The sequence below is a fragment of the Lascolabacillus massiliensis genome, assembly GCF_001282625.1.
GTDB classification, from domain to species: Bacteria; Bacteroidota; Bacteroidia; order Bacteroidales; family Dysgonomonadaceae; genus Proteiniphilum; species Proteiniphilum massiliensis.
Genome location: NZ_CTEJ01000001.1, coordinates 288,358 through 749,730, shown reverse-complemented (window position 1 = coordinate 749,730; position 461,373 = coordinate 288,358). Strand labels below are relative to the sequence as shown.

359 protein-coding genes, 3 tRNA genes and 1 pseudogene (2 of these 363 cut by a window edge) are annotated in these 461,373 nt (G+C 36.0%); 169 read left to right on the top strand and 194 right to left on the bottom strand.

The window, feature by feature from the left end:
• The 9 genes from BN1354_RS02995 to BN1354_RS02955 all read left to right on the top strand — a co-directional run.
• A protein-coding gene (locus BN1354_RS02995) for a DUF5686 family protein (protein WP_053826207.1) crosses the window boundary here: on the top strand, positions 1–176 show its final stretch. It extends 1,975 nt beyond the left edge of the window; only the last 176 of its 2,151 coding nucleotides appear in the window; its start codon lies off the left edge, out of view; it ends in the stop codon at positions 174–176.
• 36 nt (positions 177–212) lie between these two features.
• Complete coding sequence (gene ispE / locus BN1354_RS02990; protein ID WP_053826206.1) at positions 213–1,049, top strand: 4-(cytidine 5'-diphospho)-2-C-methyl-D-erythritol kinase; 837 nt, start codon at positions 213–215, stop codon at positions 1,047–1,049.
• Positions 1,050–1,068: 19 nt separating this feature from the next.
• The gene (locus BN1354_RS02985; RefSeq protein ID WP_053826205.1) at positions 1,069–3,612 is read left to right on the top strand and encodes a S9 family peptidase; all 2,544 of its coding nucleotides are present in this window, start codon (positions 1,069–1,071) and stop codon (positions 3,610–3,612) included.
• A gap of 22 nt (positions 3,613–3,634) precedes the next feature.
• Positions 3,635–4,411, top strand: coding sequence for an inositol monophosphatase family protein (locus BN1354_RS11970; RefSeq protein WP_045089780.1), 777 nt, complete (start codon positions 3,635–3,637; stop codon positions 4,409–4,411).
• Positions 4,412–4,414: 3 nt separating this feature from the next.
• Positions 4,415–5,209 (top strand): zinc transporter ZupT, encoded by a 795-nt coding sequence (gene zupT, locus BN1354_RS11965; RefSeq protein ID WP_045089781.1) that lies wholly within the window; start codon positions 4,415–4,417, stop codon positions 5,207–5,209.
• A 58-nt stretch (positions 5,210–5,267) separates the two neighbouring features.
• Entirely contained in the window at positions 5,268–5,828 is a 561-nt protein-coding gene (locus BN1354_RS02970) for a helix-turn-helix domain-containing protein (protein ID WP_045089782.1), read from the top strand.
• 24 nt (positions 5,829–5,852) lie between these two features.
• Complete coding sequence (locus tag BN1354_RS02965; protein WP_045089783.1) at positions 5,853–7,508, top strand: AMP-binding protein; 1,656 nt, start codon at positions 5,853–5,855, stop codon at positions 7,506–7,508.
• A gap of 33 nt (positions 7,509–7,541) precedes the next feature.
• The gene (gene fabD / locus BN1354_RS02960) at positions 7,542–8,423 is read left to right on the top strand and encodes an ACP S-malonyltransferase (RefSeq protein ID WP_053826203.1); all 882 of its coding nucleotides are present in this window, start codon (positions 7,542–7,544) and stop codon (positions 8,421–8,423) included.
• Positions 8,424–8,546: 123 nt separating this feature from the next.
• Positions 8,547–9,248 carry a DUF4919 domain-containing protein gene (locus BN1354_RS02955; RefSeq protein ID WP_053826202.1) on the top strand — a complete coding sequence of 234 codons (702 nt, stop codon included), beginning with the start codon at positions 8,547–8,549 and terminating at the stop codon, positions 9,246–9,248.
• 57 nt (positions 9,249–9,305) lie between these two features.
• On the opposite strand, the gene corA is transcribed toward BN1354_RS02955, so the two are convergent.
• A complete protein-coding gene (gene corA / locus BN1354_RS02950; protein WP_045089785.1) occupies positions 9,306–10,364 on the bottom strand; it encodes a magnesium/cobalt transporter CorA in 1,059 nt (352 codons plus the stop codon).
• Between the two features lie 108 nt (positions 10,365–10,472).
• Between corA and BN1354_RS02945 the strand changes: the two genes are divergently transcribed.
• Positions 10,473–12,785 (top strand): outer membrane beta-barrel protein, encoded by a 2,313-nt coding sequence (locus BN1354_RS02945; RefSeq protein WP_053826201.1) that lies wholly within the window; start codon positions 10,473–10,475, stop codon positions 12,783–12,785.
• A gap of 265 nt (positions 12,786–13,050) precedes the next feature.
• Positions 13,051–13,524: an alpha/beta fold hydrolase gene (locus tag BN1354_RS02940; RefSeq protein ID WP_052673165.1), complete on the top strand. Its 474-nt coding sequence runs from the start codon at positions 13,051–13,053 to the stop codon at positions 13,522–13,524.
• 333 nt (positions 13,525–13,857) lie between these two features.
• Here the strand turns inward: BN1354_RS02940 and BN1354_RS02935 are convergent, their stop codons facing one another.
• The 22 genes from BN1354_RS02935 to BN1354_RS02830 form a co-directional block, all read right to left on the bottom strand.
• Complete coding sequence (locus BN1354_RS02935) at positions 13,858–16,179, bottom strand: TonB-dependent receptor (RefSeq protein ID WP_053826200.1); 2,322 nt, start codon at positions 16,177–16,179, stop codon at positions 13,858–13,860.
• Positions 16,157–17,041 carry a DUF4249 family protein gene (locus BN1354_RS02930; RefSeq protein ID WP_053826199.1) on the bottom strand — a complete coding sequence of 295 codons (885 nt, stop codon included), beginning with the start codon at positions 17,039–17,041 and terminating at the stop codon, positions 16,157–16,159. The genes BN1354_RS02935 and BN1354_RS02930 overlap by 23 nt, the downstream gene beginning before the upstream one ends.
• Complete coding sequence (locus BN1354_RS02925; protein ID WP_053826198.1) at positions 17,038–17,646, bottom strand: outer membrane beta-barrel protein; 609 nt, start codon at positions 17,644–17,646, stop codon at positions 17,038–17,040. The genes BN1354_RS02930 and BN1354_RS02925 overlap by 4 nt, the downstream gene beginning before the upstream one ends.
• A gap of 201 nt (positions 17,647–17,847) precedes the next feature.
• Entirely contained in the window at positions 17,848–18,519 is a 672-nt protein-coding gene (locus BN1354_RS02920) for a glycosyltransferase family 25 protein (protein ID WP_082331523.1), read from the bottom strand.
• 20 nt (positions 18,520–18,539) lie between these two features.
• Positions 18,540–21,194, bottom strand: a complete 2,655-nt coding sequence (locus BN1354_RS02915; protein WP_053826197.1) for a TonB-dependent receptor plug domain-containing protein — start codon at positions 21,192–21,194, stop codon at positions 18,540–18,542.
• 129 nt (positions 21,195–21,323) lie between these two features.
• Positions 21,324–21,596, bottom strand: a complete 273-nt coding sequence (locus BN1354_RS02910; protein ID WP_053826196.1) for a TIGR04149 family rSAM-modified RiPP — start codon at positions 21,594–21,596, stop codon at positions 21,324–21,326.
• Between the two features lie 97 nt (positions 21,597–21,693).
• Positions 21,694–22,917 carry a glycosyltransferase gene (locus BN1354_RS02905; RefSeq protein WP_053826195.1) on the bottom strand — a complete coding sequence of 408 codons (1,224 nt, stop codon included), beginning with the start codon at positions 22,915–22,917 and terminating at the stop codon, positions 21,694–21,696.
• Entirely contained in the window at positions 22,914–23,594 is a 681-nt protein-coding gene (locus tag BN1354_RS02900) for a lanthionine synthetase LanC family protein (RefSeq protein WP_053826194.1), read from the bottom strand. Before BN1354_RS02900 ends, BN1354_RS02905 begins: the two co-directional genes overlap by 4 nt.
• Positions 23,595–23,609: 15 nt before the next feature.
• Complete coding sequence (locus BN1354_RS02895; protein WP_053826193.1) at positions 23,610–24,368, bottom strand: class I SAM-dependent methyltransferase; 759 nt, start codon at positions 24,366–24,368, stop codon at positions 23,610–23,612.
• Positions 24,350–25,120, bottom strand: a complete 771-nt coding sequence (locus BN1354_RS02890; RefSeq protein ID WP_053826192.1) for a galactosyltransferase-related protein — start codon at positions 25,118–25,120, stop codon at positions 24,350–24,352. Before BN1354_RS02890 ends, BN1354_RS02895 begins: the two co-directional genes overlap by 19 nt.
• Positions 25,111–25,815, bottom strand: a complete 705-nt coding sequence (locus BN1354_RS02885) for a lanthionine synthetase LanC family protein (protein WP_053826191.1) — start codon at positions 25,813–25,815, stop codon at positions 25,111–25,113. Before BN1354_RS02885 ends, BN1354_RS02890 begins: the two co-directional genes overlap by 10 nt.
• Complete coding sequence (locus tag BN1354_RS02880; protein ID WP_053826190.1) at positions 25,812–27,128, bottom strand: HlyD family secretion protein; 1,317 nt, start codon at positions 27,126–27,128, stop codon at positions 25,812–25,814. Before BN1354_RS02880 ends, BN1354_RS02885 begins: the two co-directional genes overlap by 4 nt.
• Positions 27,129–27,137: 9 nt before the next feature.
• Complete coding sequence (locus BN1354_RS02875; protein ID WP_053826189.1) at positions 27,138–29,348, bottom strand: peptidase domain-containing ABC transporter; 2,211 nt, start codon at positions 29,346–29,348, stop codon at positions 27,138–27,140.
• 61 nt (positions 29,349–29,409) lie between these two features.
• On the bottom strand, positions 29,410–29,709 hold the full coding sequence (locus BN1354_RS02870; protein WP_053826188.1) for a BlaI/MecI/CopY family transcriptional regulator: 300 nt from the start codon (positions 29,707–29,709) through the stop codon (positions 29,410–29,412).
• 311 nt (positions 29,710–30,020) lie between these two features.
• Positions 30,021–31,553 (bottom strand): DUF6734 family protein, encoded by a 1,533-nt coding sequence (locus BN1354_RS02865; RefSeq protein WP_053826187.1) that lies wholly within the window; start codon positions 31,551–31,553, stop codon positions 30,021–30,023.
• A 237-nt stretch (positions 31,554–31,790) separates the two neighbouring features.
• Positions 31,791–31,997: a hypothetical protein gene (locus tag BN1354_RS02860; RefSeq protein WP_154904815.1), complete on the bottom strand. Its 207-nt coding sequence runs from the start codon at positions 31,995–31,997 to the stop codon at positions 31,791–31,793.
• Positions 31,998–32,072: 75 nt separating this feature from the next.
• Entirely contained in the window at positions 32,073–33,941 is a 1,869-nt protein-coding gene (locus BN1354_RS02855) for a hypothetical protein (RefSeq protein WP_154904814.1), read from the bottom strand.
• A gap of 808 nt (positions 33,942–34,749) precedes the next feature.
• Positions 34,750–35,622, bottom strand: coding sequence for a GLPGLI family protein (locus tag BN1354_RS02850; RefSeq protein ID WP_074010701.1), 873 nt, complete (start codon positions 35,620–35,622; stop codon positions 34,750–34,752).
• Positions 35,623–35,998: 376 nt separating this feature from the next.
• Complete coding sequence (locus BN1354_RS02845) at positions 35,999–36,190, bottom strand: TIGR04149 family rSAM-modified RiPP (RefSeq protein ID WP_053826183.1); 192 nt, start codon at positions 36,188–36,190, stop codon at positions 35,999–36,001.
• An 86-nt stretch (positions 36,191–36,276) separates the two neighbouring features.
• On the bottom strand, positions 36,277–37,827 hold the full coding sequence (locus BN1354_RS02840) for a vitamin K epoxide reductase family protein (protein WP_053826182.1): 1,551 nt from the start codon (positions 37,825–37,827) through the stop codon (positions 36,277–36,279).
• Positions 37,828–38,034: 207 nt separating this feature from the next.
• On the bottom strand, positions 38,035–38,715 hold the full coding sequence (locus BN1354_RS02835) for a response regulator transcription factor (protein ID WP_053826181.1): 681 nt from the start codon (positions 38,713–38,715) through the stop codon (positions 38,035–38,037).
• A gap of 28 nt (positions 38,716–38,743) precedes the next feature.
• On the bottom strand, positions 38,744–40,096 hold the full coding sequence (locus BN1354_RS02830) for a sensor histidine kinase (protein WP_053826180.1): 1,353 nt from the start codon (positions 40,094–40,096) through the stop codon (positions 38,744–38,746).
• 208 nt (positions 40,097–40,304) lie between these two features.
• On the opposite strand from BN1354_RS02830, the gene BN1354_RS02825 reads away from it, so the two are divergent.
• Both BN1354_RS02825 and BN1354_RS02820 read left to right on the top strand, forming a co-directional pair.
• Entirely contained in the window at positions 40,305–40,493 is a 189-nt protein-coding gene (locus BN1354_RS02825) for a hypothetical protein (RefSeq protein WP_053826179.1), read from the top strand.
• Between the two features lie 4 nt (positions 40,494–40,497).
• Positions 40,498–40,791 (top strand): alpha/beta fold hydrolase, encoded by a 294-nt coding sequence (locus BN1354_RS02820; protein ID WP_053826178.1) that lies wholly within the window; start codon positions 40,498–40,500, stop codon positions 40,789–40,791.
• Positions 40,792–40,878: 87 nt separating this feature from the next.
• On the opposite strand, the gene BN1354_RS02815 is transcribed toward BN1354_RS02820, so the two are convergent.
• The gene (locus BN1354_RS02815) at positions 40,879–42,009 is read right to left on the bottom strand and encodes a DUF6051 family protein (protein ID WP_053826177.1); all 1,131 of its coding nucleotides are present in this window, start codon (positions 42,007–42,009) and stop codon (positions 40,879–40,881) included.
• A 236-nt stretch (positions 42,010–42,245) separates the two neighbouring features.
• Between BN1354_RS02815 and BN1354_RS02810 the strand changes: the two genes are divergently transcribed.
• Positions 42,246–43,103, top strand: coding sequence for a LytR/AlgR family response regulator transcription factor (locus BN1354_RS02810; RefSeq protein WP_053826176.1), 858 nt, complete (start codon positions 42,246–42,248; stop codon positions 43,101–43,103).
• Here BN1354_RS02810 and BN1354_RS02805 read toward each other — a convergent pair.
• The 16 genes from BN1354_RS02805 to BN1354_RS02730 form a co-directional block, all read right to left on the bottom strand.
• Positions 43,095–44,048 (bottom strand): hypothetical protein, encoded by a 954-nt coding sequence (locus BN1354_RS02805; RefSeq protein WP_053826175.1) that lies wholly within the window; start codon positions 44,046–44,048, stop codon positions 43,095–43,097. The genes BN1354_RS02810 and BN1354_RS02805 overlap by 9 nt on opposite strands.
• 168 nt (positions 44,049–44,216) lie before the next feature.
• Entirely contained in the window at positions 44,217–46,364 is a 2,148-nt protein-coding gene (gene scpA, locus BN1354_RS02800) for a methylmalonyl-CoA mutase (RefSeq protein WP_053826174.1), read from the bottom strand.
• Between the two features lie 60 nt (positions 46,365–46,424).
• The gene (locus tag BN1354_RS02795; protein ID WP_053826173.1) at positions 46,425–47,126 is read right to left on the bottom strand and encodes a prenyltransferase; all 702 of its coding nucleotides are present in this window, start codon (positions 47,124–47,126) and stop codon (positions 46,425–46,427) included.
• A gap of 41 nt (positions 47,127–47,167) precedes the next feature.
• The gene (locus BN1354_RS02790) at positions 47,168–49,066 is read right to left on the bottom strand and encodes a methylmalonyl-CoA mutase family protein (protein WP_053826172.1); all 1,899 of its coding nucleotides are present in this window, start codon (positions 49,064–49,066) and stop codon (positions 47,168–47,170) included.
• 192 nt (positions 49,067–49,258) lie between these two features.
• On the bottom strand, positions 49,259–50,014 hold the full coding sequence (locus tag BN1354_RS02785) for a creatininase family protein (RefSeq protein ID WP_045089799.1): 756 nt from the start codon (positions 50,012–50,014) through the stop codon (positions 49,259–49,261).
• Between the two features lie 18 nt (positions 50,015–50,032).
• Positions 50,033–50,944, bottom strand: a complete 912-nt coding sequence (locus tag BN1354_RS02780; RefSeq protein WP_053826171.1) for a LuxR C-terminal-related transcriptional regulator — start codon at positions 50,942–50,944, stop codon at positions 50,033–50,035.
• A complete protein-coding gene (locus BN1354_RS02775) occupies positions 50,941–51,246 on the bottom strand; it encodes a nitrous oxide-stimulated promoter family protein (RefSeq protein WP_053826170.1) in 306 nt (101 codons plus the stop codon). The genes BN1354_RS02780 and BN1354_RS02775 overlap by 4 nt, the downstream gene beginning before the upstream one ends.
• 62 nt (positions 51,247–51,308) lie before the next feature.
• Entirely contained in the window at positions 51,309–52,607 is a 1,299-nt protein-coding gene (locus tag BN1354_RS02770) for a hypothetical protein (protein WP_053826169.1), read from the bottom strand.
• A gap of 19 nt (positions 52,608–52,626) precedes the next feature.
• A complete protein-coding gene (locus tag BN1354_RS02765) occupies positions 52,627–53,409 on the bottom strand; it encodes an SDR family NAD(P)-dependent oxidoreductase (RefSeq protein WP_045089803.1) in 783 nt (260 codons plus the stop codon).
• 380 nt (positions 53,410–53,789) lie between these two features.
• On the bottom strand, positions 53,790–55,250 hold the full coding sequence (rodA, locus tag BN1354_RS02760; RefSeq protein WP_053826168.1) for a rod shape-determining protein RodA: 1,461 nt from the start codon (positions 55,248–55,250) through the stop codon (positions 53,790–53,792).
• A gap of 11 nt (positions 55,251–55,261) precedes the next feature.
• Positions 55,262–57,145, bottom strand: coding sequence for a penicillin-binding protein 2 (gene mrdA, locus BN1354_RS02755; protein ID WP_053826167.1), 1,884 nt, complete (start codon positions 57,143–57,145; stop codon positions 55,262–55,264).
• Entirely contained in the window at positions 57,135–57,650 is a 516-nt protein-coding gene (mreD, locus tag BN1354_RS02750; protein ID WP_045089806.1) for a rod shape-determining protein MreD, read from the bottom strand. Before mreD ends, mrdA begins: the two co-directional genes overlap by 11 nt.
• Entirely contained in the window at positions 57,647–58,495 is an 849-nt protein-coding gene (gene mreC / locus BN1354_RS02745) for a rod shape-determining protein MreC (protein WP_045089807.1), read from the bottom strand. The genes mreD and mreC overlap by 4 nt, the downstream gene beginning before the upstream one ends.
• Positions 58,496–58,529: 34 nt before the next feature.
• Positions 58,530–59,555, bottom strand: a complete 1,026-nt coding sequence (locus BN1354_RS02740; protein ID WP_045089808.1) for a rod shape-determining protein — start codon at positions 59,553–59,555, stop codon at positions 58,530–58,532.
• Between the two features lie 100 nt (positions 59,556–59,655).
• The gene (gene purH, locus BN1354_RS02735) at positions 59,656–61,179 is read right to left on the bottom strand and encodes a bifunctional phosphoribosylaminoimidazolecarboxamide formyltransferase/IMP cyclohydrolase (protein ID WP_053826166.1); all 1,524 of its coding nucleotides are present in this window, start codon (positions 61,177–61,179) and stop codon (positions 59,656–59,658) included.
• A gap of 168 nt (positions 61,180–61,347) precedes the next feature.
• Positions 61,348–62,310 (bottom strand): ROK family protein, encoded by a 963-nt coding sequence (locus tag BN1354_RS02730; RefSeq protein ID WP_045089810.1) that lies wholly within the window; start codon positions 62,308–62,310, stop codon positions 61,348–61,350.
• Positions 62,311–62,691: 381 nt separating this feature from the next.
• On the opposite strand from BN1354_RS02730, the gene BN1354_RS02725 reads away from it, so the two are divergent.
• From BN1354_RS02725 to hemW, 4 genes are all read left to right on the top strand, one after another.
• Positions 62,692–64,140 (top strand): tryptophanase, encoded by a 1,449-nt coding sequence (locus BN1354_RS02725; protein ID WP_045089811.1) that lies wholly within the window; start codon positions 62,692–62,694, stop codon positions 64,138–64,140.
• Positions 64,141–64,306: 166 nt separating this feature from the next.
• Positions 64,307–65,080, top strand: a complete 774-nt coding sequence (locus BN1354_RS02720; RefSeq protein ID WP_074010723.1) for a glycerophosphodiester phosphodiesterase — start codon at positions 64,307–64,309, stop codon at positions 65,078–65,080.
• Complete coding sequence (locus tag BN1354_RS02715; RefSeq protein WP_045089813.1) at positions 65,077–65,514, top strand: HD domain-containing protein; 438 nt, start codon at positions 65,077–65,079, stop codon at positions 65,512–65,514. Before BN1354_RS02720 ends, BN1354_RS02715 begins: the two co-directional genes overlap by 4 nt.
• 6 nt (positions 65,515–65,520) lie before the next feature.
• Positions 65,521–66,675 carry a radical SAM family heme chaperone HemW gene (hemW, locus tag BN1354_RS02710; protein WP_231623061.1) on the top strand — a complete coding sequence of 385 codons (1,155 nt, stop codon included), beginning with the start codon at positions 65,521–65,523 and terminating at the stop codon, positions 66,673–66,675.
• A gap of 107 nt (positions 66,676–66,782) precedes the next feature.
• On the opposite strand, the gene BN1354_RS02705 is transcribed toward hemW, so the two are convergent.
• From BN1354_RS02705 to BN1354_RS02695, 3 genes are read right to left on the bottom strand one after another with little or no spacing between them, the layout of a single operon-like run.
• Complete coding sequence (locus tag BN1354_RS02705) at positions 66,783–68,447, bottom strand: formate--tetrahydrofolate ligase (protein ID WP_045089814.1); 1,665 nt, start codon at positions 68,445–68,447, stop codon at positions 66,783–66,785.
• Between the two features lie 14 nt (positions 68,448–68,461).
• The gene (gene uvrB / locus BN1354_RS02700; protein ID WP_053826165.1) at positions 68,462–70,471 is read right to left on the bottom strand and encodes an excinuclease ABC subunit UvrB; all 2,010 of its coding nucleotides are present in this window, start codon (positions 70,469–70,471) and stop codon (positions 68,462–68,464) included.
• Positions 70,472–70,482: 11 nt separating this feature from the next.
• Positions 70,483–71,295 (bottom strand): hypothetical protein, encoded by an 813-nt coding sequence (locus tag BN1354_RS02695; RefSeq protein WP_053826164.1) that lies wholly within the window; start codon positions 71,293–71,295, stop codon positions 70,483–70,485.
• 114 nt (positions 71,296–71,409) lie between these two features.
• On the opposite strand from BN1354_RS02695, the gene BN1354_RS02690 reads away from it, so the two are divergent.
• The 5 genes from BN1354_RS02690 (at position 71,410) to BN1354_RS02670 (ending at position 78,367) form a co-directional block, all read left to right on the top strand.
• Positions 71,410–74,427 carry a DEAD/DEAH box helicase gene (locus tag BN1354_RS02690; RefSeq protein WP_053826163.1) on the top strand — a complete coding sequence of 1,006 codons (3,018 nt, stop codon included), beginning with the start codon at positions 71,410–71,412 and terminating at the stop codon, positions 74,425–74,427.
• Positions 74,428–74,750: 323 nt separating this feature from the next.
• Complete coding sequence (locus tag BN1354_RS02685; protein WP_053826162.1) at positions 74,751–75,431, top strand: hypothetical protein; 681 nt, start codon at positions 74,751–74,753, stop codon at positions 75,429–75,431.
• Positions 75,432–75,590: 159 nt separating this feature from the next.
• Complete coding sequence (locus tag BN1354_RS02680) at positions 75,591–76,901, top strand: NnrS family protein (RefSeq protein WP_053826161.1); 1,311 nt, start codon at positions 75,591–75,593, stop codon at positions 76,899–76,901.
• A 117-nt stretch (positions 76,902–77,018) separates the two neighbouring features.
• Positions 77,019–77,089: transfer RNA gene (locus BN1354_RS02675), tRNA-Gln, on the top strand.
• A gap of 402 nt (positions 77,090–77,491) precedes the next feature.
• Entirely contained in the window at positions 77,492–78,367 is an 876-nt protein-coding gene (locus BN1354_RS02670) for a pirin family protein (RefSeq protein ID WP_053826160.1), read from the top strand.
• A 21-nt stretch (positions 78,368–78,388) separates the two neighbouring features.
• Here the strand turns inward: BN1354_RS02670 and tamL are convergent, their stop codons facing one another.
• The 3 genes from tamL to BN1354_RS02655 all read right to left on the bottom strand — a co-directional run bounded on the left by tamL (position 78,389) and on the right by BN1354_RS02655 (position 86,537).
• Complete coding sequence (gene tamL / locus BN1354_RS02665) at positions 78,389–80,698, bottom strand: translocation and assembly module lipoprotein TamL (protein ID WP_053826159.1); 2,310 nt, start codon at positions 80,696–80,698, stop codon at positions 78,389–78,391.
• Entirely contained in the window at positions 80,691–85,181 is a 4,491-nt protein-coding gene (locus tag BN1354_RS02660; RefSeq protein WP_053826158.1) for a translocation/assembly module TamB domain-containing protein, read from the bottom strand. Before BN1354_RS02660 ends, tamL begins: the two co-directional genes overlap by 8 nt.
• Before the next feature lie 105 nt (positions 85,182–85,286).
• Positions 85,287–86,537, bottom strand: coding sequence for an S-adenosylmethionine:tRNA ribosyltransferase-isomerase (locus BN1354_RS02655; RefSeq protein WP_053826157.1), 1,251 nt, complete (start codon positions 86,535–86,537; stop codon positions 85,287–85,289).
• A 177-nt stretch (positions 86,538–86,714) separates the two neighbouring features.
• Here BN1354_RS02655 and BN1354_RS02650 point away from each other — a divergent pair, with 177 nt between their 5' ends.
• From BN1354_RS02650 to hisS, 3 genes are all read left to right on the top strand, one after another.
• Positions 86,715–87,803, top strand: coding sequence for a DUF2027 domain-containing protein (locus BN1354_RS02650; protein ID WP_053826156.1), 1,089 nt, complete (start codon positions 86,715–86,717; stop codon positions 87,801–87,803).
• 12 nt (positions 87,804–87,815) lie between these two features.
• A complete protein-coding gene (locus BN1354_RS02645) occupies positions 87,816–88,409 on the top strand; it encodes an LEA/WHy family protein (RefSeq protein WP_045089827.1) in 594 nt (197 codons plus the stop codon).
• A 75-nt stretch (positions 88,410–88,484) separates the two neighbouring features.
• Complete coding sequence (hisS, locus tag BN1354_RS02640) at positions 88,485–89,849, top strand: histidine--tRNA ligase (protein WP_053826155.1); 1,365 nt, start codon at positions 88,485–88,487, stop codon at positions 89,847–89,849.
• Positions 89,850–89,901: 52 nt separating this feature from the next.
• Here the strand turns inward: hisS and BN1354_RS02635 are convergent, their stop codons facing one another.
• A complete protein-coding gene (locus BN1354_RS02635; protein WP_053826154.1) occupies positions 89,902–90,342 on the bottom strand; it encodes a cold shock domain-containing protein in 441 nt (146 codons plus the stop codon).
• 177 nt (positions 90,343–90,519) lie between these two features.
• Here BN1354_RS02635 and BN1354_RS02630 point away from each other — a divergent pair, with 177 nt between their 5' ends.
• Together BN1354_RS02630 and BN1354_RS02625 are read left to right on the top strand one after the other, a co-directional pair.
• Entirely contained in the window at positions 90,520–92,466 is a 1,947-nt protein-coding gene (locus BN1354_RS02630) for an ABC-F family ATP-binding cassette domain-containing protein (protein WP_053826153.1), read from the top strand.
• A gap of 14 nt (positions 92,467–92,480) precedes the next feature.
• Positions 92,481–93,023, top strand: coding sequence for a 1-acyl-sn-glycerol-3-phosphate acyltransferase (locus BN1354_RS02625; protein WP_045089831.1), 543 nt, complete (start codon positions 92,481–92,483; stop codon positions 93,021–93,023).
• Positions 93,024–93,032: 9 nt separating this feature from the next.
• Here the strand turns inward: BN1354_RS02625 and dinB are convergent, their stop codons facing one another.
• From dinB to BN1354_RS02610, 3 genes are all read right to left on the bottom strand, one after another.
• Complete coding sequence (dinB, locus tag BN1354_RS02620) at positions 93,033–94,118, bottom strand: DNA polymerase IV (protein WP_154904812.1); 1,086 nt, start codon at positions 94,116–94,118, stop codon at positions 93,033–93,035.
• 85 nt (positions 94,119–94,203) lie between these two features.
• Positions 94,204–95,463 carry a Y-family DNA polymerase gene (locus BN1354_RS02615; RefSeq protein WP_053826152.1) on the bottom strand — a complete coding sequence of 420 codons (1,260 nt, stop codon included), beginning with the start codon at positions 95,461–95,463 and terminating at the stop codon, positions 94,204–94,206.
• 28 nt (positions 95,464–95,491) lie between these two features.
• On the bottom strand, positions 95,492–95,929 hold the full coding sequence (locus BN1354_RS02610) for a LexA family protein (RefSeq protein WP_053826151.1): 438 nt from the start codon (positions 95,927–95,929) through the stop codon (positions 95,492–95,494).
• Between the two features lie 229 nt (positions 95,930–96,158).
• Here BN1354_RS02610 and BN1354_RS02605 point away from each other — a divergent pair, with 229 nt between their 5' ends.
• From BN1354_RS02605 to BN1354_RS02585, 5 genes are read left to right on the top strand one after another with little or no spacing between them, the layout of a single operon-like run.
• A complete protein-coding gene (locus tag BN1354_RS02605) occupies positions 96,159–96,884 on the top strand; it encodes a CDP-alcohol phosphatidyltransferase family protein (protein WP_045089835.1) in 726 nt (241 codons plus the stop codon).
• 38 nt (positions 96,885–96,922) lie between these two features.
• Complete coding sequence (locus BN1354_RS02600) at positions 96,923–97,795, top strand: YicC/YloC family endoribonuclease (RefSeq protein WP_045089836.1); 873 nt, start codon at positions 96,923–96,925, stop codon at positions 97,793–97,795.
• A 7-nt stretch (positions 97,796–97,802) separates the two neighbouring features.
• Positions 97,803–98,366, top strand: a complete 564-nt coding sequence (gene gmk, locus BN1354_RS02595) for a guanylate kinase (RefSeq protein ID WP_045089837.1) — start codon at positions 97,803–97,805, stop codon at positions 98,364–98,366.
• 14 nt (positions 98,367–98,380) lie between these two features.
• On the top strand, positions 98,381–99,304 hold the full coding sequence (locus BN1354_RS02590) for an alpha/beta hydrolase (protein WP_053826150.1): 924 nt from the start codon (positions 98,381–98,383) through the stop codon (positions 99,302–99,304).
• Position 99,305: 1 nt separating this feature from the next.
• Positions 99,306–100,208, top strand: coding sequence for a bile acid:sodium symporter family protein (locus BN1354_RS02585; protein WP_053826149.1), 903 nt, complete (start codon positions 99,306–99,308; stop codon positions 100,206–100,208).
• A gap of 60 nt (positions 100,209–100,268) precedes the next feature.
• On the opposite strand, the gene BN1354_RS02580 is transcribed toward BN1354_RS02585, so the two are convergent.
• The 9 genes from BN1354_RS02580 to BN1354_RS02540 form a co-directional block, all read right to left on the bottom strand.
• Positions 100,269–101,246 (bottom strand): Gfo/Idh/MocA family protein, encoded by a 978-nt coding sequence (locus tag BN1354_RS02580; RefSeq protein ID WP_053826148.1) that lies wholly within the window; start codon positions 101,244–101,246, stop codon positions 100,269–100,271.
• Positions 101,247–101,384: 138 nt separating this feature from the next.
• Positions 101,385–103,799 (bottom strand): cytochrome c biogenesis protein CcsA, encoded by a 2,415-nt coding sequence (gene ccsA, locus BN1354_RS02575; RefSeq protein ID WP_053826147.1) that lies wholly within the window; start codon positions 103,797–103,799, stop codon positions 101,385–101,387.
• 106 nt (positions 103,800–103,905) lie between these two features.
• On the bottom strand, positions 103,906–104,820 hold the full coding sequence (locus BN1354_RS02570) for a TIM barrel protein (RefSeq protein ID WP_045089841.1): 915 nt from the start codon (positions 104,818–104,820) through the stop codon (positions 103,906–103,908).
• Positions 104,821–104,826: 6 nt separating this feature from the next.
• The gene (locus BN1354_RS02565; RefSeq protein WP_045089842.1) at positions 104,827–106,209 is read right to left on the bottom strand and encodes a Gfo/Idh/MocA family oxidoreductase; all 1,383 of its coding nucleotides are present in this window, start codon (positions 106,207–106,209) and stop codon (positions 104,827–104,829) included.
• Between the two features lie 47 nt (positions 106,210–106,256).
• Positions 106,257–107,822 carry an SUMF1/EgtB/PvdO family nonheme iron enzyme gene (locus tag BN1354_RS02560; protein ID WP_045089843.1) on the bottom strand — a complete coding sequence of 522 codons (1,566 nt, stop codon included), beginning with the start codon at positions 107,820–107,822 and terminating at the stop codon, positions 106,257–106,259.
• Between the two features lie 109 nt (positions 107,823–107,931).
• Positions 107,932–108,660 carry a lipoate--protein ligase family protein gene (locus BN1354_RS02555; protein ID WP_045089844.1) on the bottom strand — a complete coding sequence of 243 codons (729 nt, stop codon included), beginning with the start codon at positions 108,658–108,660 and terminating at the stop codon, positions 107,932–107,934.
• Between the two features lie 9 nt (positions 108,661–108,669).
• Positions 108,670–109,620, bottom strand: a complete 951-nt coding sequence (locus tag BN1354_RS02550) for a S41 family peptidase (protein ID WP_082331521.1) — start codon at positions 109,618–109,620, stop codon at positions 108,670–108,672.
• Positions 109,621–109,679: 59 nt separating this feature from the next.
• Positions 109,680–110,135: an RpiB/LacA/LacB family sugar-phosphate isomerase gene (locus BN1354_RS02545; protein ID WP_053826146.1), complete on the bottom strand. Its 456-nt coding sequence runs from the start codon at positions 110,133–110,135 to the stop codon at positions 109,680–109,682.
• 35 nt (positions 110,136–110,170) lie between these two features.
• Positions 110,171–112,195, bottom strand: a complete 2,025-nt coding sequence (locus tag BN1354_RS02540; RefSeq protein ID WP_045089846.1) for a transketolase family protein — start codon at positions 112,193–112,195, stop codon at positions 110,171–110,173.
• A 230-nt stretch (positions 112,196–112,425) separates the two neighbouring features.
• On the opposite strand from BN1354_RS02540, the gene BN1354_RS02535 reads away from it, so the two are divergent.
• Complete coding sequence (locus BN1354_RS02535; RefSeq protein WP_045090921.1) at positions 112,426–113,193, top strand: TrmH family RNA methyltransferase; 768 nt, start codon at positions 112,426–112,428, stop codon at positions 113,191–113,193.
• A gap of 97 nt (positions 113,194–113,290) precedes the next feature.
• Here the strand turns inward: BN1354_RS02535 and BN1354_RS02530 are convergent.
• A tRNA-His gene (locus BN1354_RS02530) sits at positions 113,291–113,366 on the bottom strand.
• 144 nt (positions 113,367–113,510) lie between these two features.
• Here BN1354_RS02530 and BN1354_RS02525 point away from each other — a divergent pair.
• Genes BN1354_RS02525 through nth form a run of 4 tightly spaced genes read left to right on the top strand, consistent with a single transcriptional unit; the run spans position 113,511 to position 117,081 of the window.
• Positions 113,511–114,110 (top strand): bifunctional nuclease family protein, encoded by a 600-nt coding sequence (locus BN1354_RS02525; RefSeq protein WP_045089847.1) that lies wholly within the window; start codon positions 113,511–113,513, stop codon positions 114,108–114,110.
• Between the two features lie 29 nt (positions 114,111–114,139).
• Complete coding sequence (locus BN1354_RS02520) at positions 114,140–114,847, top strand: 16S rRNA (uracil(1498)-N(3))-methyltransferase (RefSeq protein WP_045089848.1); 708 nt, start codon at positions 114,140–114,142, stop codon at positions 114,845–114,847.
• Positions 114,848–114,859: 12 nt separating this feature from the next.
• Complete coding sequence (locus tag BN1354_RS02515; RefSeq protein ID WP_053826145.1) at positions 114,860–116,410, top strand: M81 family metallopeptidase; 1,551 nt, start codon at positions 114,860–114,862, stop codon at positions 116,408–116,410.
• A gap of 17 nt (positions 116,411–116,427) precedes the next feature.
• On the top strand, positions 116,428–117,081 hold the full coding sequence (nth, locus tag BN1354_RS02510) for an endonuclease III (RefSeq protein WP_045089850.1): 654 nt from the start codon (positions 116,428–116,430) through the stop codon (positions 117,079–117,081).
• Here the strand turns inward: nth and BN1354_RS02505 are convergent.
• From BN1354_RS02505 to BN1354_RS02380, 26 genes are all read right to left on the bottom strand, one after another.
• On the bottom strand, positions 117,055–118,353 hold the full coding sequence (locus BN1354_RS02505; RefSeq protein WP_053826144.1) for a M23 family metallopeptidase: 1,299 nt from the start codon (positions 118,351–118,353) through the stop codon (positions 117,055–117,057). The genes nth and BN1354_RS02505 overlap by 27 nt on opposite strands.
• A gap of 70 nt (positions 118,354–118,423) precedes the next feature.
• A complete protein-coding gene (locus tag BN1354_RS02500; protein ID WP_045089852.1) occupies positions 118,424–119,578 on the bottom strand; it encodes an aldose epimerase family protein in 1,155 nt (384 codons plus the stop codon).
• Positions 119,579–119,695: 117 nt separating this feature from the next.
• Positions 119,696–120,697, bottom strand: a complete 1,002-nt coding sequence (locus BN1354_RS02495; protein ID WP_045089853.1) for a family 43 glycosylhydrolase — start codon at positions 120,695–120,697, stop codon at positions 119,696–119,698.
• 66 nt (positions 120,698–120,763) lie between these two features.
• Positions 120,764–121,918, bottom strand: coding sequence for a sialidase family protein (locus BN1354_RS02490; RefSeq protein ID WP_053826143.1), 1,155 nt, complete (start codon positions 121,916–121,918; stop codon positions 120,764–120,766).
• A complete protein-coding gene (locus BN1354_RS02485; RefSeq protein ID WP_045089855.1) occupies positions 121,897–123,705 on the bottom strand; it encodes a glycoside hydrolase family 2 protein in 1,809 nt (602 codons plus the stop codon). Before BN1354_RS02485 ends, BN1354_RS02490 begins: the two co-directional genes overlap by 22 nt.
• Before the next feature lie 103 nt (positions 123,706–123,808).
• Complete coding sequence (locus BN1354_RS02480; protein WP_053826142.1) at positions 123,809–127,816, bottom strand: hybrid sensor histidine kinase/response regulator transcription factor; 4,008 nt, start codon at positions 127,814–127,816, stop codon at positions 123,809–123,811.
• A 28-nt stretch (positions 127,817–127,844) separates the two neighbouring features.
• Entirely contained in the window at positions 127,845–128,942 is a 1,098-nt protein-coding gene (locus tag BN1354_RS02475; protein ID WP_053826141.1) for a cellulase family glycosylhydrolase, read from the bottom strand.
• A 60-nt stretch (positions 128,943–129,002) separates the two neighbouring features.
• Positions 129,003–131,063 carry a beta-L-arabinofuranosidase domain-containing protein gene (locus BN1354_RS02470; RefSeq protein ID WP_053826140.1) on the bottom strand — a complete coding sequence of 687 codons (2,061 nt, stop codon included), beginning with the start codon at positions 131,061–131,063 and terminating at the stop codon, positions 129,003–129,005.
• Positions 131,064–131,075: 12 nt separating this feature from the next.
• Complete coding sequence (locus BN1354_RS02465) at positions 131,076–132,239, bottom strand: glycoside hydrolase family 172 protein (RefSeq protein WP_053826139.1); 1,164 nt, start codon at positions 132,237–132,239, stop codon at positions 131,076–131,078.
• Between the two features lie 25 nt (positions 132,240–132,264).
• Positions 132,265–134,799: a glutaminase family protein gene (locus BN1354_RS02460; protein ID WP_053826138.1), complete on the bottom strand. Its 2,535-nt coding sequence runs from the start codon at positions 134,797–134,799 to the stop codon at positions 132,265–132,267.
• A gap of 116 nt (positions 134,800–134,915) precedes the next feature.
• Positions 134,916–135,590 (bottom strand): DUF3823 domain-containing protein, encoded by a 675-nt coding sequence (locus tag BN1354_RS02455; RefSeq protein WP_053826137.1) that lies wholly within the window; start codon positions 135,588–135,590, stop codon positions 134,916–134,918.
• A gap of 31 nt (positions 135,591–135,621) precedes the next feature.
• Positions 135,622–137,448 (bottom strand): RagB/SusD family nutrient uptake outer membrane protein, encoded by a 1,827-nt coding sequence (locus BN1354_RS02450; protein ID WP_045089862.1) that lies wholly within the window; start codon positions 137,446–137,448, stop codon positions 135,622–135,624.
• A 6-nt stretch (positions 137,449–137,454) separates the two neighbouring features.
• Positions 137,455–140,571, bottom strand: a complete 3,117-nt coding sequence (locus BN1354_RS02445; RefSeq protein WP_052673278.1) for a SusC/RagA family TonB-linked outer membrane protein — start codon at positions 140,569–140,571, stop codon at positions 137,455–137,457.
• A 116-nt stretch (positions 140,572–140,687) separates the two neighbouring features.
• Positions 140,688–141,593, bottom strand: a complete 906-nt coding sequence (locus BN1354_RS02440; protein WP_231623074.1) for a glycoside hydrolase family 43 protein — start codon at positions 141,591–141,593, stop codon at positions 140,688–140,690.
• Positions 141,594–141,812: 219 nt separating this feature from the next.
• The gene (locus BN1354_RS02435) at positions 141,813–143,762 is read right to left on the bottom strand and encodes a DUF349 domain-containing protein (protein ID WP_053826135.1); all 1,950 of its coding nucleotides are present in this window, start codon (positions 143,760–143,762) and stop codon (positions 141,813–141,815) included.
• A 152-nt stretch (positions 143,763–143,914) separates the two neighbouring features.
• Positions 143,915–145,228 carry a ribosome biogenesis GTPase Der gene (der, locus tag BN1354_RS02430; protein WP_045089865.1) on the bottom strand — a complete coding sequence of 438 codons (1,314 nt, stop codon included), beginning with the start codon at positions 145,226–145,228 and terminating at the stop codon, positions 143,915–143,917.
• Between the two features lie 48 nt (positions 145,229–145,276).
• Positions 145,277–146,164, bottom strand: coding sequence for a GTPase Era (gene era, locus BN1354_RS02425; RefSeq protein ID WP_045089866.1), 888 nt, complete (start codon positions 146,162–146,164; stop codon positions 145,277–145,279).
• Entirely contained in the window at positions 146,151–147,149 is a 999-nt protein-coding gene (locus tag BN1354_RS02420; protein ID WP_045090923.1) for a beta-ketoacyl-ACP synthase III, read from the bottom strand. Before BN1354_RS02420 ends, era begins: the two co-directional genes overlap by 14 nt.
• Positions 147,150–147,241: 92 nt before the next feature.
• Positions 147,242–147,427 (bottom strand): 50S ribosomal protein L32, encoded by a 186-nt coding sequence (gene rpmF, locus BN1354_RS02415; protein WP_045089867.1) that lies wholly within the window; start codon positions 147,425–147,427, stop codon positions 147,242–147,244.
• 29 nt (positions 147,428–147,456) lie between these two features.
• Positions 147,457–148,044, bottom strand: a complete 588-nt coding sequence (locus BN1354_RS02410; protein ID WP_045089868.1) for a YceD family protein — start codon at positions 148,042–148,044, stop codon at positions 147,457–147,459.
• Between the two features lie 102 nt (positions 148,045–148,146).
• Entirely contained in the window at positions 148,147–149,232 is a 1,086-nt protein-coding gene (locus tag BN1354_RS02405; protein ID WP_045090924.1) for a phosphotransferase enzyme family protein, read from the bottom strand.
• 110 nt (positions 149,233–149,342) lie between these two features.
• Positions 149,343–149,990 carry a carbohydrate-binding family 9-like protein gene (locus BN1354_RS02400; protein ID WP_052673170.1) on the bottom strand — a complete coding sequence of 216 codons (648 nt, stop codon included), beginning with the start codon at positions 149,988–149,990 and terminating at the stop codon, positions 149,343–149,345.
• Between the two features lie 253 nt (positions 149,991–150,243).
• Positions 150,244–151,758: a BACON domain-containing protein gene (locus BN1354_RS02395; protein WP_053826134.1), complete on the bottom strand. Its 1,515-nt coding sequence runs from the start codon at positions 151,756–151,758 to the stop codon at positions 150,244–150,246.
• A 17-nt stretch (positions 151,759–151,775) separates the two neighbouring features.
• Complete coding sequence (locus BN1354_RS02390; RefSeq protein ID WP_053826133.1) at positions 151,776–155,084, bottom strand: TonB-dependent receptor; 3,309 nt, start codon at positions 155,082–155,084, stop codon at positions 151,776–151,778.
• A 301-nt stretch (positions 155,085–155,385) separates the two neighbouring features.
• The gene (gene groL, locus BN1354_RS02385; protein WP_053826132.1) at positions 155,386–157,017 is read right to left on the bottom strand and encodes a chaperonin GroEL; all 1,632 of its coding nucleotides are present in this window, start codon (positions 157,015–157,017) and stop codon (positions 155,386–155,388) included.
• A gap of 115 nt (positions 157,018–157,132) precedes the next feature.
• Positions 157,133–157,405 (bottom strand): co-chaperone GroES, encoded by a 273-nt coding sequence (locus BN1354_RS02380; protein WP_045089872.1) that lies wholly within the window; start codon positions 157,403–157,405, stop codon positions 157,133–157,135.
• Between the two features lie 315 nt (positions 157,406–157,720).
• Between BN1354_RS02380 and BN1354_RS02375 the strand changes: the two genes are divergently transcribed.
• From BN1354_RS02375 to BN1354_RS02355, 5 genes are all read left to right on the top strand, one after another.
• Entirely contained in the window at positions 157,721–157,951 is a 231-nt protein-coding gene (locus tag BN1354_RS02375; protein ID WP_154904811.1) for a putative signal transducing protein, read from the top strand.
• 31 nt (positions 157,952–157,982) lie between these two features.
• Positions 157,983–159,113, top strand: coding sequence for an AI-2E family transporter (locus BN1354_RS02370; protein WP_053826130.1), 1,131 nt, complete (start codon positions 157,983–157,985; stop codon positions 159,111–159,113).
• Complete coding sequence (locus BN1354_RS02365; RefSeq protein WP_053826129.1) at positions 159,094–160,257, top strand: ABC transporter substrate-binding protein; 1,164 nt, start codon at positions 159,094–159,096, stop codon at positions 160,255–160,257. Before BN1354_RS02370 ends, BN1354_RS02365 begins: the two co-directional genes overlap by 20 nt.
• A 24-nt stretch (positions 160,258–160,281) precedes the next feature.
• Positions 160,282–161,292 (top strand): FecCD family ABC transporter permease, encoded by a 1,011-nt coding sequence (locus tag BN1354_RS02360; RefSeq protein ID WP_045089876.1) that lies wholly within the window; start codon positions 160,282–160,284, stop codon positions 161,290–161,292.
• Positions 161,293–161,543: 251 nt separating this feature from the next.
• The gene (locus tag BN1354_RS02355) at positions 161,544–164,093 is read left to right on the top strand and encodes an ATP-dependent Clp protease ATP-binding subunit (protein ID WP_053826128.1); all 2,550 of its coding nucleotides are present in this window, start codon (positions 161,544–161,546) and stop codon (positions 164,091–164,093) included.
• A 100-nt stretch (positions 164,094–164,193) separates the two neighbouring features.
• Here the strand turns inward: BN1354_RS02355 and BN1354_RS02350 are convergent, their stop codons facing one another.
• A complete protein-coding gene (locus BN1354_RS02350; RefSeq protein ID WP_045089878.1) occupies positions 164,194–165,828 on the bottom strand; it encodes a RagB/SusD family nutrient uptake outer membrane protein in 1,635 nt (544 codons plus the stop codon).
• A 34-nt stretch (positions 165,829–165,862) separates the two neighbouring features.
• The gene (locus BN1354_RS02345) at positions 165,863–169,078 is read right to left on the bottom strand and encodes a SusC/RagA family TonB-linked outer membrane protein (RefSeq protein WP_045089879.1); all 3,216 of its coding nucleotides are present in this window, start codon (positions 169,076–169,078) and stop codon (positions 165,863–165,865) included.
• 404 nt (positions 169,079–169,482) lie between these two features.
• Here BN1354_RS02345 and BN1354_RS02340 point away from each other — a divergent pair, with 404 nt between their 5' ends.
• Together BN1354_RS02340 and BN1354_RS02335 are read left to right on the top strand one after the other, a co-directional pair.
• A complete protein-coding gene (locus BN1354_RS02340) occupies positions 169,483–170,214 on the top strand; it encodes a DsbA family oxidoreductase (protein ID WP_052673171.1) in 732 nt (243 codons plus the stop codon).
• Positions 170,215–170,296: 82 nt separating this feature from the next.
• The gene (locus tag BN1354_RS02335; protein WP_045089880.1) at positions 170,297–170,842 is read left to right on the top strand and encodes a GNAT family N-acetyltransferase; all 546 of its coding nucleotides are present in this window, start codon (positions 170,297–170,299) and stop codon (positions 170,840–170,842) included.
• Between the two features lie 6 nt (positions 170,843–170,848).
• Here the strand turns inward: BN1354_RS02335 and BN1354_RS02330 are convergent, their stop codons facing one another.
• From BN1354_RS02330 to BN1354_RS02265, 14 genes are all read right to left on the bottom strand, one after another.
• Positions 170,849–171,367, bottom strand: a complete 519-nt coding sequence (locus tag BN1354_RS02330) for a hypothetical protein (RefSeq protein WP_045089881.1) — start codon at positions 171,365–171,367, stop codon at positions 170,849–170,851.
• 1 nt (position 171,368) lies between these two features.
• Entirely contained in the window at positions 171,369–171,974 is a 606-nt protein-coding gene (locus BN1354_RS02325; RefSeq protein WP_045089882.1) for a DUF4230 domain-containing protein, read from the bottom strand.
• Between the two features lie 117 nt (positions 171,975–172,091).
• On the bottom strand, positions 172,092–172,688 hold the full coding sequence (locus BN1354_RS02320) for a DJ-1/PfpI family protein (protein WP_053826127.1): 597 nt from the start codon (positions 172,686–172,688) through the stop codon (positions 172,092–172,094).
• A 160-nt stretch (positions 172,689–172,848) separates the two neighbouring features.
• Positions 172,849–174,165: a D-tagatose-bisphosphate aldolase, class II, non-catalytic subunit gene (locus BN1354_RS02315; protein WP_053826126.1), complete on the bottom strand. Its 1,317-nt coding sequence runs from the start codon at positions 174,163–174,165 to the stop codon at positions 172,849–172,851.
• Positions 174,166–174,192: 27 nt separating this feature from the next.
• Positions 174,193–175,560: a Gfo/Idh/MocA family protein gene (locus BN1354_RS02310; RefSeq protein ID WP_053826125.1), complete on the bottom strand. Its 1,368-nt coding sequence runs from the start codon at positions 175,558–175,560 to the stop codon at positions 174,193–174,195.
• 19 nt (positions 175,561–175,579) lie between these two features.
• Positions 175,580–177,118: a hypothetical protein gene (locus BN1354_RS02305; protein ID WP_053826124.1), complete on the bottom strand. Its 1,539-nt coding sequence runs from the start codon at positions 177,116–177,118 to the stop codon at positions 175,580–175,582.
• Between the two features lie 4 nt (positions 177,119–177,122).
• On the bottom strand, positions 177,123–178,520 hold the full coding sequence (locus BN1354_RS02300) for a DUF4832 domain-containing protein (RefSeq protein ID WP_053826123.1): 1,398 nt from the start codon (positions 178,518–178,520) through the stop codon (positions 177,123–177,125).
• Positions 178,521–178,596: 76 nt separating this feature from the next.
• Positions 178,597–179,553 (bottom strand): PKD domain-containing protein, encoded by a 957-nt coding sequence (locus BN1354_RS02295; protein WP_053826122.1) that lies wholly within the window; start codon positions 179,551–179,553, stop codon positions 178,597–178,599.
• Positions 179,554–179,589: 36 nt separating this feature from the next.
• Entirely contained in the window at positions 179,590–180,603 is a 1,014-nt protein-coding gene (locus BN1354_RS02290; protein ID WP_053826121.1) for an amidohydrolase family protein, read from the bottom strand.
• A 118-nt stretch (positions 180,604–180,721) separates the two neighbouring features.
• On the bottom strand, positions 180,722–182,491 hold the full coding sequence (locus tag BN1354_RS02285; RefSeq protein ID WP_053826120.1) for a RagB/SusD family nutrient uptake outer membrane protein: 1,770 nt from the start codon (positions 182,489–182,491) through the stop codon (positions 180,722–180,724).
• 25 nt (positions 182,492–182,516) lie between these two features.
• Positions 182,517–185,591, bottom strand: a complete 3,075-nt coding sequence (locus BN1354_RS02280; RefSeq protein ID WP_082331520.1) for a SusC/RagA family TonB-linked outer membrane protein — start codon at positions 185,589–185,591, stop codon at positions 182,517–182,519.
• Between the two features lie 185 nt (positions 185,592–185,776).
• A complete protein-coding gene (locus BN1354_RS02275) occupies positions 185,777–187,828 on the bottom strand; it encodes a glycoside hydrolase family 36 protein (RefSeq protein WP_053826118.1) in 2,052 nt (683 codons plus the stop codon).
• Positions 187,829–187,894: 66 nt separating this feature from the next.
• On the bottom strand, positions 187,895–188,848 hold the full coding sequence (locus BN1354_RS02270; protein WP_053826117.1) for a carbohydrate kinase family protein: 954 nt from the start codon (positions 188,846–188,848) through the stop codon (positions 187,895–187,897).
• 21 nt (positions 188,849–188,869) lie between these two features.
• A complete protein-coding gene (locus BN1354_RS02265) occupies positions 188,870–189,988 on the bottom strand; it encodes an SIS domain-containing protein (RefSeq protein ID WP_053826116.1) in 1,119 nt (372 codons plus the stop codon).
• Positions 189,989–190,255: 267 nt separating this feature from the next.
• Between BN1354_RS02265 and BN1354_RS02260 the strand changes: the two genes are divergently transcribed.
• From BN1354_RS02260 to BN1354_RS02140, 26 genes and pseudogenes are all read left to right on the top strand, one after another.
• On the top strand, positions 190,256–191,047 hold the full coding sequence (locus BN1354_RS02260) for a DeoR/GlpR family DNA-binding transcription regulator (RefSeq protein ID WP_045089884.1): 792 nt from the start codon (positions 190,256–190,258) through the stop codon (positions 191,045–191,047).
• A 592-nt stretch (positions 191,048–191,639) separates the two neighbouring features.
• Positions 191,640–193,160, top strand: coding sequence for a glycoside hydrolase family 76 protein (locus BN1354_RS02255; RefSeq protein WP_197271960.1), 1,521 nt, complete (start codon positions 191,640–191,642; stop codon positions 193,158–193,160).
• A 130-nt stretch (positions 193,161–193,290) separates the two neighbouring features.
• A complete protein-coding gene (locus BN1354_RS02250; protein ID WP_053826114.1) occupies positions 193,291–194,466 on the top strand; it encodes a glycoside hydrolase family 5 protein in 1,176 nt (391 codons plus the stop codon).
• Between the two features lie 54 nt (positions 194,467–194,520).
• Complete coding sequence (locus tag BN1354_RS02245; RefSeq protein WP_045089887.1) at positions 194,521–195,129, top strand: gluconate 2-dehydrogenase subunit 3 family protein; 609 nt, start codon at positions 194,521–194,523, stop codon at positions 195,127–195,129.
• A gap of 52 nt (positions 195,130–195,181) precedes the next feature.
• A complete protein-coding gene (locus BN1354_RS02240) occupies positions 195,182–196,846 on the top strand; it encodes a GMC family oxidoreductase (protein WP_053826113.1) in 1,665 nt (554 codons plus the stop codon).
• A gap of 69 nt (positions 196,847–196,915) precedes the next feature.
• A complete protein-coding gene (locus BN1354_RS02235; protein ID WP_053826112.1) occupies positions 196,916–197,986 on the top strand; it encodes a multiheme c-type cytochrome in 1,071 nt (356 codons plus the stop codon).
• 87 nt (positions 197,987–198,073) lie between these two features.
• The gene (locus tag BN1354_RS02230; protein WP_053826111.1) at positions 198,074–199,030 is read left to right on the top strand and encodes a sugar phosphate isomerase/epimerase family protein; all 957 of its coding nucleotides are present in this window, start codon (positions 198,074–198,076) and stop codon (positions 199,028–199,030) included.
• 101 nt (positions 199,031–199,131) lie between these two features.
• Positions 199,132–199,989 carry a sugar phosphate isomerase/epimerase family protein gene (locus BN1354_RS02225; protein ID WP_053826110.1) on the top strand — a complete coding sequence of 286 codons (858 nt, stop codon included), beginning with the start codon at positions 199,132–199,134 and terminating at the stop codon, positions 199,987–199,989.
• A 285-nt stretch (positions 199,990–200,274) separates the two neighbouring features.
• A complete protein-coding gene (locus BN1354_RS02220) occupies positions 200,275–201,711 on the top strand; it encodes a Gfo/Idh/MocA family protein (protein WP_053826109.1) in 1,437 nt (478 codons plus the stop codon).
• 18 nt (positions 201,712–201,729) lie between these two features.
• Complete coding sequence (locus tag BN1354_RS02215) at positions 201,730–202,680, top strand: sugar phosphate isomerase/epimerase family protein (RefSeq protein ID WP_053826108.1); 951 nt, start codon at positions 201,730–201,732, stop codon at positions 202,678–202,680.
• 90 nt (positions 202,681–202,770) lie between these two features.
• Positions 202,771–203,496, top strand: a pseudogene (locus BN1354_RS12105) (ThuA domain-containing protein); the annotation flags it as partial.
• Positions 203,497–203,529: 33 nt separating this feature from the next.
• Complete coding sequence (locus tag BN1354_RS02210) at positions 203,530–205,716, top strand: GH92 family glycosyl hydrolase (protein WP_231623073.1); 2,187 nt, start codon at positions 203,530–203,532, stop codon at positions 205,714–205,716.
• Positions 205,717–205,817: 101 nt separating this feature from the next.
• Positions 205,818–206,303, top strand: coding sequence for a DoxX family membrane protein (locus BN1354_RS02205; protein WP_053826107.1), 486 nt, complete (start codon positions 205,818–205,820; stop codon positions 206,301–206,303).
• Between the two features lie 17 nt (positions 206,304–206,320).
• On the top strand, positions 206,321–208,027 hold the full coding sequence (locus BN1354_RS02200; RefSeq protein WP_045089894.1) for a Gfo/Idh/MocA family protein: 1,707 nt from the start codon (positions 206,321–206,323) through the stop codon (positions 208,025–208,027).
• Between the two features lie 188 nt (positions 208,028–208,215).
• Positions 208,216–209,580 carry a Gfo/Idh/MocA family oxidoreductase gene (locus tag BN1354_RS02195; RefSeq protein ID WP_074010700.1) on the top strand — a complete coding sequence of 455 codons (1,365 nt, stop codon included), beginning with the start codon at positions 208,216–208,218 and terminating at the stop codon, positions 209,578–209,580.
• A gap of 143 nt (positions 209,581–209,723) precedes the next feature.
• Positions 209,724–210,317: an RNA polymerase sigma factor gene (locus BN1354_RS02190; protein WP_053826106.1), complete on the top strand. Its 594-nt coding sequence runs from the start codon at positions 209,724–209,726 to the stop codon at positions 210,315–210,317.
• A 91-nt stretch (positions 210,318–210,408) separates the two neighbouring features.
• Positions 210,409–211,608, top strand: coding sequence for a FecR family protein (locus BN1354_RS02185; RefSeq protein ID WP_053826105.1), 1,200 nt, complete (start codon positions 210,409–210,411; stop codon positions 211,606–211,608).
• Between the two features lie 171 nt (positions 211,609–211,779).
• A complete protein-coding gene (locus BN1354_RS02180; RefSeq protein WP_231623060.1) occupies positions 211,780–215,193 on the top strand; it encodes a TonB-dependent receptor in 3,414 nt (1,137 codons plus the stop codon).
• Between the two features lie 13 nt (positions 215,194–215,206).
• The gene (locus BN1354_RS02175) at positions 215,207–216,799 is read left to right on the top strand and encodes a RagB/SusD family nutrient uptake outer membrane protein (RefSeq protein ID WP_074010718.1); all 1,593 of its coding nucleotides are present in this window, start codon (positions 215,207–215,209) and stop codon (positions 216,797–216,799) included.
• Between the two features lie 28 nt (positions 216,800–216,827).
• The gene (locus BN1354_RS02170; protein ID WP_053826389.1) at positions 216,828–217,631 is read left to right on the top strand and encodes a hypothetical protein; all 804 of its coding nucleotides are present in this window, start codon (positions 216,828–216,830) and stop codon (positions 217,629–217,631) included.
• A 13-nt stretch (positions 217,632–217,644) separates the two neighbouring features.
• A complete protein-coding gene (locus tag BN1354_RS02165; RefSeq protein ID WP_082331518.1) occupies positions 217,645–219,945 on the top strand; it encodes a beta-galactosidase in 2,301 nt (766 codons plus the stop codon).
• Positions 219,938–220,918, top strand: coding sequence for an ROK family protein (locus BN1354_RS02160; RefSeq protein WP_053826101.1), 981 nt, complete (start codon positions 219,938–219,940; stop codon positions 220,916–220,918). The genes BN1354_RS02165 and BN1354_RS02160 overlap by 8 nt, the downstream gene beginning before the upstream one ends.
• Positions 220,902–222,071 carry an MFS transporter gene (locus tag BN1354_RS02155; RefSeq protein ID WP_053826100.1) on the top strand — a complete coding sequence of 390 codons (1,170 nt, stop codon included), beginning with the start codon at positions 220,902–220,904 and terminating at the stop codon, positions 222,069–222,071. The genes BN1354_RS02160 and BN1354_RS02155 overlap by 17 nt, the downstream gene beginning before the upstream one ends.
• 81 nt (positions 222,072–222,152) lie before the next feature.
• Entirely contained in the window at positions 222,153–222,914 is a 762-nt protein-coding gene (locus tag BN1354_RS02150) for a sugar isomerase domain-containing protein (protein ID WP_045089901.1), read from the top strand.
• Positions 222,915–223,107: 193 nt separating this feature from the next.
• Entirely contained in the window at positions 223,108–224,361 is a 1,254-nt protein-coding gene (locus tag BN1354_RS02145) for a Gfo/Idh/MocA family oxidoreductase (protein ID WP_045089902.1), read from the top strand.
• Positions 224,362–224,373: 12 nt separating this feature from the next.
• A complete protein-coding gene (locus tag BN1354_RS02140) occupies positions 224,374–227,763 on the top strand; it encodes a 3-keto-alpha-glucoside-1,2-lyase-like domain-containing protein (RefSeq protein ID WP_053826099.1) in 3,390 nt (1,129 codons plus the stop codon).
• Between the two features lie 301 nt (positions 227,764–228,064).
• Here the strand turns inward: BN1354_RS02140 and crcB are convergent, their stop codons facing one another.
• Entirely contained in the window at positions 228,065–228,439 is a 375-nt protein-coding gene (crcB, locus tag BN1354_RS02135) for a fluoride efflux transporter CrcB (protein WP_045089904.1), read from the bottom strand.
• 212 nt (positions 228,440–228,651) lie between these two features.
• Here crcB and BN1354_RS02130 point away from each other — a divergent pair, with 212 nt between their 5' ends.
• The 13 genes from BN1354_RS02130 to BN1354_RS02070 all read left to right on the top strand — a co-directional run bounded on the left by BN1354_RS02130 (position 228,652) and on the right by BN1354_RS02070 (position 245,828).
• Positions 228,652–229,161, top strand: a complete 510-nt coding sequence (locus BN1354_RS02130) for a hypothetical protein (RefSeq protein ID WP_053826098.1) — start codon at positions 228,652–228,654, stop codon at positions 229,159–229,161.
• A gap of 29 nt (positions 229,162–229,190) precedes the next feature.
• Positions 229,191–229,592 (top strand): phosphoribosyltransferase, encoded by a 402-nt coding sequence (locus BN1354_RS02125; protein WP_045089906.1) that lies wholly within the window; start codon positions 229,191–229,193, stop codon positions 229,590–229,592.
• A complete protein-coding gene (locus BN1354_RS02120; RefSeq protein ID WP_053826097.1) occupies positions 229,589–231,499 on the top strand; it encodes a TonB-dependent receptor in 1,911 nt (636 codons plus the stop codon). Before BN1354_RS02125 ends, BN1354_RS02120 begins: the two co-directional genes overlap by 4 nt.
• A 96-nt stretch (positions 231,500–231,595) precedes the next feature.
• Positions 231,596–232,537, top strand: coding sequence for a DUF362 domain-containing protein (locus tag BN1354_RS02115; protein ID WP_045089908.1), 942 nt, complete (start codon positions 231,596–231,598; stop codon positions 232,535–232,537).
• A gap of 89 nt (positions 232,538–232,626) precedes the next feature.
• The gene (locus tag BN1354_RS02110; RefSeq protein ID WP_053826096.1) at positions 232,627–234,195 is read left to right on the top strand and encodes a 4Fe-4S dicluster domain-containing protein; all 1,569 of its coding nucleotides are present in this window, start codon (positions 232,627–232,629) and stop codon (positions 234,193–234,195) included.
• A 23-nt stretch (positions 234,196–234,218) separates the two neighbouring features.
• Positions 234,219–235,064 carry a metallophosphoesterase gene (locus BN1354_RS02105; RefSeq protein WP_053826095.1) on the top strand — a complete coding sequence of 282 codons (846 nt, stop codon included), beginning with the start codon at positions 234,219–234,221 and terminating at the stop codon, positions 235,062–235,064.
• A gap of 102 nt (positions 235,065–235,166) precedes the next feature.
• A complete protein-coding gene (locus BN1354_RS02100; RefSeq protein ID WP_045089911.1) occupies positions 235,167–236,345 on the top strand; it encodes a TolC family protein in 1,179 nt (392 codons plus the stop codon).
• Between the two features lie 68 nt (positions 236,346–236,413).
• Positions 236,414–236,833 carry an HYC_CC_PP family protein gene (locus tag BN1354_RS02095; RefSeq protein WP_045089912.1) on the top strand — a complete coding sequence of 140 codons (420 nt, stop codon included), beginning with the start codon at positions 236,414–236,416 and terminating at the stop codon, positions 236,831–236,833.
• Positions 236,834–237,010: 177 nt separating this feature from the next.
• Positions 237,011–240,862, top strand: a complete 3,852-nt coding sequence (locus tag BN1354_RS02090; RefSeq protein ID WP_045089913.1) for an efflux RND transporter permease subunit — start codon at positions 237,011–237,013, stop codon at positions 240,860–240,862.
• Positions 240,849–242,327 (top strand): TolC family protein, encoded by a 1,479-nt coding sequence (locus tag BN1354_RS02085; protein WP_053826094.1) that lies wholly within the window; start codon positions 240,849–240,851, stop codon positions 242,325–242,327. Before BN1354_RS02090 ends, BN1354_RS02085 begins: the two co-directional genes overlap by 14 nt.
• A gap of 15 nt (positions 242,328–242,342) precedes the next feature.
• Positions 242,343–243,962 (top strand): efflux RND transporter periplasmic adaptor subunit, encoded by a 1,620-nt coding sequence (locus BN1354_RS02080; RefSeq protein ID WP_053826093.1) that lies wholly within the window; start codon positions 242,343–242,345, stop codon positions 243,960–243,962.
• Positions 243,963–243,998: 36 nt separating this feature from the next.
• Complete coding sequence (locus tag BN1354_RS02075) at positions 243,999–244,394, top strand: heavy-metal-associated domain-containing protein (RefSeq protein ID WP_045089916.1); 396 nt, start codon at positions 243,999–244,001, stop codon at positions 244,392–244,394.
• Positions 244,395–244,550: 156 nt separating this feature from the next.
• On the top strand, positions 244,551–245,828 hold the full coding sequence (locus BN1354_RS02070) for an alpha/beta hydrolase family protein (protein ID WP_231623059.1): 1,278 nt from the start codon (positions 244,551–244,553) through the stop codon (positions 245,826–245,828).
• Positions 245,829–245,855: 27 nt separating this feature from the next.
• On the opposite strand, the gene BN1354_RS02065 is transcribed toward BN1354_RS02070, so the two are convergent.
• From BN1354_RS02065 to BN1354_RS01965, 21 genes are all read right to left on the bottom strand, one after another.
• Positions 245,856–247,172: a dihydrolipoamide acetyltransferase family protein gene (locus tag BN1354_RS02065; RefSeq protein WP_053826092.1), complete on the bottom strand. Its 1,317-nt coding sequence runs from the start codon at positions 247,170–247,172 to the stop codon at positions 245,856–245,858.
• 56 nt (positions 247,173–247,228) lie between these two features.
• The gene (locus BN1354_RS02060; RefSeq protein ID WP_262494896.1) at positions 247,229–248,197 is read right to left on the bottom strand and encodes an alpha-ketoacid dehydrogenase subunit beta; all 969 of its coding nucleotides are present in this window, start codon (positions 248,195–248,197) and stop codon (positions 247,229–247,231) included.
• A gap of 5 nt (positions 248,198–248,202) precedes the next feature.
• A complete protein-coding gene (pdhA, locus tag BN1354_RS02055; RefSeq protein ID WP_053826090.1) occupies positions 248,203–249,312 on the bottom strand; it encodes a pyruvate dehydrogenase (acetyl-transferring) E1 component subunit alpha in 1,110 nt (369 codons plus the stop codon).
• Positions 249,313–249,420: 108 nt separating this feature from the next.
• Complete coding sequence (locus BN1354_RS02050) at positions 249,421–250,374, bottom strand: nitrilase-related carbon-nitrogen hydrolase (protein WP_053826089.1); 954 nt, start codon at positions 250,372–250,374, stop codon at positions 249,421–249,423.
• 13 nt (positions 250,375–250,387) lie between these two features.
• Positions 250,388–251,389, bottom strand: a complete 1,002-nt coding sequence (locus tag BN1354_RS02045; protein ID WP_053826088.1) for a LacI family DNA-binding transcriptional regulator — start codon at positions 251,387–251,389, stop codon at positions 250,388–250,390.
• 9 nt (positions 251,390–251,398) lie between these two features.
• Positions 251,399–252,262 (bottom strand): ROK family protein, encoded by an 864-nt coding sequence (locus tag BN1354_RS02040; RefSeq protein WP_074010699.1) that lies wholly within the window; start codon positions 252,260–252,262, stop codon positions 251,399–251,401.
• Between the two features lie 100 nt (positions 252,263–252,362).
• Positions 252,363–253,274: a glycoside hydrolase family 16 protein gene (locus tag BN1354_RS02035; RefSeq protein WP_053826087.1), complete on the bottom strand. Its 912-nt coding sequence runs from the start codon at positions 253,272–253,274 to the stop codon at positions 252,363–252,365.
• 74 nt (positions 253,275–253,348) lie between these two features.
• Positions 253,349–254,224, bottom strand: a complete 876-nt coding sequence (locus BN1354_RS02030) for a creatininase family protein (protein ID WP_074010716.1) — start codon at positions 254,222–254,224, stop codon at positions 253,349–253,351.
• A gap of 29 nt (positions 254,225–254,253) precedes the next feature.
• A complete protein-coding gene (locus tag BN1354_RS02025; protein ID WP_053826085.1) occupies positions 254,254–255,798 on the bottom strand; it encodes a family 10 glycosylhydrolase in 1,545 nt (514 codons plus the stop codon).
• 106 nt (positions 255,799–255,904) lie between these two features.
• Positions 255,905–257,101 carry a DUF5009 domain-containing protein gene (locus BN1354_RS02020; RefSeq protein WP_053826084.1) on the bottom strand — a complete coding sequence of 399 codons (1,197 nt, stop codon included), beginning with the start codon at positions 257,099–257,101 and terminating at the stop codon, positions 255,905–255,907.
• A gap of 130 nt (positions 257,102–257,231) precedes the next feature.
• Positions 257,232–260,876 (bottom strand): glycosyl hydrolase 2 galactose-binding domain-containing protein, encoded by a 3,645-nt coding sequence (locus BN1354_RS02015; protein ID WP_082331517.1) that lies wholly within the window; start codon positions 260,874–260,876, stop codon positions 257,232–257,234.
• Between the two features lie 14 nt (positions 260,877–260,890).
• Positions 260,891–262,030 carry an alkaline phosphatase gene (locus tag BN1354_RS02010; protein ID WP_053826082.1) on the bottom strand — a complete coding sequence of 380 codons (1,140 nt, stop codon included), beginning with the start codon at positions 262,028–262,030 and terminating at the stop codon, positions 260,891–260,893.
• An 88-nt stretch (positions 262,031–262,118) separates the two neighbouring features.
• Entirely contained in the window at positions 262,119–263,801 is a 1,683-nt protein-coding gene (locus BN1354_RS02005) for a RagB/SusD family nutrient uptake outer membrane protein (RefSeq protein WP_074010698.1), read from the bottom strand.
• Between the two features lie 13 nt (positions 263,802–263,814).
• Positions 263,815–266,937 (bottom strand): SusC/RagA family TonB-linked outer membrane protein, encoded by a 3,123-nt coding sequence (locus BN1354_RS02000; protein ID WP_053826080.1) that lies wholly within the window; start codon positions 266,935–266,937, stop codon positions 263,815–263,817.
• Between the two features lie 40 nt (positions 266,938–266,977).
• The gene (locus BN1354_RS01995) at positions 266,978–267,814 is read right to left on the bottom strand and encodes an ROK family protein (protein ID WP_053826079.1); all 837 of its coding nucleotides are present in this window, start codon (positions 267,812–267,814) and stop codon (positions 266,978–266,980) included.
• Positions 267,815–267,853: 39 nt separating this feature from the next.
• Positions 267,854–269,521, bottom strand: a complete 1,668-nt coding sequence (locus tag BN1354_RS01990) for a RagB/SusD family nutrient uptake outer membrane protein (protein WP_053826078.1) — start codon at positions 269,519–269,521, stop codon at positions 267,854–267,856.
• A gap of 31 nt (positions 269,522–269,552) precedes the next feature.
• The gene (locus BN1354_RS01985) at positions 269,553–272,642 is read right to left on the bottom strand and encodes a SusC/RagA family TonB-linked outer membrane protein (protein ID WP_197271956.1); all 3,090 of its coding nucleotides are present in this window, start codon (positions 272,640–272,642) and stop codon (positions 269,553–269,555) included.
• Positions 272,643–273,226: 584 nt separating this feature from the next.
• Complete coding sequence (locus BN1354_RS01980) at positions 273,227–274,180, bottom strand: DUF6198 family protein (RefSeq protein ID WP_053826077.1); 954 nt, start codon at positions 274,178–274,180, stop codon at positions 273,227–273,229.
• 156 nt (positions 274,181–274,336) lie between these two features.
• A complete protein-coding gene (locus BN1354_RS01975) occupies positions 274,337–276,184 on the bottom strand; it encodes a heavy metal translocating P-type ATPase (RefSeq protein WP_053826076.1) in 1,848 nt (615 codons plus the stop codon).
• A gap of 102 nt (positions 276,185–276,286) precedes the next feature.
• Complete coding sequence (locus tag BN1354_RS01970) at positions 276,287–277,096, bottom strand: CPBP family intramembrane glutamic endopeptidase (protein ID WP_053826075.1); 810 nt, start codon at positions 277,094–277,096, stop codon at positions 276,287–276,289.
• Positions 277,097–277,234: 138 nt separating this feature from the next.
• A complete protein-coding gene (locus tag BN1354_RS01965; RefSeq protein ID WP_045089931.1) occupies positions 277,235–277,459 on the bottom strand; it encodes a heavy-metal-associated domain-containing protein in 225 nt (74 codons plus the stop codon).
• A gap of 413 nt (positions 277,460–277,872) precedes the next feature.
• On the opposite strand from BN1354_RS01965, the gene BN1354_RS01960 reads away from it, so the two are divergent.
• The 11 genes from BN1354_RS01960 to BN1354_RS01910 all read left to right on the top strand — a co-directional run bounded on the left by BN1354_RS01960 (position 277,873) and on the right by BN1354_RS01910 (position 288,745).
• Positions 277,873–278,925, top strand: a complete 1,053-nt coding sequence (locus tag BN1354_RS01960) for a L,D-transpeptidase (RefSeq protein ID WP_045089932.1) — start codon at positions 277,873–277,875, stop codon at positions 278,923–278,925.
• Positions 278,926–278,979: 54 nt separating this feature from the next.
• Positions 278,980–279,663 carry a murein L,D-transpeptidase catalytic domain family protein gene (locus BN1354_RS01955; protein WP_082331516.1) on the top strand — a complete coding sequence of 228 codons (684 nt, stop codon included), beginning with the start codon at positions 278,980–278,982 and terminating at the stop codon, positions 279,661–279,663.
• A 143-nt stretch (positions 279,664–279,806) separates the two neighbouring features.
• A complete protein-coding gene (locus BN1354_RS01950) occupies positions 279,807–280,991 on the top strand; it encodes an NAD(P)/FAD-dependent oxidoreductase (RefSeq protein WP_053826074.1) in 1,185 nt (394 codons plus the stop codon).
• A 52-nt stretch (positions 280,992–281,043) separates the two neighbouring features.
• A complete protein-coding gene (locus BN1354_RS01945; RefSeq protein ID WP_053826073.1) occupies positions 281,044–281,475 on the top strand; it encodes an SRPBCC family protein in 432 nt (143 codons plus the stop codon).
• Positions 281,476–281,525: 50 nt separating this feature from the next.
• A complete protein-coding gene (locus tag BN1354_RS01940; protein WP_053826072.1) occupies positions 281,526–282,629 on the top strand; it encodes a Gfo/Idh/MocA family protein in 1,104 nt (367 codons plus the stop codon).
• Positions 282,630–282,633: 4 nt separating this feature from the next.
• Positions 282,634–283,884 (top strand): APC family permease, encoded by a 1,251-nt coding sequence (locus BN1354_RS01935; RefSeq protein WP_053826071.1) that lies wholly within the window; start codon positions 282,634–282,636, stop codon positions 283,882–283,884.
• A gap of 161 nt (positions 283,885–284,045) precedes the next feature.
• On the top strand, positions 284,046–284,474 hold the full coding sequence (locus BN1354_RS01930) for an RrF2 family transcriptional regulator (RefSeq protein WP_045089936.1): 429 nt from the start codon (positions 284,046–284,048) through the stop codon (positions 284,472–284,474).
• Positions 284,475–284,655: 181 nt separating this feature from the next.
• The gene (locus tag BN1354_RS01925) at positions 284,656–285,273 is read left to right on the top strand and encodes a YceI family protein (protein WP_082057381.1); all 618 of its coding nucleotides are present in this window, start codon (positions 284,656–284,658) and stop codon (positions 285,271–285,273) included.
• A 31-nt stretch (positions 285,274–285,304) separates the two neighbouring features.
• Entirely contained in the window at positions 285,305–286,621 is a 1,317-nt protein-coding gene (locus BN1354_RS01920) for a hypothetical protein (RefSeq protein ID WP_074010715.1), read from the top strand.
• Positions 286,622–286,690: 69 nt separating this feature from the next.
• Entirely contained in the window at positions 286,691–287,317 is a 627-nt protein-coding gene (locus BN1354_RS01915; RefSeq protein WP_053826069.1) for a YceI family protein, read from the top strand.
• A 207-nt stretch (positions 287,318–287,524) separates the two neighbouring features.
• Positions 287,525–288,745, top strand: coding sequence for a M28 family peptidase (locus tag BN1354_RS01910; RefSeq protein WP_053826068.1), 1,221 nt, complete (start codon positions 287,525–287,527; stop codon positions 288,743–288,745).
• 5 nt (positions 288,746–288,750) lie between these two features.
• Here BN1354_RS01910 and BN1354_RS01905 read toward each other — a convergent pair whose 3' ends face one another.
• From BN1354_RS01905 to BN1354_RS01895, 3 genes are all read right to left on the bottom strand, one after another.
• Complete coding sequence (locus BN1354_RS01905; RefSeq protein WP_053826067.1) at positions 288,751–289,971, bottom strand: serine hydrolase domain-containing protein; 1,221 nt, start codon at positions 289,969–289,971, stop codon at positions 288,751–288,753.
• A gap of 257 nt (positions 289,972–290,228) precedes the next feature.
• The gene (locus BN1354_RS01900) at positions 290,229–290,516 is read right to left on the bottom strand and encodes a hypothetical protein (RefSeq protein ID WP_053826066.1); all 288 of its coding nucleotides are present in this window, start codon (positions 290,514–290,516) and stop codon (positions 290,229–290,231) included.
• 271 nt (positions 290,517–290,787) lie between these two features.
• A complete protein-coding gene (locus BN1354_RS01895; RefSeq protein WP_053826065.1) occupies positions 290,788–291,003 on the bottom strand; it encodes a hypothetical protein in 216 nt (71 codons plus the stop codon).
• A 906-nt stretch (positions 291,004–291,909) separates the two neighbouring features.
• On the opposite strand from BN1354_RS01895, the gene BN1354_RS11960 reads away from it, so the two are divergent.
• Both BN1354_RS11960 and BN1354_RS01885 read left to right on the top strand, forming a co-directional pair.
• Entirely contained in the window at positions 291,910–292,455 is a 546-nt protein-coding gene (locus tag BN1354_RS11960; RefSeq protein ID WP_154904810.1) for an ATP-binding protein, read from the top strand.
• Between the two features lie 29 nt (positions 292,456–292,484).
• Positions 292,485–292,778 (top strand): STAS-like domain-containing protein, encoded by a 294-nt coding sequence (locus BN1354_RS01885; RefSeq protein WP_053826063.1) that lies wholly within the window; start codon positions 292,485–292,487, stop codon positions 292,776–292,778.
• Positions 292,779–292,876: 98 nt separating this feature from the next.
• Here the strand turns inward: BN1354_RS01885 and BN1354_RS01880 are convergent, their stop codons facing one another.
• From BN1354_RS01880 to BN1354_RS01815, 14 genes are all read right to left on the bottom strand, one after another.
• Complete coding sequence (locus BN1354_RS01880) at positions 292,877–293,773, bottom strand: LAPAL motif-containing putative phage structural protein (protein WP_053826062.1); 897 nt, start codon at positions 293,771–293,773, stop codon at positions 292,877–292,879.
• Positions 293,774–294,019: 246 nt separating this feature from the next.
• On the bottom strand, positions 294,020–294,610 hold the full coding sequence (locus tag BN1354_RS01875) for a hypothetical protein (RefSeq protein WP_053826061.1): 591 nt from the start codon (positions 294,608–294,610) through the stop codon (positions 294,020–294,022).
• Between the two features lie 106 nt (positions 294,611–294,716).
• Positions 294,717–294,917, bottom strand: a complete 201-nt coding sequence (locus tag BN1354_RS01870) for a hypothetical protein (RefSeq protein ID WP_053826060.1) — start codon at positions 294,915–294,917, stop codon at positions 294,717–294,719.
• Positions 294,918–295,146: 229 nt separating this feature from the next.
• On the bottom strand, positions 295,147–295,440 hold the full coding sequence (locus BN1354_RS01865) for a hypothetical protein (protein WP_154904808.1): 294 nt from the start codon (positions 295,438–295,440) through the stop codon (positions 295,147–295,149).
• A gap of 2 nt (positions 295,441–295,442) precedes the next feature.
• The gene (locus BN1354_RS01860) at positions 295,443–295,952 is read right to left on the bottom strand and encodes a terminase small subunit (protein ID WP_053826058.1); all 510 of its coding nucleotides are present in this window, start codon (positions 295,950–295,952) and stop codon (positions 295,443–295,445) included.
• Positions 295,953–296,338: 386 nt separating this feature from the next.
• The gene (locus tag BN1354_RS01855) at positions 296,339–296,992 is read right to left on the bottom strand and encodes a ParB N-terminal domain-containing protein (protein WP_053826057.1); all 654 of its coding nucleotides are present in this window, start codon (positions 296,990–296,992) and stop codon (positions 296,339–296,341) included.
• Between the two features lie 9 nt (positions 296,993–297,001).
• Positions 297,002–298,417, bottom strand: a complete 1,416-nt coding sequence (gene dnaB / locus BN1354_RS01850; protein ID WP_082331515.1) for a replicative DNA helicase — start codon at positions 298,415–298,417, stop codon at positions 297,002–297,004.
• Entirely contained in the window at positions 298,368–299,042 is a 675-nt protein-coding gene (locus BN1354_RS01845) for a DUF6291 domain-containing protein (protein WP_053826055.1), read from the bottom strand. The genes dnaB and BN1354_RS01845 overlap by 50 nt, the downstream gene beginning before the upstream one ends.
• 171 nt (positions 299,043–299,213) lie before the next feature.
• Positions 299,214–299,588: a hypothetical protein gene (locus tag BN1354_RS01840; protein ID WP_053826054.1), complete on the bottom strand. Its 375-nt coding sequence runs from the start codon at positions 299,586–299,588 to the stop codon at positions 299,214–299,216.
• Positions 299,585–299,872: a helix-turn-helix transcriptional regulator gene (locus tag BN1354_RS01835; protein ID WP_053826053.1), complete on the bottom strand. Its 288-nt coding sequence runs from the start codon at positions 299,870–299,872 to the stop codon at positions 299,585–299,587. Before BN1354_RS01835 ends, BN1354_RS01840 begins: the two co-directional genes overlap by 4 nt.
• 132 nt (positions 299,873–300,004) lie before the next feature.
• On the bottom strand, positions 300,005–300,682 hold the full coding sequence (locus BN1354_RS01830) for a hypothetical protein (RefSeq protein ID WP_154904807.1): 678 nt from the start codon (positions 300,680–300,682) through the stop codon (positions 300,005–300,007).
• Between the two features lie 21 nt (positions 300,683–300,703).
• Complete coding sequence (locus BN1354_RS01825; RefSeq protein WP_053826051.1) at positions 300,704–301,915, bottom strand: site-specific integrase; 1,212 nt, start codon at positions 301,913–301,915, stop codon at positions 300,704–300,706.
• Between the two features lie 208 nt (positions 301,916–302,123).
• The gene (gene mnmE, locus BN1354_RS01820) at positions 302,124–303,512 is read right to left on the bottom strand and encodes a tRNA uridine-5-carboxymethylaminomethyl(34) synthesis GTPase MnmE (protein WP_053826050.1); all 1,389 of its coding nucleotides are present in this window, start codon (positions 303,510–303,512) and stop codon (positions 302,124–302,126) included.
• Between the two features lie 90 nt (positions 303,513–303,602).
• Positions 303,603–305,270, bottom strand: coding sequence for a uridine kinase family protein (locus tag BN1354_RS01815; protein ID WP_053826386.1), 1,668 nt, complete (start codon positions 305,268–305,270; stop codon positions 303,603–303,605).
• 119 nt (positions 305,271–305,389) lie between these two features.
• Here BN1354_RS01815 and BN1354_RS01810 point away from each other — a divergent pair, with 119 nt between their 5' ends.
• On the top strand, positions 305,390–305,728 hold the full coding sequence (locus BN1354_RS01810; RefSeq protein ID WP_045089973.1) for a translation initiation factor: 339 nt from the start codon (positions 305,390–305,392) through the stop codon (positions 305,726–305,728).
• A gap of 11 nt (positions 305,729–305,739) precedes the next feature.
• A complete protein-coding gene (locus tag BN1354_RS01805) occupies positions 305,740–308,958 on the top strand; it encodes a UvrD-helicase domain-containing protein (protein ID WP_053826049.1) in 3,219 nt (1,072 codons plus the stop codon).
• A gap of 14 nt (positions 308,959–308,972) precedes the next feature.
• Here BN1354_RS01805 and BN1354_RS01800 read toward each other — a convergent pair whose 3' ends face one another.
• Positions 308,973–310,835, bottom strand: a complete 1,863-nt coding sequence (locus tag BN1354_RS01800) for an outer membrane protein assembly factor BamB family protein (RefSeq protein ID WP_053826048.1) — start codon at positions 310,833–310,835, stop codon at positions 308,973–308,975.
• A 26-nt stretch (positions 310,836–310,861) separates the two neighbouring features.
• Positions 310,862–311,680 carry an alpha/beta hydrolase gene (locus BN1354_RS01795; RefSeq protein WP_394331723.1) on the bottom strand — a complete coding sequence of 273 codons (819 nt, stop codon included), beginning with the start codon at positions 311,678–311,680 and terminating at the stop codon, positions 310,862–310,864.
• Positions 311,681–311,883: 203 nt separating this feature from the next.
• On the opposite strand from BN1354_RS01795, the gene BN1354_RS01790 reads away from it, so the two are divergent.
• Complete coding sequence (locus BN1354_RS01790; protein ID WP_045089977.1) at positions 311,884–312,171, top strand: GNAT family N-acetyltransferase; 288 nt, start codon at positions 311,884–311,886, stop codon at positions 312,169–312,171.
• Positions 312,172–312,270: 99 nt separating this feature from the next.
• On the opposite strand, the gene BN1354_RS01785 is transcribed toward BN1354_RS01790, so the two are convergent.
• The 7 genes from BN1354_RS01785 to BN1354_RS01755 form a co-directional block, all read right to left on the bottom strand.
• Complete coding sequence (locus BN1354_RS01785) at positions 312,271–312,873, bottom strand: thioredoxin family protein (protein WP_074010697.1); 603 nt, start codon at positions 312,871–312,873, stop codon at positions 312,271–312,273.
• A gap of 18 nt (positions 312,874–312,891) precedes the next feature.
• The gene (locus BN1354_RS01780; protein WP_053826046.1) at positions 312,892–313,410 is read right to left on the bottom strand and encodes a TlpA family protein disulfide reductase; all 519 of its coding nucleotides are present in this window, start codon (positions 313,408–313,410) and stop codon (positions 312,892–312,894) included.
• A 197-nt stretch (positions 313,411–313,607) separates the two neighbouring features.
• Positions 313,608–314,420, bottom strand: a complete 813-nt coding sequence (gene nagB, locus BN1354_RS01775) for a glucosamine-6-phosphate deaminase (RefSeq protein WP_045089980.1) — start codon at positions 314,418–314,420, stop codon at positions 313,608–313,610.
• 19 nt (positions 314,421–314,439) lie between these two features.
• A complete protein-coding gene (locus BN1354_RS01770) occupies positions 314,440–315,648 on the bottom strand; it encodes an FprA family A-type flavoprotein (RefSeq protein WP_045089981.1) in 1,209 nt (402 codons plus the stop codon).
• A 38-nt stretch (positions 315,649–315,686) separates the two neighbouring features.
• Positions 315,687–316,586 carry a prolipoprotein diacylglyceryl transferase gene (gene lgt / locus BN1354_RS01765; protein ID WP_394331717.1) on the bottom strand — a complete coding sequence of 300 codons (900 nt, stop codon included), beginning with the start codon at positions 316,584–316,586 and terminating at the stop codon, positions 315,687–315,689.
• A gap of 161 nt (positions 316,587–316,747) precedes the next feature.
• Positions 316,748–317,647 carry a diaminopimelate dehydrogenase gene (locus tag BN1354_RS01760; protein WP_053826045.1) on the bottom strand — a complete coding sequence of 300 codons (900 nt, stop codon included), beginning with the start codon at positions 317,645–317,647 and terminating at the stop codon, positions 316,748–316,750.
• Positions 317,648–317,716: 69 nt separating this feature from the next.
• Positions 317,717–318,376, bottom strand: a complete 660-nt coding sequence (locus BN1354_RS01755; RefSeq protein WP_052673285.1) for a rhomboid family intramembrane serine protease — start codon at positions 318,374–318,376, stop codon at positions 317,717–317,719.
• Between the two features lie 169 nt (positions 318,377–318,545).
• Here BN1354_RS01755 and BN1354_RS01750 point away from each other — a divergent pair, with 169 nt between their 5' ends.
• The 3 genes from BN1354_RS01750 to BN1354_RS01740 all read left to right on the top strand — a co-directional run bounded on the left by BN1354_RS01750 (position 318,546) and on the right by BN1354_RS01740 (position 323,223).
• Positions 318,546–320,486, top strand: coding sequence for a glycogen debranching enzyme N-terminal domain-containing protein (locus tag BN1354_RS01750; protein WP_045089983.1), 1,941 nt, complete (start codon positions 318,546–318,548; stop codon positions 320,484–320,486).
• A gap of 81 nt (positions 320,487–320,567) precedes the next feature.
• Positions 320,568–321,824, top strand: coding sequence for a glycosyltransferase (locus BN1354_RS01745; RefSeq protein WP_053826044.1), 1,257 nt, complete (start codon positions 320,568–320,570; stop codon positions 321,822–321,824).
• A gap of 61 nt (positions 321,825–321,885) precedes the next feature.
• The gene (locus tag BN1354_RS01740) at positions 321,886–323,223 is read left to right on the top strand and encodes a glycoside hydrolase family 57 protein (protein ID WP_045089985.1); all 1,338 of its coding nucleotides are present in this window, start codon (positions 321,886–321,888) and stop codon (positions 323,221–323,223) included.
• 96 nt (positions 323,224–323,319) lie between these two features.
• Here BN1354_RS01740 and rny read toward each other — a convergent pair whose 3' ends face one another.
• The 3 genes from rny to BN1354_RS01725 all read right to left on the bottom strand — a co-directional run bounded on the left by rny (position 323,320) and on the right by BN1354_RS01725 (position 325,588).
• Positions 323,320–324,849: a ribonuclease Y gene (gene rny, locus BN1354_RS01735; protein WP_045089986.1), complete on the bottom strand. Its 1,530-nt coding sequence runs from the start codon at positions 324,847–324,849 to the stop codon at positions 323,320–323,322.
• A gap of 130 nt (positions 324,850–324,979) precedes the next feature.
• Positions 324,980–325,279, bottom strand: a complete 300-nt coding sequence (locus BN1354_RS01730; RefSeq protein ID WP_045089987.1) for a cell division protein ZapA — start codon at positions 325,277–325,279, stop codon at positions 324,980–324,982.
• A gap of 18 nt (positions 325,280–325,297) precedes the next feature.
• Complete coding sequence (locus BN1354_RS01725; protein ID WP_045089988.1) at positions 325,298–325,588, bottom strand: coiled-coil domain-containing protein; 291 nt, start codon at positions 325,586–325,588, stop codon at positions 325,298–325,300.
• Between the two features lie 139 nt (positions 325,589–325,727).
• Here BN1354_RS01725 and BN1354_RS01720 point away from each other — a divergent pair, with 139 nt between their 5' ends.
• Positions 325,728–326,396, top strand: coding sequence for a B3/B4 domain-containing protein (locus BN1354_RS01720; RefSeq protein WP_045090948.1), 669 nt, complete (start codon positions 325,728–325,730; stop codon positions 326,394–326,396).
• Between the two features lie 180 nt (positions 326,397–326,576).
• Here BN1354_RS01720 and BN1354_RS01715 read toward each other — a convergent pair whose 3' ends face one another.
• Together BN1354_RS01715 and BN1354_RS01710 are read right to left on the bottom strand one after the other, a co-directional pair.
• Positions 326,577–327,737, bottom strand: a complete 1,161-nt coding sequence (locus BN1354_RS01715; RefSeq protein WP_053826043.1) for a sensor histidine kinase — start codon at positions 327,735–327,737, stop codon at positions 326,577–326,579.
• Positions 327,719–329,092, bottom strand: a complete 1,374-nt coding sequence (locus tag BN1354_RS01710; RefSeq protein WP_053826042.1) for a methyltransferase RsmF C-terminal domain-like protein — start codon at positions 329,090–329,092, stop codon at positions 327,719–327,721. The genes BN1354_RS01715 and BN1354_RS01710 overlap by 19 nt, the downstream gene beginning before the upstream one ends.
• Positions 329,093–329,181: 89 nt before the next feature.
• Here BN1354_RS01710 and BN1354_RS01705 point away from each other — a divergent pair, with 89 nt between their 5' ends.
• From BN1354_RS01705 to BN1354_RS01675, 7 genes are all read left to right on the top strand, one after another.
• Entirely contained in the window at positions 329,182–330,006 is an 825-nt protein-coding gene (locus BN1354_RS01705; RefSeq protein WP_053826041.1) for a sugar phosphate isomerase/epimerase family protein, read from the top strand.
• A gap of 43 nt (positions 330,007–330,049) precedes the next feature.
• Positions 330,050–330,616: an NUDIX hydrolase gene (locus tag BN1354_RS01700; protein WP_045089992.1), complete on the top strand. Its 567-nt coding sequence runs from the start codon at positions 330,050–330,052 to the stop codon at positions 330,614–330,616.
• Between the two features lie 30 nt (positions 330,617–330,646).
• A complete protein-coding gene (locus BN1354_RS01695) occupies positions 330,647–331,360 on the top strand; it encodes an SAM-dependent methyltransferase (protein WP_053826040.1) in 714 nt (237 codons plus the stop codon).
• A 92-nt stretch (positions 331,361–331,452) separates the two neighbouring features.
• Positions 331,453–332,451: a UDP-N-acetylmuramate dehydrogenase gene (gene murB / locus BN1354_RS01690; RefSeq protein ID WP_053826384.1), complete on the top strand. Its 999-nt coding sequence runs from the start codon at positions 331,453–331,455 to the stop codon at positions 332,449–332,451.
• Between the two features lie 10 nt (positions 332,452–332,461).
• Positions 332,462–333,766, top strand: a complete 1,305-nt coding sequence (gene murA, locus BN1354_RS01685) for a UDP-N-acetylglucosamine 1-carboxyvinyltransferase (RefSeq protein WP_045090950.1) — start codon at positions 332,462–332,464, stop codon at positions 333,764–333,766.
• Between the two features lie 161 nt (positions 333,767–333,927).
• Entirely contained in the window at positions 333,928–335,793 is a 1,866-nt protein-coding gene (locus BN1354_RS01680) for a 2-oxoacid:acceptor oxidoreductase subunit alpha (RefSeq protein WP_053826039.1), read from the top strand.
• Position 335,794: 1 nt separating this feature from the next.
• Positions 335,795–336,853 (top strand): 2-oxoacid:ferredoxin oxidoreductase subunit beta, encoded by a 1,059-nt coding sequence (locus tag BN1354_RS01675; protein WP_082057387.1) that lies wholly within the window; start codon positions 335,795–335,797, stop codon positions 336,851–336,853.
• A gap of 39 nt (positions 336,854–336,892) precedes the next feature.
• On the opposite strand, the gene BN1354_RS01670 is transcribed toward BN1354_RS01675, so the two are convergent.
• A complete protein-coding gene (locus tag BN1354_RS01670) occupies positions 336,893–338,110 on the bottom strand; it encodes a proline dehydrogenase family protein (protein WP_053826038.1) in 1,218 nt (405 codons plus the stop codon).
• A 159-nt stretch (positions 338,111–338,269) separates the two neighbouring features.
• Here BN1354_RS01670 and pruA point away from each other — a divergent pair, with 159 nt between their 5' ends.
• The 11 genes from pruA (at position 338,270) to BN1354_RS11955 (ending at position 348,900) form a co-directional block, all read left to right on the top strand.
• Positions 338,270–339,901, top strand: a complete 1,632-nt coding sequence (gene pruA / locus BN1354_RS01665) for an L-glutamate gamma-semialdehyde dehydrogenase (protein ID WP_053826037.1) — start codon at positions 338,270–338,272, stop codon at positions 339,899–339,901.
• Between the two features lie 181 nt (positions 339,902–340,082).
• Positions 340,083–340,787 carry a (d)CMP kinase gene (gene cmk, locus BN1354_RS01660; protein WP_045089997.1) on the top strand — a complete coding sequence of 235 codons (705 nt, stop codon included), beginning with the start codon at positions 340,083–340,085 and terminating at the stop codon, positions 340,785–340,787.
• Positions 340,774–341,667, top strand: coding sequence for a 4-hydroxy-3-methylbut-2-enyl diphosphate reductase (locus BN1354_RS01655; RefSeq protein WP_045089998.1), 894 nt, complete (start codon positions 340,774–340,776; stop codon positions 341,665–341,667). The genes cmk and BN1354_RS01655 overlap by 14 nt, the downstream gene beginning before the upstream one ends.
• A 107-nt stretch (positions 341,668–341,774) precedes the next feature.
• Positions 341,775–342,758, top strand: a complete 984-nt coding sequence (gene pfkA / locus BN1354_RS01650) for a 6-phosphofructokinase (protein ID WP_053826036.1) — start codon at positions 341,775–341,777, stop codon at positions 342,756–342,758.
• A 39-nt stretch (positions 342,759–342,797) separates the two neighbouring features.
• Complete coding sequence (gene mce, locus BN1354_RS01645) at positions 342,798–343,208, top strand: methylmalonyl-CoA epimerase (RefSeq protein ID WP_045090000.1); 411 nt, start codon at positions 342,798–342,800, stop codon at positions 343,206–343,208.
• 36 nt (positions 343,209–343,244) lie between these two features.
• On the top strand, positions 343,245–344,807 hold the full coding sequence (locus tag BN1354_RS01640; protein WP_045090001.1) for an acyl-CoA carboxylase subunit beta: 1,563 nt from the start codon (positions 343,245–343,247) through the stop codon (positions 344,805–344,807).
• A gap of 13 nt (positions 344,808–344,820) precedes the next feature.
• On the top strand, positions 344,821–345,726 hold the full coding sequence (locus BN1354_RS01635; protein ID WP_052673187.1) for an OadG family transporter subunit: 906 nt from the start codon (positions 344,821–344,823) through the stop codon (positions 345,724–345,726).
• Between the two features lie 35 nt (positions 345,727–345,761).
• Positions 345,762–346,193 (top strand): acetyl-CoA carboxylase biotin carboxyl carrier protein, encoded by a 432-nt coding sequence (locus BN1354_RS01630; RefSeq protein WP_045090002.1) that lies wholly within the window; start codon positions 345,762–345,764, stop codon positions 346,191–346,193.
• A 15-nt stretch (positions 346,194–346,208) separates the two neighbouring features.
• Complete coding sequence (locus tag BN1354_RS01625; RefSeq protein WP_045090003.1) at positions 346,209–347,366, top strand: sodium ion-translocating decarboxylase subunit beta; 1,158 nt, start codon at positions 346,209–346,211, stop codon at positions 347,364–347,366.
• A 202-nt stretch (positions 347,367–347,568) separates the two neighbouring features.
• Positions 347,569–348,720, top strand: a complete 1,152-nt coding sequence (locus tag BN1354_RS01620; protein ID WP_045090004.1) for a sodium ion-translocating decarboxylase subunit beta — start codon at positions 347,569–347,571, stop codon at positions 348,718–348,720.
• A gap of 12 nt (positions 348,721–348,732) precedes the next feature.
• The gene (locus BN1354_RS11955) at positions 348,733–348,900 is read left to right on the top strand and encodes a hypothetical protein (protein WP_157360180.1); all 168 of its coding nucleotides are present in this window, start codon (positions 348,733–348,735) and stop codon (positions 348,898–348,900) included.
• Positions 348,901–348,938: 38 nt separating this feature from the next.
• Here BN1354_RS11955 and BN1354_RS01615 read toward each other — a convergent pair whose 3' ends face one another.
• Positions 348,939–349,835: an NAD kinase gene (locus BN1354_RS01615; RefSeq protein ID WP_045090005.1), complete on the bottom strand. Its 897-nt coding sequence runs from the start codon at positions 349,833–349,835 to the stop codon at positions 348,939–348,941.
• 4 nt (positions 349,836–349,839) lie between these two features.
• Positions 349,840–350,217, bottom strand: coding sequence for a hypothetical protein (locus BN1354_RS01610; RefSeq protein ID WP_053826035.1), 378 nt, complete (start codon positions 350,215–350,217; stop codon positions 349,840–349,842).
• 148 nt (positions 350,218–350,365) lie between these two features.
• On the opposite strand from BN1354_RS01610, the gene BN1354_RS01605 reads away from it, so the two are divergent.
• The 8 genes from BN1354_RS01605 (at position 350,366) to BN1354_RS01570 (ending at position 358,374) form a co-directional block, all read left to right on the top strand.
• Positions 350,366–351,097: a pyridoxine 5'-phosphate synthase gene (locus BN1354_RS01605; RefSeq protein ID WP_045090006.1), complete on the top strand. Its 732-nt coding sequence runs from the start codon at positions 350,366–350,368 to the stop codon at positions 351,095–351,097.
• A gap of 67 nt (positions 351,098–351,164) precedes the next feature.
• Positions 351,165–351,881: a MotA/TolQ/ExbB proton channel family protein gene (locus BN1354_RS01600; RefSeq protein ID WP_053826034.1), complete on the top strand. Its 717-nt coding sequence runs from the start codon at positions 351,165–351,167 to the stop codon at positions 351,879–351,881.
• A gap of 20 nt (positions 351,882–351,901) precedes the next feature.
• Positions 351,902–352,309, top strand: a complete 408-nt coding sequence (locus tag BN1354_RS01595) for an ExbD/TolR family protein (protein WP_053826033.1) — start codon at positions 351,902–351,904, stop codon at positions 352,307–352,309.
• Between the two features lie 25 nt (positions 352,310–352,334).
• Positions 352,335–353,120 carry an energy transducer TonB family protein gene (locus BN1354_RS01590; protein WP_045090008.1) on the top strand — a complete coding sequence of 262 codons (786 nt, stop codon included), beginning with the start codon at positions 352,335–352,337 and terminating at the stop codon, positions 353,118–353,120.
• Between the two features lie 120 nt (positions 353,121–353,240).
• Positions 353,241–353,786, top strand: coding sequence for a DJ-1 family glyoxalase III (locus tag BN1354_RS01585; RefSeq protein WP_045090009.1), 546 nt, complete (start codon positions 353,241–353,243; stop codon positions 353,784–353,786).
• Positions 353,787–353,944: 158 nt separating this feature from the next.
• Positions 353,945–355,927 (top strand): 30S ribosomal protein S1, encoded by a 1,983-nt coding sequence (gene rpsA / locus BN1354_RS01580; RefSeq protein ID WP_045090010.1) that lies wholly within the window; start codon positions 353,945–353,947, stop codon positions 355,925–355,927.
• Positions 355,928–356,139: 212 nt separating this feature from the next.
• Positions 356,140–357,426: a DUF418 domain-containing protein gene (locus BN1354_RS01575; RefSeq protein WP_045090011.1), complete on the top strand. Its 1,287-nt coding sequence runs from the start codon at positions 356,140–356,142 to the stop codon at positions 357,424–357,426.
• 3 nt (positions 357,427–357,429) lie between these two features.
• Positions 357,430–358,374 (top strand): tRNA modification radical SAM protein MnmL/YtqA, encoded by a 945-nt coding sequence (locus tag BN1354_RS01570; protein ID WP_045090012.1) that lies wholly within the window; start codon positions 357,430–357,432, stop codon positions 358,372–358,374.
• A gap of 69 nt (positions 358,375–358,443) precedes the next feature.
• Here the strand turns inward: BN1354_RS01570 and BN1354_RS01565 are convergent, their stop codons facing one another.
• The 10 genes from BN1354_RS01565 to BN1354_RS01520 form a co-directional block, all read right to left on the bottom strand.
• Positions 358,444–359,742, bottom strand: a complete 1,299-nt coding sequence (locus BN1354_RS01565) for a class II aldolase/adducin family protein (protein WP_045090013.1) — start codon at positions 359,740–359,742, stop codon at positions 358,444–358,446.
• A gap of 72 nt (positions 359,743–359,814) precedes the next feature.
• Positions 359,815–361,083, bottom strand: coding sequence for a zinc-binding dehydrogenase (locus tag BN1354_RS01560; protein ID WP_045090014.1), 1,269 nt, complete (start codon positions 361,081–361,083; stop codon positions 359,815–359,817).
• Positions 361,084–361,185: 102 nt separating this feature from the next.
• Entirely contained in the window at positions 361,186–363,147 is a 1,962-nt protein-coding gene (locus tag BN1354_RS01555; protein WP_053826032.1) for an SDR family NAD(P)-dependent oxidoreductase, read from the bottom strand.
• On the bottom strand, positions 363,131–364,303 hold the full coding sequence (locus BN1354_RS01550) for a PHP domain-containing protein (RefSeq protein ID WP_045090016.1): 1,173 nt from the start codon (positions 364,301–364,303) through the stop codon (positions 363,131–363,133). The genes BN1354_RS01555 and BN1354_RS01550 overlap by 17 nt, the downstream gene beginning before the upstream one ends.
• Position 364,304: 1 nt before the next feature.
• Positions 364,305–366,764 (bottom strand): alpha-ketoacid dehydrogenase subunit alpha/beta, encoded by a 2,460-nt coding sequence (locus tag BN1354_RS01545; RefSeq protein WP_053826031.1) that lies wholly within the window; start codon positions 366,762–366,764, stop codon positions 364,305–364,307.
• Between the two features lie 189 nt (positions 366,765–366,953).
• Positions 366,954–368,309 (bottom strand): dihydrolipoyl dehydrogenase, encoded by a 1,356-nt coding sequence (lpdA, locus tag BN1354_RS01540; protein WP_053826030.1) that lies wholly within the window; start codon positions 368,307–368,309, stop codon positions 366,954–366,956.
• A 20-nt stretch (positions 368,310–368,329) separates the two neighbouring features.
• Entirely contained in the window at positions 368,330–369,664 is a 1,335-nt protein-coding gene (locus BN1354_RS01535; RefSeq protein WP_053826029.1) for a dihydrolipoamide acetyltransferase family protein, read from the bottom strand.
• Between the two features lie 132 nt (positions 369,665–369,796).
• The gene (locus BN1354_RS01530; RefSeq protein WP_053826028.1) at positions 369,797–372,145 is read right to left on the bottom strand and encodes a glycoside hydrolase family 3 N-terminal domain-containing protein; all 2,349 of its coding nucleotides are present in this window, start codon (positions 372,143–372,145) and stop codon (positions 369,797–369,799) included.
• A gap of 39 nt (positions 372,146–372,184) precedes the next feature.
• Complete coding sequence (locus BN1354_RS01525; RefSeq protein WP_053826027.1) at positions 372,185–374,410, bottom strand: alpha-L-fucosidase; 2,226 nt, start codon at positions 374,408–374,410, stop codon at positions 372,185–372,187.
• A gap of 79 nt (positions 374,411–374,489) precedes the next feature.
• Complete coding sequence (locus tag BN1354_RS01520) at positions 374,490–376,346, bottom strand: alpha-1,3-galactosidase-related protein (protein ID WP_053826026.1); 1,857 nt, start codon at positions 376,344–376,346, stop codon at positions 374,490–374,492.
• A 336-nt stretch (positions 376,347–376,682) separates the two neighbouring features.
• Between BN1354_RS01520 and BN1354_RS01515 the strand changes: the two genes are divergently transcribed.
• The 14 genes from BN1354_RS01515 (at position 376,683) to BN1354_RS01450 (ending at position 401,344) form a co-directional block, all read left to right on the top strand.
• Positions 376,683–378,173: a rhamnulokinase gene (locus BN1354_RS01515; RefSeq protein WP_082331513.1), complete on the top strand. Its 1,491-nt coding sequence runs from the start codon at positions 376,683–376,685 to the stop codon at positions 378,171–378,173.
• Positions 378,174–378,233: 60 nt separating this feature from the next.
• Positions 378,234–379,499, top strand: a complete 1,266-nt coding sequence (locus tag BN1354_RS01510) for an L-rhamnose isomerase (protein WP_053826025.1) — start codon at positions 378,234–378,236, stop codon at positions 379,497–379,499.
• Between the two features lie 76 nt (positions 379,500–379,575).
• On the top strand, positions 379,576–380,601 hold the full coding sequence (gene rhaT, locus BN1354_RS01505; protein WP_045090024.1) for an L-rhamnose/proton symporter RhaT: 1,026 nt from the start codon (positions 379,576–379,578) through the stop codon (positions 380,599–380,601).
• Between the two features lie 72 nt (positions 380,602–380,673).
• On the top strand, positions 380,674–381,558 hold the full coding sequence (locus BN1354_RS01500; protein ID WP_053826024.1) for an AraC family transcriptional regulator: 885 nt from the start codon (positions 380,674–380,676) through the stop codon (positions 381,556–381,558).
• 29 nt (positions 381,559–381,587) lie between these two features.
• Positions 381,588–383,378 carry an alpha-L-rhamnosidase-related protein gene (locus BN1354_RS01495; RefSeq protein ID WP_231623058.1) on the top strand — a complete coding sequence of 597 codons (1,791 nt, stop codon included), beginning with the start codon at positions 381,588–381,590 and terminating at the stop codon, positions 383,376–383,378.
• 161 nt (positions 383,379–383,539) lie between these two features.
• Positions 383,540–384,382, top strand: coding sequence for a ChbG/HpnK family deacetylase (locus BN1354_RS01490; protein WP_053826023.1), 843 nt, complete (start codon positions 383,540–383,542; stop codon positions 384,380–384,382).
• A gap of 128 nt (positions 384,383–384,510) precedes the next feature.
• Positions 384,511–385,392, top strand: coding sequence for a PIG-L deacetylase family protein (locus BN1354_RS01485; protein ID WP_053826022.1), 882 nt, complete (start codon positions 384,511–384,513; stop codon positions 385,390–385,392).
• Between the two features lie 61 nt (positions 385,393–385,453).
• The gene (locus BN1354_RS01480) at positions 385,454–388,171 is read left to right on the top strand and encodes an alpha-L-rhamnosidase (RefSeq protein ID WP_053826021.1); all 2,718 of its coding nucleotides are present in this window, start codon (positions 385,454–385,456) and stop codon (positions 388,169–388,171) included.
• A gap of 50 nt (positions 388,172–388,221) precedes the next feature.
• Entirely contained in the window at positions 388,222–389,592 is a 1,371-nt protein-coding gene (locus BN1354_RS01475; protein WP_053826020.1) for a Gfo/Idh/MocA family protein, read from the top strand.
• Between the two features lie 21 nt (positions 389,593–389,613).
• On the top strand, positions 389,614–390,864 hold the full coding sequence (locus tag BN1354_RS01470) for a tagaturonate epimerase family protein (RefSeq protein ID WP_053826019.1): 1,251 nt from the start codon (positions 389,614–389,616) through the stop codon (positions 390,862–390,864).
• Positions 390,865–390,995: 131 nt separating this feature from the next.
• Positions 390,996–393,761, top strand: coding sequence for an alpha-L-rhamnosidase (locus BN1354_RS01465; protein WP_053826018.1), 2,766 nt, complete (start codon positions 390,996–390,998; stop codon positions 393,759–393,761).
• Between the two features lie 39 nt (positions 393,762–393,800).
• Positions 393,801–395,669, top strand: a complete 1,869-nt coding sequence (locus BN1354_RS01460) for a glycoside hydrolase family 127 protein (protein WP_053826017.1) — start codon at positions 393,801–393,803, stop codon at positions 395,667–395,669.
• Position 395,670: 1 nt separating this feature from the next.
• Positions 395,671–398,469 carry a family 78 glycoside hydrolase catalytic domain gene (locus tag BN1354_RS01455; RefSeq protein ID WP_053826016.1) on the top strand — a complete coding sequence of 933 codons (2,799 nt, stop codon included), beginning with the start codon at positions 395,671–395,673 and terminating at the stop codon, positions 398,467–398,469.
• A 133-nt stretch (positions 398,470–398,602) separates the two neighbouring features.
• A complete protein-coding gene (locus BN1354_RS01450) occupies positions 398,603–401,344 on the top strand; it encodes an alpha-L-rhamnosidase (protein ID WP_053826015.1) in 2,742 nt (913 codons plus the stop codon).
• Between the two features lie 3 nt (positions 401,345–401,347).
• Here the strand turns inward: BN1354_RS01450 and ilvD are convergent, their stop codons facing one another.
• A complete protein-coding gene (gene ilvD / locus BN1354_RS01445; RefSeq protein ID WP_154904806.1) occupies positions 401,348–403,030 on the bottom strand; it encodes a dihydroxy-acid dehydratase in 1,683 nt (560 codons plus the stop codon).
• 102 nt (positions 403,031–403,132) lie between these two features.
• Complete coding sequence (locus BN1354_RS01440) at positions 403,133–403,831, bottom strand: SGNH/GDSL hydrolase family protein (RefSeq protein ID WP_045090036.1); 699 nt, start codon at positions 403,829–403,831, stop codon at positions 403,133–403,135.
• A 199-nt stretch (positions 403,832–404,030) separates the two neighbouring features.
• Between BN1354_RS01440 and BN1354_RS01435 the strand changes: the two genes are divergently transcribed.
• The 4 genes from BN1354_RS01435 to BN1354_RS01420 all read left to right on the top strand — a co-directional run bounded on the left by BN1354_RS01435 (position 404,031) and on the right by BN1354_RS01420 (position 410,547).
• Positions 404,031–405,146, top strand: coding sequence for an efflux RND transporter periplasmic adaptor subunit (locus BN1354_RS01435; RefSeq protein ID WP_045090037.1), 1,116 nt, complete (start codon positions 404,031–404,033; stop codon positions 405,144–405,146).
• A 4-nt stretch (positions 405,147–405,150) separates the two neighbouring features.
• A complete protein-coding gene (locus BN1354_RS01430) occupies positions 405,151–408,234 on the top strand; it encodes an efflux RND transporter permease subunit (RefSeq protein WP_053826013.1) in 3,084 nt (1,027 codons plus the stop codon).
• A 17-nt stretch (positions 408,235–408,251) separates the two neighbouring features.
• Positions 408,252–409,613, top strand: coding sequence for a TolC family protein (locus BN1354_RS01425; RefSeq protein WP_082331512.1), 1,362 nt, complete (start codon positions 408,252–408,254; stop codon positions 409,611–409,613).
• A gap of 301 nt (positions 409,614–409,914) precedes the next feature.
• Complete coding sequence (locus BN1354_RS01420) at positions 409,915–410,547, top strand: DUF6266 family protein (protein ID WP_045090040.1); 633 nt, start codon at positions 409,915–409,917, stop codon at positions 410,545–410,547.
• A gap of 101 nt (positions 410,548–410,648) precedes the next feature.
• Here the strand turns inward: BN1354_RS01420 and BN1354_RS01415 are convergent, their stop codons facing one another.
• A complete protein-coding gene (locus BN1354_RS01415) occupies positions 410,649–411,962 on the bottom strand; it encodes an MATE family efflux transporter (protein ID WP_045090041.1) in 1,314 nt (437 codons plus the stop codon).
• Between the two features lie 110 nt (positions 411,963–412,072).
• On the opposite strand from BN1354_RS01415, the gene BN1354_RS01410 reads away from it, so the two are divergent.
• The 8 genes from BN1354_RS01410 (at position 412,073) to BN1354_RS01375 (ending at position 420,092) form a co-directional block, all read left to right on the top strand.
• Entirely contained in the window at positions 412,073–412,447 is a 375-nt protein-coding gene (locus tag BN1354_RS01410) for a DUF2147 domain-containing protein (protein ID WP_053826012.1), read from the top strand.
• Between the two features lie 36 nt (positions 412,448–412,483).
• Positions 412,484–413,071, top strand: coding sequence for an ATP synthase subunit E (locus BN1354_RS01405; protein ID WP_053826011.1), 588 nt, complete (start codon positions 412,484–412,486; stop codon positions 413,069–413,071).
• A 74-nt stretch (positions 413,072–413,145) separates the two neighbouring features.
• Positions 413,146–414,000, top strand: a complete 855-nt coding sequence (locus BN1354_RS01400) for a DUF2764 family protein (RefSeq protein WP_045090044.1) — start codon at positions 413,146–413,148, stop codon at positions 413,998–414,000.
• A 25-nt stretch (positions 414,001–414,025) separates the two neighbouring features.
• On the top strand, positions 414,026–415,798 hold the full coding sequence (locus BN1354_RS01395; protein ID WP_045090045.1) for a V-type ATP synthase subunit A: 1,773 nt from the start codon (positions 414,026–414,028) through the stop codon (positions 415,796–415,798).
• A 44-nt stretch (positions 415,799–415,842) separates the two neighbouring features.
• Positions 415,843–417,162, top strand: coding sequence for a V-type ATP synthase subunit B (locus tag BN1354_RS01390; RefSeq protein WP_154904805.1), 1,320 nt, complete (start codon positions 415,843–415,845; stop codon positions 417,160–417,162).
• The gene (locus BN1354_RS01385) at positions 417,162–417,776 is read left to right on the top strand and encodes a V-type ATP synthase subunit D (protein WP_045090047.1); all 615 of its coding nucleotides are present in this window, start codon (positions 417,162–417,164) and stop codon (positions 417,774–417,776) included. The genes BN1354_RS01390 and BN1354_RS01385 overlap by 1 nt, the downstream gene beginning before the upstream one ends.
• On the top strand, positions 417,770–419,590 hold the full coding sequence (locus BN1354_RS01380) for a V-type ATP synthase subunit I (protein WP_053826010.1): 1,821 nt from the start codon (positions 417,770–417,772) through the stop codon (positions 419,588–419,590). The genes BN1354_RS01385 and BN1354_RS01380 overlap by 7 nt, the downstream gene beginning before the upstream one ends.
• A gap of 37 nt (positions 419,591–419,627) precedes the next feature.
• Positions 419,628–420,092: an ATP synthase subunit K gene (locus BN1354_RS01375; protein WP_045090049.1), complete on the top strand. Its 465-nt coding sequence runs from the start codon at positions 419,628–419,630 to the stop codon at positions 420,090–420,092.
• A 2-nt stretch (positions 420,093–420,094) separates the two neighbouring features.
• Here the strand turns inward: BN1354_RS01375 and BN1354_RS01370 are convergent, their stop codons facing one another.
• A complete protein-coding gene (locus tag BN1354_RS01370) occupies positions 420,095–421,018 on the bottom strand; it encodes a cation diffusion facilitator family transporter (RefSeq protein WP_045090050.1) in 924 nt (307 codons plus the stop codon).
• Between the two features lie 297 nt (positions 421,019–421,315).
• Between BN1354_RS01370 and ffh the strand changes: the two genes are divergently transcribed.
• A complete protein-coding gene (ffh, locus tag BN1354_RS01365) occupies positions 421,316–422,641 on the top strand; it encodes a signal recognition particle protein (protein WP_045090051.1) in 1,326 nt (441 codons plus the stop codon).
• 15 nt (positions 422,642–422,656) lie between these two features.
• Complete coding sequence (folD, locus tag BN1354_RS01360) at positions 422,657–423,547, top strand: bifunctional methylenetetrahydrofolate dehydrogenase/methenyltetrahydrofolate cyclohydrolase FolD (protein ID WP_053826009.1); 891 nt, start codon at positions 422,657–422,659, stop codon at positions 423,545–423,547.
• A 60-nt stretch (positions 423,548–423,607) separates the two neighbouring features.
• Here the strand turns inward: folD and BN1354_RS01355 are convergent, their stop codons facing one another.
• The 4 genes from BN1354_RS01355 to BN1354_RS01340 form a co-directional block, all read right to left on the bottom strand.
• Entirely contained in the window at positions 423,608–424,603 is a 996-nt protein-coding gene (locus BN1354_RS01355; RefSeq protein ID WP_053826008.1) for a lysylphosphatidylglycerol synthase transmembrane domain-containing protein, read from the bottom strand.
• A 28-nt stretch (positions 424,604–424,631) separates the two neighbouring features.
• Complete coding sequence (gene gcvT / locus BN1354_RS01350) at positions 424,632–425,717, bottom strand: glycine cleavage system aminomethyltransferase GcvT (protein ID WP_045090054.1); 1,086 nt, start codon at positions 425,715–425,717, stop codon at positions 424,632–424,634.
• Positions 425,718–425,774: 57 nt separating this feature from the next.
• Entirely contained in the window at positions 425,775–426,998 is a 1,224-nt protein-coding gene (gene pepT / locus BN1354_RS01345; protein ID WP_045090055.1) for a peptidase T, read from the bottom strand.
• Positions 426,999–427,442: 444 nt separating this feature from the next.
• Positions 427,443–427,859 (bottom strand): DoxX family protein, encoded by a 417-nt coding sequence (locus BN1354_RS01340; protein WP_053826007.1) that lies wholly within the window; start codon positions 427,857–427,859, stop codon positions 427,443–427,445.
• A 112-nt stretch (positions 427,860–427,971) separates the two neighbouring features.
• Between BN1354_RS01340 and BN1354_RS01335 the strand changes: the two genes are divergently transcribed.
• On the top strand, positions 427,972–429,219 hold the full coding sequence (locus tag BN1354_RS01335) for an anaerobic sulfatase-maturation protein (protein WP_053826006.1): 1,248 nt from the start codon (positions 427,972–427,974) through the stop codon (positions 429,217–429,219).
• Positions 429,220–429,311: 92 nt separating this feature from the next.
• On the opposite strand, the gene BN1354_RS01330 is transcribed toward BN1354_RS01335, so the two are convergent.
• The 11 genes from BN1354_RS01330 to BN1354_RS01280 form a co-directional block, all read right to left on the bottom strand.
• Positions 429,312–429,770, bottom strand: a complete 459-nt coding sequence (locus tag BN1354_RS01330; protein ID WP_045090058.1) for an ExbD/TolR family protein — start codon at positions 429,768–429,770, stop codon at positions 429,312–429,314.
• Between the two features lie 2 nt (positions 429,771–429,772).
• The gene (locus BN1354_RS01325) at positions 429,773–430,408 is read right to left on the bottom strand and encodes a biopolymer transporter ExbD (RefSeq protein ID WP_045090059.1); all 636 of its coding nucleotides are present in this window, start codon (positions 430,406–430,408) and stop codon (positions 429,773–429,775) included.
• 53 nt (positions 430,409–430,461) lie between these two features.
• Positions 430,462–430,941: a hypothetical protein gene (locus BN1354_RS01320; RefSeq protein WP_045090060.1), complete on the bottom strand. Its 480-nt coding sequence runs from the start codon at positions 430,939–430,941 to the stop codon at positions 430,462–430,464.
• Between the two features lie 4 nt (positions 430,942–430,945).
• Positions 430,946–431,731: a MotA/TolQ/ExbB proton channel family protein gene (locus tag BN1354_RS01315; RefSeq protein WP_045090061.1), complete on the bottom strand. Its 786-nt coding sequence runs from the start codon at positions 431,729–431,731 to the stop codon at positions 430,946–430,948.
• A 119-nt stretch (positions 431,732–431,850) separates the two neighbouring features.
• Positions 431,851–431,938 (bottom strand) — tRNA-Ser (locus tag BN1354_RS01310).
• 136 nt (positions 431,939–432,074) lie between these two features.
• Positions 432,075–432,857, bottom strand: a complete 783-nt coding sequence (locus tag BN1354_RS01305) for a TatD family hydrolase (RefSeq protein ID WP_045090062.1) — start codon at positions 432,855–432,857, stop codon at positions 432,075–432,077.
• Positions 432,857–433,549 carry a hypothetical protein gene (locus BN1354_RS01300; protein WP_045090063.1) on the bottom strand — a complete coding sequence of 231 codons (693 nt, stop codon included), beginning with the start codon at positions 433,547–433,549 and terminating at the stop codon, positions 432,857–432,859. The genes BN1354_RS01305 and BN1354_RS01300 overlap by 1 nt, the downstream gene beginning before the upstream one ends.
• 23 nt (positions 433,550–433,572) lie before the next feature.
• On the bottom strand, positions 433,573–434,547 hold the full coding sequence (locus tag BN1354_RS01295) for a polyprenyl synthetase family protein (protein WP_394331722.1): 975 nt from the start codon (positions 434,545–434,547) through the stop codon (positions 433,573–433,575).
• A gap of 93 nt (positions 434,548–434,640) precedes the next feature.
• Positions 434,641–435,339: an energy transducer TonB gene (locus BN1354_RS01290; RefSeq protein WP_053826005.1), complete on the bottom strand. Its 699-nt coding sequence runs from the start codon at positions 435,337–435,339 to the stop codon at positions 434,641–434,643.
• Positions 435,340–435,452: 113 nt separating this feature from the next.
• Positions 435,453–435,989, bottom strand: coding sequence for a hypoxanthine phosphoribosyltransferase (gene hpt, locus BN1354_RS01285; protein ID WP_045090066.1), 537 nt, complete (start codon positions 435,987–435,989; stop codon positions 435,453–435,455).
• A gap of 27 nt (positions 435,990–436,016) precedes the next feature.
• Positions 436,017–436,463 carry a thiol-disulfide oxidoreductase DCC family protein gene (locus BN1354_RS01280; RefSeq protein ID WP_045090067.1) on the bottom strand — a complete coding sequence of 149 codons (447 nt, stop codon included), beginning with the start codon at positions 436,461–436,463 and terminating at the stop codon, positions 436,017–436,019.
• Between the two features lie 151 nt (positions 436,464–436,614).
• On the opposite strand from BN1354_RS01280, the gene lon reads away from it, so the two are divergent.
• A complete protein-coding gene (lon, locus tag BN1354_RS01275; protein WP_053826004.1) occupies positions 436,615–439,074 on the top strand; it encodes an endopeptidase La in 2,460 nt (819 codons plus the stop codon).
• 25 nt (positions 439,075–439,099) lie between these two features.
• Here lon and BN1354_RS01270 read toward each other — a convergent pair whose 3' ends face one another.
• Positions 439,100–440,044 (bottom strand): calcium/sodium antiporter, encoded by a 945-nt coding sequence (locus tag BN1354_RS01270; protein WP_053826003.1) that lies wholly within the window; start codon positions 440,042–440,044, stop codon positions 439,100–439,102.
• 109 nt (positions 440,045–440,153) lie between these two features.
• Positions 440,154–440,672: an RNA polymerase sigma factor gene (locus tag BN1354_RS01265; RefSeq protein WP_045090070.1), complete on the bottom strand. Its 519-nt coding sequence runs from the start codon at positions 440,670–440,672 to the stop codon at positions 440,154–440,156.
• Between the two features lie 329 nt (positions 440,673–441,001).
• Between BN1354_RS01265 and htpG the strand changes: the two genes are divergently transcribed.
• On the top strand, positions 441,002–442,897 hold the full coding sequence (gene htpG / locus BN1354_RS01260) for a molecular chaperone HtpG (RefSeq protein ID WP_053826002.1): 1,896 nt from the start codon (positions 441,002–441,004) through the stop codon (positions 442,895–442,897).
• A 150-nt stretch (positions 442,898–443,047) separates the two neighbouring features.
• Complete coding sequence (gene coaA, locus BN1354_RS01255; RefSeq protein ID WP_045090072.1) at positions 443,048–443,998, top strand: type I pantothenate kinase; 951 nt, start codon at positions 443,048–443,050, stop codon at positions 443,996–443,998.
• A 57-nt stretch (positions 443,999–444,055) separates the two neighbouring features.
• On the opposite strand, the gene BN1354_RS01250 is transcribed toward coaA, so the two are convergent.
• From BN1354_RS01250 to BN1354_RS01230, 5 genes are all read right to left on the bottom strand, one after another.
• Entirely contained in the window at positions 444,056–445,603 is a 1,548-nt protein-coding gene (locus BN1354_RS01250) for a RagB/SusD family nutrient uptake outer membrane protein (protein WP_053826001.1), read from the bottom strand.
• Between the two features lie 18 nt (positions 445,604–445,621).
• Positions 445,622–448,564: a SusC/RagA family TonB-linked outer membrane protein gene (locus BN1354_RS01245; RefSeq protein WP_074010694.1), complete on the bottom strand. Its 2,943-nt coding sequence runs from the start codon at positions 448,562–448,564 to the stop codon at positions 445,622–445,624.
• Positions 448,565–448,858: 294 nt separating this feature from the next.
• Positions 448,859–449,254 carry an HIT family protein gene (locus BN1354_RS01240; protein ID WP_045090074.1) on the bottom strand — a complete coding sequence of 132 codons (396 nt, stop codon included), beginning with the start codon at positions 449,252–449,254 and terminating at the stop codon, positions 448,859–448,861.
• An 11-nt stretch (positions 449,255–449,265) separates the two neighbouring features.
• Complete coding sequence (gene greA, locus BN1354_RS01235) at positions 449,266–449,736, bottom strand: transcription elongation factor GreA (protein WP_045090075.1); 471 nt, start codon at positions 449,734–449,736, stop codon at positions 449,266–449,268.
• A gap of 146 nt (positions 449,737–449,882) precedes the next feature.
• Positions 449,883–451,046 carry a TlpA disulfide reductase family protein gene (locus tag BN1354_RS01230; protein WP_053825999.1) on the bottom strand — a complete coding sequence of 388 codons (1,164 nt, stop codon included), beginning with the start codon at positions 451,044–451,046 and terminating at the stop codon, positions 449,883–449,885.
• A 356-nt stretch (positions 451,047–451,402) separates the two neighbouring features.
• On the opposite strand from BN1354_RS01230, the gene BN1354_RS01225 reads away from it, so the two are divergent.
• The 7 genes from BN1354_RS01225 to pnp form a co-directional block, all read left to right on the top strand.
• Positions 451,403–453,118: a hybrid sensor histidine kinase/response regulator transcription factor gene (locus BN1354_RS01225; protein WP_053825998.1), complete on the top strand. Its 1,716-nt coding sequence runs from the start codon at positions 451,403–451,405 to the stop codon at positions 453,116–453,118.
• A 157-nt stretch (positions 453,119–453,275) separates the two neighbouring features.
• Positions 453,276–454,439, top strand: a complete 1,164-nt coding sequence (locus tag BN1354_RS01220) for an IS4 family transposase (RefSeq protein WP_053825997.1) — start codon at positions 453,276–453,278, stop codon at positions 454,437–454,439.
• A 417-nt stretch (positions 454,440–454,856) separates the two neighbouring features.
• Positions 454,857–455,234, top strand: a complete 378-nt coding sequence (locus BN1354_RS01215; RefSeq protein WP_045090077.1) for an HU family DNA-binding protein — start codon at positions 454,857–454,859, stop codon at positions 455,232–455,234.
• A gap of 18 nt (positions 455,235–455,252) precedes the next feature.
• Positions 455,253–455,882 (top strand): hypothetical protein, encoded by a 630-nt coding sequence (locus BN1354_RS01210; protein WP_154904803.1) that lies wholly within the window; start codon positions 455,253–455,255, stop codon positions 455,880–455,882.
• Positions 455,883–455,951: 69 nt separating this feature from the next.
• The gene (locus tag BN1354_RS01205) at positions 455,952–458,729 is read left to right on the top strand and encodes a hypothetical protein (protein WP_053825995.1); all 2,778 of its coding nucleotides are present in this window, start codon (positions 455,952–455,954) and stop codon (positions 458,727–458,729) included.
• 137 nt (positions 458,730–458,866) lie between these two features.
• Complete coding sequence (locus tag BN1354_RS01200; RefSeq protein WP_053825994.1) at positions 458,867–459,967, top strand: OmpA family protein; 1,101 nt, start codon at positions 458,867–458,869, stop codon at positions 459,965–459,967.
• 202 nt (positions 459,968–460,169) lie between these two features.
• Positions 460,170–461,373, top strand: the 5' portion of a protein-coding gene (gene pnp, locus BN1354_RS01195) for a polyribonucleotide nucleotidyltransferase (RefSeq protein WP_045090080.1). The gene runs 932 nt beyond the window's last position; only the first 1,204 of its 2,136 coding nucleotides appear in the window; its start codon is at positions 460,170–460,172; its stop codon lies beyond the right edge, outside the window.

The window sequence follows — 461,373 nt, the reverse complement described above, 5'->3', positions numbered from 1 at the left end:
CTGATTTTGCAGATAAGGAAAGAATCTATATTAGTCAGTTGTATACTCCTCAAATTATTTCATATACAGAGTTAGGCTATGGAATTGGTAATAGATATTTTAATGCAGGTATATTCGGCTCTTTTCACAAAACCGATTTTCGTCATATAGGTGTACGAGCAGCGTTTGAATTTTGAACCTTAAATTAATATCTTTGTAAAAAATATATTCTGATGATCTGTTTCCCAAACGCAAAAATAAATTTAGGACTACAAATCGTATCTCGCAGACAAGATGGTTATCATAATCTGGAGACAATTTTTTATCCAATCGAACTAAAAGAAGGATTGGAAATTACTTCAGCTTCCAAATCAGATGAATTAAATACTCAAAATAAGTTTCGTCTATTTACTTACGGGGATAAAATTACTGGCTTAGCAGAAAACAACCTGGTAGTCAAAGCTTTGAATCTAGTCACACAAGAGAAAGAAATACCGGCAATTGATATTCATCTTCTTAAAAGAATACCATCAGGTGCCGGACTAGGTGGAGGTTCATCAGATGCAGCTTTTATGTTAAAGCTATTGAACGAATCTTTCGAACTTGGTTACTCAATTGACGATTTGATGATAAAAGCTTCTAAAATAGGAGCCGATTGCCCATTTTTTCTTCATAATAAACCTCTATTGGCTACAGGAGTTGGTGATCAATTCGAAGCTGTTGATGTTAACCTAAAGGGCTATTATCTAATGTTAGTAAAGCCTGATTTATCAGTTAATACTAAAGAGGCATACTCAATGATAGTCCCCAAACAACCTGAGCATTCTTTAAAGGATATAATTCAGAGACCTTTTGCTGAATGGAACGAGTTAATGATAAATGATTTCGAAACACCTATATTTAAAAAATATCCCGAAATTTGTAATATTAAGAATCAATTACTTGAAATGGGAGCTCTATATGCATCTATGAGTGGATCTGGTTCATCTTTGTATGGTATCTTCAAAAATAAACCTGATTCAAAAGGTATGTTTAAGAACTATTTTGTATGGTGTGACAAACTAAATTAATGAGAAAAGTAAATTAAATATGAAGAATAAGCAATTGTTATTTTTATTAGCAGCGTTTTTATTAACTATTAATCTGCATTCGCAAAACTTATTTAAGCCGGAGAAGTTGTTTAACTTTGGACCTATTCCTTTGCACAAACCAGTAATCCTTGATAGTCTGAATTTGAATAACACACCATTTTCTGACGAAATGCTGTTATCATATTCAGTTACTTTTCCTGATCATACTCGATTTACTACTATTCTTACACCTGATAGTTCAGGATTTTTTCATTTAAACAAACCAGAAGAGGGAAATGCTTTTCAGCTTTTTTCTATTTTTGTAAATGGGGACAGATATGGTAGAGGCAAGCTTACTGTAACATCACCTAATCCTTTGGAGTTGTGGGTAGATGATGTAAAAAGAGCAACAAAAACACAATTAAATGATAGTTTACACCACTCAGGATCTGTTGACACTTATCTGAACGGATTTGCGAACAACCACCGAGTAATAATTAAAATGTTTGTTTCAGCTGACAATAAAATAAATCCCGCAGTAAAAATTGAACTCAAGCCTGAAGAAGCAGACTCACTTTTAAACTACTCTTTTAGTAACACAAATAAAAGAAGAATAAATATTAAAGATATTTTAGAGGGTAAAAGAGTCAGCAATACATCAATTTCACCAAGTGGAAGATTTGTACTTATAGGTCTGAGAGAAACTCTGCCGGGTGGAAAAAGCGTTGATTTTATTGAGGTATATGATACAAAACAAAAACAGACTATAATTTCAGAAATTGCAAACAGACAGAGTTTACGATGGATGCCTGAATCTGATATTTTATACTATGTTGATGATATAAATGATAAAAGGAATGTATATACACTGAATCCAATTACAAAAGAAACTAATATTCTGGCAGAGGGGCTACCAAAAGAGAGTATTTATATTGCCCCTGATGAGAAATCCCTTTTCTTCTCCACAAAAGAGACTATCTCTGCTTCAAGCCCTGCTGGTTTAAAACGACTCATTGGTATAAATGACAGACAGTCAAGTTACAGAGACCGAAGATTCCTATACAGACACTTCCCGGATAATGGACTGACTCAGCAAATCACTTTTGGCAAGCAGTCTGCATCCCTTAATGATATATCTCTGGATTCGAGATATCTACTATTCTCAACCACAGAGGAAGATCTTTCTGAACGTCCATTCCAAAAGACTTCACTTTACATGCTGGATATGGTTACAATGGTTATTGACACAATCTGGCAAAATGAAACTTACGCTTACTCGGCACAATTCTCTCCTGATGGAAAATATATCCTTATTCAGGGTGCTCCTGAAGCATTTGGAGGCATTGGTCTTAACATAAATCCCGATCAAATTGCCAACAGCTATGATACACAGTCATTTATAATGGATCTGAAAACTAAAGAAGTTGATCCAGTAACTAAAAACTTCGATCCAACTATAACAGCACAAACTTGGAGCCCACAGGATAATTTCATTTATTATAGAGTTGAGGAGGGTGACAGAGTAAACATGTATCGATACTCTTATCGAAATAAAAAGTTCGAAAAACTCCCACTTAAAGAAGATGTAATCCAATCTTTCAATCTAGCAAAAAATGGAGCCTGGGCTACATACACAGGTGTGAGCGTTTCAAACTCAAGCAGGAGTTATCTGTTAAATCTAAAAAATATGGAGTCAACACTGTTATCAGATCCATATGCGGAAAAACTAAGCAGTCTTAATTTGGGAGAGGTAAAGGATTGGAACTTCGAGTCCTCATTCGGTGATGAGATAGAAGGTCGATATTATTTACCCCCAAACTTTGATCCTACAAAAAAATATCCATTGATCGTATACTACTATGCCGGAACAAGTCCCACCTCACGCATATTCGAAAGCACCTATCCACTACATGTTTATGCAGCTCAGGATTATGTAGTTTATACTTTACAGCCTAGTGGAACAACAGGTTACGGTCAAGAATTCTCTGCACGTCACGTAAATGCGTGGGGAGACCAGACTGCAGAAGAGATAATCGAGGGAGTAAAAAAGTTTGTTGCATCACACTCATTTGTGGATAGCACTAAAATTGGCAATATAGGAGCTTCTTATGGAGGGTTTATGACTCAGTACCTTATTACAAAAACCGATCTGTTTACGGCATCCGTTTCACATGCAGGTATAAGCAATATCACAAGTTATTGGGGTGAAGGATACTGGGGATACTCATACAGTGCCGGGGCAAGTGCCGGCAGCTTCCCATGGAATAATCCTGAGCTCTATGTTAAACAGAGCCCTCTATTTTATGCAGATAAAATTAATACTCCATTATTATTACTACATGGGACAGCAGATACAAACGTTCCAATTGGCGAAAGTATACAGATGTATAACGCATTGAAACTACTTAATAAACCGGTAGAATTTATTCAGGTAATTGGAGAAAACCATGCTATATACGATTATGATAAACGGATCGCATGGAACAATGCTATATATGCATGGTTTGCAAAATGGCTAAAAGAAGATTCAAGATGGTGGGATTCAATGTATCCTGTGGAATAGTAATATTTAGAAACTGAGATTTATGGAAGATTTATGTCAGAAAGTAATGAAGATAGCACGTGATGTAGGTAACTATCTTAAAACAGAGCAGCAACTATTCAACAAAAGGGATATTGAACTGAAAGGCAGTCGAAACTACGTAACATATATAGATAAAGAAGCTGAAAACAGGCTGATCGGTCGACTTCAGGAGATACTTCCTGAAAGTGGCTTTCTAGCTGAAGAAGAGACTGTTGAATTCATGGACAAAGAGTATACATGGATTATTGATCCACTTGATGGTACTACTAACTATGTTCATGGAGACACTCCCTACTCAGTAAGTATTGCACTGAAGCATGAAAATAATATTGTACTTGGGGTCGTTTATGATCCTTTAGCAGATCAAATGTTTAGTGCAACATCAAAAGACAATGCTTTTTTAAATGGAAACAAACTGCATATTAGTAGCCACGCTACATTGAAGAATGCATACATCGGCTTCGGAATCCCTTATAAGTTAGATGAACGAGGTGAACAGATACTTAGAAACGCTGCTGATCATTTCCGTAATACAAGCTTTAGAATAAAAGGTTCAGCTGCTTTAGAGATTTGTTATGTTGCAGCAGGAAAAAGCGACACCTACTTCCATTCCGGACTTTCACCATGGGATGTAGCAGCAGGTGCTTTTATCCTGGAGTGTGCTGGTGGCAAGTGCACCGATTTCTCAGGTGGTAACAACTACCTCTTTGGCAGAGAAATGGTAGCTACAAATGGATTCATACACGAAGAGATTATGAAATATATTATCAACAGATAACATATGGACAATCAAACAATTCTAATAGCATTTCTTTTAACGGTATTTGCAGGTCTGTCAACTGGAATCGGCAGTCTTATAGCGTTTATGGCTAAACGTACAAATACTAATTTTCTTAGTTTTGCTTTGGGACTCTCAGCAGGTGTAATGATTTATGTTTCCTTTATGGAGATGTTGCCTCAATCATTACAATATCTGACAGAAAGCTTTGGAGATAAAACCGGTATGCTTTATCTGATACTTGGTTTCTTCGGAGGAATTATATTGATTGCACTTATCGACTTCCTGATACCAGAATCCAGCAATCCTCACGAGATGCATGGTGTAGAGGAGATGAAGAAAAGAAATGGGTTAAAGCAAACAGGTATTATTACAGCTATTACTATTGCAATTCACAATTTCCCAGAAGGAATAGCAACTTTCATGTCAGCACTAACATCACTTGAAATAGCAATACCAATTACAGCTGCAATAGCTATACACAATATTCCCGAAGGAATTGCCGTAGCAGTACCCATTTACCACTCAACAGGCAGTAAAAAGAAGGCTTTTTGGTTATCATTTGCTTCTGGCCTGGCAGAGCCTTTGGGAGCTGTAATAGCATTTTTATTCCTGATTCCATTCTGGAGTACAACATTGAATGCATTTGTACTATCAGCAGTTTCAGGAATTATGGTCTATATTTCACTTGATGAACTCCTGCCGAGTGCGGAAAAATATGGTAAGCATCATCATTCAATTATTGGTTTGGTTATAGGTATGGCTGCAATGGCAATTAGTCTCTATTTGTTCATTTGAATGAATTAAGATATCTTTGTTTTAGATTTTTTAAAATATTTACTCAACACATAATGTGATGAAAACAGACTTAAAACAGATAGGCGAAAGAATCAAAGGTTTGCGTGAAGCATTGGATTATTCTCCTGAAGAGATGGCTGCAAAGCTTGAGGTAGATCTAAATGATTATTTACAATTCGAAGAGGGAGAAAAAGATATATCGGTTTCTTTCCTGCAACGTATAGAAAGGGAGTTTAGTGTAGATATATCTACTTTGATGTTTGGTACAGAACCTCGTATGAACTCATATTTTATCACAAGAAAAGATAAAGGAATGACAGTTGAAAGGGTATCTGCCTATAAATACCAATCGCTCACTTCTGGGTTCACAAATAACATTGCAGAAATTTTCGAAGTTACAGTAGAACCTAAGTCTGCTGATACTGACTTTTATAAAAACATACATGCCGGACAAGAGTTTAATATGGTGCTTGAAGGTAGTATGATGATAAATATCAACGGGAAAAACCTGATTCTGGGAAAAGGAGACAGCATATATTTTGATTCTTCTCTACCACATGGAATGAAAGCACTCAATGACAAACCAGTAAAGTTTCTCGCGGTGATATTATATCCATAACTACATATTATTCATAAGGTTATCATGATAGAAAAATTTTTAAAAAAAACTGAGTTTACATCTCATAAAGATTTTATTGAGAACTACCATATTAATGTTCCAGATAATTTCAATTTTGCATATGATGTAGTAGATGAATGGGCAAAAAAAGATTACAATAAACGAGCCCTATGTTGGGTGGACGATAAAGGAGTTCACAAAGATCTCTCATTCGGTGAAATTAAGGACCTTTCAGACAAAACAGCATCATTTCTCCAGTCTCTTGGCATTAGCAAAGGTGACATGGTTATGCTAATACTTAAACGTAGTATCGAATTCTGGCAAACAATTGTTGCCCTACATAAGATAGGTGCAGTTGCAATCCCGGCAACACACCTGCTTACTGACAAAGATATCGTATATCGTAATAATGCAGCTGGAGTTAAAGCAATTATTGCAACAGAGGATGATAATCTTATTGAACATGTGAATCAGGCAATGAAAGATTCACCAACTGTAAAACAACGTGTAAAGATAGGAAAATCAAATTCAGAGGGATGGGTTGATTTCCACAAAGGTGTTGAAGAAGCCAAACCATTTAACAGGCCCGATCAAGTCAATAGTAATGAAGACATAATGATCCTTTATTTTACATCGGGTACTACAGGCCAGCCTAAAATGGTGGTACACGACTTTACATATCCATTGGGACACATCACAACTGCCAAATACTGGCACAATCTCAATGAGAAAAGTATTCACCTTACAGTCGCAGACACTGGCTGGGCTAAGGCTGTATGGGGTAAATTATATGGACAGTGGATTGTAGGTGCATGTGTTTTTGTTTACGATTTCGACGGGCGTTTCATCCCTGAGGATATGCTTAATATTATATCAACTTATAAGGTAACATCATTTTGTGCACCTCCCACTATTTATCGATTCCTTATAAGGGAAGATCTAAGCAAATATGATCTATCAGCACTGGAATATTGTACAACTGCAGGTGAGGCACTCAATCCATCTGTATTCAAGACATTTTACGATCAGACAGGAATTAAAATGATGGAGGCATTTGGTCAGACCGAAACTGCTCCAACTATAATAACATTCCCATGGATAGAACCAAAACCGGGATCCATGGGTGTACCAAACCCCCTCTATAAGATGGATCTGCTCACCCACGACGGTCGCTCTGCCGAAGATGGTGAACAGGGTGAAATAGTATTTTATACAGAGAATAATCGACCATTATCACTTTTCAAAGGTTATTACAAAGATGAGGAATTAACAAATCAGGTTTATGCAGATGATGTATATCATACCGGAGATATGGCCTGGCGTGATGAAGATGGGTTCTATTGGTTCGTGGGACGTACTGATGATGTTATCAAGAGTTCCGGATACCGTATTGGACCATTTGAAGTAGAAAGTGCAGTTATGACTCACCCTGCTGTAGTGGAGTGTGCCATAACAGGTGTTCCTGATGAAATCAGAGGGCAGGTTATCAAAGCAACTATTGTACTATCTTCTGAGTATAAATCAATGGCTGGAGAAGATTTGGCCAAAGAGATTCAGGATCATGTAAAGAATGTTACAGCTCCATATAAATATCCGCGTGTTGTAGAGTTTGTTGATGAACTTCCTAAAACTATCAGCGGTAAAATCAGAAGAGTGGAGATAAGAAGCAAGGATAAATAAATAAATTAATTAATTCAAACAGAAAACAAATTTATGAAAAAAGCATATGTATTTCCAGGCCAGGGAGCTCAGTTCGTTGGAATGGGCAAAGATTTATATGAATCATCTCCACTTGCTAAAGAGATGTTCGACAATGCAAATGAAATATTAGGATTCAATATAACTGAATTGATGTTTTCAGGTACTGATGAGGACCTGAAACAGACTAAAGTCACACAGCCAGCTATATTTCTTCACTCAGTTATTCTGGCTAAAACCCTGGGTGATGAATTCAAACCTGATATGACTGCAGGTCATTCTCTTGGAGAATTTTCAGCTCTCGTAGCTGCAGGAGCCCTTTCATTTGAAGATGGATTAAAACTAGTTTATGCACGAGCACTTGCCATGCAGAAAGCTTGTGAAGCCAATCCCTCAACTATGGCTGCTATTCTGACCCTTCCTGATGAAAAAGTTGAGGAGATATGTAAGTCTATTGATGATGTAGTAGTACCGGCAAACTATAATTGCCCGGGACAAATAGTTATCTCAGGTACTATGAATGGAATAGAGAGAGCATGTGAACTTATGAAAGAAGCAGGTGCAAAAAGAGCATTGCCTCTTAAAGTGGGTGGAGCGTTCCACTCACCATTAATGGAATCGGCACGAGTAGAACTTTCAGAAGCTATAGAATCAACTAGCTTCTCCAAACCAATATGTCTTGTTTATCAAAATGTAACAACAGTTGGAGAATCTGATCCGGAGGTAATCAAGAAAAATCTTATTGCACAGCTAACTTCTCCTGTAAAATGGACTCAATCTGTACAAAACATGATTGCTGATGGTGCAACTGATTTTGTAGAATTGGGGCCTGGTAGTGTACTTCAGGGTCTTATTTCAAAAATTGACAAAAGTGTAACAGTTTCAGGAAAACAGTAAATCTACTATTTTCCTGTTATGGTTATTAGTCTGGCATTTAAGCTTTGTTAGCAACGTTTATTTGTTAAAAAGAATATTAGAAAATACATTTGTTTAAACGATTGCAACTAAAAAATATTTATAATGAAAAAATCAGTATTCATTCTCGCAATTTTATCTTGCATAATTCTTTCAGCACAAGCTCAGGAAGATTTTTTTGATGCTCCTGATTTCAGACAGATAGAACGCAACACAAAGGAACCTACCTCATCACTCTATTATCCCAATCTGATGAAAAGGTATTTGGCCGGAGATCCTAAACTAACACTTAATGAAGGGAGGCATCTATATTTCGGTTATGTATTCCAGCAAGGATATGAACCAACAGATACCTCTTCGTACAACAATCTGCTTGCCAAAACTCTAGCCAAAGGAGTTTTCACACCTGCAGACTATAACGATATTATTCAATACTCCAGTGCACTTCTTCTTGAAGACCCATTTAATCTGAGAGCTTTGAATGCCAAGCTATTGGTCCTTGCTCAGCAAAACGATACAGAAGAGTATAAAAAAGTGGCACAACAGCGTAAAATTGTTCAGGATGCTATTGTTAGTACAGGGGACGGTATGTCAGACGACACACCTTTTTATGTAATTAAGGTAGCGCATGAATATGATATTCTTCCTTTTCTTGGATACACTTACGGTGGAGAAGACAAAATAATCAGAGGTAAAAAAGTAAATTATCTCACCCTAGGTCAGAATCGTTTTGGGGTAGATCGTGTCTACTTTAATATTTCTCCTGTGATTGATTATATAAGTTCACACGGAGGAGGAAAAATGTAATTACATACTATATAAAAAATATAAAGCCCGCTTAATTAAACAATTAGCGGGTTTTTTTCAGAACCATTTCTTCCATTTAAAATACAATAGCATAGTGGCAGCAATTAGTATCATAACTCCCCAAATAATAAAGTAGCCATTTGGCATATGCAGTTCAGGCATGTTTTCAAAATTCATGCCATACACACCAACGATAAATGAAAGAGGTATGAACACAACTGAAAAAATTGTCAACAGCGCCATAATATCATTCAGTCTGGTACTCATAGAAGAGTGATACAGATTCAACCCATCATACAAAACCCCATGATAATAGTCAAGCAGTTCTACAGCCTGGTTTATATTATCATGTAGCTCCTTAAAGTGTTTATAATTTCTCTTAGCAATAACATCGCTTTCCATTCTTACAAGAATAGAAATCATTTCCTTTGCAGGTTTAATATAACGTCCAAGATCACTGAGCTGACGTTTGAAAAGGTTTAAAATTTTAAGGGTTTCCCTATTTGGATTTAGCACCATCTTATTATCCTCATCTTCAATCTTTTCACCGAGCACACCTAAAATAAAAATATAATTATCAATCACTACATCCAATAGGGAGAATGCAAGATAGTCAGTCCCAAGTTCCCTGAATCTATTAGCATGCTTTATAAGTCGTTCCTTAACTGGATTAAAAAGACAATTAGGTTCTTCCTGGAAGGTAATAATCCAATTATCTATCAAAATAATACTAAAATTGTCTATAGAAACTTGATTTAATGATTCATCAAACTGCATCATTTTAATTGATAAGAAAAGCCCATTGTCAAATTCTTCTATCTGTGGTCGAGTTCCTGGCTCCATAACATCTGACAAAATCTCTGATGGGATTTGTAATCTTTTTGCCAGATCACTCATTAGCATTTCATTATGCAAACCATCAATATTCATCCAGATATGTTTATCATGATATTTCTCTAGTTCATCAACCGAATGAACTTCTTTTTCCATTACTTCTTCAGCATCAATATTGAATAGAGTCATCTGTACTTCTTGAGATCGATGCTGACCTCTAAATTTCAATTCATATGGTGATAAACCAATATCTTCCTGGCGCTTCAATGGTATTCTGTTCATAATTATGTATTTACAAAACAACAACAAAAAATATTAATGCAATATACTATTTTTTTGTAACCAAAAGAAAATAGCCACAGTCATATTTTCGAATTAAATAAAAAAATTATGACTACTCAAAAAATTCTATTTTCATTAGTTTTATGTGGTTTAATATCACCACTTTTTGCACAGATTAAAGGTGTTGTTTCTGACTCAGAGAGTAATCCAATTGAATTTGCTAATGTAGCTGTCTACTCTCTTCCCGACTCTACCTTGATTGCCGGAACCACTACAGATGAAACCGGTTATTTTTTATTAGAAGAAACAAGCAGTTCTAATAAACTTTTAAGAGTCTCCTTCATTGGTTATGAAACACAAACTTTGCTTGCACAACCTGAACATGAGATAATACTTAAATCGGATGCTACAATGCTCAATGAGGTTGTTGTAAATGGTGATATTCCAAGAATCAGACTACGGGATGATGCAGTTGTTGCAACAGTAGAGAACACTGTTTTAAGTAAAGCCGGAACAGCAAATGATGTTCTTAAAAGACTTCCTGCAATTACCGGTGATGATGGGGATTTCTCAATATTTGGAAAGGGCAAGGCAAAGATTTATGTCAACAACAGGGAGTTGCGCGATCCTTCGGAACTTGATTTGATAGCCTCTTCAGATATAAGAGAAGTAGAAATAATTCACAATCCCGGTGCCGGCTATGATGCTTCTGTAAAAGCAATTATTCGCATTCATACAATTAAAAAAGTTGGCGATGGATTTAGTTTCGATGTAAGATCAACCAGTCTTATAAATAAGCATACAGATTTAAGAGAACAGCTTAATATGAACTATCGTTACAAAGGGTTGGATATTTTTGCTACAGCTAAATATGAAAGATATAATTATGTTCAAAACAGTGTTTTAACCCAGAAAGCATTTGTTGATACACTCTGGACTCAGACAAACAGCCTGGATGTGGAAGGTATTGCAGATCCTTTGACTATTATAGGGGGTATAAACTATGAGATCAATCCCAATCATTATGTAGGAGTTAAACATACAATGTCTCTGTCTCCGGGAAGAAACGAAGAATCAATAATCACTAAAAGTGATGTTTATGCAAATAATGAATTCTTCGACAGATGGGTTAGTGTAAATAATGTGAAAAGTGACAGTGAGCCAAAACATCGATTAAACGCATATTACAATGGTACAATTGGTAATCTGAAAATCGACTTCAACAGCGACTTCTATAGAAGTAGTCAGTTTAGTGAAATAAATATCACTGAAAGTAGTCAGGAATTTGATGACCGTATAGTCAAATCTTCTAATAGGATTGAGAATCGATTATTTGCTACAAGACTGGTTTTATCTTACCCCCTGTTTGGAGGAAATTTCTCAGCAGGAAATGAATATACCCGTACACACAGGAATGATGATTATATGACAGATATAGATGTCATACCTTCTTCCAACACTTCAATTCACGACCAAAACAATAGTTTCTTTGCAGAATATTCAAGAAATACTCCAATAGGGAAGCTTAGCGCTGGCATAAGGTATGAAGATGTTAATTTCGATTACTTTAACGGAGATATAAAAATAGATGATCAGAGCAGAAAATATAACAGTTGGTTTCCCAATTTCTCATATTCAAATGCTTTTGGAGATGTACAGATGCAACTCAGTTATAATGTAAAAACAGTTCGCCCTTCATATTGGCAACTTGGAAGCAACACATTATATGGTAATCGTTTTACATTACAGAGAGGAAATCCATTTCTTAGACCTTCAACTGTTCGTGATGCATCATTAATGACTTCTTGGAGATTCCTTCAGTTTATGCTAAGCTACAAACAGGAAAAAGATGCTATAATACAATGGGCTGAACAACATGCAGATAATCCGGCTGTAGCAATTTTGTCTAACAAAAATATTGATAAACTTCCCAGCATGACAGCATTCATAACTGCATCTCCTAAGTTTGGCATTTGGTCTCCAATTGCAAGTGTAGGGTTGATAAAACAATGGTTTTCAGTTACAAGCAACGACATAAACGTGAATTTGAATAAACCAATGATGATCGCCTCACTGAACAACTCATTCACACTTCCAAAAGGATTTTTAGTAACTCTTGATGCCAATTATCAGGGAATAGGATCAACTCAGAATGTGGAACTAACTAAAGATAAATATGTAGTTAATCTTGGAGTAACAAAATCATTCCTGAATGATAAGCTATCAGTTACTCTAAAAGGACACGACATATTCCATGGAGAGAAAACCGGAATCACTGCTTATAATAATAAACTTCACATTTCTCAGGATAACATATGGGACACGCGCGAGTTCGAAATAACAGTAAGATACAAGTTCAACACTAATGGCAGCAGATATAAAGGTACAGGAGCTGGACAGAACGAATTCAACAGGTTGTAAAAAAAATAAAGGAACTCTTCTTAATTTCAAAAGTTTAAAAATGGGAGCTTGAAAAAAGCCCCCGTTTTTTCTTTTAATTCATACTTTTAAGCATTCAATTCCGAAATTATTCGAATATTTGCGGAATTAATTTCTAATAATACAGAATATATTTGGCTTAACGGTGATAAACTTGACGTGCAAAAGCTTTTTGAAAATATATCATCAACTCGTCTGAAATATATTTTTAAATAATTATTCCTAACATATTAATTGATTACTCAGTATGAAAAAAGCAATTAAAATTACTGGAATCACATTATTGTCAATCATAACATTTTTATTAATCGGTTTGATTGCTTTAGCGTTAAACAGTCCGGGCGTGTTAGAACCATTAAGAGATATAGAAGAAAAAGAGATAATAGGCTCACTATCTGAGAAAAACTTTACTGAGATTGGTGGTATGCAGCAGGGATTTTTTATTCGTTCTGAAAATCCCGAGAATCCGGTTATCCTGTTCCTGCACGGTGGACCCGGTAGTCCCGAGTTGCCAATAATAATTCCTTTTGAAAAATCAGAGCGTTTGGAGAAGTACTTTACAATGTGTTATTGGGATCAACGTGGTGCAGGTATGAGTTTCAGCAAATCCATCGACCCTGCAACAATGACAGTTGATCAAATGGTTGAAGATACACAACAAATTACTAAATATCTGCAGCAACGTTTTAATCAGGATAAGTTTGTTTCACTCGGTATGTAATCTGAGTTAAAGTTTAGATATATTTTACCTGAATCGACATTTATAGTACCCTCAATTTTGAAATTAGAATTCTGTCGTTTTATCTCAAAAGAATTAATCAGACAGCAAAACAGGATGAGAAACAGTGTGGTATATGTTTTCATTATTCAACATTTATTTAAATAATAATATTAAGAAATAAAAGGTATATTGTGTTTCATAATATTCATTTTAAAACATTTAGTTGTTTTGTCAAATATAGAGACTTTATTTGGAACAAGTGCTATCAAAAATTTATATTCTCTATCCATTCTTAACTAATTAATCTAACGGTAAAATTAGTAAACACATCACTTATTTTTCATAAGTAAAAGATATAGATGGCAGTATCGGAATCAGTTGGAATGCTTTGTATCCATCTTCTGTCAGGTAGATTGAATATGGGTTTTTATGAGCTGTCATATTCAGTATAGAAAACTGCCACGTTCTAATTCCCTTCTTGGTTTTCTTTTCCATTGTAAAATTCACATCCCAACGGAAATAATTGTTTAAACGTGTATTAGGCTCAAATGGCACATAATATAAATCTTCTGAATCGAAATATGGATAACCGCTCGGATCAGAAGGTAGACCCATATTTGGATATTTTATAGTGGGAACGAAGTAGGGCAATCCGCTTTTAATTTGAATATTTGTTGATAAAGAATTTTTCCTGCGCTCCGTTGAAAGTAAATCATAGTTTATAGATAATGATAAGGCATGTGGCGTGTCATATTTAAACGGGTATGTTTTATTATTAAAAGTTCTAGTAGTCTTACTCAGTGAATATGCAGCCATAAAACTCCAATTAGCTGGTGTATAGTCGATCATTAACTCTACTCCTTTAGCACTTCCGGTACCAAGGTTAAAGCTTTCAATATTTTCTAAGTAGGCATCAATATTTTCAATTAGCACCAGATTTTTAAATTTCTTCGAGAAAGCTTCTAAAGAAACTGATAAATTATGTTCGTAGAACAGTTTTTTATACCCCAAGGATAGTTGGTTTGCTATAGGTAACTTATCTTTAAAGGGAATCCAAAAGTCGAACAGGCTATTATAATTCATTTCGTTAACTGATATAGTTGGCTGAGTTGTTCTGTCATAAGAAAGCATTATCATTTCACCATCTCTGAAGTTATTTTCTATTTTCAAACGTGGTTCAAGCGCAAAATGAAAGTTATGGGTTTTGTAAATCGACGACCTCAAGCCTGCACTTATTTTCCACTTATCGTATAAATAAATAGCTGTCAAATACATAGAGTATGATTGAAGCGACAATTTATTTATATTAAAATAATTTGTCACACCATCTCTTTCCTTTAGAATATAATTTGGTTTAAATAATTGGTAAGCCCCATGTATCCCGGTTTTAAAGGTTAAATGCCGATTTGTAGTGATCTCAAAGTCAGATTTGCCACCAATATTTATTAAATCAGATAACACCCCATTTTTTATATTTCCGGTTATGTTTGGATCTTCCATTTTAAAATGTTGGATATCCATATTACCCAGTGAGGTTATGTAAAATGAGTTGTTCAATAATATATTTTTTCCTACAATAGATTCTGACTGAAGAGAGAAAAGATTATTCTTCCATCCCAATTTATCCTTAAAAGTATATACGAATTCATTTTCTTCTTCCCTATTCTGAACCTTGGAGTGATTATAAAAATAATCTAACCCTGTATAATAAATCATCGAAAGTCTATTTTGACTATTTACCCGTAAGGTAATTTTTGCGTTAACATCATAAAAGTTTATTAAGGGTGCACCTGTTTGCACCTCTCCCTTTATATAAGATATACCATCAAAAACAAGATCTAAGAACGACTTTCTAACAGAGAACAGATACGATAACTTATTCTTGACAATTGGACCGTTAGCTGAGATAGATCCTGCCAGAGGACTAATTGACAGAGACCCTGAATGCTCTGTCATGTTACCGTTTTTTAATCTTATGGAAGCCCCTCCGGAGAGATGGTTTCCATGAATAGCTGGTATTCCTGATTTATAGACTTCAGCTTGTCTGATTATATCGCTATTAAAGATGGAGAACAAACCAAAAGCATGGTTTTGCAAGTATACCGGCACATTATCTATAAGAAATAACGTCTGGTCGTTGGTCCCGCCTCTTATGTTTAATTGTGAGGACCCTTCCATGCCCGATGATATACCCGGCAGAAGTTGCATTGACTTCACAATATCCCTCTCACCAAGAAAGAGTGGAGTCTTTCTGAGTTGTGAAACATCAATAACAAAATTACCGAGCCCCCTATGAATTAGAGACTGTTTCTTATTTGTTACTACCACCTCTTCTAATAAATAAGATGTCGGGACTAGCTCAAATTCAATAAATATGTTGTTACGACCTATTATAGTTGTGTCGATAGGAGTATATCCCAAACAAGTGATTTCAATTCGGTTTGAGCCTTCTTTAAGTAAACCGGAAAAAAAACCTTTATCATTAGATACTACATACACTTCTCCTATTTTGATAACTGCATCCGAGATGACATCTTTCGAAACCAAATTTTTTACATACCCCGAGAAGTAATAGTCCTCTTGCGCATGAAGTAGCGTAAATGAGCAAAGAAAAAGTAAGATGTTCAACGGTTTATTGTGTAATTGGAAAATCATAATAACGTTCTGTGTATCCGGCGAATATTCCATGTCCGTTAACTATATTGCTATAGATCGTTTTTGGCTGATAAAAAAAGGCAGAAAATTCATTTCCCAAATTTCCTGAAAAGAATTGATACGAACTGCGGTTATATTGGTCGTAGTCTATACTCCCACTTAAAACAGAAATACGTATGCATTGAACATCCTTAAGTATTAGTGATCTGTTTAACAATGGTCTGAATACTATTGTATCCACATTGTGTATATTAACCTTATTCACCCGGATAAATCCGTTATAATAGATGTTTCCCAGGTCTGGTGAAATGACATAGCTGACTGTCTCTTTATTGATCTCATCCAGTAAACTACTCTTGGAATATAACTCCTGAAACTGAATCACCGAATCTTTCGTAAAAACCAGAGAAGCGGTGATCCAAACGGGTGATGGGATTTCTGAGAAAAGAGACGTAATAATATACATGCCATTCTCTCGTGTCACATCACTTGTAACCTTGTGAGGAACAGTTGTCGATGCAGCATAAGCCACGGAGTCATAATCCACTTTAACTCTGTACGTCATACCCTCCTTTGGTTTATGGTCTATGATTAGTATAGAGTCACAATCCCCCTCGTAAATAATGTCATTATCTTCATATAAAGTCAAAAACGCACCTTTCAAGCCAGTGTATTCAAATCTGTTTTTGACTGGCAGTATACGGTATAATTCAATCTTTAAATCATTTTTCGGGGATAGATATGAATTTATAATAACTATGCCTTGATACTGGTTATACTTAATATCAGGTTGATAATCATATTCACATGATGTTATCAAAATAGAGATTAATAAGACAAGAATATAAATACAACTTTTCATTTAACAACTCCAAATGGTATAAAGAGAGACAGGCTGATCACACTATGGTGCGCTGAGTCAATAATGCTGTTTTTCAGAAGATTAAAAGTCCCTAATTTATACGACAATCTTATGTCAGCATATTTTGTTTCCACCTCCGTTTGCAAAAGTAGTGGGATGTCGATTATAGGTGAAACTTCGTTATCATCCCATAATGTCATCTTCATATGCCATGTAGGCGCTGCACCCACTCCAACCTTAATATGATCAGTTATACGATACTTTATCACTTCTTCAAGTGCAAGGTAGTGAGTTTTAAAATTATAATTATTCACCGATGGGTCATCACCTACAACTCCATATCCGGAGGTTTTCACTGCTTTTTGCTGGCTATAAATGAGAGATGACCCCAACTCTAATCTATTATTAAATGAGTGGTTATATCCATACCCTACTAAAAAGTTGAAAGAGTATTGCTTATTAAATTTTATGTCGGACATTGAAGCAATTTTTGTTTTGAAATCTCCGTAAGTTGTCCCAACAATTATTCCGTGTGATTGAGCGTTAAGGGCATGACAGGCAAGAGTAAAAAGAAATGCTGATATAATAAATTTGTATTTGTTCATATTAAATAGTGGTTTTTTGTATTAATAATTAACGTGTTAACGTTTTAATTTTCTAATGGAATCAGTAAATGTTATTGTCTACTCCAAAAGTAGGGACTTTATTCCGTTTAAACTAATTACAATTTGTATTCTTTTCATGATTTCTGTAATTTAAATTTGATGTAAAGGTATCCATTATAATAAAGGTATCCAATTGATTAATTAAATGTTTGGGTAGTTATAAAAACCTGAAACTTTATGAATTGCCGATAGATAAGCATCAGTTCGTTCGAAAAGCTGAGTTATTAAATTTGGATTATCTTTATTTCCTTGTGTTATATCAGAATACCCAAATTCTTTTTGCTTAGAAATAAAAGGATAAAGAGTCATTAAATTATTTGACAACATCGATATAACCCCATCAGCTGTATCTGTATCTTTAAATTCGTAATCAAGAATTTTTTGAAAGAACTTTTTGTAAACCACGATAAACTGTGTACACCAAAACCAATCAACCCAGTATCTGTTTTTTGCAACCGGTACTGCATATCCAAATCCGCCAATACCTCCTGAGAGTATGTCAGCACCCTGCTCATGAGCATAAACTATATTCTCAAAAAGATATTCTTGAGAGTAATTTTCAGTAAAATAATGATCATCTTCACAAATCAGAATGACATCGTTCTCTTGTTCAACTGCAAACTCAATAACTTTAACTATACTATTCCACAGTCCTACAGCACCAATTGAATGAGTACATGCATCAACAAAAGTAACTCCAAATTCAGGTTTTCCTTCAAATTCACTTACTATATGCTCTTTGCGTTCAGCTCGCTCCTTCAGGTTTATAATATATGTAGGAATATAATATTCCATGGTGCTTTCTTTTTTCATAAAATTCTTTTTATTACTTTTCAATTTATCATGTTTCGCTTCAATATTTTCCCATCCTCAGTCATTCCCTCAACAACAATCGTCTGCCCTTTATCAGAATCAGAGGTATAAAATTCAAAATAACCTTTGCCTTGGTTGTCTAATTCAACATTTGGGTTCCAGTATATGGTTATACGTTCATCTGGAATTCCACTTTCAACCTTTGCCGGGGTATCATAAGCAGGTGAGTAAAACTCCCTGGTTACCTGATACCCTAACGGAGTGATAAATGAAATATTCTCTGTCTCAACAGGGATATACATTTCATCTATACCTTTCGTAGTAATTAAAATTGCACCTCCCTTTCCTTTAGGTCCAAGTACAAAAGACAATGGTTCATGCATCACCTCAATAGAACTTACATTTTGAGGCATTATACTGTTAAGATGCTGAGATAAAGTTTCCACTCCATCTACAATTATAAGAGGTACAGGCACACTCGTAGAACTGTTGTCAAAATACCTTGAAATATAAACCTGATCACCCCTTATCCCCAAACCGGGAGTCAACATAAACAGTTCAAGCATACTTGACGGACGCAACACATCAATTTCTTTAGCTGTCACTTTCTTTGAGAACTCACTTCTTGCCCAGTGTGTGGATTTACTCTCTGTCTGCTTCTTTCGGGCAGTTACAACAACTTCCTGAAGCTGATAATGACGCATCCCTGCCACAAGATTGCTCCTCTGGTTTATTGATCTAAAAAAATCCTGCTCAGGTTCTGTTAATTCTTTTGATTCATTTAATCTGCCAAAAGGGATAAAGCTGCTCTCAGGTGCCTGCATATCTGCAACTTCTATCTTAACTCCCGCACCTCCCTTGGGGGTATTACCCTGAACAATAAAACGAGTGCTGTCAGGAAATGAGAGATTCCTGAAAACAAATCTGCCGTTAGCATCTGTCAGTGTTTCTGCCGTCTGGGCATGATCCATTGCAAAAAGGGTAACAGGATAATCCTCTGCACCCCTACTCCTTCCAACCCCTCTGTATACGATACCCGCAATTTCCTGATTAACCTCCATGCCATGAGTGGGGAACTCATACTCACGTTTTAGAATCTTTCTTACATCATATCGCCTCCAACCCTGCGTCATCATCAGGATATCCAGATTACGCTGATTCTCAACCCTTGAAGTGAAATAGTCGGCTGGCGACTCGATATACCCCTGAAGGTCTGAGGTTAAAAGCAGAGTAGAAAGAATATTTACCGAATGATCGTATGTTACAATCTCATTATCAGTAACTGAAACGGAGAAACTGCCACTTAGCGGCAGACCAGATGCATCACTTGCAGTTACGGTTACACCCACACGCTCTCTGGGACCAAAACTGCTCTTGTCTGTCATAATCTCGGTTGTTGTTACATCAAGCTCATTAATATTAAATACCAGTCTTTCACTAACCGGATTAAGCTCTTCATCCAAAAGCATTATATGCAATACACCTGAGGGCAGATTATTGCCGGGGAGACCGACAATCGCTCTTTCACTTTCCCACGGCTCGCTATAAATAACCTCGCCTCTGCAATGCAGAAGCAGGTATTGCTTTTCAGGCATGATATAGCCCTCAGGCTTATTTACCGAAATCAGCAGGTTATTATTTCTCCAGTCTGCTCTGAGTGATGGTTTCCCATCTTCTACTGCAGGCAACTGAACTCTTTTCTCCAACCCATCAGAATTGCTGCAAACAGCATAAAGAGGCTCCATGCTGCTGATATTCATGGTAATGATACCCATGCCAAGATGAGTTGAGCGGAATGTATTTAATGTATCACCCGATGCATTTACAATAATACCTGTTATATCCTCACCCAGTCCCTCACTGTTAAGAGCCTTAAAAGCTATCTTATTGGTTGTACCAAATAACAGGTTACCCCCTTCAGGAAAGAAAGATATATTGTAGTCAGACTTATTGTCCTTAATCTCGATAAACTCTTTTTGTATTTGTCCGTTTATAAGATACTCAACCAGTATGCTCTTCTTATGAATCTCTTCAGGTCTAAGGCGAAAGCTTACTGTTTCATCATCACCCATTTTTATACTGTTCCTGTTCTCTTCATTAACGTACAGATAAAACTCTTGGGGAATTAATGTATTGGATGATTCCTTATCAAAGAATCTTAATCTGACGCTTATGTCATCTCTATTCTCTCCTATCAGAAACTCAGGTTCGATGCCATACTTAACAGACATATAATTACCTATGCGGATATTTCTTTTAAAGAAATAGCTCTCACTTAAGTTTGTCATGTATGAAGTATAAAACCTGAGCTGATAATTTCCTGATGGCAGATCTTCATTAAGATGCATATACCCTGCAAACACGTTGTCCTGTTTTTTCACCTTCACACGTTTTGCAACTTCACCAGCAGGATTAATCAGCTCTGCATAAACAAAGTTGCTCTCCGGATCCGGAATATGGTTTTGTGCATTTACTAAATATGCCCTGAACCAGATGGTATCATTTATAAGATAGTCAGATCTGTCGATGTGCGCATATATTTTTTCTTGAGGAAAAATATAGCTCTGTGTGTAGAAGTAACTGCTTATTGAGTCAGCAGAGACAGTTTGTGACAAAGCGCCTGTAGAGATAAGCAGTAAAGCTATACAGATATTTATAAGGTTGATGATTCTCATTGTATAATATATATTTAATTTTTTGTCTAAAACAGTCGAATTATGAAACTTTCTAGTTTTAGGTGCAAATATAAAATCGCACTTTTGAAAGTTTCATAATTCGAAGACTTTAAATTATCAGAAAACATTTCAAACTACTGCACAAGTACAACCTACTAATCGTCCATCAGCATAGGTCAATGGAATACACTCTCGCTGATAAATATATACTGTACCTCCTTCATAAATCTCAATAGGTGAGCAAAACCCCTGACATTGACCCATTCCGTAATCTGCAGTGCAATTTGGATCATCTCCTACATATCCATAATTTAATCCAGCACCACCAACTACTTTTTTCATTTCATTTTCATTTAGAATTTTCCTAAAATCGTTTAGTTTCAATTTTTCTAACTTTTTCATTTTAACAAGATTTAAATACGTGTGTAATTTATAAATTAAACTAAAATTGATGGATACACACTTATCATCAAAATTAGTATTTATCTATATTTAATACTTATAGATCTAAAATTATACTATTCATTTTATCAATCATACTAAAGATTTGATATTTTGCTTCATAATAGTCTCTACTATTTTTAGACAAAAAAGAGCTATTGTCTATAGCAGAGACTATATTATCAGCAAGATCTTGCGTATTTAAACTTACTGAAGCATCTACTTCATTTAATCTAACTTTATATCCATTAACACCATTATCTATCATTTCAGATAATCCGGTTCCTGTTGTTCCAACAATAGGCAATCCAAACATCATCATTTCGATACCGACATAGCTGCACTGTTCCACAAATGAAGGTAGAACTCCAATATCAGAGATTTGGTAAAGCTCTTTAATTATAGCCCTGTTAAGATAACCGGTAAAAAATATTCTTGAACCATATTGAATAAACAAGTTATCTAATACATCACAATAACTTTTTCCAATAATCACTAACTTACTATTTGGAGCAAATTTTAAAACTCTCTCAAATGAAGTTATCAATTCTTTAACTCCTTTATTTATATCAATCCTTCCAACATATAATATGATTTTATCTGAAGAATTATAATAATATTTTTTCCTTAAAAGTCTTTTATATTTTTTCGACAACATCTCATATTCATCTGTCAATCCATTAACTACTAAACGTATAGAAGATGAAGGCACCTTATAGTCCTCAATTAATAATTTAAGTGAGTATTGCGAAAGACAAATAACTTTATCAACCATATTTAGTATCTTAACTTCTTTTTTAAATGACTCAAATATTTTTTTTTCAATGTCATTTTTCAGACTTGAAGGCTCTGAATTTATAATATTCTTAAAATAAGAGGTGTTACCTTTTATTGGGAACATCCAGTTCATAAAATGTACTGTAAAAATTATTTTATTATATGGATACTTTTCTTTAACCCATTCTATAATAGTTGAATGTTCAAAATAATTAAATTGAAAAATAGTATCCGAGTTTATTGTCCACATTGAATCTAATAATGTCAAAGTATTTAAATAGTATTTTTCTTTTCTAGAAGAATCTTGATAAGCGCTTAAGGGAATGTGGTATACTATAGATTCTTCTTCTTCTTCTACTTTTAAATCTGTTTCGTATGAAGAAAACTGAATCATTACTATTTTTAGATTACTATAGGTAGATATTTTTTTTAATTGAGAAATATATCTACCTATCCCATAATTATTTGCACCAAACGATTCATTAAAAATAAAAATACTTCTCATAGTATTACTAGTTTAGTGTTTTTCATTATTTTATTATTTCTGCCTAACCAATTTAACTCTTTGAACTCATCATTTTTATATATTCTTGAATCACTTAGCAAGTTTATCAGATCTTTATCATAATAATTCAGTTTATTTGATTTATAATAAGATAAATAGCTTTGAGCTAAAGTAATAATCTCAGATTCTGACTTTAAATCAATAATTTTTTCAGAACTTAATGATAGTCTTAAAAGATAATCAGCATCAAAAATATTATTATTGATATTATTAGACAATCTAATTAGTACATAATGTAAAATCCCTCCGAGGCCATTTAATATTCCTTTATCTTTTATCCTAACTACATCTCGCTCCATTATTTTTTCATCAATTTCAAGTAAAATTTGATTGATATCTCCACATATAAATTTATAATTATACAAATGCTGTAATCCCCAACCAATACCACAATAACCATCTTCCAAGTCAATTGTCAACATATCATGCATTTCATTATATACATCATCAATTAAATTTTCTGCAATATACTTGTAAGAATCCTCTGTAGAATATCGAGAATAATGAAATAAAAAAATCGCAATACCAATTTTCCCATTACACAAACCTAAATTTCTCCAAAAGCAACCATTTATAGCTAAATGATTCGCAGTTTCTATCAAACAATTATCTATCATTCTTATACTTTTATATTATTTCACTGCTTCTAAAACCATAGTTTCCATCAAATTAAACTCATGTGGAATTATGCTTGAGTGTCTCTCAATATTAACTAATTCACTAATATCACTCATCCCGACTTCTTTTTTTTCAACATTCTTAAACCCTATTACTTCAAGTATATGCTTCAAAGTTTCATAAGTGAATATAATTTGGTGTTCCCAAGCTCTATGAAAATTATTAATCACGTAAACATGATTAATCTCCGAATTACTAAATGGACTATTATGGATATTACTTATATACTTACTAAATGACCACTCAACATAATTTCTGTTTCTTTCATTGTCAGGATCTTGAAATAAATTATGCAAAAATGACATATCAGGCGTTGCAACCCTAATTCTACCACCTATTTTCAACACCCTATAACTCTCACTTAGTAAATTAACAGCTCCATTAAACTCTAAATGCTCAATTAAATGCTCAGAGAAAATAAATTGGAAAGTCTCATTTTTAAAAATAAATTTATCATTTGCATCTAAATAAATAACCTGATCTGTATTAAGTTCAATATCAGAGTTTAACCAATTTGGAAGAACATTAAAGCCACAACCAATCTGCAAATAATATTCAGAATTGTTTGAGAAATACTCTGTAATAGTTTTTTTATCCCTTTCTTTTATCCTACTTATTACAGAATCATAAAGCTTATTATTAAGCTTTGCATTTACAACCAGTGTATGAGCTATCAATTGTATTTTTATATTTTCTATAATATCCACTCCCATGTTTCAATATATTTTTTAAGTTGATGAGTATTCATTCTACATATCTTTATAAACTCATATAAGTTTTTCTTGTCTCTGTCATCATTGCCAAATGTTGAGTTTATCCCCCTTGGATGATATAAGTGAAACAATGGACCAGTAAGTCTTTCAACGGGTCCTTGTAATATTTCTATACGTTTAAACCGCTCTGCATCTTCAGGCCCCCACCCATAAAAATTTTCATTTTCTCCTCCGGCTTTTAGATACTTAAGCTTATTAACAATAAAAATTCCCCCTACAGAAGGACGCCCAATAACCGGAATTAATGCTTCGTCGTTATAATTATTAATATACGAATCAATATTTTTTCTTACACCCTTACTTTCATCCGGATTAAGATAAATTGCCCTCCCGTCGTATGGGACGACCATTGTGTTATTCTTTAACAATCTGATGCCTTTTATCAATTGAGATATTTGTATAAAAACATCTGCGTCCCAAACTGCAACTATTTCTGTATTAGACAAATATAAAAGTTCATTTCTGTATTTAGAATGGTGAAAAATCTGATCACAGTCATTTTTAAAATAATATTTGATCTTATTATTTGTGATTTTTGGAATAAACCTTTGTCTGTCATCAGCTTCCATTACAATTACTTCTGCTTGAGTATTATCTAAAATAAATGAAATTATTGTATCCAAGTTCTCATGTCTTTCCTTACTATCTATTCTCACAGGGATGACAATTGTAAGCTGTGAAGTTATATCCATAGTTTTAATATTTTTAATGAAGGTATTCCCAATAAATCATAATTATCCGTTATATCACAATTCAAATCAATCATCTTTTGCAGACATATAGAAGAAAGCTTTTCAACTTTATAGTTGAATATATTCAGTTTTTGTAAACGGGTAAGAAGAAAGTAGGCATCGTTATATTCCTGTTTATCTGTTATTTTCATTATCAACTCTTCAATCCAATCTATCAGATAAATTATATATTCCTTAAGTTTTAAATCAATCATAGTTTCATCATCAGCCATGCGGCTTTTTAGCCGATTATACAGATAGAAACCAATGCCACAAACGCCTTTGTCGAAACTAAAATCGCTAATGCAGCGAGAATCTATTATGTTCCTTGCTAAAAGATCTATATCCGACAAAATTACATCACTGTTCCCCTCTGCATAACCATTGCTGATAATATAATCAAACCCGCACCCAATTCCCAGTAAACCATTATCAAAATAATATGGGATTTCAATAGAAATCATCTCATGAACAGTACCAATAAATTCTGATGCTATATCTTTATATTTCTCATTGCCGGTAATTTCAGCTATATGTAAAAGATATATCGCAATACCCGTCTTACCATCCCATAACCCGATTTCCGTGGTTTTTTTCCCTTCTTCAATCAAACGGTCTGTATATCCATCTAAAAACCCTAAGTCATTATCCATCATACCCTCTGATTTCTAATCATTTTCTTAACTGGCATAAAGAGCCTCTCAATCAGTCGCAGGTCTTCTGTTATTATTTCCGCTACGCCCTGCATCTGCCTTGTTATTGGCAATGTTCTGTCATAGTTTGTTTTCATCCCTTCCGGGAAACCTACTTCAACAACATATAATCCATCATCAGTAGGCACACTCGATATACTTGCAACATTTCCGATAAGATAGCCAAACTCCTGATCAGGAAAGTTGTTGAGCCTTACATTAACACGCTGCCCTTCACTTACTTTTCCTGCGCCCTGAACGGGAAGCATTGCTTTGCCTCTTGGTATATCCTGTCCCGAAGGTAAAACTGTGAATACTGTTTCTCCTGCCGATACATTCTGGTTACTGCTCCATACTCCCATATGATTAACTAATCCGTTTACCGGGCTTACCATAAGATAGTCATGCTCCCATGATCTTATCTGAGCGTTTAATGCCTCTGTGGCATTGTGGAGCGCAAGCCGAAACCTGCTCTCAACCTCAGAGGCTTGCTGCTGTAAATCAAGCAGAGTCTCTTCTCCCTGCATCTGTTGAAGGTCTGATTGCTTTAATGAAGCATTAAAAGAGATGAAAGACTGCTTGCTCTGTAAAAAACTGCTCTTTGCCAACTCATATTCATTTTCTGAAATTACGTCCCTTGAGAAGAGTACTGAATCTCGTTTGAATATATTATTGGAGGTGTTGTATTGTTCTAGTATTACAGGCATTTGCTCTTTTAACTTGTTAATATACTCTTCTTGCACCAAAAGCTGCTCTTTCTGCGAAGCAATCTTTTTTGGGTAATAATCGAGTTCCGTATGATTAATATAGTCGTTAAGACTATTAAGAAAAGCGGCATATACCGATTGTATTGTACCAAGGCTTACTGAGCGTGAAGGGAACAGGCTCTTTACCTGATCAATATCAAAACCTGACATTTTCCAGAGTTCCATATTCATCAAAAGAGTAAGCATATCATCTGTATCAGCAGGGTTATTAATTACAGCCAATGGCTCACCTTTTCTTACCTCACTGCTGTTAACTACATAGATCTCATCAATCTTTCCCGCAGAGCGGGCAATAACACCGGCAGGGGGCTCTTGCGATGTCACCGTTATTTCAGCCTGAATAACATCAGGATATTTAAAGAACCAACTTCCGATCAATAGCATAGTTACAATCAAAAACAGCAATGTAATTCCGCTTCTCAATATCCATGGAGAGACCTTGTTCATTATCTCTTGTACTTCTTCACAGCGAAGCTCTATTGGTTTATATTTCTTATCCTCTTTTTCCATACTTTCAGACTAATTACCAAGTTCAAGCTGATTCTTTACCAGTTCATAATATTTGCCTCTTAGCCTTGTAAGTTCTTCATGAGTACCCTCCTCAGCCACTTTACCTTCGTCAAGAACAACAATCTTGTCGGCATCTCTTACAGTGCTCAGCCTGTGCGCAACCACTATAACTGTTCGTCCCTTATAAAACTCATGCAGGTGCTTCATTATCTCCTTCTCGTTATTTGCATCAAGTGCATTTGTCGCTTCATCAAGGAATATAAATTCAGGATTCTTATAAACAGCACGTGCAATCAGCATTCGCTGGCGCTGTCCCTGACTTATGCCGTTTCCTTCCATTCCTATCTTAGTATTGTAGCCCATAGGAAGTGAATCAATAAAATCACGTATATTGGCAACGGTAACTGCATGTCTCAGCTTCTCTATGTCCGGGTGATCATCGCCAACGCCAATATTCTGTGCAATAGATTCCGAGAATATAAACCCATCCTGCATCACAGAACCTGTTTTGCTGCGCCATAAATGAGGGTTTATTATATTCAATGGCGTTTCTCCAACCTTTATTGTTCCTTTATTGGGCTCGTAAAATCCCAGAAGCAGTTTTATAAGTGTGGTCTTACCACTGCCACTGGCCCCAACTACGGCAGTAACTTTTTGGTGTGGAACAACAAGGTTGATGTTGTTAAGCACATAATCCCTGTCGGCACCATCATAGCTGAAAGAGAGGTTTTCTAAAGTTATATCTTTTCTTTCGGGTAGTACTGTCAGTTTATTATGAATAGTGTCCTCTTCATCCTCTTTACCATGAACCTCATTCAGACGTTCAAGACTTATCTTTGCATCCTGAAAGGAGCGTGCAAATCCGATAAACTGCTCAACAGGGGCAGAGAGCTGACCAATTATGTATGTTAACGCCATCATCATACCAAGAGTCATTTGCCCCTCGACGACAGCTTTAGCGGCTATAAACGAAACAATTATATTGGTAGTCTGGCTAAAGAATACAGATCCCACTTGCTGTATCTGTTCAAGTGCCATACCCTTAATACTTATCTTGAACAGTTTTACCTGAATGCGCTCCCACTGCCAACGCTTTTGTTTCTCGCAATTATTAAGTTTAATCTCCTGCATTCCGGTGATAAGCTGGATGATATTACTCTGCTCACCTGCAGATTGTGCAAATCGCCTGTGATCAAGCTCACGGCGATATTTCATAAAGAGCAGAATCCATATTACATACAGGGTATTACCAACAAGAAATATCCCAAGTATAATAAGATTGTAATAGGCTAATACAAATGCAAAAATAAAGAAGTTCACGAAAGAGAAAAGAGTACTTATGGAACTTCCTGTAAGAAATGATTCAATACGACCGTGATCGCCTATACGCTGCATAATATCACCGGTCATTTTTGTGTCAAAATACCGTAAAGGTAATTTCATAAGCTTTGCCAAGAAATCAGAGATAAGTGCTATATTTATCCTGGTGTTCATGTGAAGCATTATCCAGCTTCTAATGAATTCAACTGAGAGGCGTGCTACAAATATTACTAATTGTGCAATTAGAATTAAGGTTATAAAACTCAGGTTACCGTCCCGGATACCGATATCCACTAAAGATTGTGTAAGAAATGGAAAGATAAGTTGCAAGATACTTATCACCAGCATTCCAAGAATAAGCTGGACAAGCTGGCTTTTATAAGGAGTCAGGTACCTGAGAAAGTACCTGAGGCTTCTGTTACTATTCTCTTTTTCATCATCACGATCGAGAAACTCTGGACCTGGTTGCAAAAGCAGTACTGCTCCCTTATCCTCATTCTCCTTTTTGGTACTGAGCCAGCACTTTTTAAAATCAGCCTCATTATATTTTACCAGGCCAAGTGCAGGGTCTGCCACATAAATACGATACCCCTTTTTCTTGTCCTTCCTGATATCATAAACCACCGCAAAGTGGTTCTGTTTCCAGTGCACAATACATGGCAGGAGAGCTTCCTTCACCAGCTGATCAAATGAAATCATAACACCGCTAGTCCTAAAGCCTATATATTCTGCTGCATCACTTATGCCCAGCATCGAGACCCCTTCACGTGTAATGAATGATTGCTGCCTTAGTGTTTCAAGACTGTAGAACTTCCCGTAATGCCTCGAAATCATGCGAAGGCAGGTGGGGCCACAATCCATGGCATCGAGTTGTAGATAGGACGTAAAGTTCTTTTGCATATGAGCTTTAATTCTTTATCTCTGTTTGAGAGTTTTCAAAATTATCTTTTGATTTCTTCTTTCAATCAATAAGATTTTTCACTAAAACCTGATAATAACCACCAAAATGTTTATCTACAATCTTTTTTAGGATGAATTTTCCGTATTCCTCCTTTGTAGTTATTGCAAAGTACAAATATGTATTCCCGATTTTTTTATGAGATAAATAAGCTTTAACTTCTAATTTTCTAACAAAAGTCGACAATGTATTATAATGAGACTTAGGGTCAAGATATTTTTTTCTTAATTGATATACAAATAACTCACTTTCTCTCCAAAAATAATTAATAATTGCCTCTTCCTTTTCAGTCAATTTCTGCATAATTTTATCTATATAAAATCTATTTACAATATTTCATTTGGTACTCAGGATGTTGTCAGTATCAATTTGTTAGATTATAAATCATTTATATATTTCTATTTAAGTATAAGTAATCGTTTTACTTGAGGGCTAAGATAATTTATTGTTATATTTACCCAATCCATTAAAATATGATACTACAAACTTTGTATTGTTTTTATAATAAAAGCAGATTGGTTGTAAGTGGACACTATAAAAGAAAATCCTTCTATAATATTTTTTAATTATCGTTTTAAATTATAACTAGGTTTTGAGTTGTTATAAAATTAGTTTTACTCCCGATCTAAATAAATCATATTGTTCCCTATAAGAAATTTTAATCTTTTTGTTATTAATGACCTGATGGGAATTTCATCATTATCAACCCTAACAAATAGTTCGGACATTTTCTCTTCTAATTTGATAAATGTAATTGGCGTTGCTTCTTCATACAATATTGAAATTATATTAATAGAGACAGCATCTAACTCCGCTGTTATATAACCATCATAAAATAATTGAGGTATACATGCAATTGTTTTTTGTTTTTTTTCTTCACGCAAAATTTCATATGGGTTGAAATCATTTACGTCGAAAGCAGTTTCAATAATTTCAATATATGGGTTAAGAAAAAGGATACAGGAAAGATTATTATTCTGAATTTCAATTATAAAAGGATTTGATTGAATCACCATTTTTTCAATACTACATATCTCATCACGGTAGATTCGTGAAAATTTACGGGTCAAAAAATAGTACAGCTTTTTTTCATACTTGTATACTTCGTTGAGTACCTGGTTGTTTTTTTCTTTTACAAACAGTTCAATACTTTTATTGCTATTGGTGTTAACTCCCGGATATAGTTTATCGATCAATGATTTTGTTCTGGAAAAATTGAATCTACTTTTTGACTTGAATTGACCATTATTTTGTCCTCTTGATTTTTCGTGGGGCTTAAAATAAGTATGAAGAGGTTGCTGAAAAAGGGATATTACTTTTTCGAAGTAATCAGGGTATTCATTGAAGAATCTTCTTACCAATTGGTTACAAACAAATTCATTCCTTTTTAATGGTCCTATTAAATGTAAGTATCTCATATTAGGAATGAGTAAAAAATCAGCAAATCCCTCTATACCGTATCCATTATCATTGTACCTCTTATCAAAAAAACACTGAACTTCAGTATTATAGGCTTTCGAGACAGAATAAAACATCAGTTGTTCAAAAATCATATTGAAGTTGCCATTTGATTGGCAAGTATGATTCTGGTCTATAAATTTTAATGCTTCACTGGCATATTTCTGCAACAATTCAATATCTTTCCCTCCCAAAATTCCGGCATTATAAGATTTGGGATACTTTGAAGATAGATTTTTTTTAAAAAAATTCGGTGTGTATCTGATCCTCTTCTTCATTGGACTGAATAAGTCATTATAGTAACTCGTACTCACTTCTAAATTTTGGGCAAGCAAATCTGCGTTCTCCAGATTATCATTGAATCTATCGAAAATAAAAACATCGCCATCTACATGAATGAAAGGTTCAAGCTGTTTTTGATATGTCAGTATTTTGGGGAGTGCCCACATCGATGGATTATATCTTAGATCATCGTATTCTTCATGATATGTAGTATATGGAAGGTTCAAAGCGTTAATTAATATTTTTATTCCCTGGGAATCCGTGTATAACTGTACGTTTGGATAGAATTCCCTTAATTTTAAACAGCTGTATGTCCACGCCATTAAATGATGTTGGGGAGAAAGCCAACCAAAAGAATCTTCTAACAAATTTTTATGACCGGACCAAAGTGTCTGACAAACTTTCATGTTATTTAATTTTTATTATATATATAATTAATTACTCTCTCTGGTTTTTCAATATTTTTTTTTAAATCCCTCCATTAATCTCAGGTCCTTAGAAACGATATTAGCTATACCTTGCATCTGTCGGTTGACAGGAAGTTTCAAGGTCGTAATTGGTCTCCGTTACTCCTGGGAAATCCACTTCTACCACCTAAAGCCATCCTTTCGTGGTAATGTTAGAAATTTTTCTCACCTTGCCTATTAGTAAACTGAATTCGTGGTGGGAAAGTAATTGATAGAGACATTTAAGCGTTTTTCTTCTGCTACTTTCCCTGCACCTTGTACCAGGAGTATTGCATTGCCTTTAGGCTTCTCCTGGCCTGATGGATTAACCGTGAAGATCGCTTCTCCCGTCGTCACATTGAGAATCTGAAGTAATAACCAGAAAATCTGGTCTAGTCCCAGCATCGTTTCGACTACTTTATGCTGTGTCCCTCGAAAAAGCATTTAAACATATCCAAATTAATTCCATATTATTTTATTTTACAATATCTTAAACCTCACCCTCAACAACACTTCCACCGGACGCAGCCTATATTCGGAGTAATGGCTACTGATGTCGCTGTAAGAATAAGTTACGAATCGTCTCGTATTTAAAAAATTAGTCCAGTCGAGCATTAAATCTACACCTTTCATCTTGTATTTCGCTCCTACGTTCCCGAACCAAGATGAACGGGTAGACGATTCGATCCTATTATTGTAGTAGTGGTTAAGCGACAGGGTTAACGACAATCCATTGACAGGTATCAACGTAGCAGCAATATCCTGTGTAAAATAATTTACCGGTTTCATATGGGTCTCCCTGATCATCGTGCGGATGTGGCTATATGATGCGCTATATTTCACGATCATAAAGCGTCCGATATCGGTAGTGATACGAGGGGAAAGGCTATAGTTGTCAGAATTGTACGCTGAAACAACACCTTGATGCAAAGCTACGGATTGGCCTCGATCGTAACCGGCACTGAGTCTTACTTCAGAGCTGATCGCATCAATACTTTTACCTATGGAGTAATCTGCTCCGTAGTGATGGGAGATATGCGGATGGAGAACACCTATACTGCTACTTAGGATACCGTTATACTCCATATCATACAGAATATTCCGCCACGTATTGTTGTAGTACAGGCGCAGTGCAGTGAAGAGGGTCGTGAATGGATTTTTGTAATTAAAATTAACATAGGCAGATGTACGGTTGTTTTTCAATAAGAGCCCGTTACTTCGTTCCATACTGCGATAGTTATTCAGGATATAGCCTCTATAGTCCTCATTTACTGTGCCTATATTATTAGAAAAGGATAGGCTTGAGTATATATTCAATCTTGAAGTAATGGGGTACTGCAGGTTGAGATTTGGTGTCAAAAGTAAATATCCTTTGTTTTGTTTTACCTCTCTCACTTTGTCATCCCTGATAAGGAACAACCAATTCACAGGAAAGTAAAAACCCAGATATAAACCGGATGGGATTCTATAGCTCAGTGACGGAGAGAAGTTGAGTTTCGCTTCGATGCGTTCGATGCTATTCCTCACGCTATCAGCCGTGACAGGCAGATGTGCGGCACCCGAAAGCAAATTAGATCCCATAGCATAATGTGAGAAAGAACCTCCGGTAGAATGCCCAAAACTGAGCCGTTTAATATCTCTGTGTTCCGAAAATGAAGCGGAGGCATTGAAACGATCGAATGAAAGTTCCTGCCGTATAAGTGAGTCTGGATTCTTTAACGCTTCAAACAAGACTGGCGAGACCTCCAGATAATGGTTCTGCGAGGTATATGCAATGTTTGCCTTTATCTGTCGTCTCCGGCTATCGTTCCGGCGCAGGTAATCGAAATCGTTTTCGATATGAAATGATGGTAGTGTCAGAAATTGCGATACCGGTTCACTTCCATCTATAGCACCGTTATGTGCATTCCATGAGGAACTTATATTAAGTGTATTATCAAGGAAATAATCATCGGTATTGCCTTTGAGGTTGATCGATCCCTCTAGTTCCCGTTTCAGTAGTCGGGCATCCATCTTCTCCTCAATACGCAACGTATCGTATAGGGTCAGGAAAAGATCCTGCCTTGAGAAACTATTGCTTTTCTGCTTGTCGTGGAGAAAATTGACGTTGGTTGTCAGCGTCAGCTCTTTCTTGAGTGACCTCAGATCATTCATCGATACCATATGAGCATCGTTGAAAAGATATCGCTGTTCAATGATGGAAGGAGGGGCAGGGGCAATCACCGATAAGAGGTTGGAGGCCCTGTTTCTGTAATGATCGTAATAGGAAGTCAGTTCTTTGCTGATATCTCTTCCGGTATTGTCACCCTTATACACCAACATATTCTGTTGTGATCGGGTGAAGCGCATACCCACGGCCTCATTACTGAGCAAGATTAGAGGAAGCCCAGCCCCCAGTTGTGCCGTGGCAAAGAAAGCGCCCATGGCCGACTGTTTCAATTTCAGATTGATGGCAGCATTCTCTGGTATCTCCATCCCTTTTAGCGCCTTGATGGGCTGGTGATTTTCTAGTATCTGCACCGATGCCACTTTTGAAGCATCTACGTTTTGGGTAGCCAGGCCGTACTTGCCCTGTAGCAGGTCGAGCCCCTCAATATAGAATTTGCTGACCTCCTTGTTCTGATAGAGTATCTGTCCCGAAGAGAGTACCTGTACGCCAGGTAGTTTTTCCAGCACGTCACCGATGCTGCGGTCAGTCTCATTTAAGAAACTGGCCACGTCGTAATGAATGGTATCGCCAAACTGGCGGATCTTGGGTGCTTTTATGATAACCTCCCTTAACTCGGTCGTTTTTTCTTTAACGTAGAAATCGATCGAACCGATATCGCTCTTTATGTTTTTTGATTGATCTTCGATGGTCATTGCTGATACCGTCACCGTTAGCGAATCAGGTAGTTGGTTATGTTTGAAGGTGAATTTTCCCTCATCGTTTGTAATACCATAAGTCAGGATGGATGACGAGCCAATAGGGTGCAGGGTAACGATTGCGTTGAATACAGGTTTACCGCTGTCTTGAAAAAAGACACGGCCGTCAATCTCTTTTTGGGCAAATAATAAACAGGGAAATGACAATAATAAGAATGTAATAAATCGTAAATTGAAATTCATAAAGATGATATATTTAAACGCTATTTTGAATTTACCTACCATTATTGTTCTATTCTCCTAACTCTAATTGAGGATATTTGTATGGATTTTTATGCGGTATATAGACAAATGTTTGCTTGTTGTAATATCCTATATTTATATTTCTGTTCAGTTTTTCAAGCAAATTGTAATAATCTGTAAAGTTTTGACAATCTTCATATTTTCTATTTACAGGAGGGGTAATCTCTGCACCTTCAACTTGCTCTAAACCTATGGCTTCAAATTTCAGTATTTCATCATCTGTTCCTGCTTCAAGAATTAATCCGGGAAGTCCGAACAGTTTCCATGGACCATCATTAATGGGAATATCCAATGTAAAATATGCTGTATAATTTCTACCTCTGAATGTAGTTGTCGCTTTTTTCGCTGTGTAACCTAAAAGTTGTATCTCATCATCGCACATAGTCCATTGAGGTACAACTGTTTCTGACAATTTTAAAAATGTTTCCCCTTTTTTATTCGTTGTCACTACTTTACTCGAAGAACGGGTTTTAAAAATCACTGCCGTTTCTCCTTTTGATTCTTCGTCGGTTATCTTATAGTTGTCCGAATTAGCTAATATGCTCTGAATAAATTCTGGTGTTGGTTCAACAATAAACATAGTACTTTCCGACTTTATTTTCGAAGCGATTGAGTCTCTCCTGCTCTGAAGCCAATCATAGTATATTGATTGGTCCTGACTGATATCTAACGCCATAGTATCAATAATGACTACGGGTTGTTTCTCCTTTGTGGCTTGCAACGTTGACTTGTAGATAACCCTGAAAAGAGTTTTATCCAATTGAGAATTATCAGAGGGTTTATTTGTAGTTGCCATAGTAAAAAAAGGCAATAGTATAATGAGCGTAATAAGTGATGTTTGAATAAAGAGTCTTGCTTTCATTGCTTTTTCTAATTTTGTTTTAATTTAGGGTCGATTCCATTTTATTCTGAACTAACAATTTGGAAACAAATATAATTAAGTTTTTATTTGTTTAGTTAAAAAAGAATGCTTAAGTCCAAATAAGATTTCAAATAATTTATTAGTTTAAATTTTTATTATTTAGTATTTTAATAGTATTTGTCAAAAGTGTCAAGTATAATTTAATGTACTATTCATCCATTATATAAAAAAGATTTATAGAACTATCAGGATTCTACCTGAGTTTCTATGGATATTGGTCCTATCTGGTTAAAAGAGAATTTAAGGATAATAAAAAACAATCCTTAAATTCTCTCTAATCCGATCTAAACTTTTGCAAAAAAACTATATACAAACATTAAGATCCACAGCACTTCACTACGTCATCATACTTACAGCACCCTGCGTTGCCATTACTGCATCTTATCCAATAAGGTTTATCGTCAGGACATAACGATCCACTCCCCCCGCTACCTCCATAGATAGCCATCATCTCTCTGTTTTCAAGAACTACCGCATTTTGCAGTTTGAGTTTACTTAATGTCTTCATAAAATATAAATTTAGTTTTGCAGCAAACTTAAATTATCAAACTTCTCACTAATGCTGCCTCGCTCAAAGTTGATTTTATTGCATAATTAAATTTCCGTATTTGAAAAATACCGCATATCTTCAATTTTAAAATTATCCGGCAGATTGTAGCCATTTACCAAAATCGTCGGTGTAGCTCTCAACCCGGATTTTTCTTTCCATTGTTTATGTAAATCAAATTCACTTAGCACCTCCTGCATATCAGTGTTTACTGGATGTTCCGCAAAGAACGTCTCTTTATTGTACTTGCCTTTTTCAAACCATCGGTCATAAATATCTTTGGCAACTCCGTTTTTTTGAAGATATGTGCCTATCAGATACTTATTGGATATCTCCAGTTCTTCGTTAAAAGAAGAGAAAATATACTGTACGCAAATATGCTTGTTATATCTCAACAATTCATTAATGCGTAGATGCATTTTGGAACAAGGGTTGCAATGTGGATTAGAAAATACCGTGAACAATAAATTTGAATCAGGATTTCCTAAAAGTATCCTAGAGGTAGATTTTGATACTTCATATCTTGGTTGCTTTTCTAAAAGTGTATTAAAAACATCCTTATCCGACTTTATACTGTTAATTTCATACTGGATATTCTCAAGCTTTGAACTTCGTGAAATCACCGGGATAAGCATGCTGATGGTTAAAATAACAACTGTATATATACCACCAGTTATCACTATCCCCCAGAAAGTTATAGAATAAAAATTAATAAGACCAAATACCAAACCAGAAATGAATATTCCCCATAGCAATAACAATACAATTAAGCACATGGGGCACCATTGTTTTGCCTTGAACTTCTGATACCAGATACTCCAGAAGGTATAGGGTAAGCAAAAGATATTTATAAAAAGCATGCAAGGAATTAATGACGGTAATAGTGAAAGAATAATTACGTTTGATATAAAATAGCCCAGACCAATCTCACTCCATCCTATAACGCCCATAAATTTGGCAGAATCAGAATCTAATATGTTGTTACAATCATTATATTTAAATAGCGAGCATATTTTATCTGCATAATCACTTTGTATATGTAGCTGTTTTAAAACCAATAAATAGCCTATATATACACCTGCAAAATTTATCAGAAGCAATAGTACTACCCCCATCTGTGCAAAACTTCTATAAGAGATAAAAGCAAAGGCAAATAAAAAAAGCAGAATAAACAGGATCGCGATTTTTCGTAAATTCTGAAATAATTCCTCTCTAAAATGAATTTCATAATCCGGTTCTTTCGAAGTTTTATCTGTTTCTGCAATCAGGGTGTTTCCTGTCCACATTTCAAAAAACTTGCCCAGTGTGATTTTTATTTTTCTATTCCTTTCAATAAAAAGGATATTATCGTTTGAAATTTTTTCAACAACAGCAAAATCATTTCCGGTATGAACAATAAAAGGAGGGTCTAACGATCTGATATCATTCTTATCTGAAATTTTCACACCAACATTCTCAATACCGTAATCTGTAAGCATGGATGATAATCCGAACAAATTAAATTTATGTGGGTGTTCTGTAAAATACTGCCTTGAAAATGAATAGGTGTATTTCACTCCAGCTAATTTAAGAAATGTAGTTAAAATATTATCTCTCATGGTTAGAACTCATTAATAAATATATGTAAAAAGTTATATTTAAATTTTATCTTTTCGCAAAGATTGAGATTTTTTTTGAATGCGTTTCTAATAAAAGTCTAACAAATAACTAACAAATCTAACGATAATAGTAAAACAAGATAATTCATCAAAAAAGGATTCCCAAATAATATTCAAATTAATGGAAGTATACAATAACAAAGTTTATCAGCAAAGAAATTTATAGCCAATATTCTTCAATGTTTGAAGGGATACATTTTGATCATTTTCAAATATTTTTCTCAATTTGGATATCACATTATTCATTGAAGCTTCTGTCAGCTCATATTTTTTACACCAGACTTTTTCCGAAAGCTGCTCATAAGTAACCACTTCCTCTTTGTAGTCATACAACATATTTAAAACACCATATTCTAAAGGAGTCAATTGTTTTGTTAAACTAATAGAATTGCTTAGACTCTGTGTTGTTTTATTTAATGTAAAACTCCCTATTCTTACAATAGATGATTTTTTGTTAGTTATTGAAAATCTATCAATATAAGCTTTTAATTCTTTTATTTCAAAAGGCTTACGTAAATATCCCACGCCTCCTGTACTTATACCCTTTGTAACACTTTCTATATCTGTATGTGAAGAAATAAATAATATCGGAAGTTGTGGATATTCTATCAGTAATTTAGAGGCTGCTATAATTCCATCTTCTTCCCCGATTTCCACATCCAAAATTACAATTGAAGGATTAAATGCTTTAACAATTCCTTCAATACCGATAAGTGTTGTTTGATAATGTATTTTGTATCGGTCAGTCTTTAAAGCTGTACAAACTACTTCCCCCATATCAACATCATCTTCAACAAGGATAATTTTTGTTATGATATTATCTTCCATAATGATTAATTTTAATATGACTTTAAAGTTATTGAGGTAGTACAATTGTAAAAGTGCTTCCTTTTCCGAAAACACTTTCAAGAAGTATTTTACCTGAATGAGCCTGTACAATCCTTTGCGAAAAAAATAACCCGATACCGTGATTATTTAGGGATGAGTCTTTGTGAGAACGGTAAAACTCATTGAATATTTTCTTTTGTTCATTTGCAAGTATTCCTTTCCCGTTATCAGCAATAGATAATGTCATTTGATTATTTTTAAAATTAATAGATATGTTTAACAGGACATCATTTTTTGCATATTTGATTGCATTGTCCAACAGATTACGTAAGCATGCTTCAAAATATATAGGATCAACTCTAATAAGTACATCATTGTCTGGTTGCATAACATGACTGATGTTTTTTGCACGGTAAACAACCTTCAGTTCTTTTAGTATATCCAGACAGTTTTGTGTTACATTAAATGTTTCCGGTTGGATATGTAATTTGTTTTTCTCATTTCTTAATGTAGATAAAAGAATTTCTATTTTTTTAGAAAGATGTTTTACTCGAATTTTAGCAATATTATATTTCTTTTTGTTGGGTTCATATGTTTCATTATCCTCAAATGAGTCAAGCATAGTGAATACATATGCAAGTGGTGATTTTAAATCATGCACAATACCTCTGACAACGGTTTTATGTATATCTATTTCAACCGACTTCCTTTTCAATTGTACCAGTTGATTAAGTAGAAGTATTGAAATCAAAATAACATCTATAGCTGAAAGTGCTGAAACAGATCGCAAACGTTGAATATATATAGTAGGCTTGAATACTACTTGGGCGGTATATCTAAAAGTGCCAGTTTCACCTAACGGTATACTTACATTAACACTTTTATTGCTGGCATCCAGTATCATAGAATCTTTTTCGTCTATAAAAAGCTTACTCAATAGTGAATCATTTTTTTGTATGGACATTGTATAAGCTGCGATTTCGGCATAATGTGGAAATTCTCTTTGAAAAAGTGAGTCGATTGGTTCAAGTGAAATTTGGTTTTCCAACAAAAGGTCTTCTGCAAAAACTCCTACTAAGAAATTACCAAGATTTTTATCGGATGAATATTCTTTGGTGTCAAACGATCCTTTAATTATAGCTCCGGGTGGCAGCTTGGAAGCATCAAGAGGAATAAGTTCAAAATCTTGTTTATTAGCACTTCCTTTCTTACTTAACTCTTTAGATAGAGAAAAAGTTACAATATTCTGTAAAGTTTCCTCCAGTTCCATTTTAAAGCGTTGTTTGTCGCGCTCCATTAATTGTTTTACCCATACTACTTGTGATATTATCAGCATGAAAATGGCAGCTACAGAAACGAAAGTCAAAATGTTATTTTTCATAATTTAAGATTACCAATATGAGCAAATATAAGTAAAAAGAAATAAAATAAAAACTGGAACGCAATATGATGACAAAATCCTTGTGTTAAATAAGACTAAATAATCTAGGCGGTTAGATTACTTAGAGATTTGTTAGATGCCTGTTAGACATACTTTTTAAAAAAACAATCATCTTTGATACTTTATAAACATTTAATAATTAATCAGCATGAAAAAAAAATCATTTATTATCTACAACAATTTTGCAAACGATTATCTAAATTCTGAATCTTTAGCAGCCATAAAAGGAGGAAGAGAAAGCACTGATGAAGGTTATGAAATTGTCATTATTGATGGCGTGCCTTATTTAGTAAGAAGAAACAGTGAAGGTCAAATTATCGAACAAAAACCTATATAATTGCTTGTTCGAAAAACTTTACTATTTTAATGGATCTTTGTTTTCTCTCAATAATGTTTGGCACTATATTGCTTCAGACAATTTGAATGAGACTTCAACAGATTTTAGTATACCGATATATATAATCCACGGAAAATATGATTATCAGGTATCCCACACATTGTCCAAAGAATATTTCGACAAAATTGACGCCCCTGAAAAAGCTTTTTATACATTCGAGAATTCGGCTCATTCTCCAAACATGGAGGAACCTGAAAAATTTGTTGGAATTGTTAGGGAGATAGCAAGTGAAAACTGATCCCATCCTCAGTCATTCCCTCAACAACAATCGTCTGCCTGTCACTTTCTTTGAGAACTCACTTCTTGCCCAGTATGTAGATTTACATTATGTTAAATAATCAACTGCTAATGAGAATACTTTGTTAAAAGCCGAATTTACTACCGTCTTATCTTTACTGTTTAATGGAAATGGATTTTCATGCGAATATGGAAACTCAAAATCGAGAAGTTGTATGTTTTTTTCACTGTTTTTTATCCCCATAGCTTCTTGTATGCCTTTAAATGGAATTACAATATCTTTTGCAAGTGCAATCCCCTTAATTCTTTTACCTAACGATGAAAAGAAGGACTCTCTTTCAAGTTGGAATCTCTCCGGTGAGATCATACTGAAAAATGCTTTAAAAGCATTGTCATGTTTCCAGCCAACTCCTGTTTCGTTATTAGTTGTGTCATTTCCAAACTGGTGTAAATAGTAATCCTGAATTATATCAAATGCAGGCTTATCCATAATACTCCTTGATGCTCCTTGCATGGAGTTGAAGATACTGCCTCCACAAAACATGAAGAGCCTGGTTTTTGAATAAAGGTCTTTTTGATTTGCCATTAACGCAACTTGAGAAAGGAATGCACCTATTGAATATGAAAATATATCAATCTTTGTTCCCTCTTTGAAAAGTGGATGCTTGCCTTCCATAATTTCTTCGAAAAGGGTTGAAAGATCAGCCCATGTCTGCCTTCCTGAAAAATAGAACCGCTCAGGCTTTTGACTCAGACGATTGCTTAAAGCTACGTTTGCAAAACTAATTGAACGATCGTTGTTATACTTTTCCCTTCTGAAATTAAGCAGATCCATCATTGTTCTTGGATTTGACCACGATAATGGTGCACGGTTTATATGAAAGGAAATAGGAAAAAGTATTACCGGCTTACCGCTGTTGTTGCATAGATACTCTGCCCAGGTCAGGTATTTACTCCAGCTTCTTTCGTTAAGTCCGTGCAATAGAAGGATAGCTTCATCATTGCTATACCTGTTTCTGCCGGATGGAGTAAAAACTGGGTACTCAAAACAGATATTCTCATTAATCGAGTCATCATTTGTAAGGGATTCATTTGTAATTTTTGCAGTTTCACTATTGAATTCGAAAAACTTTATATCGATGTTTGTCTCGTTAAGATGAATATCTTTCCCCTGTTTAAAAATGCCTGTTAATTCATCGTACCTTGTGTAATAATCCATAATAAATGCATAAGTTAATTCGTTGAAATATTTAAAGAAACAGACTTTAAAACGGGATTACAAACGGAAGGGAAAACTGCTAGTGAAATGTGACAAAATCGGCTATATGTGGTGAAAAGTGCTATAGAGGGGTGAATTTATTTTGGTTTATCATTAATTAAAATCTATTTTTGTAATGGTTTCTTATTATTTCATATACATAAGCATAACAAACTAACAAGCTTGTCAAACAAATAATGATGGGTGATAAAATCCCTGAATATCTGCACAATAAGAGCAACAACGTAAAAATGATACTCTTCACTGCGTTGTTTGCTTTACTTTTTATTAATCTTTTTCAACCATTTGGTTCAAGAGATTGGTATCCTGATTTATCTGACATAAAGTATTTTGCTTATTCAAGCCTGATAATTCTTACAGGTATGCTGGTGGTTGTAATTAGCAGGACTATATTAATAAGCTATTCAAAAAAGCATGATATTCTTAAGTGGCATTACGCAATTTGCATTTTCTGTGAGATTATTGCAATGTCAATTTTCTATACTCTTTTCTCAGTATTATTGCCAAAGGATGGGTTAAGCAGAGAAATTAGTGAAATATTCAAACAAAGTCTGTTTAATACCGCGCTGGTACTCCTATTACCTTACACAATATCATGGCTATATCTTTCATGGAAAGAGAAAAGCTCTATACTAGCAGATATTGAACAGGGAAAATCAAATAATAAACAGCCGAAATCGTTGATTGCATTCCACGATGAGAAGGGTGATCTGAAGATATCTGTGATGCTCGAGAACCTGCTATATGTAGAGTCGGCCGACAACTATGCTACAATTTACTATATAAATAAATCCAACAGGTCACACTACATGATTCGTAATTCACTCAAATGGATTGAGGAAAATCTAACCGAAGATACTCCTTTGATAAGATGTCATCGCTCTTATATAGTAAATCTGGATAGAGTGAAAATATTGAAAAAAGAAAAAAGTGGAATAGTGTTGGAGTTGGATGCTGAAGCAACACCCAATATTCCGGTTTCGAAGACTTATTATGACTCCTTTATGAATAAATTCTCTCGTTATTCAGTTTAAACTCGTGTTAAGCAACAAGAAGTCTAAGATATCATTCTTCACAATTTCCGGATGTTCATGACCAGTATTCTTGTAGGTCTTAAATAGTGCATTTACATTACTTTCGTTATATATATCAATGCACTTCTCCCATCTGGTTGGCATCATCTGTTCGCCTAAAAGTCTAAAAATCTGATCTCTTTCTTCCAGGTCAAATGCATCATCATAAGGAACAGCATCATTATCGTCTAGTTCACCCATAAAATAAAACTGAGGAGTATTTAAAAATTGTTCTCTATGAAAATCCCTACCTGTTATCTGTATTAAATCTCCCGTTCCGATGGGATATCTCAATGGTTCATTTTCCAAGCTTTCCATGGGTAGCATTAATAAACCATTTATGCCTCCTGCAACTACTGCTTTTACTTTTTCCGGATGTATCAGGGTAAATCTGTTAACGAATGTTCCTGAAGCTGAGAAACCGGCAAGTATATATCTGTTTTCAATTTTAATATTTCTCTCCTTCAATTTCCTTTCAGCATCCAAACACATATTTATAAGTTGATTATCCAATCGTTCAAGCGAATTACCCTTTTGTATCATCACATCACGGTCCAAAGCGTGAGTGTATGTTTTCCAATCAGATTCAGTACGTGGAAATACAGGAACGATAAGTGGATATGTCAATTTTCTTGCAATCCAATTTCCAAGGTAATAATCAATAGTCGCTATCCTTTTAGCTTTTTCCTGATGTTTATGCAAGTTGTCATCTGCAAAACCTGAATTATTTGGCTCAAAAATCAGATAGTTAGTATTATGTTCTGAAACACCATTTGGAATGAATAAAAAGTATGGATAGTTGAATCGGTCATTTAAGCCTGGTTCAACAAATATCAATTCTCCATCTATTGACTTACTGCATCCGACCAGCAATAGAAGTAGTGATATAATAAGAATGTTTTTCACTGTTTTAAAATTAATATAATGAAATCATATTTCCTGTATCATTTGGTACAGAATAGTGACAGATAATTGAGCCTTAGTCTTCATGCCATAAATATATATAAAAAACCGCTTTCGACAAACTCTACAAAAAGAGTAAGCCGAAAGCGGAACAAAAAATTTAGCTAATTATCACTCATCCATAAGGATGTGCATAATGTCAACAGCTGATTTTGTTACACGTGAACCTGGACCAAATATAGCCGCTACACCTGCCTTATACAGGAAATCATAATCCTGAGCAGGAATAACTCCACCTACAATCACAACTATATCGGGCCTGCCAAGTCTCTTGAGTTCATCAATAACAAGTGGAACCAGTGTTTTGTGACCTGCTGCAAGTGAAGAAACACCAAGAACATGTACGTCGTTTTCAACTGCTTGACGGGCTGCCTCTTCAGGTGTCTGGAATAATGGTCCCATATCTACGTCGAAACCACAATCAGCATAACCTGTTGCTACAACCTTAGCGCCACGATCATGTCCGTCCTGTCCCATTTTAGCCACCATAATTCTTGGTCTGCGTCCTTCCTGTGCGGCAAATTTATCTGTGAGTGCACGCGCTTCATCTAGCGTTGCATCTCCTTTTGATTCTGATGAATACACTCCTGAAATTGTTCTGATTACTGCATTATAACGTCCAACTACTTTTTCACAAGCATCTGATATTTCACCTAATGTAGCTCGAACTCTGGCTGCCTCAACAGAAAGTTCAAGAAGGTTACCTTCTTTGGTTTCAACACATTTTGTGATTGCATCAAGTGCTTTCTTAACAGCTTCGTTATCACGTTCTGCCTTTAATTTATTAAGTCTTTCAATCTGCTGTTTTCTTACTTCAGTATTATCAATATCAAGAATATCGATTGGATCTTCATGTTCAAGACGATATTTATTAACACCGATGATAGCCTGAACTCCTGAGTCGATTCTAGCCTGTGTGCGTGCAGCAGCCTCTTCAATACGCATCTTTGGAAGACCGGTCTCAATAGCCTTGGCCATCCCACCAAGTTTTTCTATCTCCTGGATAAGATTCCATGCTTTATCTACAAGTTCCTGAGTGAGAGATTCAACATAATATGAACCTGCCCATGGGTCTACCTGCTTAGTGATATAGGTTTCTTCCTGAAGATAAATCTGTGTATTTCTTGCAATACGTGCAGAGAAATCGGTCGGCAGTGCAATTGCCTCATCAAGTGCATTTGTGTGAAGTGACTGAGTGTGACCCAGTGCTGCAGCCATTGCTTCGATGGCGGTGCGACCAACATTATTAAACGGATCCTGCTCTGTTAGTGACCAGCCTGAAGTTTGCGAGTGAGTACGCAATGCCATTGATTTAGGATTTTCAGCACCTAAACTTTTCAGGATCTTTGCCCACAGCAAACGCGCAGCTCTCATTTTTGCAATCTCCATGAAGTGGTTCATTCCGATACCCCAAAAGAATGAGAGTCGCGGTGCAAACTTATCCACCGGTATACCTGCATTCATACCTGCACGCAGATATTCTATACCGTCAGCAAGTGTATATGCAAGCTCGATATCGGCTGTGGCACCAGCTTCCTGCATATGATATCCGGAAATGGAGATAGAGTTGAACTTAGGCATCTTCTGTGATGTAAATTCAAAAATATCTGCAATAATCTTCATCGAGAATTCAGGTGGATAGATATAGGTGTTACGAACCATAAACTCCTTGAGAATATCGTTTTGAATAGTACCTGCCATCTCATCAAGATTGGCACCCTGCTCCTGAGCTGCAACAATATAGAATGCAAGAATAGGAAGAACTGCACCATTCATTGTCATTGATACAGACATCTTGTTCAATGGTATTCCATCGAAAAGTATCTTCATATCTTCAACAGAAGAGATTGAAACACCTGCTTTACCAACATCACCTACTACCCTCTCGTTGTCGGCATCATAGCCACGATGGGTTGGAAGGTCGAATGCAACAGAAAGACCTTTTTGTCCTGATGCAAGATTACGGCGGTAGAATGCGTTTGACTCTTCTGCAGTGGAGAATCCTGCATACTGACGGATAGTCCAGGGTCGCATAACATACATCGTTGAATATGGTCCACGAAGAAAGGGAGGAATTCCGGCTGCATATTCAAGATGCTCCATTCCCTCAAGGTCTTCTTTGGTATATACCGGTTTTACAGGTATCTGTTCAGGTGTATGCCAATCGGCTTTTATCTCATTTTTTTCAGCCCATTCGTCAACATCTGACTTATAAAATCCGGCCGAGTTTATGTCAATTTCCTTAAAATTAGGTTTCATATTTTTTTAGACTACTGTTTTAATTTTATTTCTTCTATTAAAATGGAATTAAACTACTGGTTAAATAAATGGTGCTATAAAGTTTGCTGCTGAGTAAAAAACAACAAATAAAATAAGCAATTTAGCTGTCTGTCTGTCCAATTGCTGGATATGAGAATTATCATTGTGCTGAGCCATTTTCATCTTCTTTATATTTCTGTTTGCAAGCGGGAAGCTTAACAGAGTAAGAAAAGTAATTGGATGAAGTAGTTCAACTGATACCAGAATCGCTATCAGCAAGTAGGCTGCAAACAGTAGAGTCTGATAGGTAACTTGAGCGCCTTCCAGACCTAATCTCACTGCCTCTGTTTTTATATTTGCATCTTTGTCTTTTTTTATATCACGTGTGTTATTAGCATATACAACAGCAACTATAAGTAAGCCTACCGGTATACTAACTATTAGCATTCTCAAGATAATTTCACTCGTCATGACAAATGAAACTCCTAGTGGTATCAATAAACCATATGCTACATATACCAGCAATTCACCTATAAAATATTTGGAATCTTTTTTTCCATTTATAAGATTTACAAAAATCTGAAGGATGATAGCTACAAAAAGAGCGATTAATCCCAATAACCAGTTAAATTCTGCAACTGCTCCTATTTTATAGAGATAAAAAACATATGATATTGCTATAAGTGCTGAACTACCTGATGCGGTTAATGTCCAGGATTGTGTTGCAATAATCAAGTTCTTTAATTTACCTTTACTATCCATAGCTTTAAATTTCCGCAGTTTGCAGATCTGTTAGTTCCTATTTACAACAACCTATCATTAAACATCTTAAGTGTCTCGAGAACATTACTCTTAACATTAATAAAATGCTCTACTCCCTGAGCTTTAAGCTCATCCATACAAGCAGGTGCCCCTGCTACTACTAATAGTTCATTGCTATCTTTAAGCATTTCATATGTTTCAGGAGCATATTGTGGGTACTCATCATCACTTGAACAGAGCACGATTACATCTGCACCTTTTTCTTTTGCTGCTTTAACTCCCTCTTCAACTGTTTTGAATCCAAGGTTGTCTATAATCTCATAGCCTGCACTTGCAAAGAAGTTGCTTGAGAACTGTGAACGAGCCAGACGCATTGCCAGATTACCAATTGTAAGCATAAACACCTTTGGGCGTTTACCACTCTTCTCGGTAGCTAGTCTAAGCTCATTAAACTGATCAGCAAGCCTATTCTTGTTCAGACTTTTAAGTGGAGTTGATCCTTGTGTGTTACCACATCCGCAACCACTACCTGTTGCGCTTTCATCAATCTTATCACTCATAATTTCGTTAAAGTTAGGATACTGGTTGGTGCCAAGAAGTATCTCCCTGCGATTTGCAAGAGCATTGAAGCGCTCTTCAGCTGTCTTATTAATAGCATCCTGAACTAAACCAGATTTAAGTGAGTTATAGAAACCAGCCTCTTCTGTATCAATAAAAAGCTTCCAGGCCTGTTCTGCAAGCGATCTGGTTAGTGTTTCAATATAGTATGATCCTGAAGATGGATCAGTTACTTTATCAAAATGTGCTTCCTCTTTCAATAGTAGTTGTTGGTTTACAGCAATTCGTTCTGCAAATTCTGTTGGAGCTTCAAAAGCTTCATCGAATGGACGTACAGTAAGTGAATCAACTGAACCTAAAGTAGCAGACATAGCTTCGGTTTGTGAACGTAGCATGTTAACATATGGGTCATAAAGCGACTGGTTGAAGGCTGAAGTTATTGCATGAACATTCATCTTGGCTGCACAACGGCAAGTGCCATCATCTGCCTTGTTATCACAATCGTGAGGACATGGTGGTTTATATGCATTTACTACCTCAGCCCAAAGCCAGCGAGCAGCACGGAATTTGGCAATCTCCATGAAATAATTAGATCCTACACCAAACTTGAATTTAATCTTTTTAGCTGCTGTTGATGGTTCAATGCCATTTTCGATTAGTTTGGATAAAACCTGATTTCCATAAGATAAACTAAAACCAAGCTCCTGATAACTGTATGCTCCAGCATCATTCAACATATTACCAGTTACAATAATTGAACGGAAACGTGGTAGTGGGGAAGTAATTTTTACTATTTCCACTGCTTTTTCTACCCACTCTGGCTCATCTATTCCCTTTTTCAGTATTTTTCTGAACGGATCAAACTCAACAGAACCAAAGCATTTCATAACATCAAGGTTTTGACCTTTAATGTAATCAACCACCAATTTTGCAAGATCGATAGTTTTAGAAATACAGGTACTGAAGTTTAATTCTACTTTATCGGGAGCAATTCCATTAAGCAATATTGCGAGGTTTTCAGATGATAACTGATGTTTTGGCAGTTTAAAGCCAAATGAATTAACACCTTTTTCTAGCAAAACAAGTGCTTTTTTGTTTGCATCTGCAAAATCAACAACCTTTATCTCCTGACGGACATACCAGTTATTGTCTTTCTTTGTACCTCTAACATAGGGGAATTGACCAGGCAGATTTTCAAGTGCCTTAAATCCATCTATATCATCGGCACGATAGAATGGTTTCACATTAAAACCCTCTTTAGTTCTCCATACCAGTTTCTTTTGGAAATCGGCACCTTTTAGGTCATTGGTGACAACTTCTATCCACTCATCAGTGGAAACAGGAGGAAAATCTGTAAAAAGCTTCTCTCTCTGATTACTCATATTTACTTTATTTATTATTTTGAAGTTTTTAGTACTTTAATTCAAAGATTATGTTACTGACCAATTATTAGCTAATCAGCCATGAGATTTGTTTCAATTACATATTGATTATAACACGGTTAGAATGTTTTTTTAAGAGCATCAAAAATACAACATTTTGCTCTCATTTAAAACTATTTAGATTAAAAAATATCATTCTACTGACTTGAGATCAACAAGTAGTTCTGTAATTTTCTTTACTACTACTTCTACATATCTCCTGCCCTTTTCGGCTGTCGATTTCTTCGGATTGCCAATTCCTGTATCTTCAGAGACTTCATCCCAGTTGCGTGGCGTCCATCCGATTTTTTTATTTAATGCTGATACATTTACAGGTTTTACATATCCATCACCTGCATTGTCCATATTTACCAGTTCCGGATGATAATGCAGCATTACAGACGTCTCCTGTTCTCCAGCATGTTCATCAGGCTTTTCTTCGAAATAGTCTTGAGTTGGCTCTAAAGTCCACCAGTCAACTATCACAATACGGAAATCTGGAAAAGCCATATTGAGATCTCTTACATATGGTTTAAAGGTGTTACCACCGTGACCGTTGATTATGACTAGCTTATTCAATCCTTGTGCTTGAAGGGATGTTACGATATCAGTTAATATGTACTTCTGCGTTTCTGTTCTGGTATGCACACAGAATGGTTTATTCCACTGTCCAATATTTTGAGAGCCAAAATAAACAGGAGACATAACCATGCAGGTAACTCCTTTCTCGTAAGCTGCTTCAGCAGCATCACCGGCAATCTCGTAAGTAAGTATGCAATCTGTAAGATAAGGAAGATGATAGTTATGAGGTTCTACTGCCCCCCAAGGTAAAATTGCAATATCATATTCGTGCTTGATTACTTCACCCCAATTGGTTAGTGGGATATTTAGAAAACTTTTTCTTGACATACTGATAATTTTTATGTATTACATTGATATCAAACCATTTCGCAAACAATAGAAAGTGAGACCTGAAACAGTTTTAATACCAGTCTTGTTTATTATATTTTTTCGATGAGTTAGTACTGTGTTGAGACTTATATTCAGAATATCTGCTATCTCCTTGTTCAGATTTCCCTGAACTATCAGCCTGAGAATCTCCGTTTCACGGTTTGTTAGATTATGACCCTCTTCATCACTCCTTACAATGTGCTCATTTACAATTGAGTGCTGCAGCTGTTTTATTCCTGATACATCAAGTTGATTTAGTTTTGGTTGAAGTACTTTCTCACGTAACCTGTTATGAGCCTCAAGGTCTTTCTCGAATGAATGTATGGAAAAGATAACTGCATAACAAAGGTTTTGGTTATATTCAGTTGAAAGATGCTTAATTAATATATTTTTTAAATCATGAAGCAGCTCATCCGGGAATTCTTCATCATAATTTGCTATCCTCTTCAGGTAGTTGGTCATCCTCTCCTTAAACTTCAGGAAAAGCATTCTCAGCATTCCCAACTCTTCATTCCCTGATACGCTATATCCGTTTGTATGATGGTGTTCTGAGTCATTATGCGAACTACTTAACGCTATAAAAGCATTTAAGTGTTTCTCGATATTTGGCATCAGCTCGTGAATATAATTCTCCACAGTGTGCTGAAAATAATCAGCAATTGACTCAGTGTCAATAAAATCTAATAAATCAGGCGCATAATCCTCGTTTAGATAAACATTTAGAACAGTTATAATAAGTCCGGGATCAAGATTATTCTCTTCACACAGATCTTCCAGAGTTTTATCTCCAACACCAAGTCTGATTCCAAAACGATTAAGTACAGGTATCAACTCATTGTGTTCACTCAACACATCAGCAATTACAGTATGTAGGTCTAGTAATTTCACTTTTTCCTTTTTCGTTCTCGGTTAAAATGTCGTATTGCTTCAATTGGATGGGCAAAAAGCATACGTGGACCTGAAAATCTCATAACTTCTTTTATCCTCTTACGCATATCTCTTTTGTAGCAATGAATTGTGCAAGTACCACATGTTGGCTTATCATCCCCAAAAGGGCAACGTTCAAGCCGCTGTAGTGCATAATTGTTTAGAGATTTGCATTCAATACACAGTTCGTTTTTCTGATTGTGTTTTGAACGACAATATATAGAGATCATCTTGCTGACAACCTTTTTTTCGCCTTCATTCATTTCTTATCCTCGTATTGAGTTCAAATTTAGCTAATTTCTTTTTTTCAGCAAAATAAGAGCCCTCATTCACTCTTTATTAACAGATAATTACCATCTGGTAACTCTTCGATTTGATAACCTTCGTTTAGTTCTATTTCCCAACCATTACCGGTTAACAAACTACTGGTAATCTCCAATGGTTCTGATACGATCACCCAGCGCCAGTCGGATCTTAGCAAAGCCCCGCCCTCTTCAACTGTTAATATTCCCCAGTTGTCTTTAATGACAATTGTAGGATAAACTGTTCCTTCATCCTCATCAAGAGGAATAAGATTTTTGGGATCGAATGACATTTTCATATCTTCCAATCGGATTTCTAAATGAGGTTGCTCAAAGAATTTTTCACGGTATTCATCAAGAATAGAAATATTGGATTTCGCTCTTTTTGTTTCCTGATCTACAATTCTTCGCCAATTATAATCCTCCGCAACCTGTTTAACATATGTATGAAAGATTATTGGTGCATCCATTCCGAATACTTCAGAAAAGAAATCGGTAAGGTTTGTTTCATTATCTACCTTCTTATTCCAGAAGTAATCCTTTTGCTGGAGAAAAAATCCATAAACAGGGGTTGTTTCGTATGCAAATGACCTTACAAAGGATGGTGTCTCCTCAAAAGTGTTGATTCGGTGAATAAGATACTCTCGCCACTCCCATTTATCTCGCCCACTCATAACTTGTCCGGTATAGGTTGCCAGCCCTTCTAGAATCTCAAGACTGTTTTCTGACAACTGTGACCCCCTATATATCATCTGCCTGTATTTTCTGAATATTAAGGCATTACGAATATGCTCTTCTGATTTGCTCAGTCTGTTTGATTTCAATGCGGCTTCCAGTGCAGCCAATTCAAGTCGCAAATAAATTCTACCATCTCTCAGATCAAGATGGTTGTTTTCTTCTCTCAGGGGACTGAATCCAAGTGCTTGTTGTGCACAGTGAAAGAGTTCGTGAGTTACTAAATCTATCCTGTCATATAGTTTTTCCGGTAAAGGTAGTGAGAGCATTGCCCAATGAGTGCCATTCCATGTTATGTCTGTATTTGAGACCGGCAAATCACGAGGTATTTTACCAATAAAAATTCCACTGTTTGGTGTCAGTTCATTATTTGCATCCTGCACATTAGCAAAAGCTTCTCTGCTATTTGGATCAACAAGAAGTATTGGTCCATAAATATTTTTATCCCATAAAGCTGAGTGACTTTCCGTTGCCACTCTGGTTTGAGTAAAAAAGTTACTTATTTCATCTATAGAATATTTTGAGGACTGAGCTATTACAAGTTCAGAAAATAAAAGTATCAGCAATATGAAAGCTTGTCTTCTCATATTTTTAGTAGTCAATAAACTACACGCTGTTGCCCATCACCTTGGCAGATAAACGGGTAACCCACTTCCTCGGAATAAATCTTATACCAAAGGGTGCAAGCTTGTTTTGAGTACCATGAATGACTGTGGATTTACCTTTCATCATGGCTTTATAGCCCAACTCAGCAACATCCTTAGAGCTTGCTATCCTTATATTCTTCACTAACTGTGAGGCATTCATTCCTGATACTTCACCGAAGTTAGTGCTAGTGGGACCGGGACAAAGTGTTGTAACGGTTATGTTATCTTTTCTCAGTTCATAACCGATTGCTTCGGATAGACTAAGAACATATGATTTTGTAGCAAAATAAACTGCCATCATTGGACCGGGCTGAAATGCTGCTGTAGAAGATACATTCAGTATTCTACCAGGTTTTCTGCCTTTAATCTCTTTTATAAAAAGATGGCATAAGTGAGTGAGTGTAGTAACATTTAGTGTAATCATCTTTTCATAAGTATCCCATTCACAGTCAGTAAAAGCCCCATAGTCGCCAAAACCTGCATTATTTACAAGATAATCTACTTCTACATTAATGGCTTTCAACTCATCAAATACAGACTGAGCCGATTCAGGTTTACTTAAATCCTTTATTAAGATATGTACGGTGACATTGTATTCCTCTTCGAGCTGCTGTTTTAGATTATCCAACTCTTTACCGCTTCTTGCTATTAAAACAAGGTTATGGCCATCTTTTGCAAACAAAATGGCTAACTCATTGCCAATACCCTTTGAAGCTCCGGTAATTATTGCTGTTTTTATCATTCTTAAATTTATACTCAAGAAATTATAGTTGTATCCAATTTACTTTTATAAAATAGCATCACCTGATAAATTAATTACTCAATATATTAACAAATAAATAACTGAATCAGACACACTATTTAAAACAAAATTAAACTATTTTTTCTCTGTCATGTCATATATATAGAGAATTTTTACTTGATGGTAGAAATAAGTAAAAGTAAAGATTTCAAGGAATTGCAGGTAAATCTACTGCAATGTTTATTAAATTGGGTTCTAATTGATAGGGTGCATTCAAATTGTGAAATTAGGGTGCACCCGTTATCTATATTGATAATAAGTAATTACTTAACGGTTTACTTGCGACTAAATTATAATATGGTATTTTCAAAATTATAGTACTAACCTCTTTTTCTGGACTTATCTATTCTAAGGAAAATAAACAGAAGTATTGTAAATCCCCATAAAGAGGAGCCTCCATAGCTGAAAAATGGCAATGGGATCCCGATAACTGGCATGATGCCAATAACCATACCAATATTTATCAGCAAATGAAAGAAAAATATACTTACAACACTGTAACCATATACTCTGCCAAATGTGGTAGTCTGTCTTTCTGCAAGTTTTAGCAACCTAAGCACAAAGACTGTAAATAAAATCATAACTATTGTGGAACCGATAAATCCATGCTCCTCACCAATGGTGCAGAAAATAAAGTCGGTATCCTGTTCAGGAACATATTTAAGTTTTGTCTGTGTACCATTTAGATACCCCTTGCCTGTAAGACCTCCTGAGCCGATTGCTATTTTTGACTGCCCAACATGATAACCTGCACCACTTAAATCCTGCTCCATACCTAATGTCACCTTTATACGCATCTGCTGATGAGGCTGCAGTACATCATTGAAGACATATTCTGTTGATTCAAGGAATCCGAAGGAGACAATTAGAAAAAGGAATATATAGAAGTAAGTTTTAACTCTATATCTTAAAAACAGGTAGAGCAGATGAAAGGCTGTAACACCAAGTGATATGAGTGAAAACATTCCCCAGTCAATAGTCTCCGAGAAAAAGTATAAAATAAGTGCTATTAAAAATGGAACAGAAGAAATCAATATAATTATAAAAAATGTTCTTTTGCGCTTAAGATAGCTCCATACCATTCCAGCTGAAAATATTATGATAAGTACAACTGTCATTATTTCTCCTTTTGACAACATACCTATTTGCTCATCTGAGAATCTGATTCCCAGAATGAAATAGATAATTGCAGCAATACCCATAAAAAGAACCCCACCAGGGAGGCCTTCTCTGTAAAGTACAAGGATAAGACTAAGGTAAACTAATGCTGTACCAGTCTCACTTTGAAAAATTACGAGAAGTGTTGGTAAAATTATAATACTACTGACAAGCATTAGGTTTTTCTTATCCATCAGCTTAAAGTCATAAGTATTTAAAACCTTAGCCAATGCCAGTGAAATTATAAACTTCATGAATTCAGCCGGCTGAAGTCGGACAGGCCCAATTATCAGCCACGACCGGGAACCGTTTATCTCTTGAGCTACGATAAGGGTTACAACTAATAGAAATATCCCGATAAGGTAAAACAGGAAGGAGTATGTTTCATAAAAGCTCACCTCTATTTTTATCAATGAAAAAGCGATTAGCAAAGAGGTTCCTATCCAAATAAGTTGCGAACCTGCTCTGGTAGACAGATCAAACATCCCTGTTGCATTCTCCAGATCATAGCTGGCAGCATAAATATTAAACCATCCTATGACAACAAACAAAAGGTAAAGGAAAAGTGTGATTCTATCCACTTTACCCTTTTCTTCAATTTCTATGCCTGTGTGCTTGATCATTCAGAAGCTTGTTATTTTGATGGAATATTTCTTGTATAGACGTATGGAAGAATTTCACGATTCATTATAGTTTGTTCCAACCATTTGTCACTCTCAGGTACTTCACCATTGAAGAATTTCTGAAGCATTAAACGTGCAATGGGCACTGCATTTGTTGCTCCGAAACGACCATTCTCCACTACCACTGCAATTGCTACTTTAGGATTATCTTTAGGTGCGAAACCCATAAAAAGTGAGTGGTCATCTCCATGTGGATTTTCTGCTGTACCTGTTTTACCGCACACTTCAACCAGAGGTTCAAGATTAATACCTCGGCAAGTTCCAAATTTAACAGCATCTGCCATACCGGCAACCGTTAATTCAAAGTGTTCAGGGTTAATTCCTGTATATTTTCTTGTAGTATATTCACTATCTAAACTTGCACCTTTTATCTCTCTGACAACATGTGGTGTATAGAAATATCCGCGATTAGCTATTGTTGCCCCTAAATTAGCTATCTGGAGAGGAGTAGCCAAAACCTCACCTTGCCCTATTGCAATTGAAATAACATTATGGGCATTCCATCTTTCAGTTTTGAATATGTTTGAATAGAATTTACTGTTCGGAATGAAGCCTCTTTTCTCTGATGGTAGATCTACACCTAATTGATATCCAAATCCCATATTAACCATGTGGTCGCGCCACCTGTTAAATGCTTCACCCACACTTGAATATTTTGTTCTATTGCTTAACATGTGGTTAAGTCCATAACAAAAGAAAGAGTTGCAGGAGGTAGATAGTGCATATTGTAGCGATAAAGGTGATGCGTGACCATGACATCTTGGGCGGCCTCCTAAAGGAGGATACCCTCCAAAACAGGAATACATTGTTTCAGGTGTAATAATTCCCTCTTGAAGATAAACAAGTCCACTTGCAGGTTTAAATGTTGACCCGGGAGGATATGTTCCAGCAACAGATCTGTTTATCAGAGGCTTGTATGGATTATTAACAAGTGACTGATAATTAGAACTGAACTCTTTACCCGTAAGCAATGATGGATCGTAAGTAGGAGCTGATATCATTGCCAGTATCTCACCAGTCTCAGGTTCAATCATAACAATACTTCCTACTTTATTCTGCATCAGTAACTCACCATATGCCTGAAGTTCTATATCAATGCCAAGAGTTAAATCCTTACCTGAAACAGGAGCTTTATCATCCTTTCCATCATTATATCTGCCTTGAACTCTGCCATGTGCATCCCGAAGTAAAATCTCAACACCTTTTTCTCCACGTAGATCAATCTCATGAGACAACTCAATACCTGATTTTCCCACATAATCCTTTCGTACATAGTAAGGATCAGAGGCTATTTTATTTTGGTCAACTTCTGCCACATAACCAAGAATAAGCCCCATATTAGGGTGATTATACTGTCTTTCAGTTCTGCTCTGAATATATATGCCGGGAAACTTATATAGTTTTTCCTGTAAAAGTCCATATTCTTCTATATCAAGCTGTGACATAAAAAGTTGCGGTGTGTATGACGAGTAACCGGGGTTTTTTCTGCTATCCCTCATTTCCGCATCAAGTTCACGAAACCTCTCAATATCAATATTTAGTGTATTGCAAAAATCAAGTGTATCGAAACGGGTCATCTCCCTTACAACCATCATTACATCATAAGTTGGTCTGTTATATACCAGAAGTTCACCTTTTCGGTCATAGATAGCACCTCTGGCAGGATATAATGTTCTCCTAAGGAATGCATTGCTATCTGCATAATCTCTATATTGAGGACTAAGCAACTGCAGGTTAAATAATTGTACTACATATATAATTCCAATTACTACAACTAATGCAGCAATTACATATCGACGGTTTGCTAAATTTTTCGGGTTAATCTTATTGTTCACCGGCCTTTTTCCTATATATTAAACTATCTAATGCAAGTATAAGTATAATTGAAATTATAGAAGAGGAAATTATCCTTGAAATTGTATTCAATAGATTAAACAGCGTAAATGACTCTATAAAGAAGAGTAGTGTCAAATGTGTCAATACCATAAATATAGTAAATCTCACAAATGAACCGGTTGCTGTATTTATACCGGGGATAAACTCATCATATATCTCCTTCTCATAAAAAAGATAGATAACTGGTCTCCTAATTGTGGCTATAATCGTTGTAGCTGCCGCGTTTACACCGGGAGTATTCAAAAATATATCTATAATAAGTCCCAATAAAAAACCGGATATTATAACATAAAACTGGTTCCGGCCAATTGATAGCTTCAACAAAAAATATATATACAAAACAGGAGTAGCAATGCCGAATACATTTATCCTGTTCAGAAGCAATACCTGAAGTATAATAAGCAGCAAAAACAACAGTACTTCCTTAAAATATACAGTTTTCATTGATCCAATATATTTTCAAGTGATTTCTGCTCTTCATAAAACCGATCATTGATAACCAATACATCCTGCAATGAATTAAAGTCAGTAGCTAACTTAACATTGAATGTATTGAAATTGTCATCATTTGTCTTACCAATATCACTAACGAATCCTATTATTGTCTGTTTAGGAAAAATTCGTGAGAAACTGGTCATTACAGTGTCACCTTCCTGATAAATCTCATGCTTTGGCAATTCCCCCAATTGAGCGTAGTTAATACTTTCTCCATTCCATGAAATTGAGCCGTAATTTTCGGAGTGTTTCAACTTGGCACTCAGACGAAACATAGGGTTAATTATTGGAATAACAACAGAAAAGTTTGTAGATACATTAGCTACCACCCCCACTACACCGCGTTGAGATATTACCCCCATATCAGGTTTCAGTCCGCTTTTAGAACCCTTATTTATAGTTATAAAATTATTAGGTCCTGAAAAGCTTAAATTAACCACTTCAGCAGGAATAAAAGCGAACTGAGTCTGCATGGCCGAGTCACGTACAAATGCATCCACTTCAGATGAATCTGCAACAGAGAGTCCATCAATATATGATCTCAGAGAGAATAGTTCATCTTCTAATAAAGCATTTTGCTCCAATAACATCTGGTTATTCTTTCTAAGATGAATAAAGGATGTTACATTATTAGATACAGTGTAAAACCAACCTGTTACGCTGTTTGCAGAAGTAAGATAAACACTTCTCTGATATGGATTATGCGCAAATACAAGATAGAAACTGAATACTATAAGCAGAAATGCTAGCAGCCAGTGGCTATTTCTTATAATGAAGTTGAACAGATTACGCATTCAAACCCTATGTCTTTATTTCAATAAATGTGTATTAACGCATTAAAAAGTTGAATTTGTTTATATTCCTCAATGCAATAGCAGTACCTTTTGCAACAATATGCAGTGGATCGTCAACTACATGGAATGGAATACCAATCTTCTCAGTTAAGCGTTTATCCAGCCCTCTTAACAATGCTCCTCCACCTGTAAGATAGATACCATTTCTTACAATATCAGCATAAAGTTCAGGTGGTGTTTGTTCAAGTGCACTTAGTACAGCTGAATCAACCTTTGTCACAGATTTCTCGATACAATGCGCAATCTCCTGATATGAAACAGGTACATCCATTGGTAAAGAGGTCATTCTGTTGGGACCATGTACTACATAATCTTCTGGTGGATTTTCGAGTTCAGTTAAGACTGAACCAACATTAATTTTAATTTGCTCAGCAGTTCGATCTCCAATTTTTATATTGTGCTGACGACCCATGTAGTCCTGGATATCTTCAGTAAAGTCATCTCCTGCAATCTTGATTGATTTATTGGATACAATACCACCAAGAGAAATAACAGCTATTTCAGTTGTTCCTCCACCTATATCAACAATCATGTTTCCTTCAGGGGCTTCAACATCGAGTCCGATTCCAAGTGCAGCTGCCATAGGCTCAAAAATCATGAATACATCCCTTCCTCCCGCATGTTCTGCCGAGTCTCTAACTGCACGAATTTCTACCTCTGTACTTCCTGAGGGAATACAAATCACTACACGTAGTGATGGGGAGAACCATCCTCTTTTATTTTTGTTCGCCATTTTAATCATTTCACGGATCATCTGTTCCGCAGCATTAAAATCAGCTATAACACCATCTCTCAAGGGTCTTACAGTGCGAATATTTTCATGAGTCTTTCCATGCATCTGCCTGGCTTTTTCACCCAAAGCTATCATTTTCTCGGTCTTTCGATCCAAAGCTACTATCGAAGGTTCGTCAAGCAATATTTTGCCTGCACTGTTCACTATTATAGAATTGGCTGTCCCGAGGTCCATTGCCAGCTCTTGTGTAAATGAGAATAAGCCCATAATTATCTTTTTTTTAACGATCAAACGCTATCACAGCAGGATTAGCAATCGCTTTAATTTAAAAACATTCAAAAATATATTTCTGTCGGCATTTTACAACTTAATGTTTGAAGTGCCTTGTACCAGTTGTTACCATTGAAAGGCCATTTTTATTACAGTAATCTACTGATTCTGAATCACGAATAGATCCTCCCGGTTGAATAACAGATGTAATACCGGCTTTGTGAGCTATTTCCACGCAATCAGGAAAAGGGAAGAATGCGTCACTTGCCATAACAGCACCATTAAGGTCGAAGTTAAATGTTTCTGCTTTCTCGATAGCCTGTTTCAATGCATCAACTCTGGAAGTTTGTCCTGTACCACTTGCAATAAGCTGCCTGTTTTTAGCCAGAACAATAGCATTTGATTTTGTATGTTTAACCAATAGGTTGGCAAATAATAAATCTTTTATTTCATCTTCAGTAGGCGCTTTCTCGGTAACCACCTGAATATCATCTATTGTCTGTACGCTTATATTCTTATCCTGTACAAGTGCTCCATTCAAAACCGATCTGTATTGCAATTTTTGTGAAGCCTTCTCTGCCGATTTGAGTATCAAAATTATACGATTTTTCTTTTGAATCAAAATTTCAAGTGCATCTTTGTCGTAAGCAGGTGCAATTATAACTTCAAAGAAAATGGAATTGATAGCCTCTGCAGCTTCCTTGTCAACTGTTCTATTAGTCACAACTATACCACCAAATGCAGAAACAGGATCAGCAGCCAAAGCAGCATCCCATGATTCTTTCACTGTTGGTCGGCAAGCCATTCCACAAGCATTATTATGCTTAAGAATAGCTAGTGCAGTCTCATCAAAATCTGAAATAAGAGTAACTGCAGCATCAATATCGAGAAGGTTATTATATGAGATCTCTTTACCATGCAACTGTTCAAAAATCTCATCAAAATCTCCATAAAAGGTACCTTTCTGATGTGGATTTTCACCATATCTTAATTGTTTGGTCTCATTTAAAGATATACGCAAAGCAGATCGATCTTCATTGTCGAAATATCTGAAAATTGCTGAGTCATAACCCGACGAAACCTTAAAAGCTTCTGTTGCAAACTGACGGCGATCATCTATATCTGAAGTGCCTTGTTTTTCTTTTAACAGATTCAATAAGGGGCTATACTGATCTTTTGAAGCTACAATTATTACATCCTTATAGTTCTTTGCTGCGCCACGGATTAGTGAAATACCACCTATATCTATCTTTTCTATTATCTCCGCTTCACTGCCACCGGCTGCTACAGTCTCTTCAAAAGGATAAAGATCTACTATTACAAGATCAATAGATGGAATGTCGTAAGCTTTAACCTGTTTTCTATCAGACTCAACTTCACGTCTATATAATATGCCACCAAAGATTTTGGGATGAAGAGTTTTTACTCTGCCCCCAAGAATGGAAGGATAACCGCTTACTTCTTCCACTGTTTCACATTCATATCCTAAAGAGGTTATAAATTCATGGGTTCCACCAGTTGAAATAAACTTTACCTGTAATTTATTTAATTCCTGAAGAATTTCTTCCAACCCATCTTTATGATATACTGAAATGAGCGCTGTTTGAATCTTTCGTGACATTTTGCTACTTTATTAATACTATTAATTTAAAAGTGTACAAAGGTATAAAATCTATTGCTCATTTACCCGAAATAAGGCATTAGTTTTGACAAATTAATAGAAAAAAAACAAAACAAAGGGTGTCGTTAAAAACAACACCCCTTTACTTTATAAGTATAGATTATCTATTTATCTGACCTCCCAGCCAAGTGCACTAGCTCCCAATACTGCAGCATCGCTTTCCTTAAGCTCAGAGAATAACAGTTTTACCTTATTCTGGAATATTGGTAACAGATTCTCCTCCATACTTTTACGTATTGGATCCATAATCAAATCACCTGCTTTAGATAAACCTCCAAAAAGGATTATTGCTTCAGGACTTGAGAAAGCAACGAAATCAGCAAATGATTCACCTAATATTTTTCCTGTATATTCAAATATCTCTTTAGCAATCTCATCACCTTCCATTGCTGCATCAAATACATCTTTAGAAGTGATTTCTTCTGCTGGGATATCTCTTAGAATAGTTTTAGCATCAGGTCTTTTTTCCAGTATTTCACGTGCTGTACGTGCCAATCCGGTTGCTGATGCATATGCTTCAAGACATCCATGTCTACCGCAACCACAAACTCTTCCATTCTCTCTGCGAACAATTGTATGACCTAATTCACCTGCAAAACCATCGTTGCCGTAAACCATCTGCCCGTTTACTACTATACCACTGCCAACGCCTGTTCCCAGTGTTATAACAATAAAGTCTTTCATACCGCGTGCAGCTCCATAGGTCATTTCACCAATAGCAGCAGCATTAGCATCATTTGTAAGAGCAACAGGTATACCTGTACGATCTTCCAGCATTTGAGCAAAAGGTATAACGCCTTTCCAAGGCAGGTTAGGAGCAAACTCGATACTTCCAGTGAAGTAGTTGCCATTAGGAGTACCGGCACCAATACCTTTGATTTGATCTTTTGTAGTGATTTTGCTTATTAATTCATCAATAAGCTTAGTTAATTCATCAAGGTAGTTCTCAACCTCTGTATGTTTAGCAGTTTTAATACTACCGTTGATTAAGATCTGTCCTCTCTTGTCAACTATTCCTACAACTGTATTTGTACCGCCAACATCTACCCCTATTGCATAAGGTTTATCCATGATTTGTATTTTAAAAAGTTATTCAATGATGATTGTTTACTATATCAGCGCAAATATAACTATTTTCTCTAAAATAGCTTTAACAGCATCCTATAAATTTCATTTTATACTAAATTTAAATTAAAAAGGATAGATATATATATCGTTTGCAAATTGTATATATTATGAAATAAATGTTTTATATTTGCACCTAACAATTTACATTTATCGCATATCGAGTTATTTTTGTAACACATTTCTTTAAACCTGAGAAATTAAAATCAATTTGATAACTTTATTTATCAATATGATAAATTAACACAATTTATCTGATACGATTTTTACAAATATGACAATTACAATTATATAAACACAATAAGAAGAAACAGACAAACAATTAAAATGGAAGAGATTAAATTTTATAAAGGAGAGAACATACCTTTGGAGCTTCATAAAGTTAGGGTAGTTCAAAAGTTAAACCTTGTACCAATTGAAAGAAGATTGAAAGCCCTGGAAGAAGGAGGATACAATACATTCAGGTTAACCACCAACGATGTTTTCCTGGATATGCTCACAGACAGTGGAACAAATGCAATGAGCGATAATCAGCTGGCTGCGATGATGCAGGCAGATGATGCATATGCGGGATCTCAGAGCTTTATCAGGCTTCAGAAAGCTGTTGAAGATGTGCTTGGCAAAAAATATTTTTTACCGGTCCACCAAGGTCGTGCTGCAGAAAACATCCTTTCAAATGCATATATCCGCAAAGGGAGTCTAATTCCTATGAACTATCACTTTACAACTACAATGGCACATATAACTCAATATGGAGGAAAAATTGCCGAGTTGTTGTATGATGAAGGATATGTAATCGATTCAGATCACCCCTTTAAAGGGAATATGAATATTGAAAAGCTGGAGGATACCATAAAAACTCATGGAGCAAAAAATATTCCTTTCATCCGTATGGAAGCTTCTACCAACCTTATTGGTGGTCAGCCATTTTCAATTAAAAACCTAAGAGACGTCAGAGCTATTGCTGATAAATATAATATTAGAGTTGTTCTCGATGCCAGTTTACTTGGTGAAAACGCTTATCTTGTTCATCTGCGTGAGGATGAATTCAAAGAAAGCTCTTTAGGTGATATAATTAAAACGATGACAGACTTAGCCGATATCGTTTACTTTTCTGCACGAAAGCTAAGTTCCTCAAGAGGTGGTGGTATTTGTACAAACGACCGTGATATTTATCAGGAACTTGAAGCACTGATTCCTCTCTTCGAAGGATTCCTGACCTATGGTGGTATTTCTGTAAGAGAGATAGAATCAATGGCAGTTGGGTTATATGAAACATTGGACGAAACCATGATTCGCCAAAGTCCTGATTTCATTGCATATCTTGTTAACTCACTTGATGCCTATGGTATTTCAACTGTAAAACCAGCAGGCGTTTTAGGTGCACACGTAAATGCAATGGAAATTTGTGACCATATACCACAGAAAGAATATCCGGCAGGAGCACTAGCTGCAGCACTCTATCTGATATCCGGGGTAAGAGGTATGGAACGAGGCACATTATCAAATCAGAGAGATGAGTATGGAAATGAAACACTGGCTGACATGGAGCTTGTAAGACTTGCTGTTCCGAGACGAGTATTTACACTTTCACAGATTAAGTATGTTGCTGATCGTATGGCATGGCTTTATGATAACCGAAAACTAATTGGAGGATTACGCTTTGTATATGAGCCTCCTGTACTTAGATTCTTTATGGGTGGATTGGAACCTGTTAGTGACTGGCCACAAAAACTCATAGCTAAATTCAAAGAGGATTTTGGAGAAAGTCTATAAATAAGAAACATTTATAATTGTATTTTGAAAGGAAGAGCTATAGACTCTTCCTTTTTCATTATATAACCAGAGATAGGTAATAAACCGTTTTTTAATTTAATATTCCAATCATTTAAAAACAAAATTGTATCTTTAAAAAATTATTCAGCATTAAAAAAGAATGATTATGAAAAAGAAATCGCTCTTACTGGTCTTTATCCTTTTTGCAGGATTGATGAATCTAAGTGCACAACAGATTATCGCACATCGTGGTTATTGGAAAACAAATGGGTCTGCACAAAACTCTATAGAAGCACTTATGCAGGCTGATGCTATAAAAGCATATGGTTCTGAAGTAGATATCTGGCTTTCATCTGATGGTATTCCTGTTGTTAATCATGATGCTGAAATTACTTTAGATGGCAAAAAACTGATTGTACAGGAGACTCCATTTGAAATACTTTCACAGGTAAAACTGGCAAATGAAGAACCATTACCCACAGTTGAAGATTATCTCGACGCATTCGTAAATTGCAAGAACACAAAACTGATAATTGAGTTTAAAACTCATAACTCAAAGGAGAGAGAGGATGAACTGGTAGAAAAAGTAATCAAAATGGTTAATGACCGTGGCATACAAGATAAAGTTGAGTATATCTCATTTGGAATAAATATAGTGCAGCAAGTAAAAAAACTAGCACCTGAAGCAGATGTTTATTATCTAAATGGAGATTTAACACCTCAGATACTTTCTAAAATGGGTATGACCGGGATGGATTATCATTTTAATGTTTTCACTAAAAGACCTGAATGGGTAAAAGAGGCTCATGAACTGGGTTTAAAAGTTAATACATGGACAGTGAACCAACCAGAGGATATACAAAAAATGATAGATCTTAAAGTAGACTTCATTACAACAGATGAACCATTACTAGTTAATGAAATTATTAATAAACAATGAACCTGAAAGATCAGCTTAGCAGAGCAATCGAACTTGCAATAGAGGCACATGACGGCCAGCTCGATACCCATAACGGCAGGCCCTATATCGAACACCCATTCCGTGTAATGAATGCTGGATTCACCTTACACGAGAAGATCACAGGTATTCTTCATGATGTTATAGAGGATACAGATGTTACATTGGATCAACTCCGTGAAGAGGGTTTTTCCGATACGATTATCGATTCGGTAGATGCAATGACACGTCGCGACAACGAGTCATATGACGATTATATAATAAGACTACAGGCAAATCCAATTGCAGTCAGAGTTAAGATTAACGACTTGACTGACAATATGGATATAAGACGCTGGGATGAGATTCAGTATCACGACCTGGCTCGTCTGCAGAAATATCTGGAAGCTTACAAAAAGCTTACTGAAAAGGAATAAACAGTTGTGAATAAAACATTTTCAGAAAATATAAAACCGGCAGGTATATATGTTCATATCCCTTTCTGCAAAATAAGATGCACTTATTGCGATTTCTATACTCTTACAAATGAAACTCGTATAGATGCTTTTGTTGAAAGTCTTTGCAAGGAGATTGAACTTAGGAAAGATGAAATTAAAGAACCGGTTAAAACAGTATATTTTGGAGGAGGCACCCCTTCTCGTTTAAGTGAACATCATTTTAATAAAATATTTGACTCTCTATACCAGAACTTCAAAATAGAACCTACATCAGAGATAACTGTAGAGGCAAACCCTGATGACCTCTCTGATGAATATGTTGAGATGCTTGCTCGTCTCCCGGTAAACCGATTAAGTATTGGTATACAAAGCTTCGATGATAACGAGCTTAAATTCCTTAGCAGACGTCACTCTGCAATTCAGGCTATTAATGCTGTTAAACGATGCCAGATGAATGGCTTCAGCAATATAAGTATCGACCTGATGTATGGACTCCCAAATCAAACAACCAAAATATGGGAACAAAACCTTAAACAGGCAACAAGTCTAGGTATTCAGCATCTGTCAGCTTATCATCTTATTTATGAGGAAAAGACACGAATGTACTCCATGCTAAAAGCCGGTAAGATAGAACCGGTAGTTGAGGAGGTGAGTACAGCTATGTTTTCTATGCTCATCGACTGGATGAAAAGTCATAATTTTATTCATTATGAGATCTCTGCTTTCGGAAAAGAGGGTTATTTCTCAAGACACAACACTTCATACTGGAAAGGCAATAAATATATTGGTCTAGGCCCTGCCGCCCACTCTTTTGATGGAGAAAACCGAACATGGAATGTGGCATCTTTAAACCGTTATATAAAAGGAGTTGAGGAAGGAAAACCTGAACAGAATTCAGAAAATCTTAGTTCAGATGAAAAATATAATGAGTTTATACTCACCGGACTACGAACAATGTGGGGAGTTGACCTGAATGAACTGAAAATTCTGTTCGGTGAAAAAATCTATATTTACTGTATAGAAAATGCAGATAAATATCTCAATAGACAGCTTCTTACAATAGAAGGAAATAATTTGAAACTCACTCGTGAAGGCATTTTTATATCTGATGGTATAATGAGTGATTTAATGAGGGTGTAGCAAACTATTTAATTTTATGATAAAATTAGGGAGTCCCATTTAATGATTAAGCGGGACTCCCGATTCTATTGTATTATCAATTCTAATATCTGATTGATATTATATTATCAGCTTAAACCCTCAATTTCTCCATTAACTATATCAATACGTTTAGCTTGCGGATCAGCCGGCAGACCAGGCATACGCATCATCTGACCTGCTATTGCAACTATAAATTCAGATCCCTGATTTATTACCAAGTCATTAATCTTCAGTCGAAAATCCTTAGCCACACCATACCAGTTAGGATCTGCAGAAAAAGAGTATTGTGTTTTTGCTATACATACAGGCATTTTTTCCAGATTCGTATTCTGAATCATCTTGAGCTTCTTAATTGCAGTCTCACTTAAAACCACATCTTGAGCACCATATATATGTTTGGCAATTTTATTGATCTTTGTTTCAATGTCATCTTTATCACTATAGGTAAATTTCAATTCACCCGAAGGCCTTTTCTCAATTGCTTCAACCACCTTTTCTGCTAGTTCAATGGCACCATCACCTCCCTTAGTAAATGCCTCGTTTACAGCAAATGAGACTCCGCGATCCTCACAAAACTTACGAACAGCATCAATCTCCTCCTCTGTATCGAAAGCATATTTGTTAAAAGCAACAACTACCGATTGCCCAAAAGAGGCCAGATTGCTCAAATGCTTTTCAAGGTTACCTAGTCCTTTTTGCAGCCCATTCAAATCTGGAGCCTTGATATCCTTTTCAGGAGTTCCACCATGCATTTTAAGACCCTGAGCAGTAACAACTATAACAGATAATTTTGGTCGCAACCCACTCTTACGACACTTTATATTGAAAAACTTCTCTGCTCCCAGATCTGCCCCAAAACCTGCCTCAGTAATAACATAGTCACCAAAGGTCATTGCCATTTTGGTTGCTATAACAGAGTTACAGCCATGGGCGATATTTGCAAAAGGACCACCATGAATAAAAGCCGGAGTGTTTTCTGTAGTTTGAACTAAATTTGGATGTATAGCATCTTTCATTAGAACAGTTATAGCGCCTGCAACACCAAGATCCTTAACTGTAAAAGGCTCGCCATTTTGCTTATAACCTAACAGAATATTTTCTATTCGTCTTCTCAAATCATCCTCATCCTCTGATAGACAAAGGATCGCCATAAGTTCAGATGCCGCTGTGATATCAAACCCTGCCTCTTGTGGAATTCCATTTCCCGGTCCCAGTCCGGTAACAATATACCTCAAGCTGCGGTCATTAACATCCAGCACCCTTTTCCACAATATCTGCTTTAAGGCATCGCCTGTTCCCTGAACACGAAAATTATAGTTCTCAAGCAATGCAGCAATAGTATTATGTGCAGTAGTAACAGCATGAAAATCACCTGTGAAGTGAAGATTGATATTTTCCATTGGTAGTACTTGCGCATATCCGCCACCCGCAGCACCGCCTTTCATCCCAAAAACCGGTCCCAGTGATGGCTCACGCAAAGCAACAATTGCATTTTTCCCTATTTTGTTTAACCCTAAGGCTAAACCTATTGAAACTGTTGTTTTCCCTACGCCTGCTTTGGTAGGCGTTATAGCTGTAACAAGAATTAGGTTACTTTGATCCACCTTCTCCATATTAATCAATTCAACAGGAATCTTTGCCATATGCCTGCCAAAATTAATCACTTCGTCACGTGGAATACCTATTCCTTCTGCCACATCTTTAATACGTTTCAGACGCGTTTCTCTTGCAATTTGAATATCCGATTTCATCTATTATATTATAATTATTTCAACATATCTTCTAACATTGCTAATTGATCTCTAAGCTGAGCAGCCTCAAGAAACTCAAGCTTCTTAGCTGCTGCGAGCATAGCTTTACGAGTTTGCTCTATTTTAGTTTTAAGGTCATCTTTTGTAGCATATTTTTCAAGTGTCTCAGCTGCCAGTGATGAGTAATCAGGCTCAACATATGCTTTTGCCTCAATTGTGGATTTATACTCTTTTCCGAGTGCTGAGGCATGACTTTTTCTAATTTGCTGTGGAATAATACCATGCTCCTCGTTATATTTCATCTGCTTTTCCCGGCGACGATTAGTCTCATCTATCGTCATCTGCATACTTTGAGTAATCTTATCTGCATAAAATATAACCTTGCCATTCACATTTCGGGCGGCACGGCCTGCCGTTTGTGTCAGTGAGCGATGTGATCTAAGGAAACCCTCTTTATCAGCATCAAGAACAGCCACTAGCGATACTTCCGGAAGATCCAATCCCTCCCTTAATAGATTCACACCAATTAAAACATCAAACAAACCTCTTCTCAGATCATCCATGATCTTTACTCTTTCAAGTGTTTCCACATCAGAGTGTATATAATTACATCTTACACCATTGTGAGTGAGATAATCAGTAAGCTCTTCAGCCATTCTCTTTGTAAGGGTTGTAACCAGAACCCTCTCATCCTTTTCAGTTCTCTGCTGAATCTCCTCCATTAAATCATCTATCTGATTCAAACTAGGTCTCACATCAATTGGAGGATCAAGCAAACCGGTGGGTCTTATCAGCTGGTCAACCACAACACCTTCAGACTTCTCCAATTCATAATCTGCAGGTGTTGCACTCACAAAAATTATCTCGGGAGTCAATGCTTCAAACTCTTCAAACTTCAGCGGCCTGTTATCAATTGCAGCCGGGAGACGGAATCCATACTCAACAAGATTTATTTTACGTGAGTGATCACCTCCATACATCGCACGTATCTGAGGTATTGTAACATGACTCTCATCAATTACAGTAAGGTAATCATCCGGGAAGAAGTCAAGCAAGCAGAATGGACGTGTACCAGGTTCCCTTCCATCAAAATATCGTGAATAGTTCTCTATCCCGGAACAATACCCTATCTCCTTTATCATCTCCACATCATATGTAACTCTTTCATACAGACGCTTTGCCTCAAGAGGCTTCCCAATCTCCTGAAAAAACTCCACCTGTTTTCCAAGATCAATAAGTATCTCATCGACTGCACGGTTGATCCTCTCCTGTGTAGTTACAAAAAGGTTAGCAGGAAATATACGGTATGAATCCATTCTCTCAGTTGTAACACCTGTCAACGGATCAACAGTTTCCACACTCTCAATCTCGTCACCCCAGAAAATCACTCTGACAATATAATCATGATATGCAAGGAACACGTCAACAGTATCACCCTTAACCCTGAAATTTCCACGATCGAACTCAGCTGTTTCATTTCTGGAGTACAAGCTATTAACAAGTAATCGTAAAAACTTATCCCTTTCAATCTTTTGACCTATTCTAACATCCACTGTAGTCTTTTGAAAATCTTCAGGATTTCCTATTCCATACAAACAGGATACAGATGAAATAACAATCACATCATTTCTACCTGAAAGCAGAGAAGAGGTAGCTGCAAGTCGTAGTTTCTCTATCTCATCATTTATCGATAGGTCCTTTTCTATATAGGTATCAGTAGTAGGAAGATATGCTTCAGGTTGATAATAATCGTAGTATGAAACAAAATATTCTACCGCGTTATTTGGGAAAAAACTCTTGAACTCACTGTATAGTTGAGCAGCAAGTGTTTTATTGTGACTCAGTACAAGTGTAGGTTTATTTATCTGATTAATTACGTTTGCAATAGTGAAAGTCTTTCCGGAGCCTGTAACTCCCAAAAGTGTCTGGTAAGGCACTTTTTGCTGCAGGCCCTCAACCAAAGCTGCAATTGCTTCAGGCTGGTCACCGGTAGGTTTAAATTCTGATGTAAGCTGAAATTCCATATATTTTCAAATCAAGGTGATCCGGGAAACGATTCATTTATAGTCACACCTATGCTATCCATCTCATCAATGTTTGAAAGAGTCTGCCTGGACAACATCTCATATTTTCTGTAAGCAAGTGACATATAATCCCCGTTTAACAATCCACTTTCTGAGTTATTAATATATTCTAAATAAGACTCAGTACTATTTTGTCTTAATGCTGAAACCCATGAGAGCGAGTCTATTCTCATTCTGACAAGTGGAATGTAAAGACTATTCTCATGCTGCCTGGAAAAGTATATAAGTTCATTTATACTGTCTGAGTGCTTCAACTTTTCCCAGATCTCTGCCTCATCCTCTTTAAGCTTCAATAAAGCATCTTGTGCTTCATTAAAATATTTACCATCAGGATGCGACTTGATAAAATCCAGATAACCGCTGACACTATTTTCACTTAAGGCACTTTCCCAAGCCCTCTGTTCAAGATTTCCGGAAAGAGTTGTCTTATTGTAAATCAAGAATGCACCAGCTAATAATACAATTCCAATGAGAATCCAGAACAATGACTTGCCTGATTTTCCACCACTTTTTGGGTAGTTCTTCTCAATCGGCTCATATTTCGGAATAGCTGTTTCTTTTTTGTCAACAACTTTCTTTTTCTCCTGAAATGACTTAGTATCAACTTCTTCAGATTGTTCTGCGACAATATTATTATTTTTATACGATTTATCCTTATTATCAATATTAATCTCAAAATCAGAGCTTATCTTTTTTGAGCAATCTTCACAAAACAGAGATTCTTTCGGTTTATTTTTTTCGCAAAGAGGGCATTTCTGAGACATATAACTTACTTAACGTGATTAATTCAATCTAGTTACAAAGATACCTTTTGTGTTTGACATGAGGAACTATTTTTGTACTTTTGAATTTGGTCCTCTTACTTCCATTCTAAAAATATGAGTATAAAATTATCGTTAGGTGATCCTGAGATCATTCAGGTGCAGTTATTGAAAATCGATCATGACAAAAAGCTTTTAATTTGCTTTGTTAATAATGAAGATGATAAAAACTGTATTGTAAGATATGATATCAGTCCAGATAACAATATATTCACCCCATCAGTTGAACAGTTTTGGGAAGGGGCAAAACTTAACCTGGTAAATTCATATAAAGATCAAAATGGATTCCTGATACCAACCTATATAATTCTTGAACCAGATTATCTTATTGATGCTTCCGCTATTGCGGAGTGTTTTCAGGATTATCTTATCTCTCCAATACACTATTTTCGCAACAGGTTTGAGAAGATGGAAAATCGTTCTTACCTGCTACTTGGAAATCTTGCCAACTTCTTCCTTGATGAATTGGTGTTTGCCGAGGAGGTAGACAATGTATCTTTTGAGAATATATTCCTGAAATCTTTCAAACAATCACCATTCGAATACACAAGTTGTGAGGATATCCGTTCAGAGAGTGATTTCCGTAGTTTCATGAATAGAGCACAGCAACTCTTCAATAATATCAAACGTGTTGTACGATATGATTTCCCCAAAATGGGGATAAATATAAATTTCTGCACCCTTGAACCATCATTCTTCAGTGTTAAGTATGGATTTCAGGGAAGACTCGACCTTCTTTACACTAACCCTATCACAAATGATACCAGGATCATTGAGTTAAAGTCGGGCCGTTTGCCCTATCCCGCTTTTAACATCTCCAAAATAACACTTAATCATAAAGTACAGACCTATGTTTATCGTCTTATGATTGATAGTGTCTTTTATGATAAAAGAGCCAAAGTTGAAGCATCTATATTGTATGCATCCGGAAACAATCCAGGAGAAAATATCAGGAAGGCAAATATTGATGGAGATCTTGAAAAATCCATACTAAATCTTCGTAATCTTATAATTATTAATGAGCATAAAATAATTACAGGTGAGTTGGAGTCTGTTGAATCTATGTTCAAATCGATGCTCCGGGAAATAGAAACTGAAAACCCTGTTCCTGTTTTTTATCAGCATAAAATAAATAGGTTTCAGAATGTACTCACTCAAAGCAGTGATATTGAACGGATATACTTCTACAGGTTTATACAATTTGTATCCCGCGAGCTATATCATCAAAAAACAGGAGATATGGATTATGAAACACCAACCGGGATGGCTTCTTTGTGGAACAGTAGCTTTGATGAACGTGCCGAAGCACTTAATGTACTTTACGATTTATCAATTCTAAATATTGATGATTCTGCAAATGATATGACAATTATCTTCAGCAGACCTCAACCCACCCGTGAAGATGAAAATCTGAGTGGCAATAATATTGTAAATTTCCGTGAAGGTGATATCTGTATTGTATACCCCAGGGAAGATGTAAATGACACTGTTCTGAATAAACAGATCTTGAAAGGCACAATTGTAAAGATAACACCTGAAAAAGTAGAAGTAAGGTTTAGATATAAACAGAAAAATCGGCATTATTTTGAAGATAACCAGTTTTGGGCAATAGAACATGATTCACTCGACTCATCACTTAACAGCATGTATAAGAGTCTTTTTGAATTTATCTCTTCGTCTAAACAGAAAAGAGAGCTACTGTTGGGCATAAAACAACCTAAATGTTCGGCTATCAAACAGGAAAACTCCGATATTAATGATATCTCTTACCCGGAAAACATCATCAATCAAGCTCTAAATGCTGAAGATTATTTCCTGATTGTGGGACCTCCGGGTACAGGCAAGACTTCAATTTTTGCAAGGCGTCTTATTGAGGAATATTACAAAAAGCCTGATGTAAATATCATGGTCATTGCATATACTAACCGCGCTGTGGATGAACTCTGCGGCGCGATTAATGCTGCATTTGGATACAGCGATGGCGATTGCGATAAATATATTCGTGTGGGTAGCGAACTGTCGTGTGACAGTGCTTATCAGCACAGACTATTACAGAGAGTATCAGAAAAAGCTGCGGACAGAGATTCACTTCGAAAGGAAATAAATGACACACGTATATTTATTTCGACACTTGCCTCTATCACAGGCAAGATGGAACTGTTTTCACTCAAACAGTTTCAGATTGCAATTATTGATGAGGCATCACAGATACTGGAACCTCAGATAATCGGACTACTTCCACTGTTTGATAAGTTTATAATGATTGGTGATCATAATCAACTTGCGACAATCGTACTTCAGGAAGAGGAAAAGTCAAGAATAAATGAAACGCAGTTACAGGAAATCGGTATCACTGATTGTCGTGAGTCTTTTTTCGAAAGACTCTTGCGCCGATGTAAGTCTCAAGGCTGGACTCACTCATTTACACAGCTCACTCACCAAGGCAGGATGCATAATGAAATTGCCGCATTTCCGTCAACTTATTTTTATTCTGAAAACCTTTTCCCTGCACTTGACTGGCAAACAGGTGAGTGGAGGTTGAGTAATTCAAATGGCAATCTCTATGATAAGTATATTGCTACGAAGAGAACTATTTTATTTTCAACCGAAAGAAAAGAGATCAATAATATATCAAATAAAATTAACCAAAGTGAAGCAGAAATCATTGCAGAACTTATTGAATCAATTCAAAGAGTTTATAATGATAACAACATAACTTATGACAGCAGTAAGATTGGTATTATTGCCCCATACAGGAATCAGATTGCTCTTATCAGACACAAGCTTTCAGAAGCTCGGATTGATGACTATGAGAATATAATGATTGATACAGTAGAGCGTTTTCAAGGGAGTCAGCGCGATATTATTATTGTTTCCTTCTGTATAAATCAACCGGGACAATTCAGATATTTGTGTAACCTGAATTATGACGGAACCGTAGACCGTAAGTTAAATGTTGCATTAACACGTGCAAGACAGCAACTTTTCCTCGTAGGGAATGCTCAATTATTATTAAAGCACCCTATATATAAATCTCTTGTAAATTTTTACAGTTATAAAACTGTTGTGCTTTAAGTAGAATTGTTATGAATATAATGTTCATTTATTTTCATGACAATTACTTTAAACTTTATTATTATCTTCTAGTTCTGTACAGCAGATACAATTATTGTTAATTCAATAAGTTTTTATGTTAATTCTATGTAATCTAAGTTCCTATATTGAAATATTCTATATATTTATAAAAATACCAAAAAATAAGTGGTCTTATTCCATTTTAATAAAAAGACTTCTTATACAAACACATTTAAAAAAGACTAATAAGCCCACTTTCAATATAAATTAAACAAGCCTGATATTTTTGATTATATTACATTTTAGTGTAAAAAAATAATTCCATGAAAAAGATTACAATTTTCTTATTACTTTTCATCGTTTTTGCAGAATATGCAAAGGCTGAGCAGTTGCCAGATAACAATAACAAATTTGGCATAGGAATCAGTTATGATTTTAATTCTGTTGTTACAGATAGTTTAAAACCCATTGAACTGTCGTTAAGATATAGGTTGAATAACAAACACACCTTTCAAATTTACACACCACTGGCTTTAAAAAAAACAAGCATTCATAATAGTAACGAAACACGTAAAAAAACATTTTATGGAATAGGCGTCGGTTATGATTATACTTTTTACACATATTCACATCTAAATTTATTTACAGGGTTGGATGCTGATTATGGATGGTATAATAACCAATGGGACTTTCATAGGATATATGATGTTTATGATGAAGAATTACCATATAAAACAGAAGACATTTATTTATATTGGGATAAAATTAAAGGAATGTCAATTTCTCCCAATATAGGCATTAGATTTTCAATACTTAAGGTTACAACTGAGTTGAAAATAAGTTTGCCAATAACTGACTTCAGAAAAAAGTCATATTCCATCGCCAAAACTCGAACAGTGCATCTAGGATCATGGACAACATGGGAAGCATATTACCCTGATAAAAACACCCATGATCTCTCAGTTCAATCCAATATTAAATTTAATTTATCATATTATTTTTAAAACTCAATTACTGATTCCTATAATTTACCCTTGCTCGACAATTTTGAAAGTGCACCTAAATTTCAGTCATAAATAATTTACGACAAATATGTCTTTTTTTTCAGTTTTTGTATATTTTTCATATATTTGTGGTTTAAAATCACAGCTATTGGGATCGTTATGAACAACAATCACACAATTCACCATTATTTTTTCATTAGTGCACTGGTCACCATATTTACACTGGGATGTATGTGGGGAGCAATCAATTTGCTAATGATAGGACTTGAAGAAAATTTTCACAGCATCGACTATTCATGGGTTCTGGCACACGGTCATGCAATGGTGTTCGGTTTTGTAGGCCTTTTTATTATGGGCTTTTCTTACCGTGCATTGCCCCACTTTATGAATACCACCTTGTGGAAACCACAACTGGCTATTTCAACCTTGCCACTAATGATCTTTGGCATACTGCTTCAAGCTTATGCGCATGTTATAGCACCCCGTCAACCCTACTTGTTACTTGGGATTTCAGCCGGCATAATACAAATTATTGCTGTCGTAATTTTCGCTCTGGTGATAGCACGAACTATGCAAAGTGCCACTATCAGGGGTAGTAGTGCAGGACTATCAATTGCTGCATTAGGTTGGTTTCTTATCGCTGCAATATTAAATCCGATAATATTCTGGTTATTTGAGTCGACCTCAACTCAGGAGGAGTTTCTCTTTAATGTTTCTTCATTCAACATACCCTATCGCGATATCCAGACACTGGGAATTGCAGTTATGATGATACTTGGTGTATCACTGCACATTTTACCGAATGCTTACGGGTTTAGGGAGCCTACTAAACGATGGAGAAACTTTTTGTTGTGGGGTGTAAACGGAGCCATTCTTTTCGGAGTAATATCTTTCACGACAGGAATGACTACGGGAGTGCATTGGTGGCATGCTGCAAACGGTATTACATATATCATTCTACTTATAGCAGCAATAGGAACTCCAATACAGTTTGGTTTATTTAAAAAAACATCGGTCGGAGTTAGCGACAGAAGTTTAAAGTTTATCAGAGCAGCATACATCTGGTTTATTGTAGCTATGCTACTTCTTACATTTGGTCCCTATTACATGTTTGGAATTTATCTTCCAATGACGGGAGGAGAGAATCCATTTTCTCATGCCTACTTTGGAGCCTATCGCCATGCACTGACCGTCGGCTTTATCATGATGATGATTGTAGGTGTCTCCAGTAAAATTATACCCGGGTTTGCAGGTGTTGATTTCAGGAAAACAAATTCACTTTGGTCTGTTTTTATCCTTCTCAACCTTGGCAATACCTGGCGCATTACTTCTCAGATATTAACCGATTTTTATCCCGAAGCTTTTAGTTTTATCGGTGTCTCAGGTTTTATTGAACTTATAGCCCTTGGATTATGGGGCTACGAAATGATACGTAATATAAAAGCAGGAAAACATATCAGGATAAATTAAGAGGGACTGGTTGAGCATAGATTTTTTATATAAGGTAAAAACTATAGCAATCTTTTTCCTCAAAACTTTTTTTGATAATCACATTTTTTGTACTTTTGCATCATCAAACAGTTTTATTGTCTTATGGTGTAATGGTAGCACAACAGATTCTGGTCCTGTTTGTCTAGGTTCGAATCCTAGTAAGACAACAAACAGCCTCATAATCAACAACATAAGAAAACACAAATGGATGTCGGACTGACTAATAGTTGGTCCGACATTTTTTATGCTATCTTCTTGGGGTTTAATTATATAAAAATCCTTTTTAGAAGCATTTTGAATCACAAAATATACATACAAAATCAGCACCAAGTTCTAACAATCTACTAACCAACTCCTAATATTCCTTATATGAATATGAGGAGATACTGAAGTTGGTAAGACCTTTATAAGACTCAGGTAAGTACTATGTTCGACTGAAAGTAGATTAATTCATTTAAAATTGATGTTTAAGTGACATCTAATTAGATCAATTAACCAGGATTCTTTGCTGGATCAGGCTAATTTAAATACATTTGAAGAGAAAGAAATTTAATCAAAATAAAAATAACATGATCAATAAAAGAAAAGCAACACAGATTGTCAGAGGACAGCATGCAGTAGACGGCGCAGGAGTACGTTTACGAAGAGTCTTGGGAACAAATAATATTACCGATTTCGATCCATTTTTAATGCTCGACGGATTCGATTCAACAGATCCGGATGATTACATAAAAGGCTTTCCCTGGCATCCTCACAGAGGCATTGAAACAATCACCTATCTTGTGAAGGGAAAGATCGAACATGGCGATAGTCTGGGAAACAAAGGTACTATCAACGACTTGGAGTGTCAATGGATGACGGCAGGATCCGGAATTATTCACCAGGAAATGCCAAAAACATCAGATAGAATGCTTGGATGTCAGCTATGGGTAAATATGCCTGCAAAAGACAAGATGAATCACCCGGCTTATGGTGATATCACACAGGATAAGGTTGTAATAACTGAAGAAGAAAATGCGGTAATCAGAATAATAGCAGGTTCTTACAAAGGTAAAACAGGTGTTTTTGAGGGGAAGTATGTTAAAGTGCAATATTTAGATGTTGACTTGGCTCCTGACAGCACATGGATCTATTCTGAAACACCCAATGATGAAACACTTTTTATATATCTGCTGGATGGGACACTCGCTGTGGATGAAAAGTTATCTGATTTTGAAAACAAATCATGCGCTGTGCTTTTTACATCTGCCGATAAAAACGCAACAGAAAACGACAGTGTTGTTGTTCGCTCCGGGAACAAGGGTGCACGATTTGTTCTCCTGGCTGCAAAACCACTTCGAGAGCCGGTTGCGTGGGGAGGTCCGATTGTAATGAATAGTGGCGAAGAACTTGAAACTGCATTTGATGAACTGGACAGAGGTACATTTATCAAACATAAAATATAGTATTTAAAATCGAAGAATTACTTAGAATGGATATCCAATAGCGAAATGGAATGCTAAATCTCTGCCAATATCCGGTTTGAAGACTGTCCATCTTGAACCTTTCGGTAGTGCCGGATTATGCGCTTTCATACCGAAATCGAGCCTGAGTAACAGAAAGTTGAGGTCGAGTCTTACCCCCACTCCATAAGCAACACCAAGTTCCTTATAAAAATCATTAATGCTGAATAGTCCACCCGGCTGATCAACATAATCTTTAATTGTCCATATATTACCTGCATCCACAAAACCGGCCAATTCAATAAGCTTGGTAATCTTACGGCGATACTCTACACTGAAATCGAGTTTTACCTCCCCTACCTTGTTACCAAAATCATGCAGAGCAGAATCAGCACTATACGTTCCGGGGCCTAAAGTTCTCGTGCTCCACCCTCTTACACTGTTAGCACCACCACCAAAATAGCGCTTTTCGAAAGGAAGAATATCAGAGTTACCATAAGGTATTGCAACTCCTAAAGAGAAATGAGCGGCAATGGTTCTCCTGTCATCAAAAGAGTACATGGGAGCAATATCAAAATCACCTTTAACATATTCCGAATAGGGAATTTTAAAAAAAGCTTCCCTACCATCTTCGTCCTTTTCACCAGCACCAAGAGTTGTCGCCAGACGTGGCAACCAGCCGGCCAATTCAATTCCTGAACGAATTCTGAAAGGCACTTCGGGCATGTCTCCTCTGGATATACGATTATAGTTGGTATAAGTTATATTGTAAGCCGATCTAACGATGAGCTGTTCATCATAACTATATCGAAGAATTGGATTTACCTCATCACTAAGGTAGAGATCCTTGAATCGCTGTGATGCCCATGGCATACGTACATAGGTTATACCAACAGGCTCAAGCACATTGAGCAGTTTCCACTCCATTGCCGACCACTGGAATCGTGTTGACAGGTTAAAGAATTGTCTCAGATACTCCGGTCGTTTCTGGAAGTTAGTACCAACAGAAAATTCTGTTGATGCAGAAGGCTGATCCCTTAATTGCTGTAACAACCATGGTAGCAGTAGCTGCGGAATTGAGAGAAATGCTTCTGCTCCATATTCATAGTAGCTGTTATCAATAAGGTCTAAGCTGTCGGAACTTATGAACTCATATGCAGCATTAAGTCTGAATCTAAATGTTTCACCTGCTTTAAAAAAGTTACGGTGTTCATATGTTATATTACTTGCAATACCCAGGTCTCCTGCCGAGTTAGTTCCGTCTACCCCAAACTGCATGTAATGAACATTTCCCGGGTATAGTGTTATTTTAGAATCAATCAGAGATGAGTCATTTCTTTCTATTGTTGTAAGGTTAATGAAAGTCTGGTTAATTGCAGCCATGCTATTCAGAGATGAATATGTTCTTTCTACAATTCGGTCAGAATATAGTCGCCCCGGTCTTAAAAAGGTATTATAATAAACTGCTCTTGGTTTCAGGAATGGTTCTCTTTCTGATACAATCTGAATACCTCTGTACATAGTTGTATCCAGCAAATTATACTTTGTTGAGTCGTTTATAATATCAGGATCAACCCCATTGATAACTGTTACAATACCAATATTGTATCGTTTGTGAATAGGTGAATCCTCCGGAGTATTCAGAGAAAGAGTAATATCAACCTGATTTTCACCTACTGTAGTATCTGCAAGAAAATAAAAGTTGTCTTTCGAAAAATTATAATAGCCCCTGTTCCTTAAGGTAGTGGCCATATTCACTCTACCCTGTTCAAGTACAGAGAGATCGAAGTTATCACCCTCTTTAATAATATCTAATCGATTAGCTTGTCTCAGTATATTATATATAGTGGTATCTACTGAGTTAATTGTATCATTAAACAGACGTATCCTATGTGGTTCATGACCAATAACATCATATATAACATTTGCTTTTTTATTCTCTTTTACAAAAGTTGTATCAACTTCTGCATTAAGATATCCCTTATTATTAAGATGAAGACGAATCTGTTCAGCTGACACCAATACAAGCTGCTCATTGAATAATACAGGTGGTTCACCATATCTGAGCAACTGGCGATTCAGCCAGGTAGAATCATTTTCAGGTATATTATACATATGTAGTTTCCACTTTCCAACAATGGGTATGGATGAGTTGGGCTTTTGCCTCAGATAAGGTTTAAGGTCTGAAGAACCAATACCTCTGACATCAGAATTGATATCTACTTTATTAAGCAGATAGCTTCCTTCTGGTACTTTCTTAGTAACATCGCAAGCTGCGAATATAATTATCACTACTAATGAAAGCAGAAACTTATTCAAATGTCTATTAATCATCTTCTTTAGGTCTGATAAATCTAAAATTAAAAAGGTCTCTTAGTGAATGCGCCTCTTTTGTTACAACAACACCAACACCCTGAGTAGTGGGGGTTCGACTGTAGAATCTTTCGTTTGCCCTGTTAAAAGCTCGTAACATAAGCCACGTATTTAAATCGTATTCTAAATCGAACTCACCCATAAAAGCCTGTTGAGAAGCCATCATGCTATTATCACCGTAACTGAGATTTGTTGACATCCTCAATCGGTTATTCAGCAACCGGGTTGACACATCAAGTCCCATTCTGACATTATCCAGAGTACCATCAACCGATTCGAGATTTGTGCTGACTGACCAGTTGTCGTTCAATGCACTGGAGAAAAGTGCATCTAGTCCACGCGACAATGTACTGGCTGCAAATTTAGTAAATACGGATGATCCAAAATTGAGATCCGGTGATCCTTGAGAAGGTATAAAGCTTCCTGTTGTTGCCAGATAGGCAAACTGCAGAATCTTGGTTTCTTCGTCGCTAATGAAACTGTTAACTCTCTGTTGAATATCATTAGAGCTTTCAGGCAGTTCAATGTCATATTGCAAATCCATTCCTTCGAGATTACCCCTTATTTGTAGTAAGGCATTAACAGGCACACGAGTATTTGCAAGCTCTGTTGTAAAAGTAGGACTCAAAGCAGTCAGATCTGCTCTCACAGGAAGATATGCAATAATGTTGAACTGTGTATTCATAGGGTCACCTTCCATTGTAAGTCTGCTGCCCTCGCGGATATTAAAATCGACTGTACGAAGATTTTGTAGATTATAATGAAATTTCCCTTTATTTATTTCATAATCACCATACAATCTTACAGGAGGAGTTGATTTGGAGTTGAAGTTGATATTCAGCTCTCCCTCACCATTAACCTCTATAGCGTTTCCGGTCGTAGGGTCAAGCAGTACAGATAGCTCCAGCATAGGATTCAGATCAACTGTGGCCCTCATGATAATTGGAATTGCAGATTTTACTTTAGTGTTTGTAAGGTTTAATTCCTCATCCCTTCTTCTCAGAAAAGCAAGTGAGTCTGACTGATGAGTATTTATATAGATAATACCACTATACTCTGTAGCCTGAGCTGTTTGAGGAAGCATAACCGTTACCTCAGATGCACTTCTGGTGGTTACGTTTCCATCTCCATAAATCCCCATAGGAGAACCAGTGACACTCAGGTTACCAGAAAGTCTCATATCTCCATAAACCATAAGATCAGTACGGTTTTCGTTATTAAGGAGCATAAAATCATCCAGAGTAATACCTACAGTGTAAATCATTCTGCCAAAATTAGTATGGGATAAACTCAGATTCAGCGTTGCTGTTTTATTATTCTGGTCACGGATTACCAGATTCTCTAAACCAACATTGTCTTTTTTGATCTGAACTGTGTCTGACAGATAGTATGTTACATTCGTGTATGCAACTTTTATCTCACCATCTTCAATTCCAAGCCATCCTTCAGTTACTGGCTCAGAGAGACTTCCTGTTATTTTTATGTTTGAGTTTACCCGACCGGAGATCTTACTTAAAGAGCTCACAGTCAGCGGCTGTAGTGCATACAGCTGAAACTCTTCCATAGTTACTGTTACGTCCATTGGCAGAGGACTCTCGCTTCCCGTTGGCACATAACCTTTTATTTCAAGATTTCTTTCCCCATCCTTTATGAGGTAAGCATCGAGATTCAAACCAGAATAGATCTGATCCCAATCACCCTCAATTATTAGTGATCCAATAGTATCGTTATGAACTGTGATATTTTCAATCCTAAGATCCTCTGTAATAATCATTGGCGTTTCAAGTGCCTGACGAATAGTGATTCCTCCGTTTATAGAACCGGCGAAATTAGATATATTCAACGCAGTGAGAATATTTGCAAGTTCTGTATTATTAAAGTATATGCGCAAATTATCCGCTTCACTTTTAGAGGCTATACCATCAATTCCCAACAATAACATCTGATCCTCTGTAATACCGAAATTGGTTATACTAATCCGATCTTTATTGTATACAATAGCTGCATCATTGATATCAATTTTATTCCCATTGAAGTCAATTGTTGAAGGGTGTATTCTTATATTTGATGCAAGATCATTATTTAAATCACGATCAAATCCCATTGAGATTAAAAGGTTGCCTTTTGCACTACTGCTGCTTTTTTCAACATCAAAGGTAAGATTGTTTATTATTGAATCATTAACAGCATCAGTTCTAAGTATAGCATTTATAAAACCATTGCTCTGAACAAGATATGTGTTGAGGTTTACGCCAATTCCATCACCTTTGTTGTTTAGATCAACTCTGGTCTCCCTTATATCACTATTACCGAACATAATACGCGGTATATGAGCATTTAATTGTATTGTGTTACCGACAGTCATATCAACACTTCCGTTTATATTTGCCTGTTCAACATTATAAAATGGCAGACCAAATGTGTATGAGAAATCCTCAGTATTATTAAGGAGAATATTAAATTTGAAATTGTTATTACCGGGAATCAGATTTCTTGAATTTATATTTTCAGTATAATTGTAGTTATCACTGTCTGCTGATTCTGAATGCAAATCTTCAGATATAGCTATTAAAGAGGGAAGATGTGGATGCAATACTTGCTTCAACTCCTTTGCTATTGTTGAAAAATAGTAATCACCGATCAGTTCGGCTTCCATAAATGAAGACATAATCTGCAGTCTTTTACCTTCACCTGTATCGGAAAGTGCCTGCAAATATATTGGACCGGGGTTATATATGAAATTGCTGTCAACAATTGAACTGTTTTTAATAACCAGTGTGCCTGCAATATCATCAATTGTTGTTCCTTTCATATTTGCCTCTATCTGTGTTGTCATAATAGGTGTTTTCCATGACTTCATCTGAATAAAAGGGTTCAGATTTAGTCTTTGCACATTTCCATTGACTATGAATCCCAAGCTATCTCCAAATGTAATATCACCAGTTATATCAAACTGGTTCAATGGTGAATCCATTTTCAGGTTTGCAGAAACATTATTGCCGGCATATAGACCATTGAAATTTATGTCGTTATAAAGATAGTCGTTGTAAATTAATGCCTCGACAACTCCCTCAGCAGAGACTGTAAGTACATCCTCCTTAGGAATGATCACCTTAGTTTTTGCACTTAATGTAGCATTACCAACTCCTGCACCCTCTCCTATTATATTGGAAACATTAAAGTTGTCGACTGTAACCGGACCCTCGAAACTTAGGAAACTAAAACTATTCGTAATTCTGCCTAAGCCGTTCAATGAGACATCTCCCTGCTCAGTATTGATGTAACCATTATAATTGAAACCTCTGAGTTTGCCTATTGCCTGAAGTTCAAGGTTCAGATTTCCAAGTGCAGTTAACTGTGTGGGTGAGACATATTCCGCAGCCCAGACCTGTATGATTGACTCAAGATCTGACTGGGAAACATTCATATTTCTGACATCTACTCTTAAATCACTCTTTTCAAAGTCACTGTAATCCGATATCATACCTGTAATATCGAAATATGTATCAGAACCGTATTGCAATGTAAACTTGTTAAGATTTGCAGAAGGTAATTGCCCGTCAGCAACTATTTCAAAAGAGAGCTTCTCTTTCAGATCGGCAACAGGATAGTAGAATTTCCCAATATCTTTTGGATCTATCTGATCGCTTATCAAATTGAGTGAGAATTCTTTGGTCTCGGTATTGAAGCTGGCACCATTAATTTGAATATCTGAATTATTTAAACTAATCTGAACATAATCGCTTTCCAGTTGCTTCCCCTTACCGGTAACATTTGCTTTAAGGTTATTCAAATATAACCCGGAGTTGTTCTCTACAAAGCTCAAAATATCAATATTAGCTTTCATATCACCAATACTTTGAAAATATGCGTTGGCTTTGAAATTGAAGTTGTAGACGCTGAAATGGTTTACGTTGAACTGACCGGGTGTTTCAGGTTCTGAGAGTATATTATAGTTTATAGTTCCATTTTTTAAAATTATATCTTCTCCTGTAATTAACATTGAATCCTTTTCCTTTTTAACAACAAGAGTATCTTTTTCAGATGTAAATGCATCAATAATAAACTGGAAATTGAAAGGTTCTTCAGCTGTATTACGATATACATTGGCTTTAAAATTCTCAATACCCGTTTTTTGTACTGTAAGTCTGTTTCGAAGAAGATCCAGAGCTCTTATTCTTGCACTTATTCTATCTGCATAGAACAGAGTATCTTGCTTCTGATCCTCAACATATAAACCATTTAACTCTACAGTATTAAAGAGGCGAATACGGATACCATCGAGACTGGCATTTGTCCCTATTGCAGGCTCCAGCTTTTCCAATGCGTAACCGGCAGCCCATTTCTGTATGGGTGGAAGACTAAATGTAATGAAGAGTACTATATTAAGCAATATAATACTTATTACAACAATTGCTAGAATACGTGCTATTTTTTTTGCCAAACTGAGCTACTTGAAATTATGACACATTTAACTCTTCTTTAATGCAATATTACAAAAAAAGGCTTTAAAAGTGGGACTGGAGAACCTTTTTAACCAAAAAAAGGTTTATTTGGGGTTTTTCCACAAAAGTGAACTGTCACCATAGCTAAGAAATCTGAAATTATTTTGCAAAGCATATTCGTATATTGTTGTCCAGTAACCTCCTACGAAAGCTGAGACAAGTAGTAACAGAGTGCTTTGAGGCTGATGAAAGTTGGTTATCAATGCATCCGGATAGTGAAAATTATAACCTGGTGCAATAAGTAAACGTGTTGCTGAAATAAGCTGATCTTGTTCGGTATTCTCCAAATAATCAAGAATGGCACGAAGTACAATGTAGGGATCTTCATTTTCATCTTCTTCGTAAGGCTCCCATTGATTTACAGATAGCTTGTACGGTTCTGTATCTGGATTAGTCCTAAGCTTTTTACCGATATAGTACAAACTTTCTACTGTACGCATAGAGGTAGTACCAACTACGATAATATCACCTGTGTGGTTAATGATTTTCTCAATTGTTTCCCTTGGGACGGATATAAATTCAGTATGCATTTCATGCCCTGCTAAATTGTCTGATTTAACAGGCTTAAAAGTACCAGCACCAACATGAAGAGTAACCTCAGCTGTTTTTACACCTTTGGCAGCTAACCCCTCCATCACCGCGGGTGTGAAGTGAAGACCTGCAGTTGGAGCTGCGACAGACCCTTCCACATGAGAATAAAGAGTTTGATATGTCTCATCATCTTTCTCTTCGGCTGGCCTGTTAAGATATGGGGGAATAGGAAGTTTGCCTGCGACTTCGAGCAACTCGGAAAATGTAACATCACTGTTATCCCACGTGAACCTTACTATTACATCTGAGCCGTTTCTATTTGACATTTCTGCCATATCTATCTTCTGAGCATTAAGAACCACTCTTAATCCCTTTATATCAATTTCCATTGACAACAGATCTTCTTTCCATTTTTTTGCATTACCTATCATGCAAATCCATGAGCATTCACCTTTCTGCTGAAAATTCATTATATAATCTTTCGGACTGAATGGAGAGAGACAAAATATTTCAATATTCGCGCCTGTTGCTTTCATAAAATGAAGCCTGGCATGAATTACTCTTGTATTATTGAAGATAAGGAGACTGTTACCGGGCAGCTGATCAGGTAGTGATGAAAAATTGCTAGAGCTTAGTTGTGAATCTTTATAAATTAAGAGTTTGGAAGAATCTCTCTGTGGCAAAGGGTATTTCGCAATCTTTTCATCTGGTAAAGTATAGTTGAAATCTGATATTTTAATATTTTGTACGACTCCTTTTTTCATTTTTTTAGTATCGAAAAATCTATTTTCATATTAATTAGCGCATTTATTCCGCAAAAATAGTCAACTTTGCAAGACACTACAAAATTAAACACCAAAACGGACTTTTTAGCTATGATGAACTATAAATATCTGGTATCATAACTGCAACAATTTGGTGATATATAGTGAATAACAAAAATGAAGAAAATATCTACAGGAGACAGAGTCAGATTCCTCAACAGTATTGGCGGAGGAGTAGTAAAAGGATTTCAGAACAAGCAGGTTGTAATTGTAGAAGATGAGCATGGGTTTGATGTTCCTGTGCTAATATCTGAATGCGTGGTTGTGGAATCAGCTTCGGACAATAAAATGGGAAGTTTTTCAGATGAAGGCAACTTTCAGGAAGAGATATTAAAAGGTACAAAACAACAACTTGAAGATTCATTGCCTGATGTGAGAATAAGTGAGTCATATCAACCTGAAGAGACTGTTGAAGGTGAAAAGATTACAGCCTGTATAGCATACTTGCCTGTTGACCCTAAAAACCTTTCAACTACCAGGTATGAATGTTATTTTGTGAACGACAGTAACTATTTTCTCTTTTTCAATTATATGAACCGTGAGAATAATAGCTGGAAAAGCAGGTATAACGGTATAGTAGAGCCAAATACAAAAATATTTCTTGAGGAATTTGGTAAAAATGAATTAAATGAAATAGAGAAGATTGCTGTACAGTATATCGCATTTAAGCATAACAAGACATATAAGTTTAAAAATCCATGTTCAGTAGAGCTGCGTATTGATACAGTAAAGTTTTATAAGTTACACAGTTTCAGGGAGAACGATTATTTTGAAGATAATGCAATTATATATTACATTATAAAGAATGATATCCCCGAACGAGAATTGCTTATTTCTGCAGGTGACCTTGAACAGGCTATGAAAGAGAAAGAGATCTCTGAAAGAAGACCGACGAAAGAACCTATAAGAAAAAGAAAAAGTGACCCGGTAATAGAAGTAGACCTGCATATTAATGAATTAATTGATACAACTGCTGGCATGAATAATGCTGACATACTTGAATATCAAATGAACAAATTCAATGATGTCATGAAGGAGAATATAAAAAACAAAAACCGGAGAATTGTATTTATACATGGGAAAGGAGATGGTGTACTCAAAACAGCATTATTAAAAGAATTGAAGAAAAACTATCCATCTTGCTACTACCAGGATGCCTCTTTTCAGGAGTATGGTTATGGAGCAACAATGGTTATAATTAAATAAACTGAAATTGAAATGATAAAAAGAGTATTGTTAATAGTTCTTTCGGCTGTGATTCTAACCGGCTGTGATGTAGTAAACAAAATTGGAGGAGCCTACCAGCTGGCTCAAAGTGAGTATCGATATAATTCACTTTCCAATATCCAGCTGGCAGGAATAAATATTGGTAATGCTTCAGCAATATCACTTTCCAATCTGGCATCTATATCTACAATCTTATCAGGCAGTAACTCAAGGCAGAATATACCATTCAGCATGACTTTGAATATGGATGTGACTAATCCTAATACAAGAGCTGCTTTTCTTGATGCACTGGATTATTCAATTTCTATTAATGAACTGGAGTTTGTTGAGGGTAAAATGGATATCCCTATCAGAATTCAACCGGGTGAAACGGTTGTGGTTCCTATACCAATAAGCGTTGACCTTAAAAGTATAATAAACAGATATTCACAGGAAAGAGTGGCAAGTGAGATGAGTGGATTTCTGGGAATTACTCCAAATGAGACAACTGTTACAGTTAAATTATGGCCCAAATTGAGTGTGGGTAACACTCTTATTAAGGTTCCGGCTGCTATACCAGTTGAATTTAAATTTGGTGGGAGATAAAATAATTGATTAGCTACAGCCCTTTTAAAATGTAAGGCAAAACAGTATCTTTGCATTTTAAAACAGATAAGAAAGATGCAGAAACCCTCTATTCCAAAAGGTACTCGTGATTTTTCGCCCGTAGAGATGGCGAAACGTAATTATATTTTTGATACAATCAAAGAGGTTTACAGAATTTATGGCTTCAGTCAGATTGAAACACCTGCAATGGAAAACCTGTCTACTCTGATGGGAAAATATGGTGAAGAAGGTGACAAATTGCTTTTTAAGATACTTAACTCAGGTGATTTCCTCAAAGATGTTAATCATGATGATATTACTGAAGGGAGCTCTGTAAAAACAGCTAATAAGATTTCTGAAAAAGGACTGAGATATGACCTTACAGTGCCTTTTGCAAGATATGTTGTTATGCACAGAAATGAGATAACATTCCCGTTCAAAAGGTTTCAGATTCAACCTGTTTGGCGAGCTGACAGACCTCAGAGAGGCAGATATCGTGAATTTTTTCAATGCGATGCTGATATAGTGGGTTCAGACTCTCTTTTAAATGAGATTGAACTTATCCTTATTATTGATGAGGTTTTCTCTCGATTGGGAATTAATGTATCAATAAGGATAAATAACAGAAAGATACTTTCAGGTATAGCAGAGATAATTGGTGAGTCCGAAAAAATAACTGAGTTTACGGTAGCTATTGACAAGCTTGAAAAAATTGGTCTTGAATCAGTAAACAAAGAGCTTGCTGCTTCTGGATTCACAGAGGAATCCATAAATAAGCTACAGCCTATTTTAAAACTTAGCGGATCTACTAAAGAGAAAACTGCCCAGCTTACTGAAATTTTAGCTGAATCAGAAATTGGTTTGAAAGGTGTGGCAGAGATGGATTACCTACTGGATAAATCTAAAGCCATTTCATTGAAGAATGAAGTTGTACTAGACTTAACATTGGCACGTGGTTTAAATTATTACACAGGTACAATTATTGAGGTTAAGGCTCTGGACGCTGAAATGGGAAGTATTACCGGTGGAGGCAGATATGATAATCTAACGGGTATTTTTGGAATGCCCGGTGTTTCAGGGGTTGGCATTTCGTTTGGCGCAGACCGCATTTATGATGTACTGACACAATTGAATCTGTTCCCTGAAAATCTTACTCACTCTACAGAGCTGATGTTCGTGAATTTCGGTGAGAAAGAGGAAAACTATATCTTACCATTGATCACCAGTCTGCGAGGATCTGGAATACGCAGCGAGCTTTACCCTGATGCTGCTAAAATGAAGAAACAGCTTACCTATGCCAATAACAACAATATACCTTTTGTTGCAATGGTTGGTGAAAATGAGATGAAAAACAATACAATCTCCTTAAAGAACATGAAAACAGGGGAACAAAAAAGTGTCTCTCTTCAAGAAATCAAAGATATAATTAAAGGTCACTGACAGAATCCTGTGACTTATTGAGATTAGTGTATTAAAAAAAATGCTTAAGTTTTTACTTAAGCATTTTTACTTCTACAGCGTTCATTCCTCTTGGTCCCTTCTCTAACCGAAAGGTTACCATATTATTTTCTCCTATACCATATTCGGCATTACTTCTATGGAAGAAGTATTTATTTGGGCTATCAGATTCTTTAATAAATCCAAAACCTTTAATTTCATCATAAAATTCAACTATGCCTGTAGGATCACCTTTATCCTCAATTTCTTTTGGAGGAATTGAGATTTCAATATCTTCAAGTTCGATTTTGTCTACCAAATTGGGCTCGGGACGCTCATCTGTAATAACACCATAGGGATCTACATATGCTATCATGTCTTCAAAGGTATCAGTAGGTTTAAGTTTTCGCTCTTCTCTTCTTTTCTGTTTCTCTTTTCTTTTCTGCTGTTTATTCTTTTCTATTTCTCTTTTACTAAATGAATTTGATTTTGCCATATTTTGTTTTTAATATTATGTGTACAAATGTAACTAAAAATACCCACTTTATCAAGCAAGTAGAAATCAACAACTATAATTTGAAAATTCGGATAGATAAATTTTTATATAAAATGGGTAGGAAATATATTTTTATAGTCTCTCAAAAAGCACTTTCTTTGCACAAATTTAATTCGAATGCTAAGTATTGAAAATCTAAGCGTTGAATTTGGTGGTTTTACTCTACTCGACAATATATCATTTGTGTTAAATAGAAATGAAAGAGTAGCGTTAACCGGTAAGAATGGGGCGGGCAAATCTACCTTGTTGAAAATAATGGCCGGATTGCAGAAGCCTACCAAAGGAAACGTTTCTGTTCCAAAAGATGCTACCATTGGCTATTTGCCACAACAGATGAAGCTCAATGACAGTCGCACTGTTTTTGAGGAAGCCTCTCTGGCATTTGACCATTTAAAGAAAATGGAAAGAGATCTGGAGTATCTACATAACCAATTGGCAGAGAGGACTGATTACGAATCGGAAGCTTATCATAAAATAATAGAAAGAGCAACTGATCTGCAGGAGTTACTGCAGATGTCAGGGATTCACAATTTTGAGGCTGAAATAGAGAAAACTCTTTTGGGCTTAGGTTTCAAGAGAGCTGATTTTAACAGACCAACCGGTGAGTTCAGTGGTGGCTGGCGAATGAGAATTGAGCTTGCAAAAATACTTCTACAGGCACCTGATGTTCTTTTGCTTGATGAGCCTACTAACCACCTTGATATAGAATCTATCCAATGGCTGGAGAATTTTTTAAGTACTCATGCTAATGCAGTAATGCTGGTTTCACACGACCGTGCATTTCTGGATGCTGTGACCAATAGAACTATAGAGATTTTACTGGGTGACATCCATGATTATAAGGTAAATTACTCCAGATATGTTGAATTACGTAAAGAGAGACGTGAACAGCAGATCAGAGCCTTTGAGAATCAACAGAAACAGATTAAGGATACTGAGGAATTTATAGAACGTTTCCGTTATAAACCCACAAAATCAAATCAGGTTCAGTCGAGAATCAAACAACTTGAGAAGATTGAAAGGATTGAAATTGATGAGGTTGACAATTCAAGACTTAACCTGAAGTTCCCTCCCTCACCTCGTTCGGGATCTTACCCAGTTATAATGGAGGATATTTCGAAATCATATGGTGATCATCTTGTTTTTAAAAATGTTACACTCACTATTGAACGTGGAGAAAAGATAGCGTTTGTAGGAAAAAATGGAGAGGGAAAGTCCACTCTGGTAAAATGTATAATGAACGAGATCGATTTTGAGGGAAATCTTACACATGGTCATAATGTAAAGATAGGATATTTTGCTCAAAACCAGGCTCAGATGTTAAACGAAGAGAGGACTGTCTTTGAAACCATTGATGATGTAGCAGTAGGTGATATCCGCACCAAAATAAGAGATATCCTGGGTGCCTTTATGTTTGGAGGAGAGGCCTCTGATAAAAAGGTTAAGGTATTATCGGGGGGAGAAAGGAGCAGGCTTGCTATGATACGCTTGTTGCTTGAACCGGTTAATTTGCTTATTCTTGATGAGCCTACAAATCATTTGGACCTGGCTTCAAAGGATGTATTGAAAAAAGCTATCCGTGAATTTGATGGCACTGCAATTATTGTATCGCATGATCGTGATTTTCTTGATGGACTTGTAAACAAGGTGTATGAGTTTGGTGGTGGCAGGGTAACAGAGCATATTGGAGGTATTTATGATTACCTTTCTAAAAAGAAATTGGAAAGCCTGCAGCAGCTGGAGCTTTCAGTTTCTACTACTCAATCATCTGATTTATCAGAGAAAGCAGAACAGAATACAGAAACTTCAAATAAATTATCTTACCTGATACAGAAGGAGCAGAACCGTAAACAGAGAAAACTTGAAAGAGAAATAGAGGAGGTTGAAGATAATATTGAAAATTTAGAAAATGAGATCTCTAAACTTGAGGCTGAACTTGCTACGCCCGAAGGTGCTGCAGATACAGAAAAACTACAAAAGTATCTCGAGACTAAAACACAACTGGAAGGCTTTATGAGTAAGTGGGAAAAGTTAACATTAGAGTTAGAGAATTTTATAAGATAAATTGTTTATAACATATGGCTAGATTAAGTAAATTCATTTTAAACAAATTAATGGGATGGAAAGCTATTGATACATTTCCAGAAGTACCCAAATGTGTGATTGCTGTAGCACCTCACACCAGTAACTGGGATTTTGTGGTTGGTAAGCTTGCTTATTCATCCTTGGGCCGACAGGCAAATTTCCTTATTAAAGCAGAATGGTTTGTCTTTCCTTTTAACATCTTCTTCAGGAACATTGGAGGTATACCTGTAAACAGAGATCGTAACGAATCTCTAACTACCAAACTTGCAAGAGAGTTTCAGAATCGTAAGTGGATGCATCTGGGGATTACTCCAGAAGGGACCAGGAAGCCTGTGAAAGAGTGGAAGAAGGGTTTTTATTTTATTGCTTTAAAAGCTAATGTACCAATTCTGCTAGTTGGTCTTGATTATGCAAAAAAAGAAGCTAAAGCATTGGATCTTTTTTATCCGACAGGTGACTATAAAAGTGATATTGTGAAAATTAAATCCTATTTTAAAAACATAAAAGCAAAGAAGCCTGAGAATTTCATACCCTGATATTGTAGGCTACTCTTCGAAATCAAGAGTCAGCTGTATTGCCCTATGTGGATAAGAAGATAATTCAGAATCTGATTTTTTAAGGGTTAGGCCCATTAAACGTATCTTCTTTTCCTCTATATCATTTACCTGCAATAACAACTCTTTACCAAGTTCAAATAGCTTCTCATTGCTGTTTACATAATAGTTGACAGTTTTACTCCTTGTAATCTGTGTAAAGTCGGCATACTTCACCTTCAATGTAACAGTTTTTGCAAGAAATTTACGCTTTTGTGCCCTACGATGTACTTCATTTGCAATTTGATCAAGTGAACCAAGGATATCGACTATCTCATCCAGGTCATCCATAAATGTAACCTCTGCGCCTAAAGATTTACGAACTCTTTCCGATTCTACTTCTCGGTCATCTATTCCTCTTGCAAAATGCCAGTATGTGCTTCCTGCTTTACCAAACTCTTTCACAAGATCTAGTTCGGACCACTGCTTTAAATCATAACCGGTTCGGATCCCCAGCTCAACCATACGTTTGGCAGTTACCTTTCCTACACCAAAGAATTTGTCGATAGTTAATTTCTCTACAAATGCTTCTGCTTTTTCTGGTTCGATTACAAACAATCCGTCAGGCTTTCTGTAATCTGATGCTATCTTAGCCAAAAATTTATTATAAGATACTCCTGCAGATGATGTTAAATGAGTTCGGTTATAGATTTTTTGTTTGATCTCTTTAGCTATTAGAGTAGCAGAACGGGCTCCCTTATTATTTACAGTGACGTCCAGAAAAGCTTCATCAAGTGACAGTGGTTCAACCATTGAAGTATATTCATGAAAAATTTGCATTATCTGGTTAGAAACATTACGATATACATCAAATCTTGGTGGCACAAAAATAATATTGGGACATTTACGAAGTGCAGTTACAGAAGGCATTGCAGAATGGACACCATATCTCCTGGCTTCATAACTGGCAGCTGCTACAACACCTCGTTTTTCACCATAACCTACAGCAAGGGGTTTACCGCGATAATCAGGGTTATCGCGCTGTTCAATGGATGCATAAAACGCATCCATATCGATATGGATTATCTTTCGGTTCACTAAACAAATATTACCTCATAAAGCATGTGCGAGGTGCATTTAACATAATTCAAATATAAGGTTAATTTATTATATTTCAAATATATTAATCACATTTCACTTCGAGAATATCATTAATATTGGTAGTAAATTCCCTTGAAAGATGATTACGGTGCATCTTAAACGTTTTTGCATCCATAGAAGCCAGCCTCACTCCTCCTTTTGTTCTATGATTAATTCTATCTACAGCATCCATAAGACGCTCATGACGAGGATCAGAATTCATTTCGGGAAAAAGCGCTGGTTGAAGATTAATTGTATCGATAAAATCGTAAAGTGTTACTCCTGCTCTTTTATAATGTCTGTGAGGTTCATAAATCTGTTTTAATCCTGCCACCACAAAATCAACTATTTCTAGAGTTGATGAGGTTGGAAATGGGAGTCTGACTTCTACACTACGAGCAATTTGTTCTTCACTATCCTTATAGAAGTTTGTTTGAAGAAAGATCAGCATACGGCGGCAAAGTGATTGCTGTGCTCTTACTTTGGCGGCAGCAAGGGAGGTAAAAGTGATTAAACGCTCTTTCACCTCATCAAAAGTGTCATACTCTTTTTCAAAGGTACGGGTAACGGAAAAGCTCTTTGCTTTCTCAAGCTCTACTATATCTATTGAGGGAATTCCTTTGAGCTCACGCTGAAGATTAACTCCTGTGATTGTCATGTTTTTACGAACCCATGACTCAGGCAGCTGAATAAAATCAATGGCTTTGGTTACTCCTATTGCATTAAGCTTCATTGCACTCTTTCTGCCTACTCCCCAAATATCCGCAACAGGCAACCACTTTAGTGCTTTCAGACGCTTCTCGTCACTATCTATCACATGACAACCCCCTGTTTGTGATGGATATTTCTTTGCAATGCGATTGGCTATCTTTGCCAGTGCTTTTGTTGGAGCGATGCCGATACCTACAGGTATTCCTGTCCACTGCCATACTTTATCCTTCATCTTAAGACCGTACCCTCTCATATCTTCTTGAATACCTGAAAGATCAAGAAAACACTCATCTATGGAATAGACCTCCTGATTTGGTGTAAAACCTGCTAGGACAGACATTACTCTTCGGCTCATATCACCATAAAGAGCAAAATTAGCTGAATAGACCGCTACATTGTGTTTCTTGAACAGATCTGCTGCTTTGAATGCAGGCACACCCATCTCAATACCTACTTTCTTGGCTTCACTGCTACGGGCAATAACACACCCGTCGTTATTGGAAAGAACAACAACAGGTCTGCCTATTAAAGAGGGGTTAAATACCCTTTCGCACGATGCATAAAAATTATTGCAATCTATCAGCGCTACCATTACAGTATCTTATTTGGTTAATATTTATCTATCCATGCCTTCTAATGGAGAAAATTATAATTCCCCATATAAGAAGTGTATTCTCAGAAGTTATGGTTATAGGTTTATATTGGGGATTAGATGGCAGTAATTTGCAGACTCCCTTTTCAATATCTATCCTTTTTACAGTAAATTCTCCATCCATATAGCAGAGGGCTATCTTACCATGGGACCACTCTTCTGCTTTATCCACAACAAGCAGATCTCCATCATTGAAATCTTCATTCATTGAATTACCCTTAACCTTTGCATAGAAAGTAGCTTCGGGATGTCTGATTAGCAGTTTATTCAAATCAATACGCTCGCTAACAAAGTCATCCACATTAGTGAACGGACCGGCAGAAGCCTCTCCGGCTAAAGGAATATTTAGCTCAGAAAATTCCGGCTTGTAAATATCCAGTTGTGATGATATGAACACCTTTTTCATATAGCAAATGTACGTAAAATTAAGAGAGCTTATATCTTAATAATTTCGAACTTAGCATTTCTTAATCGTTTAAATTTTAGGATTAATTAAATTTAGAGGTTATTTTTTTCGCAACAAATTCGTAACATCCAAATTATAATGGCTACATTTGCAATGAGAGATAGAACTGAAGGTCATATAGTTCATTATCCCATTGAACAAAAGTATAACCCGAAAATTTAGGTTTGATATGAATATTAACAAAAGTAGTATGGTTAAGTCGCTCAGACTTATCTCAACAGACAGGCAAAGAACAAATATACTTCGTGCGTGGGAACAAAAAACGATTGCTTACCTTGTGCAAAAGATACCCTCTTGGATATCATCTGACGGACTTACCGCTATCGGTTTTTTTGGAAACTTAATGGTTGCAACCAGTTTTGTTCTGGGGGCTTTTTACAGCAGATACTGGATGCTCCTATCCTTGTTAGGATTTATTGTAAACTGGTTTGGAGATTCGCTTGATGGCCGAATTGCCTATTATCGTAACAAGCCTCGTAAATGGTATGGATTCTCATTGGATGTTACTGTAGACTGGGTTGGAACAATACTTATAGGTACAGGTTTTATAATTTATGCTCCCGGTGTATGGAAACTAGCAGGATTCTTTTTTGTTGTACTGTATGGATGGGAAATGATTACAGCACAACTGCGATATAAGATTGGCGGACAATATTCTATTGACTCAGGAATCTTCGGACCAACCGAGGTGCGTATTGCAATAGGTTCAATTATTCTACTTGAAGTTTTTGTGCCCGGCACCATACAGTACCTGGCAACTGTTGCTTGTATATTCCTGTTAATATCAAATCTTGTTGAGTGGCGTAAACTTCTCAAGTTGGCTGATGAAAGGGATAAAGCTGACCGCATTTTAAAAGAGAAAGAGCGTAAAGCCATGCAAAAGGAGCATGCATAATTAAATAAAAATCTCTACCTTTGTGGAAAAATGAAGGTATGACTCACTCGATGACGGGATACGGCAAAGCAGTTGCAGAACTCCCCAATAAGAAAATTACAGTAGAAATTAAATCCTTAAACAGCAAGCAGTTTGATCTTTACATACGCATTCCAACTGTGTATAGAGTAAAAGAGATTGAACTGCGAAATACACTTTCCAGCATTCTGGAGAGAGGGAAAATAGACCTTACATTGAATGTGGAGGTTTTCTCTAAAGATGTATCATCGAAAATAGATTATAATGTACTAAATCAATATCGTGAAGAGATAGAACAAATATCTATTAATAATAATATTCCAGCACCTTCAGATTGGTTTTCGATACTATTACGTCTTCCTGATGTAATGAAACAGGACGTTGAAGAGCTTGATGATGAGGAATGGAAAGCAATTGAAAGAGCGGTAAAAGATGCTGCTAACGAGGTAATTGCATTCCGCAGACAAGAAGGTGTTATGCTGGAGAATCTTCTTACTCACAAAATCGGCAAAATACGAACGCTGTTATCAAAAATTGAGCCTTTCGAAGAGGAAAGGGTTGATAAAATTAAAAGCAGAATATATGAGGGTCTGAATCACCTGGAAGGATTTGAGATAGATAAAAACAGATTTGAACAGGAGATTATATACTACCTGGAGAAACTGGATATAAATGAAGAAAAAAGCCGTCTGGCTCATCATCTGGATTATTTTGATGAGACTCTGAAAGCAAATCAATCGCAGGGCAAAAAACTCGGGTTTATAGTTCAGGAAATAGGACGTGAAATAAATACACTCGGTTCCAAATCGAATCAATCTGATATGCAACGAATTGTAGTTCAGATGAAGGATGAACTTGAACAAATTAAAGAACAGATACTAAATATATTATAAATATATAATGGCTAGATTAATTATAATTTCAGCCCCTTCCGGAGCAGGTAAGTCAACTCTTGTGCGATATCTGCTGGCTCAGGGATTGAATATGCGCTTTTCCATCTCTGCTACAAGTCGTCTGCCACGAGGAGAAGAGAAGAATGGTGTTGAGTATTATTTTCTTTCACCCGAAGAGTTTAGAGAACGAATTAATAACGACGAATTCCTTGAGTATGAAGAGGTGTACCCAAACAGGTATTATGGAACACTCAAGAGTGAAGTAGATCGCATTCTTAAAGAGGGTTCTAATGTTATATTTGATGTGGATTGTGTAGGTGGGTTGAATATCAAAAAGATATATGGAGACCAGGCATTAAGCATTTTCATTATGCCTCCTTCTATAGAAGTTTTGAGAGAGAGACTTGAAAAGAGAGGAACCGATTCTCCTAAGGTTATTGAGGGCCGTCTTGCAAAGGCAGAATATGAAATTAGTTTTTCACCACTGTTTGATGTTACAATTTGCAATGATGACTATGAAAGAGCCAGAGCTGAGATTTTAAAAATAGTTACAGACTTTATTCAACAATAACTTTTTTTATTGCTATGAACCGTATAAGTTTAATTGTATTTTGCATCTTCTTCATATCTCCATTTTTACTGCTAGGTTATTCTGTTAATAAAGAGACTCATGTTTTTTTAGAAAAAGATGGACAACAGTTAAAGATGGATATTTACCAAAGTGATTCTCTGGCTTTACTTCCCAGACCTTGTATTGTATTTGTTTTTGGTGGTGGTTTTAAAGAAGGCACAAGAGACTATGAAAAATATTCTAACTTTTTTAATTACTTTGCAAACAAGGGTTTTGTTGTAGTTTCTATAGATTACCGACTGGGTATGAAAGATCAGTCAGCACCAGGATTGTTGAACTATAAGCCATTACAGAATGCAATTAGTCTTGCTGTTTCGGACCTCTACTCAGCGACTAACTTTCTTTTGGAGAATGCCGATGAACTTTATATAGATCCTTCATTAATAATTATAAGCGGATCAAGTGCCGGTGCTATTACAGTTCTTCAAGCTGATTATGAAGAGCGTGACAACCATTCATCTGCAGACATTTTACCGGAAGATTTTCACTATGCAGGAGTAATTTCATTTGCAGGAGGTATTTTTAGTACAGAAGGTTTACCATCATATACCCAAAAGCCAGCACCTACTCTATTCTTTCATGGAAGTGCAGACAGACTTGTTCCTTTTGATAAAAAAAGGTTGTTTCATATAGGTATGTTTGGGTCAAATTCACTGGTAAAGAGGTTTAAACAGGAACGCTACCCTTATATGTATTATAGAATTGAGGATATAGGGCATGAAGTATCTGAATCCCCTATGAATGAATTTCTACCTGAGATTGAGAAGTTTATAACAGATCTTATATTAGATCGAAAACAGCTAATGATTGATATTAGCTATAAGGATAAGATGAAAAAATCTAGATTTTCTGTGTCACCGGGAAATTTTTACAAATGATATGCAAAAGTTTCTGGAAAAATATCTGCTCCCTATTGCGATGTTTTTAGGGATTGCATTTCATAAACATCTCTCGGTATTCTCCCCTTTTCTTCCACTACTTTTAGCTATAATGCTGTTTATATCTTATTGTCGAATAGGTATAAATGATGTCAAATTAACAAAATTCCACTACATACTGCTTGCTATTCAATATATTGGCAGTGCAGTGATATATATTGCATTGCGACCAGTTAATGAAATTCTGGCGCAAGCAGTGATGATTTGTGTATTAACAGCAACGGCAACATCAGCTCCTGTTGTTGCTGGTTTACTTGGGGGAAGTATCTCGGTAACAGCTGCATACTCTATTATAAGCAATTTATCTGTTGCATTAATAGCACCACTGTTTCTTTCAATTGTAGGTGGTACACCTGAAAGCTTTAATCTTATATCTTCTTTCTGGCACATTTTTATTAGCGTAATTCCAATTCTTGTTGTACCATTTCTTTTAGCACTTTTACTTCAAAAGAGTGCACCTGTGATTCACAGAAGAATACAGAAGGCCCAGATTGTATCTTTCTATATATGGGCTGCAGCACTAACCATCGTAATTGGAAATGTAACACAATACGTTCAATTACAAGATGATGGCAACTATACTTTAGAGGTAGTAATTGCAGTAGCATCTATGATAACATGTCTTCTGCAGTTTTACTTTGGAAGACTTATCGGTAAAAAGTTTGGAAGAGTAGTGGCAGGGGGACAAGGTTTGGGGCAAAAAAATACTGTTCTTGCTATATGGCTTACTCAAACTTATCTTAATCCCCTGGCAACATTAGGACCGGGAACCTATGTTCTATGGCAAAACATAGTAAATTCATGGCAAATATGGAGGCATGCCAGATTGAAAGATAAAAAATAGATGCAATTGAAAATAGATCTTTTAATAGTTTAAATTAAGCAGTAATAGTCATACACCTGGTTAGAATTTTGACAGAATTTTATCCATTATATAATTAGTACGCTGTGCAGTAATACCGGTGCTTACAGGTCTATCACCCTTACCATTTAGATAATTAACAATACTCTGAATAAGATAGAATTGAATATTCTCGGGATTCTCTTCAAAGAACTCCTGCTCACACTCTGAGGTTTCTAATATAATTGGAGAAAAGTTGAAAGTGGAACATGTCAATTTGCCTTTGGTTCCTGTAATATAGATAAGATCTGATCTGGTATCTTTAGGTGCTATAAAACTCCAGCTACCACTACCTATTACTCCGGACTCGAATCTGAAAGATGCTACAACAGTATCTTCAACATCATAAAGTCCGGCAATATTACTTTTATAACCTTGTACATCTTTTATCTCGCCCAACAGATAATCAAGCAGGTCAAATTGATGTGACGCGAGATCATAAAAATAACCGGCTCCGGCTAGTTCTTTCTTAACTCTCCATGGTAAGTTCGCCCTATCAAAATCAGTAGCATATGGTGGTATAGAGAAACGGATCTGTACTGTAGATATATCACCAAGAAGACCATCATTGATAATCTGTTTGACTCTGTTGAAATAGGGCAAAGTTCTGCGATAATAAGCCACAAAGCATGGCACACCAGTTTCCTCTGAAACTCTGTTTATCTCGATGCACTCTTGAAAAGAAGCTGCCATGGGTTTTTCTATATACACTGGTTTACCTGCTCTCATTGCGGTTATTGCATATTCGGCATGAGACCCGGGAGGTGTAGCTACATATACAGCATTAACATCTGGATCATTTATTAAATCATGTGCGTTATTGTACCATCTGTTTATTCCATGACGTTTGGCATAATCTTCTGCTTTCACAGAATCTCTGCGCATGACAGCCACTACATCTGATTCTTCAACTTTTCTGAATACTGGTCCACTCTTCTTCTCTGTTACAGCTCCACAGCCAATAAATCCCCATTTAACCATATTACTATTATTGTTGATTAATTTAATTATTTAGACTCAAAACCATAAAATAATTCCTATAATTTATACAACGAGTAATTAATACTTTGTGGCAGTGTTTTCGAACACCTGATTATTTACATTGCACATTATATCTTTCTATGAATCAATGAATTTACTTCTCCTATTATAGGATAGGAAACCAAGAATTACTATTATTGTAAAAACTATCGCAATATACACAAAAACAGAAGAGGAAGTATCTGTTTGACCATATGAATGCATACCGCTCAAGAAGTAATTTACTCCTAAATAGGTCATTAAAACAGATGAAAATCCTAAGACAGATGTAAAATTAAACAACCAGTCACTATTCCATTTTTTAACAAGATGAAGATGAGTAACGACTGAGTACACTATAATAGTAATAAGTGCCCAGGTCTCTTTTGGGTCCCAGCCCCAGTATCTTCCCCATGATTCATTTGCCCAGACAGCTCCAAGGAATGTACCTATAGTCATGAGCGCAAGGCCTGTTAGCAGTGACATATTGTTTATCACGCTTAGCTCTTTTATTCTAAGAGCTATGAGAGAGCTATCTTTATTAAATGACATTATAATAATATTAGTGAGACCTAATAAAAAGCTAATACCAAAGAATCCATAAGCAGCAACTATAACTGCAACATGAAACATCAACCATGGAGAATTGAGTACTGGAACAAGTGTATTTATTTGTGGATCCATCCAGTTAAGTGATGAAACAAAAAGTATGACTCCACCAAATAGTGTAGCAAGAGAAAGTGTTAGTATATTCTTTCTTCCGAATATAAATCCTGCTAAGACAGTTGCCCACGCCACATATACCATAGTTTCATATGAATTGCTCCAAGGAGCATAACCTGATATATACCACCTCATGCCCATACCAAATAGATGATATATAAATATAGCAGCTATTCCAATTATCAAAATAGTACTTGCATATTGCAACCAGGTTTTTCTATTCATTAAACGGATAAATGCCAAAATCAATAGTAATCCGCCTAAGATAAAGTAGCCTAATTTAGAGTAATTAAATATATTAAGTCGGTTATATTTCAATTCTGCCTCAATTTTATTTGGTCTGATCAGTGAGGCTTTATCATTACTTAATTGATATTCTTTGATTGAATTAAGTATTTCATCAGGTTTGCTCCAATCATTTGATTGTAATGATAATCTTACCTCTGCAAGATAATTGTTGAATGAATCTGTTATAAAAACCGAGTCCTTAAATTCATAAACGGATAAATTATCTCCTAAATTATACCAAGTATGAGATGGATCTTCTGCATGTGGAAATATTCCCGGTATAATATGTGTAAATAATTGATAAAGTATATTTACCTTTTCATCCAGTTTAATCAGATCTTTTTCGGATTCATTCCGTTTGTCTGCCGGCTGATTATAAATTTGTTGTAATTGATTTAACAAGCTATAACTCCCACCCTCATCAAAAAATTGATTATAAGACAGGTATGATTGATCACCAGAAATAATTTTTGCATGAGACCATTTTTCAGGGTTAACTAATAAACTTAACAGAAATTGATCTGAATTAAGATTATATATATTTGTTTCGTTATGAATTTTACGTAATATTTCTGATGAGAATGTATTCAATGGCATCACTCTACCGCGAAACTGAACAGGTAGTGCACCAAATTTTTCTGCATGTTCAACTGGAATTGCATTATCTTTTATTGATTCAATTATATCGATTGTATGTTTCGTTTCATTCCAATTATTCTGACTAAATCCATTTAGTGATATCAGAGACAATAAAAATACAAGTGTCAATTTATCTGCTCTGGCTCGTATATCTTTTAACTGTTCTCCTAATTTTCTAAATCTGGAACCGGGCATTAAAAACATAAGAATAAATCCTATCAATAATAAAATATAACCTGTATAAGTGATTGTTCGACCTGCTACATCCTTATTTACAGAAAGAACTGTTCCTAATTCATCTTTATCATATGAAGCCTGAAAGAAACGATATCCTTTGAGATCCAGCACATTATTCATAAATACAGATACTTCTCTAATATCATTATCTACATAAACCAGAAGAGTACTTTCATATGAGGAGGGACTATTTGAACCAGGATATCTATTTAATCTGAAATCTTTTAATTCTAAAACGAAGGGCAATTTTTCGGTTTTTACACCTTTGGAGGTATGCATCACCATCTGATCAGATTTTTCTCCTTCACGAATGTGAACCTGTCCTTCTTTCCCAAAAAGAAATGTAGTTAATGCTCCACCAAGAATTACTGTAAGTGATAGATGAATAATTATTAGCCCCCACCTTTTACTTTTTATATAGTTGCTGTTGAATAAAATAATCAAGAAATTAATTGCTAATAATAACTGCAAGAGTATAAAAAGCGGGGAGTAATAAATAAGCATCTTTGCAGCTTGTGTGCCCAACTGTTTCTCTACAATTGTTGCAGTTGCTAAACCAAATGAATAGATAAGCATCAAAACAATTGAACCTTTATAAGATGACAAAAATTTTAGAAATCGTTCCATGATGTGAATATAGGATAAATAAAATTACAGAATTTAAACATATAAAAAATGGGTGAAAGGAACTACTCTCCTCACCCATTTTTTATTGAAGGATTTTATAACATAATCAAGCTTCTTCCCATTGTTTTCTCAACAATTCAAGTGATGCAGGTACAACTACCTCACGCTCACCCTGGATTCCGCATTCATAACTTACATATTTGTTATATCCTATCATTTTCAGACCTCTGAAACCATCTACATAATTATCTGCTGCACCATCTTCACCAGGTACACTTCGACGCTCACGACTTGCTATATGTACGTGTTGCAAATAATCACCTGCAGATATAAAAGCTCCCATATCAGAAGTTTCTTCCCATGTCATGTGCCAAAAGTCTCCCAGACAAGTTACACCAGGGTTATTTATATCACGACAAATTGAGGCAGCATCAGCTACTTGACGTAGATAAAATGCTTCTCTGCGGTTTAAAGGCTCTAAAATTACAGTTGTTCCATGCTGTTGAGCAAAAGTTCCCATTTCATCAAACTGTTCACAAAGGAAATCACGCGTCTCCTGTGTGTGAGGCATTACAGGAACCTGACTATTAAAAGCAGGTACAATAATTACTCCTGTAGATTCAAACTCACCTGCGGCAATAATAAGTTCAGCCATTGTATCACGACAAAGTTTTCTAACTTCAGGATCAGTAGATAAAATAAATCCATCAAAGCCGGCACATACAGCACTTACTTTAATATTACGCCCCTTTAGAGCCTCTTTGTACTCCTGTTTTCTTTGAAGAAGAGGTTTACCATGTGGTTCAAATCCTACAACATTATGCTCTTCCATGAAATCAAACTTCTCTTGAAGTGTAGCCCCGGGAGCTGTACCCTCTTGAAAAGAGATATTCAACTGAGCCTTTCCGGCAATACTACCTGCCTTTGTTTCTGTTGAAGCAAATGTATTACATCCACCTATTGCCAGTGTTGCAGTACCAGCTATAGTAGTTTTTAGAAATTGTCTTCTGTCAAATGCCATAAGTTTTTATTTTTGTGCACTACCTGGAACGGGAACAGTAAATCCTGACATATCCATTTTGCCAATATTAATGTCAGCAGGAGTATAATTAAGTGGTGACGCTGTCATAGCATCCCATGTAACTACCTGACCTGTATATGCAGATTCGCGTCCCATGATAGCTGCAAGGTTAGAGATAGCTGTTTCGGAAGCCTGCTCTATTGGGCTATTGCCTCTGATACAGTTAATCAAATTAACATGTTCTAAAGTATATGGGTCGGTCTGTTTGTAATTTGCCTTTTCTGCATCCTCGTCATACTTCCATATAACGTTTCCTGCTAAGTCTTTAATTACATGTCCGCCATTGCTTGACCATGATCCTTTTGTTCCTTGTATAAATTCACTTACATTGTTTGCACAACCATCTATCTGACGGCACATACTGTGTAGGTGAATACCATTTTCCATTTCAAAGTCGATACTGAAGTTATCATACTGATCACCAGTAACTCGACGCTGACGTGAACCGAATCCTACTGCACTTACCGGTCTTAAGCCGGAGAACCATGTAAATACATCAATATTATGAACATGCTGTTCTACAATATGATCTCCTGATAACCATTTCCAGTTTACCCAGTCACGTACCATAAATTCGAAATCACTCCATTGAGGCTGACGTTCGCGGTACCATAACATATTTTGGTTCCAGTAAACAACTCCACCGGTAATTTCACCTATTGCACCATTCATTATCTGTTTGTATGATTCAACATAGCTACGCTGGTGATGTCTTTGTGTTCCGGTTACTACTCTAAGATTTTTGGCTTGTGCCTGCTTGGCTGCTGCTACAATTGTACGATATCCTGCTGCATCAACACAAATTGGCTTTTCAAGGAAACAGTGTTTGTTCTTTTCTACTGCATACTTAAAATGTTCAGCCCTGAAAAATGGAGGTGTACAATCGATCAGTACATCGATATCGCTGTCAATAACCTGCTTGTAAGCATCGAGACCGACAAAGCGTTTATCTGCGGGTATTTCTATATTTTTATCTGATTTTAATTTTTCAGCAAGACTATCTACTCTGTCTTGGAAAACATCACCTAAAGCTACTATTGTAACTCCATTTGCTGCATTTAAGAAGTTTATTGCCGCACCGGATCCACGTCCGCCACAACCTACTACTCCTGCTTTTAATTCTTTACCGTCTGTTGCAAGATCCGGTAATTCGGGTATGTAATAACTACCCGGTTCTCTCAATGGAGTTGCCGCTCCACCTTTTCCTTTATTTCCACCACTACAAGATGTTAGCAAACCGGCAGAACCTGTGCCAATTACACCTACTGCACCTGCTACAGCAGAAGTCTTCAGGAATGATCTTCTGGTTAAATTATTTTCTTTTTTCATCTGGATAAATATTATGTAAAAAATAAATAGTCAATTTTCAATGTGTATTAAAATTCCGGATCGCATACAACGCGAAATCCAATACCTTTAATATCAGAATACCACCATATGCTTTTTGGTTGCTGTGGATCTGTTCTCATCCAATCATCATGTTGTGTATGAAAACGTGATGCACTACGTACATCTGAGGCATCAAAACTATAATTTCCTCCTCTTACAACCCATTCTTCACCCTCGGTGACTATAGGATCCACAGTTTTGCCTGATCTCTTACTATATGCTTCAGGATCATACTTATCAGCTGTATATTCAAGTACATTACCCAACATGTTCTTTAATCCAAATGGATTAGGCAGAACTTCCGATGGCAGTTGTGTACGACCGTTACTGTTATTATCATATATTACGTATGAACTTATGCTGTCGGTCTTAGCTTTAAATACATTTCTCATGAACCCTTTATTTGAAAACTCTTTAGGATTACCTTTGAAAAAATAAGCTGTCTCAGTTCCACCCCTTGCGGCGTATTCCCACTCGGCTTCGGTTGGTAATCTATATTTCTTTCCGGTCTTTTCTGATAACCATTGACAATATGTTTCAGCAGCATAATGTGTCATAGTGATTGCAGGTCTGTCTCCTTGTCCCCAACCCTGATCTGGATATCCGAAAGGTGGTGTGGGACCTGAGATTGCATCAACACCCAATGCTTTTAGATTATTTTCATATACAACTTCCGGGGGAGTTCTTCCTTCACTCATTGTTTCTGCATAAAATGCCCAGTACTGATCCCAGGTAGTTTCTACTTCTGCCATAAAAAATGGACTTACTGTAACTTCGTGTTGAGGCGATTCATCAGGTTTTCTGAAGGGCTCTTTTTCTGGGCTTCCCATCATAAATGTTCCGCCTTCAATTGCTATCATATTAAAAGAGACTGCAGTACCAGGTATCTGTTCCCTGAAATTAGTGAAAGAATTAACTGGTGTAGATTCTTTAAAATAGAGACTTGTGTCAACAGCATATGATCCACCCATTCCCGGTATTCCAACCATCTGTCCATGGGCATAATTTGGATTATAATGACCCGCATCTAAGTGACAGCTTATACATTGCAGATCAAGCTTCTCTACATTGTCATCATAATAAAGATGTGCTGTTATTCCATCATCAGTTATACCTTCAGGAAAAAGGTTCTGGTGGCATTTCACACATGATTCATTGGGAATATATTTTATTGCATATTCCAATTCTGATTTTTGATCCCAATTAAAATCTGCACTATCCTTAGTAAGGTATCCCCATAAATCTCTTGCTCCCAACACCGCTTTAGCAGAATAATGTGCCCATGTATTATCTGAAGGAGGTAGATGACAGTCAACACAATTAACCGTAACACCACTTCCATTATTTACATGTACCGATAACTGCCAGCTTTCCTCTGCATGTGGGTGTACATGACACATCATACAGGATTCATTTGTTGAAAAATATACCGATGTCTGATATAAAGCTGCAACAAAAACTACTCCTATTATTATTCCTATTGATATTAGAAAACCTTTTCGCTGGTGAAATTTCTTTTTGGGTTTGTTGTTCCTCTCTGAAATTCTCGACATTGTTGTTTAAATGATATAAAAATATGATTAGTGCTTTCTTTTATATTGAAAGCATATGGCCCATAAAAGTACAAAAAAAATATAATAACAGAGAAAATAAATGTAAAAATTACATTTTGTAGTTCCAATCTCTCTGTATATACTTGTTTTTTCTAATCTCCTCTATTTTTTCAATCTCTTCTATTTGTAGATTGTTCAATTCATTTATATTGAAAAAAGACATAAGTCTCTCTTTAACAATCTCATAAAAACTTTTAACATCAGGAGCATTTCCATTACTCTTTAACAGATGTGTTTTAATGTTAATAACAGGACTAGGTACCGAAGCTGTTGCTTTTTTTACAGTGTTTTTTTGTTTGGAAGAAAGAACTCTTTGCAATACATTTAAATCTGTATCATATAAAAGTGTGCCGTGATGAAGCTCTCTACCACGAGAAATATGAGATGCTGTACCTGATATTTTATAACCATCAAGCCAGATATCTTTTCTTTTGCCTATTAAAGCTGGTATTCCTAATGAGTGAAGTGTATTTATTATTGGATTGAGGAACTTTGCACTCAAAGGTTCGTCTGTTTTATTTTGGATAAAGGAATAATTAATATTACCTCTATCATGATATACAGCTCCTCCTCCAGATAAGCGGCGAATAACAGTTATCTGGTTTTCAATACAAAAGTCTAAATCTACTTCGTTAATAACAGCTTGATTAGAACCAATTATTACACTAGAATCGTTGATGTATAGAAATACGAAGTCATCATATTTTTGACTGAAGAGATATTCTTCAGCAGCAAGATTGAATGATGGTATTGTAGAAGGTGAAACAACAATATTCATGTTTTGTGGCTACCTTTTTAATAGTTCTCTGGCTTTTTCAATAATTGTATCTCTGTTTTTCTCTTTATCTTCCTGCAACATACTTACATATATATCTGGTTCAACACCAAACTCTATGTGCTCTTTTTCAGCATTAAACATAGGTGAAGCAGAAAAACGAATTGACCATCCATTTGGGAGTTCGGATGAAAAAGGCAATCCACTTCCACCTCCTGTTTTATCTCCAATAATTGTTGACTGAGGAGCATATTTCATAATACTTACAAATTCATTGGTTGCACTATAACATCCTCTGTTGGTGAGTACGACAACAGGTTTTTGATATCTGACCCTATTTGAACTCTCAAGATACTTGGGATGAAGTTCTGAAAAATCATTATGACCCGGACCAATTTTATGAGAAATATAGCCAATAAGCGTTCTATCATTAAAGAAACGACTGGCTATTCTGTCAACATTGGTAAGATTACCTCCACCATTATTTCTCACATCAATTATCAATCCACTACAGATTGACATTTTCATCAGTATCTGATCCAAACTGGCATTACTAACATCATTTGAGAAATTACCATAATAAATGTAACCTACATTGTCTTCTAGAATTTTATACCACATACCTGAAGCCCTGCTGTATTCTGTCTCCTTTCCCAGGTATTGTTTTTGTATTTCTGAATCAAAATTTGCAGGATAATTTTCGTGCCATTCCCAATAACGAGTTACATCATGAGAAGCAGTTAAATTAACATGTCCATCTTTAAGTTCAGCAAGCATTTGACCCATAAGTTTAAATAATGCCTCATTATTCATATTGGGTGTAATACGTGAACTGTAATTTATATAGACTGCATCCCAGTTTATATTCTTGTACTCAAAAAAACAATAGTTCCTATCGATAATATTCCAAAGAGCATCAAAATTGCCCTTTGGATTATTATCGAATTGAAAACTTGATTCCATACAGTTCTGAAAAAATAAAAACTGCAGGATTAAAAGTGTGACATATTTCTTTTTAATTCTTAGCCGCACGGTATTTTATTAACTCTTCTTTCATGCCTGCCACCTTCAAATGGTGTATTAAGGAACACTTTAAGTATTTCTAATATCTCATCACTATCAAGGAATCTTCCAGGAAGCGATAATACATTAGCATTATTATGAGCACGAGCATAAAATGTTATCTCAGGGTTCCAGCAAAGAGCGGCTCTTATTCCCTGATGCTTATTCAATGTCATGTTTATACCGTTTCCCGTTCCACACATTGCAATACCAAATCTGCATTCGCCACTCTCAACTGCCAGTGCCAAAGGGTGAGCATAATCTGTATAATCTGTACTATCGGTAGAATAGGCTCCAAAATCCTTATATTTCAGGCCCATATCTTCCAACACCTTTATTATGTAGCTCTTGGCATTGAAACCTGCATGGTCTGATGCAAGTCCGATAGGTTTTTCCGAGTCATTAAAATCTGACATGATACCTAGTTATTTAATTTTTATGCTTCTTATGTTTACAAAATTTTAAGTACTTGTTCATAAACATTTTTACCTGTATATCCAAGTTTTTCATCCAATACAGTATATGGTGCGGAGAATCCAAAAGAGTTAAGTCCCCACACAGTACCATCAGCTCCTACTAATCCCTCTAATGTAACAGAAAGCCCAGCTGTTAGTCCGAATTTCTTTTTCCCTTTCGGTAATATTAAATCCTGATATTCTTGTGATTGAGAACGGAATAATCCTTCAGAAGGCACTGAAACAATTCTAACTTTTATTCCATCTTTACGAAGCAACTCTGCACCTTCCACCAGAGTTGACACTTCCGAACCTGAAGCTAATAAAATCACATCATAGTTATGATCATCTTCAACAATATAAGCTCCTCTTTCAGCTTTAAGTGCTTCGGTAAATCTAGACTCTGCAGCTGGAAGATCTTTAATATTTTGTCTCGAAAGTATCAAACCTGTTGGAGAATTATCATTCTCTAATGCTAACTTCCATGCAATGGTTGTTTCATGAACATCTGCAGGGCGAAGAACAAGCATAGAGTTTTTACCACTGTGATTTTGAAGTTTCTCCAGCAGACGAATCTGAGCTTCCTGTTCAACCGGCTGATGTGTTGGTCCATCTTCTCCAACTCTAAATGCATCATGTGTCCAGATAAATATTACCGGCGTTTCCATAAGTGCTGCTACACGGATTGACGGTTTCATATAATCAGAGAATGCGAAGAATGTACCACATGCCGCAATAACTCCTCCATGCAAACTCATACCAATACTAAGACACGACATTGTAAATTCTGATACACCAGCCTGAAGGAATGCTCCTGAAAAATCACCTTTCTTAAATGACTTTGTTTTCTTTAGGAAACCATCAGTTTTATCTGAGTTTGAGAGGTCTGCTGAAGCAACTATCATATTTTCAACCTTCTGTGCCAGTTCACTTAAGACTGCAGCTGAACCTGCCCTGGTAGCTGAATTAGGTTTTTGTTGGATAGCTTGCCAGTCGATCTCTGGAAGTTCTCGCGAGAACCACTTCCTTTTTTTCTCTACCAATTCTGGATTGGCTTTTGCCCATTCCTCAAATTTTGCTTGTTTTGCTGATACAATCTTCTTTAATTCCTGTTTTCTTTTATCATATAATGCTTGAGCTTCGGGAAATATCTCAAATGGGTTATCAGGATTCCCGCCGAGATTCTTAATTGTTTGATTAATATCAGCTCCTGCAGCAGTTAAAGGCTGACCATGTGTTGACACCTTACACTCAAAAGAAGAATTATCTGCAGCTAATGCACCTTTCCCCATAATAGTCTTACCAATTATCAGAGTAGGTTTTTCTTTCTCATCTTTTGCTTCAGTAAGTGCATTACGTATCTGCTCTACATCATTCCCATCAATCGTAATAACTTTCCAGTTCCAAGCTTCGTATTTTTTCGCAATATCTTCACTTGTAACTACATCTGTAGTTGTTGATAACTGAATTTCATTTGAATCATAAAACATTATTAGATTATCCAGTCCAAGATGGCCTGCAATTCGCCCAACACCTTGTGATACCTCTTCCTGAATCGTACCATCTGAAATAAAACTGTAGATAGTATGATCCATTATATCTCCAAGTCTAGCTTTTAAAAACTTTGCTGCGATTGCTGCTCCTGCACTAAAAGCATGTCCTTGTCCAAGTGGCCCAGATGTATTCTCAATTCCTCTCAAAACATCTCTCTCCGGGTGACCTGGGGTGGGACTACCCCACTGACGGAAGTTTTTCAGTTCTTCAATTGAAAACTTACCACTTAGACATAAAACAGAGTATAACATGGCTGACATATGGCCTGGATCAAGAAAGAATCTGTCTCTTGATTCCCAAGTTGGATTTTCAGGGTCATACTCTAGGAATTCCGTGAACAGTACATTTATAAAATCCGCGCCACCCATTGCACCACCTGGATGCCCTGATTTTGCCTTTTCTACCATTGATGCCGAAAGAATACGGATATTGTCGGCTGCCCTGTTCATTAATGCATTATCATTCATAAAAATCGATCAAATATTGTTATTCATTTATAGCAAATAGTTATTATACTATTCACATAAAAGTAGATTATTTACAAAGATAGTTATTTTTTAAATCTACCTACCCTATAGTTTGATATGTTTATACCTTCATTTGCCTTAAAACCTGACCTAATCGACAGATAAAATGATTAATTTTACACTCAGAATAAAGTTTGAAATTATGAATTGATTAATATTTGAGAATGATAATGAGTTTAAGTAATAACAAGATAAAATATATACGTTCACTTAAAGATAAAAAATTTAGAAATGAACATAACACCTTTGTTGCAGAAGGCACAAAACTAGTTTTTGATTTAATTAATAGTTGTGAATGTCAGCTTATTGTTGCACTTCCAGAGATTATTAACATTTATCCTGAGATAAATTCAATGTCAAAGGAGGTTATTATAGCTAGTCCGAATGAAATAAAGAAGGCAACATTTTTGAAAACACCTCCTACAATTATTGCTGTTTTCTATCAGAAAAAATCAAATATAAACAAAGATGATCTTAAGAACAAACTCTCATTAGTTCTTGATGGGGTTCAGGATCCAGGTAACATGGGTACTATAATACGCATTGCAGATTGGTTTGGGATAGAGCATGTTTTCTGCTCTGAGGATTGTGCTGACGTTTATAACCCTAAAACTGTACAGGCTACTATGGGATCAATTGCAAGGGTATCTGTCGTATACACAGATTTAAAAAAACTATTAGAAGAACTTTCAGATATACCTGTTTACGGTACATTATTAAATGGCAATAACATATATGATGAGAAACTAACAGAAAATGGATTAGTTATTATGGGAAGTGAAGGTAAAGGTATAAGTGCTGATATAATTAATTATATCGATAACAAGCTGTATATTCCCGAATATCCTTTAGGTGTTAGGTCTTCAGAATCACTTAATGTTGCTGTGGCAACCTCAATTATTTGCTCTGAATTCAGAAGAAGATCACTCTCAAAATAGAACAATAGCTAATAAAACAAAAAAATCACGTATTTACTTATACGTGATTACCTAAAACTAATCTTATGAGAATGAAAAATCTCCTCTTGGAGGATGTGGGTGGAAAACGGGGCTCGAACCCGCGACCTTCGGAACCACAATCCGACGCTCTAACCAACTGAGCTACAACCACCATTTGATTTTGTGAGTGCAAAGATACAAAATTTTTAAATATTACACACCTAAATAGACCAAATTTTCAAAAATAGTTTGCTGAAAATTATTAGTGACAAAAAATTACTATATTTGAAGTTGCTATTAAATAAAGAACAGTATAAATGGAGAACAAAAGAGTTAAACTATCCATATTGGGGATATCATTCAGTCAGGTTCAAGCTGGCGCATATGCCCTTATATTTTCTGAAGAAAATGGCATCCGTCGCTTGCCAATTGTAATTGGAACACCTGAGGCTCAATCAATTGCCATTGTGATGGAGGGGATAACTCCACCTAGACCTTTATCACATGATCTGATGTGTTCAATTTTTAAAAAGCTTAATATTAATCTAATTGAGGTAGTTATATACAAATTTGAAGAGGGTGCATTCTTTTCAGAACTGATACTTGAGAATGATGGTATAACATATAAGATTGACTCTCGCACTTCAGATGCTGTTGCATTGGCAATTAGAACAAACTCACCAATATATACAACGGAAGAAATAATGCAGAATATGGCAGTTGTCTTTGATGAACAGGCTTCGTCGGTTGAGGAAGATTATCCTAAGAAAGTAAAAGAAGACAGCGATGATGAAGAGTTATCCAGTCTTCGTCTCGAAGCTCTCAAACACCGTCTCACTGATGCTGTTAATGAGGAAAATTATGAATTGGCTACTAAACTGCGTGATGAGATAAACCGTAGGGAAAACATATCCTAAAATTAAAAAAGTACCGAAATTAAATAGTAATGTCTTTTAATCTATTTTATAGTCCAGACATAGATAACATCTCCCAGCTACCAGAATATGAATCGCAACATTGTGTGAAGGTTCTTCGCATGCGCTCCGGCGACAAATTAACTGTTACTGACGGTAAAGGCTTTTTTTATGACTGTGAATTGATTGATGCAAACTCAAAAGGCTGCACAATAAGTGTTCTAAATCGTTACGAAGTGCCAACTGGAAGAAATTTCAAACTTCATATTGCGTTTTCTCCAACTAAACAGATGGACAGGAACGAATGGTTTATTGAAAAAGCAACTGAGATTGGAATTGACAAATTCACACCAATATATTCTAATTTCTCCGAAAGAAAAGATATTAAGACAGAGAGATTAAAAAAAATTGCTATTTCAGCAATTAAACAGTCACAGCAAGCTTCATTACCTGAGATTGACATACAGGTAAGCTTCAATGATTTTATTTCAATGCAATTCAATTCAAAGAAGTATATTGCTCACTGCTATGATAAACCCAAAACACCATTAACCCAGTTATACAATAAAGGAGATGATGCTCTAATACTTATTGGTCCTGAAGGTGATTTTAGTGAAGAAGAGGTGGAATCTGCAATTAAAAATGGTTTTGAACCAATTAGTTTGGGAGAGACACGACTTCGTACCGAAACTGCATGCCTTGTTGCCATGCATACTATTCATGTTGTAAACAATCAATAAAATATATTCATTATGAAAAAGATAATTCTTGTTGTTTCTGTTACAGTCATACTGATTCTGACAGGATGTAAGAGTCAAAATAGCAATGAACTTCCAAGAATAGCAATTGCAGGGATTGCTATTGAATCAAGCACTTTTTCTCCTGCTGTATCACACGAAGAGGCTTTCAGAGCTCGTGAAGGCGATGATGTATTTAGTTATTATCCTTTCATGAATCCTGACTCTGGTATTATAGACAGAGCTGTTTGGTTACCAACATTACGTGGTCACGCTATGCCGGGTGGTATAGTTACTCGTGAGGCATATGAGTCGTTGGTTACTAAAACACTTACTATGCTAGAAGCAAGTCTTCCCATGGATGCTTTATTCTTTGACATTCATGGTGCTATGAGTGTTCAAGGACTTGATGACCCAGAAGGCGACTTTTTAGTTAGAATAAGAGAATTGGTTGGTAACGATGTTTTAGTGTCAACAACCATGGATCTACATGGTAGTGTGTCTCCACGATTAGCAAAATACTCAGACTTAATAACCTGCTATAGACTTGCACCTCATGAAGATGCGATAGAAACTAAAAAAAGAGCTGTAACAAATTTACTCAAACGTCTTGAAACAGGTAAAGGTAAACCAGCCTATAAAGCCTGGATTCCGGTACCTATTCTACTCCCTGGAGAAAAGACAAGTACTCGTATTGAACCGGGCAAAGGTTTATATGAATTAATCCCCGGACAAATTAATGGAGATAACGTTATAGACGCTTCAATTTGGATGTCATATCCATGGGCTGATGAACCTAGAAATCACGGGGTAGTTATGGCATATGGAGATGATAAGGAATCTGTAGCAAAAGCTGCTGAGACATTAGCAAAACACTTCTGGGATGTCAGAGAAGAGTTTGAGTTTGTTGCACCTACAACATACTTTGATGATGCTATGAATCAGGCTCTTGCCAGTGATAAAAAGCCATTTATTATAAGTGATATGGGTGATAACCCAACAGCTGGAGGTGCAGGTGATGTTACTTGGACTTTACATGAAATATTCAAACGTCCTGAATTTAAGGCTGCGAATAGTAAAAAGCTGATTTATTCTTCAATACCTGGACCAGAATTAATAAAAAAAGCATTGGAAGTAGGTGTAGGCGGACATGTCAGTGAACTTGCCGGAGCTGAAGTAGATGATCGTTTTGCACCACCAATCAAGATAGAAGGTGAAATAACAGCAATTAAAGAGAGTGATAATAACACGGAAGTAGTGGTTAAATCAGGTAATATCTATACTATAGTTACTGAAAAAAGAAATGCATATCACTATGAAAGAAATTATACCGACCTTGGATTAAACCCCAGAGAAATAGATATTCTGGTAAACAAGATTGGTTATCTAACACCTGAGTTGTATGACATAAGAGCTGACTGGGTAATGGCGTTAACTCCGGGAGGAGTAGATCAAGACTTATTACGATTGCCATACAAAAGGATAAACCGACCGATGTATCCGCTTGATCCTGACATGGCTGATCCAGATCTTAGCGCTCAATTTATCCCATTGGCCAATGAATAAAAAGCAGGTTGATAGTAATGACAAAAAGAGAACGTTACAGAAAAGTTTTGGAGTGGTTTGAAGAAAATGCAGAATCATCTGAGACAGAGTTGCATTACGAAACTAACTTTCAGTTGCTGATAGCGGTTATCTTATCGGCACAATGCACTGACAAAAGAGTTAATTTAATCACTCCACCACTTTTCAAAGACTTCCCTACTCCTGAGGTAATGGCAGAAACTACACCTGAGGTGATATTTGAATATATAAAATCATGTTCATACCCTAATAATAAGTCGAAGAGCCTTGTAGGGATGGCCAAAAAACTTGTAAATGATTTTAATGGAACTGTTCCATCAGATATTGATTCATTATTAACCATACCTGGAGTCGGACGAAAAACAGCAAATGTTATTCTGGCTGTTGCTTATGATAAACCTGCAATGCCTGTAGATACACATGTTTTTCGTGTTTCGAATAGAATTGGTCTGACAAATAACTCAAAAAGTCCTCTCGAAACTGAAAAAGAGCTTGTAAAATATATACCTGAGAATTTGCTTTCCAAAGCACATCACTGGCTAATCTTACATGGAAGATATATCTGTATAGCAAGAAAACCCAAATGTCACGAATGTGGATTAAAAGATTGGTGTAAATACTATAAATTAAACCCCTTGAGTAATTCTAACTGAGTCAGATTCAGAAACATAGAATTGCCTAATATATTTCAAACTGTCCAGCTCAGCAGTTACTCTTTCGAACACCAAAATAAAACTATCACGTAGTTCAGGCTTTACAGGCAATGATGGTGGAGCCTCCATTGTTAATGGATTAATGGGCTGGTTGTTTTTGTGTACTCTGAAATCGAGGTGTGGACCTGTTGAAAGACCTGTTGATCCAACATATCCTATTACTTCTCCTTGCGTTACTCGCCTCCCCTTTTCAATACCTTTTGCAAATTTACTCAAATGCATATATGTTGTTGTGTAAACTGCATTATGTTTAATTTTAAGATAATTTCCGGCACCATTTGCCTGATATGCTTTTTCTACCACAACTCCATCACCTATTGATTTAACAGGAGTACCTGTTGGTGCAGCATAATCAACTCCATGGTGAGCTCGATATCTTTTTAATATAGGGTGAAATCGGGCATTGGTAAATCTTGAAGTAATCCTGTAATAATCTAAAGGAGATTTCAGAAATGCTTTACGCAAGCTATTTCCCTCCTCATCAAAATATTCTCTTATAGAGTCCTGCTCAAAAGGTATTGCCCTAAACTTCTTACCCTGATGAGTAAATATTGCTCCCTCAATAGAAGCAATATCCACGTATGTAGTATCATCTATATATGCGGCATCATACATTAACCTGAAAGAGTCTCCTTCTTTTACATCAAAGAAATCAATTTGCCATGCAAATATATCAGAGAGTTTTAGTGCCAGAATAACCGGAGCTTCTGCATCTATAAGGGTATTCCAGAGGGAAGAAGTAATTGTTCCCTCAACATATTCGCGACGATGTGTTATTGGTTTTGTTGATTCAAATGCGGAAATAGAATCATTGCAAAAATCTATCACCACATAATCAGTTTTATTCTTTTCAAACACAAGATATTTAATAGCTCGCGTACTGTCTTTAGTTGTTATTGTTGCGTAATTATTACCTATTTGTAGTTTAGAAGCAGAATACAGAGGTTCCATTACATTACTAACCTCTTCGATTTTTGCTGGAGTGAATCCTAGGTCAGATAATATAGTAGATAACAGGTCGCCTCTTTCAATTTGATAATTTGAAACATTTAAAGAATCAACACAAATTCCATATTTATACTCACTGGTATCTATAAATTCATCTTCAGATTCAACATTCTTTTCCTGTCTTATGCTACATGATGAAATTATCAGAATAGAAAAAAGTAATATTATAAACCTTGTGTTTTTCTTTATTTTAAATTGAAACATTTTCACTCCTATTTACACTTACAAAAACAATTCAACCGATTTATATTTGAATATAAACCGGTTGAATAAATTAATTTTCTACTGAGAATTTGTATATACAACGACTTGTATAAGTTTCTCCCGGCTTCAAATATGGTGAAGGCCAGTTGGATTTATTTGGTGAATCAGGATATTTCTGAGTCTCCAGACATATTGCATTTCGTTTATTATAAACTGCTCCATATTTACCTACATTGGTCCCGTCAAGAAAATTACCTGTATAAACCTGTAATCCCGGTTCAGTAGTATAAACTTCTAACAGTATTCCAGTCTCCTGTGAATAAACAGATGCTGCAAGTTGAGATATATCACCCCCTGTATTAAGAACCCAGTTATGGTCATAACCATCTCCAAACTTCAATTGCTCATATTCATAATTATCAATACGCTCACCAATTACATTTGAGTTTCTGAAATCCATAGGTGTCCCCTCAACTGTCAATATCTCACCTGTAGTCATAAAAGTGTCATCAACAGGTGTAAACTGATCTGCATTTATGGTAAGGACATCATTCAGAATCGTTTTATTTGCGTCTCCTGATAAATTAAAATATGAGTGATTTGTAAGATTTACAATAGTCTCTTTATCGGTTTCAGCTTCATACTGAATATCAATAGCGTTATCATTTGTAAGTATCATTGTAACTTTCACTGAAAGATTACCTGGGAAGCCTGCCTCTCCATCTTCTGACAAGTATGTAAGTTCCAGAGTCTGATTATCAATTTGATTTGCCTTAAATACTTTTTTATCAAAGCCTTCCGGACCACCATGAAGAGTGTGTCCAAAATTATTCTGAGGAAGTTGATACTCTACACCCTCTACTGTTATTTTTCCATGGGCAATTCTGTTGCCGTAACGTCCAATTGTTGCACCAAAATTGTTATCTGTAGCTCTGTAGTCATCAATATTATCATAACCTAATACTACATCTTTCATGTTTCCATCACGATCAGGAACCATAACAGATACAATTCTTCCTCCATAGTTTGTTATTGATACCTCAACACCGTTTGCATTGGAGAGTACAAAAAGATCTATAGAATCTCCATTTAATGAAGATTGAAAATCACTTCTCTTAATTCCGGATAAAGTAGCCAGCTCTGTATTTGTCTCTTGCTTGTTATTTGTACAAGCCACAACTGTAATTACTACTAACAATAAAACAATTTGATAAAATTTCTTCATATTCCTTTTAATATTTTCCGTTAGAATGTTCTACTAATCTTACATGTACATTTTCTGTACGCAAATGTAAGAAAATATTCTTTAATCCTTAAGCTTTTATTTGTGTTTTGACTTATTCTAAAATTCTGGCTTTTCTGCTTCAAGAGATGGAGAACCTCCCTCTATATAAGGCCAGTCGTTATTCCATTTGACCTTATCCATCATAAGTACACGACCTTTTGGTTTTTCAACCGATACTGCATGGTAAAAAATCCAGTCATTCCCATTATTATCCTGGACAATTTCTGAGTTATGTCCTGTCCCTACAAATCTATCATTTTTCTTTATAATGACCTCATGATTATTCTCCAACATTGGCCTTCCCTGTTTGTCAACGTAAGGTCCAAAAAGAGTTTCTGAACGACCAACAACGGTTGTATAAGTACTATTAAGTCCTTCACAACACGATCCTATAGAAGCAAACATATAAAAATATCCATTTCTTTTATGAATATAAACTCCTTCATATGCAGTGCCTGCTACCTGTTTCTTTTCTGCTCCGGGTTTTAAAGACAATCCGTCATCAGACAGTTCTATGCAATATATTCCTCTGAAGCTTCCCCAGAAAAGATATTTTTTACCTCCTTCTTCAATATAAAACTGATCAATAGAGTTTTGAACACCTATCTCATTACTTATGAATAATTTACCATGATCTGTAAATGGTCCTTCCGGACTGTCAGATGTTGCTACACCAATTCCGCAGGTCCATTCTCCACCCCAAACTGACATTGAATAATACAAAACATATTTACCATTTATGTAATTTATATCAGGAGCCCAAAGACCACCTTTTGGTTCAAAAGAAGGTCTTGTCTCATTTGTAAATGCTGTACCAACAAAATCCCAGTCAACTAAATTAGAAGATTTGTAGATTGGAGTATTCCTGATATCCTCTGTAGCGTAGAGATAAAAATTGCCATCTTCTGCTTTAATAATTGTCGGATCCGGCAAACTTAAATTTATAACAGGATTTCTGTAGACATTAACCGAAGTTGGATCAACATCAACAATCTCATTTGCTTTACAACTAAGGATCGACAATAATAAAAATATTATATATATATATGTTGTTTTCACATCATTATTATTTGTAAAAGAAACAATCTAATATTTTGTGGATTATATCTTTTTGAGAATCATTTATCACTTTGAAACAATTTCCCCTTTGATCATCCAAACTCCAATTTTTTCTGAACTAAAGTTTGTCGAAGCAATTGCTGCAACTCTATTATTCCCTAAATCAGATAATGAGTTCCATTTCGCTTCTTTATTTACAGGTACATCAAATGGTTGAGTTGGATTTCTAAAATCATAAGGTTTATCGCTAATTACCACCTCCATAGTAGAGAGTTCCCAGTTAGATGATCTGTTTTCAGTTGTTTGATAAGAAATCAGATACACACCATTATTAGTTCTTATCATATATGGTGCACCAGCGTAAACTGTATCAGGAAGATTTTCTCTTAGTGTTGTGTATCTATAAGATGAATCAAATAATACAGGATTTTCCCAACTGTTATTGATTGAACTACTTACTATCCAAGGCTTAAACTGTCCTGAAACATTATCTTCAATTACAACATATATTGATTCTCCATCGTGCACCCCTACCGGCATACCGTCTCGATGTCCCTTACGAAAACTAACCGTTTTAGGTTCAATATCCCACGTAAAACCATTATCAGTTGAAGTCAATACTGAAATCTCCTGTTCATCAGATTCCTGATATGGATATTCGTTGGCAAAATATATATGTAGTGTACCATCAGGCAATTGCAAAAATGATGGTTCCCAACAACCATTACTGAATATATCTGCAGCTTGAAACAAAATATCCGCATCAGACCATGTAAAACCGTTATCACGACTTCTTTTCAAAGCGATTGAATATGGATAAACTCCCTCTTTCCGAGGGCGCAGGTTTACAGCAAGCAATAAGTCGCCATCGCGGAGTTGTATAATTTCAGGATTGGCAATATTAACTCTTGTTTCTTCTCCTGTATTCGCATCAATAAAATTAAAAGCTTCAAATGATGCTATAAGATTATTCCATGTTAAACCATCATCGTAACTCTTTTTTATAACTACATCACCTCTTCTGTTTTCAAAAACTGCCAGTAATGATTCATCATTGAGTCTTATTAAACGAGGATAACCTCCCTCGTCTGAAATACAGACAAGAGAGGTATTATCCCATTCTATATAGTAATCCTTTTCATTATGATTCTCCCTGTTTTCACAGGATAGCACCATGAGAAGGAAAACTGACAAAAATATTAATCGTTCAAAATATTGCATATTTCCTGGTTAACTTTCCTAACTCTGGCTTCGTCAACCTTCACTAGTTTACGATCATATGTGAGTAGTCCGTTTACTTCAACCTCCACGTCAGTAGTCTGAGTATAAACTGCAGCAGAGAATCCTTGACGAATTAACTGTTTAAGTTCTTCGGCATATTTAACATATTCATCTGTAACTTCTTTTGAGCTGTTAAACTGAACATATCCCCAGTTACGGTCAGGTTCCCAAAGGTGTTCTTTATTTGCCCAGCCAATACCGCCATATTCACCCAATACAGTTGCTCTCTGAGCATCATATAAATACATTCTTGGATTTGGATAATTATGCAAGTCAAGAATATCTCCTGTTGTGTAGTGATTACCACCACTAGCAGGGTTTACAAGACGTGTTGGGTCGTATGATTTTGTCCATTCAGTAATTTCCTTTGTTTTAAATTGTCCCCATGCTTCGTTAAATGGTACCCAAACACCTACTGAAGGATAAGAATAAAGATAATCAATGATTTCTTTCCATTCCTGACGATAGTTAGCTTCTGATTCGGCTGAACGAACTCTTTCATTACCGGTAAAGTAATTATGCATTTGCCATTCCGGACTGCGATCACCATTTGGCATATCCTGCCATACAATAATTCCATGACGGTCACAGTGTGTATACCAACGTGCTGGTTCAACCTTAACGTGCTTACGTATCATATTAAATCCTAAATCTTTAGTTTTAATAATATCGTATTCAAGAGCTTCATCGGTTGGAGCAGTATATAATCCATCAGGCCACCATCCCTGGTCTAGTGGACCAAACTGGAACAGATCTTTGTTATTTAGTTGTAGTCTAACTATACCTTTATCATCACGTTTAGTTGAATACTTTCTCATAGCAGCATAACTGTTAACCTTGTCAAGCTGCTTGTTTCCATCATAAACTACAACCTCAAGATCATATAAATGTGGGTTATCGGGTGTCCAAAGCTTCACATTTTGTGGCATAGCTATTTCAACAGGTTGTTTGTTTATTGATTTACCCTTGGCAACTATACTGTTTCCATCCTTAACTGTTACTTCAACTCTGTTTGCAGAGGTGTAAATATTAGTAATAGCATCTACTAAAAGTGTATTATTATCAATATTAGGAGTTACTTTCAAGTCTTTGATATAAGTCTCAGGAACAGGTTCCAGCCAAACAGTCTGCCATATACCTGTAACTGGTGTGTACCAAATTCCCTCAGGTCTGTTAACCTGTTTTCCTCTTGGTTGAAATCCTCTGTCTGTAGGATCCCATACTTTTACTTTTATAGTGTTTGTACCATTAACAAGAGCTGCAGTTATATCAAATGAAAATGGTGTGTAGCCTCCTTGGTGGCGACCAACCTTAACATCATTAACCCAAACATCTGCTCTCCAATCCACTGCTCCAAAGTGAAGCAATATTTTATTGTTTCTCCATTTTGAAGGAACTGTAAATTCACGTTGATACCACAGTTCTTTATCTTCACCAACTCTTTTTTGAACACCAGAAAGACTTGATTCAACAGCAAAGGGAACAAGTATTTCTCCATCATAACTGGATGGTTGCTGACCCACAGGTAAAATAGCATAATTCCATAAGCCATTTAAATTTTGCCATTCAGTACGTTCCATTATTGGTCTTGGATACTCAGGCAAAACATTATTAACATCAATTTCTGATGCCCATTTAGTCTTTAATTTATCTCCGGCAGGTTTCCATTGTGCCGAGATATTTAATGTAATTAATACTGTAAATAATAAGGTAAAAATTGTTCTCATATAAATTTATTTTAGGGTTATTATCTTACGGTTACGAAAATAGTTTTTAAAGCAAGTCCACCTGATAAAATATTGTTCAATAAATAGCAATTTCTTCTCAAACTTACCTCTGTTCCTGAAATTCCTTAGGTAGAATACCAAATTGTTGTTGGAAACATTTGGTAAAGTATGAAGGAGAGTTAAAACCTACCATATAGCAAACTTCGTTTACTTTATAATCTTCTTCTCTGAGAAGATAAGCAGCTTTTTTTAATCTCTCTACCCTTAGGTATTCATTTGGAGTCAGATCAAGAACACCCTTAACTTTTCTGTAAAAACTTGCCCTGCTCATATTAAAATGTTCTGCCATATTTTCTACATTAAAATCTGACTCGGCAATATTTTCCTGAATTAATACATTTAGTTTCTTAATAAATTCCTCGTCTGATTTAGTTAAGGCTATAGTAGATACACCTGTAAATGGATTGCTCAGAAAGGACTCCCTGAGCTTTTCCCTGCTTTGAAGCAGGTTTTCAATTCTTGCAAGCAAAACGTCCACAGAGAATGGTTTATCAAGATAGGCATCTGCACCAAGTTCATAACCTTGTACTTTTGACTGATTATTTACTTTAGCTGTAAGCAGAATTACCGGTATATGACTGTATTCAATATCTGATTTTACTTTTTCCATAAATTCAAATCCATCCATTTCGGGCATCATTATATCGCTCACAATAAGGTTTACATTTGACTTTTTCAAAACTTCAAGAGCTTCAATACCGTTTTCAGCTATCAATACGTTGTAATATTCAAGAAGTAATTTACTTTCAAATTGTAATAGCTCTATATCATCATCAACTAACAGTATGGTTTTCTTAGTATTTAACTCAGATTCAATATTACTTACAAAAAATTCATTACTTTCAACAATTTCAGCCTGCTTATCCAAAATGCTTATATCACCTATTGGTAAAGTCAAATGAAATCTGTTTGTTACTGAGTCATTATCCAGACTCAAAACTCCATTATGAAGTTGAGCCAGAGAACTTGCAAGAGCTAATCCTATACCTGTTCCGGAACCATTTACATCTTCATTTGCACCAAATTGCACAAAAGGTTTAAAAATTTCCTCTTCATACTCCTGAGGTATCAATTCGCCATCATTCTCTGTTATAAGGTTAAATTGATCTGTGTCATTATTTATAAAAGCTTTTACTCTGACATAACTTTCGCAATACTTTATACCATTGTTTAATAAATTACTTACAATTTTCAAAAAAGCATCTTTATCAATTTGAGCAAACATATCTGAGTCAGGCAGGATGAATTCAAACTCAATCCCTTTTTGTTTGGCAAATGGTGTAAAACGCAATTGTGACTCTTTAATCAGTTCTGTAACATTATGAGCCTTAAGACTAAGAAGATATGAGTCTGATTCAGTTTTGCGAAAATCGAGTAGTTGGTTTGTTAAATCCAATAATCTGTCGGTATTCTTCTGCATTATCTGCAGATTATCTTTTATATTATCAGAAATAGCCTCTTTCATAAGAACATGATCCAGTGGAGCTTTGATCAAAGTTAGAGGAGTCCTGATTTCATGAGCTACATTAGTAAAAAAGTTGATCTTAGAACGATAGAGTTCTCTCTCTTTCATTCGTTCAAAATCTCTCATCTCTTTAATACGTTTTAGCCTGACACGATTGTGCAAGTATCTATATAACAAGAATAAACCCCCAAGTAATGTAAGAGAGTAAATAAAATATGCCCAACCTGTTAACCAATATGGAGGCATTATTATTATAGATAGGGTCTTATTAACTGTAATTTGCTCATTACTGTCATACCCACTTGTACCAAGATGTAATTTGTATTTACCGGGTTTAAGATTGGAGTATATTAACGGTTGTCCCGCAGTTGACTTTATCCAGTCTTCATCAAATCCTTCAAGCTTATAGTATATATTGCTTTTATTTAATCCTGAATAGTCTAAGTTAGCATAACCAAAACTGACCGAGTTTTGATTATGAGGAAGTTGAATCTCATCTGTATAAATTATACTTTGCTTCAGTATGGAATTGTTGACAGATGGACTTATTCTTCGATTATTTACAAAAAGTTCGGTGAAAAGTGTCTCACTTTTTATATTTGAAGATAATAATTCAGCAGGGTTGAAACGAATAAATCCATCCAATGAACCAAAATAAATATTATCTCTTGAGTCCTTGAAACTTGACTTATAATTAAATTGATTTGATTTAAGACCATTATCTACAGTATAGCTCACAAAAAATTCTTTTTCAGGATCAAATCTCACTAAACCCTGGTTGGTAGATAGCCAAAGCTTGCCCTCAACATCTTCTTGTATTTGATAAACAACATCATTATTTAGTCCTTTTGATGTATTATAAGTTGTAAATGTCTCTGTTTCATAGTGAAACTGTCCAAACCCGCCTCCCTGTGTTGTTACCCACAATCTCCTCTTACTGTCCTCAAATATCGAAGTTGGTTTGTTATAAGGTAACGAACCATCTATTGAAGAATCATGAAGAAATATCTTCCATTCGTTGTTAGATGGGTCAAATCGATATACTCCATCTAAAAATGTAGATATCCAGATATATCCATTACTATCTTCAAAAATATCTTGGATCGACATCCCTTTGAGCTCTTCTATTCTAAAAAATTGATCCTTTTCTTTATCATAAATATTAACACCCGATAAAGTTCCAATCCATAAGTACCCTTGTCTGTCCTTACACATTGCAAATGTACTGTTGTGGGATATTGAGTGAGGGTCATCCGACTTAATGTATGTAACTAATTCCCCTGTTACAGTATTGTATTTGTTCAACCCTTTTGAGTAGGTGGAAATCCACAGCAAATCACCATCCTGAAAGAGTGTATGTATATTTGGGTATAATGAACTTAATGTTTGTGGAATTGGAAGAAAAGTACTGTTTCTGGGATCAAACAGATTTAGCCCCCCATCTTCTGTACCAATCCAAATATTTCCATCTGGTGCATTGCTAAACTCTCTTACTCTTTTTCCTTTAAGGCTCTTTTCATTAAGTACAGGATAAAACAACTCAAAATTACTGTTTACATTTGAGTAGTAGTCAACACCCCCAAAATAAGACCCAACCCAAACACCTCCATCTCTGTCTTTATAGATCGAGTAAATCGCATTGTCTGATATTGAATTGGGGATAGCAGGGTTATGACGTAAATTTGTTATTTCACGACTATTAGATTTTAAAATATATATTCCGGATTCTGTCCCAATCCAAAGTGTATTTGGATCAACCCTCTCAATCGATCTGACAAATATTGGTTCACCATTGCCATCTTTATCCAGAATTACGTTATGAGTTTTATTAACTGTATTTATTGCAAACAACCCTTTTTGTGAAGTTGCAATAAGTAAAACATTGTTGTGATCTGAATAAATATCAAGCACTTCACCCGTTTTCAATAAAAGCTCCGGGTCATCCTCAAGATTGAATTCAGAAATATCCTCATTAATTTTATCTATATGCAAAATAATTGATGAATATCTGAATACCCATACACCCTTGTCCTTGGAAGGGTATAGGCTAACCATCTTCAATCCATCTTCTACAATTGGAATTGAGTAAAATTTAAGATAATCTTTTTCAATATTATAGTAGAAAATACCCTTGCTTTCAACCGACATCCAGATATCTCCACTATCATCAATAACCATATCAGTAACAACGCCATTTACAGTTAAATTATCCGCTGTTTTTTTATCAAAGACATGAAAGACCTCTTTAACAACATCATAAATATATACCCCATTTTCAGTTGATACCCAGATATTATTGTTTTTGTCCTGAATTATTCTGTGAAAAACATTGTCACTAAGCTCTCCGTCAGGAGAAAATTTAAATAATTTAAAAGTAGTACCATCAAACCTATTTAGTCCATCTTTTGTCCCAAACCACATAAACCCCATGTTGTCTTGCATAATAGTTCGTACGGTATTTTGCGACAACCCGTTATCTGTATTGTAATGTTTGAAGGAGTAGCCGGCATTAGCTCCTGATGCCAGACTACTGCTTGATGTTGCAAAAAACAGGACTATAAAAAACAGCTGTATCAACTTAGTCATTAAAAAACGAAATAGTATATATTAAATATTAATTGCTTTTGCCTGTTAAACTCCTGATTAGTTCAACCTCTTCCTTGCTATAAGGTGTACCATCTTTGCGGAATATATCATGAAACCATACAGATGGCTCTGATCCGTCTGTTATTGGAGTATCCCATGCATATATCGTATTTGTTTTGCCTGCTACCAAACCCCAGTTATATGCTCCGATATTCTCAGATTTTAATATAGGCATCGTATTTTGAAATGTGCTGTTTCTTGTACGAGCCATATACTCTGTACATATCAATGGTTTTTCCGTTAATGTTCTTAATGTATCAATCATACTCTGATGATTTTCAGCACTCCCATAATTATGATATGTTATTACATCTGAATTAGCTAATTGAAATTCAGATATTTCTTTTAAATTCCAACTCCATACACCAGAGGATAAAGGCTGTGAAGGATTAACTTCCCTACCCCAAGTAAAAACTTTTTCCAATAATGGCATACTTTTATTACCATATCCTGAGTTACCCGGTTCATTATATAAGTCCCACAAAACAACTCTCTTATCATCACCAAAAGTGGTCAGTATATCTTTTACATATGATTCAAGATTTGTAATCATATTCGGATTGATATAAATTGAATCACCCGGATCTCTTAACCACCCTGAATTATGAATACCTGGTTTGGGCTCAGGTTGCATCCCAGCTTCGTATGTTGGATTCCAACAGTCATCAAAAATAACAAACATTGTAGATATTCCATGATTATCTGCAATTTCAAGATAATCATTAATTCTGTTTTTAAATCCATCCGGATCAATCTGCCAAGCCAAATGATGCAGGTAAACACGCATAGAATTAAACCCTATACTTCCTGCAAAGCCTAACTCTCTGTCTATTGTCTCAGCATCAAACGTATCCTCCTGCCACATCTCCAATTGATTAATTGCAGAACTGGGAATAAAGTTTGAACCCCTCAACCATTGATGTTGTACATACCAATCATTGGCTTCCTGTGCGGTCCATACTTCTCTAGCAATTGTTTCTTCAACACTCGGATTCTTAGCATGATTGCAGGAATAAAAACTAATTATCAGAAGTATAAGTGTTGATATATAAAGAACTTTTTTCATACTCTAATTTATTATTTGGGTTGTTGTTATTTAATTATTTACATCAAATATGTCTACACATTATTCGACGTTTTTTAAGTAAACCGGAAATGCAGATATTCTTAACCTTGCTGCACCCATAGGAATTAGTGTAATAGCTTCAGACTCTTTTTCAAATTTAATCTCCTCCTTAATTGGTAATTCAGCTGTAAGTCCATACTGATCTATTTCCCAACCTTTAACTCTTTTCCCTTTTGCAATGATCTGAATAGGCGCACTCTCTGTAGTGAACGGATAATTATCAGCAGGCCATGTTGTTTTTACTACCTTGAAGTTTTTCTCAAGGGGTAACGATTCATCTATTTCCAATGCATAGTTCCAGTCACTTCCCGGATATATCTCGTAACTCGGCCATTTTTCCTGATCAGCATCTTTTTGCCATTTTGAATCACCAATTGCTGTCTCAATACTGCTTACTTTCTCATAGTTTTCTTTTATTTTCAACGAAAATGTTAATGGCCCATAATTTATGCTTCTGCTATCCTGGTTTACCTGCCATACCGATTGAGATAATTTCATCGGAAAATCAAAAACAACCTCGTCACCATTTTGCCACTCCTTTTCAATTCGTGCATATTTCCCATTCTCCATTAATATCTGTAGTTTAACACCATTCACAGAGATTGAGGGGTTTTCTGTCCATGTAGGTATTCTAAGATAAAGAGGGAAAGTAACTTTTCCATTAGTTTGAATTGTAAATTTAACTGATTCCTCAAAAGGATAATTTGTCTCTTCAACAATCTTCACCTCTTTTCCATCAGCAACAGTTACATTTGCTGTACAAGGACCGTACATTGCAATAGCAATGCCATTATCAGGCGATGCTAATACAAGATGTTCGATATAATATGGCCAGCCTTGTCCATGATTATGCTGACAACATCTGCTGCTAAATGGATTCATTGCCAGGAATGGTCCTCTATTATCTATACCTGGATGATGATTTCTGGAGTCACTAATAGTATGATTTGGAGATGTTATATAACGTAATGATTTCAGATCAAGCATCATTGATGCAGGATAAGAATTAAATGCTACATTTTCACAATGTTCTGCCCAAAAAGGATCACCTGTTAACCTCAATAGTATTTCATCCGATGCCATCTGCTCTACAAAGCCGCAGGTTTCTGTTCCCTGTCGTGGGTCAATATACCCCATTCGGGCATTTTCATCTGCACCAAACATTCCCCCGGGAACCTGTCCAAATGTATTACGTATCAAATGGTGTACATTATAGGTAGATATTAAATCTGCCGAATCTGCTGACAACATATAATAACTGGCTGGTTCCCTGAAACTTTGTGCTATATTCACATTGTGCCAATTTGGTAAAGTGGATCTCTGTCGCCAGTTTGCAGTGTTTTTGTGAGTCTTCTCTGCCAGCTCAATTAAAAAATCATCACCTGTTATGTTATATAACCAGTAAATACTGAGTAGATTATCACCTCCACGACTATTTTCCCAATAATCTTTAAGAAACATATCTTCCGGAAGATTAAGCTGCCATTTAAAGTAATTAGTTAATAGATCAATTACTCTTTCGTCTCCGGAAAACTCATAATACGATTGCAGACACCAGGTCATAATCATATTACCCCATAAATCCGGTTTACCATTTTTTTCAATGTATGGACCAAAATAACCATCTTCTCGCTGACTGCTGAAAACTGCCTCCAACCAAGTTTTTGTTTCTGCAATCATATCTTTGTCGTTGAGAATATAAGCCATGTTTCCATACCCCTTTAACCAGTATGGTACCTCTTCCCAACCATAATCTGTACCTGTTCCAAGCCATGCATTGTTTTCCTTATCAAGCCATGCACTAATTTCACCAAGATGTCCGTTTAAACCATCTTTTTGTAGTTCAAGCAGTTTTAATGTCCAACCTTCCGGTTTTACATCACCAACAGGTAGCTTAATGAAACTCAATGGCTGCAGAGGGGCCTTATTAGTGATATAATTGTTGTTCTGTATATTTTTATCAGGCCTGTCCACAATTGTAACTTTCACATTGTTCTGTGCAGTAATGCATAGTGAAAACAACAGTGTTAAGATGGTAAATAGTAATGTTGCTTTTTTCATTCTTGTAATTTTTTAAGGGATTGACTGATGATCTGTATCTCTAATCCGGTAGAGATCAACCAGTTTATCTTTAGATGGTAATTTATATAATAATTCTGATGCACTTTGCTGATACCAATACGCAGTAGAAGAAAACTTAAACTCTCTCGTATGTTCAGGTGGACGTGGTGATTGAAACAACATAGTAAAACTTTTATCAAAGCAGATAGCATCACTTTCATGAAAACGATACATTGAAATCATTGATCGTAATGGATCTTTCAAAGGTACTCCATGAAGAGGTGCATTAAATTCACCATCTCTGAAATACCACCCACCATTAAAATAGTCCTCTAACCCTGTACCTACAATTGAAGGATTTTTTTCTTCAAAATCATCATCGATAAAAATATATTCAGGTGCTTCAAGATATCCCAGATAGTTTGGGAGCCAGCTCTGCATTGATAAACAACACCCAACAAAATGACCTTTGCCTTTTGTTTTCATTATATACTGTGGTTCAGATCCTGCATTAGTGCCGGAGTTATACATACAGTGAAAACGACCTGCATCAGAAGGTAATACATCGTATGATGTATAGTTGGCATTTAGAAAAACATGTGGGATAGATTTATCATGCAGATTCTCTACCTCAATCTTTACTTTATTAAAAGGCATTGGAAAATAGCAGTAAAACCCACCACTTGACATTCCTAAATATTTAGAAACAAAATGCTTGTATTCACAGTGACCTACTCCAAAAAAGTCTCCAATAGGTGCTTCAACTGAAGGGAATTTATTATCATCCCAATAAATTCTCAGTATAAGTTTTTTCAGGATAGTTGTATCAGGCCACTTTTCTTCCCTTACATCCCAGTTTTCCCAAAACCACCCGGAAGTGGTCATCCAAATCCGTGTGATTATACCAGGTGAATCATGTTGTGCTAATATTTTTTTTTCACCAGGCTGTATGGGAAATGCTTTTTGTTTGGTGTTGTTGTTAAAAGTTGTAAGTTGCCCCGATTTCATATCTCTAATAGAAAAGAGAGGCAAGTTCTCTTTATTCAATATTTGGTCTTCATTTTTAGAATATAAATTATTACCAACTACACCTAAAGTAGATGTTCCGGCAATAGCACCTAAAGTAAATATTGCTTTTCGCCGTGATTGCCTGTTTATCTCTTTTCTATTACTCATTTTTACTCCTTTTTTTAGTAAAAAGTTATCTGTTTAGCTTATCCTCTAATAATTTCATATAGTATCCACCTACTACTGATCGTGCTTTAAAATTCATCCTCTCAGCAGTTTTTGTATCATGCCAGTCACTAATTGGCACACGTGATTTTGTCTCATTGGCATACTTATATACCGGATCTATTAATGCATCAAAATCATCACTGTTTCCGGAAAGTGTAGCAGTCCACATAATCCAGTCAGTTTTGGTGTATGTCGCTCTATTGTCTAATGGCAGACCATATTCGTTCTGCAGTGTTTTGTACAAAGCTATCTCTTTTTCAATAATCTTTGGTTCAAAAATATTAAATCCTAATAATTTATCCCAAACAATATTATACTTTTGGCTCCAGGTCCCTGGTCTGTCAAACGTTAACCTATAGTGATCACCATCATCAGCCATGGTTTCCCATTGAGTAGCCATCTCTTTTGCAATTTGCATATATTCTTCTGCAACATCTGTCTTTCCTAACATCCCTGCAAGTTTTCCATAAGATGCTATTCCCATTATTGCCTTAATCGAAAGGTTTGTATTGTGTGCTAAGTGACCTGCAAAATCATCTGTACAAAGTTGATTTTCCGGATCTAAACCATATTCTTTAAGATATTCAGTCCAAATAGTCAATGTTTCCCAGTGTTGAGCAGCATAATCAGCATTTCCCTCTATCTCAGCAATTGCTGCTGTTAATATCAATACATTGCCCGACTCTTCTATTGGCATATCTTCACCATAAGTTTGTCCGGTTGCAATTGGATATGTTCCCACATCATGTGCAGCAAATGGTTTAGTCCATCTTCCACTTTCGCTATAATAGAATATTGGGTTAAGCATACCCTTTACCAGATCTGGATTATAAATTAAATACAACGGGGATGATGGATAAGTAATATCTACAGTTCCTATAGAGCCGTTACTATTGTTTTCCTTTGAGAAGAAAAGAAGATTCCCCTCTTTATCTTTTACTAATTTATGAGCTGCTATTGATTGCCTGTATACCAAAGATATAAGTTCTGCATATTTGGTTCCTCCTACCCTAGTTGCTTCTGATAATAACTCGCGATTAAACTCATCACAGCGATTCATTATTGTTGAATAGTCATTAACTGCATCTTCGAAAGCAGTAAATATATCAACCGTACCATCTTTAGTCCAATAAGCTTTTAAATCTTCATCAAAATATCTGACCGAGTAAATATCATCATATCCAAGCATTATATAACCTGTTGTCATTTCATCTGAAACTTTTCCCAAGTCTTTACTATATGCAAGTACAGTCATATTTTCACTATTCATTTTTTCTGACAAGTTTTCTGTTTTAGTTTCAGAAACGGCTCCCGTACTGTTAAACTCTTGCTTAACATTCCAGTAGTCACCAAATTTCATGTTTGTTGACTTATCATTATGACCTGCCAAATAAAAATACCCCCAGTCAATTCTTATATCATCACCTTTTTTCTCTAAGATAGGTTGTTCAACAGTACCTGTTTTTAAAAACTTAAGTCTGTCATTTGCAATCTCCTCGTAAGTTACAGCCTGACTGATATTGTGAACAGCCCATTGAGGAGTTGATTCAAAGTATATCTGAACATCATGAGTCTGATTGTTTTTAGATCTTAACTGATAAGAAATATAACTTACAGGACGAGATACTAATTCAAGATCATCCAGTAGAAGTGGTGATGTAAAAATAAGATCCAATTCTATTTCACCGCAATCAAATTTATAAATTGTTTGTGTTGGCAGTACACTTACCGACTTTTGTATTGCTGTATTTGATAATGTTGATTTATTAGGTTCAAGTTCATAAAGGCCAAAATCTACATAAGCACCACCGGTTCTGTTATGACAGTGTGCGGTAATTATATTCTCTCCCTTTTTCAGAGTTGCTTTAACCTCCTCACTAAGTTCAATTTGAACATCATATTTCCATGAATAATCGGTACTTACAACCTGTATATCGTTAATGTATAATTCAAAAATATCATCGTGAGAGTAATGTAAAAAAACATCTCTGTCCTTTAAATCTTCATCAATATTAAAAGTTCTGCGTACCCAGATATCTTTTGTTTGCCAAAGTGTTGATAAATTAGGTTCATTTTGAGTTCCAAAGGCAGCTTGTCCGATTGCCCATGAACTGTCGTCATAATCTAATGATTTCCACCCTTCTCCAATTGGTTGTTGAAATGTATACTTACCTTCCCACTTTTCTTCATGTGATGTAGGCAGAATTGTTTTCAAAGGTAATTTTTCAACTCCCATAAATCTGTATATCGTTCCGTCAACTCTTAGAGCACCTAATAGTGGAAACTCTTTTTCAGTCCAATGCCGTACCTGATCATCGTAAAGATTGTTAACATTCGACCATGCATTAAAGTATGGATCAACTGTTACCAATGGATAAGATGGGGCACGAAGTTCTGTAGTCAGGTCTGTTGCAATAACTATACTTTTATTGGCAGTTTTGCCACAGGATAGTAATGCAATAAACGATATTAAAGTTAGGAGTAAACCATTCTTTTTCATTATACTTGATTTGATTATTTTCTAATTCTTATTAAAGTTTGTATTAAATAAAGTATGGAGGGAGCTAAAAATAGCCCCTCCTCCATACATTTTATCTGTTATTGATTGATTACTTATTATTTCAATCTTACTACATCTGAATATATTGCCTGATCAGCACCAACGGTTCTTACTCCAACTCTTCCAAAAAGAGCCTTAGCACTTGCAACCTGCTGATTGCTGGACAGATCCATTGATAAATTTAATGCACCTGCTTCAACATTTCTGAAATCCTCACGACCAATATAAGAAACATCATCAACGAAATTGGTTTTACTAACAAGCAACATTACATATTCGATATTTGCTGTTTCTACAACCTGATTTACAGTAAATGAAGCATTCAGCTGTGAACCATTAAGTGAAATATTAGCACCTGATATCGTAAAGTAAGGTGTTACCTGAACATCAACTGTAGTTGTTCCATTTAATTTAATCACTGTTGTATCACGAGAATTTACCCATGGTCCGTTCTGATTTCTGGTAACCAGTTTATATTCTCCATCAAATAATTTAGCACTAAAAGTTCCATCCTGTCCTACATATACAGGTATGTTATCTCTTAATTCATAACCATCCTGATAAAGTTGCAATTGAACAGCTTCACCGGTTCCTCGTAAACCTAAAGTCTGTCCGTTATATGTGATTTTTCCATGCAGCTCAGATTGGGGAGCATCATAATTGTCCAAACCACAGGCAGTAAACATCATTACTGACAGTAATATTATAACAAAGTATTTATATTGTATCATAATTGTTTATTTTTTCGAAATTAGACATTATTTATTGATAAGGATTCTTAACCAACTTTGGATTATTATTTATCCATCCCTGATCAATGAAATTATAATAATTTCTCATTTGAAAGTCTCTTGGAAATGGTGACATATGAATTTTAATTTTATCAAATACCCATTTTCCATGATTAGGATTGCCTGGATCATTCACAAGATATGGAAACAATCCCCACTGCTGAGCATTAGGATCATCCTGAATACCATTCCATACTTTATCTGCAATTCTCCAACGTTTTAAATCCCAATACCTGTGATCTTCAAATGCAAACTCAACTCTTCTTTCCTGTACAATATCATCAAATGTCATTGAAGTAAGTGGTTGAATTCCTGCTCTTTCTCTAACCATATTCAAATATGTTAGAGCTTTATCAGCCTGTCCTAATTCAAAGGCTGCTTCTGATGCAATCATTACAGCTTCTGCAAATCTGAATCTTGGGAACCACATTTCACTTCTTCTACCACGTGTTGAAGCACTTGGAGTTTCATCTAAGAATTTGCGGAAGAAAAATCCTGATTTGTTTACGTACTGGTCATTTGATTGATTAGGACCATTTATTGATGTTATCAAGATATCATTTTCATCAGTACTACCAGGTGTACTGGTTCTTACATGCCACTCACCGTTTTCAAAATATTTCTGACCAGCCTGAAGTACAACAGGTGAACCTTTAAAGATAGCTCCCGGATAAATTACAGTTCCCCATAATCTTGGATCTTTATTTGCAAATGCATCCTCTGCTCTATCATAAAAGATATAGTTACCTTCATTGTCTCTGATTTTAATTTCACCATCTCTATCATTAATGTATTCAAAATCTTCAACTAGATTTAGTATTGGACCTGCATAAGCACGGTCGATATCTTCAGCATGTGAAGCAGGAATATTTATTTGTGTGAACCCATTAGTCTGTCCAGGATATTTATAATCACGTGCCCAAATTACCTCTTTATTATTTTCTTTTACAGATAAAGCTTCATAAAAATTTCTTCCTCTGTCATCCGGTTTATTAAGTTGTAATTCGTATTTACCGCTGTTTATTACCTCTTCTGCTGCTGAAAGTGCTGTTTGATAGTATCCTTGTGCAAGGTTAGCATCAATTCCAACTTCACCACCCGGAGTTTTAATCGGGTTTGGCATTTTGTTATTGTAATTTGCAATTGATCCTGCATAAACAGCTGCTCTTGCCTTAAGCATTAATGCTGCCCATTTGGTAGCTCTGGCTGCATTGATACTTGGATTTTCAGGAAGAAAATTCTTGATAGCTTCACATTCTGAAATTATATAGTTGTAAATTTCAGCTTCAGTAGATCTCGGATATTGCAATGTGGTAATGTCCATACCCGGGCTATATTCAAATACTTCATCTCCTATAATAGGCATACCACCCATTCCTCGAGCCATATTAAAATATAACCAAGCTCTTATAAATCTAGCTTCCCCTTCTAACATTTTTTGCGTATCAGCATCTAATACATCAGTTTCACGTACACCTTTTAAAAACTGATTGAGGTTTCTCATTAATGTATAATCATATACCCTCCATCTGTTATCTTCAAATCCTTGTCTGGTGTCAGGACCACTTTCTGATCTTGATGCCTCATCCAAAATTGTATAAGAATAGGAGTCATCTATATGCTGCCCCCATGTAATTCTGCCATAGAAGTTAGAAAGAACTGATTTGATCATAACTTCGTCACCGAAAACCTGATCGTCAGATAATATTGTATCCGGTTCTCTCTCCAAAAATTCGGAGCAACTTGTGAGTGCAAAAAGCACTAAAGCAAATGCTATAAATATATTTTTTAATTTCATAACTTTTTAGAATTTTACAGTTAAACCAATATTCACGATCCTGGTTGTAGGATAAGCTAACCCATTTGTCTCCTGTATTTCAGGATCGACTCCAATTAAATTGGTTAATCCAACTAGGTTCTGACCAGCGAGATATAATCTTAAATCAGAAAGTGAAGCTTTTTCAACAATAGATTTTGGGAAATTATAACCAAACTCTAAGTTTCTTAACTTTATATACTTAACATTCTTCTTCCAGAATGTACTGTTCCAGTAATTACTGTGATTACTGTTACCAATCAGCAACATTGGATATTTTCCTGGTATTAGTTCACTGTTAGCATCCCATATATCAGATAGTCTCCATGTATCTTCCATGTAGTACTGAGGATTATTACCTCCATCATGGAAAGGATTTCTCTGTTCCCACTCCTGGTACCATGTAGAAAGAGCACCTCCTGTAAGGTCGAATGCAAGATCAAAACCTTTCCACTTAAAGTAGAAATTCATACCGTAGTTGAAAATAGGTGTTGAATCCTGACGATAACCAATTGGACGTTCATCCAACCAGTTAATAACACCGTCACCATTAACATCCACATACTTTATATCACCAGGACGAAGAGTTCTGTTACCCTGACGGTCGTTGTCAATTGGCCAAGTTGCAATCTCTTCCCAGCTCTGGAACTGACCATCTGCCTGAAGGCCCCAGTTTAGATATCCATAACGTTTTTCTATTGAATTTCTGTAAACGTTCCATGAGTTACTGAATCGTGGCTTGTACTGTTCCCAATCATAAAATCTTGAGTAGGTAGCATTTCCACCAATTGAATAGGTCAAATCACCTGCTTTTGCAGTCCATTTAGCCATTAAATCATAACCCATATGCATATCAGAGTTCAAATTCTCTCTTGGCAAGCTGAATCCAACTTCAGAAGGTAACAAGATGTCATATTTTGATGCAGGTAGTCCAGTTCTCATACGTCTGAAAAAGTCGAATGAACCTGTAAGTTTACCATCAAAGAAACTTGCATCCATACCAATATCAAGTATTTTAGCTTTTATCCATGACAATGTAGTTACAGGCAGACCACGAGGTACAGTTCCTAATGTATACATTCCATCAATAACAGATCCTCCATTTTTATATGAGTAACCTGACATATAATCGAAAGCATTATATCCACTTACATTATCATCTCCTAGTAAACCATATGATGCTCTGAGTTTTAAGTCGTAAAATACATTTGTCAATTTACTTTCTCTCCAGAAAGATTCTTCTGAAATTCTCCATCCAACTGATGCTGAAGGGAAGAATCCCCATCTGTGGTTTGGTGGGAATTTCCATGAACCATCGTATCTACCGGAAAATTCAACTAGATATTTTCCTGCATAGTCGTAGTTAAATCTTCCGATATAACCAAGTCGTGCCTGTGTATTATTTCCTGTATCATCGTATGTATCCATGGTTTCATAGTCTATAAGATTCAATGCGTTTGATGTAGGAATAGAGTGTACCCATGTAGAAGGAGTATCTCTTTTTATAGTTTCTGCACCTAATACAGCTGACACGTTGTGATCTCCGAATCTTTTATCATAGTTTAGCTGTATATTAGTTGTAACCTCTTCTACATAACCTTGAGTTCTCTCACGCCATGGGTTATTATTTTCGAAAATTACAGGATAAGTATCTGTATCTTCATCATATCCATAAAGCTTATAAGTATATTCATGATTATCAAGCCTTTGATTAGCTAAATAATAACTAAATAATCCTTTGGCTTTTAATCCATCAAACAGCTCATATTCAGCATCAAAGTTCAACTGACCAACTCTCCATGTATTTTGGAAAGTACCTGACAAGTCATATGTAAGCCAGCCAAAGTTTGTGGCAGGGTTTGTTGAAGTTAAAGTTGGATAGAGAGGATTGTCATTAGCAAATGGTCTTCTTGTAGGCAAGTTTCTGAAAGTACCGAAACGAGGCATCCAGTAGTCGTCTACTTCAGGTACACCCGGGTTCTTCCTGGTCTCGATACGTCCATTCATACCACCACCAACTTTGAAACGGTCAGTAATATTGGCAGTAACATTCATCTGAACGTTTGTTCTCTGGAACCCACCATAGTTAACAATCATTGCATCCTGCTTCAAATTACCAACACTCAGATAGTAATTTATATTTTCAGAACCTCCAGATACGTTAGCATTTACATAAGTCTGAGGAGATACTTCCCAAATAAAATCATACCAGTCAAATGGAACATAACCCTTTTCAGTTCCTTTTTTCCATTTTTCGTAGTCTTCTTTTGTATAAGTGTAGTTAGTGGCTCCCTGAACTGTCTGCGACTGAATATAGTTAGTTATATAAGTCTCAGCTGTTGCAGGTTTTGGGAAAGCATATAGGCTTTGCCATCCATAATAAGTATTAAGTGTTACTGTATTTTTGGAATTTCTTGAACCTTTTTTTGTAGTAACAACAACAACACCATTTGCTGCCCTTACACCATAAATTGATGCAGAGGCATCTTTCAAAACAGTTATTGTCTCAATATCGTTAAAGTCAATATTATTAAATTGACCCTCATCAGATTGTATACCATCAATTACATATAATGGTGCACCCATATTTCTGATCTGGATATTAGTTGATGCACCAGGACGTCCATCCACCTGACGAGAGTTGATACCCGGAATCTTACCAACTAACGCTCCTGAAGAAGTTGAAGCCTGAGACCTGCTTATGTCTTCTGCTCCAATTACAGAGATAGCTGAAGTCAAAGACTCTTTTCTCTGAGATAAACCGAAACCGGTTACAACTACCTCACTAAGTATTTCTGTATCTTCTGACATTACTATGTCGATATTAGTACGACCATTAACATTAATACGCTGAGTAGTCATACCGACATATGAGACTTCTAAAACAGCATTAGGTGAAACACCGCTTAGAGTATAGTTACCATTGAAATTGGTAACTGTTCCCACAGAGGAATTTGCTACCTGTATGGTAACACCAATTAGTGGTTCACCGGATACATCGCTAACATTACCGCTCACTGTAATAGTCTGAGCAGACAAGCTTTGGGCTATTATCCACGCTAACGCGAGAAATATTCCCTTGCATAATTTTAAACATCTTTCCATTTTCATTTCATTTGTTTAGGTTATTAAATTTTCCTTTTAAATATTCAAAGTCATAAACATTAAAATCGGAGCTTTATAAATTAAGATTATAATATCATCAAAATCAAAATATTAAATCAGTCGTTAACTATCACTGGTGTGATAAAATTGGGATCTATTTGTAATATATCTTCACCTCCTATCTTTTTAAAATAAACTTTGCTTATAAACATATTCCTGGGATGTATTTCATTTTCACTCTGATGTGCATGAAATACGATTCTCCAATTCCCATCATTATCCTTAAACATTGAACTGTGCCCTACTCCATAAAGATTACCTGGTATCTGCAATAGTGGATTATGGGAATATTTTGTCCACTCACCCATAATATCAGTAGCAGTTGCACAACCAATTCCATAATATTGACTTTCATAGCTGTTGGCTGAATAAGTCATATAATAAGTTCCATTTTGTTTAATTACAAATGCACCCTCATTTACCCTTGGCCATACCTCTTCCCACTCTTGTGAAACATGGATACAGGGATGAAGTGTCTCCTTTTTTATTGTTTTAAGATCATCTTCTAGTTCTGCAACCCAAATATTCAAACCATCATTAAACCTATCAAAAAAAAGGTAAGGAGTGCCATCTTCATCAATAAAAAGAGTGTTATCTATAGTTTTCTCACCAGGCAACATTGGCTGTTTTATATCCTGAACAAAAGGACCTAATGGTGAGTCTGAAGTAGCCACACACATATGTTCCTCTGCAGAGTAGTACATATAAAACTTACCATTTATAAAGTAAACTTCAGGGGCCCAGAACCATTTTTCTCCATAACTATCATTCTTATGCAGGGCTAATCCATTTCGTCCATTATCAACCCTATTCCAATTTATAAGATCATTTGAGGTGATAACTTCTATTCCATCAGGTGATCCTGTACCGTATGCATAATATGTACCTTCATATAATAATATAAAAGGATCAGCAAGAGGAACATTTTTAAATGATTCTTGAGAAATAATTGATATGGACATTAGAAATATAAATGATGATAAAAACAATTTTTTCATTTTTCAGATATTATTACATAATTATTTCAAATTAAAAGAGTGGTTTTCTCCTGTAATTGTACAAAACTATCCAAATTGCTATATATACACTCTAAATATTGTCTCATAAAATAGTAAATATTATTCAAAAAAAAAGCGAACGGGATATCCCGTTCGCTATATCAATTAGTGTAATCACCTGTATCACAACTCTTTATCCACAGCTTCTATTTTTCTGATTATCAATTGAAGCTCAGACTTAATTTTTTCAACTTTAGAATTCATATCATCTAACAAATGATTACCTTTTTTAGAAGAAACTGATAAAAATCCTATATTATTTTCATAGGTCTGTAGTTCATTTTTCATACGGTCATACTGACGCATCAGTTTCTCACGTTCATGATAAAGCTGATTCTTTGCATTACCTGATCTGGCTAGATCAGAAATATTTGTTTTAAAACTTTCCAGCTTACGGTCTGTTTTATCAATATTCAATCTATCAAACTGCTCTTCTGTGGCGTCATAAAATTCGCGATAAGTGATATCCTTAAGTTTATATGGAACGTGCCCTATTGAGTACCACTGATCCATCAGTTCACGAAGTGCTGATAATGCTTTATCAGTATCGAGTGATTTATCAAGATTCTTTATTGTTTGTACTATTGCCCTTTTAGCCTCAAGATTTCTTGCCTCTTCATCGTATCGTGAGGAAGTATTAAGCTTCTTTTGTTCAAAGAAGTAATCGCAGGCCGTGATAAAACGTTTCCAGACACTATCTACATATTTACGAGGTATAATACCGATGGATTTCCACTCTTTTTGAATATCTATCATTTCCTGAGTTGTTTTTTTCCAGTCGGTGCTCTCCTTCAAAGCTTCGGCACGTTCACACAGCTCTAACTTCTTCTTTAAATTATCCTCCATCTCTCCTCTTAGAGACTTATAATAATCATTTTTATTTTTAAAGAACAAATCGCAGGCCGCACGGTAACGTTTGTAAATTTTTGTATTCCATTTTCTTGGAACATAGCCAATCTTACGCCACTGGGACTGAAGTTCCAGCACTTCTTTTACGCTCCTGTTCCAATCTTTAATGGTTTTTATTTTTGAATAATCAATAGCTTCTAACTTCTCACAAATTGCAGTTTTTAGCTCTAAATTCTCATCTTCTTTACTTCTCAGTTCCTCAAAATGAGCCTGATATTTTTTATTGATTTTTGTTGATGCAGCCTTAAACCTGTTCCAAATTTCCTCTCTGTCTTTTCTGGAAACCGGACCGGTCTCTCTCCACTCCTGATGCAGATTCTGCAGCTGATGAAAAGCAGAAATCACATCTGGTTCTTCATCAAGTCGCTCAGCCGCTTCACAGAGATCTGTTTTTAACTCAAGATTCTTCTTGAAATCATATTCCCTGAACTCATTGTTTATTCTGACCAGGTCATAGAACTTTTCTACATATCGTTGGTAAGATTTCCACAATTCATTAACCTTGGATTGTGGAATAAGTTTTATTTCGTTCCACTCCTGCTGCAGTGATTTAAACTCCTGATAGGTCTTGTTAAAATCTTCATGCCCCTGAGTTTCGGTCAGTAATTTAATTTGATTTATTATAGAAAGTTTTCTTTCAACATTCTTCTCTTTCTGAGCATCCTCTTTTGCAACAAGCTCTGCACGCTTCTCTTTAATTTTTTGAAGAAGCTCTTTTCCCTCATTGTAAATTTCAGGTTCCGTTGCTACAAAATCAATCTCTTCACCTCCCTCTGCAAAGAAGGCCTGTTTTTGTGTTTCAATCTCATTTCTTAGTGAACGATAAAACTGATTCTTATACTCTTCAACATGTTTACGCTTTAGATTTCCTTTTTCAAGCAGATCCCTCAAATGTTGTATTATCTCTTCTATAGAGAGTAAAACAGCACTTGAATCTTCAGATACAGTATCTTCGTCAATTTCATCTTCTTCTGATTCAGATTCATCCTCAATATGGGCATCATCCAGATCATAATCGATCTCTTTTTCACTCTCAGCTTCATTAACCGATTGAGATTCAACTGAAGAAGTTTCCTGCTCTGTTTGTTCAGACTGTAGGTTGTTATCAGATTCTACTTCGTTAACCGGTAGTTTTTCGTTCTCTAGATTGTTTGTAGTATTCATCCCTGTTCCTAAGTTTTACTCGGCAAATATGCCGGAATATGCATTTCAAATTACTTTTTTTTATGATACGATAGCAGTTTTTACAAAATATCTGATATCGAAAGTAATACAAATTAACGCATTATTTTTGTTAATTCATCGGTTTATGCAATTTATTTTTCTCTAAAGAATATATTAATCGGGGTACCGCTGAAATTCCAGTTCTCTCTCATCCTGTTTTCTATGAACCTGCGATACGGTTCTTTTACCCACTGAGGGAGATTACAGAAAAATACAAATGAGGGAACAGTTGTATTATGAAGTTGTGTAATATATTTAACTTTAACAAATTTGCCCTTATTCGAAGGAGGAGGAGTATTCTCAATTATTGGAAGCATTACCTCATTTAATTTATGGGTTGGTATTCTACGCTTCTTATTATTGTAGACCTCTTTTGCGAGATCCATAACCTTCAAAATTCTCTGTTTTGTTATGGCTGATCCAAATACTATCGGGAAATCTGTAAATGGGGCAAGTTTTTGACGGATCGCATTCTCAAATACTTTCACTGTTATGTTATCCTTGTCTTCAACCAAATCCCATTTATTGACAAAAACAACCAAACCATTTCTATTCTTTTGTATTAAAGTAAAAATATTCATGTCCTGACTCTCAATACCTCTGGTGGCATCAATCATCAGAATACAAACATCAGAATTTTCAATAACTCTGATTGAACGTATTACAGAAAAATACTCCAAATCTTCACTTACTTTACCTTTCTTTCTGATACCGGCTGTATCAATTAGGTAGAAGTCCATCCCAAACTTGTTATATCTGTGATAAATTGAGTCACGCGTAGTTCCTGCAATATCAGTAACGATACTTCTTTCTTCACCTAAAAGTGAATTTACTATCGAAGATTTTCCTGCATTTGGTCTGCCAACAATAGCAATCCTGGGTATATCCTCAAGTATTTCCTCCTCACTCTCTTTTGTAAACAGGGTCACTATATGATCAAGTAAATCACCTGTTCCTGAACCATTTATGCTTGATACACTAAAAGGATCGCCCAATCCTAACGAGTAGAACTCAGCTGCTTGAAAACCAATTTCAAAATTATCAGATTTATTAGCTACTATAACAACCGGCTTACCTGATTTTCTGAGAATCTGAGCCACACCTGTATCCAGATCAGTTAAACCGTTCATTACATCCACAACAAAAAGAATCACATCTGCTTCCTGTATTGCAATGAGTACCTGTTTATTGATTTCATCCTCCATAACATCTTCGGAGTTTACAACCCATCCACCTGTGTCAACTAAAGAAAACTCTTTTCCATTCCAGCTAACATTCCCATACTGACGGTCTCGTGTAGTTCCTTCGATCTCTGTTACAATTGCCTGACGACTCTGTGTCAATCGGTTAAATAGTGTGGATTTACCTACATTGGGACGACCAACAATTGCTACTAAATTTTTCATAATTTTGTTTTGTTTGATAATGAATCAATAACTTTACACAGGATTAAATCAATCAAGTTTATAACCAAACTGTTTTAACAAATTATCCCTGTCTCGCCAGTCTTTCTCGACTTTCACATATAATTGAAGATATATTTTCTTCTCAAAAAACAGTTCAATATCCTTGCGTGCAAGTGTTCCTAATTTTTTGATAGCTTCTCCTTTATGTCCTATTATAATACCTTTTTGAGTGTCTCTCTCCATTAGTATTACAGCTCTGATTCTGATTATGTCTTTCTCCTCTTTAAACTCCTCTACAGCTACTTCCATTGAATATGGAATCTCTTTCTGATATATCAAAAGAGCTTTCTCTCGTATAATCTCGGTTACAAAAAAACGAGCAGGTTTATCTGTAAGAGCATCTTTCTCAAAATAGGGAGGAGATTCAGGCAAAAGCTCCAATATCCTTTTCTGAATGATATCTATACTGAAATTATTCAAAGCTGAGATAGGATAAATCTCAGCTTTGGGTAATAATTCATGCCAAGTGTCAACAAACTTCTCCAACTCTTCCTGATTTGTCTTGTCGATTTTATTTATTAACAATAATACCGGTAGATCAAGTTGCTGAACTTTTTTCAAGAAATTATCATTCTTATCAACTTTCTCCACAACATCAGTAACATAGAGCAAAACATCTGCATCCTGTAATGCTGAAAGTGAGAAGTTGAGCATCTGTTCCTGCAATTTATAATTGGGCTGCAGTACACCTGGAGTATCTGAGTATACAATCTGATATTCGGGTTTATTCACTATCCCAATAATCCTATGACGTGTGGTCTGAGACTTATTGGTGATAATGGAAATTTTCTCTCCAACCAACTTATTCATTAAAGTTGATTTTCCAACATTGGGATTACCAACTATATTTACGAAACCCGACTTATGCCCCATCATATCCCCATTTCAGATAAACACTTCCCCAAGAGAATCCGGCACCAAACGCAGTAAGAATTATATTGTCACCTTTTCGAAGTTTAGATTCCCACTCCCACAAACAGAGGGGTATTGTACCAGCACTGGTATTACCATACTTCTCGATATTTATCATTACTTTTTCAGGTGACAAACCTGTTCGCTGTATTGCTGCATCAATTATACGCATATTAGCCTGATGTGGCACAAGCCAATCTATATCCTCAGCTTCAAGATTATTACGTTTCATAATAGATTCTGAAACTTCAGCCATTTTTGAAACTGCATATTTAAATACAACCTTACCGTCTTGATATACAGTGTGTTCTGAATTCTTTACAGTATCTGCTGTCGCAGGAAATTTACTCCCACCAGCTTTTAGTTGCAATGGTTTATAACCTACTCCATCTGAGTGCAGCTCGGCATCTATAATTCCAAGATCATCTTCAGTAGGTTCAATTAAAACTGCTCCTGCTGCATCACCGAAAAGTGGGCAGGTAGTGCGATCTTTGTAATTTGTAATAGAAGACATCTTATCTCCTGCCAAAAGTATTATTTTCTTGTATTTACCTGTCTTAATCAGACCATTGCAAATTTCAAGACCATAAATAAAACCTGAGCAGGCTACCTCCATATCGAAACAAAAAGCATTTTTTATTCCACAGTTTTCTGCAACAATAGATGCAGCAGATGGGAATATATGATCGGGAGTGGAGGTTGCAAAGATTACAGCATCAATTTCCTCAGGTTTTGCGCCTGTTTTATTAAGTAAATCTTCTACAGCCTCAGTACCTAAAACAGAGATACCCTGCTCCTCTCCTTTTAATATTCGTCTCTCTTTAATGCCAACCCGGGTCATTATCCACTCATCAGTAGTATCTACCATAGTGGAAAGTTCTTCATTCGTGAGTATATATTCAGGCACGCTTGCAGAAATACCTGTGATTACTGCATTTAATTGTTTAATCATTTTCAGTAAATTATTAATGAAAAAAAACCCTGAAAAACGATCGGGTCATTTCAGGGTCCTTTGTTTTAATAAGATTCCAGAGATTGCAATTATGCTATCACATCTTTCTCTATTGCCAGTTTACCTCTGTAATAACCACACTCACCACAAACTGTGTGATAAACATGCCATGCTCCACAATTTGAGCAAAGTGCCATTGTTGGAGTTTTTGCATGATCATGTGATCTTCTTTTTCCTTGTCTTGATGAAGACTGTCTTCGTTTTGGATGTGCCATTTTATGTCAAATTTTCAATTATTCTATACTTAGTTATCATCTAAATTTAAATTCCTGAGAGGGTCCCAGCGAGGATCACCGGACTGAAAGTCCACATCTTCGTCTGTATCGGGATCATCATCGTCCAGGTCTAAATCATCTGCTTCAGAATCATCATCGCTGCTCACAGCACGATGTTTTCTATATTTTGTTGATACAACCCTGTTACATTCACCCGGTGGATGTACATGCTTTATAGGAATGTTCAGAGCAATAAATTCATACAGGAACCAGGCAATATTAATCTCACCTTCATCCTCAGGGATAATGACTATCTCATCACTTTCCTCTGAATACTCTTTTCCAAACTTTACTACAAGTCTGTTATTTGTATCAATGTCAAGATTCATGTCGTCAAGACACCTTGTACAAGGTACTTTAACGACACCTTTTATATCAAAACTAAATTCAAAGGTGGATGAAGTTCTTTTCACATTCACCTTTACCTTAACATTACCCTTCCTAAATTCTTCGCCATCAATAGCTTCGAAAAACTTATTATCCAGCTCATAGTCATAGCTATGATTACCTAAGGAAAGGTTTTTAAGGGAAATATTGTACAAACTAAATTTTGCCACGTTTTCTCCTCAAAATAAAGCGGTGCAAAGATAATAAAATTTTCTTTACACTGTTTGTTTTAAATGTTTTTATTTTTTATATGCCTGAGACAACTGAAACTGTTATTTTCCTGCCGCTCTCTTTACTATATCCTGCATTGTATCAAAATTCTCTTCTAGACTTTGCAGTAGTTTAAACTGAGCTCTGGTTCTAACAAGATTATGTTCTGGATATGCAATTTTATAATACAGATCTCCGTCAATATAATCTGTAAAAAAACGAACTGTTTGCATATAAGTGAGTAACTTAGCTCCAAAAGCCAGATTCTCAATTTCTACATCGGTCAGAAATGAAGCTGCATGTGTTAGATAACCTTTAGCATATGCTTCAAAAATATCCAGATTAACAGATATATTGTCAAGATTCTTATCATCTTCTGCACCAGTATTGGCACCTGTGCGAATAAAATCTCCGAAATCCGATAATACATAACCAGGCATAACAGTATCTAGGTCTACGACACAAAGTACTTTATCATTTTCATCAAACAATATATTATTTACTTTAGTGTCGCAGTGATTGATACGCTTAAGCAGTTTTCCTTCACGGTGCAACTTTTCTGCTTTACACATTTCCTCTGCACGATCTTCAATCTCTTTCACAAGATCTGCCACTTCAGCCAATCTTCCGGCTTTATTTGCTTTAACAGACTCCCTGAATGTTACCAATCGAGCCTCCATGTTATGAAAGTTTGGGATAGTTTCAAAAAGAGGTTCTCCCGGAAGATCAGACAACAATTTCTGAAAATCACCAAACGCCATTCCGGCACGGTAGGCCAAATCACTATTTATCTCCTCGTAGCTTTTACAATCTTTTATAAACTTTGTTATACGCCAGTAGTTACCTTCACTGTCTTTATAGTATAGCGCACCATCATGTGTGGGAACCAATGTCAGAACTCTACGCTCAACATCTTTTAGACCCTTCTCCTGAAGTTTTTTGCGAATATGATTGGTTACCCTGCTAATATTATCCTGTAGCTGATCTACATTCTTAAATACATAATGATTTATGCGTTGCAGAACATACTCCTCATTACCATTTACAACCTTGTATGAATCGTTTATATGGCCTTTTCCAAGTGGTTCAATTTTTACATTCTCTTCTTGTTCGATAAATTGAAAGACTATTTCTTTCAGTTTGTTCATCTCATTCATTCTTCTTGTTTTAGGTTTTTTCTGTAAGGGAATTTTGTATTATCTCTCTAGTAAGTTTGTCTGATATATATTTTACTAAATTCAAAAAGCGATTTATGCAATCACTCGAATTCCAGTTCTCCAAAAAATTCAGGAGTATGAAAATTTGGCTTTGGCAAATCAATTGGGTTCCAGCTCAGGAAGTGGGGTTTTGGTGTTTTATCACCACACTTATAAAAGTTGGCTCTAATCTTTTGACCCGAAAGTGTTTCGTTATCTTTAAATCCTAATGCAACCTTTGGAATTTCGAGATACATTGTCCAGTCACTCAACTGCTTTCCATTTTCATATCTATGGTTGATAGTGCTGTGTCTGTAAATAGTGTTCATCAATTCAGTTTGGGATACACCTTTTTCTCTCGATTCATGAACGCGTGATAACAACACACCAAGCACATTACATTCAAAGTTTCTGTAGCTGGTTTCACCTTCTCTCTGCATAAAAAATTCAACACAACTATCCTCCCAGACAGAACCAAAATCTTCTGTGTTAACCGCTCTGATTTCTTCACCTATAACAGTATAGTAAAGATACATATACTCATTGTTATGTGCCACACGAACAGTCACGGGCATTTTTTCGGGAAAGTCGTTTCTCCAGTTTACCTGATCAATTTCTGCTACTGCTCCTGCCTCAAGGAGAATTTTCATTTTATCAAGTGCCGTTTCATAATTTGATACATTCTGTAACGGTACGTGTAAAGTTTTCATGTTATAATAAATTTTTTTCAAAGATATCCTTTTTCAGGAAAATGGGCAAATAATATTTTTTACAAAATCATGGCTCATTCTTAGTTGGCTCTTACATAACTCTTACATTCTTCTTTTATACCTTATATAAAATAGAAGTTTGTAAGGAGCATTTAGTTATTAAACAAAAATTAAAAATGCAGTAGGCAGGAATATAAAAAAAATAGCTGCAGAAAGTTTCTGCAGCTACATTTTATTAGAAGTGTTTAGCTATTTATTCTGCACTTTCGTGACTGAAATAGATACCATTTGAAAGTTGAGGTTTATAATTGTAAGTAGTCTTAGTTGCAATTACCGTCAACTTGTCTCCAACTTTAATATCTTTGTCAGCCAAAAGGTTTTTTCTAAAATCACCTGTTGCCCCAAAACCAGGGTATACACCATATACATAAATTTCACTATCACCATCCTTCAGGTAAACATTACCATATGTAGGATTTTCAATCATAGTGATTTCTCCAGTCACCATGTAATAATCAGTGCTAGAGTCTGGTTTTGTCAACACCTCTGCAACAGTTGCTTCCGTTACCGGAATTGATTTTTCTAAAACAGCACCTCCTACCTGAGGAGCATCTTTATAAGCAGCACGTTTTCCAACAATAGTAATTATATCACCTACTTTAAGATTCTTGCTCTCATAATCCTGGATTCCATAAACATACGCTTCACCTGAGAAGTCTTTAATGTAAACATTTCCATATTTTGTATTTGCAATACTATCAATTACTCCAGTCAGACGATATTGAGTGTCACCCACTTCAGCGGCAAGAAACTCTGAGATAGGTACTTCAAGAATTGCTCCTTTTTGAGTTATACTGGTTTCAGTTGTATATAATTTAGAGTTGGCTGTAGTACTGAAAACTATTGTTGTTCCTCTATCACCACCAGTATTAGGATTGGCTTTGAATTTAATCACAGTATTCTCTCCAGATGATTGAATTGAAGAGATAGATAACCATGATTTTGCATCTTCTGGAATTTCTACAGATACACCTTCACCCTTTGAAGTTAAGTAAGCAATAAACTCACCACCTTCAATAGGAAGTGCAGCATTCTCTACTGAATCTACTTTAACGAGCGACTTTCTTAATTCTACTACTGTAACATTTACCAACTGAGGTGATCCTGCATAAGTAGATTTTGGTCCTACAACTGTAATCTCATCACCAACTTCGATGTTAAGACTCATGAAGTTTTTTGTTCCACCCTTTGCGTCAAGAGTACCATAAATGTAGATGGTTCCGGTTTCATCTGTCAAATCCCAGTTTCCATACTCAGTATTTGAGATTGTGGTTACAACTCCTGATACCTGGAATGTCTTTCCGTCAGGACCATTTCTGACTTCAGAAACAGGAGCTTCGGAAATCTGAGCTAAACCTTGTATGATATTAACTCTCTGAGTTTTTCCTGCACTCTTGATCAAAACTTCTGCAGTACGGCCATCTAATGTAGCCTCAGCAGTGAATGTAACATCTGATTCTCCGGAACTCCCTGAAGTTGAAGATATATTTAACCATTCAACTGGATCTTTACTAGTTGTTACTTTCTCTATTGTCCAGCTATCTTTTGCTGTTAGTTTAATTGAGGCAGAACCACCATCAACCGGCAGTGATACGTATGACGACGATACCTGAATTTCTTCAAGCAGAGTCATTGTTTCTTCTTCATCACAGCTTATCAATAGAGCAATTGCCGCGAAGAATATTGGGAATAAATATTTTAATTTCATTTTATCTATACTTTTAATTAGTTGAAAATATATTTAACACCAATTGATCCGTACCAGGTCTGACCTAATGTGTAGCTTGGTGTGAATGTTTTGGTATCACCACTAATTGAAGCGGGAGTAGAGAATGTAGCAAAACCGTCAGCATCAACTCCTTCATATTTTAGGATTCGAGCTTCAGTACCAATTTCAGGATTCAAATATTTAGCAACTCCCCAACTTGAGTTGAAAAGGTTCATTACGTTTTTGATATCCAAACTAAGCTGTAATACATTTCTAGCTTTACCTGTATTTACCACAAAGTCATGTTTATAGCTAAAGTCGATGCGATGTACCCATGGTGAATAAACACTATAAGCTTCAGCATATTTTCCCTGACGTTTTTTCAAATAACTGTTGTTATGTACATAGTCCATAAAACGAGTTTTGTCTCCCTCCGAAACAAAACGGAATTGTCCGTTTGCTACCTCTTCATCGGTAGGAACATAAATCGCATCGTAATTGTAACCATCTGCATTTATATCATTTACGGTCATAAACGAATAATTTGCTCCACCGCGCCATCCTTCATAAATGAAGCTATAATGATTACCACTCTTATCGCTTGCAGTTAAGGAGGCTACAAGACGGTCAGGTGTAGTATACTGTGAATTATGCAATTTAATGTGGTTTGGACCTTCAACAGTTGGTACATATGTAAATGCAGATTCTGCATTAGAGCCGGGCATACCGGTAATATCTTTAGCAACTGTGTGAGTATATGCTGCCATCAAATCGAGCCATTCTGTTGGTTGTGCATTGAATGTGATATTGCTTGACCAGCCATATCCGCGACTTGTATTTTCCAATACAAATGCTTTTGTACCGATACGATATCCATCAGGATAAATAGGACGATTATCAACACCGTTGAAACGGGCAAAACCTCCTACAGATGGTATACTCCAGTCTGAGATAGAAACACCGTTAATTGTTTTATTAAAGATTCCTTCTACTGTTACTGAAGATGGGAATGGCGTTGGGAATGAATAGTCAAGCGCCAACGATGTTTTCCACACTTGCGGCATTTTGAAATTAGGATCTACAGCAGCTATAGCCGAAGGAACTGTACCATCTTCAGGTGAAATAGTTGTTGGATATCCTAAAGACGCTAATTTTTCGTATAATGCAGCCATTGTTGCGTTTCCGTTGGCATCGGTTACCAAACCGCCGGCAAACTGTGTCATGTCAATAAATTTGTCCCCTTTTTCGTCTTCTGTGAACTCACCTTTGTAACCATCAAAAACTTTAGTGGCAGCATTAATTTGTGCCTGATATTGCACCATACCACCGTTTGTTGGCATATTGGTAAAGAATACAAGGGGTAAATTACCGGAGAAGAGACCGGTTCCACCCCGAAGCTTAAGACTATTATCACCCATTGCATCCCACACAAAACCTACACGTGGAGAGATCATAACACTTGCATTTGGCCACTTACCTGTATCTATATTACGTCCTGAATAATCTATTTCATAGATAGCCTTATTGGTCATCAAGTCATTATTATTGAAAAACAATCCATCTAATCTTAATCCGTATGATAGTTTGAATCTTTCGCTAAAGCTCCAATCGTCCTGTGCATAAACTCCAATCTTGTTACTTCTAACTCTAGCTGCAGGGTTTGTCTCACCGTCATAACCATAAGTAAGTGCTACAATTTCAGGAGTACCTCCATTTAAGAAATCATCGAGACTAGTGTATCGATAATATCCTGTTCCGTTACGCATATATGCGTTATCAGCCATTTTGTATTCGTAAGCAATACCTCCCACTACTTTGTGATTACCCAAGTAGTATGTCAACTCATCTTTAATATTTAAGACGTCGTTATGAACTCCATTATTCCATGTAAACAGCTCGTATCCAAGCGACATATATGATTGATTATCTTTTAGAATATCAATAAATGGGAATTCAGCAGAATTTGATCCACGGATATCATCAAGTTTTGAGAATGTTGCCAGGAACTGATTTGAAATATTGTCTGACAAACGGCTGTTCAAGTCGAATGAGAATGAATGAACCAGGTTGTCCTGAGAATACATAGAATTTGCAAAAGACATTGAAGCTTTTGACATTCTTGCCTCTGACATACGAGTTCCACCATCCATGGATGTTGCATTAGGCGATCTCCAAGATAGATTCTTTGTATAGTTGTATCTTAATGCCAGACGATGTTTATTTGATATATTCCAATCTAAACGAGCAAGTAGTTTACGGTTGCTGTCATCAGCAGGGAAATTTGTATAAGACCCTGTTTCATATCCATATTCACTTCTTACAAAATCTGAAACTCTCTTAAGATCGCTTTCAGTTGTGCGTGAGATGAAATTATCAGGATCTTCAACACCATTTATTGATGGTCTCCAACGGTTTACAATTGTTGGAGTTTTTGCCATTTCAGCGTTCACAAAGAAGAACAATTTATTTTTAATAATTGGACCTCCTAAAGTAAAACCATAAGTTGTGTTACGATCTCTTTCACGAGCACCATCTATTTGTAATCCTTTGACAGCATCACCTCTTATGTTTTCATTTCTGTGATAAACATAAGCACTTGCCTTAAAGGTGTTTGTACCTGATTTGGTAATAGCATTTACCCCTCCACCAATAAAGTTTGTTTGACGAACATCATATGGAGTAATTACAACCTGCAATTCTTCAATAGCTTCAATTGAGATTGGGTTACCACCACCAGGCAGAGCATCACTCAAACCGAAGTTATTGTTGAAATTAGCTCCGTCAACTGTAAAGTTGGCTGTACGACCATCTGTTCCGGCGAAGCTCATTCCATTACCACCATATGGAGATAGACGTGTAATATCCATAATGCTTCGGCTAACAGTAGGCAGATTTTCTATTTGGGTGTTTGTAATATTTGTCACTGCACCTGTTTTCTCAGTTGAGAATTTAGTTCTCAAAGCTGTAACTACAACTTCACCCAAAGAAACAGTCTCTTCTTGCAACACAACGTTATGTGAGTAGTTCTCACCTAAGCTTAGTGTTATACCTTCGGTGATATTATTACCATATCCAATGTAGGATATTTCAACAGTATAAGGACCTCCAACACGCATACCATTAAGGTTGTATCGTCCTTCCAAGTTTGTCACAGTACCGTAGGTTGTACCTGATGGTTCATGTGTTGCAACCACTGTTGCTCCAATCACTGCTCCATCAACATCTGTAACACGTCCACTCATACTGGATGTTGTTACCTGAGCTTGCATCACAGTAGCAATTGTTATAAATAGTGCTACTGCTATAAATCTCAACTTTTTAATCATAAAATGAATTTTTTAATAAATTAGAGTTGTTAGATTGAATTAAATCATGGACAAAATTAAGTATAAAATTTAAGAATGTAATTAAGAAAATGTTACGAAATGATACCAATGGTAAAGCAGTTAGATTGTATTGATTATTAAATGTTTATCAAATTTTCAGCAAAAGAATTACATTATAATCAAAATGCAAGTTTTCACCCTTTATAACTTCTTTTTTATAAAAGAAATAGCGTATAACTTACGAATTCTCATCGAAGCTATACGCTAAAACCAGTTATCTATTTTTTCTATAATGTATTGACTACATCATACCGCCCATTCCTCCGCCTGCAGGCATTTGAGGAAGTGGATTCTCTTCTTTCTTATCAGTTATAACACACTCTGTTGTCAGGAACATACCTGCAATAGAAGCTGCATTTTCTAGTGCTACACGAGTAACCTTTGTTGGATCAATAACTCCTGCTTCATAAAGATCTTCATACTTGTCAGTAGCTGCATTGTATCCAAAGTTACCTTTTCCTTCACGTACTTTCTGAACTACAACTGCACCTTCTTTACCAGCATTGGCTACAATTTGACGAAGTGGTTCTTCAACTGCACGTTTTACAATTTCAATACCAGTTGTTTCATCATCGTTTTCACCTTTCAGATCTTCGATTGAATCAACTGCACGAATATATGCAATACCACCACCCGGAACAGTACCTTCTTCAACTGCTGCGCGTGTAGCAGACAAGGCATCCTGAACACGATCTTTCTTCTCTTTCATCTCAACTTCAGAGTTTGCACCAACATAAAGAACGGCAACTCCACCTGAAAGCTTAGCCAGTCTCTCTTGTAGCTTTTCGCGATCGTAGTCTGAAGTAGTTTTTTCAATCTGAGCACGGATCTGTCCGATACGGCTCTGAATTACTTCCTTATCACCAAGTCCGTTTACAATTGTAGTAGTATCTTTGTCGATTGATATTTTTTCAGCGCTACCACACATATCCAGAGTAGCATTTTCAAGTGTCAGACCTTTTTCTTCAGAAATTACTACTCCACCTGTAAGTGTTGCAATATCTTCGAGCATCTCTTTTCTGCGATCACCAAATCCAGGAGCTTTGACAGCAGCAATTTTAAGTGATCCGCGTAGACGGTTTACAACTAATGTTGTTAAAGCTTCAGAATCTATATCTTCCGCAATGATAAGCATTGGTTTACCTGTCTGAATTCCTTTTTCAAGAATTGGCAGAAGATCTTTAATTGCTGAGATTTTTTTATCATGAATTAAAATAAGAGGATTCTCGAATTCAACCTTCATTGATTCTGTGTCTGTTACGAAATATGGTGAGATATAACCACGGTCGAATTGCATACCTTCAACTACATCTACATATGTGTCAGTACCTTTAGACTCTTCAACTGTTATCACACCTTCTTTGCTTACTTTCTGCATTGCTTCAGCAATAAGTTTACCTATGCTTTCATCACCGTTTGCTGAAATTTTAGCAACGTTTTCAATCTTTTTCAGGTCACCACCAACTTCTAATGCTTGATTTTTCAGATTTCCTACAATAGAAGCTACGGCTTTATCAATACCGCGTTTCAGATCCATTGGATTTGCACCGGCAGTAACATTTTTTAAGCCTACACTTATAATTGATTGCGCTAATACAGTTGCAGTTGTTGTTCCGTCACCGGCATCATCATTAGTTTTAGAAGCAACCTCTTTTACTAGCTGTGCTCCCATGTTCTTGAATGAATCTTCTAATTCAATCTCTTTTGCAACAGTAACACCATCCTTTGTGATGTGAGGTGCACCATATTTTTTATCAATAATAACATTGCGACCTTTTGGTCCTAATGTAATTTTTACTGCATCCGCCAGTTCGTCTACACCTTTTTTAAGCAGGTCGCGAGCTTCGATGTTGAATTTAATCTCTTTAGCCATATTATTTTAATTAATTGTTTTATGTTTTTTGATAAGTTTATCTACATGTTGAAATACTATATAAAAATACTATGAAGCGTGTATTGCCTGGTATTTCAACTTTTTGTTTATGTGTTTATGAAAGTATAGCTAGAATGTCAGACTGACGCATAATTAAATGCTTTACTCCTTCAATTTCGATTTCTGTGCCTGCATACTTTCCATAAAGCACATTGTCGCCTTCTTTAACTACCATTTCTTCATCTTTTGTGCCTTTTCCTACAGCAATTACTTCACCTCTTAATGGCTTTTCTTTAGCTGTATCAGGGATAATAATTCCGCTAACTGTTTTTTCTTCTGCAGCTGCCGGCTTTACCAGCACTCTGTCTGCTAATGGTTTAATGTTCATACTACTAAAATTTGTTGTTAATATTATTAATTTAAGTTATCTAATCGATACAACCATACTGCTAATTCTGTGCCAAAAATTTCTTATAAAGAAAAAAGTGTTTAATCTGACAAAATTTCAGTAGAGCACTGACATATCATAATTGCCACCTCTATTTTTAGACAAACAGGTAAACATAAAAATGAATGAAATGTTTACAATTAACTGGTATCTCTAAAAAAAAACCTATTTTTACGTAAAAATTTCATTGGACTGGATTTATACTCTTTTTTGCCGACGGAATTAATATCTGAGACTGAATTAAAATTAATGACTATGGAAGAGAAATTTGTTACAATTAAAACTTTCACTTTTCCGGCTGATGTGACCATGGTTCAATCTTATATGGAAATGAGAGGTATCGAAGTTTATTTTAAAAATCTTGTTTCAAACAGACTGGCATATACACTTGGAGATATTGATATGCAGGTAAAATCGTCTGATTACGAAAATGCAAAGGCTGCACTTATAGAGGGAGGCTTTGCAAAGCCGGAAGATTTTTTGTAGTATTATCTAAAAAAGTAATTTCTCTTTTAATATGTCAGTAGAGTTAGTAAAAAATAGCCAGAAATACAGGAATATACTAATAGGACTTATAATTCTATTAGGTTTGATAATTTTCAGATATACACGCCCGTACATGAGTGGTTTTCTAGGTGCCGCAACTCTTTATATATTAGTAGTTGATCAACATAGGTATCTTATTCAGAAACTTAACTTTAAAAAGGGCTTGAGTGCAATTCTTATAGTACTTATTGTTCTAATTTTCATCCTGATACCACTTACAGGAATAGCATTCCTTGTTATAGATACATTCTCCAGTATTACTATAGACCCTGAAGTGATACTGGGTCAGATAAATGATTTTATAAACTCCCTGGAGGCAAAACTTGGATTCAACATTTTTACACCTGAAAACCTATCGGCACTTCCAAGAGCGGGAACTAATATTCTTCAAATACTTGGCAACAGCATATATTCATTTATTATAAACGTTGTGGTTATATTGTTTGTTTTGTACTACATGCTTTATAGTAATGAGGAATTTGAAAAGGCTATTACCGAGATACTCCCTTTTAAGGATGATAATAAAGAGATATTAATTGATGAGACTAAGCTTATTATTCAGGCAAATGCTATCGGTATACCGCTAATGGCTATTCTGCAGGGCTTATTTGCTTACATGGGATATCTGTTGTTTGGAGTAAACAGTGCTCTTCTTTACGCTATTTTAACTGCATTCGCAACTATACTTCCACTTGTTGGAACAATGATAATATGGGTTCCTTTAGGTATTGGGCTTTTGATTGGTGGTGATTTAGTTAATGGTGTAGGACTTATTATTTATGGTCTTTTTATCATTGGGGGTGTAGATAATGTTGCGAGATTTCTTTTGCAGAAAAAGCTGGCTGATATACATCCATTAATTACAGTTTTTGGGGTACTTATTGGTATCCCTATTTTTGGTTTTTGGGGTGTAATATTCGGGCCACTGCTTCTTTCTCTATTTATACTGTTTTTTAATATGTATCGTCATGAATATGTCCCAGGCTCTAAAGCAGAAGCGAGGGTAACGACACGATTGAAGGCTAAAAAAATGAAAATACCAGGCTATAATCCTGCAAAGACAAAAAAGAAACAAAAGAAAAATGAAGTTCAAAGTGAATAATAGCACCTGCTTTTCAATTTTTTATGTCTGTTTGGTTATCATATTCAATGGATGCAATACAGGTAATTATCAAAAGAATACATCAATTGAGAATGGCAAATACCTATTCTCGGAAGATATTCGTTATGCACAGGGTTTCAAAATTGATTATTACGAAGAGTATACAAGAGTAATAATCAACAATCCATGGCAAGAAAACAGAGAGATCTACAGGGCATACTATTTGGTTAAGACAGACTCAATTGAAATTCCTGAAGAAGGTATAAAAGTTAAAGTTCCTCTCACTTCTATTTCAGTAAATACTTTTTCATACTTTGAATTTTTATCTCTGTTGGGTGAATTGGATAAAGTGACTGGAGTAACCGACGGATCAAGAATCTATAATCCTGAAATATTGAATAAAATCAGTGAAGGTCAAATTATTGATTTAGGTGATCCATTCAATCCTAATATTGAAAAAACTATAGCACTTAGTCCACAAGCTGTAATAAACTCAGCTTATGCACAATTAGACAATTACAGCTTAAGACTCACTCAGGCTGGTCTCCCAATCATCTACTCATTGGAGTGGATGGAGAACAATCCGCTTGCACGTGCCGAATGGATAAAAATGATCGCCGCATTTTTTGAAAAGGGGGCTTTGGCAGACACATTATTCAATAATATTGAGGAAAGGTATTTGGCAGTTAGAGAAATAGCTTATGAACCCGACACAAGAAAAAAAGTCATGACGGGTGACATTTTTCAGGGAACCTGGTATGTACCGGGTGGAGATAGCTTTAATGCTGCACTCTTTAGAGATGCAGCATTAAAATACATTTATGAAAACAATAACATGAGTGGCAGCATTGGACTGGATATTGAATCTATTCTTACCCAATTTGGAGAAAGTGATATCTGGTTTGGCTGTGAAGCAGATAGGTATTCCGATCTAGCTGCCAAGGACCCAAAATACATGCTTTTAAAGCCATATAAAGAAAAGCAGATATTCAATAATCATAACCGTACAACAAAAACAGGAGGAAATGATTATTTTGAAAGTTCAATTGCTCATCCCGACCTTATTTTATCGGATATAGTAAAAGCTGCATATCCTGAAAAGCTGCATAACTATTCATTCACCTATATAAGACCATTAAACTGATTACAAATAAGTTATTAAGATAATTTGAAGAAGAACTCAACAATATTTGCACTATTAATAATCCTGTTAGGTGTAACTTTCATATGTGATATTTTTACAGGAAATGCAACTATATCTTTTAAGGAGGTATGGGCTGCGCTTTTTGGTGGATCAGGAAATGTTATAATTGATGAAATTATACTGAATTACAGACTGCCTAAAGCGCTGACTGCTATTATTTCCGGTTCTGCTCTATCAGTAGCCGGTTTGCTAATGCAGACTCTATTTCGTAATCCACTTGCAGGACCGGATGTACTGGGTGTTAGTGCAGGTGCCGGACTAGGTGTTGCTCTGCTTACATTATTAAGCGGTACGGTGTTGCACCCAATTATTTATTCATTAGGTGGAATGGGTCAGATTATTGCTGCTGTAACAGGTGCTTCACTAGTTTTAATTTTAATATTGGGTGTATCCGCAAGGATAAAAGACTCTATCACTATTCTGGTACTTGGAATGATTTTTGGGTATGTTGCAAGTGCTCTGGTTACTATATTGCAAAGTTTTGCTGATCCGGATTCTCTAAAAGTGTTTGTAACATGGACTTTTGGAAATTTAGGTGACGTTACATGGGATAAAATGCCTATTCTTTCTATTCTGGTTTTAGCAGGAATAACCTCAGCACTACTTCTACAAAAAGCACTAAACAGTCTGCTTCTTGGTGAGAATTATGCAGTGAGTACTGGACTTAATACCAAAAGAGCACGTATTTTAATTATTTCGATTTCTGCAATTATCACTGGTACAGTAACAGCTTTTACTGGTCCGATAGCGTTTGTAGGAGTGGTAATTCCCCATTTTGCACGTGCATTTTTCCGAACAGTCAATCATAAAACAGTACTTCCTGCAACTATACTTCTGGGAAGTATTTTAATGTTGGTTTGCGATATTGTTTCACAATTGCCAGTTTCTAACAGGACCCTCCCTATTAATGCAGTTTCTGCTATGTTTGGTGCCCCGATGATTATATGGATAGTATTAAAACGCAAGAAGCTATAACTCTTATTATAGTAATTTTATTATCTCTCAAAGAAATTAAATTTAGTGAAAATCAATTCTTTCAATAAACAAAACTGCATGTTAAAATGTCTAATGTATAAATAGTATTATAAAAAGGACAAAATATATTTGGCATCGTTTTTGCTTTTAAGCTGAATAGTAAAGAGTGAAACAGATATTTTAAAAATATACGATTAAAAATAAAAGTTTATATTTGTAATCGTAACAGAGAATAAAGAAGGATTAAAACAATGGATAATAACTTTTCACAGCGCGTTAGAGACATTATGGCATATAGTCGTGAAGAAGCCGGTCGTCTCCAGAACAATTACATAGGGCCAGAGCATTTAATGCTTGGTATACTTCGTGATGGAGATGGGTTAGCTATACAAGTACTTCAGGATTTTGATATAGATCTCCACGTCTTAAAAGATTATATAGATTCACATGTTCGTTCTATTCAGGAGCCATATGATGGAACTAGCGAGCTTGTAATAAATAAAAATACCGAGAAGGCTTTAAAAATGAGTATTCTCGAGGCACGTCTTACTAAAAGCATTGAAACAGATACAGAACATATATTACTTGCACTTTTAAAGGAGAAAAATACTTTGATATATGATATTCTTAAACAGTTTCAACTGGATTACTCTAGTGCATTTATGTATATTAAAAGTATTCTTGAAAACAGAAGTGAGGAGGATTTAGATGAAGCTGATTCTCCAGTATCAGGACCAAATTTCACGGATGATGATGATGAGGATATGAACGACAAATCGTTCAATCCTGGTGGTGCACAGGGCACTTCTCAAACAAAAAACAGCTCATCTGACACACCTGTACTTGATAACTTTGGAACTGATATTACACGCGCTGCCATAGAAAACAGACTTGACCCTGTTGTTGGTCGCGAGAAAGAGATAGAGCGAATTGCTCAGATACTCAGCAGGCGTAAGAAAAACAATCCTGTACTTATTGGTGACCCGGGAGTAGGTAAATCTGCAATAGTAGATGGATTAGCTCTCAGAATCACACAGAAGAAGGTTTCACGTGCACTATTCGATAAGAGGGTAATAGCTCTAGATATGGCTTCGATAGTGGCAGGCACAAAATATCGAGGACAATTCGAAGAGCGTATTAAAGCTATACTGAATGAACTTTCCAAAAACCCGAATATCATTCTGTTTATTGATGAGATACACACAATCGTTGGTGCGGGAGGTGCAGCAGGATCTCTGGATGCAGCCAATATGCTGAAACCTGCACTTGCCAGAGGTGAAATACAGTGTATTGGAGCTACAACTTTGGATGAATATAGGAAAAACATTGAAAAGGATGGTGCTCTGGAACGTCGTTTCCAGAAGGTTATAGTAGACCCTACTACAACGGAGGAAACATTGCAGATATTGAGAAATATTAAGGAAAGATATGAAGATCATCATAATGTGAGATACACAGATGAGGCATTAAAAGCTTGCGTGAAACTCACTGAGCGTTATGTTACGGATCGTACATTCCCTGATAAAGCTATTGATGCATTAGATGAAGCCGGGGCAAGAGTTCATATTTCAAATATTGTTATACCTGAGACAATAGAGCGACTGGAAGAGGAGCTTAAAGAGGTTGAACAACAAAAAACTGATGCAGTTAAAGCTCAAAAATATGAACTGGCAGCTAGTTTCAGGGATAAACAACGTCAGTTACTTCTGGCTCTTGAGGCAGAAGAGGAACGTTGGCAGAAAGAGATTAAAGAGAAGCCGGAAATTGTAGATGAGGAAAAAATAGCAGAAGTGGTAGCTATGATTTCAGGTGTACCTGTACAACGAATTGCTGAGGCAGAGGGACATAGATTGCTTCAAATGAAGGATGTCTTAAAGAGTAAAGTAATAGGTCAAGACGAAGCCGTAGACAAGGTTGTAAGAGCTATACAGCGTAATAGGGTTGGTCTTAAAGATCCAAATAAACCTATTGGTACTTTTATGTTTCTTGGACCAACCGGTGTTGGTAAAACTCACTTGGCAAAAAAACTTGCACAGTTTCTCTTTGATTCATCTGAGAATCTCATCCGAATTGATATGAGTGAGTATATGGAAAAATTTAATGTTTCCAGGCTTGTAGGAGCTCCTCCGGGATATGTTGGATATGAGGAAGGTGGTCAGCTGACTGAGAAAGTACGTCGCAGACCATACTCTGTAGTACTGCTGGACGAGGTTGAAAAGGCTCACCCCGATGTATTTAATCTCTTGCTTCAGATTATGGATGAAGGTCATGTAACAGATAGCCTGGGTCGTAAAATAGACTTCAGAAACACTATTCTGATTATGACGTCTAATATTGGCACACGTCAGCTGAAGGATTTCGGACGAGGAGTAGGTTTCACCACATATAGTGATGTAAGTGATGCTGAATTCTCACGCAGTGTTATCCAGAAAGCTCTTAATAAAGCTTTCGCCCCAGAGTTTTTAAACAGGGTGGATGATATTGTAATGTTTGATCAACTAAGTAAAGAGTCTATATATAAGATTATTGACCTGGAATTGGAAGGACTTTATAAACGTATCGGAGATCTTGGATTCAAGATAAATCTTACTGAAACTGCTAAAGAATTTATTGCTAATAAGGGATATGATATACAATTTGGTGCAAGACCTCTTAAGAGAGCTATCCAGAAGTATATAGAAGATGAGTTGGCAGAAAAAATCATTAGTACAGGTATGAAAGAAGGAGATACTGTTATCATTGATTTTGATGAAGAAAAACAGCAGATAATAATGAATAAAGCAGAAAAGGTTCTGGAATAAAGAATACTGTATTCATTTGAATTTTGAAATAAACCCCAAAAGCATTAATAATTGCTTTTGGGGTTATTTTTTAGATGTTAAAAATCCGGTGTATTTCTAATCAATTCCATCCGGGATTTTGATTACCTGCTAAAGCTGGGTTAGCCTGCATTTCACTTAGAGGAATAGGCCAAAGAAGTGCATACTCAGGTATTTTCCCAACAACTGCCTGACCTTCCGGTTTATTCTGAATAAGAGCATTTGCCAGTGGTGTCCATTTCAATCTGCCGGAACCTACTCCATCTGCTTCTGGATATAAGCGTGTGCGACGAATATCATCCCAAATTTTAAACTCGAGTGGGAATTCATGAAAACGCTCTGTCAGAATAGCCTGAATTAAAGCATCACCACTTGCAGTTTCGTTTGGTAAGCCGGCACGAGTTCTTACCTGATTAAGGTAACCTCTTGCTTCTGATTCATTTCCTGTACGTGCAAGTCCCTCTGCTGCTATGAGTAATACCTCTGCATAACGGAATATAGGCATATTATAATCACCATTTCGTCCGTTTATTAATGAACCTGCATCAAACCAAGCCCAGTTTCCTACATTATTTAAGGTGTGACTTACGCCAGTGTCGTCTGTGTATTCTCTGAAAAAGAACTGTTTCTCCATGTTACGTATATCATCGGAATGATAACTGTTCAAAAGTAAATCAGATGGCAGATAAGCATTATATAAAACATCACCACCAGGTTTAAATACATTGGCACCATCAGCATTCTTCCATTGAAATGCATCGGTACCTATTGAACGAACTGCATAAGAGTTACCAACATTAAAACTAGTTTGGTTGTATTCTTTAGCATATATTATTTCGTTTGAAGACTTACTGGTTTTTATTACATTATATGCTGATGACAAATCTGTACTGCTCCCATTTGGCTGTTCAAGTGCATGCTGACCTCCATTTATTACGTTCATAGCCATAGCAGCAGCCTTTGAATAGTACTCATTCCCACCATTTACAGGAGCTCCTGCCCATTGTAAATATACATTTGCCAGCAGAGTCTGCGCCATTGGGCGGGTAACATAACCTTTATTTGCATAAAAGGATATATTAGGCAATGAATTACCTCCAATTATGTCAAGAAGGTCTGACTCTATATTTGCATATACTTGTGCTGCGGGTGTTCGCTCAACATAAATTCCTTCAAGAGAAGTATATGGTTTATCGATATAAGGAACATCACCATATTCTTTTACCAGATAGAAATATGCATAAGCGCGAAAGAATTTACCTTGAGCAACGAAGTTAGCTATCTGTTCAGCAGATAAAACATCTGTCATTGTAGGTATATTTTCAATTACAAAGTTTGCACGAGAAATACCAATATAGAATTCTGACCACATTTTCTGAGAAGTAGCATCAAAAGATTCAATATTAAAGTTTCCTCCCTCTGAGGCATTTGTAAAAGTTCTATCTTTACGTTTATCAATGAAAAGACCTGACATTACACCACCCCACATAGTAGCCTTGGGTGTCCATCCGCCATCTACATCAATATTATGAAGGTAAGGAACACCTCCAAAATAGAGAGCATTTACACCGGTAATGGCATCTGACTCAGTTTTCCAAAACTGACCTGTTGTTTTCTCGTCCAATGGACTTTCTTCCAGAAACCCTTCACATGAACTCATCACAATTGTTAATGAGAGCATGCAAAGTAAGTATTTATATATTTTATGTAATTTCATATGATTACTGTTTTTTGTAATTACTGACTATCAATTAAAATGTTACATTAATACCCATTGTGTATGTTCTTGGACGTGGATATGTAAAGAACTGACGGTTTGTTCCCCATTTATTATCACCTAATCGAGATGAATTTTCAGGATCATAACCTAAATAATCAGAAGAAGTGATTAAGAAAGCATTGTTTATGTTTCCATACAATCTAAGTGAGTATAAACCTATACGTTGCAATATGTCTGGCGTGAATGTATATCCTAACTGAATTAAATTGCCTCGTAAATATGATCCATCAGCCACCCAAGTATCATCAGCGTTGGCATTATTACCCATACCGAAGTTAGCAAGACGAATTGCTTGTGCAGTACCATTTGGGTTTTTTGTTGGATGCCATGCTTCCTGCCATAAACGATCTATTCCACTTGTTAAGAATCGTCCCTCAGAAGAGTGGAAAAATTCTTGCATAATATCAGCTCCCCAGGAGAACTGAAGATCTACAGTCAGATCGAATCCTTTATAATTGAATGTATTAATAAAGGAGCCCATCCAATCAGGTAAACCATTGCCAAGAATTTCTCTTTCTTTATATGTTACTTTTTCACCTATAGTTGAAGGTACATTCATTGTTTCTCTATCCCAGTTAGCCTCTACCCCATCGTAGATACCTACACGTCTGTAACCATAGAATGAAGATAACTCTTCTCCTTCACGAATAAGCATATCATAACCAACAAATCCATCAAGTAGTATCTGACGTTTTCCTGTTACCTGGTCTACTGATGAACTCTCATCAAGCTTCTCTACTCTATTCTTATTGAAACTTAAGTTAAGCATACTATTCCAACTGAAATCACTCGTTTCAACAGGGTATGCATTTACTAAAAGGTCGAACCCTCTGTTTGAAACCTCTCCAATATTACTGGTAATCGAAGAAAAACCAGTTGATCTTGGTATAGGACGACTTAAAAGGAGGTCGGTAGTATACTTATAGTAATATGAAGCTTCAATATTTAATCTATCATTAAAAAGTCCCAGATCCACACCAATGTCCCACTGATTTGTCTTCTCCCATTTCAAGTCAGGATTAGGCATACGTTGAGTATATGATACTGTTTGGAGAGACTCACCTATAATTGTAGTTGACTGTCCTATTGTAGCAAGTGAAGCATAAGTTCCAATTTCAGAGTTCCCGGTTACACCAAATGATGTATGTGGTTTCAAGCGACTTATTACAGCATTTCCTGATAAGAAATCTTCATTTGTCATCAGCCATCCCAGACCAATCGATGGGAACCATGAATACTTATTGTTTGCACCAAATTTTGATGATCCATCCCATCTGCTTGTAACCGTCGCTAAATACTTATTATCGTATGAATATGCTAATCTGGCAAAAAATGAATTCATTGACCATTTATCGTGGTCATTTCCTACAGAAGGTCTGTCAGATCCTTTACCTAAATTGTAGTACCCATAAAAATCATCTGAAAAGTTACTCCCAACTGCACTAAAGTATGTATAAGTTCTTTCCTGCCAAGATACTCCACCCATTGCATTAACAGAATGACTTCCAATAAGTCTGTTGTAAGTCAGATAAGTTTCTTCCTGCCAATATAGCGTATTAGAGTTATTCCCTTCCGCTCTACCGGTTGAACTTTGATTAATAAGTGGTCGTGGCGTAAATGGAGTATAGTTTGCATTTCGATTGTTCTGATAGTCAACACCAAACTGTGTTTTCAAATCCAATCCTTCTGCTAAATGGAATGTAAGAGCCGCATTACCAAAAATCTGGGTTCTATATTGTTTTGCTTCCATACGCTTTAACAGCTCTACAGGGTTACCAACACCCTCGGGGCTGAATCCCTGCATTCCACCTGAAGGATTATTCTGATCACGTAAAATAGCATCAGTCCTGAAACTATTTGTTTGTGCATACTGACCATCCAGCATAACAGGCAAAAACGGTAATAACTCTATCATAGTACGTAGTGCACCCTGACCATATGGGTTATCTGATGTTCTATTACCCCATGAGTGATTTACGAGCAGATTAACTCCGGTTGATAACCATGAAGTAGGTTTGTCATCATATGCCAATTTTGCATTTATTCTTTTAAAATAAGTGTTATGTAATATACCTTGCTGATCAGTATAATTAATAAATGCACCCACAGAATGATCGCCATCTCCGCGTTGTATACTTACCTGATGATTTTGAGACAATGAAGTCCTTGAGGCTTCTTTCTGCCAATTTGTATCATACTTTGGAGTCCCATCAGAATTAAAAATTCGTTCATCAGTAAATATTTGCGAAAGATCTGTAGTAAAGTTTCTGTTTTGCCATGCATTTGCATTTTCCAGTCCCTGCTTAAATGTACTCATCCATTCATTGGCATCCATTACATCCATGTATCTTGCCATTTCACTTATTGACAATGAACCATCGTATGATACACGCGCACGACTGCCAGTGTTTCCGCCTCTTTTAGTGGTAACAAGAATCACTCCATTTGCTCCACGAGCACCATAGATAGCAGCAGAAGAAGCATCCTTCAATACTTCAATAGACTCGATATCATTAGGGTTTAAGAACTGGAAATTGGACATTACAACACCATCTACAACGTAAAGAGGACTGGCTGATGCATTAATAGTAGAGATACCTCTGATAATTACTCTCATCTCGCCACCTGGCTGACCTGTATTTGAGAAAATGTTTACACCGGCAGCCTTACCTTTTAGTCCTTCTAGTGCATTAAATGATTGGTTTTTTATGATATCACTACCCTTTGCTGTTGAAATAGATCCTGTTACATCTGACTTTCTCATAGTTCCATAACCTACAACAACAAGTTCATCCAATGTTTGTGTGTCTTCTATCAGAACTATGTTAAATGTACTTATTCCAGCTGTATTTACCTGTTTATCTAAATATCCAATATATGAAATTGTTATTACAGCGCCATCTGCAACCTCTAACTGAAAATTACCATCAACATCAGTAACAGTTCCATTTGTTGTTCCATTCTCAATTATATTTGCACCAATTACAGCAATACCATGCTCATCAAGTACCCTTCCTGATATCAGCTTACTTTGTTGATTGATTGCTGTTACAGTTTCATCAATTGCTAAGACTCCCGAGTTTGAAGACAGCTTATTATTAACATTACTGTCTGCAAAACTAATGCTTATATTAAATAGCATTTGAGTCATTACAAGCATAACGGTCAAAAATATGGATTTATTCATTTAATGTTTTTTTAATTAGTATATTAAAAGTTACTATACACATGATAATTTTTCAGCTATAAAAAATTACCCTCTTCCTGCAGAGAATCAAATATTTATTTACATAGGCATATAATTAGTTATGGTTTATCATTTTTTATCACCTTAATTAAAGTTTCTTCATAAAGTGGACCACGAGTGTCCTTTATCTGTAGTAAAGATTATGCACTATTTGGGAAAATTGATAAGTTTATATAATGCAAAACCAATGATATTATTATAACAAATATTCTTCTTTTTTTGTTTGTATTTAGGACGATTAAATTATTTTTATTTCTAGTTATAATGTTTCATATAAGACCATAATAACTTTAAACAAAATCAGGTTCGGCTTGTTTAAAGTGATTGTATAAAAAGAAATTGAAATGGAATCAAATAAAATGAAAATTGAAGTTTGGACTGATATTATGTGTCCATACTGCTATATTGGTAAAATACATTATGAGAAAGCATTAAAACAGTTTGAACATGCAGATGAAGTAGAACTAGAATGGAAAGCTTTTCAACTTGACACCAGTCTGCCGGATAATGGTAATGGAATACCTGTTGAGGAATATTTAATTTATCAAGCAGGTTATCCTGCGGAAGGAATTAAAAGTATGTACAACTCATTAAGAAAACTTTCAGATGAAGCAGGTGTTGTTTTTAATCTGGAAAATGCAATAGCAGCAAATACTCGTGATGCACACCGACTTATAAAATTAGCATCAAAAAAAGGAGTTGATTCTATTGTTCTGAATAAATTATCTAAAGCATATTTCGAAGAAGCAAAGGATTACAGCGACAGAAATCTGCTTTTAACAATAGGAGCAGAGGCTGGATTAAGCAAAAATGAGATAATTGAGATGCTTGATAGTGATGATTATAAATATGAAATAAAACAGGATATGCAGGAAGCAGCTAATCTTGGATTTGATACTGTTCCAACATTTCTGATGGACAGAAGACAGGCTATTGTAGGTTCAGAACCTGTTCAGTTGTTTCTTGATGTTTTGTACAAATCGTATAAAGCATGGAAAAATCGCACCAATAAAGTTGCTGAGACTGAAGTTATAAAAGGTAAATCCTGTTCAATTGACGGTACCTGTGATATTTAAGAGTAAAAAAGAAGAGACAAATTTACTTTTTATCTTTTTATGGATTTTACTAACTTTGTTGTAAAACCTTTTAAATAGAATAATGGATTACTTAAGGATTGAGATCGACGATAAAGAGCGATGGGACAAAGTATGGGAGTTGTATGAAAAAAGCTTTCCTGATGCAGAACGTAGAAAAAAGAATGATCATCTACGAGCATTTGAGGATGAGCGTTTTTTTCCATTATCTGCATGGGAAGGCCAACAACTTATTGGTATAATGTTCTTCTGGGAATGGGAGTCGTATCGTTATCTTGAACATCTGGCGGTTAATCCGGAACTTCGTGGCCATGGCTATGGTTCTCAGCTTCTTCGACATTTACGTGATTCAGAACATACTATTATTCTTGAGATTGATCCTCTGAACAATGAACTTTCTGTTAGGAGGTTACAGTTTTACGAGCGCGCTGGCTATACACTAACTCCATACAGGTTTGTTCATTTACCATATAGAATAGAAGGTCAAAAACAGGAGTTGCTAATCTTAAGCTATCCTGAAATGATAAGTAAGGAGCAACACAATGATTTCCTGAAATTTGTAAATGAAGTAGTGATACAATATTGTGAGGGATACAACCCACTTCAATAAATTGATTTAGACACCAAGAACATTTTTCATGATAAGGAATAACTGGTCTACCATAATCCTCTCTCTCTTATATTTTGGGAACATTGGGTATATGATGACCAAAAGATTTTCATTTTCATCCATCTTAATATAACCGCCAAACCCCCAGGATCTCATTCTTGCATCAGTTCTAAATTTTAAAACACAGTTTTTCCTGTCTGAATAAGAGATAATCCATTGTCTGTCGATTCGTTGTAATATTTCATCAAAAGGGTATTTAGTACGACCATTATATTTATAAGTAGCTTCTCTTTGACCAGTAAATTGTGGTGGATCAATATTATCCGACTCCATGTAATTCAAACGTTTATAAAAGTAAGCTGTCAAAATAGCAGGAGGTAGCATACCAACAATTGCGAAGACTAATAAAATTTGCCAAAAATTCATGTTTAGTCCCCAGAAAAGCGACATTAAGCCCAATACTCCGGCATAAAATATTAGAAATATTGATACCCAGTAGAAATATAAACGGAAAGTAAACCTCATATTAATGTATTTGTGGTATGATTAATTCTTCAGTAATATATATTTGAGAAAATCCCATTTCTTCAAGCATTGTTCTCAGCACAATTTTTGCCTGCTCTGTAGCATCTGACAAAATTCCCTGATCGATAGCATCTTTTATCATGTTATTCTTTTCTCTTGTAAGCGCTTCATTATAATCAGAAATTTTTATGGGATTAAAAGCATTCTCACTTTCATTGAATACCTCAACTGACTTCTCATCAATAACAGTGTCTAAAATCTTAGGCTTCGGTATTGATACATGTATAGTAGAATCATTTTGAACATCAATCTTTACACGACTGAAATCTACACCCGCTTTTAGGTATCCATTATACTTTAAAAGAAAATACTTATCTGTTAGTGGAATATTGATATTGAGGAACTTCATATAGTCTTTGTAGCTAATTACTCCCGTGTAATTATGTTTAACCAGTGCCAACTCTTGTATATGAGTAATTCGGTTCATAATTGTGGAGCTGCTATATCCAGGATAATCTGCCCTCTTATTGTTATTGATAAGAAGAGCAAAACCTAGTATAACTGTAGTTAAAAAGAAGAAAATGGTTGGTATAGATATATTCCTCATATAATTCAGCTTAAATCAAATAAAGCACCTGCTGCAAAAATAATCAATTTATTCCTTAAAAAAAGACTCATTTAAATTGATTACAGCTAATGATTGGCATTAAATTTACATTGTTGGTCATTTTTGGTTGAATACAGCATCTGCTACTGCAACAATAAATGATGGTATGTCATCAGGATCTCTTGAGGTAATAAGATTATTATCCACTACAACTGCTTCGTTTATATAAAAGGCCCCGGCTGCTTCCAGCTCTTCCTGAATATCACTTACACCAGTTGCATTCACACCATTAAGTATTCCGGTTGCTGCAAGCAACTGAGGTCCATGACATATCGAGGCCACCGTTTTACCAGTATTGTAGAAATTAATTGTGAAATCCACAACTTCAGGTATCTCTCTCATTTTTGCCGGTGAACTACCTCCTGGTATAATTAACATATCAAAGTCATCAATTGAGATATCACCCAAAGCTTTTTCTATTTCAATGCTATACACTTTGTCCCAAGACTGAACTGTTCCTTTTTTCGGACCAATAACAGTAACATTAATCCCTTTATTAATAAGATAGCCTATTGGAATATATGTCTCTTCCCCATGAAAACCTTCGGTGAGGAGTACAGCTACATTAATATTTCCACTGTTTCTTTTTTCCGAACAATTGGTTAAAACAGCAACAATTACTAATAAGTAAAGTAGATAACTAATATTCTTCATGTTTTTTAAACAAGAATAATTTTACTTTGTTCATAGAAATAAAAAAACTGACTAAGCGATAGTTATATAATTATAACTTCCAACTTAGTCAGTTAACGAGAGAACAAGTATTCAATTGCTCACTTTCATCATTTAGCTATCAATCATCAATGTTTTCTTTTTAATCTGATAAACCGCAAGCTCGTGAATATATACCTGTTACCGTATTTATATGACTATGAACCAGGTCAGTTGGATTAGCTTTTATTGAACCTTTACATACCTGATAAAACTGAGCAGGCATATATTGACTCAAAAGCGATAATGGAATTTCTATTTCACTTAGATTATTGAACAACCTCTTTTTTGCCTCTTCTATATCCTTTACTGGCCAGTAATATCTAACCCTATCTGAAAAACTATATTTTCTTTTAAAAGCTTTTTGTTTATCATCTCCATGATAGTATGGTTCCCAGTATTTTGGCTCGTTGATCATTGTCTTTTCCAGGATTTCACTCAACCTTGATAGGTTTGGATCATCTGCACCCAATAATTCAACCTCCATAGCCTCAAGTGACAGTAAGGCTTCACGGTAAGCATATGTTAACCATGGACCAACCTTTAATATACAAAAGTGACCTTCAACCAGTTTTCTAAGCATATCCTCAGTCTGATAATCAGTTGAATGAGCTTCATAAACAAGTCGATCATACTCCAAAATATTTTTACTTAACTCTTCTGCCTTCTCTGGTTGAAATGCAAATATGCGGTCATCACTGAATTCCACTCCAGGTTGAACAACTACTCCAATTACTCTATTCCACGCATCTTCCAAGCCCACTTTCAGGAAGTGTTTATTAGTTACAGCTATAGTTTCTTTGGCATCTGATGGAGAAGTTGGTACAACCTCATCTTCTTCCTCTTGAGCCCCACCTGGCACCGGCACTTCAGTACCTATAATATATACTGGTTTATGGAAATCTTTTCTGTATTCTGCCCATGTATCTTCAGCTACTTTACAAAGTATCGCAGCTCTTTCAGCTACAATCTCATCAGATAATGGTTTTGTCCTATCTCCCTCATCATCAGCACAAAACATACTTGTATCCAAATGTATCTTCTGAAAACCAGCTTTAACATATTCTGCAATAAGCACTTTAGCTTTATCCATGGCTTCTGCAGCAGGCAGTTTTCTCCAAGGGTTTGGTCCTAAATGATCACCACCAAGTAATATCATCTCTTTAGGAAAGTCAGTTTTCTCTGCTATCCCATTGATAAATTCAACAAAATCAAGAGGCTTCATTCCTGTATACCCACCATATTGATCAACTTGATTTGATGTAGATTCAATAAGCAGGAGCGATTTATCTCGCTTTGCCTGTTTAAAACTGGCTTCCAATACTTCGGGATGAGCTGTACACACAGAGTAAATACCCTTTGCCAAACCATTTCGGTTTGCCTCCATCAACTCAAGAAATGCCTCTAAAGAACTTTTCATTTTATTTTAAATTTTAATAATCAATAATCAATACTCATCTGTCAAACCAAATATTGGTTTGTTTTCTAACCATTTTCCATTTGTAAAATCAGGGAATTCAACTGGTGCACTACCTAAAGCAATTGATTTCTCTGTAAGTGGTGTGACTGCAATCCAGGCTGCTGTGTCATAAACATCAATTACTGTAGGTATACCTCTTTTAATACACTCTACAAATGAACGTATTTTAAGATATCCTGCACCGCCATGATCACCGCGGACTCCTTCAGCCATGAATTTTTTCCACAATGGATGTTCAAATTCAGGTATATATTTTTCCCAATCCTCCCATTTGTGGTTTGGACTTCTGCCATCAACATATACCGAGTTGGCCAATCCTCTGTGATAAATCCAAAGTCCTTTGGTTCCCTGCGCCATCATATTGTTAGAATAAGGTCTGGGAGTATTTGTATCATGAGTAAGAGTTATGGTCTCCCCTCTCTGGGTTTTTATCACAGTAGTAATCACATCACCCAACATCCAGTCAAGTTCTGCATTAGGATGATCATCACCACCTTTTTGGACGATATATTCATGAAGCGCTCTCGATTTTGTTGCAGTTGATGTAAGAGACACCATTCGGTTACCTCTATTATCATCCATATAGTTTGCAATAGGTCCTAAACCATGAGTAGGATACAAGTCACCATTCCTTCTCAATGAATGTACTGTTCTCCATCTTGCTTCACCCTCACCTTTTTCACCAAACTCCGCACCAGGACGGAACTTAACATCTCTTAGATCATGGCAGTAACTGCATTCATAGTGAAGCATTTCACCAAATAGTCCTTCTCTTACCATTTTCAGTGCAGACATCTCTATACGGTCAAAACAGTGGTTTTCGAGCATCATACACTGCATACCAGTCTCTTCTGCAGTTTTCACCAATTCCCAGCACTCTTCAATTGTAGAAGCTCCCCATACCTCAGGAGCAACATGCTTGCCAGCCCTCATTGCTTCAACACACATTGGAGTATGCCACAACCAGGGAGTAGCAATAACTACTGCGTCTATATCATCTCTATTGATAAGATTTCGGTAGTCATATTCTCCATTTGAATAACCTTCGGGTCTTTTTCGCCCTGACTCTTCAACTATGTTTAATGCTCTGGTAAGTGCTGATTTTGAAATATCGCAAATAGCAGGTACCTGAACATCCGGCATCGCAACAATAGATCTTAAGAGATTTGTTCCCATGCCCCCTACTCCAATTATACCTAATCTTACAATTCTGTCATCTTCACCCTGTAAAATTGTAGGTGCAGCAAAAGTTTTAGTAAATGCTTTTTCTCCAATCATTACAGCTCCTGCCCCTGCAGCAGCTCTTTTAACAAAATCACGTCTGTTTAGTGTCATAAAAATATTTTTTAGTCGTTCAATATTTTAACATTATTGATCCTATTTCACCCTGAATATTTCTTCCGTTTAGAGTAATAAATGCAATTTTACGTTCATTGTCATACCTGAAATCTTTAACTTTCAGGTATTCGTTATCACTGGTAACTGATACCGGTTCTGCTGTATAAATTTCAACGACCTGTTCTCCATACATTTTAAGATCAATTTTCATAAATGATTTATTACATGTCACATTATATACATTATAAGTGCCGGTATTATTTACAAAACAGTCCATTCTCTTATTTCCAACTGTATATTGAAAAGTGTAGTTTTTCTTTTCCAGAGGTGGTAGATAAATGTATCCAAACCCTTCTGCTTCATAGTAAGCTGAAATCAGTTTTCCATCAATTGAGGCACTGGAAACATGCTCTCCTTCATTAAGCTGAACCGACAAAACCAAATTACCCAATAGGTCATATTCATAAGCATCAGCTACCATGTTACGATTGTCAATACTTACCTTACCTGCTTCTATTTCCAATACCTTTGTATATTTTTTATACAACCACTGCGAGTAGAGCTGTTCTGTGTTTTTTGATAAGTAATGGCCTCTATCTGCCTGTATTGTTCTAAGATATTCAATCCAATTCTGATTAAGATCAGGTTGTAAATGATCGTCATAAGCAAGCCAGTTTGCCCAGTGAGACTCAACTACTACTGTTTGTATACCAGAAGGTATGCTATCCGGTAGTTTTGCATATTCATACCAAAGATTTCCATGGTTGTGTCTGTCAAGTAGTAATACACCATTATCAAATCCACCATCCAGTAATGGAGGATGATTCAAACCATGGATTGTAGCATAAGGTGTATTTGCATACTTAACTCCATTGTCACTCAAAACTCTCCCGAGGCTATATTCCGCACCTGGATTAAAATAAAAGCCATATGAAATAAAACTCTCAGGAAAGGAATGACCATTTTCAGGACTAATGCCATACTGTGCCATTAACCGTTTTAAAAGTACAATATTATTTCTAATAATTGTCTCATCTCTTGGCTCTTGTTTTTCAACATTAAACCATTCAGCTCTGCTCTTAACTCCATCTTCCCAGTACTCATGCAATACCCCGGTAATACCGAACTCAATGTTAGCTGCATTGGATTTAACATAATCCATTATATCCAATTGCGTATTACTTACATATTTAGAATTATCCCAATTCTCTCCATCAGGATTGCTTGTTGGGTATTCTCCCAAAATATTCAGCCTGTCAAACTCTCCAAGAATGAATAGAGACATAAACCTAACGCCAAGTTCTTTACCTACTTCAACCATTGGCTTATAGTCCCTGACATCAAAATCTCTTCTTATACCTGCACGCCATGGTCCGTCGGTCTCTTCAAGAGAACTACCACCCATCCATCCAACCTGACCGATATTAACCGAAACACCACGTGGAAAGATTATGCGCTGTGTTTCCTGAGTATCAGCCCACTCACCAGCAAACCCATTAAAAGCCATAAATAAAAAGCCCAAAAGGATTGTGACTGTTTTTTTAGTAATTCTCATTATTTTACTTTACTGTAATAGTATAAATTTTATTATAACCTGTAGCAAAATCCCAAACATCTTCATTAGCCAGCCTGATACTAAATTTTGGATCTTCAGATAATGTTTCCTGTGGATCAGGGAAGTTCAGACAAACATCAAATACTTTGCCCTTCATTTCCTCTGTGATTGTAACTTTTGCCGATATATTAAATGTTTCTCCACCAAACCAAAAGCGTGGATCAACGCCTAAATCAAATTTATATTTCTCTGATGAATTTGATTTTGAAACTAAGATAAGCTCTGCATTTCTTGGGTTGTAAGGTGCTGCAAAACCAATATTCATTAGGTCTAGATCCATTTCGAATTTATCACCAACAGTAAGGTTATTGGAAAAAGTACCTTCTGTTAACACAAACCTGTAACCAAGACGTCTTTGTATTTCTTCCATACAATTATTTGTTTGCCAGTCTCCAATAACACCCGGATGATAGTTCAAATTAAGGAACGACCAATGGTATTTAGCCATATTCTCTAAAGCACTACTGCATTCTGAGTATGATGATGGTTGACAAGTTTCACCTCCCATAGGCAAATATTTGGATTCCCATTCCCAATATTTTCTGAAGTTTCTGTTACCACCAAAAGTACCTCTGTCATCCTGATCAGCTAAAAAACAGTCGTTATGAAAACCAACTCTTGATAAGTCCGACTGATTATGTGCCGTTTTCAGTGAAACTGTGTCAGTATAAGTAATACCAAAACTATGAAGTTTGGCTGCAGGGTATCTAACCAGAACCATTCTCTCTTTTGGCAGTGCTTCAAGCAGTGCATCAAGTACCTTGCGACGGGGGCCATATTCATTTTCATTTGGGCGGAAGTTGTAATTATCAGTATAATACCATTCTCCCCAAACACCTATAAATCCGGCTTCCAGTACTGCTATAACATCTGCATACTCCTGAAAAATCGGTCGCAGTTGCTCAATATGACCAAATAGGATATCTTCAGGTGCATCCCATGGAAGATCATCCTGATTATTAGTATATCTGAATCTTACAATTGACTTACATCCATTTTCTCTAAGAGCTTTCATATTGGTTTTAATTCTATCAATATACTCCTGAGAAATAGGCTTATCTCTAAAGGCGGGCATAGTGTATGCAGTATATACCAAAGATATGCCTTCTTTTCTTATACCATCGAGATATGATTGAGTAAGAACACTACTATTATTTGTACTTGTTTCAAAAAATCTATAGAATCCTCGTTCCGGGTTAACAAAATTCTCTAATGATTCTGTAAATTCTACTTTCTCAATTTTATATTCATCATCTTTATTGTTGTCTTCAGTATCTATCGTTTCACTGCAACTGAGTAAAAATGCGGAAGCAAAAAACAAGAGCAGATATTTAATCTTCATAATTAAAATATTTAAGTGATTTTTGAATTGGCCACCTTTTCATTGTTTTTTAAAAGGTGGCCAATCTGTTAATTGTTTATTTTAATCTAACGGTTAAACCTTTGTTCTTATCTCCTGAAGCGGTTACAGTTGGCAATCCTCCTGAAGTAGTCCATGCGTTATCTTCTCCTTCAGCTCCCGAATGTCCAATCATAATACTTACGCTATCACCTAAATTAGGAATCAAACTTTTCAATATCTGAGCTTCAAACTCATAAATGTTATCTTCCACTTGTACCATTTCAGAAATAGTCATCAGTCCCATTCCTTTTTCCACTACGTTTGGAGTAAGCCATCCCCAGCCTCCACCTTTTGTTTCGTCATAAGCAGCAAGTCTCATATCGTAATCTTCGTAAATAAATCCTTGCATCAGATAGTTTGCTGCACCGGTATCCCACATCCAGCTATTGTAGCCTGTTTCAGGATCACCATCTGTATTAAGATAAATATCCATAGCGTTAGCATGCAGAATATCCATCTTCATATACATATAGATATAGTTTGCATCAGCAATAAAACGAACCTCTTTCAATCGATGTAGCTCACTGTTTTTCTCATCAAGAACTGCAATTGCAAGATGCTCTTCATCAATCTCTGCCCAATCATCAAATTTACCATCCAATGTGATATTTACTTCAGGCATGGCATCTTCATCTTCTTCTTCAACGTTTAATTTAACAGTTACAGATTTTTTTGTTGATTTGGTTTCATCAGAACTGTTCGTTGCAAATAGTTCAACTTCGTATGTACCCTCTTCTGTGTATGTATGAGTTGGGTGTTGATCAGTTGACTTGTTCCCATCTCCAAATAGCCAGATATAGGAAACTGCATTTTCCGAAGTGTTGTTAAAGGTAACTGTCAATTCATCTGCGGTAAAGTCAAAAGATGCTTTAGGTGCAATTGACGGAGTTGTACTATCTTCCTCACCACAAGAAGTGAAAACTAGTCCCAATAAAGAGACAAAAATCAGAAAGTTTAATCTTTTTAAATTCATTATTGCTTAGTTTTAAATTAAAGAAATTATTGTGTTTTACGTGAATCCCAGTAAAGTCATTTTTTCTTTCAATCCGGGATAAAGTTTTAATGCGTTTTTATAATATATTTTTTCTAATACTTCTCTCGGCAGGTTGAGTCCTTTTACAGGATTCATTCCAAAGAACCCGCCTTCTACCATTTCATCTGTTTCGAGGATTCTGAAAGTACGATTATACCTCGCAATATTGTTAGATAATTGCGCATCACGAATAGTACTCACATCAGTACCATATAATATACGATCCGAGTATTCTATCAGAAAATCTCTTAAGTTGGAATGATCTACCATATGGAAATATTGAAATGTTGCTGCCAGATCCACATAGAAGTTTGGATATGTTGATAACATATATCTCAGATAGTCAATTTGAGCATCCTGACATATCAGCCACGCACAATGTGCAGCAATAACCACTAGATCAGGATGTCTTTGCAAGACATGCTCCAGACCTACAACCTGCCTCCAAAATTCAACCGGATCAGCTGCCCATTTCCCTCTGTTACCAAATGGTCCATTAGGATCGGCAATATGAAATGAAGCTCCCGGCAGACCGGCTTTCTCCATTGCTGCAAATACAGGTTCATGAGCAATATCATCAATATACCTGATACCTTCCTCTCCCTCTTTTAGTCTTCTTTCAGCAGGTCCATGCCATATTTTATATCCAACATAACCTTTTTTCAAACTGACATATATATCTTCAGGAGAATGTGTTAAACCTCTTTGTGGTTCAAAGTCATTAATTGCAGTAACTATTCTGCCATTGCTTGCATTAAATATTGAGTCTATAGCCTGTTCATCATCCAAATTGATCATCATTGCCAGATCAATTTCACTTTCTGAAAGCAACTTTTCTCTAAATTTCAGAAAACTCTCAATGCTCTGGTAATCGTTTCCAATATGTGAATGAACATCAATTCTTGGAATATCAGGGTATTTTGTTACATACTGAGAATAACCAAAAAGTGGAAAAATGCTTAAGCAAACAAGAAGTATAAGATTTCTCATAATCGAATTGTTATTAAATAATTGTCTATTTATCTTAAAGCATTAAATTCCTTGGTGTCAGTAAAGAAAAGAGGGAGGTTTTAATTCCCTCTTTTTTCATAGACAGTTAGAATTAATACTATCTCTCATTTGGTAAAACGCCTGGGTTAATAAGCATTTCATCTCCTGATATCTGGTGTGGAATACGTGGATCGTCAGGTTGAATAACTTCCCATGGGTGAGTTCCACCATAACGACGGTCCATAGGTTTTTTATTTCTAAATAGATCTTTCCAGCGGAATCCTTCATAAGCTAGTTCAAGACGACGCTCATCAAGCACTACATCCAGAACTGAATTATATCCACGAGCGGTCATGTTTGACTGTGTCATAAGCTGATCGCCTGAAAGTCCTGCACGCATGCGTATTGCATTAACATCAGCTAAAGCAGCATCAGGATTATTTAATTTCGCATAGGCTTCAGCACGATTAAGTATAACTTCTGCCCAACGAATCATAGGGTAAGAGCATAACATAGGATTGCCATCCTGATATGACAGTTTAGTATTAAATATCTTCCTGTAACTCATACGATTATTTGTAGCAGGATTTACAGTCACATAAATCTTTTGATTATTGTGCATGAAGTAATATTTGGGATAGGTATTTACTATCTCCTCCTGAATATAGATTTTCGTATTAGTGTTTGAGAAGAAGTCATCATCAATGGGTTCATCCATTTTATCACTAAATATGATAAATTTACCATTCTCATCCTCATCCAGGTAGCGGTATTGTAAACCATAATACCAGCTGGCAGGGTTAGGTACAGGCCAGTTAGCCATCCATTTTGGAGCTTCTCCCTTATAAAGTACTGATGAAGGCAGAGGTTGGTACAGATGGAAATGATTCCAGCGAATATCATCTTCTGCATACCGTGTCATTAACTCATAGAATGGATCCGATGGGTAAATCTCACCCCATCCTGTACCACTTTCAGGGTCTGTAAGATACATTGATGCTACAGAACTTGTACCGGGACTCTCATTAGAGAGATATCCAATTACCCATAGAGATTCTTCTGAAGTTTGTGTTCTTGTAAAGTATGTTGCAAGATCAGGATCCAAAACATCCTGAGCTGATCTTCCGGCCAACATTTCATTTACAATATCAACAACCTCCTGATTTCTCTCCATGTTCAGATAAAGTCTTGACAGTAAACCCTGTGCTGAACCTTTCCAGGCAAAACTGGCATTTGTAGATCTGCGGTAACCATCCATAAGCTGGATAGCTTTCTTAAGGTCGCTCTCAATTTGTGCATACACTTCACCAATAGTAGCTCTGGTGATCTCTTCATCAGGTGATGTATTTTCAGTACGAAGTACTACAGCCGGATTATTTGCTCCGTGAGTATAAGGGCGTGCATAAATATCACAAAGATTCAGATATACCAGGGCACGAAGGAAGTAGTTCTCTCCAAGTATGTGGTCGTTGTATGCTGAGGTTCCTTCGGTTGCCACACCGATATTGGTATTTAAAATATTCAGTATAGAGTAAGATGCATACCAAAAGTAACGTGTAGTCTCTTCGGTTTGAGAATCTGTATATTCATAAGATTTCATGAAAGGGTCAGATGTAACACCGGCAATAAAAACATTATCACCTCTGAATTCATTCATCTGAAACCAATTTCTGGCATAAACACTTCTACTTGTAGAACCACCTGTTAAACCAGGACGGTTTTGTCTGAACCATCTATATGCACCAATGGTTGTTAATTCAATACCTGCAGGATCAGATGCAAGCTGAGCTGAGGTCATCGAATCCTGAGGGACCAAATCCATATCAACACAGGAATTCAGCGAAAAAACTGATATTACTGCTACTAATATTATTAATATTTTGTTCATAATATAAATCGTTATTTTTTATGTATTAAAACTTTAATTCAACACCAAGTGAAAAAGTACGGTTAACAGGATAAATCCAGTTTACACTTCCGGCTACACTATTAATACCACTTGATGACAAATTGGTTTCAGGGTCTGTTCCTGAGAATTTACTAAATGTCAACAGGTTGTCACCTGAGAAGAATAAACGTGCACTCTGTACACCTATTTCATTCAATACATTACCTGAGAAATTATATCCGAAATTCACATTACGCAAACGTAAAAAGCTTCCATCTTCAAGAAAGCGTGAAGAAGCACCTGCCGAATTCTTATTTCCTCCATAAACTGGTCTTGGGTGAGTAGCAATATCACCAGGTTTTTCCCATCTGCTCCAACCTAAACCATTATCAAGAGAAATCTGATTGTATTGAGCCTGACGTCCATCATTATCCATTGAGCTTCGAGTGCCGTTATAGATGGTGTTACCATATATGAAGAATATATTTGCTCCAAGAGAGAATCCTTTATAGGATACAGTATTCTGAAGACCACCTGAGAACTTTGGATTTGGAGATGATCCTAACCAATCAACTTTAGCTTTTGCATAATCATTGGTAACTCCACCATCTTCAGCAGTCCATAGCGGATCACCTGTTTCTGGATCAACACCACGCCACTCTTGCATGTACCAGCCATAAAGTTCTTTACCTTCTTCCATTCTCTGACGAGCAGCATCTGCCGACCCAACCATAATTGGTTTGCCAGGCTGTCCGGGCTCATCACTTGGAAGTTTCTCAACAGTATTTTTGTTGAATCCAATATTGAAAGATGTTGTCCATCTCCAGTCTTTCTTATTTATATTTACTGTGCTTAATTCAATTTCAATACCTTTATTGCTTACTTCACCAACATTACGTGTATAGCTGTAGAAACCAGTACTTGGAGCAACAGGTGCAGCAAATAGAAGATCCTTGTTAAGGTTTTTATAAACATCAACAGTTAAATCTAACCATTTGAAAAACTTCATGTCAATACCTGCAGTAGCCATGATTGCGGACTCCCACCCCAAATTAGGATTGGCAAGTCGTGATGGTTGTGCACCCGGTATACCAAGATAAGTTACATTTGAGAATGTGTATGCATCAAGATAGGTAAAGTTACCAATGTTGGAGTTACCTGTTAAACCATAACTACCACGTAACTTCAGGTATGTAAGTATATTATTACCTTTAAGGAAATCTTCATTTGAAGCTAACCAGCCTGCACTTGCTGCCGGGAAATAACCAACACGTTTTCCAGGAGCAAATTTGCTGCTCGCGTCTGCTCTGTAAGAAACAGAAGCCAGATATTTGTCTTTGTATGAATAGTTCATCTGTGCAAATGCTGACCAACCTGCACTTGGTGTGGAATACCCACCTGTGGCACGCATGGTATTTGCAGCACCTGCTGATACAAGCTCAATACCAACCGGCTGATTCTGTGAATAAGCACCAAAACTGTAACTACCGGGTGATTGACCAAATTCATAACCAGCAACACCTCCAATATGGTGAGCACCAAAACTGTGATTAACTCTCAGAAGTGTGGTATTTCCATATCCACCAAGTGGGAAAGTTGCTGAATCTTCTACATAGCTACCATCCTGTATACCGTTGTGGGTCTGACTTGCATCACGAGAGTCATAAAACTCCTTCTCCCAGCTTTGTGATCTGCCAAGACGAAGAGTATTACTTGCAGTTAACCAAGGAAGGATTTGCCAGTTGAGAACAAGGTCAAGATTCATACCTGTACCACCGCTTCTGTTATAGTTATACTGATAACCATGCCATGGGTTCTGGCGGTTTGCGTAGTACCAAGTCTGTTCTGCCGGAGGAGTTGCTGCAATATTCACAGGATTGCCATTTTCATCGAATGGATTATCCCATGGAATACCGCGATAAGCCATTTCACTAAAAGTGTAAGACCACAGGTTCTCGCTTTTGTTTTCACGCATATTCATTCTTACACTCATGTCAACAGTAGGAGCAAGCTGCAGGTCGAAGTTCATTCTAATGTTATTTCTTCTGTAGTGAGTTCCAGGCATAGTACCTTTCTGGTTAAAGTGATTCAGACTCACCATATAAGAAGTATTGGTAGTACCACCTCTTACTGATGCATGATATTCCTGTGCATTACCTTTCTTGAATGTACTGTTTAACCAGTCAAAGTTTCTTTCTCTCAAAGATTCCGGATAGTTTGCCTCAAAGTTAGGAATTCCCCATGAAGCCCAAAGATCATACAACTCAGCTCCATCCATTGGGCTAAATCTACCGAAAAGTGCTTCTGTAGTAGCAACATTAGCCCTTACAGTAACTTCAGCTTTCTGATTCTTTCGTCCCTGCTTTGTTGTTATAACTATAACCCCATTTGCACCATCAGCACCATATATAGCAGTAGAGCCAACGTCCTTCAAAACACTTACTGTTTCAACATCGTTAGGATCATAGGTTCCACCCGGAATACCGTCAACAACAATTAGCGGACTCTGTCCTGCTGTAATCGTACCTACCCCGCGAATTCGCATTTGAGCAGACGAACCCGGTTGTCCCGTAGAGTTGGTAATCATTAGACCGGCTACTTTACCTTGCAGCATAGATCCAAGGTCATGTGTAACATTATCTGTGATTTCACTACTCTCTAAGGTAACTACTGAACTTGTCAGCTGGCTTCTTCTAATGGTATTATAACCAACCACAACAAGTTCATCCATTAAGGTTGCCTCTTCCATCAAAACAATATTAATAGTAGTTCTGCCACCAACAACTTCCTCCAATGTTGTAAAACCTACATAAGAGAAAACCAATGTAGCATTCTCAGGAACGTTAGCAAGAGTATAATTTCCATCGAAATCAGTAACAGTTCCTGTTGACATGCCTTTAATTGCCACGGTAACACCAATCAAAGGTTCTCCTTGTGAATCAGTAACATTACCGTTTACCATACGTTGCTGCATAACCTCATTTACAAGGTTATCTGCTGCAACAACATTTGAAAATACAGATGTGATCAGTAACATTAGTATTACAGGCATCACATAGAATAAATGCTTTTGCAAAGCTTTTCTAAAACAGTCGTTCATAGTAATTCTTCATTTAATTGTTTATTATTCATACGTACTATCATTTATAATTTTATAAATAGTTTTCTTCTGTTAGAGATAGGTATCACCTGCCCGGGTAACTTTTCATTTTTGAAGCTCCTGGGTAAAAAGCAGTATAACACTCACTTAATCAGTGCTATATAGCGTAATTTATGTTTCTATTTTTAATATACTTCTATAAGGTAGTCTTTCTTAAATGCAGGTTTAATAATTGGATTAGAACCATTCACAGTATAAGTTCTTTGTTCATCATTAGCATATTCTACTACGGTATATTCTCTATCTTTTTCAAGACCTCTCAACTCAATTTCTCCATCCCACTCATCTGCATAAAATGCATAATACATTTTATCATCTTTTTTAACAACATGAGCTTCAGGTTTAAAGTAGCCTATATCATAAAGTCCACCCATATAAGTTCCGGTTGATAACATTTTCTCATCATATAATGAGAACCATTTCTTCCATATCACCTCTTTTTCTGGTGTCAACAGGTAGTCTTCTTTAACATTTGGGTTGTTCTTTGGATAGGTAAACTTTGTTCCAAGTACAGCACCAATACCGAAAGATGATGCAAAATCATCACCATTATCACTCAGCTCAACATGATCTCCGAAATAGGCAGTCTTTGGAATGATTGCTCTGTAAACCAAACCTTTGCTTCTAATCTGCCAGCTGCTTGTTGGGTCTGAAGACACAACCTGATTTGCATAAGGCATATTATAGAATGACATACAAGTACCACAAGGGCAGTTTTGAATTACTGCATTGGGTTTTATTGCCAACGCATCCTCATAAATCAACTTAAAGAAGTTAGGTAACTCTCTTACAGCCAATTCAGGGTCATGCGGGTGATTTGCCTGGCTATAATCGGGATTAACAGCATTTAGATGCTGGCCATCTAGTTTAAGTCCATCAAAATCATATTCCTTTATAAACCTGTTAACAAGTTTCCTTGTTTCATTAATTGTAGCCTCAGCAACAGGAGACATATAATAACTGTTCCACCAGGAAATATTGTATGGTTTACCATCTTTTGATAGCATCACTATTTCAGGGTGCTCTTCAAGAATTTTGGTTCCGGGATCAGCAGCAAGAGGTGCCCACCAAAGCTGCACTTTCAAGCCATCCTTTTTCATTTCTTTAACAAGATCAATCATCTCCTGATCTCCACCCGGGAATCTTTTAGGATCAAGATCCCAGTCGCCCTCGGCAATCTGAAAACCATCATCAACAGTTGCCCATTTAATTCCAAGCTCCTTCACTTTAGGCAAAGTGCCAAGAACCTCTTCAAAAGTAGCAGTGCGCTCATATCCCCATGAACACCACATAGATTCAAACGCATCAGGTTCCGATTCAGGCATTACAATCCCTGATTTCTGCATATATTCAGAAAATCTTCTCAATGGCAGAAAACAGTCTCCTTCGTACATTTGTACAAAACCCTCAATTGAAGAGATAGTTTCACCGGGCATTAGTGTTACATACTCATCCTCTTCATATGTTTTTGTCATTGAAATAATTGCATTGCCTGTTTCATTTCTATTATCAACCGGCAGCGATACAAGTTCAGGGTGCAGGGATACATGACCAATTGCAATACCCAGATCAGATCTCCAAAGAGCAGTAACCGGTATTCCACCTCCATAGTCGGAATTATTCATTCCCATAAAGTTACGCTGATAGAAATTTTCTACAACAGGTAATATCCAATCCCTTCGGCGAGATGTAGATTCGCCCTGAAACGACCAGTATGTGGGTGTATCACCTCCTCCTATAACCTCATATCTGTTGTTTTTGATCTCTTTTACAACTACAGGCGTATCTCCATCATTCACAAATGACACCTTTGTTATAAGCATATTAGGGAAATCTTCATATTTTGTAACCGACAGAATCTTTGTAAGTTTTCCTTCGGTATTTTTTCCCTGATACAGATAGTTTTCACCCTGACCTTTTTCATCGTTGATTTTTCTTTTCGATGATTTGATCAGCGTAAACTCTTTAATCTCTTCATCATTCCCTGTGATCAGTGCTTCAGTATAGCCAAAATCCACCAGTTGATTGGTTGATTCGTTCCAGGTTAACCGTGTCTGCATATCCTCACTGATTTCGAAAACCATATTCCCGTTTTCTACCATTGTAGGGGCATTTGAGCAGGAACATACAAGCAAGGCAGAGAGACCGGCTAGAAATATGTTTCTTACGAATTTCATAAATTGATAGTTTTTATTGATTTATATATTTATTAAAAATCACATCACTCTTGCCAGTGCTGCTTATTATAATATCAGACTCTTTTTGAATCTGTCAGCAGCTATCTTTTTCACAGCTTCTGCCGAAGTGAAAGCTCCTGTACCTCCAGCAGCAGTAGTGTTAACTGCCCCTGTAAGGTTTCCATTAACCTGAGCCTCTTCAACTGATGCTCCTTTGACAAATGCATGAATAAAACCAGCATTAAAACTGTCACCGGCCCCAATTGCATCAACTACATCGTTATTAAGAAAAGCATCTAGTTTTATATCTGCTTTACCTTTTTGGAGTAATATAGAACCATTCCTTCCACATTTCACTACACATACGTTTATATATGGTCTGATTTTTTCTATTCCCTCCTCTAATGTTTCAGATCCGGTAATAAACTTCAGTTCAGTTTCATTGGGCAGAAATACATTCAGGTATGGTAATACCTCTTTATAATCCATATCCCATTTCTCTTTTGGATCCCATTGTGGGTCAAAGGATGTAGTTACACTATTTTCACGAGCTGATTTAAGAATCTTAAGCAGATCTTTCTTTATACCTGACTGCAAAAACACAGATGAGAGATGAATATGTTTTGTGTTAGTAAAAACTGAATTATCAATATCATCATATGACATGTGATCCATTGCACCCTGATATGTCACATTTGCCCTATCTTCATTGTAATTCAGGCAGATAGTTGCACCCGATGCATACTTGGATGATTTTATCAGCATAGAGGTATCTACTCCCTTCTCTGTCAAACTAGCTTCAATAAGAGTACCGAACACATCTTTTCCTATCATGCCAACGAAACCTGTCTTAGATCCAAGGCATGCAACATTGGCTGCGAAAATAGCAGTTGAACTTCCTAGCGTCAGAAGCATATCCTCTGCAAAAATCTCTTTCCCTACAGTAGGTTCTCCCTGAATTCCGTTCAGTATTAAATCTACGTTAAGTTCTCCGATAGCTACTACATCATAATTTTTCATAACTGTCAAGCTTTTTTTTGTTTAATAAATGGTTACACCTTCAACAACACGTGCAATTTTTCCACTTGCCGATGGGCTATCAGGATCCAGTTTCAATTCAACATTTTTGAAAAGGCCCAGCAACTGACCAACAAGTACATATAAAATTACATCAAATTTTGTATTCTCGTATGTTTCAGGCACCATCTCCAGGTCATATTTCACTTCTGTTTGCTCTATTTTTCTTTCTGCTACGTAAATCTGACCTGCAGGTTTAATTTGTTGATTAATTTGTACAACCAGATCTATTTCATATTTAAGTGTCTTTTCATCATCTGCAAAAAGGTATATAATCAAAGTCTTTTCATTTAAAGCTGCTTTTGGTCCATGTCTGAAACCCAGGAACGAATCAAAAAGACATATTACTTTCCCATCGGTAAGTTCCTGAAGTTTAAGATGACACTCCTCAGCTATTCCTTTCTTTTCACCTGAGCCAAGAAAAACAGCTCTTTCAAAATCTATTGCAGCAATCTTTTGTATATCCTCAGAATACCTATTTAACATATATTCGGCCTTCTTACTTAATTTATCAACTCCGGCTCTGTTTTCTTCAACATTATTTAGATCAAATACCAACATTGCCATAAGAAGCATAGAAGAGAAACTGCTGGTCATAGCCAAACCCTTATCATTAGTTGCATCCGGAAGAATTAACGAAAGCACGTTGCTTTTAGGCTCTCTTTTTGCCAAAGCGCCCTCAGCATTACATGTAATGAATATGTGAGATATATTGTCACCGCAAATAGAGTCAGCAATATCAACAGCAGCTATACTTTCCGGACTGTTACCCGATCTAGCCAAAGAGACAAGAATATATTTTTTATTTTTAAGAAAAATAGTATCAGCGTGAGTAGTCAAATCGGTAGTAGCAACAGATTTATAGTTAGTAATACCATAACCTGCCATCAAATACTGTAAAATATTCCCTACGTAAGATGAAGTCCCTGCTCCCGTAAAAACTACAGTCACATCATTATTATAGTAGTTAGATAAAAAGTTTGATATTTCTTCTTTTCTTTCCGATATAATACTGTATGTTTGTCTCCACATCTCCGGCTGATGAAATATTTCACGGTATGTGTTACTATTTACAAATCCCATATTTACTTAATTTTTTTATTCTAAATGTTTAACTTTGTTACAAACATAACACAATCGAAACATCCGAAACTTTAATAATATATGTTTTATAACATGTTTTACATCACTTAAATACTATTATGTTCATTTTCATGCTTTTAACTTATTCATGGAAGAAGCTTTTCCGTTTCGAAACATTTCGAAATAAACTTTTGAATAAAATACCCTTTCGCTACATTTCGTTTATTCAATTAAAACACTACATTTGTAAGTGTAAAAAGTCATATTATGGAAAATTTCTCAACAAACGAAAGAAGAGCAGATATAATTCAATTAATTAACCAGCACAATCGCGTTACGGTTGAAGAACTTTGTAAAAGATACTCGCTATCTGAGGTAACAATCCGAAAGGATCTGGAAGTGCTTAAAAAACGCAATTTACTTTTCAGAGTACGTGGTGGTGCAATAAAAATACCAACTGCCAATATAGATGGAAATGACGTACACATTGAATCCAAAAGGCTTTTCCATCACAAACAAAAGAAAGCAATTGGCAAAATGGCTGCCACTCTTATAAACGAAAACGAGACAATAATAATAGACTCCGGCACTACAACCATGGAGATAGCCAAGAATCTACACAGGTTTCAAAAGTTGACAATAGTAACAAACGCTATAGATATAGCATTAGAGGTTTCGAAATATAATCGTTTTGATGTGATATTGCTTGGTGGATATCTCCGCGGATCCTCTTTATCCACTGTGGGGCCTCTTGCAGAGTCTGTTTTGAAAGTTATTTATTGTGATAAACTATTTCTGGGTGTTGACAGCTTCAATATTGAAGAGGGTATTTCTACACCTAATATAGAAGAAGCCAATATCAATCAAACTATGATAACAATGGCAAAAGAAACAATTGCCGTATTCGACTCCTCTAAATTCAACAAAAGAAGTTTCGCATTTATTTCTAAAGTTACAGACTTGAAAGCTGTAGTTACCGATGAAGATACACCCTCTCATTTAGTAGCAGATTTAAGAAATAAAAAAATTGAAGTCTATCTTACGCCTTACGACAGATAAAAAAACACATATCGAAACATTTCGAAACTACTGACGAAAGTGTTTTTTTACGCTTTTTTGGATATTCTCTATTATTATATATAAAAAAGTGCAAATGTAAACATTTTTACACTTTTTGTCCGTAACATCAGTCGTACTTAATATGAACTTTGGCCGTATCAAGTCTATATCCACTTCATATCCTCCTCATACTTTCTTCTTATCAACATCATAATTTATTGAGGATGCCTAAGACTTGGTATTTTTCAAATAAACATATATACTTTAGTAAGTATCATCTGCTGAAAATAATTAACTAAAGCTTTATTTGTATTAGGTTTAATAAATAATATACTTAATTTTACAGTCTGTTATATATCTATGAATTGGTATAAGGATATAAAAATTTCAATGCATTGTTTAATTAATTCTATAAACGTTTGTTCATATTTATAAAACATTAGTACTTAAAGGAGTTTTTATAGATCTTATTGATCCAATCTTACCTATATTTAAGGAAAAAGTTATCATCCCGAGAACAGGCGCTGCTTTACAATCTAAAGCAGGATGGTGATTTTGTTGAAATTAGATGGTCAATATTAAAAATATAATTATGAAAAAATATCTGGTACTTTTATTAATAGGTTTGATTTTATCGTTGCACAGCTTTTCTAAAGATTTTGAAAATTTGCATAGAGCTTTGGATATCACCAATAATACAATTTGGAAGTACACAAGTTATGAAGAATGGAAAAACAACAGGACAATAAACCCTCGTCCAAAATACAACATTTATACAGGTGAAACGGTGGGCAATAGCTACAACTGCTACGAATACACAAATATTATAGAGATGTTGATGACCGCAATGAAGAGTCTGCAAAAGGTTAAAGATATTCCTGGTGCTGATCCGGAATACCAGAAACTTTTTGATCATTACGAACAGCTTGTTTGGGATGCTTCTACAATTAACCTTGATTATTATAAAGGGTACGCAATAGTTACTTCTTCAACTCAGTCTGAGGTCAGATGGGAAAATATTATTGGTGTTCACAGACAGGAAAAGATTGATCCACAAAACCATAATGTAAGTGGACGTCTGAATGTGTATGATGATCAGATGTGGCTCATCAGATGTTTCCTTGAAATATATTCTATACTCGAAAAAGAAGCAGTGAGTCTTTCCGGGGATGCATTAGCTACAAATAAAGAGCGTAGAAAATGGTATCTTGATTATTCTGAATATCTTACAGCCTACTGTCTGGATGGTTGGGATCAAAGTAAGAAACCAAACGGTGAAGAATGGGGAGGAATTACCTGGGGACCTGGTTATACCAGCAAACATACATGTTCTAACAGTCCGCTTATTTCTCCATTGGTCTGGTTATCTGAAATATACAGTGAATCGCCGGATAAAATTGACTTTCTTGTTAGAGGTGATTATAATACTAACAGGGTTACTTCTGAATCAATGCTAAAGAGTGACTATTATATGATGTATGCTGAGAAGATATATGACTTCGTTAACAACACTTTTTTACGTGAAGACAATGTTTATGGTGATATGATTGGTTGCAAAACTACAGTTCCTGATTCAGGACCAAATAAAGGTTTAAGAACAACTATCTCAAATGGCAATCTTGACAGAACAGCATACTCTTACAACTCAGGCTCTACACTATCCGGAGTTGCAGATTTATATAGAGTTTCTGATGATCCAGAGAAAAAGAAAAAATACTACGAAGATTTAGTTGCATTAGCTGATGCATCTTTTAAATTTTTCACTGATTCGCAAATTAAAGATGACTATTACTCTTTTCCTCAAAACAAAACAGGTAAAGCGGAATTTGATGCCTGCCTGCTTCGTGCATGGGTAGAAATATATACCAACTCTATATATGATACATCTTACTATATAGACGCTTTCTCAAAGACTCTTAACTTTGCATATGACAACTATTATAAGGATGGATTTTTGCCAATGGATCATCTTGTAGGGTGGAAACCAAATATGATTGCAGAAGACAACTATGATAACAGGGATGATGTGAGGGTATCAGGACTTAGAACATTCAGCTATTCAGCACAGTTTTCGTGGATTTCTTTGGCTGATTATTCAAACATAAATAACTAACACTTTTTATGTTAATTTATTCAATTTAGAGATAAATTAATTACTTTTACTGGTGTTAAGTTATTTATTGACATTCAATCATTTTACATGTAAATTTGAAACAAATACTAAAAAGCTAATATCATACTACATGAAACGTCGCGCATTTTTAAAAACTACAGCAATTGGAACAGGTATGATTGCAATGGGAAGTCGCTCTGATATCTTCTCAATGCCGGGATTAACGCCTGCTAATCAAACTATAGGCAATAAACTTCCCCTATGGAGAGGATTTAATATTTTAGATTTTTTCACTGTTGACCGATATATCTCTGATAAAGAAAAATTCTTAGCTACTGAACAGGATTTTAAGTGGATGGCTGACTGGGGATTCGACTTTGTACGCATTCCTATTGCATATCCATGTTATCTTAATTATGATCCCGCAATAGGAAGAAATATCTATCCTGAAGAGACGGTTGATTTCAGAGAGGAGGCTATTGAGGCAATTGAAAAGGTTGTTTATGCTGCCAATAAGTATAATTTGCATGTAAGCCTGAATTTGCACCGTGCACCCGGTTTTTGCATAAATGCACATTTCCATGAACCATTTAACTTATGGTTAGATAATGAAGCACAGCAGGCATTTTATCAGCATTGGGATATGTGGGCTAAGCGATTCAAGAACATCTCGCCAAAACTGTTGAGTTTTGACTTGGTGAATGAACCCTGTTTTAAGGAGGATATGAATGATCAGTTTTCTCCTTCAACACCAATACCGGGTGAAATTTATCGAAAAATTGCCAAAGGATGTCTGGAAGTAATTCACAAGTATAATGCTGACAGATTGGTAATTGCTGATGGTAATCATGGTGGCAATCTTGTAATTCCTGAACTTATGGATCTCCCTATTGGACAGAGCTGCAGGGGCTATTTTCCTCATTATGTATCCCACTATCGCGCCAGTTGGGTATGGAAGAATCCGGATGATGCACCCAGGCCTGTATGGCCAGGTGTTATAAATGGTAAGAAGTTTAACAGACAGGTACTAGAAGAATTTTATCAACCATGGATAGATCTGGTTAACCAAGGCGTAGGAGTTCATTGTGGTGAGTGCGGCTGTTATAAAGAAACACCTCATGATATTTTTCTTGCCTGGTTTGGGGATCAGCTAGATATTCTTACTTCGCATAATATTGGTTGGGGTTTATGGAACTTCAGAGGTAGTTTTGGACTATTGGATTCAGAAAGAAAAGATGTAGACTATGAAGATTGGTATGGACATAAACTGGATAGAAAACTATTAAATATCCTTCAGCAGCATTGACAATTAAATCAAATAATACAAAAAGAATAGTTGCTAATGAAATAAAATATTCTAATGTCATCTAAAAACATATCCAGAAGAGAATTTGCAAAAGCTTTTTCGCTGAGCATTGGAAGTCTGCTATTTTTCAACCAATGCAAATTTTCTTATGAACCTCAATACAGGTTTTTTTCCGAGGAAGAGGCTACGCTTACAGATGCAATTGTAGAACAAATTATACCTACAGATGAATGGCTAGGTGCTAAGGATGCGGGAGTGACTAATTTCATTGATAAACAACTGGTTGGTCCTTTTTCAAGATTTAAAACGGATTACAGATCGGGGTTGAATTCCATTATTGTTACCTGTCAAAACATTTATGGGAAAAAGTTTGAGGAGTTGTCATGGTGTGAACAGACTGAATTCTTAAAAGAGATGGAAAGAGGGACTTTCAGTGATATTGAGAGTAAAAATACTGGAAACAATGATAACTTCTGGAATGACAATGAAAGGGTTTGGAAAAAAGGTGCTGACAGGTCATTTTTTGAGTTGATTAGAAGTCATACCATGGCAGGGTATTATGGAAGTCCAAGACACGGAGGCAACTATATGTATGTGAGTTACAGGATGATTGGTTTAGATATTCCTACTATACAAGGCAGAAATAAACACAACTTATCATGACACGATAAGCGAGTCCTATTCGAAATAATTAAAGACTAATAGTGTTAATCGTATGAAAAACAGTCACGTAAATGCTGTGGTAGTCGGAGCTGGTGCCGGTGGTGGTGTTGTAGCTAAAGAGCTTAGTGTTGCGGGCTTGACGGTAGTCTTGTTCGAAAGAGGTGGTTGGGCCTCTTTTGATGATCACGATCATGATGAGATTTTTTCACAGCGCACTACTTTGCTTGGAAATGCATATGGACCTGATAATGATCGGAACAGAAGAGTAAGGGTACTACCAGATGGAAAAGAGATCATTGTATTACCTAATGACTGGAGATATGAAAATAATGCGGCATGTGTTGGTTCAGGGACTGTAAGCTATGGCGCCATGGCATGGAGATTTATGTCCGAAGACTTTAGAATGAAATCTACTTACGGACATGTAGAGGGCTCCTCTATAGATGACTGGCCTATTTCTTATGAAGACCTTGAACCATGTTACGAAAAAGCTGAGTGGGAAATTGGTGTTGCAGGTGATGATAGTTTAAATCCGTTCGCTCCTCCCAGAAAAAAGCCACAACCTATGCCACCCTTCGAGCATAATAAAGAGGCAAAAATATTAGAGGCGGCTGCACGAAGATTAGGGTATCATCCTTTCCCTATTCCAATGTTAAGAAATTCAATTCCTTTTGGCGGACGCCCGCAGTGCTACAGAATACGGTCTTGCGTTGGCTTTGCCTGTCCAGTTAATGCTAAAAACGGCACACATAACACAGTTATACCGATTGCACTTAAGACTAAGAATTGTGAACTTAGAACTCATTGCATGGTTAGTGAGATTCTTGTTGACAATAATGGAAAAGTAACCGGAGTTAGTTACTTTGATGAGAAAAAAAGGAAGCAAACTCAGACAGCTGATATTGTAGTTGTTTCTTCTTCTGCTACAGAAACAGCCAGACTGTTGCTTAACTCCAAATCTAAATTTTTTCCAGCAGGAATTGGAAACGAACATGACTGGGTGGGTAGAAACCTGCAAGGGCATGCTTATGCGGGAGCGTATGGTCTGTTTGAAGAGGATATTTATGATGATCGAGGACCTGGGGCATCATTAGCAATATGTGATTTCAATCACTATAACCCCGGGATTATTGGTGGTGGAGTATTGTGCAACGAGTTTAACCGACTCCCATATCTTTTTAGCGGAATAAGACCTCCCAATTCACCTTCATGGGGTAAAGAGCATAAAGAGTTTCAGAAAGTCAATTTCAAGCGGGTCGGACAGGTTGTAGGTCCTTATCAGGAAATACCATCTTTCGAATCAAGAGTTGATGTCTCACCTGATGTGAAAGATTTTTGGGGAATTCCTGTATGTAAAATTTCAGGCAACATGAGCGTTAAAGATGATGAGGGAACAGCATTTATGGCAGAGAAAGCCGAAAAGTGGCTGTTGGAAGCCGGAGCATCAGTTGTATGGAAAACAGGTGTCACAAACGGTCCGCGCCCTGCTTCGGGAGGACAGCATCAGGCCGGCACTTGCAGAATGGGGAATGATCCAAAGACATCGGTTTGCGATAAATATGGCAGAGTTCACAACGTTCCTAATGTTTTTGTTGCTGATGGCAGCTTACATGTCACAAACGGAGGCTTTAATCCCGTTTTGACTATTATGGCTTTAGGTTATCGGATAGGAGGCTATATCGCATCCGAATGGAATAAGGGAAATCGATTTAAATGAAAATACTCAAGATCTCCAAAACATGAAAACATCAAAAAAGTTGGTGAAAGCACTCAAGATCTCGATAATATGAAAACATCAAAAAAGCTAACAAATACTCTCAAGATTTTCATAATTATTTTAATTGTTGGCTTTCTTGCAATAAGTCCCTTCTATGCCTACTGGAATTCGGCGCCTGCAGAACAAACCTGTGCTGCCTGTCATGAAATATCGAGTTCTGTACACATTTTCGCTAATTCGGCTCATCGTGAGTTATCATGCAAAGAGTGTCACGGTACTGCATTGAGTAACGGGGTACACAGTCTGAAAGAGAAATCAATGATGCTTGTAAATCATCTACGTGGAGTTGATACTGAAAATATAATAATGGGAGAATCACAAATTCTGGAGGTAATGAACAATTGTAAGAGTTGCCACTCTTCAGAATATGCGAAATGGGAGGCTGGAGGACACTCTGCGACTTATGAATATATTTTCTTGGACAGCATACATAATAGCAGTGAACAATTAAATTATGATTGTTTAAGGTGTCATGGTATGTATTTCGAGGGAACCGTAGCTGACCTGGTAGAACCGATTTCCATGGATGGTCCATGGCAATTGGTTAATGCAAACAGAAATGATCTCCCTACTATTCCATGTATGGCATGCCATATGATTCATACAGATGGGGATCTGACAAGCTCCATTCTAACAGAAAATTACTACTGGGACTCTTTAAGAACAATTCCGTTACATAGCCCCGGACTCAGTTTTTATGTTCGCTCTGAAAAAGAGAATTACACTGTAGATTTACTGCCCGCATATAATATATATGATGATTCTTTGATGGTGGTTGTTTCTGACGATCCGATAATGCACAACTGCATTCAGTGCCATGCACCTAATTCAAGACATGAAGCAGGTACCGGAGATGATCGTACCCCACGAGGAGTACATGAAGGACTGAGCTGCACTGTATGTCACGAACTACATAGTAATAATGCTCAAAATAGTTGTATTAAATGTCATCCGGCAATTTCTAACTGCCAGATAGATGTTACACAGATGAATACAACTTATAAATACAAAGATAGTCCTAACAATATTCATTTTGTCTCCTGTAATGATTGCCATGAAAATGGCAGGGGAGTTAAGTAATTGTTTAAATCACACTAATTCATACAAAGACACATAATACTTAGATGCACTACCTAATTATTAATACAGAATTTAAATAATACAACCATGAATAAAAGAGATTTTCTAAAATCAGCTGCTGTAATAGCAGGAGCAACAACTGTAAGACCACTGTTTTCATCTGGAATTAAAGGTAATTCAGCTGTATCAGGAGTAAAAATAACATCTGCAAACTTAGATAGGCAAACGACTGATAAAGTAACACTGAAAAAGAGTCTTGGACTTGGTATGATCTCTGAGGATTTATCTCTCTCTGACAAATTCAAACTTGCAAAGGATCTGGGTTTTGATGGTGTGGAGCTGAATAGTCCTGTCAATTTCTCATTGGAAGAAATAAAGAGGGCTAAAGAAAACTCTGGAATTGAAACTCCTACTGTGGTAAACAAAGATCATTGGAATGTACCTCTTTCTGATCCGGATCCGGAGGTAAGGAAAAAGTGTATTGCCTCGGTTGCCAAATCTCTGGAAGAGATTAAAGATCTTGGTGGAGATACAGTATTGGTTGTACCTGGGGTTGTTAATGAAAAGGTTTCTTATGAAGATGCTTATATCACATCTCAGAACTCTATACGTGAATTGATTCCATATGCTGAGAAAACGGGTATGCAGATTGGTCTGGAAAACGTTTGGAATAACTTTCTGATCAGTCCGGTTGAAGCTAAGAGATTCATAGATGAGATTAATCATCCTCATGTAGGATGGTATTTTGATATCGGAAATGTATTGCGCTATGGCTGGCCTGAACACTGGATTAAGACACTGAACAGGCGTATCATGAAGCTTCATATTAAAGAGTTCAGTCGTGAGCTGATGAACACTGCGGGACTAAGGGAGGGATTTAATGTTGATCTTCTTAAAGGTGATAATAACTGGCCTGTGGTAATGAAAGCAGTCAGTGAAATTAAACACCAGGGAGGTTGGCTTACTGCTGAGGTTCCAGGAGGTGACAGAATTCATTTAAAGAAAATTTCAGAACAGATGGATGAGATTATTTCTTATCTTTAAAGTCTGTTATGTTGAGGTTCCCCAATAACCTAGTGTGTAATTTATTAATCAACAGGAGCTCCTTCAAATAATTTGAGCTCCTGTATTTAAATTTATAAGAAATGAAAACAAAATTATCGTTTTTTGCATTGTTTTCCGCTATTGTAATGCTATGTTCGTGCAACAGTAAAGCAAGTGAAGTAAATAAAACAGTAAGTAACGACTGGAAACTATCTATGCAGTCTTATACTTTTAATCTTTTTACTGTTCCAGAAGCGTTGGATAAGACTGCTGAACTTGGACTAAATTATATTGAGATTTATCCTGGTCAAAAGATGGGACCCGAATTCAATGACGCTATCTTCGGTTACAATCTCACATTGGATCAACAAGCTCAATTGAAAAAGTTAGCTGCATCTAAGGATATAAAGATTGTCTCTTCGGGAGTATGGACTGCAAAACGCGATGAATGGGCTCAGGTATTTTCTTTTGCTGGTAATATGGGAATGGAGTTTATCAGTGCTGAACCGGATCCTGAAGACTGGAATTTGGTTGAGGGTCTTGCAAAAGAGTACAATATAAAAGTTGCTGTTCATAATCATCCTAATGAGAACTCCTATTGGAATCCTGAAATTTTACTTGATTATATTGGTGAAAGAAGCACACTTATTGGATCTAGTGCTGATGTTGGTCATTATAAAAGAATGAATGTTGATCCAACTCTTGCTTTGAGAAAGCTGGATGGAAGATTGATCTCTATGCATTTTAAGGATATTGCTGCTCCAGATTCAGATGGAAATTATGAAGATGTGGTTTGGGGAACAGGTATACTTGGAGTTAAAGATATGTTACAAGAGCTGGATCGACAAAACTTCAAAGGTTATTTTACGATTGAATATGAAGCAAATTGGGAGAATAACCTTCCTCAGATTAAGGAGTCAATAGAATATTTCAAAAAAACTGTTCAAACGATCAAATAAATTAATATAAATACAGAATCGTTAAAACGCAAGCAGGGAAATTATCTCTGCTTGCATTTTTTTAATAAAACTGTAGTCATATATCTCTAATTTTATCTATTTTTGGTAAATTGATTCTTATTTTGAAATAAATATAAAGTAATACTGTGACATAAATTAGATTATCGTTCACCTCTGATTTTACCATATTTCTCAGACTTACTGACTTAGGTCAAAACCTCAAATGGCTGTGAAAGTGAAAACTTGATATAAAATAACTCAATTAAACATTTTATAATTTGGTATATGAAAAAGACAGACAGTAAAAGTGAAATCAGCAGAAGACAGTTTTTAAACTACTCTGCGTTAGGTCTGGCAGGCCTTACAATTCTTCCAAGTTGGACTATTGGTGGTGTTAAAGTTGCACCAAGCGATCGTGTTGTTCTCGGGTTTATTGGGTTAGGTCGTCAAGCTCTTAGTGATTTTAGAGGTTTTGCAGGAGCACCAGGAGTGCAGGTGGCTGCCTGTTGTGATGTTGACAGCATTAAAATTGCACGATTCCAAAATAGAGTGGCAGAGTGGCAAAGATCTCTTAATGTTGCTGAAAGATGTGATGGTTATGAGTTCTATGAAGACCTTCTTGAACGTAAGGATATTGATGCAGTGGCAATTGTAACTCCTGACCATTGGCATGCATTGATGACCATCGATGCTTGTAATGCAGGTAAAGATGTTTATGTTCAGAAACCTTTAGCATATACAATAACAGAAGGTTTTGAAATGGTTAAAGCTGTTCGCAATAATAGAAGAGTTTTACAAGTTGGAAGTCAACAGCGTTCTAGTCGTGAATTTCAAAAAGCAATTGAATTAGTACAATCAGGAGCAATTGGTCATATTGAAAAAATATATGCAAGAGTTGGTGCCCCTCCAACACCACTGGATCTTCCAGAAGAACCAGTACCGGCAAATTTGAATTGGAACCAGTGGATGGGACCGCTTAATGATCCTAATATTCATTACCATCCTGATCTTTGTCCTCCAATCTCACTGGATCCTGTTCAGAATGAGAAATTATGGGGAGCATGGAGATGGTATCGAGAAACTGGTAATGGTTATACTGCTGACTGGGGAGCTCATATGTTTGATATTGCACAAGCAGCCATCGGTATGGACGGCTCCGGACCTGTTGAATATATACCACAAGGGTATAATGGAACAAAATATGCAACTATGAAGTATGCAAATGGAATCGTCATGACAGAACAACCCTATCTGGAGGATAACGAATCTGCACAGGGAATAAAATTCTGGGGAACAAATGGTTGGATTGAAGTAGCACGTGGTTATTTAGCTTGCTCAGATCCTTCTAAAGTTCCTTCCGAATTGGCTGGAAACAGACCTTTAACACCTGAACAGATGAGGGAAAGAATGGCTCAGGCTCAATCAGCTGCACAGCAATCCAGACAAGCTGAAAGGAACAGATCAAGCAACGCTTTATCTTTCGAAATAAGTTCACCCCATATGCAGAATTTCATCGACTGTGTTCGCTCAAGAAAGAATCCAATTGCTCCGGTTGAAGTTGGTTGTAGTACAAATACACTTTGCTGTTTAGCTAATATGGCTTTAGAACTTGGCAGACCAATCAAATGGAATCCGGCTACCCTCAGCTTTGACGATGATAAAGAAGCTGAATCTCACAGACTTTATTATTACAAATACCGTCGTCCTTATTCTTTATATTAATTAATAAATAAAATTCACATGGAAAATAGAAGAGATTTTTTAAAGAAGGCATCTTTATTTACAGTTGCAGGAATGTTTGCAGGTAAATCAAGCTTTGCAAACATTTCAAAATTGAGTAACGTATCAGCTGTTACTAACAAAAAGATTGGTTTACAGATATACTCTTTAGGCAGAGAACTCTATCAGGATGTTCCTGGTGGTTTAAAAAAGATCGCTCAAATGGGATATTCAACTCTTGAACTAGCCGGTTACAATAATGGTAAGATTGGTAACATAGAAATGAGCGAATTCCGCAAAATGTCAGATGATGCCGGTCTTAAAATTATCAGTTCTCACTTGAATCCTCCAGTTCGTGAATACACTAAAGACAATAAAGGAGAAATTTCAGAATTCTGGAAGAAGGCTGCTGATGATCATGCAAAAATTGGAGTAAAATATATTGTACAGCCGGGACAACCATCTACTCGAAGCTCGGAAGAGGTTTCAATTGTCTGTGAAGTTTTCAATGAAGCAGGTAAAATAGCAAAAGAGAACGGTCTGATTTTCGGTTATCATAATCACGAAATGGAGTTTGCCCGAGTAGTGCCGGGAGGTAAAGAGATGGTTTTCGGTCGCAGATTTTTTGGAAGAGCGCCTGAAGGTATGGAAGTTATATATGACGCTTTCTTAAGGCAAACAGATCCTGAACTTGTTATATTTGAGTTAGATGTTTATTGGACGGTGATGGGTCAAAGTGATCCTGTAGAATATATGCAGAAATATCCTGATCGTATAAAATTACTCCATATTAAAGATAAGGAAGTTTTAGGAGAATCAGGAATGATGAATTTCGAAAAGATATTCGAACAGGCTTATAAAAACGGTATAGAAGACTACTTCGTTGAACTGGAGGGTATTTCTAAAGGCACACAGTTTGAAGGAGTAAAAGGTTGCGCAGACTACCTGATAAAAGTTCCTTTTGTTAAGTAGTTATATTTTATTTAATATTAAAAATAAAGTTTATATAATGATAGAGGGAGAGTCTCCCTCTATCATTTAAATAATTGTCAAATTAAAATCATGAGATCAATCAAATTATTATTTATCAATTTACTATCCATAATTATTGGATTATCAACAATTACTTCAATATTTGCACAGGGAAACTACACCTCACTGAAAGGGAAAAAAATTCTTTTTGTATATGGTGGTTGGGACGGACACGAACCTGTTGAAACTAAAGACATTTTTGTACCATGGCTTATCTCACAAGGTGCAGAAGTCAGATTGAGTGATAATCTTGATATTTATACTGATTTAAATGTGATGAATAATATTGATCTTATTATCCAAACATGGACAATGGGAGAAATTAGTGCTGAGCAGGAAAAAGGTCTTACTGATGCTGTAAAACGTGGAGTTGGACTTGCGGGATGGCATGGAGGAATAGGTGATTCTTTCAGAAACTCAACTGAATATCAGTTTATGGTAGGTGGTCAGTTTGTCTCTCATCCAGGTGGAGTAATTCCTTTCAATGTGAAAATTTGTAATAAAAATGATGAAATCACACGTGGATTAAAGGATTTTAAAATGACTTCTGAGCAATATTTCATGCATGTTGATCCAAATGTAAATATACTTGCCACTACAACATTTACAGGTGAACATGCACCTTGGATTAAGGGAGCTGTAATGCCTGTGGTTTGGAAAAAAATGTATGGCCAAGGTAAAGTATTTTACTCCTCACTTGGTCATGATGCCAATGATTTCACCATTTATGAAGTGTTGGAGATCATGAAAAGAGGAATTAATTGGGCAGCATCGAATTCTCCTATTTCAATGGAAATAAGTGGATGTAATGAAGCAAAACAACCTGTTGATTATGTAAACCCTTATTTGGGAAACATTAGCCACCTGTTAGTACCAACATTTCCTACTATCCATTTACCTCACAGTATGTTGCGTGTTTATCCTGAAAGAGGCGATTTCACTGGTGATGTATTGAATGGTCTTCCAATTGTTGTTACAAGTCACAGAGGTAGTTCAGCATTTAATCTTAGCCCTTTCTATACAGAAAGAGAAGAGTTAACACCAGTAATAAAATACAGTTACGATAACGAAAAAATCACTCCTTATAAATATCATGTATATCTTGATGAAGAAGATATAACAGTTGATTATACACTTTCACATCAATCAGCAATTTATAAGATTAACTTTGGTAATGAGGACAAAAATGGAAATTCAACAATTATAATAAATTCAAGAAATGGAGAGTTAAAATGGGACGGTTCGGCAATTTCAGGTTACCAGAATTTAGCTAATAATACAAAGGTGTACCTTTATCTGGTACCGGAATTATTACCTGTATCTGCTTCTGTTCTAACCGATGGAATCTTGAAAGAGGGGCATTCAGCTTTTGGTCGTAATGCATCTTTGGTATTAAAATGGCCAAAAGATTATAAAGAACTCACTTTTAGATATGGAATTTCTTTTATTGATGAAGATCAGGCGAGAAGAAATATGGAGCGTGAAGTTGCAGACAAATCATTTAATGAGATCGCTGAAACTAGTCGTAATATTTGGAATGATGAGCTAGGTAAAATTCAGGTAAGCGGTGGCACTGAAGATGATAGATTCCTTTTTTATACATCGCTATACAGAACTTACGAGAGACCTGTTTCAATTTCGGAAGATGGAAGATACTTTAGTGCTTTTGACGGAAAGGTTCATGATGATTTTGGGCGACCATTTTACACAGACGACTGGATATGGGATTCATACAGAGCCCATCACCCTCTTCGTATTCTGATTGATGCAAAAAGAGAAGAGGATATATTAAACTCATTTGTTCTAATGTCTGAACAAATGGAAAACTTATGGTTGCCAACTTTCCCTGAAATTACAGGTGATAGTCGTCGTATGAATTCAAATCATGGTGTAATCTCTATACTTGATGCTCATATTAAAGGATTAGGAAATTTTGATCTGAAAAAAGCATATATGGCAGGTAAAGGAGCTATAATGGATAAAACTCTGGCTCCATGGTCAGGTTCTCCTTCAGGTGAATTAGATAAGTTTTATCATGAGAAAGGATATATTCCTGCTTTGAGAGAAGGTGAGGAGGAGACTATTCCTGAAGTGCATAGTTTTGAGCGCAGACAACCGGTAGCTGTTACATTAGGCACTTCATACGATCAGTGGAGTCTTGCACAATTGGCAAAAAGTCTTGGATTGAAAAATGATTATGAGTATTTCATGAATGCATCATTTAATTACAGGAATCTGTTCAATAGTGAAACAGGTTTTTTTCACCCAAAAGATAAAGATGGCAAATTTATACAACCTTTCGATTATCGTTATGATGGTGGAATGGGTGCACGAGGTTTTTATGGAGAAAACAACGGATGGATTTATCGGTGGGATGTACCTCACAATATTCCTGATTTAATTGATCTCATGGGAGGGAAAAAGGTATTTGTTGATAATCTGGACAATATGTTCAGAGAACCGCTCGGTAAAAGTAAATATGATTTCTATAGTCAGCTACCTGACCACACAGGAAATGTAGGACAATTCTCAATGGCAAATGAACCATCTTTACATATTCCTTATTTATATAACTATGCCGGAGAGCCATGGAAAACACAGAAGAGAGTAAGAACTCTGATCAAACAGTGGTTCAGAAATGATCTTATGGGTATACCAGGAGATGAGGACGGAGGCGGTCTCTCTTCATTTGTAGTTTTCTCACAGATGGGCTTTTATCCTGTAACACCGGGAACTACTGAATATACTATTGGGAGTCCTTTCTTCGATCATGTGAAAATAAACCTAGGTAACGGTAATTTCTTTGAGATTGAAACAATAAATAATTCACCTGAGAATAAATACATTCAGTCAGCTACTTTAAACGGAAAACCGTTTAATAAAGTATTTATTGATCATTTCGATATTATGAAAGGTGGAAAAATCGTATTTGAAATGGGAAACAAGGCAAAAAGAGACTATTTTACAACCGATTAAATATAAATATTTAATATTGTTTGAACAGTTTTTAGATTTATACACATAATGATTTCATAAATTTGCGATCTGTAAAATAATAACACAATTATAAGTTTACAATGAACAATAAAATACACTATTCTTACAGTAATATTCAATTAACCTTTCTTGTAATACTAAGAGTTTTAATCGGGTGGTATTTCTTATATGAAGGGTTAGCAAAAGTTTTTACTCCCAATTGGACAGCTTTTGGTTATTTAATAGACTCGAAAGGAATTTTCTCACCTATTTTTACTGCAATTGCTGAAAACCCTGATATACTGGCGATTTCAGATTTTCTAAATATCTGGGGACTGGTTATTATTGGTCTTTTAATAATTCTTGGACTCTTTGAGAGAATAGGTTATATTGGTGCGGCAGCTCTTTTAGTCATGTACTATTTGGCTCACCCCCCTCTCATGAATGTTGAGTATTTATTTCCTACTGAAGGCTCATATTTATGGGTGGATAAAAATCTTATTTTGCTATTCACAGTTATAGTACTGTACCTACTCCCCACTGCTAAAGCAATTGGATTTGACAGATTAATTTTTAATAAGAAATAAGCAAATCACAAATAAAAATGTCTGAAAACAACATAAACAAAGAAATAAACAACGATCAAACCAGTCAGAAACCGGATAATGATCTTCAAAACAGACAGGAAAATCCCGAAAACACCAAACCTGTTTCACAAGGAAGGCGTGATGCTTTAAAAGCCCTGGCAACTGTACCCGTGTTGGGAGCAATGGCTTATGGTGTTTACAAGAAAAGGAAAAATGAACTTGTACACAGGTCTGCAGCAGATATGTTTCGTTTTCCTTCAGAAATACCTCAGTACGTACCATCAATAACTGATGGTCAAACTATCAGACTAGGTATAATTGGATCAGGTATCCGAGGAAAACAGTTAATGGAAGCATTGGGTTTTGCTACTCCTGAGAATGTTCAAAATCTTATTGAGCTAAACCTAAATGATTCAAAAAACACCAGATATAAGGATTTTCTTGAACAAGAGGATCTCAATATAAGAATTACTGCTATATGTGATATATTTGACTTTCATGCAGATGAAGCAATAGCTGCCGGTGCAAATATCCACAGAGAAGGTACAAATGGAAAATTTGGCGATAAACCTGTAAGATATAGAAATTATAAAGAGTTATTAGCATCAGATGATGTGGATGCGGTTGTAATCGCTTCACCCGACCACTGGCATGGACAAATGGCAATGGATGCTGTCAGAGCCGGGAAACATGTCTATCTTGAAAAACCAATGACATGGACTGTTCCTGAAACTTATGCACTACGCGATCTGGTAAGAAACAGCAATATAGTATTTCAACTGGGACATCAAAATCGTCAGATAGAGGCATATGAGAGAGCAAGAGAAATTATAGATAGAGGATTACTCGGACCAATTACTCTTGTTGAAACAGGAACTAACAGAAACGACCCTAACGGTGCATGGGTTTATGACATTAACCCCGAGGCTAATCCTGATACAATCGATTGGAAACAGTTTGATGGGGACCCTGACAGAATTAAAGAGTATATGGACTACATGACATCTGCAGGATTAGCAAAATATATTGGTCCTGATCCTCGAGATAAATTCAGTCTGGAAAGATTCTTCAGATGGCGTTGCTGGTGGGATTATAGTACAGGCTTAAGTGGTGACCTGTTAACTCATGAGTATGATGCAATGAATCAAATCCTTAAACTTGGAATTCCTGCTTCTGCATCTTCTTCAGGTGGCGTTTACTTCTTTAAAGATGGACGCACTGTTCCTGATGTATTGCATACAACTTTTGAGTATCCTGATAAAAATATGACTATGCTATATTCTGCTACATTGGCAAGTCAGTTTAAACGTAGTAGAAAAATAATGGGACATGATGCTACAATGGAAGTTGGAAGCTCTCTTACTGTAACAATAGACCCTAAATCTGAAATTTACAGAGAAAGAATCGATAATGGTATGATTCAGGCAGGAGAACCTTTCTATCATTATGTTCCGGGTAAGAATATCGATGCAGTAACTTCTGCAACTGAATTATATTTTGCAGAGAGAGGACTGCTATACTCATATGTAGGTGGAAGACGTTATAATACAACTCACCTTCATCTTCGTGAATGGCTTGAATGTATCAGAACAGGAAAACAACCTTCATGTGATATTGAACAGGGATTCCAGGAAGCAATCACAGCTCACATGGGAACAAGAGCTTATCTAGAAGGTCGCACTATGTATTGGGATGCTGAAAAAGAAGAGATAACTAGAGGGTGATAAATTTTAATAGAACTTACATTCATATTTTTTATGAAATGGGGGATACTTATCCCCCATTTTTTTTATCTTTACGAAATGAATATAAACAGATTAAAGGTTTCAATTCTATAGGTTAAGCGATATTGTAAAACCAATTTTTACTGTACCAATAACACAAAATTTAATCAATCAAATATAATATCTCAATGAATCAAAACAGTAATGTTTCAAGAAGAAACTTTTTAAAAAGTTCAGCAACAATTGGCACTATAGGTGCAGTAGGAGCAGTAGGTGGAATCCCTCTGTTAAGTTCATGTTCATCTGAGGAGAGAAAGAAGAAAGGTGAGGAACTCAAATTGCCTCAACTTCTTGATCAGGCTCCTGATGGACCGGTATTAAAAGCCGGGCTTGTTGGTTGCGGTGGTAGAGGAACCGGTGCAGCAATAGATTTTCTAAATTCTGGCCCCAATCTTCAGATTGTAGCACTTGGAGATGTTTTTCAGGATAAGATAGATGCTTGCAGAGATCTATTAAAAAAGGAGAAAAATGTTGAAATCCCTGATGAAAATTGCTTTGTTGGATTCGATAGTTATGAGAAAGTTCTCGACTCAGGAATTGATGTAGTACTTCTATGTACCCCACCCCATTTCCGTCCTGCACATGTTGAAGCAGCTGTAAATGCAAGAAAACACATTTTCATGGAAAAACCAGTAGCGGTTGACCCCACAGGTGTACGAAGAGTTATTGCAGCCGTAAAAAGAGCTCAATCACTTAAACTTAATATAATCAGTGGTACTATCCGGCGCTCACAAAAAGATTACATGGAAACTCGCAGAAGAGTATTAAATGGAGAAATAGGAGATATTACCGGTGCTCATATAATTAGAAATGGTGGAGCTCTATGGTTCAGAAGCAGAAGACCTGAATGGTCAGATATGGAGTATATGTTAAGAAACTGGGTGAATTTTTGCTGGCTGTCAGGAGATCATATCACTGAACAGTTTATTCATGAAATTGATGTTATGAACTGGTATCTTGGTAAGTATCCAATAAAAGCTTCTGGTTGGGGTGGAAGACAGAGAAGGGTTACTGGTGATCAATATGATTTCTTCAGCATTGAATATCTTTATGATAACGGAATGAGAACTCACTGCGCAGCAAGACAGATAGATGGATGCTCAAATGGTAAGGTAGAACAGATAAATTGCACAAATGGATATGCTGATGCTTCCGGAAAACTATATGATTTGAATGGAAATATTATTTGGGAATACCCAAATACTGAAAATAATTCAAATCCAGAGTGGAGTGTTACAAACCCATTTGTACAAGAACACATCAATTTAGTTTCTGCAATAAGAACAGGAAACACAATTAATGATGGTGAAGATCAAGCCTACTCAACATTAGTTACTATCATGGGTAGAGTTGCTGCCTATACAGGTAAAGATGTGACATGGGACGAAATATTAAATGCAGATATATATCTTGGTCCAAGAACATATACAATGGGTACTGTTGAAGGTATCGTTGAAGCACCACCATTAGCAGGTGTTCAGCATAGTGAATAAACTAAAATCTAAGGCAGATACTTAATTATCTGCCTTTTTTTCAAGATCATATTATATTAATTTATTTGTATACATTGAAAAATAGATGTTTATTTGCTATTGATGTAGTAAACTAATGAGCGTAATTTTTTTATATCCATAGGATGACCTCATTGAATCAAAACTGGAAAAACTTTCTAGAAAAAGGTGATGAGTTCTCTTTTTCAATAATCTATAATAAGTATGTAGAGGAACTATATGCCTATGGAATAAGTTTAGGTTTTCAAAAAGAAAATTGCAAGGATGCAATACAAGACGTATTCATCAAAATCTTTTTAGATAGAAACAATATATCGAAAATTGAGAATAAATCAGGTTATATCTTCAGATCTTATAAAAATAGATTGATTGACCTGAAAAAAAAGAATAATAACAAAGACAACATTGATTCAGTTGAGGATAAATTTACCATAGAAGTGACTATCCTTGACAATCTGATAGAAACTGAGATAGCTAATATAGTAAAGGAAAAAATTAAAAAGCTACTGGAAAGTATTACCCCAAATCAACGTGAAGTTGTTTACCTTAAATATGTTGTAGGACTTCAACATAGTGAGATTGCAGAAATTTTAGGAATCCATGAAGAATCTGCACGAAAGCTTCTTTATAGAGCAATGGAGAAATTAAGAAATAAAATCTCTAATGATGAGCTCTATCTTATAGCAATATATTTTATGCTCTTACGCTTTATAATTTAACTTTAGAAATTTAAAGTTAAATTTTTTAATTCATATCGAAATTATGTCCACATAAACGAAAGTAAATCGTTATTATTATAAATGGTTTACTGTGGAAAATAACAAAGAATTTATACGTAATGTAGATTGGCTCTTACAGAATGATGAGTTCATCAAATGGAGGCTTTTTAATTCTAAAGAACTAGAAGATTATTGGAAAGAGTTCATTGAGGATAAACCCTATATGGAAAATGCTCTGGAAGAGGCTATATTACAATTCAATAAAATTAAAATAAATTATTATCAAATTTCTGATCTTGAAAAAAAACAGATTTTCAGTAATATAAGTAATAAAATCAAGCAATTTAAATTAAGGCGGTTAATACTTAAAGTTAGTTATACAGCTGCTGTTATTCTAATTGGTTTTATCTCCATATTTATTGTACGTGAGTATAATCATACTGAAAAACAAAAAAATCAAATATCATCAAATATGATTGTTGGCCAATCATTACCTGAGGAAGAAGCATATATCCTATCTGATGGAATTAAGTTTAAATTAAAAGATAAATCACATGTAGGACTAATAAATAATGGTACTGCTATAATTACTAATAGTGACAACTCCACTAAGATGTTAGCTCTCTCTACAGTAGCAATGAACAGGTTAGTTGTACCATATGGAAAAAGAGCCAATTTAACACTTTCAGACGGTACAGTTATATGGTTAAATTCAGGCACCCAACTTGACTTCCCATCTGAGTTTTTAGACAATACTCGAGAAATATTTGTAAATGGAGAAGTTTTTATCGAAGTGAAAAAAGATCTGAACATGCCTTTTATTGTTCACGCAGGTGATATAAATGTTACAGTAACCGGAACATCTTTCAACCTTTCTGCATATTTAGATGACAATATGAAATCTGTTGTATTAGTAAATGGTAAAGTACAAATTGAAACAAAAAATAATTACAAAACAGAACTTTTGCCTAATGAGAAAATTGAAATCAATAATAATTCGATAAAAAAAGAGATTGTTGAAATTTCGGAATATATAAGCTGGAAAGATGGATTACTCGAGTTATACAGTACCCCTATGTCAGAAATTCTGAAAAAAATAGGAAGGTATTATAACGTTCAATTCGAAAAAAGTGAATTAATAACACTTAACAATGAAACTTTTACTGGTAAACTATTCCTTTCTAACAGTTTAGATAGTGTCATGACCTCTATCTCAACTCTTTCTTCGACTGAATATCTAAGAGATGGAAATAATATATATATAAGTAAAAAGAAAATGCCTATGAAATAACAATTTACATTCAGAAGAAAATCGGACAATGCTGCCACATCGCCCGATTTATAAGAAATTAATTTACTAACCGACCTAAATCAGGTAAACTAAATTCATTACAAATGTATGGAAGATATTTATTATTTTAGACTAATTGCTTATAAAGATTATAAGCAAATCGAAAAGATCATGAAATTGACGACACTGCTTTTACTTATTAGCATTTTTAGCCTGACAGCAGAAAATGTTCATTCACAGCAAAAAGAGATTTCTATTAAGTTCAGAAATGAAACTATCATTAATGCAATTTCTAAAATTGAAAAGGCAAGTGATTATGTATTTTTAATCACGGATGAAGTTAAGTCGGAGCTTAATAATACTACTTCATTAGATGTATCTAAAAAGAGTATTAACAATATACTTGATATTCTGCTTAGAGACACAAATCTTAAATATAACGTAGTTGAAAGACAAGTAACCCTTTACAAATCTCAGGAAAGTGTAGGAAAAGAAGTGTCAGATAAGAATCTTAATGAAATTGTTCAGCAAAAGAAGCAGATCAGAGGAAGAGTTGCTGATAATCAGAACGTTCCAATTATTGGAGCTAATATAATAGAAGAAGGTACCACAAATGGAACAGTTACTGATATTGATGGTAATTTTTTATTAGAAGTTGAAAATGATGCCCAAATTCACATTTCGTATATTGGATATCATGCACAGTTGATCAGTACTTCTGATAAAACGACCTTCGAAATAACTCTTATTGAGGACACACAATCTTTAGACGAGCTTGTTGTTGTAGGCTATGGACTGCAAAAGAAAAAGTTAATAACCGGAGCAACCTCACAGATTAACTCTGATCAAATTACCAAGCAAAGCCCTGTTTCTATAGTTGATGCTCTTAGATCAAGCACTACTGGTATGCAAATTGTAAAAACTTCAGGTGAACCAGGATCTGCATTTAGGATAAATATTCGTGGTTTAGGGACTACTGGAGATGCTACCCCACTATTTATAGTTGATGGTGTTCCTGTTAGTAATATTAACTATCTGAACCCTTCAGAAATTGAATCTATTGATATACTTAAAGATGCTGCATCATCCTCTATTTATGGTTCAAGAGCTGCAAATGGTGTTGTACTAGTAACAACAAAAACCGGCAATTACAATACAAAACCAACAATTTCGTATAATGGACACTATGGAGTGCAGAATCTTTATAAAAAATTGCCTACATTAAATGCACAGGAGTATGCAATATTAATGAATGAAGCCAGACTTAATGATGGACTGGAACCTTATGATTATGCATCTTTGGTGCCTAACTGGGATGAGATAGAAAGTGGCAGAAGCAAAGGCACAGATTGGTTTGGCGAAATTATGGTCAAAAATGCGCCATTACAGAATCACACTTTAAGTATTAATGGTGGAACAAATAGTTCAAGGTATACTATGGGATTCTCTTACACTTCTCAGGATGGAATTCTTGGCAAACCAGTTGCTTCCGAATATGATAGGTATAATTTTAGATTAAATAGTGAACATATTATCTTAGAAAACAAAGACTATTCAATATTAACTATCGGAGAAAATCTATCATACAGCTATATAAATCGTGCAGGTATTGCAACTGGAGGAATGTATACCAACTCAATTCGTAATACTTTATCAACTTCACCATTTATGCCGGTTTATGATGAAAATAATGAGTATCAATTTGCAATTCCCTGGGATATCAGAGTTCCAAATCCAGTAGCAATAATGGTTTATACTCATGGAAATAATACATCAATTGATCATAAAGTTCTGGGTAATATTTATATAAATCTTCAACCTATTAAAGATCTAACATTAAGAAGTTCTTTTGGATATGACTTCTCAAATTATACATATCGCAGCTACACACCTAAATATAATCTTAGCGAAAGGCATTTCAGGGATTATAGCAGCACAAGTCATAATATGTATAAAGTTTTAGGAATGACAAACGAAAATACTATTAATTATCAAATACAATTAGGTGATTTAAGACACTCACTTGATATTCTTGGCGGAAATACTATTCAAATTAATAATATTGGCGAAACAATTTATGGAACTAATATCAATAGTATTTTTAATGATCTTGATCATGCCTATTTAGATAATTCTAAAGTTATTGATCCTGCAAGAACTGTATTGGGAAGTTATCCATGGAATGACAACAGGTTATTATCATTTTTTGGAAGAGTAAATTATGATTTCGATGAAAAATATCTTTTAACACTTGTTTTAAGAGCAGATGGATCTTCAAAATTTGCAAAGAATAAGAGATGGGGCTATTTCCCATCAATTGCTACAGGCTGGGTAATCTCTGAAGAGTCCTTTTGGGAAGATATCAAGAATAATATCAACTTTTTAAAATTCAGGGCAAGTTGGGGACAGAATGGGAATCAAAATATATCTCCATTCCAGTATCTATCTACAATTAGTTTGAGTGGCGCAGATTATTATGGAATAAATAAAAATGAAAGAATAGTTGGAGCTTACCCAAATATATTACCAAATCCTGATGTTACTTGGGAAACTTCTGAACAGCTGAATATCGGTTTTGACTCAAATCTGTTTAACAACAGATTAGCACTCAATTTCGATTGGTATAATAAAATAACTCGTGATTGGCTTGTAGCTGCCCCAACTCTAGCTAGTTTCGGTACTGGAGCACCTTATATCAACGGCGGTGATGTTCAAAATAAAGGATTTGAGATTTCAGCAAATTGGAATAATAACATTAATGAGCTTAATTACTCTGTTGGTCTAAATTTATCTCATAATAAAAATAAGGTTACAAGAATTGACAATTATGAAAAAATTATCCATGGACTCCCAAATGTTCTGGCAGATTTGACAAGTGAAATATTCAGAGCTGAAGAAGGATTTCCAATAGGTTATTTTTGGGGATACAAAACAGATGGAATATTCCAAAATAAATCAGAAGTGAACGCTTATGTAAACTCAAAAGGTGAGTTGATTCAGCCAGATGCAACACCTGGAGATGTTCGCTTTATCAATACAAATGATGATAATGTTATTGATGATAAAGATAAAGTCATGATAGGTGATCCTAATCCTGATTTCACCTTTGGCTTATCTCTTGGAGCTGATTATAAGGGATTTGATTTTTCATTAGTAGCATCAGGCGTTGCCGGAAACCAGATAATTCAATCTTACAGGGATTTCGCTATTTTTCCAACACATAATTTTACAACTGATATTTTTGGTCGTTGGTATGGTGAAGGTACATCAAACAGACTTCCCAAATTATCAACCGCTTCATCTAAAAACTTTTCTAATATATCTGACCTTTATGTAGAAGATGGCGATTATTTAAGAATAAGTAGTATTTCAGTAGGTTATGACTTTAGCAAACTGATCAAAAAAGCCTATCTAAAAAGACTTCATCTCTACTTTACAATTCAGAATCTTGTCACCTTTACAAAATATTCCGGTATGGATCCCGAGATAGGATATAATGGAGGTGTGAGCTTTGGATCAGGAATAGACTTAGGATTTTATCCCAGTCCACGAACTGTATTGGTAGGATTAAATGTCACATTTTAAAAAGAGCATAATTATGAGAAAATATATAGTTTTATTATTTGGTCTATTTTTAATTGAAAGCTGCGCTGATTTTCTGGACACAGAACCTATTACTAGTAAGGTAAATACAAACTTTTACCAATCACCTCAAGATGTGAATCAAGCATTAATAGGTATATATTCTGTTTTAAACCCTGGAACTTCTCATATGCACAGTTTTTTTATATCTGAACTGCTTTCGGACGATAGATTTGCTGGAGGAGGTGGCGTTGATGCAGCTATACATGCAATATCAGAGTTTAAAAACTTCTCAAATGATATGTATCTATACCCTTGGCAACAAAATTATAGGGGAATATTCAGAGCAAATATGCTACTAGAATCTATAGAACAAGTTACTTCATGGGAGTCTGAAACTCAAAAAAACAGATACATTGGTGAGGCTCATTTTATGAGAGCTTACTATTTTTTTGATCTGGCCAGATTGTTTGGTACAGTTCCTTTAGTATTGGAAACTACTCCACAAAATCTTCCAAAGGCAACACCAGAAGAGTTGTTTGGGCAAATTGCAGCTGACTTATTAATTGCAATTGAAAAAATGCCTGATACTCCATATTCTTCAAATGATATTGGACGTGCTACAAAATGGGCTGCTCAAGGTATGTTGGCTAGAGTTTTTTTATATTATACAGGAGTCTATGGAAGAACAGAGATTCAACTACCTGAAAATGGCGCTTTAACAAAAACAGAAGTAATTAATAATGTTGATTATTGTATTGCCAATAGCGGTCATGAGTTGGTTGATGATTTTAGAAATCTTTGGCCCTATTCTTATGCTAGCAACTACGATTATGCTGTAGAAAATAATTTAACATGGATAGGTGAAGAAGGTGGAAATAAAGAAAACATGTTTTCAATTCGATTTGGATCTTTTGGTGGAAACAGTCGCAATACTATTGTATTGTTTTTTGGCGTGAGAATGCAAAATACAAATCCATTTGGCTATGGATGGGGCGCAGGTCCAATTAATCCTCAACTTTGGAACTCCTGGGAGGATTCAGACTTGAGAAAGAAAGCCTCAATTTGTGATGTTACAAATGAGGATATAGGATATGTTTCAAGCTCAGATCAATATCATGAATCATACTTATGGCAAAAAAAGTATATGCCTGTAAATATCTTTGTTGATGGTAAATTACAAAATATGTACACTTACCTATATGGTACACCTGCAAATAATATGGATTGCAATGCCCAGGAGATTGTTTTATTAAGATTTGCAGATGTATATTTAATGGGTGCAGAATTAGGTTCGGCTAAAGCACAGGAATATCTTGATATCGTAAGAAAAAGAGTTAACTTGCCAAGTGTACCTGCTACCATAGATAACATAAAAAATGAAAGAAGATTTGAATTAGCTTTTGAAGGAGTCAGGTTCTATGATTTAATGAGATGGGGAGAGCTTGAAAGTGCTTTTAATAGAGTAAAAAACATTCCTCTAGAAAATGAGGGAAAACCTGTCGAGTATAGTATAATATATCGCCCTGAGACAAAAGGTTTCTTACCAATACCTGAATCGCAGATACAACTGTCTGATGGCATTCTGGAGCAGAATGAAGGTTGGTAATATTAACTCACTTTTAAAATCAATAATTATGAAAAATATAATATATCTGTTTATTACAACAACATTATTGTTATTTTCATGCGATCCTATAGAGAACAGGGATACGTTGCCACCTTTAGAAAATCCTGATAAATTAGCCGAAGCGATAAACCTTAAAGTTGAAAGTACTTTCCCTGGTGGGAATATCATCGCTTTAGGTATAGATGAGGGTTTTCAAGTCCATTGGGATGCAGAAGGTATAAATTCTTTTAAAAATAAAGATACAATTCGTTTAAGAACAATCGGAGAAAAAACTATCATCTGTAATGTCTTGACAAAAGGAGGTATAGTCAGTATAAAGAGAACAATAAATGTAACTTCAGTTCCAAATCTGATTGAAGAACCTCTAGCTTTCCTTATTGACTATTTTGGAGATGGTAAAACTTGGGTTTATGCAACTGATTTTAGCAATGGAACTCTTCACTGGTTCCTTTCAGCACCGTATGCATGGGACGAAATATGGTGGCTGCCAATAGCTGATGGTGTTGTATCTGAAGATGGCTTTCAATCGGAATTATTCTTTGAAAAAATAGATGACAAATTATTTTTGACTGTAGTAAATTCTCCGGGTGATGAACCACAAGTCAGTGAGTTTTTATTTAATCCAGAAGAAATGACTTTAACAATAGTCGAAGATATATTCCCCGGAATGGACCATGCTTATAAAGACACTTTCCAGATTAAAATACTTAACGAGAATGAACTAGTACTATTTCAAGATGGTGCAGGAGCTGCAAAAAACACAGGGTGGACCTGGAGATTTAAAAGAAAAGGATATAAATATTTAAATTAAATTTAAAATCATAATGAAGATACAGAGTTTTTTAATACTAGTTTTATTAGTATTTAGTTCAACCTTAACCATGAGTGGACAGGTTAAAAGTGATAATGTGAACATTGAAAAAGATTTCTTCCCCTTCTCAGTGTGGTACAGTGGAGGAAAGGCGCGCGCACCAATGTTAAGTAAGATAACAGAATCATCTGAAGCAGAGTGGAGAAAAGATCTGCAACAGATAAAAGATCTGGGATTTAATACTGTAAGAACATGGGTTGAGTGGGCAACTTGTGAACCAGAACCTGGAAAATACAACTTTGAGAACCTGGAACTGCTTATGACACTCGCTGAAGAGGTCGGACTTAGAGTTTTTATTCAAGTATATGTTGACTCGGCTCCTGATTGGGTGGCTCACAACTTTCCGCATGCACTTTTTGAGGCTCAAAGTGGTGATATCGTTGTGCCACAATCAGCACCCGGTGCATGTATGGATAACAAAGAGGTTGAAGATGCTATTCTGAACTTTTATAAAGAGACAGCAAAGGTAGCCAATAAATACCCAAACCTGTTTGGATGGGACCTGTGGAGCGAGCCTCATATTATTAACTGGGCTTCACTGGATTATGTTCCAAACATCCAGTTCTGTTTTTGCGATGGTACTCAGAATAGGTTCAGGATATGGCTAAAGGAAAAATATCAGACTCTTGATAATTTAAACAAAGCATGGTATCGTAATTTTACTGACTGGAATCAGGTAGAAGCACCCAGATTCAGTACAATACTCAGCTATACAGACTTTGTTGACTGGAAGACCTTCATTTATGAAAAACTTGTTGGGGATATGCAGGCAAGGTATGATGCTATAAGAGAAATTGATCATACCAGTTTGATAACTGCACATGCTGTTGGTGCATCTCTTTTTCAGTCGCCACACGTTGGAGCAGGTGCAACGGATGATTTTCTGATGGCTCGACCATTGGATTATTATGGTGTTTCTATTTATCCAAAACATAACAGACCCGAAGGTGCATGGTCAACAACAACTCTACGTACGGTGATGGATTTTACAAGAAGTGCAAACCGCGAGAATGGAGGTTGGTTTGTTGGTGAATTACAAGGAGGACTTGGTACAATCTCATTGCTTATTAGTGATCCGGTAACTTCTAATGATCACTCAATATGGGCATGGTCAGCAATTGCAAAAGGAGCCAAAGGTGTAAATATTTATGCATACTATCCTATGTCAACAGGCTACGAGGCCGGTGGTTATGGGTTAATTAATCTAGATGGAACATTAACAGAACGCTCTGTTAATGCCGGTAAAATTGCTGATGTTGTAAACAAAAATCAGGAGCTTTTCCTGAAGGGTATACCGGTTAAAGCTAAAGTTGGGATCGTGTATAATCCATTAACTCAAATGGTAGGAGGAATGCAACGCAGAGATTACCCCGCTGCTATGAGTCAGTCGCTAATTGGATACTTTCAGTCGTTTGCTAATCATAACGTTCCTGTTGATTTCATCCATAGGGAGCATATCGAAAAAGGAGAGCTTTCACAATATAAACTCATAATTCTGCCCTACCCTATAATGTTCACTCAAGAGGCAGCAAAGGAACTAAGAGAGTTTGTAAGTAATGGTGGTTATATTCTTGCTGAAGCACGTTTTGGATGGAACGACGAACGTGGTTTTGCTTCAGAAATTATACCTGGCTTGGGTATGCATGATATTTTCGGAGCAAGAGAAGATGAAGTGAGAATGAGAGAAAATGTTACATTTACAATAAACGGCGATAATCATCCTGTACTTAAAGGATTTAAATCAGGCGATCTTTTAAATGGCTCTTTATATTCACAATCAGTAAAACTTCTTGAAAATAGTAATGCCAAAGTTTTAGCTACAACCTATGAAGGAGATCCTGCTATTATTAGCTCACAATATGGTAAAGGTGAAGCAATACTTGCCGGCACATATTTGGGTATGGCAAATTTTAGTGAAATAGTACCTAATAACGATAAATTCTTTTTAAACCTTTTGAACTGGGCTAAAATTAAACGTCCGTTTACCACATCAGAGGATGGCAGAAGCAGCAATCAAATTGAGGTAAGACTTCAAGACAGTGATAAAGGTTATTTACTTTTCCTAATTAACCATAGTGTTAACAATGAGACTATTGAAATAGATCTTAAAGTTGACTATGATGGTATTTTCACATTGAGGGATGTAATTAATGAAGAGAGTAAAAATATAAACAGTAGAGGCAACATCTTAAAGCTAAACTTATCAGTTAATAGCAGAAATGCCTCTGTTTTTGAAATTTATCGTAATGAGTGATAAAAAGATTATTTCTATTGATATAGGTGGAACTAAAATTTCCGGTGCAATATTTTCTATAGAAGGTAATATGAGCCACTTCACTAAATTATACTTGGATGGTCGGTATGGTGATGAGGCTGGTAAACTGGTTATTGAGTTATTAGACAAACTGATCAGCGATTCAGGAAAAGACATTAATAAAATACATGGTATAGGTATCTCAGTTCCAGGTATTATATATTCTGAAGATGGAACTGTATGGGCACCAAATATAGAGGGATGGGTCAAATATCCATTATTGAATACAATAAAAAGATATTTGAACAATAGCGATATCCAGGTTTGTATTGAGTCAGACAGAACCTGCTACTTGTGTGGAGAACTGTGGCAAGGTGCAGCAAAGGGGTCTGAAAATGTTGTATACATAGGGGTTGGCACCGGTATAGGCGCCGGTATTATGGTAGACAGCAAACTTCTTCACGGTTTTGGTGATATTGCAGGGTCTGTAGGCTGGATGGCTCTGCAGATACCATATAGTGAAGAATACGACAAATGCGGTTGCTTTGAATATTATGCCTCAGGCAATGGTATTTGCAATAGGGCAATAGAACTCATTAAGCAGAGTCTTGATTACCAAGGTTTCTTTTCTGATAAAGTTATTGAGGATATAACAACCAAAGATATTTTTGAAGCATATTACTTAAGTGACCCTATAGCTACAAAGGTGATAAACAAGGCAATACAATTGTGGGGAATGGCAAGTGCCAACATTGTAAGTTTACTTAATCCTGAGAAAATAATCTGGGGAGGAGGAGTGTTTGGTCCTGCGGTAAAATTGATCCCTGAGATTTATAAGGAGGCTTGCATGTGGGCTCAGCCAATCAGTATTAAGCAGGTAGAGTATCTCCCTTCAGGTTGTTCGGGTGAAGCAGGATTAAAAGGAGCAGCATATCTAGTATTAAAACATATTAAGCATGGAAAACAGATATAATAAAATCAAGGTATTTATCGCAGCATGTATCGGTATGTCGTTCTTCGGAATATCAATAATTGTTCTGGGATCGATTCTTCCAATATTATCCGATAAATTTGCTCTTAACACTGCTCAAACGACTTCTTTGGTAGCTTTTCTTCCGATTGGAATGTTGATAGGTTCGGTGATATTCGGACCAATTGTAGATCAGCGTGGATATAAGGGACTTTTGATTTTAAGCAGTTTACTGGTATTGGCTGGTTTAGAAGGGGTTGCTTTTCTTGATAGTGTATTTTTAGTTCAGATTAGTATTTTTCTTATTGGCTTTGGAGGAGGTATCCTTAATGGTGAGACTAACGCTCTAGTATCTGTAATCTATGAAGACACAAAAAGAAACTCAATGCTTAGCTTTTTAGGTGCTTTTTATGGACTTGGTGCTCTTGGAATTCCTGTTCTACTTAGTGCTTTTCTTAAAAACTATCCATTACATCAGATATTTACAGGTATTGGAGTTGTAATGTTTTTACTTATAATCTTCTGTGCTGTAATCAAATACCCTGAAGCCTCACAGAAACAGGGCTTCCCTATATCTGCAGGTTTCAGACTATTAAAGAGACAAGACTTGCTGCTGTTATCTTTCATACTTTTTTTTCAGAGTGGTATAGAGGGAGTGGTTAATAACTGGACTGTTTTCTACCTTACCGATTTTGGTTTTCTGGAGCATTCAAAAGCATTATTAACAATAACGGCGATGACGGCTAGTTTGACTGTAGCGCGACTCATACTTGTCTCTTTGCTTAAAAGATTTTCTCAGAACAGGATTCTTAATATAAGTATTTTAGTTGCTATTGCAGGAGTACTGTTAATGATTCAACCTGTCTATATAACTTCTCTGATTGGAATGATGCTTGTTGGATTTGGCATAGCATCCACATTCCCTATCGTACTAGGAATTATTGGAACAAAATACCCAACTATGTCGGGTACTGCATTCAGTATAGCATTGGTATTTGCCCTACTGGGAAATAATATATTAAACAGTGTTACCGGTATTTGGTTAGACAAAAGCGGTGCTTATGTTTATCCTTTAATTCTTGTGATATGCTTTTTAATAATACTTCTGATTTATAGTCGTGTTAAAAAGCCGAATCAAACTGTTGTGGTGCGATAATCCCGCACTATATCATAGATCTGTAAATAAATATTCATAAATAATAATATCTAATCAGTAACTATTTAAATTTAAAAAATTATGCTAGCAAAAGAGTGGTTAAAGAATGCATATGAGGTGATGAATAATATCGAAAACACCCAACTTGAGAATGTAAGAAAAGCAGCTGAGATTATGGCTGACTCGATTGAAGCAGGAAGATGGGTACACACTTTTGGCTGTGGACATGCAACTATCCCTGTAGAGGAAATGTACCCACGTATTGGTGGTTTTGTAGGTTTTCATCCGCTTGTTGAACTTCCGCTTACCTTTTTTACTCAGATTAAAGGCCAGATGGGAATTCATCAATTCCTATTTTTAGAAAGAGCCGAAGGTTATGGAATTGAAGTAATGAAAAATTATGATTTTGATTCTAAGGATTGTTTATGGCTGTTTTCTCATACCGGTATTAATGCAGTCAATATTGATGTTGCTTTGGAAGCAAAAAAATTAGGAATGAAAGTAATTGTTTTTGGATCGGCAGAACAGACTAAAGGTAAAAAATCCCGCCACTCCTGTGGAAAAAATCTGTTTGAACTTGCAGATGTTGTTGTTGATTCGTGTGTACCTCTGGAAGATGCTTCTGTACCACTTAAAAATCATTTTGATAAAGTGGGACCACTTTCTACGATGGGGTTCATAACGTTGGTATGGGTTACAGTGACGACTGTTGCTGAGATCCTGGCTGACAGAGGTGTAAAATTGTTTATACACCCTTCACATAATTTACCTGGGGATACAACTGCTCATGAACGCCTGGATAATGCGCTTTCTGAATATAAAAAGAGGGTGAAGGTTTTATAAAGACTATGACAGTTTTTATCTAAAACTTAATTCTCATAAAATAAACAGGTTAAATAAAACCTCTCCTATGCACTTTTTAGCAGGGAGAGGTTGTTTTACTTTAATAACACTTTAACTATTTTAAAAATAATCACTATTTTTGTAAAAATCAATACATAATAACAGACATATATATTAATACACAAACTATCTTATGACATCCAGAAGACAATTTTTAAAAACATTAGGCGGGGTTTCTCTCCTGACTATTGTTCCCCGACATGTATTGGGGAGAGGCATGATTGCCCCGAGTGACCAGCTCACAAAAGGGATAATTGGTGTTGGAGGAATGGGGCGCGGCCACATACCTTATGACAATACCAGAGTGGTAGCAATGTGTGATGTTGATAAAAATCATCTGTCACAAGCAGCAGCATTGGTTAAAGATAAAATCAATCTTTACCATGACTTCAGGGATCTGATCATTGACAAGAATGTTGATATTGTTCACATCGCAACACCTCCTCACTGGCATGGAATAATGTCAGTTGAAGCTGCGAAAGCAGGTAAGGATATTTTCTGCGAAAAACCGATGACTCGTACAATTGGTGAAGGCAAAAGAGTTAGGGAAGCGATTAAGCAACATGGAAATATCTTCAGACTTAACACTTGGTTCAGATTCAAAGATCAGTTCTACGGACTTGGAACACCTGTAAAACCTCTTAAAAAACTTGTTGATAGTGGTTTGCTGGGCTGGCCACTAAAAGTTACTATAAGTAAGCATACAGGTTTCGACTGGAAGTTCTATTGGGTAGGAAAAACAGATCTGGAACCGCAGCCAATCCCTGCAGAATTAGACTATGATATGTGGTTGGGACCAGCACCTTACAAGCCATACAATGTTCACCGTACTCATGGTACTTTCCGTGGATACTGGGATTATGATGGCGGTGGTCTTGGTGACATGGGTCAGCACTATATCGACCCTGTACAATACTTACTGGGAAAGGATAATACCAGTCCCGTTAAAGTTGAGGTTGATGCCCCACAGCAACACTTCGATGCAGTAGGAACATGGCGAAGTATTACTTATACTTACGAAGACGGATGTCAGATAGTTCTTTGGGGTGGTGATTATGGTGAACCTGACACTCCTTACATTGCAGGACCAAATGGTAATGTATACAGGAACTTCGTTTGTGATATTCCTGATTGGGAAAAGAAACTTGCTGAGTTCCCAGAACCAAAGGAACAAAACACTGATTTCATTGAATGTATACACAACAGGCAGAAGTTTGCACTAAATGAGATAAACGGACATCGTTCTGCAACAATAGTAAATATGGGTGCTGTTGCACTTCAGCTTAACAGAACGCTGGAATATGATCCAATTAAGGAATTGTTTGTAAACGATGAGGAAGCAAACAGATTTATAGATCAACCTATGCGTGCACCTTGGACTATTTAATTTTTTAATATTATGAAACATATAAAGATAATTTTAATAGGTATCTGTTTTTCTTTAGTGGCAGGATTGTATGCTCAAATGCCAAAGGGAAGAACAAATGCTACAATCGTTGCCGATGCTTTGGCACAACTACCTGCTGACACACAAGGCAAATTTAATCAGACAATTGCCGATCTGGTTTCAACCGGCGAAGAGGGTTTGACAGACCTGATAAACAGGCTGCATGCACCCGGAAAAGGTAGTAATGAAACTGTTGAATATGCTATTAGTGGCTGGACACATTACGTAGCTAAGGATGATGCACAGCGTACTGCTACTGCAGCTGCTTTCCGTAAAGCATTGAGTAATCCACTCGACAAAGATACTAAGGCTTATATAATACGTCAACTGCGTACAATAGGAGGTGATGAGGATGTTGAAACACTTAGTGGTTTTCTTAATGACGAATATCTTTCTGATCCTGCAGCTCAAGCTCTTGTCAGCATTGGGACAACGAAGGCTAATGCCGCTTTGCATAGCTCTCTCAACTCTTCTGCTTCTGAACTGATTAAGTTGAATATAATTAATGCTTTAGGACAAACAGGTTACAGTCCGGCTGAACCGGTTATTCTTAAAATGCTTAATGAGTCTGTATCTGAAAAAATGCAGCAAGTAGCTGTTACAGCATTGGGGAACCTTGGCACTAAAGAATCAATAAGAACACTGCGCAACCTGGCTGAAAAGAATGATTATGCTTATCAGAAAAACAATGCTGCTGAATCATATATCAATCTCCTGAGTAAATTGAACAGTGCAGAACCCAAAACTATTAAAAAGGAGGCTGAAAGATTGATCAAAACAGCTACAAAACTTAACAGACAGGATTTGAAGATAGCGGCTACAAGAATTCTCCTGAAACAACCTTCAGCTAATGTATCCAGTATACTTAAAAATGTCATTAAAGATGGTAACCTGGCATATCTTACAGGGATACTTTATACATATCCTTTCCATAATGATAGTAAATCAGTAGATCTGATACAGAAAGAGATTGCCTCAAACAGATCTCCACAAGTACAGACTGCACTTATTTCATGGTTAGGTGAAAATCCAACTACAAACAGTGTGTCACTCTTGAGAAATCATGTAAACTCGTCTGACAAAATGGTTCAGAAGGCTGCAACAATTGCGCTTGCTAAGATTGGCGGTGATGATGCACTAATTGCACTTGCCGGCCTACTAAAAAGTAGTGATGAAGAGTCGGTTACACTAGCAAAAAATGCTCTTTTAAGCTTTGATGGTGATATTGCTTATACTCTAGCATCTGTTTTCAATGACTCAAAAACTATTGGCAAGAAGGCTGTACTTGACCTGATCGCTAATCGTAAAATGGATGCTCAGTATAATTTGGTTTATAACCAGATGTTTATTGACGATAAAGAGGTGAAAGCAGCTGCAGCCAATGCATTGAAGGATGTTTCGACAGATAAAAATCTTAACGACCTGTTTACTCTTCTTGAGCAATCTGATTCTGAATATGTTCCAGCAATCCAGCAAGCAATAAATGCTGCACTTAAGAGTTTGCCATCAGATAAACAAATTGAACTGGTTACTGACATGATGAATAAATCCCCTAACAGACATCTGTATTATAGCGCAATGGCAGGAATTGGATCTACTGATGCAATCAGTCAAATTACTAATGCTTATAAAAATGAGAGCGGTTCTAACAAGGATGCTGCGTTTGATGCACTTTCAAAATTTGAATCATTTCATGTGATTTATCCTATGTTGGATATTGTTCGTTCAAGCAGTAATAATCAGGAGAAAGAGAAGTTTACAGATGCTATAATAAATGTGATTCGCAGATCTGATGAAACTGGAACTGTTAAATACCTCTATTTAAGAGAAGTGATGCAGTTTGCTCAAAATGACAGGCAGAAAAACACCATACTCAGGTTATTAGGAAATACCGGTCAGTATCAGGCTATGCTTTTTGCTGTTCCGTTTATGGATATTCCAGAACTTAAAGAATCTGCCGCAGTAACTGTTATGAATATTGGTATTTCTGACCCAGCATTTGCTGGTGAACTCACAACTGCTGCATTAAAAAAGGCTGCTGAAACTTTATCAAATCCTGATGCAGATTATCAACGTCAGTCAATCAACAAATTTCTTTCTGAAAACCCAACTGAGGGAGGTTTTGTTTCTCTATTTAATGGAAAAAATCTTGATGGATGGAAAGGACTGGTTGCTAATCCGATCGTGAGAGCTAAAATGAGTGCAAAAGAGCTTGCAGCAGCACAAGTTAAAGCTGATCAACAGATGGCTATGGACTGGAAAGTTGAAGATGGTATGATTATATTTGACGGTAAAGGTTATGATAACCTTTGTACCGAAAAACAATATGGTGATTTTGAAATGCTGGTCGACTGGAAACTATACCCTGGTGCTGAACCTGATGCAGGTATCTATCTTCGTGGAACCCCCCAGGTGCAGATGTGGGATACAGCCAGAGTTAATGTAGGAGCACAGGTTGGCTCAGGTGGACTGTATAACAATCAGGTTCACATGAGTAAACCGCTTAAGCTGGCTGACCAGAAAGTGGGAGAATGGAATAGTTTCATTATCAGAATGATTGGTGAAAGAGTATCTGTATGGCTTAACGGTGAACTGGTTACTGACAATGTCATATTGGAGAACTTCTGGGATAGAAAGCAACCTATTTTCCCGATTGAGCAGATCGAATTACAGGCTCATGGCAGTAAAGTTGCTTACAGGGATATTTATATTAAAGAGATACCACGTCCAGAACCATTTGTACTTTCAAAAGAAGAGGAATCTGAAGGGTTTAAAATTCTTTTTGATGGAACTAATCTGGATGAGTGGACAGGAAACAAAGTAGATTATACCGTAGAGAGTGGAAATATTGTTTTATATCCTACAACAACAGGATCAGGTGGCAATCTTTATACAAAAGATCAGTTTGACAATTTTGTCTTCCGATTTGAATTCATGCTTACTCCTGGAGCTAATAACGGACTAGGAATTCGTACACCTATGGAGGGTGATGCAGCATATGTAGGAATGGAACTTCAGATTCTCGATAATGATGCACCCATCTATGAGAATCTCGAAGAGTATCAGTTTCATGGCTCTGTTTATGGTGTGATTCCAGCAAAAAGAGGGGCTTTAAAACCATTAGGAGAATGGAACTATCAGGAGGTTATTGCTGATGGAGATAACATTAAGATTACTCTTAATGGAACAACAATTCTGGAGGGCAATATCCGCGAAGCTTCTAAGAATGGCACCTTGGATGGTCGCGATCACCCTGGGTTGCTAAACAAAACAGGTCATATAGGTTTCCTGGGTCATGGTTCGCCTGTAAAATTCAGAAATATAAGAATCAAGGAACTATAGAATTCAAACTTAATTTCTCATAATTTATAGTTTAACAGGAGGATGGCCAATGTGCTATTCTCCTGTTTTTTTTAATCAGTAATAATTTATTCTTTCGGATTTTGTTCAATCATGTCAAAATTGGATCCTATTGATTTTTGTTAAAATCATACTGTAACTTTTTACAGCACAAAGTAACCTGATTCTAACTTAGGTCTTACCATGGTCTTACCATCGCCTTATAATGTTCTTTAATAGAAAACTAAGATCAGACTAAACACTGAATTAAATTTAATATATATAAGAATCAGATATTACAGAACTACATTGTAAGTTTCATACCGCCCCATACTGCAATCAAACCCAGTGCAACACCTAATGAGGTGTATAATGTAAATAAGCCCCTTTGATTGGTCTCAAGCAACCGTAAATTCTCAAATGCAAAAGTAGAAAAGGTAGTATAACCACCACAGAATCCTACAATAAATAGCAAACGAAACAGCTGATTCTCCGGCTGATGTGAAAGCATCCATCCTGAAAGTAAACCGATAAGGAAACAACCTGTAATGTTAACTGTAAGAGTACCGGTAAATATCCACTCTTGGTTTACAAATCTGATTATTACACGGGATACAATAAATCTGAATATACTCCCAATACCCCCGCCTATTCCAACATATATTATGTCCTTCCACATATTTGTGTAGTTTGTTGATTGCAAAGTTATTTATAAATCTGTATATTTAACAATAAAAAAATATTAACTGCTAAATACAAGAATGTTTTTGCTTTTTTTAAATAAAAAATAACAGCTAATCTCGGTATTAAACGACTTTTTATGCATAGATTTGTAACCTACGTTAAATGATGGCACAGGAATTTAATTTAACAACATAATAAATACATGCTATGGCTACAACCGCTAAACTTTACTCTCTAAGCTTAAATAACACAAATACTTACCTTATTGCAACGGTATTTATTGTCGGTAACCTTCTGTTGCCTCAACTGGCACACCTGGTTCCACAGGGTGGATTTATTTTTCTACCTATTTATTTTTTCACTTTAATTGCTGCCTATAAGTATGGTATTCATGTAGGACTCCTCACTGCAATACTTTCACCACTTGCCAACAATCTGATATTTGGAATGCCTCCTGCAGCAGTTCTACCTGCAATAATTATCAAATCTGCAATACTGGCTGTAGCTGCTGCAACGGCTGCTAAGCATTTTGGAAAAGTATCGCTATTAGGCATCCTCTTGGCTATAATTACATATCAGGTTATTGGAACCGGTATAGAATGGGCAATGACTCAAAACTTCATGGCTGCTGTTCAGGATTTCCGTATAGGTGTACCGGGTATGTTGATCCAGCTCATAGGAGGTTATTTTGTTTTAAAAGCATTGGCTAAAGTCTGAACAGACTTTCAAAGCCTTAATTGTGTAGAATGACAAACAATAAGTCTTTTGAAGAAGTACTGCATCGGTTTCGTGAGATACAATTTCACGAAACTTTTGATATAATAGTTGCTATAGCCAACGGTGGTATTATTCCCGCTGCTATTATCAATCAGAGACTGAACATAGACATGCATCTATTAAAAATTAACTTACGTGACCCCAACCAGAAACCTAAGTATGATACACCTAGATTGATTTCTCCAATAGATTTCGAATACAGGGATAAAAATATTCTTCTGGTTGAAGATCGTATTAAAACAGGGGCGACTGTAAAATTCGCCATCGATCTTTTACATGATGCCAGGCAAATAAAAACATTCGCTGTAAACGGAAAGGCTGACTATTCACTATACGACGAAGCGTGCTTCAAATTCCCCTGGATAATATGAGAATATTTACTCTCTTATTTTTTTTCATCTGTATACTGTTATCTCCGCTGTATAGTGGTGTTCGTTACTTTATTGATTATGACGAATCATACGGTTTAAATGATACCATCATACTGGATGATATCGTTGTTACAGGTACAATGCCTAAAGTAAATCTTAGGAATGTACCTATGAGCATCTCAGTTGTAACAGGAAATAAGATTACACAAAGGTTACAACCTTCGCTTCTTCCATTATTAGCTGAAGAGGTGCCCGGACTCTTTATCTCACAACGTGGTGTGATGGGTTATGGTGTTGCTGCCGGTGCTGCAGGAGGAATGAGCATCAGAGGGATTGGAGGCTCACCAACTTCAGGTGTCTTAGTACTTATTGACGGTCACCCTCAGTATATGGGCTTAATGGGTCACCCACTGGCAGACAGTTACCAGTCGATGATGACCGAACGTGTAGAGGTCGTTCGCGGTCCCGCATCTGTATTATATGGGTCAAATGCAATGGGCGGGGTAATAAATATAATTACCCGGAAACAGGAGTCTGATGGAAGTCACAAGTCAGCACAATTTTCTTATGGAAGTTATAATACTCTGAGTGCTGAACTGTCGGGTGGATTTAGAAAAAGTCAATTTTATACTAATGGTAGTCTGAGCTATAATCATTCAGACGGACACAGAGAAAACATGGACTTTGAACAATTTAACAGCTATATTAAAGCCGGATATGATTTCACAGACAATTGGAATAGTTTTATAGACGTCAACCTCTCAAAATCATTAAGTTCTAACCCTGGAACTGTTACAAGTCCGATTATTGATAATGATGCTGACATCCTGCGTGGTGTAGCATCTGCTTCTTTAGAAAATAACTATGACAATACTTCAGGTGCAGTAAAGCTATTCTATAATTTTGGCACTCACAACATTAATGACGGCTATAACGATTATTCAAGTTTTATACCTGATTATCGTTTTAGATCAAACGACCAGATGTTTGGTGCTTCAGCATACCAGTCATTTAGTTTTTTTGAAGGAAACAAAACAACTGCAGGTATAGATCTGCAGCGCTTTGGAGGTGAAGCAATCACCAAATTTCCCAATGAACCAGCAAGAGATTCTACTCAGGTAGATATACACTTAAACAATGTAGCTGTTTATCTGAACGTTCAGCAAACAGTAATGGATGAACGACTGACATTTAACGCGGGTATCAGACTTGATCATCATGAACTAAACGGTTCTGAATGGGTACCTCAACTTGGATTAAGTTTTACACCTACATCTTATACTTCGATAAAAGGGATTTTAAGCAAAGGTTTCAGGAATCCTACTATAAGGGAATTGTATATGTTTCCTCCACGAAATGCTGACTTGAAGGCGGAGCGACTTATGAACTATGAAATATCGCTGCTTCAGATGCTCCCGGAAATCGGAATCAGTCTGGGTATTAACCTGTTCTATATCAAAGGTGATAATATTATTCAGACTCAAATTGTTGAAGGAAGACCATTGAATGTAAATAGTGGAGAAGTTGAAAACAGAGGGTTTGAACTTACTGCTAACTATAATATATCAGAGGAATTAGGATTATCTGCCAATTACAGTCTGCTTGATATGACATACAAAATAATTGGAGCTCCTGAACATAAGTTTTACGTGAATGCCAATTATAATATCGGCAATTGGGAAATATCTTCCGGTGTGCAATATTTGGGAAATCTGTATACTGCTGTAAGACCTGAACCGGTTACAGAAAACGTTTGGTTATGGAATGCCAGGGTTAATTATAAGGCACTTGAATGGCTGAATATATTTGTAAGAGGAGAAAATTTGCTTGGTGAAAAATATGAAATAAATATAGGATATCCTATGCCGGGTGCTACTGTTTTCGCGGGAATAGGGATCGATTTATAGATAATAAATATAAAATGTTGACTTAATAGGGTGTTTAAAACACTCCATTTGAGATTATCAGAAATGAAAACTGAAAAATCGAAAAAATTAAATATTATGGACCGACGGAAATTTTTACGTTCAGTAGCTCTAACAGGAGCTGCCATTACAACAATGAAGGATGCAGATGCCATGAGCATACTTTCACAATCTTTCCAAACCAGTAATGCCACTGCCAAGTATGATCTGGTTGCAGTAATGGGAGGAGAACCTGAAGCTATGTTTCGCAAGGCAATTGAGGAGATGGGGGGTATGAAAAACTTCATAAACAAAGGAGATAAAGTTTGCATTAAACCCAATATTGGTTGGGACCAACCAGTTGAGATGGCTGCGAATACTAATCCTAAGCTTGTTGCTGAAATCATTAAACATTGCTTTGAAGCTGGTGCTTCTGAGGTGAGGGTATTTGATCATACTTGCGACGATTGGCGCAAATCTTATGCTAACAGCGGAATAGAAGAAGCTGCTAAAAGAGCTGGAGCTGAAGTTTTACCTGCACATCAGGAGTCTTATTATAAAACAGTTTCAATACCAAAAGGCAGAAACCTGAAGAGTGCGAAGATTCATCAGGCTATTGTAGACAGTGACAAGTGGATAAATGTACCAGTATTAAAAAATCATGGTGGAGCACAGCTTACTATTTCTATGAAAAACTATATGGGTATAGTTTGGGACAGGGGATTTTTCCATGCAAACGATTTACAGCAATGTATTGCAGATATATGTACTTATGAAAAAAGACCCGTTCTGAATATAGTGGATGCTTATAGACTAATGAAAACTAGTGGACCAAGAGGTAAATCCCTTTCTGATGTAGTGCTTTCAAAAGGTCTGTTCATGTCTCAGGACATTGTAGCTGTTGACACTGCTGCTGCAAATTTCTTTAATCAGGCACGCGAAATGCCACTTGAGAATGTTGCTCATATAGCAAAAGCTCAGCAGTTGGGCCTGGGAACCATGGAGCTGGATAAACTGAATATCAGAAGAGTTAGGATTTAATTTTAATCTTAAGTTAATTGATTCATTATTTATGATAACCCGATAATTAATCGGGTTATCATAAATGTATTTAAATAGATGAAATAAGCATGCTAAAAAAAATTCGTGTTACACTATCTGTAATAATTGTAGCCCTTATAACTCTTTATTTCCTGGATTTCAGAGGATTCTTACCTGAAGGACTAAAATTTCTGACTGAGATACAATTTATCCCTGCGTTGCTTTCGTTGAATGCAATCGTACTTATTGCACTATTACTATTAACTTTGCTTTTTGGAAGAGTTTATTGTTCCTCTATCTGTCCAATGGGGATATATCAGGATTTTACAGCATGGCTTTCTAAGAAGTACAGTAAAAAAAAGAGATACAATTACAGTAAGGCAAAAAACATTTTACGATGGAGTGTATTAGGAGCTACGGTAGTCGCTTTTATTGCCAGTTTAAACTTTTTAGTTGGTCTTCTCGATCCATACGGTGCTTATGGCAGAATTGCAACTCATATTTTCAAGCCCGCCTATCTGGCTGGAAACAATCTTCTTGAAACAATCTTCACTTCATTTGGCAATTATTCTTTTTACAAAGTAAGCATCTATACTTTAAGCGTCTCCTCAATGATTATAGCGTTAATTACTCTGTTTGTAATCGGCTATTTGGCATGGAAAGGTGGAAGAACATACTGTAATACAATATGTCCGGTTGGTACTACACTCGGCTTTTTTAGCAAGTACTCACTTTTCAAAGTTCAATTTGTTAATGAAAAGTGCAATATGTGCGGACTCTGTTCAATGAAGTGTAAAGCATCTTGCATAGACTCTAAGAATAAAGATATCGATTACAGCAGATGTGTTACATGCTTCAACTGCATTGAAGTCTGTAAGCGTGATGCTATGAAGTATAATATTACAGATTTCAGTAAAGTTAAAGAGAGCTTACTTCCTAAATCAAAAAAACAAGTTAGTGCTATATCTCCCGAAACATCTATTAATAGTGTTAATGAGTCTAAGCGACGTTTTCTTTCAGCAACTCTGGTTACCAGTCTTGCAGCAAGTAGACTACTCGCACAGCAAGTCTCAGGAGATATTCTGCCAAAAAGAGAGCTTAAAAGACAAATTCCAATTGCACCTCCAGGGGCACTTTCATTTGATCACCTGCGCGAAAAATGCATCTCATGTCATTTATGTGTTAGTAAATGCCCTTCACGTGTAATTAAGCCTGCACTACTGGAATATGGACTTAGTGGAATTATGCAGCCAAAACTATATTTCGATCGGGGGTTCTGTAATTATGACTGTACTGTATGTGGTGATGTATGCCCCACCGGTGCCATACTTCCATTAACTGTTGAGGAAAAAAACCATACACAGATGGGTAAAGTACAGTTTATTAAAGAAAATTGTATTGTATATTACGATGAAACAAGTTGTGGAGCATGTTCGGAACATTGTCCTACTCAGGCTGTTCATATGGTACCCTATAAGGATCACCTAACAATTCCTGAAACTGATCAATCTATTTGTGTAGGTTGCGGAGGATGCGAGTATGTTTGTCCAGCCATACCATACAAAGCAATTTATGTAGAAGGATTAGATATTCATAATACTATCGAAATAAAACACGAGGAGGTTGAAGAGATTGTTATTGATGATTTCGGCTTCTGAAATATAATAACGCAGAAAGAGTTATGTCAACTGTAAGAATTGTAAGAAAAAAGTTTAGTTTTCACTTTCTGATTTTCATAATCGGACTATATAGTTTCCACTCTATAGCCCAGGATAAAACAGTTAGAATAGTTCAGATTACAGATCCGCAGTTTGGATTCTTTGATGAAAACAGTGGTTTTGAAAAAGAGACCATACAATATTCTGAAGCTATCAGTCAAATCAATAAACTAAAACCTGATTTTGTAGTAATTACTGGTGATTTTGTAAACAACTCAAGAGACCTTAATCAAATTGAAGAATTCAAGAGAATTACAGCAGGATTGAATAATGAAATTCCGTTCTACTTAAGTCCAGGGAATCATGATCTGGGACAGAATCCGGTAAAAGAAGATTTTGATATTTATTTCTCGCATTATGGAGAAGGCAATGACAGGTTTGCATTTGAATACAACAATTCATATTTCATAGGATTAAATTCTGTCATCATTAAATCTGGGACGAATAAGAAAGAAGAAAGAGAGCAGTTTCGCTGGCTAAAAAAGAGACTTAAGAAAGCAAAATCGTCAGATGTGATTATTGTTTTTACACATTACCCTTTCTTTATAAATGATTTTGAAGAAGATATCACTTACTCAAACCAAAGTAAGGAAGAGAGATTAAAATACTTCACTCTATTTGAAAAGTATGGTGTGGATGCTATTTTTTCCGGACATTTACATAACAATGCAGAAGCTGAACATAATGGTATTTTGATGATCACGACCAATTCTGCAGGGCGACCATTAGGTAAGGCAGAACCTGGATACAGATTAATTGAGTTAAAAGATGGTATTATAAATACAAAATACATTAATTTGAATCCTTGACATATTTAATTGTTAAACAATGTAATTTGTATTCTAATAGTCCTGTTTCATCTTATACTTTCCATATTTTTGTACTTGTAATAATTATAACAGTGGTATAAGATGAAAAAAAATGGGTTAACAATTCTCATATTAATGGTATCTATAGTAAGCTATGCTCAAAACAGCATGGAGCATATTTTACATGAAATAGAATCAAATAACACAACCCTTTTGTCATTACAAAAACAGGTTGAAGCTCATAAATTAGGAAATAAGTCTGGTATCTACTTACCAAACCCTGAAGTAGAATATACTCATTTATGGGGTACTCCTATTGAGATTGGTAACGAAAGTACATTTGCAATTACACAGTCGATGGACTTCCCTACTGCATATGGACACAGGAATAAAATTTCTAATATGCAGAATCAAAACCTTGATCTATTATACAGTTCAGAAAGAATAAACCTGCTTTTGCAGGCAAAACAGCTAATAATAAATCTCACATACTACAATGCTCTATCAAAAGATTATGAAAATAGGATTAAGATAGCAGAGGAGATTGCAGAATCATATCAGAGAATGTTTGACGAAGGGAAAATTGACATTCTGGAGAGAAATCAGGTTTATATGGATTTTCTAACCTGTATAAATGAGAAAGAAAAAATTGATATTGAGAGGAAGTCTTTATTAAATGAATTGAAAACATTGAATGGAGGAAAAGAAATTGAGTATGAATCAACAGTATTTATCCTATCTCCACTACCTGCAAATTTCAATGAATGGTATCTCAAAGCAGAGTCAATGAGTCCAATTCTACAATATCTGACCAAACAGATTGAAATAAGCAAGCAACAGTTAAAACTCAATAAGGCTCTATCTTTACCTAAATTATCTGCAGGTTATGTTGATGAGAGAATTTTGGGACAAAAGTTACAGGGAGTTACTATAGGAGTATCAATACCTCTTTGGGAAAACAAGAATAGTGTTAAGCAGGCCAAAGCAGATATAGTGTATAATGAAACTACACTGGAGGATAATAAAATTCAGTATTACATCAAACTACAAAACCTTTTCATTAAAAGTGTTGATCTGCAGAAAACTGCATTAAAATATCGCCAGGCGCTTTCTACATATAATAGTGTACCTATTTTAAGAAAAGCTCTGGAAGCTGGTGAGATTACATTACTAAACTATCTGATGCAGATAGAGAACTATTATGATGCTTATAATAATATGCTTGAGGTAGAAAGAGACTACGCACTTGCAGAAGCTGAGTTATCTGCCATTGCGTTGTGAGAAATAATTCATATTTATTTTGTTTGAATATTTAAATCCTATAACTTTGCAATGATTAGATAAAAAAAATGAAGAGAATATTATCCATATATCTGCTAATCGCAATGATGATTACAGCAATTCAACCAATAATTGCTATGCATTATTGTAATGATGAACTGAGATCTCTTCAAATATTTCAATCAGAAGGAAATCAAAATTTCTGTTGCAAAGATTCTCATGGTCATGATCTTTTAATTACAGGCAATTTTTGTTGTGAAACAGAAATGATGAAACTTACAACAGATGAGTTTCAAAATAAAACCGAGCAGCTTGTCACAAGGATAACCCCAGTTCCAATTGATATTTTAGGTTTTACTTTGACAAATCAGATAACTTCTTATGAGCCGGAAACGGATTCATCAATAACCTCATTAAAATTTCCCCCTAAGGGTCTTTACCTTGAAGATGTGAGTATCCTTACTTACATCTGTATCTACCGTATTTGATTATACAAGAGTATTGTATTAAGACATGGGTAATAATTTTTCACCCATAAAAAGCTGTATACAATAGACTCTATTCTGTATATCAAAATATATACAAACAGAAAACACTATAGACCTATCACTGTTTTATAGTTTCAGCCTAACCAATCATAATAAACTTATTAACAAATATATTCTATGATCAACAAAATCATAAAGTATTTCCTGACTAATAGGGTGGTTACTATCCTATTTCTGTCAGTAATTATCATTTGGGGAATATCAGTAGCTCCATTTAACTGGCACAGTATTCTGCCAAGAGATCCGGTACCAGTTGATGCTATTCCTGATATTGGAGATAATCAGCAGATCATTTCTACAGAGTGGATGGGTCGTTCCCCCAAAGATATCCAGGAGCAAATAACATATCCGCTTACCACTTCACTTCTTGGGATTCCGGGTGTAAAGACTATCCGTAGCTCCTCGATGTTCGGAATGTCGTTCATCTATGTGATTTTTGAAGAAGACGTTGAGTTTTATTGGAGTCGCTCACGAATTCTTGAGAAGTTAAATTCACTTCCAGCGGGAACATTGCCTTATGGAGTTCAACCAAGCTTGGGACCAGACGCTACAGCTTTGGGACAGATATTCTGGTACACACTAGAAGGTCGCAATCCTGTTACTGGTGAACCAACCGGAGGATGGGACCCGGCAGAGCTAAGATCTATACAGGATTATCAGGTAAGATATAGCCTTGCATCTGCTGGAGGAGTGGCCGAAGTAGCTTCAATAGGAGGCTTCATAAAGGAATATCAGGTTGAAGCTAATCCAGATGCTATGAGAGCTTATAATATAACTTTAATGGATCTGATGTATGCAATTCAGAACAGTAACCTTGATATAGGAGCAGAAACTGTTGAAATCAACAGGGTTGAATATCTTGTGCGCGGATTAGGATATATAAAAAGTGTCTCTGACCTGGAGGAGGCTGTTGTTACTGTACGTGAAGGAGTACCCGTAAAACTTAAAGATGTAGCTTTTATAAACATTGGCCCAGCTACTCGTCGCGGTGGTCTCGACAAAGAGGGTGTTGAAGCTGTTGGCGGTGTTGTTGTGGCACGATACGGATCAAATCCACTTGAGGTTATTAATAATGTTAAGGATCAGATAGCTGAACTTGAATCGGGACTTCCGCAGAAAACGCTTGAAGATGGAACAGTATCAAAGGTTACTGTTGTACCATTTTATGATAGAACAGGATTAATCCATGAAACAATTGGTACTCTCGAAAACTCCCTGTCTCTGGAAATACTTATTACCATAATTGTAGTGATAGTACTGGTGTTAAATTTAAGAGCATCAATTGTTATCTCAAGTATATTACCTGTTGGCGTTCTATTTACATTCATAGTGATGCGCAATATGGGAATAGATGCAAATATTGTTGCCCTTTCAGGAATTGCCATAGCTATTGGAGTTATGATTGATATTGGCGTAGTGTTTGTAGAGAGTACTATCCGAAATATGGAGATGGTTGAAAACAAAGAAAAGCTAAAAGGCAAACCATTCATCGACCTGATTCATAAAAGCATAAGTGAAGTATCAAGTGCAATTCTAGTTGGTTTTATAACCACTGTTATTAGCTTCCTTCCCGTGTTTTTTCTGGAAGCTCAGGAGGGAAAGATGTTTAGTCCCCTAGCTTACACAAAAACAATTGCCATAGTAACATCTTTTATTCTTGGAATAACAGTAATTCCTACTCTTATATATTATTTCTTTTCTTTTAAAATTACTTCTGAAAAGGTTAAAAAGGTAAGCAACATTATTATGGTTGCAGGTGGTATAGCACTAATCATTATTACTGGTAATGTTCTGTATACAGTGTTTTTACTTTTTGGAATAAACAATCTTTTATCACATATATGGCCTGACAGGGAAGCCGTTAATATTATAAATATTGCCATTGCTATTGTTGCAGTATCTTATCTGTTAACTGTTGAATGGCTTCCATTGGGAACTGATATAGGGTTGTTCAGCAATTTTATATTTGTAGTTTTTATTATTTCTGCTGTGCTGGGAATTCTATGGTTACTTGTTATATATTACGAAACAATTCTTAGATGGAGTTTAGCCAACAGATGGAAATTCATGGCTATCCCCATTGTGACAGTATTATTAGGTGTTGTTATCTGGCTTGGATTCGATAAAACCTTTTCAGTAGTTGCAAAAAGTTTTGAAACAGTTGGCTGGAAATCTTTCAGAAAGACAGGTTTCTGGCAATCTGCCTCTAACAGATTCCCGGGATTAGGTCAGGAATTCATGCCTAGTCTCAACGAAGGTTCCTTCCTATTAATGCCAACCACAATGCCGCATACTGGAATAGAACAAAATATTGAGTATATAGCTTTACTGGATAAACGCATATCAAATATACCTGAAGTGGAATCGATTGTTGGAAAATGGGGAAGAGTAAACTCGGCACTTGATCCTGCACCTACTCAAATGTTCGAAAATACAATCAACTATATTCCTGAATACATACTTGATGAAAATGGTCACCGTCAACGGTTTAAAACAAATCGTAAAGGAGAGTTTATACTTATTGACGGAACAACATATAACCCTGATGAGGATGCCTTCAGAGTTATTCCCGGAGACAGTTTAATAAAATCCAGATATGGTAAATATTTCAGACAGTGGCGTCATCATATTAAAAGACCCGATGATATATGGCAAGAGATTGTGAACTCTTCTCATTTGCCGGGAATGACTTCTGCTCCAAAATTACAACCAATTGATGCACGTCTGGTTATGTTGTCAACAGGTATGCGGGCTCCAATGGGACTTAAAGTATATGGTCCTGATCTTGAATCAATAGAAGAGGCAGGTAAAATACTCGAAGATGCTCTAAAAGATGTACCATCGGTATTACCATCTACAGTATTCTATGACAGAGCTGTTGGAGCTCCATATATAGAGATTAAGCTTAATAGGGACAATATGGCCAGGTATGGAATAACAGTTGCAAACCTTCAGGAAGTAATTAGTACAGCAGTTGGAGGAATGGCATTAACTACTACAGTTGAAGGTCTTGAGCGTTATCCTGTAAGACTAAGATATCCACGAGAATTGAGAGAGAGTCCTGAAGAACTTGCTAAACTTATTATACCAACAGCTACAGGTGCTCAAATACCACTTGGAGATGTTGCTGAAATTGAATACACAAGGGGTGCACAGATGATCCAAAGTGAAAATACTTTTCTTTTAGGATATGTGATTTTTGACAAAATAGCTGGGAAAGCAGAAGTGGATGTTGTACATGATGCAGAAAAAGTATTACAAGATAAAATAAATAATGGGGAGATTAGCTTACCAAATGGAGTATCATACACATTTGCAGGAAATTATGAACAACAGGCACGTGCTGCTCAAAGGTTATTAATAATTATACCTATAAGTCTTATAAGTATTTTATTGATTCTCTACTTCCAGTTTAAATCAGTTACTGCATCGCTAATTCATTTCTCGGGAGTATTTGTTGCACTGGCAGGTGGATTTATACTATTGTGGTTATACGGAGAACCCTGGTTTATGAACTTCTCTGTTGCAGGAACAAATATCAGGGATATGTTTCAGATGCATCAGGTAAATCTGAGTATTGCAGTTTGGGTTGGGTTTATCGCACTGTTTGGTATTGCTACGGATGATGGTGTACTTATGGGGACATTTATTCATGACACTTTTCTGGAGAGAGACCCACAAACAAAAGATGAGATTAGAGAAGCGGTTGTTTATGCCGGTTTAAAAAGAGTAAGACCGGCAGTTATGACTACAGCTTCTACATTAATTGCATTTCTACCGGTACTTACCTCAACTGGGAAAGGTTCGGATATTATGGTTCCTATGGCAATACCAACATTCGGAGGTATGATAATACAGTCTATGACAATGTTTGTGGTTCCAATTCTTCAATGCTGGTGGAGAGAAGGTGTTGTTAAAAGAAAAGAGAAATCAGAACAAAAAAGAATAAACAGTTATGAAACAGTTTAAATTTGAATATATATTGATGATACTGATAATGACATTTTTATCAGTTAAGGCAAAAGGTCAGGAGACAGATTCACTGGAACATTACTTGGAAGTGGCGGCTAGAAATAATCCTGGATTGAATGCTGATTTTCTAACTTATAAAGCTTCACTTGAAAAAGTATCACAGGCTGGTGCATGGCCAGACCCTCAACTAGATATGGGTATATTTCTTAAACCTATGAATATCGTAGGAGGTCAGCAGATAGCAGATTTCACACTTATGCAGATGTTTCCTTGGTTCGGTACAAAAAAAACAGCTCAGTCTGAGGCAACTCATATGGCAAAAATGTCATACGAGAAGTTCAGGGAGACAAGGGATAATCTTTATATGGAGGTTTATAGACAGTGGTATTTACTCTCTGCATTAAAAGAGCAGATTAATAATAATCGTGATAACCTTCAACTTCTAAAGCAACTAGAGGAACTTGCTCTTCGCAAAATATCTTCCTCTTCAAGTGGCAGTTCATCACTCTATTCACTCCCTACTCCACCACCCGTTACACAAAACAACAGGTCAACATCCGCCGGCAATAAAATGGCAGGTATGGGCTCAATGGGAGGTACAGCTATGTCAGGTAGTAATTCCTCATCAATGACCGGAATGAGCAGTTCCGCAAGTAACATGTCGGCAGATATGAGCAGTAGCCCCGGCATGTCAGATGTACTACGTATTCAGCTGGAAATGATTGAAATTGAAAATAATATCACTACCCTCCTTTCTGATATAGCTGCAGAGAAAGCAATATTCAATGCTTTGTTGAACCGTCCTGTTGAAATAGAAGTGGTTATACCTGATTCAATAGTAAAAGTACCATTTATTTTTGATGAAAGAGTTTCAATTAATGAGATTGAGAGAGGGAATCCTATGTTAGGCATGTTCGAAGAAGAGGAGCTGGCTTATCGTGCAAAAAATGAAATGGATAAAAAGATGAGTTATCCTATGCTTGGACTTGGGTTACAATATATGCTGATTGGAGAAAACAAAACTGCATCTATGGATTCTGGAATGAAACCTGAAATGAGTGGTATAGATATGATTATGCCCATGTTTTCTATCTCTATTCCTATCTACAGGAATAAGTATAAGGCACAACAACGCGAGAATCGTTTCATGTGGGAATCTGCAAGAGAAAATTATAACAACACACTTAATATGCTCCAATCAGAACTGTTCAAGCTTAAACATGAACTTGACAATGCTGATCGGAAGATTACATTGTATCAGAAACAGGCACAACTGGCACGTGTAGCATATCAACTTGTTGTACAGGAATTTGTAACTGCAAAGAGTGATCTCACCAATGTAATTCAGGTGCAACGTCAACTATTGGATTATCAGTTGCGAGAAGCAGAAGCTATCGCAGAATACAACATGAAAGTGGCTTCGATCCGAAAACTAGGCTCTTTCAATACTTCAAACAATTAAAATAGACTCAATATTATGAAAAAGAATAAAATAAAAGAGATTGGCAATCATCCATTTTTCAGATATGGATTAATTTTATTAGCCGGAATATTCCTAGGCTGGCTTATCTTCTCGGGTAATAGCAAAAAACAGAATTCACTAGAAAGCATAACAGCGGAAGATTCACATGATCATGAACATGGAGATGATCATGAAATATGGACATGTTCTATGCATCCTCAAATACGAATGGAAGAGCCCGGACTTTGCCCTTTATGTGCAATGGATCTAATTCCTCTACAAACAACAGGTTCAGGAGATACTGCAATTGATCCGAATTCAATACAAATGAGTAATGAAGCAATTGCACTGGCAAACATACAGACAACCAGAGTTAACCGTCAGAATCCTGTTAAAGATATTAGATTATATGGAACAATCCAGGTAGATGAAAGGTTATCCCAATCTCAAACATCTCATGTGAGCGGACGTATAGAGAAGCTATTTGTTACTTTTACAGGTGAAAGAGTAAAACAGGGACAACCAATTGCTACAATTTATTCTCCTGATCTGCTTACCGCACAGCAGGAACTTATTGAAGCGGTGAAGATGAAAGATTTGCAACCTGCACTCTTACAGGCAGTAAGAGAAAAACTACGTCTTTGGAAGCTTACTGATGAACAGATTAAAAGTATTGAAAACTCCGGTGAGGTATCACCATTAGTTGATATAACTGCTAATACCAGTGGTATAGTTATATCAAAAAATGTAAATCAGGGTGACTATATAAATACAGGTACGGTTCTTTTTGATATAGCCAATTTATCAAAAGTATGGGCTGTGTTTGATGCATATGAGTCGGATCTGCCTTTCCTTAAGATTGGTGATCGTTTGGAATATACACTTCAATCGCTGCCCGGTAAAATATTTAAAGGGAATATATCTTTTATAAATCCTATTCTTGATCCTGTTACAAGAACTGCAAAGATAAGAGTTGAAACCTCTAACCCAACTGGTGAACTGATGCCCGAGATGTATACAAGTGCAAATGTAAGTGCAAATTTAAAACAATATAATGATGAACTTGTTATTCCTAAAACGGCAATACTATGGACCGGCAAGCGCTCTATAATATATGTAAAGCAACAGAATACTGAAACACCTGCTTTTATGCTTCGAGAAGTGGAACTTGGTCCTTCCCTTGGTGATTCGTATGTTATCTTGTCAGGACTTAATGATGGTGAGGAAATAGTTACAAATGGTGCTTATATTATAGATGCAAGTGCTCAATTATCAGGAAAACAGAGTATGATGAACGAAACTGCTGGCAGAGCTGTTACAGGGCATGAAGGACATAACATGGGACATGATATGCAGTCAGTATCTGCGAAAGGTGAGCATGCAATGCTTAAAGTTCAAGGTTTATGTGAAATGTGCAAAGATCGTATTGAGAAGAGTGCCAAGTCAGTAAAAGGTGTAAGTTCTGCAAGTTGGGATCTGAACACAAAACTACTGCATTTAGACTTTGATCCTGCAATTACATCTGTTGATCAGATAGAAAAAGCAGTAGCAAAAGCAGGACACGATACTGAAAATTATAAAACAGATCAGGCTACTTACGATGCTTTGCCTGCATGCTGTAAATACAGGAGCTAATCAAGTGGATTATTAAAATAAATAAAATCAAACAAAATGAGAAAAACAGCTTTAATTACATTAGTACTGAGTTCTTTATTATTTTTCGGGTGTAATACCGGAACTTCTGAAAAAAACAACTCAGGTTCAAAAAGTGAAAATATGGAATCCAGTACACAACATAACCAAGAGGTACACGCAATGATTAATGTGAGTGGTAGTTGTGAAATGTGTAAAGATCGTATAGAAAAAACTGCTTTGGAGGTTCAAGGTGTTACATTAGCAAGCTGGGAAATGGATAACCAAACTTTGCATTTACACTATAATCCTGAAAAAACAACTGAAGATGAAATATCAAAAGCATTAGCGGCTGTTGGTCATGACACAGATAAGTATAAAGCTGATCAGGCCACTTATGATGCATTGCCATCTTGCTGCAAATACAGAGAATAGGAAATCAAATTTTTAAGGGAAATACTTAACTACAGTATTTCCCTTTTTAATATAAATTGAGAACACAATCAAAATAATCCATTCAAATAAAAGAATGTTTATTAAATTTGAAAAATAATGATTTGAAGCTATTTACCTACTAAAACAAACCTTATCATGATTATCAGGAAATCTTCTTTGATCCTTTTCACAACTATATTCATAAATACATTTTTGATATTCTCTCAGGAGTGGAATGTGAATTATGATGAATCGAAAGTAGAGACTTATTCCCTTCCTTCAATATTAACATCTCATAGTGGAATGATTATTAACAACGTTAATGATTGGGAGGAATTCAGGAGGCCTGAGATTCTTTACAGTTTTACTAATCATGTTTATGGCAATATACCTGGCAAACTTGACTCTGTGATTGTGAAAATCACCGAGCATGGGAATTATTTAAATAGTTTAGCAAAACGCAAACAAGTCACCCTGACATTTATTAAAAACGGGAAAGAGTTAAGTACGGACCTATTAATATATCTACCTAATTCCATAAAAAAGGCTCCTGTATTTTTGGGATATAACTTCCAGGGAAATCATACAGTTATTGACGATAAGAATATATTCATTACAAAATCATGGGTGCCTGCAAATGAAGCACTGGGTGTTACATCTAATCAGGCAACAGAAAAGTCCAGAGGAGAAATGAGCAGAAGATGGTCAGTGGAGAAAATTATAAATGCCGGTTATGGTCTTGTCACACTTTACAGAGGAGATATTGATCCGGATAAAGATGATTTTAGTGATGGAATACATCAATTGTTCTATTTAAAAGATCAGAAAAAACCTGAGGCAGATGAGTGGGGTACAATAGCAGCATGGAGCTGGGGATTGTCACGTGTAATGGATTACATTGAAGCTGATGAGGATATAGATCATGAAAAAGTAATTGTATTCGGTCATTCAAGATTAGGGAAGGCAGCACTTTGGGCAGCTGCAACTGATAAAAGGTTTGCAGGATGTATTTCAAATAATTCAGGAGAAATGGGTGCGGCCCTTTCTAAACGTAACTTTGGTGAAACTATAGAGGTTATTAATACCGCTTTTCCGCATTGGTTTTGTGGTAACTTCAAGAAATATTCAAAGAAAGAATACATGTTACCTGTTGATCAGCATATGCTTATATCCTTGATAGCACCAAGACCTGTGTATATAGCCAGTGCCACTGATGATTTATGGGCAGACCCTAAAGGAGAATTTTTATCAGCAAAAGAGGCATCAGTTGCTTATAATTTATATGGAATTTCCGGCCTTATTACAACAACAATGCCTCAACCTGACTCACCAATTATAGGAGTTGTCAGTTATCATCTAAGAACGGGTGTTCATGATGTTACTGATTATGACTGGGAACAATATATCAAATTTGCTAAGTTCAATAACTTCTAGACTTTTAATTTAATAATTATACATGATTTACTCTTCCATTAAAAAAGAGATTGGGTCAGTTAAATACTCCATTACTTTGTAAATAAATCTGGTGGTTTCACCCCCATCAACTACCCTATGATCAACAGTAAGTGATAGTGGCATAATATTTCCAATTACAATTTCATCATCTTTTACAACGGGAGTTTTTAGTATACGCCCAATTCCAAGAATACCTGCCTGAGGATAGTTTAGAACCGGGGTTGCATAGATACCTCCAAATGAGCCAAAACTTGTAATACTGAAGCAGCCATCTTTTAAATCTTCAAGAGTCAGTTTTCTGGTTCTTGCTTTATTAGCCAGCTCTCCAATCTGGCTTGCAATCTGAAATATAGACAATTTATCGGCATCACGTATAACAGGTACCACTAAACCGTCTGGAGCATCAACAGCAATACCAATATGATAACGATTCCTATAAATCATTCTATTATTCTCAGTATCAATCTGTGAGTTCAACTGTGGGTGATGTTTTAATGCTTGTGCTACAGCTTTTACAATAAAAGGAAGATAGGTTAACTTGACACCTTTATCAGCAAATCTCTGCTTATAGCGTGATCTGACTTCCATCAGTCCGGATATTTCTACTTCTTCGAAAACCGACATATGAGCGGCATTATGCTTTGATTGAAGCATGTTCTTAGCAATAGTTTTCCTTATCTGTGTTAATGGTTTATATGTAACATCCCCAGCAGTTTGTTTTAATGATTCATCGGGAGTAAAGGGTTTTTTAATGATATCAGACTCAGGTTTAATATCTAATCCTGTTGACTTAAAATTCAAAATATCCTCTTTTTTAACCCTTCCTGAGGGTCCGCTTCCTGGTATCTGATTTATATCAATACCCATCTGTTTTGCCATTGCCCTTGCAACAGGCGTTGCCAATGCTTTACGTGATACAGATGTTTTTTCTTCAATATCTTTTTCACCCTCATCACTTGGAGCCATAATATCATTCTTTCCTGCAACTTCTATTGTTCCCACTACAGAGCCGGCATCATCGTCAGACTCAGACACGGCTTCTGTGGTAATTTTCTCATCTTCTGTGGTTTGCTCTGAAACCTCTCCTTCAATCTGAATTATCACTAAAGGGCTGCCCACTTTAATAACATCCCCTACTTCACCAAATAAATCAGTAATTACACCATTTTTAGGGGAGGGAATATCAGCAACAACCTTGTCAGTTTCCATCTGTACGATTGAGTCACCCATTTTCACCTGCTGACCGGGCTTTACATACCATTCCATTATAGTGCCTTCTTCAAGCCCTTCACCCAGATCCGGAAAATTAAATGTAAACTTCATATTATTTTATCTTTTTTTTCTGCAAACAATCTATTAATATTCAGAAGATTTATATTTCAGAAATTAACCGTTTTCTCAATTTCATAAAAAATTCTCTCCGGAGAAATGATATAATACTTTTCTCCCTGAGCAAGAGGAACAACAGTATCGTACCCCATAACCCTTCTTGGTGGAGCCTCCAGATATAAAAAGGCTTCTTCATTTGCAATGGCAATCAGTTCTGATCCAACACTAAATGATTCGTGAGCCTCTGCAACTATTATAACCCTTCCTGTTTTTCTTATTGAGTCACCAACTGTTTGCCTATCTATAGGATAAATTGAACGTAGATCAATCAGTTCTACAGAAATTCCTGCATCTTTTGCCATCTCTATTGCTTTCTGACTCTCACGAATCATAGCGCCAAATGCAATTAAAGTTACATCTGTCCCTTCCTGTACAACTTTAGCCTTACCTAACGGAATACTAAATTTTTCATCGGAGACTTCCTGCTTTACTGCACGATAAATACGTTTAGGCTCCATAAATATAATTGGATCCTCGCTCTCAATAGCAGAAATCATTAAGCCTTTAGCATCGTGTGGTGAAGAAGGTACTACTACCTTTAGTCCAGGTAGATGTGCAAATAGTGCTTCCGGGCTATCAGAGTGATGTTCAAGGGCATTAACACCTCCCCCATAAGGAAACCGTATCACCATTGGAACGGTGTATTTACCACGTGAACGATTTTGCATCCTGGAAACATTCGAAGCTATCTGATTAAAAGCAGGGTATGTAAAACCATCAAACTGTAATTCAACAACAGGTCTGAGTCCCGATAGAGCCATACCAAGTGCAGTACCAACTATACCTGACTCTGCAAGCGGGGAATCAAAGACACGTTCTACACCATACTTTTTCTGTAGACCTTCAGTCACACGAAATACACCTCCTTCAACTCCTACATCCTCTCCATAAACAACAACACTGCTATCTTCGTTCAGTTTTATATCAAGTGCATTGTTTATTGCCTTAACAATTGTCATCACACTCATTTCCTATTCTCCTTCCAGCTTAAATATTGTTCGTATGCATCTTTTTGTCTCATTAAATCTTCAGGCATATCAGTATACATATAATCAAATACATCACCAATCTTGTAAGCTTTTTCATTCTCCGCACTCACAAATTGAGCATCTATTTCCTGTTTGTATTCCTCTTTCAATTTATCTTTATCAATATTCCAAATATTCATTTTCTTCATATATCTTTCAAGTCGAAGCAGAGGATCTACAAGAGCCCATTTTTCTTCTTCTTCTTTCTTACGGTATTTTGAAGGATCATCTGAAGTTGTATGTGCACCCAGACGATATGTGAAAGCTTCAATTAACATCGGCCCATTCCCGGAAAGTGCATATTCAGAAGCTGTTTTATAGGCAAGATACATGGCAAAAAAGTCGTTTCCATCCACTTTTATTCCTGGTATCCCAAAAGCAACCGACTTTACGGCGAGATTTATAGATTTTGTTTGAGATTTTACAGGAACAGATATCGCGTACTGATTATTTTGAATTGTAAAAACTACTGGTACTTGCCATACTCCTGCAAAATTGAGAGCTTCACTGAAATCGCCTTCAGAGGTGCCACCATCACCAATAAAAGTGAATACAGCCTCTTCCTTTTTCTTATACTTTATTGAGTAACCGATTCCTGTGGCATGATGTAATTGAGTTCCTATTGAAATAGCTATTGGGAGAGTTTTACTTACATTTTTAAAACTGCCTCCATGTTCATTCCCCAGATAAAAAAGGAACATTTCTTTCATTGTAACCCCTCGTGACAGAAGTGTACCCATTTCTCTAAATGCAGGAACCAGCCAATCCTCTTTACGGATATTCATACCAGCAGCAATATGGATAGCTTCCTGACCTAAGTTAGGAGTAAAAGTATACATCCTTCCCTGTCGTTGATAAGATATTGCCATTTCATCGGCAGTCCTTTCATAAAACATTTGTTTATAAGCGTCAATTATAGAATCATCATCTAATTGAGGAAATATCTCTTTGTTGATAATATTTCCTTCATCATCTATAACACGCAGCATCCTGTTCTCCAGTGGGTTAAAATCACGAAAAATAGCAGGTAAATCGTCTTGAATCATTTAACTGTTTGTTTGAATCGAAGTTATAAAAATAAATAGCTGTGATTATAAGCTGTGTATATAACAGTCCGATAAAAAAATAGTTCTGATATTAGTGAAAATGATTTACTACGATTTGTTATTTAACCAAGCAACCTGTTGATTTGAAAGATGTTCTTTTCCTAATATGTTTTTATATAATTCTGGTCGTCTTGCGTTAATATATCTATAACCTCCCGATTTTAGCAATTTTTCCGGAATAATTGTGGCAGTTGATATACAATCATCAAATGAGCGACACTCTGCAATAATATCACCAAATGGATCTATTATCATAGAATATCCATTTTTTAACTGTTCATCATCCATTCCCACCGGATTTGAGAAAATTGCATAGATATTGTTATCGTAAGCTCTTGCAGGGAGCCACTTCATTAGCCAGGCTCTGCCTTTCATCCCCTCAAACTCCAATCTCAAAGTGGTTGGATCATTAACTCTGTTTTTCCATAATTCTGGATCCACAAAACCGGCACCTGGTCGCTCAGACGGAGTGCACATTGTTACATGTGGCATAAATATTATATCTGCACCTAACAATTTAGTTGCCCTTACATTCTCGATAATATTATTATCATAACAAATAAGTATTCCGCACTTCCAACCATTTATTTCGAACACTGTATAATTGTTGCCGGGACTTAAAAATCTGCTTATGAAGGGATGTATTTTCCTGTGACTGGCCACTAAGCCATATTTATTTACACAGACATATGTATTATATAATTTATTATCACGATCCTTTTCAAACAGACCTGCTAATATAGTTATATCATTATGTTCAGCCATGGTAATAAGTCGCTGCACACTTTTTCCTTCAGGAATATATTCTGCAATTTGTAACATCTCACTTTCGGTTAGATTTTTTGCAAATGTATATCCTGTAATTGAGCATTCATGAAATGCAATTACATCTGAACCTTTTACCTTAGCTTCTTTTGTAAGTTTATCAATGACAGATAAGTTATAATCCTTGTCGCCACTCCTGTTTTCAAATTGAGCTGTTGATATAATTAATTTATTCATTTGGGTAATAATGCTAATGGTTAGACAGGGATGATCCTCTTATAATTAAGTTAGAACTAAATATCATTGTGGTATCTACATTATATTTTTGACCAGTACAAATTTTCAATGCAAGCTCTCCTATTTTAGTTCCTATTTCCATACATGGACGTTCTACTCCTGTTATAGAGGGATTTGAATATTTGCACTCAGGATCCTCATCAAAACTCACTACAGCCATATCTTGTGGTATAGATATATTATTAAGTTTGGCAATTGATAAAGCCTGTAATGTAGAGGTGAAACTTGGTAAAATTAAAGCATCTGGTCGTAAATTTAAGTTGATAAACCGGTTAATTACATCATATGTATCCTCAACAGTAAGTTCACTATATATTAAGTAATCAGGATTAAAGTCTATATTGTTGTCAATAAGTACATCCTTATATGCTTGAATTCTCTCTTTATAAATTGGGCAATTGTAATGTTTAGCAGCAAAAGCAATTCTTCTATAACCAGAAGAGACCAAATGATTTGTAATCATATATGAATCCATATAGTTATCAATCAAGAACTTAGGTCTTTTCAAACTATAGTCAACCCTATTAAAAAGAATAACTGGCACTCCTTTTTGATCAATATCAGTCAGGTGAGTTGAATCAATTGAATCAGTACTTTGAGATATTATCACACACTTTACATAAGCTGGATCGAGCTTAGCTACTATTTCTTTTTCAATACTTGAAGAGTTAAATGTGCAAAATATTGAAATTAGAAAATTATCTTTGATAACACTTTGAATTGAAGAAATAACTTCTGTATAGAAATAGTTGTTTATTTCAGGTACAATGACTGCAATAATATTAGCATTACTATTTACTTTATAATTTATATACCCTAGTTTTTCAGCAGTTGCAATTACTTTCTTTCTTGTTTGAATATTTACAAGCGTATTACCGGCTAATGCACGCGAGACAGTAGAGGGTGATATTTTAAGCTCATCCGCTATATCATAAATAGTTATTTTCCTTCCCATTTTACATATTTATTCTTCAAAGCATAAAGCAGCAGCACCGTAAATAGAAATATTTGATTCAGTCGATCTTAGAATTTTAATATTTTTCAAAGTAGTCTTATAAATAAATGTATTTACTGTTTTAAACATAGATTCTTTAAAAAATTCATATGCATCTGCCAGCCTACCTCCAATAACTATCGCTTCAGGATCCAATGCAAACATTATAGTTTTAATTGCATTCCCTAGATCATTACCAAAAATCTCAAAAATTGCTAATGCTATTTTATCCTTTTTTTGTGCCCTGTTAAGAAGAACATTGTATTTCAGTCCATACTTTTCTTCAAAGTATTTAGTACTACAATAATATTCATAATCATGATCTTTGTATGGAATAGAACAAAACTCTCCTGCACCTGCATTGCGTCCGGAATAGAGCTTTCCATTTATAATTATTCCAACACCCATACCTGTGCCTATTGTTATACCGGCGATATCATCGAAATCTTTGGCAACACCAAAATATTTTTCGCCTAATGCAAAACAGTTTGCATCATTATTTATAAAAATTGGCACATTGAATTTCTCTTCAAGAATATCTTTTAGATGTACTTTATTCCATGAAGGAATGTTTGTAGGTTTAAACACTACACCCTCACGTATATCCACCAGACTAGGCATACCAACTCCTATACCTGTTACAGTATCGTTATGTACTTTTTTTATGGTGTTTATAATATCATTTAGAATCACTTCTTTAGATTCTCGATTATTTATTTCTCTGTTAACAATTTCAGTGATTCTCCCATTCTCCAGTCTTGCAACATGAAGAAATTTACCTCCGAATATTACACCAATAACATTTTTATATAACTTATTTTGATTAAAAATCATCCAATTAAATTCAATGTTTATTAATATTGATTCCTAATTTTAAAACATAACAAATTTAGACATAAATAATTAAGTTCAAAACTTTCTAATTTATAAATTGTTACTCCATTGGTTTATAAAGCATCCAGTCTACTTCCAATTCAAAAGGATAAATTGGTTTCTCAATAGAACTTGGATTTGTATGTACCGGCCAATTATTAGTATGCCAAAAATTCATTCTATAGCGTGTATGTGTGTTCGGTATTCCAATATCTGACCCTTGATAATTCCATAATACAACTGTATCTGATGTTATAGGATGTATCATCCACCATCTGATATGGTCTGGATGCCAGTCAAACCCATAAGTATAAAATTGAGAAGAAGCATCATAGTTTTCTATAGGATCAATCTGCTCAGGTTGATTTTGATCACCTGTAAAATTCATCCTATCACTACCGTCACGTTTTCTGTATGATGAATCATAAATTATACCTTCAGCCAAATTTATAGTACGCCCTATTCTTTGTGAGTTATCTCTTTGTCCTGTCCATGTTCCTATATAAATAACTCTAGGATCAGATATTAGCCACTCAAAATCCACTTCACTTTGTCCATAAATACTATCTACTCTATATGTAAAATAACCTACTACCGCACCAACATTTGGTTGAATATTTTTTGGATCAGGAATTTTTAGCCTTGCTGCATATGTACCATATGAAGTGAATTTTTTTGATATTATTTCAGGTCCTTTTCCTGCACCAGCTGCATCTTCAGGATCAATCTTAAATGAGAGCACTTTAGTATCAGTCTCCGATGAAGATGACACGCCCATTTTCCATGTAAAATCAGCACCTTTACCTCCAGTTCCATGTCTAAAAAAGTTGGAAACAGTATCACTGAAGTTCTCAATAAATTCTCCATGAAACTCACTTTCATTATCAACCAGTTGCTCCCTGTTTTTTATAGTGCAACTAGCTAACAGTGAAATCAAAAATACACATGCAATAATTTTATAACTATCTATCATTCCACATTGATTTTTTGTAAACAACCTAATTGAGATTTATTCTATTTAAACAATATAATACCTATCCATTGATTTTATTGCTCTGTTTCCAGTGGATTTTCTGCTTCTATAAAAAATCTCTCCTGAAGTTCAGGAACATTATTATCAGCTTTGATTGCACGAATAGTCTCTACAAACTGATCTACTACACTATTAAGAATTAACTCACCTGCTTCTGCATTAGCTTTTGACCCATCACCGGAATAGTGATTTGGATAACTTGCATACCACCATATACCGGTGTAAACATTTTTTAAATTATTAATACGATCCAAATCAACTCCTGATTGTAACCCAGCTCTTTCTGTATGAACTAAATCAGGTACAATAGCTTTCACCATTGATGTTTCTCTATTACCTGCATGTTGATCATATGGATCATTCTGAGTCATTTCTACTGCCTTTTTTATTACCTCTCTATCATACGCGGGCCTGAACCAATAGAGTGAATAGTTCCTCTTTTCTGATAATTGAGCCATTCCAAAATATTCCAAAAATGCATTATTACCACCATGCCCATTCACTATAATAATTTTGTCAAACCCGTTTCTATTAAGCTCATCCAATGTCTCTTGCAATACCTTCCAAATAATCTCAGGAGAATATGCAATTGTACCCGGTTGATGTCTTGCTTCATTAATCTGACTAAAATAGTACCATGGGAAAACTACTGTATACTCTTTTTCGGCTGCTCTTAATGCCATTTCTCTAGCAGTATAAAGGTCGGTTCCAAGTGGCATGTGTGGACCATGTTTTTCAAAAACACCAATTGGAAGGATAGCGGTTTTAGAGCTTTTTTCAACAGCAGTTACGAAATCAATAGCAGTAAGTTCTTCCATTTTATAGGATAATTCCTGTGCTTGTAAAACAGTTACTGCCAGTAGTGCAAAAGTTACTAATAAATTCTTCATAATAATCATTTTTAGTTCTATATATTGATTTAAATTAGTTCTATATTCCAACCTGAGAGTATTCCTCCGTAGAAATAAAAGGTTACATTAAATGTTCTTTCATTTGCATCATCATAAACACTATACTTTTGAGTCACTCCATACTCATCTATTAACTGATACTCTCTCAAATTAGTATTTATAAGAGTTATATCCTCATTAAACTTATACATAACACTCTCCAAATCAGATCTATACTTTTCATTCCTCTCTGACTGCTGAATAAGGTTATTCAAATAGTCATAAGTGTTATTTACTTGCATAGCATCATGGGCAATTCTTCTCACTTCATTCCAATCAGCTATATTAATCTCATTACTTTTAAATGTATTTTCCAAACTCAAGAGAGCCTTCATTCTGAAATCTATAGCACCCATTATACCATCTTTTTCAAAGGGATTACTATTTGCTTCTGATTTTATAATTGATGAGCTGAACTTTTTTGAATTATTACCTAAGGCTCTGATACTATCTGTATAAACCTTGAAACGAGACCGCACCTCAGGTGATCGTAAATTATTGATCGTGAAAATAGACACCCCTTCCGCTCCATTATTGAAAGCAGCATCCATACACTCAAACATTAATAAACTATTTGTTGCTGTCATTCCGCAGAAGAGAGTAGTATTAGGATTTTTCTGATTTCTATTCTCTATCATACAATCTTCTATAAAACTCACATCTCCTGTATAAAAGTTATGATACACCATAGGGAAAACAATATCCAGATTCCACTTGCCCCAGTCCTGACGAACCATCTGTCTTGACATTGCAGGAGTTGGGAAAGGAGATGCTGCCATTACTTTACCATACGAATGAACTAAGTCTGCTATTTCATTTGCAACCTCAGTAATTTGATCACACCTGAATTGCAGCCAGTTTTCATCTATAGAAGGGTCTTCCAGTTCTCTAGGATCATAACCATACCTTTCATTGAAAATACTTATCATTTCGGGGTGGTAACCATAATCCCATTCTGGGTATTCACGATCTTGCTGAATTCCATAACGAGGCCAAAGTGTAGTGGGTAAAACAACATCTACAAAACGATGGTAATCGATTGCAATACCATTTAAACCATCAATTTCACAATATTCGATTATTTTCTTTTTGATATACTCTCTAACTTCAGGCAGTGCCGGACAAAGAAATTTATAATAATCTACATATGCTTTTGTATCTGCCAAACTTTCGCCTTTTCTATTTACACTAAACCATTCAGGATGTTGTTCAAGTATCAGATCTCTATCATGTTCCAAATTCATAGTCCATAACCATGCATATACCTCTATGCCATATTTCTCAGCAATAGTAATTGCTTCACGATAATCTTCAGGAGTAGGAGCATTCAGTAGCACACCATCTAAACCGGTTTCACACATTATTGCACATATAGAATCAAAATTCATTCCAGTACGATAATCCAACCAGGTCCAAAACATAGGATAGTCTCTATCCTGCTCTTGTCGAGAAATACAAGAATTTAATAGGATCCAAGAGGCAACTATAATAATTATAAATTTAAAATTATTCATAAATTGTAATATTAAGAAGATATTATGGTATTATTAATGGTATTATGTTATAACTATACTTGTTTTAATAATATGATATTATATGTTGGTATAAAGATAATAAAAATTATACTTTTATCTTAATTTTATAACGCTCCATTAATGCTGTAATTCCTATACATAAAAAGGCAAAAAATGCACATTTAATAAGTCCGGGTATACCTTCTTTCATCCATTCAGGTAATGAAATATTCATAAATCCATAAATTACACTATATAGAATATACGGCATCAAATAACAAGTTAATGTAGCAGTGCCCGCAGTTTTAATAATTCTAAACCATGAGGCTTTTCCTTTGGAAACAATATAACTGATTAGACTATATGAGCCAATTGCAATTGCTATACAGTATAATACCCATGGCAGTGTACCTCTATTTTTTGAAATGATCCAAAAATTATTTGAAATAATCGCAGCCAGTAAAAAAATTGTTACTGTCGACAAGACAAATAATAATTTCTTATTGAAGTTAAAATGTGAATATTTAACTATTAAAACTGAAAACAGCGTTCCACCCATAGTAAATGATACATTTGCACCTGTTCCGAGGTTAAAAATATTGAGCAAACTATTAACAAAACTCTCCCTTGGAATTAAATTACTACTCTTTATCAGGCACAATACAATGAATCCCAAAAAGAACAAGAGGATTTTAAATGCATTATCACGAACCAAAAGATATATAAAGCTACATACAAAGTAGGTCCATCCTATTAATCCCAAAATACCCCACCACCTTGTCTGCATGATTCCACCATTAGAGTCTCTAAATATAAAGGCTAAGAAAATTAACGATATAACACCAATAATTTGAAAGGTGACATATAAATATCGAATAGGTTTTTTAGTTTTTGGGTATATATTCCAAATCATCAGAAAAGATAAAACCATTAATACTCTAAAAATATCTCGGCTAATCCCAAAACTGTTTGTAAACCCATATTCAGTATTAACAGTAAAAACACCCATTATAAGTAAAGCAAATGTACGGGTTAAAATATGCAAGATTGTACTTGATTCAGAATATCCCTTTTCAGACCTGCTTTCAATAGCGTAAGGGATTGACATGCCCATTACAAAAAGAAATAGTGGAAACACCACATCGGCTAATCCAAGAAAATCCTCGTTTGTATTAGCATGCTGCATCCATTTAGGTACACCATCAACAGTCCAGAAGTCATTAACAAAAATCATTAATAACATTGTTGATGCTCTTAAAATGTCAATAACCTCATTACGTTGAGTAAATTTCAGTCTTTCCATTTTTCAACAATTACCACAAATACCTTCAATTAAATCATTGCAAATAAAAACATTTAACATTGTTGCAGTAAACTGCAACAATGTTAAATAAAAAAATGAACCCAAGTACTATTTATGTAAAAAGTTATTCCTAGTTACCATATGAGTAAATCTCTATTGCTGATAAACTAAAGGCTGTTGAAGCATCTTCTTGTTCAATACCACTTGCACTCTGTCCAAATACCCCTCCGGCACTTTGCCTCTCAGTCATTCCAACAGCTGGTGAAATTCCCAACAAGCCAGATGGAATAATTTTAACATAGCGCCCTTCAACTTGATCAGGCAGAATAATGTTTGTCATAATAGAACCCATACTATTGTCATAATCTGCAATGGCAGTATATAAATTGTTATCATTACTAACTTCAATTCTTATATGATTAGGTCTTCCACGCAAGTTATTTCTTTGATTCCACCTCAACATTAATCTGTCAAATCTCTGAACACTTTCCAAATCAACAATAAAAGCCCCATCATCGGCAGTCAACAAAGCAAAGGTGTTCATATCAGAGTCAATAAAAGTCTTTCCTTTATCAGCGTTAATCTGACCATTCTCAACAATTGCAGTAGCATTTGCAGAATTCACACCTCCAAATACAGGTTTACCTCTTGCAATATTGTTAGAACCACCCACTGGTACGTTATTGTATATATTGGTAGCTGCACGTGAATCACTTCCTTTAACAACATTGTTATAACAATTCACTTTTACAAATGCATCAACTGAAAGATCTGAACGATTGTATGTTATATTAACTTCTCGACTTTCTCCGGGAAACAATGTAAAAAGATTATCATCATAGAAAACAGGTGCGACAAGAGTTTTATTATCGCTATCTGAGTAAGCCCTTAACTCTACAGCATAAGCAATTTTGTCAGTTGGATTATTAATCCTGTATGTAAGGACATTCTTATTTCCACTTTTTTTGCTTGCTACCTTTGATATCTCCAAATCCACTTCAGGTAATTGATTAAGTTGAGTAAGATCACCAACCTGATATGTACCAGATCTGTTCCAGGCATGGCTGGCTCCTGCTATGTCATTTCTCTTTGGTACCGCATATGAATTAACACTTAATACCACTCCATTGCTATCTTTTAATTCTAAACGAATGAAATATACATCTGATGCAGGTTCAATTAAAGATGACTTAATTTCATCATTATCCCAAAGATCAATTACACCAAAAGCATCTGTTATATTCCCGAATACATTAATCTTATATGGCTCATATTCACCGGAAGAGTTTTTGACTAATCCAGTTGTCCTCGAACTTAATCTGTTTTCTCCGGATTTAGCATAATCAATCGCCTTAGATGCTCCATCAGACAAAATATCAACAGTCTTTTCAAGAGGTGTACTAATTAGTTTTCCATCTATATTGTATACTGACATTGTAGCAACAGCAGCATTATATTCAATTGGAGTATTATTGATTATATGAACTCCTTTTTGATACAGATTGTACATTATATGAACCGGTTCATTACCTTTTCTTGCTCCATATGTTGTACCATTAGGGTTTAAATAAAAATCAAATTGATTCCAGAACATTATAGGCCATGCGTTATTTAACATCCAGTTAATAATACCTGTGGTATTTTTATACCTATTATAGTTAAATGCCTCATATTGTGCCCTCTGCTGCTCATATTGGTAAATCTGTGCCCTGGCAACAAATTCATCAAAACTGTTTGAAGCACCGTAAGACCCATCTATAAACAATACATGCTGACCTAAATTATTGAAACTTCCCCTACATGTATGATAGTTCCATACGTTATAATTCTCTTCTGAATTATATGGCCATAGATTTGATTCGGGTAATATTTTTTTAATGGTCTCCTGTACCGGAATACTCCCACCACCTCCACCTTCAGAGACGAAACCATAAATCCCTCGAGGCTCGAAGAAATACCAGGTAGGCGACTGACTATCATAAGTTGCATCCATATGCATACCTCCAGTTAATCCTGTAAGAGTTGCAACTTTAGAAGAACCACTACTAGTAATAGCTCCAATCTCCAGCCACCTTAGATTAGCCTCAATTTCGAAATATTTCTGTTCAACATTCTGACCATTTACTCCCTGACGAGCTATACTTGGTGGATCATCGCTACCGTTAAACCACATGAACATACATGGATGCTGACGAGCATTTCTTAATTGTGCATACAGCGATTCAAAAGCAACAAATCTTTCTGCCTTAGAGAAGGAGCCAGGACTTTGCCATCTGTCACAACAACACCAGCCGGTCATTAACAGGATACCATTTTCATCCATTAGATCAAGTAAATTATTATCGAAAAACTTACCTTCATCTCTGATCATATTCATACCCATATACTTGACGTATTCTACTACAGCCTCGTTTGTTTTCAAATTGTGACGAAGAAGTAAATCAGTAGCACAATAGCCACCACCCTTAAGCAATATTGGTCTGTGATTTACATAAATCTGCAGCATATTGGAAAGATGCGATGCAGAAATAGAATCAGAAAAATTATTAGCATAAGGTGAGACATTAAACTCAGAATTTATTTCACGAATACCGAAACGATGATGAAATTTGTCGCTTAACTCTCCATCGGCAAAAAACTCATAATCTACTGTATATAAAGGCTGATCACCCGACAGATAAGGCCACCATAAACGTGGATCAGCAATATTTAGTTCCTGATAAACCGATGCATGCAATTCAATCTCTTTATTATATGCATCACCAGCTACATTTATACCATCTTTTTCTATTGTTGCAACAATATTTCCATCAGGATCTTTAATTGTTGCCTTTAACTTACCAGTCACAGCAGTAGATGTAAAGTTGCTTACATCGACATATAAATTCAGATTAGCCTGTTTATGATCTAAGCTCACTTTTGATACAACAGCAGGATTAGACAGTCTTGCACTGCCCGAAGAGTGCAAAAGCACTTCCCCAGTTAGCCCCATCATTGAATCAGCAGGTTTAGGATTCCAGTCAACCCAATAATAAGTTAAATCGTCTCTATAGTAAGGTTTGGTAACCTTTACTTTGATATTGTTTTTTGATTTACCGGTTTCAATCAGATCAGTAATATCAATATCATAAGTACGCATTGTACCTATAAACTTCGACTTGTAATCTTCAAAATCCGAAACTCCTGTAAGACTTCCAGCCCCTTCAGTTTCATAGTCAGTAATTTCAGCTTCCGGATCTATTAAAGTAGGTCCATTCTTCAGAAAGTCCTCATCCGTAATATTTATATATTTGTTTACTACTTTCGTACCATTTACATAAATTTCACCAATATAACTTATGCCTCTGAACGTAATGGTTATTCTTCTTCCTGCTTCACTCGATGGAACAGTAAAATCAGTTGAATACCACCACTGATTATCAAAATCATCTTCCGGAATTTTGGATAAATTACTGCCAAAATATTCATTTATTTCTCCATCATTATCAGGTTCAAATAGATAATCATAAATACCGTTATCCACAAGGTTGCCTAATACAGTTCCGGGTACAACTGCTTGTATCCAATCTTCAGTAGGATAATCAGCAGATTTTACAATTTCATCCGAATCAGAAATAGCAATTTCTTTTAATGCTGGCGTCTTTGCAGTTATAGCCGGAGCAATTTTCCAGTCTGTCAAACGCAAAGAGAAAGGCTTCTCTTTTTGCGAACATCCCAAGAATGTCATTGATAACAACAAGAGAGCCAAACTCTTTTTTAAAAAGTGATGATTCATGTTAATAAATTAAGTTATTCTTTTAGACGTAATACATTTAATATCTTAGAATAAAAAGATGTGTTTTCATTAATACCTGTAAAATTCTCTGCTCCGGGTCCATAAGCAAATACCGGAACCATTACACCTGTGTGACCTCTGGTGGTGAATCGTCCTGTCACTTCGCCTGTTTGCATATCACCACCGGTTAAAGTTAGCCCACCTGTCTCATGGTCAGCAGTCACAATCACCAATGTCCTCCCATCTTTTTCAGCAAACTCTAAAACTTTTCCTATTGTTCTATCAAAATCAAGCATCTCCTCTATAGTATATTGAATATCATTTTCATGACCTCCACCATCTATTTCAGATGCTTCAACCATTAAGAAGAATCCCTTTTTGTGATCATCCAGAATATTCAAAGTAACCTCAGTTGTCTCTTCAAGTTGATTTCCCCTTTCACTTACTCTGTTTTCTTTTAGAAAACCTGCCAGTTTACCCTCTTTTACTGATTTAATTGCCTCGATATTATCATAAACCTGATAACCTTTTTGGGATAATTCCTCCAAAAGATTTCTCTGATCCTCTCTATCAGTGAAATGTTCAATACCACCTCCTATAAATACATCTAATCCCGACGTTACGAACTGGCTTGCAATCTCAGGCATCATATCTCTCTTAGGAACATGTGCCACAAAATCTGCAGGTGTTGCATCAAGTATACTTGTAGTTACCACAACACCGGTTGCCAAACCATTCTGCTGAGCAATTTTCAAAACTGATGGTACTGGATTACCGTCTGCATCAACACCCACTGATGAATTATTTGTTTTCCTACCTATAGCAATCGCAGTTCCACCGGCACCCGAATCTGTAACATAACGGTTAGCTGACTGGGTTCTGGAAAATCCTACATGTTTAAAATTATCCAGATTCAGTTTACCCTTATTCGCAGTTGCACCAGCAAACAGTTGTGCAACTCCCATTCCATCACCAATCATTACGATTACATTCTTAGGTCTTTTAGATTTAAATTTGTGTGAATATGTTTCAACTTTATGAAATTGATCATTTTTGTATGTTGACTCTTTACCTTCAAAAACTTTTTGTTGACCAAAAGTTGTACCTATATATAAAAGTAATACAAATAACGAAGTAAATAATTTAACTTTCATGACGTTTAATTTTTGTGATTTTTATTTTTTTGTTTACTATCAAATCAAACCTCTTTGACTCTATCAAAAAGGTTTGATTCTTTATTGTTTATAATCCTGTAAATTCCACTTCAGGAGTTCCCCATCCAGGATTCTGAATAAGAACATTATTTGAAAGTCTGATCTGTGATTGAGGTATTGGGAAGAAACCTCTGGTTGCACGATAACGTGCACCGAAACCTATCTGATGTGTTATTACAGCATCAAGGGCAGTAGTCTTAATAGGCAAACCAATCTGTCCTTCCAACAAACTCTCAGCATCACCCCATCTTCTGATATCATTATAACGGGTATTTTCGAATGCAAGTTCAAAACGACGTTCATTTTTAAGTGCTTGTAATGTATAAGCACCAATCGGGTCTAAATTTGCACGACTTCTTACTCTATTAATACCAGTTGTAGTTTCTGTTAATTCAGAATGCATCAATAAAACATCTGCAAAACGTATATGAACCAAATCCTGGGTAAATGCACCTGTAGAGGTTGCTGATGAAACACTTAAGCCATACATAGGTACATTATATGAATGCTGATAAGTACCATCTTCAGTTCTGGAAGCAATTCCCATATATTTCTTTTGCCACCAACCGGTCTCTTCAGCCTGGTTATCACCACCCCACTGATACTGATCACCATATTCATCTGCATGCCAAATTGAAGCTGAACGGCGCATATCATTTGGTTCCAATTCTTCCCATTGCTGAACCATAACCGGACTGATAGGACCTGCTCCATAACCTCTTGTAAATGGGAATGGGAATTTACTTTCACCATGAGGACGTCGAACAGTCATAGCAAGACAAAGACCATTTCTGAATCCTGATCCATTTGCACATTTAGTTGCAAAAACCACCTCTTGGTTGCTTTCACCTGCCCAACGCAGACCCAGACCTTGTGTGTAATGATAATGCTCCACTGTAAACTCGTTAGTATATGGCCATAAATTACGATAATCAGGAACAAGGTCATGTCCGCTGTTTGCAATACAATCATCCAACCATGCAACTACCTGAGATTTTGTAATAGAACCGCCACCAGCAAGAGGCAATTCGGTTTTATTATAAAACCCTGTATAGAATAAAAATACCCTAGCCATAATCGCTTCTGCAGCCCATTTTGTTACACGACCTTTTTCATAAGATGAATATGGATCATTAGGGAACAGTTCAATGGCTTTTTTCAAGTCAAAAGCAATCTGGGCATAAACATCATCAACAGGTGCCTGTGGTTCGTTTCCTGACAATGAATTCAGAATTAATGGAACATTTTCAAAAAACTGCACCAAAGTAAAATAGTAATATCCCCTGAAGAAATGTACTTCACCGTAAGCGGTATTTTTTTGCTTATCGTTTTCCCATGGAATATTTTCAAATTTTTCCAAAGCTACATTTGCTCTGAAAATACCCTGATATCTGTTTGACCAGAAACCGAGGAAATAATCAGGACCATAATTCAATAATTTACTGGTAGCCTGCCAGTTGAAGTTATCTGTTCCACCTCCACCAAAGCGCTCATCAGATGCCAGTTCATTAAAGAAGAATGATGAATTATCGTATGAACTTATTTCTTCATTTAAAGTGTTGTAAACTCCCACTACGAGTTGATTAGCTTCCTCAACTGTCAAAGGGAAACTGTTATCATCCTGCTTTGTATAGTTTTTGTTGTCCAGAAAATCCTCGCAACTCCACATTAAAGAAGTGATTGCTACTAAAAATATTATTAACTTTTTCATAATTGTTTAACGATTAAAATTTAACATTGAGGCCAAAAATCAGTGTCTTTGCACTTGGATAGAAACCTATATCAATACCAGATGCCCAACTTGTCTGTCCATAACCAACTTCAGGATCCAAACCAGAATAACCTGTAATTGTAAAGAAGTTCTGTGCAGTCATGAATAAACGTATCTGAGAAAATTGCTGACCTTTCAGTAATCTTGCAAAATCATATCCTAATGTAATATTTTGAATTTTAACATAATCTGCATCTTCGATATATAGATCAGAGATATAGTTACGATTTGCATGAGGGTTATACGTTAACCTAGGTATTCTATTTGAAGTACCTGGTCCTGTCCATCTGTCATAAGCGTCAAGGGTGAAGTTTTCTTCAGGACGGTCTGCCCAGCGTCTGTAAGTTTTCATTATCTGGTGACCAAAAGCACCTGTAGCACTTACAGATAAATCGAAACCTTTATATCCAACATAAAAATTCATACCTGTTATGAAATCCGGTCTTGGATCACCAATCATAGTCTTGTCATCATTATCGATAGCTCCGTCATTATTCCTGTCAACAAAAATCACATCACCAGGTTGTGCTCCACTTAATTTTGCTTTTGCAGCTTCTATCTCAGCCTCAGTCTGGAAAATACCTGCAGTTTCGAAACCATAGAAATAACCAATCGGATAACCTACCTGTACACGATTAATAATATCTGTTGTTGCCATCAGTACTCCTGAACTGCCGTTAATTATTCCCTCCTCATTTGCAATATGTGTTACCTCATTTTTATTGTAAGTTAAGTTGAAGCTTGCACCATAATTGAAATCTTTGTTGATTCTGTCATTCCAGTTTAATCCAAGCTCAACCCCTCTGTTTCTTATATCACCACCATTTATATATGGTGCACCCGTTCCTATTGATGCCAATATTGGAGCTCTTACTAACCAGTCTTTGGTTGTTTTATTGTACCAGTCCAATGCTACAGCCAGACGACTCTTAAAGAAATAAGCGTCCAAACCAACGTTCAGCTGTTCAGATGTTTCCCATTTAATTTCAGGATTTGGAACCACATCTTTATAAGCTCCTGTTGTTCTTGTAGTCTTGGTATCTCCAAAATAGTAGTGCTTGCTTTGAGAAAATGTTCCAAGATACTGGAAGTTACTTACTCTGTTATTACCATTCTGTCCCCAACTAGCTCTTAATTTCAGATGTTGCAATGCTGAAGAGAACGATTCCATGAATGGTTCATTTGAAATTACCCAGCCGGCAGATACTGAAGGAAAGTAACCCCATCTGTTTCCACGGGCAAATGTTGAAGAACCATCTGCACGCATGATTACTGTAGCCAGATATTTTTCCTGGAAGTTATAATTAGCACGTCCGAAGAATGACTGCATCATTGATCTCTCATAAGGAGCACCACTTACAATTGTATTAACAGTAGTAGCAGCAGTGTTAGACAACCATGCATAATCCCAAAGACCAGGGAATGTAGATGTTCTGTTGTTTGCACTCATTGATTGACCAATACCCGATTTCTCCATTGAAGTACCAATAAGGAAATCCATATTATGATCATCTTCAAAAACAGTTGAGTAGCTTAATGTATTCTCCCATGTCCATCCCTGTTGAGAATTTGCACTCTGTTCCACATTATCAACCAATCTGATATCAGAAGCAACATTTATTGTTGGCTGATAGCTTCTATCTGCTCCTGCTGAAAAGTTATATCCAAATAAACTCCTGAATTTTAAGTCTTTAATTGGCTGTAAATCAATAAAAGTATTGAATCTTAAATTAAATCTTTGCTCTATATTATTTCCACGAGTATAAAGCATTGTTGCAATTGGATTACCTGCAGGACCATAGTGTGTCCAGTTATCAGCAACCTTATCTGCTTCAAGATAAAGATCACCATTACTATTATACATTGGCAATAAAGGAGTAACAGTCAATACGTTGCGAACATCATTTGAGTATTGGTTACCAATACCGATACCCTGAGTTTCATTATAACTGAATGAAAGGTTTTCACCAATCTTCAATACCTCCAAATCACCTTTTCTGAATGCAAGATGTGAAGAATTAACCCTTACTGTGTATCTCTCATCTTTAATGGGCACAGGATTACCAAGAACACCTTCATGTTTTGAATAAGTTCCACCAATTGTATAGGTTGACATACTATTACCTCCTGAAGCATTTAAAGCATGATTTACAACAGGAGCGTTATCATTAACCATTTCGTTAAACCAGTTAGTTCCTTTCCAGCTACCATTCATTATTAATGGATACTGTACAGGAATTCTCTGTTCCCAATTATGAGGAGCCAAACCACTATTAACACGTGATTCATCTATAAGCTCCATATACTGTTTGGCATCAGCAAGCTGAGGTCTTTTTGTTACATTCTGGATACCATAATATCCATCGTATGAGATAACAGTTTTACCTTCATTTCCCTGACGTGTGGTTATAAGTATTACACCATTTGCAGCACGTGCACCATAAATTGCAGCAGAAGCTGCATCTTTTAAAACGTCAATTGATTCAATATCAGAGGGATTTATAGTTGAAGGATTACCTCCGGGGACTCCATCAATTACATATAGAGGACTATAAGAATTTATGGTACCCATACCACGTATAACAACACTATATCCTTCTCCAGGCATACCCGAATTTTGTGAAATATTTACTCCCGGCATCTGACCCTGTAATGCAGCCATAATGTTTGTTCGATTCTGCTGAACCACATTATCACCGCTAACATGAACAGTTGCACCGGTAACAACAGCTTTCTTCATAGTTCCGTATCCAACAACCACAACCTCATCAAGTAGCTTCCTGTCTTCCAGTAAAACTATTGCAAAACTGGAATTGTTACCAATTCTATGTTCTTGTTGAATAAAACCTATTGAACTAAACACAAGTACATCATTCTCATTTACATCAGATAAATTAAGACTGAAAAGTCCGTCAATATCTGTAACCGTTCCGATAGTTGTACCTTTTACAATTACACTTACCCCCGGTAGTGGCAAATTTGCATCATCCACCACACTCCCTGTTATTAACCTGCCTTGTGCATACATTAACACTACGCTGGTTATAAATAGCACTGTTAGAATAATTCTTTTCATACTTAGCTTATAAATTTTAATTAATTCAAAACTCTCATTTCTATTCTATGCACAAAGCACCTGCTCCCAATACACCAATATTCTCAAGATCAGAAGTTAGTATCTTGATTTTATCAACTGTTTTAGGATATGGAAAATCTTTTAAATTTTTAAACATTATATCTTTAAAAAGATCAAAAGATTTTGCAATTGATCCTCCAAAAATAATTGCCTGAGGGTCAATGATCAGAAGTATGATTTTAATAAGTACTGAAATATGTTGCCCATATAAATTGTAAATTTCAATTGCTTCAGAATCACCATTCATTGCACGTATAGCGAGTTCATGAGCCGGCTGATTTGCAGTACGAAGAAAAAATCTACTTCCACAATAATCTTCAAGGATTGAATCCAAGTATGGTATTTCTCCGAATTCACCGGAACCACAATTTGAATCTTTTAAAAGGTGGCTGTTTTGAATAATACCTCCACCTACACCGGTTCCCAATGTAATACCTACAAAGTTTTCGAATTCATGGCCTTGACCAAATACTTTTTCTCCATAAGCAAAACAATTTGCATCATTGTCTATATAAACAGGCAATTTAAATTCAGACTCCAGTATATCCTTTAAAAAAACCTCATCCCAATTTTTAATATTCTGTACATTATAAACTATTCCCTTTTCCCTGTCTACTACACTGGGAACCCCTATTCCGATGGCTCTTGTATTGGAATCCAATAATGACTCAATTACCTTTTTCACAACGCCTAAAGTTACCTCTCCGCCAATTGCAGCATTTGAACTCATATATAATTGCTCAACTATTGAGTTCCCCTCAATCTTACCACCTACAATAGATGTTCCACCAATATCAATACCAATAATATTATTCATAGATATTATTATTTACATTTATTTTAATTCATAATTATATTAAAAACCAGGGTTCTGTGGCATCTCCTTCGTGAGGTTTGCATCAATCACAGACTGAGGAATTGGATATAAAGTATCCCTCGGCGAAAGATTCTGCCCTCCATTATTATTATATGCCATTGTACGTTCAAGGAATTTTCCTGTTCTCAGTAAAGTCCATCTACGATGTTCCTCAAGAAATAGTTCACGTGACCTCTCATCCAGTATAAAATCTATATCAACCTGATCAGCAGTAATTTCACTTGCATTAGAGCGTCTTCTAATTATATTAATTGTATTTGCAGCATCTTCAATTCTGCCTAATTTATATTCAGCTTCAGCTTTTAATAAATATGTGTCTGCAAGTCGAAGATAAACCTGATCCGTATTCATATATCTTTCATTCATATTTTCCGGGTCTACACCTTCAGCTTTCCTTGAGAATGGCCAATCAAACCTTGCCCTTGTTTCATATGTTATATCCGGATCCCATGAACACCATATGGTATCACCATAGTTATATCCTGGAGGGAGGTTGTCTGCAGGATAGGGAGCATTAGTCTCAGCATCACCCAGAATATAGAATTTTCTGATTGCATGATGCGAGAATCTATCATCCTGCGGTTCATAATTATCAAGTGCCCATTTAGTGAAAGTAAATCTGGAGTACCCTAATCCTCCACGCTCATAAGTATGAACTAACGGTCTGACACCATTAACTGATAAATTCCAGAATCTGCTCAAGTGAATTCTCCGAATCATACATTCTCCTCCACCTGTTACTTTAAGTGCAAACTGGAAAACCCACAAAGCTTCAGTATTTCCTTCCTCACGATTAGTATTTCCTTCCCAGAACATGTCCATATAAGGAACTCCCGGTTGTGAGCTTCTTACACCATATCTTTGTGTAACCAACTTATACTCAGGAGTATTAATTGCAGCATTTGCCCATTGCAAAGCCTTATCAGGTTGACCTATAGTTAAATACATTTCTGCAAGATAGTGCTGCACTGCTCCTTTTGAGATTCTTCCTCTTACCGATGGCTCAACTTCAATATAGGGTTCTGCACTTAACAAATCCTCTATAATTTGATTTCTTACTTCATCTACAGAAGTCCTCTCCCAGTCAGTCTTTATTGTAGAACCTGATGATTCAACCAGAGTTAACGGAACATCACCCCACCCGAAAGACAGATGCCTATAAGCCCAAGCCCTGATTGCACGAGCTTCTGCAATTACCCGAGCTTTGTTCAGTTCTTCTGATTGATTACCACCAGACCAGTCAACATCCTCTTTTTCTGCCTGATTAATAATTGTATTTGCTGCATTAATCACATTATATAACCAGATAAATACATTTTCATTTTCTTCATTGAACGGGTTATTGTTATTTTTCCAAAGCATTGCGGTCATTATATACCCAATATCCTGGTGATTAACTGTAGCATTATCGGTTCCAAACATAAACATACTTCCCATCATTGAGTGGCTGCCAAACGACTCCTCTCTTTCTCTTCTAACTTGAGCATAAAGGCCATTCAACCCGGCATCAAACCCTGCATAATTTGTATATAAAGTCTCAGAAGTAATTAGATGAGGAGGTTTTTCCATTAATAAGTCATCATTACATGATGAAATAGTTATTAATGAAATTATTATAATGGATATTTTAAATATATTTTTTTTCATAATTTCTAATTTTTAATAAAAAAACTTGTACTTAAAAATCAAAATTTAGTCCAAATACAAACTCTCTTTGCAGAGGGACTTGTCTTTGGCTATCAAGTTCAGGATCTAATCCTCTCCACTTGGTAAATGTTGCTAAATTCCTACCAGTAATGAAAAACCTCATATTATCCACTAAACTTCTGTTAAGCACACTCTTTGGCAATGTGTAAGAGAGAGATATATCTTTTACTCTGATAAAATCGGCTTTCTCATATATCACTCCTAATATACCAGACATCCTTTCTGCATTCAGTTCATTGGTTACCCAATCATTAGTTGGATTCTCAGGTGTCCACCAGTTTTTATTTATTGTATTTCTTCTTACATCTGCCCATGTTTCGTCGGTCATCAACGTGTTTTCTTTGGTTACTCCGTGTACTCCATGTATAAATATATTCAGGTTAAAACCTTTATATCCAAAATTATTAGACAAGCCCCAAATCACTTTCGGATCACGCTGACCTTGAATTCTCTTGTCTTCTGCACCTAACACTCCATCATTATTAAAGTCTTTTAGTTTAACAAAGCCAGGTTTTGTACCCCATGCAGTTGCTTCGTCAGCTTCACTCTGCTGCCATGTTCCACCCCAAACAAAGTCGTAATTTACTCGTATGGGTTTCCCTATAAACCACGCATTTGCCACATCATCGATCTCATTTCCGGATTCATCTATTTCTCCATATAAGGATAATATCTTATTATCATTATATGCTATATTACCTGAGGTTGACCAGGTAAAATCTGAATTAACAATATTTCTTGACTGGATAAATAGCTCTAAACCTCTGTTTGCAGTTTCTCCAATATTTTGAGTAATTGATGTGATTCCATGAACAGCAGAAATACTTCTGTTTAATAACAGGTCTGTAGTATTGGTCTTAAACCAGTTTAAATTACCAACAATTCTATTCCTGTAAAGTCCAAAATCTAACCCAAGATTGAATGTTTTTGATGATTCCCAACCTAGATTTTCTTGTCCAAGTCGACTGGGTATATACCCTGCAACAGTCTGTTTGTTAGAAACCATATTGTATTCAGAAAGTCTTGATATTGACTGATATGCACCTACTGCCTGGTTTCCGTTAAGACCATATGAAGCTCTTAATTTTAATTCACTGAATGTTTCTTTCCATGGAAAAAATTCTTCATTATGCATATTCCATCCTAATGCAGCTGAAGGAAACAGACCCCATTTTGAATTAGACCCAAATCCTGAATAACCATCTCTTCTGCCTGTTAATGTGGCTAGATATTTATTATCATATACATAGTTCAACCTTAGCATTTGTGACATTAGCACGGTTTTATTATATGAGAAATCCGGAACAACCTGAACAGCTTGTGCTGAAGAGTACCATTTAAGAAAATCGTGAGGGAATCCATTAGCTTCCATTTCATTAGAAGAATAGCTGCTATTTTCATAACTCGCAACAGCTGTAACGAAAAGATTGTTTTTACCAAATTCCCTATTATAGGTAAGTATATTTTCTATTACAGTATTATTACTCTTTGATCTTTCGGTCTCTGCCACTCCTTTTGCTTCTAGGCCTATTTTGGTATCCCTACCCATGTAGGTTGCCTCATCTGAAAATCTTGCAGTAAAACCTGTATTTAATCGATAACTCAAACCTGATATAAAAGGAAAATCAATTATGAGATAGTTATTTGTAAGAACTTGGTAAGATTTATCAATATTGTCATATAGAGTCATTTGAAGAGGATTTCCAAAATAATGATCATCATCCCAAATATATATTGCAAGTGAACCATCTTCTTCATAAGCTTTAGTAAGCGGATTTGTTTGAAAAAGATCTGACATATCTGGCCCCAGCCCACTCTTATCATCATATGAAATCTGAGTTCTTGAACCTAGTGTCAGCCAGTCCACAACTTTTGTGTCTATATTAATCCTTGAAGTTACACGCTTATAATCATCGTTTACAGCCAATCCGGTAACATCCAAATAACTACCTGAGATGAAAAACTTTGTACTGTTGCTTCCTCCTGAAACAGATAAAGTATGTTGCTGTGTTGCTCCATTTCTTAAGCCTTCATCCATCCAGTTTGTCCAAGTACCTGATTCATAAATATTTCTCTCTGACTGGGTCATTGCACCCGAGAAGCGTTTCATTTTAAAATCATAAAATTCTGCCCCATCCATATAATCAGGTAAGAAAGCAAAGCGCTGATGAGAGTAAAAACCATCGTAAGTGATTTTCACCTTTCCATCTACTCCCTCTTTTGTTGAGATCAAAATAACTCCGTTAGAACCTCGTGAACCGTAAATTGCGGCAGATGAAGCATCCTTTAAGATTTCAATAGATCTAATATCATTTGGATTTAAATCTGAGATAGATCCATTATAAGGTATTCCATCTACAACAATCAAAGGTGAGTTATCTGCCAGAATTGAGTTACGACCTCTGATCATTATTACTTCATTGGGATCTGCACCAGAAGAAGAAGTTTGAATCATAACACCCGGAATAGATCCCTGTATAGCCTGTGCTATATTAATATTTGGTGTATTCTCTAATCTCTCTCTGGGTATTGAAGCAACAGTTCCTGTGATATCACTCCGCTTTTGAGTACCATATCCAACCACTACAACTTCATCAATTAAAACCACGTCGTCTCTCATTATGATATTATAGGTAGATTGACTACCAACCAGTATCTCCTGAGGGGCCATACCTACAAATGAAAACTGTAGAATCTCATTTTCTGCAACATCAGATAAAGAAAAATGACCGTTGATATCACTTATAGTTCCAGCTGATGTTCCTTTTACAATTACAGTTACTCCTGGTAATAACTCTCCATCAGAATCAGTAATAGTACCCGAAACTGTTTTCCTTTGTTGTTGCACAGCTTCAATTAAAAGAAGGTTCTTATCGCTATCTTTTATTACATTATTTAATTTAAAATTGTTATCTAGCTTAATATTATCAGCATACCCTGCACTTACAGTTGTAATTGAGAAGCAGGTAAAAAGAAAAAAAGTTGCAGTTCTAATAATCACCATATAAAGATTATACGGCTTTTTCCTTGATGTGACATCACCTGAAAGATTATTACTCATACATTTAAGATTTTATTTTGTTAATATAGAGGATCTTACAATCACCATCACCATGGGTTATCGAGAGTTATCAAGTGGACTAATCAGACTCTATTCACCCTTAAATTTGCTTATCAGGCACACAGGAGACAAATCAATGTTATATTTAATTGAACTTAAATGTGTTTTAAATTAGTTTCTACAAACTAATCTCTTTGTATCATAGTTTGCAATTTGTTAGATTCACAAATGCAACAGTAGTAGAGTAGATATTTAAGTTAAAAATGCAATTTATTGCAATTATTCCTCTGCTTATCTAAACTGACATTTCTAAATTAAATTTCAGTTTTCACTTTCAATTTCTATGTTTTACAACCTTTTACTTTTAAATAAGCTGTACCGTATTTTATAAGTTAATTTTAGTTCACATTGCAAACATAAATAAAGTTTTTTTAATTGCAACTAATTTGTTGCATTAATTTTTAAATTTAACATTGTTGCAATTTATTGCAGAATTAAACGGTTGTTATTATGGATAAAACTACAGAAGTATTTAGTTATCAGACTTAAGTATTCCGGCTTTTTCAGCTGCCTCAATTATCATATCAGCTGTAGCCTCTATCCCAAACAGCATTTGGAGGAATAACCTCATTAATGTAGGAGTAATTACTATTGTATAATTTATCAAGCAAACCATTAGGTAGTTTCTGTTCATGTTTTTCTACATACTCTGGTGTAAAGCCACTCGCAATAGAAGTAAGATCTATAATTTTACTATCATAAAATCCAACTCCTAGCTTTTTTGCAATTATTTCACCAACTGCATGTCCCCCACTTCCATACTGACGAGATATTGTGATTACAAAATTGTCAGTTATCATATATGGTTGAGTAACGTACTCAATTGCTTTTTCGGGTTTTAATATCTTATCAAGGAAAAGTATTCTTTTTTGATATATATTAGCTATTGTACCCACAAACAGTGCAGCCAATATTGTTCCTTCGCGTATTCCTTCCAGTTTTCCATAAAAGGTAAATGCCAAAATAACAGAAATAACAACAAACGAAGTGTCTATTTCAACTTTAGTCTTTCCGAAATTGATATCATAAGCTTCAGAAATTACAAGTGTGAGTCCTTCTCCGGGAAGATAACCCACATCAGCTTTCAATTCAAGAAAAATACCAAATGCCATTATAAAACAGCCTAAGATTACCGTAATGATCTGTAGAATATAGTTATTAGGATCTAACGACTGCGTCAGATATAGATTCAAGTCGATAGAAAAACCCAGTAGAAAGAGTAATGGAATTTGAACAAGCTGATTAATACTTGATTTTTTCTTAAGGATTATCACCTGTATTAGCACCATGATTAGATTTATAATAATGGCGAATGTACCCACTGTTATATTAGGTAATATCAGATTTAATACGTAGGGTATAGAAGAAATAGGACTTGTACCAAGATCCGATCTAATTGTTAGTGCAACACCATTACCAATTAAGAGTATTCCTGCAATTAAAATCAGAATACGCAAACCTATTTTAACTCTCTTCATAAATCATTGAAACTTGATAACCTTAAAACAATATTTAAAAATAACGGGCTTCATAACCTAATTCCATAAGAATTCACTATTATTTTCGTGAAGGTATGAGGGACCTCACAGTTCACACAAAAATATTAAAAAACAGGCAGATAAAAAAATAGCAAGTTACAACTTATACCCAAGCAGTCTCATGCCATTCAGTATTACAACCAATATACTTAATTCATGTACAAGCATTCCTACAGACATGCTAACCCAGCCACTAAACAATAACCCGGTAAATAACACCAAGACTACTCCAAGAGCGATAACAATATTTTGTTTCATATTCCTGGATGTTGCTTTTGTCAATCCTAGAGCATGAGTTAGTCTGCTAAAGTCTGAATTCATTAAAACCAGATCCGAAGTTTCTATAGCAACATCTGTACCGCTTCCCATGGCAATGCCTACATTGGCTAAAGCGAGAGAGGGACTATCATTAACACCGTCTCCGATGAATGCAACAATCTGACCTTCAGACTGTAGCTTATTAATATAGGCTGATTTATCTTCGGGCAACATATCTCCATATGCTTCGGAGAGACCAAGTTCACGACTAATCACATCAACTGCACCCTGATTATCCCCTGAAAGCATAATAAGATTTTTAACTCCCATCTTTTTAAGTCTGCTAAGCTCTTTCTTAACTCCAAACCGTATTTGATCTCTTATCCCTATCAAAAGTTTTAGTTTTCCATCAACAGATGTAAGAACCAGCGAATTGCCTTTCTTTATCAAACGGTCAATATCTGCCATTACATTATCACTTAAAGTGACATCTTCTTTTTCCATTAGTGATATATTGCCAACTGCAATCCTTTGTCCGTTAATGTTGGCTACAATTCCCCCACCCTTAACTACCTCTGTATTCTCAACATTATGTAATTCTATTTCACCTAACTCATTGAGAATCGCTTTTGCCAGTGGATGATCAGACTCACGCTCAATACTGGCAAGATAGCTTAGTACCATGGCAGAATCTTCTGTATAGTATATCGTTTCTGAGACAGAAGGATCCCCAACAGTCAAAGTACCGGTTTTATCAAAAACCATGCTATTAACCTTGCTAAACTCGGTGATAACCTCACTCCCCTTCAACAGTACACCGTGACGGGCACCATTACCAATTCCGGCAACATTAGATACAGGCACACCTATCACTAATGCCCCCGGGCATCCCAGTACCAATAAGGTTATAGCCAGCTCTATGTTATTGGTAATAATCCACACGACGAATGCAAGAATAAGTACAACAGGTGTGTAATATTTAGAGAATCGATCAATAAACTTTTCAACTTGCGACTTAGAATCCTGAGCCTCTTCAACCAAATCAATGATCCTTCCAAACGTGGTATCCTCACCTACTCTGTCAGCAACTATCTGAAGAGTACCATTTTCTAAAATTGTACCTGCATAAACCATTGAATCCTTCTCTTTATTTACGGGCAATGATTCACCTGTTATACTTGCTTCATTTATATAGCCTTCACCGGAAATGACTCTTCCGTCTACCGGAACTTTTGCTCCAGTTTTTACAAGCAGCAGATCTCCCTCATTAACATCATCCACTTCTATCTCAATAAATTCACCATTCTCTATCATCTTTAAAGCACTTTCAGGAGCCATATCGGTAAGCTCTTTAATAGCAGAACGGGTATGTTTTAAAGTACGTTGTTCAAGATAAGCACCGAAAAGGAATAGGAAAGTAACAATTGCTGATTCTTCATAATTCTGTATAAGAAAAGCTCCAATCACCGCTATTGTGACCAGTACATCTATACTTACTACCTTTATTCTAATAGCCTGATAAGCTTGTAGTGCAATTGGGAGTGCACCAATTACAGTGGCTATAACCAGAGACCAGGTGAACAGATACAAATTATCAACTGTCCATTTACTTATGAAAGCAGTTGTAATAAGGATAGCACTCAAAAAGGTAATGAGATTCTTATTTTTAAATATAAAACTTTGCATACTACTATTATTTAATATGCAAAGTTAGGTATGGCAAAAGGTTATATATGTCACATAAGAGACATCTGAGTTTATTATTACATTAAAAAAAACACCTCGCTTTTATACTTTTTTCCTTAAAATTATAAAACCGATAATTATAACAGAGCATAACACAGCTGTGTAATATATATAGTATTGAAGAGATTCTTCCAATGTCATTTCAGGGAAAAGCATACCGCGAATTGTTCCAGAGGAATTCATACTTAAATGTATGAAAATTGCAATGCTTAAATTACCTAACGTGTTGTTATATGCCCAGGTATAGATAAAACTCGATGCTATAACTGCTATAAAAAAGAGAACAACCAATGGTATTGTTATAGTAAATCCACTGATTGCTGTTCCGGATTTTGCGAAAAATAGTGGGGCATGCCATAATGCCCATATGAATCCAACAAGTAAACTGGATTGTATAGGTTTAGATTTTGGACTTAAAATAGGCAATAAATATCCTCTCCATCCAATTTCCTCTGCTAATGGGCCAAATACTATTGGTACTATAAATACAATCGGAAGCCATGGCAGAAGTCCATAATTTACATCTCCTATACTACCGTCGAAAAGTACATATAAAACAAATGCTAAGCTATATATGAACGGTCCTACCAGTAAACTTATAATTATCCATCGTTTTTTTACACTTTTTAGTCTGAACCTTGAAAACAACTCTTTTATTCCTCTTTTACCTTCAAGGGCAGCTGTTAAGAGAATTGCAGTAATTGTAGGACTATACGCTCCTATGAAAAAAAGTAATAAAACTAAAGGTGCCGATTCAAAAGGACTAGACTCTATTTTGTCAAGTATTTGCAACCAGGCGGCCCACGATATTGCGTAAGTAATAACTATAAAAAGCGCCAGTTTCTTATTCATATCTGTTTGTTTTGGAGTGATACAAGAAAACTATTAAAACAAAGATATAATTAAAAATTTATTTATTTTATGAACAAAAACATGATTTTTCTCTTTGTTATATCGCAGATATTTAATAAATTGGCGCTTATAAACAGATTAAACTTTAGATTTCTCTATTTTATAACCTAACCTGGAAATGGATTTTTCTATTTTTTCTATTGACACTTTTTCTTCATCATAATTTACTTTTGCTTTGCTGGAATTAAACATCACTTTAACGCTTTCCGGATCAATTCCATCAAGACCCTTTAATGCACCCTCTATCTTCTGTATGCAAGATGGGCAGGTAAGTGTTTCTAGTTGTAAAGTAACTGATTTCATATTTTATCCTTTCTTTAATAATTAATTCTTAATACGAATCTCTATTTTTTTTGCAATACAAAGTTAGGTACTACAGGGAGTGAAAATTGTCACCATGGCGACACTGATCAACACTTCGGTTTAATTAACATTTTCTATGCTTTATATACAAATCAGACACCAAAATTAGTCTGACCAAACTCTTTATTAATCCTGTATTATATAACGAATATAAGAGCCAGATAAGAACTAAATAAGAACCAGATAAGAGTCAGTTAAGATTCTAGTTGGAGATAAGTTTATCTGTTATAACAAATATATCTGATGCTATTATAGATATTCGCAACAGCAAAAGTTGTGTCAATCTATATGAACATTATAAACAAATTCATGTTTTAATTTTAAAAATCAAATAGAATTTCAAAACCAGTTGTATGAGAAAACTGTTTTCTGTTCGCATAGATACTACCTCAATAATTTTATACCTGTTCACATTCCTGATTTTTACCGCATGTAATGAATTTAAAAATGACTCTGAAGGTATTATAGATGATTTTATATCAGTTACAGACTCAATAACTGAAGTAGTAGAAACAGTCAAGATATTATCTGCATCTGACATCAATTTAACTAAAGAGATTCAGTTTGAGAAATATATACTTGATGATCAGTATGAATATGAGGATACCATAAGATATTTTCAATGGAATAAAATAAAAGAAAAAATCGCTCACATTGAAAATGAGATCAACATAAACAGCGACTCAAAAAAGTTTGTGGTTTTCAGTAATTACAAAAATATGAATGGTGAAGCCCCAACTGTTCCAGACTTTGTAAGGAATGAATACAGGAGAGTATCAGATCATTATGGTATAGAACGATACCAGTCAGTACCTCTTTACAGTATTCAAGGAGATACAGTACTTGTACGTTATGGCAGAGATGGCTGGATAGCAAAAATTATTGATAATGATACAACAGAAATGATTAGAGTAAAAGGTGTCTCATTTGATGGAGAATATCTTATTCCTAACCGCTATTTGATAAACTGGGGCGATAGCATTAAAATCAATCAAGTTATTGCTGTAGATGTAACTAATCAGAATATTTCTGTTATAGAAAAAAGAGATAATACCTGGAATATACTAAGTATGAATCCGGCAACTACCGGAGTTCATAAGCCTCCATATGCTTCAGAAACCCCAATTGGCATATTCGCAATACAGGATCAAAAAGAGAAGATGTTCTACACAAAAGATGGATCAAATGAAATTGCAGGATATGCTCCATATGCATCCCGATTTACCAATGGAGCTTACATTCATGGAGTTCCTACCCAATTACCCCAAACCAGGATAATTGAATGGAGCAATACACTTGGCACAACACCACGCTCACATATGTGTGTGAGAGTTGCTTCATCGCAGGCGAAATTTGTATTTGACCTTATAACTGTGAAAGAGGCAGTTGTTGTTGTAATTGATTAACATTTTAGTTTATGAAAAATAGTATATTTGGGAACAATTTTCTCGAATTAAACTATGCGTACAGTTCTAATTTCTATTATATTTACTATAATATCAGCTTTCAGTTTCCCTATAGGAAAGGATATCCCCGTATATGACTATTTAGTTGAAAAGTATCAGTTTGATGACACTGAACTATTATTTCAGCAAATGAATCTTGAAGGATTGATTGATTTTAAAGCCTTTGAATCAGCATATTCCGGTTATAAAAAGTTAAATAAGGATAATAATCCTCTGCTCACTATAATCAATTACAATTTACCCTCTACTGATAAAAGATTGTACGTTCTGGATCTTAACAGAAAAGAGGTTCTGTTTGTATCATATGTTGCTCATGGCAGAAACAGTGGCGATAACTTTGCAACATCTTTTTCAAACAAAAGTGGATCCTATAAAAGTTCACTTGGTTTTTACAGAACTGCTGAAACATATAATGGGGGTAACGGATTTTCTTTGAGACTTGACGGTCTCGAAAAAGGAATAAATGATAAAACCAGACCACGTGCGGTTGTTATCCATGGAGCAGATTATTGCAGTGAGGATTTCATCAGATCAACTGGTAGGCTAGGACGAAGTTTTGGTTGTCCTGCACTGCCTCAGGAGTTGAATAAACCAATTATAAATACAATAAAGGATGGTTCAATCATCTTTATCTATGCTGATAAGTCTGAATATTTCACTTTAAGTGAAGTTGTATAGATTCTTTAAACTTTCTGATAGAACCAAATCTTTCAAGTATCTGTACCTCTTATAAACTGCTCATATGTTGAACAAAAACCATATTAAAGCGGTTTAATTTACAACATACAAAACTGTGTGTAACTCCTTAATCCGGCAATTCTATGGAAAGAGGCGGTCATTTAGAAAGTATTTGGCAAACCGAGGTAAAACACTACGGTCAGGAAAACATTAATTCAATACCAGATTCCGATATTTTAATCGTAGGTGCGGGCATCACAGGAATTACAACTGCACTGATGCTTCAGAAAAAAGGGTTTAAATGCATTTTGGTTGAAGCCGGCAACATGGGTTATGGCTCAACAGGAGGATCAACAGCTCACATAAACAACTACTTTGAGACACCGTATTATAAGGTTATCAAAACATACGGTCTCGACTCAGGCAAATTACTTGCAAAAGCTGCTAGGGAAGCAAGTGATATTATTAAGGATAATATAAATATTTACCAGATTTACTGTGATTATGCGATCAGAAATGGATATCTGTTTTCATTAGATGAAAGACAGGATGATGAACTACAAAATATAATCGAAGGAAATCATTTGGTAGGAATTGATGCTATCGAGACTAATACAAACCCTTTTAGAATACCATCTGTAAGAGTTATTGAAATTCACAATCAGGCACAATTTCATCCATTAAGATATTTAAGAATACTGCTCAAGGAGTTTGTACATTCAGGTGGTATGTTTTTAGAAAATTGTTCGGTTACTTCTAGTATTGTTGAAAATACAATTATCGTTGCTGACTCCAGCAAAGGTCCTATAAACTGTAAATATCTGATTTATGCCAATAATACACCTCCAGGTGATAGTATTTTAAACAAATATATCACCCCTTATATTCGTTTTGCCATGGCTCTAAAACTTAAAAATGGATATTACCCAGAAGCTATGGCTTACGATATGTTTGAGCCACACCATTCATACAGATCTCACACTCTTGATGAAAACGATTTTTTAATTGCAGGGGGTGAAGATAATATAGCTGATAGCTTAAATAACTCAAATAAAAGCTTTGAGAAACTTTATAAAAACCTTAAACTATATTTTGATATAGAAGAAATTGTATATAAATGGAAGACAAAACTTTATAAGAGTAAAGATGGTTTGCCATATATTGGATATTTGCCGGGAAATCATCAAAATGTGTTTTGTGCAATAGGTTACGGTGGTGATGATATAATTTTAGGTACAGTTGCAGCTATAGTAATTTGTGATATAATAACATCCGGAAACAGTAAATATGAGCAACTTTTTTCACCTGAAAGGATTTTAAAACATTGATTTACCTATAGAGCAATATTATTATATAATTACATATTAATACTTATGCATTATGTATAAAAAAGAAATTACTATAAAAAGGAGTGCCGAAAAAGTTTGGGAGGCACTAACCCACCCCGAGAAAATGAAAAAATGGTATTTCAACATATCAAATTTCGAAGCAAAAGAGGGTGAGATTTTTGATTTTGTTGTCTCCATAACTGATGAAGAAGGAGTACATGATTTTCGTCATCTGTTTAAAATTGTTGAAGTTATACCAAATAAAAAATTGAAACATACATGGGAGTATCCAGGTTACAGCCCGGGAATTTCTACTCTCACATGGGAACTGACGCCTGAAGGTGAGTCAACTAAAGTTTTATTAAAACATGAAGGACTCGAAAATATAACCGACGAAGATAGCAGGTATTTCTCTAAAGCAAGCTTTACTGCCGGATGGAATGATATTCTAAAAGAGATGAAAGAAAATTTGGAAAAGGAATAATAATATTATCTTCGCCATCTTACTAATAAATACATTAAAATAGAGAAAACATGAAGATCACTACTCTAATTCTGATTTTATTTACTCTTCTTTGCATTCAACCATCCAGTGCGCAATCGCTCGATCCTGTAAGAATAGGAATTGATGGATTATCTCATGATCACGTACATGGAATATTAAACAATTATCAAAAACGTAGCGACATACAGATAGTTGGGATTGCTGAGTCAGATAAAAAGAGAGCTAAAGAGCTTGCTGACAGATATGGATTTGATCTCAGTATGGTATATGATGATCTGCAAACTATGGTAGAAAAGACTAAACCAGAGGGGGTAGTTGCTTTTAATTCAATCTATGATCATTTGAAAACAGTTGAAGTTTGTGCTCCCAGAGGAATACATGTGATGGTTGAGAAGCCTTTGGCTGTAAGTGCTGAACATGCTGAAAAGATGAAGAGATTAGCCAGGGAATTCAATATTTATCTTTTAACAAATTACGAAACAACTTGGTATCCGACTATTTATAAAGCTTTTGAAATGGCTGTTTCAAATAATGAAATTGGCGAGATTAACAAGGTTATGATCAACGATGGTCATAAAGGTCCGGTTGAAATTGGTTGTTCTCCTGAATTTCTTGCCTGGCTAACTGATCCTGTATTAAATGGTGGTGGAGCTGTAACTGATTTTGGATGTTATGGTGCAAATATTATGACATGGATTATGCAAAATGAAATTCCTGAAACGGTTACTTCAGTTTTGCAGACAATAAAACCTGACATCTATCCAAATGTAGATGACCAGGCTACAATTATTCTAACATACCCTGATGCACAGGCAATAATTCAGGGATCATGGAATTGGCCTGTTGATAGAAAGGATTTAACAATTTATGGAAAAGATGGTTATGTAGAAGCATCTGATCAACATAACCTTGAATTCAGGCTAAATCGTTCTGCTCCTAAGCAGGAACTGAAAATTACTGATTTTCCACTGGAGACAAATGATCCTTTTAGTTATTTCTCAAGCGTAATAAAAGGGGAGATTAAAGTGAAAAACACCGACCTTTCATCGCTTGAGAATAATATAATTGTTGTAAAGATATTGGATGCCGCAAAGAAAAGTGCTGCTGAAGGAAAGACAGTTACTTTGAAATAATGAAATGGGTGAACCCAAAGAACTAATTAGAGCACTTACATTAAAAGACGCAGTTGGCGTTGGTTTAGGGGCCATAATTGGTGCCGGCATTTTTGTTGTAACCGGTGTAGCGGCGGGTGTAGCTGGTCCATCTTTTATAATTGGACTATTTATCGCAGGTCTGATTGCTGCTTTTAATGGTTTAAGTTCTGCACAACTGGCTGCTGTTTACCCGCAATCAGGTGGAACGTATGAATATGGCTATAGACTTTTAAATCCTGCTTTTGGTTTTTCTGCAGGCTGGATGTTTTTAATAAGTAAACTGACAGCTGCTGGTGTTGTAGCTATAGGATTTGGGAGCTATTTCTACCAGTTGGTTCCGATTTTATCTCCATTAAAATATTCAATTATTGCTGTAGTAATACTTACAATTGCAAATTACATCGGAATAAAAAAAGTTGGTAAATTAAACCTGGCTATTGTGAGTATCACATTGCTAACGCTTATATACCTGATTTTTAGCGGAATCACATTAATTAATACAGAAAATTTTATTCCGTTTGCTCCATTAGGCATTTCAGGAATTGCAGAAGCTTCAGCTTTACTTTTTTTTGCATATACTGGTTATGCCAGAATTGCCACACTTGCTGAGGAAGTTCGGGATCCAAAGAAAACTATTCCAAAGGCAGTTATAATAACTATAGTTTTAGCTATCACACTTTATATTTCTGTTTCTTTAATCGCTGTTGGGGTTATTGGTACAGAAAAAATGGCTGACAGTAAGTCACCTTTACAGATAGTTGCAAATTCCCTATCTACTCCGTTAATTAGTACCATTGTAACTATTGGAGCTTCAACAGCAATGTTAGGTGTATTGTTGTCTCAAATATTAGGCATAAGCAGAATGATGCTGGCCATGGGAAGAAGAAATGATTTACCTGCAATATTTAAAAGAATACATCAAAAATACCATGTTCCACACATAGGAATTTTAATTACTGGAGTAATTATTGTATTGCTAACTATTATCGGATCTTTTGAATTTATAGTTAGAGCAGCTACTTTTAGTATATTGTTGTATTACAGTATAACAAATATTGCAGCTCTGAAACAATCGCCGGAAAAACGAATATATAACAAAGTAATTCCAATATTGGGATTAACCGGATGTTTAACTATGTCTGTTTCATTGCCAATTAATGTTATTATTAAGGGAGTTGTACTGCTCCTGATAGGATTTATATTCAGATTCTCACTACATAAGTTGAAACGGTAATGAAATTACCATTTTATCTTTTATATTTCAATTTAGATTAATGCACCAACCATAAGTTTTAATAAATTAGTATCACATTTAACCTATAATATTGTTAATTTTCATTCTTATATTTATATTTGAATATTAATCTACTATTTTTGTTTATTGTTTTAAATAGGATGAAAGTAAACACTAAAATAAGGTATGGACTACGGACAATGATTGAAATTGCCGACTGTCAGCACAATGAGGGTATCCTTCAGAAGGATATCGCTGATAAACAGCAAATTTCAGTCAAATACCTGGACTACATCATCGGCGCTCTTAAACTAAAAGGCTTGATTAGAAATGTAGGAGGAAGAGGGAGTGGTTACGTTCTTGCAAAGCCGGCTTCTGAGATCACAATGCTGGATATCTATACTGCATTTGAGCCTGTGATGGTTGTACAATGTATCTCAGATGAATCATTCTGTGAACGCACATCGTTGTGTTGTAAAGCAAATTTGTACTGGAAACATTTTCACAAACAATTTGTAAAGATCCTTTCTGATAGTAATCTGGAACAGATTATGCAGGAAACCAAAGAGGATTGTGCAATATGCGTTTAGATTTTTTTTGTCTATTCATCCTACTAAAACTATAGCATAAAAGTATAACTAATTTAAAAATCACTATATACAAATATTTTAAGAATACTTTGAATCTCTTGGAGGTCAACTGTATTTACTAATCACAGCAATTCTATAGGATTAAAATATTACTAATTACTAAACTATTTTACACTTAATTATGAAGACGATTTTATCAAATGGCCTAACCAGATCTTTATTTTTACTAATGTTCATGGCAACAGTAGTAATTGCTCAGGCACAAACACTTTCTATTAAATCTTCAACCGTTACTATTAACGGAGAGACAAATGTTAATCACGATTTTAAGATTAATGCGACTAAAGTAAATGGCAAAATGACAATTGCAAACAATCGCCCTGAAACACTCACAGTGGAGATTCCTGTAAAGTCTCTTATCAGTGGAGAAAATCTGATGGACAAGAAAACTCATGAAGCTTTTAATGAACCTAAGAATCCGACAATCTTATTCAACATGACCGAATTAAATTCAATTCAGGTTACAGGAGATAATATTGCTGTAACAATCACAGGGAATCTTAGTTTTAGCGGTGCCACCAAAAAGGTTACACTAAAAGCAGATGGAAAAACTGCAAGTCCGGGAGTTTATACATTTGAAGGTTCACTACCGATAAAGATGAGCGATTATGGTATGAAGCCACCCACAGCAATGTTAGGCACTATGAAAACTAAGGATCAGGTTACAGTTAATTACAAAGTGACCTTTGAAGGAGCCGCAGTTGACTTCGACACAACAGCTTACACACAAAATAAATAATAAAAAAATCTAATTAAAACATTAAATGAATATGAAAAAAAGAAGTCTCCTGGCTGTAGTTGCTTTATTAACTACCTGCATTGCTTTTGCTCAATTACGTCCAACTAACAAGGATGGTATTAACATTTTTGAAACACCTAAGACAGATACAGAATTTAAAGGTTTGAATGTGAAGATAGGTGGTGCACTTACACTTCCCTACTCTACACTTGATCACAGCAACGCACATGGAGAATATGTGAGTGATAATGACCTTACACTGGTCCCTCTGACTAATAACTTTGGGTTACCACAGGCAAACCTATTTATTCAGTCTAATCTGTCAGATGGAATTTACCTGAATTTTGAACTTTACCTGGCATCTCGCCACCATAACGAAACATGGGTAAAAGGTGGTTTTCTGCAATTAGAAAAAATGCCTTTCCTCACCTGGGATTTTGTTGATGATATTATGGAAGTTACTACAATTAAAGTAGGTCAGTTTGATGTTAATTATGGAGATGCACATTTTCGTCGCTCAGATGGTGGTCTTACTTTCTACAATCCATTTATGGAAAACCATATCATGGATGAATTTGCAACAGAGATAGGTGCAGAGGTTGACGTTCATCTTGGAGACTTCACTCTTGTGGGTGCAATTACTAACGGACAGCTTAATCCTTCATTACAGAAGATTGATACGACTCTGGCTGCAAACAGATACTCTAATGGCAAGATGAATCCCGCTCTGATTGGAAAGCTGGCTTTTGACAAGCAGATTAATGACCAGTTTCGTCTTAGAGTAAGCGGATCAGGTTACTACACTGCTGGATCTTACAGAAACACTCTATTCAGTGGTGACCGTACCGGTTCAAATTATTACGGAGTTATGTATCATGTTGCACCAGGAACATCGGCTTATACAAATGGTAGATTTAGTCCGGGTTTCGGAGATAAGGTAAAAGCTGTGATGGGAAACTTATTCTTAAAGTATTCACCTGCAGATGGCGTTTCGTTTGAATCATTTACTACTCTGGAACAGGCAAAAGGACGCAGTACAAGTGAAAGCGAACTTAGAGATGCAAATCAGTTTGTAACCGACTTAGTAGTACGTTTTGGTGCAAATGAACAGTTTTATGTTGGTGGACGATACAATGTGTTAAAAGCTGATATGGCATCAGCTGGAGAAACTCCTGCCTATAAAGCGGATATTAACCGTACTGCAATTGCTGCAGGTTGGTACATGACCAAAAACATTATGGCTAAAGTAGAGTATGTCAAACAGAATTATGATGGTTTCCCAACTAACAGCATTTATTCTGATGCAGAATTCAATGGATTGACTTTGGCTGGATCAATAGCATTTTAATTAACATTAATAAAGGTATACCAAACCGGTATTTACTACCGGTTTGGTTTTAATCTCTCAGGTTAAGTTATGAAACAATTTATATCAATATTCACTATATGTTATCTATTGTCACTTACTTTAAGTGCACAGCTTAACTCATATCCTGTTACTGTGGATGTAAAGGATAAAAGTGTACTTTCGATTCATGGGAAAAGTAATGTCGTTGATTTTACATTCGATCAACCAAGTAAGGAGTTTATAGATAATAAACTATATGTTGTTGCTTCTTGGAAAAACGATAAAATATATTTAAGTGAGAGTAATCTGGAGATTCCTGTAAAAAGCTTCAACTCCAGTAACAAGATGGCGCTGAGAGATTTTAATAAGTTGGTAAAGTCTGATCAATACCCTAAAATGCTTATAAAACTTGATCATATTGAACTTGCCGACAGATCTTCAACATCAGCAGTAGGAAATGCTGTTATTGATATTACAATTACAGATGTTACAAAAAGATATATTTTCCCTGTAACAACAGGTAAAAATGGAAATAACTTTACTTTCGATATAACAAAAGAGATCAATATACGTGATTTTAACCTGACACCTCCTGTTCACATGATGGGAATGATAAAAGTTGACGAATTAATCACCATCAATCTGTTCATGGAGTGTGATATTCTACCGTTAGATCAGGCTGAGCTTACAAAGTAAGAATCTGCTCACAAATAATACCTCAACACCTTTTTCAAATAATATAGTTATAAACCTTTATTGTCAGTATTTACTATTTAGTATTGACGACAGTTGTATTTTATTGTAAAAGACACCAAAAGTTAAAGTTTAAATTCTATTTTTGTAAAGCATTTAACATTAAATTTCTACGAGTAGAGAGAACATTAAATCAATCAGATAATTAAGATGGAAAAGGCCTATTTAGTCGAAAGAATCAAAACACATTTGCATGTACTCTGTAATGAGATAGGTGAACGCAGGGTTGGAAGCGAGAAAAATCGCTTAGCAACAGATTACGCAGGTAAGATATTGAAGGAGTATGGCTGGCAGACAGAAGCAAACAAACTATCTGTTATTGATTGGAAAACAGAGGGAGCTGAACTGACTTGCGGTGATAAATCTTTTGAAGTGTTTTCATCACATTACTCGCTGGGTTGTTCCGTAGAAGGTGAATTGATTGCTATCGATACAATTGACAAGCTTGAACAATCAAACATAACAGATAAGATCGTTCTTTTATACGGAGACATCTCCTCACAACAGATTGCACCAAAGAAATTTCCTTTTTGGAACCCTGAAGAACATCAGCATCTCATTTCTGTCTTGGAAAGAAACAGACCTCTTGCAATAATAACAGCTACAAAGCGTGATTCAGCATTGGCGGGTGGTGTATATCCATTTCCTATGTTCGAGGATGGTGATTTTGATATTCCTTCAGTTTATATGACAGATATAGTAGGTGAAAAGCTGCTCAAATGTAAAGGAGAAACTGTAGAACTTGTTTCCAAGGCAAAGCGTATTCCTGAAATAGCTTACAATATCATTGGGAACAATAGCACAGAAAACAGTAACAGAATAGTAATCACTGCTCACATTGACACAAAGATTGACACTCCGGGGGCAATTGACAACGGAACAGGAGTGGCAGTTCTACTGGTTCTGGCTGAGATACTGAAAGACTGTTCGATAAAACATCCAATTGAGCTTGTCGTTTTTAATGGAGAAGACTACTATGGAGCACCTGGACAGGTTGAATATGTAAAACAAAACTCAGGTAAATTCTCCGATATCCTATTGAATATCAACATTGATGGTGCTGGGTATCATGAAGGTTTTTCATGTTTTTCTCCCTTTAATCTCCCTGAAAATGTCAGCACAGCCTTTAAAGATATGCTTTCTGATAATCCTCTTATCATTGAAGGATTACCATGGTATCAGGGAGACCATAGTCTTTTTTTACAGAACAGAACTCCTGCTATTGCTGTGAGTTCGAACTGGTTTATTGAAAACATGGAGAGTCAGGAGATTACCCATACTCCAAAAGACAACCTGGGTATTGTCAATTTTGAGCGAGTTGCAGAGTGTGCAATTGGAGTTAGGGATCTGATTAGAAAGATTGGGAGCTAAATTAATTACTCCATTCTTCCGGTATATGCATCTACACCTGATTTGCTCATTGGCTGTGCAAAGAACTTCTCAGCAGCCTTGGCTATCTCATCAACCCATGGTTGTTCTCCTCCGGCAAATTGAACTACCCATAGCTTGAGCTCTTTCTTGTGCCAATTTACAGAACAGTTAGTACCCCAGGCTCCACCATGACCAAACCATGCATCTTCGCTATCCTCTTCAGGTGCTGATAAACCTAGTGAGTAACCACTCAGCCCCTTAGGACGTGTGGAAAGTGCTAGAAGATTCTTCACTGTCTCTTCTTTCAGGATGCGATTACCATTATCTCCTAAGCCAAGATTCATCAGCATCTTATAAAACTTTAGCTGGTCATTGGCAGTTGTCCAGAGACCAGCTCCGGCAGATGCAAATACATGTGAGTCATTATAAGGTCGTTGCTGCCAGTCCATTTCTTCAACCCACTCGGCTGGAGCATCCTTGCTGTACTTATATAGCTCTATCTTGTTTTTAAGCTGTTCATCAGTAGGCCAGAACCATGTAGACTTCATTCCAAGGGGATCAAGCACCTCTTGCTTTAAATAGTCCTCCCATTTCATCCCTGTGACCACTTCAACAACAGCTGCACCAATATCAATTCCTGTGTTGGAATAGAGCTCACGTGTACCCGGCTCAAACATGATAGGCGAAGCCGCAGCGATAGAAGCTGTCTGGCGAAGGGGTGCTCCTCCAGACCATCCACCACCCCTGACATCAGGACGCTTGGCACTAATTTCGAAAGGGAAGCCACCAGTATGGTTTAGTACCATACGGATAGTAAGTTCGTTCTTTGCTTTACGAAGGGTCTTTACACTGTCATTTTCAGCAACTAACACCCATAACTCATTAAACTCAGGAAGATACTTAGAAACAGGGTCGTCGAGCGAAATACGCCCCTCTTCCACCAGTTTAGCAATTGTCACTCCGCAAAATCCTTTTGTCTGTGAACATTGCATGAACACATTATCCATACCTATTGGGCGCTTTTCTGATACGTCGGCATAGCCTATGGCGCAGGTTTCCTGCACACCGTCCTTATAGAACACGCTAATAGCACCGGACAGCTGACCACTTTCCACATAGGGTTGCAGCACTGTCTTAGCATAACTTGTATTTGAGTCTTTAGGTCCATTCTGGGCTGAAACTGATAAACAAAACACAGCAATCAGCAAAAAAAACGTTTTCTTCATGTTTTTTATGATTATAATTAGTTTATAGTGAAGAGGTAATCAATTAATAGTAAACACTTTTATTGAATTATATTATTATTAGTTACTTTCCGATACAGAATGTGAAACGTTATACTTAACGTGTTGATTTATAAAAAGAAAAGCCCGCTTGTTTAGTAAGCGGGTAACAAACTGGTAACAAAATACAAAGAACATTGTACTTTTGCGGGCTTTTCTGTATCTCAAAGATATAAATATTATTTCTACTAAAAGTATTCTTAACCGGTAAAATTGTGATACTGATATTTAATTTTGTTCTTATCTAAATAATCAGAAAACAGATCTACTGCATCACTTTTGGAATAACTTGTTTTTATCTTTACTAAAAGATCTTCATCTGTTTCTACATTCATTGCTTTTTTTATTGCGGACAAATCATATAAGGTTATAATTCTTTCCTCACTAAATCCACTACCTGAATCATATGATTGTAAAGTTAATTCTCCATTTGTAAGCTCTAAGAATATACTTCTACTTATATCATGATCATCTTTGTATATTTCCATAGTGTTTTTTGTATTAAAGTTAATACATTTTCTAACATCTTGGATCAATAAATTACAATCTTTTTAAAATATTTGACGCATTTCAAAGCGTTTTAAACAACTTTCTGCAATTTAGTGAACAATGGTATCAATAAACTATTTCAATAGCTCCGTATTTAGCAATTCAATATCTGTATTAAAATAGATAACCCCCACTATCCGGATTTGTGGGGGTCTTATAAATGTTGAACATTTAAACATTCATTTAATCATGCTGTGATTTTTATTTTACTCAATTGTTTAATATCATTACTTTGTCATTCTTAGGATCTTCTTCAAATTCATTCAGTATATCCAAAGCATGAGATAATACAAAAGCTATCGTTGCAAGTCTTCCGGTATCAACGGCTTCACCTCTTTCAGATAAATCAAATAAGGAATGTTTTACCATCTCAATTGTTTCTGTTGCTACTAAAAAGCGGTCTACTGCTGCATTTACATTTTTCATATCGATAATTTTTAATATTAATAATAAGTGCAAATATAAGGCATAATATTTATATAAAACGCTTATTATCAATTATTTAAGGTCGTTAATAGCGACCAATCACTTAACTATCTGATTATAACTATAATATGAAATAATGTTTAATGAAGTTTAACATTAAACGTTCTAAGTCTCTGATAGCGACCACTTTAAGCGTTGTCCGCACAGGACAATAATATCAAATGATTATCAGTATTTTACATAAATGGTGGCACTAAAAGTGGTACTGATTAACGTAAAACCTTGATTTTTTATTGAAATATTGCAGTCAAAATTTAACTTTTATACCAAGCTGATGACCGAAATTCAATAAAACAATCCCGGACCTTTCTAACGGGCAAAGAAAAACCCGGCTGGAGGCCGGGCGATATAAGGTCGTGGATAGAATAGCTGCCCAAAAGTGATTTCGGGGCCGATTAATTTGCCCCCACCGGCTCCCCTCAAAGGGGAGAGATTATCAGGTAATTGGTTGGATGTTGTTGTGATACAAACCGTCCGTTTGTATGTTGTATAACATGTTTTAATTACGAATAAAATTGTAACTTTGCACATATAAATACGTGTGAATTGGATATAACAATAAATAAATTACGAGATTACAGCCATTTATTTAACTTATGTCAGACTGATTATGTTGATGATGAGCAATTAATCATACATTTGAATTTATTTGTAAATCCACACGATGTATTATTGATTGCTCAATTAGCTATTTATATAAAGAAAAAGCATCCGTATATAAAACGCATAAGAATTCAGGGGAGCGCTTCTTCCATCGATTATTTGCAAGACATCGGGCTTATATCGTTTTTAAAATCAAATTACGAGCAGCCCAGGACTATTCGTTTTATAAACAAGTGCACAGCAATGCCCATAAGGCGCGTTGGTCAGTCTTTTATAGAGGAGTATGTACAGGAGACTTTGAGATATATCGGTAATATTTGCAAAGGCAAAGAGCTAACCATGCTTTCGGTAGGGATAAAAGAGTCTATAAATAATGTATATGACCACGCCGAATCAGAGATAGGAGCCTATGTTTTTTGCCAGTATTATCCAAAATTAAACGTAATACGCGTTTGTGTGTCGGATTATGGAGAGGGTATTCCGGCTATTGTGAGGCGTAAACATCCGGATTTTTCCGATAGAGGTTGTATACTGTGGGCATTAACTGAACATAACACGACCAAATCGCTTCCGAGCAATGCAGGAATGGGTCTGTCGATCATACGAAATTTTTCGATAACAACAAGAGGCAAACTAACAATTTGGACGGGCAATTGTTGTTATTTATGTAGGGACGGCGGACTGGAAAGAATTATTAAAAATATAGACGGATTTAAAGGTACTTTAATTGAGTTGGATATACATGTTGATAACTTAAATGACGAAGAGGATGTATTTGATACTTTTTGAAGTAAATTACGAAAAGAAAGAAGATTATTATGAGAACAATCAGAATAAAAGCACAAGTTAAAGGAACGAGCACCAACGATGAAGGTTGCACATTAAAATATTTACTGTTTCCTTTTTTTGAAAACAATGAATCTGTTATTGTATCGTTTAAAGATACTACACCGATGTCATCATCGTTTTTTAATTCGTCTTTTGGAGAATTGATTGATGAGTTTGGCTACGATTCTTTCAAGAATATTGTTTTGCCAAGGGATATAACTGCCTCTCACTTGAAGCTGATAAAGATGTATATTGATATGCACAGACAAAACGAGACTGCTTGATTAGACTTTACTATGTTTTTATCGGGATTATCATGGCCGAAAGGCTGAATGTAACGGGTATGCTTTAAGTGAATTACGACAAAAAATAATATAGCATGTCAATCTTCCAACCAACTCATATCTTCGATGTTATTCAAGGGCAATATTTCATTCACGTTTAGCACTTCATATATGGTTGCTATGACACTATTGTCATGGCCATATTTTACAGTTGTCTTCACATTCGCTTTGATTGAATCACCAGGGCGTATATCCAATTTTCTTTGCTGGAATCTTATAAGCCAATCATCATCGAGTATTTTTGCAGAAATTGTTCGGCCTCCATATTTAAAATCCCACATTGAACTGCCCAGATAGTCTGGTTTTTTTACTTTGAGTATCATTAATACTTGACTAGACAATGATTCTTTCGTCAACAACTCCTCTATATTTTCAGGACTGAAATTAAATGACAGGTTAAAATCAGCTTTTTGATGTCCGTCTATCTCCAGATACGCTTTATCGCTTTGATTCAAATGTGATAATGATTGATTAATAAGAGAGATATTTTTTATAAGTTTTGGTATCGGTATTGGTTCATAATAAGGGAATGACTTTATGTCCATTTTCACAGCTTCTTCGTAAAGTTCCTTGCGTATCTCTATTATTTCTTTAGCATTGGTTATACTTGTTTTCCCTTCCAGTCGATTTATGATTATGTATTTAGCTTTCACCAAATAATGACCTATAATCTTTTTCCAGTCGCAATCCTTTAAAGCCTCATCCGGTAGACCTTTTAAAGCATTAATCAACCACGTCTTCATTGATCCGGATTGAATATCTTCGAGCAGAATAACGGGGTCTAACTGCGAATTAATTCCATTTATCAAATCTCTGTCAAGATTCTGGAATGAGTTGATAATATCTGTCATGGTCTGAAAAACACGAGACGGATTTTCAGATTTCTTGTCAAAATCTATTGTTATACAAAACCCAGGACTTGATAAATCTTTCATACTCCTATTTTTTCTCAAAGTAAGTAAATTCATATCAATTGACCAAATTAAAACTTCACCTTCACCCCAACCAGGTGCCCGGTTTGATTATCGGGAACGCTGTACAGGTAGTTGTACTCAACCCCTGTGTTTATGTGAACACCGGTAAGTTTACCGTCAATCCTGTCTGCCTGATCTTGTGTGATTTTTTCATAAGCTCCATATGTTGCCTGACCTTGTTCCTCCTGTGGCTCCCTGCTGTGGATTCTACATCACTACATGAACCTCACGGCATTTAAAGGGTGCGTTCCCTGTCTTAATAAAATAGTCAGTTGGCACCACATCTCCATTTTCATCGTACTCCAGGAAATATTCCATTTGCCCCTGGATGAATAGCTTCACCCCAAATGTAGGATTTACACTCAGATAATTTCCTATTTCATTCATCGCATCGGCCAGCTTTTGAACGGATTTAAACCGCTTGATCTGGTCTGGCGATTCGGCGTAGACTTTGAATGATTCAATAATGGATTCCTCCACTCCATCCCGGATTACTACCTTTCCCTTTTGAATTTCAAAACTATTATTGTAAATGAAGCCCGGTAAATGGCTGTTAGCCCTCAGGATTGAATCAACAATACCATCAATAGCTGGTATTTCAATCATCTCCTTTTTGATCGGCAAGCCCTTGAAATCTTCGGCAATCCTGCTTCTTACAAATTCAATAATATAGTCCTCGTTCGGCTTCGGTCTTTTTGGCGGGATGTTAATAATATCTGGAATGATCATATTCCCCAGTTCTTCAATAGTAACCGGGTCCTTCCCTTTGATGATCTTTGTAACTTCGTTGAAAATCATCTGTAGATCTGTCAATGATATCTTCAAATAATTGATCTGCTTAGCTGCTTCACTTTCGTAAAACTTCACCAGTATTTTTTCTCCATAATTTTCGCTGTTAATAGGTTTACTCTTTGTTAATGTCCTTCATAAGCTGTATGAAATCAGCCTCATCTTTATCAGCCTTCTTTTTCGCCAGCTCTTCCGGATCTTCTGCGGGTTCCTTTTTACTCGCTTCTTCTATTTTGGCGAGAAGTGCATCAAACTTCTCCGACTGTTTCTCTACAAGGTTCAAAAGCTTCTCCACTCTGTCTGTTTCGTTACTCATAATCTCAATTTAAATAATTAATATTAAACATAATGATAATTATATAATCACTGTAATTCACCACCTGTCTGATAATCAATGTAATCGATTTATTCTTTACAAATCGTCAAATTTAACCGTTCCGTAATATTAGAAAATTGTTCACGAAACTGCTTATTTTGGTCGTTTTGCATCCGTTTTCTGATTTTTTGGCGTTAAAAAGATATTTTTGCTATTATCGCATTTTGCCTCAGCTTTCAATTGAAGTACTTTCAATCATCACCCTCAGGAAAAAATTCTCTTTTATTTTCTCAAAAAGATCCGGTATCAACTCAAAATCTATATAGCCACTTCTAAGCGACTTTAACAGATTTCTCTTATCGTCCATAGTTAAGGCAACCTCAACTTTACCGAATAACTCAATGTCTCCGGAATGATCCGCAATTCCCCTTGTTAGGTGGTTCAATTCTGTAATATTAAAGGTTCCTGTTTTCAGTCCTGAAATAATGATCTTCTTATCCTTTGCTAAAATTCTTTGTTTCATAATCATTCAGTCATTTTTGCAATTAATGAATTTACTTGTTCATCTGTCAAACTGTCAAAATCTATTTTCTGCTCAATCTTAGTAGGTGCTTCAAATCCTAATATTTTACTGATACTATCTAAAGATTTTTGTTTGTCATAGAATTTAATTTTTATTTCATTTCCGTATTTCGTCTCCCTCGTTGCTACTTCCTGAATACAGTCTTTAATTTCCTTTGGGAGTTCTTTGTAGGCCTTTAAGGTCATCCATCCCTCCCGGATCATACTTGTATCACTAAACGCAATCTTTTTATGTTCTTTCAAAACTTTTAAGGCTGTGATACCTGCTGTTTTCTCCAGGTCGGCCTGTAATGTTTGTATAAACTTTTGAATTTCAACATTTTTCAACAACCTACTGCCACTTGAATAGGCTGTTTTCTCTGAATACCCGGCTCTTAGTGCAGCTTGTGTAGCATTCAAATCTATCACATACTCATAGCAAAATTTTTCTTGTCTAGCTGTCAACTTTTTCATATACACTTATTTAAAAATATTCTTTAAACTTTTGCTTTATATCTTATTTAAGAAAATAATTTATTTGCTTTTCTTGCAATAGTAACCGGCCTATATGTTTCTTAACGTAATTATTAATTTTTATTTCCATTGGAATATATTATATCATTAAAATTATGCCCTCTGGCTTCACTACGTCGCTAATTTAAGAACATTAACCGCAAACTGGCATAACTTCCCACAAAAACAACTAAAGCTTTTAAACGGCTTTAAAATGGCTTGATTGAATTCTATCTATTAGGGTTCTGCTATACATAATTTTTAATATTTAATTGTGAATAGTTATTTGATCTTTTACTTTTTTTGTCTCAGTTATTGGTATTGCATTCTGTACAAATGCTCTGTAATTACCTATAAACATGAATAGCCAGATAATCAGTATCTGAATTATCTATATATGAAGATCCTTCTTTAAAAGTAAATACTTTACCAGTCTCCTTGGAAATCGCTTTAACCCCGTTATATTCAGTCCAGGACATTCCAGATTCTGTTTTATATTCTTCTCTTATACGTGGTCCCTCAAAAGTCCATTTCTCTGGTGTAAACCGATATCCGTCATTCACTTTAAAAACTACGACCGGAACAGTATCCAATCCGAAATATTTAGCAAGGTTGCATCTGTGGTTTCCATCAAACAATCCTAAAGTATCGGAGGGCATCACTATTTTTTCTTCACCGTCAACTATCGAATATACTTCGGTCTTGGATGGTGGTATCAATTTCCCGCCATTTAAAAGGATGTCAATCATTTCCACGTGAGACTTTATATCACCTGTAAATATATCTGTATATGGGTGTAATGTTAAATTGTACTCCTCAACTCTCAGAATTTCAGAATTAAACTCTCTTTGCCATCCACCATATGATCTCAAATTTTCAAACTTCATCTTATCGGGGTCTGTTTCCCATTCAATTTTCAAACCCTTACTTATAGCTTCTTTCTGCTGTTTGATCTTATTGAGAAGGTTTATCCTGCTATTTGTTTGCTCAAATATTCCCATATTATTATTTTAAAATGGTGTTTCTTCTTCTACCTCATAATGAGATTTATAACTGTTTGAATAACTTCCTGAAGGTGCTTCATCTTTAAAATTGGTGATGCAATCGTCTACCCAAAAATCAATGTTTCCGGTGCGCCCCTCTCTGTTCTTTTCAATCATAATTTGACCTAAATTTCTATCAGCATTATCATCATAATATGATGGTCTGTGAATGAATAGGACCGCATCAGCATCTTGTTCAATGGCTCCACTATCTCTTAGATCTGATAATAAAGGCACTTTGTCGGCTCTACTCTCAACACTTCTGTTTAGCTGTGATAAAAGTATTACAGGAACATTCAGATCCTTTGCCATTATCTTAATTGCTCTTGAACAAGCTGAAACCTCATCATTTGTTGTTTTACCTTTCAGTTGGTGCATATCTATTAATTGTAGGTAATCTATCATTATTAGATCACATTTACCTTTTCTTTTCATCTTCTTTGCTTGAGACCGTATCTGCTGAACTGAAATAGAAGCTGTATCATTAATTGATATTGGTAATTGTGAGAGTTGCTCTAAAGATTCTGCCAAACTAATGTACTCTTCCTGTGATAGCCTACCCTCTTTGAATGCCTCTGAGTTGATCCCTGAATGAGCGATTGCCATACGGTTCATTAAAGCAACTTTAGGCATCTCCAAAGAGAAAATTAATACATTGTTGCCTTTCTCTGCTGTTTTTCTTGCACAATTGAGCAAAAACGCTGTCTTGCCCATTCCCGGACGTGCAGCTAACACATAAACACATCCTTTTTGAAATCCGTGAAGTACATTATCAAGCTTTTTTAATCCGGTGTGGATTCCTACCGGGTGCCCCTCCTTTGCTCTTTTCTCCCTTTCCTGATATTCTTTGTAAGCCTCAACTGCCAGTTTGTCAATTGATATAGTAACCCCCACATCAGTAATATCAGATAGATTCTCAACTTCGTAAATATGATTGCTGATCAGATCATCCACATCTACGCTCATATCTTTAGAATCATTCAGGGTTTGTGCGCATTTCATCATCAACATTCTGCGCATATAGTCCTGAAAGACTATCATTGCATGAGTTTTAATGTGAATTGCAGAGGTTGTTATGTCTGAAAGTTCAGCTAATTGATATACTTCTACTTTACTTTTCCGCTTCTTTAGCCCCTCAGACACTGTTATAAGATCAACATCTGAATGTGATTCAATTTCAAGTATTACACTGTAGATCTCATTCAAATGCTCATCATAGAACATATCGGGTTTAAGGAAGTCCATAACTTCATATATCGCTGTTTTCTCTGATAATAACGCTCCTATTGTTGCTTTTTCAGCCTCCGGACTGTGTGGCATTACATATGTGTCGTTAATCGAGTTTTTGCCTTGCACGGCTTGTTGTGATCGCTGTTTTGCCATTTCCGTTATTATTAAGTTCGAATATTCCTTTCCAATTATTAGCCATTGATCGCTCAGTTATCTCTTTTGCGACCTTAGGATCATTATTTGAAAGTTTTTGAAGTTCCTTTACAAATGCTTTCATACCCCTTACCGTTTTATATGGATCTTTAATTTCTTTTTTATAAGCAATCCATTCAGATACTATAGGTTTTAAAAGAACATTTTCATTAGAAAATAAATCATCAATACTCTCTGTTTTTATTTTTTTATCTTTGACTGTATCTGTGACTGTATCTGTATCGGCTTTTTTGGGTTCACTTGGGTTATTTGGGTTAGCTTGGGTTTTTTTTAACCCAGTGGGTTTTTTGGGTTCACTTGGGTTATTTGGGTTTCTTGGTCTCCCTCCCTTTTTCCCGTTTTCCCTATTACGTTCAACAATAGCTTCATATTTTCTTGTATTTGAATCTATTGATGTTCTGATAAAAGTGAATGCCATTAGTACCATTGGAGGTAATTCTTGCATCACTTCTCCAGTAATATGGTAATGGAAAATCGCATCAAGTAATAACCCTTTGTCTGATTGCGATAAATCCTTTATTGCTTCATATTGTTGTACATATATTATAATCCCGTCTCTTTTCATATCTAAAATTTTATATATACAATTGATTATCGCCTTTTAGGCTTTAGCTTCAGCTGTCCGGTTAGCAAGCTTTCAATCAATACAAGGGATTCACCCTCGAAAATATTGTTATGTTTGGTGTGAATTTCTTTATTCAACCCGTATCTATCTATGAGTAATTTTTTTGCATCTTCAATCATAATTTCTTTCAAAAAGATTTTTAAAGTCGGACTGAATTATTTCACCAACTGTCTGAATGTCTTGGATATTGGTTTTCTGTGGTGTGATATAATATAACTTGTACCTTACATTTTGCTTTTCTACCCATTGATCATTTATAGTTATTCCTTTGTCTCTTAGGGTTTTAACGTATGATCTTGGGTCTGCATACCCTAACTTAATAGTGATGTCTGTAACGCTGTATTTTCCGGTTAACAATAGATCATAAACTTTCTTTTGGCGTTTAGAAAGTTTTATTCTATCTTTGCTCTCACACACACACGTGGACAAATCATTTTGCCCCTGTGACGGTTCCAGCCGTCCGGGGGCTTCTTCTTTTGGTTTCATCCTGGCCTCCTTCCTGTTACCACATAATTAGTTGCCTTTCTGTCTGTCTCATCTACGGTTTCCACCCGGTTCCTCTTAAGCCAATTTTCAACCTCCTCTCTATCGAAATAAAGCTGCTTACCTCTTGGTCGATAATGAGGAATTTTGTGGCAACTTGTTAACTTGTACAAGTATGAGCGGCTTAAGCCGGTGAGTGCCACTACGTCTTCTATCGTCAGTACTTTTTTTGAAGCCAACAATGTGTTTCTTTCGATTCTGTCTAACTGATTTTTTACATCTTCCATATCCGTTATTTTATGGCTGCAAGCCTGTTATTTATTCACATCACAAAGTTGGGCACAAAAGGGCAATAAAAAAGCTCTATATAGATACTATATAGTACCGATATAGAGCATAATATATTGTATGTGTGTGATTTAACTAAATATTTTTTTTATTTTGTCAGCATCTTTTACTTTAATACTATAGGTGTTTATATTCTTCCACCTATTCGCATAATCATTTTTTCCAAATAGTTGCTTAAATGGTTCCCACGATCTTACTTTGATCCTTTTCTCACCTCTCCACTGAGTTATAGTTAATCCAAGTGTATCACTTGCGAGTCCAGCAAATAAAGCCAGTTGATTGCCATTGCCATTGAATCTATAATCCGGGTTCATAAACCCAGCCTGAATGGCTTTATCAAATATCTTCCGGGCTTCTGGTGTGTCCAGAACATCAGGGATTGATAAAGCAGCATGATCGTGTTTTTCGTCATTGATTTCTGATAAGCTTAAGATTTTTTCTTTCACTGTTTCAATTAAGTTGGTATACAGGTTGATATATTTTTTATCATCTCTCAGTATACACAATCTCAATCGCTCATTCATTAGTTCTTTAATTTCAATCAACTCCGACTTAGTGGAATTCTCAATTTTATTTGCGTATATTATAGCATCCTGCTGTATATCTGGCTCATATCCATCAATAATAAAAGATACTACATCGTTGTATATACCCTTTTTGACCAACAAATCAGTATTAATTATTATACCTCCATCCTTATCATTAATACCAAAATGTACCATTGACAAATCTATATTTTTTGTTTTCATAGCTACCCGCTTTTATGTGAATTAATTATTAAAATCTATTTCTATATCTTTAGGCTCTTTGGCTGGCTCGGTTATGTCATCACTTAGACTTGGGATTCGGTTAACAGCTTCCTGCTTTACTTTATCAACTACCTTTGCATAAATCTGAGTAGTTGATATTTCTTTATGTCCTAAGAGCTTTGAAACTGTATATAGATCCACTCCCTCGGTGATCATTAAAACCGCAAATGTGTGCCGTCCTGTATGAAATGTCACATCTTTTTTAATACCGGCTCTTATACACCATTTAGAAAGTTCCACCAACAAATATGCAGAGTATTTGAATCCTGAGAAAACAAGATCATTATCATTACCTCTTTCACCCATAAATGGAACAGCCTGATCGCTTATGTCTAAGTATTCTCGACCGCCTGTTTTCTTCTGTTTGAAGTTGATCCTCGTATAATCACCAAAGTTTTCCACATCTCTCCATCTCAACCGTTCAATGTCACTTTTTCTTAACCCGGTTAAACAGCTGAACAGGAATGCACGCTTCAATACAGGCTTTTTACAGGGTGTATTAGCAAGCTTCTTTACTTCATCAAAGGTAAGGTAGACACGCCCTGTTTCTTCCGTTTTAAAGCCTTCTATACCTCTTAATGGATTGATCGGAATTATCCTGTCATCAAAGGCTTTGTTTATACAGGCTCTAAGCTTATTGAAATAAGATACTTTTGAGTTTTGGGCTAATGGTTTTGATGGATAACCATTTCCATATTTAGACTTATGTAAGTCTTTACCGGTTGTATTCAGGAACGATTTAAAGCCCTCAATCCATTCCGGTGTAATGTCTCTGAAGGTGGTATCTTCTGAACAGTATCTTTCGAGATGTTTTAAGCAGCTAAACCAGTTTTGATAATTACTTTTGCTTTCCTGGTTTTTAGCTCTCTCATTACACATATGCCTGTAATATTCAAGGAATGGAGTATCCAACTTGAATTGGCTGTTAAAACCATATTCATTGTTCTGGAGTTCAATCTGTCGTTTGGCTTTGATGGCCTGGGCTGTTGCACGTGTCTGCCTGTTAACCTCCCTCTCCAATGGTGTGGTTGCTTTGGTTATGTAAAGCTTCAGAAACTCATAGCTTCGCTTACCATCCCGATAAATATCCAAATAAAGGCTGATGTTTCCATTCGCCAGCTTCTTCTCCCGGAGTGTTACTGATTCCTTTTTCCCATTCTTTTTTGTGCTCATAATGTTACCCGTTTTTGTTATTTCTGTTACTTATTTTGTTTCGAGTAACAGACTGGCAACAAATTTATAACAAATATTGGAATAACAAAAGAAACAAAGCAGATATTTCAGGAATATTTTGAACATTCCTAAAACACTAATTATCAACTACATTATTTCTGTTTTTTAGATGTTCTTTTGATGTTTGTTTCTTATTGAAAATATAGGTTTACTTTCCGATACAAAATTTACTGAAAATATTTCCCAATATTTCATCGGTTGAAATCTGTCCTGTTATTTCACCCAGATAGAACATACATTCACGTATATCCTGTGCAAGAAAATCGTGAGTGATTCCAACATCCAATCCTTCAATTACTCTTTGTATTGCATCAAGTGCTTTTTTAAGTGCTTCATAGTGTCGAAGGTTTGTGACTATAACATCATCTTCACTAATTGAAGGTATACCAGCCTTTTCAATTAGAAGCTCCTGCAAATGATCGGTATTTTGTTGCTTCTTTGCTGAAATAAACAGTTTTTCTGCATCCAGGTCTGGAAATAATAATTGGAATTTATTTTCTTGACCTTCAGAAAGCAGATCAGCTTTGTTGAACAGAATAATAACCTGTTTATCTTTTAGTTTTGGAAGAATTGACTCTGCCAGTGTTTCGATTTTGTCAATAGGTGTAGTTGTATCAATCATCCAAAGTATGATTGAGGCCTGTTCTATTTTCTGGAATGTACGCTCTATCCCCATTGTTTCAACTACATCAGATGTTTGCCTAATTCCTGCTGTATCAATAAATCTGAACGTAACTCCATTGATATTTACGACATCTTCTATCACATCGCGCGTGGTACCATGTATATCACTTACAATCGCTTTGTCTTCGTTCAGAAGCAAGTTTAAAAGTGTTGATTTTCCTGCATTTGTTTCACCTATTATAGCTACAGGTATTCCACTCTTAATTGCATTACCAAGCTGAAATGAATTGGCTAAACTATCAATTTCTTTTTCAATTTCTAAAGTAAGATTATAAAGGTGATCTCTGTTGGCAAACTCAACATCCTCTTCTGAGAAGTCGAGTTCCAGCTCAATCAAAGATGCAAATTGAAGTAGCTTATCGCGCAAGTCTGCAAGTTTACGAGCAAAACCACCGCGCATCTGGTTCATTGCTACCCTGTGAGAGGACTTTGACTCTGATGCTATAAGGTCGGCAACAGCTTCGGCCTGACTCAAATCAAACTTCCCGTTTTGAAAGGCACGTCGAGTGAATTCTCCTGCAGTTGCTAACCGGGCGCCCTGTTCCAGAAGTAATTCAACCAATTTTTGCTGTATATATACTGAACCGTGACAGGATATCTCAACACTCTCCTCTCCTGTAAATGAATGTGGAGAATGGAAGATGGTTACAAGTACCTCATCGAGGATTTCATTATTGTATATGATTCTCCCGAAATGTACTCTGTTGGCTTTTGACTCTATTAGTTTTTTCCCTGAAGGTGATAAAAAAACCTTATCAGTCAAAGCTATGCATCCTTCACCTGAAAGACGTACAGTAGCTATTGCACCCATACCGGGAGGAGTTGATATCGCGCAAATTACATCGTTATTCATTAATTTATTACTATAAAATAAGTCAATACTTTTTACTATTTTAAAGTGAAAAATTTGCAATGAAAAAATAAAATGAATATTAAAGTAGCTTTAATACCTGAAACTGCTACCTCCTAGAAACTCTCTGAGCAGCGAAGTTGGAGGCAATTCCCTATCTGTTATATAATTAAAATAGCCAAGAAACTTCAGCAGACGATATGCTTCTGAATACTCAGGTACTGTGCGTGGTACCTGCATAAGAATAGGTTCGGCATGTCTTCTGATTGCGGCAAGTTCATATATCATAGCTGAGTTAAACATAACATCTGCATTTTCCTGGAATGGGAAAATCCATTTATCTTCTCCATGGCGAACACTATCCCACCTGGAGATTGTGGTCTGTGCAGAATAGCCACGATATCTATAATCACGCACTATACGACGAATAAGTCTGTTGTCAGATGCAGGAATCCAGTTGTGGTCGTCAAGTGAGATAGTAGTTAGAGCAGAAACGTAAATTTTAAATTTCATATCTTCTGGAATATGTTCGGTCAGCTTAGGATTTAGTCCATGTATACCTTCAATAATTAGTATACTATTATTATCCATTTTCAGAAAATTACCACGATACTCTCTCTTACCTGTAACAAAATTATAGGTTGGCAACTCAACTGTCTCGCTGCTCATAAGTTTAAGCATATGATCTTCAAACAACTCCAGATCCAGAGCATACAGTGATTCGTAATCTTTTTCTCCATTCTCATCAAGTGGAGTATTATCACGATTCACGAAATAGTCATCAAGCGAAATACCTACAGGTTTTAAAAGATTCACCATCAGTTGCACTTCAAGGCGCTTTCGGAATGTAGTTTTACCTGAAGAGGATGGACCTGATATAAATACCACTTTAACTCCATCATTAAATCTTTTTGAGATCTCTTTCGCAATATCGTTGATCTGCATTGACTGATATGCTTCTGCAACCTGAATCACCTCATATACCCGGTCTTCTCTGATTGCTCTGTTTAGATCTCCTACATTGTCGAGACGACTAATCTTTAAGAAATTAAGATGTTCACGATATACATTTAGAAGTTTCTCCTGTTTAACTTCCGGCTCCAGTTCAACCGGGTTTTGTCTGTTTGGCACCCTCAGTAGGAATCCTCCATTATGAGGCTGAATATCAAAAATTGTAATATATCCTGTTGTAGGTGTAAGACTTCCATAAAAATAGTCGATATACCCATCAAGTTTAGAATAACGTGCGTATAGCATATCGGATGTTTCAAGTAACTGGGCTTTATCATCCAAGCCCAGACTACGGAAAAGTTCAACCACTTTCTCCGTCTCTTCTTCTACTTGCTCGAATGGTAAATTTGCCTCTACTATTTCCTTCATTCTGTTACGAATAGCATTCAGCTCATGTTCACCAACAGGCATGTCAGACTCAATCTGAAAATAATATCCTTTAGAAACAGCATGTTCGAGATATGTTTTCGCATTTGGCATTATATCGTCAACGGCCTTTGCTAGAATAAAGCAAAGTGATCTTACATAGGTACGCATGGCAGATGAGTCGGTTAAATCCACAAACTCTACTTTCTTTGGTCTGTATACCCTGTATGTGAGAGATTCCGTTTTATTGTTAACTCTAGCGTTTGTTATTAAATAGGGCGATTTGACATTAAACTCTTTAATTAAATCAACCAATGATGTACCTATTGGTATTTCTTTATGTTCGTCAGTATTCAAACAATGTACTTTAACTTTGCCTGTCATATTCTTTATTTTTAATAGAGTTACTAAATTACACTTTTTTTCGGAGATACTCCCCATTTGACTTTAATCTATTCTCAAAAAAACATATCTTTGTTAATCACATTTTATGCAAATATCATATGAACGACTGGAAAAAAAGACTCGATATTGTTTACTCAACTAACCCCGATTATCACTATAATAAAGAGGGTGAAGAGATCTCTGAAACCTTGCCTAAAGAGAAGCAATTGTTGCGCATCAGTCTGGATAAACGCAACCGAAATGGAAAATCTGTTACACTTATCACAGGCTTCTCAGGTAATGAAGAAGACTTGAAAGAGTTGGGCAAGTTGTTAAAAACTAAATGTGGTGTAGGTGGATCAGCTAAAGATGGAGAGATAATTATCCAGGGAGATCATCGTGAAAAAGTACTTGATATTTTACAGAAAGAGGGGTACATAAAATCGCGACGGATTTGAAGGAATGAATTATGACAGATAAGTCACCATATGAATTGCAGCATCTGCATATTATTAAAGCTTCTGCGGGTTCAGGAAAAACACACAGGCTAACGGGAGAATATTTGCATCTGCTCTTTGCTCAGCCAAATAATCATAGACATATTCTGGCAGTAACTTTTACGAACAAAGCTACTGATGAGATGAAGTCGCGAATTGTTGAAGAACTTCATTTACTCTCATCAGGAAGAGACTCTGCCTATTTAAACGAGTTAATGAGAAACTTCTCATTAAAAGAGTCCACAGTCCGTTCAACTGCAAGAAGAATTCTTGAAACAATTCTGCATGACTATTCCGCATTCTCTATTAGTACAATAGATAAGTTTTTCCAACAGACAATGAGAGCTTTTACCCGCGAAATGGGACTAGCTGGTGGTTATAATATAGAAGTTGAGCACTCTTCATTGTTAATGGAGACAGTTGACCTCATGTTGTCTGAATTGGATAGACCAGAAAACAAACAACTGGCTGAGTGGCTGTTGCAGTTCATGCAGGACAGTATAGAGGAAGGTAAAAGCTGGAAGATTGATAGAGAGGTTATGGATCTCTCAGAACAACTTTTCAATGAAACATATAAATCTTTTAGCAAAGAGGAGCAAGCTGTATTACAGAATAAAGAACAGCTGTCTGAATATAAAACAATTCTGATCAGGATAATCAGGGAGTATGAAATTGAGTTGAAAAATATTGGGCTCAGAGCAGTTTCAATTATAGAAAGCTGTGATCTTTCTCCATCTAATTTTAGAGGTGCAGGCACTTCGCAGTTCTTTAAATTTGCAAAAATTGCTAATGGTGAGATTCCTGATTTGACAAAAACATTCTTGGAATTCCTAGATAACCCAGAGAGTTGGTATACTAAGACAACTCCAAAAGACATAATTCTAAAAATTGAGAATGCTTACAATTCAGGCCTGAATGAGTGTGTAAGGCAAGTTATAAAGATGTATGAAAATAATACTTTCTACCTTACTGCAAAATGTATTCTGCAAAACTATTTTACCTTAGGAATTCTGAATGATATTAAAAACAGACTACGTAAGCTTCAACAGGAAAATAATACTCTGCTGCTTTCTGATACTACCGAGCTTTTGAATGATATAATATCGGGTACCGATTCTCCCTTTATTTATGAAAAGACCGGGACGAGGATCACGAACTATATGATTGATGAGTTTCAGGACACTTCCAGAATGCAGTGGACTAATTTTAAGCCACTTGTTGATGAAAGTTTATCATCTGGAAACTTCAACCTGATTGTTGGTGATGTAAAGCAGAGTATCTATCGATTTAGGAACTCAGACTGGCGTTTACTGGAGGAGCAGGTAGAAAAGGATTTCTCGAGTGATTATATCAGGAAACATGTACTGGATACTAACTGGCGGAGTGATGCTGCGATTGTAGAGTTTAACAACTTCTTCTTCAACGAAGCTCCATATATATTGCAGGATTATTACAATGAATCAAATTCCATTGATGAAGAAGGCTGGTCAAATCAGATTTCAAGTGCCTATACCGATGTTCATCAACATTTGCCGGAAAAGATAAAGGATAGTAGTGGACATGTAAAAATCACTTTCCTAAAAGATGATAAAGATAGTGATTGGGAATCCGAAGCTCTTGAGCGACTGCCATATGAAATAGAGTCTCTTCAGGATCAAGGCTTTTCACTTAAAGATATAGCTGTGGTTGTTCGTTCAAACAAAGAAGCTGTTCAGGTAGCCGAGAAACTACTAAAATATAAAGAGGATAACCCTGACTCTCGTTACAGATATGATATAATTTCAAACGAAGCATTACTTTTAGGTAGTGCTCAAAGTATCAAATCAGCTGTAGCACTTATGTATCACTTCCATAACCCCAGCGACGAATTATACAAAATGAGTGCTGTATACGAGTTTTTCAGATACATGTATAAGTACTCACCTGCTGAAGCTATAAAAGCTTATCGGGAAGAGACTAAAGGAGAGTTTCCTGAAGAATACAGAAATAAAATAGCTGAGCTCTCATCAATGCCTTTTTATGATATGATCGAGAGTTATTTCTCTTTGTTTACTAGTGAAACAGATGAAAATGAAAAAGCATATATTCAGGCATTTCTTGACATAGCACTAAAGTTTAGTGAAGACAAGTCTGCTGATCTTAATGCTTTTCTTGATTGGTGGGAAGAAAAAGGTTGCAATAAAGCTTTATATTCTCCTGAAGGGCAAGATGCTATCAGACTTATAACTATTCACAAGTCAAAAGGACTTGGATTTGGTGCTGTTATTATGCCTTTCGTTAATTGGGAATTAGACCATACAAGAAACAACGATATTATATGGTGCAAACCTGAGGTTTCTCCATTTAACTTTATCGGGGTGGTTCCATTGAAGTATAATAAGAAATTGTCTGACACAATTTTCAGAAGAGATTATCTTGAGGAAAAGATGTTTACATATATCGATAATTTGAATCTTCTGTATGTTGCTTTTACGAGAGCAAAGCACCGACTTATTCTCTTTGCTCCATATAAAGATAAGATTGAAAAACTGAGTAATGTATCTCATTTATTACGTGAAACAATAATCAGCAGTAATCTTTCTGAGATAAACAAATGTGAAGGCAATACTGAATCAGTATTTGAATTAGGTACTCCGGAAAAGATCAAAGATGTTAAATCAGAAATAGAAGTTCAAACTTATAAAACAGGTAGATGGCACTCTATTCCATTTAATGACAGACTTAAACTAAGGCTCAACTCCATTGGATTTTTTAGTGATGATGGCAGTAGAGATTACGGAACACTTATGCATAAGATAGTAAGTGACATCAAAACTATCTCCGATATTCCACAAGCTGTTCAAAAGAAACTGTTTGAAGGAGAAATCAACGAAAGTGAGTTGGAAAAAATCACAAACGATCTAACTGATTATCTATCTGTTCCACTTGTCTCAGATTGGTATAGCGGAAAATATGATGTATTGAATGAGGCTCAGATTCTACATCCGCAAAAAGGATTCAGTCGCCCTGACAGAGTAATGATTTCTCAGGATGAGGTTATAATAGTTGATTATAAGTTTGGAGAATCTGAGGAGAGTAAATACAAACGCCAGGTTCAGAGATACGTAAAATCAATAGAAGAAATGGGATATCTCAATGTAAAAGGATATGTTTTCTATGTGAAAACAGGAAAAATTGTAGATGTAGGATAAGCCAGTCCAGATAATCAACGGCTAATTCTTAGCTTAACTAGTCTACCATCCATTGCAGAAACATAAAGTTCTCTATTATCAGTTGGCAAAATCATATTAATCAAGCCATTTGATATTCTATACTTCCAAAGAAATTTACCATCAGAAGCTGCAAATGCATAAATATTACCTTTGTCAGTTGGTGCATACACTACCCCATCCTTCTCAACCAGTGCAGTGGGTGCAAGTTCATATCCCATATTCTCACCTGATGAAACCCATTTGATTCTTCTTTCAGGTAAAGTAGCATCAATAGCTATAATATTCCCATCCATCGTTTTAGCATAAACAGTAGCTCCATCTTCTGAAACACCAATAGACTCCCTGACTCTATTATCAGGGTCATTATAACGCCATATTACCTCTCCGGTTTTCTCGTCAAGCACAGTCATAAATCTGTCTGGTGAAGCCAGGTAAACTCTTCCATTTGTTATAACAGGATATACTTGTGCAGGTGATAGCATCCTGTTTGTATGACCATTATTCCAAATCCATTTTGGTTTACCATTTTCAACATTCAGTGCATAAAATTCATTACCCCAACTACCAAAGAACAATATACCATCATTTACAGCTGGTCTTGTCACTACAAAATTTTTAACACTGTCAAATTCCCAAACTTTCTCTCCTGAGAACACATTCCATGCTCTGCAATAGCCATCACCACCTGATAGTATTACTTTATCATCAGTACAAACCGGTGAAGAGACTACAGCTTTATTATTTTTCAGCTTAAATATCTCTTTACCATTATCTTTATTTATTCCATATAAATAAGTATCAGAAGATGCACACCAGACCAGATCATTATATACGTAAGGCGTTGAATAAATTTTACCTTCGGTTTTATAACTCCATAACTCTGAACCGTCAGAAGCATTCACTGCTTTTATCTCACCTTTTGTATTTGTATAATAGAGTACATTGTTTTTAAATGCCATTCCACTACCCATATCACTTTCTTCTTGTATACTCCATACTTCAGAAGCATATGGATGGTTTGTATTAATTGTATAATCTGGTCGTGGAGGGTTATCAACCCAATTAGGCTTTTGAGATAAAGAATATGCAAGCCATGGTGTATTTGTTTCTTTCGTAACAATACGTTCTTGAAAGTAAATAGAATCAGAGTCAACTGTTATTATATTATACCCTCCATACTCTTTACCTGCACGCAGGTTAGATCTGCACATCGCCGCATTTACTCCTTCGAAATTCATAGCTCTATTAGTATGACCATGGCCACAGAGCATTAATTTAACATTATATGGTCTAAGTGCATCCATTACTTCAAACCAATTATTTAAACCCTCATCCATTGGATAATGGTTTATATAAATGATCGGCGTTTCCTTGCTGGTATTCTCCAGTTCATCAAAAAACCATGTAAGGTTTTCTCTGGGTATCTGTCCCGGACTCATTCTCATATTCGGACCCGATGCTAATCCAATGAATTTGTACCCCTTATACTCAAATCCGAATGTCTCATTACCGAAGACTCTTAAAAAATCGTTTGTCCCGCTTTCAGACCAATTAGCATCGTGATTTCCTGGAATTGAATAATATGGAACTTTCAAATTATCAAGAATATCTTTTGCTCTCTTTAGCTCTTCAAATGAACCAAATTCAGTAACATCTCCCGAGACAATTACAAATGATATCTCAGATATTGAATTTATATCCTCAACCGTCCGTATAAGATCTTCGTTATTATCCGGACTACCAATATGTGTATCAGTTACCAGTGCAAATTTAAAAGTAGTTGTCGAAGCTGCTAAAACGACAATACTTACATTCAGAAGAAAAAGTACAATATATATTTTTCTATATGATATCATAGAAGTCTGATTTTTGGTATAAATCACTATTTTTTAAAATACTCACTAAAGAAGAGCATTTGATATTTTATCGCATTGTTCCAATATTCCCAGGTATGACCACCAGGACGAGTTATATAGTCATGTGGGATATTTCTATATTGCAACTCTTTGTGTAATCGCTCATTTACTTCGTAAAAGAAATCATTTGTCCCGCAATCTATAATAATCTTCAGTCTATTTGGAGTTAACAGATGCAATAAACCCATTACTGTATATTCCTTCCAGTAGTCAGGATTTTCAGACTGTTTGCCTATATAATTTGACATGTCCCAATTATTGGGAAAAGGACGTATATCAACTCCCCCACTCATACTACCGCAAGCACCAAACAGATCCTGATTCCTGAAAGCTAAGTATAAACCTCCATGACCTCCCATACTTAGACCAGTTATTGCACGCCCTTCCCTTGAAGAGATTGTGTTATAATTTTCATCTATCCAGTTAACAAGCTCTTTTACAACAAAGGTTTCATATTGATACTTTTCATCTATTGGGCTATCCCAGTACCAGCTATTAAATCCTCCATCGGGACATACAATAATTATATCATGAAGATCTGATAGCTCTTTAACTGAAGGTACTTTTTTTATCCATGCATCATATCTGTCACTATAACCGTGTAAAAGATAGAGGACCGGCTGATCTTGCTGTCTGTTGTATGAGTCAGGTTTAACTACAACACTCTTTATGTTTTTGTTCATTGATGCACTAAATACATTTACTGTATCAACTGTAGAAGCATATGTTGAATATAGATAGAAAAAGCTGGATATAAAACCAATTAGAAAGTATTTCATTTTAATATTTATAAGTTTAACTCTATATAGTTGTTCGTTCCAATTAATTAGATAATTTCAAAGGTAATATTTAGTAAGATTATAAAAAAGAATTTTATAATTATCATACAATGTTAAAGAGACTCTTTCCAGTCAACAAATACAAATGTACTGATGTTTATCGATATATAACCGAAGGTTCAGTTATGAATCTTCTTTAATATAGAACAATGATGGATATTCAAAGAAAAATAGATGATAACAAAGGTAGATTTTTTATTGAGAAAGATGGCAGACAGATTGCCGAACTAGATTTTAAAATTGAAGACAATATACTTGATGCATATCATACAGGTGTACGTCCCGAACTTGAAGGACAGGGTATAGCGGGCAGATTGTTCAACGAAATGGTTGACTATGCACGCGAAAAGGGGTATAAGGTAAATCCATCATGTCCCTATATTCTTGCTAAATTTCGCAAAAGCCCTGATGAGTACAGAGATTTATGGTCGAGCTAAATAAAATAAATCCGTCAACACATTAATCCAATTTTAAATGATTAATCGTACTGACGGATTTAGCCGCATATGTATTCTGCGAAATATAACCTAAAACGCTTAATTCTTTTTCTTTATACCACAGCCAATTGCAACTGTAGAAGCTGGATCAGGATTATTCCCGGCAAGTAATGCTTTTACAGCATTTGCTGCGAAAGCTTCTTCTACCGCTGAAGCATCTTTGTAGTTGTCATCAACTGTTCCGGTATAAGCAACGGTAAAGCTGCCTCCCTCATTTTTAAGAAGAAAGATTTCCGGTGTGCGTGTGGCACCATATGCTTGATAAACCTCCTGATTTTCATCTTTCAGGTATGGAAATGGATAATTCTTCTCTGCTGCCCTCTCTTTCATCTTCTCAATTGAATCTTCCGGCTGCTGTACTGCATCATTGGGATTGATAAATACAACAGGATACCCCTGTGGTGCAAACTCATGATGTAGCGCAATCATACGATCTTCATAAGCTTGAACATAAGGACAAGGGTTGCAAGAAAATATTACCATAACCCCTTTTTCATTTGCATAGTCTGATAACGAAACAGTTGTTCCATCAACATTTTTTAAAGAGAAGTCGGGCGCCTGAGAACCTACTGGAATGGGCTGGGCAATCAATGAAAAATAAATCATTGAAAGCAGAGCAAGAACAAGTAACTTTCTTTTCATAACTGCTTATTTAAAATGTTAGTTTGACAATAATGGTTTTATAATCTTATCCAATTCTGAAAATGTAAATTCCTTTGCATAAAACTCTCGGAATCCATTTCCATAAATAAGGGTTGCAGGTATTGCACCTGTCCATTTTTCATCCACAAGTGGAATCCAACGGTTAGATTGCGGGTCATCCAATAAAAGCACTTTATTTTTCATATCGTATTTTCTCATGAATGGAATAACTCTGGTATCCAGATCGTCAGACATATCTAAGCTAACCATAACTATTTTCAGATTTTCACCCTCATATTTATCTCTTAATTGCTCAAAATATGGAATTTCTCTAACACACGGACCACACCATGTAGCCCAAAAATTAACAACATAAATTGTATCATTATCTATCTCAAGAAAAGGCTGAAGCTGTTTAAAATCAACAACCATAATATCAGAATCAACCATTGATTCTGAATTTGCTCTGGGCACTGTATCTTTTAGGGTGAACGTTGATATTAAGAATGAAATTAGTATAAGCAAAATAGACTTCATCCCATTTATATTAATGAATTACACTGTGATTATAATCGGTGAACAAACGATACTAAGCAGTTGTTCATTGTAATCGACTGTATATCTGTTAAATATCAAATATAAAAGTTAACTGCAAGATAAAAAAAAGGGTGTAGAAAAACTTCTACACCCTTAAAACAATACTTAAATTTAACTTTAATGATTCATTTTTATTCCTATTTAAAAAGAGAATCCGGATCTAGATTATCATGCTCAATGTCAAGGAAGTATTTATATGTTTTCACCTGTAATTCACTACATGCATCATAATCACATACAATTATACCTTTTTCATGTAATTGCAGAGCACTGATTGTCCACATTTGAGTAACAGGACCTTCAACTGCATGATACAATGCTCTTGCTTTATGAATACCATTTACAAGAATCAGAACTTCCTTAGCATCAAGTACAGTACCTACTCCTACAGTAAGTGCAGTTTTAGGAACTTTATTAACATCGTTATCGAAGAATCTTGAATTTGCTATAACTGTATCAGTGGTAAGTGTTTTCACCCTTGTGCGTGAGCTCAGTGAAGAGCCTGGTTCATTAAAAGCAATATGACCGTCAGGTCCTATACCTCCTAAAAACAGATCAATACCTCCTGCATCTTTGATAGCTTTCTCATAAGCAGCACATTCTGCTTCAGGATCCTTAGCCATACCATCTAAAATATGAACATTTTCCTTCTTAATATCGATATGATTAAAGAAGTTATCCCACATAAAAGTATGATAGCTTTGTGGGTGATCTGCTTCCAGACCGATATATTCATCCATATTAAATGTTACAACATTCTCAAAAGATACTACGCCTCTTTCATAAAGCTTAATAAGAGCTTTGTATGTATTAAGAGGAGAAGAACCTGTAGGTAAACCCAATACAAAAGGATTTTCAGCTGTTGGTTCTGCACTATTAATTTTTGCTGCAATGTAGTTTGCAGCCCATTGTGCCATTTGATTGGCATCAGGTTGAATAATAAGTCTCATAACTTGTATATGTAATTATTTATTTTGAATTATCACTGTTTAATTTCTTAGCCATCATCATTCCCAGATTATTAGCTTTTTCATAAACCTCATCCAGCATACCCTGCTTTATAACTACAGGAGATGCAACCACTTCAAAATTCATCTCTTCGGCAAATGATTTCAGCAATCTTTCAGATGCATCAGACCATGAGAATCCACCAAAATAACCAAAATATCTATTTTTCAGGTTCCTGTTTTGCAAAGATGTTACAACACTTTCCACGGCAGGATAAAGCTTATTGTTATATGTAGGTGATCCAATTATCAGACCTTTATATTTAAATACATCCCTGATGATATCTGACTCATGACTCTTAGAAACATTGTGTATAACGATATCCTTAACACCATTTTGTGATGCTGAAACCGCAATTGTATCAGCTAACTCTGCGGTATTTCCATACATACTACCATAAACTATAACCAGTCCGCTATCAGCATCATACTTGCTTAGCTTATCATATAAACTGATTACTTCATTAATTCTTCCGTTTTTGGTCCACACCGGTCCATGTGTTGAACAAATCATATCTATTTCAACACCAGAGAGTTTTTTTAGTGCTGTCTGTACAGGAGATCCAAATTTTCCAACTATGTTAGAGTAATACCTTATCATCTCATCCCAATACTTTTCTATACGAGTCTGACTATCCAGTACTCCACCATCAATAGCCCCGAATGTACCAAATGCATCACCACTGAATAGAGTGTTCATTTCCTGTAGGTATGTCATCATTGTCTCCGGCCAATGCACCATTGGTGTAAGATAAAACTTTAGATTATATTTACCCAGATTAAGAGTATCAAGATCAAGAATCTCAACCAGGTTATTTGTAACTCCATAATACCCTTTAAGCATCTCTATCGTACGTTTATTTCCAACAATGCTGATATCAGGGTATTTATTTACTAATAATCCTATAGATCCTGAGTGGTCCGGTTCCATATGATTTACAACAAGATAATCTATTGGTCTGTCGCCAAGCAGTGATGTAATCTTCCTGAAGAATACATCAGAGTAGCAAATGTCAACTGTATCTATCAATGCTACTTTTTCGTCAACAATCAAATAAGAATTATAGGAGACTCCATTTGGCAAAGGCCATAAACTTTCAAAAAGATGTTTGGTGCGGTCGTTCACACCAACATAAAAGATATCCTTCTCAATTTCAAGCGGTTTACACATATAGTTCAGTGGTCCTAATACTGTTTATGATATATATTTTATTTCTTTTTTGTTTTCTGTTTTGGTTTAAACATTTGTGATTGTTTAGGTGTATCAGCAACTACTGCAGGCTTCCTCACAGCATTTATGATAAGCCATAAGCCCCAAATAATAAAGGGGATACTAAGCCATTGACCTAAATTCAAGCCTGTACTCTCTATCATTGAATACTCTTCTTCTACCTGGACATTCTTTACAAACTCAACAAAGAATCTGAACAGGAAAATTACAAAAATCCCAACTCCTGTTATTAGACCCTTTCTATCTTTTGCATTTGTGTTATAATAGAGATACATAGTAATACCAAAAACAACCAGATATGCCAGTGCTTCATATATCTGAGTCGGGTGTGAAGGCTCAGTATAAATAGGCTCCGCACCGTTCATCCATGGATAAAGGTTATCTACAAAACGGAAACCCCATGGGCGGTCGGTAGGGCCACCATAAATCTCATGATTCATAAGATTACCCAATCGAATCATCGCTGAAGTGAAGCCTGTTGGGACCATAACCCTGTCGAAAGTCCACAACATACTCTGTTTGGTTACCTTACGTGAATAGAGCCAAACGGCAATTATAATTCCAATCACTCCACCATGACTTGCAAGTCCTCCTTCCCATACCTTCAGAATTTCTAATGGATTAGAAAGATAGTATCCGGGTTCATAAAAGAGACAATGACCAAGTCGGGCACCCACAATGATACCTACAATCATATATACAAAAAGTGAATCGAACCACTTTTCGGGAAGATCCTCCTTCTTGAAAATTTTCTGTACAATATATACTGCTACCAGCAGACCAACAACCCATAAAAGGCCATACCATCGTATTTCGCGACCAAACAGATTAAAAAGTGTGGGGTCGACATTCCAGGTTACAGAAAGTAATATGTCCATTAGAATACATTTTTTTACAAAGATAATGAAATTTATTTCTTTGACAGTTAATAATAACTCAGACCGTCAAGGTAAGTAAAACCAAAACGGCAATATTTAATGAGGGAATCAAAATATTTAGCCTGTAACCGTAAAAGATATATTATTTCAGACTAAAGAACTTATACTAATTTCTTAATCCACAGCTCTTTTTCACCCGGCAGTAAATCTACAACCGGTATTTCAATCATAGTATATGCACCTGGTGACTGCCTTAGTGTTGCTCGTGCTGCACTAACCAATACCTGGGCTGTAAGAGCAGGATTGTTAATCCTCATATCAAATTTAAATTGTTGATTCTGCGTTTCTCCCGACGCCCCTTTTCTTTCCATAAGTACACCATGCCCCATATCCTTAAGAGCTTCAACATCATCCACCTGGAAAACATGAGTCTCATCATGAGCGAAGTAATCATCAGCTTTTATCGACTGGGAAACTTCCTGGAAATTATATCCATCTTCAAGTTCGATATAAACCATTCTTCTGTGAACACCTGTTCCTGTAGGAATAGTCATGGAGAGAGCAGCCTTAACACCATCGATAGCTTTCACGGCAACTGTATGCCCCATACTCATTCCGGGACCAAAATTGGTATATGTGATACCTTTTGGAGCCATAGCCTCCATAAGTGTACGAATAACAGAATCACTTCCCGGATCCCAGCCTGCTGAAATAATTGAAACGGCACCATTTTTAACCGCATACTCATTCAAAGAGTTGCGCAATTCTAATATCTTACTGTGAATATCAAAGCTATCTACTGTATTAATACCGGCTGATAAGCACTCTATGGCATATTTTTCAACATTTCTTGTAGGAGTACAAAGTATTGCAACATCTACATTATGCAGATCATTTATTGATGTAACAACTTTATAATTCTGTAGCTCAGGGGAAACAGAAGAAGAACTTCTTCTAACAACTCCTGCAATTTCAAAATCAGGGCTACTTTCTAACGTTTCTAATGTGTATTTGCCGATATTTCCATATCCAACAACTGCTGCTCTAATTAATTTTTGCATATATCTTAATATTTATTTATTACAAAAATAAGAAAAATGAGTAGTTATTCTCATCAATTACCACACATTTTAATTCTCACTAATTTCATCCAATTCATTTTCTTCTTCATCCTCCCATACTTTTTCGATCTTCTGAGGACCTTGATGACGTAAAGCTACTGCAATGACAAGTCCACTCAGAGTTCCTGCCAGATGACCTTCCCATGAAATTGATGAGTCTACCAGTTCGGCAATTGGAAAAATGCTCCATACAGTACTGCCATAAACAAATGCTACAATGAGAGAAACAGCTATCAACTGAATTGATTTTCTGAAGACACCACTAAAAAAGAGAAAAAACATTATTGAAAATACTATTCCACTGGCTCCTACATGATAATAACCTCTTCCAATTATCCATGTCAGTATACCACTTAAGAACCACAGATATGCAAAAGTTGAGAATGCTATCTTACTATAAAAATAGAAGAGAAACTGGATTAGGATCAATAGAGGTAATGTATTAGAAGCTATGTGTGAAACAGAAGAGTGAATAAATGGTGAAAAAACAATCCCTCTTAACCCTTTAATTTCTCTGGGTAAAATTCCAAATTGTGAAAAATCCGATCCAAAAAGACCTGCAGCGTTCATTGCAAATGAAATCCACAACAGCGAAACAAAAACAATAGATGGCAATAGCGCCAGCCATACTCTTTTCTTCTCGAAACTATCTATTTTATTTTCTATCACTCTTTTCAATTTACAGCTTCCACAAATTTATAAAACATATTTAGAATTTAGAGTCATTAATGTTTGAAGGCTATTTTTATCTCTTTTTTTGCTTGCCCGATAATTACATTTTAATTATCTTTCGCAATAATTAGTCGGCACAAGGGCAAAATATTAAAATCACCTAAAGATGAGTTATCTTAAATTTAACAAGGATCTAATGATCAATCTCGAATATTCTTTATACCGCAATGTATTAAGAACAAACAGAAGAGGGGCTTATCAAAACACTTCAATTTCAGGATGTAATACTACAAAATACCAGGGTTTGCTTGTTATGCCTGTTCCATTTCTTGATAATGAAAATCATCTTATTTTGTCTTCAGTAGATGAAACAGTAATACAACACGGTGCTGAGTTCAATCTTGGTATTCATAGATATGCAGGTGATAATTATAATCCAAAAGGTCATAAATATATACGTGAATTCAATTGTGACAGCGTTCCAAAAACTATTTACCGTATAGGTGGTGTTATACTATCAAAGGAAATTATGTTTTCATCTAAGGAAAACAGACTTATGATCAGATACACACTATTAGATGCTCATTCGCCTACTAAAATACGATTTAAACCATTTTTAGCATTCAGGAAAGCCTCACAACTGACTCGGGAAAATGATCAGGTTGACAAGTCATACCGTATGGTTGAGAATGGGATAAGTACATGTATGTACTTCGGTTATCCCGAGCTTTTTATGCAGTTCAATAAGGAACCTGAATTTGTTTACCACCCCGATTGGTATCGTGATATTGAATACCTCCAGGATCTGCAAAATGGTGATACATACCAGGAAGATCTTTATGTTCCCGGTTACTTCGAGATGTCAATTAAAAAAGGGGAGGAGATAATATTCTCTGCAGGAGACATTTTGGTTGATACCACCACTCTTTCAAATGAGTTCAACTTTGAGATGCAGAAACGTACACCCAGATCAAGTTTTTACAACTGCCTAAAAAACTCGAGTCATCAATTTTATTACATACCCAATAAAGACGAATATTATCTTCTTGCAGGATATCCATGGTTCAAAGTAAGAGCCCGCGACCAGTTTATTTCACTACCAGGTTGCACTCTCTCTGTTGGTAGGCCCAATGATTATGAAAATATAATGGATACCGCAATACCTCATTTGAGGGATTTCATGAATGATAAACCATATAAAAGCTATATCAAACAGCTGGATGACCCTGACCTCCTACTTTGGGTTGTTTGGGCCCTTCAGCAGTTTTACTTTGAAAATAAGAACCAGTTCATTAAAAAGTACTCTGAATTCTTATTTGAGATAATTGAATACATCCTCTCAAATAGGCACCCTAACCTGGTATTTCATGAAAGTGATTCATTACTGACAACATATGGGCGTGAAGTTGCAGTTAGCTGGATGAATGCTATGATTGACGGACGTCCTGCTATCCCAAGATCAGGATATCTGGTAGAGTTCAACTCTCTTTGGTATAATGCTCTGAAGTTCACAGAAGAGATTGCCAATGAAACAGGGAACCATGAAAAAGCTGCATTACTGGCAGAGAAAAGCAGTCTGGCAGGCAAATCATTCATTAAAACATTCATGAATGACGCAGGGTATCTATACGACTATGTAGATGGTTATTACAAAGATCCAAATGTACGTCCAAACATGATCTTTGCGGTTTCTCTTCCCTATTCACCACTTGAAAAAAGACAGAAGAAATCAGTTCTGGATTTTGTTACTAAAGAGCTGTTAACAAGCTGCGGTCTGCGTACTCTTACTCCTAAAAGTGATAAATTCCGACCACACTACAGTGGCAGTGAAAATGAAAAGAAATTTGCTTATTTCAATGGAATGGCTTTTCCATGGTTGTTAGGCCATTATATTGAAGGTTATATAAACGTATTCCAAATGGGTGGTTTGTCTTTGGCTGACAGAATCATGGTTGGTATTGAGAACGAGATACAAAACGACTGTATTGGCTCTATCTCCGAATTTTATGATTCAAACCCTCCATTTATAGCTCATGGGGGATATTCTTTTGCAATGAGCATTGGGGAGCTATTAAGAGCTCAGAAGATAATAAACTCATACAAATAACATAACCAGGGTGTAATTTTAGATTATATCATATTCAGGTATGCAGCGAACATGAAAAAGTAAAAAACTAAAACAGGACAGATGAAAGCATTGATGTTTGGATGGGAGTTCCCTCCACATATACTCGGAGGATTAGGTACAGCAAGTTATGGATTAACTAAAGGTATGTCGCAACAAGAAGATTTAGAAACCATATTTGTTATTCCTAAACCCTGGGGTGATGAAGATCAGAGTTTCATGAAAATCATCGGCGCCAACAATACACCTGTTGTGTGGAAGAATGTATCAAATGATACTATAAAATCAAGACTCGAAAAGTTCATGAATCCTGAGGAGTATTATAAACTGAGGGATAACATTTATGCCGACTTCAGCTACATGCATACTAATGATCTGGGATGTATTGAGTTTTCAGGCCGTTATCCAAACAATATTCTTGAGGAAACAAATAACTACTCCATAGTTGCAGGTGTAATTGCACGTACTTATGATTTTGATGTAATTCATGCTCACGACTGGTTAACCTACCCTGCCGGCTTGCATGCAAAGAGTGTTACGGGAAAACCAATGGTAATACATGTTCATGCAACTGAATTCGACAGAAGTCGCGGAAAACCCAATCCCATTGTGTATGGAATAGAGAAAGATGGTATGGATAATTGTGACCACATTATTTGTGTAAGTAACTTAACAAGGAAAACAGTAATCGAAAACTACCATCAGCCATACTGGAAAGTCACAACTGTTCATAATGCAGTAGATCCTTTAAGTCCCGAGATCGATGCAATTAAAAGAATATCAGGAGTTCCTGAGAAAGTAGTTACATTCCTCGGAAGGATTACAATGCAAAAAGGTCCCGAGTTTTTTGTAGATGCTGCAACGCAGGTAATTCGCAAAACCGACCATATACGTTTTGTTATGGCAGGAAGCGGTGACATGATGGATCAAATGATACGTCTGGTAGCTGACAGAGGTATTGCTCATAAATTCCACTTTACAGGTTTCCTGCGTGGTAAACAGGTTTATGAAATGCTTAAGTCAAGTGACGTATATGTAATGCCCTCTGTATCTGAGCCATTTGGTATTTCACCTCTTGAAGCTATGCAATGCGGTGTTCCAAGTATAATATCCTACCAGTCGGGCTGTTCCGAGATTCTGCATAATGTAATCAAAACAGACTACTGGGATGTGGATGCAATGGCTGATGCTATTTATTCAATTTGTACATACCCTGCTATGGCCGAACACCTTAAGATTGAAGGCAAAAAAGAGGTTGACAATATAAAATGGGAGGATGCAGGACTAAAAGTTCGTGCCATATACGATATGCTGGTTTGAATTATAAATTATATAATGAAACCAATAATCAAAGAAATCAATTTATAACCATATAAGAATCATGAAGTCGATTTGCTTTTATTTCCAGATACACCAGCCGTTCAGGCTAAAAAGATATCGTTTCTTTAATATAGGAAACGATCACTACTATTTTGATGATTATTCTAATGAAGATATAATGCAACAGATTGCGGCAAGATCCTATATACCGGCCAACAGGATGTTGCTAGATCTGATAAATCAATACAAAGGAAAGTTTAAAGTTGCATTTTCTATTTCAGGAGTAGCTCTGGATCAAATGGAAGTCTATGCTCCGGAAGTAATTGAAGGTTTACGAGAACTAAGCAAAACCGGAGATGTTGAGTTTCTTACAGAAACATATGCCCATTCACTATCGAGTCTTTTTGATCCTGAAGAGTTTCACAATCAGGTTAAACAACATTCTGAAAGAATTGAAATGCTTTTCGATCAGAAGCCTACAGTATTGCGAAATACAGAGTTGATCTATTCTGATGAAATTGCTGATATGGTTTATAAAATGGGATATAAGAAAATGATTACCGAAGGAGCCAAACATGTCCTTGGGTGGAAAAGTCCCAATTATGTATATCAATCGGCTTCACAGCCTCAACTAAAATTACTGCTAAAAAACAGCAAATTTAGTGACGATATAGCATATAAATTCTCCGATTACAGTTGGAACGAGTACCCCCTGACAGCAGAAAAATTCATGTCATGGATAGCTTCAACTCCTCCGGAAGAGAAAGTTTTCAATCTCTTTATGAATTATGAGGTATTAGGTAATCTGCAACCCTCTCACTCCGGAATATTTGAATTCATGAAAGCGCTACCCCGATTTGCTTTTGAAAAAGGAATTGGTTTCTCTACTCCAAGTGAAATTATGGATTCTCATAAGCCAATTGGAGCAATTCAGGTTCCCGAGACAATCTCATGGTCTGACGAGGAGCGTGATGTTAGTGCATGGTTGGGTAACCGACTTCAGAAGAGTGCTTTAAAGTCGCTTTATGAGATTGGCGAAAGGGTAAGACTTTGCACTGTTCGTCAGTTAAAACAGGACTGGATATACCTGCAATCGAGTGATCATTTTTATTACATGTCAACGAAGCATTTTGGAATCGGCAATAGTAATTTTAGTCCCTATATGTCCCCCTATGATGCATTCAATAATTACATGAACGTTTTAAGTGATTTTATAGGTAGGATTAAAGCCCAATATCCTGATACTGTCGATAATGAGGAGTTGAATGCTTTACTTACAACAATTCATAATCAGGACATGGAAATAAAGAGACTTGAACAAGAACTTAAGAAAGTTATTGGAACTAATGAAGAATTATTAGTTGAAAAACTTTCAAGAAAAAAAGCTGATAAAATATAGGTATTTGAAGAGATGTTTTTCGAATAAACTTTTTACATATATAAAAAAGGAGCTTATTCAGCTCCTTTTTTATATATGAATATTTTGATAATCTAGCTACTTGGCAAAACTTACTGCCCTGGTTTCACGTATCACAGTAATTTTAACCTGTCCCGGATAGGTCATTTCAGTCTGTATCTTACGTGCTATTTCATCAGAAAGCTTTTCTGTATCCTGATCATCTATCTTATCAGCACCAACAATTACGCGCAACTCTCTACCTGCCTGAATTGCATATGTTTTAACAACTCCCGGGTAGGAAAGAGCAAGAGTTTCAAGATCATTAAGTCTTTTAATATAGGCTTCCACTATCTCGCGACGAGCACCAGGTCTTGCTCCTGAAATAGCATCACACACCTGAACTATTGGAGCAAGCAAAGTGGTCATCTCAACTTCATCATGGTGAGCTCCAATAGCATTGCAAATATCAGGTTTCTCTTTATATTTCTCTGCAAGCTTCATACCCAAAACTGCATGTGGCAATTCCGGCTCATCATCAGGCACCTTGCCTATATCATGAAGAAGTCCTGCACGTTTTGCTTTTTTGGGATTGAGACCAAGTTCAGAAGCCATGATAGCACAAAGGTTAGCTGTCTCACGAGAGTGTTGCAGCAAATTCTGACCATATGAAGATCTATACTTCATTTTTCCTACAATTCTGATCAACTCCGGATGTAACCCATGAATTCCTAAATCAATAACAGTACGTTTTCCTGTTTCAACTATCTCATCTTCAATCTGCTTCTTTACTTTAGATACAACCTCTTCAATACGAGCCGGGTGAATTCTGCCGTCTGCTACCAGTTGGTGAAGAGAAAGGCGTGCAATTTCTCGTCTTACAGGATCGAATCCTGAAATTACAATTGCCTCCGGAGTATCATCTACAACAATTTCCACTCCTGTAGCTGCTTCCAGAGCTCTTATATTACGACCCTCACGTCCAATAATTCTTCCTTTAATTTCGTCAGAATCAATATGGAAAACTGTAATAGCATTCTCGATTGATGTTTCAGTTGCAACACGCTGAATCGATTGGATCACAATCTTTTTAGCCTCCTTATTAGCTGTCATCTTGGCCTCTTCCATGATTTCACTAATATAGGATTGTGCATCACCTTTTGCCTCCTCTTTCAGAGACTCTACCAGTCTCTCTTTAGCCTCTTCGGCTGATAGGCCAGAAATTGACTCCAGTTTTTCAACCGATTGTCTGTGTAGACGTTCAAGTTCTGCACTTTTCTTATCGAGGAATTCCTGCTGATTAGCCAGAGTAACTTTAAGCTCTTCTGTTTCACTATTTTTTTTATTAAGTTCCTCCTGTCTTTGGTTGAGAGTCATTTCACGCTGTTTCAGCCTATTTTCGAAAGACTGTAATTTAGATGTGCGTGAATTAATTTGCTTTTCGGCCTCATTTTTTAATGCAAGAGTCTCCTCTTTTGCCTCAAGGAGCATCTTTTTCTTTATTACTTCAGCATCTTTTTCAGCATCACTCAGAATTTTCTGAGCGCGTGAATTGGCTGTCTTACCGGTTAGATACCAGGCTATTAAAGCACCAGCAACCAAACCGATAATTCCTATAAATATATTCATATAAATCTACTATTATTTAATTATTATATCACTACTATTAAAATCAAAAAAACGCACTCAGATAAACACATATTGCTAATATGTGATTAAAAGGTGCGGCATAAAATCTCTGTAAACTACAGAGACTCAATTATTTTTTTAGATAATTATCTAACTCAATTATTAAAGAGTCTATCTTATCCTCAAAGGGTTTGGTATTATTCTTATCGCCGAGAGAAAAATTCTCCGCCAATGCCTGAATGGCAGCCATTGCCATAAAATCTTGTGTTGTTAAGTTAGGGTTTGACCCAAATGCAACACGGTATTGGTTTACTTTTATATCTATCTGTTTTGCGGCAGCTCGGAAAGCCTGTTCTTCAGACCTTTTGATTTTCAAAGGATACCTTCTGCCTGCAACTTCTAACGTTAATAAAAATTTCTCGTCCCCCATAACATAAATTTTTAAATCTTATTTTAATAAATTTATGCATTTGTCTACTTCCCGCACCAGCTTTGATAGTTTTAATTTGGCAGTGTCAACATCAACCGACGCTGCAGTAATTGTCCTTACTGTTTTTAAACTATCATATTTTGTTTTCAAAACCTTTAGATCATTTTTGGCTTCATCAATTTGTTCCTGCCTTAACTTAATCTCAGACTTCAATCTCTCATTCTCATCTTTCAATGAATCACAAAAAAACAGAAGTTGTTTAATACGAACTTCCAGATCAATGAGTAACTTGTTATTTTCGTCAGTCATATGAAAACAAAAATTCACGCAAATATAAGAATTGAAATAGAGTCTGACAAATAAATAGATGTTATTTTTCAAATATACATCACATTATATGGGATTTTGTATTGTTTACTTTAGAATTTATAACTTTGCTTTTATGGAAATGAAAATAAAAATTGGCGAGGAAATTTTAGAGGTGTGCTCCGATTTCCATGTAGCTGTTATTTACTGTAAAGTTAAGAATACAAAGCACAATGATAAACTTTGGGATGAAATTGATTTGTTTACAAAAAAGTTTACCAGTTCATTTAGCATGGAAAAGATAAAGAAACGACCCGCAATTGAGGCCACACGTGATGTTTATAAAAGACTTGGCAAAGACCCTAACAGATACCGACCTTCAGGGGAAGCATTATGCAGGAGACTGCTTAAGGGACAGGGACTTTATCAGATTGATACTATTGTTGATTTAATAAACCTGGTTTCGTTAAAAACAGGATATTCGATAGGTGGTTTTGATGCAGATAAGATTGAAGGTAATCTCCGTTTAGGTGTTGGAAGAGCAAATGAACCATTTGAAGCAATAGGTCGTGGTACTATGAATATTGAGGGACTCCCTGTATACAGAGACTCGATAGGAGGAATAGGCAATCCCAGCAGCGATGAGGAGAGAACTAAGATCACATCTGAAACAAAACATCTTTTGATGCTCATCAATGGATATTCAGGAGCTGATGGACTAAAAGAGGCTGTTGACTATTCATTAGAATTACTTAGAAAATATGCATATGCCGATCAGATTAAAATCAGTATAATAAATGGGAATAATTAATATATCACTCAGAGATCACTTATACATGCCTTATATAAACTATAAGCTATGTATAAGTAATTTATAAGCGATCTTTAGCTGAGGTACAAGTCTATTCAGAAAGCAGGTTTGCCTGGTCCTGAATTAGGTTTACAGTGAAAGTAAATATAAATCAGGACTTTACATTAAAAGTAGGTCTTTCTATGATTCATTTAAAATGATTCTGAAGATTGTACCTTTTCCAAGTTCGGAGTTTTTGACAAATATTTTGCCTTTGTGATTCACCTCTACTATTCGCTTAACAAGTGACAAGCCCAAACCCCACCCTCTCTCTTTAGTTGTGTATCCGGGTGAGAATATTTTATTATACATAGATTTAGGAACTCCTTTACCACTATCTTTTATATCTAAATAGACCTGCCTTTTTTCTTTTAATGTTCTAATTTCATCAGATACCGAAATTGAAAACAATATTTCTCCCTCTCCTTTCATCGCATCAACACCATTTTTGATAAGATTCTCTATAACCCATCCAAAAAGAGGCTCATTCAACATTACATTTACTGGTTGTTCAGGGAAATCCTCTTTTAGTGACACTCTATCTGAAATCCGTTTTTCCATATAGGATAGTGAGTGACGAACTGCATCCTGAAGTATAGTTGGCTTCAGATCGGGTTCTGATCCTATTTTCGAGAATCTTTCCGCTATCATCCGCAGCCTTTCAACATCCTTATCAATCTCTGCAAGCAACTCCTTATCACTATATTTTAGTTTAAGATATTCCGACCAAGCCATTAAAGATGATATAGGCGTACCAAGCTGGTGAGCGGTCTCCTTCGACAACCCAACCCATACCCTGTTTTGCTCAGCACGCTGAGAACGATTTAAGGTTAGGAATGCAAGTCCGATGAACAGTGAAATTACAAAAAACTGAATATATGGATAAAAATGCAATTGCTTTAGTGTGTATGAATCATCATAATAAAGTATCTGATTCATATCACTCAAGACAATGGGATCATGTTTTCTTTCAAATTTATTTATTTTATTTAGAAGAAAGGCTTCGACATTTTCTTTCGGCAGTTTAATATTGTGAGATTCAACAACACCTGAATTTTCATCATACAAAATGACTGGGATTGTGTTATTGCTTTGCAGAATGGATAATACTAGATATGCATCCATATCTTCAGACATCATGGATTCTGTTGCAAGAGCCCACACCTCAATCTTGTTGCGCTCTTCTGCAGCCAGTTGTTTCACCATTAGGTTTGAAGCTATTAACGACAAAAGAGCTGCGACAATAGCCAATATCACAAATAAAAATGTAAGTGGCTGAGCAATTATGTTCTTATACGCCATTCGTTTGGATATAGGTTGTTTGCACGGTTACCAATATTTTTAACGAAACCCAGTGGTAAATCTCTATATGTAAGCAATATAAATCCTTTTGGAGAATCTGGTATACTTATGGCTTCTCTCCTAAGATATGCAATTGCCTCATCATAGGTCAATTCTCTGGTTGAAAAAATCTCTCTGTTCATCTCACTGCTCATTGCAAGTGAATGAGATGGAATAAAATCTTTACCTTTTATTTCACCAAGCTCAATTCCTAATGAAATAGTCTTCAAACTGTTTTTTAAAGCTAATATAGTTTCTGTATGTTGTTTAGAAACGGCTATTATACGATTTTCATCCTGAACAAAATCGAAATCGTCCGGATTTATTAAATATCTCTTGTATGTAGAAACCTCCTTTACTAAGTGAGAAGGGTATTTTCTATTTTTTTTGTTACGTTTTTGTATATGCTGAAGACTGTTTGAGACAGTTGAACCATCTTTTCTCAATACAGTCACAAATAACCCCTCTCCTTCTGTTTTATGAGGAAAGAAACGATAGGCGATGACCTTATCATCGAATGATGGCGATATTCCCCACTCTTTTTCGGTTTTAATTTCTACAAATTCCGCATGCATCTCATCAGATACCCATAATGCATTTACCTCATTTTCCAGTGTGTTATAGGTACATGTGCTGTAAATAAGTATACCGCCCGGTTTTAAAGCAGGCCAGATATCAGATAAAATATTTTTTTGTCGTTCTGCACACATTCTGACGTTTTCAGGTGACCATTCACTGATTGCTACATCGTCTTTTCTGAACATTCCTTCGCCTGAACATGGAGCATCTACAAGAATCATGTCATAGAAATCTTGAAGAAAGGCAAAATCTTTTGGCTCATTATTTGTTACCACAGTAGTTGAACTTCCCTGTTTCGTGATATTCTCAGAAAGGATATATGCACGCTGGCGTATTATTTCGTTTGATGTCAAGAGGCTACCAGCAGGTAGTGCTGAAAGTAAACTTACCGACTTACCACCGGGTGCTGCACAGAGATCGAGACATTTTAACGGCTTATCAATTAACTGTTTGACAACATGCTCAATAAACATTGAAGATGCTTCCTGAACATAATACTTACCGCCGTGAAACAGAGGATCGAAGGTGAAAGAAGGACGCTTATTCAGGTAATAGCCCCAATCCGACCATGGTACTTGCTTTCCCTCCTCAGGTAAATCTGAAACCTTGCCTTCAGATTTAAGTGGATTTAAACGGAGACTAACTGGTGGCACCTCCACTAAAGAACTAATAAAAGCGTCTGTCTGATCTTTCAGTAGCTGCCTGATAATATCTGTAAAATGGTCTGGAAGATTCATTGCTGATTATTCATTTATACAAAGTTAAAAGATTTTCACAAAATAATATTACCTTTACGCTCATAACAATCTTAAAACCATTTTCAGTCATGAAAAGAACTATTTTTATTATGGGATTAATCATATCCCTTGCTGTTTCCGCACAAAACAGACCTGATCCTCAGCCCTCAGCTGAAACAAATGAAAAGTTCAATATTGGAATGGCGGGTTACACTTTCAGAAATTTTAATTTGGACCAGACATTAGATATGATGCAGAAGTGTGATGTCAAATATTTGTGTATAAAAGACTTTCACCTACCCCTGAACAGTAACGAGAAAGAAATTGCAGACTTTCATGCTAAGCTGGCATCAAAAGGAATAAAGGGATATGCAGTTGGTCCGATATATATGAAGTCTGAGAAAGAGATTGATAATGCTTTTGAGTATGCAAAGCGTGTTGGGGTAAAACTTGTTGTAGGAGTACCAAATTATGAGCTGCTGCCATATGTTGACAAAAAAGTAAAAGAGTACAACATGCATTATGCTATTCACCTGCATGGTCCAGATATGGATCTTTATCCCGATGCAGATGATGTGTGGGAGAATGTGAAAGATTTGGATTCACGTATTGGTATGTGCCTTGACATTGGTCATGACACCAGAAATGGCAAAGATCCGGTAGAAGATTTAAAAAAGTATTACACCCGTGTATTCGATATTCATATCAAAGATGTTACCGGTAACACTAAGGCTGGATATTCTGTTGAAATAGGACGAGGTGTTATTGATATTCCGGCTTTCGTGAAAATGTTGCGAGAAGTAGGTTATACAGGAATGTGCAGCCTGGAACATGAGCGAAATATGGATGACCCACTTCAAGGAATTGCTGAATCGATTGGTTACTTCAGAGGGATTATTACTGCAACTAAATAAGGTTAAAAAAATCAACATAAATATTAGAGTCCCCCATATTTAAATGACAAATCATAAAAACAGTCCACTACACTGGAAGGTTCTCGAACGCAAGTACCTCCACAAGAGGCCGTGGCTGACTGTAAGATTGGAAAAGCTGCTAATGCCCAACGGCAATATAGTACCTGAATACTATGTTCTGGAATACCCAAACTGGGTTAATATTATTGCTATTACAAAAGATAAAAAGTTTGTGATGGTTAAACAGTATCGTCCCGGAATTGAAGAGGTATGCTTTGAACTTTGTGCCGGTGTTTGTGAAGATGAAGATTTGTCACCTTTATCATCTGCACAACGTGAACTGCTTGAAGAAACAGGTTATGGTGGTGGGGTATGGACTGAGTTTATCCGCATTGCACCTAATGCAAGTGCAGCTAATAACTGGTCCTACTGCTACATTGCTGAAGATGTAGAGAAAATAGGCAAACAGTCACTTGAGGAATCAGAGGATCTGACTGTACACCTGGTAACTTTTAACGAGCTAAAGGATTTACTCGAAAATGGCAAGATAGTTCAGGCAACAATGGCAGCTCCTTTATGGAAATTCATGGCTTTGTATGATAATTTTTGACTAATTTTGTACTCATAAAGAGTTTATAAATTGGACAAAGCAGCACTATATTTAATTCCCGTTTTATTAGGTGATACATCAGTTGAGCGGGTGATTCCTGAATTCAACAAGAGAATTGTATCTGAATTGAAGTTTTTCATTGTGGAAAACATTCGTTCAGCACGTCGTTTTATGAAGAAGTGTGATCCTGGCATTGACATTGATTCACTTACATTTTACGAACTGAATAAACATACAAACAAGAAGGATATTGAAGGTTATCTTGCTCCTATGAAATCAGGAAACAGCATGGGCGTTATTTCCGAAGCAGGATGCCCTGCCATTGCTGATCCGGGAGCAGAGGTAGTTGCTATTGCACAGAAAAAAGGGTATAAAGTTGTACCACTTGTTGGTCCCTCCTCCCTTTTGATGGCTATAATGGCATCAGGCTTTAACGGTCAGAGTTTTGCATTTCATGGTTACCTTCCCATTGATTCTTCAAAAAGGGTGAGTAAAATCAAATATCTGGAAATGCAATCATATAAGGATGATCAGACACAACTGTTTATAGAAACACCTTACCGTAATCAAAAGCTGGCAGAAGATATTATTGAAAACTGCAAACCACATACTCAGTTATGTATCGCGATGAATATTTCATGTGATGATGAGTGTATTGTCACAAAAAGCGTAAAGTCATGGAAAGGAAACCTTCCAGATATGCAGAAGACCCCAACCGTATTTCTTATTTATCGTGGTAAATAAACCTCATCTATCTAAGGAATTAATAGTGATGCATGTACACTTATGAATTCAATAAAAACAAATTAATAAAACAACTAGTAAAAAATAAAACGTTGAATATTCAGCACAACAAACAACTGCAACAATATAATTCATTCAGGACCAAAGCAGTAGCTCGATTATTTTGCGAACCTCAATCGGCAGATGAGTTATCAGAAATATTAAAAGCTTTTCCTGACGAGAATAAATTAATTCTTGGTGCAGGTAATAATCTTTTTTTTACAAAAGACTTTGATGGTTTGATCATTAAACCTGCAATGAAAGAGATTTATATTGTTTCAGAAGATGAAAATTATGTAGAAATTGAAGCCGGAGCTGCTATTGAGTGGGATAATCTTGTAGGAGAAACTGTTTCAAGAGGTTACTCCGGATTAGAAAACCTGTCGCTCATACCAGGTTCTGTTGGTGCAAGCCCGATACAAAACATAGGTGCTTATGGATCTGAAGTAAAGGACACAATTACTTTAGTAAAGGCTACAGATATGATTTCCGGAGAACAGTTAGAATTTACAAATGAAGAGTGTCAGTTTGAATATCGTGATAGCATATTTAAACAGAAACGCAGATATATAATAACTTCGGTAGTGTACAGGTTAAATAAAACATATATATACAAAGAAAAGTATGTTGATTTGAGTCGTGAACTGAAAGGAAACAACACACCATCACTATCTCAGGTAAGAGAAGCTATCATCAAAATTCGTACAAGAAAATTACCTGATGTAAAAACTTACCCAAACGCAGGAAGTTTCTTTAAAAACCCGATTCTGACAAAAGAAGAGAAAGAGGCATTACAAAAAAGATTAGTTGATGCACCTATCTACAATACAGGAGAGACAAGCTTTAAAACATCTGCAGCATTTTTAATAGAAAAAGCAGGATATAAGGGAAAGAATAATGGTTTAGTGGGAACTTATGAAAATCATGCATTGGTTATTGTGAATCTTGGTACAGATGATGGTAGAGATATTCTAAACTTTGCAAATGAGATTACCAATGAGGTGGAAAAGCAGTTTGGAGTTAGACTTGAACCTGAAGTATGGATTTATTAAACTTAAAAACATGTCATCATTTATAATAGAAGGCGGTCATAGACTAAAAGGCAATATAACGCCACAAGGAGCTAAAAATGAAGCTTTGCAGGTTATTTGTGCAACATTGCTTACAAGAGAGAGAGTAACAATTGAGAATATCCCGGACATTCTAGATGTTAACAATCTCATAGAACTGTTGCATGACCTTGGTGTAGAGATTAATAAAATTGAAAGCGGTGTATTTACTTTTAAATCTGAAAACATAGATATATCATATACTGAAACAGAGGAGTTCAGAAGAAAAAGTGCGTCAATGAGAGGCTCGATTATGTTAGCAGGACCTCTGCTTGCTCGCTTTGGCGAGGTCGTAGTTCCTAAACCAGGTGGAGATAAGATCGGGCGCAGGAGACTAGATACTCATTTCAATAGTTTAATGAAGTTGGGGGCCGATCTGACTAACGATGAAAAGAATCAGCTTATCAGATTATCTGCCACGAAATTAAAAGGAAAATATATACTTCTCGACGAGGCATCTGTGACTGGTACAGCCAACCTGATAATGGCAGCAGTTTTGTCGGAAGGTGAAACAGTTATATATAATGCCGCTTGCGAACCATATATTGAGCAACTTAGCCGTATGTTGGTAAGAATGGGTGCAAGAATAGAAGGTATTGGTTCTAACAAGCTGTTCATTAAAGGTGTAACATCATTAAACGGGTGCAAGCACCGACTGCTACCTGATATGATTGAGACAGGCAGTTTTATAGGTATGGCAGCTATGACGGAATCGGAGTTAACAATTAGAAATACTTCAATTGAAAATTTGGGTATTATTCCTGAAAGCTTCAGAAGACTCGGTATCACAATTGAACAGAGAGGTGATGATCTATATATTCCAAGTCAGAAGAGTTATACAATAGACTCATTTATGGATGGATCAATTCTTACAATATCTGATGCTCCCTGGCCTGGTTTGACACCCGATTTGCTAAGTGTTATGCTGGTAGTAGCCACAAAAGCAAAAGGGAGTGTACTTATACATCAAAAAATGTTTGAAAGCAGACTGTTTTTTGTTGATAAACTAATTGATATGGGTGCTCAGATAATTTTGTGTGATCCTCACAGAGCGGTAGTTATTGGATTGGATGAACGTTTCTATTTACGTGGTACAACAATGACTTCTCCTGACATACGAGCTGGTATTTCACTGCTGATTGCAGCTATGTGTGCTGATGGTGTAAGCACAATTCATAATATTGATCAAATCGATCGTGGATATCAAGATATCGACAAACGATTAAATGAACTTGGAGCCTCTATAGTAAGGAAATAAATTTGTTTATTACCCAACTCTTTTATTACTTTGTAGACTTGTAAATTGTGACTAATCCTCAGATTTATTTAGTATTATATACCGTCTCCCTGTTAATACAGACAGGGTTACATAATTTATGAACAGATTACACTTTAATAAATAACAACCAAAAAATAATTATGTCAACGAATAGAGTCGTAACCGATATTAAACAGGTAACAGTACGTTTTTCAGGTGATTCCGGTGACGGAATGCAGCTGTCTGGTACGTTATTTTCAACATTATCGGCAATATTTGGGAATGAAATTTCAACATTCCCGGATTTTCCTGCTGAGATTCGTGCACCACAAGGCTCACTTCATGGCGTTTCGGGATTTCAGGTTCGCATAGGTGCGAAAGATGTTTATAATTCAGGTGACAAGACGGATGTCCTGGTAGCCATGAATCCCTCTGCTTTAAAAGTAAATGCACAATTCCTGAAAAAAGGTTCGATTGTAATATATGACAACGATTCATTTAAAAAGAGAGATCTTGATAAGGCGAAGTTTGAGACTGAAGATCCATTTACTGAACTCAATTTAAATCATGTTCAGACAATTGGAATCGATATTACATCTCTTACAAAAGCTTCACTGGAGAACTCTGGTCTTGAGAATAAAGATATACTGAGAAGCAAAAACATGTTTGCTTTGGGTGTAGTTTGCTGGTTGTTTAACAGACCTCTGGAAATTGCTGACAAGCTGCTAGAACAAAAGTTTGGAAAAAAACCTGCACTTGTTGAAGCAAACATCAAAGCACTCACCGATGGTTATAATTATGGTGATAACTTACAGCTTACTGCCACTACATATAATATTGATGTAAAAGAATCAACCAAAGGATATTATATGGATGTGAATGGCAATACTGCTACTGCTTATGGACTGATAGCAGCTGCCGAAAGAGCAGGTCTTCAGCTATTCTTAGGTTCGTACCCAATTACTCCGGCAACAGATATATTGCATGAACTTACTAAAAGAAAAGATTTTGGAGTAAAGGCACTACAGATGGAGGATGAGATTGCTGGTATTACATCTGCAATTGGTGCAAGTTTTGCCGGATGTCTTGCAGCTACATCTACATCAGGTCCGGGACTTTCATTAAAAAGTGAGGCAATTGGTCTTGCAGTGATGACTGAATTACCACTAGTTATTATTGATGTTCAGCGTAGCGGACCTTCCACTGGTATGCCAACTAAAAGTGAACAAACCGACCTCAGACAGGCATTATATGGTCGCAACGGAGAGAGTCCTCTTGTAGTAATAGCAGCAACATCACCTACTGACTGTTTCGACAGTGCCTTTGAGGCATCAAAGATTGCACTTGAGCATATGACTCCTGTTATTCTATTGACCGACGGTTATATTGCAAACGGTTCGTCAGCATGGAGAATTCCTGAAATGGAAGACTATCCTGAAATCAATCCTCCATATGTAGATAAGTATTACAATGGAAACGCTGAAGACTGGAAGCCATTCTTAAGAAATGAAGCAACTGATGTTAGATATTGGGGTATACCCGGTACACCTGAATTTATGCACAGGGTGGGAGGACTGGAAAAGGACAGATTCACCGGAGTCATATCTTCTAATCCCGAGAATCATCAGTTCATGATTGATATTCGACAGAACAAAATAGAAAGGATTGCCGATTTTATACCTGAACAGGAGGTTATGGGTGATAAAGATGCTGAAACGCTTATAGTTGGCTGGGGAGGAACTTACGGACACTTGCTTGAGGCTACTCTGCACCTGCAGGACAGTGGTAAAAAGGTGGCATTCACTCAGTTCAGACATATTTCACCACTTCCAAAGAATACACACGATCTGCTAAAAGGTTACAAAAAGGTAATTGTTGCAGAACAAAATAGTGGTCAGTTTGCTGCATACCTGAGTTCAAAATTTCAGGATCTTAGCAATATACACAAGTTCAACAGAATTGAAGGCCAGCCATTTAAAGTGAGCGAGCTGGTAAAAGAATTCACCAAAATAATGGAGGAAGCATAATATGAATACAGTTGAAGCAAAAAATATAGATATAAGTGGTATTAAGTATCAGAAATACATGCCAAAAGACTATAAGAGTCCCAACCCAATACGTTGGTGTCCGGGCTGTGGTGACTATGCTATTCTGACATGTCTCCAAAAAGCTTTAGCCGAGTTGAATGTTGATCCACACAATACTGCGGTTATTTCAGGAATTGGCTGTTCTTCACGACTACCCTACTATATGAATACTTATGGGTTCCATAGTATTCATGGCCGGGCATCAGCAATTGCTACCGGAGTAAAGGTTGCAAATCCCAATCTGAGTGTATGGGTAGCAACAGGTGACGGTGACTCACTTGCAATTGGAGGTAATCACTTTATACATACAATTCGCAGAAATGTTGATATAAATATTCTTCTTTTTAACAATAAGATATATGGTCTTACTAAAGGTCAATACTCTCCAACATCAGAAAGAGGGTTTGTGTCTAAGTCATCGCCATATGGTACAGTAGAAGATCCATTCAGACCGGCTGAACTGACCTTTGGTGCAAGAGGAACATTTTTTGGCCGTGCATTGGATGTCGACATGAAAAATCAGGTAGACACTCTGGTTGAAGCAGCAAAACATAAAGGTACGTCTGTAGTTGAAATTTTACAGAACTGTGTTATTTTCAATGACGGAATACATAATAAAATAAGTGATCGCAACTGGAAGGCAGATAATACTATTTTATTAAAGCATGGAGAGAAAATGGTGTTCGGTAAAGATAATGAAAAAGGTATAGTATTGGATGGTTGGAACCTTAAGGCCGTTACCATTGGTGAAGATGGTTATACTATTGATGATGTACTGGTTCATGATGCCGAGACCCAAGACAACACACTTCATATGAAACTCGCTCTTATGGACACATCGGTAGGAATGCCTGTTGCACTTGGAGTTATCAGAAGTGTCACTGCACCTACATATGAGCGTGATTATGAAGATCAGATCGCTGAGGTACTAAAGAAAAGCCCTAAAAAATCATTCAGGGAATTTCTTCTGAATTCATCAAATGTATGGGAAGTTAAATAGTAATTAAAAAATATACAAGTTAAAAATTAAGAGGTACGATTATTCGTGCCTCTTTTCTTTTCTACGCTTTATCTCTGTTTCAATAAGTCGCAATTCCCTGCTTGTCTGACCTTTCATAGATGTATTCTCCTTAGTTCTTCTAAAGAGATATGGCATCATAGTTTTTACTTCTCCATAAGGTACATATTTTGCGACATTGTATCCATGTTCAGCAAGACTATAGGTAATATGATCACTCATACCATACAGTTGTGAAAAATATATTCCGGGGAAGTTTCTTGGAATACCATACTCATCAATTAGTCTTGCAAGCAGTAATGAACTTTTCTCATTATGAGTAGAAACCATAAAGTCTATAGTTTTATAATTTTCGATCAAATAATGAATGGCTGCATCAAAATCGTGATCAGTTGACTCTTTATCTGGCTGAATAGGTGATGGATAACCAAGTTCAATTGCCCGTTCACGTTCTTTTTCCATATACGCACCGCGAACAATTTTGAGTCCAAATTTAAATCCTTCATCCAAAGCTTTTTTATGATGAAGTTTAAGTCGCTCAAGTCCATCCCTACAGTATAACTGATAAGTATTTTGTACAATTGCTTTTTCACCATTATATTTTGACATAAGCTTTAAAACCATTTCGTCCAGAATTGGCTGAATCCATGTTTCCTCTGCATCTATAAGTACAGGGATACCTAATTCATATCCTCTTTTGAAGATTGAGGCCATTCTTTTTTCCACTCTGTTGAACTCCTCTTGTTCTTCATAAGAGAGAGCTTCATTTGCACTCACCTTTGCAAGAAGATCAAATCGCCCAATACCTGTAATCTTAAAAGCACTAAAAGGCACATTTTTGCTGTTAGCGGCAAATTCAATTGTTCGAATAATTTCATTACAAGTTGCGTCGAACAACTCATCCGAATCTTCACCCTCAAGTGCATAATCAAGAATAGAATCAACATTTCGACGACCCAGCTGAGCAATGGTTTTACTGCTATCTAAGATCGACATTCCACCCACAAAATGCCTGTAAATTGTCTTACGCAGTATACCCTTTACAGGGAAATGAATTGCAAAAGCAAGCTTTACGAGGAATTCACCTGTTTTAACCAAGTTCCTGCTGTTCATTACCTTAAAAAGCTGATACGCTTGTTTGAGACTGGAATCGGATAAATCACGAAATGCTAATTCAGTATTTTCCAAGTCTATAAATGATTCTTTTCTATCAGATAGTGTTGTTCTTTCGGTCTGCATGTGTGTCTGTTAAGTATTTAGATTCTGCAAATATAAATATTTTTTTGTATGTTTGTTTATCAAATATTAGCGATTTGGAGCAATTTATGTTTGAAAATTTAATCCTGAACTGCACTGTCAATGTAACGATGATTATTAACGACTAAATATAAATATATTATGCCAAAAGGTGTTTATAAATTACCGGAAATAAAAAATGAGCCTGTTTTGAGCTATGCTCCGGGATCAATTGAAAGAGAAACACTCAAAAAGACTTTATCAGAACTAAACAAAGGTGGACTTGACATACCAATGATAATTGATGGCAAGGAGATTCGTACTAACAACACTAAAGAGATACGACCGCCTCACAATCATCAAAATTTACTTGGTTATTATCATCAGGGAGATAAAAGTCATGTCCAAATGGCAATTGACGCTGCATTAAAAGCAAAACCATCATGGGAAGCAATGAACTGGGAAAGCAGGGCTGCAATATTTCTTAAAGCAGCAGATCTGATTGCAGGTCCATACCGCTCACAGTTTAATGCTGTAACAATGATTGGACAATCTAAAAACGCTTATCAGTCAGAAATCGATGCTGTTTGTGAACTAATTGATTTCTATCGGTACAATGTAAAAAACATGCATGAGATTTATAATATGCAACCAAACTCTTCACCCGGCATTTGGAATCGTATGGTGTGGCGACCTCTTGAAGGTTTTATTTTTGCTCTAACGCCATTCAATTTCACTTCAATTGCCGGAAATCTTGGTGCTGCTCCAGCATTAATGGGTAATACTGTAGTTTGGAAACCATCTAAAACAGCAGTTTATTCTGCACACCTTATAATGAAAGTTTTAAAAGAAGCAGGTCTGCCTGATGGCGTTATCAACCTAATTTATGTTGGTGGAAAAGAAGCCACTGATGTGATCTTTGATCATCGCGAATTTGCAGGTTTGCATTTTACAGGGTCCACCGAAGTTTTTAACAGCATGTGGAAATCAATTGCTTCAAACATTACAAAATATAAATCATACCCAAGAATTGTAGGAGAAACAGGTGGTAAAGATTATATTTTTGCAGAGAAAACAGCCAATGCAAAGCAGGTGGCTACAGCAATAACACGAGGTGCTTTTGAGTATCAGGGTCAGAAATGCTCTGCGGCCTCTCGTGCATATATTCCAATAAACTTATGGGATGATGTTAAAAAGTTTGTTGCAGATGATTTATCAAAAATCAAAACCGGTGTTGTTGAAGACTTCAGCAATTTTGTGAATGCTGTAATTGATGAAGAATCTTTTGACAAGCTTGCAAAAGTAATTGAGGATGCTAAGAGCTCGCCTGATACAGAAATTGTTTGTGGAGGAAATTATGATAAATCGACCGGGTATTTTATCTATCCAACTGTTATCCAGGCAAAGAGACCAGACTACATTACTATGAAAGAGGAACTTTTTGGTCCTATTATTACTGTATATGTTTATGATCCAGAAGAAATAGATGCTGTACTTGATCTTTTAGATAAGAGTACAGATTATGCTCTGACGGGTGCCATTTTCTCTTCCGACAGAGCTCAGATTGAAAAGCTTACTGCTAAGCTTACACATACTGCAGGTAATTTCTATATTAATGATAAGCCTACTGGTGCAGTGGTTGATCAGCAACCTTTTGGAGGTGGTCGTGGATCAGGTACTAATGATAAGGCAGGCTCGGTTTTAAACTTGCTACGCTGGGTGTCGCCACAATGTATAAAGGAGACATTTGTTCCTGCAACTGACTATATGTATCCGAATTTCATGGAAGAGTAATATCTTATTTATAAGAATAGCTTTTTTTTATATTTGTATGATTATTTTTGGGGGTCTAATTCCAGACCCCTATTTCGTTTTACAACAGGAACTGTTATCATCACTTTGCTTCTGTTAAATAAATCTTTCAGAAAAACATTATATCTTTGTGTATTGTTAAAGCTGTTGATTAGTATATTAGATGCACAAAAAAAGAATAAATATAGCAGTGGACGGGTATTCGTCATGCGGAAAAAGCACAATAGCAAAGGGATTAGCTAAGAAGTTAGGTTATACATATATTGATAGTGGAGCTATGTATCGTGCAGTGGCTCTGTTCGCGATAAGGAACGGGTGGATCACAGACCAAATGATGGATGAGAAAGCCATAATAGAACATTTATCTAATATAAAAATCACTTTTAAACCAAATTTATCTGGAGTTCAGGAGACATTCCTGAACGATGAGAATGTGGAGAAAGAAATACGTACGCTAGAAGTGGCTAATGGAGCCAGCAGAGTAAGTACATTGGCAGCTGTAAGGAAAGAGATGGTTCGTCAGCAGCAAGAAATGGGAATAAATAAAGGTGTAGTAATGGATGGCAGGGATATTGGTACAGTGGTGTTCCCTAATGCAGAAATGAAGCTTTTCATGACCTGCTCACCAGAAATCAGAGCAAAACGCAGATATGACGAAATGGTATCGAAAGGAGAGTCGCCACTTTATGAGGATGTATTAGCAAACGTGAAGGAGCGTGACTTGCGTGATACAACCAGAGAAGAAAGTCCTTTAAGACAGGCTGAAGATGCTATTGTTCTTGATAACTCAGAAATAGGCATTGATGAACAGCTGATATGGGCTTTAAATATGTTTAATAAAATCACAGGTAATAATGAACAAAATTGAAATAGACAAAGGTTCCGGATTTTGCTTTGGAGTTGTTAAAGCAATCAACAAAGCAGAAGAAGAACTTAAGAAGAATGGAACACTATATTGTTTAGGTGACATTGTGCACAATAATATTGAGGTAGAACGACTGGAGAAAATGGGATTAATTACAATTGACCATGAACAGTTTAAAAAATTGAAGAATGTACGTGTATTACTGAGAGCTCATGGTGAACCACCAAGCACATATGAAATAGCTAAGGAAAATAATATAGAGTTGATAGATGCTTCTTGTCCAGTGGTTTTAGGACTTCAGAAGAAAATCAAAAAGAGATATAACCTCAGGGTTGATGATGATACTCAGATAGTTATTTATGGCAAAAAGGGGCATGCAGAGGTAAATGGCTTACTTGGACAAACAGCTGAAACAGCTATAATAATTGAGAGTAAGGATGATATTGAAAAACTCGACTTTACTCGAGACATTAATCTTTTTTCACAAACGACAAAATCGCTGGATGGCTTCTTTGAGTTAGGAAATTTAATACGCAGCAGAATGAAAAATGGTGCAAAACTGGAGTTTTTTGATTCTATTTGCCGCCAGGTATCCAACCGTGTTCCCAATATACAGGAGTTTGCGGCAAAACATGATCTGATAATTTTTATAGCAGGTGAAAAGAGCTCGAATGGCAAGGTGTTATTTTCAGAGTGTAAAAAGGTGAATCCAAACTCCTATTTTATTCATTCACCTGAGGAGGTGAGACCGGAACTTATTGGAGAATATACGAATATTGGCATTTGTGGCGCAACTTCAACACCATTATGGCAGATGAAAGCGGTTGCCGAAAACATATCGAAATTAAAGCCAGAAATGAACATTACAGAAGCTGCTTTTTAAGCAGCTTTTTTTTGTCTCATCATTTAAAAAAATGTATCTTTGCACCTTATTGAATTTAAAGGTATTTGAGCATTTTTTCAAATCAGTTACAAGGTAAACAATCAATTATGGACTCAAACATAAAAAGTGTTGGCATCCTTACTTCCGGAGGAGATGCGCCGGGCATGAATGCAGCAATCAGAGCTGTAACCCGTGCAGCTATTTTCAATGGTATGACTGCATATGGTATTTACCGTGGCTTTAAAGGTTTGATAACAGATGAAATAGAAGAATTCAAAACCAATAGTGTTAGCAATATAATACAACAGGGAGGAACAATTCTAAAGACTGCACGCTCTGATGAGTTTTTAACAACAGAGGGCAGACAAAAAGCTTATGACAACATGAGAAAATATGGAATTGACTCATTAGTTGTTATAGGTGGTGATGGATCGCTTACAGGTGCTGCAGTTTTTGCCAATGAGTTTAATATCCCTGTAGTTGGAATGCCTGCAACAATTGATAATGACCTTAATGGTACTGATACCACCATAGGATACGATACTGCACTGAACACTATAATGGATGCCATGGATAAAATCAGAGATACTGCCACTTCGCACGAGAGACTCTTTTTCGTAGAAGTTATGGGACGTAACTGTGGTTTCCTTGCTCTTAATAGTGCTATTGCCTCGGGAGCCGAAGCAGCAATTATTCCTGAAATCAGTATTGAAAAAGACCAGTTGGGTGAACTTATACAACAGGGTTTCCGTAAATCTAAAAGTAGCAGTATGGTGCTGGTAACAGAGAGTGAAGTTACAGGTGGAGCTATAAAACTAGCTGAACGTGTAAAAAAAGAATATCCACAGTATGATGTGAGAGTGACTATTCTTGGTCATTTACAAAGGGGAGGAACTCCTACTGCACAGGACAGAATTCTTGCCAGCCGAATGGGTGTTGCTGCAATTCAGGCTTTACAGGAAAATCAGCGTAATGTGATGATAGGAATTCACGAAAACGAGATCGACTATGTTCCTTTTAAAAGAGCTATTAAGAAACAGAAAGATATAAGTGAAGAGATGCTAGAGGTATTACGCATATCTTCAATTTGATCTATATTAAAGATTCATCAATAAAATAAAATCATTTATATGGAAATTACACACATCGAACACATTGGCATTGCTGTTAAAAGTATCGAAGAACAGCTACCTTACTATGAAAACATACTTGGTTTGAAATGTTACAATATTGAAACTGTAGAAGATCAAAAAGTAAAGACTGCCTTTTTTATGGTTGGACAGACAAAAATTGAACTTTTAGAACCAACCAGTGAAGATAGTACAGTTGCAAAATTCATAGAAAAAAAAGGTGAGGGAGTTCATCACATTGCATATGCAACCAAAAATATTAATGATGCACTTAAAGAGGTGGAATCAAAAGGTGTAAAGCTAATCGATAAGGAAGGTCGTGCAGGTGCAGAAGGACTTACAATAGGATTTCTACACCCTAAATCAACCGGTGGTGTACTTACCGAATTTTGCGAACATCCAGAGAAATAAGAAAATAAACATACACAATATAACAAACTTAATCTTATGAGTAACCAACTTGATAAAGTAAAAGAGCTTATAGAACTTCGTCAAAAAGCTCGTTTAGGTGGTGGTGAGAAAAGAATTGAATCCCAACACACTAAAGGAAAATACACAGCACGTGAACGAATCGACATGCTTCTTGACCATGGAAGCTTCGAAGAGTTTGATATGTTCGTAGAACATCGTTCTTATAATTTTGGAATGGAGAAGAACAGATTCCTGGGAGATGGTGTAGTAACCGGATACGGAACTATAGAGGGTCGTTTGGTATATATTTATGCACAAGACTTTACTGTTTCTGGCGGTTCACTATCTGAAATGCATGCTCAGAAGATTTGTAAAGTTATGGATCAGGCCATGAAAATGGGTGCACCTGTTATCGGTATTAACGACTCTGGTGGTGCTCGAATTCAGGAAGGTGTTAATGCACTTGCAGGTTATTCTGAAATATTTCAGCGAAACATTCTTGCATCTGGTGTGATTCCTCAGATTTCAGGTATTTTTGGTCCTTGTGCCGGCGGCGCAGTATACTCTCCAGCACTTACAGACTTTATCCTGATGACTCAAGGAACTTCCTATATGTTCTTGACTGGCCCTAAAGTTGTAAAAACAGTTACAGGTGAAGATGTTACACAAGAACAGCTTGGAGGTGCAAGTGTTCATACTACAAAATCAGGTGTAGCTCATTTTTCTGCACAAACCGAAGAGGATGGTATGAAGCTTATTCGTAAACTACTAAGCTATATACCACAAAACAATGTTGAAGAAGCTCCACTAGTTATTACTGATGATCCAATTGACCGTTTGGAAGATAGCTTGAACGATATTATTCCTGACAGCCCTAACAAACCATACGATATGTATGAAGTTATTGGAGCGACTGTTGACAATGGCGAATTTTTAGAAGTGCATGCAGATTATGCCAAAAATATAATTGTTGGTTTTGCACGCTTTAACGGAGTTTCTGTTGGTGTTGTTGCTAACCAGCCTAAATTTCTTGCAGGTGTTCTTGATATTAATGCCTCAAGAAAAGCAGCACGTTTCGTTCGTTTTTGTGATGCATTTAATATTCCACTTGTTACTTTTGTTGATGTTCCTGGTTTTCTACCCGGTACAGGACAGGAGTATGGAGGTGTAATTACTCATGGTGCAAAATTACTCTATGCCTACGGAGAGGCTACTGTACCAAAAATTACAGTTACACTTCGTAAATCCTATGGTGGTGCTCATATCGTTATGAGTTGCAAACAACTTCGTGGTGATATCAACTATGCCTGGCCAACTGCAGAAATTGCTGTTATGGGTGCTGACGGAGCTGTTGAGGTACTCTATAATAAAGAGATTGCAGCGGAGAAGGATCCTGAAAAACAAAGAGCAGTAATAGAAGAGAAGAAGAAAGAGTATAATGATCTCTTTACAAATCCTTATGTGGCAGCTCGATATGGCTATATTGATGATGTAATTGAACCAAGAAATACAAGGTTCCGTATAATACGTGCATTACAGCAATTACAGACTAAGAAGCTTGAGAATCCTGCTAAGAAGCATGACAATTTACCACTATAAAAAGCAGATGTATATGAGAATTTATAAACTGTTCATATCTCTTTTCATCACTGCATTTCTATTTATCGGATGTAACTCAGATATTGAAAATCCAAAATGGGTTATAAATGAGGTGATGGTGACAAATGAAACTAATTTTGTAGATGATTTTGGACAACGTAACGGATGGATTGAGATATACAATAATACTGCAGGTACAATGGATTTAGGAGGACGTTATCTGACTAATGACCGTAACAATCCAACAAAATATCCAATTCCAAGAGGTGATGTTCTCACAAAAGTTAAACCACGTCAACATGTCCTTTTCTGGGCTGACAATGAACCATTTAACGGAACCTTTCATGTAAACTTCAAATTAGATCCAACTAAAGAGAATTATATAGCTTTATATGATAATGACGGGAGAACGTTACTTGATGAGATAATTATTCCAGCAGATGTACCTGCTGATCGTACTTACGGGTTTCCAAAGGATGGAATTAAATATAATGAGGAGGGTGAAATTAACGCCGTTATACTGGATAGGGTAACTCCAAGCAGCAATAATGCCATATTGGAAGAAAACCCCAAAGTAATGGATATGCGTGTAAATGACCCTTGGGGTGGAATGCTTACAATTACAGCAATGTTGGTAGTGTTCTCTGCATTAATTGGTCTATACTTTTTCTTTAAATTATCCGGAAATATCGCAACCAGGATTTCTAAGAGAAAAATTGCCAAGAGTGGAACACTCTCTGCTGTTCGTAGTCAGACTCACCTTTCCGGTGAAGTATTGGCTGCAATTTCTGCCGCACTATATGAAATTAAAGAGGATCAGCATGATATAGAATCAACGATTTTAACAATCAGACAGGTAAAGAGAGACTACTCTCCTTGGAGTGCTAAATGGAAATCACTAAGAAAATTACCTAAATAGAAAAAATATTAAAGAATTACACAAATAGAAATAGTATGAAAGAGTTCAAATATAAAATAAACGGTTCACCATATAGAGTAGTGGTAAATAAATCCGACGATGAGATTGTGGAACTTGAGGTTAATGGTACACCATTCACTGTGGAACTACAACCTAAGACCAAGAAGCCTAAGGCTGTGGTTCAACGCCACACTGCTGAACCTGTACAAACAGCACCTTCTACTTTGGTTACAAGACCATCTAGTACATCTGGCAAGAATACGATTCAATCTCCTCTACCGGGGGTTATTCTGGATATAAAATGTAATGTGGGTGACACAGTGAAAAAAGGACAAACCCTGATGATTCTTGAAGCAATGAAGATGGAAAATAATATTCTCGCTGATGGTAATGGCAAAATAGCTGAAATTTTAGTCCAAAAAGGAGACTCAGTTCTCGAAGGAGCTAACCTTGTAGTAATCGAATAAACCAGGGAGAAGAATATGAATACATTACTATCTTTAGCAGATAATTTACGAACCTTTTGGGGCTATACCGGATTTTACAATGTGGAGTCAGGGCATATAATTATGATCTTAATTGGATTGGTATTTATATACCTTGCAATAACAAAAGAGTACGAACCTCTTTTGCTTATTCCTATTGGATTTGGTATACTTATTGGTAATATCCCATTTAATGAAGCCGCTGGATTGCAAATTGGTATTTATGAAGAAGGATCTGTATTTAACATCCTTTACCAGGGTGTTGTTCAGGGGTGGTATCCACCTCTCATTTTCCTTGGTATTGGAGCTATGACAGATTTCTCGTCATTAATAGCAAATCCTAAACTAATACTTATTGGTGCTGCATGTCAGTTTGGTATTTTCGGTGCATATATTATAGCTATCGAATGGGGGTTTGCACCAAATGAAGCTGGTGCAATTGGTATTATTGGTGGTGCTGATGGACCGACCGCGATATTCCTAACATCAAAGCTAGCGCCACACTTGCTAGGGGCTGTGGCTATTTCAGCATACTCCTATATGGCACTTGTACCTGTTATACAACCACCTTTCATGAGGTTGTTAACGACAAGCAAAGAGAGAAGCATGAAGATGAAAACTCCTCGTGTGGTTTCACAAACAGAAAAGGTTCTATTCCCCATAATGGGACTTCTGCTTACTGCATTTTTAGTGCCTTCAGGACTCCCACTTCTTGGTATGTTGTTCTTCGGAAATCTTCTAAAGGAATCTGGCGTTACACGTCGTTTGGCAGAAACCGCACGCGGTCCGCTGATTGATACTATTACAATTCTACTTGGGCTTACAGTTGGTGCATCTACTCAGGCAACAACATTCCTAAGAATAGAATCTCTGAAAGTTTTCCTAATTGGTGCATTATCATTTGTAATTGCAACTGTTGCGGGAATACTCTTCGTAAAAACATTCAATCTTATTTTGCCGAAAGATAAAAAAATTAATCCACTAATAGGAAATGCAGGGGTATCAGCTGTACCAGATGCAGCAAGGATATCTCAAACACTTGGATTAGAATATAATCCATCAAACTACCTGCTCATGCATGCGATGGGACCAAATGTTGCCGGTGTAATTGGATCAGCTGTTGCTGCAGGTATTTTACTTGGTTTCTTATATTAATAATCCGATTGGGTAAATTAAACTAATTTTATTTTAATAATTAGTTAACTCCTAACGGAATAGAATGTATCTTACAAAGAAAAGATGTCTTCATGAAACAAATATGAGTAAAGAGATATTATAAATATCTCTTTACTCTATTAATAAGTCTTTGTATTTTTGAAAGTTACATATCATTATATTACTGAAAAATTTAATTACTATGGAATTAGAACAGTTATTACCTGCTATATCAGGAATGACATGGCAACATCTGGTTATGATAGGAGTTGGATTAATACTCATTTATCTGGCCATTGTAAAAAATTATGAGCCCACACTCCTATTACCAATGGGATTTGGAGCAATATTAGTAAACATACCTTTATCATCTGCGATAACACAAATTGATCCGGCTACCGGTGAAACTTTAGAGGGTGTTCTAAACGTTTTTTTTGATGCCGGTATTGCAACTGAAATCTTTCCGTTGCTGATTTTTATTGCTATCGGAGCGATGATCGACTTTTCACCACTTTTCCGTAACCCATCGTTGCTTCTGTTTGGAGCAGCAGCTCAATTTGGAATTTTCCTAACAATGGTGTTTGCTGCGCTACTTGGTTATGACATTAGAGAAGCAGCCTCAATTGGAATAATTGGTGCCGCTGATGGACCAACCTCTATAGTTGTAGCGGCTCGTTTTGCTCCAAATCTTCTTGGACCTATTTCAGTAGCAGCTTACTCTTATATGGCTTTGGTTCCAATTATTCAGCCTCCTGTTATCAGATTGCTAACCTCCAGAAAAGAAAGGTTGATACGAATGACAGGTAATAACAATAAGAAAATTTCTAAAAAAGCTCTGATTGCATTTCCAATAGTTATTACAATTGCAGCTGGAATTATAGCTCCTTCATCACTCGCACTAATTGGATTCCTGATGTTTGGAAACTTAATACGTGAATGCGGCGTTTTGAACAAGTTATCTCTTTCTGCACAGAATGAACTATCAAGCTTGGTGACTATTCTTCTTGGAATAACAATAGCTAGTACAATGACAGCTGAAAGATTTATAAGGATTGACACTCTGATTATAATAGCATTGGGGCTGTTTGCTTTTGTTTTTGACACATTTGGAGGTGTCATCTTTGCTAAGTTTCTGAATATGTTTAGAAAAGACGGAAATAAGATAAATCCAATGATTGGAGCATGCGGTATTTCAGCCTTTCCAATGTCGGCAAGGGTTATACATCAAATGGGACAGAAAGAGGATCCTTACAATTACCTGCTCATGCCTGCTATAAGTGCAAATGTAGGAGGTCAGATAGGATCTGTTGTTGCAGGTGGTATAATTTTAACTTTAGTTCCTTTATTGGCTTAAAATCGATTTAACATGACACCAACATTACAAACAACATTATTAGTGGCATTAATAGGTATAGTGGGAATCTTTTTATTCATGTCCATCTTTTATCTGCTTATAAAAGGACTTGATAAATGGCTACCTTTTGAAGATGAAAGGTCTAAGCAGGATTTGGTTGTAGACGAAACCGAAGAATAAAATAACAGACATTTAAGTAGGTTAAAATTTTTTTTGTACTATTTATTTTGTTTTCTTACATCTGCACCCCACATAAGTTTGTCTCGCAGTGTTTCAAAGAAAGTATGCCCGACCCTTTTTACTACTCGTAAAGTATAGTCAGCTTTTCTGACCTGAATACTTACTGTTTCGTCTAAAACACGTGACTGACCATCTACTGACACAAGAAACATATGGCTGCGGCTCTCTATTTTAAGAGAAATTATACTACTGTCATCTACCACAAGAGAGCGTGAAGTAAGATTATGTGGTGCAATAGCAGACAAAATTATGCTGGGAGTAGTTGGTGATAAAATCGAACCTCCAATACTTAAAGAATATGCAGTTGAACCGGTAGGAGTAGAAATAACAAGTCCATCAGCCTGATATGATGTTAAATAATCGTTATTAATATATGCATGTATTGAAAGCATTGAAGCAGTATCCTGCTTTAAGATTGCTATCTCATTTAAAGCATTGGTATTGAAATGATTTGGGGGGAACACTTCATCTGTTGTCATTTTTAGAAGCGTACGATCCTGAACTTTATAGTCACCTCTCATAACTTCTGAGAGTGTATCTTCAACATCTGAATAATTAATAGCTGCAAGAAAACCCAATCTTCCGGTATTTATACCCAGAATTGGAATACCTGTATCACCTACAGTAGCAGCAGTGCGTAAAAATGTACCATCACCTCCTACACTGACAACCATATCCACATCAGGTAAGGTTTCAGCTAATTCACAGATAGGGTCTAGCAATTGTCTTATATTGCCGGGTAGTGAAATGTAAAAATTCTCAGGGAGATACAGTTGACCTCCATGTCTCTTAATTGCATCGCAAACCCCGTAAATTTGTTCTTCTGCTTTTGCAGACCTATCGGGGAACATACTTCCAAATAGTGCAAACTTCATTTATTCACATATCTAAGTAATACATCAATTCGTCAAGTCTCTCTTTCTGCTGATCAGTGACTTCACCCTCTTTCATAAAAAAATAAGTTACGTTATAATTGAACCTTTCAAAACTTCTCAATATAGTAGTAAGATCTGAAATATCAAGTTTAAGTGATACCAGAAGTTCACTGCCTCCAGAAATAGGTAGTGTAGAAAGTGAAATCACATGTGCATTATTACTCTCTACAATTCGTGCAATCTCAGTAAGGGTGTAATCTTTAATGGGCATTTCCAGAATTATAAGAGAGTTCTCAGCTTCCGAAAGCTCACTGAATTGTTCAGGTGTAAGTGGTTTACTAAAATTTTCCACTTGTTTTTTGATAAATTCTTTCGTTGACATTGAGAAAATGGTTATTTCGTATTACTTTTGTATCAGCTTTACAAAGATGGCAATTTTTTGCTTATTTGAACCTTCTTATAGTTTTATTTTAATTTTATTTTTAAAATCTTTTTAGGTTTATTTCTTTGTGAATTAAGTATACAAAAATATGACTAAACTTAGTGTAAATATCAATAAAATAGCTACCCTAAGAAATGCACGCGGAGGTAATATTCCAGATGTGATAAAAGTAGCGATTGATTGTCAGGCATTTGGAGCCGAAGGAATTACTGTTCATCCAAGACCAGATCAAAGACATATTAGATACTCTGATGTTTTTGACTTGCAGTCTAAAGTAAAAACAGAGTTTAATATTGAAGGAAACCCCACCCCGGAATTCATTTCTCTTATTGAAAAAATACGACCTTCTCAGGTAACTTTAGTGCCTGATTCTCACGATGCTATAACCTCTAGCTCTGGATGGGACACTATTACCCATAAAGAATTCTTATCTGAAGTTGTTAGTAAATTTCAATCTATGGGAGTAAGAACATCTATTTTTGTTGATCCCAACCCTGATATTATACGAGCTGCATCACAAATTGGAACAGATAGGATTGAGTTATACACCGGTCCTTATGCAGAAGAATTTATCAAAAACAAAGAAAAAGCTATCTCTCCATACATTGAAGCAGCTAAACTGGCAAAGAATCTTGGATTAGGTGTTAATGCCGGTCATGACTTAAATCTTGATAATCTCAACTATCTATACATCAATATCCCATGGATTAAGGAGGTCTCTATAGGTCACTCACTTATAAGCGATGCCCTCTATATGGGATTAGAAAAAACAATAAAAGCGTATAAAGATTGTTTAAAAGCTCCACAACCTGAGGATTAAATATCCAATTTTTATATCTTTAGCAATTAAAGTAATCTAATTTATTCAATAATAGTATACTATCGGTATGATTTTTTTGCAATTACCTTCACAAGCTGATACAGCACAGGCTATTTACAACACGATGCAGCAGACAGCTGCAGCAGCAGAAACTGAAACAATAACAATGAATGCATTTGATCTGGCCTTAAAAGGTGGCTGGCTTATGATTGTTTTGTTAATTCTATTGTTAATGTCAATTTATGTTCTCATTGAAAGAACATTGGTGATTAATAAAGCAGCAAAAGAGGATAATTCATTTATGAATCGCATAAAAGATTATATTCACGATGGTAAAATAGATACTGCAATAAACCTGTGCCGTAACACTGATACACCAACAGCCAGAATGGTCGAAAAAGGTATATCGAGGCTAGGCAGACCAACTGCAGATGTTATGTCAGCAATTGAAAACCAAGGTAATATTGAGATCTCCCAACTGGAGAAAGGATTGCCGGTATTGGCTACATCTGCTTCTGGCGCACCTATGGTTGGATTCTTAGGTACAGTAACCGGTATGGTGAGAGCTTTTATGGATATGGCCAGTGCAGGTGCAAATGTGAATGTAAATATTCTTTCTACAGGTATATATGAAGCTTTAGTTACTACTGTAGGAGGTTTGATTGTTGGTATTATTGCTCTATTTGCTTTTAACTATCTTACAACACGTATTAAAGGTATTGTAAATAATCTGGAGCGTAGGATTATGGAATTCATGGATATATTAAATGAACCTGCAGTTTAGCACATTAAAGTAAATTCGAAATGGCTTTAAAACAAAGATTTACAATTGAGACCAATTTTAGTATGGCATCTATGACAGATGTGATTTTTCTACTGTTGATTTTTTTCATGATCACATCTACAATTGTTACACCCAATGCAATTCAGGTTGCATTACCCAGAGCTCAACAACAAGCTCAGGTAAAACCTATAACACGTGTAACTATTGATAAAGATCTCAACTATTATGTAGCTCATGGTAATGATACAGAAAGACAGGTTACATTTGAAGAGATAACTCCATTCCTGCAACAGGCATATAATGCCGATCCGGGAATATTTGTGGCTCTTTACGCTGACGAAACCGTTCCTTACAGGGAGATCGTGCAAATACTTGATATTGCAAATCAAAACCAGTTTAATATGGTTTTAATGACTCGACCAAATTAAACAATTTTCTATTATACATAGCAAGATGCAAATTACAAGGGAAGAGATTGGTGGAATAGTAGGTACAACAATATTTGCAATATTGCTGGCTCTTCTTTTGCTTTTCTCATACTTTACAATGGCATCACCTCCTGAAGAGCTAGAAGGTGTACCTGTTATGTTTGGTTCAATAGAAGATGCATTTGGATATGTCGAGCCACCTATGACAGAAATAACTCCTATACCAACTCAGGAACTACAGATACCAGAATACTCACCAAATGAGCCTTTAATTACTCAAACGACTGAGCCTACTATTGATGTTGAAGCTTTACGTGAAGAAGAACGCAGGCAGACGGCTTTAGCTGAGGAACGCAGGAGAATTGAAGAAGCTGAAAGAATCAGACGACAGGAAGAAGCAAGGAGAAGAGAAATAAATGAGCAAATGTCAGGACTTTTCGGTGAAAGTTCTGGTAGTCGCGGTAATACTCAAGGTGAAGGTACACAAGGAGTATCAACAGGAAACTCATCTCAAGGCTCACCTACAGGAACCGGAGGTATAGGTTCTTATGACCTCGGAGGTCGAAGCCTTGGAAGTGGAGGATTGATTCAACCAAGATATACGGTGAACGATTACGGCACTGTGGTTGTTAATATTACAGTAGACCCTGCAGGGAATGTTATTCATGCAGAAATAGGCCGAGGTACAAACACTCCAAGTGCAACACTTAGGAATGAAGCATTGCGTGCTGCAAGAAATACAAAGTTTAATTCAATAAACTCTGCAAATAACCAGCAGGGTACTATTACTTATCGTTTTAATCTGAACTAATAAGTAACTCAACATAGAGGAGATGTTTATTTACCTCATTCTGTAAAGTTCAGATAATTACTTGCAAATAAGATCAATTAGTAATGTCTCCAATCATAATTGGATTTAAATGTGAAAAATATGAAGAAAGTAGCACTATTTTTAGCAAATGGATTTGAAGAAATTGAAGCGTTAGGTATAATTGATATTCTAAGAAGAGCTCAAATTCCGGTTCTCACTGTTTCAATAACAGATGAAAAAGTTGTTACCGGTGCACATAATGTTAAAGTCATAGCTGACACAACATTCACTGAAACCGATTTCAAAGATATTGAAATTCTTGTTCTACCTGGTGGTATGCCTGGAGCAAAACATCTCAATGAACATGATGGTTTAAAAAACCTTATTAGTGAGTATCATTCTAAAGGCCAACAGATTGCCGCTATTTGTGCTGCACCAATGGTTTTGGGAGGATTAAGAATCTTAGAAGGAAAAAGAGCTACTACTTATCCTGGATTTGAACCTGAACTTATTGGAGCAAATATTACAGGTGAAAATGTTGTAGTTGATGAGAACATAACAACAGGCAAAGGCCCTGGTTTAGTATTTGAGTTTGCATTAAGACTTGTGGAACAAATTGCAGGCCTGCAAGTTCGTCGTGAAGTACAAAGCGGACTACTTCTTTAATGATCAGACTCTCTTTTTTGGTGCTTTTCAAGCACTTATTGAAATGAAATTACCGGTGCAAAGAATTGGTTATTAATAAAAAACCAATTATCTTTGCACCGCTTTTTTAAACAACATAATGTCTCACTTATTTAATTAAAACAATTTATCAACAACAAATGACTGAAAACCTAAAAAATGTAGCACCCATAGAAGATTTCGATTGGGCTGCTTATGCTCAGAATGATTCTTATAGCAAAGAAAACAGAGAGAAGCTTGCAGAAAGCTACGACAATACACTGAGCAAAATTAACGACAAAGAGGTCGTAACTGGTATTGTTACCTCCATGAATAAACGCGAAGTAGTTGTAAACATCGGATATAAATCTGATGGTGTGGTTTCAATGAACGAATTTCGTTATGATCCTGATCTTAAGGTTGGTGACGAGGTAGAAGTATACATTGAAAGCCAAGAAGATAAAAAAGGACAATTAATCCTTTCTCACAAAAAAGCACGCGCATCTCGCGCATGGGATCGTGTGAATGCAGCATTAGAAAACAACGAAATTATAAAAGGATATATCAAATGCCGCACTAAAGGTGGTATGATTGTTGATGTATTCGGTATCGAAGCATTCTTACCGGGATCTCAGATAGATGTGAAACCTATCCGTGATTACGATATGTTTGTTGATAAAACGATGGAATTCAAGGTAGTAAAGATTAACCCTGAATATAAAAACGTTGTTGTATCGCATAAAGCTCTGATAGAAGAGGAATTAGAACAACAGAAGAAGGAAATTATTTCTAAACTGGAAAAAGGACAAGTACTTGAAGGTATTGTTAAGAATATCACATCTTATGGTGTATTCGTTGACCTTGGAGGTGTTGATGGATTAGTTCATATAACTGACCTATCTTGGGGCCGTATCCAGCATCCGGAAGAAGTTGTTAAACTTGATGACAAAATCAACGTTGTTATTCTCGACTTTGACAATGAGAAAAAACGTATCGCTTTAGGTTTGAAACAGCTCACTCCACATCCATGGGATTCACTTAGCGAATCATTAAAAGTGGGTGATATTGTTAAAGGTAAAGTAGTTGTAATGGCCGATTACGGTGCGTTCGTAGAGATAGCTCCAGGTGTTGAAGGTTTAATCCATGTGTCAGAAATGAGCTGGACACAACATCTTCACAGTGCTCAAGATTTCATGAGTGTGGGTGATGAAATAGAAGCTGTAATTCTAACACTTGATCGCGAAGAGCGTAAAATGTCACTTGGCGTTAAACAGCTTAAACCAGATCCATGGGAAAGTATTGAAGAAAAATTCCCAGTTGGAAGTACACACAAAGCTAAAGTACGTAACTTCACTAACTTTGGTGCCTTTGTTGAAATAGAAGAGGGTGTAGAAGGATTAATCCACATATCCGACCTTTCATGGACAAAGAAAATCAAACATCCGAGTGAAGTAACTGAAATTGGCTCTGAAATTGAAGTTCAGGTACTTGATATAGATAAAGAAAACCGTCGCTTAAGCCTTGGACACAAGCAGCTTGAAGAAAATCCTTGGGATGTATTTGAAACTATATTTACTGTAGGTTCAGTTCACGAGGGTACAATAATTGAAATGCTTGATAAAGGTGCTTTAATTTCATTACCATATGGTGTTGAAGGATTTGCTACTCCAAAACATCTTATAAAAGAAGATGGCACACCAGTAGAGGTTGACGAAAAGCTTGACTTTAAAGTAATTGAGTTTAACAAAGATGCAAAACGTATAATTGTTTCTCATAGCAGAATTTTCGAAGATAAAGTAAGCGAAGAAGCTAGAAAGAAAGGTAAACGTACCAGCAAAAAAGAAGGTGGCATAGAAAATATTGCAGCAACTCCTGCAATTGAGAGAACAACTCTTGGAGATATTGAAGAGCTAGCTGCATTGAAAGAAAAACTGGATAATCAGAAGGTTGAAGCTTTCAAGAAAGAATCTATGAAAAAAGCTGAAATAGAAGCTGAATCAGTAACTGAAGAAGTTGACACCGAAATAGCTGAAGAAAATGCTGTAGCAACAGAAGATGCAAATATAGAAGTTAAAGAAGAAACTAAATCTGAAGTAGAATCTGAAACTGAAACTGAAGCTGATAATAAAGAAGATAAAGAATAAATTTTCTAATCAATAATTAAAAAGGGTAATTCGCATCATGAATTACCCTTTTTTATTTTCCTTAAAAAATTATCTATTTGTAAACTATATCTATAATTGTATTAAGCAGATTTTAAATAAACAGGTTTCATAAAAATTGCATTGTTTGAAACTTAAACTGACTATTGTTTGTTTATGGGAATAGTAATAATTGTTACAAATACGAAAAATAAATGGAGGCAATAAAGTCAGCTCATGTACCTGCAAAACGAATCAACGTAATAGATGCACTAAGAGGATTTGCATTACTGGGAGTAATCCTAATTCATATGTTGCAGTATTTTGGTTACTCAACTGTAAATACTCATGAAATATCCAGGTTTCCGTTGTTAGATAGGATAGTTCAGATCCTCGCTAATAATATAATAGCTGGACGTTTTATAAATATATTCTCATTCCTTTTTGGGCTTAGTTTTTTTATACAAATGGATCGCGCATCTAAAAAGGGAATCGATTTTCGCAGTCGTTTTCTTTGGAGAATGGTTATACTATTTGTAATAGGCTTGGTAGGTACAATGTTTACTTATATGGATATACTCACAATATATGCATTTTTCGGATTATTTCTTGTTCTGTTATTTCCATTGAAAAATTGGTTACTAATTATACTAACAGGATTAATATTATCGGGATTACCACTAATGACTATTACCGGATTTGATAATATAACACTAAAAAAATCAGTACCTGTTTCATATGATATGCCATCTGAGTCTTTCTCAAAAAGCGAAATAGCAGAAATCACAGCAAATGAAAATGAGGCATTTAACAATAGAACATTCTTCGGAACAGCCAAAGATAATTTGACTAATAAAACGAAAGATAAGTTGAAATTTCAATTCGCTTTGAGTTCACGGGGTTATGTAACCTTTGCTCTTTTTTTATTAGGACTTCTAGTAGGTAGGTCTGGATTTTTTGAAAAGGTTAGTATTAGAAGAAAAAAAAATATCATTTTATTAGCAGGTTTTTTTATAGCATCTGTTGTTATTGAAGTAATTGGTAAAATAATTACTCCCAGTGAACCTATCAACCTACTAATGCATATCTCGCTTGGACAACAGGTGCCATTATCCTCAATCGTTACATCAACATTGAATGATTTAGGGTCGCTGACAGAATCCGGCATATTGGTAATGGGATTCATTGTATTATATCAGACTAAAGCTTTTGGTAAATACCTTGATATTTTATCTTCGTATGGACGCATGGGATTGACAAATTATGAGATTCAAAATATAACAGGAGCCATACTGTTTTCAACCTGGGGTTTTGGTTCCTTCTTTGGGAAATTAGGTTTTACAGAATTATTTATACTTGGATTGATAATATATATTTTACAAATTATAATTAGCAGGCAGTGGATGAAACACTTCTTATATGGTCCTCTCGAATGGCTTTGGCGTTCTGGCACATATATGAAATGGCAACCATTCACCAGAAGAAAAACAATAAATATTTAAAAAATGATTTTTAATAATAAACCATATAGAGACTTTTCAGAATATCTTTCCAGCAGATTCCCATACAAAGTTCAGAAAATATCAATAAATGCAGGATTCACATGTCCTAACAGGGATGGATCTAAAGGTCGCGGTGGTTGTACTTATTGTAACAACCAAAGTTTCAGTCCTGGCTACGGGAAACCAACAAGAACTATTTCTGACCAGCTGGCTGACGGTATAAATTTTTTCTCTCACAAGTATCCGGAAATGAAATACCTTGCTTATTTTCAATCATATACTAACACTTATGATCTGCCGGAAACACTAATTGAAAAATATGAGGAAGCTCTCTCATATCCTGGAGTTGTTGGATTAATTGTAGGTACACGACCCGATTGCATGTCGGATGATCTATTGGATTATTTTGAAAGTCTAAGTAAAAAAACTTTTGTTTTATTGGAATATGGAGTAGAATCAACTTTAAATAAAACATTAGAAAGAGTTAACCGTCAGCACACATATGAAGAGTCTGCAGAGATGATTTTAAAAACTGCGGAAAGAAATATACCTGTAGGTGCACATATGATCCTTGGTCTTCCCGGAGAAACTAAGGAAGAAATTATTCATCATGCTGACAGACTCTCCGAATTACCACTTACAACACTGAAACTTCATCAACTACAGATTATTAGAGGTACCGCTATGGCAAAGGAGTTTAGACTCCTACCTGAATCTTTTTATCTTTTTGAACTTGATGAATATATAGATCTATGTGTAGATTTTGCAGAAAAATTAAGTTCTGATATTTATATAGAACGTTTTACTTCTCAGTCTCCCTCTAAGCTTTTAATTGCCCCTGAATGGGGATTAAAGAACTATGAAGTAAGAGAAAAAATAATTAAGAGATTCAGAGAAAGAGGTACTTGGCAAGGTAAACTATTCACTAATAAAGTCTCTGTTATATAGTCTAAAAAAACCTCTGCACAATTTGTTTATTTGTGCAGAGAAAAAATAGTTTATGTTCATTTAATTAACTTATCTCACATTGAAAGCAACTTTCAGATCTTCTATCTCTGAATCGCCTATTGGTTGCAAAGAACCTATTGAAGATGCCATAACTAAAGAGTTAGCAGAAAATTCAGCTACTTCAAGATAGTCAAAACAGTTCAACAATTTGTCTCCAGTAATAAATACACTATCGTTCTCTACAAGAACAGCTCTGTTTTTATTAAACATTTTTGCGACACTGTCTACATCATTGTATATCAATCCAAAATGAATCGATGGAACATCCTGAAGGAAGATCCAACTTTCCGGAATTGTTCTTACATCAAATTTACTACCACTCACTGCATGAGCCATTAGATTAACAGGTTGAGTGCATATAATAGAATTGATATGCGGATTTAGCTGGTATATCCTTTGGTGCAGTGCAACTGAACGACTTGGGGTTTTACCTGCTTCAGCCATTCCATTTTTAATCTGTACTATATCATTTGGTACAATATCCCATCGAGCGATATTACTCGGTGTAATCAGAAAATCATCTCCTCTCCATCTGGTTGAAACAGTACCATACGTTGAAATCATCAAACCTTGGTTGCAAGCTCTCCGTATAATTTCAACCATTTCAGTCCTAATAGCTCTCTCATCAGAAGGATATTCTATATCCATAAAATGCGATACATTTGTAGGAAGATGATTTACATACTGCGAAACCTGCTCATCAGACAGATAATTTACCTGACCTAATCTTTTAGCGTTGATTATAGTGCGACAGCAAAATTCGAGAGTTTCAAAACGCTGATATGCGTCCATCATGTCTGTACCACCCAGAACCACACCATGATTCTCCATTATTACTGCTTTATAGCGGGTATCTTTGAACTCATCTGCAATTTTCTCACCAAGATCTTCACTTCCTGGAGTCGCATAAGGAGCAAAGCCAATATCACCGCAAATATTATTTGCTTGCGGAACTATCTTGGTATCTGGCACTATTCCTGCTATACTAAATGCTACAAGAGCAGGTGGATGTGCATGTATTATTGATGTGATTTCAGGTCTTTCATTATAAATTGCTTTATGGAATGGCAATTCTGATGAAGGTTTGTGTTGACCTAAAATCGTACCATCCCTTTTCACCTGCATTATATCTTTAACTGTAAGTGAACCTTTATCCACACCAGAAGGAGTAATCCAAATATCTCCATTTTTATCTCTAATTGATATATTACCACCTGATGTAGTTGTCATCCCACTTCTGTAAATTCTGTCAATAATCACCTTAATCTGTTCAGCAGGATGCATTAATTTAGTATCTAGTTGTTTCATAATTCAGAGTCAAAATATATATTTCCAATTTTGGAGTGTAAAGATACATAAAATAAGAGAAAAGGGGATTTTTTAACCCCCTTTTGAAAGTAAAAAAGCTTCAGCCTCAACACTCCATAGTCCATCATGTCTTCTGCAGATGTCAGCCAGTTCTCTGAAAAAGTCGTTTGACTCACCCAATTTCCCAAAGTCATCTATAGCAGTCAGTGGCATATCTATGTGAGTATATATAAGTTTCTTTCCCCCTGGAATATTTGGCAAATTGTTTGTAGTATCTGCAACTGCGTTTAATCCTCCAATGTGGGTAACCAAACCAGCAGGATCAAGACCTTTACTCATTACCTCTAAAGCCTCAACCATGTCATTATTGTTCCCGCCACTAGTACCAACTATATGAGTATATGCATAATGAACATTATAAAAATTAAGCATAGCGCTAAAGTTCGTATCATTAGGTCCTGCAAAAAAGTTCAAACAACCATCAAAACCAAGTATTGCATCCCCCTGCTCTACTACCTGTCTAACCGGTGCAAATACAAACACATCGTCAAACCCCTTACCACCTGTTAATTCCCTCAATACCTTAATAGGATCATCAACTTTTCCTGTGTTTATATATAGCAGTTTTATTCCACGCGAAGCTGCAAAATCAGCTGTATATATCATAGAAGCCCTGTCAAGTCTGGATTGATCCACATCAGTTACAACCAACAGCGAAGGTTTACGATCCTCTCTGTGTAGCACATAATTAATAGCAGCCAGACCCATTGGTCCCACACCTGCAAGTATCGCCATATTACCACCTTCCACTATTTCCATCTTATGTTCATAGCTACCCGGAGTAGTGTGATAATTGGCATGCATAGCTCCTATTACACAAGAAAGTGGTTCAGACAGTGACGCAGGATAAAAACCTTCACCTTCGTACTTAAGCAGGCAATCTTTTTCCATTACCTCATTGGGAATTATAACATAAGTAGCATCACCGCCAATATACTTATAGCTATATCCTGGAGCACTCAATAGTCCTACAGGTCCATTTTCATAATAAAGAGCAGGTTGTATAGAAAACTTATCTCCGGTTTTAAATTTATGAGCCCATTTGGGACCAACTTCCAACAACTCTCCTGCAAACTCATGACCAATTATTATAGGGTTATGAGCTACATCATTCGGAATACGTTTATGCTCTGCACCCTGTGATGATGCCTTATAGGAAGACATACATATAGAATCAGACACCACCTTAGCCAATATTTCATCCTCTTTAAGAGGAGGCAATTCAAACTCTTCCAGTCTAAGGTCTTTTTTTCCGTATAAACGTACAGCTCTTGTTTTCATATTATTTTAAGATAAGGCCAATTACCAGTATTCAAGAATATAGTTTTTTATTTCAAAACATTCAATGGATTATTGGCAAATTAATATTGCAGAATATAAAAATCAACTCAACATAATCTGTCCACCTGTGACAGGCAACGCCTGACCAGTTTCACCAGTCTGCTCCATCAGATACAAAATTCCCTTTGTTACATCTTCAGGTGTACATCCTTTTTTCATAGGAACTTTTGAGAGATAAAACGACTTTACATCTTCAATAGTTTTAGCCCCGGGCACCTTACCAGCATTCAGGTACTGAATGAAAAGGCCATTTTCCGGATCACTCCATAAAGGTCCTTCATAGTAATTGCCGGGACAAACAGAATTCACTTTAATTTTAAAAGGTGCCAGTTCTAAAGCAAATGACTGCGTAAGTCCAATTCCACCAAATTTACCACCTGCGTATGCAAAATTTGCTTTACTTCCCTGCAATCCAGATTTAGAATTCACCTGTATAATATCAGCAAAATAGTCACTGTTAGCAAATTCAGTCTGAAGTTTCATAATTTTACTCACAACCTTGGTACAATAGAAATAGGCATTATAATTAATCTTCGTAACAAAATCAAAGTTCTCCCTTGTCATATCCTCCAATCCTCCTGCCCTTAATACCCCTGCATTACTGATAAAGCAGTCTACACCACCAAATTTGCAGACAGTTTGTAACATAAGATTTTCCAGACTGTCAATATCACTAACGTCTGTTTTAACGAATAGAACGCTATTACTTTTAGCAAGATGTATCAGATCATCTGCCGTTTCATTTCCTTTTTCCTCGTTTAGGTCAGCTATTACAATATTAGCACCTTCTTTTATTAAACATCGACCAATTCCTTCGCCAAAACCCTGTGCTGCACCGGTTATAATAATTATTCTATTTTCAACCCTACCAGAAGAGTTACCAGCTGCTATACTTCTGCGATAATTCTCAACCTCCCAATTATCAATAAAATCAATCTGTTCCTGTAACATTGGATTTGGTCCGCCAAAAGACTTAGAAATAAAAGCAACTTTCATTGCATCCTCAAAAACATCCAGAACAACTTCACATTGCTTTGGGTTATCTCCAACTGCCACCAGACCAACACCTTTAATCAATAAAACTTTTGGTATATATCCATACTTTTCGACAAACTCATCAATCAATCTTGAAGATTCAGTCAATATTTCAGTCGTTTCGCTACAGTTTATGAACAAATAGTTCGATTTGCAATAAACAATTTCATCAGGTGTAAATGGTTTATTAATATCCTTCTGATTTTCTTCATTTTCAGCAAAATATTGAATAAGACTATTATTCCTGACCTTCAAAGTCTTCAAACCATTTTGCGACAACATCATCCTGATAGCCGGGATAAAATCTACAATCTTTTTTGGTATTTCAATTTTCTCATTTGGAACATGATCTTTAATAAATGATTCAATTTTCTCAAAAATATCGGAGTAGATTGATTTTATTTCATCTATTGAATCAGCTGCAACAAACAGACCATGGTTTTGTAACCAAATTACATTTGGCTCCTCACTATACAATAGTCTGTACTCTTTCAGCTTATCATTTACCTTTTTAAAAAGCACATATCCCGGATCTGTATATTCAATATACAACACCCTATTACCGAATAATCTTTTAAGTTCAGATTCAACATTAACAGAGCATAGAAGTCCGTTTACTACTGTAGGATGTAAATGTACTACAAAAGGAAAATCGATTACATTATGCAAAGAAGTCTCCACCGATGGCCTATTTCCCTTTGTCAGCGTTGCCTCTGCAAGATCATTTTTCACCTGATCTTCCCTTTCTTTTTCGTCTTTACTATACTCTTTTCCGGTCATAGAGTTAAGTTTAGTCCTGTCAAGAATAGCAAAACCCTCCTCAGTAATTGTAGCTAATGAAGTCCCACTTGCCTTCACCCATATTTTTTCTTCGTTTTTATAAGATGTATTCCCACCTCCGGCTATAACAAATCGTTTGTCACTACCGTAAAACTGAGAAATTTCTATAAGATCATGAATCTCTTTCATCTTGAACAATACTTTTTATTAATTCTTCCCCCAGCTTTATGAACTCATCACGTTTACTGTAATCAGCTTCACCCTCTTCATCAATATATCCCTCCAGACCCTGCGCAACAATATGCTGATGTGCAGCTATAACACAGGCGCCCTCGAAATTAATTTTCTTCAGACGGTCAGTCAGAGGTACACCATCTCTTGCAAAAAGCATAAGAGGCTCCATGACAGGTGAATTATGCTCTGTTCCAAATGTTACAATGAAGCCTTGGTCATAAAAATAACACGTATATTTTTCAAGAAGATTAATATCATTACGTGTAGTAATAAACTCAACTGAATGAATACCTCTTTCTCTAAGCTGCACCGCTGCACCTTCCATATCCCTTTCAAAGTCAGTATACTCACCATTTACATTATCTGCCAGAAAAGGATAAGTTGGTATTCCACCTCCAGCAAGAATAATGTCACAAACACTCTGAAAAGGCAAAAAAACAGAAGGCTCCTCCGGAACATATGCAGCTCCACCAGCTTTTAAGAGCCTTGATCTGATTTCATTTTCTACACCTGCAATATCACTCAATGAGGCACTAAGCTCCCTTCCATTAAATATTTTCCTGAAAAGCAGTAATATTTTCCCTTCATCATTATCACAATTCTCATAAACTTTTTGCCTCAACGCTCTTGCAATATGTCTTTCACGAAGAGACCCCAGAGTAAGATTCACTTTAATCCACTCGAGGTCGAGTTCTATACCAACACTCAAATTATTAAGATAATCATTTAGTCTGTGAAGCATCTCCTCAACCTGTTTGTTGGATTCAATCTCTACTGCTTTCAATTCTGAGGCAAAAGGCTCGGCTATTCTGAAAGGAAAGCTCATGCCCTTACCACTCAGATATGTTCTCCCGGGGTTAGCCGGGTCATTAACCCTAACACCAGCATTCTGGTCCTCCTGATTAAGACTTATAAACTCGATACCAAACAATGGATAGAGCTTTCTTTTATAACAACCTTCTTTCCACTTTTCAAAACCCTTTGCTGTATAGAAGTCATTAATACCTACAACCTTAACATTCTCAGCTACTGCTCTGTCAAGAGCATCATCAATATCTCTGAATGCACTAAAAGAGTACGGAGTGTGTAGATGGGCGTTGACATTAATCATATTATATACCTTTTTTAGACCTTTTAATTAATTCCCCATCTGTAAAATTCTGTCCCGGTATATAACCCTTTAATGGTTGAATCCTTTCATGAATCATATCCAGGAACCAGCTTGGCTGTGGAAAAAAAGCCTCTTCCAGTTCATGTGCCGGTGTGATCCAGTTTCGCGACCCTAGTACGGATACAGGTGCATCAAGATAATCAAAGGCCAGCTGACTTATATTAGTAGCAAAATCATTTAAAAAAGAACCTCTTGAAGTTGCATCACCTGCAATGATTATCTTTCCTGTTTTTTTTACTGACTCAATAACCTTTTCATAATTAAATGGCACCAAAGAGCGTGCATCTATTACCTCTGCACTCATTCCATATTTTTCTTTAAGAACATCTGCTGCTTTCAGTGCCTGATATAGTGTATATCCCACAGTAAGGAAGGTAATATCATCACCTGATCTCTTTATATCAGGTTCACCAAGCTGAATTTCATAATATTCTTTCGGAACTCCGTTTTTATGAAACTGTTCACCTATATCATAAATACGCTGACTTTCAAAAAATATTACCGGATCTGTACCCTGCAAAGCAGCATTCATAAGTCCTTTCGCATCATAAGGTGTTGCAGGGAAACACACCTTAATACCTGGTATATGAGCAACTAACGACGTCAAATCCTGAGAATGCTGTGCTCCGTACTTTGAACCCACAGAAACTCTGACAACCACAGGCATCTTAAGCACATTACCACTCATTGCCTGCCATTTAGGAAGCTGATTAAAGATCTCATCTCCTGCTCTTCCAATAAAATCACAATACATTATTTCGGGAATAACTCTACCACCGCACATAGCATAACCAATAGCAGTACCCACAATTGAAGCTTCAGAAATCGGAGAGTTAAACAGTCGGTGATAAGGCAGCGACTCCGTAAGTCCGTTATAAACAGCAAATGCCCCACCCCAGTCACGACACTCCTCTCCATAAGCTATCAAAGATCCATCTTTATAAAAACGATCTATTATCGCTTCAAAGATGCCATCTCTAAGCTGGTATTGCTTCATTTTACTGAAAGGTTTCCCATCTGCATCAAAAGCAAACCGCTCTTTACCAGCAATTCTTTTCACTCTCGGGTTCTCTTCTAATGGTAAGAGTACCTCCGGTTCATTCTCTGAAAACGAGTCAACTGAACCATTAGAAAACATCATATCACCAATTATATCAGGATTCTCCATTCTTGGCGATATCTTATCATCTATTGATAATAGGAACATCTCATTTACCAGAGTTCTTATATCTTCATTTATTCTATCCAGGTCAGATTGAAAAGACACCCCGGCTTCAATCATCTGTTGTGCGAACCCCTTTATACAATCTTGTCGTTCCCACGCTTCAACCTCCTCTTTTGTGCGATAAGAAGATGCATCAGAAGGTGAATGTCCACTATACCTATAAGTTAGTACGTCAAGCAATACAGGTCCCTTTTTATCTTCAAGTACCTTACGTTTACGTTTATAAGCATCTATCACAGCAAGCGGGTTATACCCATCAACACGCTCAGCATGCATCTGATCCGGATTCACTCCTGCACCAATACGAGCAGCAATATCATAACCCATAGTCTCACCACAGGTTTGTCCTCCCATTCCATACTGATTGTTCATGATATTAATTATTACAGGCAACCCTCCCTGCATATCACCTTCCCATAACTCTCTGAACTGATCCATTGCAGCAAAGGTGATTCCTTCCCAAACGGGTCCGCAGGCCATTGCAGCGTCCCCAATATTAGCCACAACAATTCCATGTTTTCGGTTTACCTTTTTATAAAGAGCAGCACCCACGGCTATATCACCTGAGCCGCCTACAATTGCATTGTTTGGGTATACGCCAAAAGGTGTAAAGAAGGCGTGCATAGAACCTCCTAATCCTCTGTTAAACCCTGTTTTTCTTGCAAATATTTCTGCTAAAGTTCCATAGACCAGAAATCTTCTTGCAAGCTCTTTAACCGTTCCCTCAAAACCATCCTTCACTATCTCATAGATAGCCCCTTCAAAGAAGTTTTCCATTATTTTAGTAAGCTGTATATCATCCAGCTTATGAATTGCTGACATACCCTTTGCAAGAATTTCACCATGGGAACGGTGACTACCAAATATAAAATCATCAACTGATAGTGTCCATGCCATACCTACTGCGGCAGATTCCTGACCGATGGACAAGTGAGCGGGTCCCGGGTGATTATAAGGTGTTCCATTATATTCACCCTTTGTTTTAATAAGATTAAGCATTGTTTCAAATTCACGTATGAGAACCATATCATGGTATATGGCATGAAATTCATCATTAGTGAAATTACCCCTCTCGTCAGATACACTTTTCTGATATTGGTTAACAGGTATAGGTCTGAACTCCACAAAACCCGGTCTCCGAACTTTATTCGGATCTATAGTTTGTACTTTAGGCATTGTATATTGATTTAAAGAATTATTGTTTTTCTATTACAGATAGCGGTAAAAAGATAGAAAATAGGTGTTTTAAGAAAGTAACTCATACAATTTAGAAAGCATTAAAGAAAAAAACTCATCAAACAGAATCATGTTTTTTCTTTATGCTTTCAAATTGATTACATATGGAATAACAATAGGTATCAACTATCAGAAGCTGAAAATAACCTCTTTAAATATTTCGCTTACAGTAGGATGTGGGAAAACAACCTCTTTCATCTCATTAAGAGTCATTTCCTGTTCAATTGCCATACATGCACCATATATTATTTCACTAGATGGGTTCCCTAGCATATGTACTCCAATCACTTCACCATACTTTTCACCAATAAGCACTTTACACATACCGTTTAATCCTTCATTTTCAGCGACAAACCTACCAGAGAATAGCATTGGTAATTTAGCTACTTTATATGCAATATTTTTTGCTTTTGCAGACTCTTCAGTCTCGCCAACTCCTGCAACTTCAGGGTTTGTATAAACTACACCCGGAATCGCATTATATCGCATAATATCTGTTTTCCCGATAAGATTATTAACAACTACTTCACCCTCTCTGCTTGCTGTATGAGCAAGAAGTGAGAAGCCAGTCACATCGCCCGCTGCAAACACACCGGGTACGTTAGTGCGCATTTTATTGTCAACTTTTATACCGTTATATTCTAATTCGATGTTCAGATTTTCCAGTCCAAACCCCTTTGTTACAGGTCGTCTGCCCACACTTAGCAGAATTTTATCACCCACTACTTCATGCGACGCACCATCTTTTTCATATACAACTTTATTACCCTCTACCTTTACTACTTTTGAATTAATGTTAAACTCGATACCTTTCTTTGTATATATCTGACGTAACATTGCTGAAATCTCAGGATCCATGCCGCCAATTATTTCAGGGAGCATTTCAATTACGGTAACCTTGGTTCCCAGGCTATTAAAGAAGCTGGCAAACTCCATTCCAATAACTCCACCTCCAATTACTACCAGCGATTCTGGTCTCTCCGTCATTTCAAGAATTTCTCTATTGGTAACAATTATATCACCTGCCTCCTTTAATCCAGGTATTGGTGGAACAGATGATTCTGAACCTGTGCATATTAGAAGATTTTTACCTATATAATTCACATCATTGCAGGTAACTTCTATACCTTCTGAAGAGCGACCTTTTATTGTTGCTTCACCTTTAACAACCTCCACATTGTTTTTTTTCATGCTGCCCTCTACACCTAGTACGAGTTTACGAACAACCTTTTTCTTACGAGACAACATTTTTCCATAATCGAAACGAATATTATCTCCAAAGACACCGTAACTATCACCATGCAGAGCATTTTCATATGTCTTAGCACTATAAAGAAGTGTTTTTGTAGGTATACAACCTTCGTTGAGACAAACACCACCCATTGCTGATTTTTCAAAAAGTACAACCTTCAGTCCGGCATGACCTGCTCTTTCTGCAGCTACATATCCCGCAGGTCCCCCTCCAATTATAAGTAAATCTATCATATTCTAAATATATGTTTATATTAATATATCAGTTCTAAATTCTCTATCTCAATTGCAATCTGCTTTAAAAAACGGGTTGCCTCGCCCCCATCAAGTGAACGGTGATCATATGTCAGACTCAATCCAATGTGAGGTACAAATGCATAAACTCCGTCACCCAGATCTTTAGGTCTGGGAATTATAGTATTAACACCCAGTATTGCTGATTGAGGAAGATTAATTACAGGTGTAAACATCTCAACCCCGTAATTTCCAAGGTTTGACACTGTAAATGTTCCTGCTTCAGATGATAATATATCAGGATTAACATTACCATTTCTGCATGCAACTGCAACTTCTTTAAAACGGTTTGACAGGTCAGTAATTGACAGATCATCTGCATTTCGCACTACAGGCACCATTAATCCTCTGTCTGTGTCAACTGCTAATCCTAAATGAACCTTATTAAAATAACGTTTGATATCATCCAGGAAATGAGTATTTACCTCCGGAAACTTCTTCAATGCTTTAATAACAGCAAAGCAGACCATATCGTTCAGAGTAATATTTGCTTTTAAGGTACTGCTGTCATAGGCCTCTTTAACCTGTTTGCGCAATTCGAGTATACGACGGGCATCTGCACTCAGGTGATGAGTTAGTTGTGCAGAGTTTTGCAGTGATTTATGCATTGCTTTGGCAATAATTTTGCGCATATTTGATATCTTGCGGTCATAGAAATCATTAGCAGTATCTATATGTTCCGAACTAACTAAATCAGCTGCTCTGTTAGCACCGGCCAGACCTGTGCCATCTGGTACTGGCTGCTTGCCTTCATCAGCAGCTAATCGTTTTGCCAATGGAGTCATCTTAGGACGATTTGATAAGTATTCTAATACATCCTTTTCAATTATTCTACCGTTGGGACCACTTCCTGTAATATTTTTTAGTTCAACTGCTTCTCTGGAAATCAGATTTCTTGCACGTGGTGAGATATTTAAAGATAAGTACTCAGCCTCAGTTTCCTTATTTTGGTTAACAGGAATAATGTTTCCTGTACTAGATTCAGCTATTTGATTAACATCTTCTGATAGAGGATTCACAACTTCATTTTTCTTAACGAGTTCTGATATATCTTCTCCAGCTTCCCCAATAACCATCATATTCTCCAGGACAGGCACTTCATCACCTTCATTAAAGAATAGCTTCAATACAACACCATCAGCTGGTGACACCTCTTCAAAAGATGCTTTATCAGTTTCATAGGTAAAAAGAATATCACCTGCTTTTACTTCGTCACCTGTGTTTTTATTTATCTCTGTAATTATGCAGCTCTCAACCGACTGGCCCTGTTTGGGCATTATTACAATAGTTGCCATTATTAATGAATTTAAGAAACAAAGAAGTATAGCAAAAGTATTCAATTAAGACCTATGTCGTATACAATTATTGATTTTTATGCTATGATTTTTGATATCATGCTCCTCTGCATCAAATGATGTTCACCTTTTTTAATCTATTGTGAAATTACCTTTCAGATGAATGCTATTTGATGAAGATCCTATCATAATTGAAAACTCACCCGGTTCAACTACCCTCATCATATTAGAATCATACAATGCAAGATCGTCAAAAGAAAGAATAAATTCTACTGTTTCATATTCTCCTTTCTTTACATTTATCTTCTTAAAGTCTTTTAATTGAATCGGAGGTGTATATACTGTACTTATATTATCTCGTATGTAGAGCTGAACAACCTCTTCACCATCAAAGTTGCCAATGTTTGAGATTGTACACCTGACTTTTATAATATTATTTTCATTATTAACTTCCAAGTCACTATACTCAAAATTGGTATAACTTAATCCATAACCAAATGGATATAAGGGTGAGCTGCTCTCTTCTACATAATCAGCCTGTCTGCCTAATGAGTAATAAACTGGCAACTGCCCAACAGAGCGAGGAACTGAAACCGGTAATCGTCCCGAGGGGTTGTAATCTCCAAAAAGAATGTCTGCAACAGCATTTCCGCCCTCTTGCCCGGGATACCATGCAGAAAGCAATGCGGCAGCTTTTTCTGATGCGTTATTCATGTTTAAGGGGCGACCCTGAATATAGATGACAATTAATGGTTTTCCGGTATTTGCAATTTCTGATATTAGCTTTTCCTGATCACCCAGCAGGTCAAGACTACTTCTGTCGAACCCTTCACCCGATTCCATATCTGAAATCTTCTCATTGACGGCTCCAGTAATAGTTGCTGCACCTGTTTCAATATATTCAGTTTTAAAATCCCTTGCACTTGATCCTCCAACAACAAGAATAACTACATCTGACTTATTAGCTATATCAACTGCTTCCTGAATGTTGGTTTCAGTTGTATCCCTTATATCACATCCTTTTGTGTAGTAAACAGATGTTTTTTCATTTACAGCATTTTTTATTCCGTCGAGCACTGTAACAATATTACTCCTTTCCTGAGGAGCAGTATAATCTCCCAGTTGGTTATAAATATTATCGGCATTGGGACCAATCACAGCAATTGACCCTATATCTTTTTTCAGTGGTAATATATTATTGCAGTTTTTCAACAGAACTATTCCTTGTCTTGCAACCTCTCTTGACAGTTTAATATGTTTTTCATTTCTGACTTTTTGAGAGGCTTTAATGGTATCAACATATGGATTCTCAAACAGACCCATTTCAAATTTAAGTCTTAATATATTAACAACAGCATTATCAATGTCCGACATAGAGACAAGTCCCTCATCCAAAGCAGAAATAAGATTTTTGCTATACGCATTACCTCCAAGATCAGCATCAACACCTGCTTTCAAAGACAAAGCTGCTGCATGTTTCACAGACTTTGCTGCACGATGAGTTCCTGCAATACCTTCTATACTGCCAAGATCTGAAAAAACAAAACCATCAAAACCCCACTCAACTCTCAATATATCCTTTAATAGATATTTATGTGCAGTAGCTGGTATACCATCAATAGAGTTGTAAGATGTCATTATTGTTTTTACTCCGGCTTCTGCAACCTTTCCGAAAGGCAATAAATGATTCGAGAATAGTTCTCTTTCTCCAATAAAAGCCTGTTGTCCATTATGTCCTCCAGAAGGTATACCATAAGCAGCAAAATGCTTAGGAGTTGAGTATACATGTCTTCCATCTTTAAAATCATTTCCCTGTAAACCATTTACGAAAGCTACACCAAGTTTTGCCGTAAGTACAGGATCCTCTCCAAATGTCTCCTCTACCCTCGACCATCTCAACTCTCTTGCCAGGTCAAGAATTGGACCATAAGCGATATGTGCGCCCTGTAGTCTGGTTTCCAATGCAATAACCCCAGCCATTTCCTGTATAAGTTGAGGGTTCCATGTACTGCCTTGTCCCAGACCGGTAGGAAAAACTGTTGTACCTATAGCCATGTGTCCGTGCATACACTCTTCTGCAAATAATAGAGGAATACCAAGTCTGGTCTCTTCTACAGCAAATCTTTGCAAACTATTCAGCGCTTTGGCAGACAGTTTGGGGTTTAATCCATTTGACAACGTCTTTTGAGTCCATGGATCAGCTCTCAGGGTAGCCCAAAAACCCCCAATGGGAGTTTTTTGCATTCTTTCAATAAAACTTTCAGCGGGAACAGCAGTATGGTCGTCAATCTTTCTATACATCTCCCATCCGGTGGGAAAACACAACTGACCTATCTTCTCTTCCGTAGTCATCCTGCTTAACAGATCTGCTATTCTTTCATCTGTTGTTCTGTCAGGATCTTTATAAAGTTCCTGAGACAGTAGATTTCGACTAACTGTACATAAGAATAAAATGATAATCAGGTGTAATAATTTATTCATTATTATATGTACGTATTATATTCTGGATAATATTATTCGTTACAAGAAATCGATTTCACTAATTGTTACATACTTTTCAACCCCTGCAATACCTGTTACTAACAAACGTATATATCTTGTAGTTACAGGCTTTTCAAAATAGTGTGTGCGTGGTGTAGGGTCATTTATAAGATTACCAAACTCAAACTTCTCAACTGTATCCCAGGTTGTACCATTTTCACTTATCTGAATTTCGCCACTTGCCATCATACCATTAGAATGAAAAGTCTGTGGAGTATAAGTAAAGGCTTTTAACAGATATTTCTCACCCAGATCCAGAGAGATAAATGGATTTTCAGTACTCTCTTCAGATTGCCAGTAAGTTCGTTTAACTGCATCAAATGCATTCAATGCTGGTCGGTTATTCACCTGACTACTAACACCAATCAGCGCCCAGTCTCTTTTTACAACACCAAAATCTTCACTGCGAACAGCACCTCTTGCATTGTTAATGTATGAAGCTGCTTTAAGTGTTTTATATTCAACTTTCAGCGGAGATTCATATTTTGCAGAATTCAGAGTTGGCTCAGAACCATCAAGAGTGTAGTAGACTTCATATCCTGTATTCAGATTATCTGCAGCATTTTCTCCTATTGGATTCCAGTTGAATACAGTTTGCATTGGGGCGATTGTGACCACGCCATCTTTATCTCTACTAAAATCAAGCTGAGGAGGTCTGGTTTTATAATAATGAGCGGAAATATGACTAATTGCAGGCGTTAATCTTGATTCCAAAACACGCACCCTTATTTTACTTGTTGTAACTTCAGGAAATCTCAATATACGCTTGTATCCAATATTAGAAGCAACTGCAATCTCTCTCCATTCATTATCTACCCATGCATCTACAGCATGTTTTTCAACACGCTCACTATGAGTTGCTATGGCCTCTTGAAGCATAATACGATTAATAGTCTTTTCCCCATTCAATATTATAACAAACTCATCGACACCATTTTCCAGTAACAAATAGGTATCCTGGTTTCCGTCAAGCAGTTCAATCGGACCTTTGGCTCCCTCTAATAGGTTTACATCATAAGTCTCACGAATACGACTGCCCACATCTTTTAATACCTCAATATCTCTGGATGAAAATTCACCTTCACGATTTGGTGGAATATTCAAGAGGAAAATTGAATTACCCCCAACCGAACGTTCGTAAATATCAAATACATCATCAGCACTTCTTACCTTTTGATTAGTATCATCTCGATAAAACCAGCCCTCTCTTATAGAAGTATTTGTTTCTGCCGGCTGATAGTGTAGATAGTTAGCATTATATATAATTTCACGAGAACCTAAATCTTCTGCTGTCATATCATGAAAAACAGATGCTGTATCAGGATTAACCTCATAAGCTACCACGTTAATTTCTGTATCTCTTGTGCCACCAGCTTCATTACCACACCATCTGATATCTTCACGACCAAATATTACAGCTTTTGGGGCAAGAGTATGAATCAACTCTCTCCAGGCAGCATAGTTGTAAGTTTGTCCCCCTTTTCTTTTGGGATGTGCTCCATCAAACCAAACCTCATGAATCTCGCCATATTCAGTCAGTATCTCAAATAATTGATTCAAAAAATATTCGTTGTAATCATCAACTACAAACTCAAATTTAGTTTTATTTTTAAAAGGGCGACCCGGAACTTCACGTGGTATAGTCCTTTTTGTGTATTTGCTAAGATTGCCATAGAGTCCGTCTGGATTTTCTATCTGGAATAAATCAGCAGGTGAGAGATAAACACCCAGTTTCAGCCCATATTTCTTACATGATTTTGAAAGTTCTCTAAGTATATCCCCTTTTCCATTCTGAAAACCAGTCGACATTATCCCATGATCAGTATATCGGCTTTGCCATAATACAAAACCATCATGATGCTTTACAGTAAGAATAACCATCTTCATACCTGCATCTTTCATGGAGCGGCACCACTGGTCTGTATCAACGGTTTTCAGATCAAAAACTGCAGGATCTTCCATACCGTTGCCCCACTCCATTCTTGTAAATGTATTGGGACCAAAATGAATAAAGGCAATAAATTCATTTCTTAATGCATCCAGCTGATTTGCAGTTGGAACAACATGTGCAGCTTTATAGATTATCGACTCTTTGGATTCACCTCTTTCTATCTTTATTGTATTCTGTGGAGTAATATTGTTCTGAGAATAGATTTGAAATATCAATAAAAAATATCCCACTATGAATAAAGTATTTTTCCTCATCTCTCTTATCTGTTTTTTGTATCTGAATAATCCTGAATATCTTATATGGTAGTTATAGTTGTCTAAAATGAGTACTTTTTTAATTATCTGATAAAATTACACTTTTCTCATCAGAAAGTTCAACTCTGACATCATTATCTTTATCAAAACCATTTTCAAACTGATTCCCTTCAATTGAGATATTATTTACTTTCTCGAAGAAAAACATATGTTTATTCCAGTGAAACGGCTCAAATTCATTATTTCTGATAACAGAATTATTTCTGAATATAAGTCCATCTGTCGATTTTGCATAAAGGATGGGACTGTCAAACATCTCAAAAGTATTATCTTCTATTACTATCCCTGAATGAAAATATTTTCCCTGATCTTCAAGGTTTGGAATCTCAGGATAAATAGAGATCACCGCATTTGTAAACTGATAATTTGCTGTCAAAGCATTTACAAAGTGATTATTGCGAATTATTACCTCTTTACAAGCACCTGTTTCGAACCAACCGTTACAGTCGCCGCAAAGCAGAATTGCAGTTCCATGTGTATGATCAAACAGATTGTTTTCACAAACAACACGTTTTGGAGTACTAAAGAGAGCTCCTCTTGCCCTGTTATTACGCACTACATTATCTGAGAAAGTAACCTCCGGGGTCCATGTCAGATTCTCTATGCCAAATTTTCCCTCCTCTGAAATCTCCATAGGCAGTGGTTCTGAAAATGTTATTTCAAATTCCTTAGCTCCAAATTCGGTTGGTTTATCAATAGCTTTTATAGATGTTACAGTATTATTACTATTGTCCACCAATTCCATCCTTTCCGACTCTACAAACTGAACCTGATCACCCTCTTCTGCCCATTTAAAACCCCATGCCTGAGGATGCATGTATCTTGCCTGAATAGTATGATCATCTACTCTTTTGGTAATTCTAAGGTAAGTACCATGTACATTAATGGCATCATCTGCCATGGCTTCATAAAGACCATTCTTTGAAATAATTACCCCCTTACAAGCAGAAAAATGTGTTGCATCAGCCTGAGTGGTAAAATATCTCAGATCATCATCACCTCTGAGTGATACATTAAACCCATCAAGCGTTATATTTTCGCTCATTTGAGCCAGCAGACCCATTCCTTCAGCGTAATGTACTGTTACATTCTCAATAAATGTATCAAGGCATTCACTAATAAAAATGCCTGGTGTGGGACGATAATATGATCTTAAAACAAGTCTCTCTCCGGGAGAAGTCTCATTAACCTGATACCACCCTTTAATACTTAATATATTGGGTGATTGCTCGGTTACCGACTCAGGGTTAAAACTTAAATCGCGACGTAGATATGTAAGTCTTTTATCCTCTCTGAATGACATCGAAGCCACAGGAGCAATTTCATATGTTTCACCTACAAATATTAATCTTCCATTTTCTATTCGATAGTTACCTCCGGGGTATATTTCCGCTATAAGCTCATCTTTTTCTTTATTTACTTCGAGTACATTCAACTGTCGAAGCGCCGGCACTTCGAAATCAATTGAAAAGTTTTTAAGTGAAATATTTTTTGAATTCAATAAAGAAAATGGCACCATCCTACCATGAAATATAAACTCTGAACCTTGACCATCTATTGTGATATTATTTAGGTTTTCAAGGGCAAACCCCACCTTTTTTGGATTATCTTGATCGTGATTTGAGATATAATACTCTCTTACAAATGCACTATCCTCATAAAAATGATAAACACCTTTAGGAAAAGTAACAGTAACATGATTATTATTTTCCACTTCCTGTAATCTTGCGATTAATCTTTGTGCATAAATTGATGCATTCTCCCTTGAGTCGGGTTTAGCTCCGAAATCTGCAATAGATAATGTTATTGAAGGATTTTTGCAGCCGGATACAGAAAGAAGACCGATAAATAATAATATTAAATAAGCCTGTTTCATAATTTAATTATTTTAGTTTATGCGCAGTCATTAATTATAAATTAATACAAATATAGTAATCATTTTCTTCAAAATATTTTTATTCTCATTTAAGGGTGTAATATCAAACCTCTCTAATGCAAATTTAGTTCTGAAAAAGAGGTTTCTAAACTCTAATATTCTTCTTATTTAAAAGAAGCTTATAAGAACCAGGTAAGAACAAAGTAAGAACAGATTAAAACCTATCTTATGTTTTATCAAAAAGCACAGTCATTAAATCAATTCTTAAATAAAGCAAATTGATATTTATTGTATGTTTGTATTCGTAATTTATATATTTCATCATTTAACCTCATCATGAACAGTGACATATTACATTATTTTTTAGCTATTGATATTGGGGCCGGAAGTGGCAGGGCATTGCTTGGCACCATACAAAGCGAAAAAATTGAGTTTAGTGAAGTTACCCGTTTTCCTAACCCAATGATCGAAGTAAATGGCTTTATTTATTGGGATATACTTTATCTGTATATCCAGATAATCGATTCTATAAAAAAGGTCAAATCAATGGGTATCGAGATAAAGTCTATTGGAATTGACACATGGGGAGTGGATTATGTCTGTTTTGGAAATGACGGCAAAGCTCTCGGAATGCCATCTGCATACAGAAACACCAACTTAAGAGGAGCTCCTGAAAGATATTTCGGGAAAATTAATAAAGAGAAGCTATATATGAAAACAGGTATACAAATCATGGATTTCAATACTCTGTTTCAGCTTGACACACAATTACATGAAAAAACATCTATAAATAGAGTAATAGATAAAGTTTTGTTTATGCCAGATGCACTATCATATATGTTATCAGGAAAAATGGTAACAGAATATACTATTGCCTCTACATCTCAGCTTCTAAATCCTTATTCAAGAGATTTTGATATGGAACTACTTGAATCTGTGGGACTATCTAAAGATAATTTTGCACCAATAGTCTATTCCGGTACCATAATTGGTGAAACAAACAGTTCTGTAATAAAAGCTACAGGGCAAAGAGGCATTAAAGTTGTTGCTGTTGCAGGTCACGATACAGCATCTGCAGTTCTGGCTGTACCCGCTGAGGATGAGAATTTTGCATACCTGAGTTCAGGAACATGGTCTTTGATGGGGATTGAGTCAAAACAGCCTGTGGTTAACGAAGTTACATATAATCTTAATTTCACAAATGAGGGAGGTGCAGATGGTTCAATTAGGCTTTTGAAAAACATCTGTGGAATGTGGCTCATTGAAAAGTGCCGAAAAGAGTGGGAAAAAGAAAGACAGGTTTCATTTGATGAGATAGTAGAGGCAGTAATGCAGGCTGCACCATACTCTTGTTTTATCAACCCTGATGCACCATGTTTTGCAAATCCCGATTCTATGATTGATTCTATTCAGAAATATTGTAGTGATACAAATCAGAAAGTGCCTGAAACAATTGGAGAGATTGCGAGGTGTATTTATGAAAGTCTTGCTTACCGATACAAGCAGGTGTTACAGAATCTACAAAAATTAGCCGATTTTCCGATACAAAAATTGCATATTATTGGAGGAGGATCAAAGAACAATATGCTAAATCAATTTACAGCAAATGCTATTGGAATGCAGGTAATTGCAGGTCCTTCTGAGGCTACGGCTATCGGTAATATTCTTATGCAGGCAAAAGCAGCTGGTTTGGTGGAGAACAAAATTATTATGAGGGATATTGTGAGAAATTCAACTGCACTTGAATTATTTAATCCTGAAGATGTAGAAACATGGGATAGGAATTACAATAAATATCTAGAAGTGTTTTTGGAGGACAAAGAGTAGACAATCAAAGAACCAATAATATCTACAAAATTAAATCATAACATTGAAAACCATATTTTTATGAAAGAAGAACAAATTATAAAGGCATATGAAGATGCTAAGGCCAGGTATGTTGCATTGGGTGTGAGTGTAGAAGCAGCTGTTGAGAAGTTAAAGAACCTATCTATTTCAATTCACTGCTGGCAGGCAGATGATGTAATTGGATTTGAAAATCCTGACGGGGAACTTACAGGTGGAATTCAGACAACTGGTAATTTTCCGGGGAAAGCTCGTTCAATTGAGGAGCTTAAAAAAGATCTTGAGAAAGTTTTCACTTTAATACCAGGTAAACATCGTATAAGTTTACATGCAATATATGGTGATTTTGGTGGTAAGTTTGTTGATAGAGATAAAATTGAGCCGAAACATTTTCAAAGTTGGATCGACTGGGCAAAAGAGAATGATGTAAAGCTGGATTTCAATTCTACATTTTTCTCACACGAGAAAAGCAGTAGTGGCTATACACTTTCTGATTTTGATCCAGAAATTCGTAAATTCTGGAAAGATCATCTTCGTCAGTGTCGAAGAATTGCTGCAGAAATTGGCAGGCAACAAGGTGATCCATGCATACACAATATTTGGATACCAGATGGGGAAAAGGATAAAACTGTTTCACGAATTGAGCACAGAAGATTGCTAAAAGAGTCACTTGATGAAGTACTTGCTGAAAAAATAAGTACAGATTATCTTAAAGACTGTGTAGAATGTAAGCTATTTGGTATAGGTAGTGAAAGCTATGTGGTTGGATCTCATGAATTCTATATGGGATATTCTGTAGCAAACAACATGACTCTAACGCTTGATGCAGGTCATTTCCATCCAACTGAAACTATTTCTGACAAACTATCTTCTATGTTACTTTTTGTTCCCGAAATAAATCTTCATGTAAGTAGACCGGAAAGATGGGATAGCGACCATGTTGTGATCCTCAATGATGAGCTTCTTGCTATTTCACAAGAGATTGTTCGCTCTGGACAGATGGAAAAGATTCATATAGGTTTGGATTATTTTGATGCATCAATAAATAGGATTGGAGCTTATGTTATAGGTATACGTTCAGCACAGAAAGCAATGTTGCAGGCCTTGTTAGAACCAACAGCAAAGCTCAGGGAGTTTGAAATGCAAAATAAGAATTTCGAACGAATGGCCTTCCTGGAAGAGTTGAAAGCTATGCCATGGAGTGATATATACAACTATATCTGTTATATGCTAAATGTTCCAGTGGGAGATGAATATATAAAGGAAATTCAGAACTATGAGAATAATGTAACTTCAAAAAGAGTCTAATAATTATTGTAAAACCTTACTGAGAGAGTAAAATAAAAAAAGAGAGACATTATTAACCTCAAATATAAATTAATCTATGAACACCTTAATAGGTTTACTGATAATTGCGGTGGGAAGTATGGGCCAATCAAGCTCATACGTTCCCATCAATAAGATAAAAGAATGGTCGTGGGAAAACTTCTGGCTCACGCAGGGAGTTTTTGCATGGCTTATTTTCCCGTTCTTAGGAGCGTTACTGGCTATGACTTTACCCGACATGATTGAAATTTACAGTTCCAATTCTGTTGCCTCATTACAGGCAATCGGTTATGGTGCATTATGGGGAGTTGGGGGATTGACATTTGGACTGAGTATGCGTTTTCTGGGTATAGCACTGGGGCAGTCTGTGGCATTGGGTACAACTGCTGCTCTTGGGACATTGATACCTTCAATGATTAACGGTGAACTTTTCTCACCTAAAGGATTGATACTTCTTTTAGCTGTTGCCGTCACTCTGATTGGAATAGCCTTAGTTGGTTATGCCGGAAGCCTACGCTCAAAGAATATGAGTGAGGAAGAGAAAAGAAAAGCAATTAAAGACTTTGCCTTGAAAAAAGGTCTGTTGATCGCATTATTGTCAGGTGTAATGAGTGCATGCTTTAATCTGGGCCTTAATGCAGGTATACCTATCAGAGAAGCAGCCGTTGCGGGTGGTGTATCTGATCTTTTTGCCCAGAATCCTGTTACTTTACTGGTAACAACAGGAGGTTTTATTACTAATTTAATTTACTGCTTGTATATGAACAGGAAAAACAGAACAGGTGGTGAAATAAAAAAATCATCAAGTTCAGTATTTTCAAATAATATACTCTTCTGTGCATTGGCGGGACTGTTATGGTACTCTCAATTTTTTGGATTGGGTATGGGACAAAGCTTTTTTGAACCTGGTAGTGTTATGATGGCTTTTTCGTGGAGTATTTTAATGTCTCTAAATGTTGTTTTCAGCAATGTTTGGGGAATTATTTTGAAAGAATGGAAAGGGGCAGGAAAGAGAGCTGTAATATATCTGGCTCTCGGAATGGCTGTTTTGATATTCTCACTGATTATACCTAATTTATTCTGAAATTGATTAAGAATCAAAAAAAATCATTATATTTACGATATTAGAAACACAATAATGAATATCTGAAAAACAATGCGATATAACGATTTCGCTATAGATTTTAAATACTTGTTAGTCAGCGAAAGGGATCAAAAATTCGGACTGACAGTAAATACTGTTGGATTCCAACCAATTGCTCCTTACGCTGCATATCCATCAGCTGAGCACCCTAAAAGCTACTATTTCAATCCTGAAAAAGGCAGAATATTGTCTGAATATCAAATAGTTTATATTAGTAAAGGGAAAGGATTTTTCAAATCAGAATCAACAAAAAAAACCAATATAAGTAAAGGGCAGGTTATAATTCTTTTTCCGGGTCAATGGCACACCTACTGCCCTATGAGAGAAACCGGATGGAACGAATATTATATAGGTTTTGAAGGTGAAATAATCGACAACATTGTTGAAAACGGTTTTATATCGCCTCAAAATCAGATCCTTAATGTTGGTATAAACGAAGATTTGGTGCAACTCTTCTCAACAGCAATTAAAATTGCTAAAGAAGATAAAACGGCTGCGCAGCAAAATCTGGCCGGTTTAGTTTTTAATATATTTGGTAATATTCTATTTCTGGCACAAAATAAAAACTTCGAGATTAAAGATACTGCTCAAAAGATTGAGAGAGCTAAAGTTATAATGCTGGAAAACATTAATAAGGAAATTGATGCCAAAGAAATTGCTGAAAATCTGGGCATCAGTTATTCTCTTTTCAGGAAAACTTTTAAGGAATATACCGGGTATGCACCTGCTCAATACTTTCAGGAGCTAAAACTGAGAAAAGCAAAGGAGTTGCTGACAGAAACAACCATGCCTATTAAAGAGATTTCGTATGAACTGAATTTTAGTTCATACGAATACTTTTTGTCTTTTTTCAAAAAAAGGGTGAAATTTACACCTACTGAGTATAGGGAATTATGAACTATTGTATAGTATAAACTACTCTTCACATGATGCTAAAAATTCTTTTATCACCAATAGTTTTAATCTTATTCCTAATAACCTTTACGGGTAATTCGTATTCACAGAGCAGTTTAAACGATAAAGTTTTTTCTGGACAGCTTTTTAAAGATGAGATTACTCGTGCATACTTATATCCTTCAAAGATAATATGGCAATCTGACACTCTTGGTATGAATGTAATAAGCCCAGAGGTATTACTTAGTCCATATAAAGGACAACTAACAACCAGCAGCGAGGGGATGTCTGTTCTGAAATCGGACTCTAATATGATTGCGTCTGTATTGCTGGATTATGGTAAAGAGTTATATGGAGGGATAGAGATATCAGCAGGAATCAGAAGTGATAAAAATCCGGTTAAAGTTAGAATCAGACTTGGGGAATCCGTGACAGAGGCTATGAGTGATTGCATCGATAATAGCCACCCTGGCATGGGTTCAGCAACAAATGATCACTCATTACGTGATTACACACTCGAAATTCCCTGGCTGGGTACAGTTGAAATTGGGAACTCAGGCTTCCGGTTTGTTAGGATAGATTTAATTGATAAAGGTGCAGAGTTGCCGATACGTTCAATAAGAGCAATAGCACGCTTTCGTGATATTCCATATCTAGGCTCTTTTCACTCAAGTTCGGAAAGGTTGAATAAGATTTGGGAAACAGGTGCTTATACTGTTCACCTGAATATGCAGGAATACCTATGGGATGGAATAAAACGTGACCGCCTTGTATGGCTTGGTGATGTTCATCCTGAAGTAATGACAATTAATAATGTATTTGGAGATCAGGAAGTTGTAAGAAAAAGCCTTGATTTTGGACGAGATACTACTCCTCTTCCCGGATGGATGAATGGAATGTCTTCCTACTCTTTGTGGTGGATAATAACTCACAGAGATTTTTATCTCTATAATGGAGATCTTGAATATCTGAGGGAACAACAGCAATATTTAACCGGTTTAATTAATCAGATCAAGTCCAAAATTGACTCCACTGGAAAAGAGAACCTTGATGGAGGACGTTTTCTGGACTGGCCCACTTCTGAAAATCCAGAAGTTATTCATTCAGGGCTGCAGGCTTTAATGCTAATTACAATGAAAGCAGGTAAAGATATAGCTGAATGGCTAAACGATGATGAACTTGAAAAAACATGCATCGAATCTATAAGAAAACTTGAAAAACATACACCTTCGACTCATCAAAACAAACAAGCAGCTGCACTTCTTGCTATTGCAGGTATATTATCTTCGGAAGATGCATCAAATATATTGCTAAAAGGGGGAGCCAATAATTTTGCAACCTTTTATGGCTATTATATGCTTGAAGCTCTTGCATTAGATGGGAAATACAATGAGGCTATGCAGATTATCTCAGATTATTGGGGTGCCATGCTTGATCTGGGAGCAACAACTTTTTGGGAAAACTTCAACTATGATGAAAAACACAATGCAGTACCTATTGACCAACTACCCGATGAGTCTAAATTTAATATTCATTCTGATGGGGGCAACCATTGCTATATTGGACTAAGAGCTAGTCTGTGTCATGGTTGGGCATCAGGACCAACTTCATGGCTAACAAGGCATGTTTTAGGAATTCAGGTGATTGAACCGGGTTCTAAGGTTATTAGGATATCACCTAATCTTGGCGATCTGGATTTTGCTGAAGGATCCTTCCCTACTCCATTGGGTATTATCAAAGTTAAGCATGTAAAACAGGCTGGTGAGAAAATTGAAAGTGAGATTGAAGCACCTGAGGGGGTGATAATTAAAATTGATGATTAAATAATAAAGATTTGGACTGTGTAGATTGGTATGGTTATAAACTAGAAAATATTTGTTAAATCCTCTTCAGAAACATTGACAATAAAATACTTAATTACATCATAAAATAAATAGTAAATAACATGTTCTATTATTGTAGTAAAAAAACGAAAAGTACAATATTGACACTTTTAATTTTTATCTGTTCCACAACATCATTAATAAGTCAGAATACACGACTAATAGTAAGAGCAGATGATCTTGGTGCATCACGTTCAATTAATTTGGCAATTATAAAATCTTATAAGGAGGGAATCGTACGTTCAGCAGAGGTTATAGTGCCAGGTCCCTGGTTCGAAGAAGCTGTCAAATTGGCCAATGAGTATCCAAACCTGGATATAGGTGTACATATTACTTTAACAAGTGAATGGTCGAATATAAAATGGCGTCCTCTTACTAAAGTAGAAAGTATTACAGATGAAAACGGTTATTTCTTTCCATTTGTTTGGCCAAATGGGAGTTATCCGAGAGGTAGTATAATGGAGAATGATTGGAAAATTGATGAAATAGAAAGGGAAGTCAGAGCACAAATTGAGACAGCTATAAAACGTATACCACATGTCTCACATATTTCTACTCACATGGGTTGTCTTAGTTTTTCAGATGAAACTAATGAACTTTTATATAAGTTGGCAAAAGAATATAATCTTAATATAATTTCCAACCAAACTACTAATGTCATAAACTTTCCACGATGGAGTGGAAGTCAATTAAGCAAAGAACAGAAATTAAAGAATTTAACAAATAATATAAAATCATTAAATACTGGAGCTTATCTATTAATTGAACATCCTGCATTTGATGATACAGAGTCACAAGGTATGGGACACATCGGATATGAGAATGTTGCAGAAGATAGAGAGGGAGTCACATATTCTTTTACTCATGATGCCGTAAAGTCTGTTATAAAAGAAAAAAATATTGAATTAATATCATATAAAGATTTTTTTAGTAGTCAAAAATAGATAAGTAATTATTGTATTCTGATCTTGCTCTTTAATAAAGTGAAAAACATACCTTTATAAAGAAATTATGATGTTTTTTAGGTTATTTTTTGCATCTTTGACAAAATAAACTTGAAAATTAAAATCATATGAAACACTTATTGGTATTGATTCTGCTTTTTATCCCTTTTATCAAAGCATTTAGTCTGAATAACACATTTAATGATGAGGGCAAGATAAATGTTATAGTAATAGGTGCACACCCTGATGATGCTGACGGATCAACCGGGGGTACTGCAATTAAATTTGCTGAGCTTGGCCATAATGTTCTTTTTGTTTCATTAACCAATGGTGATGCAGGACACCAATCTATGGGTGGTGGTGTATTAGCAAAAAGACGAAGAACAGAAGCAGAAGAGGCAGCTAAAAGATTTGGAGTTAAATATGTTGTACTGGAAAACCACGACGGAGAACTTCTTCCTACTTTGGAATTAAGGAAGGATGTAATCAGGCTAATCCGGGAATGGAATGCTGATATTGTAATTGGTCCCAGACCTAATGATTATCATCCGGATCATAGAAATACAGCAACAGTAATACAGGATGCTGCTTATCTGGTTATTGTACCAAATGTTGTAACAGATACTCCTCCTTTAAAAAAGAATCCTGTTTTCCTTTATACACAGGATAGGTTTCAAAAGCCTTATCCCTTCCAACCTGATATTGCTATAGATATTTCTGATGTATTTGATAAAAAGATATATGGTATGGCTGCGCATGAATCACAATACTTCGACTGGCTTCCCTGGACAGTAGGAATTGAGGCGCCAACAGGAGAAAAAGAGAGATTAAAATGGCTCTCTTCTAATCGAGAGAGAGTAATTGCACCTTCTGTAAGACAGTCACTTATTAAATGGTATGGAGAAGAAACAGGTGCTAAGGTTACTCAAGCTGAAGCTTTCGAAATATGTGAATATGGCACCAGACCAAGTGATGAGGAGATAAAAAGATTATTTCCTATGATAAAGTAAATTTTTAAATTACATATAACATAAACTACTATTTTAAATTAATCTATTTAAGCTGATATTTATGAGTTGTTTTCTTAAGCCTATATCAATTGCAACGTTCTTATTAATTATTTTCTGTAATTTTTCAAATGGACAAAATCTAAATAAGAGCATTTCATTTAAACCCGTTGATCTTCAAACTGATTACCTCGAATCTCCTTTAGGAATTGATAATCCTAATCCCAGATTAAGATGGCGAATTGAAGATAATAGAGATGGTGCAAAACAGACAGCTTATAGATTGATTGTGGGTACTAATCCTGAAAAGGTTGATAACATTAGTGGAAATACACCAGTTTCTGGAAGTTATGATGGGATAAGCTGGGATACTGGAGTAATAAAGTCAGATAATCAGTTAATCAAGTATACTGGGGTAAATCTTTTGCCTTTTACCAAATATTACTGGAAAGTAATTATTTGGGATGATAATATGAATGTGAGTATTTCTGAGATCAGTAGATTCGAGACTGGTATGATGGATATGTCAAACTGGAATGGTAATTGGATAAGTGATGGAAGAGATATTCATTATAAACCTGCGCCTTATTTTCGTAAAAAATTTAAATCAGAAAAAGAGATTGAGTCTGCACGGGTATATATAGCAGTAGCAGGACTTTATGAATTATACATAAATGGGGAGAAGATAGGTAATCAACGATTGGACCCGATGTATACACGTTTTGATAGAAGAAATCTCTACGTTACACATGATGTTACTTCGCAATTGCAAAAAGGAGAAAATGCTATTGGAGTAATACTTGGCAACGGTTGGTATAACCATCAATCTCTCGGTGTATGGGATTTTGAAAGAGCTCCATGGAGAAACAGACCGGCTTTTTGTCTTGACTTACGAATTACATACACCGATGGAACTGTTGAAATTATACCAACCGATTTGAGCTGGGTTAAATCAGACAGCCCAGTTATTTTTAACAGCATTTACACTGCCGAGCATTATGATGCAAATCTTGAGAAGACTGGGTGGAGTGAACCAGGGTTTGATGATTCAAATTGGGAGGGAGTAAGACTGAGATCTGCACCTTCTACCAACATAACTGCACAGCAACTGAGACCAATCAGAAATGTAAAAATGCTTCCTGCGGTTGATTTCAAAAAAATAAACGATAGCACATATCTCTACGACTTTGGCCAGAATATGTCCGGAGTAACAAAAATAAATATCTCTGGCATAAAGGGTACAAAAGTAAAAATAAAACATGGTGAAAGGCTTGATAAATCTGGTCGGCTTGATTTAGCTAATATAAATGTTTATTACCGCGGTGATAATGATTCAGACCCATTTCAAACTGATGTGTTGATACTTAGCGGAGAGAGGGAAGATGAATTTATGGCTAAATTTAATTATAAAGGCTTTCGATATGCTGAAGTTACTGCAAATAATGCTATAGAGCTAAACAGTAAAAGTCTTACAGCATATTTTATGCATAGTGACGTCCCTCAAAGAGGCAAGATTGAAACTTCAAGTGAATTGATTAATCGTCTGTGGTGGGCTACTAACAATGCTTATTTATCCAATCTGATGGGTTATCCCACTGATTGTCCACAGCGTGAAAAGAATGGGTGGACGGGTGATGGTCATTTTGCAATAGAGACAGCTCTTTACAACTTTGATGGAATAACAATTTATGAGAAATGGATTGCTGATCACAGAGACGAACAGCAGCCTAATGGTGTTTTACCTGATATAATTCCAACAGGTGGATGGGGATATGGAACAGCTAACGGGCTTGACTGGACAAGTACTATAGCCATTATTCCATGGGAAATATACCGCTTCTATGGTGACAGTAAACTATTGTATGACAGTTATGAGAATATAAAGAGATATGTTAACTATGTAGATAGGACTAGCCCCGACGGACTAACCACTTGGGGAAGAGGTGACTGGGTTCCCGTTAAATCCAGATCTAATCTTGAGTTAACATCATCTGTTTACTTTTATGTAGACACCAAAATATTGGCAAATGCTGCAAAATTGTTTGGGAAAGAGAGTGATTACATCTATTATTCTACTTTAGCCGATAAGATTAAAAAAGCAATAAATGATAAGTTCCTAAATCGTGAAACGGGTATTTATGCAAGTGGAACTCAGACTGAACTTAGTGTTCCACTTCATTGGAAAGTTGTACCTGAAGAATTTATCCCTCTTGTTGCTTCCAATCTTGCAAAGAAGGTAGAAGAGGCAGACTATCACCTTGATGTTGGGGTATTAGGTGCTAAAGCTCTTTTAAATGCATTGAGCGAAAATGGGTTTTCTAATGTAGCTTATAAAGTAGCAGTACAAGACACCTACCCTTCTTGGGGCTGGTGGATTGTAAATGGAGCTACAACGCTTTTGGAGAACTGGGATCTTGAAGCAGAAAGAGATATCTCCGATAATCATATGATGTTTGGCGAAATTGGAGCCTGGTTCTTCAAAGGTTTGGGAGGCATTTATCCAGATGATAAACAGCCTGGGTTTAAACATATAAGACTGAGGCCTCACTTTGAAAAAGAGCTGGGGCAATTCAGGGCAGAATTTAATTCTCTGTTTGGTACTATTATTTCTGACTGGAGATGGGATGCTAACTATGTAGTATATAATGTTGTTGTGCCTCCAAATTGTAGCGCTACATTTTATTTGCCCGAAAATGCTAAAATTCAAGGTACTGACAGTAAAGGTCTTGACAAAATTGCTCTCGAGTCAGGAAGCTATACTTTTAAATTATCATTACCATAGAGGACTACAAATTATAATTAGAAATTAATCTGATTTAAATTATAAATAATATGAAAATCAAAAGTTCATCAATGTCCAGAAGAAATTTCCTTGCTGTATCAGGAGCAATTGCCGGAACTTCTGTTATTAACCGAAAATCTCAGTTGTTTGCTGCAAATGTTACTGCACTAAAACACTCTGCAGTCAAAACTAAATTAGCATTAGTAGGTTTAGGTGTAAGAGGAGTCGGAATGTGGGGAAAAGATGTATTGAAAGACTATTCTGATTATGCAGAATTTGTTGGTTTTTGTGATCACAATCCAGGCAGGTTAGAAGTTGGAAGTAAAATGATTGGATCAGATTGTCCTACATACACCGATTTTGAAAAAATGATGCTTGAAACCAAGCCTGATGTTCTGATTATTACTACTGATGATAATACACATGATTATTTTGCAAAAAAAGGTATGGAGATGGGGGCTGATATAATATGTGAGAAGCCAATGGCAATTGATGAAAAGAAAATTCAAACTATTATTGATGCTGAAAAGAGAACTGGTAAGAACTTCAGAGTGACTTTCAACTATCGCTATTCACCACATAGAGCCAAAATGTGGGAGATTCTTCGTGCAGGAGAAATTGGAGAACTGACCTCAATTGATTTTCACTGGTATCTTGACACCTCTCATGGAGCAGACTATTTCAGAAGATGGCATAGGTTAAGAGAGAAGAGCGGATCACTTTTGGTCCACAAGGCAAGTCATCATTTTGATCTTCTTAACTGGTGGATAGATAGTGATCCTGAAAGTGTTTATGCATTAGGAGACTTAAATTTTTATGGTAAGAAAGGTACATTCAGAGCTGAAAACTGTAGAAATTGTAATCATACAAAAGTGTGTAATTTCTATTATGATATCATGAAGAATGAAACCAACAAAAGGTTATATGTTGATAATGAAAAATATGATGGATATTTTCGTGATGGATGTGTATTCAGAAATGATGTGAACATTTTTGATAAAATGGCTGCAACCATTAAATATATGAATGGGGTTCAAGTTTCATACTCTTTGACTGCCTACTCTCCCTATGAGGGATACAGAATTGCATTTAATGGTACAAAAGGCAGAATGGATGCATGGATTCAGGAATCTAACCCTACTACTGAAGTAAATTTTGATGAAATAGTTTTGTACAAAAATTTTAGTAAAAGAGAATATATACGAATTGAGCAAGGTAGTGGGCATGGTGGTGGAGACAAACTATTGAGAGATCAAATTTTTATCCCCGGTACAAAGGATCCATTAAAACAAACAGCAGGGGTAAGAGATGGTGCTTTGGCGTGCTTGATTGGTATTGCTGCCAGAAAGAGTATTGATTCTAAAGAAATAGTATACATAAAAGATCTCACTACTATAAATCCTAATATTAATAAGATATAGTAGTTCAATAGATAACCTTCTATGATAAAATTAGGAAAATATAGTTTCGGTGTTGGTGATCGTTTTACATTTCAGGGGAAAGCACAACTTGCGGCAATTATTAGTGCAGCTGAGGAAGGATTAGAGATAACACCTGTATGGAACAAGTCAAACAGGGAGCATATATATGTAGGCACTACTTCGGCTGACACTCGTAAAGAAGCTGATGAAGCAGTAAAAGCACTGAAGTATAGAGGAAGATATTTTGTAGATGCAGATCATATAAATAAAGATACTGTTTCAAATTATGTAGATACTTCAGATTTTTTCACTCTTGATGTAGCAAATTATATTGGGAAAGAATGTGCTAAAAAGGAAATTGATCTTTTTGTTGAGTCCTGCAGAAAGTATATCGGGCAATTGAATATTCCCGGAATTAAATATCCATTAAGTATTACAAAAGAGCTTTTACATGAAATAGGTCGTAAATTTCTTATTGCAACGCAACAAGCATCAGAAATATATGCATACCTGGAAAAAGAAAAAGGTAAAGGGAACTTCATTACAGAGGTTTCAATGGATGAGGTTGACTCACCTCAAACTCCTATAGAGTTGTTGTTCATATTAAAAATGTTAGCAGATAAGTGCGTTTTTGTTCAAACTATTGCTCCCAAATTTACAGGCAGATTTAATAAGGGCATAGATTACTCTGGGAATCTTGAACAGTTTTCAAAAGAATTTGAAGAGGATATTCTGATAATCGATTATGCTATAAAAGAGTTCGGTTTACCTTATGATCTTAAACTCAGCGTTCATTCAGGTAGTGATAAGTTCTCAATTTACCCTATCATCCAAAGCATATTAATTAAATATAACAAAGGATTACATGTTAAAACTGCAGGAACAACCTGGCTCGAAGAGATTATTGGATTATCTGTTGCTGGTGGTGGTGGCCTTAAAATTGCTAAAAAGATATATGAGAACGCATTTAATCGCCGCGAAGAACTTTGTACTCCCTATGCAGATGTTATTGATATTGATCCTAACTTTCTGCCTTCAGTTAAGGAAGTAAATGGTTGGTCTGGTGAAAAGTTTTCCGATACACTACGTCATATTCCTGATCATCCGGAATATAATCCGAACTTCAGGCAGCTTATTCATGTGGCTTACCCAGTAGCTGCACAAATGGGTGATGAATTCCGTGATCTACTTATAAAACATGCTGATATAATTGGAGCAGGTGTTAAAGAGAATATTTATGAAAGGCACCTAAAGAAGTTGTTTTACAAATAGAAGTTTTTTCTATCATAATCATAAGTATTTAAATCATTTAATGTAGTAAAACATTATACAAATTACTTATTATTGTTATTTTAGAGGGTGTAATTAGCTGAAAATAAAAAGTATAATTAAATTAAATACGAATGAAAAACTATAAGTTACAACATAATTATAAAATTATTGTCATCTTAACAACAATATTTGTCACTTTGAGTTGCAATTCAAATCGATTGATTTACGTTCAGAATCTAAGATGTGAACATTTAGCTAACCCATTGGGAATTAATAGCAGGCAACCTAGATTCAGTTGGATAAACATATCTGATCAACAGGGTTCAGCCCAAACATCGTATCAAATAATAGTTGCATCTGAAAAAGATATTTTAACTGAGGATAAGAATGATTATTGGAATTCCGGAAAAGTCAATTCTTCTCAAAACCATCTAATTACCTACAAAGGGAAAGATCTAAAGTCGGGTCAGATACTATATTGGAAAGTAAGAGTATGGGATCAAAATGATAATGTATCTGAATGGAGTGAACCGTCAAGATTGAGCATTGGTCTTCTCACTCCACAAGATTGGAAAGCTTCATATATTGGATTTATTGATAGTAATATAACTGAAAACAGATCAAATATAAACTCAGAAACCGGTAGTCAGGTATTAAATGGATTTAATCTTACCCCTCAATTTAGAAAACAGTTCTCAGTAATTGCTCCAGATAAAAAAGAGACATATTTACTTCATATAAACTCACTTGGATATCATGAAGTATACCTCAACGGTAAACAAGTGAGCGATAATGTTTTATCACCCGCCGTTTCACAGTTTAATAAACGTTCGCTGATAAACACATATGATGTAACTGAATTTATAAAATCGGGGCAAAATGACATTATTGTTTGGTTAGGGAGTGGTTGGTACACAGACGGGTTACCAGGTGTTACAGCTAGTGGACCGGCATTTAAGGCTCAATTAGATAAAGTATCAAATAAAACAATCAGTAATGTTATAGTTACAGATGAAACATGGACAGCCCGTAATAGTGAATATGAGAGAATCGGCAATTGGAGGTCTGGCAGATATGGAGGAGAAATAATTAATGGAAACCTTGAAACAAGAAATCTTTTTCTTGAATCCCCTGATGAGTTAGTTTGGAACAAAGTATCTCTTGTTGATATCCCAGTACATGAAGTAACTCCTCAGATGACAGAGCCCAACAGAATAAAAGATACAATTAGCCCAATTTCTGCAGTAAGGTTATCTGAAAATACTTATTTAATTGATATGGGAACTACCATTTCAGGATGGTTTGAAATCACATTTCCAGAATTGGAAAAGAACCAGGAAATAATAATGGAATTCTCAGATCACTTGACTAATGATGGTGAAATATATTGGCAGGGACAGATTGACAAATATATTGCTTCAGGCAGTGGTACTGAACATTTTATAAACAAGTTCAACTATCATGGTTTCCGTTATGTGAAAATTACAAATCTTAATCAGGAGCCTAAATTATCAGATATAAAGGCTCATTTTATACATACCGACTTTGAATCTACTTCTTCGTTCATATCCTCTGATGAAGATCTGAATCAAATTCATGATATGATTTCATATACTCTACGTAATGTTGGTTTAGGCGGTTATCTGGTTGATTGCCCTCAAATTGAAAGACTGGGTTATGGTGGTGATGGTAATGCTTCTACTATTACAGCTCAAACAATGTTTAATCTAGCACCTATGTATAACAATTGGATACAAGCATGGGGAGATGTAATTAGAGAAGATGGAGGCATGCCTCATACAGCGCCTAATCCTTATAGTGCCGGAGGTGGTCCATACTGGTGTGGGTTTATAATTTCAGCTTCATGGAATACATATAAAAATTATGCTGATAAGAGGATATTAGAGAAATATTACCCTGTAATGTTAAAATGGCTGGAGTATGTTGACAGATATTGTATAGATGGGCTACTTAAAAAATGGCCAAATACAGACTACAGAAACTGGTATCTAGGAGATTGGGCTACTCCTGAGGGTGTTGGTGATCCTAACCATTTGGATGAAGCATCTGTGGATTTAGTGAGTAATTGCTATTTATCAGTATGTTTAAATCAAATGGAAGAGATTGCCTCAGTACTGGGTAAAGAAGAGGATAAGAAAAAATTTTCAGAAAAGAAGGCTGAATTAAACAGAAAAATTCATGAGAATTTTTACAATGCTGCAGATGGGTATTATGCAACAGGCTCTCAGATCGATATAATATTTCCTATGCTTTGTGGAGCTGCTCCTGAAGAATTACATGAAAACTTAATTGAGATACTTGTTAAAAGGACAGCTGAGAAGTTCAATGGACACCTTAATACAGGTTTGGTGGGAATCCCTGTGATGATGGAACGGGCAGCAACTGCTAATAAACCAAATTTTGTTTACTCAATGTTAAAAAAGAAATCTTATCCCGGATATCTTTATATGATTGAGAATGGGGCAACTACTACATGGGAGCATTGGAATGGCAATAGAAGTAGAATTCACAATTGTTTTAATGGCGTTGGACAGTGGTTCTATCAGGTTGTTGGAGGTATACGTATAGTAGATAATATCCCAGCGTATAAGAAATTCTTAATTGACCCTCAAATTCCTGAAGGTGTTACATGGGCAAAAACTTCACAGATGACTCCATATGGTATGATTGAAGTCAATTGGGAACTTTTTGAGACAAGAATGCAACTGGATGTAAAAGTTCCTGTTGGAGCAACTGGAATATTGCAGATTCCTGAATATACTTCTGAGGTGATAGTTAACAGTGAAATTATATTTTCTCGTTCACTGGGCGTTTCAAATCCTGTAGATCAATTTGAACTGAGTTCCGGTAACCACACTATTGAATTCAGGTTTTAAATATTAACATAAAAAACAAAGACTTAATAATCTCAAGTCATGAAAATAAAAACAGTTATTATAATTACAACATTGGCATTAACTTTTAGTGCAAGTAATGCTCAGGATAAATTATCCGTGTCATTTGATGTTATATTAAATGGTTTTGTAGGAGATAAAATGAAAGCTTCTTATGAAAATCGTATACTTGCACAGGATGCAGAGAGACTGATTGAGCCATTCACTGTAAGAGATGAACATAGTTGCTGGCAAGGTGAATTTTGGGGTAAGTGGTTCACTTCAGCTGTATTGGCATATAGATATATCCCTACTCCTGAATTGGCTGATAAATTAAAACAGGCTGCATATGGGTTGATGGAAACCCAAACTAATGATGGTTACATTGGTAATTATGCACCTGAAAGTAGATTAAAAGCATGGGATATTTGGGGAAGAAAGTATTGTATGCTGGGTCTGATAGCCTATTACGATATTACAAATGATGAAAAGGCTCTAGAATCAGCAGCGAAAGAAGCTAACTTTCTTATTAAGGAACTCAATGATAAAAACTCAAAGATTGTGTTGATGGGCAACCACCGTGGAATGGCTGCATCATCAGTGTTAGAACCAATTTGTCAACTTTATGTACGAACCGGCAATAAAAAGTACCTTCAATTTGCGGAAGAGATCGTAAGTCAATGGGAAACAGATGAGGGTCCACAATTAATTTCCAAAGCCGACATACCTGTATCACAGCGTTTCCCCAAACCTGTTGACAACTGGTATGGATGGGAACAAGGGCAAAAAGCGTATGAAATGATGTCATGTTATGAAGGTTTGCTTGAATTATTTAGGATAACCGGAAAAGAAGAATATAAAGAAGCCGTTGAGAAAACATGGCAGAGTATTATTGATAGTGAAATTAATATCGCAGGATCAGGCTCTGCAATGGAAGCATGGTTCTCTGGAAGAGAAAAACAGACAATACCCATTGCTCATTACCAGGAGACTTGCGTTACGGCAACGTGGATAAAATTTAACCAACAGTTGTTACGACTTACCGGTGAAGCCAAGTATGCTGATGAAATTGAAAGGACATTCTATAATGCACTCCTGGGTGCAATGAAGCCTGATGGTTCAGATTGGGCAAAATACACTCCACTGTCGGGTCAGCGTCTTGAAGGTTCCGAGCAGTGTGGTATGGGACTAAATTGCTGTAATGCCAGCGGTCCCAGAGGTCTGTTCACAATCCCACAAACTGCAGTAATGCAATCAGAGGATGGAGCTTATATTAATTTTTATATTGATGGAACTTATCATCTCATAAGTCCAGAGAATCAGGAGTTTGCAATTGTACAAAATACAAACTATCCTGTTTCGGGAAAGATTGATCTGAATCTGGTTTTAGAGAAAGATGAAAATATGGAAATAGCCTTAAGAGTACCTTTTTGGAGCACAAACTATAAAATCCTTATTAATGGAAACACTGAATATGAGGCAAAAAATGTACTACCAGGCAATTACACTAAATTGAAGCGTAAATGGAAAAATAATGATAAGATTAGCATAGAATTTGAGATGCAAGGAAAAATACATCGATCTGGCAATACACATGAATACGTTGCAATAACCCGAGGTCCCATAGTTCTCTGTAGAGATGAGAGAATTGGCAAACCTGCTCTAGAGGCCATTCTAACACCCATTATAAATGAAAAAGGAATTATAGATCTGGTTAAAGAAGAATCTTCAGATCCTGAAGTATACATGATATTTTCAGCACAATTTATTCCGGAATCTTATACAGAACAGGGTTCACAACCTATAAAAGTAAACTTATGCGATTATGCATCAGCAGGCAATAGTTCATACAGTTTCCCATTCTTTAAGGTATGGTTGCCTCAATTATATAACCCAAGAAATCAAGATTGAAATGAAAACAAGCAAAACTCTAATTTATCTGGCATTTATTTCATTTTCATTACTTTTTATGTACTCATGCTCAAAAAGTAGTAGAAGCAGTGTAATGCCAATCAGTCTTACAGTAGAATATCTTACAAATCCATTAGGCCTAGATATAGAAAAACCTCGAATGAGCTGGACATTAGAGCCAACCAAAGAGTCAGATTTTGGTCAAAGTCAAACAGCATATCGCATACTTGTGAGTATGTCAGAAAGCAGGCTAAAAGATAACGTAGGTGATATTTGGGACTCCGGTTGGGTCGAATCAGACAAAATGCAGTTGATAGAATATAATGGAATTCCTTTAGAATCTGACAAAGTATATTTCTGGAAAGTAGCAGTTAAAGATGAAAAGGGAGTAGAGTCAAAATATAGTAAAATATCAAAATGGAGTACTGGTCTGTTTTCACAGGATGAATGGACTGCAAAATGGATTGGTACAGGTGAATCTTACAACCCTTCTGAAGGTCCCAATAAAATGTATGACCCATGGTTCAGAAAAAAATTCACTCTAACTGAGAAGCCATATAAAGCAACACTTTTTGTAGCATCCATCGGTTTCCATGAAGTTTATGTCAATGGGAAAAAAATTGATGATCATGTTCTCCCCCCGGCAGTAACTGATCATACAAAACGAGCGCGTTATATTGCATACGAAATTGCACCAGTACTCATTAAAGGTGAAAATGTAATTGCTCTATGGTTAGGTACTGGATGGTCAATTTTTGCACCTTATGCAACAGATGATAAGCCTCGTGCACCTATAGCGATTGCGCAAACAGATATATACAATGAAAAAGGAGAAGTAATCGAACGTATTATTACAGATGAAAGTTGGAGAACACATCCTAGTCCAAATAAACTTATTGGTAACTGGGGATTTGGCGTAGGTGGCTATGGTGGTGAAATTTGGGATGCTAATCAGGAAATTGAGAACTGGAATTCAGTAGATTTCAACGACGAAGATTGGAAAAGTTCAACCATTTTAAATCCATCTTTGAAACTTTCAGCACAGCAAGTAGAGCCAAACAGGTTAATTGATGAAATTCAGCCTGTTGACATTGAACATAGATCAGATGACTCATATCGTGTAGATATGGGAGTGAATTTTGCCGGATGGACCGATATTCATGTAAAAGGTAACCCAGGTGATACTATTCATTTTCTATTTTCTGAAAGAGAAGATCAGGATATGACTTTCGCACTCCATAGTGCATATGTATTGGATAATTCAGGAGAGGGAACATTCCACAATCACTTTAACTACATGTCAGGTCGCTGGATTACAATCAAAGGATTAACCACACCACCAGTTAAAGATAATATCAAGGGTTGGCTGGTACGCACTGATTATGATGATGCAACATATTTTGAGTGTTCAGATTCACTACAAAACTGGATATATAACAGAGTAAAATGGACTTTCGAAAATCTTTCGTTAGGAGGTTTTGTTGTTGATTGTCCTCAACGTGAGAGGTTTGGTTACGGAGGTGATGCTCATGCAACTTCAGAAACAGGACTACTCAACTACAAACTTGGAGCATTTTATACTAAATGGCTTGAAGACTGGAGAGATGTTCAGGGAACAGAACCAATGGTAGGTAATATGAATGATCCGGAGTGGGCTCGAAAACAGGAAGGAAGCGGCAGAATATTAGGAGGTGGTATTATGCCTCAGACAGCACCTACATATCATGGAGGAGGTGGTCCCGCCTGGGGTGGAATAGTTATTACACTCCCATGGTTTATGTATCAATACCATGGTGATATAAGAGCACTGGAAGAAAACTATGAGATGATAAAAGGTTGGCTTACTTTTCTGGATAGTCACGTAGAAAACAATCTACTTAATAGATATGGAGGCAGATGGGACTTCCTTGGTGACTGGCTATGGCCTGGTGCTAATGCTGCCGGTATGAATAATTATTCAGATGAGAACCTTTTTTTTAACAATTGCTATTGGGTGTATAATCTTAAAACAGCAGCTCAGATAGCCAGGATAATTGGGAGAGAAACAGATGCAGAAATCTGGTCTGAAAAAGCAAAACTGGCAAGTGAAGCTATCCACAATAAATATTATATTGAAGAGGAAAAAAACTATTCAGATATGTCGATGAGAAGTCTGACCGCCGCTTTATATGGTGATATTATGCCAGAAGAACTCCGACTAGAAATAATGAAAAGTCTCGAGAATGAGATTCTTATAAATCAGAACGGTCATATCGATGTAGGTATAACAGGTGGAGCAATGCTGTTTAAGGTACTTCGTGAAGAGGGCCGTGATGATCTTATTTACTCAATGACATCTCAAACTACATATCCAGGCTGGGGATTTATGAAAGAAAACGGCGCTACAACTATATGGGAAAGCTGGGAAAAAGATTTAGGAGGCCACTCACTGCTTCATAGTTCTTACTTATACCCTGGTGCCTGGTACATAGATGGAGTTTCCGGAATCAGACAAGATAAGGATTTTCCCGGTTACAGGAAATTTATCATTAAGGTGCCAAAACTTACTGAATCTCAATTATCATGGGCTAGAGCTGAATTTGATTCTCCATCAGGTCTGATTAAATCACATTGGGAACGACAAGGTTCAAATCTTACACTTAACATTACTGTGCCTCCTAACTGCAGTGCTACAGTATGGTTCCCACAGGAAAATAGTGAAACTATCACAGAGAACTCTGGTCATGCAATTCATATTGGAAATCAGGAAGGATATCAACTATATGAAGTGTCAGCAGGCAATTATAGATTCTCGAACTGACTATTTCTCTAATATTTTAAAAAGCAATATATAAAATATAAAGATATAGATTTCTCATAGTATTTGTACTAATTTTTGATAGTTGAAAGCAGAATAGAATCATAAAATAAAAATAAAACATAAAATTTATAAGATGAAAAACAGGAAAATTTTATCAGCACACTTAATTGGACTAATAGTCAGTCTTTTATTTCTAAGTGGATGTGATAATCAAAAAGTAAAACTTACATCACTTAAAGTTGAGATGCAGGAAAATCCAATTGGAATTGGAACTCCCAATCCCAGATTTTCTTGGCAAATAACTTCCGTAAAACCTGATTTACAACAAAAATCCTATCAGATACAGGTTGCACTTTCTGAGGAAAATTTAAAAAACGAAGAAAACCTAATCTGGGATTCAGGAATTATTGAAGATGATAAATCAGTATTAATACCATTTAAGGGAGAAGAGTTAAAGTCTGGTTTAAAATATTACTGGCGTTTAAGAGTATCCACTAACCAGGGTGATACAGACTGGAGTAAGATAAACACCTGGTCAATGGCATTATTAAATGAATCCGACTGGAAAGCAAAATGGATAGGAGAAGACAGTATGTCTAACCCAGGTGAAACTGATAAGGGAAATACACGTCTTGCTGCACGATACCTTAGAAAGCCCTTCACATTAAAAAATAACATTGAAAGAGCTGTACTTTATATTTCAGGACAAGGAGTATATGAAGCTTACATAAATGGAGAAAAAATATCAGAAGATGTACTTTCACCAACTGTTTCATGGTATCCTGATAGAGTCTATTATAACGTATATGATGTAACCCCACTTTTAAAACGTAATGATAACATTTTAGGTGTGATCTTAGGCAATGGAAGATATTTCGGTATGAGAGAGGGATGGAATCAGTTATTTGGACTACCACGTCTTTTAGCTCAGCTGGAGGTTGAATATTCCGACGGATCCACTGATACCATAATATCTGATGAAACATGGAGAGTTACATCCAAGGGTCCGATTGTAGCAAATAATGAATTTGATGGAGAAGAATATGATGCTCGCCTGGAGATCGTAAACTGGAACCTTGCGAACTTTAATGATTCTGGATGGAAAAATGCAGATATTATGGAAGCACCTGGCGGTATAATAACAGCTCAGCCAAATCCTAATATAAGGGTACAGGACGAACTCACTCCAATAAAAATAACAGAGTTGGGTGAAGGAAAACTTATCCTCGACATGGGTCAAAATATGGTAGGATGGCTGAAAATTAATTCTTTAACAGGAAAGAAAGATCAGCCAATAAAATTCAGATTTGCAGAAACTCTTAAAGATGATGGTAATCTATATATTGATAACCTCAGAGGAGCAAAAGCAACTGATATTTATATTCCTGCAGAAGACGGTAACTTCAGCTGGGAACCAAAGTTTGTATACCATGGTTTCAGGTTTGTAGAGATATCAGGGCTTGATTATCAGCCAGAATTAACTGATTTCACGGGCAAAGTTGTCTATGATATGATGGAAACTACTGGAAAATTTGAAACTAACAATGAAGTTATCAATCAGGTATTCAAGAATGCATATTGGGGTATAAGGGGAAATTACAGAGGTATGCCAACAGATTGTCCACAGCGCGACGAACGTGTTGGATGGCTTGGTGATAGAACAACCGGCAGTTTTGGTGAGGCTTTTATTTTTGATAATGCCCTGCTTTACAGTAAATGGCTTCAAGATATAGAGGATTCACAGAGTCCGGAGGGAAGTATATCTGTAGTATCACCTAAATACTGGACTATATATCATGACGATGTTACCTGGCCAGCAGCATATTTTTATAGCGCTAAAATGTTATGGAAGCAGTTTGGTGATACGGAACCCATCTTCAAACATTATAATTCTATGAAGCGATACCTTGAAAGAATACAGGAGGTATCTATGAAAGATTATATAATAACGAAAGATGCATACGGTGATTGGTGTATGCCTCCCGAGTCACAGGAGCTTATCCATTCGAAGGATCCAACCAGAAGAACAGCCGGTCCTGTTTTAAGCACAACTGTCTATTACAGTCTCCTGAACATCATGTCTGAATTTGCTGAACTAACCGGAAACAGTCAGGACATACCAGGATACAAAGAGTTGGCTACACAGATTAAGACGGCATATAACAATACCTATTTTAAAGCAGATTCAGCAATGTATGATAATAATACTGTCACTGCCAATATGCTTTCTTTAAGACTAGGACTGGTTCCGGAAGGGAAAGAGATTGATGTATTCAAAAATGTAGTAGAAAAGACAGTAGTAGATTTTGATGGACATGTTAGTACAGGGGTACTTGGTATTCAACACTTAATGCGTGGGTTAACTGAATATGGAAATATCGATCTAGCTTATAAAATTGCAACCAACCGTACTTACCCAAGCTGGGGCTATATGATAGATAACGGGGCAACTACAATATGGGAACTTTGGAATGGAAATACAGCCGATCCGGCTATGAATTCAGCTAACCACGTTATGTTGCTGGGTGATCTGATAATATGGTATTACGAAGATCTTGCAGGCATAAAGAACCATCCGGAAAGTGTGGCATTTAAAAAGCTACTTATGGAACCAAAATTTCCGGAAGGACTTACCCATGTAGATGCATCTTACAATTCAGTTTATGGTGAAATAACAAGCAAATGGAGTAAGGAAAATGGTAGGTTCACATGGAACATAACAATACCGGGCAACACATCTGCAATTGTTAAATTGCCAAAGGAGATGAATGTTATTGCACCTGATCATGATGGTGTTAGAAATGTATCTGACAGCGATCAGGGAATTGATATTGAATTGGGTTCAGGATCTTATACGATAACTGGAACTATCTAAATTTCAATTTTCATCAGTTACACAACCATGCGAGGCATCCTTAACCAGTTTTGCAAACTTATAAAGGATGCCTCTGCTTACTTTTAGTTCAGGCTTTTTCCATAGAGAACGCCTGCGGGCTATTTCTTCATCCGAAACTTTAAGAGTGATTCTATTATGAATTACATCAATCTCGATTAAATCGTCATCTTCAACCAAACCTATCAATCCACCCTCAAAAGATTCAGGAGTAATATGACCAACAACAAAACCATGGGTACCACCACTGAATCGACCATCTGTAATCAGTGCAACAGATTTACCCAATCCGGCTCCAATTATTGCAGAAGTTGGCTTCAACATTTCAGGCATACCGGGAGCACCTTTGGGTCCCTCATTCTTTATAACCACAACATCACCAGCTTTTACCCTGCCATTGGAGATTCCGGAAATTAAATCTTTTTCGCCATCAAATACTCGTGCAGGTCCTTCAAAACGTTCACCCTCTTTCCCACTAATTTTTGCAACACTACCCTTCTCAGCCAGATTACCATACAGAATCTGCAAATGACCTTGAGGTTTTAATGGTTTCTCAATAGAAAGAATAATATCCTGAGATTCAAAATCTATATCTCTTACATTTGCAAGATTTTCTGCAATTGTTTTTCCAGTTACCGTCATACAGTCACCATGAAGCATACCTTTAATAAGAAGATATTTCATAACCATTGGCACACCACCAATTTTGTGAAGGTCCTCCATAAGATATTTGCCACTAGGCTTGAAGTCAGCTATCAACGGCACCTTATCACTAAACCTCTGAAAATCATCAATTGTCAGCTTCACATCCACGCTTCTTGCCATGGCTAACAGATGAAGAACAGCATTTGTGCTTCCTCCTAAAGCTATTACAATTGTTATTGCATTCTCAAATGCCTTGCGAGTCATGATATCTCTTGGCTTTATATCATTTTCAAGTAACAGACGTATATATTTACCTGCTTCCAGGCACTCCTGCCTCTTCTCTTTGCTGATTGCGGGGTTACTGCTGCTATATGGCAGACTCATACCCATTGCCTCAATTGCTGCTGCCATAGTGTTGGCTGTATACATACCACCACAAGCGCCAGGTCCCGGGCAGCTTCTTTTAACAATCTCTTTAAAATCATTTTCATCAAGCTTACCTGCAATCTTTTCGCCCAGTGCCTCAAATGCAGATACAATATTTAGGTCTTGTCCTTTATAATGCCCAGGAGCAATAGTACCTCCATAAACCATTATGGCAGGCCTGTTCAATCGTCCCATTGCTATAAGTGAACCCGGCATATTTTTGTCACAACCAGGAACAGCAATCAGGGCATCATAATACTGAGCACCGCAAACAGTTTCTATAGAATCCGCTATCACCTCTCTGCTAACCAGGGAGTAGCGCATTCCATCAGTTCCATTGCTCATACCATCACTTACACCAATAGTATGAAATATAAATCCTGCAAGCTTCTCTTTCCATACACCTTTTTTAATTTCTAAAGCTAAACTATTCAGATGCATGTTGCAGGGATTCCCATCGTATCCCATACTCACTATGCCCACCTGAGCTTTGGTGAGATCCCCTTCTGATAAACCTAAAGCATATAATTGTGCTTGAGCTGCCGGCTGTGTTGGGTCTTGTGTGATAGTTTTAGAATATCTGTTTAGTTCTTTCATATGACTTATTTCATTTGTGCAAGAGGTACTCATCGATAGTAAGATATACCGATTGCATACCTCTCTGTTTTTAATCTAAACAGATATAAAGGTCTTTTGTTTTTACTTAAACTCTTTCCACATGATCAATGCACGGGCAATTGCATTTTCAACAATAGGCTGCATTATTTCATAACCTTTTTTATTTGGATGAACACCGTCCCCGGATAACTCTTCGGGCAAACCGTTTCTTTCGTCAGCCATTGCAGAGAAATAGTCACAATAAACAGCACCTTTTTTAGAAGCATACTCCTTAATACGTCTGTTTAACTCAACAATTTTTGGAGCAGGCTCCAGACCCGGGCGCCATGGAAAATCATATGCAGGCAAAACTGAACATAGCACAACTTGTATGCCATGTGCCTGAGCAAGCTCTGTCATTGAATGAATGTTATCCTCAATCATTTCTAATGATGAGGGACCTGTGTTTCCGGCAATATCATTTACCCCTGCTAAAATAACAACTACCTTAGGCCATAAATTTAAAACATCCTGACGGAAACGGAGTAACATCTGTGGCGTTGTTTGCCCGCTGATACCTCTGTTTATATATTGTTTCTCTTCTGCAAAAAATTCCGGAACCTGATTAATCCAACCTTCAGTAATTGAATTGCCCATAAAAACCACTCTGCTATCACATGTACGTGCAGGACCAAGCTTTTCGTTCGCTTCTCTGAATCTGTTCAGATTTGCCCAATCCTGAGCTACACAAAAAAACATACCACAGGTGATAAAAAGCATAGTTAACATTATTTTTCTCATAAATCCTATTTTAATTTAATATGTAGATTGATTATATACTCGAATGTCAAAAATAGTTATTTTATTCCAATTTAAAATCTGTTTCATCGATATAAAATGATAGTATGTCGATTTTGAAACCTAAAAAAACTAAAAACCAATAGTACCATCTACGTTTATTTGTTCTAAAGTTGTAATTTTAGTGACTTTGCGCAAAATTATGAAGAAAAAAAATAAGATTATTGTAATTGCAACCATAGCAGTAATCATACTGAGTATGGCATTTTTTCCAACCATTAAAAGGTTGTTAGCTTCACAAAATGGAAGCAGTGTTAACGGAAATCAGTCGTCACCCGGAGGAGGTTCGGGATTTGCCAGATCAGAGTTAGTAGTAACGGCAACAATACTAAAACCACAGACACTGAATAATTTGTTTCGTATCAGGGGTGTATTATTGCCTGATGAGGAGGTAGATCTTACATTTGAGTCATCCGGTAAAATTACAGATATCTTCTTTGAAGAGGGAAGTTTCGTTCAGGAAGGAACACTTTTAGCCAAGGTTAATGATGCTCCTCTACAGGCAGAACTTAAAAAGCTTGAGTCACAATTACCTTTGGCTGAAGACAGACTATACCGTCAGCAAACACTTTTGGAAAAAGATGCAATCAGCCAGGAAACATATCAGTCTGTTGCTACTCAGCTTGAAACATTGAAAGCGGATATTGAGCTGGTGAAAGCTAGAATCAAACAGACAGAATTACGTGCACCTTTCAGTGGAGTGCTTGGTCTCCGACAAGTTAGCGAAGGAGCCTATGCATCCCCAAACGTTGTAGTATCAAATCTGACAAAAATATCACCCTTAAAAATTGAATTTTCACTTACTGAAAATTTTGTTAACCTCATAAGACCAGGGAGTGAAGTGGCTTTTACAGTAGATAACAGCCTTGAAGTTCACAACGCTACAGTATATGCAGTAGAGTCTCGTCTTGATGTAAACACATTAAGTCTATTTGCACGTGCAAGATATGACAACAGTGAAGGAAAAATAAAGCCTGGTCAATCTGCAAGTATCCAGATAAAACTGGATGAAATAAATGATGCTATCGTTATCCCAAGTATCTCAAGTATAAAAGAGATGGGGCGTGATATAGCATATGTTTACAGAAACGGTGTTGCTCAGGAGGTAGAGGTAATTACAGGAATGAGAACCGCTGCATCGGTAGAAATAGTAAGCGGACTCTCTGTTGGTGATACACTTCTTACTACCGGTGTTATGCAGCTAAGAAGTGGTATGCCTGTTAGAATTGATCAATTTATAGAAAACCACGCAAATTGAGAATATGAACCTATCCGAACTAAGTATAAGACGACCAGTTCTTGCCACTGTAATGGTACTGATAATCATCATATTTGGTATTATCGGCTATACAAGTTTGCCTGTTCGTGAATATCCTAATGTTGATAATCCCATAATAACAGTTCACGTCTCTTATCCGGGTGCTAATGCTGAAGTTATAGAAAATCAGATTACAGAACCATTAGAGCAAAATATTAATGGTATACCAGGAATCAGATCACTTACCAGCCGAAGCAGTCAGGGTAGCTCTCGTATAACTGTTGAGTTTGAATTAAGTGTTGATTTGGAAACAGCAGCCAATGATGTTAGAGACAAGGTTTCAATTGCACAGCGCTATCTTCCGCGTGACACCGATCCTCCTACTGTTTCCAAGGCGGATTCTGATTCTGACCCTATCATGCAGATAACGGTTCAGAGCCCTACCCGATCACTTCTTGAGCTTTCAGAAATTGCTGATCTTACAGTTAAAGAGCGTCTCCAAACGATTTCTAATGTTAGTGCAGTTGAAATATGGGGGGAGTACAGATATGCAATGCGATTATGGCTTGATCCTATAAGAATGGCATCCTATAATATTACACCTATGGATGTTAAAAATGCTCTTGACAGAGAAAATATTGAACTTCCTGCAGGTAGCATTGAAGGTGATCAGATTGAGCAATCGATCCGTACAATGGGGTTAATGTCGACACCTGAAGATTTTAATAATCTTATTCTAAAAGAGGATAATTTTCGTATAGTAAGATTTCGTGATGTTGGATTTGCTGAACTTGATGCGGCAGACCGACAAAATATTCTCCGCAGAAACGGAGTTCCTATGGTTAGTGCAGTTATTATCCCTCAACCAGGTGCAAATCATATTAATATCGCAGATGAGGTTAGAGTTCGCATGGAACAGATGCAGAAAGATCTTCCTGAAGATGTGATCCTTGATGTTGCTTTTGACAATACGAAATTTATCAGAGCATCAATTAGCGAAGTTCAAAATACAGTAATCATTGCTTTTCTTCTTGTTGTATTTATCATCTTCGTTTTCTTAAGAAACCTGAGGGTAACTCTTATTCCTGCTGTAGTTATCCCCATATCACTTATTGGTATTTTCTTTGTTATGTACCTTGCAGGTTTCTCAATCAATGTACTTTCTATGCTTGCCATAGTGCTTGCAGTGGGTCTTGTTGTTGATGATGCTATTGTTGTTACTGAGAATATCTTTCAAAAGGTTGAGAATGGACTGGATCCTATAGAGGCATCTATTGCTGGATCTAAAGAGATATTTTTTGCAGTTGTTTCAACTACCATTACACTTGTTGCTATATTCTTCCCTATTGTATTCCTCGAGGGAATGACTGGCCGTTTATTCCGAGAGTTTAGTATTGTAATATCAGGGGCAGTTATTATATCATCCTTTGTGGCACTTTCATTTGTTCCGATGCTATCATCAAAACTATTGAAGAAAGGTCAGAAAAGGAGTAAATTTTACAATCGAACAGAGGTGTTCTTTATAGGAATGAACAGCTTTTATAGTAAAGCTCTCAACTCATTCCTGAAAAGAAAATGGCTTGCATTACCCTTGATATTAGTTTCAGGAATATTTATTGCAATTTTATGGAGCACATTACCAGAAGAGATGGCACCGCTTGAAGACCGTTCACAGATCATGATACGAAGTAGCGCTCCTGAAGGTGCAACGTATGAATTTATAAGGGATTATACAGATAGAATTTCAGCAATAGCCGACTCAGTGGCTCCGGAAAGAGAGTCAAATATCACTATGACCCGTAGCACCTTTAGTATGGTACGTTTGGTTTTGCCTGATATGGACGAGAGAGAAAGGTCACAGATGGAAATTGCTAATGAAATTACCGAAGCTGTAAGGAATGAAAATGCAGCTCGAGCATTTGTTCAGCAGCAGTCGACCTTCGGAGGAAGACGTGCTGGAATGCCTATACAGTATATTCTTCAGGCCCCGAATATTGAAAAGCTTCAGGAATTTATTCCTCCTTTTCTGGAAAGAATGAATGCGAGTCCATACTTCCGAATGACCGACGTGGATCTTAAATTTACAAAACCTGAAACAAGAATTATTATTGACAGGGATAAAGCAGCTATGCTTGGTGTGAGTACACGTGATATTGGTCAAACCTTGCAATACGCACTTAGTGGTCAGCGTATGGGTTACTTCTATATGAATGGCAAGCAATACCAGATCCTGGGAGAAATCAATCGACAGCAACGAAATACACCTATTGACCTGAGAACTATCTATATTAAAAACAATGTGGGAGAAATGATTCAGATGGACAATCTGGTTAAACTGGAAGAGTCTGTAGCACCTCCCCAGTTATATAGATATAACAGGTTCAACTCGGCTACCATTACAGCTGGATTAGCTCCAGGATATGCTCTGGGAGAAGGGCTTGAAGAGATGGACAGGATAGCAGCTGAAGTACTTGACGACTCGTTCAGAACGGCTCTTGAGGGAGAATCAAGAAACTTTAAAGAGAGTTCATCAAGTTTATTGTTTGCATTTGGCCTTGCCATTTTATTGATTTTCCTTGTTATGGCAGCTCAGTTTGAAAGTTTCAAAGATCCTTTTGTGATAATGTTTACTGTTCCACTTGCACTTTTTGGTGCACTGTTATTTATGTGGATATTCGGGATAACTTTAAATATTTATAGTCAGATAGGGATAATTATGCTTATTGGGTTAGTTGCCAAAAATGGTATATTGATTGTAGAATTTGCAAATCAGCGTCAAAATGCCGGTTTAAATAAAAACCAAGCAATAGTAGAAGCATCAATTCAGCGCCTTAGACCAATACTTATGACTAGTATTTCAACAATTCTTGGATTGCTCCCTCTGGCACTGGCTAGCGGTGAAGGTGCAAACGGCCGAATAGCTATGGGTACTGCGGTTATAGGTGGACTATTAATCTCTACTATGTTAACCCTGTTTCTTATTCCTGCTATGTATATCTATCTTTCAACTGATAGAAAATCTGCAGAGGAGAAGAAAAATGGCAATTCAAAAGCTGTTTCTGAAAACGAACTAACTGAACTCAACTAAGATTTAATCATAGAATAATGATACTTTTTATAAAAGAAAAAAGGACCTGTTTTTTATTGTTATTTATAATTTTTTTCACTGCCTCTGCATATTCACAAACAGAAGAGCGCAGGGTAATTAGCAATGTTATTGATTTGCGGGAATGCCTTAGAATTGGACTTGAAAACAATTTCGACCTTCAGATAGCTCGAAATCAAGAGTTAGTTTCAGAAAATAATGTCACACTTGGGAATGCAGGATATCTGCCACAGGTGAGTGTCAGCTCAGGATATAATTTGCGCAGCAGCAACACAGATCAGATTCCGGCTGAAGGAGATGAGGTTGTAGAGAATCGAAACTCAAACACACAGACACTTGATGCAGGAATTAATCTTAACTGGTCGTTATTTGAAGGATTCAGAGTACAGACAAACTATAAGAGACTGAAAGAACTTCAGTCGGCCGGCGAACTGTACACCCGTCTTGAGATGGAAAATCTGATAGCAAATTTAACGGCAGAATATTATAATTATGTGCAACAACAAATACGATTGGGAAATCTGCAGTATGCAGTGTCGCTTTCGAAGGAAAGACTTCGGATTGTAGAAGCACGATATCAGGTAGGTTCACTTTCGAGACTCGATCTTCAACAGGCTAAAGTGGATTTTAATGCCGACAGCTCACAGTTGATTCAGCAATATGAAATCCTTAACAGATCTCGTATCAAGCTTAATGAACTTATGGGTGTGGATGTGGAGAGTGAGTTCATTGCTCAGGATACAACAATCATTTTTAACGAATCTCTGGCAAAAGATGAGTTGTTTGACAGAACAATGGCTCAGAATACTTTCTTACAGATTAGCGAAAGTAATCTTACATTAAGCGAACTTGAATTAAGAAACCTGAGAAGCAGAAACTACCCTTACCTCAGGTTGAATGCCGGATATGGATTCACACACTATAACTATAACAGTGGTAATCTTGAAAGACAACGAAACTGGGGTCCAAATGTTGGTTTAACTTTGGGATACACTCTGTTTGATGGTTTTAACAGAAAAAGAGAGCAAAAGAATCAGCAAATTATAATCAGGAACAGAGAGCTAGAAGTTGAAAGAGACAAGCTGGTTATTGAAAGCGATTTCGCGAACATGTGGATGGCTTATCAAAATAATATTGAACTTACTAATCTGGAGATAGAGAGTCTGGAAAATGCTACTATAAATTATGAGATTGCAATGGAGAGATATCGGATTGGTGATCTTTCGGGTCTTGAACTGCGTGAAGCTCAGAATAGTTTATTAGAAGCGGAGCAACGACTGCTTACTGCTCAGTACAACACTAAGCTTTATGAGATTTCTCTTATGCAGATAAGTGGAAGTATAACTACCTTTTTACAATAACTAACTCTCATAATATTCTTGCTTAGGTCTTAACTTGCTCTTATGACCCCCTTTTATAGGAGGTCAATATAATACTATTATGTAATTTTTCACAAATTGTTGATATACCTTTATTATATTGAGGTGGACAAGCCATACTTATCACCGAAAAAGTATACCATTTAGCGTCATTCCACACCAAATAGCGACAAACTATACCAATTCAACACCAAATCCGGACAAATCGACCGATTTTTTTTATATCCATTGCAAACTTGGATATTTGCCCCTACTTTAAATAACTTAAATTAAATATCGAAATATGGGTACATTACAAAAAGGTATTAATGGTGGTATTTCCGGCAAGATAGGAAATATAGTAGGAGCAAAATGGAGAGATATTTACTACGTAAGAAGTTTACCTTCAAAAGTAAATGATCCAAGAACTAAAGCTCAGTTAAAACAGAGAAGCAAATTTTCAACAGCTATTCAGTTTCTTAAAACTATAACACCTTTTATTAGGGTAGGTTTTCAAGAATATTCAACTGGTAAGTCAACTGCTTTTAACGCGGCAACCTCATATCATATTAAAAATGCAATAATAGAGGTGGACGCGGAAATAAAGTTAGATTACTCAAAAGTACTGGTATCACGGGGTTCGCTATATACTGCACCCGGAATAAAAGTAACAAAAGTTAATGGTCAGATGCATTTTACTTGGGATTCAACATTAAAAGAGAATGCACGTCCAAGCGATATGGTTATGATTGTTGTATATAACTCCACTAAGAAAGAGGCAATCTATACTCTTTGTGCAGGATTAAGAATTAATGGAGTTGCACAGTTGCAGTTACCATCAACATGGAAAGAGGATATTATTTATCCATATTTATCATTCAGATCTGATGATGGAGAAATAGTTTCAGACAGTGTTCTTGCAAAAGCCTTTAACTAATTTTTTTATAAGAAACTTTATTGAAATGAAAGGGAAGGAACTATATTTTCCCTTTCATTATATTCAAAAATTAAACTTGTATCCCACTGATTTTAATCATATTAGTCCTGCTTAGACCAAACCGTCTCATATTTAAAAGTTTTTCTAGCCATAATGGTTAGAGTAATTCCTCGAGCTGCAAGATAAACTATAAATGAAAACCAGAGTGCATTATTGGCCCATGTTGGGGTGAGTAAAAAATAGGAAGTAAAAAATATAATTGATGAAATTATCATCGCATTGCGCATCTCGGATGATGCTGTAGCACCAATAAATATTCCATCCCACAGAAAAGCTGCAAAACCTGCAAATGGAATCATTAATGTCCAGAACATATAACTTTTGGTTTCTGCAATAATAAATGTATCGTTAGTCAGCAATCTCAATATTAAATCAGGGAAAAGCGTATAGATTGTCATTGCTAAAACAGATACCATCAATCCCCAAAAAAATATTCTTTTTATCATATATCTAAGCATTGATCGGTTCTTTGCCCCAATATACCTTCCGGTGAGAGCTTCACCAGCATAAGCAAACCCATCCATAAAATAGGAGAAGAGCATAAAAAACTGCATTAGCAATGCATTTATTGCAAGGATTGTATCACCCATACCAGAGGATGCAAAGGTAAAGAAGGTGGTTACAAGCGTAAGAAGAAAGGTGCGTACAAATATATCACCATTCACCCTGAAATACTCTCTGATTACTTGTCTTTTCCATATTTTATCTTTTTGGATATATTTTCTTAGCCTGCCATAGTATTTATGCCATAGAATAGCTGCGACTATTAATGATATGATTTGAGAGAGAGTTGTACCTAAAGCTATACCTTCGATACTCATTCCCAACCCGAACACAAAACATACACTTAGTACAATATTAAGAATATTGTTGAGTATTGCAATTACCATAGGGATACGTGCATTTTGCATTCCAATAAACCAGCCTTTAAATGCATACATACCCAAAACAGCAGGTGCTCCCCATATAACAATTCTGAAATATGTTTTAACATGGTTAACAGACTCAGGCCCGGACTTTATAAATTTAAATGCTAACTCTCCTATAGGATATTGCATTAGAATAATGATGAATCCAATTCCAAGACCTATTGCAAGCGATCTGATAAAAACACTCATAGCCTCACTAAAATCTCTGGCTCCATATGCTTGAGATGCAAATCCACTGGAGCTCATCCGAAGAAAACCAAAATTCCAGTAGATCATATTAAATATATTAGCACCAAGTGCAATAGCGCCTATATATACTGCAGAACCAAGACGTCCTGCAACAGCAATATCAATCATCCCCAGAAGAGGAACTGTAATATTTGTAATAATATTAGGGAGTGCGAGTCTGAATATTTTCTTGTCCATAACGTTAATAATTACAAATAATATGCCAAATTTAATTTCATTTTTTTTCTCTACTCTAATAATAATTTATACCTTTGGGATTATTCATAATCATTGTAAAACAAACAATCATGAAAAAATTTTTTACTTTAATTCTGTTATTTTGTTTTTCAATTGCGTTTACAAATGTCACGGCACAAAACAGTAAACCAGTAGTTGGAGAATGGAAATATAAAGTTGCCCAAGCTCCGTATGGTTATGATACCGGTGTAATTTCACTTAAAGAAGTTGAGAAAAAACTGACTGGTGAAATAATATTTGATTCAGGCTACAAAGTGAAACTTCAAAGTGTTTATTTTAAAAATGACACACTGAGAGTTGGTGTTTATGTTGATTCTGAGTATGTGAATATTCTTTCGCGAGTAAAAGGTAAAAAACTGGAAGGAACTGTTGATTCATCTATGGGTAAAATGGATTTAACAGCCGAGAAATTAGAAAAGAAATAATAGAAAAGGTAGATACAAACTACATTAATATAACATATGGACAAAATTCAGGAACTCACCTCTAAGCTTTATTCCGAAGGTGTGGAAAAAGGTAAAGAGGAGGCTAGTAAAATTATTGCTGAAGCTAAGGCTCAGAAAAAACAGATTTTGGAAGAGGCAGAGGCTCAATCCAGGCAAATTCTGGATGCTGCCAGGAAAGAGGTTGCAGAGTTAAGAAGTCATACCGAGGCTGAACTTAAACTATATGCTTCACAATCATCTGAAGCATTAAAAACTGAAATAACAAATCTAATAACAGGTAAACTGGCAGAATCTAACGTTAATGCTGCAACAGAAGACAAGCTGTTTATGCAAAAGCTGATTGTTGAACTTGTTCAGAACTGGGCTCGTGAGGAGAAACTGACAATTGGAACAGAAAATGCGGAAGAACTCCAATCATACATCACTGCCAACGCAAAAAACCTTCTGGATAAAGGTATCAAGATTGAAACTGTAAATGGGATAAAAACAGGTTTCACAATTTCACCCGAAGATGGTTCTTATAAAGTGAAGTTTGGTGAGGATGAATTTATAGAATACTTTAAAGAGTTCCTGCGCCCACAGATACAAAAGCTTTTATTCTAAGAATTGTATTTTAATTCTTATCCAATAATACTATTTTCGAACCTTTATTGAATCAGATTATTATTTAATATAGCATGCTTTTTAAAAACCAATATTACTATTTTATAGCAGGCTTGCCCGACTTTACTTTCGACAGTATGAAGCTCCCTTTTACTGTTGAGGAGTTTGTAGATATGTTGGAAGAAGAACTTAAACCTGCAGACCTCAGGCTAATAAGAAAATATTTCCTAAAGCATGACAACTATAATCTGCTTCATTTACTGGAAAATAAGGATGCTGTAATAAACCTTGCAGGTAATCTTCCGAGAGAAGTTCTTTTAGAAGTTATCTCAAAAGTAAAGGAGGATATTCCTGTTAAAGAAAAAGGTGTCCCTCCCTATTTTGAAGATTTTATAAGACGATGGTTAAGTGAGGAAATCCATCAGGAAGGGGCAAGAGTTTGGGAAGACCTGCTTAGCTCGTTATACATGGATTATGGTATAGAGGTAAAAAACAGTCTTATGTCGGGTTGGTTTGAACTTAACCTTAATATCGGCAATATTATGACTGCAATTTTTGCACGAAAATATGATCTTATGGTTGCAAAATATATTGTTGGTCACAACACAATCGCAAAACTAATACGAGAAAATTCAAACGCAAGAGATTTTGGTATTAGTCAGGAACTTGACTACTTCGACATTTTACAGCGTATTTCAGAGGAGTCTGATATTTATGACAGAGAGAGAAAAATTGATAAGTTTAAATGGGATTGGCTGGAAGAGAATACAGTGTTTGATTACTTCAATATTGAATATATTTTCGCTTATTTATGTAAACTACAAATACTGGAACGTTGGGTAAAACTTAATGCAGAAGAGGGTGAAAAAGTATTTAGGGATCTTATTAACAGCCTAAAAAACGAAACTAAGTTGCCTGACAATTTTTAAAATAAAAAAGAGTAAATTATCATATATGTTAACAAAAGGAACTGTTAAAGGGATTATCTCCAACCTAGTAATTGTAGAGGTGGAAGGTCCTGTTACTCAGAATGAGATAGCCTACATTGATCATGAAGGTACAAGATTAATGGCCGAGGTTATAAAGATAGTTGGGAAAAATGCCTCAGTTCAGGTATTCGAGAGCACAAGAGGACTTAAAGTTGGTTCTAAAGTAGAATTTCAAGGCCATATGCTTGAAGTTGTACTTGGTCCGGGCCTTCTCCAACGAAATCTTGACGGATTGGAAAATGACCTGGACAAGATGGATGGTGTTTTTCTTAAAAGAGGTGAATATACCTTCCCTCTTGATGAGGAAAAACTGTGGCACTTTAAACCTATTGCTAAGGAGGGTGACAAGGTTAGAGCCGGTTCATGGCTGGGTGAAGTTGACGAAAACTATCAGCCACATAAAATTATGGTACCTTTTAGTATGAAAGGAGAATACCGTATAGTAAGAATTATTGGAGAGGGAGATTACAATATATATGAAAAAATTGCGGTAGTTGAGGACAATGAAGGCAATGTGACCGAACTGAATATGATACAACGGTGGCCGGTTAAGGTTCCTATTACTGAATATAGCGAGAAGCCACGACCATATAAATTACTCGAAACAGGCGTTCGTTCAATAGATACTCTGAACCCTATTGTAGAGGGTGGAACTGGATTTATTCCGGGTGCATTTGGTACCGGGAAAACTGTTTTGCAGCACTCAATCTCAAAGCAGGCTGAAGCGGATATTGTTATTATTGCTGCTTGTGGGGAAAGAGCAAATGAGGTAGTTGAGATTTTTACTGAGTTCCCCGAATTGGTGGATCCTCATACCGGGCGCAAACTAATGGAAAGAACTATTATTGTAGCTAATACATCAAATATGCCTGTTGCTGCTCGTGAGGCTTCGGTTTATACGGCTATGACTATTGGAGAGTATTACAGATCGATGGGTTTGAAGGTATTGTTGATGGCCGACTCTACTTCTCGCTGGGCTCAGGCTTTGCGTGAAATGAGTAACAGACTTGAAGAGCTGCCAGGACCTGATGCATTCCCAATGGACTTATCTGTAGTTATATCCAACTTTTACGGTCGGGCAGGTCATGTTATTTTAAATAATGGTAAGGAGGGTTCGATTACATTTATTGGAACTGTATCTCCTGCTGGAGGTAACTTAAAGGAGCCTGTGACAGAAAACACAAAGAAAGTTGCTCGTTGTTTTTATGCTCTTGAACAGGATAGAGCCGATAAGAAACGTTATCCCGCAATAAATCCTATAGATTCTTATTCTAAATATTTTGAATATCCTGAGTTCCAAGACTATATATCTTCAGAGGTTTCAAGCGACTGGGTTGAAAAAGTTTCTGAAATAAAAACCCGACTATTACGAGGAAAAGAGATTGCTGAGCAGATAAATATTTTGGGTGACGATGGTGTGCCTGTAGAATATCATATTACCTTCTGGAAATCTGAATTTATAGATTATATCATTTTACAACAGGATGCATTTGACGATATTGATGCTGTTACATCTATTGAGCGGCAAAAAAACATTCTTGATCTTGTAACTGAGGTTTGCCGTACAAAATTTGAATTTGAAAAATTTACAGAAGTGGCAGACTTTTTTAAAGAATTGATCAATATCGGAAAACAGATGAACTACTCCGAGTTTGAATCTGATTCTTTTTATGGTTATGTTAATCAATTGAAGGAGAAGATTTCCAATTATCAACTTTCAGATATAACCGTAAAGTAGTTTTTCTATTTTTTTCAGTAAACAGGATAAAGGAAAATAAATGAATTATGGCAAAAGCATTTCAGAAAATATATACAAAAATTACACAAATTACAAAGGCAACCTGTACTGTAAAAGCAACTGGCGTTGGTTATGATGAACTTGCTACGGTTGAGGGAAAACTGGCTCAGGTGGTTAAAATAATTGATGATGAAGTTACTCTGCAGATTTTTGAAGGTACAGAAGGAATTCCTACAAATGCAGAGGTTATTTTCATGGGGAAAGCACCCTCATTGAAGGTAAGTGATCAGCTGGCAGGCCGTTTCTTTAATGCTTACGGTGAACCTATTGATGGAGGTCCTGAACCTGAAGGTGAGGAAAGAGCGATTGGCGGACCGTCAGTTAACCCTGTAAGAAGGAAACAGCCATCGGAACTTATTGCTACTGGGATTGCGGGAATCGACCTGAATAACACATTGGTGTCTGGACAAAAAATTCCATTTTTTGCCGATCCTGACCAACCTTTTAATCAGGTTATGGCAACAGTGGCTTTAAGAGCTGAGACAGATAAAATTATATTAGGAGGTATGGGTATGACTAATGATGATTACCTATACTTTAAAAATGTATTTAGCAGTGCCGGTGCGTTGGATCGAATCATATCATTCATGAATACAACTGAAGATCCTGCGGTTGAACGCTTGCTAGTGCCAGATATGGCTTTGACAGCAGCTGAATATTTTGCGGTTGACAAAAATGAGAAGGTGCTTGTGCTTTTAACTGATATGACTTCATATGCTGATGCGCTATCTATCGTATCGAACCGTATGGATCAAATACCTTCAAAAGACTCAATGCCGGGTTCTTTATATTCAGATCTTGCAAAGATATATGAGAAAGCGGCTCAATTCCCATCTGGTGGTTCAATAACTATTGTAGCAGTAACCACTTTATCAGGAGGTGATATAACACATGCTGTGCCTGACAACACGGGGTATATTACAGAAGGACAGTTATTCTTACGTCAAGATAGTGATGTTGGTAAGGTGGTTATAGATCCATTCCGCTCACTATCAAGGTTGAAACAGAATGTTCAGGGTAAGAAAACACGTGATGACCATCCTCAGGTAATGAATGCTGCGGTTAGACTCTATGCAGATGCTGCAAATGCTAAAACAAAACTGGAAAATGGTTTTGATTTGACAGATTATGATTTAAGGACTTTATCATTTGCGAAAGACTACTCAAGAGAACTGCTTGCAATAGATGTGAATCTGAACACAGTTGAAATGTTAGATAAGATATGGGAACTGCTTTCTAAACACTTCAGACCTGCAGAGGTAAATATGAAACAGGAATTAGTAGATAGGTACTGGAAAAAATAATGGCTATTAAATTTCAATATAATAAAACTTCACGTCAGCAGTTGGAGAAACAGCTGAACATTCGTGAACGCGCTTTACCCACGTTACAAAACAAGGAGACAGCACTAAGAATGGAAGTTAAGAGGGCCAAGGATGAATTAGTAAAACTTGATAAGGAACTGGAAGATAAAGTAAAATCTTATGATAAAATGATGGGTATGTGGATGGAGTTTGACTCTACCCTGATTAGTGTTAAAGATGTAAATCTTTCCAAGAAAAAGATTGCTGGTGTAGAAATTCCGATTCTTGAAAGTGTTGATTTTGATATCAAGCCATTTAGCTTGTTTAATAGGCCAAAATGGTTTTTAGATGGAGTCAAAACTGTTCAATCTTTAGCTGAAATTGGTATACGTCGCGATTTTCATGCAATAAGGATAAATAGTCTTGAGTATGCCCGTAAGAAGACTACACAAAAAGTCAATCTTTTCGAGAAAGTTCAGATTCCGGGATACCGGGAAGCAATACTGAAAATTAAGCGTTATTTGGAAGATGAGGAGAACCTGTCCAAATCATCTCAGAAAATAATGCGCTCTCATCAGGAGAAAAGAAAAGAGAAAGGAGATGTCGAATGGTAGCAACAATGAAGAAATATCTGTTTTTGACATACCATAAGGATTACAGTCAATTCCTGAATGACCTTCGTAACCTTGGTATGATTCATGTTGTGGAACAGGACAAAAGTGAGTTAAATGAAGATAAGATATTTGAATTTATTTCAGAGAAGAAACAGCTGGAGGAAGCTAAGAAAATACTTAGCAGAGTAAGAGGAAAAAAAACTGAAAGAGAATTCAATGAAGCAGATGAAAAATTAGGTAGAGAGATCCCCTCAATAGTTGAGAAGATATTGAGTGGGAAGTCGTCGCTAAAGCAACAACTGATGGTTTCTACAAAAGAGAGGGACATCTTGAAACCATGGGGTAATTTTAGTCCTGAACAGATAAAACTATTAAAAAGTGAAGGATACCATATAAACTTTTTTATCGTTCCTAACAATCAATTTAAAGATGAATGGCACGAACTATATGATATCTTTATTGTAAAGACAGAATCTTCACGTACTTACTTTCTTACATTAAGCAAGCATGAAAATATGGCAGAACTTTTAGGTCTGGAACCAGAAAAGCTGCCTGATATATCACTTGAAGAAATTAATAATTTAATCATATCTATAAATAATAAGATTTCACAACAGGATGAAGAACTGGTAATATTATCTGATAATATACCTTCACTTGATGCTGCTATAAACAGACTTGAATCTGAAATTCAGTTTTACAAGGTTGATATAAGTGGTACTCCGGTTGCTGATGACAAAATAATCTTATTACAGGGATGGGCACCGGAAGAAAATGATTCGGAGATTTCGAATTATCTGTATTCTAAAAGTGTTTATTTTGAAAAATCTGATCCTGTTCCAGAGGATAATGTACCAATCAAATTTAAGAATAAAAAGTTTTTCAAGCTTTTTGAGCCTATAGCTGAATTATATGAACTGCCAAGCTATAATGAGATTGATCTGACACCATATTTTGCACCTTTCTACATGATATTTTTTGGTCTTGCACTTGGAGATATTGGATATGGTGCATTTTTGCTGGTACTTGCAACTCTGGTTAAGTTGGTAAAGAAAGATTCTATTGCCAAATCACTTAGAGGAACAATGACACTGGTGCAATTTTTAGGTGCCTCAACTATGGTGTGTGGACTACTTCAGGGAGGTTTTTTCGGTATCAGCATTTATGAAATTAACAACTCTGCAGTTCAGAATCTGAAGAATTTGATCTATTTCGACAACTCACAAATGTTTATGTTGTCATTAGTATTAGGGGTAATCCAGATTATGTTTGGGAAGTTTATAATGATATTTAATCGGATTAAGCAGTTCGGATTTGTTTATGGACTTTCATCTATTGGATGGTTCTTGTTTTTACTGAGCTTTATCGTTTCGTTCTTAATACCATCAGTAATGCCAATGATGGGAATTGCTCATAAAATTGTGATGATTCTTTCCGGAATTTTAATTGTATTTTTTAATTCTCCAGGAAAAAATCCACTTGTAAATATTGGCACCTCTTTGTGGGATACTTATAACATGGCCACAGGATTGTTAGGAGACGTATTATCATATGTCAGATTGTTTGCACTTGGATTATCAGGAGGAATTTTGGCAAGCGTTTTTTCTAGCTTAGCTACAGGAATGAGTCCTGACAATGCAATAATTGGTCCAATTGTAACGATTCTGATATTTGTTATTGGTCATGCAATTAATATTTTCATGAATGCGTTGGGTGCTTTTGTTCATCCGTTGAGACTAACTTTCGTGGAATTTTATAAAAACTCAGATTTTTCAGGTGGAGGTGTAAAATATAGTCCTTTCAGAAATAAATAAAGAAATAAAAATAAATAAACAATTAAAAAGCAACTAAATGGAAACAAATTTAATAATTGCCTATACAGGAATTGCAATTATGTTAGCACTTGCAGGTATCGGAAGTGCATATGGGGTAACAATAGTGGGTAATGCAGCTATCGGAGCAGCAAAAAAAGTAGATGGAAAATTCGGTAACTTTTTAGTATTAACCGCATTACCGGGTACACAGGGATTATATGGTTTTGCCGGATACTTTATGTTTCAGAGTATTTTTAATATACTTACACCTGAAATTACAGCTATTCAGGCTTGGGCTACTCTGGCATCTGGACTCGCTCTTGGATTTGTAGGATTACTTTCTGCAATACGTCAGGGGCAAGTTTGTGCAAATGGTGTAGTTTCAATTGGTCAAGGTCATGATGCATTCGGAAACACTCTGATTCTGGCTGTATTCCCTGAACTTTATGCTATTGTAGCACTTGCTGCAGCATTCCTTATGGGAACAGCAGTTGCCTTATAAAATTATATTAATTGTTGCCGGTCGATTCCTATATCTTTCATAGATGCAGGGTCATCGACCGGTTCAATATGTGTAATAACAGTGACTGGCTCGTCAAACATTTTCACTATTGTTTCTTCTAACTCATCGGCGTAATCATGTCCCTGTTTTACTGTCCATTTTCCCGGCACTAATAGATGTAATGTAATAAACTTTCTTTGTCCAGCTGCCCTGGTAAGCAAAGAGTGATATTCTATTTGTTCAGATTTAAGCGAATCTAGATAGTTAGTTACTTTCTCCATATCTTCAGCCGGAATAGTGACATCCATAAGTCCACTGGCAGAGCGACTTATGAGTTTGTATCCTGTAAGAATAATATTAATGGCAACTATGATTGCTATTATCGGGTCAATAATAAGCCAATCTGTAAACTTAACAACTATAATTCCTACAATAACACCAACAGAAGTCCAAACATCAGTCATTAAATGTCTTCCGTCTGCTTCAAGTACTAAGGATTTCTTCGATTTACCATTTCTTATCAATATTTGTCCCACAACCAAATTCACTAAAGAGGCCATAAGGGAAAACAGCAAACCTGCATTAATATTTTCCAGTGGTGTTGGTTTTACAATACGAGGTATTGCTGACCATATTATACTAAAAGCGGCAACAAGGATTAACGCTCCTTCCATAGCACTTGAGAAATATTCAGCTTTACTATGACCATACATATGTCTTTCATCTGCAGGCTGTTGAGACAATTTCAGCATTATCAGAGCAAAGATTGCTGCAAAAAGGTTTACAAAGGACTCAAGTGCATCAGAAAGGAAACCCATTGAACCGGTTATGTAATATGTATAGAATTTAAGCAGAATAGTGACTATGGCTGCAGCAATAGACAGATAAATATAGTTTTGTAATGAACCTTGACTCTTTTTAGCCATAGTTGTGGGCTTTATAAATATTTCTTTTTGAAACACAAAATTAAACAATTCATACCATTTTCCTTTTGAATATTCACTAATATCTGGAATAGGTTTGTAAAACGTATTAAATCAATATATTAAATCTATGAAATGCATAATATAACAAGGTAATAGTATAAAGCTCATTATTTTCTGAAATAATCCTTTTTCATTATCTTTGTGTTGATATAAAAGAATGTAGTAAATTTCATCAATCTGAATTAATCATAAAAACTTTAAATTGATGAGAATAAAACCAAATCATTGTAGAACAATATGTTTGAAAATTTAAGTGACAGATTAGAAAGGTCGTTTAAGATATTAAAAGGGCAAGGAAAAATAACAGAAATAAACGTTGCTGAAACGCTAAAAGATGTTCGCCGTGCCCTGCTTGACGCTGACGTTAATTATAAAACTGCTAAGGAATTTACCGAAAAGGTTAAGGAGAAAGCTTTAGGTCAAGATGTCCTAAATGCAGTTAAACCTGAACAGATGATGGTGAAAATTGTGCATGATGAGCTAGCAATACTCATGGGTGGCACAGCTTCAGACATCAATATTAAAGGTAACCCTGCAGTCATCCTTATGTCTGGTTTACAAGGATCAGGTAAAACTACTTTCTCCGGTAAACTTGCAAATATGCTGAAAAGCAAGAGAGGAAAGAGTCCTCTACTTGTTGCCGGTGACGTATACCGTCCTGCTGCTATTGAGCAGTTGAAAGTACTGGGAGAACAAATTGGTGTACCGGTATATTCAGAAGAGGATAATAAGAATCCTGTCAAAATAGCTAAAAATGCTATACAATATGCGCGCCAGTATGGACGTGATCTTGTTATTATAGACACTGCAGGTCGCTTGGCAATTGACCAACAGATGATGGATGAAATTGAATCTATCAAGAATGCAATTAATCCGCAGGAAATTTTATTTGTGGTGGATGCAATGACTGGTCAGGATGCTGTAAATACTGCAAAAGAGTTTAATGATAGACTTAATTTCAACGGTGTTGTACTAACAAAATTAGATGGTGACACTCGAGGTGGTGCTGCCCTTTCTATACGTTCAGTAGTTGATAAGCCAATAAAATTTGTAGGAACAGGAGAAAAGCTTGATGCAATAGATGTATTCCATCCTGAACGTATGGCTGATCGTATCCTTGGTATGGGAGACGTAGTGACTCTTGTAGAGAAAGCTCAGGAACAATACGATGAAGAGGAAGCCAGACGTCTGCAGAAAAAAATAGCAAAGAACCAGTTTGACTTTAATGACTTCATAAATCAGATTCAGCAGATTAAAAAGATGGGTAACCTGAAAGACCTGGCATCAATGATACCCGGTGTTGGTAAACAGATTAAAGATCTTGATTTTGATGATGATGCTTTTAAAGGTATCGAAGCAATTATTCGATCTATGACACCAGAAGAGCGTACTAATCCGGAAATACTTAACGGATCGCGCCGTGCCCGTATTGCTAAAGGAAGTGGAACAGATGTACAGGAGGTTAACAGATTGATTAAACAGTTTGACGAAACTCGTAAAATGATGCGAAAAATGACCTCAGGTGGAGGGAAACAGATGATGAGGAATATGCGCAGAAGATAACATATAACTTTAAATATGAAATTAATAGACGGTAAAGCAGTTTCTGCTCAGATAAAAAGTGAGATCGCAGAGGAGGTATTAAAGATAAAAGCAGCAGGAGGAAAGACTCCACACCTTGCCGCAGTATTGGTTGGTCATGATGGTGGAAGCGAAACTTATGTAGCCAATAAGGTAAAGGCTTGCCAACAGGTGGGATTTAAATCAACTCTTATCAGGTACGAGGATGATGTAACAGAAGAGGAATTACTTGCTTGTGTGGACAGACTAAACAAAGATGAAGATATAGATGGATTTATAGTTCAATTACCTCTACCCGATCATATTTCTGAAATAAAAATTACTGAAGCCATTGACTATCGTAAAGATGTTGATGGTTTTCATCCGGTAAATGTTGGACGTTTATCTCTTGGAATGCCTTGCTTTCTGTCCGCTACTCCTTCAGGTATATTGGAATTGCTTAAAAGATATGATATTGAAACAAAAGGTAAACACTGCGTAGTACTGGGAAGAAGTAATATCGTAGGAAAACCTGTTTCAATGCTTATGCTACAAAAGTCTTATCCTGGAGATTGCACCGTAACCATTTGTCACAGCAGAACAAAAAACATCAAAGAGATCTGTCTCGAAGCCGATATTATTATTGCTGCATTGGGTGTTCCGGAGTTCCTTACAGGTGATATGGTAAAAGAGGGTGCAGTAGTTATAGATGTTGGTACAACCAGAGTGCCAAGTAATGAAACGAAATCCGGTTTCAGACTTAAAGGTGATGTTAAATTTGATGAAGTAGCACCTAAGTGTTCTTATATTACACCTGTACCAGGGGGAGTAGGTCCAATGACCATTGTTTCCTTATTAAGAAATACACTTCTGGCTGGAAAAAAAGAGATTTATCCAACTATTAACTAGGATCGTTTTTATAACAGTTATATCCAAAAGCATTAATTATTTTAGACCTTTGCAAAATAATTAATGCTTTTCTGCTTTTATCAACAATATACCAACTAATGTCCAGAATAGTTCTCTGATTCTTTTACTTAGACTCACAAAAACACCATATGCAACAGGCATTGAAAGAATTCCATATATAATTACAAAACCACCTTCACGTGCTCCCATCTGCATGGGCATAAAGAAAAATAAATTTGAGATCAAAGACTGTATTGATTCAACCAGTACACTCTGAACAATGGTAACAGGAGCCTTGATAGCTTGCATCATAAGTAATATCTCAAAACATATAAAGAAGCGGGATAAAAACTCAATTGATAGAGATGCTATAAAGTCCTTTTTCCTGTTCTTGTATAGATCGGCTATCAGAACGTCCATCTGATCTATTTTCTCCTGATGCTTTACCTTCAGATTCTTAATTTTCTTTCCTATAAATGGAAGTCTGCTTGTAATTATTAATGCTCTGTTGACACCTCCTTTTGTGTATACTCTATAAGCCCACAAAAGGAGTAAGAATGCTGTACCACCAGATATAATTAATCCTATTTCAATTGAATCAGATATTACAGGAACTAAAAAAAACAACATAGGTATTGTGACTACCCAGAACAAGAAATGAGACACAAAATGCATCATCGTGGATAACAATACTGACGAAGTAGCTTTCTGTATACCTAAATCCTCTTTTAACTCTATTATCTTATAAGGCTCTCCTCCCATTAATCCAAATGGAGTTATATAGTTTATAGCAAAACCACTAATAGTAAGCTTAAAAAGTCTTATAAAACTAATTTTCTTAGATTCTTGACTTCCATCATTCAGTATAATATAAAACGATAATGTGTTTAATAGATATACCACAACCCACATTGAGAAAATAGGTATGTACCACCAACCGGTCTGTTTTATATCGTGCCAGATATTGTCAACACCTATTTTATAGATCATTATTCCTAGTGTCAGTGCACCAACAATAAAGAAGACATTCTTAGCTATTCTAGCTTTATTTGCCATAAAGACAGGAGAGTTGCAAGTATGTTTATTATTTTCTAAAAGGGGGTTTAACTATTACAGCCTTTAAATTCCTATTACGTACCTTGACATATATCTCATTATCTGATTTTGCGTAATCAGGTTTTACATAACCCATGCCAATACCTTTCTTTAATATAGGGGACATTGTACCTGAAGTAACATTACCAATAATCTCTCCATCTTCATTAGCGATTTCGTAACCATGTCTTGGGATACCTTTATCAATCAATTCAAAACAGCACAATTTACGCGATACTCCTTCATATTTTTCTTTTTCAAGTACTTCCCTGCCAATAAATGGCTTATTATCAGCAAATTTAGTAATCCAGCCTAAGCCTGCTTGTAAAGGTGTTGTTGTATCATCAAGATCATTACCATAAAGACAATATCCCATCTCTAAACGTAGAGTATCGCGTGCACCTAACCCTATAGGTTTTACCCCGTACTCCTTTCCTGCTTCAAATATAGCGTCCCATATTTTAATGCCATTTTCCGGATAAAAATATAGTTCAAAACCACCGGCACCAGTGTAACCTGTATTTGAAATGATAACATTATCTACACCAGCAAATTTTGATGTTGTGAATTCATAAAAAGGTATATCCGAAAGGTTTTCTTCTGTCAACTTTTGCAATGTAGCCTTTGCATTTGGACCCTGAACAGCTAATTGGGCCATGTGATCGGAAGCATTTTCAAGTTCAGCACCCATTGTGTTCCATTTCACACACCATTCCCAGTCTTTTTCTATGTTTGCTGCATTAACAACCATTAGATATTTTTCCGGTTCGTAATAGTATACTATGAAATCATCAACAATTCCTCCGTTTTCATTTACAAAGCAAGTATATTGCGCTTTACCCAATTGAAGTTTAGTTACATCATTACTTGTTACTCTCTGTAAAAACTCAACTGCTTTGGGACCTTTCACCCAAAATTCACCCATATGAGAGACGTCAAACACCCCAACAGAATTTACTACAGTTTGATGTTCATCTATTATACCTGAGTATTCAATTGGCATATTATATCCTGCAAATTCATGCATTTTAGCTCCTAATTTAATATGTAAATCTGTAAATGGTGTCTGCTTCATACCTGTTTATTGTTTATTTAGTAAGTTAATTAATTATACAAATAACTGAGTCTATATTTATGCATCTCTAGCTACCAGTTCGGCAATTTTTACAACAACCTTAGATGCTTTCTCCATAGAAGGAATAGGTAAATACTCATATTTGCCATGGAAATTCATACCACCTGCAAAAATGTTTGGACATGGTAACCCCATAAATGAGAGTCGTGAACCGTCTGTACCTCCGCGTATAGGTTTTACATTAGGTTTGATTCCTAACTCCTCCATTGCTCGATAAGCATAATTGACTATATGCATAACTGGTTCTACTTTCTCTCTCATATTATAATACTGATCTTTGAGAGTAAGTTTAAGTCTGTTATCATACAGTTTATTTAATATATCAACAGAGTGTATCAACAATTCTTTACGATCCTCAAACTTATTCCTATCATGATCGCGAATAATAAAAGACAGATTAGCTTCTTCAACTGTTCCACTCAATGAAATAAGATGGAAAAAACCTTCATACCCTTCAGTATGTTCTGGCCTTTGTTCTTTAGGTAGTAGTGAAATCAGTTCATTTGCAACATGAAGTGCATTTATCATTTTATTTTTTGCATAACCGGGATGAACATTTCGTCCTTGTATTTCTATTTTGGCTGATGCGGCATTAAAGTTTTCATATTCAAGTTCTCCTACTTCACTCCCATCCATAGTGTATGCCCAATCAGCACCGAATTTCTCTACATCAAATTTATCAGCTCCTCTACCTATTTCCTCATCAGGGGTAAATGCTATCCTTATTTTACCATGTTCAATTTCTGGATGATCTATAAGGTACTGCATCGCACTCATTATTTCAGCTATACCAGCTTTATCATCTGCTCCTAATAATGTTGTACCATCTGTTACAATTATATCTTCCCCTTTATGAGACAACAGTTCGGGGAAATCATTTGGTGAAAGAACTACATTATTGGTTTCATTCAATACTATATCTTTTCCATCATAATTTTTTACTATTCGTGGATTTACATTGTTTCCACTCATGTCGGGACTAGTATCAAAATGTGATATAAACCCTATTACAGGTACCTTCTTATTTGTATTTGAAGGCAGGGTAGCCATAAAGTAGCAATTATTATCTAGACTAACATCCACAAGTCCCATCTCAAGAGCTTCTTTCTCTACCTCTTTTGCAAGATTAAATTGTTTTTGTGTACTTGGTGTCTGCGTACTGTTCTCATCGGATTGAGTATCAATACGAGCATATTTTATAAACCTATCTACTATCGTCATTATTTTATAATATTTTGATTGAAAGAATTTTTCAAAGTTAAAGTTATAATAGTGTCACAAAGATAAAAAAATGACTTGAATAGCAAAAATCTATTCTCTCTTTTGTTTCTGTAGAAAAATGTCTTATCTTTGCAGTTGGGTAAGTCCTATACGGCCAGCTCCCATTGAATCCCCCAGGTCTTGACCGAAGCAAGGGTATTTGGTTGTAGCGGCGCGATATAGTAAGCTTACCCTCTTTTTTTATATAAACATTGAATACCAGTAAGACCATTATTATAAATACCAGTCAAAATTTGTTCTAGTTATTAATAATTGCTCCTATTAATTACAAAATTTAGAAGAATATAGAAAACCTAGAATATTTGAAAAAACAGAAATCCCCCTTCTGCGAAACAATGCTGAAGGGGGATTTTTTATTAAATCAAATAATTGAAAAAATACTATTTATGCTATTTTAGGGAATAATTTCGCATCTACAGAGTATTTACCTGCACCTATAAATATTGATCCTGCAAATACAATTAATAGATCTAAAGCATGACCATAACCCATAAAATTATCTCCATTAAAAAGATGTGTGATTAAAGCTACTAACATTGTTCCTGCTAACATTATAGCTGCTGGCCTAAAAAATAATCCAAGTGCAAATAACAATCCTCCTACAGTTTCAGAAATTGCAGCTATAAAACCCCAGAATGTATGACCTGAATCAATTCCAAAATTTGACATTGTACTACCTACCATTGTCCATGTATCAGGACCACCCGTTATTTTTGGCAGACCATGTAGGAATATTGTTATACCTAATCCTACTCTTAGAATTAACCACCCGATATTTAATAAATTCTTTTTGTTGTTCATATTTAAATTGTTTATTAATTGTGTTATTTTATTCTTTAATTTTTAAATTCATAAGTAGTAAAAACACTCATCTATATGATTTGTTTATCTTTGTACTATAAAAAAAATCGATATGTCAACATTTGCTCCTTTTGCCAGACCACTTTATGTAATGCTGAAGCCAGTAGGCTCCAAGTGTAATTTAAATTGTGATTATTGCTATTATCTTGAAAAAGAGAATCTTTATAATAATAGAAATCAAGTAATGAGTGAAAATTTACTAGAACGGTTCATTAAGCAATATATTGATTCTCAAACAATGCCGGATATTATGTTTACATGGCATGGAGGAGAAACATTGATGAGGCCAATATCATTTTATAAAAAGGCTATAGAATTACAAAAAAAATATGCGAATGGAAGAAATATAGATAATTCAATACAAACAAATGGTACTCTCCTAAACGATGATTGGTGCAAATTTTTCAAAGAAAACAATTTTTTAGTTGGTATATCTATTGATGGGCCAAAGGATTTTCATGATGAATATAGACGAGATAAAATGGGACGCCCTTCTTTTCATAGGGTTATGAAAGGTATTGAATTGCTAAAAAAACATGGAGTTGAGTTCAATTGTATGGCTGTAGTAAATGATTACAATGTAGATTATCCACTTGAATTCTATAACTTTTTTAAAGATATTGATTGTAAATATATTCAATTCACACCAATTGTAGAGCGACTTAGAATACAAGAACCTACTGAAAATATTTCTCTATTAAAACTTGCTACTGCAAAAGAGGATGACCACGAAGCTGAATTAGCTCCTTTTACTGTGAATGCAGATAAATGGGGCGATTTTCTTTGTTCAATCTTTGATGAATGGGTAAAGGAAGATGTTGGAAAAATATTTGTACAGATATTTGACTCTACTTTAGCTAATTGGGTTGGAGAAAACCCTGGAGTATGTACAATGGCAAAAACATGCGGTCATGCAGGAGTTATGGAATTTAATGGTGATGTATATTCATGCGATCATTTTGTTTTCCCTGAATATAAATTGGGTAATATTTATGATGATACTCTAACTTCCATGATGTATTCAAATAAACAACAAACATTCGGAAATGATAAGTTTGATAAATTACCTCAACAATGTCGTGAATGTGATGTGCTTTTTGCCTGTTACGGCGAGTGTCCTAAAAACAGATTTATAAAAGATAAATATGGAAATAAAGGGTTAAACTATTTATGTAAAGGATATTATAAATTCTTTAAACATGTTATGCCGTATATGGATTATATGAAAAATGAGTTGCTTGCCCAACGACCACCTGCAAATATAATAACTTGGATAAAAGAAAATAATCCTAAAACTTAATCATAAAAGTTATATAACTATTATTTAAATACTATTAAAAAAACCGGATCCATTGATTGAATCCGGTTTTTTCTAATGATACTTAAACAATACTAGTTCTCGCCTTTTCGTGCGGAATAGCTTATTTTTAATGCATAAGCCTTTCTTAAAGCTTGTTTTACATCAGTAATATACTGCATACGAGTATTTTCATCTGCTTTTATTGAAACAGTCATTAAAGGCTGATCAGCTTCATTCATACTCGCTTTTTCCTGAGCAATATAGTTCTGAATATCTGCAACCTGAGCAAATCTGTCATTCAACTGCATCTGTGTTCCAGTTCCTAGCCTTGCATCTAATGGAGGACCAATATTAATATAGGTCACTAAAGATTTCTTTTCTAGTTTCTGTACTTCTGATGCAGTAGGAAGTTTCATTCTCACCATCAAAGTTTCAGAACGTAAAGTTGTAGTTATAATGAAGAAAAAGAGAACTGCGAAAACTATATCAGGCATAGATGAAGTATTCATTGCAGGTACTTCTTTTTTTCCACTTTTATTAAATTTTCCCATAACTATTGTTCTCCTCCATAATTTTTAGGTTCAGCTTCAGAAATACGTTGAGGATATAGATCATCGATCTGTTTCTTTTGATCTACGGTCAATTCTTCATATGAAGTACCAAAATATCTTCTGGCTCCTTCATTTCGAAGTTCATTATATGCTCTAACAACCTCATTTTGAACAGCTATATATGCACTGTATCTCGTAGTAGCATCATTCTGTATAGATATTACGTGATTTGAGGTTACAGGCACAGTTCCAATAGGTGGACCGAAATCTTCTTCAATTAGCTGAGGTAAATCAGGGCTATTTGAAGTATTTAAAACGAATTCTTTAACCACATCTTTCATTGCAATATTTCCTGATCCCCCTTGCAATTCACTTTCGTTAGCATACATTACAGTTCCTTGTTGGTCCTGGACTAAAATCTCGTTTTTAGAGTTTACCAGAACAACTAACAAATTTCTACGCTGAACATCTACCGAAGACTGCTCTTGTTCATTTTGTGGTGGTGGTGGTAAACGTCGAGCCAAACCTGAATCGACATCCATACTTGATACCATCAAAAAGTAACATAGTAACAGGAAAGAAACGTCAGCCATAGAACTGGCATTTAAAGCCGGAACTTTTCTATTTGTTTTTGGCATATTTAAACCTTTTTAAACTGATTCTTATAAAGAATCTTTTTTATTTTACAAAACTATTTCTTCCTAGTTACAAATGGCATAATAAAAATAGCCAATATAGTAATTACCAGCATGAAATACATCGAGTATAGCCACATATCAGTCATTTTAAGTACTGATGGCACGTTGTCGGTTCCTTCGTAACCTGGTATTGAAAGTAATGTACCATCACCAATAACATAAGAACCGATAAAAAGTGCAGCTAGGGCCAAAATTGCATAGAGTCCACTCAATGCTTTCTTTGGATTTTCTTTTAACCCTCTGGCAAAATCAACGATTGAAAAAGCAATTAGCACTACTATGGTTATAACCAGAAGTGCATACATCCAGTACAAAAGAATATCTGTAAAAGCAGGCTGTGCCAAATCAGCACCAATCTTCTCATGTTCGGGAGCTTGTCCGCCAAAGAAGAACAGCCCTAATACAATAAGTGATACTATTATTGTTGTAATCAGGGTAAGTCTGGATGTTCTGTGAATTTTAGTTACAGCCATTTTATTACAAATTTTTGTATTTAACGTTATATTTTATAACCTGATCTAGGAATGTGATTGAAGCGTCTTCCATTTTATTAAGAATACCTTCCATTTTAGATAGGATATAGTTGTAAATAATCTGAAGGATAATAGCAACGATCAAACCACCTACAGTAGTAATAAGAGCCACTTTCATACCTCCGGCAACAATTGTTGGACTCATATCACCAGCTCTTTGGATGTTATCAAAAGCAATAACCATACCAATTACTGTACCCAAGAATCCAAGTGAAGGAGCGATACCGATAAACAAAGTAATCCAAGAAAGATTTCTCTCAAGTAATCCTGATTGTACACCTCCGTATGATACAATTGATCTCTCTACTTCTTCAGGTCCCTGATCTAGTCTTAATAGACCCTGGTAAACAATTGAAGCAATTGGTCCTCTAGTATTTCTAGCTATGTCTTTTGCTGCTTCAACATCACCTCTGTCTAATGTATCACCTACTTTATTTAGGAATGCGTCTGGATCAACGTCAGCTAAACTTAGGTAAATAATTCTTTCTAAACTGAAAGCCAGACCAAGTATCAAACAGATAGCGATTGCACTCATAAAACCAGCACCACCTTCAATAAATTTAGTTTTTAGTGCTTGGTGCATACCACCGGTAACCTCTTGAACTTGAGCCTGAGATGTGGCTACTTGTTCTGTTTGTTCTTCAGGAGTGGTTTCTTGTGCGAAAAGAACCGAAGACAATCCTACAGACATCATTCCGAAGATTGCTAAAATTGCAAATAACTTTTTCATTGTGTGTTCAATTTTGTTGATTAATGATCTAAATTTGTTTGTTTATAAATGATTTAAATTTTTTTCAGTATATAATGTTTTGTATATCTTTCTTCCTTCGACTTTCCTATTTAACTACGCGGAGAGAGCGGGATTCGAACCCGCGATACACTTTTGGCGTATACACGCTTTCCAGGCGTGCCTCTTCAACCACTCGAGCATCTCTCCAAAAGAGGGACTTCCCGGAAACGGGGTGCAAATTACAAAAAATATTTCATTCCTGCTCAATTCAAGAAGCAAATTTAAGGAATTTATCAATTATAAGCTACTTCAATTCGAAAATATTTGAATGATTGAGTTCAATTTAGCTATTTAATTCAAGTCCAAATATATTTTTAGCATTAACACTAGTAATATTTGACACCTCTTCTTCTGTTATTTTCCATATTTCTGATAACTCCCTTAGAATATATCTAATATATGATGACTCATTCCGTTTACCTCTATAAGGTACAGGTGCTAGATATGGAGAATCTGTTTCCATTACTACACGTTCTGCAGGGCAGTTAAATAGTGTATCTTTTAAACCCGAGTTTTTAAATGTCACTACTCCATTAACTCCTATCATAAAGTTCTTTAAACGTAATATGTACTCTAATTCATCTTTGTTGCCTCCAAAACTATGAAAAACACCTCTTAAATTAGTCTCTCCTACTCTCTTGATACTTGATATCACTTCTTTTGTAGCATCTCTAAAATGGATTGATACTGGCAAATCCATTTCTGCACTCCACTTCAACTGCTCTTCAAATGCTAAAATTTGTTCATTTTGAAGTGATTTATCCCAATAAAGATCAATTCCAATCTCTCCTATTGCACAATATTTAGAGTTATTCAGCTCATTATAAATATGTTCGAGTTGATTTCTAAAATTTTCTTTGATACTTGTCGGATGTAGTCCCATCATTGGTATTAAAAAATCAGAGTCTTCAGCGACACATTTTTTTAATATCTCAATTGTAGTTTCATCAATATTGGGTAGAAGCACTTTTTCAACCCCTACTTTTTTGGCACGGTTAATAATATCAACTAAATCATTATCAAAATCTGCAGAAAACAGATGAGCGTGTGTATCAATAATTCCCATCAACTGATCTCTCCTTTTCTATAGTAATATACTACACCATATTCACGGTTTCTTTCTATTCTTTGGTCAACAGGGATATTGTTGCTACTTTTTTCCACTTCTTCCCATATTTCAAAAATAACCTTGTCTACTGTTTCACGATATTTTGCCACCTCATCCATTACTCTCTGTGTAGCTTTTTGATGCAATTTCTGAGTTTGATAACCCTCTTTAAAAAGAGAGTACATTACACTAACTTTTGCTATTGATGGATTGTATATTGGTACCCCTCCCAGAGAGATTCGTTTATTTTCACCATTTATAATTTTTTGTCCCCATTCCACCAATTGATCATTAGAAGATAAGTCAGGAACTACTTGGTTTAAATTCTCAAGACCATAAAATTCTAATTGTTTTTCTTTTATTTCTTCACGCAAAACTGACATATACAAAACCTGCACAAAATGAGATATATACATTCTTGCATTCCTAACTTTTCCAGTAAATGACTTATTGGCTTTAACTTGGATTTCAAATAGTTGTCGATAACGAGCACATAAACCCTCAAAATGAGCTAATACTACTTTAGCAGAATGTAAAACTTTTGTTGAAATCTGCAATTCCTGAAAATCAGTTGTTTCAGCTTTTTCTATTGCAGTTTTCAACGCTTTTATGCGTGCAGCATCAGTATTTGGTAATCTTCTATAAGGCATTTAAATTTTTATTTATAAAAATCCTAACTGTCTCTGTACATTAAGTTTTCTGAAAGTTCAATTAATTCTCTTTTGCGGTCACTTGACACACTTACAGAAGACAGGTTTTCCAAAGATGCAAGATAATACTTTTCTATTAGATTTTCTGATATTACTTTCAGATTTAATTCATCGTATATTTTTTTAACAGCCTCTATCTTCTCATTTGGATCAAATTCTTTAATTGTAATCCATTTATCTAGTTCATCTCGTTGACCCGGATTTGAGTTTCTTAATGCTTTAATAAGTAAATATGTCTTTTTATTGCTTATTATATCCCCTCCAATATTTTTACCAAATCTTTTTGGATCGCCATATACATCTAACAGATCATCTTTGAGCTGAAAAGCGAGTCCGAGATTTATTCCAAACTGATAAAGTGCCTCTGCATCGCTTTTATCTGCATCGGATAAGATTGCTCCCATTTTTAAGGAACATCCTATAAGTACAGCAGTCTTTTTAAGTATCATCTCTAAATACTCTGCTTCTTTCACGTCATTGCGTTTTTCAAAATCCATATCATATTGTTGACCTACACAGATATCCATAGCTGTGTCTGAAAACAAATCTAATACTTCTGACAAGTGTTGAGTTGGTACTTTTGCAATATACTTATATGCTTCAATTACCATTGCATCTCCTGATAAAATAGCAGTATTAGCATTCCATTTTTTATGAACTGTTGGATTTCCTCTTCTTATGTCAGCATTATCCATAAGATCATCATGCAGAAGCGAGAAATTATGAAATATTTCAATAGCCAAAGCAGCATTCAGAGCTATATCAATATTCTTATTAAATAACTCAACTGCCATCAATGTCAACACCGGCCTTATTCGTTTACCACCTAATGAAAAGACATATCTTGGCGGTTCGAAAAGTGATTCCGGTTGAACACTTTTCATAACCATTGAGAGTTCTCTATCTATCTTTTCTCTTAGTAAAGCTACTTTATGAATCATAAGATGGATAATTATACATTCATTTTTTCTAAAAAAAAAGCTGCTTTCTGTTTATGAAAAGCAGCTTCTTAAGCTTTTTAATTATTGATATTAATTCTGTAGTCTGAAAACAACGGGAAGTGTGAAACGAACACGTACTGCCTGTCCTCTCTGTTTTCCTGGTTTCCAGCGTGGCATCTGTTGTATTACACGAACAGCTTCTCTGTCTAGTGAAGGATCTACTCCTCTTACTACTTGAACGTCTGTAATACTACCATCTCTTTCTACCACAAAGTTACAAATAACTCTACCTTGAATACCATTTTCTTGAGCAATAACCGGGTATCTTATATTATCACTAAGAAATTGCATCATAGCAGCGTTTCCACCGGGGTATTCAGGTTGTTCCTCTACAACCACAAAGATTTCTTCAGTTACCTCTTCTTGTTTTGGCTGTGGTGGTGGAGGTGGTACATATGTTTGCATTTGTCGTTGTGATTGATCATCCTCAACTTGAATTTCAAATTTAGTTTGTACTTCCTCTTCAACAACCTGGATAATTTCTGGTGTTTCCTCAATTGGTGGTGGCGGTGGTGGTGGAGGTTCAGCATCACGACGGGTAATTTCAATTTCTTCCTCGGCCAAAATATCTTGAACAATAATGGCCTCGTCGACTTTCTCTGTTGCTGAAGTCCATTCAAAAGCGAAGAAAAGAACTGCTACAGCAAATACCAATCCAATAAGGATAAATGTACTCCTATGCTTTTCCAAATTCGCCTTCGGTGATTTTTTTACTTCATCTTTGTCCATTGTGAATAATTTTTATCTGCTTCATTATATTAGTTACACGACTGCTTTGATTGCAAAAATAGCTATTTTTTTTATACGGCCCAGCTTTTTGTGTGAATTTTCTCAAAAATAGTTTAGACTACTTTGTATATATCTTTAAGGTTTCTTCCGTATCCATTATAATCCAAACCGTAACCTACGATAAAATCGTTTGGAATTTCCAATGCCACATAATCAAGATTTAGTTTTTGTTTCATTGCAGCAGGTTTATAAAGAAGAGTTGCAATTCGTATCTCTTCAGGCTCGTATTTCCCTAGTTCTTCAAGTAAAGACACCATAGTATTTCCACTATCAACAATATCTTCCACAATTACTACAGACCGGCCTTTGATACTTTCATTAAGCCCCAATACAGTCTTTACATCGTTAGTCGAAGTTGTCCCATGATAGGAAGCTAACCTTACAAACGTAATCTCACTCAAAATGTTTACCTGCTTCATGAGTTCCCCGGCAAACATAAAGGCACCGTTTAATACTGCAATAAATAATGGCCTTTTATCTTTAAGTTCTTTGTTTATCCTTTCGGCCACTCGTTTTATCTCATTCTCAATCACCTCCTGTTCAATCAGAAGCTCAAACTGTTTATCATTGATTACGATTACTTCTTTCACATTAAAAAATTTTAAAGTGCAAAACTACTATTTTTTATAACCAAAACGAAATATCAGTTCAGTAAAATTACTATTATCTAAAAATAATTTTTTTTCTTCCTCATTATAGAGTCTGCATTCTGTTACCGGAATATTTTTGCGAATTGCCGCAACACAATTGTAGCCCACATCAGAAAATGATCTTGGCAGCACTTTAATAATTTTGTACAATAATGCATCAGGTCTCAAAACAGAAAAAATAAAAGCAACTGCATCCGATTTTTTAAGGATTTTATATCCTGAATTTGTATGTATTAATACTGCAATTGAATTAAAATCTTTAATTTCTATATTTAAGTATCTGAATACTTTCTCTGAAAATTCAGATTGTATTGATGCGAACCTGAAACAACGATTTTTATCCCTGTCAACTACCCATTGAACCCATCTGTTACAATAACGACACTCGCCATCAAAAAATAATATATGATACATAGTGAAATAAAAAAAGTCGCCATATTTAACTGAAATGTCAGTATTTATGATATTACTTGTACTAAAAACTGTTTGGCACGGAATTTGTCAACTATTATATGATAAACAAAAATAGGCATTTTTCTGTTCTTAAGTCGAAGAAACAACAAATATGAATCCATTCAAAACAAATAAATTTAGAGAAAAAGAAATAGGAGATAATATTATCTCATTTATTACTGGTGACTTTATAGATGGAAGTACTGATATTGAAGAAAAGCATCTAAAAGACAAACTACCAATACTTCCATTAAGAAATACCATTGTATTTCCTGGAAGTACACTCCCAATATCTGTTGGCAGAAAGAAATCTCTGGAACTGGTTAAATCACTCGGAAAAAGACAACGATATATAGGCTTGGTTTGTCAGAAAGATACAAATATTGAGGATCCGGAGATTGAAGATTTATATAAATTAGGAGTTGTTGCAGAAGTTATCCGTGTAATTGAGCTTGCAGATAATAACTTCAGCATAATTGTCCAAGCAAAAAAGAGGTTTGAATGGGTAGAGATGGTTCAAACTGAACCTTTCATGAAAGCAACATACAAACTAAGAGAGACGACCAAAGCTTCAGAAGACGATAAAGAATTCAAGGCTATCCTTGATTCAATTCGAGAGTCAATGATGCAAATGTTGATGATGCTGGGCGATCCTCCAAAAGAGCTTATGCAAACTATTAAAAGCGAAGCATTCTCTAAAATGCTCATAAGCTACTGTGGAACAAATCTACCAATTGAAAGTCGTGAAAAGCAAGAACTCCTGGATATCGATTTAGAGAAAGAACTTGCATACAGACTTCTGATGATACTCAATCGTGAGGCCCAACTTCTGGAGATGAAGATGAATATCCAGATGAAAACTCGCGAAGATCTTAATCAGCAGCAAAAAGAGTTTTTCCTTCAACAACAGATAAAAACAATTCAAGAAGAGTTAGGTGGTAGTACTCAACAAATTGAGATAAACGAGTTCAGAAAAAAAGGAAAGAGCAAAAAATGGAGTGCCGATGTGGCAGATATTTTTGAAAAGGAGATTCAAAAATTAGAGCGTCTGAACCCTCAGTCACCAGATTACTCTGTACAGTACGGTTATATCCAGACAATACTTGAACTGCCTTGGAATGAATATACGAAAGACAATTTCAATCTGAAAAATGCACAGAAAATTCTTGACAGAGACCACTTTGGCATGGACAAAGTCAAAGAACGCATTATAGAACATTTGGCAGTTCTTAAACTAAAAGGCGATTTAAAATCTCCAATTATCTGTCTTTACGGTCCTCCTGGTGTTGGAAAAACATCTTTGGGAAAATCCATAGCAGAAGCTCTGAATAGGAAATATGTGAGAGTTTCATTAGGAGGACTGCATGATGAAGCAGAAATCAGGGGTCATCGTCGCACTTATATTGGAGCAATACCAGGACGAATTATCCAAAACATATTAAAAGCAGGTTCATCAAATCCTGTTTTCGTACTTGACGAAGTTGATAAAATAGGTTCAGATTTCAGAGGCGACCCGTCCTCTGCACTGCTAGAGGTGTTAGACCCGGAGCAGAACACTACATTTCATGATAACTATCTGTCAATTGACTTTGATCTTTCAAAGGTTTTGTTTATTGCCACAGCAAATAATCTGAATTCAATTCCGCAACCTCTTCTCGATCGTATGGAGCTAATCAATGTTGGTGGATACATAACAGAAGAGAAGATAGAAATTGCATATCGTCATTTAGTTCCTAAAGAGCTGGCAAATCACGGTATCAAAAAAGGCACTTTCGTAATTCCTAAACCAACTCTACAAAAGATCGTAGAAAATTATACTCGAGAATCCGGAGTTCGTGAATTAAATAAAAAAATAGCAAAAATAATGCGCAAGATTGCTCGCAAGATTGCTGCAGAAGAAGCTTACCCCAAATCGCTGAAAGTAGCTGATCTTCATGAATACCTTGGCAGAGAAGAGTTTAATAGAGATAAATATCAAGGTAATGAATATGCTGGTGTTGTTACAGGACTAGCTTGGACATCAGTTGGTGGAGAAATTCTATTTGTAGAAAGCTCTTTGAGTCGTGGCAAAGGCTCTAAACTAACTCTTACAGGAAACTTGGGAGATGTTATGAAAGAGTCTGCTATGCTTGCAATGGAATATATACAATCACATGCAGAAGAGTTGGATATAAATCCTGAAATATTTGAGCATTATAATACACATATACATGTTCCTGAAGGTGCTATACCAAAAGATGGTCCATCAGCCGGGATTACAATGATAACTTCACTTGCATCTGTATATACTCAACGTAAAGTTCGTTCTAACCTGGCAATGACAGGTGAGATAACACTTAGGGGTAAAGTGTTGCCTGTAGGTGGAATCAGAGAAAAAATACTTGCAGCCAAGCGTGCCGGAATAACAGATATTATTCTGTGTGTAGAAAACAGAAAAGATATTGAAGAGATTAAAGAAGATTATCTAAAAGGTCTCACTTTCCACTATATCAGCGATGTAAAAGAAGTCTTAGACTTAGCACTGCTTGATGAGAAAGTAGCTAATCCAAAGATATTTACTGTGACAAAGTAAATAAGCTATAAAGTATATTAGAAATTTAAATTATAGTTTTAATAGTAAAGTATAATGCATATAAGAAGAGAAATGCAACTCCCTGCCAGCGAGTAATTCGTGTACTAAGTTTCATAAATAACCACAAAACAAGACCCAGCAAAACAACAAACATTGAGTCAAAATAATTTATTTCTGTCGTAGAAATTGGGTGTATTAATCCCGCAACACCTAAAATTAGAAATATATTGAATATGTTTGAACCAACAACGTTTCCGATAGCAATATCGGAACGTTTTTTTATTGCTGCCACTACAGAAGTAGCAAGTTCTGGCATGCTTGTTCCAGTTGCTACGATGGTCATACCAATCAATGCTTCAGACATACCTAAACGCTCTGCAATAATAACAGAGTTCACAACTAGCAGGTCAGATCCATATACCAAGCCCAATAAACCAACCAAGATGAAGATTAGATCTAACACCCAGTGTTTACTCATTTTTATATCTTCAATATTTTGTGACTTATCTTCTGCAGTCTTTTTTGAATCTTTATTTGATGAAAGATAGAGGTAAATAATATAAGAAATGAAAATAAGTAACATCAATCCAGATTCAATTCTAGAAATTCTTGAATCCAGGAAGAAAATTAAGAAAAGTATAGATGAAAATATCATAATAGGTACATCGAGCTTTAACAACTGTCTTTTTACCAATACCGGATATATGATTGCTGAAAGACCTAGTATGATGCCCACATTAAACATATTGGAACCAAGAACATTTCCGATAGATAATGCACTCTGACCAGCCAGTGCGGCTTTAGAGCTAACCACCAGCTCCGGCATACTGGTACCGATAGAAACAATTGTTAAACCTATTACCAAAGGACTAACAGCCAGTCTTTTTGCAAGTGACGATGCTCCTGAAACCAACCCTTCTGCACCAAAATAAAGAATTACTAAAGACAATAATAACCAAACAATCTCCATCTTAAAATTATTTACCTGATTCTATAACCTCTGGCAAAGGTAGCTAATTTTACAAATAAAAAACCTCTTTATTCAAGAGGTTTTTTTATGATTAGATATATTCTATAAATTATTCTGAGTAAAATCTAAAATCTTTAAGCATTTCCTTTAATCTTTTACGTGCAAAGAAGATTCGGCTTTTAACTGTTCCAATTGGCAAATCCAGATGATTAGCTATCTCTTCATATTTATAACCTGAAACATGCATCGAAAAGGGAACTTTATACTCATCAGTAAAACTGTTTATTGCTTTATTTATTTCTTTTATAGTGTATGCCCCGTCTGGTGTATCAAATCCTGAATCCTGAGGGAGGTTGAGATGATATAAATTTTCTGTTTTATCTATTATAGTCTGACTTCTAACAATTTTACGATAATTATTAACGAATATATTATGCATAATTGTGAAAACCCAGCCTTTGAAATTTACATTTTCGTAATATTTTTCTCTATTGTCTAATACTCGAAGCGTAGTTTCCTGTAATAAATCTTTGGCTTCTTCTCTATCAGCTGTAAGTGTCAGGGCGAAGTTAAACATATTATCCTGCAATCCTAATAGCTGTTTTTCGAAAGCGACTTTAGTCTTCATAAGCTTTGACTTTTAAATGATTGTGTCATACAAATATATATGAATAAATATAAAACAAACTATCTTATCCAGAGTAAATACGATTAATTTGTGTTAACAAATAAATTATTATCGTAACACCACTGATTATCTGACTTTTAATTAAAGAAAAAAGGCAACAATTGAGGCGTTTATACCCTATAAAAAAAATTTATATTATTTAGAATCAGTTTTGATATTGTAATAAATTTGACTTTTAGTCGTTTTTTCGAAAAATATTGACTGTGTCCTTCTTTAAATGGCATACTATTTGTAAATGTATAATAGACATTTAAATTAAAATAAGAAATATGGTACAAAAAGGAAAGATTGGGGTTACTACTGACAATATATTCCCCATTATTAAAAAGTTTCTTTACAGTGACCAGGAAATATTCCTGCGAGAAATAGTTTCTAATGCAGTTGATGCGACACAGAAAATCAAAACACTTTCAGACAGAGGTGAATTTAAAGGAGAACTTGGAGAATTGTCAGTTCGAGTAACTCTAAATAAAGAGCAGAAAACAGTTACTATTTCCGATCGGGGTATAGGTATGACAGCTGAAGAAGTTGATAAGTATATCAATCAGATTGCATTATCATCAGCAAATGAGTTTCTCGATAAATATAAAGATGATGCAAACGCAATAATTGGTCATTTCGGTCTGGGTTTCTACTCCTCTTTTATGGTATCTAATAGAGTAGAGATAATTTCAAAATCATACAAAGATGAGCCTGCAGTTAAATGGACATGTGACGGTAGTCCTGAATTTACGATGCAGGAAACAGAAAAAGATGAAAGAGGAACTGACATTGTACTCCATATTGATGATGAATATAAAGAGTTTCTCGAAAAAGAAAGGATAGAATCATTACTCGTTAAATACTGTAAGTTTCTTCCCGTTCCAATTATTTTCGGCAAAAAACAGGATTGGAAAGAAGGAAAGCTTATAGATACAGAAGAAGATAATATTATCAACGATGTTAACCCTCTATGGCGTCAAAAACCTGCAGGACTAAAAGATGAGGACTACATTAAATTTTATAGGGATCTTTATCCCATGTCTTTTAATGAAGAACCAATGTTTTCGATTCATCTGAACGTAGACTACCCTTTTAATCTTACCGGAATACTCTATTTCCCTAAGATCAAGAATAACCTCGATCTACAACGAAATAAAATACAGCTATACAGCAATCAGGTATATGTAACAGATTCAGTAGAAGGTATCGTTCCGGAATTCCTTACACTACTGCATGGAGTTATTGATTCACCTGACATCCCGTTAAATGTTTCGAGATCATATTTGCAAGGAGATAACAACGTAAAAAAGATTTCAAGCCATATAACAAAAAAAGTTGCCGATAAACTTGAAGAGTTATTTAAAAAAGAACGTACTCAGTTTCAGGAAAAATGGGATAGCCTTAAGCTATTTATTGAGTACGGTATGCTTACTGATGATAAATTCTATGATAGGGCTGCTAAGTTTTCGTTATTAAAGAACACTGAAGGTGAATACTTTACATTCGAAGAATATAAAACTCTTGTTTCTGGTAGTCAGACCGACAAGAATGGCGACATTATTAATCTATACTGCAGCAATAAACAGGAACAGTATTCACATATAGAGGCAGCCAAAGAGAAAGGTTACGATGTACTTTTGATGGATGGTCAGCTTGATGTTCACTGGGTAGGTCTGCTTGAACAGAAACTTGAAAAAACTCGCTTTGTTAGAGTTGATAGTGATATTATCGACCATATCATACAGAAAGAAGACATCAAAGAGATTGTACTATCAGATAAACAAAAAGAAACACTTACCCATACTATAAAAGCTCAACTTCCTGCAATCGAAAAAACTGAGTTCACTGTTGATTTCAAGGCATTGGGAGAGAGTTCCAGACCTGTACAAATCGTTCAAAATGAATTTTCACGAAGGATGAAAGAGATGGCTGCCATGCAGCAACAAATGGCCTTCTATGGTGAATTACCTGACACTTATCAGGTTGTACTGAACACACAGCATCCGAGTATTAAATCATTAATAGATGCAAGTAAAGAAAAAGACAAAGAGCTGCTTTTAAAAGAGATTACAGAGGATGGAAAAATAAAACAGATGATAGATCTTGCACTTCTTTCGGGAGGTATGCTTAAGGGTGAAGCATTGAGCAATTTTGTGAAACGCAGTTTTGATATGATCAAATAAATATCTGCTTAATTAGTAAACGAAACCGGCAAACCAAAATTTGCCGGTTTTTTTATGTCACAAAACGTCATAAATAATCTCCTGAACATAAATAGAATAGTTTTACACAAAAAGACTTATTTTTGTAAACTATTTTAATATTAAATCCCGATGAACAAATTCTACGATGTTACTTACTCTCCCTTTCGTGCATTTAAACGAAACGAATGGCGAAAGCTGGAAGAACACCCTATGTTCCCTATTTCTGATATAGATCTGACCAAACTACAGGCATTAAACGAACCACTTACTCTAAATGAAATAGAAGACATCTATATACCAATGATAAGCCTATTACAGATTCATATTACACATTACAGGAATCTGCATAATGAACTGGATCAGTTCTTCGAAAATAAAAGTAAACAAATTCCATATATCATTGGTGTAGCAGGTAGTGTTGCTGCAGGTAAAAGTACAACTGCCAGAGTCTTGCAAAAACTACTCTCACTTACTCCCGGAAATCCTAAAGTTGAATTAATTACAACAGATGGTTTCCTATATCCAAATGAAGAGCTCGAACGCCGAGGGATATTAAACAAAAAGGGATTTCCTGAAAGCTATGATGCAAAAAAACTATTAGCGTTTCTCTCAGGTGTAAAATCTGGTCGTGACGATTTAGAAGTCCCTGTATATTCTCACCTTTATTATGATATAATTAAAGACAAGGTATACTCATTCAGCAGACCAGATATATTAATAGTTGAGGGTATAAATGTGCTTCAGGTTTCAACATCAAAAAAAGTTCGCCGTCGTGTTTTCGTTTCAGATTTCTTTGACTTCTCAATCTATGTAGATGCAAGTGAAAAAAACCTACGGCAATGGTACCTTGAGAGATTTAAAAAATTACAGCAGACAGCTTTCAGCAATCCGGAATCCTACTTTCATCAGTATGCATCATATCCTGAGGATAAACTGATGGAATTTGCAAATCAGGTCTGGGATGAAATAAACCTGCCTAATCTTGAGCAAAATATTCTACCAACCCGTTTTAGAGCAAATCTTATACTTGAAAAAAGCGAATGCCATTTTGTCAGAGGTGTTAGAATTCGCAAGATATAAATAATAAGTGCCTGAAAATTTCAGGCACTTATTATTTATTATTGTGTTATTGTAATTTCAGAAAGCAGGATATCCCGGATTCTGTACAAGATTATTATTAGTTTCCCATGCACTTTCAGGAATTGGGAAAAGCAACAAGTGAGGAGAAGATGCTGTTGGACGAAGATATCCCGGCTCCAGGAATTTTCCTGCGCGGATCATATCTTGACGGTTAGTATTTTCCCAAGCTAATTCCAGACGTCTTTCCAAGCGAACTTCATCAATAGTAACTGATGTATAATTATGAGAGTCATCACCAAATCCTCTCTCTCTGATTACATTCACCAATCTTGTAGCTTCACTATTATTCTGTCCCAATTCAACCAATGCTTCGGCTTTCATTAGATACACGTCAGCAAGACGGAAAATTGCAAAATCATTCTCCATATCTGAGTTTGCCAAACCTTTTTCAAATACCCATTTATTACAACGTGCACCCTCTTCCTGGTGAACTTCACCCCACATACCTTCTCTTATCGATCCGGGAATGATATTGAAATCCACAGTATGAATCAATGGACGTGCGTGACCAGTTATTAATACCTCACCGGTACCTGGATCAATCATAGGTCCAATAAGGAATGAACCCTCTTTTCTTTGGTCTGCATCGTCAAACTGCTTAACATAGTCCGGCTGTGCACTAACACCATTCCAGGTCCCAACTGTCATACCCAGAGCGATAGGATCAAGGTAATGAAGTGTACGTTTATGTAAATGATTACCACCATCATCCTTACCGAAAATTGCAGGAAGTATAATCTCTCTTGAAATCTGATTATTTACTTCGAAGTTAACTTTCCAGTTAGGTTCTATGATATAGTCCATTGACATAACTTTGTCAGCGGCATCAATTACTCCCTGCCAGTTAGGAGTACCTGTCCACACTTCAGCATTAAGATACATCTTTGCAAGCAGTGTATATGCAGCACCTTGTGTAAACTTACCATAACTCTCATCTGAAACATCATCGCGAAGCACATCTTTAATCGCATTTAGTTCAGATACTACAAAATCATAAAGTTGCTGACGGCTCGCCATACCTGGAAGTTCAGTACTTTCATAATCTGCAACTAACGGAGCATTTCCAAAATAATCTATTAGTATATAGTACCAAAAAGCCCTGATACCACGTATCTCGGCTAGAGTCCGCGTCTTCAGCTCTTCATCCATTTCAGACTGTTCAATTGTAGCATAAATTTGGTTACATGTGGTAATACCAGAAGTACAGGCATTCCATGCATTGTTGATCAGACCAATTCTGGCATGCCATGTATGCAGCTTCATAACCATATGAACACCACCATCCCACCAGTCACCACCTACTCTTGTAGGAGTAATAGCCATATCTCCTGCCTGTTCTGATAAAAGGAAAATATCACCTGGGAATACATTTTTCAGTGTTTTATAAATAGGAGCAATGATCGCATTTATTTCTGCCGGTTTCTTTCCAAACTGGTCAGCAGGAATAGTATCATATACTGTTTCATCAAGGTTGGTACAGGAATATATACCTGCCAATAAACCCAACACTAACGACAACAATGTTATATTAAATATTTTTTTCATATTTGTCTGATTTATAAGTTAGAATGTTAGAGTGATACCTACTGAGTAAGTTCTTGCTTTTGGGTAATACTCACGATCTTCAACACCAGGGGCCAAACCGTTATTCCTGTTTTCATCAACCTCAGGGTCAAGACCCTTGTACTTAGTGATCAGGAACAGGTTTTGGCCAGTTGCATATACTCTGGCATTTTCAAGCCAATTTAGATTCTCAGTTTTAAAAGTGTATCCTATTGATGCATTATCAAGTCGGATATGTGAAGCATCTTCAACATAAAGTGAAGAATATTCAGGTACCACCTTCAACTGATGAATTAATGGATCATTAAGAGCATTAGCACCGATAAGGTAACCGGGGTGACCATAAGTCATCCTACCCATATTAAGAACCTTGTTTCCAAAAGTTCCTCTCAGGAAAAATGACATATCCCATCTCTTATATCTGAATAGATTACTCCATCCAAATGTCAGGTCAGGCTGTGCAGAGCCAATATAGGTATAATCCTCTGCAGTAACCGCATTAGTCTCGTTACCATCACTATCACGGAAAACATATTTACCATCCTCATCAATTCTGATAAATTCAGGACCGTAGAATTGTCCTACTGGATACCCCTCTTCTACAACGTGAGTTGTACGTCCGGATCCACCTCTTACCCAAGCATCTCCTACGAGAATTCTACTTGTTGTGTAAACATCATCAGACAAGCTTGTAATCTCATTTTTATTATGAGCTGCGGTAACAGATGTATTCCATCTGAAGTCAGATGTTTTTATTGCATCCAGACTTAAAGCTAACTCAATACCAGTATTTTTCATATCACCAACGTTAGCCATCATTTCAGAGTGTAAGAACGGTGGTGTAGGAACACGGTATGTATAGAGCATGTCTTTTGTACGTTTATCATACCATTCAATCGTACCACTCAAACGGTTGTTGAATAAGAAGAAATCCAAACCAACATTAAACATTGCAGTCTCCTCCCATTTAAGGTCAGGGTTAGCATTCTGATTAATTCTATAAGCAGTGAGCCATGCGCCATTGTCGTAATAGGTACCACTTGTACCGTATAACTGGAGTGTCTTATAAGGATCAAGACCGGATTGATTACCTGTCACACCATAACCCACTCTAAGCTTCATCTCATCCACCCATTCAACATCATTCATAAATGCCTCTTCAGTAATTCCCCATGCAGCTGAAACTGAAGGGAATATACCCCATTTATGATTAGAGCCAAATTTTGAAGAACCATCACGACGAACAGTTGCAGTAACCATATACTTCGACTGATAGCTATAGTGTACACGACCAAAGAATGAGATCAGACGACTCATATTTCTTGCAGAGCCAACATCAGTAGGACGCAATCCTTGTCCCGATGCCAAATTGTTTGCCCCAAGCAGGTCAGTCGTAAAACTACGGTTTGCCGCCATCATATAAGAATATTCGTTCTCTTCCCAAGAATATCCTGCCATAGCATTAAATCCATGCTGTTCGTTTGCACCGAAACTGGTACTATAATCAAGCAGCCACTCCATCAAATGCTTATCCCAGATTCTGTTCTCACGCTGTGCATAACCACCGTCATCACGTCCCGCCTCAGTCTCGGAGTTGTTATATCGACTACCTTCTTCAGCTCTTCGTTCTTTATAAAGCATTGTTTTAATATCCAATCCTTCTGCCAGGTTGAATAAAATATCTCCTGAACCATAAAACTGAACATTTTTCCTGTTATTTTCATTATACTGCTGGTTGCGAACAGGGTTACCCTGGTCATATTCACGTGTATCAAACCATTCTCCATCTGATGTTTTAACAGGATAAACAGGTAACATATTATATGCAAGAACAAAATTCCTTCGGTTTGGCACCCTGAAATCCCTTACAGTTGCAGAACCGGTAAGACCTATGCGAAGTCTATCACCTATTGCACGTTGCATAATCTGAAAACGGAAATTATACCTGTCCATATTGTTATCCTTCATCACTCCATCTCTTTTCAGATAGTTAAAAGAGGCACGATAGTTATTATTGGAGCCTCCACCAGACAAAGATAAACTATGATTCTGAGAAAAAGCATCTCTTGTTATCTCATCAAACCAGTCGGTACTTGCATTATACCTGTCATATACCGAAGCATCACTGCCACTTGTGCGGGCATAATCGCGCCACTCTTCTGCAGTAAGCAGATCAGGCTTGTTAGCAATTTGAGAAACAGCTACATATCCATCGTAGGAAACCCTCGGTTTAACACCGGAACCTCTTTTTGTAGTAATCAGAATTACACCACCGGCAGATCTTGACCCATAAATAGCTGCAGATGAAGCATCTTTAAGAACTGAAATTGATTCAATATCCTGAGGAGCCACAGTCTGAAGATCACCACCAGGCACACCATCAATCACAATAAATGGTCCTTGGTCATTCTGAAGTGTTGACACACCTCTTAACCTTATACGTGTACCATCAGTAACATCACCCGAAGGAGTAGTTATCTGCAATCCGGCTACCTTTCCCTGTAGCAGGTCTGCTGCATCTCTTGTAACCCCCTGGTTAAAATTCTCAGATGTTACATTCGTTACTGATCCGGTAATTTCCCTGCGTCGTTGTTCACCATATCCAACAACTACAAGCTCATCAAGCAGCTCTGTGTCATCCGTTAGCTCCACATCAATCTGAGTTCTTCCTCTAACAGGAATTATTTCAGTCCTCATACCAACATATGATACTTCTAGAATAGCATTAGGAGCAACATTCTGTAGCACGTACCCGCCATTAACATCAGTTACTGTACCAGTTGTAGTTCCCTGAACCTGAACTGTTACACCAATTAATGCCTCACCGTCTGTATCATAGACAGTACCTCTTACAGTAATATTCTGCGCAAACATGCTCAGAGAAAATATCCATAAGAATATGAACAAAGTCCCTTTTAATAAAAGATAATTTTCACTTTTCATACATTCATAAATCTTTAGATTAAAACTTTATAAAACACTAATTACAAGGTTAATTATTATATTAGATTATGCTTTTTATTCTAAACCCTGGCAAATATATTAATTAATTTCTATTAATTCAAATATATTTTTACACTACATTGTTAATTATGCGCTTTTTTAACATTAACAATGCTTTTGATTTTTTCTGCAGAAATGTCTGTCTCAATATTTTATGGACACAGACAGTTGCATAAAAAAAAAGCGATGAACCATTTCTCGGATCATCGCTTATAATTAAAACATTCTCGTTATTCAGATGAATGCCTCTTTTATTTTCCTAGTTATTTCAGTAAACTCTTCAGCTTCCAACTTCAATTTTGGATTTGATAAATTCATATCCTTTTCGCTCTGTATTGGTAAAAGATGTATATGTGCATGAGGCACTTCCAAACCAAGTACCATCACACCAATGCGCTTACACGGTATTGCAGTCTCAATTGCTTTTGCAATTCTTTTTGCAAAAACCATCATTTCAGCAAGTAATTCATCTTCTATATCAAAAATATAATCAATCTCCTTTTTAGGTACAACAAGAGTATGTCCTTTAACTCTTGGACTAACATCAAGAAAAGCAAAAAACTTATCATTCTCTGCTATCTTATATGAAGGAATTTCTCCTGCTATGATTCTGCTGAATATTGTTGCCATTATTATAACTTTTAAATTGAAATATCTAAAACCTCAAAAGTCATAGTTCCAGAAGGTACTTTTATATCGGCTACATCGCCTACCTTCTTGCCCAATAAGCCCTGAGCTATAGGTGAATTTACAGCAATTTTCCCACTTCTCAGGTCAGCTTCACTTTCTGACACAAGAGTGTAAGTCATATCTTTTTTAGTTTTCACATTTCTGATAGTAACCTTGTTCATTATCTGGACCTTGTCAGTTCCAATACTACTTTCATCTATCAGTCGTGCACTTGCTATCAATCCCTTAAGTTGGGATATCTTAGCTTCCAAAATTCCTTGTGCCTCTTTCGCAGCGTCATATTCAGCATTTTCCGAAAGATCACCTTTATCTCTGGCCTCAGCTATTTGTCTTGATATTTCAGGCCTTTGCACAGACTCCATATATACCAATTCATCTTTCAATTTCTGAAGCCCCTCTTCAGACATATAAGTTACAGCCATATTTCTTTATATTAACATTTTTATTACTTAAATATATAAATAAGATTTCCGACCCAATTCAGAGGGCCGGAAACTCACTTTTTTCATGATTAACTCTTACAAAGATAGAGACTTTTTTCTAAAAACCAAATAAAACAGGAATTATTTTATAACACTTTATCCAGCTGCTCAGACAGTTGCGAATAATCTTCAACCCTGCCAATTAGGTCTCCTTCACGATCTATAATAAATGATGTCGGAATTTCTCTAACATTGTATAACGACAATAGAGGAGTACTCACTGATCTTGGATCTCTGACTGTAACCCAGGGCAAATTATCTGCCGATGTTTTCCAAAAATGTTCATTCGAATCAAACGATACCTGATAAATCTCAAAACCTCTGGAATTATATCTTTGGTATAAACTATTCAGATCTATATTATGTTTGGGAGAGAAGTCTGCACTATATACAACAAAATCAAGTAAAACTACTTTTCCCTTAAGTGATGAAAGTGGAATTCTCTCTCCATTAACACCAGGCAGAGAAATATCTGGCAAACCGGACTCTGTCTCAACTGTAATATTTTGAAACAGCTCTTCTTGCTTTTCAAGTTGACGTCGAGTTTGCAAAGCATTAATAGTAAAGTTATAAAGATGAGTTGTTCTCTCCGTTTCGGGATAATACCTGTTCCATGAGGTTGCCACTGCTCCAAACATCGGATAATCCTTTTTATCATAAGGATCGAATATCAAATAATCATTTATCTTCTGAAATACAGCGTAATAAGCAGCAGCACTAGATGTATTTCCAAGTATCAGATTGGATATCTCCTTCTTGTATAATGTTAGAACACTATCCAGACTATTCAGGAATGTTATATCATCAATCTCCTTTGCAGTATGAAGCTTCTCTAGTGAGTTTATCTCTTGCTCTGTTTTCATTCTCATATCATCCACTTTCCTGAGCTGATCATTCGAGTATGAATTCTCAACTGTAAATGAGCCATACAAATTACTTGCATCAGCAGTTACTCTGAGTGACTCAACAGAATCAACAGCAAATGCAACCACCTTATCCCTTATCCTCAGCTGATAAAATTCAGGATTTTTTGGAGCCGGTTCTTTAAATTTAAATGATCCTTTATCATTTAAAATGGCCGAATCCAACAATACTATTCCTGCTAGTCCTATATGCTCTAGATACAAAGTATCACCTTCTGCTGATTGAATATTACCTTCAACAGAAAAAATATCTCCTTTTTTGCAAGAAACAAAAACACACCCTATAATCAGGGTTAATACCGCAAACCTTCTTATTACAGTTTTCACACTAATATATTCATTCGTTAATACTATCTGCAAAATTACACTTTTTTCAAGATAAACATATAAGAGATTAATAAATTAAGACTTATATTTAAAAATGACAAATGAAAAATTTTTGAATAACACTTATTACGTAAATTTAAAGTTAGCATTACTCCTATTAAACATGTTAAAGGAAGTATTTTACACTCCGCAAATTCAACTGCCAAACTATTTATAAGCATTTAGCACTTTACGATTCATTGCTGACCTTTTATTGTAATTATTTAGCACTTTATTTGCTAGTATTGAAAATATATCTTAAATTGCATGAAAATAAAGAGAGTAAAAAAAACTTTTTAACCGTCATATTATCTGATATGCAAGTAGATTTTCAAAACACAAGTTATATAGTCATAATCGTTTTATTGACTATATCAGTATCATTCCTACTATATGCTTTCCTTGAAAGATCACGCAACAACAGGATGTTAAAAAGAGTAGAACAAATAAGAAGCAATATCTTTGCAAAAATCACACATGAATTTCGCACACCACTTACTATAATAATAGGATTGAGTAAACAACTCCGCGAGTTGAAGGATCTTTCTGACAATAAAGTTGAAACATATCTCAACACTATTGAAAGGCAGGGCAGAAACCTTTCCGACCTGGTTAATCAACTACTTGATATCTCCAATCTGAGTACATCACCAAAAGCAGTAGAGTGGAAAACAGGCAATATCGTTACATTTATAAATATGATATGTGAATCATTCCGGATTTATGCAAAACAAAAAGATATTGAACTATTCTTTTTCAGTGAAGAAAATATTGTAGAGACAGACTTTGTACCTGATTACATTAATAAAATAATGCAGAACCTTTTAGGCAATGCCATAAAGTATAGTTACGAAGGAACACGAATATATGTTGTAATAGAAAGAAGTAAGTCAGACAGTAAAAGACTTATAGTTAAAGTAATTGACCAGGGCAAAGGAATCAGCAAAGAAGATATCCCACATATCTTTGATCTATTTTATCAGAATAATGCAAGTGGTGAAATGATTGGAAATGGTATAGGACTGACACTTACTAAGCAGCTGATAGAATCGATAGATGGATCAATAAGTGTTAAAAGTGAGTTAGGAAATGGAACCACATTTATAGTTGAACTACCGCTGAGAATAAGCGAAAAAACGCTCTATCCGAGATGGACAGACAACGAAAAGAATGGCAAAAAACATTTTGTCCCCTTAAAAAGCGAAGATACATCTCGGATGTTTTCAAAAGAAATCAATGAAAACGATCCCCGAACAACGATTCTACTTGTAGAAGATAATAAAGATATTGCACTTTATGTACGATCAATGTTTCCTGAAGACACATATAATATAATGTATACGAGTAATGGTGAGTCAGCACTTGAAATCGCTCATGAACACATTCCTGACATCGTGATTACCGATGTAATTATTCCTAAGAAAAACGGATATGAATTATGCAGAGAGATAAAATCATCATCTCTCTTGAATCATATCCCTGTTATCATGATATCTGCTAAAAACAGTGATCAGGATGTTGCCGAAGGGTTTGGAAGCGGAGCAGATGGATATCTAAAGAAACCTTTTCAACCTGAGGAACTTGTAATACGTGTTAAGAACTTACTTATTGCCCGTAACAGAATGAGAGAAAAATATAACAGAGCAGTCATAAAAGAAAATAAAAAAGCTGAAGAGGTAAAAGACAACAATATAAATGTAGAATTCCTCAGACACGCCACAGATATTATATACCGTGAAATGAAAAATCCCGAATTTACAACTTTAATATTAGCACAAGAACTGGCAATAAGTGTATCTCAATTAAATAAAAAATTAAATGCAATTACAGGATTTCCCTCTTCTACATATATATTAAAAGTGAAACTCACATATGCAAAAAAACTACTTGCCTCACAAAATAAATCTATAGGTGAAGTAGCAACAGAGTGTGGAATATTTGATGTAAATTACTTCTCAAGAGTTTTCAAGAAACATTTTGGCGTTACACCATCACAATATAGAAAGCTACAATTAGAAAAAACCAACAATTAAAATTTAAATATTCTATTGTTTTATTTTTTTCAAACATTAGTGTCCACTAAAAATTAGAAAATGTTCTTTGAAATTATTGATATACTATACTTTACAGGACTTTTTTCGGCGTGACGATTTGAATTTTTATTTTTGTTCTTTTTATTATGAAGGAACAATGAACAAAGGCAAATTCGTGTATGCTCAGATTGTAGAATTCTTACCTCAGCGAGTTTTTGACACCATTGTCTTAAAGTATGATGGTAACAGATATGTAAAACATTTTACATGTTGGAATCAACTTCTTGTAATGGTGTTCAGGCAACTTACCAACCGTGACAGTTTACGTGATTTGATTGTGGCAATTGAAGCCCACAGCAGAAAAAGTTACCATCTCGGTTTTGGAAAAAGTGTTACCCGTAGTAATCTTTCAAAAGCAAATGAAAATCGCGATTATAGGATCTTTGAAGAGTTTGCTTATTATCTCATCGGAGTTGCCAGACAAAAGCTGGAAAACAATGATTTTGAGATAAAAGGTAAAGTCTATGCTTTCGATTCCACAACCGTCGATTTATGCTTGTCAGTATTCTGGTGGGCTAAGTTTCGCAAGAATAAGGGTGGAGTAAAAATCCACACTCTTCTGGATATAACCACACAAATACCGGTTTTTGTGCATATTACAACTGCTTCGGTTAATGACATGAATGCAATGGATGTAATTCCATATGAGGTGGATGCCTATTATATCTTCGACAGAGGATATGTTGATTACACCCGTCTTTATAGGATTACAAAACTGGAATCTTCATTTGTAGTCAGAGCCAAAAAGAACCTGAAGTTTGAAGTTAAGTCTCATAATCCGGTAGATGAAACTACAGGTGTCATGACCGATCAGACAGGTTTCTTGAAAGGATTCTACACATCTAAAGATTATCCTGAAAGCCTCAGGAGAGTTGCATTTTATGACAGGGATAAGAACACGACGCTCATATTCCTTACAAATAATTTTGAACTCACAGCCGATCAGGTTGCAATGCTTTATAAGAACCGTTGGCAAATAGAACTGTTCTTCAAATGGATCAAACAGCATCTAAAGATCAAATCTTTTTGGGGAACTTCCCGGAATGCGGTTAGAATCCAAATATACAGCGCAATTATCGCATATTGTTTGGTTGCGATTGTAGGACACGATTTACAAATCAAGCGAACAACTTACGAGATTTTGCAAATTTTAGGAATCTCTCTTTTAGATAGAACTCCTGTAAATGAACTATTTACCAATATAGATATCAATGATGTCAAAGATCGAAATGATAATCAACTGACGCTCAATTTATTTTAAGTGGACAGTAGTGTTTTTCAAACTAAAACAATAAATCAAACAAATTACATAAAATTGACTTTTTAGCACACGCTTTACATTATTTTTCAAACACTTACATATTTAAATGAGCAAATAGTGCTAATACCACTAAATGTTAAAGCGGATTTTGTCCTATAATTAATAAAATAAGTCCTAACTAGAGATGAGTTGAAAATGTATGTTTGCAAACAAAATAACAGTGCGGTCAAAAGGACACCTGAAAACTTGTAAACGTACGGAAACAGATTTAATGCAGATAGCAGGAAAAACAACAAACAGTCAGCAAGTTTCTTTTCAAAGGTCAAAAGAAATGCTCCGAACGGAACAAATATGAATTAAACACATAAAAGCGGTAGTATTCAACCTTTTAGCGAAATAAACAAAATAATAAAAAATATGAAGTATAGACTAATACAAAAAGCCAATCCTCTTGAACCTGATAGCAAACGGAAATGGTATGCCAGTCCTGTAAAATCAGGTACAATAAACAATTATCAGTTGAGTAAAGGGATTGCTTCAAAATCCTCAATGACCAGAGGAGCCGTATTAAATGTGATAGAGAATATGGTAGATGAGATTCCCCGATACCTGACTGAAGGATACAGCGTAAATCTAAACAACCTGGGCACACTGAGACTATCACTATCTAGTAAAGGTGTAAGTAAACCAGAAGATTTTAAAAGTGAAAATATCACAAATATGCGAGTAGTATTTACACCTTCACCTGAATTTAAAAAAACTTTACAAAACATAGAATTCGAACTATCAGAATAACCTTAAGGGAATATCTTAATGTCTGAACAGAAAATACATATTACAAGAAAGCTATTATCTAAAAGAAAGTCTTTATTGATGCATGGAGTGGGCTTCGTTACCGGCGATCCTACAATAGAACTCAGTTACCCATTCACATTTCATCCGGGGATGCAGGTAACAGTTACCGAACCAGGAGACTCTAAATGGATATATATGATGCTTCCCCTGGAAATGGGCAGTCTTATAACAGATATTAAAATAGCACATCACAGAACAGGGTTGAACAGTTATATATCACTAATCAGACTAATAGAGCAAAAAGAGCCAATATCAGCAACTGTTATATACAATGAAAAATTTACAAACGATATTCCTTCCACTTGTGTAATAAGCTCCGGATGCAGCACTATAGTGAATAAGAGCATTCTTCTGAAGGTCTGTATGAATTTCGCCAGTAAAGATGATATTATAGAGATAGGATCCGTGGAAATAAGATATATACCAACCTATGCAACACTTTCAAGTATAGATAAAAATGAACGTATTGAAGAAGAGCAGGAACAAATCTTCAAATTTAACGGAATCAGTAAAGAAACAGAAAAGCCTTTTCTATTAGAGCTTTTCTCTCAACGAAAAAAGAAAACAATACTAACATCGAAAAAGTAGAACAATTTCTAACAAATAGAAACACCTAGTGAAATATCTTAATTTATTATTTTTTAAATTTTTTAGTGTATGAAAAAAAAGTTATTTTTCAATTTTTTTGTCTTTGCAGTTATCGGTGCATTGGTTACAATGACATCTTGTAAAGATTATGATGATGACATCAGTGGTCTGGACAATCAGGTTACAGCAGTAAAAAGCGACCTTACTTCATTACAGTCAACTGTAACTGCAGCTCAGAGCGCAGCTACAGCTGCACAATCGTCTGCCAACGATGCTCTTGCAAAAGCTAACGAAGCATTAGCAGTAGCTCAGGCTGCAGGTGATTCAGAGTCTATCGCAGCTCTTGAAGAAGAGATTGAGGAACTCGTGGCTGAAATAGCTGATATTAAAGAAGAACTGGAAACGTTAGATGGTCTTGAAGCGCGTATTCAAGGTTTAATTGATGAACTGGAAACAGCACAAAATGCAAAGTTAGATGCTATTAAAGAAGATATTTTAGCAATAACTGAACAATTGGGCACCCTTTCATTTGCTAAGGTTAACAGTATGATCACTGAAGTATCTTTTGACTTCGTTTATGACGATTATGAAAGATACAGATTCCTTGATTACTCAACAACAACAGAAGTAGTTGATTACGTTTTCTCAACAGGAATCAACAATGCTATAACTTTTGTTGAAGGACAAAGACTTGCTTCTCAAGCTCAGAAGATTATTGTTAAGGTTAGTCCTGCAAATGCCGATTTGAGTAAAATGCTTGATCAAATTTCTTTGATTCGCGGAGATAACAATACAGAAATAAATAATTATCTGAAAGCTGTAAAAGCTGAACGTGCAAATCCATTATTGGTAGATCCATGGGGTGATTTTGCAACGATTACAACTCGTGCAACACCTACAGCTAACGGACTTTGGTATGTATGGTTTGAACTGTCTCAGACAGCTGATCTGGAAGAATTAGCAGAATTAACTTACGGTGAAGGTAAATATCTTGATTATGGAGTAGAAGAAGATTCTGAAGGTCATTATCTTTTCGCTTTAGTAATAGAAAACAGTGTTGATGAAGCTGAGGATGCTGACAGTCGCTTTATTATTTCAGACTTTGTAATTTCGATAAATACAAGTGAAGAATTTGATAGAGCTAGTGAGCTAGAATTTTTGGTTGATGAAACAGATGTTGCCGGAATCAATAACCGTGCGATTGATGGTAGTTTAAGTTTAAAAGAAGATGGTATTACTTATGAAGAATTGGTATGGGACGGCTATGCTCAACCAGTTATTACAGGTAACACTACAGTAGGTGATGATCGTTCTCAGGAACCTGTTTACCCAGCTGTTCAGGGTGTACCAATGAAAATTGAATTGACAGGCGAATATACTGAGTCTATCAGAGCTATGTATGTAACTCTTGATTTTAAAGAAAATGCTATCGAGTCTGCTCCTTCTGAGTGGAATGCATGGCAGAGCTACAGTTATTCAGGACTTAACACAGTTGTAGAAGGAACTGAAACCGAAATCGTTATCAATAACGCTAGTGCTATTAATGATATAATTGGTTTCCGTGTATTTGCTGTAAACTATGATGGAACATTAGTTGATCCTGATGGAAAAGCATTCTACGTAAGTCTTGGAGTAGAAGGTGCAGATTGGGGTACAGTTAATACTGTTATCACTCCTGTAGGTGAGGCAGTTGATGGTACAATATCAGCAAATGTTGCTAAAACTCTAACTGCTTTAACAGGTGCTGCAACTTATGAATGGACAACAGATGTAGATGAAAACGAAATTGAAGGTACACCTGCATTCCATGTTGTATTAAAAGATGCTGACGGTGAATTATTCTCAACTGATGGTGGTGATGTTACCAATGTAGATTTCGAAGATGTTACAACTATCCATACTGTACCTACAGCTTTAAGCTGGTTAGCATACGAAGATGATAAGGTATATAATGGTACACTTGTAATTAAGAATGGAACAGGTCATGTTATTGCTACATTAAAGGTTACATTCAAGAAAGAACTTCCTACAACTTCTCCTTCAGGTTTCTCTATCAAGACTAACCAATTAGGAAGTGATGGAATTTACAGAAGTTATTTAATACCAATGTTCGAAGATGTGGAAGATTGGACAGCACCAGATGCTACTCACGGTAGTATGGCACTTAGTCAAGTATTCAACTTTATAGGAGATGCTTTAACAGGTGTTGATAACTTTGATGTTATCTTTGCTAATGCCTTAAGAGTTAATGCTACTACAGTTGGTAACCTAATTGTTACTCCTGGAAATGAAACTTTAATTGTAGCCAAAGAATTTATCGATAATGAAACAGAACATGAAACATCTGTTGTTTACAATTATGGTGAAATCTCAACTGAACTTGAAGAAGGTGAAGACTATGTAATAGAAGTTGCAAACTTCCCAACTATATTTAGTAATATCTACAATGATACTTACTCTTGGAATTGGGCTACAAGAGCTCAATTAGGACTAGCTGCAAGTGATCCTCTGCCATATAATACTCAAATAGTTTATGGTTCTGATGTTACAATTGATTTAGCTCATATCTATGGTGTAAGTGAAAGAGATAATATTTACAACGCACCATTAAGCGAACCTTACAAGGGAAGCTTGGTATTAGAAGATGCTAAACTTTATAGCAATGGAACAGAAATTGAAGAGTACTTCACTGCTGAAATAGTTGGTGGCAATATTGTACTAACTCAAGCTTCTGATTCAACTAATCCTACTGCAAACGTGCTATCTACGCTTGTTATTACTATGTTAGATATGTACGGACATGAAGTAGTAATTGAACTTCCAATGACAGTTCTTACACGTAATTAATTAAGTTTAATTTAAATAATTTCTTAGTAGGAGGAAACCAATGTAGGTTCCTCCTACTTTGTTTAGTTAATAAGCATGGTGTCTGTTTTTAATAAAAAATGACCATTTTATTACACTTAATTTTTAAAACCTATAATATGAAGAAATTTATTTTTATGGTTGCTGCTTTCCTATTGTTATCTGTGGCAGCATTCTCGCAAGACAGAAAAATAAAAGAGGAGGGAAAAACTGAGTTTAAACCTCATGCTTTCCTTCAATTACAGGGTGGTGCAGCTCATACTCTGGGTGAGGTTGAATTTACAGACTTGCTTTCACCTGCTGCGGCACTTAACTTTGGATATAAATTTACACCTGCTTTCGGTATGCGCCTGGGTGCTTCGGGATGGCAAGGAAAAGGTGGCTGGGTTGCTCCTGCTCAACTCTACTCATTTAAATTTGTGCAGGCTAACCTGGATCTGATGCTCGATTTGAGGTCTATGTTTAGTGGATTTAACCCCGACAGAGTGTTTAATCCTTACCTGTTTGCCGGTGGTGCTTACGCTTATGGCTTCGAAAATGATGAGGCTAATGTGCTTAATACTGGTACTTATGACCTTGAATATCTTTGGCAGGACAATAAGGGTTTCCCGGGTGGAAGGTTTGGTCTTGGTTTTGATTTCAAACTGAGTGATGCTGTTTCTTTTATGATTGAGGGTAACGCTAACGTATTGTCTGACCACTTCAATTCAAAAAGGGCTGATAATCCGGACTGGCAGTTTAATGCTCTGGCTGGCTTTAAAATTAATCTTGGAAAATCATATACTCGTACTGAGCCTGTTTATTATGATCCTCCTGCTCCTGCACCAGCTCCTGCTCCTGCTCCTGCACCAACTCCAGCTCCCGCACCAGCTCCAGCTCCTGTTGTAAAGGAATTTCCTGCACTACCTGCTATCTATTTCAAATTTGACAGTGATGTAGTAGATGCTGAGGAATATGCAGAGGAACTTAATACCATTGTTTCTGTACTTAAGGAATTTGATGACACCAATGTGGTAATTACAGGATATACTGACCATTATGGTCCTAATGATTATAATGATGGTTTATCTCTGCGTCGTGCCGAGGCTGTCAAAAATTATCTCATAAAACAGGGTATTGCAGCTTCAAGAATGACTACTTCTGGTGAAGGTAAGGATCCTAAAACTTCGGGTAACGAAGCTTTGACTATCAAGGCTCGTCGTGTTGAAGTGGCAAAATAAGATTTCCCGGAAAATATAATTAAACATGTTACAATAACAGTACATACTTAAATTTATGTTCCGGAAAGCAGGAATGTCCTTATCAGGCATTCCTGTGTTTTTTTATCTGAGCAGTCAATTTTATAATTTCGATGTCCCATAAAACCAAAACTTTGTGTACCTTTGTGAGAATTTTATGTATAGAAAATAACATATTTTATTTATGACGAATCCAATAATTAAGCGTATCCAACTGTCAGACGGACGTGAGATAACGCTGGAAACGGGAAAGTTAGCTAAACAGGCTGACGGATCCGTTACGCTGCGTATGGGTGATACCATGCTGCTTGCAACTGTTTGTGCTGCCAAAGATGCTACACCGGGAACTGATTTTATGCCACTTCAGGTGGAATATAGAGAAAAATTTGCTTCTGCTGGACGTTTTCCCGGAGGTTTTCTGAAACGTGAAGGAAGACCTTCTGACTCTGAAATATTAACGAGCAGACTTATCGACCGCGTTTTACGTCCTCTTTTTCCTGATGATTATCATGCTGATGTTTTTGTGAACGTCATACTTTTCTCTTCAAATGGTGAAGATATGCCTGATGCACTGGCTGGTTTGGCTGCTTCTGCTGCTCTGGCTGTTTCTGATATACCTTTCAATGGACCAATCTCTGAAGTACGCGTTGCTCGTATTGATGGAAAGCTTGTTATAAATCCTACTTTCAAAGAGCTTCAAAAAGCCGATCTTGACATCATGGTTGGTGCCACCATGGATAATATTATGATGGTTGAGGGTGAAATGAATGAAGTGTCAGAAGCAGAGTTACTGGATGCTATCAAGTTTGCTCATGAGGAGATAAAAAAACATTGTCTTGTTCAGATCGAACTGACTGAAGCTGTTGGAAAAACTGTAAAACGTGAATATAGTCATGAAGATAAAGACGAAGAGTTACGCAAACTTGTTTGGGACACTTGCTATCAGCAAGCTTATGCTGTAGCAGCTTCTCAAAATCCAAACAAACATGAGCGTATTGATGCTTTTGAGGCTATTCTGAATAATTTTATTGAAACAATTCCTGAAGAGGAAAGAGAAGAGAAACTTCCTCTTATTTCTCGTTATTATCACGATGTGGAAAAAGAGGCAATGCGCCGCTGTATTCTGGATGAGGGCAAACGACTTGATGGTCGTAAAACTACCGAGATTCGTCCTATCTGGAGTGAAGTTGACTTTATTCCGGGACCTCACGGTGCTGCACTGTTTACACGTGGTGAAACTCAATCACTTACAACTGTAACGCTTGGCACCAAACTGGATGAGAAAATGGTAGATGATGCTTTGGTACATGATACCGACCGCTTCCTGCTGCATTACAACTTCCCTCCTTTCTCAACAGGCGAAGCTCGTCCACAACGAGGCACCGGCC

Excerpts from the sequence above, each read along its gene's own strand:
- ispE (WP_053826206.1), top strand. The coding sequence starts at position 213 with ATGATCTGTTTCCCAAACGCAAAAATAAATTTAGGACTACAAATCGTA.
- BN1354_RS02985 (WP_053826205.1), top strand. The coding sequence starts at position 1,069 with ATGAAGAATAAGCAATTGTTATTTTTATTAGCAGCGTTTTTATTAACT.
- BN1354_RS11970 (WP_045089780.1), top strand. The coding sequence starts at position 3,635 with ATGGAAGATTTATGTCAGAAAGTAATGAAGATAGCACGTGATGTAGGT.
- zupT (WP_045089781.1), top strand. The coding sequence starts at position 4,415 with ATGGACAATCAAACAATTCTAATAGCATTTCTTTTAACGGTATTTGCA.
- BN1354_RS02970 (WP_045089782.1), top strand. The coding sequence starts at position 5,268 with ATGAAAACAGACTTAAAACAGATAGGCGAAAGAATCAAAGGTTTGCGT.
- BN1354_RS02965 (WP_045089783.1), top strand. The coding sequence starts at position 5,853 with ATGATAGAAAAATTTTTAAAAAAAACTGAGTTTACATCTCATAAAGAT.
- fabD (WP_053826203.1), top strand. The coding sequence starts at position 7,542 with ATGAAAAAAGCATATGTATTTCCAGGCCAGGGAGCTCAGTTCGTTGGA.
- BN1354_RS02955 (WP_053826202.1), top strand. The coding sequence starts at position 8,547 with ATGAAAAAATCAGTATTCATTCTCGCAATTTTATCTTGCATAATTCTT.
- corA (WP_045089785.1), bottom strand. The coding sequence starts at position 10,364 with ATGAACAGAATACCATTGAAGCGCCAGGAAGATATTGGTTTATCACCA.
- BN1354_RS02945 (WP_053826201.1), top strand. The coding sequence starts at position 10,473 with ATGACTACTCAAAAAATTCTATTTTCATTAGTTTTATGTGGTTTAATA.
- BN1354_RS02940 (WP_052673165.1), top strand. The coding sequence starts at position 13,051 with ATGAAAAAAGCAATTAAAATTACTGGAATCACATTATTGTCAATCATA.
- BN1354_RS02935 (WP_053826200.1), bottom strand. The coding sequence starts at position 16,179 with ATGATTTTCCAATTACACAATAAACCGTTGAACATCTTACTTTTTCTT.
- BN1354_RS02930 (WP_053826199.1), bottom strand. The coding sequence starts at position 17,041 with ATGAAAAGTTGTATTTATATTCTTGTCTTATTAATCTCTATTTTGATA.
- BN1354_RS02925 (WP_053826198.1), bottom strand. The coding sequence starts at position 17,646 with ATGAACAAATACAAATTTATTATATCAGCATTTCTTTTTACTCTTGCC.
- BN1354_RS02920 (WP_082331523.1), bottom strand. The coding sequence starts at position 18,519 with ATGAAAAAAGAAAGCACCATGGAATATTATATTCCTACATATATTATA.
- BN1354_RS02915 (WP_053826197.1), bottom strand. The coding sequence starts at position 21,194 with ATGAGAATCATCAACCTTATAAATATCTGTATAGCTTTACTGCTTATC.
- BN1354_RS02910 (WP_053826196.1), bottom strand. The coding sequence starts at position 21,596 with ATGAAAAAGTTAGAAAAATTGAAACTAAACGATTTTAGGAAAATTCTA.
- BN1354_RS02905 (WP_053826195.1), bottom strand. The coding sequence starts at position 22,917 with ATGAGAAGTATTTTTATTTTTAATGAATCGTTTGGTGCAAATAATTAT.
- BN1354_RS02900 (WP_053826194.1), bottom strand. The coding sequence starts at position 23,594 with ATGATAGATAATTGTTTGATAGAAACTGCGAATCATTTAGCTATAAAT.
- BN1354_RS02895 (WP_053826193.1), bottom strand. The coding sequence starts at position 24,368 with ATGGGAGTGGATATTATAGAAAATATAAAAATACAATTGATAGCTCAT.
- BN1354_RS02890 (WP_053826192.1), bottom strand. The coding sequence starts at position 25,120 with ATGGATATAACTTCACAGCTTACAATTGTCATCCCTGTGAGAATAGAT.
- BN1354_RS02885 (WP_053826191.1), bottom strand. The coding sequence starts at position 25,815 with ATGATGGATAATGACTTAGGGTTTTTAGATGGATATACAGACCGTTTG.
- BN1354_RS02880 (WP_053826190.1), bottom strand. The coding sequence starts at position 27,128 with ATGGAAAAAGAGGATAAGAAATATAAACCAATAGAGCTTCGCTGTGAA.
- BN1354_RS02875 (WP_053826189.1), bottom strand. The coding sequence starts at position 29,348 with ATGCAAAAGAACTTTACGTCCTATCTACAACTCGATGCCATGGATTGT.
- BN1354_RS02870 (WP_053826188.1), bottom strand. The coding sequence starts at position 29,709 with ATGCAGAAATTGACTGAAAAGGAAGAGGCAATTATTAATTATTTTTGG.
- BN1354_RS02865 (WP_053826187.1), bottom strand. The coding sequence starts at position 31,553 with ATGAAAGTTTGTCAGACACTTTGGTCCGGTCATAAAAATTTGTTAGAA.
- BN1354_RS02860 (WP_154904815.1), bottom strand. The coding sequence starts at position 31,997 with ATGCTGGGACTAGACCAGATTTTCTGGTTATTACTTCAGATTCTCAAT.
- BN1354_RS02855 (WP_154904814.1), bottom strand. The coding sequence starts at position 33,941 with ATGCGCTTCACCCGATCACAACAGAATATGTTGGTGTATAAGGGTGAC.
- BN1354_RS02850 (WP_074010701.1), bottom strand. The coding sequence starts at position 35,622 with ATGAAAGCAAGACTCTTTATTCAAACATCACTTATTACGCTCATTATA.
- BN1354_RS02845 (WP_053826183.1), bottom strand. The coding sequence starts at position 36,190 with ATGAAGACATTAAGTAAACTCAAACTGCAAAATGCGGTAGTTCTTGAA.
- BN1354_RS02840 (WP_053826182.1), bottom strand. The coding sequence starts at position 37,827 with ATGAGAGATAATATTTTAACTACATTTCTTAAATTAGCTGGAGTGAAA.
- BN1354_RS02835 (WP_053826181.1), bottom strand. The coding sequence starts at position 38,715 with ATGGAAGATAATATCATAACAAAAATTATCCTTGTTGAAGATGATGTT.
- BN1354_RS02830 (WP_053826180.1), bottom strand. The coding sequence starts at position 40,096 with ATGAAAAATAACATTTTGACTTTCGTTTCTGTAGCTGCCATTTTCATG.
- BN1354_RS02825 (WP_053826179.1), top strand. The coding sequence starts at position 40,305 with ATGAAAAAAAAATCATTTATTATCTACAACAATTTTGCAAACGATTAT.
- BN1354_RS02815 (WP_053826177.1), bottom strand. The coding sequence starts at position 42,009 with ATGGATTATTACACAAGGTACGATGAATTAACAGGCATTTTTAAACAG.
- BN1354_RS02810 (WP_053826176.1), top strand. The coding sequence starts at position 42,246 with ATGATGGGTGATAAAATCCCTGAATATCTGCACAATAAGAGCAACAAC.
- scpA (WP_053826174.1), bottom strand. The coding sequence starts at position 46,364 with ATGAAACCTAATTTTAAGGAAATTGACATAAACTCGGCCGGATTTTAT.
- BN1354_RS02795 (WP_053826173.1), bottom strand. The coding sequence starts at position 47,126 with ATGGATAGTAAAGGTAAATTAAAGAACTTGATTATTGCAACACAATCC.
- BN1354_RS02790 (WP_053826172.1), bottom strand. The coding sequence starts at position 49,066 with ATGAGTAATCAGAGAGAGAAGCTTTTTACAGATTTTCCTCCTGTTTCC.
- BN1354_RS02785 (WP_045089799.1), bottom strand. The coding sequence starts at position 50,014 with ATGTCAAGAAAAAGTTTTCTAAATATCCCACTAACCAATTGGGGTGAA.
- BN1354_RS02775 (WP_053826170.1), bottom strand. The coding sequence starts at position 51,246 with ATGAATGAAGGCGAAAAAAAGGTTGTCAGCAAGATGATCTCTATATAT.
- BN1354_RS02770 (WP_053826169.1), bottom strand. The coding sequence starts at position 52,607 with ATGAGAAGACAAGCTTTCATATTGCTGATACTTTTATTTTCTGAACTT.
- BN1354_RS02765 (WP_045089803.1), bottom strand. The coding sequence starts at position 53,409 with ATGATAAAAACAGCAATAATTACCGGAGCTTCAAAGGGTATTGGCAAT.
- rodA (WP_053826168.1), bottom strand. The coding sequence starts at position 55,250 with ATGATCAAGCACACAGGCATAGAAATTGAAGAAAAGGGTAAAGTGGAT.
- mreD (WP_045089806.1), bottom strand. The coding sequence starts at position 57,650 with ATGAAAACTGTATATTTTAAGGAAGTACTGTTGTTTTTGCTGCTTATT.
- mreC (WP_045089807.1), bottom strand. The coding sequence starts at position 58,495 with ATGCGTAATCTGTTCAACTTCATTATAAGAAATAGCCACTGGCTGCTA.
- BN1354_RS02740 (WP_045089808.1), bottom strand. The coding sequence starts at position 59,555 with ATGGGCTTATTCTCATTTACACAAGAGCTGGCAATGGACCTCGGGACA.
- purH (WP_053826166.1), bottom strand. The coding sequence starts at position 61,179 with ATGTCACGAAAGATTCAAACAGCGCTCATTTCAGTATATCATAAAGAT.
- BN1354_RS02730 (WP_045089810.1), bottom strand. The coding sequence starts at position 62,310 with ATGGATAAACCTTATGCAATAGGGGTAGATGTTGGCGGTACAAATACA.
- BN1354_RS02725 (WP_045089811.1), top strand. The coding sequence starts at position 62,692 with ATGGAAGAGATTAAATTTTATAAAGGAGAGAACATACCTTTGGAGCTT.
- BN1354_RS02720 (WP_074010723.1), top strand. The coding sequence starts at position 64,307 with ATGAAAAAGAAATCGCTCTTACTGGTCTTTATCCTTTTTGCAGGATTG.
- BN1354_RS02715 (WP_045089813.1), top strand. The coding sequence starts at position 65,077 with ATGAACCTGAAAGATCAGCTTAGCAGAGCAATCGAACTTGCAATAGAG.
- BN1354_RS02705 (WP_045089814.1), bottom strand. The coding sequence starts at position 68,447 with ATGAAATCGGATATTCAAATTGCAAGAGAAACGCGTCTGAAACGTATT.
- uvrB (WP_053826165.1), bottom strand. The coding sequence starts at position 70,471 with ATGGAATTTCAGCTTACATCAGAATTTAAACCTACCGGTGACCAGCCT.
- BN1354_RS02695 (WP_053826164.1), bottom strand. The coding sequence starts at position 71,295 with ATGTCTCAGAAATGCCCTCTTTGCGAAAAAAATAAACCGAAAGAATCT.
- BN1354_RS02690 (WP_053826163.1), top strand. The coding sequence starts at position 71,410 with ATGAGTATAAAATTATCGTTAGGTGATCCTGAGATCATTCAGGTGCAG.
- BN1354_RS02685 (WP_053826162.1), top strand. The coding sequence starts at position 74,751 with ATGAAAAAGATTACAATTTTCTTATTACTTTTCATCGTTTTTGCAGAA.
- BN1354_RS02680 (WP_053826161.1), top strand. The coding sequence starts at position 75,591 with ATGAACAACAATCACACAATTCACCATTATTTTTTCATTAGTGCACTG.
- BN1354_RS02670 (WP_053826160.1), top strand. The coding sequence starts at position 77,492 with ATGATCAATAAAAGAAAAGCAACACAGATTGTCAGAGGACAGCATGCA.
- tamL (WP_053826159.1), bottom strand. The coding sequence starts at position 80,698 with ATGATTAATAGACATTTGAATAAGTTTCTGCTTTCATTAGTAGTGATA.
- BN1354_RS02655 (WP_053826157.1), bottom strand. The coding sequence starts at position 86,537 with ATGAAAAAAGGAGTCGTACAAAATATTAAAATATCAGATTTCAACTAT.
- BN1354_RS02650 (WP_053826156.1), top strand. The coding sequence starts at position 86,715 with ATGAAGAAAATATCTACAGGAGACAGAGTCAGATTCCTCAACAGTATT.
- BN1354_RS02645 (WP_045089827.1), top strand. The coding sequence starts at position 87,816 with ATGATAAAAAGAGTATTGTTAATAGTTCTTTCGGCTGTGATTCTAACC.
- hisS (WP_053826155.1), top strand. The coding sequence starts at position 88,485 with ATGCAGAAACCCTCTATTCCAAAAGGTACTCGTGATTTTTCGCCCGTA.
- BN1354_RS02635 (WP_053826154.1), bottom strand. The coding sequence starts at position 90,342 with ATGGCAAAATCAAATTCATTTAGTAAAAGAGAAATAGAAAAGAATAAA.
- BN1354_RS02630 (WP_053826153.1), top strand. The coding sequence starts at position 90,520 with ATGCTAAGTATTGAAAATCTAAGCGTTGAATTTGGTGGTTTTACTCTA.
- BN1354_RS02625 (WP_045089831.1), top strand. The coding sequence starts at position 92,481 with ATGGCTAGATTAAGTAAATTCATTTTAAACAAATTAATGGGATGGAAA.
- BN1354_RS02615 (WP_053826152.1), bottom strand. The coding sequence starts at position 95,463 with ATGGTAGCGCTGATAGATTGCAATAATTTTTATGCATCGTGCGAAAGG.
- BN1354_RS02610 (WP_053826151.1), bottom strand. The coding sequence starts at position 95,929 with ATGAAAAAGGTGTTCATATCATCACAACTGGATATTTACAAGCCGGAA.
- BN1354_RS02605 (WP_045089835.1), top strand. The coding sequence starts at position 96,159 with ATGAATATTAACAAAAGTAGTATGGTTAAGTCGCTCAGACTTATCTCA.
- BN1354_RS02600 (WP_045089836.1), top strand. The coding sequence starts at position 96,923 with ATGACTCACTCGATGACGGGATACGGCAAAGCAGTTGCAGAACTCCCC.
- gmk (WP_045089837.1), top strand. The coding sequence starts at position 97,803 with ATGGCTAGATTAATTATAATTTCAGCCCCTTCCGGAGCAGGTAAGTCA.
- BN1354_RS02590 (WP_053826150.1), top strand. The coding sequence starts at position 98,381 with ATGAACCGTATAAGTTTAATTGTATTTTGCATCTTCTTCATATCTCCA.
- BN1354_RS02585 (WP_053826149.1), top strand. The coding sequence starts at position 99,306 with ATGCAAAAGTTTCTGGAAAAATATCTGCTCCCTATTGCGATGTTTTTA.
- BN1354_RS02580 (WP_053826148.1), bottom strand. The coding sequence starts at position 101,246 with ATGGTTAAATGGGGATTTATTGGCTGTGGAGCTGTAACAGAGAAGAAG.
- ccsA (WP_053826147.1), bottom strand. The coding sequence starts at position 103,799 with ATGGAACGATTTCTAAAATTTTTGTCATCTTATAAAGGTTCAATTGTT.
- BN1354_RS02570 (WP_045089841.1), bottom strand. The coding sequence starts at position 104,820 with ATGGCATTTGACAGAAGACAATTTCTAAAAACTACTATAGCTGGTACT.
- BN1354_RS02565 (WP_045089842.1), bottom strand. The coding sequence starts at position 106,209 with ATGAAAAAAGAAAATAATTTAACCAGAAGATCATTCCTGAAGACTTCT.
- BN1354_RS02560 (WP_045089843.1), bottom strand. The coding sequence starts at position 107,822 with ATGTCGAGAATTTCAGAGAGGAACAACAAACCCAAAAAGAAATTTCAC.
- BN1354_RS02555 (WP_045089844.1), bottom strand. The coding sequence starts at position 108,660 with ATGAATATTGTTGTTTCACCTTCTACAATACCATCATTCAATCTTGCT.
- BN1354_RS02550 (WP_082331521.1), bottom strand. The coding sequence starts at position 109,620 with ATGGAATCAAGTTTTCAATTCGATAATAATCCAAAGGGCAATTTTGAT.
- BN1354_RS02545 (WP_053826146.1), bottom strand. The coding sequence starts at position 110,135 with ATGTCAGATTTTAATGACTCGGAAAAACCTATCGGACTTGCATCAGAC.
- BN1354_RS02540 (WP_045089846.1), bottom strand. The coding sequence starts at position 112,195 with ATGAATGATAATGCATTAATGAACAGGGCAGCCGACAATATCCGTATT.
- BN1354_RS02535 (WP_045090921.1), top strand. The coding sequence starts at position 112,426 with ATGAGTTTAAGTAATAACAAGATAAAATATATACGTTCACTTAAAGAT.
- BN1354_RS02525 (WP_045089847.1), top strand. The coding sequence starts at position 113,511 with ATGGAGAACAAAAGAGTTAAACTATCCATATTGGGGATATCATTCAGT.
- BN1354_RS02520 (WP_045089848.1), top strand. The coding sequence starts at position 114,140 with ATGTCTTTTAATCTATTTTATAGTCCAGACATAGATAACATCTCCCAG.
- BN1354_RS02515 (WP_053826145.1), top strand. The coding sequence starts at position 114,860 with ATGAAAAAGATAATTCTTGTTGTTTCTGTTACAGTCATACTGATTCTG.
- nth (WP_045089850.1), top strand. The coding sequence starts at position 116,428 with ATGACAAAAAGAGAACGTTACAGAAAAGTTTTGGAGTGGTTTGAAGAA.
- BN1354_RS02505 (WP_053826144.1), bottom strand. The coding sequence starts at position 118,353 with ATGTTTCAATTTAAAATAAAGAAAAACACAAGGTTTATAATATTACTT.
- BN1354_RS02500 (WP_045089852.1), bottom strand. The coding sequence starts at position 119,578 with ATGAAGAAATTTTATCAAATTGTTTTATTGTTAGTAGTAATTACAGTT.
- BN1354_RS02490 (WP_053826143.1), bottom strand. The coding sequence starts at position 121,918 with ATGCAATATTTTGAACGATTAATATTTTTGTCAGTTTTCCTTCTCATG.
- BN1354_RS02485 (WP_045089855.1), bottom strand. The coding sequence starts at position 123,705 with ATGAGAACAATTTTTACCTTATTATTTACAGTATTAATTACATTAAAT.
- BN1354_RS02480 (WP_053826142.1), bottom strand. The coding sequence starts at position 127,816 with ATGACTAAGTTGATACAGCTGTTTTTTATAGTCCTGTTTTTTGCAACA.
- BN1354_RS02475 (WP_053826141.1), bottom strand. The coding sequence starts at position 128,942 with ATGAAAAAAGTTCTTTATATATCAACACTTATACTTCTGATAATTAGT.
- BN1354_RS02470 (WP_053826140.1), bottom strand. The coding sequence starts at position 131,063 with ATGAAAAAAGCAACATTACTATTTACCATCTTAACACTGTTGTTTTCA.
- BN1354_RS02465 (WP_053826139.1), bottom strand. The coding sequence starts at position 132,239 with ATGAGTAATAGAAAAGAGATAAACAGGCAATCACGGCGAAAAGCAATA.
- BN1354_RS02460 (WP_053826138.1), bottom strand. The coding sequence starts at position 134,799 with ATGAAAAAGAATGGTTTACTCCTAACTTTAATATCGTTTATTGCATTA.
- BN1354_RS02455 (WP_053826137.1), bottom strand. The coding sequence starts at position 135,590 with ATGATACAATATAAATACTTTGTTATAATATTACTGTCAGTAATGATG.
- BN1354_RS02450 (WP_045089862.1), bottom strand. The coding sequence starts at position 137,448 with ATGAAATTAAAAAATATATTTATAGCATTTGCTTTAGTGCTTTTTGCA.
- BN1354_RS02445 (WP_052673278.1), bottom strand. The coding sequence starts at position 140,571 with ATGGAAAGATGTTTAAAATTATGCAAGGGAATATTTCTCGCGTTAGCG.
- BN1354_RS02440 (WP_231623074.1), bottom strand. The coding sequence starts at position 141,593 with ATGTCCATATCAATTATTTCTCAAGAATCATTTAAAAATGTTCCTCTT.
- BN1354_RS02435 (WP_053826135.1), bottom strand. The coding sequence starts at position 143,762 with ATGAATACTACAAACAATCTAGAGAACGAAAAACTACCGGTTAACGAA.
- der (WP_045089865.1), bottom strand. The coding sequence starts at position 145,228 with ATGAAAAATTTAGTAGCAATTGTTGGTCGTCCCAATGTAGGTAAATCC.
- era (WP_045089866.1), bottom strand. The coding sequence starts at position 146,164 with ATGATGGGGCATAAGTCGGGTTTCGTAAATATAGTTGGTAATCCCAAT.
- rpmF (WP_045089867.1), bottom strand. The coding sequence starts at position 147,427 with ATGGCACATCCAAAACGAAGACAGTCTTCATCAAGACAAGGAAAAAGA.
- BN1354_RS02405 (WP_045090924.1), bottom strand. The coding sequence starts at position 149,232 with ATGAACAAACTGAAAGAAATAGTCTTTCAATTTATCGAACAAGAAGAG.
- BN1354_RS02400 (WP_052673170.1), bottom strand. The coding sequence starts at position 149,990 with ATGAAAACTTTACACGTACCGTTACAGAATGTATCAAATTATGAAACG.
- BN1354_RS02395 (WP_053826134.1), bottom strand. The coding sequence starts at position 151,758 with ATGAAATTAAAATATTTATTCCCAATATTCTTCGCGGCAATTGCTCTA.
- BN1354_RS02390 (WP_053826133.1), bottom strand. The coding sequence starts at position 155,084 with ATGATTAAAAAGTTGAGATTTATAGCAGTAGCACTATTTATAACAATT.
- groL (WP_053826132.1), bottom strand. The coding sequence starts at position 157,017 with ATGGCTAAAGAGATTAAATTCAACATCGAAGCTCGCGACCTGCTTAAA.
- BN1354_RS02380 (WP_045089872.1), bottom strand. The coding sequence starts at position 157,405 with ATGAACATTAAACCATTAGCAGACAGAGTGCTGGTAAAGCCGGCAGCT.
- BN1354_RS02375 (WP_154904811.1), top strand. The coding sequence starts at position 157,721 with ATGGAAGAGAAATTTGTTACAATTAAAACTTTCACTTTTCCGGCTGAT.
- BN1354_RS02370 (WP_053826130.1), top strand. The coding sequence starts at position 157,983 with ATGTCAGTAGAGTTAGTAAAAAATAGCCAGAAATACAGGAATATACTA.
- BN1354_RS02365 (WP_053826129.1), top strand. The coding sequence starts at position 159,094 with ATGAAGTTCAAAGTGAATAATAGCACCTGCTTTTCAATTTTTTATGTC.
- BN1354_RS02355 (WP_053826128.1), top strand. The coding sequence starts at position 161,544 with ATGGATAATAACTTTTCACAGCGCGTTAGAGACATTATGGCATATAGT.
- BN1354_RS02350 (WP_045089878.1), bottom strand. The coding sequence starts at position 165,828 with ATGAAATTACATAAAATATATAAATACTTACTTTGCATGCTCTCATTA.
- BN1354_RS02345 (WP_045089879.1), bottom strand. The coding sequence starts at position 169,078 with ATGAATAAATCCATATTTTTGACCGTTATGCTTGTAATGACTCAAATG.
- BN1354_RS02340 (WP_052673171.1), top strand. The coding sequence starts at position 169,483 with ATGGAATCAAATAAAATGAAAATTGAAGTTTGGACTGATATTATGTGT.
- BN1354_RS02335 (WP_045089880.1), top strand. The coding sequence starts at position 170,297 with ATGGATTACTTAAGGATTGAGATCGACGATAAAGAGCGATGGGACAAA.
- BN1354_RS02330 (WP_045089881.1), bottom strand. The coding sequence starts at position 171,367 with ATGAGGTTTACTTTCCGTTTATATTTCTACTGGGTATCAATATTTCTA.
- BN1354_RS02325 (WP_045089882.1), bottom strand. The coding sequence starts at position 171,974 with ATGAGGAATATATCTATACCAACCATTTTCTTCTTTTTAACTACAGTT.
- BN1354_RS02320 (WP_053826127.1), bottom strand. The coding sequence starts at position 172,688 with ATGAAGAATATTAGTTATCTACTTTACTTATTAGTAATTGTTGCTGTT.
- BN1354_RS02315 (WP_053826126.1), bottom strand. The coding sequence starts at position 174,165 with ATGAAAAGTTCTTTAGAGGCATTTCTTGAGTTGATGGAGGCAAACCGA.
- BN1354_RS02310 (WP_053826125.1), bottom strand. The coding sequence starts at position 175,560 with ATGACACTAAACAGACGTGATTTTGTTAAAAGAGCTGCTGCAGGGGCA.
- BN1354_RS02305 (WP_053826124.1), bottom strand. The coding sequence starts at position 177,118 with ATGAGAATTACTAAAAAAACAGTCACAATCCTTTTGGGCTTTTTATTT.
- BN1354_RS02300 (WP_053826123.1), bottom strand. The coding sequence starts at position 178,520 with ATGAAGATTAAATATCTGCTCTTGTTTTTTGCTTCCGCATTTTTACTC.
- BN1354_RS02295 (WP_053826122.1), bottom strand. The coding sequence starts at position 179,553 with ATGAATTTAAAAAGATTAAACTTTCTGATTTTTGTCTCTTTATTGGGA.
- BN1354_RS02290 (WP_053826121.1), bottom strand. The coding sequence starts at position 180,603 with ATGAGAAATCTTATACTTCTTGTTTGCTTAAGCATTTTTCCACTTTTT.
- BN1354_RS02285 (WP_053826120.1), bottom strand. The coding sequence starts at position 182,491 with ATGAACAAAATATTAATAATATTAGTAGCAGTAATATCAGTTTTTTCG.
- BN1354_RS02280 (WP_082331520.1), bottom strand. The coding sequence starts at position 185,591 with ATGAACGACTGTTTTAGAAAAGCTTTGCAAAAGCATTTATTCTATGTG.
- BN1354_RS02275 (WP_053826118.1), bottom strand. The coding sequence starts at position 187,828 with ATGAAATTCGTAAGAAACATATTTCTAGCCGGTCTCTCTGCCTTGCTT.
- BN1354_RS02270 (WP_053826117.1), bottom strand. The coding sequence starts at position 188,848 with ATGAAAAATTATGATGTAGTAGCTATCGGAGAACTTAACGTAGATTTA.
- BN1354_RS02265 (WP_053826116.1), bottom strand. The coding sequence starts at position 189,988 with ATGGGATTTGTAAATAGTAACACATACCGTGAAATATTTCATCAGCCG.
- BN1354_RS02260 (WP_045089884.1), top strand. The coding sequence starts at position 190,256 with ATGGAAAATTTCTCAACAAACGAAAGAAGAGCAGATATAATTCAATTA.
- BN1354_RS02255 (WP_197271960.1), top strand. The coding sequence starts at position 191,640 with ATGAAAAAATATCTGGTACTTTTATTAATAGGTTTGATTTTATCGTTG.
- BN1354_RS02250 (WP_053826114.1), top strand. The coding sequence starts at position 193,291 with ATGAAACGTCGCGCATTTTTAAAAACTACAGCAATTGGAACAGGTATG.
- BN1354_RS02245 (WP_045089887.1), top strand. The coding sequence starts at position 194,521 with ATGTCATCTAAAAACATATCCAGAAGAGAATTTGCAAAAGCTTTTTCG.
- BN1354_RS02240 (WP_053826113.1), top strand. The coding sequence starts at position 195,182 with ATGAAAAACAGTCACGTAAATGCTGTGGTAGTCGGAGCTGGTGCCGGT.
- BN1354_RS02235 (WP_053826112.1), top strand. The coding sequence starts at position 196,916 with ATGAAAACATCAAAAAAGCTAACAAATACTCTCAAGATTTTCATAATT.
- BN1354_RS02230 (WP_053826111.1), top strand. The coding sequence starts at position 198,074 with ATGAATAAAAGAGATTTTCTAAAATCAGCTGCTGTAATAGCAGGAGCA.
- BN1354_RS02225 (WP_053826110.1), top strand. The coding sequence starts at position 199,132 with ATGAAAACAAAATTATCGTTTTTTGCATTGTTTTCCGCTATTGTAATG.
- BN1354_RS02220 (WP_053826109.1), top strand. The coding sequence starts at position 200,275 with ATGAAAAAGACAGACAGTAAAAGTGAAATCAGCAGAAGACAGTTTTTA.
- BN1354_RS02215 (WP_053826108.1), top strand. The coding sequence starts at position 201,730 with ATGGAAAATAGAAGAGATTTTTTAAAGAAGGCATCTTTATTTACAGTT.
- BN1354_RS02210 (WP_231623073.1), top strand. The coding sequence starts at position 203,530 with ATGGAAATAAGTGGATGTAATGAAGCAAAACAACCTGTTGATTATGTA.
- BN1354_RS02205 (WP_053826107.1), top strand. The coding sequence starts at position 205,818 with ATGAACAATAAAATACACTATTCTTACAGTAATATTCAATTAACCTTT.
- BN1354_RS02200 (WP_045089894.1), top strand. The coding sequence starts at position 206,321 with ATGTCTGAAAACAACATAAACAAAGAAATAAACAACGATCAAACCAGT.
- BN1354_RS02195 (WP_074010700.1), top strand. The coding sequence starts at position 208,216 with ATGAATCAAAACAGTAATGTTTCAAGAAGAAACTTTTTAAAAAGTTCA.
- BN1354_RS02190 (WP_053826106.1), top strand. The coding sequence starts at position 209,724 with ATGACCTCATTGAATCAAAACTGGAAAAACTTTCTAGAAAAAGGTGAT.
- BN1354_RS02180 (WP_231623060.1), top strand. The coding sequence starts at position 211,780 with ATGAAATTGACGACACTGCTTTTACTTATTAGCATTTTTAGCCTGACA.
- BN1354_RS02175 (WP_074010718.1), top strand. The coding sequence starts at position 215,207 with ATGAGAAAATATATAGTTTTATTATTTGGTCTATTTTTAATTGAAAGC.
- BN1354_RS02170 (WP_053826389.1), top strand. The coding sequence starts at position 216,828 with ATGAAAAATATAATATATCTGTTTATTACAACAACATTATTGTTATTT.
- BN1354_RS02165 (WP_082331518.1), top strand. The coding sequence starts at position 217,645 with ATGAAGATACAGAGTTTTTTAATACTAGTTTTATTAGTATTTAGTTCA.
- BN1354_RS02160 (WP_053826101.1), top strand. The coding sequence starts at position 219,938 with ATGAGTGATAAAAAGATTATTTCTATTGATATAGGTGGAACTAAAATT.
- BN1354_RS02155 (WP_053826100.1), top strand. The coding sequence starts at position 220,902 with ATGGAAAACAGATATAATAAAATCAAGGTATTTATCGCAGCATGTATC.
- BN1354_RS02150 (WP_045089901.1), top strand. The coding sequence starts at position 222,153 with ATGCTAGCAAAAGAGTGGTTAAAGAATGCATATGAGGTGATGAATAAT.
- BN1354_RS02145 (WP_045089902.1), top strand. The coding sequence starts at position 223,108 with ATGACATCCAGAAGACAATTTTTAAAAACATTAGGCGGGGTTTCTCTC.
- BN1354_RS02140 (WP_053826099.1), top strand. The coding sequence starts at position 224,374 with ATGAAACATATAAAGATAATTTTAATAGGTATCTGTTTTTCTTTAGTG.
- crcB (WP_045089904.1), bottom strand. The coding sequence starts at position 228,439 with ATGTGGAAGGACATAATATATGTTGGAATAGGCGGGGGTATTGGGAGT.
- BN1354_RS02130 (WP_053826098.1), top strand. The coding sequence starts at position 228,652 with ATGGCTACAACCGCTAAACTTTACTCTCTAAGCTTAAATAACACAAAT.
- BN1354_RS02125 (WP_045089906.1), top strand. The coding sequence starts at position 229,191 with ATGACAAACAATAAGTCTTTTGAAGAAGTACTGCATCGGTTTCGTGAG.
- BN1354_RS02120 (WP_053826097.1), top strand. The coding sequence starts at position 229,589 with ATGAGAATATTTACTCTCTTATTTTTTTTCATCTGTATACTGTTATCT.
- BN1354_RS02115 (WP_045089908.1), top strand. The coding sequence starts at position 231,596 with ATGGACCGACGGAAATTTTTACGTTCAGTAGCTCTAACAGGAGCTGCC.
- BN1354_RS02110 (WP_053826096.1), top strand. The coding sequence starts at position 232,627 with ATGCTAAAAAAAATTCGTGTTACACTATCTGTAATAATTGTAGCCCTT.
- BN1354_RS02105 (WP_053826095.1), top strand. The coding sequence starts at position 234,219 with ATGTCAACTGTAAGAATTGTAAGAAAAAAGTTTAGTTTTCACTTTCTG.
- BN1354_RS02100 (WP_045089911.1), top strand. The coding sequence starts at position 235,167 with ATGAAAAAAAATGGGTTAACAATTCTCATATTAATGGTATCTATAGTA.
- BN1354_RS02095 (WP_045089912.1), top strand. The coding sequence starts at position 236,414 with ATGAAGAGAATATTATCCATATATCTGCTAATCGCAATGATGATTACA.
- BN1354_RS02090 (WP_045089913.1), top strand. The coding sequence starts at position 237,011 with ATGATCAACAAAATCATAAAGTATTTCCTGACTAATAGGGTGGTTACT.
- BN1354_RS02085 (WP_053826094.1), top strand. The coding sequence starts at position 240,849 with ATGAAACAGTTTAAATTTGAATATATATTGATGATACTGATAATGACA.
- BN1354_RS02080 (WP_053826093.1), top strand. The coding sequence starts at position 242,343 with ATGAAAAAGAATAAAATAAAAGAGATTGGCAATCATCCATTTTTCAGA.
- BN1354_RS02075 (WP_045089916.1), top strand. The coding sequence starts at position 243,999 with ATGAGAAAAACAGCTTTAATTACATTAGTACTGAGTTCTTTATTATTT.
- BN1354_RS02070 (WP_231623059.1), top strand. The coding sequence starts at position 244,551 with ATGATTATCAGGAAATCTTCTTTGATCCTTTTCACAACTATATTCATA.
- BN1354_RS02065 (WP_053826092.1), bottom strand. The coding sequence starts at position 247,172 with ATGAAGTTTACATTTAATTTTCCGGATCTGGGTGAAGGGCTTGAAGAA.
- BN1354_RS02060 (WP_262494896.1), bottom strand. The coding sequence starts at position 248,197 with ATGACAATTGTTAAGGCAATAAACAATGCACTTGATATAAAACTGAAC.
- pdhA (WP_053826090.1), bottom strand. The coding sequence starts at position 249,312 with ATGATTCAAGACGATTTACCTGCTATTTTTCGTGATTTTAACCCACTG.
- BN1354_RS02050 (WP_053826089.1), bottom strand. The coding sequence starts at position 250,374 with ATGAATAAATTAATTATATCAACAGCTCAATTTGAAAACAGGAGTGGC.
- BN1354_RS02045 (WP_053826088.1), bottom strand. The coding sequence starts at position 251,389 with ATGGGAAGGAAAATAACTATTTATGATATAGCGGATGAGCTTAAAATA.
- BN1354_RS02040 (WP_074010699.1), bottom strand. The coding sequence starts at position 252,262 with ATGATTTTTAATCAAAATAAGTTATATAAAAATGTTATTGGTGTAATA.
- BN1354_RS02035 (WP_053826087.1), bottom strand. The coding sequence starts at position 253,274 with ATGATAGATAGTTATAAAATTATTGCATGTGTATTTTTGATTTCACTG.
- BN1354_RS02030 (WP_074010716.1), bottom strand. The coding sequence starts at position 254,224 with ATGAAGAATTTATTAGTAACTTTTGCACTACTGGCAGTAACTGTTTTA.
- BN1354_RS02025 (WP_053826085.1), bottom strand. The coding sequence starts at position 255,798 with ATGAATAATTTTAAATTTATAATTATTATAGTTGCCTCTTGGATCCTA.
- BN1354_RS02020 (WP_053826084.1), bottom strand. The coding sequence starts at position 257,101 with ATGGAAAGACTGAAATTTACTCAACGTAATGAGGTTATTGACATTTTA.
- BN1354_RS02015 (WP_082331517.1), bottom strand. The coding sequence starts at position 260,876 with ATGAATCATCACTTTTTAAAAAAGAGTTTGGCTCTCTTGTTGTTATCA.
- BN1354_RS02010 (WP_053826082.1), bottom strand. The coding sequence starts at position 262,030 with ATGAAAGTTAAATTATTTACTTCGTTATTTGTATTACTTTTATATATA.
- BN1354_RS02005 (WP_074010698.1), bottom strand. The coding sequence starts at position 263,801 with ATGAAAAAGTTAATAATATTTTTAGTAGCAATCACTTCTTTAATGTGG.
- BN1354_RS02000 (WP_053826080.1), bottom strand. The coding sequence starts at position 266,937 with ATGAAAAGAATTATTCTAACAGTGCTATTTATAACCAGCGTAGTGTTA.
- BN1354_RS01995 (WP_053826079.1), bottom strand. The coding sequence starts at position 267,814 with ATGAATAATATTATTGGTATTGATATTGGTGGAACATCTATTGTAGGT.
- BN1354_RS01990 (WP_053826078.1), bottom strand. The coding sequence starts at position 269,521 with ATGAAAAAAAATATATTTAAAATATCCATTATAATAATTTCATTAATA.
- BN1354_RS01985 (WP_197271956.1), bottom strand. The coding sequence starts at position 272,642 with ATGAGTAATAATCTTTCAGGTGATGTCACATCAAGGAAAAAGCCGTAT.
- BN1354_RS01980 (WP_053826077.1), bottom strand. The coding sequence starts at position 274,180 with ATGAAGAGAGTTAAAATAGGTTTGCGTATTCTGATTTTAATTGCAGGA.
- BN1354_RS01975 (WP_053826076.1), bottom strand. The coding sequence starts at position 276,184 with ATGCAAAGTTTTATATTTAAAAATAAGAATCTCATTACCTTTTTGAGT.
- BN1354_RS01970 (WP_053826075.1), bottom strand. The coding sequence starts at position 277,096 with ATGAATAAGAAACTGGCGCTTTTTATAGTTATTACTTACGCAATATCG.
- BN1354_RS01965 (WP_045089931.1), bottom strand. The coding sequence starts at position 277,459 with ATGAAATCAGTTACTTTACAACTAGAAACACTTACCTGCCCATCTTGC.
- BN1354_RS01960 (WP_045089932.1), top strand. The coding sequence starts at position 277,873 with ATGAGAAAACTGTTTTCTGTTCGCATAGATACTACCTCAATAATTTTA.
- BN1354_RS01955 (WP_082331516.1), top strand. The coding sequence starts at position 278,980 with ATGCGTACAGTTCTAATTTCTATTATATTTACTATAATATCAGCTTTC.
- BN1354_RS01950 (WP_053826074.1), top strand. The coding sequence starts at position 279,807 with ATGGAAAGAGGCGGTCATTTAGAAAGTATTTGGCAAACCGAGGTAAAA.
- BN1354_RS01945 (WP_053826073.1), top strand. The coding sequence starts at position 281,044 with ATGTATAAAAAAGAAATTACTATAAAAAGGAGTGCCGAAAAAGTTTGG.
- BN1354_RS01940 (WP_053826072.1), top strand. The coding sequence starts at position 281,526 with ATGAAGATCACTACTCTAATTCTGATTTTATTTACTCTTCTTTGCATT.
- BN1354_RS01935 (WP_053826071.1), top strand. The coding sequence starts at position 282,634 with ATGGGTGAACCCAAAGAACTAATTAGAGCACTTACATTAAAAGACGCA.
- BN1354_RS01930 (WP_045089936.1), top strand. The coding sequence starts at position 284,046 with ATGAAAGTAAACACTAAAATAAGGTATGGACTACGGACAATGATTGAA.
- BN1354_RS01925 (WP_082057381.1), top strand. The coding sequence starts at position 284,656 with ATGAAGACGATTTTATCAAATGGCCTAACCAGATCTTTATTTTTACTA.
- BN1354_RS01920 (WP_074010715.1), top strand. The coding sequence starts at position 285,305 with ATGAAAAAAAGAAGTCTCCTGGCTGTAGTTGCTTTATTAACTACCTGC.
- BN1354_RS01915 (WP_053826069.1), top strand. The coding sequence starts at position 286,691 with ATGAAACAATTTATATCAATATTCACTATATGTTATCTATTGTCACTT.
- BN1354_RS01910 (WP_053826068.1), top strand. The coding sequence starts at position 287,525 with ATGGAAAAGGCCTATTTAGTCGAAAGAATCAAAACACATTTGCATGTA.
- BN1354_RS01905 (WP_053826067.1), bottom strand. The coding sequence starts at position 289,971 with ATGAAGAAAACGTTTTTTTTGCTGATTGCTGTGTTTTGTTTATCAGTT.
- BN1354_RS01900 (WP_053826066.1), bottom strand. The coding sequence starts at position 290,516 with ATGGAAATATACAAAGATGATCATGATATAAGTAGAAGTATATTCTTA.
- BN1354_RS01895 (WP_053826065.1), bottom strand. The coding sequence starts at position 291,003 with ATGAAAAATGTAAATGCAGCAGTAGACCGCTTTTTAGTAGCAACAGAA.
- BN1354_RS11960 (WP_154904810.1), top strand. The coding sequence starts at position 291,910 with ATGCCCATAAGGCGCGTTGGTCAGTCTTTTATAGAGGAGTATGTACAG.
- BN1354_RS01885 (WP_053826063.1), top strand. The coding sequence starts at position 292,485 with ATGAGAACAATCAGAATAAAAGCACAAGTTAAAGGAACGAGCACCAAC.
- BN1354_RS01880 (WP_053826062.1), bottom strand. The coding sequence starts at position 293,773 with ATGAAAGATTTATCAAGTCCTGGGTTTTGTATAACAATAGATTTTGAC.
- BN1354_RS01875 (WP_053826061.1), bottom strand. The coding sequence starts at position 294,610 with ATGATTTTCAACGAAGTTACAAAGATCATCAAAGGGAAGGACCCGGTT.
- BN1354_RS01870 (WP_053826060.1), bottom strand. The coding sequence starts at position 294,917 with ATGAGTAACGAAACAGACAGAGTGGAGAAGCTTTTGAACCTTGTAGAG.
- BN1354_RS01865 (WP_154904808.1), bottom strand. The coding sequence starts at position 295,440 with ATGAAACAAAGAATTTTAGCAAAGGATAAGAAGATCATTATTTCAGGA.
- BN1354_RS01860 (WP_053826058.1), bottom strand. The coding sequence starts at position 295,952 with ATGAAAAAGTTGACAGCTAGACAAGAAAAATTTTGCTATGAGTATGTG.
- BN1354_RS01855 (WP_053826057.1), bottom strand. The coding sequence starts at position 296,992 with ATGGGAATATTTGAGCAAACAAATAGCAGGATAAACCTTCTCAATAAG.
- dnaB (WP_082331515.1), bottom strand. The coding sequence starts at position 298,417 with ATGGCAAAACAGCGATCACAACAAGCCGTGCAAGGCAAAAACTCGATT.
- BN1354_RS01845 (WP_053826055.1), bottom strand. The coding sequence starts at position 299,042 with ATGAAAAGAGACGGGATTATAATATATGTACAACAATATGAAGCAATA.
- BN1354_RS01840 (WP_053826054.1), bottom strand. The coding sequence starts at position 299,588 with ATGAAACCAAAAGAAGAAGCCCCCGGACGGCTGGAACCGTCACAGGGG.
- BN1354_RS01835 (WP_053826053.1), bottom strand. The coding sequence starts at position 299,872 with ATGGAAGATGTAAAAAATCAGTTAGACAGAATCGAAAGAAACACATTG.
- BN1354_RS01830 (WP_154904807.1), bottom strand. The coding sequence starts at position 300,682 with ATGAAAACAAAAAATATAGATTTGTCAATGGTACATTTTGGTATTAAT.
- BN1354_RS01825 (WP_053826051.1), bottom strand. The coding sequence starts at position 301,915 with ATGAGCACAAAAAAGAATGGGAAAAAGGAATCAGTAACACTCCGGGAG.
- mnmE (WP_053826050.1), bottom strand. The coding sequence starts at position 303,512 with ATGAATAACGATGTAATTTGCGCGATATCAACTCCTCCCGGTATGGGT.
- BN1354_RS01815 (WP_053826386.1), bottom strand. The coding sequence starts at position 305,270 with ATGACAGGCAAAGTTAAAGTACATTGTTTGAATACTGACGAACATAAA.
- BN1354_RS01810 (WP_045089973.1), top strand. The coding sequence starts at position 305,390 with ATGAACGACTGGAAAAAAAGACTCGATATTGTTTACTCAACTAACCCC.
- BN1354_RS01805 (WP_053826049.1), top strand. The coding sequence starts at position 305,740 with ATGACAGATAAGTCACCATATGAATTGCAGCATCTGCATATTATTAAA.
- BN1354_RS01800 (WP_053826048.1), bottom strand. The coding sequence starts at position 310,835 with ATGATATCATATAGAAAAATATATATTGTACTTTTTCTTCTGAATGTA.
- BN1354_RS01790 (WP_045089977.1), top strand. The coding sequence starts at position 311,884 with ATGATGGATATTCAAAGAAAAATAGATGATAACAAAGGTAGATTTTTT.
- BN1354_RS01785 (WP_074010697.1), bottom strand. The coding sequence starts at position 312,873 with ATGAAAAGAAAGTTACTTGTTCTTGCTCTGCTTTCAATGATTTATTTT.
- BN1354_RS01780 (WP_053826046.1), bottom strand. The coding sequence starts at position 313,410 with ATGAAGTCTATTTTGCTTATACTAATTTCATTCTTAATATCAACGTTC.
- nagB (WP_045089980.1), bottom strand. The coding sequence starts at position 314,420 with ATGAGACTTATTATTCAACCTGATGCCAATCAAATGGCACAATGGGCT.
- BN1354_RS01770 (WP_045089981.1), bottom strand. The coding sequence starts at position 315,648 with ATGTGTAAACCGCTTGAAATTGAGAAGGATATCTTTTATGTTGGTGTG.
- lgt (WP_394331717.1), bottom strand. The coding sequence starts at position 316,586 with ATGGACATATTACTTTCTGTAACCTGGAATGTCGACCCCACACTTTTT.
- BN1354_RS01760 (WP_053826045.1), bottom strand. The coding sequence starts at position 317,647 with ATGCAAAAATTAATTAGAGCAGCAGTTGTTGGATATGGAAATATCGGC.
- BN1354_RS01750 (WP_045089983.1), top strand. The coding sequence starts at position 318,546 with ATGAGTTATCTTAAATTTAACAAGGATCTAATGATCAATCTCGAATAT.
- BN1354_RS01745 (WP_053826044.1), top strand. The coding sequence starts at position 320,568 with ATGAAAGCATTGATGTTTGGATGGGAGTTCCCTCCACATATACTCGGA.
- BN1354_RS01740 (WP_045089985.1), top strand. The coding sequence starts at position 321,886 with ATGAAGTCGATTTGCTTTTATTTCCAGATACACCAGCCGTTCAGGCTA.
- rny (WP_045089986.1), bottom strand. The coding sequence starts at position 324,849 with ATGAATATATTTATAGGAATTATCGGTTTGGTTGCTGGTGCTTTAATA.
- BN1354_RS01730 (WP_045089987.1), bottom strand. The coding sequence starts at position 325,279 with ATGGGGGACGAGAAATTTTTATTAACGTTAGAAGTTGCAGGCAGAAGG.
- BN1354_RS01725 (WP_045089988.1), bottom strand. The coding sequence starts at position 325,588 with ATGACTGACGAAAATAACAAGTTACTCATTGATCTGGAAGTTCGTATT.
- BN1354_RS01720 (WP_045090948.1), top strand. The coding sequence starts at position 325,728 with ATGAAAATAAAAATTGGCGAGGAAATTTTAGAGGTGTGCTCCGATTTC.
- BN1354_RS01715 (WP_053826043.1), bottom strand. The coding sequence starts at position 327,737 with ATGGCGTATAAGAACATAATTGCTCAGCCACTTACATTTTTATTTGTG.
- BN1354_RS01710 (WP_053826042.1), bottom strand. The coding sequence starts at position 329,092 with ATGAATCTTCCAGACCATTTTACAGATATTATCAGGCAGCTACTGAAA.
- BN1354_RS01705 (WP_053826041.1), top strand. The coding sequence starts at position 329,182 with ATGAAAAGAACTATTTTTATTATGGGATTAATCATATCCCTTGCTGTT.
- BN1354_RS01700 (WP_045089992.1), top strand. The coding sequence starts at position 330,050 with ATGACAAATCATAAAAACAGTCCACTACACTGGAAGGTTCTCGAACGC.
- murA (WP_045090950.1), top strand. The coding sequence starts at position 332,462 with ATGTCATCATTTATAATAGAAGGCGGTCATAGACTAAAAGGCAATATA.
- BN1354_RS01680 (WP_053826039.1), top strand. The coding sequence starts at position 333,928 with ATGTCAACGAATAGAGTCGTAACCGATATTAAACAGGTAACAGTACGT.
- BN1354_RS01675 (WP_082057387.1), top strand. The coding sequence starts at position 335,795 with ATGAATACAGTTGAAGCAAAAAATATAGATATAAGTGGTATTAAGTAT.
- BN1354_RS01670 (WP_053826038.1), bottom strand. The coding sequence starts at position 338,110 with ATGCAGACCGAAAGAACAACACTATCTGATAGAAAAGAATCATTTATA.
- pruA (WP_053826037.1), top strand. The coding sequence starts at position 338,270 with ATGCCAAAAGGTGTTTATAAATTACCGGAAATAAAAAATGAGCCTGTT.
- cmk (WP_045089997.1), top strand. The coding sequence starts at position 340,083 with ATGCACAAAAAAAGAATAAATATAGCAGTGGACGGGTATTCGTCATGC.
- BN1354_RS01655 (WP_045089998.1), top strand. The coding sequence starts at position 340,774 with ATGAACAAAATTGAAATAGACAAAGGTTCCGGATTTTGCTTTGGAGTT.
- pfkA (WP_053826036.1), top strand. The coding sequence starts at position 341,775 with ATGGACTCAAACATAAAAAGTGTTGGCATCCTTACTTCCGGAGGAGAT.
- mce (WP_045090000.1), top strand. The coding sequence starts at position 342,798 with ATGGAAATTACACACATCGAACACATTGGCATTGCTGTTAAAAGTATC.
- BN1354_RS01640 (WP_045090001.1), top strand. The coding sequence starts at position 343,245 with ATGAGTAACCAACTTGATAAAGTAAAAGAGCTTATAGAACTTCGTCAA.
- BN1354_RS01635 (WP_052673187.1), top strand. The coding sequence starts at position 344,821 with ATGAGAATTTATAAACTGTTCATATCTCTTTTCATCACTGCATTTCTA.
- BN1354_RS01630 (WP_045090002.1), top strand. The coding sequence starts at position 345,762 with ATGAAAGAGTTCAAATATAAAATAAACGGTTCACCATATAGAGTAGTG.
- BN1354_RS01625 (WP_045090003.1), top strand. The coding sequence starts at position 346,209 with ATGAATACATTACTATCTTTAGCAGATAATTTACGAACCTTTTGGGGC.
- BN1354_RS01620 (WP_045090004.1), top strand. The coding sequence starts at position 347,569 with ATGGAATTAGAACAGTTATTACCTGCTATATCAGGAATGACATGGCAA.
- BN1354_RS11955 (WP_157360180.1), top strand. The coding sequence starts at position 348,733 with ATGACACCAACATTACAAACAACATTATTAGTGGCATTAATAGGTATA.
- BN1354_RS01615 (WP_045090005.1), bottom strand. The coding sequence starts at position 349,835 with ATGAAGTTTGCACTATTTGGAAGTATGTTCCCCGATAGGTCTGCAAAA.
- BN1354_RS01610 (WP_053826035.1), bottom strand. The coding sequence starts at position 350,217 with ATGTCAACGAAAGAATTTATCAAAAAACAAGTGGAAAATTTTAGTAAA.
- BN1354_RS01605 (WP_045090006.1), top strand. The coding sequence starts at position 350,366 with ATGACTAAACTTAGTGTAAATATCAATAAAATAGCTACCCTAAGAAAT.
- BN1354_RS01600 (WP_053826034.1), top strand. The coding sequence starts at position 351,165 with ATGATTTTTTTGCAATTACCTTCACAAGCTGATACAGCACAGGCTATT.
- BN1354_RS01595 (WP_053826033.1), top strand. The coding sequence starts at position 351,902 with ATGGCTTTAAAACAAAGATTTACAATTGAGACCAATTTTAGTATGGCA.
- BN1354_RS01590 (WP_045090008.1), top strand. The coding sequence starts at position 352,335 with ATGCAAATTACAAGGGAAGAGATTGGTGGAATAGTAGGTACAACAATA.
- BN1354_RS01585 (WP_045090009.1), top strand. The coding sequence starts at position 353,241 with ATGAAGAAAGTAGCACTATTTTTAGCAAATGGATTTGAAGAAATTGAA.
- rpsA (WP_045090010.1), top strand. The coding sequence starts at position 353,945 with ATGACTGAAAACCTAAAAAATGTAGCACCCATAGAAGATTTCGATTGG.
- BN1354_RS01575 (WP_045090011.1), top strand. The coding sequence starts at position 356,140 with ATGGAGGCAATAAAGTCAGCTCATGTACCTGCAAAACGAATCAACGTA.
- BN1354_RS01570 (WP_045090012.1), top strand. The coding sequence starts at position 357,430 with ATGATTTTTAATAATAAACCATATAGAGACTTTTCAGAATATCTTTCC.
- BN1354_RS01565 (WP_045090013.1), bottom strand. The coding sequence starts at position 359,742 with ATGAAACAACTAGATACTAAATTAATGCATCCTGCTGAACAGATTAAG.
- BN1354_RS01560 (WP_045090014.1), bottom strand. The coding sequence starts at position 361,083 with ATGAAAACAAGAGCTGTACGTTTATACGGAAAAAAAGACCTTAGACTG.
- BN1354_RS01555 (WP_053826032.1), bottom strand. The coding sequence starts at position 363,147 with ATGAAAGAGATTCATGATCTTATAGAAATTTCTCAGTTTTACGGTAGT.
- BN1354_RS01550 (WP_045090016.1), bottom strand. The coding sequence starts at position 364,303 with ATGATTAATGTCAACGCCCATCTACACACTCCGTACTCTTTTAGTGCA.
- BN1354_RS01545 (WP_053826031.1), bottom strand. The coding sequence starts at position 366,764 with ATGCCTAAAGTACAAACTATAGATCCGAATAAAGTTCGGAGACCGGGT.
- lpdA (WP_053826030.1), bottom strand. The coding sequence starts at position 368,309 with ATGATAGATTTACTTATAATTGGAGGGGGACCTGCGGGATATGTAGCT.
- BN1354_RS01535 (WP_053826029.1), bottom strand. The coding sequence starts at position 369,664 with ATGGCAACTATTGTAATAATGCCCAAACAGGGCCAGTCGGTTGAGAGC.
- BN1354_RS01530 (WP_053826028.1), bottom strand. The coding sequence starts at position 372,145 with ATGAATAAATTATTACACCTGATTATCATTTTATTCTTATGTACAGTT.
- BN1354_RS01525 (WP_053826027.1), bottom strand. The coding sequence starts at position 374,410 with ATGAGGAAAAATACTTTATTCATAGTGGGATATTTTTTATTGATATTT.
- BN1354_RS01520 (WP_053826026.1), bottom strand. The coding sequence starts at position 376,346 with ATGAAACAGGCTTATTTAATATTATTATTTATCGGTCTTCTTTCTGTA.
- BN1354_RS01515 (WP_082331513.1), top strand. The coding sequence starts at position 376,683 with ATGAACAGTGACATATTACATTATTTTTTAGCTATTGATATTGGGGCC.
- BN1354_RS01510 (WP_053826025.1), top strand. The coding sequence starts at position 378,234 with ATGAAAGAAGAACAAATTATAAAGGCATATGAAGATGCTAAGGCCAGG.
- rhaT (WP_045090024.1), top strand. The coding sequence starts at position 379,576 with ATGAACACCTTAATAGGTTTACTGATAATTGCGGTGGGAAGTATGGGC.
- BN1354_RS01500 (WP_053826024.1), top strand. The coding sequence starts at position 380,674 with ATGCGATATAACGATTTCGCTATAGATTTTAAATACTTGTTAGTCAGC.
- BN1354_RS01495 (WP_231623058.1), top strand. The coding sequence starts at position 381,588 with ATGATGCTAAAAATTCTTTTATCACCAATAGTTTTAATCTTATTCCTA.
- BN1354_RS01485 (WP_053826022.1), top strand. The coding sequence starts at position 384,511 with ATGAAACACTTATTGGTATTGATTCTGCTTTTTATCCCTTTTATCAAA.
- BN1354_RS01480 (WP_053826021.1), top strand. The coding sequence starts at position 385,454 with ATGAGTTGTTTTCTTAAGCCTATATCAATTGCAACGTTCTTATTAATT.
- BN1354_RS01475 (WP_053826020.1), top strand. The coding sequence starts at position 388,222 with ATGAAAATCAAAAGTTCATCAATGTCCAGAAGAAATTTCCTTGCTGTA.
- BN1354_RS01470 (WP_053826019.1), top strand. The coding sequence starts at position 389,614 with ATGATAAAATTAGGAAAATATAGTTTCGGTGTTGGTGATCGTTTTACA.
- BN1354_RS01465 (WP_053826018.1), top strand. The coding sequence starts at position 390,996 with ATGAAAAACTATAAGTTACAACATAATTATAAAATTATTGTCATCTTA.
- BN1354_RS01460 (WP_053826017.1), top strand. The coding sequence starts at position 393,801 with ATGAAAATAAAAACAGTTATTATAATTACAACATTGGCATTAACTTTT.
- BN1354_RS01455 (WP_053826016.1), top strand. The coding sequence starts at position 395,671 with ATGAAAACAAGCAAAACTCTAATTTATCTGGCATTTATTTCATTTTCA.
- BN1354_RS01450 (WP_053826015.1), top strand. The coding sequence starts at position 398,603 with ATGAAAAACAGGAAAATTTTATCAGCACACTTAATTGGACTAATAGTC.
- ilvD (WP_154904806.1), bottom strand. The coding sequence starts at position 403,030 with ATGAAAGAACTAAACAGATATTCTAAAACTATCACACAAGACCCAACA.
- BN1354_RS01440 (WP_045090036.1), bottom strand. The coding sequence starts at position 403,831 with ATGAGAAAAATAATGTTAACTATGCTTTTTATCACCTGTGGTATGTTT.
- BN1354_RS01435 (WP_045090037.1), top strand. The coding sequence starts at position 404,031 with ATGAAGAAAAAAAATAAGATTATTGTAATTGCAACCATAGCAGTAATC.
- BN1354_RS01430 (WP_053826013.1), top strand. The coding sequence starts at position 405,151 with ATGAACCTATCCGAACTAAGTATAAGACGACCAGTTCTTGCCACTGTA.
- BN1354_RS01425 (WP_082331512.1), top strand. The coding sequence starts at position 408,252 with ATGATACTTTTTATAAAAGAAAAAAGGACCTGTTTTTTATTGTTATTT.
- BN1354_RS01420 (WP_045090040.1), top strand. The coding sequence starts at position 409,915 with ATGGGTACATTACAAAAAGGTATTAATGGTGGTATTTCCGGCAAGATA.
- BN1354_RS01415 (WP_045090041.1), bottom strand. The coding sequence starts at position 411,962 with ATGGACAAGAAAATATTCAGACTCGCACTCCCTAATATTATTACAAAT.
- BN1354_RS01410 (WP_053826012.1), top strand. The coding sequence starts at position 412,073 with ATGAAAAAATTTTTTACTTTAATTCTGTTATTTTGTTTTTCAATTGCG.
- BN1354_RS01405 (WP_053826011.1), top strand. The coding sequence starts at position 412,484 with ATGGACAAAATTCAGGAACTCACCTCTAAGCTTTATTCCGAAGGTGTG.
- BN1354_RS01400 (WP_045090044.1), top strand. The coding sequence starts at position 413,146 with ATGCTTTTTAAAAACCAATATTACTATTTTATAGCAGGCTTGCCCGAC.
- BN1354_RS01395 (WP_045090045.1), top strand. The coding sequence starts at position 414,026 with ATGTTAACAAAAGGAACTGTTAAAGGGATTATCTCCAACCTAGTAATT.
- BN1354_RS01385 (WP_045090047.1), top strand. The coding sequence starts at position 417,162 with ATGGCTATTAAATTTCAATATAATAAAACTTCACGTCAGCAGTTGGAG.
- BN1354_RS01380 (WP_053826010.1), top strand. The coding sequence starts at position 417,770 with ATGGTAGCAACAATGAAGAAATATCTGTTTTTGACATACCATAAGGAT.
- BN1354_RS01375 (WP_045090049.1), top strand. The coding sequence starts at position 419,628 with ATGGAAACAAATTTAATAATTGCCTATACAGGAATTGCAATTATGTTA.
- BN1354_RS01370 (WP_045090050.1), bottom strand. The coding sequence starts at position 421,018 with ATGGCTAAAAAGAGTCAAGGTTCATTACAAAACTATATTTATCTGTCT.
- ffh (WP_045090051.1), top strand. The coding sequence starts at position 421,316 with ATGTTTGAAAATTTAAGTGACAGATTAGAAAGGTCGTTTAAGATATTA.
- folD (WP_053826009.1), top strand. The coding sequence starts at position 422,657 with ATGAAATTAATAGACGGTAAAGCAGTTTCTGCTCAGATAAAAAGTGAG.
- BN1354_RS01355 (WP_053826008.1), bottom strand. The coding sequence starts at position 424,603 with ATGGCAAATAAAGCTAGAATAGCTAAGAATGTCTTCTTTATTGTTGGT.
- gcvT (WP_045090054.1), bottom strand. The coding sequence starts at position 425,717 with ATGAAGCAGACACCATTTACAGATTTACATATTAAATTAGGAGCTAAA.
- pepT (WP_045090055.1), bottom strand. The coding sequence starts at position 426,998 with ATGACGATAGTAGATAGGTTTATAAAATATGCTCGTATTGATACTCAA.
- BN1354_RS01340 (WP_053826007.1), bottom strand. The coding sequence starts at position 427,859 with ATGAACAACAAAAAGAATTTATTAAATATCGGGTGGTTAATTCTAAGA.
- BN1354_RS01335 (WP_053826006.1), top strand. The coding sequence starts at position 427,972 with ATGTCAACATTTGCTCCTTTTGCCAGACCACTTTATGTAATGCTGAAG.
- BN1354_RS01330 (WP_045090058.1), bottom strand. The coding sequence starts at position 429,770 with ATGGGAAAATTTAATAAAAGTGGAAAAAAAGAAGTACCTGCAATGAAT.
- BN1354_RS01325 (WP_045090059.1), bottom strand. The coding sequence starts at position 430,408 with ATGCCAAAAACAAATAGAAAAGTTCCGGCTTTAAATGCCAGTTCTATG.
- BN1354_RS01320 (WP_045090060.1), bottom strand. The coding sequence starts at position 430,941 with ATGGCTGTAACTAAAATTCACAGAACATCCAGACTTACCCTGATTACA.
- BN1354_RS01315 (WP_045090061.1), bottom strand. The coding sequence starts at position 431,731 with ATGAAAAAGTTATTTGCAATTTTAGCAATCTTCGGAATGATGTCTGTA.
- BN1354_RS01305 (WP_045090062.1), bottom strand. The coding sequence starts at position 432,857 with ATGGGAATTATTGATACACACGCTCATCTGTTTTCTGCAGATTTTGAT.
- BN1354_RS01300 (WP_045090063.1), bottom strand. The coding sequence starts at position 433,549 with ATGCCTTATAGAAGATTACCAAATACTGATGCTGCACGCATAAAAGCG.
- BN1354_RS01290 (WP_053826005.1), bottom strand. The coding sequence starts at position 435,339 with ATGGACAAAGATGAAGTAAAAAAATCACCGAAGGCGAATTTGGAAAAG.
- BN1354_RS01280 (WP_045090067.1), bottom strand. The coding sequence starts at position 436,463 with ATGTATCATATATTATTTTTTGATGGCGAGTGTCGTTATTGTAACAGA.
- lon (WP_053826004.1), top strand. The coding sequence starts at position 436,615 with ATGAATCCATTCAAAACAAATAAATTTAGAGAAAAAGAAATAGGAGAT.
- BN1354_RS01270 (WP_053826003.1), bottom strand. The coding sequence starts at position 440,044 with ATGGAGATTGTTTGGTTATTATTGTCTTTAGTAATTCTTTATTTTGGT.
- BN1354_RS01265 (WP_045090070.1), bottom strand. The coding sequence starts at position 440,672 with ATGAAGACTAAAGTCGCTTTCGAAAAACAGCTATTAGGATTGCAGGAT.
- htpG (WP_053826002.1), top strand. The coding sequence starts at position 441,002 with ATGGTACAAAAAGGAAAGATTGGGGTTACTACTGACAATATATTCCCC.
- coaA (WP_045090072.1), top strand. The coding sequence starts at position 443,048 with ATGAACAAATTCTACGATGTTACTTACTCTCCCTTTCGTGCATTTAAA.
- BN1354_RS01250 (WP_053826001.1), bottom strand. The coding sequence starts at position 445,603 with ATGAAAAAAATATTTAATATAACATTGTTGTCGTTAGTGTTGGGTTTA.
- BN1354_RS01245 (WP_074010694.1), bottom strand. The coding sequence starts at position 448,564 with ATGAAAAGTGAAAATTATCTTTTATTAAAAGGGACTTTGTTCATATTC.
- BN1354_RS01240 (WP_045090074.1), bottom strand. The coding sequence starts at position 449,254 with ATGGCAACAATATTCAGCAGAATCATAGCAGGAGAAATTCCTTCATAT.
- greA (WP_045090075.1), bottom strand. The coding sequence starts at position 449,736 with ATGGCTGTAACTTATATGTCTGAAGAGGGGCTTCAGAAATTGAAAGAT.
- BN1354_RS01225 (WP_053825998.1), top strand. The coding sequence starts at position 451,403 with ATGCAAGTAGATTTTCAAAACACAAGTTATATAGTCATAATCGTTTTA.
- BN1354_RS01220 (WP_053825997.1), top strand. The coding sequence starts at position 453,276 with ATGAACAAAGGCAAATTCGTGTATGCTCAGATTGTAGAATTCTTACCT.
- BN1354_RS01215 (WP_045090077.1), top strand. The coding sequence starts at position 454,857 with ATGAAGTATAGACTAATACAAAAAGCCAATCCTCTTGAACCTGATAGC.
- BN1354_RS01210 (WP_154904803.1), top strand. The coding sequence starts at position 455,253 with ATGTCTGAACAGAAAATACATATTACAAGAAAGCTATTATCTAAAAGA.
- BN1354_RS01205 (WP_053825995.1), top strand. The coding sequence starts at position 455,952 with ATGAAAAAAAAGTTATTTTTCAATTTTTTTGTCTTTGCAGTTATCGGT.
- BN1354_RS01200 (WP_053825994.1), top strand. The coding sequence starts at position 458,867 with ATGAAGAAATTTATTTTTATGGTTGCTGCTTTCCTATTGTTATCTGTG.